We start from the raw sequence: 460,232 nt of genomic DNA, 5'->3' as shown, positions 1-460,232 counted from the left end.
AATGTTGGACGCTTCTTCCACCACTTTATCCAGAATGCTGAAATCGAAGTTCTCTTCTTCCGCTTCGATCTTCGCCTTCACCGCTTTGACGGTCGGGCTTTTTGAGATCACGCCACAGTATTCCGGCATGGTGCGGGCAAAATCTTCGGTACCGATTTCGCGCGCCAGATCGATGATGTGCTCTTTATCGTGAGAGATCAGCGGACGCAGGATCAGGGTATCAGACACGTTGTCGATCAGGCGCAGGTTGGTCAGCGTCTGGCTGGAGACCTGCCCCAGCGCTTCGCCGGTGACCAGCGCCTGCACGCCGTAGCGTTCAGCCACTTTGGACGCCGCACGGACCATCATGCGCTTCAGGATGACGCCCATCTGGCCGTCGTCCACTTTCTCCAGAATCTCGCCGACCACCGGTTCGAAATTAATTGCCACGAAACGCACGCGGTGGGAACTGCCGAAGCGGTTCCACAGGTAATGTGCCACCTGACGAACGCCGATTTCGTGCGCCGCGCCGCCCAGGTTGAAGAAGCAGTAATGTACGCGGCAGCCGCGGCGCATCAGCATATAGCTGGAGACACCGGAGTCAAAGCCGCCGGAGATCAGGGACAGGACGTCTTCCTGGGTGCCGATCGGGAAGCCGCCGATGCCTTCATAGCGGCCTTTCACCAGCAGCAGGCGATCGTTTTCGATCTCCAGATTAACGGTTACATCCGGGTTGGTCAGGCGCACGCGCGCAGACTCGACGTGCTGGTTCAGACCGCCGCCGACGTAACGCTCCACTTCAATGGAGCTGAACTCGTGCTTGCCGCGACGCTTCACGCGCACGCAGAAGGTTTTGCCTTCGATCTGGTCGCGGTACTGGACCAGCGCTTTCTCGAAGATGTCGTGCATATCGCTGAACGGGACATCTTCCACTTCCAGGATATGGTGGATACCTGGAATACGGGTCAGGGCGTCGCGAATATCCTGACGTTTGTTTTCGTCTTTGGCACGGACCTCAACGTGGTCCCAGTGGCGCACCACGGCGAGGGTTTCGTCGTAGTGCTTTAATACGTTACGAATGTTCCCGGTGAGAATTTTAATAAAGCGCAAACGCACAGATTGGCTTTTGATGGTGATTTCAGGGAACAATTTAATGATAAACTTCATGGCGGCAATGTTTCTTAGGCAAGCCTGTTAAGGCTTGTAATGGAAAAGAGTACAGCAGCCCACACCCGTGGCTGCATCCAGGCGCGCAAGTATACCACCATCGCGCCGCTCCTGTGCACATTGCGCGTTATTTGCTTATCCGCCCGAGTCCGTTACCATGTCGGGGCGAAGAATATAAGAGTCAATTCACTATGCCGAAGAAGAACGACGCACCGGCCAGTTTCGAAACTGCGCTGAGTGAACTGGAGCAAATTGTTACCCGCCTCGAGAGCGGCGATCTCCCGCTGGAAGAGGCGCTCAACGAATTCGAGCGCGGCGTCCAGCTGGCGCGCCAGGGTCAGGTCAAGCTGCAGCAGGCCGAACAGCGCGTGCAGATCCTGCTGTCCGACAGCGAAGAGGCGAAAACCACGCCTTTCACACCGGACGCCGAGTAAATGGATTTTGCCAACGAGCTTCAGGCGCGTGTCGTGCGCGCCAACGACGCCCTGCGCCGTTTTATTGCGCCACAGCCTTTTCAGAACACTCCACTGGTTGAAGCCATGCACTATGGCGCACTCTTGGGTGGAAAGCGACTGCGCCCGTTCCTGGTGTACGCCACAGGCAACATGTTTGGCATCAGTGATAACACGCTGGACGCCCCGGCAGCCGCCGTTGAGTGCATCCATGCCTACTCGCTGATCCACGACGATCTCCCGGCCATGGACGACGACGACTTGCGTCGGGGTCAACCCACCTGCCATATCAAGTTTGGCGAAGCGAATGCCATTCTGGCGGGTGATGCCCTTCAAACGCTGGCGTTCTCGATTCTGAGCGACGCGCCGATGGCCGAAGTGGCTGACCGTGACCGGCTGGCAATGATTTCCGAACTGGCCATGGCCAGCGGCGTGGCGGGCATGTGCGGCGGACAGGCCCTGGATCTTGAAGCCGAAGGACGTCAGGTTAATCTGGAACAGCTGGAGCGTATTCATCGCCATAAAACCGGGGCATTGATTCGTTCAGCCGTTCGTCTTGGCGCCCTGAGCGCGGGTGAGCAAGGGCGCAAAGCCCTGCCGATTCTGGACAGATACGCAGAAAGTATCGGTCTGGCATTCCAGGTTCAGGATGACATTCTGGATGTGGTGGGCGATACTGCAACATTGGGTAAACGTCAGGGTGCGGACCAGCAGCTTGGCAAAAGTACCTACCCCGCCCTGCTGGGTCTTGAGCAAGCCCAACGTAAAGCCCGGGATCTGATTGACGATGCCCGCCAGTCGCTGAATCAGCTGGCCGCGCAATCGCTGGATACCTCGGCACTGGAAGCGCTAGCGGACTATATAATCCAGCGTGATAAATAAACTATATATCTCGATGAGCCTTTGATGAGTTTTGATATTGCCAAATACCCGACACTGGCGTTAGTTGACTCCACCCAGGAGTTACGTCTGTTGCCGAAAGAGAGCCTGCCGAAGCTGTGCGACGAACTGCGTCGCTACCTGCTCGACAGCGTAAGCCGCTCCAGCGGCCATTTCGCCTCCGGGCTTGGCACGGTAGAGCTGACCGTGGCGCTGCACTACGTCTATAACACGCCGTTCGATCAGCTGATCTGGGACGTGGGTCACCAGGCTTATCCGCACAAAATTCTGACCGGACGTCGCGATAAAATTGGCACCATTCGACAGAAAGGCGGTCTGCACCCGTTCCCGTGGCGCGGTGAGAGCGAGTACGACGTATTGAGCGTCGGGCACTCCTCCACCTCTATTTCTGCAGGCATCGGGATTGCCGTTGCTGCCGAAAAAGAGAACAAGCAGCGCCGCACCGTCTGCGTGATTGGCGACGGCGCCATCACTGCCGGTATGGCCTTTGAGGCCATGAACCACGCGGGTGACATCAAGCCGGACATGCTGGTTGTGCTTAACGATAACGAAATGTCGATTTCCGAAAACGTCGGCGCGCTGAATAACCATCTGGCGCAGCTGCTTTCCGGCAAGCTTTACTCCTCGCTGCGTGAAGGCGGCAAGAAGGTCTTCTCCGGTGTACCGCCGATCAAAGAGCTGCTCAAGCGCACCGAAGAGCACATCAAAGGCATGGTCGTGCCGGGCACCCTGTTTGAAGAGCTGGGCTTTAACTATATCGGCCCGGTTGACGGCCATGACGTGCTGGGACTGGTAACCACGCTCAAGAACATGCGTGACCTGAAAGGCCCGCAGTTCCTGCACATCATGACCAAAAAAGGCCGTGGCTACGAACCGGCGGAAAAAGATCCGATTACCTTCCACGCGGTACCGAAATTTGACCCGTCCAGCGGCTGTCTGCCAAAAAGCAGCGGCGGCATGCCGAGCTATTCAAAAATCTTCGGCGACTGGCTGTGCGAAACCGCCGCAAAAGACAACAAGCTGATGGCGATCACCCCGGCCATGCGCGAAGGCTCCGGCATGGTGGAGTTCTCCAGAAAATACCCTGACCAGTATTTCGACGTGGCGATTGCCGAGCAGCACGCGGTGACGTTTGCCGCGGGCCTGGCGATCGGCGGCTACAAACCGGTTGTCGCTATCTATTCCACCTTCCTGCAGCGCGCCTACGATCAGGTGATCCACGACGTGGCGATCCAGAAACTGCCGGTGCTGTTTGCTATCGATCGTGCGGGCATCGTCGGCGCCGACGGCCAGACGCACCAGGGCGCGTTTGACCTGTCGTTCCTGCGCTGCATTCCGGATATGGTGATCATGACGCCAAGCGACGAGAACGAATGTCGTCAGATGCTTTTTACCGGTTACCACTATCAGGATGGCCCAAGCGCCGTTCGCTACCCGCGCGGCAATGCGGTGGGCGTTGAGCTGCAGCCGCTGGAGAAGCTGGCGATCGGTAAAGGTCTGGTCAAACGTCGCGGTGAAAAAGTGGCGATACTGAACTTCGGCACGCTGATGCCTGAGGCGGCGAAAGTGGCTGAAACGCTGAACGCCACACTGGTCGATATGCGCTTTGTGAAACCGCTCGACGAATCCCTGATCCTGAGTATGGCTGAGGCGCATGACGTGCTGGTCACGCTGGAAGAGAACGCGATTATGGGCGGTGCGGGCAGCGGCGTGAACGAGGTGCTGATGGCAAACCGTAAAGCCGTTCCGGTGCTGAACCTCGGCCTGCCGGACCATTTCATCCCGCAAGGTACACAGGACGAAGCCCGCGCGGCGATTGGCCTGGACGCTGCCGGTATCGAAGCAAAAATCCGCGCCTGGCTGGACTGAGCCCTCCCCTTTTCCGCTCCTGCTATGCTTAAACGTATTGTTTAAACAGCAGGAGCGGACCGTGCAATACACAGCATTAGGAAAAACAGACCTTAAGGTATCCCGGCTTTGTCTGGGATGCATGACCTTTGGCGAACCCGATCGGGGAAACCACGCCAGGACGCTGCCGGAAGAGAGCAGCCGTCCGATTATCAAACGCGCCATCGAGGGCGGCATTAACTTCTTTGACACCGCCAACAGCTATTCCGACGGCAGCAGCGAGGAGATTGTCGGCCGCGCCCTGCGTGATTTTGCCCGTCGGGAAGACATCGTGGTTGCCACCAAGGTGTACTATCCGGTGGGCGACCTGGCTCAGGGCCTTTCTCGCGCGCAGATCCTGCGTTCCATTGATGATAGCCTCAGGCGTCTGAACATGGATTACGTCGACCTGCTGCAAATTCACCGCTGGGATTACAACACGCCCATTGAGGAAACGCTGGAAGCACTCAACGACGTCGTCAAAGCCGGTAAAGCGCGCTATATCGGCGCGTCGTCTATGCATGCCTCGCAGTTTGCTCAGGCGCTGGATCTGCAGGCACAGCACGGCTGGGCGCGCTTCGTCACCATGCAGGACCACTACAATCTGATCTACCGTGAAGAAGAACGTGAGATGCTGCCGCTGTGCCATCAGGAGGGCGTGGCGGTCATCCCGTGGAGCCCGCTCGCGCGCGGCCGCCTGACCCGTCCGTGGGGAGAAACCACGGCCCGTCTGGTCTCGGATGAAGTGGGAAAAAATCTCTACGAAGGAACAGAGGCCAGCGATGCCCTGATCGCTGAACGCTTAGCCGGAATTGCCGACGATACCGGCGCAACCCGCGCCCAGGTAGCGCTGGCGTGGCTGCTGGGTAAACGCGGCGTCGCGGCGCCAATTATCGGCACATCCCGGGAAGAACAGCTTGACGAACTGCTGAATGCAGTGGATATCACGCTGACGCCGGAGCAGGTTGCCGAGCTGGAGACGCCGTATCAGCAGCATCCGGTGGTGGGGTTTAAGTAAGCCCCATCTTTTGTAGGCCGGGTAAGGCGGAGTCGCCCCCCGGCAATTCAGAGCGCACAAACTCACGCGAAGTGATCGTACCCTTTCCAGTCCAGCGTAACCGGCTCACCGTCTTTCACAAACTTCAGCCCTTCACTCTCCGGCATGATCTGCCCAATACAGGTGAATTTCGCGCCGAGGTGCGCTAATGCCACGTCGAGCGTTCCGCGGTTCAGCTCCGGAACGGTAAAGCACAGCTCATAATCTTCGCCACCGGACAGCGCCCAGCGCAGTGCCTGCTCAGGTTCGACATGACGAAGCAGTTCCTCTGACAGCGGGAACAGATCCAGGTCAACGCGCGCGCCGACACCGCTGGCCTTCAGAATATGGCCGAGGTCGGAGATCAGCCCGTCAGAGAGATCGATAGCCGAGCTTGCCCGCTCGCGCAGCGCCTGACCGTGCAGAATACGCGGCGTCGGGCGCAGATGGCGTTTCACCAGATACGCCGCATCGTCGGCATCCTTCACGGTTAAGCGATCCTGGAGGATCGCCAGCCCTGCCGCGCTGTCGCCCGGCGTACCGGTCACATAGATCCAGTCGCCGGGTTTTGCGCCTGAGCGCTTCAGCGCGCGGCCGAGCGGCACATACCCGTGGATCGCCAGCGTCATCGACAGCGGTCCGGCAGTGGTATCACCGCCAATCAGCTGCATATCGTAGTAGTTAAGCTGCTCAAACAGCGCATCGCTAAAGGCTTCAAGCCAGGCTTCGTCTACCTCAGGCAGCGTCAGCGCCAGGGTTAACCACGCGGGATCGGCCCCCATCGCCGCCAGATCGCTGACGTTAACTGCCAGCGCCTTATAGGCCAGATCGGCAGGATCGATATCCGGTAAAAAATGACGTCCGCACACTAAGGTATCGGTGCTGATTGCCAGCGTCTGTTTTTCGGGAATATTGAGAAGTGCACAGTCATCGCCGATGCCGGTTTCAACATCAAGACGAGAGGTTCTGACACGGTCGAAATAACGGGCAATCAGGGAAAATTCGCCGCATGCCATACGTTATGCCTCAGCAAATAAAAGAAAAAACCGGAGCCGCACTGCCCGTCAGGCAATGCAGAACTCCGGTTTGCGGATCACTTTTTGTGGGGACGGATCGCAGGTGCTGCTTTATCAAGTACGCCGTTTACAAACTTGTGGCTGTCTTCAGCACCGAAGGTTTTCGCCAGTTCGATCGCTTCGTTAATGGCCACTTTGTACGGCACATCATCACGTTTAGACAGCTCAAACAGCGCGATACGCAACACTGCTTTTTCTACCTGACCCAGCTCTTCGAGCAGACGGGACAGGTAAGGTTTCATCAGACCATCGAGATACGCGCTATTAGTCGCCACTCCCGACAGCAGTTCACGGAAGTACAGAACGTCAACGTCTTTCACGTCCTGTTCTGACAGGAACTGGTATTCAACATCAGCGATGTCGTTCTGGGACAACTGCCAGGAGTAAAGTGCCTGGACGGCACATTCACGGGCGCGGCGACGAGCAGCAGGTTTCACGGAATTCCCCTTACAAAAAAATCAGGCCTTGATGGCTTTCAATACATTGATCATTTCAAGCGCGGTCAGTGCAGCTTCTGCACCTTTGTTACCGGCTTTGGTGCCAGCACGTTCGATGGCTTGTTCAATACTTTCGGTAGTCAGCACGCCGAACGCGACAGGAATTTCAGCATCCTGCGCAACATGTGCCAGACCATTGCTTGCACCGCCCGCAACGTATTCGAAGTGCGCAGTGCCGCCACGAATTACGGTACCCAGCGCAATCACCGCGTCGTATTTACCGGTTTTCGCCAGCGCGCCCGCCGCCAGTGGCAGTTCGTAAGCGCCTGGAACCCAAACAACGGTAATGTTGTCATCTTTAACCTGGCCGATACGTTTCAGGGCGTCAATGGCACCTTCCAGCAGGCTGTCGTTGATGAAGTTGTTGAAACGCGCAATGGTGATGGCGACGCGAGCGTCCGGGGTAGCTACAGCAGCTTCAATAATGTTCATACTCTTCCTTTACGGGTTCATTTGGCCCCGCAGGGGGGCGGATTTTATCATAATACTTTGCGCACTGCTTCCCTATTTCGGGAGCAATTACGCTGTCGTTAAGTGGAGGCAGACATCCGGACCGACCGGACGAATCTCGCTGAATTTGAGTTGTGGTGCATCGGCCAGTTTTTCAAGGCCGGGCAGCACAAACAGGCAGCGCGCGTCGTGACCTAACAGTTTAGGCGCAACGTAAACAAGCAGTTCATCCACCAGTCCGGCCTGTAAGAGCGCACCGGCGAGCGTTGGCCCCGCTTCCACCCAGATACTGTTCACCTGTTGCTTGCCGAGCAGCATCATCAGCACCACGAGATCCAGATGGCCGTTATGCTCCGGCACTATGATGCTGCGCACGCCTTCCGGCCATGTGCGCGTATCGTCCTTCGTGCGGGCAATCCAGGTTTCACCCGGCTGCTGGACGATGCGGTGCTCTGGCGTCACACGGTTCTGACTATCAATGATAATACGCAGCGGCTGACGCAGGTTCTCCTGCGGGTACAGGGCCTGGGTATCGGCATTCAGCTCGTCCCAGCGCACGGTCATGGCCGGATCGTCAGCCAGAACGGTTTCACTGCTGGTGAGAATAGCATGGCTTTGCGCGCGCAGACGTTGCACATCGCGCCTTGCCTGTGGCGAGGTGATCCACTGACTCTCGCCGTTTGCCATCGCCGTACGACCGTCCAGCGAGGCGCCCAGCTTAAGCTGGATATACGGGAACCCGGTACGCATGCGCTTCAGGAAACCTTTGTTGAGCGCTTCCGCGTCCTGCATCATCAGGCCATGGCTGACGTCAATGCCTTCCTGCTGTAGGCGATACAGACCCCGTCCGGCCACCTGCGGATTCGGATCCTGCATCGATGCGACCACGCGCGAAACCCCCGCGGCAATCAACGCGTCGCAGCACGGCGGCGTACGCCCGTGATGGCTGCAGGGCTCCAGCGTAACGTAGGCCGTCGCACCGCGCGCCTTCTCGCCGGCCATGCGCAGCGCATGAACCTCAGCATGCGGTTCGCCTGCGCGATAGTGAAAGCCCTCCCCCACGATCTCGCCATCTTTAACGATAACGCACCCGACGTTCGGGTTGGGATGGGTCGTAAAACGACCGCGCTGCGCCAGCTTCATGGCTCGCGCCATGTACATCTCATCGTGCATGAGCTTAATCCTGTAAGCGGGCGATCTCTTCGCCAAACTCTTTGATATCTTCGAAGCTGCGGTAGACCGAGGCAAAGCGGATATAGGCGACCTTATCGAGCTTTTTCAGCTGCTCCATCACCAGGTTACCGATCATTTTGCTCGGCACTTCACGCTCACCCAAACCACGAAGGTAAGATTTTATGTGGTTTAACGCCATCTCCACGTCGTCCGCGCTGACGGGACGTTTTTCAAGGGCCTTCAGCATTCCGCTGCGCAGTTTCTCTTCGTTAAACGGCTCACGCACGTCGTTACTTTTTACCACGCGCGGCATGACCAGCTCTGCCACCTCAAAGGTCGTAAAACGCTCGTTGCACACCAGACACTGCCGACGACGGCGTACGGATGACCCTTCGCCCACCAGGCGAGAGTCGATGACTTTGGTATCCACAGCGGAGCAGAATGGGCAATGCATACGGTATCCCTGTTATCTGGTTAACTGATTTTCATTTTACCCTGATCTGGCCTGACAACAAAGGAAGAGCTTTTTGAGACAAAGGATCTATGTCTGACACAATGATGCTGGCTACCATTAGGACGATCCGTTATTTCAAGGAAATAAACGCAATGACAAGACGTTACCTGAAAATATTGCTGGTGGGGAGCCTCTTCACCCTTAGCGCCTGTGCACAGCAAACCGAAGTCCGCCAGTTGAAACAGAGCGTCAATACGCTCAATACGGCGATGGACAAGCTGAACAAAGAAACGGTGAAAATCACCCAGCAAAACGCGCTGAATGCCAAATCCAGCAGCGGGGTTTATCTGCTGCCGGGCGCGAATACGCCTGCGCGGCTCAATAGTCAGATCGGCACGCTAAAAATGTCTCTGGTGAATGTGGCGGCGAATGCAGATGGTACTCGCGCAACATTACGTATCCAGGGAGAGTCCAACGATCCGCTTCCGGCCTTCAGCGGCACCGTCGAGTGGGGCCAGATCCAGGGCACCACGGAGAATTACCAGGAGGTGAACGTGAAGAATCAGCTCTTCACCGCCCCGGCCAGTGTTTTAGCACCAAGCGATGTGGATATTCCGCTTCAGTTAAGCGGTCTTACGCCGGAACAGTTAGGCTTTATCCGCATTCACGACATTCAACCCGCCGCGCACTAATCCCCTCCTTTTTAGCGGAGTGAAATGTCACTCCGCTAACATTTACATTTCGTATGGATTGGCAACATAAATGATTGCCGCTACAATCCCGGCCGTTTAAAGTACGCAAACGTGAACGCAATCGATTACGCGTGTGAGAGATATGTGAAACAACACATATTTTTGTGAGCAGGGATTCCTATAATAGGCACCGCAGAAACACGAAATATTTAGAAACGCAATTCGCGCATTTTTCACTCCCGGAAGGGAATTTCAATCAGTGGCATGATTATGAAAAAAACATTACTCGCAGCTGGCGCCGTGCTGGCACTGTCCTCTTCTTTCACTGTTAACGCAGCGGAAAACGACAAACCACAATACCTCTCCGACTGGTGGCACCAGAGCGTTAACGTGGTGGGCAGCTACCACACGCGTTTCGGACCACAGATTCGTAACGATACCTACCTGGAATATGAAGCATTCGCCAAGAAAGACTGGTTTGATTTCTACGGCTACATGGATGCACCGGTCTTCTTCGGTGGTAACTCTCAGGCTAAAGGTATCTGGAACCACGGCTCCCCTCTGTTCATGGAAATCGAACCACGCTTCTCCATCGACAAGCTGACCGGCACCGATCTGAGCTTCGGCCCGTTCAAAGAGTGGTACTTCGCGAACAACTACATTTACGACATGGGCCGCAACGAGTCCGGTCGTCAGAGCACCTGGTATATGGGTCTGGGTACGGACATCGACACCGGCCTGCCAATGAGCCTGTCTCTGAACGTCTATGCCAAATATCAGTGGCAGAACTATGGCGCTGAAAACCAGAACGAATGGGATGGCTATCGTTTCAAAGTGAAATACTTTGTGCCAATCACCCAGCTGTGGGGCGGTAACCTGAGCTATATCGGCTTCACCAACTTCGACTGGGGTTCAGATCTGGGCGATAAGAGCGGTTACGCAGAGAACGGTATTAAGCAGCGTACCAATGACTCCATCGCCTCCAGCCACATCCTGGCGCTGAACTACGATCACTGGCATTACTCTGTTGTGGCACGTTACTGGCACAACGGCGGCCAGTGGAACGATGACGCGAAACTGGTATGGATGAACGAACACGTCCGTTCTACCGGTTGGGGTGGTTACCTGGTTGTAGGTTACAACTTCTAATCTCGCGGTTTTTGCCGGGTGGCGGCTTCGCCTTACCCGGCCTACAAAACCTGTAGGCCCGTGCAAGCGCAGCGCCGCCTGGCAAAAAAGCCAGCTCTTAAGCTGGCTTTTTACTGCCTCACCTTACGCAAAAAATCCGCCAAAGACCTGTCCGCACTCTCGCTAAACCGCCTTTCCGTAGTCACAATATTGAGGCATCTGTCGAGCCGGAAACAGCGATAGTCATCGCGCCGTTCACACCACGCGGCCAGCAGCCAGCGCTCTCCCCAGAAGAACAGCCCCAGCGGCTGAACATCACGATTAGACAGCTGTCCTGCTTCATCACGGTAATGCAGCGCCAGCACCTGCTGGGCGGAAATTGCCTGATGAATCCTGTCATAGTCGCTGCGGGAGTGGCTTTGCATGCAAAAATCCGGGGCGTAGATCCGCGTCTGCTCCGCCTTTCGACGACTTTCATCGGGCAGAATCGCCAGCACCTTTTCCTGAGCCGACTCCAGCTCGCGCGACAGCGATTCCCCTCCCCAGGTTTTGAGCAAGCGAATCGCGACGATCAGCGCCTCGGACTCCTTATTTGTCAGCATCAGCGGCGGCAGGTCAAAGCCCGACATGAGCCGATATCCGCTCCCCGCCTCACCTTCCACCGGCACGCCGGAAAGCGACAGGTCGCGGATATCGCGATAGACCGTACGCTCGGACACGCCAAGCCGGTCCGCCAGATGCGCTGCCGTTGTCAGACGCCTGCCCCGCAGGATCTGCACAATCTGAAACAAACGGTCAGCGCGTCGGGTCATATCTTAGTCCGCTCTCAGGCAGGTTGATGGAGCCCGACGCGGTTGCCCTCGCTGTCGGTAAATAAGGCAATAGTGCCAATGCCATGCGGCAGTTCCAGCGGACCAAACACGCACTCGCCGCCCGCAGAGGCGATGCGATCGAGCGTGGCCGCCAGATTGTCAGTATGCAGGTAAATAATAGCGCCCTGCAAAGACGGTGTAACGCCGTCAAATTTTGCCAGTGCGCCTCCGGTGGCGGGATCCTCATGCGGGAAAACCGCCAGCTCCGCGCAGTCCATTTTCTCGCGACGCAGCGCGAGCTGCATCACCGGCTCATAAAATTTAATCGCGCGATCCATATCCGAGACCGGAATTTCAAACCAGTTAATGACGCTTTTCATACATCCTCCTGCCTGTTGTTTGGGTTCAGAAGGAGTCTACGACAGGGCTCCTGACAGCATACTGTCAGGAGTGTTTGTCAGGAGGAGATAAAAAAAATCCCGGTCAACCGACCGGGATTTCGATAACGCGCTAAACGTCGCCTTACGGCAGAATGGACGGCTGATCCGCCCCTTCTTTCTCGACTTTCTGCTGGAGCAGGTGCTCGCGCTTCATGCCGAGTTTTAGTGCCAGGGCGGACGCGACGTAGATAGACGACGCCGTACCGATGGTGACACCAATCAACATGGTCAGCGAGAAGCCTTCCAGTACCGGACCACCGAAGAGGAACAGCATCAGGATCACCATCAGGGTAGTACCGGAGGTGATCAAGGTACGGTGCAGCGTCTGGGTCAACGACACGTTAAAGATTTCGTACGGCGTACCGCGACGGATCTTACGGAAGTTTTCACGAATACGGTCAGATACCACGATACTGTCGTTCAGTGAGTAACCGATAACGGACATCAGGGATGCCACAATCGTCAGGTCAATCTCAATGTGGAACAGAGACAGTATGCCCATGGTGATCACCACGTCGTGCGCCAGGGCGATAACCACACCGGCCGCCAGTCGCCACTCAAAGCGGAAACCGACGTACACCAGGATGGAAATCAGCGCCACCAGCAGCGCCATCGCGCCGGTCTGCGCCAGGTCAGCACCCACGCTTGGGCCGACGAACTCAATACGCTTAACCGCTGCGTTCTGGCTGGTTGTTTCGTTAATCACGCTAACAACCTTACTGCCCAGCTCCTGGCTGCCGTTGGCATCGTGCACCGGCGGCATACGTACCATGATGTCGCGGCTGCTGCCGAAGTTCTGCAGCAGCGGCTCTTCAAAGCCCGCTTTCTGCAGCGATTCGCGCATCTGGTCCATATCGACCGGTTTTTCCAGGGAGATCTCGATGACCGTACCACCGGTGAAATCGAGACCCCAGTTAAAGCCTTTCACGCCCATAATGATGATGGACAGAATCAGCAGGAAACCTGAAATGCCGAAGGCCCAGTAGTCCCAGCGCATAAAGTCCCAGACTTTACGGCCGTGGTTCAATTGTTCAACAGTATATTCCTGTGCCACAACGCACTCCTCAGATAGACAGCTTTTTGACGCGCTTGCCGCCGTACAGCAGGTTCACGATGGCACGGGTGCCGACAATAGCGGTAAACATTGACGTTGCGACACCGATACCGGTTGTAATCGCAAAGCCTTTGATCGCGCCAGTACCCACTGCATACAGGATAAGAACCTTAATCAGTGTTGTTACGTTCGCATCGAAGATAGAGCTGAACGCGCCTTTATAACCTTCATCAATCGCCTGCTGAACAGAGCGACCGTTGCTCAACTCTTCTTTGATACGTTCGTTAATCAGTACGTTGGCGTCGACCGCCACCGCAAGGGTCAGAACGATACCCGCAATACCCGGCATGGTCAGCGTCGCCCCCGGCAGCAGGGACATAATGCCGATAATCAGCACCAGGTTCGCGATCAGCGCGGAGGTCGCAATCAGACCAAACTTCTTATAGAAGAAGATCATGAAGAGGATAGAGACCACCAGACCGGCCAGACACGCTTCCAGGCCCTGCTGGATGTTTTGCATCCCCAGCGTTGGACCAATGGTACGTTCTTCAACAATCTGAATTGGCGCAATCAGCGCACCGGCACGCAGCAGCAGAGAGAGCTGACGCGCTTCGTTCGGGTTGCTAATACCGGTAATACGGAAGCTGTTACCCAGACGAGACTGGATGTTGGCGATGTTAATCACCTCTTCCTCTTTCACCAGCACCGCACGACCATTCGCATCTTTCTTACCGCTGTCTTTGTACTCCACGAACAGGGTTGCCATCGGCTTGCCGATGTTGTCCTTGGTGAAGTTCGACATGATGTTACCACCCGCGCTATCGAGCGAGATGTTAACCTGCGGCTGGTTGTATTCGTCCTGGCTCGACGTGGAGTCGGTGATATGGTCACCGGTCAGAATCACGCGTTTGTACAGCACAACAGGCTGACCTTCGCGAGTCTGTTTCACTTCGGAATCACCCGGAATACGGCCTGCTGCGGCAGCGGACTGATCGACATTGGAATTGACCAGACGGAATTCCAGCGTGGCGGTCGCCCCCAGAATCTCTTTCGCACGCGCGGTATCCTGGATACCCGGCAGTTCAACCACGATACGGTCAGCACCCTGGCGCTGCACCAGCGGCTCAGCCACACCCAGCTGGTTTACACGGTTACGCAGAATGTTGATGTTCTGCTGAACGGCATATTCACGCGCTTCTTTCAGACGCGCATCGGTCATCACCGCGCGCAGCTGGTTGCTGCCCTGCGAGGAGATCACCAGGTCACGGTGACGTTGGGTCAGGTAATCTACAGCCTGATCGCGCGCCGCGCTGTCGCGGAACGTGATGCTCATGCCGTAGTTATCTTCTTTACGCACGGTGGTGTAAGCGATGCCTTTATCACGCAGATCGCTGCGCAGGCTGTCGATATTCTGTTCCTGCAGCTTGCCGAGCGCGGTATCCATATCCACTTCCATCAGGAAGTGAACGCCGCCACGCAGGTCAAGACCGAGTTTCATTGGCTCTGCATTCATCGCAGCCAGCCAACGCGGGGTTGCAGGGGCAAGGTTAAGCGCCACGACGTATTTATCACCCAGCACGCCCATCAGCGCTTCACGTGCGCGGAGCTGCGTGTCGGTGGTGTCGAAGCGAGCAAGAATTGCACCCTCTTCCAGAGCCACAGACTTAGCGGTAATTTTTTCTTCTTGTAACGTTTTCTGGACCTGGATCAGCGTTTGCTCACTGGCGGCGACACCGCGCGCGCCAGTGATTTGAACAGCCGGATCCTCACCATACAGGTTGGGAAGCGCGTACAGCAGGCCGACGAGAATCACGACGACCAGCATGATGTACTTCCACAAAGGATAACGGTTTAACACGGCAGTTCCCTTTGGGAAAAGTTGGGATTACAGCGCCTTCATGGTGCCTTTCGGCAGAACGGCAGCTACGAAGTCACGTTTGATGACCACTTCAGTGGTGTCGTTCAGGGCGATAGCAATGTAGCCGTTTTCAGCCACTTTGGTTACGCGACCGACCAGACCACCGTTAGTCAGCACTTCATCGCCTTTCGCAATGGAGTTCATCAGGTTTTTGTGCTCTTTGGTGCGCTTCTGCTGTGGACGCAGGATCATGAAGTAGAAGATCAGACCGAACACAACCAGCATCAGAATCAGAGACATCGGGCTGCCCTGCGCTGGAGCACCTGTTGCCGCTACCGCATCAGAAATAAAAAAGCTCATTCAAATTCCCTCATTATTAAAATTAATCAACGTTCAACGGTGGAACATCCCGCCCCTGACGTTGGTAGAAATCGGTCACGAAGCTCTCTAATTTACCCTCTTCGATAGCCTTACGTAAACCAGCCATTAAGCGCTGATAATAACGAAGATTATGAATGGTATTGAGACGCGCGCCCAAAATCTCATTGCAACGATCGAGATGATGCAGGTACGCGCGAGAATAATTGCGACAGGTATAGCAATCGCACTCGGAATCGAGCGGGCTGGTGTCACTCTTATGCTTCGCGTTACGGATTTTCACCACGCCATCGGTAACGAACAAATGGCCGTTACGCGCGTTGCGGGTTGGCATGACGCAGTCGAACATATCAATGCCGCGGCGTACGCCTTCAACCAGATCTTCCGGTTTACCCACGCCCATCAGGTATCGTGGTTTATCCGCCGGGATTTGCGGGCAGACATGTTCCAGAATACGGTGCATGTCTTCCTTCGGCTCACCCACAGCCAAACCGCCGACAGCGTAGCCATCAAAACCTATCTCTACCAGACCTTTAACCGAGATATCGCGTAAATCTTCGTAAACGCTGCCCTGGATAATGCCGAACAGCGCATTTTTGTTCTGCAGGGAGTCAAAACGGTCACGGCTACGCTTCGCCCAGCGCAGAGACATTTCCATAGAACGCTTGGCGTAGTCCCAGTCGGCCGGATACGGCGTGCATTCGTCGAAGATCATCACGATGTCAGAGCCGAGATCGTACTGAATCTCCATCGATTTTTCTGGATCGAGGAAAATCGGATCGCCGTTGATCGGGTTACGGAAGTGAACGCCCTGCTCGGTGATCTTGCGGATATCGCCCAGGCTGAAGACCTGGAAACCGCCGGAGTCGGTCAGGATAGGGCCTTTCCACTGCATGAAGTCATGCAGGTCGCCGTGGAGCTTCATGATCTCCTGACCCGGACGCAGCCACAGGTGGAAGGTATTGCCGAGGATAATCTGCGCGCCAGTGGCTTCAACTTCTTCCGGCGTCATCCCTTTTACGGTACCGTACGTGCCCACAGGCATAAACGCGGGGGTTTCCACCACGCCGCGATCAAACACCAGGCGACCGCGACGCGCGCGACCGTCGGTGGTATCGAGTTCAAATTTCATTTTTTCTCCGACGTCAGAAAAACAGTCCAACGTTGTAACACGGTGCCGCGGACTTATTCCCCGACACGCTCATTCAAAGCCTGCGGATTGTACGTGATAAACATCGCGTCACCGTAGCTAAAAAAGCGATATTTTTGTTCTACCGCAGACTTGTAGGCATTCATCGTATGCTGATAACCCGCGAATGCGGAGACCAGCATAATCAGCGTCGATTCAGGCAGATGGAAGTTGGTCACCAGCGCATCAATCACTTTGTACTGGTAGCCTGGGTAGATAAAGATCTGCGTATCGCCAAAGAATGGCTCAATAAGATCGTTCTTCGCTGCCTGCGCGGCGCTCTCAAGTGAGCGCACAGACGTCGTACCGACCGCCACGACGCGGCTGCCGCGCGCTTTCGCCGCCAGCACCGCGTCCACCACGTCCTGAGGCACTTCAGCATACTCAGAGTGCATGATGTGATCTTCAATGCTGTCCACGCGCACCGGCTGGAAGGTACCCGCGCCGACGTGCAGCGTCACGAACGCCATCTCAATGCCTTTCGCGCGCAGTTTTTCCAGCAGCGGCTCATCAAAGTGCAGACCTGCCGTTGGGGCCGCGACCGCGCCAGGCTTCTGGCTGTAGACGGTCTGATACAGCTCGCGGTCGGCCTCTTCGTCCGGACGCTCAATATACGGCGGCAGCGGCATGTGGCCGATGGCGTTCAGGATATCAAGCACCGTGCGCTCGTCGTTAAACTCCACTTCGAAAAGCGCGTCGTGGCGCGCGGTCATGGTCGCCTTGATGCTCTCATCATCGCCCAGCAGCAGCTCAGCGCCCGGCTTCGGGGCTTTGGAGGCGCGAATATGTGCCAGAATACGTTTATCATCAAGCATACGTTCGACCAGCACTTCAATCTTGCCGCCGCTGGCCTTACGGCCGAACAGGCGCGCCGGGATCACGCGGGTATTGTTAAAGACCAGCAGATCGCCAGGGTTGAGCTTGTCGAGCAAATCGGTGAAAGTACCGTGCGTCAGCTCGCCCGTTGGCCCATCCAGTGACAGTAAGCGACAGCTGCTGCGCTCAGGCATGGGATAGTGAGCAATCAGGGATTCAGGTAGTTCAAAGGAGAAATCGGCGACGCGCATGACGTATACTCGTGACTTAAAAACAGGCGGCATAGTCTAGTGCTCACACCCTTTTGCTGCAACAACTAGCCGCCCCCGGACAAATAAAACGCATGAATTTTCTCGCTCACCTGCATCTCGCGCACCTCGCTGACAGCTCCCTCTCGGGCAATTTGCTGGCCGATTTCGTACGCGGTAATCCCGCAGAAGACTACTCCCCTGAGGTTGTCGACGGGATTTTTATGCACCGCCGCATCGACGTGCTGACGGATAAACTGCCGGAAGTGACGGAAGCCAAAGCGTGGTTCCGCCCTGAAACGCGCCGCGTTGCGCCGATCACGCTCGACGTGATGTGGGATCACTTCCTGTCGCGCCACTGGGCACAGCTCTCGCCGGAGCTACCCCTGCCCGAATTTGTGCGCTATGCCCACCAGCAGGTGTCGATCATTCTGCCCGACTCGCCGCCGCGCTTTGTCAATCTGAACAACTATCTGTGGTCGGAACGCTGGCTGGAGCGCTATCGCGAGATGGACTTCATCCAGAACGTGTTAAATGGGATGGCGAGCCGTCGCCCGCGACTGGACGCGCTGCGGGATTCCTGGTATGACCTGGATGAACATTACGATGCGCTGGAGACCCGCTTCTGGCAGTTCTATCCCCGCATGATGGCGCAGGCGAAAAACAAACAGCTCTGACAGAATTCGTATTGATAGGTAAAAGCTGGCGGAACGATTGTCACCACCTCTTTGTCTTATCCATGAACACTCTCTATACTGGCTCGCGTTGCGTTCCAAATAACCTTAGTATCTACAGGAGAATCATATGGTTCTGGTAACTCGTCCGGCTCCGGATTTTACAGCTGCAGCAGTTCTGGGCAACGGTGAAATCGTTGAAAACTTCAACTTCAAACAGCACACCAACGGTAAAGCGACCGTTCTGTTCTTCTGGCCAATGGACTTCACTTTCGTTTGCCCGTCTGAGCTGATCGCGTTCGACAAACGTTATGAAGAATTCCAGAAGCGTGGCGTAGAAGTGGTTGGCGTCTCCTTCGACTCTGAATTTGTACACAACGCATGGCGTAACACCCCTGTCGACAAAGGCGGCATCGGTGCGGTGAAATACGCAATGGTTGCGGACATCAAACGCGAAATCCAGCAGGCTTACGGTATCGAACATCCGGACGCTGGCGTTGCGCTGCGCGGTTCCTTCCTGATCGACGCGAACGGCATCGTTCGTCACCAGGTTGTGAACGATCTGCCGCTGGGTCGTAACATCGACGAAATGCTGCGCATGGTTGACGCGCTGCAGTTCCACGAAGAGCACGGCGAAGTGTGCCCGGCTCAGTGGGAAAAAGGTAAAGAAGGTATGGCTGCTTCCCCAGACGGCGTGGCTAAATACCTGTCTGAGAACGTATCCAGCCTGTAATCGGCACGGTTTACGAGAAAGGCCCGCTTATGCGGGCCTTTTTTTATGCCTTACGCTGCGTTTCCCGCCAGATGCGCCAGGCCATGCCCGCCAGCAGGAGCACGCCCGCAATCAGCACGCCCCATACCAGCAGGGCGTTCATCCAGCTCGCCCGATCGGCAGCAGAGGTGGCGGTCAGACGCCCCTCGCCGCCTAACGCAACGTCATCCATAATGTCGGCCTGAGGCAGGTTCGCCATAGCATAGGTCTTACGCAGGTCGGCGGGGATCAGCATATCGGGCTCCACGCTGGCAGGCTTTGCGGCGCCGTTGCCCCAGGCAAGCACGTACGGCGCTTTCCCCTGCGCGTTGAACACCAGGTCATAGCGGTCGCGATGCCCCGTGACGCTCGGCAGGTATTCTGGCAGACGCGCATTCAGCGTCGTGATTTTCACGGCCTGCACCAGGCCCCCGCTAAGCGAAACCGGTCCGGACGTTTTTCCCTCCAGACGGTAAATCACCTCTTTTTTCAGGGGGTGCCATGCGTCTTTTTCCGTACTGCGCCACGCGATCTCCACGGGAAGGACACCATCACCGTTCAGCGAAATGCTGACAGCACTCAGCGGCTGCGGGCGCACCCAGCGCCACTGCGCTTCGCTTGTCGATAGCGGCTCCCCTTCCCCCTCAAGATTGATCTCTTCCGGAGCCGCCTGCGCAGGTGCGCTGATTGCGTTTACGCCAGTCAACGTTATCCCCTTGCTCTGCGTATTCAGCACCACCATGAGATAGCGATTCGCCACGGGAGACAAAACCGTATCGGTATCGATCCGATCGAGCTTAAGACGATCCTGACCACTGGAGACGTCCAGCAGCGGCATATCTTCGCGCAGGGTATACCAGCGCTTAAGATCCTCGCTGTAATAGACCGACGCCGTTCCCTGCCACGGCGTCTGCGGGGTATTCCAGAGCAGCTGCAGCTGGGATATGGCCAGCTCACCCGTCGTCTGCTCCGGCAAGGTCAGCAGGTAATGTTGCCCGGCTGCGGCGGCTTTTTGCCCCTCCAGCACAATCTCAACGCCGTTTCGGGAACGGAGCAGGATCTTATCGCTGTCACCGGCGTCTGAGGCAGCTGCGAGCGGCGAGGCGTCCAGCGGAAAGAGACGCAGCGCCGTGGAGTGCGCTGTGTCCTGCGGGCGCGTTGCGGCGATCAGGCTAAAGGGAACCGGCTCGCCCGACTGGTTAAAGACGCGAACATCATGCAGATCCGCTGACGTGCTCTGCTCATAGACGGCAAGCGGCAGCATCACCCGATACCACCGGGAAGGAACGGACGTGTCGAGTGAACGACCAAAGGCATAGTCCCGGGGCGATTCCACGGGTACCTCGTCGCAGAACGCCGGGCCGGAAAGCGCCAGCAGCGCGGTACACGCTACCGCTTTCATCCATTTCATTTTTCATCTCCTGTTTTTGGCGGTAGCGGCGAGAAATAGCCCACTATCAGCACCAGTATCGCCACGCCGATAAACGCCACCGCGCGCGACAGACCGCCTCCGCCCGCGCTGTCCACCAGCATCAGCTTAACCATCACCACACCCAGCAGCGCGGCCCCGCAGAGCCACTCCTGCCGGGAAGCCCGACGGGTGGCATGGATCATGCCTACCAGCGCGCTCAACATCCAGAACAGGGCAAAGCTGGTCTGGATAAGCCGCGAATCCCACAGCGATGCCATATTCCAGGCCACGTCGCCGTACCAGGCCAGGGCGCGCATCAGCGCACCGTTTAGCCACCAGAAGCCAAACGCCATGAGCGCGACGGCAGGCCACGGGCGCGCTTGCACAAGCCACGCCGGGTAGTAGCGATCCACCGCCCGATAAAAGACCACCAGACCCAGCAACGCGAACGCGGCACCTTCCTCAAGCGGGTTCACCAGCGGCAGCCAGGTCTGACGATAGACCACGCCGTCCTGGAAATTGGTCACCACCAGCAATACCAGCAGCGCCACGACTACGGGAATCGGTGCCAGGCAGGCGTAGAGCGCAGGCCACTCCCGGAACGGCCACACGCGACGCCGTACCGCAGCAGAGAGCACCATAATCACCCCGCCGCCTGCGGCCATCGCCAGTCCGCTACCCCAGGCCGCCATGCCCCACGGCAGGGACCGGGCAAACCAGTAAAGCTCGGCGGCCAGCGCCAGTAAAATCATCCAGAACAGCGACAGATGCAGCCCCATCGCGATGCGCGGCAGGAGTCTTTCGCCGTCGCGCCGCAGCAGCATTAGCGCGGCAGGAAGCGCAACGCACCAGGCCAGGTTTGACCAGCCGGCGGAGACGATCTGCTGGTGCCAGAGCTGATAACCCACCATCAGCAGCATAACCGGCCAGAGCAGCCATTTGCTGGCGTCCAGCTCTCGCCACGCCAGACGAGCGGCCACCTGCCGCCAGCCCCAGGCCGACGCCGCCGTCAGCGCCAGCACGCCCGCCAGAATCGGTAATTCCTTCGTCAATGCCAGCCGCGATGCGCCCAATAGCGCCACGAGCCAGAACAGCAGACCACCTGCCAGCAGCGCCCAGCTGACCGGCAGGAAGAGAGTCCGCCACAGCCAGGCCGCAGCCAGCCAGCAAAGGCTAAGGATGGCGAAGATAAGGAGCAGGCTCAGCGGCGTAACGCCGTTTGTTTGCGCCCACAGCGCGCTGCCGAGCGCCAGCACCAGCAGCGCCGTCCCGCTATAGCTCATCCGCCGCTGCTGCTGTTGCACGCCCAGCCAGAGGATACCCAGCCCCTCCAGCGCCCAGGCCATTGCCGTCCAGCGCGCCGACAGCGCCAGCGGAATGGCGAGCGTGGCAAACCCGCCGCCGATCGCCAGCGCCGCCATGACCAGCGGCCGTCCGAGGGAGGGATAGCGCCGCAGCGCGAGGTACGCGAGGGTGAGATAAAATGCGCCGTATCCCAGCGCGCTCAGCGCCGGGCCATATTCCCAGTACCGGGTCATGCCGTACTGCATCCCGAAGCCGATCAGCGGCGGGGCAAACAGCAGCACGCCGTCAACGATCTGCTTCCCTTTCTCCTGCGCCCGCAGCGACAGCGCCACGCTCAGCACGCCGAATATCAGCGTATTGGCAATCAGGAACAGCTGGCAAATCCAATAGTCTTCAGGCTGGTAGTCATTCAGCCCCCACAGGCCGCCCACGCCGAACGTGAACAGCAGCCCGAGCAGGTTCAACTCGCGCCAGTGCTGCCAGATGCTGATAGCAAGAATGCCGATGGACAGCAGGAGGTAGAAAGAGAACAGCGCGACAAAGCTGCCGCCCCCGGTAGACAAGAGGAGCGGGGCAAGATAGCCGCCGAGGCTCGCCAGCATGGCAAGGCTCAGCGCCTTCTGCAGCACCGCCAGCCCGACGCTCGCCGCGCAAATCACCACCAGCAGCGCAAAAGCCAGCGTCATCGGCAACATTTGCCAGAGCCGGAAGGCGCCAAACACCGTCAGGTAGAGCACGCCGGTCGCCCCGCCCTGGAGGATCAACGCATAGACGCGCTGCCTGTGCCGCAGTCGCCACCCGACAGCCAGCAGAACAATGGCAAACAGCGCGGTTGCCACGAGACGCAGCTCAAGCGGGAACAGGGAATGTTCGACGGTATAGCGCAGCAGGAAAGAGAGCCCGAGGAAGAGCAGTAGGATCCCCAGCTTCGCCAGCGGATTACCCTGCATGAACCAGCGCGCCAGCGACGTCAGGATACCGCCAAAGGCTGAAGGCTGTTTTGCCACTGGCGCAGGAGCCTGAGCGGGTTCTGCCACCGCTGCGGGAATATCGGGTCGCCAGGGGTCGACAGGCGCGGGAGCGTCCTCCACCACCGGCGCGGTCATAGCCACCGGCGCGGCGGTCTGCACCGGCTCCGGCGCGTTCTCAGGCACGCCGCGCTGCTCAAGCGCCTCTATGCGCTGGCGCAGCCGGGCAATCTCCTGCCGCGCTGCCGTACTGCGATTAAACCCGATAACCGCAAGCACGGGCGCAACCAGCAGCGCAAAAACCAGGAATAAACAGCCAAGGATGTAAAGCTCGTCCATGTTTCCACCTTCACCGTAAACGATCCGTTAAGATTGACACAAATCGTTGCATTTGCGCCATCTTAAAAGGTGGAAACATTAGCGCATTAGCTGCCGAACCAGATCGTCGCGGATACCGCAGGCAGCGCCAGCACGCCGTCCTGTATCGTCGCCTTGCCCTCTTTGCTCTTCCACGCTGCCACCTTCAGCAGCGGTGAATCATCCAGCACCACTTCGCAGGCCTCGCCCCGGTTGATCGCCACCAGCACGCGCTGCTGGTTATAGACGCGAGCAAACACCACCACGTTATCGTGGGCGTACACCACCTGACAGCCGCCGTAGCGCAGGGCGAGACTCTGCTTACGCAACTTCGCCAGGCGCTGATACAGGCTGAACAGCACCTTGTCCTGTTTCTCCGGCGCCCACGGGAAGGTTTTGCGACAGAACGGATCGTTGTTGCCGTCCAGCCCCACCTCGTCTCCGTAGTAGATGCACGGTACGCCCGGCCAGGTGAAGAGCCAGGTCACCGCCAGCGGCAGACGCGCGACATCCTTGCCGAGCAGGGATTTAAAGCGCGCGGTGTCGTGGCTATCGAGCTGGTTAAACATCCGCAGCTGCTGCTGATGCGACAGACCGGCGCGGTAGTTCTCCATCCACGCCATGCAGGTTTCAGCGTCGATATGATTCGGATCGTAGGAGATATCGGTGTTGGCGAGGAATCCCCACAGCGGGAAGGTAAAGCCGCGATAGTTCATCGCCGCATCTTCCGCATCGTTCTGCAGCCACTGGCGCGCGTCGCCAAAGTGCTCGCCAAAGACGAACGCCTCCGGATGGGCCGCTTTTGCCGAGCGCGTAATCCCGGCGACGTGCTGAAGGTTATTCCGCGCCCCGCCCGCTTCGCCGAGCATATGCACTACGTCCAGACGCCAGCCGTCCATATTCCACGGCGCCTTCAGCCAGTGGCGCACGATGCTGTCTTCCCCGCCGTAAATCTCGTTCACAAGCGTTGGCGACTGGAAATCCAGCTTCGGCAGGCTCGGGTAGCCCAGCCAGTCCAGCGCACGCCCCTCCTCATTAAAGCTATACCAGTCGCGCTGCGGCGAATCCGGGTTATGACATGCCCCGCCCATCGACTGGTTATGCCGATCAAACCACGCATGCGAATCTCCGCTGTGGTTGAACACACCGTCCAGAATGAGACGCATGCCTTCGTTTTGGGTGTTCTTACGCAGGCGCAGCAGCGCCTCGTCACCGCCAAACTGCGCGTCGACGTGGCGATAATCTTCGGTATCGTATTTATGTACGCTCGGGGCTTTAAACACCGGGTTGAGATAGAGCGCCGTCACGCCCAGTTTTTTCAGGTACGGCAGCTTTTCGCTGATGCCGTCGAGATCGCCGCCGTAGAAGGTCGATCCGCCCGCCTGCGCGGTCAGCGGCTCATCCCACGCTTTTAGGATAATGTCATGGCCCGCGGCATGGTGGTAGTAGACCTTATCCTGGTCGGCAGTGCGCTTTTCGCTGCGCGCAAAACGGTCCGGGAAAATCTGGTAAAAGACCTGATCGTTAACCCACTGCGGGCCGTTATCCGGGTAATCCACAGCAAACTGCTCCAGCCGTGCGGGCGGGAAACGGCTAAACCCCTGCGGGGTAAACCACAGCTGACGGTTGTTCCACAAAAGCTTAAAGCTGTAGCGGCGGCGCGGCTGTCCGCTGTTCAGGTCGATATTCGCCCGCCAGGCGGTGATCCCCGGCTGCGGCTGGCTGCGCAGCTTGTGCATTTTCAACCCGGTCTCTTCGTTATCGATTTCGGCGCGGAGCGTCACGCGATCGGGCTGGTTTTCCCCCGCCAGCCAGAGCGTAATCACAAGGTTGTCTTTGTTTTGCTTAACAAATGGGGCAACCGGAAGGTGCCAGGCGTTTAACATCACGAATCCCCTCTGATGAAATTGACGTCACCTTGCCACAGGGTGGTTAAGGATAGCTCACCATGATGGGATTTATTGGGGGAGGAGGACGGGGGAGGAGGCATCAGTGCGGCCTGATGCCCTCACCCTAACCCTCTCCCACGGGGAGAGGGGAAAAGGATGTTACTGCGCTTCCGCCAGTTGACGGTCGCGGCGGCATTTAAACACCCAGCCCACCAGCAGCAGCACGATCCACGCGCAGCCCACGTAGAGCGAAATGCGGGTGTCCGGATGGTAGCCAATCAGGCCAATGATAAACACCAGGAAAATCAGCCCGACGACGGTGGTCGCAACGCCGCCCGGTACTTTGAACTTCAGCGCTTTCGCCTCATCCGGCGACAGGCGACGGCGGAAGGCAATCTGCGACAGCAGAATCATGATCCACACCCACACCGTTGCGAAGGTCGCCAGGGACGCAATCACCAGGAAGACGTTCTCCGGCATGATGTAGTTCAGGTAAACCGAGAACAGCAGCGCCACGGTCATCACCACGACGGTCACCCACGGCGTGCCGCGGCGCGAGGTTTTGGCGAACACCTTCGGCGCACTGCCCTGCTCCGCCATGCCGTGCAGCATACGGCCCACGCCAAAGACGTCGCTGTTGATCGCCGAAAGCGACGCGGTCAGCACCACAAAGTTGAGAATGCTGGCCGCAAATGCAATGCCCATATGCTGGAAGGTCAGGACAAACGGGCTACCGTTGGTACCCACCTGATTCCACGGGTAAATGGACATGATCACGAACAGCGTACCCACGTAAAACACCAGAATACGCATCGGCACCGAGTTGATCGCGCGCGGAATGGATTTCTCCGGGTCTTTCGCTTCCCCGGCGGTGATACCGATAATCTCGATACCGCCGTAGGCAAACATCACCATCTGCAGCGACATCACCATCCCGAGCCAGCCGTTGCTGAAGAAGCCACCGTTGCTCCAGAGGTTGTGGATCCCGGTCGGCTGCCCGCCGTTGCCAATCCCCCAGATGATAATCCCGAAACCGGCCACAATCATGATGATGATGGTGGCGACCTTGAAGAAGGAGAACCAGAACTCCAGCTCGCCAAACACCTTCACGCTCATCAGGTTGACGGCGCAAATGATTAGCACCACGCTCAGCACCCAAATCCAGTGCGGTACCGCCGGGAACCAGACGCCCATGTAGATGCCAAACGCCGTCACGTCGGCAATCGCCACAATCAGGATTTCGAAGCAGTAGGTCCAGCCGGTGATAAACCCGGCCAGCGGGCCGAGGTTTTCCTGCGCGTAGCGGGAGAATGAGCTGGCGGAGGGGTTGTGAACCGACATTTCGCCGAGGGCGCGCATGATGATATACGCCGCCACGCCGCCGATGATGTACGCCAGCAGCACGCTGGGACCGGCCATTTTGATGGCATCTGCCGAGCCATAAAAAAGACCGGTGCCGATAGCCGAGCCCAGCGCCATAAAGCGGATGTGGCGTGTGCTCAATCCACGTTTAAGTTTGTTAGTGCTTTCCATTTAAATCTTGCCATTCAACACGAAAAAACAAAAAACCACGGGGCCTTAAGCCCCGTGGTTAAACAGTTTGTTGCCGTTGATTAATGGGCGTTCGATGCGACCTGACGCCCTGCGGCACGGTCCCAGATAATCGCCAGAACCAGCGCAACAACGGTAGGCATCAGCCAGGCCAGACCCTGCTCGGACAGCGGCAGACGCTGTGTCCAGGCTGGCAGAACTTCCGCGAACGCTGATGCTTTAATCCCGTCAAGGATACCAAAAATCAGGCTGATAAACATGGCTGGCGCAATAATTCGTGAGGAGTTGTTCCACCACGGGCGGGTGAAGCTCAGCACCACCAGCACGATGCACGGCGGATAAATCGCCGTCAGTACCGGAATAGAGACCTGAATCAGGTGGCTCAGACCGAGGTTGGACACCGCCATGGAGAAGATACCAAGGATAAACACCAGGGTACGGTAAGAGAGCGGCAGATACTGCGCAAAGAACTCAGCACAGGCGCAGGTGAGGCCAACCGCGGTAACCAGACAGGCCAGGAAGATGAGCGCCGCCAGCAGCATACTGCCCGCACCACCGAAGGTGTGCTGAACGTAGGCGTGCAGGATAGCCGCACCGTTGGCGTTCTGATCGACCAGCATGGCGCTATCGGAGCCCAGACGGAACAGCGCCAGATACAGCAGCGTCAGCCCTACGCCAGCCATCAGACCGGCCCAGATGGTATAGCGGGTCAGCAGACGCGCTTCGGTCACACCGCGGGAACGCGCGGCGTTAACGATAACGATACCAAACACCATCGCGCCCAGCGTATCCATCGTCAGGTAGCCGTTCACGAAGCCGTTAGAAAACGCGGCGTTTTTGTAGGCGTCCATCGCGTCGCTAATCGGGCCGGCGGGCCAGACGATGGCGGCTACCGCCAGGACAATCAGCGCCACAATTTTCAGCGGAGCCAGGAAGTTACCCACGGTATCCAACAGCTTGCCAGGATAGAGGGAAACCAGAATCACGATAGCGAAGTAGATCAGGCTGTAGATGAACAGCGGCATCGCGCCGTCACCGGTCAGGGGAGCAATCCCCACTTCGAAGGAAACGGTCGCGGTACGCGGGGTGGCAAACAGCGGCCCCACGGCCAGATAGCAGACGGTTGCCAGCAGAACGCCTGCCACTTTGCCGATCGGGGAGCTGAGGCTATCCACACCGCCGCCGACTTTCGCCAGCGCGATGACGGTCAGCACCGGCAGACCCACGGCAGTAATCAGGAAACCAAACGCGGCGGTCCAGACGTGTTCACCCGCCTGTAAGCCAACCATTGGAGGGAAAATGATGTTGCCTGCGCCAACGAACAGCGCAAATGTCATAAAGCCCAGCGCGATGATGTCACGCGATTTTAAGTGATGGGTCATAAAACCTTACTGCCTGTGGATGTGGTGTTGAAAACATTGAGATTTTCGATATCCCTGACGGGACGATACAGCCGAAAATTTGCTCAATTTCAGCGGGAAATGCTCCCGTCCTGGCGTGGAGAAGAATAGTTTTTCGATTTACCACGCAAATACAGTCGGTCTGACAGTATCTGGGGCGCAATTTAAACGCTTATAACGTTTAAAGGCAAGGTGGGATCGTAAAACCAGAACAATATGCCAGCATGAAAATACGCACCAGCACAATATGCTGTTTATAAGAAAAACCCATGGCTAATCATGCGAACAAAAAACAGCCAGCCGTATAAAATTCATCCGCGTTTCGCTTGACTGCAAAGCAAACGGGCCAGCGATGGCTGACCCGTGGAAAGGTAAAATGACACGCCCGCCGTCAGGCGATCTTTTTGGCAATTAATCGTTCCGGGATAACGAAGCTGAAGCGGGTTCCTTTACCCAGGGTACTCTGAATATCGAGACGGCTTTCATGGTGGTTGACCGCGTGTTTCACAATCGCCAGCCCGAGGCCGCTTCCGCCCGTCTGCCGCGATCGCGCTTTATCCACACGGTAGAAGCGCTCGGTCAGACGCGGAATATGCTCCGGCGCAATCCCCGGCCCGTTGTCCTCCACGCTAAACTCGGCCCCCGTTGGGGTATGGTGCCAGCGCACCACGATATCCGTCCCCTCCGGCGTATGATTCACCGCATTATACACCAGGTTGGAAATGGCGCTGCGCAGCTCATCTTCACTGCCCAGCACCTTCAGCGTGTTGTCGACGTCAAAGGTCAGGTGGTGCTTTTTGTGGCTTAACGTCTGCGCTTCACGCTCTACGACCCGCAGCATCATCGGGACATCAATGGTGTCATTCAGCGCGAGCGTTGGCGCCGCTTCAATCTTCGAGAGCGTCAGCAACTGCTTCACCAGGCCTTCCATCCGGTGCGTTTGCTCGCGCATGGTGTGCAGCGCTTTTTCACGCGGCGCACCTTCCAGCGTTTGCTCCTGCATCATCTCCAGGTAGCCCTGCAGCACGGTCAACGGGGTTCGCAGTTCGTGGCTGACGTTGGCGAAGAAATTACGACGCGCCCCTTCCAGCTGGTGCATCTGGGTGACATCGCGCGCCACCATCAGCCACTGCTTATCGCTGTAGGGCATCACGCGGATCTCAAGATGGCGACCATTATTGAGCTTGAGATTGTGCGGACGGGTGAAATCACGCTTTTTCAGGTACAGCGTGAACTCGGGATAACGCAGAAGGTTGAGGATATTCTGTCCATTGTCATCCGGCCAGCGCAGGCCCAGCAGCTGCTGCGCCAGGCCGTTACACCAGAAGATCGTCCCTTCTTCGGTCGTCAGAATCACGGCATCCGGCAGCGATTCTGCACCGCTGCGAAAACGCTTAATCAGGCTTCCCAGCTCGCGGCGGCGCTTTTTATTACGCATCTGCATCTGATGCAGACCGTACAGCAGCGGCTCCCAGCTGCCGCTTCCCGGCGGCGGCGTCATGCTTCGGTCAACCCACAGCCACCAGGAGAGGCGCAGCAGGTTCCAGAAATGCCAGATGAGCAGCCCGGTGACCGACGCCAGCAGAAACCACGGCAGGTGTCCAAGAAAGGCCCCCAGAATGAAGGCCGGAATACAGCATAAAATCAGTTCAAAGACGAGCCTTTTCCATGACAGACGTTCCAGCACGCGTCACACTCCTGTCATTGTTCAGAAACGGGTAGAAAAACGATAACCCGTGCCGCGGACCGTCTGCACCATGCGATCGTGGCCGCTCAGTTCCAGTGCTTTTCGCAGGCGGCGGATATGTACGTCAACCGTCCGGTCTTCGACATACACGTTAGTTCCCCAGACGTTATTCAGCAACTGCTCGCGGCTGTAAACGCGCTCCGGGTGGGTCATAAAGAAGTGCAGGAGTTTAAATTCGGTAGGCCCCATGTCGAGGGGATTTTCACCGGTCATCACGCGGTGAGACGTCGGATCAAGGCTCAGCCCCTGCATTTCGATCACCTCTTCCACCGCCATCGGCGAAATACGGCGCATTACGGCTTTAATGCGGGCCACCAGCTCTTTGGGAGAGAACGGTTTGGTAATGTAATCGTCCGCGCCGGTCTCCAGACCACGCACGCGATCCTCTTCTTCTCCGCGCGCCGTGAGCATCACGACCGGTATATCGCGGGTCAGCGCTTCACGCTTCAGGTGTTTGATAAACTGCAGTCCGGAGCCGCCGGGCAACATCCAGTCCAGCAGAATCAGATCGGGCCAGGGTTCATTCAGCTGGTTCACTGCACTGTCATAATCTTCTGCTTCAACCGGCTGGAAGCCATTTTGTTCGAGCACGAAGCACACCATTTCACGAATTGGAGCTTCATCTTCTACGACCAGAATACGTCTCGCCATACTTTGCCCTGTCTTATCTTATTTACGTTACAAGTTTGTAATTCGGCGCCATTATGCGTCAGATTTATGACAGATTTATGAAAAACAGTACCACGTTAACGGGCAAACCGTTGTTTTATTACAGCGGTTATTTTCCCTTCTCTGAACGTTTATAATCCTGCTTTCTCTTTTTTGCCACGGATCAGCTATGCGCATACTTCACACCTCGGACTGGCATCTGGGTCAAAATTTTTACAGCAAAAGCCGTGCGGCTGAACATGAAGCGTTCCTGGGCTGGCTGCTGGAAACGGCCCGGACGCACGAGGTGGACGCGATTATTGTGGCGGGTGACATCTTTGATACCGGCTCGCCGCCGAGCTATGCGCGCGAGCTGTATAACCGCTTCGTGGTGAATCTGCAGCAAACCGGCTGTCATCTGGTGATTGTCGCCGGCAACCATGATTCCGTCGCAACGCTGAATGAATCCCGCGACATCCTGGCGTTTCTCAATACCACCGTCGTCGCCAGCGCCGGGCACGGCCCGCAGATCCTGAAAAAGCGCGACGGGTCGCCGGGAGCGGTGCTGTGTCCGATACCGTTTTTACGTCCGCGCGACATCGTGCAAAGCCAGGCGGGGCTGTCGGGCGCGGAAAAGCAGCAACATTTATTACAGGCCATCACCGACTATTACCACCAGCAGCACGCCGAAGCCTGTGCCCTGCGCGGTGACCAGTCGATTCCGGTGATTGCGACCGGGCACCTCACCACCGTCGGGGCCAGTAAAAGTGACGCCGTGCGTGACATCTATATCGGCACGCTGGATGCCTTTCCGGCGCAGCACTTCCCGCCCGCCGACTACATTGCCCTCGGGCACATTCACCGGGCGCAGATCGTCGGCGGCTGCGAGCACATCCGCTACTGCGGCTCCCCCCTTTCGCTCAGCTTTGACGAAACGGGCAAAGCCAAATCCGTACATCTGGTGACCTTCTCCAACGGGAAACTCAGCGCCGTCGACACGCTGGAGGTGCCCGTTACTCAGCCGCTGGCCGTGCTGAAAGGCGATCTCGATGCCATCACCGCCCAACTGGAGCAGTGGCGCGGCGTCGAGCAAGATCCCCCCATCTGGCTGGACATCGAAATCACCACCGACGACTACCTGCACGATATGCAGCGAAAAATCCAGGCGCTGACCGAAGATTTGCCGGTTGAGGTCTTGCTGGTGCGCCGCAGCCGCGAGCAGCGCGAGAAAATCCTGTTAAGCGCCCAACGCGAAACGCTCAGTGAACTGGGGGTCGAAGAGGTGTTTGAACGCAGACTCTCGCAGGAGGAAATCGACGAGGCGAAGCGCGCAAGGCTCAGCGAACTGTTCAGCCATACCCTGCATGCGCTCAATGAGGAGGAAGAAAACGCGTGAAAATTTTGAGCCTGCGACTGAAAAATCTTAACTCCCTCAAGGGCGAGTGGAAAATTGATTTTACCGCTGAGCCGTTTGCCAGCAACGGGCTGTTTGCCATCACCGGCGCGACCGGGGCAGGTAAAACCACCCTGCTCGACGCCATCTGTCTGGCGCTTTATCACGAAACGCCGCGACTGCAGAAGGTCTCCCAGGCGCAAAACGACCTGATGACGCGCGACACCGCCGAGTGCCTGGCGGAAGTGGAGTTCGAGGTAAAAGGCACCGCCTATCGCGCCTTCTGGAGCCAGAACCGCGCGCGCAACCAGCCGGACGGGAACCTGCAGGCGCCGCGCGTGGAGCTGGCACGCTGCGAAGATGGCAAAATCCTGGCCGACAAAGTGACGGATAAGCTGGAGCAAACCGCCGCGCTCACCGGGCTGGACTATGGGCGCTTTACCCGCTCCATGCTGCTTTCACAGGGGCAGTTTGCTGCCTTTCTCAACGCCAAACCGAGCGATCGCGCCGAGCTGCTGGAAGAGCTGACCGGCACCGAAATCTACGGTCAGATTTCCGCCATGGTGTTTGAGAAACACAAAGCCGCCCGCAGCGTGCTTGAAAAGTGCGAGGCGCAGGCGGCGGGCGTCGTGCTGTTGAGCGAAGAACAACAGCAGCAGTTACAGCAAAGTTTGCAGGCACTTACTGACGAAGAGAAAACCCTGCTGGAACAGCAGCAAAACCAACAGAAAGATTTTCAGTGGCTTACGCGCCATGATGAGCTCGTGCGCGAGCAACAGCGCGTCACCGCGATGCAGCAGCTGGCGCAACAGGCGCTGACGGACGCTGCGCCTGAACTGGCAAAACTGCAGCTTGCTCTCCCCGCCGCCCAGCTTCGGCCGCTTTGGGATCATCAGCAGGAGCAAACCGCGCGCCTGACGCAAACCCAGCAGCGAATTATCGAAGTAAATACTCGCTTACAGACCAGAACCGCGCTGCGTTCGCGTATCCGCAATACCGCCCTGCGTGACCACGAGCAGCTTCAGACCGAACTGACGGCGCTGGCGCAGTGGCTGGCGGAGCACGAGCGCTATCGTCTGTTAGGTCAGGAGATTGCAGGCTGGCGTGCCCAGTTCTCGCAGCTTAACCGCGATAAAACGCAGTTAGCCTCGCTTGCTGCGCGGATAGGTGAATTACGCAACAGGCTGGCTGCGATGCCGGAAAATGCGCTGACGCTGACGGCGGATGAGGTCAGCGCGGCCATGGAGCAGCAGTCCCGGTTACGCACACTGCGCCAGCAGCTAACGTCGCTGCATGCCCGCTATCAGCCGCTGCAAAAGCGCCTGCGCCAGAGCAGTGAAAGCATGCAGAAGGCGCAGGCTGAACAAAGTAAGCTTAATGAAACGCTGACGCTGCGCCGCCAGCAGTACAAAGAGAAAAACCAGCATTATCTCGATCTAAAAGCCCTGTGCGAAACCGAAGCAACAATTAAGAAGCTGGAGCATTACCGTTCCCAGCTTGAGGCGGGCAAACCCTGTCCGCTGTGCGGTTCCTGCGAACATCCGGCCGTTGAGCAATATCAGTCGCTTGAGCTGACGGATAACCAGCGCCGCCGTGATGCCCTGGAAAAAGAGGTCGCCGCCCTTAAAGAGGAAGGCCTGCTGGTGCTGGGACAGGTCAATGCCCTGACTCAGCAGATCCAGCGCGAGACAGACGACGCGCAGACGCTTTCTCAGGAAGAGCAAGCGCTCACTAAAGAGTGGGTGGCGGCCTGCACGTCCCTGAACATTACCTTGAATATTCAGGACGATATCGCGCCATGGTTGAACGAACAGGAACTTTACGAGCGCCAGCTTTATCAGCTCAGTCAGCGTCTCACCCTGCAGAACCAGCTGAGCGAACAGGAAGCGCAGGAGCGGCAGTATCAGCAGCAGCTGGCGGCTACGCGGCAGGCGCTGGAGCATGCCCTGCTCGCGCTCTCACTTAACGCACCTGAAGAGGGTCAGGAAGCCGCCTGGCTTCAGGCCCGTGAAGCTGAATTCGCGCAGTGGCAGGAGAAACAAACGCAGCACGGCGTGCTTCAGGAACGTATAAACGCCCTGAAGCCATTGCTCGACGCGCTTCCGGCAACGAACAGCGAAGACACCGAACCGGTTATTCCTGATAACTGGCGCGCCATCCACGACGAATGCGTGTCGCTGCAAAGCCAGCTTACCGCGCAACAGCAGCAGGAAGCGCTGGAGCGAGAGCGCCTGCAGCAGTCGCAGACGCAGTTCACCGCGGCGCTCTCGGCAAGCTGCTTTGCCGACCAGGACGCGTTTCTTGCCGCCCTGCTGGATGACGATGCCATTCGCCATCTCGAACAGCGAAAGCAGTCGCTGGAAAACCAGATACAGCAGGCCGCGGCGCTGTGCGGGCAAGCGAACCAACAGCTACAGTCTCATCTGGCGCAGAGGCCGCAAGGGCTCGACGCCGATGTACCCACGCTGCAAATCCAGCTGCAGCAGTTGGCGCAACAGCTGCGCGAGAACACCACGCATCAGGGCGAGATCCGTCAGCAGCTTAAGCAGGACAGCGATAACCGGCAGCACCAGCTGGCGTTGATGCAGCAAATTGAAGAGGCCGCGCGCCAGGCGGATGACTGGGGGTACCTGAACGCGCTGATCGGCTCCAGCACCGGCGACAAGTTCCGTAAGTTCGCCCAGGGGCTGACGCTGGACAATCTTGTCTGGCTTGCTAACCAGCAGCTTAACCGTCTGCACGGGCGTTATTTATTGCAGCGTAAGGCCAGCGACGCGCTGGAGCTGGAAGTAGTGGATACGTGGCAGGCAGACGCAGTCCGCGATACCCGCACCCTCTCCGGCGGCGAGAGCTTCCTGGTCAGCCTGGCGCTGGCGCTGGCGCTTTCCGACCTGGTAAGTCATAAAACGCGGATCGATTCCCTGTTCCTGGATGAAGGGTTCGGCACGCTCGACAGTGAGACGCTGGATACGGCGCTGGATGCGCTCGACGCGCTGAACGCCACCGGGAAAACCATCGGCGTGATCAGCCACGTAGAGGCGATGAAAGAGCGTATTCCGGTGCAGATCAAAGTGAAGAAGATTAACGGGCTGGGGTATAGCAAGCTGGATAAGGTATTTGCGGTGGAATGAATGGGGGATCGTGCGGTCTGATGCCCTCACCCTGGCCCTCTCCCACAGGGAGAGGGTACAAACATTAAAAACGGCAACGCAAGTTGCCGTTTTGCGTTTATTCGGGCCACAGCCACGCCGCGCCGCGCACGCCGCTGGAGTCCCCGTGCAGCGCTTTGCGGATCGGGGTTTCACACTCGCCGCCGAAGACCCACTGCTTCACCAGGTTCGGCACCGTGGCGTACAGCCGATCGACGTTGCTCATACCGCCGCCGAGCACTATCACGTCAGGATCGAGAATATTCACCACGTGGGCCAGCGATTTCGCCAGCCGCATTTCGTAGCGGCTAAGCGCCAGCTCCGCCACCGGGTCCTGCGCTTCGACCAGACGCATGATCTCGTTACCCTTGAGCGGCTGGCCGCTCAGGCGATGGTAGTCGGTCGCAAAACCGGTACCGGAGATAAACGTCTCAATACAGCCCTGTTTTCCGCAGTAGCACGGGACTTCAGTGCGGTATTTGAGTTCGTCTTCATCCATCCACGGCAGCGGGTTGTGTCCCCACTCGCCCGCCGTGCCGTTACCGCCGATATGGGCACGCCCGCCTAACGCCACGCCCGCGCCACAACCGGTACCGATGATCACCGCAAACACGGTCTGGGCACCGGCCGCCGCACCGTCGATGGCCTCAGAGACGGCGAGGCAGTTGGCATCGTTGGCCAGGCGCACTTCCCGGTTCAGGCGCGCGCTTAAATCTTTATCAAACGGCTGACCGTTGAGCCAGGTGGAGTTCGCATTTTTAACCACGCCGGTATACGGCGAGATCGACCCTGGGATCCCCATCCCGACGCTGCCGGTTTGTCCTGTGGCCTGCTCGGCCATCTCAACCAGCCTGGCAATGGTCTCGATCGTCTGGTGATAATCATCGCGCGGCGTAGGCAGACGGTGGCGGAACAGCTGTTCCCCCTGCTCGCTCAGTGCGATAACTTCTGTTTTGGTGCCGCCCAAATCAATGCCAATACGCACAAGACTCTCCTCATTATTTTGATTATCAACAGAGTAGAAGCACGCATCCCGATTAGCAATGCAAGCGATGCGACAATTCGTTATCATGCCCGCTGATTTAACGACAAGGCCGTGGAAATTATCATGCTGTGGTTCAAAAATTTGATGGTTTACCGTCTCAGCCGCGACGTTTCGCTGCGTGCAGAAGAGATGGAAAAACAGTTAGCCGCTTATACCTTTTCCCCTTGCGGTAGCCAGGATATGGCAAAAACCGGTTGGGTTCCGCCAATGGGTTCACAAAGCGATGCATTGACCCACGCCAGCAGCACGGGTCAAATCATCGTCTGCGCCCGTAAAGAAGAGAAGATTCTGCCCACGCCAGTGGTTAAGCAGGCGCTCGAGGCGAAAATTTTCAAGCTGGAAGCCGAGCAGGGCCGCAAGCTGAAAAAGACCGAAAAAGATTCGCTGAAAGACGAAGTGCTGCACTCTCTGCTGCCGCGCGCCTTCAGCCGCTTCAGCCAGACCATGATGTGGATCGACACCGTTAACGGGCTGATTATGGTGGACTGCGCCAGCGCCAAGAAAGCAGAAGATACGCTGGCCCTGCTGCGTAAGAGCATCGGCTCGTTACCGGTCGTTCCGCTGGCGCTGGAAACGCCAATTGAGTTAACGCTGACCGAATGGGTACGCAGCGGTGCTGCGGCACAGGGTTTCCAGATCCTTGATGAAGCCGAGCTGAAAGCCCTGCTGGAAGATGGCGGCGTGATCCGCGCGAAGAAGCAGGATCTGGTCAGCGACGAGATCGCCGTACACATTGAAGCGGGTAAAGTGGTCACCAAGCTGGCGCTCGACTGGCAGCAGCGCATCCAGTTCGTGATGTGCGACGATGGTTCAGTGAAGCGTCTGAAGTTCTGCGACGAGCTGCGCGATCAGAACGAAGATATCGACCGGGAAGATTACGCCCAGCGTTTTGACGCGGACTTCATCCTGATGACCGGCGAGCTGGCCGCGTTGATTCAGAATCTGGTGGAAGGTCTCGGCGGCGAAGCGCAGAGATAACGGGTAAAACGTTGGCCGGGTAAGCGTTAGCGCCACCCGGCTAATTTTTTATTTCAGGTAGCGGCACAGATAAGAGGTAGGCTCAGCCACCTGCAAATGAAATTCGCTGTGGCCAGGGACGTTGAAAACTTGCCCGGCAGCGTAAACTTTCCATTCCGTTTCACCCGGCAGCAGGACGTTCAGCGCGCCGCTGACCACCGTCATCTCTTCCGCTTCCGCCGTGCCAAAGGTGTATTCCCCTTCCGCCATTACGCCAACGCTGGCTCGGCCAGTGCTGCTGCTGGTAAAACCAATGGATTTCACTTTACCGGAAAAGTATTCGTTACTCTGAAGCATGAACTGGCCCTTATATTTTTAGATAAAAATTCACTATAGGGGCCATGCTCATCACCTGTCACGCAAAATCATTACATGAGCAGTTCCGAGGCCAGGCGAGCCATCAGAACGTTGGATAACAGCACCGGCACATCCAGCGCTTTTTGCAGCAAATCACGATGATGCTGGTGGAAACCCAGGCAGTCCAGAATCAGGACATCGGCCCCTCTTTCCAGCAGTTCCTTCCCGGCAGCAATGAGTTTGGCCTCACTGTCCCAGAACGGATTGGCCAGCGCGTACAAGGGCACTTTTTCCAGCACGTGCCATTTTGCCTCCTGGTTATCCATGAGCTCCTCAATGGGGACAATCACCCCCACCTGATGACCATCCACGATGGAGGCCACCAGCGGCGGAATGATGCGCATCGGTTCCAGCAGAATCGCATTGCGCGCCATGAGCCCCTTAATGGGGGCCGTGCTCATCAGCAAAATAACGTCATAACCTTGATTATCGAGCACTTCTATTACGCCCTGCAGCGAGCGCTCGATTTTCTGGCGTGAAACATGCGCCAGTTTACCGTCACTTAATAACGTCGCCAGGGGATCCTCCCCCGCCTCGACAGCGTAGTCCTCCATGACCTCTTCCCGACTCATCTTCCCCAGCAGGCTCAGATGCGTTATCTGTTGTTCAGATACATGCTCGGTTAAGAGCGGTAACACTTCGCTTACAGGGACCACACCAATGGTGAGGATCGCCAACGTTGCCTTCATCTTTGTCGCCTTCCATTACTCCAACATCGTGCACACAGGTACAGGCTCACTACGCTGCACAGTTCATTTTTTCAACAAAACAGCACCAAGCGTAGCAGGTGATCCCGACATCGAAATGTAAAGATCGCCTGCCGATACCAGAGTTACTTGTAATAACTAAATATTAACTCCTGCTTAACTTTCACGATGAGTAAAAAGTGTGATTCAGGCACGATCCTGGAGCGTTTAGGAAAACATTCAGGTTATGTCGGGATCTTCGTAGCGCCGTTTCGCATCCAGCGCTTCCTGTTCAGTCTCGTGTTCACTGATCAGCGAGTCCGGTTTTGGGTGATCGGCACGCAGTTGATACCAGGTCACGGTATGACCCGTATGGCCTTTTTCAACGGTAACAATGCGCGCTTCACGCGGATAGGGAGGTCTGGTTGGCATAGCTCATCCTTTTTTTATGTCTGAGCTATAAGTATAGACGCCGCTTAGCTGGCACAAGCCAAACGCAGGGCGGTAATAATCTGAATCACAACGTCTTCGGGAGAGGCTGACGCATCCACCACGTGGTGAGCCGCTTCGCGGTATAACGCATCACGTTCCGCCAGCACTTCACTCACCTCTTCGTTCAGCGGCCTGGAGGTTAGCGCAGGGCGTTGCCCCTCTTCCGGAAAGGCTTCCAGGCGCCCAACCAGGGCCGACACCGGCGCGCTGAGGTAAATCACAATTCCCTTTTCGCGCATAAACTGACGATTACACTCCGCCAGAACAATGCCCCCCCCGGTCGCAATCACCGCAGACGGGGTGGTGACCGCTTTCAGCGTGGCCGTTTCGCGCGCGCGAAAGCTTTCCCATCCCTCTTGTTCAACAATCTCAGCGATGGTTTTTCCAGCCTCGGTTTGCAGCCAGTGGTCGGTATCCACAAACTGGCGATGACACACGCGTGCCAGCTCCAGGCCAACGGTGGTTTTCCCACAGCCGCGGGGGCCAACTAAAAAGATGGGTTGGGTCATAGCCAGGTGTTCCCCTTGATGCCGGATGGCTGAAGAGTGTAAAGAAATAATTGCAGAAGATGTTGCGATTACTTTACTGCAAAGCGGTACGGGATGACAACCCTGTGGAGGCCACACTGTACCACAAATTGACAATAATTATCATTACGCTGTGCGGCGCTTCACTTCCAGCAGCCATTTATCCAGTTCGGCAGCAAACTGCTGGCGATCGCGCTGTGACAGGCTATCCGGTCCACCGGTCTGCACGCCGCTGGCCCGCATCGTATCCATAAAATCGCGCATAGTGAGCTTCTCGCGAATGGTCGACGGCGAGTATCGCTCTCCGCGCGGATTGAGCGCCGCCGCCCCTTTCTCCAGCACTTCGGCAGCCAGCGGAATATCCGCCGTGATCACCAGATCCTCCGCGCTGCACAGGCGGACAATTTCGTTATCCGCTACGTCAAACCCGGCCGGTACGCGTAAAGAGCGGATGAAGCGCGAAGGCGGTACGCGAATATTCTGGTTCGCCACTAGCGTCAGCGGCATCTGAACGCGCTCGGCGGCACGAAATAAAATCTCTTTAATCACATTCGGACACGCGTCCGCATCAACCCAAATCGCCATATTGTCTCCCCTTAATAACTCTGCCGACTATTGTCGCCTGCATTTCGTTGTTAAGCTATCAATCAGAGAAAACAACGCATAATGACGGAGAATCGTGATGGACAAGAAAATCGGGTTTATCGGCTGCGGTAACATGGGCAAAGCCATCCTGGGCGGTTTGATCGCCAGCGGGCAGGTGCTGCCGGGTCAGATTTGGGTCTATACCCCGTCACCGGACAAGGTCGCCGCGTTGCGCGATCAGTACGGGATCAACGCCGCCGAAAGCGCGCAGGAAGTGGCCCAGGTTGCCGATATCGTCTTTGGCGCCGTCAAGCCGAACATCATGATCAAAGTGCTGAGCGACATCACCTCCAGCCTGAATAAAGAGACGCTGGTGGTGTCGATTGCCGCGGGCGTCACGCTCGATCAGCTGGCGCGCGCGCTCGGCCACGACCGCAAAATCGTCCGTGCGATGCCAAACACCCCTTCACTGGTCAACGCCGGCATGACATCCGTCACGCCTAACGCCCTGGTGACCTCAGAAGACGTGGCGGATGTACTGAACATTTTCCGCTGCTTCGGTGAAGCAGAAGTGATTGCCGAATCGATGATCCATCCGGTAGTCGGCGTCAGTGGTTCTGCGCCTGCGTATGTCTTCATGTTTTTAGAAGCGATGGCCGATGCCGCCGTGCTTGGCGGAATGCCGCGCGCCCAGGCGTATAAGTTCGCCGCGCAGGCCGTCATGGGCTCCGCCAAAATGGTGCTGGAGACCGGCAAACACCCGGGTGAGTTGAAAGATATGGTCTGCTCCCCTGGGGGTACCACCATCGAAGCAGTGCGGGTGCTGGAAGAGCGCGGATTCCGCTCGGCCGTCATTGAGGCCATGACAAAATGCATGGAAAAATCAGAGAAGCTGAGTAAATCCTGATCGTTTCAGTCGGGCGTCAGGCGGCCACTTCGGTGCGGCTGCGCCCGGCATTTTTCGCTCTGTACAGCGCCATGTCAGCCGCCTTTAACCATTCCCGATAATGTCCAAATTGCGGTCCCCAGGGGGCAACGCCTACGCTGATGCGCAGCGCCTCTTTTGGCGCGCACGGTAGCGACAGCGTTTCCAGCCGCTCATGCACCCGGGACATCACGGCGATCGCGCTTTCCGCCGCGGTCTGCGACATAATCACCGCAAACTCATCCCCGCCAAACCGGCCGATGGCATCACCTGACCGCACCGACATCTGAAGCTGGCGCGTGATGGCAATGATCGCCTCATCCCCCACGGCGTGCCCCCAGGTATCGTTGATATTTTTAAAGTGGTCGATATCAATCAGCAAAATCGTGGCGGTGCAGTGGTCACGGCGGCAATGCTCAAATTCATTTCGCAGCAGCATTTCCCAGTGGCGTCGATTAAAGACCCCGGTCATGCCGTCGCGGGTGCTCATCATTTCCAGCCGCTGCTTGTGCTCAGCAAGCCTGACGGCGGTGCGGTGGCTGAGCCAGGCAAACAGCATGGGATAAAGCACCAGCACCGGCAGCGTTAAGCCCCACTCCACCGGGTCGGGGTTAAAGACGGTCACGCGGCCGACAAGCGGCAGCGTCACCAGCGCGGAGAGCAGGGTCAACAGGATCCCCGGAATAAACAGACGACAGCCCCCGGAGCCCATCATATTCATCCCTACCATCATCACCAGCGCCGCCGTGGGTAACGCGCTCATCCCCATCACGCCGATCCAGAGCCCGGCAATGATGGCATCGATCTTAAGATTGAATACTTCCTGCTGATGAGGTGACGCGGCCCGGCAGGATAACTGCCAGGCGAAATGGGGCCAGACGAACGCCCAACCGACCAGTAAAAGCCACCAGCCGCCGGGTAAAAAATGGGTGACCAGCATTCCTGCAACCGGGAAAAACATCGCTGCCAGCCCCACGGCGCGCGCCAGCCGAACCCGCCGGGCAAACTGAATGCCGGCGCGGTGAGGGTCATCCTGAGAAAGGGTTAAATTCCACTCTTCCCGAATGCGCTTTTTGTTGTAATACGTTTCATCATTCATCATTTTTGGGAATATTCTGAAACATTTTCCCAAATTATAGAGAGGGGGTCTGCGGGGAAAGTATGAAATTTCGGGTGAGCCGCCGGAGCCGCTCACCCGTTCGAACTACACTTTTTTCTTCAGGCAGGCACTCATGAACTTGCTGCGGTCATCCCCTTTCAGAGACTGTTCGGTGGCCTTAGCATTACACTCGCGCATCTTTTGCTGCTGAGGCGTCAGGCTTTTTTCAGCTGGCTTCGAGGCGCCGTTTTTGAGGCAGTCGCTCATGTAGGTCTTGCGAGCATCGCCCTTCAGACTCTGAGACGTCGCCTGTTGATTACAGGTGGTCATACGCTGCTGCTGCGGCGTTAACGTTTTCTCTTCCGCGTTCGCCGAGGCGACCAGGAACAGGCCGGAGAGCAGAGTAACCAGTAATGTTGTTTTCATTGCACCATCCTTTTGTGAACATTCCCTGTAAGTCTGGTTCGTGACAGGAAAAAAACCACCCGGCAGATGTGATTTCCGCCGGGATTTTTATCATTTCAGACCCAGCGCCGCCTTCATGGTGTAGAACAGATCCGTTTGATCCGTCAGGCCTACCACGTTTGCCGCGTGCGGGCCGTAGGCGGCAATGCGCAGCTGGGTGCCCGTGTGCTCCATGGACTCTTCTTCAGAGTTACCGTAGCTCATCGCCATGACAGCACCATCTTTGGTGTTCAGCGCCTGCGTCAGGCCAGGGGCTTTGGTATCTGGCGGAATGATCTGGCTGGCGTGCGCGTGGTCCGCGGTGACGATCACCAGGGTGTTACCGTCTTTTTTCGCGAACGCGAGCGCCTTCTGCACCGCTTCGTCCAGATCGACGGTTTCGCCAATCTGACCGCACGGATTCGCCGCATGATCCTGCTTATCGATTGACGCGCCTTCTACCTGCAGGAAGAACCCTTTTTCGCTCTTGCTCAGCAGAGAGATCGCTTTATCGGTCATCGCCGCCAGCGTTGGTACGCTGTCCGTGCGTTTCGGGTTTGGCGTACAGGTCACCGCAGGTTTATCGATATTGCCGTGATACGAGGCTTTTGGACCTTCCCAGCGCACGGGCATGTTGCCGTCGGAGAACAGCCCCAGCAGCGGCTTGTCCTGGTTCGCCTCGCTTATCGCCGCCAGAGCATTTGCGTCACTCACCAACTGATAGCCGCGAGCCTGCGCCTGCTCGCGCAGCGTTTTGCCCTGCCATTCGCCCGCCGTCGCGGTTTCCGCGAAGGTTTTCGCGCCGCCGCCCAGCGTCACGTCAGGGCGTGCGTTCAGCAGTTGTTCCGTAATCGAGCCTTTCCCGCCTTTTTCCAGCGCATTTGTAGGGCATTTTTCGCTGGTCACTGACGGGCCGTAGCACTTACGCGAGGTGACGTGTGCAACCAGCGCCGCAGGCGTCGCATCCTGAAGTTCAGCGGTGGAGACGTTGCCGGTCGCCAGGCCCGCCGCTTTTGCCATCTCCAGAAGGGTTTGATGATCGTGTTCGTGAATATCCACGCCCAGCGCACCATTATAGGTTTTCACGCCGGTGGACCACGCCGTGGCAGAGGCCGCGGAATCCGTTACGTAATCCGGTTTACCGGTTTTTTTATCCAGCGCGTAGTGGGTATATTGTCCGGTCAGCGGTAAGGCATCGATACCTTTAAAAAAGCCGCCCGCTCCCTCGGCATAATTTCGCGCCGCCGTGATTTCGGAATCGCCCATTCCATCGCCAATCAGCAGAATAATATTTTTTGCCGGCTTCTCATTCAGCGAAGCGCGAATAGCGGCCGTTTGATCTTCTGATAAACGGCGCGCGCCGCCAGGCTGGGTGATATCCCCTTTTGCCGCACGATTATCCAGCACGCTGGTTTGCGTCGTATCTGCATAAATGGCAGGGGTAATTAACAGGGGAAGTAATGCAATAAAAAGTGCGCTCTGTTTCAATTTATTTTCTCCATGTACAAATACATAAAAATAAAAACAGAGCGACTATAGGCATCCTGCATGACAATTCTATGACACGTCGTTACGTCCTGTGACGGTTTAGCTGCGCGGATGCCTTAACAGCTTCTTTACGTATTGGTGGAGCATCTCCGCATCCTCAACCGGTACCTGCGATTCAGGCCTGACGCTCTCCAGCGCGCCTTCCACGCTCTCAATCAACGCCTGCTGATCGGTTTTCGCCATTTGTCGCAGCAACGCGGTAACCACAATCTCAAGCGCTTCGACCTGAGCCACCAGCTCTTTTGACTCTTCTTCCTTTTGTGCCAGCTTGACCAGCAATTCAGCAATGAGGTTTTTCATCGTGCCAGTTCCTTTTCAGTTTTGTCTGACGTTATCACTCTGAATCCCTATTGCAAAGAGAAGAAATTAATTATGGTATGCAAAAGTGACACAGGAACAAAAATAAAGAGGTAGCGCCGTGAGCGAAACGTTTTTCTAAAAAAAGACGCCGCATTTTGTTATATAAAAATGCGGCTACCATAAGAATATATAATACATCTACTAAAGTGTTATCTCGCCGATTTGGCCTCCGCCATTTGTCTGCGGCGTCGCAGCGCAATAGCCAGCTGGATAATATTGATTAAAACAACAATCGCTGTCGCTGCAAATACCCAACGAAAACCGGCCATTGCGGAAACGGATGCGCCAATAAGCGGACCGGCAACATTCCCCAGATACATAAATGACTGGTTATATCCAAAAATTCGCCCCGTCACCTGGTCGCTGGAATATTTGACCAGCAGGGTCTGTACCGCAGGCAACATGGCGCCGTCAGCAAAGCCGAGCAGAAATCGCAATATGCCAAGCTGAAGCGGAGAAGTGACAAACGACATCGCGAAGAAGAGCACCACCGCAAAGATCAGCGTCGCCATCAGGATGCGCGCCGTGCCGATCCTGTCCCCCAGTTTACCCAGACGCGGCGCGGAAATCAGGGCGGATACGCCCGGCACGGCGGCAATCATGCCGCTCAGAAAAGCGATATTCGTGCTCTCCGGCTCCATCGACTTGATAAACAGCGCCAGAATCGGACCGACCGAACCGTTACAGAGCTGGATCACCATGGTGGTCACAAACAGGCTAATCATCAGCCCCGGATAAGGCAGCGAGGCGAAAACGGCCTTGCCGCTGAGGCGTTCAGATTTACTGATAACCGGGCGGCCCCCTTCTTTAATCAGAAAGAGCGTGACCAGAAAACTGACCACCAGCAGGATCGCGGTGATAATAAATACCGCGCGCAGCCCGACGTGGTCCGCCAGAAAGCCCCCCAGCAGCGGCCCGCCGATGACGCCGCTGATCTGTGCCGTGGAGAGCGTACTCAGCGCCCAGCCGCTACGCTCGCGCGGCACCTGAGAGGCGACCAGCGCCATGGCGTTTGGAATATACCCGGACGTCAACCCCATCACCGCCCGCAGGAAAAACAGCTGCCAGACGTTGGTGGCGAAGGCCTGCAGCAGAATGGCAATCGCCATTCCGAGCGAGGCGCGCAGCAGCATCAGTTTACGGCCTTTTCGATCTGCCAGGCTGCCCCACATCGGTGACACAATGGCGGAGACCAGAAACGTGACGCTGAACGTCAGACCGGACCACATGGAAAGCGCTTCATGCGAGGTCACCCCCAGCTGCGACACGTACAGCGGCAGGAACGGTAAAATCTGGCTGATGGCCAGCCCGGTAAAGAAGCAACCGAACCAGACCGAGATAAGATTAACTTTCCAGGATTCCATAACGAAATAGTCTTCATTTTTAGGCGAATTCGCCGACAGATTAGCAAGTTACGCGTGTCAACGTCGCACCAGAGATGCGGCCCGACAGACTTTGGTGTTTTATCTTCCCAGTCATCATATTTGTGAAATAAGTCACAATTCATCCATTTTCTGGCGGAATATTATGCTTTACCGGCAGAGGCCAAAACCGCGCATTCCCAGATGAAAATGGTTAGCATGCGCCGCGTTATACTCCGGTCCCAGGCCGTTCCCGTAGTAGCCACAGCTCGCCGCCAGCATGGCCTTCAGCCAGGGCTGCGTTGTTGTCGCCTTCCAGCCATTCAGCACCGTGACGCGTTCACCGTTCGACAGACGAAAAGCGGCAATATCCAGTGCCTCCGCCGTGGCATGTTCACTGCGGCGCGCGTCAGGGCGGTGATAAATATTGCGGCAGGCAAAGCTGCCAAGGTGGTCGATACGCGCGAGCTCGCTGCCCGTATAGCGTTTTGTCAGCGGCCGGGCCTGCTGGCTGATAAAGAGGGCTGAGCTGAGCGCCAGCGGGCAGCTGGCAAGAAAGCTGCTGTTCAGGCCGACAGGGCCGAAGTCACGCACGCGCACGATGTTGTTAAGGGGACACGCGCCGCCGCTGTCCGCTACCGGCTGGGTGCGGATGAGATCGCGTTGGTTAGCCTGTAACAGCAGGCTCGCGCACGCCTCAGGGGTTAAACGCCGAAGCTTATACTGAGTGATTCGGCCTGGCGGATCGTCAAGCGTCAGCGGCGTGAAAGGGTTGTAGTAAGTCGGCAACCAGCGGTAACCCAGCGTTGCGATGGTCAAAATGATAAATCCGGTCAGCAGCGTTTTTCCTCTCACTCTCCCCCCTCAACATTCCCCAAAACATTATGGCAGAAGGCCGCGAAACACGCCGGGCATCGTGGTATGTTATTGGCTTTTCGTCAGACTGGAAGAGAGTGAGATGGCTAAGCAGCGCGTAGGTATTGTCTTTGGGGGAAAATCAGCGGAGCACGAAGTGTCATTGCAATCGGCTAAAAATATCGTTGATGCGATCGATAAAAGCCGTTTCGACGTGGTGCTGCTGGGCATTGATAAACAGGGCCAGTGGCACGTTAACGATGCCAGCCAGTATCTGCTGAATGCTCACGATCCGGCACACATCGCCCTGAATCCTTCAGAAGTGAGCGTCGCCACCGTACCCGGCGTCGTGAAGGGGCAGCTTATCGACGCCGGCAATGCACAGGCTCTCGCCCAGATCGACGTCGTCTTCCCTATCGTTCACGGTACCCTGGGGGAAGATGGTTCCCTGCAGGGAATGCTGCGCATGGCCAACCTGCCGTTCGTCGGCTCGGATGTCCTCGGCTCTGCCGCCTGCATGGACAAAGACGTGACCAAACGCCTGCTGCGCGATGCCGGGCTGAATATTGCCCCGTTCGTTACGCTCACCCGCGCCAACCGCGACAAACACACCTTCGCGCAAATTAGCGGAGAGCTGGGTCTGCCGCTGTTTGTGAAGCCTGCAAACCAGGGCTCCTCCGTAGGCGTCAGCAAAGTGACCAGCGAAGCTGAGTTCACACAAGCTGTCCGCCTGGCGTTTGAGTTCGACCATAAAGTGGTGGTTGAGCAGGGCATCAAAGGCCGTGAAATTGAGTGCGCCGTGCTGGGCAACGATTTTCCACAGGCGAGCACCTGCGGCGAAGTGGTGTTAAACAGCGACTTCTACTCGTACGACACCAAATACATTGATGATAAAGGCGCGCAGGTTGTCGTGCCTGCGGATCTCGATCCGGCGGTTAACGATAAGATCCGGGCGATCGCCATTCGCGCTTATCAGACGCTCGGTTGCTGCGGCATGGCGCGCGTGGATGTGTTCCTGACGGCGGAAAACGAGGTGGTGATCAATGAAATTAACACGCTGCCGGGGTTCACTAACATCAGCATGTATCCGAAGCTGTGGCAGGCGAGCGGCCTGAGCTACCCGGAATTGATCACCCGCCTGATCGAACTGGCGCTGGAGCGTCACGCCGCCGACAGCGCGCTTAAAAGTTCCGTAAACGGTTAATCGGCGCGCTTCGCCGACTCTGCCTCATCCGCTGTCGTCTCTTCAGGACGACGGCGGATAATCAACCCCGCCAGCCAGAAACTGATAACCCAGGTCACCAGCCCAACGGCATAGGTTTGCCAGCCTTTTGCCTCAAACCCCAGCAGGCCCACGACACCGTTAAGAATAAAGATCAGCCCGATAGCGAAGGCGTAGTAGTGCCAGTCACGGCGTAGTTTGGACGTGAGCTTCATAACAACTCCGGCAGGAAAAAAAGACATCCTCTCACAGTTTTACGACCAGGTCTGTGGCAGATACGGAAATTCTGAAACGCGACGCAGTTTCACTTAAGTTAATAAATTGTGACGTGCTGCAGAAATCAACAATCCAGGAGGATTCCGTCGCGTAAATTACCACGATTCTGATATTGACAAATGCGATGACCTGTCAAACTCACCCTGTACGAAGCGTATTAACAGAGCGATTTATCCGGAGGTCATCATGGCTGACTTTACATTGTCGAAACCGATTTTTGGCGGAAAACCAAAAACCTCCACGGCGGGTAATATCGCGTATGCCCTGTTTGTCCTGTTCTGCTTCTGGGCTGGCTCGCAGCTGCTCAATATGCTGGTCCATGCGCCTGGCGTTTACGAACACCTGATGCAGGTGCAGGATAACGGACGCCCGCGAGTTGAGATTGGTTTTGGCGTCAGCACCCTTTTCGGCCTGATTCCCTTCCTCGCGGGATGTATGATTCTGGGCGTTGTGGCATTAGTGCTGCGCTTTCGCCGCCGCCGTTAAAGCCCCATACAGCGAGCCCGGCGATCGTCCACGCGTTTTGCGAACCACGCGGTGGTCAGGTTACGCGTGATCTTCGGGCTTTCCAGCTGAATACCCGGCAGCATAGCCCTCGGTAACGTTTTCCCACTTTTCTGCTCTGCGAGCGCAAACACCTTCTTGTACAGATCCGTTTTCTCAAAGGCCAGGCTGTCGCCTTTCTCAAGCTGACGGCGAATGTCGCTGTTGCTCAAGCCAAGCGTTGTCGATAATTTCCGTACGGCAAGCTCGGTGCTTCCCGCCTCGCTGCTGCCGTAAGCGATGAGATCGCCGTCAAGCGCCAGCTTAACGCCGCTTGCACGGCTGACCGCACTCTGGAATGCCGCATTACGGCTGGCATACCAGCCAGCGTTAAAGTCGGCAAAGCGATACAGCGGCTCATCGTAGTTCGCCGGGTAGTTCAACAGGTGATACGTGCCGAACCACAGTCCGCCGCGCAGGGAGAAGACCTCCTGGCGCACCGTACCGTCGATTTTCCACGGATAGCCGTCGGTGTGTTTCTCCGCGAACGCGATGCTTACCTGCATTGGGCCACCGGTATGGACCGGATTCAGTGAGCCAAACAGCTTCTGCCCCATTGGGACTATGCTGATGAAATCATCAAAGATGGCGCTAAGCTGTTTTTCGGTTTTCACCGTATCCAGCCGTTCGCTGTAGCTTTTGCCGTTCGGCGAGGTGATTTTAAGCGCGGTATGCACGAGGAACACCGGGATATGCATGGACTCCGCGCGGCGGTCGATCTCTTTCCAGGCGATTTTATTCAACCCCGGCACAGCCGGGTCTGACTGGTACATCGACTCCTGCTGTGCCACCGCCAGCACCGAACAGATATTCTCCTCGGTCGGCGCGATCTTTTGGCTTTCAAAGGTTTTTGCCAGCGCGTCTGCCCACACATTGCGATCTTTCACGCTGGCGGGCATTTTCTGCCGCACAACGCTCGCCACATCAACGGGCTTCTCGCCCTTTTTGAGCGGAGCGGCCCCCTTTTCGGCACAGCCTGCCAGCACAAAAGCGGCAAGAATGGTCAACGGTAATGCGCGCGGTACGGCAAAAGGCATAGCAACGTCCTGTATTAGCTAAATGTGTTGGTGACTTCCTGCAGGTCACGATCGTCCAGCTCGCGTTCAAAGCTGCGCAGACGTTTGTAGATGGACATCAGTTCCACCAGCGTGGTCCAGGAGCTGATCAGGTACTGGAATGAACTTCTGACCTGATCGAAAACGTTAGTAATTTGGGTCATCAGTCCCAGGGTAATTGTCCCTGCAACAATTGACGGGAACAACAGGACTATTCCAAAAACAGTATCGGCCTGAAGATATAAAATACGAGCTATGTTGAAATACATGTAGTGGAAGTAGAGCTTAAAGTAGTTAAAACGGACGTTCTGAAATAACTCTTTTACCGTTGGTGGCGCAGCTCGTGATGGGTCATCCTCACCGTAAACAAGTTCTTTACGGTAAGCCGCTTCCACGCGCTGATTTTTAAATTGTAACCCCGGCAATTTGATCCCCACCACAGCAAGAAGCCCCGTTCCCATAAGAGACCAGACCAGTGCCGCAATAACCAAACCATAGGGTAAATGACCAACAACTGGAAGTTCAGGCACATGGGGTGAAAGTGCAATCAGAATCGGTAAAAAAGCGATAAGTTTCATCACAGCATTAAGCAAGCTGACCCCCATGTCCTCCAGCGTTGAGGCAAAACGCATGGTGTCTTCCTGCACACGCTGTGCAGCACCTTCGATGTGCCGCAGTCGTTGCCAATTTGCCATGTAATATTCGTTCATAGCAGTACGCCAACGGAAAACGTAATGGCTAACGAAGAAATTGTTCAGCACTGCCACTGTTACTGCAATCATGGCAATGCCGGTAAAACTAACGAGACTGGCATAGAGTTCACCAATCGGAACCTTATTCGGGGCGCTTAGTGCTTTTTGGATCAAATCGTAGAAGGGTGCATACCATGCATTAATTGCAACGCTCACTTCCACCATGAACCAGGTAACGAAAATGATCAGTGCAGATCCCAAAATCGACCAAAACTGCCAACGATGCGGAGAATACTTGAACCAGAAGAGTGCAAACAGCCCCACACATACCGTGTAGTAGGCATAAAATACGATAAAGCTGAGCGACCAGAAGCGCGCTGCGCTAATCGGCACCTCGCCTGTCGCCCCCGTGATGCGCGTCAGCCATGCGCCGCCGCCCGCCTGCCAGAAAATGACAGCGATCAGTGCCCAAATAAATGCCGACAGGAAAAAAGGCCCCGGCTTTGGGAAAAAAGACTTAAACATAATGCTTCCTTCTTGTTGTTATGGCTGTTGCTGTGTACAACACGTCACCACACGAAAACCTGCCCGAGCCAGCCTCCCGGCTCCGGCAAAAAGGTCAGACCCGATCGTTAATTATTAGTTCGCTTTCCAGTTTTCAAGAATTGTTTCGGTGCGTTTCACTGCGAGAGGATTCGCCGGCGCAATGAAGTTACGCCAGACGTCGTTGTGATGGTTAATCAGAATCTGTGCTTCAGCAGCCGGGCGGTTGGATGTGGTATGGGCATCTTCCGCCACGGTGATGTGATAACCCCGGCTAACGCCGTTCTTGATCGTCGCATCGACGCAGTAATCGGTGGCGCAGCCGCAGATAACAAACTCGCGAATGCCCTGCTCCCGCAGCAGCGTCTCAAGCCCGGTGTTGTAGAAGGCATCACAGGCCGTTTTAGTCACGTAAAGCGCGTCGGCAGGCTGATGGAGTTCAGGCAGTAGCGCAAACCCTGCACTCCCCTCTTCCAGCCCCCCGGCCTCGGTGTGCTGTATAAAAATCACCGTGTCGGCTGCCTGCGTAAGCTGGTTGATCAGAGAGACACACTTTTCGCGCTGATGACGCGGAGTTTCAAACACCCCGTTCTGCATATCGACAACCATAACCACACGCTTCTCAGACATACCGTTCTCCGTAAGATTGAGTGACACTGGTGCCTATCATAAGCCCGATGTCACAAAATGGGAGATGGCTCGCAAGTAAATTGTTCATATTTACCCATGGTTACGTTTTTCTCGCTATCGTTATGCAATTCGGGGCATTGCACGGTACCGATTAGTAGTATAAATACCCATTACTTTCCTCATTCACTTCATGGATGCTTTTCGTTGAAACGTTGTCTGCTCTCTTTTGCCGCGCTGTGTGCGGTGAGCTTCTCTACCGCCCAGGCAGCCCAACCGCTGACGGCTCCCGTTTTAGCTTCAGATATTGCCGATCGCTACGCGAACCTTATCTATTACGGCAGCGGCGCGACCGGAATGGCGATGGTCGTCATCGACGGAAACCAGCGTGTATTCCGCAGCTTTGGCGAAACGCGCCCGGGAAATAACATTCACCCGCAGCTGGATTCCGTCATCCGCATCGCATCCTTAACTAAGCTCATGACCAGCGAAATGCTGGTGAAACTGCTCGACCAGGGCGTGGTGAAGCTCGACGATCCGCTCAGCAAATACGCGCCGCCAGGTGCCCGCGTACCCACGTATCAGGGGACCCCGATCCGGCTTGTGAACCTTGCTACCCACACCAGTGCCCTGCCGCGTGAGCAGCCAGGCGGAGCGGCGCATCGTGACGTGTTTGTCTGGCCAACGCGCGACCAGCGCTGGAGCTATCTGAGTACCGCCACGCTGAAAGCAGCACCGGGCTCGCAGGCCTCTTATTCAAACCTGGCGTTCGACCTGCTGGCGGATGCCCTCTCAACGGCGGCTGGCAAACCGTACACGCAGCTGTTTGAAGAGCAGATCACCCGTCCGCTCGGCATGAAAGACACCACGTTTACCCCGTCCCCGGATCAGTGCCGTCGCCTGATGGTGGCGGAGAAAGGTGCCAGCCCCTGTAATAACACGCTGGCGGCCGTGGGCAGCGGCGGGGTTTACTCCACCCCTGGCGACATGATGCGCTGGATGCAGCAGTTCCTTTCCTCGGATTTCTACTCGCGCAGCAGCCAGGCCGATCGTATGCAGACCCTGATTTATCAGCGTACTCAGCTGCATCGGGTCATCGGGATGGACGTACCGGGTAAAGCCGATGCGCTCGGCATGGGCTGGGTCTATATGGCACCGAAAAATGGCCGTCCGGGTATTATTCAGAAAACCGGCGGCGGCGGCGGGTTCATCACCTATATGGCGATGATCCCCCAGTCAAACGTGGGCGCGTTTGTGGTGGTGACCCGCTCTCCGCATACACGTTTCGTCAATATGAGTGACGGTATTAATAACCTGGTGGCAGAACTGAGCGCCAATAAAGCCCAGGTGCTTACCGCGTCCAACTGATATTAATATTCCGTGGGCAAGCGGTTGATGCTGACCAGCTTGCCCCGGCTCATATTGATATAGTTTCCCTGTCGCAGGGCGGCCAGAACTTCGGCAACAACAGAACGTGAAATGCGTGTGCTTTGCTGAATATGATTCATCACACCGATTTTTGAACGCAGCGTTTCATCCCACTCGGCCATATTTAATAGCATCGCGCGGATCTGGTGATAGGAGTTATTGCCCACCAGCTGCATATCGCGTTTTTCAAGAATGTAATTTATCCAGGATAACCAGCAGAAGGCCTCTTTCCACAGCGAATACTGCTGAATCTGTTGACGGGTAGTTTCCGTGGATAAATAAAAACCGGTACAGGCCGTTTTAGCCATTACTCTGTATTCCTGAGAGTGATTAATGACCACCGTAGACAGCCCGAAAATAAAAGGTGCCGTCGCAATCCCCACCAGCAGCTCATCGGAAGGGCGATAGACCTCAATAACACCGGTTTGTAATACGATCGTGCGAGGCTCAATTGATTCGCCTGACGTAATTAATTGTTGAGGAGCACATGTAAAAGGGGTACTGGCTGCTATTAACCCCTGTTCGAGCCGGCGTAATTCAGAAAGTGGTTTCGCATTAACGTTCATGCAGACCTCAAGTCATCCGTATTTGTCGGTTCAATATTATTTTTATTGCTTCTGTAAAAAGCGGGGGAAGATAACCCCTCCCCCCGCTTTTATTCATTACCAGGTATATTTCACACCCAGGTTTGCGCCCCAGTTCTGGTCAACGTCACCGCCGCCCAGATAAGTGGCATCCGTGTAAGCGCTGAAGTTCTTCGTGAAGCTGAACTGGGTGCCCAGCCCAACACGAACAGCGGATCCTTTCACGCCGTTATCAATGCTGTCACCGTTAATATCGGCATTGTTATCGGCGTCGTCATAGACCCAGGCCAGTTTGAAGTAAGGCGTCAGAGCCTGATCGCCGCCGTAGTTGAAGGTATAACCCGTATCAACACCAAGTTCATAACGCAGGCTATCGTAAGATTGTCCATCAACGCGCATGTCATTGCTCAGACGATAGTCATCACCAGACTGGAACAGACCCGATACGGCTGCGTATGGGGTAACGTAGCCAGAGAGGTTTGGTTTCCAGTCATAGCCCAGCTTCAGCCCAAAACCAACAGCGTCACTGGTGGTATTGCCGTCAACATACTGGCCGTTGCTCATGTTAGCGGAAAGATCGCTGTTGAAGCGGGTGTAGCTCAGGGAGCTGTCGAGGAAGAGATCGTTCGTAAACTTCGCTGACGCGTAGATCATCGCCGTCTGGCTATCCTGATCGACCTGACCGGTACGATCGCTGATATCTCCCTTCGCGAAACCTGCCGCCCCACCGACGATCCACTTCGCGTTATTACCGTCAATCTGGGTATCCAGACCCACCATAATACCGCTCACGTCCTGATCGTAGCTGATAACGCCATTGTCACCGTCGAAATTGCCGCCGAAGTAGCTCACCCACGCTCCGCCATTATCCGCCAGGCCGTGACGGCTGTTGGTCAGACGCGCACCTACGGTATCCTGCTGCAGATTCCAGATATTGGTATTGGCAGAAGGAATGCTCAGCGCCATATTGGCATAGTCGGTCAGCGCTTTCTGCTGGAGGACAACGGTGTCACCCTGCTGCTTCGCCTGGTAGGTATAGGCCCCTAAATCGGCTCTGTTTGCAGCAGTAAAGCTGGCTGCAGTATCCGCATTATTGTCATAGATGCGAACGATCTCTTTGTTTTTGTAATCAGCAACGGAACCCGCTCCGGTCGCGTCATCGATACGGACCTGATAGTTACCGGCGACGTCACCGTTCACCGCCAGATGGCCGTCAGAGTTAATGGCCACTACGCCGTAGTCATAATCAGCGCTGCGCTTATCGTTAGTGATATAGCGTGCGTTGTTCAGATCGCTGTTCAGCACATAATCACGGCTGGCAACGTTCAGCACGCCGCCATCGGTCAGTACCATATTGTGCGTATCAACCTGACCCAGCCCCAGCGCCAGCTCTGCACCGTTATTCACGGTGATGGTGTTGGCATCGAGCTCGGCCGTTTCTTCCGTCAGCGCCGCACGGCTATCGCTGTCCAGATACAGATGGTCGGTAGCCACGCCGCCGCTGTCGCCGATATTCAATGAGGACGCATTGGTCAGAGTGATGGCATCCGCCAGCAGGCCTGAGTTTTCAACGTTGACCTGAGACTGGTTGTTGACCGTCAGGGTGTCGATGTTAGACACCTTACGGGTATCCCACTCGGAGCCGTTGTCCAGCGCGATGTTAAACAGACCGCTCTGATACACCGCTTCGCCCGCAACATGTCCGTTGTCGTCATAGGTGGAGTCCGGCCAAATGCTGTTAGGGGACAGAGCGTTCCAGTCTACGTTGCTGTAGCCCTGGCCATACATCTCCGCCGTGCCGATAGCCTCGACGCTGGACTGTGCTGCGCCGACCCATTTGCTGCCGTTGGTAAGCGTCACATCCAGCTTATCGGTGCCATCCCAGCCGTTGGTGGTTGGGTTATAGATGCCGTCTTCGGTGGTATCGGTTGCCGGATCGCCGTTCGGGTAGAAGTTGTTGTCGAAGGTGCTGGAGAACAGAATATCGCCAGTAACGGTGGAATGATCGAACGTGGCGGTGGTTTGCATCGCGTTATCAGACGCGCTGGCGGCCACAATCAGCGCTGCATCGTCTGCCGCGGTCGCGCTGGTTTCACCATAGTCGCTCGGCTTCGCGGTTTGACCGTAGAATCCGCTGGTACCTAAATCGCTGTACGCACCGGAAGTCAGTACCGAATCTTTCACCAGTAGCGTGTCGGTAAAGACGTTGCTGCTGTTGGCTACGCCTTCAACGCCGTCGTATGGCGTATTATCCAGCTCCTGGTACCCCTGCGTCAGGGTAATCCCCGCGACGTGAGAATTATTCTGGATAACAATATCCGATTCCACATCCAGGGTAATCGCATTACCCAGATCGTACGTATCCAGATAATGTCTTTCCGTATTTTCCCCATTCACGACATCATACGCATAATGCTCGTACGTATCGTTAAGGGTGGAATTATCAACGGTCAGGCTAAAACGATCGTATTGCGTATGATGGGTGCCGTCAGCATCCACGCCATCAGCACATGTGGTGGTCATACACTCAGAAGTAATCATGCCGTTAATGGTGCTATTGGAAATACTCAACGCATTCGCCCGGCCATTGATGCCATCATCCAGGTAGTACGTTGAAATAACACCATTCACGGTGGCTTTATTAATCACGGGATAAATATCACCATCATGGATGGCATCCGAGTAATCCCAGTCGGCATAACCATAATACCAGGGGGTGGACGCTGTATTATCGTATCCGAAGGTATTATATGTCGTACCGGAAATATCCTTCGCATTGGCCTGAGAAGCGATAGCCAGGGTGCAGGCTAATGCAAGTTGAGATACAACGAGTTTCTTTTTCCATGTTTGCATTGGGTCATCCCTCCTCAGGGACGTAAGCAAGTTTGTCCATCAATGAATTTGCAATATTTAATTGCGGAGGGAATTATGCAGTTTCATTTCGAAAAGGTTCAATGAATGTTTCCATTAAGTCCGTATTCAGACAAAAACACATTCAGACCACAAACCATAAGGCGTCATAAAATAAATATTATAAAAACAGAATGTTAATACACGGCTAAACCAATCGGAAAAACACACCGAAAAATAATAAATCATTTTTAATTATGCTTTCATTTCCATATAGAAATAACACGAATATTTCATTCTCCTCTCAGCGTTATACTGACCTGCATTATATATTATTTATGACAGGCAAACTCACCTGCCGCATTTCACAAAAGCAAAATGCCCACTTTAGTAAAACACCCGTCTTCACTTTGATGTACACTAGCCCTCTTTGTTCCACAAACATCAGGCATACCATGACCGATTTAATTGCACGCCCACGCCGCCTGCGCAAGTCACCTGCACTGCGCGCTATGTTTGAAGAGACAACCCTGAGCTTAAACGATCTGGTGTTGCCGATTTTTGTTGAAGAAGAGATCGATGACTACAAGGCCATCGAAGCCATGCCGGGCGTCATGCGCATTCCGGAGAAATATCTGGCGCGTGAGATCGAACGTATCGCCAACGCGGGGATCCGCTCGGTGATGACCTTCGGCATCTCCCACCATACTGACGCGACCGGCAGCGACGCGTGGAAAGAAGATGGCCTCGTCGCCCGCATGTCTCGCATCTGCAAAGAAACCGTGCCGGAAATGGTGGTGATGTCCGACACCTGCTTCTGTGAATACACCTCGCACGGCCACTGCGGCGTACTGTGCGATCACGGCGTGGATAACGATGCTACCCTGCTTAACCTCGGCAAGCAGGCTGTTGTCGCGGCCGCGGCAGGCGCAGATTTCATCGCACCTTCTGCCGCGATGGACGGACAGGTTCAGGCGATTCGTCAGGCCCTGGACGCAGCCGGTTTCACCGACACCGCCATCATGTCCTACTCCACCAAATTTGCCTCCTCCTTCTACGGCCCGTTCCGTGAAGCAGCCGGTACGGCGCTGAAAGGCGATCGTAAAACCTATCAGATGAACCCGCTGAACCGCCGCGAAGCGATTCGTGAATCCCTGCTCGATGAAGCCCAGGGCGCAGATTGCCTGATGGTAAAACCGGCTGGCGCGTACCTGGATATCCTGCGCGACATCCGCGAGCGCACCGAGTTGCCGCTGGGCGCTTATCAGGTGAGTGGTGAGTACGCGATGATCAAATTCGCCGCCCTGGCGGGTGCCATTGATGAAGAGAAAGTGATCCTGGAAAGCCTGGGGGCGATCAAACGCGCGGGCGCGGATCTGATCTTCAGCTACTTCGCGCTGGATCTGGCCGAGAAGAAAATTCTGCGTTAATCCGCTTTAGCGCCGGGTGGCGGCTTCGCCTTACCCGGCCTACGCTCTGCTCAAATCTTCACCCAACTGCAATACAACCGACATCTGCGCCTTCTACTGTCTTCGCAAGACGGCAGGAGGAGTGACCATGTTTAGCCTCGATAGCGTTCTCGACGATCTTTGGCCTCAGGCGAGGCCCGCACCCTGGCAAAAAAGTCTGTTAAAAAGACTGTTCTACGAAGACGAATTTCAGCAATTTGCCGCAGCCCACCGCCACCTGAAAGGCCTGGATATGGTGGAGCAGGTTCTGGAACACCTGGATATTCTCTGCACCGTTTCCGCCCGCGATCTCGAACAAATCCCCGAACATGGCCCGCTGGTCATCATTGCCAACCACCCGACGGGTACGCTGGACGGACTGGCGCTGCTGTATGCCGTCTCCCGCGTGCGGCGCGATGTTAAAGTCGTAACCAACCGGATGCTGACCCACCTTGAGCCCCTCAGCTCGCTGTTTATTCCGGTGGACAATATGGGCGGCAGGACGGCGAAATCGTCGCTGGTGCAGATGGAACAGCATCTGCAAAATGCGGGCGTGCTGATCTTCTTCCCGGCAGGCGAAGTTTCCCGCCCCACGCGCAAAGGCATTCGCGACAAAAAGTGGCACTCCGGCTTTATCAAACTTGCCGGCAAGCTGCGCGCCCCGCTGCTGCCGGTGCATATTCAGGCACATAACAGCCTGCTCTTTTATGCCAGCACGCTGGTCTCCCCGACGCTGTCGATGCTGCTGTTGATGCAGCAGATGTTCCGCCGCCGCCACAGCCAGCTGCCGATCAAAATCGGCCAGCAGATTGCGTGGCATCACTGGCACAGCGCTAACCTTTCGTCGCGTGAGATGGCCGAGCAGTGCCGTCAGCACGTGATGCGTCTTGGCAAGGGAGTGCCCGGCGTCTTTAAAACCCAGTGCGCCATTGCCCGTCCGGAAGACCGGGCCACCCTGAAACGCGCGTTGGCGCAGGCCGAATGTCTGGGCAAAACCAGCGACGGTAAAACCATCTATCTTTGGCAGCGAAACGGTCAGGAAGATGCCCCGCTGCTGCGCGAGCTGGGCCGCCTGCGCGAGATTGCCTTTCGCGCGGTGGAGGAAGGGAGCGGCAAACGTCGGGACACCGACAGCTACGACGATGATTATCTGCATCTGATCCTGTGGGATGAGGACGATCTGGAGATCGTCGGGGCGTATCGCTTTATGCCGACGGCCATGCAGATCGAAAAGCGCGGCGTTGAGGGGTTGTACAGCTATAGCCTGTTTCACTACGACGACAAAATGCAGGACGTGCTGGAACACGGCATTGAGCTGGGGCGCAGCTTTATTCAGCCGCGCTACTGGGGGCGCCGCGGCCTGGACTATTTATGGTCCGGCATTGGCGCTTATCTGGCGCGTTATCCGCACTACCGCTACCTGTTTGGCCCGGTCTCGATTTCCGGTGGCTTACCGCCTGCCGCGCGTGATCTGCTGGTCGCCTTTTACCGCCTGTGGTTCCCGGCGACGCATCCGCTCGCCGCCTCGCGCCAGCCGTATCCCGCGTCCCTGCCGGACGTGCTGGCGCAGTTTGGCGGCGTGGATTACGTGGACGATCTGACGAAGCTGAAATCCCTGCTCGGCAATCTTGGCTGCGGCATTCCGCCGCTCTACAAACAATATTCCGAGCTGTGCGAGCCCGGCGGCGTGCAGTTTATTGATTTTGGCAGCGACCCGGCATTCAACAACTGCGTCGACGGGCTGGTGCTGGTGGATTTGTGTTACCTGAAGGCGAACCGCTATCAGCGGTATATTGAGGCGCACCTTTAAATGTGCGGTATTCTGTAGGCCGGGTAAGGCGTAGCCGCCACCCGGCAATTGTGCACCGTTTTCGCCGGGTGGCGCTGCGCTTACCCGGCCTACGGGAGCGACGGGTTAAGGACGATAAAACGGCTTATCGCCCAAAATCGTCGCCCGCTGCATAATCCGGCGCTGCGGCAGATAGTCCGCATTGGCATAATGCTGCGTCACGCGGTTATCCCAGATCGCCAGATCGTTCTCCTGCCAGCGCCAGCGCACCTGGAACTCCGGTTTGGTGATATGCGCAAACAGGAAACCTAACAGCGCCTCACTCTCTTTTTCCGTCACGTCCACGATGCGTGTGGTGAACCCTTCGTTCACAAACAGCGCCTGTTTGCCCGTCACCGGATGGGTCCGCACCACCGGGTGCAGCAGCGGAGGATGTTTCTCCACAGCTTCCTGCCAGCGCTGATGTTCCTCTTCCGTTTTACGGTACTTGTACTCCGGGAATGATTTCTTGAAATCATGCTCCGCCCGCAGCCCGCTCAGCAGCGTCCGAAGCGGCGCAGAGAGCGCCTCATACGCCGCAATCCCGCTGGCCCACAGCGTATCGCCCCCCGTCTCCGGCAGCCGTTTCGCCGCCAGAATTGCCCCCGCAGGCGGTGTGTCGATAAAGGTCACATCGGTATGCCAGTTATCATTATCCGGCGGGTTATCATTGTGGGTGTCGAGGACGATAATCTCTTCCACCCCTTCCGCATGCGGATAGACCGGGTGGATATGCAGATCGCCAAAGCGCAGGGCCAGCGCGCGCTGCTGCTGCGGGGTGATCGCCTGCTCGCGCAGGAACACCACCTGATGGCGCAGCACCGCGTGGTACAGTTGCTCAAACTGGTTATCGCTCAGCGGACGGGTCACATCCAGGCCCGACACCTGTGCACCAATGTACGGCCCCAGCGGGGTGATAGTCAGACGTTCACTCATTGTATTTCTCCATGCCAGGGCGTCAGACGGCGCTGTAACGCGCGCAGCCCCAGTTCTAATCCGAAGGCGATCGCGGCGATCACCGCGATCCCTGCCAGCACCACGTCAGTCGCCAGGAACTCTCCCGCCGACTGCACCATAAACCCAAGGCCGCGCGTGGCCGCAATCAGCTCCGCCGCCACCAGCGTGGACCAGCCCACGCCAAGGCCGATGCGCAGCCCGGTTAAAATCTCCGGCAGTGCGCCCGGTAAAATCACGAACAGCAGCACCTGCGTACGGCTGGCTCCCAGCGACTGCGCCGCGCGGATCCGCACCTGCTGGGCGCTCTTCACGCCCGCCAGTGCAGACATGGCAACCGGGGCAAAAATCGCCAGATAGATCAGCAGGATTTTTGACGTTTCACCGATGCCGAACCAAATCACCATCAGCGGCAGATAGGCCAGCGGCGGGACCGGGCGGTAAAGCTCAATCAGCGGGTCGAGGATGCCGCGCACCGTCGGGCTCAGCCCCATCGCAATCCCCACGGGAATGCCGATAATCACCGCCGCCAGCAGCGCCACCAGAATACGCGCCAGGCTGGCACCTAAGTGCTGCCAGAGCGTGGCATCCATAAAGCCCTGCGGCCCGGCGATGGTAATGAGTTTGGCCAGCACCTGTCCCGGCGGCGGCAGAAACAGCGGGCTGACCCACTGCAGGGCAGCAACTGCCCACCACACCGCCAGCAGTACCAGCAGCGTGCCGACGCTCAACGTGATTTGACGTGAGAAAGGCCAGCGCAGCGCCAGACGCGTGCGGCGCGTTTTTTCACTGAAGACGATGCTCATGAGAAAGCCTCCCGCTGTTCAAACACGCGGCTTAAAACGTACTCACGCTGTTCGATAAACAGCGGATCGGATTTGATGCTGCGCACGGGTTCCCCCGCGACGTAGCGGCGGGCGAATTCCAGCGGCAAGCGCTCCAGCACACGGCCCGGCCCCGGCGAGAGCAGCACCAGCTCGGTGGCCATAAATACCGCCTCTTCGATATCGTGGGTAATCAACAGCACCTGCTTGCCCGTCTCATGCCAGAGGCGCAACAGCAGGGTTTGCATCTGCTCGCGGGTGAAGGCGTCGAGCGCCCCGAACGGCTCGTCCAGCAGCAACAGCTGCGGATTCGCTGCCAGCGCGCGGGCAATCCCGACACGCTGTCGCTGGCCGCCGGAAAGCTGCCAGATATAGCGTTTTTCCGCGCCTTCCAGCCCCACTTTTTTCAGCATCGCCCGCGCCGTTTCCAGCCGCTGTTCACGATTGATGCCCGCAAGCTGCAGCCCAAACGCCACGTTTTCCTGCACGTTGCGCCACGGGAGCAGGCCTTCATTCTGGAAGACCACGCCGCGCTCGGCGCCGGGGCCTTCCACCTTTTTGCCTTCCAGCTGAATGGAGCCATGCTGATAAGGGACAAACCCGGCGATCAGATTCAGCAGCGTGGTTTTTCCGCATCCGGACGGACCCAGCACCACCAGCAGTTCACCGCTGTCCAGCGTCAGGTTGATCTCCTCCAGCGCGGGTTTGCCACCGTAATCAGCAGACAGATTTGTAATATTCAGCATGGCGGACTCCTTATTTCACAAAACGATCGGTCACGTACTGGCTGTAATCCGTCGCTACCGCGGGCACTTTGCCCTGCTCTTTCAGGAAGGTGGCGGTATCAACAATCGCTTTGTTTACCGGCCCGGTCAGCTGCTGCACCTGCTGCGCGGGGGTCAGATAGGTATTGCCCTTCACCAGCCCCGGCACGTCCGCTTCCGGCACGCCGCTCAGGCGGGAAAGTTTTTCCAGGTTGGCGGGCTGCTTCAGCCATTCATCCGGGTTACTGATGTACGGCTGCTGGGCGTCAATCGCGCTTTTCGCGAAGGCTTTCACCACCTCAGGATGTTTCTCGGCGAAGTCTTTACGCACGACCCACACGTCGAGTGTTGGCGCGCCCCACTGGCCCACTTTTTCGGAGTCGGTCAGCACGGTGCCGTCTTTTTCCAGCTCGTTCACGGCCGGTGCCCACACATAGGCCCCGTCAATGTCGCCGCGCTGCCAGGCCGCGATAATCGCTGGCGGCTGGAGGTTAATAATTTGTACCTGCCCCGGCTTGATGCCCCAGTGTTTGAGCGCCGCCAGCAGGCTGTAGTGGGTGGTGGAGATAAACGGCACGGCGATGCGTTTGCCGATCAGGTCTTCCGGTTTGGTGATGTTTTTCTTCACCACCAGCGCTTCAGAGTTACCGAGCTGCGAGGCGAGCAGGAACACCTCAATCGGCACCTGCTGGCTGGCCGCAACCGCCAGCGGGCTGGAGCCGATATTGCCGATCTGTACGTCGCCGGAGGCTAACGCACGCACCACGGACGCGCCGCTGTCGAACTTGCGCCAGTCAACTTTCGCGCCGCTCTCTTTGGCAAAGGTGTTATCCGCCTGCGCGACTTTCGCCGGTTCCGCAGAAGTTTGATACGCGACGGTGACGTCCACCGCCTGCGCCTGAAATGCCCACAGCGCCAGTGCGCCGAGTAGTGTGATTCGCGATGAAATTGCCATAGTACCTGCTCCCCTTGTTGTTATGAGGGCAGTATTTCCAACGCGGGAATTTTGATAAAGGAATAAAAATGAATCGCTCATAACGATTCGTTTTTAGATAAAAAGCGGGAAAGGATAGTTGGTTTTGTGCGTTTGTTTATGCCGGGTGGCGCTACGCTTACCCGGCCTACACATTGTGCGATCCGTAGGCCGGGTAAGGCGCAGCCGCCACCCGGTAAAAACTCAGCGCTTCGCGTTAAGCTCAGCAATATCCTTCGGCGTAGTGCGACAGCAGCCGCCAATCAGCTTCGCGCCGGCGTCCAGCCACTGGGGCAGATACCCCGCCAGCGTCTCGCACGCTTCGCCGTGGTGGTGCCAGGTTTTGGTCACCGCATCATAATGCTCGCCCGAGTTCGGGTAGACCACCAGCGGCAGCGGCGTCAGGCTTTGCAGGTGCTTCAGTGCCGCCGTGGTGTTTTCCAGCGCGATACAGTTAATGCCCAGCGCGACGATATGCGAAGAGTCGGCCAGCGCGCTGACTACGTCACGCAGCGGTGTGCCGTCGCTCAGGTGTTCGCTGTCACGCAGGGTAAAGGAGAACCACGCCCGGGCGCGGGGATACCCGGCCAGAAGGGCCGCCAGCGCCTTAATCTCGGCAAAAGACGGCAGCGTTTCGCAGGCCAGCAGGTCAGCGCCCGCATCCAGCAGCGCTTCCACGCGCGGGCGGTGGAAGTCGGTGAAGGCTTCCGCACTGCGCACGTAGTCGCCACGATACTCTGAGCCATCAGCCAGATAGGCTCCATACGGTCCAACGGATCCCGCCACCAGCAGCGTGCCCGCATGTGGATTTTCAGCCAGATACGCTTCACGCGCCTTACGCGCCAGCTCCACGCTTCTGCCAATCAGCGCCCGGGACTGCGCCTCGTCCAGGCCGCGCGCCGCAAAACCCGCAGGCGTGGCCTGATAGCTGGCGGTGATCGCCACCTGCGCACCGGCGCGGTAATAATCAAGATGCACTTCGCGGATAAGCTCCGGGTTTTCCATCAGCACTTTGGCAGACCAGAGGCTGTCTGCCAGGTTGCAGCCGCGCGCTTCCAGCTCCGTCGCCATCGCGCCATCCAGCACCACAAACGGCTGCTTTTCAAGGAGGGCGGTAAGCGGATTATTCTGCGACATGTTCGGGCTCCTGCGATGTCATATTTCGGGTCAGATAGTAGGCACCATAACACAGGGCGACAAACGGAATCCCGCAATAAAGGGCAATGCGCTGGCTTGGGTCAAACCACAGGCCGACACAAGCCACCACGCAGAGGATAAAACCGAGCACCGGTACCAGCGGATACCACGGCGCGCGGTACTGCAACGCAGAGAGCGGCTGCCCGGACTGCAGATGGCGACGACGGAAAACGAAGTGCGACGCGCAGATGCTGATCCAGACGGCCACCACCGCAAAGCCAGAAATCGCCGAGAGCGCGACAAACACAGTGTCAGGCGCCACGACGCTTGAGAACAGCGCCAGCACGCCGCCGAGCATAGAAACCGACAGCGCCGTCAGCGGCACGCCGTTTTTATTTACGCGGGCAAAACAGCGCGGGAGCGTTTTCTCATTAGAAAGCGACCACAGCATGCGCCCGGAGGCGTACAGTCCGGAGTTCGCCGCCGAAAGGATCGCCGTCAGGATCACAAAGTTAAAAATATCCGCCGCGTAAGGAATACCGACCTTTTCAAACACCAGCACGAACGGGCTCTTTTCCACGCCCGCCTGCTGCATCGGGATCAGCGCCGCCAGCACAAACACGGTGCCGATAAAGAAGATGATCAGGCGCGCAATGGTGGTACGGATCGCGACCGGAATCACCTTGTGCGGATTTTCCGTTTCCCCTGCGGCAATACCGATAAGCTCGGTCCCGGAGAAGGCAAAGTTCACCGCCACCATGGTCATCAGGATCGGCAGGCCGCCGTGCGGGAACCAGCCCTCGGCGGTGATGTTGCTTAAGCCCGGCGCGGGTGAACCGTCCTGCATCGGGATAAAGCCAAAGACCGCCGCGCCGCCAAGAATAATAAAGGCGATGATGGTGATGACCTTCACCAGGGAGAACCAGAACTCGCCTTCCGCAAAGAAGCGCGTTGAGATGACGTTCAGACCAAAAATCACCACGCAGAAGACCACGCACCACGCCCAGACGGGCACCTGCGGAAACCAGTACTGCATGCAGAACCCGGCGGCGGTAAAGCTCGACCCGAGCGCCACCGTCCAGGTGAGCCAGTAGAGCCACGCCACGGTGTAGCCCGTCGCCGGGCCAAGATAGCGGGCAGCATAGACGTGGAACGCGCCGGTTTCCGGCATCGCCACGGAGAGTTCGCCCAGACACTGCATCACCAGCCAGACCACCAGCGCACCTATCAGGTAGGCCAGCAGCGTGCCCGCCGCCCCGGTCGTGGAAATGATGTAGCCAGTATTGAAGAATAACCCTGTCCCAATCACGCCACCCAGCGAGAGCATGATCAGGTGGCGTGTTTTCATGGTGCGCTTAAGCTGCCCATTTTCTTGTTGTGTTTGCATATTACCTTCTATACGTATGGACATCTAAACATCCAAAGAAGGTGTGTTATACCGCGATTGTTAATAAAAAGCTAGATGACCAGACGCAAACGGGCGCGCCGCGCGCTGAGTCTGGGGTGGGTTGTGAGGATCACATAGAGAATCGGACGCCAGGCCATAAGCACCTCCGCAAGCAGATACTTACAGCATGGTGCGGGAAAAGGCGATCTTCGGTCAGTCGAAAGTGGTATCCGTAAAGCGCGAAGTCATACCGTAACACTGCCCGCAAGACGGGTAAGGCGCAGCCGCCACCCGGTGCAAGGTTGGTAATTCTCACAATCGGTTCTATAGTCGTCACAGTTTCTTAGTAACCAGGACTGACTGATGCGCTTTAACGGACTGACTAAAGGTTTCTTTATTTTCATTCTCGCCCTTGTGACCTGGGCCTTCTTCGACGTGCTGTCGCCCTACTTCTCCGCGATACTGTGGGCCGCCATTCTGACCGTTATCTTCAACCCGGTAAAAAACAAGCTGCGCACCGCGCTGGGGGAGCGCAACGGGCTGGCCTCGCTGTTGACCATCGGCATTATCTGCCTGATCGTCTTTATTCCGCTGATGGTGATCCTCTCCTCGCTCGCCATTGAGCTGAATGTGGTTTACACCAAACTGCAGGAGAACAACACCCAGTTCCCGGAAGTGGTGGCGAGCATCTTCAACCACCTGCCTGACTGGGCCAGCGGCTTCCTCGCGGATCACAACCTGACCAACGCGGCGCAGATCCAGAAAAAACTCTCCGATGTCGCCCTGCAGGGCGGACAGTATCTCGCCGGCAGCGCGTTTCTGATTGGCAAGGGGACGTTTGGCTTTGCGATTAGCTTCGGCATCATGCTGTATCTGCTGTTCTTCCTGCTGAAAGACGGCCCGTATCTGGTACGCCAGATCCTCGACTCCCTGCCCCTGTCCGATTTTGCCAAGCAGCATCTGTTCGCCAAATTCGTCGGCGTGTCACGCGCCACGGTAAAAGGGACGGCGGCGGTGGCCGTGGTTCAGGGCATCCTCGGCGGGATTGCCTTTGCCATTGCCGGTATCGACGGCAGCGTGCTCTGGGGCGCACTGATGGCGTTCCTCTCGCTGGTACCCGCCATCGGCTCAGCGATTGTCTGGGTGCCCGCCGCTATCTTCCTCTTCGCCACGCACCAGATCTGGCAGGGGCTGTTTATTGTCGGCTTTTTCGTGATTATCGTCGGGCTGGTGGACAATATTCTGCGCCCGCTGCTGGTGGGGAAAGACACCAAAATGCCGGACTACCTGATTCTGATCTCCACTCTCGGCGGCATGGAGCTGTACGGCATTAACGGCTTTGTGATCGGGCCGCTCATCGCCGCGCTGTTTATCGCCTGCTGGAACCTCTTTTCCGGACGCGATCACGAAGGTAACGCCGAAGAGCTGGACGCGGATTTCATCGAAGAAGGAAAAAATCCTCCAGATTTGTAAGGACGTGACGATAAAGACCACACCAGGCGGCACTGTGCCGCCTTTTTTTCCGCCTTAAATCAGACGTTTTCTATAATTTGAAGAACGCCATCCTACTCATGTCGTAAAAGGATCATCTGGTGCGAATCGCGACGATAACAAACTGGGCCTATGGGGCCACGGTCTGCCTGACCATCGCCTCCGGCATCATCATGCTGATGGCGTCCAGCGCGGATACCCTCGAACGTCAGGCCGTTGAACAACGGCAGAAATTTGATCAGCTGACGGAAGATATCGAAACCGATATCTGGGCGCAGTCTGATTTAGCGCGGCTGTACGTCATTAAAAAAGATCCTCAGGTGCTCAAGGAATATAACCAGGCAGAAAACAGCCTGAAGCGCATCGAGCTTCGTCTGGAAAAGCTGCAGGATAACGGCGCATCGGATGAAGAACTGGCCCTGCTGCATGAAGGAATAAAGATCGTCGATGAGCTGCAGGACGAGCAGCAAACCGCCCTCGCCAGCCTGGAACGCGGTGAAGACGCCCAGGCCGTTGCCTTGCTCTATGGTCAGCCCTATGAGCAGGAGCTGGATCGCGCGCAGAATCAGATCGATCACTTTCGCCAGATACTCGACAAGCGCGTTATCGGCTCCGTAAAAGATGCGACAAAAAAATCGAAAGCGCTGCGTACCGCCTCTGAGCTGACGGTCGGCCTGACCGCCCTGCTGTTCCTGTTTGTACTCGGCTTTATATTAAAGCGCCGCGTGCTGCGTCCCGTGGTGCGCCTGAGCGACGTGGTGCACCGTCTGGCATCCCAGGATTACGCGGTTGAAACGCCCAATTTCAACCAGATCGATGAGATAGGCGATATGGCTCAGGCCATTAGCATCTTCCGTGAAAACGGCCTGGCGCGGCAGCGTCTGGAAAAAGAGCGCGATGCCGACTGGGCCATCCGCGAGCTGCTGGCGCGCATGACCCAGCGGCTGCAGGGGTGTGAGAACTTTAACGATGTGATTAACGTGGCGGAGCTGTTTGCCCCCAATATCGCGCCGGGGATCGCGGGCCGACTCTACGTCCTTGACCGCGAGCCGTGGCAGATGCGCTGCGTCGCGCAATGGCTTTCGCCGGTTGGTGAAGAGACGACGTTCCACCCGGACGAGTGCTGGGCCGTGCGTCGCGGGCAGAGTCATCCGCCGGTGAACGGCGAGCCGGATATTGCCTGTTATCATCTTCCGGCATCCCAGACGGAAAGCGCGCTTTGCGTGCCGCTTATCGCTCAGGGTGAGGCCATTGGCCTGCTCTCCTTCCAGAATATCACGGCGGATAATGCCCCTTCCCGCGCATATCTGGAGCTGATGGCCGAGGCGCTCGGGCTGGCGCTGGCCAACCAGCGTCTGCGCGACGCGTTGCTGGAAAAAGCGTTGTTTGACCCGCTCACCGGCCTGCGTAACCGTCATCATCTGGAAGATACCCTGCAAACCCAAACGGCACAGGCGATACGCACTGGCGTGCCGTTAAGCTGCATGATGATTGATATCGACCACTTCAAGAGCATTAATGACCGTTTCGGCCATGAAGCGGGCGATCTGGTGATCAAAAGCGTGGCGTCAATTGTTCAGCGCGCCGCACATGACAACGGGCTGGCATTCCGCTACGGCGGCGAGGAGTTTCTGGTGCTGCTTTCCGGTGCCGATGAAGCAGAAGCGTACGCCTGCGCGCAGAAGATTTACACCGGCGTGCATGAGCTGTCGCTTCGCTACGGACTGACCGAGATTGGGCCGGTGGACGTGTCGATTGGCATTGCCAGCTACCCACAACATGCCCAGACCGACAACCTGCTGCGCGCTGCGGATGTGGCGCTATACCGGGCAAAAGAGCTGGGACGCGCGCGGATTGTGAGTTTTGGGATGCTGGAGGCGGGTTAGCTATTATTTTCACGCCACTGCTTTACCATCTCATCTGTTACTTCATTTTTATAACAAATGGGAGCATAGCCTCCCGCCTTACTCCATGCGCTGCGTCTCCCGCAAGCGCTTCCGTTTCTGGCCCGGTTAAAAGGACAAGCGCATACTCCGGGATAAGATGCTATCGACTCTGCAATAACATTCTCTTTAACCTGTTCACTGGAAACTGAACTGTTTTTTGCCATGGCGATGTCCGCTACAAAAAAGCAGCACACAGCACAAAGCACCATCAGGAACGGTCTTTTTTTCATTTTTGATTCGTTTTAAGGAGGGGGTGCACACGATAGGCGGCGAATGAAAGAGACATCATGATTTAAGTCAATAAATCTGTTCCGGCAGGGACAACGAACCTTACGCGTTCTCGCAAAAGGTGGACGCATTATGCACGTTCTCGCTCAGTTGGGTACAAGGCAGCTATTGCAGTTCCCCTGGGAATTTTAGCCTGCCGCGTTTTACTTCACGCTTCACCGAAGTAACGCACGTTAGCAAAACGTAGACTGGTCCTTCGTTAATCAGAGGATGATAAAATGAAAACCCAGCAGGTCGATTTTGCTTCTTTATATTTTGGTACACCGGTCGCCATTATCTCCAGCCAAAATCCTGACGGTTCAACCAACCTGAGCCCGGTCTCCTCGTGGTGGATCCTCGACCGGAATATCGTGTTCGGGCTTGGCACCTCCGGAAAGTGTTATGAAAATATCACAGGTAACCCCGATATTGTTCTGAACATCCCGGACAGCAGGCTCTGGCCGAATATTGAAGCTATCGCAAATAAAACGGGAAAAGCATCGCCACCGGAATGGAAGAAAAAAATGGGATATGTTTTTGAACAGGACAAGTTTAGCTGCGGAAATTTCCATAAGGAAAAGGCGGTGACGATTAACTCGTTGAGAATTAAAGAGTGTCCTGTACAAATAGAGGCTAAGGTTGGCGGAATAGCGCCCCTGACCGGTTCGCAGGGGAACCTGGTGTCCGTTGATGCCTCGATAACCTGCGTCCACATATCTGAGGCATTATTAATTCGTACTCAGCGAGGGGTGAAATTTAATGTGGAGAAATGGAACCCCCTCTATTATCTATTTCGCCACTATTTCTCGCTGGGTCACCGACTCGGTCACAACTTCCGACACGATGAGTAACCCGGTCTTTTTGACAGCGGAAAGGTTTAAACTTTTCGTGATATTCTTTCTTTACGCCCCTTAGTTCCTATACTCGAGCCATATTCGCCACTGTATTAACACCTGTCACGCACAATACGTTGCGCATGACAGGTGAAGATATTTTGTTCTGGAAAAACGTCTATGTCGAAACTGGATTTGAGGTCCAAAAAAACCTGGGGCGCGCTGGCAGCGATCGCCGTTGTCGCCGGTACGCTGGCATCTGCTTTTGCATGGACGGCGGGCTGGCTTGGGTCACGCACGGTCAGCCAGGCACTGGTGGGTGAAACACCGAAACCCTTCCCACCGGGTTTTCGCCGCGCGCATGGAAAAGGCATCTGCTTTGCCGGCACCTTTACGCCAAACGGCTCGGCGGATTCCCTTTCAACCTCCCGCTTCTTCTCACAGCAGGAAGTGCCCGTAGTGGGTAGATTCTCTATTGGTACCGGCGATCCGCATGCACCGGATAGTACGACCAAAACCCTGAGCATGGCGCTACTGCTGAAGACAGATGACAAGCAACAATGGCGGATGGCGATGAACAACGAGCCTTTCTTCGCCACGCACAGCCCGGAAGGTTTTCTGGCCTTGCGAAAAGCCACGGCCGTTGATGCGTCCACCGGGAAACCGGATCCGCAGCGTCTCAAAGACTTTTTAAAAGCGTACCCGGAGGCGGAGAAATACCTTAAATGGGCGGCACAAAAACCCGCCCCCGGCAGCTTCGCGGGCGCGACGTTTTACAGCATTAACGCCTTTTACCTTGTGAACGCGCAGGGGGAACGTCAAGCCGTTCGCTGGATGATGCGTCCGCACGAGCCTTTCCTGTCGATAAGCGATGAGCAACGGCAGAAAGCCGATGACAACTTCCTGTTCGAAAACCTGCGTCAGCGCCTGGCGCAGAAGCCACTCTACTGGGATTACGTTTTGCAGCTCGCACAGCCGGGCGATCCGGTGGATGACCCTTCCCAGCCATGGCCGGACGATCGCAAAAAGGTGGTAGCCGGCACGCTGGAAGTGACGCGGGTCGAAGCACAATCCACAGGCGCGTGCCGCGACGTTAACTTTGACCCTTCTGTCGTTCCTGCAGGCGTTGCGGTGTCTGATGATCCCATCTTAAACGCCCGCTCCGCGGCCTACTCCCACTCTTTCAGCCGCCGTGAACGGGAAATCGGCTACGGCAAGGCCACCGAAGCCGTGCAAAAGCAGGAGGTAAAATGAGCTCAAATAAAGACAGGCGAGAGCACGCGCCGCAGCATTTCAATACCCTGGCGCGAAGCCTGCACTGGCTGATGGCGGTGATGATCCTGACCATGCTTTTCATCGGTGCCGCGATGATGACGTCGTTACATCACCGGATTTGGCTAATCGACCTCCACCGGCCGCTGGGGATCGCCATTTTACTGCTGGCACTGGTGCGTCTGGTCAACCGACTTCTGAGCCGCACTCCCCCACTTCCTGCCGAGTTGCCCGTCTGGCAGGTGCTTGCCGCAAAGGCATCACACTGGATGCTGTATGGGTTAATGCTGGCAATGCCGCTGCTGGGCTGGGCGCAACTGTCGGCAGCGGGCCTGCCAATTGTCATGTTTGATGGCGTCAACCTGCCGGCAATTGTCCCGACCAGTCCGGCACTCTTTGCCTGGTGTCACGACGCCCATAGCCTTCTGGCAAAGTTGCTTTTTGCCGTGGTGCTGGTCCATCTCTCCGCCGCACTCGTTCATGCGTGGATCTACCGGGACGCAGTGTTTGCCAGCATGGCGAAAGGGGGTAAGCCGGCGTCAGCCATCCGGGATGACCTGAAGTAAGACAAGCGCCTGGGGACACGTGCAATCAGAATGTTCGTGTCCTCGCTTATCATTGCCATCCTGAAACAGCGCACACAACCGGGGCGCGTATTTAGCCGCTAAATTCGCGCGCCAAAAAGCCGCGGACACCCCACAATTATCGTGGAAGATAATATCTCTCAATTAAAGCGATTATTTTTTAAACAGAAGAGCATTTATGCCCGCAATTTTAGCTTTTATCAAAAAGTTAAGCGTCGCTCGCGTATCAAACATCCTGACACCCGAAACACCTAACTCATTGATTAAAATGAGTTTACATCAATAAAAACGATAAAACCCCCTACTCCCCAACAAAATATATCAACTCGTGTGATATCTAAATTATAATTCTTATACTTCTGTTAAAAAGGTGGAGGCCAAAATGCGATTAACCCTACTACTGTTATGCTGTCTGGTACAAAGTGTAACCTGGGCTGGCGACCTGCCAAAACCAGTTGGTAAACCTATTTTAACGATTTACGGTAATATAGAAAATACCAACGAAAATGGAAAAGCAGTGTTTGATCTCGCCAGCCTTGAAAAACTCGGAGTAGTGAGTTTCGAGACGACGTCCCCCTGGTATAACGGTCGTACGAAGTTTGAGGGTGTCCCCATGAGCAAGCTCATGGATTATGTGGGTGCAAAAGGTACGAACGTGAATGTTATTGCGCTCAATGATTACTCAACCGTCATCCCTCTCAGCGACTTTAAAAAATACAACGCCATCCTTGCCTTAAAGGTCAATGGCGAATATATGCGCATCCGCGATAAAGGCCCATCGTTCATTGTATACCCCTATGACAGTCTTCCTGAGTTGAATAATCAGATTTATTACTCACGATCAGCATGGCAGGTAAGCAAAATGAAGATTGAGTAGCCGTTCAGGAGAACATAATGAACAGGATACTGGTTGGTATCATTTTTTCTCTTTTTATCACGACAGGATATATTGCATACCTTGTTTATGATCGACAGCAGGAATTGCAAAAACTGACTCAATACACTGAGTCCTGGTCCGTGGCACAACTGGTATCAGAGTATTACCGTTTTGAATCATGGCTTGGTCTATACGCAACCGATACAGATGACGTTACGATAGACCAGGTCCGCATGCGCCTCGAAATTATGCTCAGTCAGGGCGATTTAATGAAGGGAGGCGATTTAGGTCGCTACATTGACAGCGATAAAACGCATCAGGAGCTCGCTTTACGCTTAGAAAAAATACTGGCCTATCTGGATAGTCATCTTGAAAAAATGAGCCATCCGGAGTTACAGGCGTACCTCACAAATATGCATGAGCTCGACGCACCGCTCAGCCAACTGTCTGCAACGGCATTAACGAAAGATATTAATACGGTTAATGAATCCAACAACAAAATACAAATCCTGTATTATATTTACTCCGCACTTTCTTTGCTTCTGGTGATTTTAAGCTTTATTCTTGGCTTCTTAATGATCTACCAGAATAAAAACATTCTGAAAGCACATATGCAGGTTAAAAGCCTGGCTGATGAACTTCAAATATCAAAAGAAAAACTGCAAATTCAGAACGCGAAGCTGGAGTATGATGTTTATCATGACTCCCTCACCGGCATGAAAAACCGCCTTTTCTTCTGGGACGATCTCAACAAAATTAATCTTCAGGCAGATAAAAACCACGTCCCCGTCACCGTAATGTTATTTGATTTAGACCGCTTCAAAGAGGTCAACGATACCTATGGCCATGATACGGGAGATTTGCTGCTGAATCAGGTATCCCGCCGGCTGACCTCAATGAGCAGCGCAACGGATACGTTTTACCGCTTGGGCGGCGATGAATTCGCCCTTCTCTCCAGCGGACTCACGGAAACCGCCGCCGTTTCGCGCGCCAAAGAAATCAGCGATCATATCAGCCAGCCCTATACGATTAATAATCAGCTGATAAAAATTGCCACCTGCGTGGGCATCGTTTTATCTGATAATGAACGCCGCTCTGATTACCTTTATAAATTTGCCGACCTGGCCCTCTACGAAGCGAAAAAAGAAGGTTCGCAGCAGATCAAAGTCTTCCGGCAGTGGATGCTGCAAAGACTGCAGGAAAGCAGAACCCTTGAACATGATATGGCTCTGGCGATCGATCACAATGAATTCGTTGTGTATTACCAGCCTATTGTCGATTCATTCAGCAATGAAATTTACGGCTATGAAGCGCTTATTCGCTGGATACACCCGGTGAAAGGGATACTCGCGCCAGATTATTTTATTTCCGTCGCTGAAAAAACGGGGATGATCAATGAGATCGGCAAGTCGGTGCTTGAGATGGCCTGCCGGGAAGCGGTGTCCTGGGCGGTGCCGGCCAGGATCTCGGTGAACGTTTCCCCCGTTCAGCTAGGCACAAAATCGTTTACCACGATGGTGCAGTCCATCCTGAAAGAGACGGGGCTACCGGCCAACCGACTCGAGTTAGAGGTTACAGAGTCTTCGCTCTTCAGTGACAGCAACATGCCGATCACTATTCTCAAAAAGCTCCGGGCACTGGGTGTCAAAATTTCCATCGATGATTTCGGAACGGGATATTCCTCGCTCTCACGACTGAGTGAACTTAATTTTGATAAAATTAAGATAGATAAATCCTTTGTGAATCCGATATCCACGCAGGATGATGCCCTTAATATCGTTAAATTGATTACCGGCATGGCGAAGAGCCTCAATATGCGGGTCATTGCAGAGGGTGTTGAAACCGAAGCACAGCTTGAACGTCTTCAGGCGCTTGGTTGCGATCTCGTGCAGGGATACCTGTTCGGAAAACCACAGGCTGAGATTGACAGGAAGATTAGATACGGTTGAAATGGTTGTGCGGTTTTTTCTGGCCCAAAATCACGTAGACGGTTGATAATCAAAGGTTAAAAAATGAAAAAAACAGCCCCGGCCTATACGCCTGTTGATTTATCTCGTTGGCCAAGGAAGGAGCATTTTGAAGTCTTCCAGTCATTCGCTGAATGCACAATTAACCAAACCGTTCTGATCGACATTACCGCGCTGCGAAAACATATCAAAGCGGTGGGCTGGAAGTTTTACCCGACGATCATTTTTCTCCTGTCTAACATCATGAACCGGCATCCTGAGTTCCGTATGGCCATGAAGGACAATGAGCTTGTCATATGGAATGAAGTTCATCCCAGCTACACCATTTTCCACCCCGAAACGGAGACCTTTTCGTCACTGTGGAGCCACTATGACGGCAATATGCATCACTTCCAGAACACGTATGCTGAAGATACGGCCCGCTATGGAAATAGCCTTTCTTACTGGCCTAAGGAAGAGTCCCGGGAAAATGTCTTTTTCGTGTCGTCTATTCCGTGGGTAACGTTTACGAACTTTACGATGAACATTGCGCATATGAAGAACTTCTTTTCGCCTATGTTCACGTTTGGGAAATACTACGAGCAGGATGGAAAAGTGCTGTTACCGCTCGCGGTGCAGGTGCATCATTCGGTGTGCGATGGCTTCCATGTGGCAAGAATGTTTAATGAGTTGCAGGAGATGTGTGATGGTTTGTCGGAGCTGTCAGAGGAACCTGGCGCATGATGCGTAAGAAGTGCTGATGGTTTCCATCTGCAGGAGTGGGTGTGAGAAGCCTACCGGGCTTTCATTATTTTATGCGCTTTCCATGTGAGGCCACACCGTACCCAGCAGAGGACCATAGAAATCTGCGTTCCTGCACGTTATGGAGACGGCACACTGCGCCACTATCGATGAGAATGTCTGCCGGGAACGCTGCCCAAAGGGCAGGTTCTTTTCGGTGGCATCGATGCTGACGAGACGAACACACATGAGCCTATTGTAAGGTTCTGCGCTTCCCCTGTCAGGCTGGAGGCGTACCCAATAATTTACTGGCGGCGCTGGAAACTAACGCTATGGTAAATCACCTGCTTTTAACAAAACGATTGCATGGTCAAGCTGCTTGTAGAGTTTGTGTCTCAAATCGTCTAACTCGTCATTTTCCCGAATGAGAGGTATGCCATTTTTATGCAGAACAATATCGTTAAATGATCCCATCCCGCCGTAGAGTTTTTTCAACGAGTAAATGGATGACTCACAATCAACATCGAGCTCGATGGCTAGTTTTTCGAATGTTTTTGCCCATGAATCCTCATCATTTGAGGAGAGGATTTTGATGATATCAGTTACCGTTTTCTTTATTTCATTTTTCATTTCAAACCACCACTTTCAAGTATCTTAACGCCAGGTATTTTCCACGGGGTAGGTATCACAACTTGCTCAGAGCCACCGGAAAAAAGGTCTGTTTGATAGCCAACTTCTCCAACATATACTTTCGTTCCTGCGGGTATTTGTATCTTGTGATAGCTATCAAGAGGGGATTCACTTCCGTTAGGCCATTTGGGGAGCAGAGCCTTATCTATTCTGGTCTGGAGCACTCCCTGAGGTTGTTCATATCCGAAAAACTGACCTAATGGACGGCCTTCAATACCACCTCTGTAGAAACTCGTGTCTGTTGATAGCGTGATCTCTTTATATGTACCACTGGAGAAGGTTTCAGCCAGCTCTTTAGGTAATGGTCCGGGCTTTATCATCGAGTATTCACCCTCGACTTTTCCCAGAACATGAAGATTGCTAAGCTCACTCGCCGTCCCCAGTCTGCCCAAGCCAAGGCCCGCAGCAACAGAAGCACCAGCGATAATCAGCCCTTTATTGTCCATAACCTGATCGTAACCCGCCGGTGCATCACCACCGAGCTGCTGCGCGGTCTGACGGAATCCCTCGATATTGCCATTATAGATCCCGCCCGCGGCCAGCAACCGACCGGCAGTTTTGCTGTTGATGGTTTTTGCGGCCTGGGCATGTTGCACCGGTGTCGCATGGCGAACCTGATATCTCGGGCGATTCAGTTGCCGGGACAGAATGTGTCGGAGTCGGGTTTGAAGGAACAGAGGCAGGTCATTGCGAAGGTCACCGGATGTCGTCAGCACGCCCGAAATGGCATGGCCGGTGATGTCTTTTCTCAGCAGAACGAGCTTCCCGGATTTGATGTCGTCGAGCGTGTCACGGTATGCCATCCAGGGATGTTGCCAGTGGTACAGTTGATACCGGCTGACAAACCGGGTGTAGCCCTGTGGCAAATTCCACTCCTGAATGATGCGGTTAGGCCTTGCAGTATCTGCGAGGTCTCCTGCCGCCGTATCCGGGTGAATAATGTGAGGAATGTCCTCAAGGTAGATGTCATCCAGTGACATTGCCTGGCTGTGATGAAGCATATTGCCCCTTTTACGCTGCCATTATGTGCCACATTATCGCTCATTCCGGAAATCTGGCAAAGACACGAATATAGCAGGTAATGGCCAGTTGTGTGGCTGTAAGCAACGGATTCTGCACGCTGAGAAGAAAGCACACTGCTTGCGAAAGATGACAGATAACCCACATTAGCGCCACATCCGAACGCAAATGACGATGAAGATCTGTTGGTTGTTTAACCACGGACGGCGAAGGCCGAACAGGAACATATACACAATCCTATACAGATTCAGCATCGATTTTACTGGAAGGTTACGGAACATAATGGACTAAAAAGCATTTAAATCAGGGACTTTATGGATGAATACAGACGTTTGAGGAGATAATAGGAACAACACATAACAAGATAGATTATTGATTAATATACAATTTATTATATTCTATTTTGACAGATACCCCCAAAAGTACCCCCATAAGATTTTCTGCTTAATCATCAGATCACGAAATAGTTTTGCCGTGATAATCACCCGATCACTAAGCACCCTATTCGCTAAACATTCTAAGTTAAAGAAGACAGCTACAAACACATGCTAAAAAGGGTCATCACATATTTCAACCCACCAATTAATATTTAGCCAATTGAATTGCTCATTCAAAATCATGTTAAATCTCTCATTTTATAGTTCCATATTAAGACCCAGCAGTAAATGTTGCTGCTGGGTAAATTAATAATCAAATGCTGAATCACTCTAAGTTAGTCATTACCTGACGAACATAACTATCCCAATTTTTATAACACCTTACAGAGGCTGATTGGATTTTAGGAGCATTACTAGTTACATCCAAACGCCCTTTTAGCAGCCACATTGAATTCGATATATTACATACTGTAGGGTACGCTTCTCTGTTAGGAATTATTTTGGAATCAATAAAACCTCGCTGTAAATTTTTGTACCCACGAATATTATTATCTTCCCAGTATTCTTTTTCTTTAGCGTTTTTGGGTTGAATGGTACCACCTTCAAATTGCGTAGACCACTTATTGAATTCGTTTCTAACTTTTTCAAATAAAGACTCTGAAACTACGAAAAGATCTAAATCTGAGTGTTGTCCAAAAGCTGTTCCTATTTTATGAGGTGCTAAAGATTGTCCTAATCTAGCGCTTCCACTTAAATGTATTTCTTTTGGGTTCACATCAAGGCGAACACCTAACCAAGCCCTAATAACCTCATATAGTGCCGGCGCGTTTTTGAACGCAAATGGAATTCCTTCTGATAACCACAATCTGGCAATAGCTGCTCTAGAAGTTTCACCTCCTTTCTTTGCAGCATCAACAATTAGTTGAACATCAGGATAACTATCAAGTAACGCAGAAAGGTGCGGTGATACTTTAAAAGGTTCCATTTTCACCTCCTTAATTCAAGAATATATGTTTTTGAGTGAGTCCACCCGGTCTAATATATAGCCAGCTCTTAACATAATTTTATCATGGCGAAGCTGGTTATAGTTTTTAGGCTCAGGATATTTTAATCTAGCAATTATGCTTGCTGCTTCATGATCATTGAGATTAGCAAGATCTAGCTTTAGTCGATTTGATACTTGAACTAATCCGTTCATCCTCCAGCCATAATAAGCAACGAATAAATATAATTTAGGAATATCATCTTTTTTCGTATTTTTTGTCAAACGAATAGCCAAGTACATTTCTGACAACTTTCTACTCAAAGTCTTCTCATAACGACCTCTTAGCACTCTTACAAGCTGCATAGCTATTGTAGAAGCTCCCTCTCTTTTTCTACAAAAAAAAGTCCGCCAAAACGCACGAAAAATAGAAAAAAAGTCTACTCCATGATGTCTATTAAATCTGCGATCCTCACCTGCAATGAGCATCACTTCTAAGTTAGAGGATATTTTAAGATTGTTAACCTCACGCCTTAAATATTCTGTTTGTCTTTTTAATTGCAGCCACTCTTGATTTAATGCCATTTTTCAAAAAACCCATTAACTATTTTAAAGCAAAATTAATTTGTATCTTTCATAGTTGAAATTGAAACCATAACGTCGATACAACAAACATCATCACTACAATACCTAAGGATATCACTGTAACATCTTTATACATTGAAAATATATCCCTTTCTTATTATCTTTATTAAACCATCAAGAGCCTTCTTTAAAGGGTAATATCCAGTCATTACTCTAAATAGCATTTTTGATTCACAAACCTTTAAAAAACACTTATCCTATTTTAGCGTTAATAACTCTAAGTCATCGTTACTTTCTTCTGTAAAATATCTGTACACTTGAAACATTCGCATTCTTTGGTTATGATAAGCATTCATTCACCACCATTTTTGCTATTTACATTTTATTATTCAAAAATGCTTTTGTTGATTTCGCGCAATAATACTGTAAAAAGTTGTAATTTTCTTCAAACATTGGCAAATTTTTTGCGACAGTCAATTGTTTTGGCATCAAACCTGCCGGATCATCAACTACATCAAATGTGATGGAATTGTGCTTGCGGTCCTCCTTGACTAGCTTGAGTGTTGCAACTATGGGGCCTTTATCAATAGCACCATCAACTTGCTGACGGATGTAAAACTTTCTAGCGAAGACAAAGTTTATTACTGAAGGACGCTCACTATTGAGTGTTATGTACCAAGTTAAAGGCATCCCATCACATAGCCCCTCTGATATGATTTCACCATCGATAGAACCATCATCATCGACAATCATCTGAATTACCACAGGCGGGTGCTGCATGTGCATCCCCAAATCTTTACTATTCATTATAAGCGTTGCATCATTAGACCACTTTCCCGTGAGGAATTTTTTCTGGTAAAGGGTGTCGTTTATTTCATTCCTGTAGGGGAGATAAAGCCCAGCAACTCCAATAACAACGCCTAATATGGTGCACACGGCTACAATACGTCCTGACATTGTTATCCCTTTTCTGCCATTAATGGTAACAGCCATTATTACACTAGATGTGGCACTGTTTTCCAAGTGATTAGATTCAACATTTGAAAATTTTAGTAGCATTGGCGTCTACCTCGGCTGCTAATTACAATTGTCCCTTTGACCTGCACCTGAAGTTTTCTAAAGTGGTGCGGTTTAAACCCTGGCTGCAGGTGCTGCTCGTGAGCGTCAGGATCCGTTAGGTTGGGTTGACAATTTTCCCAGTTTCTCGCGAAAAAGTATCAAGTTTGAGAGGCTGGGGGTTTACAGCTTTTCGCCTTCCAGGAGGCAGAGCGCCCTTAATCCTGTTTTGCTCCAGTCATCCGGAGTATCAGGGTGCATTGTGGCAACGTAGGCCAGCTCAGAACGAATAAACTGTAAAGCGCCCGCTGCACGGTCTTTGCCATAGAAGCTGTGGGTTTCTTCATCCAGCCGACAGAAAATCAGCAGTTGCTCTTCGGACTCGTGCTGAACATCAAAACCCAGCTCAGCGGCTGCTACCTCTCCGCTGGTTTAACTCAATACAGTTTCCCGGGCAGAGCTGGACGAAGCTGGGGCCGTTCGCATACTCGCAGGACGAAATACAAGGAAAAATGGACGATTGGGGATGGTACTGGATGAAAAGATGGTGCCGATAATAGGAGTCGAACCTACGACCTTCGCATTACGAATGCGCTGCTCTACCAACTGAGCTATATCGGCCCTGAGAGGCCGGTTACGAGTGTAACCACGGGGCAAAAGGTTAGATCTATCCGGGTGATGCGTCAATGCCCTTTTGAATCAAACGGCTATTTTTGCATCACCCGTGATTATTTACGCACGAATCGTATCGTCGCCGAAGCCGATCCACTTGTACGTGGTCAGCGCTTCCAGCCCCATCGGACCGCGCGCGTGCAGTTTCTGCGTACTGACCGCCACCTCAGCGCCGAGACCGAACTGGCCGCCGTCGGTGAAGCGGGTGGAGGCATTCACATACACCGCAGAGGAATCCACTTCGTTCACGAAGCGATCCGCATTGCGCAGCGTACGTGTCAGGATGGCGTCAGAATGCTGCGTGCCATGCTCACGGATGTGCGCAATCGCGTCGTCAAGATCGTTCACGATTTTCACGTTCAGATCCAGTGACAGGAACTCGTCGTCGTACTGCTCCGCGTTGACGGGAACGACGTTAGCCGGGCCATCCTGCAGCAGCGCGAGCGCACTGGCGTCAGCATGCAGCGTCACGCCGCTCTCTGCCATCTGTTTGCTCAGAGCTGGCAGGAAGGTGTTCGCTATGTCCTGATGCACCAGCAGCGTTTCAACGGTGTTACAGGTGCTAGGACGCTGGGTCTTCGCGTTCACGATAATCTTCAGAGCAGGAGCAATCTCAGCGCTGTCGTCTACCACGATATGACACACGCCAATACCGCCGGTGATCACCGGAATCGTCGACTGCTCGCGGCACAGCTTGTGCAGGCCCGCGCCGCCGCGTGGGATCAGCATGTCGATGTATTTGTCCATGCGCAGCATTTCGTTGACCAGCGCGCGGTCCGGGCTCTCAATTGCCTGCACGGCACCCGCTGGTAAGCCACACTCTTCCAGCGCCTGCTGAATGACTTTCACCGTCGCGGCGTTGGTGCGCCAGGTCTCTTTCCCACCGCGCAGAATGGCGGCGTTGCCGGTTTTCAGGCACAGGGAGGCGACATCCACCGTCACGTTTGGACGGGCTTCATAAATAACGCCGATAACGCCGAGCGGCACGCGACGGCGCTCCAGGCGTAAACCGCTGTCCAGCAGCCCACCGTCAATCACCTGCCCTACCGGATCGGCCAGATTGCAGACCTGACGAACATCGTCGGCGATGCCTTTCAGGCGAGCCGGGGTCAACGCCAGACGGTCGAGCATCGCTTCGCTCAGACCGTTGCGGCGCGCTTCCAGTAAATCCTGCTCGTTGGCGAGCAAAATTTCCTGGGACTGAGATTCCAGATAATCAGCGATTTTTTCCAGCACGCGGTTTTTCTCGCGGCTGGAAAGGAGCGCCAGTTTATAAGAGGCGGCCTTCGCGGCGGCGCCCATTTGTTCCAGCATGTTCTGGCTCCTTAACGAATAATCATGTCATCGCGATGCACGGCAACCGGGCCATATTCATAGCCCAGAATGGCGTCGATCTGCTGCGAATGGTGACCCGCGATGCGGCGCAGGGCATCGCTGTTATAGCGGCTTACGCCGTGGGCGATGTCGCGACCTTCGAGGTTACGGATACGGATCACTTCACCACGGGAGAAGTTGCCTGTCACGCTTTTAATTCCTTTAGGAAGTAATGAACTTCCTCGTTCCAGAATCGCGGCGGTCGCCCCTTCATCAACGACGAGTTCGCCCGCAGGCGGCGCGCCAAAGATCCAGCGCTTACGGTTTTCCAGCGGGGATTCCTGAGCGTGGAAGCGGGTGCCAACGGAGATGCCTTCCATCACGTCGCCAATCACGCCAGGGCGGCTGCCCGCGGCAATGATGGTGTCGATACCGGCGCGGCACGCCACGTCGGCGGCCTGCAGCTTGGTCCCCATGCCGCCCGTTCCGAGGCCGGACACGCTATCACCGGCAATGGCGCGCAGCGCATCGTCGATACCGTGAACGTCGGTAATCAGCTCGGCTTCAGGGTTGGAGCGCGGATCGGCAGTGAACAACCCCTGCTGATCGGTCAGAAGCAGTAATTTATCGGCGCCGGCCAGAATGGCGGCCAGCGCAGAGAGGTTATCGTTATCACCCACTTTGATTTCAGCGGTAGCAACGGCATCGTTCTCGTTAATGACCGGAACGATATTGTTGTCCAGCAGCGCGCGCAGGGTATCGCGGGCGTTCAGGAAGCGCTCTCTGTCTTCCATATCCGCACGCGTCAGCAGCATCTGCCCGACGTGGATGCCATAGATAGAGAACAGCTGTTCCCAGAGTTGAATGAGTCGGCTTTGTCCCACGGCGGCCAGCAGCTGTTTGGAGGCGATCGTCGCGGGGAGTTCGGGGTAACCCAGATGTTCACGCCCGGCGGCAATCGCCCCGGAGGTCACAATCACAATACGATGCCCTGCGGCATGTAACTGAGCGCACTGACGTACAAGCTCAACAATGTGGGCGCGATTTAGGCGGCGCGATCCGCCTGTTAAAACACTGGTACCGAGTTTTACCACCAGCGTCTGGCTGTCACTCATGATTCTCTGCCGTTCAACGATAAGGGAAAGTAATGTCGAACGAACGTTTTAGCAGGAGTCAGCCCCGTTGCCAACTGCCTTAGCACATCGCGAAACACTTTGTTGCGCGGGATCAGGAAGCGTAGCGGGAGAATTTGACACTTTTATTACCGAAATAATAAATCACAGTTTTTTAAAATTATTCTTAGTTTGTCATAAAAGTTTCATTCCAGAACGATAAAACCCTTCCTGTTTTTTCACGGGACTTAAGCATGAGCTTATCGTCCAGCGAATTTTTTAGCGCGTTTATAAGACAGGATCGAAAATGAAAAAGAGCACTCTGGCATTAATGGTTATGGGCGTAGTGGCTTCTGCATCCGTTCACGCAGCTGAAGTTTATAATAAAGATGGTAATAAGCTGGACGTGTACGGCAAAGTGAAAGCCATGCACTACATCAGCGATGATGCCACCAAAGATGGCGATCAGACTTACGTTCGTTTCGGTTTTAAAGGCGAAACCCAGATTAACGATCAGCTGACGGGCTATGGTCGTTGGGAATCTGAATTTGCGGGTAACAAAGCCGAGAGCGACTCCTCTCAGAAAACCCGTCTGGCGTTCGCGGGCCTGAAGCTGAAAAACTTTGGTTCTCTGGATTACGGTCGTAACCTGGGTGCCCTGTATGACGTTGAAGCATGGACCGACATGTTCCCTGAGTTCGGCGGCGACTCTTCCGCGCAGACCGATAACTTCATGACCAAGCGTGCGACCGGTCTTGCTACCTACCGTAACACCGACTTCTTCGGCGCGGTTGACGGCCTGGACATGACCTTGCAGTACCAGGGCAAAAACGAAAACCGTGACGCCAAGAAACAGAACGGTGACGGTTTTGGTACCTCTCTGAGCTATGACTTCGGCGGCAGCGATTTCGCCGTCAGCGGTGCTTACACTAACTCTGACCGCACCAATGCGCAGAACCTGCTGGCGCGTGGCCAGGGCCAGAAAGCCGAAGCTTGGGCTACCGGTCTGAAATATGACGCGAACGATATTTATCTGGCAGCGATGTATTCAGAAACCCGCAATATGACGCCAATTTCTGGCGGATTTGCTAATAAAGCACAGAACTTTGAAGTCGTCGCACAATATCAGTTCGATTTCGGTCTGCGTCCGTCCCTGGGTTATGTCCAGTCTAAAGGCAAAGATATCGAAGGTATTGGTGACGAAGATCTGGTGAAATATATTGACGTTGGCGCGACCTATTACTTCAACAAAAATATGTCCGCGTTTGTTGATTATAAAATCAACCAGATTGACGACGATAATAAACTGGGCGTGAGCAGCGATGACATTGTTGCTCTGGGTATGACCTACCAGTTCTAATGATGCGAAATAAAAAACCGGCCTGGTGCCGGTTTTTTTTATTTCGGGGATTAATGCGGGCTGGTGCCCTCACCCCGGCCCTCTCCCACGGGGAGAGGGAGAAAACCATCATTTTTGTAGGCCGGGTAAGGCGAAGCCGCCACCCGGCGCTGTGACGCTATCAGGCAGTCAGCTTCACCGCTTCGCTGGAAAAGTCATCCGCTGGCTCGAACCTGAGATCAAGAGTCGCCAGCAGTGCGCGTGCCTTATCGTGGAACTCTTTCAGGGTGTATTCCAGGCGGTCAATCACTTCCTGATCTTTAATGGTGGTCGCCTGCCAGTTGCCGTCTTTATTAAACAGACCAAACTGGTAGCTATACGTAAAGCGTTTTTCCTCTGCTTCCATTTCCATCCACCAGCCCCAGAATTCACGTTTTTCGGGTGCAGGCTTCACGTTGACGCATACAGCCAGGCAGTCGAAAAAAAAGCGATTCTCTTCACACTGCTCTTCTCGAATATACGGGCCAAGAGCCATGAACTTCTTAATCAATCTACTTTTCGGGTGTCCACTCGGTAACGTCATTGCGATCTCCTTTTGTGAAGCCACTGTTTTACCAAACCAGCGAAATTTAGCAATCTATTAACACAATCTCTGAGCGATCCAGCGCGTAATCTCTTTCAGAGCTTTATCGAAATTCTGATAGACCGGGCTGAACGGCACCTCGAGCAGTTTGCCATCCGCAGATGACGACGTGATTAAGCGCGACTCTTCTTCCGGACTGAACGGATCGTTTTTCCAGAAACCCGACAGCATCGGCGTCGGGCAGCGACGTCCCAGCAGCCCTTGCGTTTTTAACGAGTAGCGATTGAGCTCCACGCGCAGCGCTTCGTCTGATGCATCATGCATGCCAAGACGGCTGGCCAGCACATCAAGGTACATTTCAGGCACGCTCCCCTGGCGGGCGGGATCGCTGAGCAGGGCGTGAACGACCGGACCAAGACAAGCGACGGCTTTCAGGCGGGAGGATTCAAGATAAGCCAGACGCACCGCGACGTTTGCGCCAAAGCGGAAGCCAAATGCCGCCACGCGGGTGTGGTCAACCCACGGAATGTTTTCCAGCGCTTTTAGCGCATGCTGATGCAGCAGGCTGGAATCCTGCGTCAGTTTCCATTTGGATGAGAAGCCGATTGAGGGCATATCCAGCGTCAGCATCGCGATCCCTTTTGGTGCGAAGTAACGCTCATACAGGCTGTAATAATCGATCTGCAACGAATCCAGCCCCCCGCACATGAGGACGGTCGGGAACGGACCTTCACCTTCAGGCATATGCAGGAACCCGGTGATGGATGACCCACCCGGAATGGTAAACTCGAGTTCGCGCATCTGGCCCGGCAGGCGTTGAGCCGCCTCTTCGTAAGCGCGATTCGCCAGCGCCTGTGCCTGCTCAGCCAGCTCATCACCTTTCAGATGTGGATACGCGGCAATGGCGTAGAGATTGGCCGCATGCAGCCAGTGCTTGCCGCTGCGCGTGGCATCCTCTTCCTGGGTGGCTTTTTGCTGCCAGAGCATCGCCTGTTTAGACCACTCGTAGATCCAGTTTCCCCCCGATAACCCACCACCGTATCATAGAGTTCGCTGTCGGTGCGCTCGGCTTCACTCATCACGATACGCGCCTGCACATCAAGGATTTCACGAGGATCGATACCGCGCCAGACCCACATCAGGCGGTTAATCATACGATACCAGTGGGGCACGTTTTTACCGTCTAACGCGGACTGGACGGCAGGCTGGGTCCCCGGATTAAAGCGACGCACCAGCGTCGACGTTTCAGGGTGTTTGAAACGGGGTTTGAAAAGTGTCTCGGTGAGATTCGCCTGCGTCATTGCGTTGCCTCCATGAATACGTCATATGAAGACTATTGTAACGCGTGGCAGGCCAAAAAGAACAACGCCCGGCATAGCCGGGCGTGTAAAGTTACGTACTGGTATTAACGGCCTGAAATCGGCGGTACGAAGACCACGCCCATATCCCATGGCTGTTCAATCCAGGTATCCTGCGGGATATCAATCACGTAATCGTCAACCAGCGGGCGACCAGCAGGTTTCGCGAAGATAGTGACGAAATGGGCTTTCGGATACATTTCGCGGATAGCCACCGCAGTACCGCCGGTATCCACCAGGTCATCAATAACGATGAAGCCTTCACCGTCGCCTTCCGCGCGTTTCAGCACTTTCAGCTCACGCTGGTTATCATGGTCATAGCTGGAGATGCAGACGGTATCGACATGACGAATACCCAGCTCACGTGCCAGCAGCGCCCCCGGTACCAGACCGCCACGGCTGACGGCAATAATGCCTTTCCACTGTTCGGAAGGCATCAGACGCGCAGCCAGTTTGCGTGCGTGAATCTGCAACATGTCCCAGGTGACGACGTATTTTTCGCTCATGTGAAGTGTCCCAGCCTGTTTTTATACGGCTTAAAAAGTGTTCGAGGGGGAAATAGGTTGCGCGAGATTATAGAGATCTGACGCACTAAAAACCAGTGTTTAGCGCCCTCAGCCTGAGTTTTTACATGCTTTATGCTACCAGCCAGCAGAGAAAGTGGTATTCTCAGATTCATCTCGCAAGCCTGACTTGTGGTAACTATTAACCTGCTAACCCTGTGACCTGCAACCCTGTTTGCAGCGCCTCGACAAGGAGACTTATCGTGTCTGAACTGTCTCAACTATCTCCGCAGCCGCTGTGGGATATTTTTGCCAAAATCTGCTCCATTCCACACCCTTCCTACCATGAAGAACAGCTTGCCGAACATATTATGGGCTGGGCGAAGGAAAAAGGTCTGCATGCGGAACGTGACCAGGTTGGCAACATTCTGATCCGCAAACCCGCCACCGCAGGCATGGAAAACCGTAAACCGGTTGTGCTGCAGGCGCACCTGGACATGGTGCCACAGAAGAACAACGACACCGTTCACGACTTCACCAAAGACCCGATCCAGCCGTACATCGACGGCGACTGGGTGAAAGCGCGCGGCACCACTCTGGGCGCGGATAACGGCATCGGTATGGCCTCTGCGCTGGCCGTGCTGGCTGACGACAGCGTTGAGCATGGTCCACTGGAAGTGCTGCTGACCATGACCGAAGAAGCGGGTATGGACGGGGCGTTCGGTCTGCAGGCGAACTGGCTGCAGGCGGATATCCTGATCAACACCGACTCCGAAGAAGAAGGCGAGATCTACATGGGCTGCGCGGGCGGGATTGATTTCATCTCTACCCTGCCACTGTCACGCGAAGCGATTCCTGCCGGTTTCCAGACCTTCAAGCTGACGCTGAAAGGGCTGAAAGGGGGCCACTCCGGCGGTGATATTCACCTGGGTCTGGGTAACGCCAACAAGCTGCTGGCCCGCTTCCTGGCAGGCCATGCGGCCGAGCTGGATCTGCGTCTGGTAGACTTCAACGGCGGTACCCTGCGCAACGCGATCCCACGCGAAGCCTTCGCCACCGTGGCAGTGCCAGCGGCAAAAGCGGACGAGCTGAAAAAACTCTCCACCGTGTACCTGGATATCCTGAAAAACGAACTGTCGGCGAAAGAGAAGAACCTGACCGTGGTGCTGGAATCCGTCTCCACGGATAAAGCCGCGCTGACCGCGAAGTCTCGTGACACCTTCGTTCAGCTGCTGAACGCGACGCCAAACGGCGTAATCCGCAACTCTGATGTGGCGAAAGGCGTGGTGGAAACCTCACTGAACGTGGGCGTGGTGACCATGAGCGACGACAGCGCGGAGATCATCTGCCTGATCCGCTCCCTTATCGACAGCGGTAAAGAGTATGTGGTGAGCATGCTGGAATCTCTGGGCACGCTGGCGGGAGCAAAAACCTCAGCCAAAGGCAGCTACCCGGGCTGGCAGCCGGATGCAAGCTCTCCGGTGATGGCGCTGGTGCGTGAAACCTATCAGCGTCTGTTCAACAGCACGCCGAACATTCAGGTGATCCACGCGGGTCTGGAATGCGGTCTGTTCAAGAAACCGTACCCGGACATGGACATGGTATCTATCGGGCCAACCATTACCGGTCCGCACTCGCCGGATGAGCAGGTTCATATCGAAAGCGTCGGTCACTACTGGACGCTGCTGACTGAACTGCTGAAGGCGATCCCTGCGAAGTAACATCTTCATCCCAACCCTCTTACTGTGGAAGAGGGTGAAAAACCCAGGCCCGGTAAGCGTAGCGCACCGGGCTTTTTTACAATCCTAATACCAGCTGTCGCTCTAACTGCGGATCCAGCAGCGTGACGTGCAATCCCACCAGCCTCACCCCTCGCCCGCCCCGGCGTTCTTCCCATGCCTTTTTTGCCGTCGCGATAAGATCGTCTTTATTCAAACGCGGCCAGACATGTTCCTGCGTGGTCTGCTGGAAATCGTTGAATTTGAGCTTGATGCCCTGACGGGCAATGAGCAGGTCCGGCTTCACCTTGCTTAAGCGTCGTTCCAGCTCCGGGTAGAGCTGTTCCGTGATAATCGATTCGCACTCGGACCAGTCATGAATATCTTCAATGAGGGTACGCTCAACGCCGACGGATTTCCGCAGCCGTTCGCTGTTCACATCGCGATCGTCAATCCCCTGGCTGCGCTCCCACAGCACGCGGCCAAACTTCCCGAAGCGCTTAAGCAGCATCGCGAGATCGCTTCGCTGCACGTCTTCGCAGGTGCGTAACCCCATGCTTTCCAGCTTTGCGGCGGAGACTTTACCGACGCCGGGGATTTTGCCGAGCGGCAGCGTTTTTAAAAATGCAGGCACCTCTTCCGGCGTAATGACGTACTGGCCGTTGGGCTTATTTAAATCCGAAGCGATTTTGGCAAGGAATTTAACGGGCGCCACACCCGCCGATGCCGTCAGATTCAGCTCGTTGAAAATCGTCTGGCGGATCTCCTGCGCCATCAGCGTGGCGGAGCCGTGGCAGTGCACGCTGTCGGTCACATCCAGATAGGCTTCGTCCAGCGACAGCGGCTCTATCAGAGAGGTATAGCGGGAGAAAATTTCCCGAATATGAAGGGAAGCCTCTTTATAGGCGTCGAACCGCCCTGGCAGAAGCGTGAGATGAGGGCAAAGCTTTAAGGCCATCGCCGTCGGCATGGCGCTTCGCACGCCAAATTTGCGCGCAGGATAGTTGGCGGTGCTGATGACACCACGCTGAACGCGGCTGCCGCCAATGGCGATGGGAATATCCCGCAGCGCCGGGTTGTCTCGCATCTCCACTGCGGCAAAAAAGCAGTCCATATCAACATGGATTATTTTGCGCATAGTAAGCCCTCACTCATCACTGGATAAGTATACAGTAAATAAATGAGGGTTGAGAAGCAGATGTAAGAATGCCGGGTGGCGGCGTTGCCTTACCCGGCCTACAAAAACTTAAATAATGCGCTGCTGCTCGCGCGCCATGCGTTTTTTGCGGGCGTCGCACGGTTCCGGGCAGTCGCAGACCTTCTCGATACCAATGGAGGAAATACCGCCGCAGCTGCCCTGAATGCTTTTCCGCTTAACGATCCAGCCTAACGACATGCCGAAGATGACAAGCACAAAAACTACAAAGGTTGCCAGAAACGTCAGCATCATCAGCCTCCAAAGTCATCAAGCATGATGTTCTCATCTTCGACGCCGAGATCTTTCAGCATCTTAATCACGGCGGCGTTCATCATCGGCGGACCACACATATAGAACTCGCAGTCCTCGGGCGCCGGGTGCTGTTTGAGGTAGTTTTCATACAGCACGTTGTGGATGAACCCCGTATAGCCCGTCCAGTTATCTTCCGGCTGCGGATCGGAAAGCGCCACGTGGAAGGTAAAGTTCGGGTTTTCACGTGCCAGCTGTTCAAACTCGTCGTCGTAGAACATTTCACGCAGCGAGCGCGCCCCGTACCAGAAGCTGATTTTACGCTTGCTGCCGAGCCGCTTGAGCTGGTCAAAAATGTGCGAGCGCATCGGGGCCATACCGGCACCGCCGCCGATAAAGACCATCTCCGCGTCGGTATCTTTCGCGAAGAACTCCCCGAACGGACCGGAGATGGTCACCTTATCTCCCGGCTTCAGGGACCAGATGTATGATGACATCACGCCCGGCGGCGCATCCGGCACATTCGGTGGCGGCGTGGCGATACGCACGTTGAGCATGATGATGCCCTTTTCTTCCGGGTAGTTGGCCATCGAGTAGGCGCGCAGCGTCGGCTCTTTAACCTCTGATACAAAGCGGAAGAGATTGAATTTGTCCCAGTCGGCGCGGTACGCCTCCGGAACGTCAAAGTCCGCATACGCCACGGTATGCTCAGGGCACTCAATTTGAATGTATCCGCCGGCGCGGAACGGGACATCTTCCCCTTCCGGCACCCGCAGCTTCAGCTCTTTGATAAAGGTTGCTTTGTTATCATTAGAGATAACTTCACATTCCCATTTTTTGACGCCGAAAATCTCTTCCGGCAGTTCAATCTTCATGTTCTGACGCACTGCGACCTGACAGGCCAGACGGCAGCCCTCTTTTGCCTCACGCTTAGTGATATGCGCCAGCTCGGTGGGCAGAATATCGCCACCGCCCTCTTTTACCGTCACGCGGCACTGCCCGCAGGAGCCGCCGCCGCCGCAGGCTGAAGAGACAAAAATACCGTTACCGGAGAGCGTGTTGAGCAGTTTATCTCCCGCAGGCGTGCGGATCTGATTCTGAGGATCGTCATTAATATCAATCACCACGTCGCCGGAATTCACCAGCTTCGCCCGCGCTGCCAGAATGAGTCCTGACAGCACCAGTACGATCAGCGTGAACATCACCACGCCAAGAATAATTTCCATCTGTTAGCCCTTATAGCTGCACACCGGAGAAGGACATAAAGCCCAGCGCCATCAGACCGGTGGTGATAAAGGTGATCCCTAAGCCACGCAGACCCGCAGGCACGTTGGCATATTTCATTTTCTCGCGGATCCCCGCCATGGTGACAATCGCCAGCATCCAGCCGATACCGGAGCCGAAACCGTACACCACGGATTCACTGAAGTTGTAATCACGCTGAACCATAAACGAGACGCCGCCGAAGATGGCGCAGTTCACCGCGATCAGCGGGAGGAAGATCCCCAGCGCGTTGTAGAGCGACGGGAAATACTTATCGAGGATCATCTCCAGGATTTGCACCAGCGCCGCGATCACCCCAATAAAGGTGATGAAGTTCAGGAAGCTGAGATCAACCCCTTCCACCAGCGCGCCGTCCCGCAGCACGAAGTTGTACACCAGATTGTTAATCGGAACCGAAAGCCCCAACACAACGGTGACCGCCACGCCCAGGCCAAATGCCGTGGAGACCTTTTTAGACACAGCAAGGAACGTACACATGCCGAGGAAAAACGCGAGCGCCATGTTTTCAACAAACACCGCGCGCACAAACAAACTCAGGTAATGAGCCATCGTCGGTTACTCCTTTTCCTGCTGTTCTGGTTTCAACGTACGAATCAGCCAGATCAACAAACCGATAATGAAAAATGCGCTAGGGGCCAGCAGGAACAGGCCGTTTGGCAGATACCATCCGCCGTTTTGCACCGTGTCCAGCACCGTGATGCCAAACAGCTTGCCGCTGCCAATCAGCTCTCGCAGGAACCCCACGGTCAGCAGGATCGCGCCGTAGCCGAGGCCGTTGCCGATACCGTCCATAAAGCTCGCCAGCGGCGGCATTTTCATGGCGTAGGCTTCCGCACGCCCCATGACGATACAGTTGGTGATAATTAGCCCGACAAACACCGAGAGCTGTTTGGAGGTTTCATAGGCGAAGGCGCGCAGCAGCTGATCGACCACGATCACCAGCGAGGCGATGATAGCCATCTGCACGATGATCCTCACACTGTTGGGAATGTGGTGGCGGATCATCGAGATAAACATGCTGGAGAACGCCGTGACCAGCGTGACGGCCAGCGTCATCACCACCGCCGTTTCCAGCTTGGTCGTCACCGCCAGGGCTGAACAGACGCCCAGCACCTGCAGCGTGATCGGGTTATTGGCGAGCAGTGGGCCAATGAGCACCTTTTTCACTTCTTTCAGTTCACCGGTATCAGCCATTGTTCAGCGCTCCTTCACGTACGTTTTTCAGGAAAGGACCAAAGCCCAGCTCGCCCATCCAGAAATCAAAACTGTGCTGCACGCCGTTTGAGGTGAGCGTGGCGCCGGAAAGCCCGTCGACCGCGTAGTCGTCACCCGGACGTGCCGCTCCTTTCATCACCTTCAGCGCAGGCAGACCGTTATCGTCGAGCACTTTCTTGCCGACAAACTGTGCCCGCCAGTTCGGGTTTTCCACTTCGCCGCCCAGCCCCGGCGTTTCGCCCTGGTCATAATACGTAATGCCTTTAACGGTGCGGCCATCCGTATCAAGGGCCACAAAGGCATACATCATTGACCACAGACCGTTGCCGTAGACAGGAAGCACCACTTCCTGAATGCGTTTTTGGGGGTCACGCACCAGGTAAATTTCGGCGAGATTACTGCGGCGCTTAATCCCGGCGGGGTCTTGCGATGCCTCGAGCGTCAGGCTCATCTGCGGATCTTTCAGCGCCAGCGCCTGGTTGAAGGTTGCCGGGTCTTTATCCAGCAGCTGGCCGGTTTTTAAATCCACCAGACGCGCGGAAATTCGTTCGGCAAAGACGGCCGAAACCTCATCTGCGCTCATCCCCTCCTGCATCAGTCCGGCCACGGCCAGAATGTTGCGCTGTTTATCTAGGGCACGTTGCTCCTGCTGCAGGGGTTTTAACCCCACGGCAGAACCGGCCACGACAATGGAGCAGACCAGACAGAGCACCAGCACCACCAGCAGCGTTTTGCTGATGCTGTCGTTATTTTTGACTTCAGCCACGCGCCTTCCTCCGCTTGATGTTGGCCCGCACCACCAGGTAATCGAAGAGTGGCGCAAACAGATTGGCAAACAGAATCGCCAGCATCATCCCTTCCGGATACGCCGGGTTGACCACGCGGATCAGGACACACATCGCGCCAATGAGCACGCCATAGCTCCATTTACCTTTATCGGTAAACGAGGCCGAGACGGGGTCCGTCGCCATGAACATCATGCCGAACGCGAAGCCCCCCAGCACCAGATGCCAGTACCACGGCATAGAGAACATCGGGTTGGTGGTCGAACCGATAAGGTTGAACATCGTGGCGGTCAGCACCATGCCGATCATCACGCCTGCCACAATCCGCCAGGAGGCCACGCGCCCAAAGAGGATGATCGCCCCGCCAATCAAAATCATCAGCGTCGAGACTTCACCGATAGAGCCAGGAATGTTGCCAATAAAGGCATCAAACCAGGTCACGGGCTGACCCGTCGCGTTGTTCACCAGCGTTTCGCCGCCGTGTGCCGCCCACTGTGAAAGCGGCGTCGCACCGGAAAAACCGTCTGCCGCCGTCCAGACCAGATCGCCTGAGATTTGCGCCGGATAGGCAAAGAAGAGGAACGCTCGTCCCGCCAGCGCCGGGTTGAGGAAGTTCCGCCCGGTGCCGCCGAAAATTTCTTTAGCAATGACCACGCCAAAGCTGATGCCCAGCGCCGCCTGCCAGAGCGGTAAGGTTGGCGGGACAATCAGGGCAAACAGAATCGAGGTCACGAAGAAACCTTCGTTGATCTCATGTTTACGGATGATGGCGAACAGCACTTCCCAGAAGCCACCCACGATAAAGACCGTGAGGTAAATCGGCAGGAAGAACACCGCGCCCAGTGTCATCATGCTGATCCAGCCCGCGTCTGGCGCGAAGTTCACCCCTAAGGACTGGGCCAGGCGGTAGTGCCAGTCAGACTGAAGCACCTGCGCCAGCTGCTGCGCATCGTACATGTGGTGCAGCGCCGGAAGGGTCTGCAAACCGACGTTGTACATCCCCCAAAACATCGCCGGGAAGACTGCAAACCACACCAGAATCATCATCCGTTTAAGGTCGATGGCGTCACGAACGTGCGCCGCCCCCTTCGTCACCAGACCCGGCGTATAGAAAATGGTTGCCGTTGCTTCATACAGCGGGTAGTACTTTTTGAGCTTCCCTTCGGTAAAGTGCGGCTCCATTTTTTCAAAGAGGTGTTTTAAGCCCATCGGTTATCCTTCCTGCTCAATGCGGGTTAACACCTCGCGCAATACCGGTCCATATTCGTATTTTCCCGGACAGACATAGGTACAGAGCGCCAGATCTTCTTCGTCCAGTTCCAGGCAGCCCAGCGCCTGCGCGCTGTCGGTGTCACCGGCGAGCAGATCGCGCAACAGCATGGTCGGCAGAATATCCAGCGGCATGACGCGCTCGTAGTTGCCAATCGGGACCATGGCGCGCTCGCCACCGTGCGTAGTGGTCGAGAAGTTAAACAGCCTGTTACGCAGGAAGTGGCCCAGCGTGGTCCGGGTGACGGAGTATTTTTCCGCACCGGGCAGCACCCAGCCGAACAGCTCTTTGTCGCGTCCTTCCTGCACAATGCTGACCTGCAAATGGAAACGCCCCAGATAGGCGTGCGCCTGCACGGCCTGGCGGCCACTGAGGACCGAACCGGAAATCAGTCGGTTTTCGCCCGCTTTGGTTTCGTCGTTCAGCAGTTCATTGATATCCGCGCCAATCAGCGTTTTCACCAGACGCGGGTTTACCGCCTGCGGCCCGCCGATGGCGATGACACGTTCTGCGCACAGCTCTCCGGTGGTGAAGAGCTTCCCGATGGCGATGACGTCCTGATAATTAAGGTGCCAGACCTGTTTCGCCAGGCTTACCGGCTCAAGAAAGTGGATGTGCGTTCCAACCAGACCCGCCGGATGCGGGCCCGCAAACGCATTAAACGTGACCTGCCCCTGCGGATGTCCGCCGAGCTTGCCGCCGCCGGCCTGGCAAACATGGACTTTCCCCGACGTCAGGCGGGTTAACACGGTCAGCCCGGCATCAAAGGCTTTGCGCTGCGCCAGGATAACCGGCTGCGGGTCCACGCTGAGCGGGTTGGTGTCCATTGCCGTGACGAAAATCGCGGCCGGTTCCGTTCCCGGTACAGGAGATTTGCTGAAGGGACGGGTACGAAGCGCGGTCCATAAACCGGATGCCAGAAGCTGAGCCTGAACAGCGTCACGGCTCAGCGACGCGAGGTCTGCGGCATCGTAATGGGCGAATTCACGCTGTTCATTGCCTTCAATGCGGATAACCACAGACTGCAGAACGCGTCGTTCGCCACGGTTAATCGCCACAACGGTGCCACTTGCGGGGGCCGTGAACATCACGCCGGGATTTTTTTTGTCCTCAAAGAGCGCCTGGCCTGTGATCACGCGATCGCCTTCCTGTACCAGCATAGAAGGTCGCATTCCCAGGTAGTCGTCGCCCACAATGGCGACATGACGGACACGTGCGCCTGTCGAAACGTGCTGCGCGGGCACGCCTGCAATCGGCAGATCAAGTCCTTTTTTTATTTTAAACATGTGGTTAGCAGGTTTCCATGAACAACAATCCAGTGGCCGCGAAGTGTAACATTTTCCCCTTCTCGCGGGCAGGGAAACCGCCGTCGCGCGCGCCAAATTGCGAGCTAATGCGCAAAGTTCCTGGAGCCATCGCGATTTTGATGGTTTATAAAGTAAAACTAATTTGTAAACTCACCGCCCGGCTCTTGCGAAAATCTATAGCGGTGCTAATGTGAGCGCTCCTAACAGAATAATCTGATTTCGGGTCTCTTTTGCCGTCCTGGCAAGTTGGTCATGGTTTTATCAAGGAACTAGTAGTATGCGTAAAATCGCATTGTTCATTGCGATGCTTCTGATTCCGTGCATGTCGTTTGCCGGACTGCTCAGCAGTAATAGCTCAACGACGCCGGTCAGCAAGGAATATAAACAGCAGTTAATGGGATCGCCGGTTTATATTCAAATCTTCAAGGAAGAACGCACTCTCGATCTGTATGTGAAGATGGGCGAGACCTATCAGCTGCTTGATAGTTACAAAATTTGTAACTACTCCGGCGGACTGGGGCCAAAACAACGTCAGGGCGACTTCAAAAGTCCGGAAGGGTTCTACAACGTTCAGCGCAGCCAGCTCAAGCCTGACAGCCGCTTCTATAAAGCCATTAACATCGGCTTCCCGAATGCCTATGACCGTGCACACGGTTATGAAGGTAAATACCTGATGATCCACGGTGCCTGCGTGTCTATCGGCTGTTATGCGATGACCGATTCCGGCATTGATGAGATCTTCCAGTTCGTGACCGGCGCGCTGGTCTTTGGGCAGCCTAGCGTACAGGTCAGCATCTATCCGTTCCGCATGACTGACGCCAACATGGCACGTCACAAGTACTCATACTACGCGGATTTCTGGCAACAGCTTAAGCCGGGTTATGACTACTTTGAGCAGACCCACAAGCCACCGGTGGTCTCTATCGTCGATGGCCGTTACGTGGTCAGCAAACCGCTGAGCCACGAAGTCGTCCATCCACAGTTGGCGTCAAATTACACGGTCCCCGAGACAAAATAGCACCCACTCGCCTGGCATAATCTTTTGCCAGGTTTCGTTGCCCGTCAGCGGCTGCGTTGCAATAACAGTGACCACATCGTTCGGTGTGGTCTCCTTCTGAAAGTCTATCTCCACATCCTGATCCAGCAGCGTCGCCACGCCAAACGGCGCACGGCGGGTGATCCAGAACAGATTCGTCGAGCAGAACGCCATCACATAGCGGCCGTCAGAGAGCAGCATGTTGAACACGCCTTTTTCACGTAGCTCGGTCGCCAGCGTCGCGATGTATTTAAACACGGCAGCCATGTTGCCGGGCGTGCGGGGATAGCGCTCCGTCAGCTTGTGCAGCAGCCAGCAGAAGGCTTTTTCGCTGTCGGTTTCGCCAACCGGGCGGAAATTGCCCGTCTCCAGCGACTTATAGCCCGTGAGTTGCCCATTGTGCGCATAGGTCCAGTTACGGCCCCACAGCTCGCGGGTAAACGGATGGGTATTTTCCAGCGCCACTTCGCCGCGGTTAGCCTGGCGAATGTGGGCGATCACCGAGCGGGACTTGATGGGATAGTCCTGCACCAGTTTGGCAATCGGCGAGTTAAAGCTGGGCTGTGGATCTTTGAACGTGCGACACCCTTTACCTTCATAGAAGGTGATGCCCCAGCCGTCTTTATGCGGCCCGGTTCCTCCACCGCGCTGCACCAGCCCGGTGAAACTAAAGCAGATATCGGTTGGCACATTCGCGCTCATCCCGAGCAGTTCGCACATACATCACCTCCACAACAGCGGGGGCAGCGCCCCAATGGATATGCCCCCCGCGAAGTCTTACTTAGCCATCTCTTTTTCGATCAGCTGAATCAGGATGTGGATCACTTTGATGTGAATTTCCTGAATGCGGTCAGCATAACCGAAGTGCGGAACGCGAATTTCAACATCCGCCGTACCGTCCATCTTACCGCCATCTTTACCCGTCAGGGTGATGACTTTCATCCCTTTTTCACGCGCGGCGGCGATCGCTTTGATCACGTTACCGGAGTTGCCGGAGGTAGAAATCCCCAGCAGCACGTCGCCTTCACGGCCTACCGCTTCAACGTAGCGAGAGAAGATGTGGTCGTAACCGAAGTCGTTGCCTACGCAGGAGATGTGGCTCACGTCGGAAATCGCAATCGCCGGATAGCCCGGGCGGTTTTCGCGATAGCGACCGGTCAGCTCTTCTGCGAAGTGCATCGCGTCACAGTGAGAGCCACCGTTACCGCAGGAGAGCACTTTGCCACCCGCTTTGAAGCTGTCGGCCAGCAGGACCGCAGCGCGCTGAATAGCGTGAATATTGGCATCATCTTTCAGAAAGTTAGCCAGCGTTTCCGCCGCTTCGTTCAGTTCGTTACGAATAAGATCCTGGTACATGAGGATAATCCTTCAGTATTGATGAAATAACACAGTGGAGTGTACCGGATAGCGGGAAAAGCGAGAAGCTAAAGCCATGCGAAACGTCCGGCGTTTTGCTTTTTCGTGCCGAGTAAAACGCGAACAATGTGAACCAGGTTGTAATTATTTTGTAAACACATTGCTAAAGGAAATAACATCAACTACAACCATATCATCACAAGTGGTCAGACCTCCTACAAGCAAGGGAGCTTTTCTTTATGATGATTTTGAGCATTCTCGCAACCGTTGTTCTGCTCGGTGTGTTGTTCTATCACCGCGTAAGTTTATTCCTGAGCAGCCTGATTCTTCTGGCCTGGACGGCTGCGCTTGGCGTCGCAGGGCTCTGGAATATCTGGCTTTTAGTCCCTCTTGCCATCATCCTTCTGCCGTTTAACTTTGCCCCGATGCGTAAATCAATGATCTCTGCACCGGTGTTCAAAGGCTTCCGCAAAGTGATGCCGCCAATGTCGCGCACTGAAAAAGAGGCGATTGATGCGGGCACCACCTGGTGGGAAGGTGACCTGTTCCAGGGCAATCCGGACTGGAAAAAGCTGCATAACTACCCGCAGCCGCGTCTGACCGCGGAAGAACAGGCGTTTATTGACGGCCCGGTAGAAGAAGCCTGCCGTATGGCGAACGACTTTGCTATCACCCATGAAATGGCCGATCTGCCGCCAGAACTGTGGGCGTACCTGAAAGAGCATCGCTTCTTCGCGATGATCATTAAGAAAGAGTACGGCGGTCTGGAGTTCTCCGCTTACGCTCAGGCTCGCGTGCTGCAAAAGCTGGCAGGCGTTTCCGGGATCCTGGCGATTACCGTTGGCGTGCCTAACTCCTTAGGCCCGGGCGAACTGCTGCAGCATTACGGTACGGAAGAGCAAAAAGATCACTACCTGCCGCGTCTGGCACGCGGTCAGGAAATTCCGTGCTTCGCGCTGACCAGCCCGGAAGCGGGCTCCGATGCGGGCGCGATTCCGGATACCGGCGTGGTCTGCATGGGCGAGTGGCAGGGCGAGCAGGTGCTGGGCATGCGCCTCACCTGGAACAAGCGTTATATCACGCTGGCCCCTATCGCCACCGTGCTGGGTCTGGCCTTTAAGCTCTCTGATCCGGAAAAACTGCTGGGCGGTGAAGAGGAGCTGGGCATTACCTGTGCACTGATCCCAACCTCTACCCCAGGCGTCGAGATTGGTCGTCGTCACTTCCCGCTGAACGTGCCGTTCCAGAACGGTCCGACCCGCGGCCAGGATATCTTTGTGCCGATTGACTACATCATCGGTGGTCCAAAAATGGCCGGTCAGGGCTGGCGTATGCTGGTGGAATGTCTGTCGGTGGGCCGCGGTATTACCCTGCCGTCGAACTCAACCGGCGGTCTGAAGTCGGTGGCGATGGGGATTGGTGCCTACGCGCACATCCGCCGCCAGTTCAAAATCTCCATCGGCAAGATGGAAGGTATCGAAGAGCCACTGGCGCGTATCGCGGGCAACGCCTACGTGATGGACGCCGCCGCCACGCTGATTACCTACGGCATTATGCTGGGCGAAAAACCGGCCGTACTGTCCGCTATTGTGAAGTACCACTGTACCCACCGCGCGCAGCAGTCAATCATTGACGCGATGGATATTGCAGGCGGTAAAGGCATTATGCTCGGCGAAGGCAACTTCCTGGCGCGCGGTTATCAGGGCGCACCGATTGCCATCACCGTGGAAGGGGCAAACATCCTGACCCGCAGCATGATGATCTTCGGTCAGGGCGCAATTCGCTGCCATCCTTACGTGCTGGAAGAGATGGCCGCTGCGCAGAACAACGACGTGGATGCCTTCGATAAGCTGCTGTTCAAACATATCGGTCACGTGGGCAGCAACAAGGTGCGCAGCTTCTGGCTGGGCCTGACGCGCGGCCTTACCAGCGCCACGCCGACCGGCGATGCAACTAAACGTTATTATCAGCATCTGAACCGTCTGAGCGCCAACCTGGCCCTGCTGTCTGACGTTTCCATGGCGGTGCTGGGCGGCAGCCTGAAGCGTCGCGAACGTATCTCTGCCCGTCTGGGCGATGTGCTGAGCCAGATCTTCCTGGCCTCTGCGGTCCTGAAACGTTACGACGACGAAGGCCGTCAGGAAGCGGATCTGCCGCTGGTGCACTGGGGCGTGCAGGATGCGTTGTATCAGGCTGAACAGGCGATTGACGATCTGCTGGCGAACTTCCCGAACCGCTTCGTGGCAGGCGCCCTGCGCGCGGTGATCTTCCCGACCGGTCGTCACCATCTGGCGCCGTCCGACAAGCTGGACCACAAAGTGGCGAAGATCCTGCAGGTTCCGAGCGCAACCCGCTCCCGCATCGGTCGCGGTCAGTATCTGGCGCCGACGCCGCATAACCCGGTGGGTCTGCTGGAAGAAGCGCTGCTTGACGTGATGGCCGCCGATCCGATTCACCAGAAGATTTGTAAACAGCTGGGCAAAAACCTGCCGTTTATCCGTCTGGACGAACTGGCAAAACAGGCGCTGGCCGGTGGCATTATCAGTAAAGATGAGGCCGCTCTGCTGGTGAAAGCCGAAGAGAGCCGTCTGCGCAGCATTAACGTGGATGATTTCGAACCGGATGAGCTGGCGACGCAGCCGGTAAAGCTGCCGGAGAAGCACCGCAAACCTGAAGCGGCATAACGCGTTTCGCTTATACAAACCCCGCCTCGCGCGGGGTTTTTTATTGCCACATTTTCTCGTTATGTCGTGCTACAGTGTCAAAAAGTGGTCGTTTGAGGAGTCTGAATTGTGCCTGGTCTGAAGATTTCTATTTTGCAGCAACCTTTAGTGTGGATGGATGGCCCCGCCAACCTGCGCCACTTTGATCGCCAACTGGAAGACATTACCGGGCGTGATGTGATTGTCCTGCCGGAAATGTTCACCACCGGCTTCGCCATGGAAGCGGCAAAACAGTCAATGCCTCAGGATGAGGTGGTCGCCTGGATGCACGCCAAAGCGCAGCAGACTAATGCGCTGATCGCCGGCAGCGCCGCCCTGCAGACCGAACGCGGGCCGGTGAACCGCTTCCTGCTGGTGGAGCCGGAAGGGAACGTGCATTTTTACGATAAACGCCACCTGTTCCGCATGGCGGATGAGCATCATCACTATGAGGCCGGTAACGAGCGCGTGGTGTTCGAATGGCGCGGCTGGCGTATTCTGCCGCTGGTCTGCTACGATCTGCGTTTCCCGGTGTGGTCGCGTAACCGCAACGATTACGACCTGGCGCTGTATGTTGCCAACTGGCCTGCACCGCGCTCCCTGCACTGGCAATCGCTGCTGGTGGCGCGCGCGATTGAGAACCAGGCGTACGTGGTGGGCTGCAACCGCGTGGGGACGGACGGCAACGGGCATCACTATCGCGGCGACAGCCGGGTGGTGAATCCGCAGGGCGAGATCATCGCCACCGCCGAGCCGCATCAGGCGACGCGTATTGATGCCGAATTATCGTTAACGGCGCTGAAGGAGTACCGGGAGAAGTTTCCGGCGTGGCAGGATGCGGATCCTTTTAGCATTGAGTGAAAAAAAAGCCGGGTGGCTGCTACGCCTTACCCGGCCTACCAATGTTGCTCGCTTCTTTTAACTCACCAGCGCCTGCCCGTCCTTGCGGCTTTCCGTCGCGGCCACGTAGTGTCCTTCCGGCAGGCGGTAAATCACCTGCGCGCCACCGAAGTTGTAATCCTGAAGCGGATCTTCCACCACGATCTGATGTCCGCGCTCGCGCAGAGCGGCAATCGTGTTGCGATCGAACGTCGATTCAACGATCACCTCCCTGCCCTGCACCACGCGCCAGCGCGGAGCGTCGATTGCCGCCTGCGGGTTTTGCCCGTGCAGCATGATGCGCAGCGCCATCTGCATGTGCCCCTGCGCCTGCATCGGGCCGCCCATCACGCCAAAGGACATCAACGGCTGGCCGTTGCCGTCCATCGCAAAGCCCGGAATGATGGTGTGGAACGGGCGCTTGCTGCCCGCCAGGGCGTTCGGGTGCTCAGGATCCAGCACAAATCCGCAGCCCCGGTTTTGCAGGCTGATCCCCGTATCCGGCACCACAATGCCTGAACCGAAGCCCATATAGTTGGACTGAATAAACGAGACCATCATCCCGCTGGCGTCCGCGGTGCTGATATAGACCGTGCCGCTCTGCGTCGGGGAACCGTAGACAAAATCAGACGCGCTGTCGTGGTTGATCAGCGCCGCACGTGACTTCAGATAATGGTCGCTCAGCAGCTCTTTTGCCGCGAACGCCATGTGTTCTTCGTCCGCCACGTAGCGATCGAGATCCGCCAGCGCCAGCTTCATCGCCTCAATGGAGAGATGCAGAGACTGCACGGAATCCGGATGATGCTTCTCAATGCCGCACTGCTCAAGGATGCCGAGCGCGATCAGCGTGGCGATCCCCTGACCGTTAGGCGGGAGCTCCTGCACCGAACCGCCCGCGAAGTCGCGCGACAGCAGCTCTACCCAGTCCACGCGATGGTTGGCCAGGTCCTCAGCCGTCAGGTGCGCGCCATGTTCTTTGGCGAAGGCGGCAATTTTCTGCGCCAGCTCGCCGCGGTAAAAGGCGTCGCCGTTAGTTTTCGCAATCAGCTCCAGCGAGTTTGCCTGCGCCGGGTTACGGAAGATCTCCCCCACGCGCGGGGCGCGGCCTTCCGGCGCGAAGCAGGCGCTGAAGCCCGGCTGATCTTTCAGCTTGTGATAGCCGCGCTGCCAGAGATGCCCAATCAGCGGGGAGACCGGGAAACCGTTGCGCGCGTAGTCAATGGCTGGCTGCGCCAGGGTGGTCAGCGGCAGCGTGCCGAAGCGTTCCGCCAGGGCGACCCAGCCGGATACCGCGCCCGGCACGGTCACCGCGTCCCAGCCGATTTCCGGCACTGCGGTTTTTCCGGCAAACAGATCCGCATGCCAGCTCGCAGGCGAACGACCGGACGCGTTCAGGCCGTGCAGCTTTTCACCGTCCCAGACGATGGCAAAGGCGTCGCTGCCGATCCCGTTGCCGGTTGGCTCAACTACCGTCAGCGCCATCGCGGTGGCAATGGCCGCATCCACGGCATTCCCGCCCAGCTGCAGCATCTTCATACCCGCCTGCGCCGCCAGCGGCTGAGACGTTGCAACGGCGTTATGGCCCAGCATCGGCGGGCGGCGTGAATCGTAACCGGACGTAAAATCAAGCGCTTTGGTCATCATGACTCCTTAGTCATGGCGCGGATCGAGCGCATCGCGCAGCCCGTCGCCGAGTAAATTAAAGCCCTGCACGGCAAGGAAAATCGCCACGCCGGGGAAAATGGACATCCACGGGGCCTGCTCAAGAAAACCTTTGGCGGTGTTGAGCATAGAGCCCCAGGACGGATTGGGCGGCTGCTGTCCCAGCCCCAAGAACGACAGGCTGGCTTCAGCGATAATCGCCGAGGCAATCGCCAGCGTGGCCTGTACCAGGATCGGCGACATCACGTTGGGCAGGACATACTTAATGATGATCCAGCGATCCGGCAGGCCAATCGCCCGCGCGCCGTCGATATACTCTTCGTTGCGAATGGCGATCACCTGCCCGCGCGTCAGGCGGGCGAAGATCGGCATCGCCGAAAGACCGATGGCGATCATCGCGTTGGTCAGGCTCGGGCCCAAAAATGCCCCCAGCGCGATCGCCATGATCAGGAACGGGCAGGCCAGCAGCGCCTCGATCACGCGCGAGATGACGCCGTCCCACATCTTCTGGAAGTAGCCCGCCACCAGCCCCAGCGGTACGCCGATAACCACGGCAATCACCACAGACATACAGCCCGCCATCAGCGAGGTGCGCGCCCCCCAGATAATACGGGACAGGATATCGCGCCCCAGCTCGTCGGTGCCGAACCAGTACATCGCCGACGGCGCTTTGCGCACCGCCAGGAAGTTGGCCTTGACCGGATCGAACGGGGCGATCCACGGCGCCAGCAGCGCCACCAGTACAAAGAAGCCCACCACCGCCGCGCCAATGACAGCACTTTTATTGCCGAGGAATTTCTTCAGCACCCGGTTTTGCGCCCGCGGCAGCGCAGGCACAACGGTTTGCGTCGTCAGTTCCGCCATGGTTAACCTCGCATTCTCGGGTTGATGAGGACGTAGAGCACGTCGGCCAGAAGGTTCAGCATCAGGAAACCAATCGCCACGATCAGCACCACGCCCTGCACCACCGCATAGTCACGGTTGAAAACCGAGTCGACGATCATCTTGCCAAAGCCCGGAATGGTGAAAACCTGCTCGGTCAGCACCGCACCGCCCAGCAGCTCGCCAAACAGCAGCGTGGTGAGGGTGATTACCGGCACCAGCGCGTTGCGAAACGCGTGCTTCAGGATCACCGCTTTCGGCAGCAGCCCTTTCGCCCGCGCGGTGCGGATGTAATCCGCTTTCAGCACGGCAATCATCGAGGCGCGGGTATGGCGCATCAGCGTTGCCGCGAGGCCCGTTCCGAGCACGGACGCGGGCAGCAGCAGCGTGCGCAGATTCTGGAGCGGATCTTCACTGAACGGCACATAGCCGGACGCGGGGAGCCATTGCAGGTTCACCGAGAAGACCAGAATCAGCAGGATCCCCAGCCAGAAGTGCGGGATCGAGATCCCTGAGATCGCCACGAAGTTCGCCCCGTGATCGACCCAGCTGTTTTTGTTCACCGCCGCGAGGATCCCCATGCTGATGCCAAACACCAGCGCGATAATCATCGCCAGCAGCGACAGCTCCAGCGTCACCGGCAGTTTGCTGGCAATCAGCTGCGTCACCGGCTCGTGCGTGCGTAAGGAGACGCCCAGATCGCCCTGCAGCGCCCGCGTCAGCCAGTGGAAATACTGCACGGGGATCGGCGCATCGAGGTTCAGCTCCGCGCGCAGCTGAGCGATAACTGCCGGGTCGCGCTCCTCGCCGGCCATGGCGATCAGCGGGTCGCCGGGCAGCAGCTTTTGCAGCCCAAACACCATCATGCTCACCAGCAGTAGCGTCGGAACGGCCAGCAGCAGACGTTTGCAAATCAGTTCCAGCATGGGCTCTCCTCAGGACGGTTATTTCGCCAGCGTTAAGCCAGCCAGACGCACGATGCCGTCCGGGTACGGCTTAAAGCCCTGCACGCTTTTGTTCAGGCCAAAAATACGCGGCTCGAAGTAGAGGTAGGCAATCGGCATGTCCGTTTGCAGCTGCTTCACCACCTTGTCGTACAGCGGCTGGCGCGCAGCCTGGTCGGTGCTCTGGCGCGCCTGGGTCAGCCACTCATCAACCTGCGCATTGCTGTAGCGGCCGTCGTTCAGGGTGCCTTTGCTGTTGATAAAGCCGTAGATGCTGCCGTCCGGATCCGGGCGCCCCGACCAGCCGGAGAAGCTCAGCTGATAGTCCCCGCTCTGCTGGCGGTCCAGCAGCGTGGCGAATTCGGTCATCTGCAGGTTCAGGTTAAAGCCCGCCTCGGCGACCATCGCCTGCAGCACCTGCCCCACCTGCTGTGAGGTGGGGTTGTTCGGCACCAGCAGGTTGACGGTCAGCGGCGCGCTGACGCCTGCCGCTTTGAGCAGCGCTTTGGCCTTGTCGACGTCACGCGGCGGGACCGGCAGATTGACGTGATACGGGCTGACCGTCGAAAACGCCTGGTTAGCTGGCGTATACAGTCCTTCAAAGACCACCTGGTTTAGCGCATCGCGGTCGATAGCCTGCGAGAAGGCCTCGCGCACGCGGGCATCTTTGAACGGGTCGTTGGCCGGCACCTTGCCGTTGTTGATGTTGAAGGTGATACCCTGATAGCCCAGGCCCGTTACCTTCGCCAGCGCCAGCTTGCTGTCGGCCTCGACGGTTTTCACGTCGCTGGCGGCAATCCCTTCGGTCAGATCGAGATCGCCCGCGCGCAGGTTTGCCAGACGCACGGAGGCATCCGGGATCGGCAGGTAGATAATTTTGTCGAAGTGGTAGGCGTCTTTGTTCCAGTAGTTGTCGAAGCGGGTCAGCACGATGCGGTCCTGAGATACGCGGCTGTCGAATTTATACGGGCCAGAACAGACGGGATGGGCAGCAAAGTCAGGCTTTTTCGCCGCCTCGGGGGCCATCATTGCACCCGCGCGGTCGGTGAGCTGCATCAGCAGCGCGGCATCGGGGGTCTTCAGGTGCAGCGCAATCTGCATCGGGCCGGTGACCTCGACCGATTCAACGGAGGAGATCTCGCTCTTACGCAGGGAGCCTTTCAGGATCAGGGCGCGGTCGAGGTTGTATTTTGCCGCAGCGGCATCGAATTTCTCACCGTCGTGGAAGGTCACACCTTCGCGCAGATTAAGCGTCAGGGTTTTACCGTCGTCACTCCACGCCCAGTCTTTGGCCAGACCGGGGACGACCTTCAGGTTTTCATCCACGTCCACCAGCCTGTCGCACAGGGAGGCAAAGACGAAGCGGCCATAGTAGGTGCGCGCCAGATGTGGGTCGAGCATGTCCGGATCTGCCCCCAGGCCAATACGCAGCACGCTTTCAGAATGGGCGGGCAGCGCCGCGCCAAGCAACATAACACTTCCCAGTACGGTCAAAAGAGAATTACGCATTGTCATTATCATGAGTTCCTTGAAGGAAGGGATGAGTGGGTGGCCGCGTGTTCAAACAGCGCGCGGCGGCGCAGAAAAGCGGCGGATGGCGGTGCGATCTGGATAACGCTGCGATCGCGGTTGATCTCCTGCCAGCGGTGGCAGGCAACCTGACGCCCGCCATCGAGCACCTGATTAATCGGCTCGACCTGGCGGCATTCGTCGGTAACGTACGGGCAGCGGGTGTGGAAACGACAGCCGGACGGCGGGCTGGCAGAGTTCGGTAAGTCCCCCAGCAGCAGCGGCGCGGCGCGTTCAGCGCCCGGCTGCATCTGCGGCGCCGAGGCGATCAGCGCCTGCGTATAAGGATGAAGCGGCGCGTCAAATATCTCATCCACGGTGGCGAGCTCGACGATTTGCCCGAGGTACATGACCGCCACGCGGTCGCTCATGTGGCGGATCACCGCCAGACCATGGGCGACAATCACCATCGTCAGCCCCAGCTGGTGCTTCAGGCTTTCCAGCAAATTGACCACCTGTGCCTGAACGGAGACGTCCAGCGCGGATACCGGCTCATCGCCCAGCAGCAGCTTCGGTCCCGAGGCCAGCGCGCGCGCAATGCCAATACGCTGGCGCTGCCCGCCGGAAAACTCGTGCGGGTAGCGCCCGGCCCAGGCGGCGGGCAGGCCTACGGTTTTAAGCAGCTCGGCAACGCGGTACTGACGGTCCGCTTTCTTCATGTTCTGGTGCAGCCACAGCGGCTCGCCGACGATCTGCTCCACCGTCATGCGCGGGTTCAGGGAGGCGAAGGGATCCTGGAAGATGATCTGCAGCTCGCGGCGGAGCTGATTGAGGCGCGCGCCCGAGGCGTGGGTGATCTCTTCCCCCTGATAAAACACGCGCCCTTCGCTGGCGGCCAGCAGGCGCAGCAGCAGGCGGCCAAGCGTGGATTTTCCGGAACCGGACTCGCCGACAATCGCCAGCGTTTCGCCCGGCATGACCGCAAGCGACACGCGATCGACCGCCGTGACGAACCGGGCCGGGGTAAAGAGTTTTTTCGGACCGGGGAACAGCTTGCTGAGGTCCCGTGCTTCAAGAATGGGCGTGGTCATGCGGTCTCTCCGAGGGCGATGTGGTGTTCGAGCGGCACGCGGAAGCAGGCAACCTGATGGCCCGCGCCGAGCGTGGCGAGCTGTGGTTTTTCATCATGGCAGCGCGCCTGCGCAAACGGACAGCGGGTGGCAAAACGACAGCCCTTCGGCATGGATTCCGGCAGAGGTACCGAACCGGGAATGGTGGAAAGCGGGCCTTTACGTGCGTCAAGGGAGGGAATCGACCCCATCAGGCCGATGGTGTACGGGTGCTGCGGATCGGCAAATATCGCCTCAACGCTGCCCTGCTCTACCACCTGTCCGGCATACATCACCGCCACCTGCTGCGCCACTTCGGCCACCACGCCTAAATCGTGGGTGATCATCAGCACCGCCGTGCCGGTCTCTTCCTTGAGGGCGTTGAGCAAGGCGAGGATTTGCGCCTGGATGGTGACGTCGAGCGCGGTGGTCGGTTCGTCGGCAATCAGCAATTTGGGATGGTTAATCAGCGCCATGGCAATCATCACGCGCTGGCGCATGCCGCCGGAAAGCTGATGAGGATAAGCCTTGAGACGCATCTCTGCCGCCGGGATCTGCACTTTCTCGAGGATCTGCAGCGCGACCTTCATCGCCTCTGCGCGCGAGACGTCCTGGTGTCGCATGACCGCTTCACTCAGCTGATCGCCTAGCGTAAACGCCGGGTTGAGCGAGGTCATCGGCTCCTGGAAAATCATCGCCAGATCGCTGCCGCGCAGATCGGCATACTCCCGCGGCGAGAGCTTGCGCAGATCGTGGCGGCGAAACTGCATCTCTCCGCTGACGATCCGTGCGCTGGCGGGCAGTAACCCCATCAGCGCCAGTGAGGTGATACTTTTCCCGCAGCCGGACTCTCCCACCAGCGCCAGCGTTTCGCCCGCCCTGACGGTCAATGAGATACCGTCAAGCACGCTAACCGGTGAGCCCGCGAACGTAACGTTGAGGTTTTGGACTTGCAGTACGGGCGTGGCGTCCTTAAAGGGGATTGTCGTCATGGCGTGAAGTCGTCCTCAAGGTGGATAGCCTGAATCAGGGCGGTTTGCAGGCTGAGCAGGTGTTCGCGCATGGCGGCCGCAGCTTCATTAGGCTGGCGATGGATAATCGCCGCCATGATCTTGTGATGGTGGTCGTTATAGCTATCGACACGTTCGGGCGTGCGGGCTAATTCGCGCAGATGCTGCCAGCCCGGTTCACGTCTGACGGCATCAATGGCATCAAACAGGCCGAGCATCAGACGGTTGCCCGCAGCCTCGGCAATCGCCCGGTGAAAGGCGCTATCCCAGAGTTCGTTAAGATCGCGGTCATCCGGGCTGACCTTATCGATGCGTTCCAGCATGCGCTGCATAAGCGCGAGGTTTTCCCTGGTGGCACGCAGTGCCGCAAGCCGGGCCAGGCCGGGTTCAAGCTGAAGACGAGCTTCCATCACTTCCAGCAGGTTGGTTTGCTGCACCAGTCCCTGAAGGGCCAGCGGTTCAACAGGTGCTGACGGGCCGATAAAGGTCCCTTTGCCCTGCTTACGCCAGATACGCCCCTCTTCTTCCAGCACGTCCAGCGCACGACGGACTTCACGTCGCCCTACGCCGAGAGTGTCCGACAGCTCACGTTCCGTGGGCAGCGGAATGCCTGGTGTTGACTCATGCTGGTTGATTAGCCCGCGCAACTGCTCAAGCGCGGTGCTGGAATTGGCCAGAAACCGTGACGGTTTTTCCATATTGGTTCGCTCGCTTTCATCATTGCTTAATTTTTATTAACGATAAGTTATTGATATGGAATGAAGCTTATCGTGCTAATGATTAAGCAATAACCAAACCAATACGTAATTGGTTCGGTATTTTTTTGGCAAGCGGGAGATAACCAAATGATTCTGCGTGAATTATTTTTACAGAAAGACACATTCTGAATGAGTTCTGAAGAGAGGCATGGTGGCAAAATGCACAACGATAGTGCAAATAACGCACTGCAACCGTGCAATTGTTAATTAATTGCACCATTGATATTAACTTTTTGTTAACGATAAGTGAGAGTATGGGATTACAGAACGCGGAAACGACGAAGGCCTGAATCATTTCTGATTCAGGCCTTCTGAATAGTGGCGGAACGGACGGGACTCGAACCCGCGACCCCCTGCGTGACAGGCAGGTATTCTAACCGACTGAACTACCGCTCCACTGTTCCCGTTTGGGGAACGAGGCGCATATTACGGTGCGCCTCCAATCTCGTCAACGCTTTTTCTCGCGTTTTGAATCGTTTGCTGCAAAAATCGCCCAAACGATGATTTTACAGGCATTCCGGCGTTTTTTCAGGCACGCCAGAGACAGCTGCCGCCCTTCTTCTGCACCAGATCAAGACGGGATTCGTGGTTAAGCAGCTCTTCATCACTGGCTAAAACAACCCGTAGCCGGCTTGCCTGACGGACAACACGCTGAATACCCGCTTCGCCCTGCGTCTGCTGAGACTCATTTTCCATACTGAACTTCATTGACGTCTGCCCGCCGGTCATCGTCAGATAGACATCGGCGAGGATCTGGGCATCGAGCAACGCCCCGTGGAGCGTTCGTTTGGTATTGTCTATCTCGTAGCGCGAACAAAGTGCATCCAGGCTGTTACGCTTGCCGGGGAACATCTTCCTCGCCAGCGCCAGACTGTCTGTTACCTTACAGAAGGTATTTGTCTTCGGGATATCACGATTAAGCTTGCTGAATTCATAGTCCATAAAGCCGATATCGAACGAGGCGTTATGGATGACAAGTTCGGCGCCCTTGATGTATTCCAGAAACTCGTCAGCCACATCCGCAAACGTCGGCTTATCCAGCAAGAACTCATCGGCAATACCGTGAACGCCGAACGCTTCGGGGTCCACCAGCCGATCGGGCTTTAGGTAGACGTGGAAGTTGTTCCCCGTAAGACGACGGTTCACCACTTCAACGGCGCCGATCTCGATGATCTTATGCCCTTCGTAGTGCGCGCCGATCTGGTTCATACCGGTGGTTTCGGTATCGAGGACGATCTGGCGAGTAATTGCAGTGCTCATAGCGGTCATTTATGTCAGACTTATCGTTTAACTGAACGTTTCAAATACAGGAAGTCTACCAGAGATGCGTAAACAGGTAGAAATTTTCACCGATGGATCTTGTCTCGGCAACCCAGGTCCCGGCGGCTACGGCGCGATTATGCGTTATCGCCAGCACGAAAAAACTTTTAGCGAAGGCTATTTTCTGACCACCAACAACCGGATGGAGCTCATGGCGGCCATTGTGGCGCTGGAGGCGTTAAAAGAACATTGTGACGTGGTGTTAAGTACCGACAGTCAGTACGTCCGCCAGGGAATTACCCAGTGGATCCATAACTGGAAAAAACGCGGCTGGAAGACTGCCGATAAGAAACCGGTCAAGAACGTCGATCTCTGGAAACGTCTTGATGCTGCGCTGGGCCAGCACCAGATTAAGTGGGAGTGGGTTAAAGGGCACGCCGGCCATCCGGAAAACGAACGCTGTGACGAGCTGGCGCGTGCGGCGGCCGCTAACCCAGCGCATGAGGACGCGGGCTATCAGCCTGAATCCTGATCACGGCTTTTTGTATTGCCGCGTGGCGCCAACGGTCTGACGGATTGGCGTTTTCGATTTGCTCTGCTTCATGGGATTAAGCGTAAGGGGAATGGTTCGCTTACGCGCGACGATAAACTGCATGCAGCCTAAGGCAGGCAAATGCGTGCTCAACAAGACGCCCCCCTGCCGCGCCCAGGGCAGCACCTGAAAACCGCCGTAGCAGAGCACTTCGAAGTTCAGCAGTGACAGCCAGTCGAGCTGGCGCATCATGGTGAACATCCGGCTGTTGTAAGGCGGCGTCCGACGCAGCACCGGTACCAGCTTACGCAGGCCCATCAGGCTCAGCGGATTGAATCCGCTCAGTACCAGCCAGCCGTCATCAATCAGCACGCGATCGGCTTCGCGAAGCAGACGGTGCGGATCGCTGCACCAGGGTAACGTATGTGCGAGCAAGCACGCATCAACGGATTTTTCCGCAAACGGCAGATGTAATGGGTCTGCTTTCACCTGAACCGGCGATCCGCCGAGAGAGACGTTGACCTGATGCGAGATAGCGCAGCTTTCGGTATTGATTTCCGCGCTGAGATTGCCAATCTTAAGCAGGTGAAAGCCATACATTTTCGCCAGCCAGGGCTTCAGCTGTTGCTCTAACGCTTCGCGATAGTATTCACCCCAGGGCAATTCCGCCCAACGTTCCGGTGCTGCGACAGTCTGAGGTATCCTTGCCGGTTTCATCAACACACCCGCCACGCTATTAGAGGTAATGTATGAATCTTATCAGTATTTCCGCTTTTGAGGACAATTACATCTGGGTTTTGGTGGACGATGAACGTCGATGCGTCATTGTCGATCCCGGAGAATCCGCCCCCGTACTGCGCGCAATAAAAGAGAACGGCTGGCAGCCGGAAGCCATTCTGTTGACGCATCACCATCACGATCATACGGGCGGCGTGCCTGAACTGCGCGCCCACTTTCCGCATATTGTGGTTTACGGACCGGCAGAGGCACAAGATAAGGGACTCACGCAAGTAGTCGAAGAAGGCGAAAAAATCCTCATACGTGAGTGGGAGTTTTCCGTATTTGCTACACCGGGTCACACTTTGGGACATCTGTGTTTCTACAGTAAGCCTTATCTTTTTTGCGGCGACACGCTGTTCTCCGGAGGCTGCGGAAGACTATTTGAAGGCACACCAGCACAAATGTATCAGTCTTTACAGAAGATTAACGCATTACCCGATGATACCGTTATTTGTTGCGCGCATGAGTATACATTAGGAAATATGAAGTTTGCCGTCAGCCTGTTGCCTGAGGATCGGGCGATTCAGGATTATTATCACAAAGTGAAGGAGTTACGTGCAAAAAACCAAAAAACACTCCCCGTAATTCTGAAAAACGAGCGCCAAATTAATTTATTTTTACGAACAGATGATATTGATTTAATTAATAAAATTAACCAAGAAACAAATTTGCAACAACCAGAACAGCGATTTGCATGGTTAAGGTCAAAGAAAGATAACTTCAGATAATTGCGGGTTGCCTTTTCAAAATTTCGCCGTTATCATCGCTCGTCTTTTAAGCAACTATTGACACACACATGAAGGCAAAAGCGATATTACTCGCCTCTGTCCTGCTTGTAGGTTGCCAGTCCCAGAACGGCAGCAACGTACAACAGCACGCACAGAGCCTTTCTGCAGCTGGTCAAGGGGAAGCAGGGAAGTTTACAAGTTCGGCGCGCTGGATGGACGATGGAACATCTTTCGCGCAGGATCAAGACTTGTGGACCTCTATTGGCGACGAGCTAAAGATGGGAATTCCGGAAAATACCCGGATTCGCGAACAGAAACAGAAGTATTTAAGTAATAAGAGCTATCTCCACGATGTAACGTTACGGGCAGAGCCGTATATGTACTGGATAGCCGGGCAAGTTAAGAAACGTAACATGCCTATGGAGCTGGTACTCCTACCCATAGTGGAGAGCGCTTTTGACCCACACGCGACGTCTGGCGCCAATGCCGCAGGCATTTGGCAGATCATTCCGAGCACCGGGCGAAACTATGGTCTGAAACAGACCCGCAACTATGATGCGCGTCGCGATGTTGTCGCTTCAACGACAGCCGCTCTCGACATGATGCAACGTCTGAACAAGATGTTTGACGGCGACTGGCTGTTAACGGTCGCAGCGTACAATAGCGGCGAAGGTCGTGTACTGAAGGCAATGAAAGCGAATAAAGCACGGGGTAAATCCACCGATTTTTGGTCGCTCTCACTGCCACAGGAAACAAAGATTTACGTACCGAAAATGCTGGCACTGAGCGATATTCTCAAGAACAGCAAGCGTTACGGTGTGCAACTGCCAACACCAGACGAAAGTCGTGCACTGGCGCGTGTTCGCCTCAGCAATCCGGTTGATATTCAACAGGTTGCTGATATGACGGGTATGTCGGTAAGTAAACTGAAAACCTTTAATGCTGGCGTTAAAGGCTCAACCCTGGGGGCGAGTGGTCCGCAGTATGTAATGGTTCCGCAGAAACATGCTGAGCAGTTACGTGAGTCTTTAGCTTCGGGTGAAATCGCTGCCGTTCAGTCAACGCTGATCGCGGATGCCTCACCCGTCAACAGCCGCAGTTATAAGGTTCGTTCAGGTGATACGCTTTCAGGCATTGCATCACGTCTTGGCGTGAGCGCAAAAGATCTCCAGCAGTGGAACAATCTGCGCGGATCGGGCTTGAAAGTGGGTCAGAATCTGACGGTTGGCGCAGGTAGCAGCGCGCAGCGTCTTGCCAACAACAGCGATAGCATTACCTATCGCGTGCGTAAGGGTGATTCGCTGTCCAGTATCGCAAAACGTCACGGCGTGAACATCAAAGATGTGATGCGCTGGAACAATGATACTGACAATCTGAAACCAGGCGACCAGCTGACGCTATTTGTGAAGAACAGCGCGACGCCAGACTCCTGATAACACGACCGAAAGATAAAAAGGCACCGATTCCCCTCGGTGCCTTTTTTGTTTATCCCGCTTTTTGCGCTTCCGCCATGATGGTATCGCTGGTAAATGAACCGTCGTCCTGCAGTTCAAAGTACGCCTTCACCTCTGCGGACGCACTCTCCTGATACAGCCTGATTGCCTGACTTAATGCTTCCGGGGTGCGCATACGCGCTATCCACGAGCTAAACTCCAGTGGCAAACGGTCTGTGATTAACGAGCGTGTAATCAGTCCCGCTTCCGTGATAAGCGATAACCACTCTCCGCTGGCGTAGTTTTGCACATGCGAGGTGTCGCGCAGCGCTTCCACCGTTTGCAGCCAGATATTGCGCACAGGGTGTCCAGGCGACATCACATCCATAATAATGAAGATGCCACCCGGCTTCAGAACGCGTTTGACTTCGCGTAATGCCTGGCCAACATCATGCCAGTGGTGCGCGGAATAACGGCTGATCACCACCTCAAACGCGGCATCATCAAAAGGTAAGGATTCGGCATAGCCCTGACGCGTATCAATGTTGTCCAGCCCCTTCGCTTTCGCCGCTTCAGCAACCACCTCCAGCATCTGGCTGGATAAGTCATATGCGGTAACCTCCGCCACCTGCTGCGCAGCCGTGAAGCTGGCATGCCCTGCCCCGCAGCCTAAATCCAGCACGTGCGCCTGCGGAAATGCCGACAGGCGCTCACCGAGACGCACCAGATCGCGGCCTGAAGCGTGTACGGCGCTGCTCAGATACGCATTTGCCTGCGAACCAAACTGTTTTTCTACGTTGTCATGATGGGAGTGTGTTGTTGTCATCGTACTGTCCTTTGTGGGTTAAAAATAAAAGGGCAGCACCTGCACAGGCCTGCCCCACGGCAGACCTGACACACCATTATTTATCAGGTTTGCCGGGACTGAATTCGACGAGTAGAGGGTTATGATCGGAGGCGCGCGTCACCAGCACGGAGGCATCGTGCACGCTCAACCCACGATAGAAGACAAAGTCGAGAGGACGACCAAAGGCTTTTTTGCGCTGGTCATCGCTAAAACGAACTTCACGCAGCGACATTTCGCGCGCAAAGCGGTACAGCGCATTCATGCGCGGACGGCTCCAGGCATTGAAATCGCCGGCCATAATGATGGGCCCGCTGTGATGCGCTATCTGATCGCCAATCGGAAGTAACTGCTTACTGTACACATCCACGCCCAGGCTGAAGTTCACCGCGTGGATATTCACGACCATCAGCATACGGGTATCTGGCAGCGGATAGACCGTCACCAGCGCCGATTTCGCCAGGCGCAGAATAGGCTCTCGTTCGCGCAGTGGGCAACAATAGACGGGATGTGCCGCTGAAAGCGTCATCACGCCCGAGGGATGCTGAGGCAAAACAAAGGCGGGTACCTGGTCGGCGGCAAGATAGTTGGTGGTCGCAAACCGCACCAGCTCAGGGGTGGTTTGCGCCTCCTGGAGCAGAACCAGATGGGCATCTTTGCCAAAATTCTTGAGGACCGATAACCACTCCGCACGCTGCTGCTTAAAGATATTCCACACCAGTACACGGATTTTTTCATCGCTGCTTAACGGCGTGCCGGCGGGTAATGCCTGGCTTATGCTCGCAAATGACCCCGGAGGCAAGATCCTCTCCGCGGGCATTCCGGCTACATAACGCATGGCATAGGTATTTTTTCGCACTTTTGGAAACAGCCTCTGTAACATGAACCAGTCCGGAAAACGGACTGGTTCTAATGTTATAGGGACTTTAGGTCACACTTTCAACGCAATTTCTGAGAAACCGCTTTCCAGTTTTGTAAGCAAGCGCTTACTGATGTTAACCCAGCGCGACGCGAGCGGGTTTATCAAGACGTCCGCTCAGACCAATCAACAGGAAAGCGACCAGGACAATGACCGCGCCAATCCATGGCGTCTGGGTTAATCCGACGTGTTCAACGGTTTGCCCACCAATGATGGAGCCCAGCGCGATACCAATATTAAAAGCGGCAATATTCAGGCCGGAAGCCACATCCACCGCATTGGGCGTATAAAGCTCGGCTTTCTGTACAACGTAGACCTGAAGCCCGGGTACATTACCAAAGGCGAAGATCCCCATGACCAGCACGGTGACCAGCGCGGCGTACTGTATCGAAGCCGTGAACTGGAAAATCATCAACAGAACGACCAGCGCGGCGAAGATGAATTTCAGCGCCGGTACCGCCCCATGCTTATCCGCAAGCTTGCCGCCCCAGATATTGCCTATCGCAACGGAAATACCGTATCCCAGCAATATCCAGCTCACGGCATTGGGGGAGAAGCCCGCCAGGTCCTGCATCATCGGTGCAAGGAAAGTGAAGGCGGTGAATACGCCACCATAGCCCAGCGCCGTAACCGCGTAGATGATCAGCAAACGCGGATGCGTGAGCACCTTCAGCTGATCGCTCAGGCTGGCGCTGGCCCGGCCAGGAATATTCGACGGCACCAGCAGCAGGCTGGTCACCAGGGCAATGACGCCCAGTAAGGAGACGGCCAGGAACGTTTCACGCCAGCCGAAGTGTTGTCCGATAAACGTCCCCAATGGTACGCCCGTGACGAGTGCAACGGTCAGCCCACCGAACATGATCGCAATGGCGGAGGCCGCTTTCTCTTTTGGTACCAGGCTGGTTGCAATAGTGGAACCAATCGAGAAGAACACCCCGTGTGCAAGGCCGGTCAACAGACGAGCGATGACCAGCGTGGTGTAGTCCGGCGCCTGCCAGGCCAGCACGTTGCCGGCGGTGAACAGCACCATTAATGCAACTAACAGCTGCTTACGCGGAAAGCGTCCGGTCAGGGCCGTCAGCACGGGTGCACCGACGGCAACGCCCAGGGCATAGATGGACACCAGCAATCCGGCGGAGGGCAATGAGATCGCAAGCTGGTTAGCAATGGTGGGAACCAGTCCCACGATAACAAATTCGGTCGTGCCAATTGCAAAGGCACTGATCGTCAGGGCAAGAAGCGCCAGTGGCATAAAATACTCCGTATCATCAGGATTAAGATGACAGGCAGTATGCGCCAGTGCTTAAATAACAAAAATGGTCAAAATATCAATAGAATTTTGCGGGTGGTGCAACAATGAAAGCAACGTCGGAAGAGCTGACAATCTTTGTCGCCGTCGTCGAAAGCGGCAGCTTTAGCCGCGCGGCCGAACAGCTGGGACAGGCTAACTCAGCCATTAGCCGCTCGGTAAAAAAGCTGGAGATGAAGCTTGGGGTGAGCCTGCTCAACCGAACGACGCGGCAGCTGAGCCTGACGGAAGAAGGAGAGCGTTATTTTCGCCGCGTGCAGTCGGTACTGCAGGAGATGGCCGCAGCGGAGACCGAGATTATGGAAACCCGCAGCACGCCGCGTGGGTTACTGCGCATTGATGCGGCCACGCCGGTTGTGCTTCACTTTCTGATGCCGCTGATTAAACCTTTCCGCGAACGTTATCCGGAGATGACGCTCTCTCTGGTCTCCTCAGAGACGTTTATCAACCTCATCGAGCGAAAGGTAGATGTGGCTATCCGGGCGGGAACGCTGACCGATTCAAGCTTGCGTGCCCGCCCTCTGTTTGCCAGCTACCGAAAAATTATCGCGTCGCCACAGTATATTGCTGAACATGGTAAACCGGAGACGGTTGAAGAACTGAAGCAGCATCTGTGCCTGGGCTTTACGGAGCCAGTATCGCTGAACACCTGGCCTGTCGCCTGCCATGATGGGCAACTTCATGAAATTACAAGCGGATTGTCGTCTAACAGCGGGGAAACACTGAAACAGCTGTGCCTCGAAGGCAATGGTATCGCCTGCCTGTCAGACTATATGATCGATAAGGAGATTGCGCGAGGTGAACTGGTGGAATTGATGGCCGATAAACGCCTGCCGGTCGAAATGCCTTTTAGCGCGGTGTATTACAGTGACAGAGCGGTGAGTACGCGCATTCGTGCCTTTATTGATTTTCTGAGTGAACATATAAAAACAGCTCCCGGAGGAGCTGTGTGAGGGTTCAGGTTACAGAGGGTGGGTCAAACTTAATCCCAGTGAGGAGCTAAGCCTTCCGGGCTGACCAGGCGATCGTTGCACTCCAGGGCTGCGATCGCTTTTTTATCGTCAGCATCCAGGTGAAGATCCGTTGCTAACAGATTGCTCGCCAGGTTTTCACGTTTAGTTGAAGATGGGATCACGGCATAACCTTCACCCATTGCCCATGCCAGAATGACCTGCGCGGCAGTCGCGCTATGTTTCTCAGCGATACGCGTAATCACTTCATCTTTCAGCGCCTTACCATAGGCCAGCGTCATGTATGAGGTGATGTGGATCCCGTGCTGTTTTGCCCAGTCCACGACTTTGCGGTTCTGCAGGTAAGGAGACAGTTCAATCTGGTTGGTCGCAATATTTTCTGCACCTACAGCCGCAATGGCTTTTTCCATCAGCGGGATCGTGAAGTTGGAGATCCCAATTTCGCGGGTTAAGCCCTGCTTTTTCGCTTCCAGCAGCGCCTGCATGAATTCTTCCACGGAGACGGCATCGTTTGGTGATGGCCAGTGGATCAGCGTCAGATCGACGTAGTCAGTACGCAGTTTTTTCAGGCTTTCTTTCAGGCTTGGGATCAGCTTGTCTTTGCTGAGATTCTCAATCCAGATTTTCGTGGTAATGAACAGCTCATTACGCGGTACACCGCTCTCTTCGAGAGCTTGTCCAACGGCAGCTTCGTTTTCATAGATCTGCGCCGTATCAACTGCGCGATAGCCCAGTTCGAGTGCGGTTTTAACTGATGCGATAACAACGTCGTCTTTCAGGCGGAATGTGCCCAGACCAAATGCAGGGAGAGTCATAATTTTCCTCAATCGTTATGTTCGTAAACTGAGGATGATTATCGCTGGCGGTGTTATAGAGAAAAAGATCGTAAAACGCAGAGGATTTTTGCTGATTTCGCAATAATTAAACGTCAGATAAGAAAAAAGCCCTGAGCGCTAACTCAGGGCTTTTAATAAGTGGCGGAACGGACGGGACTCGAACCCGCGACCCCCTGCGTGACAGGCAGGTATTCTAACCGACTGAACTACCGCTCCACCGAAGACTGCTTGTAACCACCGGATTAATGCACCGGCTTACTACTTAATTTGATGCCTGGCAGTTCCCTACTCTCACATGGGGAGACCCCACACTACCATCGGCGCTACGGCGTTTCACTTCTGAGTTCGGCATGGGGTCAGGTGGGACCACCGCGCTAAAGCCGCCAGGCAAATTCTGTTTAATCTGTATCAAGGCTGAATTTTGATTGTTCTGTCTCTTCGCCAAAACATTTTCGGCGTTGTAAGGTTAAGCCTCACGGTTCATTAGTATCGGTTAGCTCAACGCATCGCTGCGCTTACACACCCGACCTATCAACGTCGTCGTCTTCAACGTTCCTTCAGGAGACTTAAAGTCTCAGGGAGAACTCATCTCGGGGCAAGTTTCGTGCTTAGATGCTTTCAGCACTTATCTTTTCCGCATTTAGCTACCGGGCAGTGCCATTGGCATGACAACCCGAACACCAGTGATGCGTCCACTCCGGTCCTCTCGTACTAGGAGCAGCCCCCCTCAATTCTCCAGCGCCCACGGCAGATAGGGACCGAACTGTCTCACGACGTTCTAAACCCAGCTCGCGTACCACTTTAAATGGCGAACAGCCATACCCTTGGGACCTACTTCAGCCCCAGGATGTGATGAGCCGACATCGAGGTGCCAAACACCGCCGTCGATATGAACTCTTGGGCGGTATCAGCCTGTTATCCCCGGAGTACCTTTTATCCGTTGAGCGATGGCCCTTCCATTCAGAACCACCGGATCACTATGACCTGCTTTCGCACCTGCTCGAGCCGTCACTCTCGCAGTCAAGCTAGCTTATGCCATTGCACTAACCTCCTGATGTCCGACCAGGATTAGCTAACCTTCGTGCTCCTCCGTTACTCTTTGGGAGGAGACCGCCCCAGTCAAACTACCCACCAGACACTGTCCGCAACCCGGATTACGGGTCTACGTTAGAACACCAGCCATTAAAGGGTGGTATTTCAAGGACGGCTCCACGCAGACTGGCGTCCACACTTCAAAGCCTCCCACCTATCCTACACATCAAGGACCAGTGTTCAGTGTCAAGCTATAGTAAAGGTTCACGGGGTCTTTCCGTCTTGCCGCGGGTACACTGCATCTTCACAGCGAGTTCAATTTCACTGAGTCTCGGGTGGAGACAGCCTGGCCATCATTACGCCATTCGTGCAGGTCGGAACTTACCCGACAAGGAATTTCGCTACCTTAGGACCGTTATAGTTACGGCCGCCGTTTACCGGGGCTTCGATCAAGAGCTTCGCGTTGCCGCTAACCCCATCAATTAACCTTCCGGCACCGGGCAGGCGTCACACCGTATACGTCCACTTTCGTGTTTGCACAGTGCTGTGTTTTTAATAAACAGTTGCAGCCAGCTGGTATCTTCGACTGATTTCAGCTCCACCCGCAGGGGCTTCACCTACATATCAGCGTGCCTTCTCCCGAAGTTACGGCACCATTTTGCCTAGTTCCTTCACCCGAGTTCTCTCAAGCGCCTTGGTATTCTCTACCTGACCACCTGTGTCGGTTTGGGGTACGATTTCGTGTTACCTGATGCTTAGAGGCTTTTCCTGGAAGCAGGGCATTTGTTACTTCAGCACCGTAGTGCCTCGTCATCACACCTCAGCGTTAAAAGGTACCGGATTTACCTGGAACCTCCGCCTACATGCTTAAACCGGGACAACCGTCGCCCGGCTAACATAGCCTTCTCCGTCCCCCCTTCGCAGTAACACCAAGTACAGGAATATTAACCTGTTTCCCATCGACTACGCCTTTCGGCCTCGCCTTAGGGGTCGACTCACCCTGCCCCGATTAACGTTGGACAGGAACCCTTGGTCTTCCGGCGAGCGGGCTTTTCACCCGCTTTATCGTTACTTATGTCAGCATTCGCACTTCTGATACCTCCAGCATGCCTCACAGCACACCTTCAACGGCTTACAGAACGCTCCCCTACCCAACAACACATAGTGTCGCTGCCGCAGCTTCGGTGCATGGTTTAGCCCCGTTACATCTTCCGCGCAGGCCGACTCGACCAGTGAGCTATTACGCTTTCTTTAAATGATGGCTGCTTCTAAGCCAACATCCTGGCTGTCTGTGCCTTCCCACATCGTTTCCCACTTAACCATGACTTTGGGACCTTAGCTGGCGGTCTGGGTTGTTTCCCTCTTCACGACGGACGTTAGCACCCGCCGTGTGTCTCCCGTGATAACATTCTTCGGTATTCGTAGTTTGCATCGGGTTGGTAAGCCGGGATGGCCCCCTAGCCGAAACAGTGCTCTACCCCCGAAGATGAGTTCACGAGGCGCTACCTAAATAGCTTTCGGGGAGAACCAGCTATCTCCCGGTTTGATTGGCCTTTCACCCCCAGCCACAAGTCATCCGCTAATTTTTCAACATTAGTCGGTTCGGTCCTCCAGTTAGTGTTACCCAACCTTCAACCTGCCCATGGCTAGATCACCGGGTTTCGGGTCTATACCCTGCAACTTAACGCCCAGTTAAGACTCGGTTTCCCTTCGGCTCCCCTATACGGTTAACCTTGCTACAGAATATAAGTCGCTGACCCATTATACAAAAGGTACGCAGTCACACCACGAAGGTGCTCCCACTGCTTGTACGTACACGGTTTCAGGTTCTATTTCACTCCCCTCGCCGGGGTTCTTTTCGCCTTTCCCTCACGGTACTGGTTCACTATCGGTCAGTCAGGAGTATTTAGCCTTGGAGGATGGTCCCCCCATATTCAGACAGGATACCACGTGTCCCGCCCTACTCTTCGAGTTCACAACCTGTGTGCTTTCGTGTACGGGACTGTCACCCTGTACCGTGCGACTTTCCAGACGCTTCCACTAACACACAAGCTGATTCAGACTCTGGGCTGCTCCCCGTTCGCTCGCCGCTACTGGGGGAATCTCGGTTGATTTCTTTTCCTCGGGGTACTTAGATGTTTCAGTTCCCCCGGTTCGCCTCGTTAACCTATGTATTCAGTTAACGATAGTGCAACGAATTGCACTGGGTTTCCCCATTCGGACATCGCCGGGTCAAAGGTTCATATCACCTCGCCGGCGCTTTTCGCAGATTAGCACGTCCTTCATCGCCTCTGACTGCCAGGGCATCCACCGTGTACGCTTAGTCGCTTAACCTCACAACCCGAAGATGTTTCACTTCTGATTGCGAAAATTTGAGAGACTCGAACACACCATTAAGATGTGTCGTTTCAATTTTCAGCTTGATCCAGATTTTTAAAGAGCAAAACTTCGCAGTGCACCTTTCCAGGTTCACTCTGAAGTTTTCTTGGGTTCGCAGTAAAAGATGGTGGAGCTATGCGGGATCGAACCGCAGACCTCCTGCGTGCAAAGCAGGCGCTCTCCCAGCTGAGCTATAGCCCCATCGTTTTGCAATCTCTGTACCGCTCATCCTTTAAAAGGAGTTTGGTAGGCCTGAGTGGACTTGAACCACCGACCTCACCCTTATCAGGGGTGCGCTCTAACCACCTGAGCTACAAGCCTGCAGAGATTTTTACTGCTGTTTTTCATCAGACAATCTGTGTGAGCACTACAAAGGCAGGTTCTTTAAGGTAAGGAGGTGATCCAACCGCAGGTTCCCCTACGGTTACCTTGTTACGACTTCACCCCAGTCATGAATCACAAAGTGGTAAGCGCCCTCCCGAAGGTTAAGCTACCTACTTCTTTTGCAACCCACTCCCATGGTGTGACGGGCGGTGTGTACAAGGCCCGGGAACGTATTCACCGTAGCATTCTGATCTACGATTACTAGCGATTCCGACTTCATGGAGTCGAGTTGCAGACTCCAATCCGGACTACGACGCACTTTATGAGGTCCGCTTGCTCTCGCGAGGTCGCTTCTCTTTGTATGCGCCATTGTAGCACGTGTGTAGCCCTACTCGTAAGGGCCATGATGACTTGACGTCATCCCCACCTTCCTCCAGTTTATCACTGGCAGTCTCCTTTGAGTTCCCGGCCGGACCGCTGGCAACAAAGGATAAGGGTTGCGCTCGTTGCGGGACTTAACCCAACATTTCACAACACGAGCTGACGACAGCCATGCAGCACCTGTCTCAGAGTTCCCGAAGGCACCAAAGCATCTCTGCTAAGTTCTCTGGATGTCAAGAGTAGGTAAGGTTCTTCGCGTTGCATCGAATTAAACCACATGCTCCACCGCTTGTGCGGGCCCCCGTCAATTCATTTGAGTTTTAACCTTGCGGCCGTACTCCCCAGGCGGTCGACTTAACGCGTTAGCTCCGGAAGCCACGCCTCAAGGGCACAACCTCCAAGTCGACATCGTTTACGGCGTGGACTACCAGGGTATCTAATCCTGTTTGCTCCCCACGCTTTCGCACCTGAGCGTCAGTCTTTGTCCAGGGGGCCGCCTTCGCCACCGGTATTCCTCCAGATCTCTACGCATTTCACCGCTACACCTGGAATTCTACCCCCCTCTACAAGACTCTAGCCTGCCAGTTTCGAATGCAGTTCCCAGGTTGAGCCCGGGGATTTCACATCCGACTTGACAGACCGCCTGCGTGCGCTTTACGCCCAGTAATTCCGATTAACGCTTGCACCCTCCGTATTACCGCGGCTGCTGGCACGGAGTTAGCCGGTGCTTCTTCTGCGGGTAACGTCAATTGCTGAGGTTATTAACCTCAACACCTTCCTCCCCGCTGAAAGTACTTTACAACCCGAAGGCCTTCTTCATACACGCGGCATGGCTGCATCAGGCTTGCGCCCATTGTGCAATATTCCCCACTGCTGCCTCCCGTAGGAGTCTGGACCGTGTCTCAGTTCCAGTGTGGCTGGTCATCCTCTCAGACCAGCTAGGGATCGTCGCCTAGGTGAGCCATTACCCCACCTACTAGCTAATCCCATCTGGGCACATCTGATGGCAAGAGGCCCGAAGGTCCCCCTCTTTGGTCTTGCGACGTTATGCGGTATTAGCTACCGTTTCCAGTAGTTATCCCCCTCCATCAGGCAGTTTCCCAGACATTACTCACCCGTCCGCCGCTCGCCGGCAAAGTAGCAAGCTACTTTCCGCTGCCGCTCGACTTGCATGTGTTAGGCCTGCCGCCAGCGTTCAATCTGAGCCATGATCAAACTCTTCAATTTAAGTTTGATGCTCGTGAATTAAACTTCGTAATGAATTACGTATGTTCACTCAGAGACTTGGTATTCATTTTTCGTCCGAGGACGTTAAGAATCCATGTCACTTTGAGTGCCCACACAGATTGTCTGATAAATTGTTAAAGAGCAGTGCAACGCGGCTTTCGCTCACCGTTGCGAGGTGGCGTATATTACGCTTTCCTCTTTCAGAGTCAACCCGTTATTTCAGGATTTTTTCTCTTCAACCGAACTGCTTGTTGTGTGAAGTGATTCACATCCGCCGTGTCGATGGAGGCGCATTATAGGGGGCCGCCGAGGAATGACAAGCGGAAAAATGCATTTTTATTTCAACCGCTCATCTTTTCACCAGAAAGGCTATTTTTGGTGCTTTTTAATCTCTTTTGGCAGCTCGGCCAGACTATTAATTACCCAATCCGCCGCATTCTCAGCTTCTGGCGTCACAGGCTTGCCGGTGCGCACTAATATTTTGGTCCCTACACCTGCTGCTGCAGCTGCCTGCATATCTTCCAGTTTATCGCCCACCATATAAGAAGCCGCCATATCAATGTGCAGGAACTCCTGCGCAGAGATGAACATTCCCGGATGCGGCTTACGGCAATCACAGGTCTGACGATATTCTTCTACGGTTCCCTGTGGATGATGCGGACAATAGTAGATGCCATCGAGATCCACACCGCGGTCGGCCAGTGACCAGTCCATCCATTCCGTCAGCGTCTCAAACTGCGCTTCGGTAAATTTACCGCGTGCAATACCGGACTGGTTCGTCACCACCACCAGCACATAGCCCATCTCTTTCAGCTGGCGCATGGCATCTATTACGCCCTCGATAAACTCGAACTCATCAATCTCATGGACATAACCGTGATCCACATTAATAGTGCCGTCACGATCGAGGAAAATTGCGGGTACTGATTTTGCCACCGGTTTGCTCCTGAAAAAGGCATGTTCGACTAGTATCTCATGAATCGCAGCGCAATAAAGTGCTCATCGTACAGAGTTGGATTGATTTAGACGTCTGGATGCCTTAACATCCGTTTTGTTTACGGTCATCACCCGTATCTGGCAGAAGAAAATGCCACGGCTAACTTACATACGATAAAAATAATCTAATGATTAAACTTTCCAATATCACCAAAGTGTTCCAGCAGGGGAACCGAACCATTCAGGCGCTGAACAACGTCAGCCTGCATGTTCCTGCTGGTCAAATTTATGGCGTCATTGGCGCATCGGGTGCAGGTAAAAGCACGCTGATCCGTTGTGTTAACCTGCTTGAGCGCCCAACCCAGGGCAGCGTAGAAGTTGGCGGCCAGGAACTTACCGCCCTTTCAGAGAAAGAACTCACCAAAGCGCGTCGTCAGATTGGCATGATTTTCCAGCACTTTAACCTGCTGGCCTCCCGCACCGTGTTCGGCAACGTTGCCTTACCGCTTGAGCTGGATAACACGCCGAAAGAAGAAGTGAAGCGTCGCGTCACCGAGCTGCTCGACCTCGTGGGTCTGGGCGACAAACATGATAGCTACCCGGCAAATCTGTCCGGTGGGCAAAAACAACGTGTGGCCATTGCCCGCGCGCTGGCAAGCAATCCTAAGGTACTGCTGTGCGATGAAGCCACCAGCGCACTGGATCCGGCAACCACGCGTTCGATTCTGGAACTGCTGAAGGACATTAATCGTCGCCTGGGCCTGACGATCCTTCTTATTACGCACGAGATGGACGTAGTGAAACGCATCTGTGACTGCGTGGCGGTCATCAGCAACGGTGAACTGATCGAGCAGGACACGGTAAGTGAAGTGTTCTCGCATCCGAAAACCCCGCTGGCGCAGCAGTTCATCCAGTCCACGCTGCATCTGGATATTCCGGAAGACTATCTGGAGCGTTTGAAAACCGAACCCGCTGCTGACAGCGTCCCGATGCTGCGCATGGAGTTCACCGGTCAGTCCGTTGATGCTCCCCTGCTTTCCGAAACCGCACGTCGCTTTAACGTGAACAACAACATCATCAGCGCGCAGATGGATTACGCCGGTGGCGTCAAGTTCGGCATCATGCTGACAGAAATGCACGGCACACAAGAAGAAACCCAGGCAGCCATTGCCTGGCTGCAAGAACATCACGTAAAAGTAGAGGTACTGGGTTATGTCTGAGCCGATGATGTGGCTGCTGGTTCGCGGCGTTTGGGAAACGCTGGCAATGACCTTTGTCTCTGGCTTCTTTGGTTTTGTGATTGGCCTGCCGGTCGGCGTGTTGCTGTACGTGACGCGTCCGGGTCAAATCATTGAGAACGCGAAGCTGTACCGTACGCTCTCTGCGCTGGTGAACATCTTCCGTTCTATCCCGTTCATTATTTTACTGGTGTGGATGATTCCGTTTACCCGCGTGATCGTCGGAACGTCTATCGGTCTGCAGGCGGCGATCGTTCCGCTGACCGTTGGCGCTGCGCCGTTTATCGCCCGTATGGTGGAAAACGCCCTGCTGGAAATCCCAACCGGTTTGATCGAAGCTTCCCGTGCGATGGGTGCCACGCCGATGCAGATCGTCCGCAAGGTTCTGCTGCCGGAGGCACTGCCAGGGCTGGTGAATGCGGCAACCATTACGCTTATCACCCTGGTCGGTTATTCGGCGATGGGCGGTGCCGTAGGCGCGGGCGGTTTAGGTCAGATTGGTTACCAGTACGGCTATATTGGATATAACGCGACCGTGATGAATACCGTTCTGGTATTGCTGGTTGTTCTGGTTTACTTAATCCAGTTCTCTGGCGATCGCATCGTCCGGGCTGTTACGCATAAATAACGTTACACACAACACAAACTCTACGAGTTAAGGATAAAACATGGCGTTTAAATTAAAGACCTTCGCAGCAGTAGGCGCGCTGATCGGCTCTCTGGCACTGGTGGGTTGCGGTCAGGACGAAAAGGATCCAAACCACATTAAAGTGGGCGTTATCGTAGGTGCAGAACAGCAGGTTGCGGAAGTTGCTCAGAAAGTGGCAAAAGAGAAGTATGGCCTGGACGTGGAGCTGGTGACCTTCAACGATTACGTTCTGCCGAACGAAGCGCTGAGCAAAGGCGATATCGACGCCAACGCCTTCCAGCATAAGCCATACCTGGACCAGCAGATCAAAGATCGTGGTTATAAACTGGTGGGTGTCGGTAACACCTTCGTTTATCCGATTGCCGGTTACTCTAAGAAAATTAAATCACTGGACGAACTGCAGCCGGGCTCTCAGGTTGCCGTGCCTAACGACCCAACTAACCTTGGTCGTTCCCTGCTGCTGCTGCAGAAAGTGGGCCTGATCAAACTGAAAGACGGTGTTGGCCTGCTGCCAACCGTTCTGGACGTCACCGAGAACCCGAAAAATCTGAAAATCGTTGAACTGGAAGCACCGCAGCTGCCACGTTCTCTGGACGATGCGCAGATTGCTCTGGCCGTTATCAACACCACGTACGCCAGCCAGATTGGCCTGACGCCAGCCAAAGACGGTATCTTCGTTGAAGATAAAGACTCCCCATACGTTAACCTGATCGTGACTCGCGAAGACAACAAGGACGCGGAAAACGTGAAGAAATTCGTTCAGGCCTATCAGTCAGACGAAGTTTACCAGGAAGCCAACAAAGTGTTTAACGGCGGCGCTGTTAAAGGCTGGTAATCTCACCTCAGTGTAATATCATCAGGACGGGCTTATGCCCGTCTTGTCATTTGTGCAGTCAACTGATTCAATATCTGACGTTTTGATTATCCATTGAGGAAATATTATGCGTGCTTTACCGATCTGTCTTTTAGCACTCATGCTGAGCGGCTGTTCTATGCTAAGCAGATCTCCCGTTGAACCTGTTCAAAGCACGGCAACCCCGCCAAAGACCGAGCCTGCGAAACCGAAAGTGGTTCGCCCTGCGCCGGTTCGCATTATCACGAAAGCGGACGAACTCGTCGGTAAACCGTTCCGTGAACTGGGCGAAGTGAGCGGCGAATCCTGTCAGGCGACCAATCAGGACTCACCACCGAATATTCCGACTGCGCGTAAACGTATGCAGATTAATGCCGCAAAAATGAAAGCTAACGCGGTCCTGCTGCACAGCTGTGAAGTCACCAGCGGCACGCCGGGCTGCTACCGTCAGGCGGTGTGCATCGGTTCTGCGCTGAACATTACGGCGAAATGAGTGCATTTCAGTTCGAGCAGATAGGCGTTATCCACTCTCCTTATAAAGAGAAGTTCGCCGTCCCCCGCCAGCCCGGTCTTGTCACCAGCGGACGCGGTGAGCTTCACCTGATTGCGCCTTATAATCAGGCCGATGCGGTACGCGGGCTTGAGGCGTTCAGCCATCTGTGGGTGGTGTTCGTGTTTCACCAGACGATGGAAGGCGGCTGGCGTCCTACCGTGCGTCCTCCTCGTCTTGGCGGAAATGCGAGAATGGGGGTGTTTGCGACGCGCTCGACCTTTCGTCCAAACCCGGTTGGCATGTCGCTGGTTGAACTGAAAGGCATACGCTGCCAGAAAGATCAGGTGATACTTGAGTTAGGTAGCCTGGACCTGGTCGACGGCACGCCGGTGATCGACATCAAACCCTATTTACCCTTCGCCGAAGCCCTTCCGGACGCGCGTGCAAGCTATGCCCAGGACGCACCACAGGCGGATATGCCGGTGTATTTTACCCCTGAGCTCGCCTCGCAGCTCGGTCAACTGGAGAAACGCTATCCTCGCTTACGGGATTTCATCACCGAAGTGCTGGCACAGGACCCACGTCCGGCCTACCGTAAAGAAGAGGAAGCGGGAAAAACGTACGCCGTCTGGCTGCTGGATTTTAACGTTCGCTGGCGCGTCACCGGGGCAGGTTTTGAAGTGTTTGCCCTGGAACCCAGGTAATTTTGTTCTCCTCTCTTTTGGCATCTTTGCCACACTGGTAAACTAAACCACTTTTTTTGTGTCAGGCTGGTGTTTCAGCCTGTTCCAATCGTCGAAATGGAACCGTAACAACATGCGTACTAGCCAATATCTGCTCTCCACTCTGAAGGAGACGCCTGCCGACGCCGAAGTGATCAGCCATCAGCTGATGCTGCGCGCCGGGATGATCCGCAAGCTGGCCTCCGGGTTATACACCTGGCTGCCGACCGGCGTGCGCGTCCTGAAAAAAGTCGAAAACATCGTGCGTGAAGAGATGAACAACGCCGGTGCTATCGAGGTGTCCATGCCTGTGGTTCAGCCCGCTGACCTGTGGCAGGAGAGTGGCCGTTGGGAACAATATGGCCCTGAACTGCTGCGCTTCGTCGATCGCGGCGAGCGTCCGTTCGTTCTCGGCCCAACGCATGAAGAAGTCATTACCGACCTGATTCGTAATGAGCTGAGCTCTTACAAACAGCTGCCGCTGAACTTCTTCCAGATCCAGACCAAGTTCCGTGACGAAGTTCGCCCACGTTTCGGCGTCATGCGCTCTCGCGAATTCCTGATGAAAGATGCCTACTCTTTCCATACCTCTCAGGAATCCCTGCAAGAGACGTACGACGCAATGTACGCGGCATACAGCAAAATATTCTCCCGCATGGGTCTGGATTTCCGCGCTGTGCAGGCTGATACCGGCTCCATCGGCGGTAGCGCATCCCATGAGTTCCAGGTTCTGGCGCAGAGCGGTGAAGACGATGTGATCTTCTCTGACTCCTCTGATTACGCCGCGAACATCGAATTTGCAGAAGCGCTGGCACCAAAAGAACCGCGTGCTGCGGCAACGCAAGAGATGACGCTGGTTGATACGCCAAACGCGAAAACCATTGCCGAGCTGGTTGAGCAGTTCAATCTGCCGATCGAAAAAACCGTTAAGACCCTGCTGGTGAAATCCACCGAAGGGAGCGCTTACCCGCTGGTTGCCCTGCTGGTGCGTGGCGATCACGAGCTGAACGAAGTGAAAGCCGAGAAGCTGCCGCAGGTCGCCAGCCCGCTGACGTTCGCCACGGAAGCGGAAATCCGCGCCGTGGTCAATGCTGGGCCAGGTTCTCTCGGTCCGGTGAATATGCCGGTTCCTGTTGTTATTGACCGCACGGTAGCCGCGATGAGCGACTTCTCCGCTGGTGCGAACATCGACGGTAAACACTACTTCGGCATCAACTGGGATCGCGACGTGGCGACGCCGGAAGTGGCTGACATCCGTAACGTGGTCGCAGGCGACCCAAGCCCGGACGGTCAGGGTACCCTGATGATCAAGCGCGGTATCGAAGTGGGTCACATCTTCCAGCTGGGCGATAAATACTCGCGCGCGCTGAACGCCGCCGTTCAGGGTGAAGATGGCCGTAACCAGATCCTGACCATGGGTTGCTACGGTATCGGGGTGACGCGCGTGGTAGCTGCGGCGATTGAGCAGAACTACGACGAGCGCGGCATCGTCTGGCCGGACAACATCGCACCGTTCCAGGTCGCTATTCTGCCAATGAACATGCACAAGTCTTACCGCGTACAGGAGCTGGCCGAGAAGCTGTATGCCGAGCTGCGTGCGCAGGGTATCGAAGTGCTGATGGATGACCGTAAAGAGCGTCCGGGCGTGATGTTTGCCGATATGGAACTGATCGGTATCCCACACACCGTCGTGATCGGCGACCGTAACCTCGACAGCGACGAGATTGAATACAAATACCGTCGCAGCGGCGAAAAACAGATGATCAAGACCGGCGACATTCTTGATTACCTGGTGAAAGCCATCAAAGGCTAAACAAAAAACCCCGCTCAGGCGGGGTTTTTTAATGGCGCTACGTCAGCTTATTTGCTGTTACAATCTTTGCCCGCAATAAATTTCGCGTCTTTGTCCGCCACCAGCGTTTTCACCATCTCTCCGCTATCCGGGTTTGGCTCCAGCGTAAAGTGACCGTCCACCGTCAGCAATATCGGCTTGCTGTCATTGCCGCGCGCGACAGCGTAATCGCGCTCAAGCTGGGCGTTGTTTGCCACGCTGACCTTCTTGCCAGTTGCGCAGTCGGTAAAGATCGCCGCATCTGCCATATAGAAGTACATCCCACGCATTGCCATCGGCGTCGCGGGCAGAGCCGCTTTCACCGGCGCCAGCGTGTAGTTGAACTGGGATTCAATAGGATTACCTTCGCGGTCGAGCATCTCCATGCTGTCACCTTTAGGGCGGAACCAGGTTTTCTCGCCGGAGGTATCGGTGAGGACAAGCTTCTCCGCTGTACGCGCCCATGTTCCATAGGTTGCAAATGAAGAAGGCTCTTTCCCGCCCTGATATCGCTGATTCATCACCCAGGTGCCGTCTTTTTGCAGGAACAGGGACGTTTCAATGCCTTCACAGTCCGCGCAAGGCAATACGCCGCGCCAGCTCTGCTGCATTGGTTTTAATTCTTCCGTTTGCGTGGGTTGCAAAACCTGCGTTTCTGAACGGTTATTACACCCGAAAAGCGCAAACAGCGTACTCACTGCCAGCGCTGACCATAATGCTTTTTTCACAATGAATTCCTTATGAAATTTGTGTTCCCTTTCGTCACTCTGTCGGGCGACGAACTTTACCGCGTAATGCTTTCACTGTGGATTTTTGGGCCTTCGAGGACAGCCGACGCTCTTTCGATGCGCGGGTTGGCCGCGTTGCCCGGCGGCTTTTTTGTACTGCCGTTAATTCTTTGATGACCGCCACCAGCCTGGCGATGGCCGCTTCCCGGTTGAGCTCCTGGCTGCGGTATTCCTGGGCTTTGATCACCATCACGCCATCGCTGGTGATGAGGTGATGGCTGGCAGCAAGCAGACTTTCTTTATAATACTCTGGCAGGCTTGAGGCCCGAATGTCAAAACGCAAATGGATAGCCGTTGAGGCCTTGTTGACGTGCTGCCCACCGGCCCCCTGAGCACGGATGGCGGTGATCTCCAGCTCGTTGTCCGGAATGCTGACGTTTCGGGACAAGACGATCATGAGGCCGGTTGCCACGCCGTTAAATGAATTTCCAGATTATTCTGAGAATCAGAAAGCCAGATTGCACCGTCCTGAATCGTCGCCTGCAACACCATGGTCCGGCTGGCAAAGTCGCTCAGCTGCGCCAGTTGCTCATCATCCAGATACCAGACGGTGAGATTTTTAAACTGTCCGCACTTGCTCTTGTTTTGCTGCCACCAAATCTCTGCAGCACGCTGATTATACGCGAATAAGGCCACTTCAGCGGACTGGGTGCAGGCCTTCTTCATTCTGCGCTCGTCCGGCAGTCCGAGTTCGATCCACAAATCGATACCCAGATGATCGTTGCGCAGCCAGGCTTCAGGCTCGTCTTCTGCGCTTAACCCACGGGTAAACTGCAGACGCTCGTCAGCGTATTTAATCCACGCCAGCAGGCGCAGCATCATGCGCTCCTGGGTTTCGGAGGGGTGGCGTGCCAGCGTCAGCGAGGCGTCCAGGAACTGGTTGCGATCAAGATCGGCCACATTGACCACTGCTTTATAGATTGTCGCTTTCAGCGCCATGAGAGAACTCCATTCGAATCAGGCGCACATTGTAGCGAAAACCGCGGCAAAAGGCTGTTACGGGGTAATAAATACACCGCTATCAAGGCGCTGATATTGCTTAAATGAGTATGGTATAGTCACCTTGCTAAACCGAGTTTATCTTCGTAGGCTTAATGATATCTCACAGTAAGTCAGTGCGCTGGCGGGAGGGGATGTGAATAATTATTGTGAGTTAATTCGCAAACGGTATGCGGAAATCGCCAGCGGAGATCTGGGGTATGTCCCGGACGCGTTGGGCTGTGTATTGAAAGTGCTTAATGAAGTGGCCTCTGATGAGAGCCTTTCAGAGTCGGTCAGGGAAAAAGCAGCGTATGCTGCGGCGAATTTACTGGTGAGCGATTATGTCGATGAATGATACTTATCAACCCATCAATTGTGATGACTATGACAACCTCGAACTCGCCTGCCAGCATCATTTATTACTGACGCTGGAGCTAAAAGATGGCGAAGTGTTGAAGGCGAAAGCCAACGATCTGGTTTCACGTAAGAACGTGGAATACCTGATAGTGGAAGATGCCGGTGCGACGCGTGAGCTGCGTCTGGATAAAATAGCCAGCTTCAGCCACCCGCAAATCGGCACCGTCGTGGTGAGCGAATCCTGATGACACTAACGGGCAGCCAGGCTGCCCGTTACGCTTTCTGCCACTCAAACCTGACCCCGTCTTCCGCCCATCCCGCTTCCGTGATGAAAACCCCTGCCGCAGCAATCAACGTTTCACCATAGAACAGCAGCGGCGTGGAGTCGCGCAGCCACGGCGGTACGTTGCACTCCTGCCAGATTTTCTTCAGCTTGCGTCCCCCGTTGCGCCCGACAATATGCAGCATGCCGCCAGCCTTAAAGCGTACCGTTACCGGTTCACCGGGCTTCGGCAGCCGCACATGACCAGACGGTATGAGGGAGACACGTCCTGCCTCAGCGGGCAATATCAGCGGAAGCTCAGGAGAAAGCCAGTCGAGCACCACATCGGTCAGGCAGGGCGTTGATTTTACCCACCAGAGTTCCCCTTTATAGCGTCTTACGTCAAAACCGTTCAGGTGGACGCGCGGGGAAGCATCGTCCCGCGCCAGGGCAACCTCGTCCCAGATACGGCTCAGCATCGCCCGCGACGGCATCGCAGCGTAATGAGAGGCCAGCCAGCGTCGTAGCAGCGCGGCGCGACGTACCGGGCTCATCGCTGTCAGCGGTGCAATCGCCAGCGCCCCGTCTTTAGAAATCAGTTCAGTCAGCTCGTCACTCAATAGCTCGTCCAGCAGCGTTTCCTGTTCGGCACACAGCATAGCGCTTCTTGCCGTCGCGTCGGCGAAATGCGGCCAGCGCTCGCTCAATAGCGGGAGGACGCGCAGACGCAGAAAGTTACGATCATACCCGTCATCCTGGTTGCTCTCATCTTCAATCCAGCTCAGCTGATGTTCTCGCGCCCAGGCTTCAAGCGAGGCGCGCGTCTCGCCAAGCAGCGGACGCAGTAACGTTGTGCCGGCAAATGCCGAACGCGCCGGCATGGCAGAAAGCCCCGCCGGTCCGCTTCCCCGCTTAAGCGCCAGCAGAAAGGTTTCACACTGATCGTCCAGATGCTGGGCCGTAACCAGCGCTTCTCCAGCACGTAATGCCCCGGCAAACGCGGCATAGCGGGCTTTACGCGCCTGCGCCTCGATGCCCAACCCTTCCTCTACCAGCGTGACGCGCTCGACGAGGAGCGGGATCGCCCATGCCGCACACAAGGCTTCGCAGTGCGCCACCCACTTCTCTGCGTGAGGACTTAATCCGTGATGAATATGTATCGCCCGCAGCTGGACGTCAGGCTCCTGGTCGCGCCAGCGCTTAAGGCGATGGAGCAGAACGGTGGAATCCAGGCCACCGCTAAACCCCACCAGCAGCTGGCGGTACGGTGAAACGGCGTGTACGATAGCGGGTAAGGTCATAGGGAATTACACATAAAAAATGCCCGAACTGAGCGGGCATTATCACACAGGACGAAGATTACTGCTGATAAAGCTCCAGCGGCAGGCCGTCCGGGTCGTTGAAAAAGGTAAAGCGCTTGTCGGTGAACGGATCGACGCGGATTGCTTCATACGTCACGCCGTGCGCTTCCAGATGTTTTACTGCGCTATCCAGGTCATCGACGCTGAAGGCGAGATGGCGCAGGCCGCAGGCTTCCGGACGGGACGGACGCGCAGGCGGAAAAGGAAAAGAGAACAGTTCAATCACATACTGTCCGTTTAACGCCAGATCGCCCTTCCAGGAGTCGCGCTCCTCGCGGTAGGCCTCGCTCAACAGCGTAAAACCGAGAATGTCGCAGTAGAAGGCCTTACTCTTCGCGTAATCGGTCGCAATGATCGCAATATGATGAACAGCTTTTAAACCCAGCATAGCTTCTCCTTTTTATGATGCCTGAACGTTACAACCGAAAACCCGCACCATGCAAGCGGTCGCCCTTATTTTAGGACTCGCACCCAGTAAACGCCGTTTTCGTCGCGCTTCGCACCGTGGATATCCGTCTCAAAACCGGGGTAGTGACGCCCTACCGAACAGAGCATTAGCAGGAAATCGAGCACCGCCCGGCTCTCCTCGGTAATCATCTCTCCTGGCATCAGGAGCGGTACGCCCGGCGGGTAAGGCAGGATCATATTGGCCGATACGCGTCCAACCAGATTTTCCAGCTCGACGGTTTCGACCTCCCCCCTAACCTGGCGCTGCCACGCCTTGTGCGGGGCAAACTTCATCTCCGGCAACACATCAAACGCCTGAAGCATCAGACGCGGCAGATCGTGCTGACGGATCAGCCTGTGGATCCCCTGGGCCAGATCCTGAATGCGCATATTACGGTAGAAGTCGGGATCTTCCGCATAGAGATCCGGCAGCATGTTCTTCACCCGCAGGTTGAGATCGTAGGCGCGCTTGAACTCCATCAGCCCGCGCAACAGCCCCATCGCCCGGGTTTTATCAATACCAATACTGAAGAGGAACAGCAGGTTATAGGGCCCGGTCTTCTCCACCACCACGCCACGTTCATCAAGGAATTTCGCGACCAGCGCGGCCGGGATCCCTTCCTCGCTCATCTTGCCCTGCTCATCCATACCCGGCGTCAGGATCGTCACTTTTACTGGGTCGAGGAACATATGGTCGCTATCGGCATCCCGGAAACCATGCCAGTCTTCGCCGGGCGAGACGGGCCAGCACTCCGCCTCATCAATCTCTTCCGGCTGCCAGATATCAAAGAACCAGCCGTCGGCTTCCTCTTTCAGCCGCTGAACCTCTTTGCGGAAATGCAGCGCGCGCTCCACCGAACGGTTGATGAGACGTTTGCCCGGATTGCCGCGCAGCATCGCCGCGGCCGTTTCGATAGACGCCACCAGCGGATAGCTCGGTGAGGTGGTGGTATGCATCATAAAGGCTTCGTTAAAGGTCTCTTCGTCGTACTCGCCTTTGATGTGAATCAGCGAAGCCTGGGAAAACGCCGCCAGCATTTTGTGCGTCGACTGCGTTTCGAAGAACACTTTACCCGGCACGCGCTCACCGCTCATGCCGCTCTTACCCGCGTAAATCGGGTGGAAATTGGTGTACGGTACCCATGCGGAATCGAAGTGGATCGACGGCACGTCCAGCGTCTTTTTGATCCAGTTCGTGTTGTACAGCAGACCGTCATAGGTCGAGTTGGTGATCACCGCATGGACAGGCCAGCTTGCGCCAGGCACTGCCGCGACCTTGCTTTCAATGGCTTCATGCATGAACTCCCGGCGCGGAATACCACCAAGAATACCGAGCGCGTTACGCGTGGGTGAAAGCCAGAGCGGTACGATGTCGCTCATCATCAGCAGGTGCGCCAGCGACTTATGACAGTTACGGTCAATCAGCAGGGTGCTGCCCGCAGGCGCAGCGTACATTCCGACGATTTTATTCGAGGTCGAGGTGCCGTTGGTCACCATATAGCTCTGCTCGGCCCCAAAGGTGCGGGCGATATACTCTTCAGCTTCCAGATGCGGGCCGGTATGATCCAGCAACGAGCCTAGTTCGGTGACTGAAATGGACACGTCCGCTTTCAGCGTATTGCCACCAAAGAAATCATAGAACAGGCAGCCCACCGGGCTTTTTTGGTAGGCCGTCCCCGCCATATGGCCCGGCGTACAGAAGGTATATTTCCCCTCTTTCACGTAGGTGAAGAGCGCTCGGGTAAACGGTGGCGTAATGTTATCGAGATATTCATTCGTGTATTGCTGAATGCGGGTCGCAATGTCTTCCGCCACGCCGAGTGAATATTCAAAGAACCACAGCGCCATACGCATATCATTGGCGCTGACGTCCATGGTTGAGTGGGTATTGATAAAGGCGTACAGCGGGAGATATTCGTTCAGCTTGTTGATATCGCTGCACAGTTCGAGGTCATATTCATCCCAGTCGAAGATCACGCCGCAGATACGCGGGTTATGCTCAATGAACTTCAGCAGATCGGCGCTGTTGTGCGGCCAGATTAGCTGATACCCGCGCGACTGCAGGGCTTGCTCCAGCTCCTTAATCGGCTCATCTTTATAAAAGACGCCGTGTGGCCCCATAACGGCAATGATATTCATGGGCTTCCTCCTTAAAAAACATTAGCTAAGCATAGTCCGGCTAAACCGCAGGTATAAAAAAAGCCGCAACATTGTGCGGCTTTTCAGATAATTGTGAAGCTTACGCGTAGCCGTAAGTCATCAGACGCTGGTAACGGCGGTTGAGCAGATCTTCTTTGCTCAGCACGTCCAGGTCGGCCAGATCGGCCAGCAGCTGCGCTTTCAGGGACGCGGCCATCACTTCCGGCTTACGATGTGCACCACCCAGCGGTTCCGGGATGATGGAATCGATCAGCTTAAGCTCTTTCAGACGTGGCGCAATGATGCCCATCGCTTCGGCAGCCAGAGGCGCTTTGTCGGCACTTTTCCACAGAATGGACGCACAGCCTTCCGGGGAGATAACGGAATAGGTGCTGTACTGCAGCATATTCACTTTATCACCCACGCCAATCGCCAGCGCGCCACCGGAACCCCCTTCACCGATAACGGTACAGATGACCGGCACCTTCAGACGAGACATCTCGCGCAGGTTGCGCGCGATGGCTTCAGACTGACCGCGCTCTTCCGCGCCCACGCCAGGGTAGGCACCCGGGGTGTCGATGAAGGTGATGATAGGCATATTAAAACGCTCAGCCATCTCCATCAGACGCAGGGCTTTACGGTAGCCTTCTGGGGCTGGCATACCGAAGTTACGACGGATTTTCTCTTTGGTTTCACGACCTTTCTGATGACCAATGATCATCACCGGGCGTCCGTCCAGACGCGCGATACCACCTACGATAGCTTTGTCGTCAGCGTATGCGCGATCGCCTGCCAGTTCGTCAAATTCGTCAAACGCCAGGCGGACATAATCCAGGGTGTACGGACGCTGTGGATGGCGAGCCAGCTGGGCCACCTGCCATGCGCCGAGATCGGCAAAGATTTTGCGCGTCAGCTCTACGCTTTTCTCGCGCAGACGATGCACTTCTTCGTCGATGTTAATATCCAGTTTTTCATCCTGACGGCTTACCGCTGTCAGAGAATCGATTTTCGCTTCCAGCTCAGCAATCGGCTGTTCGAAATCAAGGAAATTCAGACTCATAGTATTCCTGTATTAGTCAAACTCCAGTTCCACCTGCTCCGAACCAATGAGGCCACGGAGATCGTTCAGTAAACGATCGCTCGGAGAGACACGCCACGTTGCACCAAAGCGCAACCGCGCACGTGCATCCGCCCTCTGATAGTAGAGATGTACTGGAATTGTCCCCGAGCGGTGGGGTTCCAGAGACTGACGGAGTCGGTTTAAAAGCTGGTCATCAATTTGCCTGTCCGTCAGCGAGATAGCAAGCCCGCGAGCATATTTTTCCCGGGCTTCGTCAATGTCCATCACTTCGCGGGCGGTCATTTTAAGCCCCCCACTGAAGTCATCAAAGCTGACCTGTCCGCTGACGATAAGTATGCGGTCTTTCTCCAGCAATTGCTGGTATTTATCCAGCGCGTCGGTGAACAGCATCACCTCCAGACGCCCGGAACGGTCATCCAACGTACAGATGCCGATACGATTGCCGCGCTTGGTGACCATAACCCTTGCAGCAATCACGAGCCCCGCAGCCGTGGTGATTTTACCACGTTCTGTCGGATGCATGTCTTTTAGCCTGTGGCCGCCGACATAGCGCTCAATTTCTTTAATGTACTGGTTGATCGGGTGACCCGTCAGGTACAAGCCTAACGTTTCACGCTCGCCGTCCAGCACCACCTGTTCTGGCCACGGCTGGCAGTTGGAATACGACTGTTCAATCTGCTCCGGCTCTTCCGCCAGCACCCCGAACATATCCGCCTGGCCAATGGCTTCTGCTTTCGCGTGCTGATCCGCCGCTTTCAGGGCGTCGCCCAGCGAGTTCATTAGCGCGGCGCGGTGCGGTCCCAGCCTGTCGAACGCGCCGGACATGATCAGTTTTTCCAGCACGCGGCGGTTCAGTTTTTTGGTATCGGTACGGGCGCAAAGATCGAACAGCTCCCGGAAATAGCCGCCGTTGTTGCGCGCTTCGATGATCGCCTCGATCGGCCCCTCACCTACGCCCTTGATCGCGCCAATCCCATAAACGATCTCCCCGTCGTCGTTGACGTGGAAATGATAAAGACCCGAGTTGATATCCGGCGGCAGGATCTTCAGCCCCATGCGCCAGCACTCATCCACCAGCCCTACCACCTTCTCGGTGTTGTCCATATCCGCGGTCATTACCGCAGCCATAAACTCAGCAGGATAGTGCGCCTTCAGCCACAGCGTTTGATACGACACCAAAGCATAGGCGGCGGAGTGAGATTTGTTAAATCCGTACCCGGCGAATTTCTCCACCAGGTCGAAGATTTTCATCGCCAGTTCGCCGTCAACGCCGTTTTTCTTCGCACCATCTTCAAAGATGGAGCGCTGCTTGGCCATCTCTTCCGGCTTTTTCTTACCCATCGCACGACGCAGCATGTCCGCGCCGCCGAGGGTATAGCCGGAAAGCACCTGGGCGATCTGCATCACCTGTTCCTGGTACAGGATGATGCCGTAGGTGGGCTCCAGCACCGGCTTCAGGCTTTCGTGCTGCCACTGAACGTCCGGGTAGGAAATCTCTTCGCGCCCGTGCTTACGGTCGATAAAGTTATCTACCATCCCTGACTGCAGCGGGCCCGGACGGAACAGGGCAACCAGTGCGATCATATCTTCGAAGCAGTCGGGCTGCAGACGCTTAATCAGATCTTTCATGCCGCGGGATTCAAGCTGGAAGACGGCGGTGGTCTCCGAGCGCTGCAGCATGTCGAAACTTTTCTTGTCATCCAGCGGGATGGCCGCGATATCCAACGGCGGCTCGCCGTTCTTCTCGCGACGGGCGTTGATCATCTCCAGCGCCCAGTTAATGATGGTCAACGTACGCAGGCCAAGGAAGTCGAACTTTACCAGCCCGGCGTATTCTACGTCGTTCTTGTCAAACTGGGTAACCGGGTGTTGGCCCGCTTCATCGCAGTAAAGCGGTGCAAAATCCGTAATTTTAGTCGGGGCGATAACCACGCCCCCTGCATGCTTACCGGCGTTTCGCGTGACGCCTTCCAGCTTGCGCGCCATGTCGATCAGCGCTTTGACTTCTTCGTCCGCTTCGTAGATTTCCGGCAGCTGCGGTTCAGCCTCAAAGGCTTTTGCCAGCGTCATGCCCGGATCGGGCGGCACCAGTTTAGAGATGCGATCGACAAACCCGTACGGGTGGCCCAGCACGCGGCCCACGTCACGGATAACCGCTTTCGCCGCCATCGTACCGAACGTAATGATCTGCGATACCGCATCACGGCCGTACATATCGGCCACGTGCTCAATCACCTGGTCGCGTTTCTCCATGCAGAAGTCGACGTCGAAGTCGGGCATCGAGACACGTTCCGGGTTGAGGAAACGTTCGAACAGCAGGTCGAATTCCAGCGGATCGAGGTCGGTAATTTTCAGCGCATACGCCACCAGCGAACCTGCACCGGAGCCACGCCCCGGTCCGACCGGCACGCCGTTATCCTTCGACCACTGGATAAACTCCATAACGATCAGGAAGTAGCCCGGGAAGCCCATCTGGTTGATCACCTGGAGTTCAATATCCAGGCGTTCGTCATACTCAGGGCGACGCTTTTTACGCTCTTCTTCATCCGGGAACAGGAATTCCAGACGCTCTTCCAGACCTTCTTTTGATTTCGCGACCAGGAAATCTTCCGTGGTCATGTCTCCCGTCGGGAATTGCGGCAGGAAGTATTCGCCGAGGCGGACGGTGACGTTGCAGCGCTTGGCAATCTCTACGCTGTTTTCCAGCGCTTCGGGGATATCGGAGAAGAGCTCACACATCTCCTCCTCGCTGCGCATGTACTGTTGTGCGGAGTAATTACGCGGCCGCTTCGGATCGTCGAGGGTGAAACCATCGTGGATCGCCACGCGAATCTCATGCGCGTCGAAATCACCCGCCTCAAGGAACCGCACGTCGTTGGTGGCCACCACGGGCAACCCGCGCTCTTCTGCGAGCGCCACCGCGGCATGAAGATAGCTCTCTTCATCCTGACGGCCGGTACGGATCAACTCCAGGTAATAACGATTCGGGAAATATTCTTCATAGAACGAGACGCATTGATCCACTAGCGCACTATTGCCGCGCAGCAGACATTTGCCGACGTCACCCATACGGCCACCCGAGATCAGCAGTAGCCCTTCGTTCAGCTCGGCCAGCCAGTCGCGGTCGATCCACGGTCCCAGCGCGCCGTAACCGCGCTGATAGGCTTTTGAGATAAGCAGGGTGAGGTTTTGATAACCCGTGTTGTTCATCGCCAGCACGGAGATTTGCGTCATTTCATCGCCGATGAGATCGCTCTGCACATGAAAATCTGCACCGACGATGGGCTTCATCCCCGCGCCGTGCGCCGTTCCGTAGAACTTCACCAGGCCACACAGGTTGGTAAAATCGGTGATCGCCAGCGCGGGCATGCCAAGGGAGGCCGCCTTTTTTACCAGCGGCCCGGTCTTCGCCAGCCCATCGATCATGGAGTAGTCGCTATGCACCCGCAGGTGTACGAAACGTGGTTCAGCCATCTTCAGATTCCGCGTTACTTAATTGCTTGCGTAATGATTCAGGACACCCGTCCCAGGGCGCGTTTCACCGGGCCAAAACTGCGCCGATGGTGTTCGGTTGCGCCATGTTCAGCCAGCCTCTCCAGGTGGAAAGGTGTGGGATATCCCTTATGCTGGGCGAAACCATACTGAGGGTAAGTGAGGTCGAGCGCGGCCATTTCGGCGTCGCGTGTCACTTTGGCAATAATAGAAGCTGCGCTAATTTCTGCGACCCGGCTATCGCCTTTGACCACTGCCATTGAAGGCATGGGCAGTGCCGGACAGCGGTTGCCGTCAATCAGGACATATTCAGGGGCGATTTTCAGCCCCGCTACCGCACGCTGCATCGCCAGCATCGTGGCATGCAAAATATTCAGCTCGTCTATCTCATGCGGCTCAGCGCGCCCGAGACTCCAGGCCAGCGCTTTCTCCTGAATCTCACTAAACAGCGCCAGCCGGCGCTTTTCAGACAATTTTTTAGAGTCGTTCAGCCCGACGATCGGCCGAGCCGGATCGAGGATCACCGCAGCGGTCACCACGGCTCCCACTAACGGACCACGACCCACTTCGTCCACACCCGCCACAAGGTGGGTGTGAGGATAAACAAATTCCATCATTTTGCTAACTCCAGCACCGCATCGGCCGCTTGCTCATCAGCATGACAGCGGATCAGTTGATGCAGTTCGCGGAAGGTATCGTGCATCTGGTGGCTGGTTTTACCGTTGGCCAGCAGCGGCAGCAGCGCCTCCGCAAGCGCCTGCGGCTGGCACTCATCCTGCAGCAGCTCTTTCACCAACTCGCGCCCGGCAAGCAGGTTTGGCAGGGAGACATAATCCGTTTTCACCAGACGTTTTGCCAGCCAGAAGGTAAACGGCTTCATGCGATAACCGACCACCATAGGGCATTTCGCCAGCATACATTCCAGCGCCGCCGTGCCGGAGGCCAGCAGTGCGGCATCGCTCGCATACATTGCTTCCCGCCCTTGCCCGTCCAGAAGACGGACGTGAAGATCCGGGGCGACGTCTGCTTTGATGCGCTCAAACTGCTCGCGGCGTTTGGCATTCACCAGCGGCACGACCACTTCGAGATCGGGGTACGTCTGGCGAAGAATTTGCGCTGTCTTGAGGAAATCAGCGCTCAGCATCTCCACTTCTGCGCCACGGCTGCCCGGCAGCAAGGCCAGACAGTGCACATCATGGGGAATGCCCAGCACGTCGCGCGCCGCGTTTTTATCCGGATCCAGTGGCATTGCATCCGCCATGGTATGACCGATAAAACGGCACGGAACATTAAATCTGTCGTAAAACGCTTTTTCGAAAGGCAGGAAAGCCAGCACCAGGTGGGTGGACCGTCCGATTTTGAAAACGCGTTTCTGTCGCCACGCCCAGACGGACGGACTGACGTAGTGAATGGTTTTAATGCCCTGCTTTTTCAGGTTCCCTTCGAGGGTAATATTGAAATCAGGTGCATCGATACCGACAAACACATCGGGTTTGAGTTCGGTAAAGCGGCGGGTGAGATCGGCACGAATGTGCAGCAAACGGCGCAGCCGTCCCAGCACCTCAACGATACCCATCACGGCCAGCTCTTCCATTTCGTACCAGGCTTCACAGCCTTCAGCCTGCATCAGCGGGCCAGCAACGCCGACAAAGCGAGCATTGGGTACACGCGCCTTAAGCGCACGGATGAGACCTGCACCAAGAATATCGCCGGAGGTTTCTCCGGCGACCAGGGCTATCGTAAGCGGACGACTGTCGACCATTAACGAATCAGACCCCTTGTTGAACGGTCAAAGAACTCCATGAACGCGTCCACTTCCGGGTGCTTTTTCGCCAGTTCGGCAATTTCCGGCTTCGCCTCTTCCAGCGTTTTACCGCTGCGGTACAGCAGTTTGTACGCGTTGCGGATGGCAGTAATCGCTTCGCGACTAAAGCCACGACGCTTGAGGCCTTCGATGTTCACACCAAACGGCGTGGCATGGTTGCCCTGCGCAATCACATACGGTGGGACGTCCTGCGCCACACCGGAGCATCCACCGACCATCACGTGCGCACCAATGATGCAGAACTGATGGACTGCGGTCATGCCGCCAATGATGGCGAAGTCATCAACCGATACGTGTCCTGCCAGCGTGGCGTTGTTGGCAAGAATACAGCGGTCACCCACGGTACAGTCGTGCGCGATATGCGCATTCACCATAAACAGGTTATCGCTGCCCACCTTCGTCAACCCACCACCCTGTACTGTTCCACGATGAATGGTGACGCTTTCGCGAATACGGTTACGATCGCCAATTTCCAGACGGGTCGACTCACCAGCATATTTCAGATCCTGGTTAACTTCGCCGATGGAGGCGAACTGATAGATCTCATTATTGCAGCCAATGGTCGTGTGACCATTCACGACAACGTGAGATTTCAGTACTGTACCCTCACCAATTTCGACATGGGGTCCAACAATACAAAACGGGCCAATGTGGACGTTAGCACCAATGATGGCACCGGTTTCCACAATCGCGGTAGGATGAATAAAGGCGGATTTATCAATCACGTATCAGGACTCCCGGCTACGAGCACACATCATCGTCGCTTCGCAAACAACTTTGCCGTCAACCAGCGCTACGCCTTTGAAGCGAGTCAGGCCACGACGCGTTTTTTCAAAAGTGACTTCCATGATCATCTGATCACCAGGCACGACTGGGCGCTTAAAGCGCGCTTCATCAATACCCGCGAAGTAATACAGCTCACCTGGCTCCAGTTTACCGACGCTTTTGAACGCCAGAATACCGGTAGCCTGAGCCATCGCTTCCAGAATCAACACACCCGGGAAGATAGGCTTACCAGGGAAGTGCCCCTGGAAGAACGGCTCGTTCACGGAAACATTTTTCACTGCGCGCAGAAAACGACCTTCTTCAAAATCCAGCACACGGTCTACCAGCAGAAACGGGTAGCGGTGCGGCAGAAGTTCTAAAATCTCTTCAATATGCAGAGTATGAGTGTCAGTAGTCAAAATACTCTTCCTGTCAAAATGTACTGATAACAATAATAACACGGCCTGCCGGTTTATTAGAAAGCCGACAGGCCGGGAAAAATAGCGTTCAACGGATGACGCTTAGTCTTGTTGATCGATCTTACGCTCAAGGGACTTGAGGCGCTTGCTCATATCATCAATGTTCATCACCAGAGCTGCTGTTTTACGCCATACCTTGTTGGGCTGAAGCGGAATGCCGGAGGAATAGACGCCAGGTTCAGTGATAGGACGCATTACCATGCCCATTCCCGTCACGGTCACCTTGTCGCAAATTTCCATATGGCCATTAATCACGCTCGCACCGCCAATCATGCAATAACGGCCAATTTTCAGGCTGCCCGCCATGATGACGCCACCTGCAACCGCGGTATTGTCGCCAATCACAACGTTATGCGCAATCTGGCACTGGTTATCGATGATAACACCATTGCCAATGATCGTGTCGTCAAGCGCGCCACGGTCAATGGTGGTACAGGCGCCGATCTCCACGCGATCGCCAATAATGACGCGACCAAGCTGCGGGATCTTCACCCAGTTACCGCGATCGTTAGCGTAACCAAAGCCATCAGAACCAATCACGGTGCTGGACTGAACGAGGCAGTTTTCGCCAATTTCCACGTCATGATAAACGGACACATTGGCCCACAAACGGGTCCCCGCGCCGATTTTCGTATTTTTCCCAACGAAGCAGCCTGGGCCAATGACGACGTTATCGCCCAGCACAACGCCGGATTCGATAACCGCATTCGCCCCAACGGCGACGTTGTTACCCAGCCTGGCCGTCTCATCAATCGCTGCGCTGGCAGCAATGTTCTGGGCCGGTTGCGGCGTGGTATCAAGAATTTGAGCCATGCGTGCATACGTCAGGTAGGGGTTTTTCACTACCAGCGCGCTTACAGTGGCAAATGGAAGATCGTCCTGCGTCAGAACAACAGCTGACGCCTGGCATTGAGCCAGTTGCTCACGGTACTTAGGGCTTACCATGAAGGTAATCGTGCCAGCTTTAGCAGATTGCATGGACGCAACAGCGGTGATGACGATATCGCCATCACCGTGTAATTCTGCATCCAACTGCTGAGCTAAATCAGCCAGTCGAATTGAAGGCATTACTTATTTAACCTGTTTCAGAACATCAGCAGTGATGTCTTTAACATCTTTGCTGTTGAAAGCAACGGCGTTCGCATCAACAACCAGATCGATGCTCTGATCGGCAGCCACTGCTTTAACAGCGGTCTGAATGCGAGTCACCAGCTTGCCGCGTTCTTCGTTAGAACGACGCTGACGATCCTGCTCGAAAGCCTGCGCTTTCTGGGAGAACGTCTGGCGCTGAGCCATTACGTCTTTTTCCAGCTTGCTGCGGTCGCTTGCTTTCATGGTAGAACCATCACGCTGCAGACGCTGCATTTTGGACTGAAGATCGTTTTCCATACCCTGCAGTTCGCTTGCACGGCCTTTGAATTCGTTTTCCAGAGTCGCAGAAACACCTGTTTTCTGTGCAACCTGCTGGAACAAATTACCCATGTTGACGATTGCAATTTTGTCTGCTGCCTGAGCAGAAGTTGCCATCGCTAAACCGAGACCTGCAGCTAATAACCACTTTTTCACAATTAACTCCTTACCATCCCATTGGCACCAGAAGGTACCGTTCTTTGCGTGGCAAGGCGATCGTTTTACCGATCGCCAGTTGTCAGCGCTACACTGCCAACGCATTCCTTTGCTGCGGATTATTACCAGGTTTTACCAATGTTAAACTGGAATTGCTCCGACTTATCTCCATCATATTTCTTAAACGGCTGGGCGTAAGAGAAGACCAACGGCCCCAGCGGTGACATCCATTGTAATGCGATACCGGCAGACATGCGAATATTGCTCGGATCGCTGTAGTCAGGAACACCTGCCGCACGCATCTGGGCCGTATTCTGCCAGTTGGTATCCCACACCGTGCCCGCATCCCAGAAGAAGGACGTACGGACGGAGTTCGCGTATTTATCGCTGATAAACGGCGTTGGAGTGATGAACTCCAGGCTGGCAACGGCCATAGCATTACCGCCGACTGCGTCATCGGAGCTACAGACATTTTTATTACCGTTTGCATCTGTGGCGGATTTATCGCAGTTATCTTTGTCGTTCCCGCCGTAGTAAACCGCTTTCGGACCAATGTTGTTGGACTGGAAGCCACGAACGGTACTGGAACCACCGGCATAGAAGTTTTCATAGAACGGCAGTTCTTTGCCGCCTAAACCATCACCATAGCCCCAGCGGGTACGACCCAGAACCACCCACTTATGATCGTCGTCGATCGGGAAGTAGGACGCGGTATCCAGCGTCACCTTATAGAACTCGTTATCGGAGCCCGGCACGGTGACTTTACCGTTCAGGTTGACGCGAGAACCTTCCGTTGGGAAGTAGCCACGGTCGAGACGGTTATAGGTCCAGCCGTAGTTGAAGGTGAAGTCATCCGCCGCAAAACCGTTATTATCGCTGGTGGTGCTCGCTGACTGGCCAATAGAATCCAGATAACGCCACATCGCCACCTGCGGTTGCATATTGGACAGGTCGTTATGCACGTAACCTAAGCCCGCACGCAGGGTGTTGTATTCGTTGATCGGGAAGCCAAGCGTACCGTCCACACCGTAACTCTTGTTGGTGTACGAGGACAGATCCGCATCGTCTGCTTTAAAGTCGTTATAGAAGATACGACCGCCCAGGCTCACACCGTCAACGGTGAAGTATGGGTTCGTTACAGAGAACTCAGAGTAAGTCTGGTAGTCGTTTTTGGTACCGTTAATTCCGACAGAGTAACCCGTACCCAGCCAGTTATCCTGCTGCACGCCGACCTGGAAGCTGACGCCGCTTTCGGTACCGTAGCCCACACCGAAGTTGAAGCTACCGGTGTTACGCTCTTTCACTTTATAAACGACATCAACCTGATCCGGGCTGCCCGGTACGCGCTGGGTGTCGGTGTCCACCGTTTCAAAATAGCCCAGACGGTTCAGACGCTCTTTACCCTGATCAACGAGATCGCTACCTAACCATGCGCCTTCCATCTGACGCATTTCGCGACGCAGAACGGAGTCTTTGGAGGTGTCGTTACCGACGAAGCGGATCTTACGCACGTAGAAACGGTTACCCGCGTCAACATTCACGTGCAGCTTAACGGTTTTATCCGCGTCATTGATTTCCGGCTGAGTCTGTACGCGCGGATAGGCATAACCATAACGGCCGAGCAGCTTCTTAATGCTGTCTTCCATTTTGGTGACCTTGGAACCGCTATAGAGATCGCCTGGCTGAATTTTGGTCAGCGATTCGATTTCAGCAGAATGCCCCGCCAGGTTACCACTTACCTCAACACCCGAAAGCTTGTACTGATCGCCTTCAGTGATGTTGATCGTAATGTAGATGCCTTTCTTGTCCGGCGTCAGACTCACCTGAGTCGAGTCGATATTGAAACGCGCGTAACCACGATCCAGATAGTAGCTGCGCAGGGTTTCAAGGTCGCCCGCCAGTTTCTGTTTCTGGTATTTACGATCGCCCACCACGTTCCACCATGGCACTTCATCGCGCAGCTGGAAGGTGGAGATCAGTTCGTCGGTGCTGAACGCGTGGTTGCCGACAATGTTGATCTGCTGGATCTTCGCAGAAACACCTTCCTGGAAGACCAGCTTCAGGTCAACACGGTTACGTGGCAGCGGAGTAACAACCGCTTTCACGCTGGCGCTGTATTTACCGACGCTGTAGTAGAAGTCTTCCAGACCTTTTTCAATGTCTGAAAGGGTTGTGCGGTCCAGAGACTCCCCCACACGAACACCGGATGCTTCAAGGTTTTGCTTGAGCATGTCATCTTTCACCGACTTGTTGCCGGAGAAAGTGATACTGGCGATCGTTGGACGTTCTTTTACCTGTACCAGCAGCGTATCACCATCGCGCAGGACGCGGACATCCTCAAAGTTGCCGGTGGCAAACAGAGCACGGATGGTGTTACTGATATCATCATCATTAACCGTATCGCCGGGGCGCACAGGCATACTGAGGAGGGCCGCACCAACGGCGACACGCTGAAGGCCTTCGAAATGAATGTCTTTCACTACGAACCCGTCAGCACCGTATACGGTGGCGCTGCTAAACAGCAGCGACGCTATGAGCAACTTTTTCATCGCCATCGTTATTATGCGTTCTTCCTAACTAACTCTCTTACAACCGAGAGAAATCATTGAAAAGTGCAAGCCCCATTAACAGCACCAGCAAAATCGAGCCAATGCGATAACTAAAGTCTTGAACTCGCTCGGATACCGGTCCGCCTTTTAGCTTTTCAATCGCTAAAAACAGCAGATGACCCCCGTCTAAAACGGGAAGCGGGAACAGGTTGATTATCCCAAGGTTCACGCTAATGAGCGCGAGGAACATGAGATAGTAAATCACCCCGAATTCCGCTGACATCCCAGCCCCCTGAGCAATCGAAATTGGCCCACTGAGGTTGTTCAGTTTCACATCACCGGTTATCAATTTCCCCAACATGTTGACCGTCAGCTTCATCAGTTGCCATGTTTTATCCGTGGCTTCAAGGATGGCGCTGAACGGCCCATACTGGCGTATTGTCTTGTACTCATCTGGCAGCGGGATCACTTTTGGCACAACGCCTGCAAACCCTTCTGCCTTCTTGCCGACCGACTTCGTATCCGGGATCAGCGTCAGCGAAAGCGGACTGCCCTGCCTTTCAACTTCCAGCGCGAGAGACGTACCCGGATTATCGCGCACCAGAGTAACAAAGGTCATCCACTCTGTTAATGGTTGACCATCGACTTTAACGATCCTGTCGCCTGCTTGCAAACCCGCTTTGCTCGCCGCCGAGTTGGCCTGGACTTCGGCTAATACCGGCTCGATCTGTGCGCCGCGTGGACGAATGCCCAGCGCAGCGACGGGATCCTCTTTGTCCGGCTCGAAACGCCAGTGACGTAAATCGAGCACTTTGTCCTGACGGGCGTCTGACCCAAACGGCGATACGCTGATGGTGGTCTGCGGATCGCCAATTTTAGCAACCAGCTGCAGTCGCACGGCATCCCAATCAGGGGTTTCGATACCATCAATCGCTTTAAGTTCCATCCCGGATGTAATTTGCGCACTCGCCGCGATGGAGTTGGGGGCAATTTCACCGACCACCGGACGTACGCCAGGGACGCCGATGATAAACACCAGCCAGTAAGCGAAAATCGCAAAGATGAAGTTGGCTACCGGTCCGGCAGCGATGATGGCGGCGCGTTGTCCAACGGTTTTATTGTTGAATGCGCTGTGTCGCAGCTCAGGCGCGACAGGCTCGACGCGTTCGTCGAGCATTTTGACGTAGCCGCCCAGCGGGATAAGGGCGATGACAAATTGCGTGCCGTGGCGATCGGTGCGCGTCCAGAGTGACTTACCAAAACCGATGGAAAACCGCTCTACGCGCACACCACAGCGGCGAGCAACCCAGAAATGGCCAAATTCATGCACGGTAATCAGTACACCCAGTGCAACTATGAACGCCGCCAGATTCCAGAGAATGCTCAGCATAAAACCTTCCGTTAAATCGTCCCGAATACCAGTAAAAGCAAACACGCAAACACGGGAACAGCCGCTGTCAGGCTATCAATGCGATCCAGTATACCGCCATGCCCTGGAATCAGGTGTCCACTGTCCTTAATCCCTGCTTCACGCTTGAACATACTTTCGGTTAAATCACCGAGCACGGAGGCAAGCGCAGCAAAAATCGAGCACACCAGCAGTATTGACGGTGCCACTTCAAGATTCGCCCAGACGCCGTAGCCCCAGGAGATGATCGCGGCCGTAAACAAACCGCCGATGAATCCTTGCCAGGTTTTGCCCGGAGAAACCTTCGGCGCCAGCTTATGTTTGCCAAACAGTTTACCAAACATATAGGCCCCGGAGTCAGCCCCCCAGACGAGAATCATCACATAAAGCAGCCAGATCGCACCGCTGTAGTGGTTTTCGTCGTAGTGCCAGGCGCGCAGCGCAACCATACCCCAGAAAAAAGGAATAATGGTGAGCAAACCAAAAATCAGTCGCAGCACTTTTGAATGACGCCATAACGCCGCGGAGCCGGGATAAAACAGCACCAGCAACAGCGCGGCCACCCACCAGGCCAACGATATCCACAAGGAACCGGCCACCAGGGGCTGATGAATATCATGATGATATTCAGGCAACGTAAACAGCATTATGGCCAGAATAAAGCCACACAGTACCGCAAGCCATACTCGCTGCGTGCGCGAGGTAAAGCCGCTAAACTGTCCCCATTCCCACGCGGCGAGCATGCACACCACCAGCGTAACAATAGCGAATCCCACCGGGGGCAGTAAAAACAGCGCCGCAATGACAATGGGTATTAATACAAAAGCGGAAATCAGGCGATACTTCAGCAAAAGCTACCCCCATCAGGCGTTATCGCCACCAGGCTCGGTGCCGCCGAAACGACGCTCTCGATTGGCAAAGGCATGCAGCGCACCTTCAAAGTCTTGTTCATCAAAATCGGGCCAAAGAACATCCGTAAAGTAAAGTTCAGCATAGGCAATTTGCCATATCAAAAAGTTACTTATGCGATGTTCCCCCCTGTCCTAATTACCAAATCCACAGGTGCCTGTTCATTCATGCAGATTTGCTTGCTCAGCGCCTCTTCATCAATTTGGTCGGGTCTCAACAGCCCTTCCTGAACCTGTTCGGCCAGATGCCGAACGCCCTGGATAATATCCCAGCGTCCGCCGTAATTCGCCGCAATATTCAGCGTCAGTCCGGTATTATTTTCCGTCAGCGCTTCTGCTTTGCGAATCCGTTCCTGCAAACGTGAGTTAAAACGACTGGTATCGCCAATGATACGCAGGCGGACGTTGTGGCGGTGCAGGCTTTTTACTTCGCTGTCTAGCGCCCACACAAACAATTCCATCAACGCAGTCACTTCCTGCAGTGGTCGATTCCAGTTTTCACTGCTAAAAGCATAGAGCGTTAACGCATCAATGCCGTTATTGGCGGCAAAAGAAACGGCGCGGCGAACAGATTTCGCCCCAGCTTTATGCCCAAAGGCTCGTATTTTCCCTTGTCTTTTCGCCCAGCGGCCATTGCCATCCATAATGATTGCTACATGACGGCAGCCATGCGCTGGCAAGTTTTCGCTTATTGGTTGATTCGCAGACAACATAACGCGTTTTTTGTCCCTGAAAAGGATTTAACGGTACTCAGGAATACTGAAGCCGATACATAAAAAAGCCGTGTAAAACCACGGCTCACCTGACCACGTAAAGTCAAATACCTGCGATCAGGTGGCGCAGACTATATCACTGAAGCCCAACGCTAACAAATAGCACGACGACTAGTGGTTGCTTTATCACCAGCTTGCGAGACGTGTCACCTGTTGGCGCGCAATATTACGCGCAGCTGCATCCACCGCCAGCACCTCTTCCACGCTCTGTGGTTCGCGCAAATCCATCATCTCCAGTACCGCTAAATTCAACGCCGCGATATCGGTAAAACGAATTTGCTGATTCAGAAATGCTTCAACGGTAATTTCATTGGCTGCATTCAGTGCCGTTGTCGCCGCCTGCCCCTGGTCAAAGGCCGTCATCGCAAGCTTCAGACAAGGGTAACGGTCGTAGTCTGGCTCACTGAACGTCAGGGAACTTAGCTTGCAGAAATCAAGCGGCTTCACGCCGGACTTCACTCGATTCGGCCACGCCATGGAATGGGCAATTGGCGTACGCATATCCGGTTCGCCCAACTGCGCCAGCACGCTGCCATCCTGATAACGCACCATCGAATGAATCACCGATTGTGGGTGAATCAGTACTTCCATCTGTTTCGCTGACGCATTGAACAGCCAGCGCGCTTCAATGTATTCCAGACCTTTGTTCATCATGGTGGCAGAGTCAACGGAGATTTTACGCCCCATCGACCAGTTCGGATGACGGCACGCCTGATCCGGCGTCATGGCACGCAGTTCAGACAGTGGCGTTTCACGGAACGGGCCACCAGACCCGGTAAGCAGAATAGACACGACGCCATTCTGCTCCAGGTCAGCGTACCCCAGGTTCTGTTGAAAAGGTTGCGGTAAACTCTGAAAAATCGCGTTGTGCTCGCTGTCGACAGGCAAAAGACGCGCCTCGTGCTGCTTCACCGCCTCCATAAACAGGCGTCCGCAGGTCACCAGCGACTCTTTATTGGCCAGCAGAACGTCCTTACCGGCATCAATCGCGGCAAGCGTCGGCAATAATCCTGCCGCCCCGACGATGGCCGCCATCACCTGATCCACGTCATCCAGCGCCGCCATCTCGCAGGCTGCCTGTTGACCACTCAGCACCTCGGTTCGGCAGCCCTTCTCAAGCAGCTGTGCTTTCAGCAGGCGCGCGCTCTCTTCGTCATCCATCACCGCATAGCGGGGCGTAAACTCCAGGCACTGCTCAACCATTCGCTGCACATTCTTACCGGCCACCAGCGCTGTCACGGTGTAAAGTTCAGGATTATGGCGAACGACGTCGAGAGTACTGCAACCGATAGAGCCGGTTGAGCCGAGGAGTGTTAAATGCTTCATGAGATGCCCGAAAAGTTAGACCAGATAAAAGCAAAACGCCGCCAGCAAGACCCTAAGTCTCTCTGAACGGCGTTTATCAGTGTACGACAGAAATCAGAACTGCATCAGTTCCGCTTCTTTATCTGCCAGCGCCGCATCAATTTTCTTGATGGCAGCGTCAGTCATTTTCTGAATGTCGTCCTGGGAACGACGATCGTCATCTTCACTGATCTCTTTTTCTTTCAGCAGCGCTTTGACTTTATCGTTCGCGTCGCGGCGAACGTTACGCACGGAGACACGACCCTGCTCAGCTTCGCCACGCACCACTTTGATCAGGTCTTTACGACGCTCTTCGGTCAGCGGTGGCAGTGGAACGCGGATGTCAGCACCCGCAGAGCTTGGGTTCAGACCGAGGTCAGACGCCATGATCGCTTTCTCAACCGCCGGGCCCATAGAACGATCGAATACGTTGATTTTCAGCGTACGGGTATCTTCTACCGTCACGCTCGCCAGCTGACGCAGAGGGGTTGGCGTACCGTAGTACTCGACGATGATGCCATCCAGCAGGCTTGGGGAAGCACGGCCAGTACGGATTTTGCTGATTTGGGTTTTGAACGCTTCTACGCATTTTTCCATGCGTACTTCAGCATCTTTTCTGATGTCGTTAATCACGTTACGAATCCTTGAAAACTTGTCTCAGGCAGACTATCCGCCAGCACAGCGCTACAGGTGTGCTAAGTATAGTCGCGTTTAATTCATGACAACGCCAAAGGCGCGCCCGGGTAAGATACCACTACAAAATAAAGCGGAATCTTACCTGTATTTATCGTCAACGGAAATTATTCCGTGATCAAAGTGCCTTCTTTTTCGCCCATGACCACGCGACGCAGTGCGCCAGGTTTGTTCATGTTGAAGACACGAATCGGCAGTTTGTGGTCACGAGCCAGCGTGAAGGCGGCAAGATCCATCACTTTCAGCTCTTTATCCAGCACTTCGCTGTAGCTCAGCTGATCGTACATGGTTGCAGACGGATCTTTTGCCGGGTCGGCAGTAAACACGCCATCGACTTTGGTCGCTTTCAGTACCACATCAGCTTCGATCTCTATACCGCGCAGGCAGGCAGCGGAATCGGTCGTAAAGAACGGGTTACCCGTACCGGCGGAGAGGATCACCACGCGGTTGTTGCGCAGCAGGCTGATAGCTTCTGCCCAGCTGTAATTATCGCATACGCCATTCAGGGGGATCGCGGACATCAGGCGGGCGTTCACATAGGCGCGATGGAGCGCATCACGCATCGCCAGGCCATTCATCACGGTTGCCAGCATACCCATGTGGTCGCCCACAACGCGGTTCATCCCCGCTTTCGCCAGACCAGCACCACGGAAAAGGTTGCCACCGCCAATGACCACGCCAACCTGGATGCCCAGTTCGACCAGTTCTTTGATTTCCTGTGCCATGCGATCAAGGATGCTTGCGTCAATACCGAAGCCTTCCGATCCCTGCAGCGCTTCGCCACTCAGCTTAAGCAGAATGCGTTTGTACACGGGTTTTGCATTGGTAGCCATGTTTCTTTCCTGAGACTGTCAACGATTAAGATGGGGGTTAATTCTGGCGACATGATATGCCGCAAATCAGTACAGCGATACTGGAGCCTGTCTGATTTCCTGTGACGGGTGACAAAAAGAAGCCGCCCTCAGGCGGCTCCTTTTCAATCATTAAGACTGCTTGGACATTGCAGCAACTTCTGCTGCGAAGTCAGTCTCAACTTTCTCGATGCCTTCGCCCACTTCGAAGCGGATGAAGCCAGTTACGTCAGCGTTGTGCTCTTTCAGCAGCTGAGCAACAGACTTGCTTGGATCCATAACGAATGGCTGGCCAGTCAGAGAAACTTCGCCGGTGAATTTCTTCATGCGGCCTTCAACCATTTTCTCTGCGATTTCTTTTGGTTTACCAGACTGCATCGCGATGTCCAGCTGAACCTGGTACTCTTTCTCTACCACTTCAGCAGACACGTCTTCTGGCTTAACGAATTCTGGCTTGCTTGCAGCGATGTGCATTGCCAGCTGTTTAACCAGCTCTTCGTCAGCGCCTTTAGCCGCAACCAGAACACCGATACGTGCACCGTGCTGGTAAGAGCCCAGAACGTCGCCTTCCAGAGAAGCAACGCGACGGATGTTGATGTTCTCACCGATTTTAGCAACCAGCGCAACACGTTCTTCTTCGAACTGTGCTTTCAGAACTTCAACGTCAGTGATTTTGCCAGCAACCGCTGCGTCCAGAACTTTGTTAGCAAATGCCTGGAAACCACCATCTTTAGCAACGAAGTCAGTCTGGCAGTTAACTTCCAGAATGATGCCGTAGGTGCCGTCGATTTTAGTGATGATCACGCCGTCAGCAGCAACGTTGCCTGCTTTTTTAGCTGCTTTGATCGCACCGGATTTACGCATGTTTTCGATTGCCAGCTCGATGTCGCCGTTCGCTTCAGTCAGCGCTTTTTTGCAATCCATCATGCCTGCGCCAGTACGCTCGCGCAGCTCTTTTACCAGGGATGCGGTAATTTCAGCCATTCTTAAATCCTCGGGAGATGTGAACTGCCCGGCCGGGGGCCAAACAGTGTAAATTGAAAAAAGGGGCCGGTAATGGGCCCCTATTCATACACGGTACTAATAAGGGGTAAAACCTTATTATTCAGCTTCTACGAAGCTTTCTTCCGCCTGAGAAGCCAGATCCTGGGAACGGCCTTCACGAACGGTAGCAGCTACAGCGCTCAGGTACAGGCTAACAGCACGGATTGCGTCGTCGTTACCCGGGATAACGAAGTCAACACCGTCCGGATCGGAGTTGGTATCAACGATAGCGAATACCGGGATACCCAGGTTGTTAGCTTCTTTGATTGCGATGTGCTCGTGGTCTGCATCGATTACGAACAGCGCGTCTGGCAGGCCGCCCATATCTTTGATACCGCCCAGGCTGTTTTCCAGCTTGTCCAGTTCACGAGTGCGCATCAGCGCTTCTTTCTTAGTCAGCTTGTCGAAAGTACCGTCCTGAGACTGGGTTTCCAGATCTTTCAGGCGCTTGATGGACTGACGAACAGTTTTCCAGTTGGTCAGCATGCCGCCCAACCAGCGATGGTTCACGAAGAACTGGTCGCAGCTGTTAGCAGCATCTTTCACAGCTTCGCTTGCAGCGCGCTTAGTACCAACGAACAGAATCTTACCTTTACGGGAAGCGATCTTGTTCAGCTCAGCCAGGGCTTCGTTGAACATTGGTACCGTTTTCTCAAGGTTGATGATGTGAACTTTGTTACGTGCGCCGAAGATGAAAGGCTTCATTTTCGGGTTCCAGTAACGGGTCTGGTGACCAAAGTGAACACCAGCCTTGAGCATGTCGCGCATGGAAACAGTTGCCATGTTTAAAACCTCTATATTGAAAGTTGGGGTTATGCCTCCACGTATCCCATATTACCGACCCCGAGGGCACCCCGGAATATGTGCCGATACGTGTGTGTTGTTACACAAAGTGAGATTTGTCGCTCCCGTCCAGCCTGTGTATCTGAGATGGATCGGAAGTCCGGCGCGCTTTATACCACAAAACACGACCAGAAACCAACAGTTGTTGGCGGAGTGTGCTGTTAATGATTCTCAATTTGGCACGAAGCGTGCCTGACTGATACCATTGACGACACTTAGACTAGTATTGTCGAAAAAATCGACACCGATGGACAGATTACATGGCTATCTCTATTAAGACACCTGAAGAAATTGAAAAGATGCGCATCGCCGGTCGTCTGGCCGCGGAAGTGCTGGAAATGATCGAGCCGTTCGTGAAGCCGGGCGTCAGCACCGGTGAACTGGACCGCATCTGTAACGACTATATCGTGAACGAGCAGCACGCGGTTTCCGCCTGCCTCGGCTACCACGGTTTCCCGAAATCCGTCTGCATCTCTATTAATGAAGTGGTGTGTCACGGTATTCCGGACGATGAAAAACTGCTGAAAGACGGCGACATCGTTAACATCGACGTGACCGTCATTAAAGACGAGTACCACGGTGACACCTCAAAAATGTTCATCGTTGGCAAGCCGACCATTCTTGGCGAGCGTCTGTGCAAAGTTACCCAGGAAAGCCTCTACCTGGCGCTGAAAATGGTGAAACCGGGTATTCGCCTGCGCACCATCGGCGCGGCAATCCAGAAATTTGTCGAAGCAGAAGGGTTCTCCGTGGTGCGCGAGTACTGCGGTCACGGCATTGGTCGCGTCTTCCACGAAGAGCCGCAGGTTCTGCACTATGATGCCGATGACGGCGGCGTGGTGCTGCAAAAAGGCATGACCTTTACCATTGAGCCAATGGTCAACGCGGGTGATTACCGCATCCGTACCATGAAAGACGGCTGGACGGTGAAAACCAAAGACAGAAGCTTGTCTGCGCAGTACGAGCATACTATTGTGGTAACAGACAACGGCTGCGAAATTATGACGTTGCGCAAGGATGACACCATCCCGGCGATACTGACGCACGACGAATGATAAAAAGCCGGCAAATGCCGGCTTTTTTAATGGCTATAGCTTTTTCTTATGGGTGGCGCACGATGAGTAATCTTTTACCCGAACAGTATGCTAACACAGCTCTTCCCACCCTCCCCGACCAGCCCGATAACCCGGGCGTCTGGCCGCAGCACGAGCTGACTTGTGCCGGCATCAAGGCGCACATGGATGTCTTTCACCGCTGGCTGGGCAGCGCATTTGATGCGGGCATATCGGCAGAACAGCTGATTGAGGCGCGCACCGAATTTATCGACCAACTGCTGCAGCGTCTGTGGATCGATTATGGGTTTGGACAAATCAGCGATGTTGCGCTGGTTGCCGTCGGAGGCTATGGCCGCGGTGAGCTGCATCCGCTTTCCGATATCGATCTCCTGATCTTAAGCCGCAAAAAGCTGCCGGACGAACAGGCGCAAAAAATCGGCGAGCTGCTGACCCTGCTCTGGGACGTAAAGCTGGAAGTCGGCCACAGCGTGCGTACCCTGGAAGAGTGTCTGCTGGAAGGGCTGTCGGACCTGACCGTCGCCACCAACCTGATTGAAACCCGCCTGCTGATTGGCGACGTCGCGCTGTTCCTGGAGCTGCAAAAACACATCTTCAGCGACGGCTTCTGGCCGTCAGAAAAGTTCTTCGCCGCGAAGGTCGAGGAGCAAAACCAGCGCCACCAGCGCTACCACGGCACCAGCTATAACCTTGAACCCGATATTAAAAGCAGCCCCGGCGGCCTGCGCGACATCCACACGCTACAGTGGGTCGCCCGCCGCCATTTTGGCGCCACCTCGCTGGACGAAATGGTTGGCTTCGGCTTTTTAACCGAGGCGGAGCGTAACGAGCTCAACGAGTGTCTGCACCTGCTCTGGCGCATCCGCTTTGCCCTGCATCTGGAAGTTACGCGCTACGATAACCGTTTGCTGTTTGACCGCCAGCTCAGCGTGGCGCAGCGCCTGAATTACCAGGGCGAGGGTAACGAGCCGGTTGAGCACATGATGAAGGATTTCTTCCGCGTCACCCGCCGGGTGACCGAGCTGAACCAGATGCTGTTGCAGCTGTTCGACGAGGCCATTCTGGCCCTGACGGCCGACGAAAAGCCGCGCCCGATTGATGACGAATTCCAGCTGCGCGGCACGCTTATCGATCTGCGCGACGAAACGCTGTTTATCCGCGAGCCGGAAGCGATTCTGCGGATGTTCTATACCATGGTGCGCAACAGCACCATCACCGGGATCTACTCCACCACCCTGCGCCATCTGCGCCACGCGCGCCGCCATTTGACGGAGCCGCTGTGCTATATCCCGGAAGCCCGTTCGCTGTTCCTGAGCATGCTCCGCCACCCGGGTGCCGTCAGCCGCGGCCTGCTGCCGATGCACCGTCACAGCGTGCTGTGGGCCTATATGCCGCAGTGGTCGCACATTGTCGGGCAGATGCAGTTCGATCTGTTCCACGCCTACACGGTGGATGAACACACGATCCGCGTGATGCTCAAGCTGGAAAGCTTTGCGAAAGAAGAGACGCGCTCCCGCCACCCGCTGTGCGTCGAGCTGTGGCCGCGCCTGACCCATCCGGAGCTGATCCTGATTGCCGCCCTGTTCCACGACATCGCCAAAGGCCGTGGCGGCGACCACTCGGTGCTCGGCGCGCAGGACGTGCTGAAATTTGCCGAGCTGCACGGCCTGAACTCACGTGAAACGCAGCTGGTGGCCTGGCTGGTGCGCCATCACCTGCTGATGTCGGTCACCGCCCAGCGCCGTGACATTCAGGACCCGGAAGTCATAAAACAGTTCGCCGAAGAGGTCCAGACGGAAAACCGCCTGCGCTATCTGGTCTGCCTGACGGTGGCCGATATCTGCGCCACCAACGAAACGTTATGGAACAGCTGGAAGCAAAGCCTGCTGCGCGAGCTGTACTTCGCCACCGAAAAACAGCTGCGTCGCGGGATGCAGAACACGCCGGATATGCGCGAGCGCGTGCGTCACCACCAGCTGCAGGCGCTGGCGCTGCTGCGGATGGATAACATTGATGAAGAGGCGCTACATCAGATTTGGGCCCGCTGCCGCGCCAACTATTTTGTCCGCCATAGCCCAAACCAGCTTGCGTGGCACGCGCGGCATCTGCTCAAGCACGATCTGTCCCAGCCGATGATCCTGCTGAGCCCGCAGGCCACCCGCGGCGGGACGGAGATTTTCATCTGGAGCCCGGACCGCCCTTATCTGTTTGCTGCGGTCTGCGCCGAGCTGGACAGGCGTAACCTGAGCGTGCACGACGCGCAGATTTTCACCACCCGCGACGGCATGGCAATGGACACCTTTATCGTGCTGGAGCCGGACGGCAGCCCGCTGTCGTCGGACAGGCATGAAGGGATACGTTTTGGTCTGGAGCAGGCGATCACCCAGCGCAGCTGGCAACCCCCGCAGCCGCGTCGCCAGCCGGCGAAATTGCGCCACTTCACCGTGGATACCGAAGTCAATTTCCTGCCCACCCACACCGATCGTAAATCGTTCCTGGAGCTGATCGCGCTCGACCAGCCAGGGCTGCTCGCCCGCGTCGGCCAGGTTTTTGCCGATCTGGGAATTTCGCTTCATGGGGCCCGAATTACAACGATTGGCGAACGAGTAGAAGATTTATTTATAATCGCCACCGCCGACCGGCGTGCCCTTAATAATGACCTGCAGCTTGAAGTGCAACAACGGTTGACAGCAGCCCTCAATCCAAACGATAAAGGGTGATATGTTTTTTAGTGAAATGGAAAGAGTAAACAATGCAGCAGTTACAGAACGTTATTGAGTCCGCTTTTGAGCGTCGCGCCGAGATTACCCCGGCAAATGTGGATACCGTGACCCGTGAAGCGGTAAACCAGGTGATTTCCCTGCTGGATTCCGGCGCGCTGCGCGTGGCAGAAAAAATCGACGGTCAGTGGGTCACTCATCAATGGCTGAAGAAAGCCGTGCTGCTCTCTTTCCGCATCAACGATAACCAGGTTATCGACGGAGCAGAAAGCCGCTACTTCGATAAAGTGCCAATGAAGTTCGCTGACTACGACGAAGCGCGTTTCCAGAAAGAAGGTTTCCGCGTGGTGCCGCCTGCGGCGGTGCGTCAGGGTGCCTTCATCGCACGCAACACCGTGCTGATGCCATCCTACGTGAACATCGGTGCCTACGTTGATGAAGGCACCATGGTGGATACATGGGCAACGGTTGGTTCCTGCGCACAGATAGGTAAAAACGTTCACCTGTCCGGCGGCGTGGGCATCGGCGGTGTTCTGGAGCCACTGCAGGCTAACCCAACCATCATCGAAGATAACTGCTTCATCGGCGCGCGCTCTGAAGTGGTGGAAGGCGTGATCGTGGAAGAAGGTTCCGTGATCTCCATGGGCGTTTACATCGGCCAGAGCACCCGTATTTACGACCGTGAAACCGGTGAAGTGCATTACGGTCGCGTTCCGGCGGGCTCCGTGGTGGTTTCCGGCAACCTGCCGTCAAAAGATGGCAAATACAGCCTGTACTGTGCGGTTATCGTGAAGAAAGTGGATGCAAAAACGCGCGGTAAAGTGGGCATCAACGAATTGCTGCGCACCATCGATTAATCGGGTATAACAAAAAGCGGGGGCAACCCCGCTTTTTTTATATCTGAGGGTGGCGAAAATAGATTTTTTCGTTAATTATTCAAAGGTTATGTTGAGATCAAGGGTACCGCTATGTACGATAATCTGAAAAGTCTGGGCATTACCAATCCTGATGAAATTGATCGTTACAGCCTCCGCCAGGAAGCCAATAACGATATTTTGAAAATCTATTTTCACAAGGACAAAGGAGAGTTTTTCGCCAAAAGCGTGAAGTTTAAATACCCACGCCAGCGTAAGACCGTTGTTGCTGACGGTGTAGGACAGGGATACAAAGAAGTACAGGAAATCAGCCCTAACCTGCGCTATGTGATCGATGAACTCGATCAGATCTGCCAGCGCGACCGCACCGAAGTCGATCTCAAGCGCAAGATCCTTGACGACCTGCGTCACCTTGAAAGCGTTGTTACCAATAAGATCAGCGAGATTGAAGCGGATCTTGAGAAGTTAACCCGGAAGTAAAAGCAAAACGGCAATCCTTGATTGCCGTTTTTAGTGTTTGCGCCCTCTCCCCGTGGGAGAGGGATGGGGTGAGGGCACCAGACCGCACTCAGTCATCTCTGCTCGTCCAACTGCAGCGCCACATACAGCAGTAGCCTGTCGTCGAAATTCCCCAGATCCAGCCCCGTCAGCTCTGAAATTCGGTTTAATCGATACTCCAGGGTATTGCGGTGGATAAACAGCGCTTTTGACGTCGCCAGCGGCTGCACGTTATGACGGAACCACGCCTGCAGGGTCCGGCGCAGAAGGCCGTTATTGTCCATGGCTTTCAGGCGCGCCAATGGCCGCGCCAGCTCATTGGCCTGCCAGCCACCGCGCAGGCTGTCGAGCAGCACCGGCAGCATCAGGTCCTGATAAAAATAACTGCGGCTCTCCGGCATTCGCTGCTTGCCCACCATCATGGTGGTGCGTGCGGTACGCCAGGAGCGGGCGATACTGCCCGGCCCGGTAAAGTAGTTGCCCAGCGCAACGCGAAAACGCAGCTGGCCATTCTCCTTCATTCGGGCGATCAGCAGCTCCACGCGACGACGATGATCGTCCGCATCCCAGCGGCCGAACGCATTAAGCGCTGGTTTGAGCACCACCATTTCCGTCAGAGAAACGATCGCCACCAGGTTATCGCGCTCCGGCGTCGCCAGCGCATTTTGCAGCTGCTGCAGTTCGGCCATCGCGCTGTCTACGCCCAGCTGGCCACTATCGACTTCAATCACCGCTACCACGCGCGGCTGGTTCAGATCGATCCCCAGACGCTGCGCCCATTCACTGAGCGCAGGCGTATGCTCTTCCGCCTGAATAAGGTTCATCACCAGCTCCTCACGCAGGCGGCTGTCCTGAGCGAGCAGATGCATCAGGCGCGACTGCTCGAGCATCATCTCCGCCGTCATGCAGACCAGCTCACCGTATTTTCGCAGTGACTCGGGCTCGCCGGTGAGACCGATGACCCCCACAATCTCGCCTTCGAGGCGCAGCGGTAAATTGATGCCCTGACGGACGCCGTGCAGGTGTTTCGCTACCGCATCGTCGATATCGACCACGCGCCCCTGGGAGAGCACCAGCAGCGCGCCTTCGTGCAATTCCCCAATACGCTCGCGATCGCCGCTGCCAATAATGCGCCCGCGGGCATCCATTACGTTGATATTGGTATCAATGATGCGCATGGTGCGCGCCACGATATCCTGCGCCATTTTGGTATCAAGATGCCAGCCAGCCATAGAACCCTCCTGTGAGCAGAGCTCAAGCATAGGGATGTTCAGCGACGGCTGCATTGTGCGAATGCACAAAGAGAGAAGAAGAAGTATGGACTTGTGGGAAGGGTCACAGAAACGAGAAAGCCCCTGCGAACAGGGGCTTCAGAGGATTACTGCATCAGCAGGTAAATAGAGGTATCACCACGCTGGATATTCAGCGCCAGCACGGAAGGCTTGCTGTCGAGAATTTTACGCAGTTCAGCGATATTTTTCACCGGCTGCTGGTTAGCGCCCATGATCACATCGCCTTTCTTGAGGCCGATACGGGCTGCCGGTGAATTCGCCTTCACGTTGTTCACCACCACGCCTTTGTCTGCGCCTTTGTTGCTCATCTCGGCACCTTCAATCCCGCTGAAGATGGTGCTGGAGTCCACCTGATTCTGGCTGCTCTGCTGCAGCTCCAGGCTCACGTTAACCGCTTTACCGTCGCGCAGCAGACCAAGGGTCACTTTGCTGCCGATAGGCATAGAGCCGACTTCCGCACGCAGGGCGGCAAAGCTGCTGATCGGTTTACCGTTCAGGGAGGTGATCACATCCCCCGCTTTAATGCCCGCTTTAGCGGCAGAGGAGTTCGGCATCACCTGGCTGACGAATGCCCCGCGCTGGGCGTCAACCTTCATCGCCTTCGCCAGCTCGGAGTTCAGTTCCGTACCCAGGATACCCAGCTCACCGCGTTTCACCTGGCCATACTGCACCATCTGCGCGGTCAGGTTTTTCACCATGTTACTTGGGATAGCAAAACCGATACCGATGTTGCCGCCGTCCGGGGCAAGGATCGCGGTGTTGATACCGATCAGTTCGCCGTTCAGGTTGACCAGCGCACCGCCGGAGTTACCGCGGTTGATCGCCGCATCCGTCTGGATGAAGTTCTCATAGTTCTCGGCATTGAGGCCGCTACGGCCCAGCGCAGAGACGATACCCGAGGTCACGGTTTCACCCAGACCGAACGGGTTACCGATCGCCACGGTATAGTCGCCCACGCGCAGCGCGTCGGAGTCGGCAATTTTAATCGCCGTCAGGTTTTTCGGATCCTGAATCTGGATCAGCGCGATGTCAGAACGCGGGTCTTTGCCGACCACTTTGGCGTCAAACTTACGGCCATCGCTCAGCTGAACCTTAATGCTGTTCGCGTTATCGACAACGTGGTTGTTGGTAACGACGTAGCCTTTCGCTGCATCAATGATTACCCCCGAGCCAAGCGCCATGAATTTCTGCTGCTGGCCGCCGCCCTGGCTGTCATCCCCTGCGCCACCGCCCTGACAGAACGGAGAGCTCTGGAATGGCGAACCGTCCTGGCAGAACGGCGAGTTGTCGCCAAAGAACTGCTGGAAGTTACGCGGCATGCGCGGCGTATTGACGGTCGTGCTACCCTCAACGTTAATACTCACCACCGATGGCATCACTTTTTCGAGCATCGGTGCCAGGCTTGGCATCTGCTGCGCGGTTGCTGCCGACGACGCGGTCTCGGCTGCAGTAGCAGTCAGAGGAGACAGCGCTAAACCTAAACTCAGAGCCAGTGCACTCATTGCTAATGTGGTTTTTTTCATGTTTCTCAATCTCGATTTACAGGTAACGCAAAATTGCTGTGTAACTCAGATTCGTTTTATACCGCTTAGTTCCGGCGATAAGTTTATGGAAAAGGTAAAAATTTATTGGCCGTCTTTACAAAACTCAGGCGTTATTCCACCGCCATCAGCTTGCGATATTCATCCCAGGCATACAAATCCGTCATGCCGCTGATATAGTCCTGGATAAGACGGCAGCGATAATAATATTCCATCACCGGCCACTGGGGAGAATGACGATCCAGCTTGCCAATCGCTTCGACATACGCCAGACGGTGTCGGGTAGAGAGTTTCTGATAAAGTCGGGATTCGATGGGGATGCGGCGCACGCGCTCGTGTTCCACCAGCTCGCTGAATTCGTCAACGGACAGCTGGAGCAGCGGGGCATAAATTTCCAGTAACCCGCTGATCACCCGGTAGCCCTGCAGCTCTAACTGTTCGACATCCGGATGGCTGAAGACATGCCGCATCGCCACATGTTTATAAAGCTCGAGGAGCTGGCTGAAACTGCTGTCATCTTCCAGTAGCGCATGGTTGAATTCCCCGCTGAAAATCAGCGGCAAATTATCAATAAAGCGCGACGCCGCGTACGGCACCAGCTTATTTAATGTATTGACCCGCAAATACATAAAGAACTGGTCTTCCGTACTGCGGCTTAATGTATTTGAGCGCGATTTATCCCAGGCATTTTCGACAACCTGCGCAAACAGCGAGCCTTTTTCATGGGTGCCCCAGGCCGTATAAAGATGCTGATAAAGCTCCTCGACGCTGAAGATTCTTTTCTCAACCGCGTCTTCCAGATCGGCCACGCAATAGGAAATATCATCGGCGGCTTCCATAATCCAGGTCAATGGAAAGCGGCCGTTTGGCGTCAATGAAAGTTCTTTACGTAGCCGTTCAATATAGGCCTCTTCGGAAAGATAATAGCCCGGTTTTTTCATTAAATAACTGTGGGACGCGGGCGTCTCCCCCATCCACCACGCGGGGCGCGTATATTTCAGAATGCAGCCGACCTGTGCCCAGGTCAGGTTCATACGCATCAGGGAGTGGACCAGCCGGATCCCCTGCGCGTTGCCCTCAAAATGACAGAGATCCTGGCGCACCTTGCGGCGCAAATCGTTCAGCCCCTCTTCGCCTTCTCGCAGGCGTAAATCGCGTACGATGCAGCGGTCGTCGCTCAGCGGCTGGCTTACCGCATCCGAAGGGTAGAGCCGTTGTTTAAACCAGTCATTGATTGCCGCCTCACCAAAATGACCGAAAGGCGGGTTGCCGATGTCATGCATCAGGCAGGCCATCTCAACGATACTCTCGAAAGGCCCCGTCAGCTCGTCCAGACCATAGGTTTCCAGTAAGCGCTGCTCTTTGAGACGGCTCAAAATCTCTTTAGCTATATAGCGCCCGACCTGCTGCACCTCCATAGAGTGGGTTAAGCGCGTACGCACCGCGGCGTTACGCTCCAGCGGAAAGACCTGGGTTTTTTGCTGCAGACGGCGGATGGCGGGCGAGTTAATGATCCGCCCGCGATCGCTTTCGAAGATACGCAGGATCTCATGTTCGCTCTTGTCGCCCTGCGGCGAACGGAAACGTCGGTGCCAGTTAATTTTGGTGCGAAAATCGATTGGTGACATGTGCTCCCCCGCGTGAGAATGCGTTTCCCCTTAACCGCATGATAGACTATGCATCTTAACAAGGCACATCGCGAGTAAATCTATGAAAATCGGCATTATTGGTGCAATGGAAGAAGAAGTTACGCTCCTGCGTGACAAAATTGAGAACCGTCAGACCCTCTCTCTGGGGGGTTGTGAGATCTATACCGGTCAGCTAAACGGTGTTGACGTGGCTCTGCTGAAATCAGGCATCGGTAAAGTCGCTGCGGCGCTGGGTGCCACCCTGCTGCTTGAGCGCTGCAAGCCGGACGTGATCGTGAATACCGGCTCTGCGGGCGGCCTGGCGCCGACGCTGAAGGTGGGGGACATCGTTGTTTCCGACGAAGCGCGTTACCACGATGCTGACGTCACCGCGTTCGGTTACGAGTACGGCCAGCTTCCGGGCTGCCCGGCAGGGTTTAAAGCGGACGACAAACTGATTGCGGCGGCAGAGACCTGCATTGCGGAGCTCAACCTCAACGCGGTACGCGGTCTGATTGTCAGCGGTGACGCGTTCATCAATGGTTCCGTGGGTCTGGCGAAAATCCGTCATAACTTCCCTCAGGCGGTGGCCGTTGAGATGGAAGCGACTGCGATTGCGCACGTTTGCCATAACTTCAACGTACCGTTCGTGGTGGTTCGCGCCATCTCTGACGTGGCTGACCAGCAGTCCCACATCAGCTTCGACGAGTTCCTGACCGTTGCGGCAAAACAGTCCACCGTGATGGTGGAACGCCTGGTGCAGAATCTGGCACGTGGTTAAACATACCCTCAGGGCGCTTGCCGCCCTGCTTCTGCTCGCCCCGCTGTGGCTCTATGCTGTACCGCGCGTGATTACGCTCTCTCCCGCCAATACGGAGCTGGCGTTTGCCGCCGGCATTACGCCCGTCGGCGTGAGCAGCTTTTCCGATTATCCGCCGCAGGCCGCGGGGATTGAGCAAGTGGCCACCTGGCAAGGGATGAACCTTGAGCGCATCGTGGCGCTGAAACCGGATCTCGTGCTGGCCTGGCGTGGCGGCAACGCCGAGCGGCAGGTCAACCAGCTCACTTCCCTTGGCATAAAGGTCATGTGGATTGATGCCGTCAGCATTGAACAGGTCGCTCAGGCGCTACGCGCCCTGGCACCCTATAGCCCTACGCCCAAAAAAGCCGAGGCTGCGGCGAAACAGATGCTGAGCGACTATGCCGCGTTGAAATCCCGATACGATACCCCAGTTAAAAAGCGCATCTTCCTGCAGTTTGGCAGCCAGCCGCTGTTCACCACCGGAAAAGGGTCGATTCAAAACCAGGTGCTGGAAGTCTGTGGCGGTGAAAACATCTTTGCAGCCAGCCGGGTGCCGTGGCCTCAGGTAAGCCGTGAGCAGGTTCTGGCGCGCCAGCCACAGGCCATCGTCGTGGTCGGAAATGCGAGTGAAATTCCCAAAATTGAGCAATTCTGGCAAAAGCAGCTAAAAATACCGGTAATACCCCTCAACAGCGACTGGTTTGAACGCGCCAGCCCGCGTATTATCCTCGCCGCAAAACAGCTCTGTGCCGCGCTGGCAGAGAGTCACTAACATAAGACCCTTTTCGAGGATTTAACGATGCTCGTTTATTGGCTGGATATTCTTGGCACAGCCGTTTTTGCTATCTCCGGCGTCCTGCTCGCCGGAAAACTACGCATGGACCCGTTTGGCGTGCTGGTACTAGGCGTGGTGACCGCCGTGGGCGGCGGGACAATCCGCGATATGGCGCTGGCGAATGGCCCGGTGTTTTGGGTGAAAGATCCGACCGATCTGGTGGTCGCGATGGTCACCTGCCTGTTAACCATTGTGCTGGTTCGCCAGCCCCGCCGATTACCAAAATGGATATTGCCGGTACTGGATGCCGTCGGTCTGGCCGTGTTTGTCGGTATTGGCGTCAATAAGGCGTTTAATGCGGGCACCGGTCCGATGGTGGCGATCTGCATGGGCGTATTAACCGGCGTAGGCGGCGGGATCATTCGCGACATTCTGGCGCGTGAGGTGCCGATGATCCTGCGTACTGAAATTTACGCAACGGCCTGTATTGCGGGGGGCATTGTCCACGCGACAGCGTACTACACGTTTGCCCTTCCGCTGGAAAACGCCGCGATGCTGGGGATGGTCGTGACGCTGGTGATACGTTTAGCGGCGATACGCTGGCACCTGAAGCTGCCGACGTTTGCGCTGGATGAAAATTCAAGATAGGCGTCGTTTATAAGCCCGGTGGCGCTTCGCTTACCGGGCCTACAATCCGCATTCAGGCTTAAATGCTGAACGAAGAACCACACCCGCAGGTGCTTGTTGCGTTCGGGTTGGTGACCACAAAGCGCGAACCTTCCAGACCCTCGGTGTAATCCACCGAACCGCCCACCAGATATTGCAGGCTCATCGGGTCAACCACCAGCGCAACGCCCTGTTTCTCGATGGTCATATCGCCATCGTTAACCTGATCGTCAAAGGTAAAACCGTACTGGAAGCCGCTGCAGCCGCCGCCGGTAATATAGACACGCAGTTTCAGATCCGGATTGTCTTCGTCGGCAATCAGGGTTTTCACTTTGTTGGCTGCTGCTTCGGTAAACTCCAGCGGCAACGCTACATCATCACTCATCTTATGCTCCCATGAATACTGCTACTGCTATTGGGTAAAATTCACCCAATTCTTTGTGTCATTATCTAATACCCTGGTAATTCATTCAAGTATTCTGCGTTGCGGCCCGCTCCGCCTCTTGTTTTGCCAGAGTACGTGCAAGAATGGTGGAGTATAGCGGTTTTCCACCCAGGAACTGGGCTAATAGTGTCGCGCCGAGACAGGTAATGATCATTGGCAAAATGAGCTGGTAATTATCCGTCATCTCCAGCACCAGCACGATCCCGGTCAATGGCGCGCGCAGGGAGGCGGCAAGCAGCGCCCCCATTCCGGCCACCGCAAAGGTCCCGGCGTCAAGGTGATAGGCGGGAAAGCCCGCTTCCGCCGCCATACCAAACGCGGTGCCCAGCAAGGTTCCCAGCGCCAGCATCGGGGCGAATATCCCGCCGGGCGCGCCGGAGGAAAAACAGAGCACCGTCGTGATGACGCGGGAGATAAACATAAACAGCAGCAGACCCACGCTAAAGTTCCCCGCCGCCGCAATGGGGATCAGCCCGAAACCGCCGCCAGCGGCATTCGGCTCGATAAACCCGAGCACGCCGCAGATTCCGCCCAGCAGGCCGCCCATCAGCACCCATTTGGTCGTATTCCCACCGTGAATACGCTGGAACATATCCTGAGCGCGTAAGATAAAGGTATTAAACAGCGGCCCCACCACGCCAAAAATCATGCCGAGGATCAGGTAAAGCCATAGGGTGTTCACCGGCGCGTTGGTCAGTTTACCCACCTCAATGACCGCCCCTTCGCCATTAAAGAGGCGAAACACGATGCTCGACATAATGACGCCGGTAAACACCGCTTTAATGGAGATCAGGTTGTAGCGAAACTGCGCGCGCATCTCTTCGATGATAAACAAAATGCCCGCCAGCGGCGCGTTAAAGGCCGCCGACAGCCCCGCGGCCGCACCGGTTGCCAGCAGCGTATGGCGCGCTTCGGCGCTGCGCATCCGAAACAGATCGCCCACCATGCGGCCGACGTTCCCGCCCATCTGAACCGTAGGCCCTTCCCGGCCAAGAACCATCCCCGCGCCCAGCGTACCCATGCCGCCGATAAATTTCACCGGGATGACACGCCACCAGCGCACCGGACGCAGCTCCTCCAGGGCCCCTTCAATTTCCGGGATGCCGGACCCGCCCGCCTCCGGCGCAAATTTACGCACCAGAAAATACCCCACCATGGCAAACAGCGCCGACAGCCCGAACGCCGCAACCCAGACCAGCCATCGGCTGTCGGCGAAACCGGCCACGGTTCCCACTCGCCAGTTGAGCACGGCATTAACCGCTTTTTCAAATGCCACGCCCACCAGACCGGCGAGTGTTCCCACCACGGCAGCGGCCAGCAGGATCGCCAGCGGCGTTTTATCGCGATTGAGCAGCCGCCGAATACTGATTCGATGCTGGGCGCGCGTAAACTGTTGTTCTTCAAAAGACGGAGAATCTGATTTCATGTCCTGTACTTATTCGTCATACAAAAAGCCGCGAGGATTTTACCAGAGACAGCCCCACCGTCTCCTGAAAATTACTTAACAAATCTTAAAGCATTACCCGGCTAAAAATTTCATAACCTTCCCCGAATCACTTAGAATAGTGGGCTTAATCATTTTATACGAACCAGGAACGACGCCATGAGCAAGTCTGAAAACCTCTACAGTGCAGCCCGCGAGCTTATTCCGGGTGGCGTGAACTCACCTGTGCGCGCCTTTACCGGCGTGGGCGGCACGCCGCTGTTTATCGAACGTGCTGACGGCGCGTATCTGTATGATGTCGATGGCAAAGCCTATATCGATTATGTCGGCTCCTGGGGCCCGATGGTGCTGGGACACAACCACCCGGCCATTCGTAACGCGGTGATTGAAGCCGCTCAGCGCGGCCTGAGCTTCGGTGCGCCAACCGAAATGGAAGTGAAAATGGCGGAGCTGGTCACCGAGCTGGTCCCGACCATGGACATGGTGCGCATGGTGAACTCCGGTACCGAAGCGACCATGAGCGCCATCCGCCTGGCGCGCGGCTTTACCGGTCGCGACAAGATTATCAAGTTTGAGGGTTGCTACCACGGTCATGCGGACTGCCTGCTGGTGAAAGCGGGTTCCGGCGCGCTAACGCTCGGCCAGCCAAACTCACCTGGCGTACCGGCTGACTTCGCGAAGCATACCCTGACCTGCACCTACAACGATCTGGACACCGTTCGCGCGGCGTTCGAGCAGTATCCGCAGGAGATCGCCTGCATCATCGTTGAGCCAGTTGCGGGCAACATGAACTGCATTCCACCGCAGCCTGATTTCCTGCCGGGCCTGCGCGCCCTGTGCGATGAGTTCGGTGCGCTGCTGATCATCGATGAAGTGATGACCGGCTTCCGCGTGGCGCTGGCGGGCGCCCAGTCTTACTACGGCGTCGAGCCGGACCTGACCTGCCTGGGTAAAATCATCGGCGGCGGCATGCCGGTCGGCGCATTCGGTGGGCGTAAGGACGTCATGGAAGCGCTGGCGCCAACCGGCCCGGTTTACCAGGCGGGCACGCTCTCCGGTAACCCTATCGCGATGGCGGCGGGCTTTGCTTGCCTGACCGAAGTGGCTCAGCCAGGCATCCACGAAACCCTGACCGACCGGACCACGCAGCTGGCAAACGGCCTGCTGGAAGCGGCAGAGGAAGCCGGTATTCCGCTGGTGGTTAACCACATGGGCGGCATGTTCGGGATCTTCTTCACCGAGGCGAAAACCGTGACCTGCTATCAGGACGTGGTGAAGTGCGACGTTGAACGCTTCAAGCGCTTCTTCCACCTGATGCTGGAAGAAGGCGTATACCTGGCACCGTCAGCATTCGAAGCGGGCTTTATGTCCGTGGCGCACAGTGAAGAAGATATAAATAACACCATTGACGCGGCGCGTAAGGTGTTTGCGAAACTGTAAGATGTGCGGCTTGATGCCCTCACCCCAACCCTCTCCCACGGGGAGAGGGAGCAAACACTAAAACGGCAATCTAAGGATTGCCGTTTACTTTTATTACCGACTCTGCTTTCTCAACAGATAAATAAAATACGGCGCACCGATAAAGGTCGACAGCAGACCCGCCGGGATCTGATACGGGAACAGCACCATTCTTCCGCACCAGTCCGCAAACACCAGCATTACCCCGCCCGTCAGGGCCGACATCACGATATGCGGCATCGTCCGGCGGAACCCCATCATTCTGGCAATGTGCGGCGCCATTAGCCCCACAAAACTCAGCGGGCCAATCGTCATGGTCGCCGTCGCCGTCAGGCACGCAGCGAGCAGCAGCAACGCTATACGCGCTGGCGTCAGCGCCATTCCCACCGCGCGCGCGGTTTCCCCGCCGAGCGGCAGAATGGTCATCCAGCGACGGCACAGCGGCACCATCGCCAGCAGTACGATCATTACGATCCCGGACCCGATCGCCTGGCTGCCGGTCGCGCCGTACGTTGAGCCGGATATCCAGGTCAGGATCTTCGCCATACGCGGATCGCCGCTTGCCTGCAACATCATCAGCAGCATCGTGAATGCGGTACTGAGCGCCATCCCCGCCAGCAGCATACGGTGCGGTGAAAACCCGCCTCGACCAGCGGCAATCAGGATAATCATCAGCGTAACCGCCGCCCCGAGACTGCCGGCAGGCATCAGCCAGGCAAACGCATTGCCCGGCACGAAGAACAGCATCAGCACCACGCCAAAGGCAGCGCCAGAGCTGATCCCGAGCACTTCCGGGCTCGCCATCGGGTTGCCGGTCAGACGCTGAATAATGCAACCTGCCACCGCCAGCATCATGCCTGCGATCAGCGCAGCGAGGATACGCGGCCAGCGCCACTGCAGCAGGGCGTTGAGTAAATCACCCGTTGCCCAGTGCCAGCCCGCGGCATCGCGTCCGAATGAGAGCGCCGCGAACGAGGCGATAATCAGCACCGCCAGCCCGGCAAGGCTAAACCACAGTACCGACTGACGCTCAGTATGGACTTTATCGCCCGCATCCATCGCCGGTGCGCTCATGCTGCGCAGGCGCGGAAGCAGCCACAGAAGCAGCGGCGCCCCGATCAGCGCGGTGACCGAGCCGGTGGAGACTTCACGCCAGACCTGCGCCAGCCAGAGAATAAGCTGATCGGAAAGCCAGAGGATCAGCGCCCCAATCAGCGGCGCCAGCATCAGACGCGCCAGCAAGCGACGCGCTCCGAGCATCTTCGCCAGCAGCGGGGCAAACAGGCCGATAAACCCGATGATGCCGACCGCGTTCACCAGCAGGGCGCTCAATACAATCGCCAGCGTCAGCGCCGCCAGGCGAGCCAGCGACAGCGCCAGCCCCAGGTTGCGCGCCACGCCATCATCCAGTCCCATCAGCGTCAGAGGACGCAGGAGAAGCAGCGTCAGCACAACACCGCCAGCCAGCTGCGGCCACAGGCGCTGCACCACGCTCCAGTCGGTCTGGGTCAGCGTCCCGGTACTCCACATGAACATGCTTTGCAGCTGATCGTGGTGGAACAGGACCAGCAGCTGGTTGATCGCCCCGCAGTACAGGCTGACCACCAGCCCGGCCAGAATCAGCGTCACCGGGGAAAGACGTTTACCCCAGGCCACGCCAAAGACCAGCGCGCCCACCGCACACGCTCCGGCAAGCGCCGCAAACTGCGAGGCTAACGCCCCCGGCAGCGTCCACAGCGTGGTGATGGTGATCCCTAGCTGGGCGCCGGTCGCGACGCCGAGTGTGGTGGGTTCCGCCAGCGGGTTACGTAAAACCTGCTGGAACAGCACCCCCACCAGCCCTAAACCGGCACCAACCAGCAGGGAGACTGCCAGACGCGGCAGCAGGCTGTAGTGGAACAGCATCTGCTGAATATTGTCGATATCCGGCGAGGCCAGCGCGGCCCCCCACTGCGCGCGCGGTAATGCGGCCGAGAGGTTAAACCCGGTTAACGCCAGCGCGGCAAGGAAAATCAGCACCAGCAGAAGCGCCGGGAAGCGGGCAATCCGTGAACTCATGCTTTACCTCCCAGCGCGTTATCCAGCACGCGGGCAAAATGCATGGCCGAGAGCGTCGCGCCGTAGAACCAGACCGCCGGGGCGCGCTGGAAGCGTTGCTCACGGACAAACGGCATCGCCTGCCAGAGCGGCGTCGCCATCAGGGTTTGCATGGCGCGCTCGTTGCCGTGATCGAAGCACAGCACATCCACGTCGCGAAACGCCGCGAGACGATCGATACCCACAGCGGTACTGCCCCAGAACGTCATCTCCCCTTCCCAGGCATTACGAATACCAAAACTGTCGAGGACTTCCTGGAACAGGCAGTTTTTACCGAAAACCAGCATATGGCGGGCATCCAGCAGCGTCACCATCAGCAGCGGACGATCGCCCCGGTGAGCAAAACGCGGCTTCAGAGCGTCAATCAGGGCATCGAATTCGTCGAGATGTTTTTTAGCCTCCGCTTCCCGGTTGAGGAAATGCGCCATCTCGTTAACCGACTTTTTCGCCATCGCCAGCGGTTTTTTACCGTCGCTGAAAGCGAATCCACGTCCGGGCGCAATGCGCGCCATGGTCTCTTCTGACGGACCGTAGCCCGCGGACCAGAACAGGAACGACGGTTTCATCTGGGTGAGCAGCTCGAGGTTTGGCTCCGTCCGCAGGCCGACGTCGATTACCGAGTCCGGCAGCTTCGGCTCGTTCACCCAGAGGTTATAGTTAGGAATGTCCGCCACGCCGTAGGGCGTGACGCCAAGCGCCATCATCAGCTCGACCGGCAGCCACTCCAGCGCCACTATGCGGTGCGGATCGACGACGGCAGCACGCGCCGCATTCATTTTTAACAGCAGCGGTGAGAGGGCCATCGCCGTCAGCAGGCGACGGCGGCTAATGCGCATGTTGTCGAGCATCAGTAGACGAAGCTCACCGGTGCAGCCCCGGCCGGGTGAGGCAGAATACCCATCGGAATACCATAAATATGTTCCAGCGTTTCGCTACGCATCAGCTCGGACGGCGTTCCCTGCGCAATCATTTCGCCGCCGCGCAGCGCAACAAGGTAATCACAGTAGCGTGCCGCCATGTTGATATCATGCAGCACCGCAATCACCGTCAGACCGCGCTGCTGGCTTAAGCGGTGCACCAGCGCCAGGACATCGACCTGATGGGCGATATCGAGCGCGGAGGTGGGTTCATCAAGGAGCAGGCAGCGGCTGTCCTGGGCCACCAGCATCGCAATCCACGCGCGCTGGCGTTCACCGCCGGACAGGCTATCCACCAGACGGTGCGCCAGCGGCTTTAGCCCGACCAGCGTAATCGCCTCTTCCACTTTCTCTCTGTCGGCCACGCCGAAGCGTCCAAGCGCGCCATGCCACGGATAACGCCCAATCGCCACCAGCTCTCGCACCGTCATCCCCTCCGCCTGCGGCAGCTGCTGCGGCAGATACGCCACTTTGCGGGCAAACGCTTTGCTGCTCCAGCTCTCGAGCGGTTGGTCATCCAGCAGGATGTCGCCTTCTGACGGCGGCTGATGGCGTCCCAGCATCTTGAGCAGCGTGGACTTACCGGAACCGTTGTGACCAATCAGGCCAGTGACTTTACCTGCGGGGAACGTCAAAGAGAGCGGATGCAGCAAGGTGCGCCCGGGTACGCGAAAGGAGAGATGGTTGAGCGTAAAGGTGGTGTCGGGTTGCGTTTGATTATCCTGCATTTCAGCCAACTTAAATAAAAAGGGCACGGCGAACCGTGCCCGGACAGAGATTAGAAGCGGAAGGTCGCGGTGGCAACAACCTGACGTTCAGCACCCCAGAAGCACCCGTAGGTGTTGAAGCAGCTGGCAACGTATTCACGATCGAACAGGTTGTTCACGTGAAGCGCCACGTTTGAGCCTGCCATTCCGACTCGCGCCAGATCGTATCTGACCAGCGCATCCACCAGGGTATAGCTGCCCACGGTGAAGGTGTTCGCCGGGTCGCCTTTGCTGGAGCCCGTATAACGAACGCCGGTACCCAGCGTCAGGCCAGACAGTGGACCATCAAACATCGTGTAATCACCCCACACTGAGGCCATGTGTTTAGGCACCTGCGCTGGCGTGTTGCCTTTGTAGTTGGTGTCGGTGGTGTATTCCGCATCGGTGTAGGTATAGGAACCGACAACGTTAACGCTCGCAGACAGTGCCGCTTTCGCTTCCAGCTCGACGCCACGCGCGCGAATTTCGCCGCCTTCAACGGAGAAGAATGAACCCGCAGGGTCAGCCATCAGGTTATTGGTTTTGGTCAGCTGATATACCGCACCGGTAATCACAATAGGACGATCGCTCGGCACGTATTTCACGCCCGCTTCGTACTGCTTGCCTTTCGACGGTGCGAAGATGTTGCCACTCGCCCCTGTCTGAGAAGCAGGCTCGAAGGATTCGCTGTAGCTAAAGTACGGGGTTACGCCGTTATCGAACAGATAGTTCACGCCGCCACGCCAGGTGAACTGGGTGTCATCGCGTTTAGCCGTGGTGTTCGATACGCGGTTATAGGAGTCCTGATCGGCCCAGTCGTAACGGCCGCCCAGCGTCACCAGCACTTTATCCCACTGCGCCTGATCCTGAACGTACAGGCCGGTCTGCTTCTGGCGGTTAAGGATTTGGTACGCGCCGGAGTTCGCCGGATCTTTTGAACCGAAATCGAAATCGCTGTTCACCGGATTGTAGAGATCCAGCAGCGGCACAGAGTCGTCGTAGCCGAACCAGGAGTTGATATCGTTACGCATGCGCATAAAGTCAACACCGGTCAGCAGGATGTGGTCCACCTGGCCGGTAGCAAATTTGCTCTGCAGCTGCGTATCCACGGTGAAGTTCTGCAGTTTCTCATTATCGACAACGTATTTACGCGCCAGATGATGGCCTTTATCCGCAGGCGCTAAGGCCGCGCACTGCGCGCTGTAAACGTTAGCCGGGTCGGAGCAGACGCCATAGCCGTAAACGCTGTTTTGCGAGGTTTTGTTCTCGGCAAAGCGCAGGTTCTGACGCACGGTAAAGGTGTCGTTGAATTCGTGGTCGAAGCTATATCCCACCATTTTCTGGTTACGGGAATAGGTGTTGTTCTTCGCGCCTTCGTTGAAGTCCGTCGGCAGACGACTGCCGTTTGGCAGCGGATCAACGGTTCCCTCTTTTGGCAGCCAGCCGTAGTAGCCCGTTTCAGGCTCGTTCTGGAAGTAGGAGAGGAACGTAAAGGTGGTTTTGTCATCCGGACGCCAGGAGAAGGATGGTGCGATAGCATAACGCTGCTCGCCTTTACCTTCCTGCTGCGCGTTATTCGAACGCGCAACGCCGGTCAGGCGGTAAGAATAAACGCCGTCATCGTCGATCGCATCGCTGAAGTCAAAGCCGGTCTGGAACAGGCTGTCGGTGCCCATTTTGAACTGGACTTCCTTCAGCGGCTCTGTGGTTGGGCGCTTGCTCACCATGTTCAGCAGGCCGCCAGGGCTGCTTTTTCCGTACAGAACGGAAACCGGACCGCGCATGATTTCGGCGCGCTCCAGCATATAAGGGTCAATCACCGCGTCGTTATAGAAGTTGCCCTGCATCTTCATACCGTCGAGGTAGTTATTCTGGCTCTGACCGTCTGCGGCAAAGCCACGAATCACCAGGTAGTCATAGGTGTTGGACGCACCTCGGGTACCTACCGCAACGCCCGGCGTATAGCTCAGGGCTTCTTTCACCGAGCGCGGCTGGTGCAGCGCCATCTCTTCGGCGGTTACCACAGAAATAGACTGGGGAACCTTTTGAATAGGGGTGTCCGTTTTGGTCCCGGTCGCGGACTGGCGCGCGGCGATTGTCGCAGCGGGCCCCCAGGCACTTTCCTGTGCTGCCGGCGCGGCCGTAACGGTGATGGTTTCTTCTTTTTTCGGTGTATCGGCTGCGTGTGCGAAAGCAGACACGCCGGCAACCGCTGTGGCGACGACGACCGCGAGTTTACGCAGCGACGTGTTCATTGGCTGAGCAGTATTGGAAAGCGCCATGATGTTTCTCTGATGGAAAAGTGAATGATAACGTAAACGAGAATTATTATTATGAGCGCCAGAATAATATGCGAAACGCGGGTTGCATAGCAAGCAGTAAGCGGCCCTACGAGAATTAAGGGTATAAGAAATAGACAAGAGAAAACGAAGGGTTAATCAGAGTTAAAGTGAGGGTTAACGAAATGAGGTTTACGGGTAAAAAAAGCCCCCTTCCGGGGAAGAGGGCTTTAAAAGTTAGTTACCGCCAAACATGTCCTTAATCCAGCCGGCTACGCCATCGCTGTCTTTCTTCTCATTCTGCTGCTGCGGCTGTTGCTGCTGCGGCTGCTGTGGCTGAGAAGACTGATCGAACGGGTTGCCGGTCGGCTGTTCAGGCTGGCTCTGCTGGCACAGGGAATCCGGGTTGGTTGTCCAGACCGGCAGAGTACGCATTCCGCCGCCGCAGACGAAGTTACCGGAGCTGTCCACGCCCATATCGACGATATCTTCCGGCGCGACAAGGTTCAGCGGCACTGGTGACTGATTCGCCAGATAGCGCTGGTAAATCGACATCGCCCCGCTCGCCCCGTACAGCTTGGTCGGCTGGTTGTTGTCGCGTCCTACCCAGGTAATGACCACTTCACGGCCATCGATACCGGCAAACCAGGTATCAACGTTGTTGTTGGTGGTCCCGGTCTTACCTGCCAGATGCAGGCCCGGATACTTCGCACCCAGTTGACGACCCGTACCACGCTGCACCACCTGCTGCATCGTCCACAGCGTCATGTAGGCCGCCTGAGCAGGAACGGCACGCTCCGCCTGCGGGAAGCTCTGATACAGCACAGAGCCATCCTCGGCAATCACCGAACGCAGGGCGGACAGCGGCGCGCGGTTACCGCCGCTGGCGATGGTCTGGAACGCCTGCGCCACTTCGATCGGCGTCAGGTTAAGCGCCCCGAGGATCATCGCCGGCACCGGGTGCAGCTGATCTTTCGCCACGCCCAGCTTCTGCCAGGTATCGACAATGGCCGGCAGGCCCAGCGACATGCCCAGGTTTACCGTCGGCACGTTCATGGAGCGCGTCAACGCATCCACCAGCATCACCTGACCGCTAAACTGCTTATCGTCGTTCTGCGGTGACCACACCTGGCCGTTAGGCTGGCGCAGGGAGATAGGCGCATCCGCAATCCAGGTATTCAGACGATACTGGTTTGGCTGACTCAGGGCAGTCAGATAGGTCGCCGGTTTTGCCAGAGAACCGATCGAGCGACGCGCCTGCATGGCACGGTTGTAGCCTGCAAACTGCGGCTCGGCACCGCCCACCATCGCACGAACTTCGCCGGAGTTGCGGTCAACCACCACCATCGCGGTTTCAAGATCGGAGAGCTTACGCTGTTTCTTCAGCGCCGGAATACCTTCCACCGCCGCTTTTTCTGCCGCATCCTGCGCCACGGAGTCAAAGGTGGTGAAGATCTTCACGCCGGAGAGATCTTTGACCTTATCCCCAAGCTTGCTTTGCAGCTCCTGACGCACCAGCTGCATAAACGCAGGCTGAGGCGAGATCACCCCACCGCGCGGCTGAACGCCAAGCGGACGTGCGCTCAGCATGTCGTACAGCTCCTGGTCGATCACCTGCTGTTGTTGCAGCAGACGCAGCACCAGGTTACGACGCTCCAGCGCCAGTTTCGGGTTACGCCACGGGTTATAAATGGACGCCCCTTTCACCATGCCCACCAGCAGCGCCTGCTGATCCAGGCTCAGCTCTTCCACCGGACGACCAAAGTAGTACAGGCTCGCCAGCGGGAAGCCGCGGATTTCGTTATCGCCGCTCTGACCGAGGTACACCTCGTTCATATACAGCTCAAGGATACGATCCTTGCTGTAGCGCGCGTCCATCAGCACGGCCATGTAGGCTTCGTTCGCTTTACGCCAGTAAGAGCGTTCGCTGGAGAGGAAGAGGTTTTTCACCAGCTGCTGAGTCAGCGTACTCGCTCCCTGCACGGTACGACCGGCAGTCAGGTTCGCCAGCACCGCACGACCAATCGAGTAGAGGCTGATGCCGTCGTGCTCGTAGAAGTGACGGTCTTCGGTCGCCAGCAGCGTATCGACCAGCAGATCCGGGAAGCCGTTACGCGCCACGAACAGACGCTGCTCGCCGTTTGCCGACGAGAGCATGGTGATCAGACGCGGATCGAGACGGAAGAAACCGAACTGGCGGTTGTTATCCATGTTCTCGATGGTATCCAGACGATCCCCGTCAAAGGTCAGACGCGCGCGCACCTGACCCTCTTTGCTGTCCGGGAAATCAAACGGACGACGGATCATCTCAATGCTGTTCGCCTGCACGGTAAATTCGCCAGGGCGCGTCATTTTTGACACCTGACGATACTGGGTGGCTTCCAGCAGTTTTACCATTTCGTTTTTCGTGATGGACATATCTGGCTCAAGGTTCACCATACGGCCATACACTGCCGCAGGTAACTGCCAGACTTTACCGTCGATACGGCTGCGGATCTTCTGATCCAGATACACGCCGTAAATTGCCATCAGCACAACAAAAACAATAAAGAGCTTCAGCAGCAGCCAGAACCAGCCGCGTTTGCCCCGAGGCTTGCGCCCTTTGCCTTTCCCTTTACGCGGCATCGGTTCTTCATCCTCATCATCGTCTTCATAGTCATCGTCATAGTCCTCATCTCTGAGGCGACGACGGCTTACTTTTTCTTTCGCCGGACGCGTTGGTTTTCCCTTACGTCCTATTGGCTCGCGGTCATTCCCCGCCATGCTTTTTCTCCGCAACTTTCAGGCGCAAAGGCCAGATTTTCTTTTCTTTCACAGGCCTGTGAAAGAAGAAATCTCTCAAAATTAGTTCTCCCTCTCCCTGTGGGAGAGGGCCGGGGTGAGGGCATCAGGCCGCACATCCCTTTCAGGAATACTTCTTCGTCCGCCTCGTCGGCGCCGTATTCGCCGGATCGTCCGGCCAGACGTGTTTGGGGTACCGCCCCTTCATCTCTTTCTGCACGTCACGGTAGCTCCCCGCCCAGAACGCCCCTAAATCTCGGGTGATCTGCAAGGGGCGATGCGCAGGCGACAGCAGTTCAAGCACCAACGGCACGCGTCCTTCAGCGATAGACGGCGTGGTTGCTTCACCAAACATCTCCTGCATCCGAACCGCCAGCGCCGGCGGATTATCCTCATGATAACGGATGGCAATCCGGCTTCCGGTCGGCACAGTGTAATGCCCTGGCAGTTCACTATCCAGACGTTGACGCAATGACCAGTCCAGTAAATTCTGTAACGCAGTCTTAACATCAAGCGCTTTAAGGGCGCGCAGAGAGTGCACGCCGCTCATCTGCGGCAGTAGCCAGCTTTCAAGCGTAGCCAGCAGCGTCTCATCATCCACCGCTGGCCAGCCATGTTCCGGTAGCCACTTTGCGGCGCAGTGCAGGCGAATGCGGTACTGTTCCGCCTCCGGCGTCCAGTTCAGCACGCTCAGCCCTTTTTCCCGAATGCCGTTCAGCATAGCCTGATGAAGCTCGTCTTCCGACGGCTTCGCCAGCGGCTTCGTCCCGAGCGTCAGTTTCCCAATCTGGCTACGACGAAACGCCTTCAGCGTGCCCTGCGCATCATCCCACTCGACGATGTCCGATTGCTTAAGTAACTGCGGACAGCTACGGGTCAGGGCGTCAATATCAACGGCAATCGCCTGCAGGATACGCGCGTCGGGGGAGTTGCTCCCCTGCAGCAGGAGCGGCGCAATCAGCCACTCATGACGCGTCAGGGCGTCATCGCTGTCCAGCATCGCCCCCATGCCGTTTGCCAGCTGATAGCGGCCGTCCAGCCCGCGCCGACGCGCAATTCGATCCGGAAACGCCTGCGCTAACAGCCGGGAAATCCTCTCGCTGTCTGGCACGCCGCCGCGGCTGTTAAGCCGTTTGCACAGCTGCTGCGCCCGCTTCTGCCAGTTCCCCTGATTGCGTGAAAACGCCTGCCCCAGATCGCTGCTGCCACCGCGCGGCGGCTCCTCAAGGATAGCCGCCAGTTTAGCCGCCGTGGCAATTTCATCATCCCCTTGCGCGGCCAACAGCATCGCGGCCAGACGCGGCTCGTTGCCCAGCGCCGCCATTTTCTGGCCGCGTACCGTCAGACGTTCGCCCTCAAGCGCGCCAAGCTCAGTTAACAGACTGCGCGCAGCAGCGAGGTTAACGACAGGGGGAGAATCAAGCCAGGTAAGCTGTCCAGGATCCGGACAGCCCCACTGCAGCAGATCCATCACCAGGCCCGACAGATCACTTTGTAAAATTTCCGGCGTGCTTTGCTGCGCCGCGCGTTCTGCCTGTTCCGCGCTGGTCAAATGCAGGCAGATCCCCGGCTCAAGACGCCCCGCACGGCCCGCGCGCTGCACCATTGACGCCTGGCTGATGCGCTGCGTCAGGAGTTTAGTCAGCCCGGTACGCGGGTCAAAGCTTGCCACCCTCTCCTGCGCGCTATCGACCACCAGGCGAATACCTTCAATGGTCAAACTGGTTTCAGCGATGTTGGTTGCCAGCACCACCTTGCGCTGCCCCACCGGGGCAGGAAGGATAGCTTTACGCTGCTCCTGCAGCGACAGCGCGCCGTAGAGCGGGCACAGCAGTACATCAGCGCCTACGCGAGAGGAAAGCTGCTCCTGCACGCGCTGGATCTCACCGACACCCGGCAAAAACAGCAGCAGGGAACCGGGTTCCTGGCGCAGCAGTTCAGCGGTGGCAATGGCGACCGCCTCGTCAAAACGCAGGTGGGAGGGCAGCGGTTGATAGCGGCGTTCAACAGGAAACGCCCGCCCTTCAGAGCTGATGACCGGCGTATCAGGTAGCGCCTGCCGTAGCCGCTCGTTATCCAGCGTGGCCGACATTATCAGCAGACGGAGATCGTCGCGCAGCCCCTGCTGAACGTCCAGCAACAGCGCAAGGGCCAGATCCGCCTGCAGGCTGCGCTCGTGGAATTCATCCAGGATCACCAGCCCGACGCCGGTCAGCTCCGGATCGTTTTGCAGCATGCGGGTGAGAATCCCCTCGGTGACCACCTCAAGGCGCGTGGTCGGGCCCACGCAGGTCTCGGCGCGCATCCTGTAACCTACCGTTTCGCCCGGTTTTTCATTCAGCAGTTCTGCCAGGCGCTGCGCCACGTTGCGCGCGGCCAGTCTGCGCGGCTCCAGCAGGATAATTTTCCCGCTGATGTTCCCGTCTTTCAGAATTTGCAGCGGCAGCCAGGTGGACTTACCCGCCCCCGTCGGGGCATTCAGCAAAACCTGCGGGGCATGACGTAAGGCAGCGAGGAGGTCAGGAAGAACGACGGCGACCGGCAATGAGGACACTAACAGCTCCAGAGGGTTAACATTAGTCGGCGTACATTGTAGCATCGGCGCATATCATTACCGAGTCCTCCGTATGCCTGAGTCGAAACGGCTGTTTTTTGCCATTGAATTGCCCACAACACTACAGCGTCAAATTGTTCGCTGGCGCGCCGATCGCTTCCCGCCGGAAGCCGGTCGCCCGGTCGCGGCGGCTAACCTGCACCTGACGCTGGCCTTTTTGGGCGACGTCAGTGCCGAAAAACAGCGGGCGTTAGCCGCAATGGCCGGGCGTATTGTCCAGCCGGAATTTACGCTGCACCTCGACGACGCGGGTCAGTGGCTGCGTTCGCGTGTGGTCTGGCTGGGGACGCGCCAGCCTCCGCGCGGATTATTACAGCTGGCGAACATGCTGCGCGCGCAGGCGGCGCGCAGCGGCTGTTATCAAAGCCCGCAGCCGTTTCATCCGCACATTACCCTGCTGCGCGATGCCGGTCAGGCCGTTGCCATCCCGGCACCAGGTTTTCACTGGGCCTTTCCGGTCAACACATTCGCGCTTTATGAATCCGTCTTTGCACAGGGACGCACCCGCTATACACCGCTACAGCGCTGGACGCTGGGCAACACCGAAAGGAACTCTGATGAAGTTTAGTCCTCCCCTGCAGCACGCTACGCTTATCCAACGCTACAAACGCTTCCTCGCCGATGTGATCACGCCTGAAGGCGAACCGCTCACCCTGCACTGCCCCAATACCGGTGCCATGACGGGATGCGCGACGCCGGGTGACAGGGTCTGGTATTCCACATCAGAAAATACTAAACGCAAATATGCCCATACCTGGGAAATGACCGAAACCCAGAACGGGGCATTTATTTGCGTTAATACCCTGCGCGCCAATCAACTGGTTAAGGAAGCGCTGACCCATGGCGTAATTCCCGAACTGGTCGGTTATGGCACGCATAAAAGCGAAGTGAAATATGGCGATGAAGGCAGCAGAATTGACTTCATGTTACAGGCGGAAGACAGGCCGGAGTGCTATATTGAAGTGAAATCAGTGACGTTAGCGGAACAGGAAAATGGCTACTTCCCGGATGCGGTAACGCTACGTGGCCAGAAGCATCTGCGAGAGCTAATGAGTGTTGCGGCGGCGGGCAAACGCGCCGTATTGCTGTTTGCAGTGTTGCATTCAGCCATTGAACGTTTCTCCCCTGCCCGCCATATTGATCCTAAATACGCGCAATTGTTGAATGAGGCACAAAAGCAGGGGGTAGAGGTTTTCGCTTATAAAGCGGAACTTTCTGCCGATAATATGACTCTGAGATCCTCTCTTCCCATTGTCTTATAAGGGATTAGACGATTGACTATTAAGTGTTCTGGCCGCGTGCGCAAATACGCTTTTCCTCACAGGCTTGTCAAGTGTTACGTTTAGATAATTGCCATACGGAAAAGCATCTGCTATTTATAGCGACCTGATTTTTCCCCCAACACGGGGATCGATAGTGCGTGTTAAGGAGAAGCAACATGCAAGAAGGGCAAAACCGTAAAACATCGTCCCTGAGTATTCTCGCCATCGCTGGGGTGGAGCCGTATCAAGAGAAACCGGGCGAAGAGTATATGAACGAAGCCCAGCTGTCGCACTTCAAGCGTATTCTTGAAGCATGGCGTAATCAACTCAGGGATGAAGTCGATCGCACCGTTACTCATATGCAGGATGAAGCTGCTAACTTCCCGGATCCGGTAGACCGTGCCGCTCAGGAAGAAGAGTTCAGCCTCGAACTGCGTAACCGTGACCGCGAACGCAAACTGATCAAAAAGATCGAGAAAACGCTGAAAAAAGTCGAAGACGAAGATTTTGGCTACTGCGAATCCTGCGGTGTTGAAATTGGCATTCGTCGCCTGGAAGCGCGTCCAACCGCCGATCTGTGCATCGACTGCAAAACGCTGGCCGAAATCCGCGAAAAACAGATGGCCGGTTAACACCAGCGCTGTTTACACACTCCAAAGGCGGGAGTCTCTCCCGCCTTGTTACTGTTGATATGTCTGAATCACACTATATTGGGCGCTTCGCGCCATCTCCTTCCGGTGAATTACACTTCGGCTCATTAATTGCCGCGCTCGGCAGCTACCTGCAGGCTCGCGCCCGCCAGGGAAAATGGCTCGTCCGCATCGAAGATATTGACCCTCCGCGTGAAGTTCCCGGTGCAGCAGAGACCATTCTGCGTCAGCTGGAACATTACGGTCTTCACTGGGATGACGAGGTTCTCTGGCAGTCAAAGCGTCACGAGGCCTATCGGGAACGTCTGGCCTGGCTTCGCGCTCAGGGGCTTTCCTATCACTGCACCTGCGCCCGCGCGCGTATCCAGAGCGCAGGCGGCGTTTATGACGGCCACTGCCGCACGCTGAACAACGGTCCTGAAAATGCCGCCGTGCGCATCAGACAGCACTCCCCGGTGACGCACTTTAACGATTTACTCTCCGGTGAGATTCATGCCGATGAACGTCTGGCGCGTGAGGATTTTATTATTCACCGTCGCGATGGCCTGTTCGCCTACAACCTGGCTGTGGTGGTGGACGATCATTTTCAGGGCGTGACGGAAATAGTGCGTGGGGCGGATCTGGTCGAGCCGACCGTGCGACAAATCTCGCTCTATCATCAGTTTGGCTGGACGGCGCCGGATTACATTCATCTGCCGCTGGCGGTTAATGCGCAGGGCTTAAAATTGTCAAAGCAGAACCACGCCCCGGCCCTGCCAGACGGCGATCCGCGTCCTGTTTTGATCGACGCGCTGCGATTTCTCAACCAGAATGTAACCAACGAATGGCAGGATCTGCGTATTGACGAACTGCTGAAAATGGCCATTGCTAACTGGACGCTCGCGGCAGTGCCAAAAATCCAGCATTCTCAAATGCGTTGCGCTGAGCTATGATTAGCCGCTTTTTTCATAACAAAACACACTACGAGGTGTACCATTTTTACCCGAGTCGCTAATTTTTGCCGTAAAGTGCTAAGCCGCGAAGAGAGCATGGCGAACGATGCTATTGCACAGCCACACATGTCGGTTATTCCGCGTGAGCAGCACACTATTTCCCGCAAAGATATCAGTGAAAATGCCCTCAAGGTGCTCTATCGTCTGAATAAAGCGGGCTACGAGGCCTATCTCGTGGGCGGTGGAGTGCGTGATTTACTGCTGGGCAAAAAACCCAAAGATTTCGACGTGACGACCAGCGCCACGCCTGAGCAGGTGCGCAAATTATTCCGTAATTGCCGTCTCGTTGGCCGCCGTTTCCGTCTGGCTCACGTGATGTTTGGGCCGGAAATCATCGAAGTGGCGACCTTCCGCGGCCACCACGAAGCGGGCGCGTCCGATCGCACGACGTCGCAGCGCGGCCAGAACGGTATGCTGCTGCGCGATAATATCTTCGGTTCTATCGAAGAAGATGCCCAGCGTCGCGACTTCACCATCAACAGCCTTTATTACAGCGTGGCGGATTTCACCGTGCGCGATTACGTCGGCGGCATGCAGGACCTGAAAGAAGGTCTGATCCGCCTGATCGGCACGCCGGAAACGCGCTACCGTGAAGATCCCGTGCGTATGCTGCGCGCCGTGCGTTTCGCCGCCAAGCTGAATATGCGCATCAGCCCGGAAACGGCAGAGCCAATCCCGCGTCTGGCGACGCTGATTAACGACGTGCCGCCTGCTCGCCTGTTTGAAGAGGCGCTGAAGCTGCTGCAGGCCGGCCACGGTTTTGAAACCTACAAATTTCTGCGCGAATACAACCTGTTCCAGCCGCTGTTCCCGACCATTACCCGCTACTTTACCGAAAACGGTGACAGCCCAATGGAGCGGATGATTGCGCAGGTGCTGAAAAATACCGATACCCGCATTCGCAACGACATGCGCGTGAACCCGGCGTTCCTCTTTGCCGCGATGTTCTGGTATCCGCTGCTGGAAACGGCACAGCGTATTACCCAGGAGAGCGGGCTCGCCTATTACGATGCGTTCGCGCTGGCCGCCAACGACGTGCTGGACGAAGGCTGCCGCACGCTCGCCATTCCGAAACGGATTACCACCCTGGTGCGCGACATCTGGCAGCTTCAGCTGCGCATGTCCCGTCGTCAGGGCAAACGCGCCTGGAAGCTGATGGAGCATCCTAAATTCCGCGCGGCCTTCGATCTCCTGTCGCTGCGCGCGGAAATTGAACGCAACCAGGAGCTGCAGCGTCTGGCGCAGTGGTGGGCTGAATTCCAGGTCTCCGCCCCGCCAGAGCAGAAAGATATGCTGACCGGGCTGGATGAAGAGCCGGAACCGCGTCGCCGTCATCGTCGCCCGCGCAAACGCGCGCCGCGTCGTGAAGGAACAGCATGACCCTCGCGTATATCGCCATCGGCAGCAATTTAGCCTCTCCGCTGGAGCAGGTGAATGCTGCCGTACAGGCGCTGGGCGACATCCCACAGAGTCGGATCGTGGCGGTCTCCTCGTTCTACCGCACACCGCCGCTGGGGCCACAGGATCAGCCAGACTACCTTAACGCCGCTGTGGTCCTTGAGACTGAACTGGGTCCCGAAGCGCTGCTGGACAATACCCAGCGTATTGAGCTTCAGCAGGGCCGCGTGCGCAAAGCCGAACGCTGGGGCCCCCGCACGCTCGACCTCGACATTATGCTGTTTGGTCACGAGACGATTAACACTGAACGTCTCACCGTTCCGCATTACGACATGAAAAATCGCGGGTTTATGCTCTGGCCGCTGTTTGAAGTCGCCCCTTCCCTTACCTTCCCTGACGGGCTCTCGCTAAAGGCCGTTCTCAACAGTCTCGGTGCGGAAAAACCCGCTCGCTGGTAAAGCCGTTTTTTTATTGGTTAACCATAAAATATTTGTGGTTAATCGATTGCCTAAAATCATTGTTCCCTCGAATGTTACTGTTAGAATGCGCAAAGATTCGCTTTTGGGCTATCAGGAAACAGTATGAAACCAACCACCATCTCCTTACTGCAGAAATGCAAACAGGAAAAAAAACGCTTCGCCACCATCACCGCGTATGACTACAGCTTCGCCAAACTGTTTGCCGAAGAGGGGATCAACGTCATGCTGGTCGGGGATTCGTTAGGGATGACGGTACAAGGACATGATTCCACTCTGCCGGTGACGGTTGAGGACATCGCTTACCATACCCGCGCCGTGCGCCGTGGTGCCCCAGCCTGCCTGCTGCTTTCCGATCTGCCGTTTATGGCCTATGCCACGCCGGAACAGGCATTCGAAAACGCGGCGGCAGTGATGCGTGCCGGTGCCAATATGGTCAAAATTGAAGGCGGCGCCTGGCTTGTTGATACGGTGAAGATGCTCACCGAGCGCGCCGTGCCGGTGTGCGGGCATTTAGGCCTGACGCCGCAGTCTGTGAATATCTTTGGCGGCTACAAGGTGCAGGGCCGCGGCGATGCCGCCCAGACGCTGCTGGATGATGCTCTGGCGCTGGAAGCCGCAGGTGCACAGCTGCTGGTGCTGGAGTGCGTGCCGGTTGAGCTGGCGAAACGCATCACCGACGCGCTGTCCATTCCGGTAATTGGTATTGGGGCAGGTAACGTGACCGACGGTCAGATTCTGGTGATGCACGACGCCTTCGGGATCACCGGCGGACACATCCCGAAATTTGCCAAAAATTTCCTCGCCGAAGCGGGCGACATGCGCGCTGCGGTCAGGCAGTATATTGCCGACGTTGAATCCGGTGTTTACCCGGGTGAAGAACACAGTTTCCATTAAGGAGTCTCGTTGTGCTAATCATTGAAACCCTGCCGCTGCTTCGCCAGCATATCCGCCGCGCGCGTCAGGAAGGTAAACGTATCGCACTGGTCCCGACCATGGGCAATCTGCATGACGGCCACATGAAGCTCGTCGACGAAGCCCGCGCGCGGGCAGATATCGTGGTGGTCAGTATCTTCGTGAACCCCATGCAGTTTGACCGCGCAGACGATCTGGCGCGCTACCCGCGCACCCTGCAGGAAGATTGCGAGAAGCTAAAAAAACGCCACGCGGATATCGTCTTCTCACCTGCACCGGCGGATGTTTACCCGCAGGGTACCGAAGAGGCAACCTACGTTGACGTCCCGGGTATTTCCACCATGCTCGAAGGCGCGAGCCGCCCGGGCCATTTCCGTGGCGTTTCCACCATCGTCAGCAAGCTGTTCAACCTGGTACAGCCGGACGTTGCCTGCTTTGGCGAGAAAGACTTCCAGCAGCTGGCGCTGATCCGCAAGATGGTTGCGGATATGGGTTACGATATCGAGATTGTCGGCGTACCGATTGTACGCGCCAAAGACGGTCTGGCACTCAGCTCGCGTAATGGCTACCTGACCGCCGAACAGCGTAAAATCGCGCCGGGTCTCAGCAAGGTCATGAACACCATGGCTGAGCAGATGCTGGCAAAAGAGTTAACAGCAGAAGAAATTATCACCCTTGCCGAGCAGGCGCTTAACGATAAGGGGCTTCGTGCTGACGACGTACAAATTCGTGATGCTGATACGCTGCTGGAATTAACCCAGAACAGCAAGCGCGCAGTCATCCTGGTGGCGGCCTGGCTAGGTCAGGCGCGTCTGATCGACAATAAAGTGGTTGAGCTGGCGTAGTTCCTTTCACCCCTGATAATTATAGGTAAACGTAATGATTCGCAAAATGCTGCAAGGTAAGCTTCACCGTGTGAAAGTCACGCAGGCCGACCTGCACTATGAAGGCTCCTGCGCCATTGACCAGGATTTCCTTGATGCAGCAGGTATCCTCGAAAACGAAGCGATTGATATCTGGAACGTAAACAACGGTAAACGCTTCTCTACCTACGCGATTGCCGCCGAGCGCGGTTCTAAAATCATCTCCGTTAACGGCGCTGCGGCGCACTGCGCGGACGTGGGTGATATCGTGATCATCGCCAGCTTCGTGATGATGTCTGACGAAGAAGCGCGTCGCTGGCAGCCTAAAGTCGCCTACTTCGAAGGCGAGAATGAAATGAAGCGCACCGCAAAGGCGATTCCGGTTCAGGTTGCCTGATGTTTATCCCTGCGGCTGATTGCTGATCAGCCGCGACATCGTCTCCAGCGAATCCGTTCTTAAGATATACAGGCGCTTCAGCAAGAACGGATTATCCCCCGGTTTGACCTTCCCTCGTACCGTCGTCACCGCCAGGTGGAACCCGGCGTCATTCGCAGCTTTAATCGCCTTATCGTCATAACCGCCGAAAGGATACGAGAGGTAGAGCACGTGCGGGTTAAACTGCGCCAGGTCCCGGCGCGAGCGCTTAAAATCAAACAAAATATTGTGATAGCTGCGGCTCAGTAAAATGGGCTGATGGTTGTCGTCGACGCGGTGCAGAAAGTGCGTGTGGGACTGATAGTCGAACACGTCATGCATCTGCTCCAGTTCCGACACGCTCATAAACTGCAGGAATTTTGGCGCCCATTTTTGCGGGTGGCGCTTGATGCGCGACGAGATGATGAACGCCGTCGCCTTAAAGCCATACGCTTTGAGGATCGGGTAAGCATAGCGGTTAACGGACTTCAGGCCATCGTCGAAGGTAATCACCACCGATTTCGCCGGCAGGTTCATCTTGTTGCGCACATACCCTTCCAGCTGATACAGGGTCAGGGTGGTATAGCCCTGATCCCGCAGCCAGGTCATCTGGTTGTTGAACGCACGCACGCTGGTGGTCGTGGAGGTATGGCGAAAACGGGTGTTCTCTTCGTCGCGCAAAATATGGTGGTAGGTAATAACCGGAATGCCGTTATCTTCCTGCGCATCCAGGCTGCTGATCCAGGCCAGGCGGTTGCCGATGCGGATCTGGAACCAGGTCTGATTGAGGCGATCTTTGAGCTTGTTCAGGATCGGATAGCGAAGATTGGCGCTTAAGGTGCCGAAGGGTGCGCTACCGTTGTTCGGGGCGTTATAAACGGGCGTGTCTTTCCACGTTATCAGGTTTTGATTGCTCAGCGGTTTATTCAAATCCCCCAGGCCATCCTCGACGCGCTGTTTGCCCTGCACCGGCTCCAGGTGCCCCTTGTCGATAAAGCCCGTGCCAAATCCGAAGCGAAATTCATAGTAGTCCGCCGCCGCAGGCACCACCGCGAGGATCTGCCCTGCCCGCACGTTGCCGACGTTAATGACGCTGTTGCCGACCTGCGCCCAAATCGCCGCATCTTCGGTGGTTTGCATATATTGAGCAGGCAGTCTTTGCTGACTTAATAAACTGGCAGAAGAAGTGCCGGAGACGAACATCAATAGCAGGAAAACAATACGCGTGAACATGAGGGTCTTATTCGAAGCGGAAATACTTATGCCATTGTAGCAAAAGCGACATCAATACCAATGTTTAATTCTTATACAGGTCATGAAGCAGGACAAAGGGGGGATTTTTTTGCTGCTGATGCCACAAGCTGCTGACGCCCGGTGTACCCTGCGCGACGATAGCGTTACGGAACGCCGCGCTGGTTAATGTTTCGCGCTGGGGATACATCATTTCAAGCAATGGAAGGCTAATACCGGAGATCACCTCGCAGCCGTCGTGCTTATGGCTCATCAGGGCCGCAGCACGGTACGGCGCCGCGCCGGATTTATCAGTAAGAAAAATGACGCCCTCTCCAGTGTCAGTTTCATGCAGGGCATCGCACATCATCCGGCCAAGCATGTTGGTGCTCAAGCCGCGCCAGTAGTTGACGGCGCGACACTGTGGCAGTGGACCAAACCTGGCTTCCAGCTTCAGCAGCATGTCCTGCGCCCGTTCATCGTGGCAGGTGATAACCCATCCCAGCATAACTCTCTCCTTAGCAGGCAAGTAGTTTAGCGGAGTGAAGGTTAGCTTACGGTGATAACTGTCAAAGAAAATGCCCGGCAAACAGAATGTCGCCGGGCTGAGGGCTAGCTGCGCAGACCGCGTCCGCGCTGGATCAGGTACCAGCACAGCAGGTAGAAGACGATGATGAACACCGCCAGCACCGCCACCGTGGTAAACAGCGGCACATCAGTGATGCCGAGGAAGCCGAAGCGGAAGCCGCTGATCATGTAGACGATCGGGTTCAGGTGCGACAGCGCCTGCCAGAACGGCGGCAGTAGCGTCAGGGAGTAAAACACCCCGCCAAGATAGGTCAGCGGCGTCAGCACGAAGGTCGGGATCAGGCTGATGTCGTCAAACGTTTTGGCAAACACGGCGTTCAGCAAACCGGCCAGCGAGAAGAGGATTGCCGTCAGGAGCAGCGTCAGCGCGACGAACAGCCAGGAGTGCACCTGGAACGGGACAAAGAACAGCGAAATCGCCGTGACCAGGATCCCGACGCACAGCCCGCGCGCCACGCCGCCGCCGACGTAACCGGCAATAATGACGTGCGTTGGCACCGGCGCGACCAGCAGCTCTTCAATATTGCGCTGGAACTTGGCGCTAAAGAACGATGACGCCACGTTGGCATAGGCGTTGGTGATCACCGCCATCATAATCAGGCCCGGCACGATAAACTGCATATAGGTAAAGCCGTGCATCTCACCAATCCGGGAACCAATCAGGTTACCGAAGATGATGAAATAGAGCGTCATCGTGATGACCGGCGGCACCAGGGTTTGCACCCAGATGCGCATAAAGCGGTTAATCTCTTTCGCCCAAATGCTTTTCAGCGCGACCCAGTAAAGATGCGTCATGCCTTGTCTCCTTGTTTATCCTGCACCAGAGAGACAAACAGCTCTTCCAGTCGGTTCGCTTTGTTACGCATACTTAAGACCTGAATCCCCTGCGCGCTCAGCTGTGAAAACACGCTGTTGATGCCCTGCTCGCGCAGCACTTCCACTTCCAGCGTCGAGGTATCGACGAGGCGGTATTGATAGCCTTCGAGCTTCGGCAGCGGGCTCTTTGCCGCCAGATCGAGAATAAAGGTTTCTGACTTCAGCTTGGAGAGCAGGTTCTTCATCGAGGTGTTTTCCACCAGCTCGCCGTGCTGAATGATGCCGATGTTGCGGCACAGCATTTCCGCCTCTTCCAGGTAGTGGGTGGTCAGAATAATGGTGGTGCCTTTGTCGTTGAGGTCTTTCAGGAAGCCCCACATGGAGCGGCGCAGTTCAATATCGACACCCGCCGTCGGCTCATCAAGAATCAGTAGTTTTGGCTCGTGCATCAGCGCGCGGGCAATCATCAGGCGGCGCTTCATCCCGCCGGATAACATCCGGGCGCGTTCGTTACGCTTTTCCCACAGATCGAGCTGCTTGAGGTATTTTTCGCTCCGCTCCAGGGCCTCTTTACGCTCAACGCCGTAATAACCCGCCTGGTTAACGACGATCTGCTGCACCGTCTCAAACGGATTGAAGTTGAACTCCTGCGGCACCAGACCCAGCTGACGCTTGGCATTCACCACATCTTTTTGCAGGTCATAACCAAAGACGCTCACCCGGCCGGACGTTTTATTGACCAGCGAACTGATAATCCCAATGGTGGTCGATTTCCCCGCGCCGTTCGGCCCCAGAAGCGCGTAAAAATCACCGGCCTCTACTTTTAGATCTATTCCGCGCAGCGCCTGAACGCCGCCCGGATAGGTTTTTTTAAGCTGCTCAAGCTCCAGTGCAATTGCCATGAAATTAACTTACCTTCAGTTCTGACACACGTTGTGTGGTTTCATTAAAAGTCGGGTTACCCTATAGTAGCGCAACGCAATTACTCGGTTACAGGTCGCTAACCTCCATGAACAACATAGATACACTCATCAGCAACAATGCACTATGGTCAAAAATGCTGGTGGAGGAAGACCCCGGATTTTTTGGAAAACTCGCGCAGGCGCAAAACCCACGCTTTCTCTGGATTGGATGCTCCGACAGCCGCGTACCGGCGGAGCGCCTGACCGGCCTTGAGCCCGGCGAACTGTTTGTTCATCGCAACGTTGCCAACCTGGTGATTCACACCGATCTCAACTGTCTTTCTGTTGTTCAGTATGCCGTTGACGTTCTGCAAGTCGAGCACATCATCATTTGCGGCCACTACGGCTGCGGCGGCGTGCAGGCGGCGGTTGAAAACACGGAGCTGGGGCTCATTGATAACTGGCTGCTCCACATCCGCGATATCTGGTTCAAACATAGCTCACTGCTGGGCGAAATGCCGCAGGAGCGTCGCATGGATACCCTGTGTGAACTCAACGTGATGGAGCAGGTGTATAACCTGGGCCACTCAACGATCATGCAATCGGCGTGGAAACGCGGGCAGAAGGTCTCGATCCACGGCTGGGCGTACGGTATTCACGACGGTCTGCTGCGCAACCTGGAAGTGACCGCCACCAACCGAGAAACGCTGGAGCAGCGTTACCGTTCGGGAATTGCCAACCTTCAGCTTAAGCACGTAAACCATAAATAAAGCCGGGTAGCGGCTGCGCCTTACCCGGCCTACATGTGCCCATTCGTAGGCCCGGTAAGCGCAGCGCCACCGGGCAACAAACCGCAATTATTCGTCCAGCAATACCACTTTCCCAACATACGGCAGATGGCGATAACGCTGTGCGTAGTCAATGCCGTAACCGACGACGAACTCGTCCGGAATAGAGAAACCGACAAACTCTACCGGCACCTGCACTTCACGGCGGTCAGGTTTATCCAGCAGGGTGCAAATCGCCAGCGATTTTGGCTCACGCAGGCTCAGGATCTCGCGCACTTTTGACAGCGTGTTGCCGGAGTCGATGATGTCCTCAACGATCAACACATCTTTACCACGAATATCTTCATCCAGATCTTTCAGGATTTTCACATCACGGGTGGTGGACATGCCGCTGCCGTAGCTGGAGGCGGTCATAAAATCGACCTCATGGGGCACGTGCACTTCACGGCACAGGTCGGCCATGAACATGAAAGAGCCGCGCAACAGACCGACCAGCACCATTTCGCTGCCGCTGTCCTTGTAATGTTCGGTGATTTGACGACCCAGTTCGGCGATACGCGCTTTGATCTCGGCTTCCGGGATCATCACTTCAACAGTATGTTTCATATTACTAACCAAATGATTTTAATGAAAATCTCTCAATACGGATGAGTTAATATCCAGCACTGATACGCAAGCCAGCCATTATATCAGCAAATGGATAACCCTGGCGTATGAGTTATAAAAAGCAAATATTGTGATTCCGATCACACTTGTTAATACCTATAATTAGTTGCTAGCAAATTATTAACAAAAACTGACGAGTACACTTTCTATGGCTGAAACAAACTCTAAACAGCCGCGTCTACTGGTGACATTAACAGCGCTATTCGCCGCCTTCTGCGGCCTGTACCTGTTAATCGGTGGCGTCTGGCTGGTCGCGATCGGCGGCTCCTGGTACTACCCGATTGCGGGCCTGGTTATGCTTGGCGTAACCGTCCTGCTCTGGCGTAGAAAACAATCTGCACTGTGGCTGTATGCCGCACTCCTTCTTGCCACCATGATCTGGGGCGTCTGGGAAGTCGGCTTTGACTTCTGGGCGCTGACGCCGCGCAGTGACATCCTGGTCTTCTTCGGTATCTGGCTGATCCTGCCGTTCGTCTGGCGTCGCCTGATCGTGCCGTCCAGCGGTGCCGTTGCGGCGCTGGTGGTGGCGCTGCTGATCAGCGGCGGTATCCTGACATGGGCTGGCTTTAACGACCCGCAGGAGATCAACGGTACGCTGAACGCAGAATCCACGCCTGCGGCAGCGATCTCACAGGTCGCTGACGGCGACTGGCCTGCCTATGGTCGTAACCAGGAAGGCCAGCGTTACTCTCCGCTAAAGCAGATCAACGCGGACAACGTTAAGAACCTGAAAGAAGCCTGGGTATTCCGTACCGGCGACCTGAAGATGCCGAACGATCCGGGTGAACTGACCAACGAAGTGACGCCAATTAAAGTCGGCGATATGCTTTATCTGTGTACGGCGCACCAGCGTCTGTTCGCGCTCGACGCGGCCACCGGTAAAGAGAAATGGCACTTCGATCCGCAGCTGAACTCCAACCCGTCCTTCCAGCACGTGACCTGCCGTGGCGTCTCTTATCACGAAGCGCGCGCCGATAACGCGAGCCCGGAAGTGGTTGCCGACTGTCCGCGCCGCATCATGCTGCCGGTCAACGATGGTCGTCTGTTCGCCATCAATGCCGAAACGGGCAAGCTGTGTGAAACCTTTGCCAACAAAGGTATCCTGAATCTGCAGACCAATATGCCGGACACCACGCCGGGTCTGTACGAGCCAACCTCGCCGCCCATCATCACTGATAAAACCATCGTGATTGCCGGTTCGGTAACGGATAACTTCTCCACGCGTGAAACCTCCGGCGTTATCCGCGGTTTCGACGTGAATACCGGTAAACTGCTTTGGGCCTTCGACCCGGGCGCGAAAGATCCGAATGCGATCCCGTCGGACGAGCACACCTTTACCTTTAACTCGCCAAACTCCTGGGCACCTGCAGCGTATGACGCGAAGCTGGACCTGGTCTACCTGCCGATGGGTGTTACTACGCCAGATATCTGGGGCGGTAACCGCACGCCGGAGCAGGAACGTTATGCCAGCGCTATCGTGGCATTGAACGCGACCACCGGTAAGCTGGCCTGGAGCTATCAGACCGTACACCACGATCTGTGGGATATGGATATGCCGTCCCAGCCGACGCTGGCGGACATTACCGTTAACGGCAAAACCGTTCCGGTGATTTACGCCCCGGCGAAAACCGGCAACATCTTCGTACTGGATCGCAGCAACGGCAAGCTGGTTGTGCCGGCACCGGAAAAACCGGTTCCGCAGGGTGCGGCGAAAGGTGATTACGTCAGCAAAACCCAGCCGTTCTCCGATCTGAGCTTCCGTCCGAAGAAAGACCTGAGCGGGGCAGACATGTGGGGTGCCACAATGTTTGACCAGCTGGTGTGCCGCGTGATGTTCCATCAGCTGCGCTATGAAGGCATCTTCACGCCGCCTTCTGAGCAGGGCACGCTGGTCTTCCCGGGTAACCTGGGGATGTTCGAGTGGGGCGGGATCTCCGTTGACCCTAACCGTCAGGTCGCTATCGCCAACCCAATGGCGCTGCCGTTCGTTTCCCGTCTGATCCCACGCGGTCCGGGCAACCCAATGGAGCAGCCGAAAGACGCGAAAGGCAGCGGTACCGAAGCCGGAATTCAGCCGCAGTATGGCGTACCGTTCGGCGTAACGCTGAACCCGTTCCTGTCGCCGTTTGGTCTGCCGTGTAAACAGCCTGCCTGGGGTTACATCTCCGGTCTGGATCTGAAAACCAACCAGATCGTGTGGAAAAAACGTATTGGTACCCCGCAGGACAGCATGCCGTTCCCGATGCCGGTTCCTGTGCCGTTTAATATGGGTATGCCAATGCTGGGTGGCCCAATCTCCACCGCCGGTAACGTGCTGTTCATCGCGGCAACCGCAGATAACTACCTGCGCGCGTACAACATGACCAACGGTGAGAAACTGTGGCAAGGCCGTCTGCCTGCGGGTGGACAAGCCACGCCGATGACCTATGAAGTGAATGGCAAGCAGTACGTTGTCATCTCTGCGGGCGGTCACGGTTCGTTTGGCACGAAGATGGGCGACTATATTGTCGCGTATGCACTGCCTGACGAAAACAAGTAACTGAAAAGCCCGGTGGCGCTTACGCTTACCGGGCCTTCGGGTACGCTATGTAGGCCGGGTAAGGCGAAGCCGCCACCCGGCTTTTTTATACGGTAAAGCCCAGCATCATCCCCGTATCTTCATGCTCCAGCAGATGGCAGTGCGCCATATAGGCAAACTCCTTCGGCGCATCGTGGTCAAACTTCACCAGCACCTCGCTGACGCCGCCTTCCACCTTCACCGTATCCTTCCAGCCCGCGCGATGCGCGTCCGGCGCGTTGCCGTTCTCAGAAAGAATGCGGAACTGCGTGCCGTGAATATGGAACGGATGCAGCATCATGTCCCCTTCACCTGAAATCACCCAGCGCTCAAACTGCCCTTTTGTCGCTGCAAACATCGGCGTGTTCATGTCGAACGCTTTACCGTTGATCATATTGGCGTTATGGAAATCAAAGCCATGGTCGCCGTGATTCATGTGCCCCATGCCACCCATTTTGCCGTGGTCCATATTCATGTGGCCCATCATCTGCCCGTGATGCATCCCCGCCATCGCCTTATCACCATATTTCGCCATCAGCGCCTGCATGCCCATCATATCGAGCATCGGGTTCATGGAGAGCTGCAGTTTGCGTTGCGTAAGCCCATCAAGTGACGGGAGTGCCGGCAGAGTGGTTAACGTATCAGGCAGCGTGCCGGAAGCGGTCACCTGTAACGGCTGAATACGCAGCACCGGATGCGGCTTGTCAAACGGCGCGACCGCCATACCCATCTGACTAACCGGCAGGGTCACGAGGTCAAACGCCTTGCCGTCGCTGATATCCACCAGCACCTCAAACCGCTCCCCCATCAGCATCGGCAGTTCGTTGACCTTCACCGGCTCAGGCAGCAGCCCGCCGTCGCTGGCGACCACGTACAGCGGACGCTTATCGCTGGTGGCGAAGTTGAGTGAACGCGCGTTACAGCCGTTAAGCAGACGCAGTCGCAGCCAGCCTTTCGGCGCAGCATGCTGAGGATAAATGGCGCCGTTGGTCAACAGCGTGTCGCCAAACCAGCCTACCGCCGCGCTCATCACGTCCAGTTGGTAGTCAATTTGCCCGTCAGCGGTGAATTTCTTGTCCTGCACAATCACCGGCACATCGTCGATGCCCCACTGTTTCGGCAGGCGCAGCAGGCGGCTCTCGTCGTCTTCAATCAGCACCAGTCCCGCCAGCCCCATCGCCACCTGATGGCCCGTTTTGCCATGCTGATGCGGATGGAACCAGCAGGTTGCCGCGCGCTGGTCAGGCGTAAAGGTGACGCTGCGCGAACCGCCCGCTTTGATGATGCCCTGCGGCCCGCCGTCTACCTCGCCCGGCACTTCCAGTCCGTGCCAGTGCACCGTCGTCTCTTCAGCAAGCGTATTGTGGATATCCACCGTCACCGCCTTCCCTTTGCGCAGCTGCAGCGCCGGGCCGAGCAGATTGCCGTTATAGCCCCAGGTTGTCGCGTTGTGCGCACCGAACAGCGTGCTGCCGGACTGAACAACAAGCTTGATACGGCTACGGGCATCCGCGGTCAGCAAATCAGGGATGGGTAAGGCAGGCCTGTCAGCCGCAAAAACCGCGCGGCTCCAGAGAGGCAATGCGCTGGCAGCACCCAGAGCCACGGAATATTTTAAAAAATCACGACGTTGCATGTTCATTTCCTTATTTCCAGCAGGCGATCTTTTGAGCATAAACCCTCCCCTTACCGGAAGGTCAAGTAAAGCGGCAATAATAAAGATCGTCGCACTGGCATCAAGTATGCTAACGTTAATTTTCCGTGAAGAAGTGGTAGAAGCAATGAAGACGTTTTTCAGGACAATTTTGTTCGGTAGCCTGATGGCAATGTGTGCGAACAGCTATGCGCTAAGTGAAAATGAAGCGGAAGATATGGCCGATTTAACGGCGGTTTTTGTATTCCTGAAAAATGATTGTGGCTACCAGAATTTACCCAACGGGCAAATTCGCCGCGCGCTGGTCTTTTTTGCCCAGCAGAACCAGTGGGATCTCAGCAACTACGACAGCTTCGACATGAAGGCGCTCGGCGAAGACAGCTACCGTGACCTAAGCGGTATTGGCATTCCCACCTCTAAAAAATGCAAAGCGCTGGCTCGCGACTCACTCAGCCTGCTCGCCTACGTCAAATAACCTTCCCGACGCCTCCTGTTGAACCTATAGCCGTGCAACCACGGTTATAGTTAGCTATCATGTTTCGCTCATTTTTTGTGAGCGTAACGGATGTTAACAAAGGAGGAGTCCGCGTATGGCCGACCACACGTTGTGGCATGAAACACTGCATGACCAGTTTGGTCAGTACTTTGCCGTTGATAACGTGCTCTATCATGAGAAAACCGATCACCAGAATCTGATCATCTTCGAGAATGCTGCCTTTGGCCGCGTCATGGCCCTGGATGGCGTCGTGCAAACGACCGAGCGAGATGAGTTTATCTATCATGAGATGATGACCCACGTCCCGCTGCTGGCACACGGCCACGCGAAGCATGTCCTGATTATCGGCGGTGGCGATGGCGCAATGCTGCGTGAAGTTTCCCGCCATCGTTCCATTGAAACCATCACCATGGTGGAAATCGATGCGGGCGTCGTCTCTTTCTGCCGCCAGTATCTGCCCAACCACAATGCCGGCAGCTATGATGACCCGCGCTTTAGCCTGGTGATTGACGACGGCGTTAACTTCGTTAACCAGACCTCGCAGACCTTTGACGTGATCATCTCCGACTGCACCGATCCTATCGGTCCCGGCGCATCGCTGTTTACCTCCTCGTTCTACGAAGGCTGCAAGCGCTGTCTGAACCCGGGCGGGATCTTCGTCGCCCAAAATGGCGTCTGCTTCCTGCAGCAGGATGAAGCGCTGGATAGCCACCGTAAGCTGAGCACCTATTTCGAGGATGTCAGCTTCTATCAGGCGGCAATTCCAACCTACTACGGCGGGATCATGACCTTTGCCTGGGCGACGGATAACGACGTCTTACGTCATCTCTCCACCGAAATTATTCAGGCCCGCTTCCATCAGGCCGGTCTTCAGTGCCGATACTACAATCCGGCTATTCATACCGCAGCGTTTGCTCTGCCGCAGTACCTGCAAGACGCATTATCCACTAAGGGGGTGAGCTAATTGAAAAAGCTTAAACTGCATGGCTTTAACAACCTGACCAAAAGCCTGAGTTTTTGTATTTACGATATCTGCTATGCCAAAACAGCGGAAGAACGCGATGGTTACATCGCCTATATCGACGAACTCTACAACGCCAACCGTCTGACCGAGATCCTGTCAGAAACCTGTTCCATTATCGGCGCCAACATCCTGAATATCGCCCGACAGGATTATGAACCTCAGGGCGCCAGCGTGACCATCCTGGTCAGCGAAGAGCCGGTTGACCCGAAGCTTATCGACAAAACGGAACATCCGGGCCCGCTGCCGGAAGTGGTGGTTGCCCACCTGGATAAGAGCCATATCTGCGTCCATACCTACCCGGAGAGTCACCCGGAAGGTGGGCTGTGTACGTTCCGCGCCGATATTGAAGTGTCGACCTGCGGCGTGATTTCCCCGCTCAACGCGCTGAACTATCTCATCCACCAGCTGGAATCAGATATCGTCACGATTGATTACCGCGTGCGCGGTTTTACCCGTGACGTCAACGGCATGAAGCACTTCATCGACCACGAGATCAACTCTATTCAGAACTTTATGTCCGAGGACATGAAATCACTGTATGACATGATGGACGTGAACGTGTATCAGGAAAACATCTTCCATACCAAGATGTTACTTAAGGAATTCGACCTTAAGCACTATATGTTCCACACGAAGCCGGAAGATTTGAGCGAAGAAGAGCGTAAGGCGATTACTGACCTGCTCTGGAAAGAGATGCGCGAGATTTACTACGGCCGTAATATTCCGGCCGTGTAAGTGTTGCCCGGAGCAGGGACGCTTCGGGAAGTTACCGCTGTTTCATGAACTCGCGGTAGGCATTCACCACCTGAAGGAAGTCTTCTACGCCGCACAGCGACAGGCTTTCTTCGTCATAGTAGCTCATCCCCTCTTCCATCTCGTCGCCTGTAAACTCGAGCTGGTTGGCACGCACCATGACCTCTTCACCATCCATCCACAGCGTGTATTCGTGCCCGGCGCGTTGCCAGGAGCGTTCACTGCCTTTCACCGTATTTGCCGCCTGTTCAACCTCATCAAGAAGGGCGAGATTTTCTTTCACCTCTTCGTTAAACCAGTGTCCAACGGCTTCGTGGCCCATCGACATACGCACTTTCACCACTCCGGTGATGTCGCGCAGAAATTCGTAATCCATAGTGTTTTCCTCTGCAAAGCCATTAGGGTAATTATCGCAGCAGAGAGGAAGAAAAAAAGCGTGAGAGGTGGGAGGAATGAAAATAAAAAGGTGAGAGCAAGACCCTGCGGCCTGATGCCCTCACCCCGTCCCTCTCCCGTGGGAGAGGGTGCAAAGACTAAAAACCGTCTCGTAGAGACGGTTTTGCTGTTTATACCGCCGTCTGGAAGATAACCCCGTCAGCCTTCTCGGTGTACTGAGAGAGCTGGTCGAAGTTCAGGTAGCGATAGGTATCCACCGCGGTCTTATCCACCTGAGCCACAAAGGTCTGGTACTCTTCCGGCGTTGGCAGTTTGCCAATCAGCGCCGCAACCGCTGCCAGCTCCGCAGAGGCCAGGAAGACGTTCGCACCGGTACCTAAGCGGTTCGGGAAGTTACGGGTCGAGGTGGAAACCACCGTCGCGCCGTCGGCGACGCGCGCCTGGTTGCCCATACACAGGGAACAGCCAGGAATTTCAATACGCGCCCCGCTCTTACCAAACACGCTGTAGTAGCCCTCTTCGGTCAGCTGAGCCGCGTCCATACGGGTTGGCGGCGCCACCCACAGACGGGTTGGCAGCTGGCCTTTGTGGGTATCCAGCAGCTTGCCAGCCGCACGGAAGTGGCCGATGTTGGTCATGCAGGATCCGATGAACACTTCGTCGATCTTCTCGCCCTGAACTTCGGACAGCGGACGCGCGTCGTCCGGATCGTTCGGTGCACACAGGATTGGCTCTTTGATATCCGCCAGATCGATGTCGATCACCGCCGCGTACTCTGCGTCAGCATCAGCTTCCAGCAGTTGCGGATCGGCCAGCCATTTCTCCATGCCCTGGATACGACGCTCCAGCGTACGACGGTCGCCGTAGCCTTCTGCGATCATCCACTTCAGCAGCACGATGTTAGAGTTCAGATACTCAATAATCGGCTCTTTGTTCAGCTTGATGGTACAGCCCGCAGCTGAACGCTCAGCGGAGGCATCGGTCAGCTCGAACGCCTGCTCAACCTTCAGATCCGGCAGACCTTCGATTTCCAGGATACGGCCAGAGAAGATGTTTTTCTTCCCTTTCTTCTCAACGGTCAGCAGACCCTGTTTAATCGCATACAGCGGGATCGCGTGAACCAGGTCGCGCAGGGTGATACCCGGCTGCATTTTACCTTTGAAGCGCACCAGCACCGATTCCGGCATATCCAGCGGCATCACGCCCGTCGCCGCAGCAAACGCCACCAGACCGGAGCCCGCCGGGAAGGAGATACCGATTGGGAAACGGGTATGGGAGTCACCGCCGGTACCCACGGTATCCGGCAGCAGCATGCGGTTCAGCCAGGAGTGAATTACGCCATCGCCCGGACGCAGGGAAACACCGCCGCGGTTCATGATGAAGTCTGGCAGCGTGTGGTGCGTGGTTACGTCAACCGGCTTCGGATACGCCGCAGTGTGGCAGAAGGACTGCATCACCAGATCGGAAGAGAAGCCCAGGCACGCCAGGTCTTTCAGTTCGTCACGGGTCATTGGGCCAGTGGTGTCCTGAGAACCTACGGAGGTCATCTTCGGCTCGCAGTATGCGCCAGGACGAACACCGGCGACGCCGCAGGCGCGACCGACCATTTTCTGCGCCAGAGAGTAACCGCGGTTGCTCTCCGCAACGTCTTTCGCATGACGGAATACATCACTGTGCGGCAGACCCAGCGCTTCACGCGCTTTGGTGGTCAGGCCACGACCGATGATCAGCGGAATACGGCCACCGGCACGCACTTCGTCGATCAGCACGTCGGTTTTCAGCTCAAAGCTCGCCAGCAGCTCGTTGGTTTCGTGATTACGCACTTCACCTTTGTACGGGTAAACGTCAATCACGTCGCCCATGTTCAGGTTGGAGACGTCCACTTCGATCGGCAGGGCGCCCGCATCTTCCATGGTGTTGAAGAAGATCGGTGCAATTTTACCGCCGAGGCACAGGCCGCCGCCGCGTTTGTTTGGCACATGCGGGATGTCGTCACCCATGAACCACAGCACGGAGTTGGTCGCGGATTTACGGGAAGAACCGGTACCCACAACGTCACCCACGTAGGCCAGCGGGAACCCTTTTTTCTGCAGGGCTTCGATCTGTTTGATCGGGCCAACGCTGCCTGGCTGATCCGGCTCAATGCCTTCACGGGCGTTTTTCAGCATCGCCAGGGCGTGCAGAGGGATATCCGGGCGAGACCACGCGTCCGGTGCCGGAGAGAGGTCATCGGTGTTGGTTTCACCGGTCACTTTGAAGACGGTAACGGTGATTTTTTCAGCAAGTGCTGGACGATTCAGGAACCATTCGGCATCAGCCCAGGACTGCATCACCTGCTTCGCATAGACGTTGCCTGCTTTGGCTTTTTCTTCCACATCGTAGAAGTTATCGAACATCAGCAGCGTAGACGAGAGCGCTTTAGCGGCAATCGGTGCCAGCTTGTCGTTATCCAGCGCGTCAATCAGCGGATGAATGTTGTAACCACCCTGCATGGTGCCGAGCAGTTCAATGGCTTTTTCAGGAGTAACCAGTGGGGAGGTGGCTTCGCCTTTGGCGATAGCAGCAAGGAATCCGGCTTTTACGTAGGCAGCTTCATCTACGCCAGGCGGTACGCGGTTGATCAACAGATCTAACAGGAATTCTTCTTCGCCCTTAGGCGGGTTCTTCAGCAGCTCGACGAGCGCGGCCATTTGGGTTGCATCTAAAGGTTTGGGTACAATTCCCTCGGCGGCACGTTCTGCTACGTGCTTACGGTATTCTTCTAGCACGACGGTTCTCCTCGCTCTCATTGTCATATGCGGCGGGCGTTCTCTTCACGCTCCTGTGAGACAGCAGTTTGTAGGGTAAATGCCCGATACCGCGTCGGGCAGCATAGCAGGATTTCTGCACAGTGTTAATCCGTTTACAAAAAAGCAACATTAAAAAATTTGCTGAATCGTTAAGCATGGTGTAGCGGGGTGAGGAGGTGAATTTTGGGGACAAAAAAACCGCCTGATAGCGGTTTATTTGTTGCCTTGCGGTGGTAGCACACCGGGTTGGCAGATTTGCGGCAATGCACTCGTCATGAATAATGCTCCTGAGTATGTAGATACGCAAGCCCATATTTTGTGTTTACGAGCCGCCATCCAGTTTCGAATGAAAAAGAATGAAACTGCATTTCACCTCTTTTCAGTCCATTTAGGCTGTAATACTGTTGCGCTCGGCCTGCTTCGCTGGTGTAGCAACCAGTCACCGGGCCCGGGAGCAGTTCCGTAACCTACGCGGCAATGTACTCATTTGCCAGGTTCTGCCTTTCCCGGTGGAGAATGAACCCGCGTAGCCTGTACAGGAACGCACGCAATGGAGATGCGAATCACTGCGCTGATCGTTGTGACTGGTTTACTGCTAACCGCGCTGCACGGTGGCTGGAACATATCCGACATCACGGTGCTGTTTGTCGTCAACCTCGGCAACTAGCTGCTGGCCGCTCGTAAGAGCGGCCTTCTGAATTCCCTTCGGTTATTCCCGCATCGCATATAATTGTGTAATAAATACTCACACTCTTTATCCGGACGTACCGGACGCTTCCCAATAAAAGTCAAAACAGTAAAAGACGGGTGAATAATACTCACGCCAACCGTAACGCCTCACGGCACAGCGCTTGTCTCGTTGGAGTCATTTTATGAAGTTGCCCTTTAAGCCACATCTGCTCGTCCTTCTGTGCAGTGCCGGGCTGCTTGCCGCCTCAGGCGTCATGTTTGTCAAAAGCCGCGCAACGGAACCCGTTGCGCCCGCCCCCGTCGCTCAACAACCGGCTGCACCCGCTGCACCGGCAGCAGCAACGCCCGCTCCAGTCGTCGCGCCAACCTATACTGCCGCGCAAATCGATCAGTGGGTTGCCCCTATCGCGCTCTACCCGGACGCCCTGCTGTCACAGATCTTGATGGCCTCGACTTACCCGGCCAACGTGATTCAGGCGGCGCAGTGGTCAAAAGACAACCCTAAAATGGAAGGGGACGCCGCCATTCAGGCCGTTGCCAGCCAGCCATGGGATCCGAGCGTAAAATCGCTGGTCGCGTTTCCTCAGCTCATGTCGCTGATGGGTGAAAACCCGCCGTGGGTACAAAATTTGGGCGATGCGTTTCTCGCGCAGCCGAAAGACGTGATGGATTCCGTTCAGCGCCTGCGCGCGCTGGCACAGAAGACAGGCGCGTTACAATCCACGCCTCAGCAGACGGTCACCACCGTGACTAAACCGGCTCCGGCTAAAACCAGCACCACCGAGGCAACGACGACAACCACAACCACAACCACGTCTGCGCCCGCGCCAACGGTGATCAAAATTGAATCTGCCGATCCGCAGGTTGTGTACGTCCCCACCTATAACCCCAATACGGTTTACGGGACCTGGCCCAACACTGCCTATCCGCCCACCTATCTCCCGCCTACACCCGGGGAGCAGTTTGGCAACAGCTTCGTCAACGGCTTAGGCTTCAGCCTGGGTGTCGCCACAACCTATGCCATTTTCAGCAACATCGACTGGGATGACGACGATGACTGGGATCACCATCATGACGGTGACTGGGATAATCACGGCGGCTATAACCGCAACGGTGATAACAACATCAATATCAACGTTGAGAACTTCAATAAAATCAGCGGACAGCGTCTGACGGACGCCAACCGTACCTGGCAGCATAACCCGGCCTATCGGGAAGGTGTGCCCTATCCGACCAACCAGCTCAACACCCGTTTCCACTCCACCAGCACGGCTACCGGGCTAAGCTCAACGCAGCAAAAACCGGTTAACCGGGACAGCCAGCGTCAGGCGGCCCTGAGCCAGATGGAGAAATCCACGGGTAAAACCTTCCCGCAAACGGCACGTCCCGGCACGAAAGACGTGCAGCGTCAGGCCTCAAGTGAACAGCTGAAGCAGATTTCCCAGCGCAATAACTACCGTGGCTACGACACCAAACCGCAGACGGCGAAGCGAACCACCACACAGCAGCGAGAGAATCGCCAGACCACCGCGCAGAGACAAGAGAAACGGGTTTCGCAGCCCACGCAGCAACGCACTCTGCAGCAGCGGAACAGCCAGCCCCGGGCCAATGCGCTGAGCGGCAACGACAGCCGCTCCGCCAACTGGCAGGCGCAGCAGCAGCGTGGTGCGCAAAGCAGACAGCTTGCGGCTCGCCAGCAGCAGCCGCGTCAGGCGTCTGGTGGACGCGCTGAACGCCGTGAAATTCGACATCGCTAAGGGAACCGACATGAAAAGTAAACTACTCAGTGGAATGGTGTTGTTCATGCTTTCGGCCTCGGCGATGGCGCAGCAGTCTTTCAGCACGCCCGATCAGGCGACCGATGCGCTGGCCAACGCCATTGGTGAGCATAATGAGCGCGCGATGAGCAACCTGCTTGGAGAGAACTGGCGCGATTTTCTGCCCCCTGAAGGCGTTGATCCGGATGCCGTCGATCGTTTCCTGCGCGACTGGAAAGTCCGTCACAACACCGTTGTCGAAGGGGATACGGCGCATCTTGTTGTCGGCGATAACAGCTGGCAGCTTCCCATCCCGGTGATCAAAACCGCCACCGGTTGGCAATTCGATATCAAAGAAGGGGCGGAAGAGATCCTGACCCGCGAAATCGGGCGTAATGAACTTGCTGCCATTGAAGCCTTACATGCCTATGTTGATGCGCAGCAAAGCTACTTTGCGATGAACCAGAAATACGCGCAGAAGATTGTCAGCTCGAAGGGCAAAAAAGACGGTTTGTATTGGCCCGCCTCTCCCGGCGAAGCGCCCAGTCCGCTCGGACCGGCATTTAGCCCAAAAGAGCCGGGTACCGGCTATCACGGCTATCGCTTCCGGATCCTGCCGGATAAAAACGGTTTCGCGATGGTGGCCTGGCCGGTCAGCTACGGCCAGACGGGCGTGATGAGCTTTGTGATAAATCAGGACGACAAGGTGTACCAGTCCGATCTCGGCAGCGAGTCGGAGCAAAAGGCCCGGGCGCTGGCCTCATACGCGCCTGATAAAACCTGGCAGCCCGTCGGACCCTGAATACCCGCTCTGCCTGTAGGCCGGGTAAGGCGAAGCCGCCCCCCGGCTTTTTAACTTACAGAATATTGGCGACTGATTTCGCCAGCTGAGCTTCCAGAACCGGTTTGGCTTCTTCAAACTTCAGGTTTACTTTGTTAGCGTTCGACACCACGCGGGTTTGATACTTCGCACGGTCGCCCTGCTCGGAGCTGGTTTGCAGCTTCACGCCAGACGTTCCCTGACGCAGCGCCGCGATGTTGTCCGTGGTCACCTTCGCCTTGCTGCGCTCGGAGATCTGCAGGTCGGTCACCATGGTATAGTTTACGTCTTCCACCATCGCATCTGCCGCCATGCCGATCAGCCCCGCAGCCAGCCCCACGCCCAGCGCTGCGCCGGAGGAGTTGCTGTTGTAGGCCGTGATACCGGCACCCAGCGCGGCACCCACAGCGGCACCTTCATAGCCGGTTTTCAGGTAGCCCTGAGATTCACGCAGGTCCATTTTGTCTGCTTTCAGAACGTTAGCCTGCACCCAATAGTATGCGCTGTCAGGAGAGCTGGTGACCTTGTATCCCTTGGCACTCAGATCGTTTGCCAGCAGCGTCTGCAGATTGCTCATGTCTTTATCAGAAGTGTTTTTAACCTGAATGTAGACCGTTTTTTCACTGGATGGCTCAAGCCAGATGGTTTCACTCATCTGCGTTTTTACTTCCAGGTTGCGTTTTTTCACCGCCGTCGTCATCGCACCGCACCCGGTCAGCGTCATCACTGCCGCTAATAAGCCAATCCCCATCACTTTCTTCAAAGACATGTTATTTCCTTTTTGTGTGTAATCAAAAGTCCAGAATCGTTAACCGTGCGGCCAGTAGCTACACAATGGTGCAAAAGGTATCGGCAGACAGATGAAAATTTTTAGAGTAAATAACAATAAGTTACCTACCAGAATGGGTAGTTTTCAGGCAAAAAAAACGCCTCCAGAGGAGGCGTTAGCAATCAGGGAAGAAACTTATTTCTTCTTCGCTTTCGCGTTTGGCAGGTCGGTGATGCTGCCTTCAAACACTTCTGCCGCCAGGCCCACGGACTCGTGCAGAGTCGGGTGTGCGTGGATGGTCAGCGCGATGTCTTCAGCGTCACAACCCATTTCGATAGCCAGACCGATTTCACCCAGCAGCTCGCCGCCGTTGGTACCGACAATCGCACCACCGATTACGCGGTGAGTCTCTTTGTCGAAGATCAGTTTGGTCATACCGTCTGCGCAGTCGGAAGCGATAGCACGGCCAGAAGCAGCCCACGGGAAGGTGGCGGTTTCGTAGCTGATGCCTTTCTCTTTCGCTTCTTTCTCAGTCAGACCAACCCATGCCACTTCTGGCTCGGTGTACGCGATAGATGGGATCACTTTCGGATCGAAGTAGTGCTTCATGCCGGCGATAACTTCAGCGGCAACGTGGCCTTCGTGAACACCTTTGTGCGCCAGCATTGGCTGACCGACGATATCGCCGATAGCAAAGATGTGCGGCACGTTGGTGCGCAGCTGTTTGTCAACGCGGATGAAGCCACGGTCGTCCACTTCCACGCCAGCTTTGCCCGCGTCGAGGTTTTTACCGTTCGGTACACGACCGATAGCCACCAGCACGGCGTCGTAACGCTGTGGTTCGGATGGGGCTTTTTTGCCTTCCATGGAAACGTAAATACCGTCTTCTTTCGCTTCAACGGCAGTCACTTTGGTTTCCAGCATCAGGTTGAATTTCTTGCTGATGCGCTTGGTGAAGACTTTAACGATGTCTTTGTCGGCAGCCGGGATAACCTGGTCGAACATTTCAACCACGTCGATCTCTGAACCCAGCGCATGGTACACGGTACCCATTTCCAGACCGATGATACCGCCGCCCATAACCAGCAGACGCTTAGGAACGGTTTTCAGCTCCAGCGCATCGGTGGAATCCCACACGCGTGGATCTTCATGTGGAATGAAAGGCAGTTCGATTGGGCGAGAGCCTGCCGCGATGATCGCGTTGTCGAAGTTGATCACGGTTTTGCCGTTTTCGCCTTCCACTTCCAGGGTGTTCGCACCGGTGAATTTACCCAGACCGTTTACCACTTTCACTTTACGGCCTTTGGCCATACCCGCCAGACCGCCGGTCAGCTGAGTGATAACTTTCTCTTTCCAGGTACGAATTTTGTCGATGTCGGTTTTCGGCTCGCCGAAGACGATACCGTGTTCAGCCAGCGCTTTGGCTTCTTCGATAACTTTCGCTACGTGCAGCAGCGCTTTAGAAGGGATACAGCCGACGTTCAGACAAACACCGCCGAGGGTGCTGTAACGTTCTACGATGACGGTTTCCAGACCTAAATCCGCTGCGCGAAATGCTGCGGAGTAACCTGCCGGGCCTGCCCCAAGTACTACGACCTGAGTTTTGATTTCTGTGCTCATCATGACCTCTTAGTTTATACCCGTCGTCCACCGGGTCGTTCTATCCGCCCGCAGTTTACAAAATTGTTAACAATTTTGAAACAACAAACGGCTCACGAATTGTCGCTTTCGCCAATAACCTCACAAACACCATGAGATTATCAGAAAAAAGCCGGCCGACTGGCCGGCTTTTCGATTACATCACCAGGCGGCGAATGTCGCTCAGCATGTTGTTGATGATGGTGATGAAACGCGCACCATCAGCACCGTCGATCACGCGGTGGTCGAAGGACAGAGAGATTGGCATCATCAGACGCGGCACGAACTCTTTGCCATTCCACACCGGCTCCATCGCGGACTTGGACACACCGAGGATAGCCACTTCCGGCGCGTTCACAATCGGCGCGAAGTGGGTGGTACCCAGGCCGCCGATGCTGGAGATGGTGAAGCAGCCGCCCTGCATTTCGCCGGCAGTCAGCTTACCATCACGCGCTTTCTTGGAGATGGTGGTCAGTTCACGGGACAGCTCAGTGATGCTCTTCTTGTTCACGTCTTTGAAGACCGGAACAACCAGACCATTTGGCGTATCAACCGCAACACCGATGTTGATGTATTTCTTCAGCGTCAGCTTCTGGCCGTCTTCGGACAGGGAGCTGTTGAAGCGTGGCATCTGTTCCAGAGCCGCAGCAACCGCCTTCATGATGAAGACCACTGGGGTGAATTTCACGTCCAGTTTACGCTTCTCAGCTTCGGCGTTCTGCTGTTTACGGAACGCTTCCAGATCGGTGATATCGGTCTTATCGAAGTGCGTAACGTGCGGGATCATCACCCAGTTACGGCTCAGGTTCGCACCAGAGATTTTCTGGATACGGCCCAGTTCCACTTCTTCAATCTCGCCGAACTTGCTGAAGTCCACTTTCGGCCATGGCAGCATGCCCGGGATACCGCCGCCAGCGGCTGCAGCTGGTGCAGCTTCGGCGCGTTTCACCGCGTCTTTCACGTAGGTCTGAACGTCTTCGCGCAGGATACGACCCTTACGGCCGGTCCCTTTCACTTTCGCCAGGTTCACACCGAATTCGCGCGCCAGGCGACGAATCAGCGGCGTCGCGTGGACGTAAGCGTCGTTTTCAGCGAACTCTGATTTTTCTGCTTTTGCAGCAGGGGCAGCGGCTGGTTTAGCAGCCTGAGCCGGTGCAGCAGCCGGTGCTGGAGCAGCCGCGGCAGCCGGAGCTGCGGCAGGCGCAGCGCCTTCCACTTCGAAGACCATGATCAGAGAGCCGGTAGACACTTTGTCGCCGGTGCTGATTTTGATCTCTTTAACGGTACCCGCGAATGGCGCAGGGACTTCCATAGAAGCCTTGTCGCCTTCAACGGTGATCAGTGACTGTTCAGCGGCAACTTTGTCGCCCACTTTTACCATCACTTCGGTGACTTCAACTTCGTCACCGCCGATGTCCGGTACGTTAACGTCTTTCGCGCCGCCAGCAGCGGCTGGTGCTGCGGCTGGTGCCGGAGCAGCGGCCTGTGCAGGCGCGGCAGCAGGTGCAGCACCTGCCACTTCGAAGATCATGATCAGGGAGCCAGTAGACACTTTGTCACCGGTGTTGATCTTGATCTCTTTAACGGTACCCGCAAACGGTGCTGGCACTTCCATAGAAGCTTTGTCGCCTTCTACGGTGATCAGTGACTGCTCGGCCGCAACGGTATCGCCCACTTTCACCAGGATCTCAGTCACTTCAACTTCGTCACCGCCGATGTCAGGCACATTCACTTCTTTCGCGCTCGCGGCAGCTGCTGGAGCAGCGGCGGCCGGAGCGGCTTTCTTCTCTTCCTGCGCAGGTGCAGCAGCGGCTGCACCGTCGGCGGAATCGAAAATCATGATCAGTTTGCCAGTTTCGGTTTTATCGCCAACAGAGACTTTGATCTCTTTAACGATGCCAGCCTGAGGAGACGGGACTTCCATAGAGGCTTTATCGCCTTCTACGGTGATCAGCGACTGTTCAGCTTCAACTTTGTCGCCTACTTTGACCAGGATCTCGGTGATTTCAACTTCATCAGCCCCGATGTCCGGTACATTGATTTCGATAGCCATTATTCTTTTACCTCTTACGCCAGACGCGGGTTAACTTTTTCTGCATCGATGTTGAATTTGGTGATTGCGTCCGCAACCACTTTCTTATCGATTTCGCCACGTTTAGCCAGTTCGCCCAGTGCTGCTACAACCACGTAAGAAGCATCAACTTCGAAGTGGTGACGCAGGTTTTCGCGGCTGTCAGAACGACCGAAGCCGTCAGTACCCAGAACGCGATAATCATCAGCTGGAACGTAAGTACGAACCTGCTCAGCGAACAGTTTCATATAGTCAGTAGATGCCACCGCTGGCGCGTCGTTCATCACCTGAGCGATGTACGGTACGCGTGGGGTTTCCATTGGGTGCAGCATGTTCCAGCGCTCACAATCCTGGCCATCACGCGCCAGTTCAGTGAAGGAGGTCACAGAGTACACGTCGGAACCGACACCGTAGTCTTTCGCCAGGATCTGTGCTGCTTCACGAACGTGACGCAGGATAGAACCGGAGCCCAGCAGCTGAACTTTACCTTTGCTACCTTCGATAGTTTCGAGTTTATAGATACCTTTACGGATACCTTCCTCGGCACCTGCTGGCATTGCCGGCATGTGGTAGTTTTCGTTCAGGGTGGTGATGTAGTAGTAAATGTTCTCCTGCGCTTCACCGTACATGCGCTGCAGACCGTCATGCATGATGACTGCCACTTCGTACGCGTAAGACGGGTCGTAAGAGATACAGTTAGGGATAGTCAGAGACTGAATGTGGCTGTGACCATCTTCGTGCTGCAGACCTTCACCGTTCAGGGTCGTACGACCGGAAGTACCACCGATCAGGAAGCCGCGAGCCTGCTGGTCGCCTGCCTGCCAGCACAGGTCACCGATACGCTGGAACCCGAACATGGAGTAGTAAATGTAGAACGGGATCATCGGCAGGTTGTTGGTGCTGTAAGAGGTCGCAGCAGCCAGCCAGGATGCGCCTGCGCCCAGCTCGTTGATACCTTCCTGCAGGATCTGACCTTTCTCGTCTTCTTTGTAGTAAGCAACCTGCTCACGGTCCTGCGGGGTGTACTGCTGGCCGTTCGGGCTGTAGATACCGATCTGACGGAACAGACCTTCCATACCGAAAGTACGCGCTTCGTCGGCGATGATTGGTACGAGGCGATCTTTGATCGACTTGTTCTTCAGCATCACGTTCAGGGCACGAACGAAAGCGATAGTGGTAGAGATCTCTTTGTTCTGCTCTTCCAGCAGCTGAGAGAAGTCTTCCAGCGCTGGCAGTTCCAGCTTCTCGGTGAAGTTAGGCTGACGAGCTGGCAGGTAGCCTTTCAGCGCCTGACGACGTTCGTGCAGGTACTTGTGCTCTTCGGAGCCTTCCGGGAAGGTGATGTAAGACAGGTTTTCGACCTGCTCATCGGTCACTGGAACGTTGAAACGGTCGCGGATATAACGCACGCCGTCCATGTTCATTTTCTTAACCTGGTGAGCGATGTTTTTACCTTCTGCGGTATCACCCATGCCGTAACCTTTGATGGTGTGGGCCAGGATTACAGTCGCTTTACCTTTGGTTTCACGTGCTTTTTTCAGTGCAGCGTAGATTTTCTTCGGATCGTGACCACCGCGGTTCAGGGCCCAGATCTGCTCATCAGTCCAGTCTGCAACCAGGGCTGCGGTTTCTGGATATTTGCCGAAGAAGTGCTCACGCACGTAGGCACCGTCTTTGGATTTGAAGGTCTGGTAGTCACCGTCAACGGTTTCGTTCATCAGCTGGATCAGTTTACCGCTGGTGTCTTTACGCAGCAGTTCGTCCCAACGGGAACCCCACATGACTTTGATCACGTTCCAGCCAGCACCCGCGAAGATGCCTTCCAGTTCGTTGATGATCTTGCCGTTACCGGTTACCGGACCATCCAGACGCTGCAGGTTACAGTTGATGATGAAGCACAGGTTGTCCAGCTTCTCACGGGTCGCGATGGTGATCGCGCCTTTAGATTCTGGCTCATCCATTTCGCCGTCGCCCAGGAAGGCGTATACGGTCTGCTCAGAAGTGTCTTTCAGACCACGGTGTTCCAGATACTTCAGGAATTTCGCCTGGTAGATCGCACCGATTGGGCCCAGACCCATTGATACGGTCGGGAACTGCCAGAATTCAGGCATCAGTTTAGGGTGCGGGTAAGAAGACAGACCTTTACCGTGAACTTCCTGACGGAAGTTGTTCATCTGCTCTTCAGTCAGACGACCTTCCAGGAATGCACGTGCATAGATGCCCGGAGAGATGTGGCCCTGGAAGTACACCAGATCGCCGCCGTCTTTCTCGTTCGCTGCACGGAAGAAGTGGTTGAAGCACACTTCGTAAACGGTCGCAGAAGACTGGAAGGACGCCATGTGGCCACCCAGCTCCAGATCTTTCTTGGATGCGCGCAGAACGGTCATGATGGCGTTCCAGCGAATTGCAGAACGGATACGACGTTCCAGATCCAGATTGCCCGGGTATTCCGGTTCGTCTTCGACGGCAATCGTGTTTACGTAGTTGCTAGCCCCTGCACCTGAAGCAACCTTCACACCGCCTTTGCGGGCTTCAGAAAGCAGCTGATCAATCAGATACTGAGCGCGCTCAACACCTTCTTCACGGATGACCGATTCGATCGCCTGTAGCCAGTCGCGAGTTTCGATCGGATCCACGTCATTTTGGAGACGTTCTGACATGGGGGTATTCCTTATCTATCTAATACGTTGATTTGTCTGGAACCTGTCCCATTGTGCTCTTGGGCAAGAACACAATAAGACAGGTTCTGCGTTTAGTTGCCGCGCTCTAAAAGTACCTGGCGCTTAATCCTTTCGTTGCTGTATGCGGCGTAATGAACGTTCGCGACGCGATTGTTCACGGCTGCGGTCCAGCAAGATTTCCTCAATGAAAGCCAGATGGCGGTGCGACGCTTCGCGCGCCTGCTCCGGTTCCCCGGCCATTATCGCCTCGAATACTCGGGTGCGATGGTTGCTTACCAGTGGGAGCATGTCCCGACGGGCATACAACAATTCAAAATTTTGACGAACGTTCTGGGCCAGCATCGGCTCCATGCAGCGTAGCAGATGGAGGAGCACCACATTGTGTGCCGCTTCGGTGACGGCGATTTGATACTGGACGACGGCGCTGGACTCGGCGTCTAAATCGCCGGACTGCTGTGCCCGTTCAATGGCCTGATGCAGTTCGCGGATACGCACGCGATCTTCATCAGTGCTGCGAAGAGCGGCGTAATAGGCCGCAATACCTTCCAGCGCGTGACGGGTCTCAAGCAGGTCAAACTGGGATTCTGGGTGGTCAGAGAGAAGTTCTACCAGCGGATCGCTGAAGCTCTGCCACAGGCTGTTTTGCACAAAGGTTCCGCCGCCCTGGCGACGAAGCAGCAAGCCCTTTGCTTCGAGACGTTGAATCGCCTCACGCAGAGAGGGACGTGAAACGTCGAACTGTTTTGCCAGTTCGCGTTCTGGCGGAAGTTTCTCACCCGGGCGCAGAGTCCCTTCGAGGATTAAAAACTCCAGCTGCTGCTCAATCACATCAGATAGTTTTGGTTGGCGAATTTTGCTGTAGGCCATATTCCCTGTCTTACGCCTTTTTGCCCGGAGTCAATTGGTCTTACCAATTTCTATTTCGTATCGCTAAAGTAACAAAGTATTCACCTTCTGTCCATATTGGTTTTGATTGAAATCAGTAAACCCTGCACATTTTAACAACCTTACAGAAATAACGTTTCAGAAATGTAACTTTGCACAAATGACTTGATTACCCCCAAAGAGGGAGTTTTAACCATAATGAAACGAGGGTTTTTGCAATCTGAAGCGATTCAACAAGGCAAATAATGAAAATTCGCCCACTTAAGGCGCATTTCTATTCTATAGGTTGGGTGAGGAACAACGAGCGGGCCGATTTACAAATGCTTTCTTTTTATTCAAGTCGTCATCACCCCTTCATAAAGCAGGTGCATTCGCAGGCACTTACCACTATTCTGGCGCTTACGGAAGTCATCTCCGCTTTTTTCGGTCTCGTTTACCGTAAAGAAATAAATACAGAATATGGATTTTCATAATTACACACGCTCAGCGTGAACATAACAACCACACACGAGGTTTCAAATGGAAGCTCAACAGCACGGCGATCAGCTAAAGCGCGGGCTTAAAAACCGCCATATTCAGCTCATCGCACTGGGCGGTGCGATTGGTACCGGCCTGTTTCTGGGCAGCGCATCCGTTATCCAGTCTGCCGGTCCGGGCATTATTTTGGGTTACGCGATTGCGGGTTTCATTGCTTTTCTGATCATGCGCCAGCTGGGCGAAATGGTAGTAGAAGAGCCGGTCGCGGGCTCCTTCAGCCACTTTGCCTATAAATACTGGGGCAGCTTTGCCGGTTTCGCCTCGGGTTGGAACTACTGGGTGCTGTACGTTCTGGTTGCCATGGCCGAACTGACCGCCGTCGGGAAATACATTCAGTTCTGGTATCCCGAAATCCCAACCTGGGCTTCTGCTGCAGCCTTCTTCGTCATTATCAACGCCATTAACCTGACTAACGTTAAAGTGTTCGGGGAGATGGAGTTCTGGTTTGCCATCATCAAGGTCATTGCCGTGGTGGCGATGATTATCTTCGGCGGTTGGCTGCTGTTCAGCGGCAACGGCGGCCCGCAGGCCACCGTGCGCAACCTCTGGGAACAGGGTGGCTTCCTGCCTCACGGCATGACCGGTCTGGTGATGATGATGGCCATCATTATGTTCTCCTTCGGCGGTCTGGAGCTGGTAGGGATCACTGCCGCTGAAGCCGACAACCCTGAGCAGAGCATCCCGAAAGCCACAAATCAGGTTATCTACCGTATTCTGATCTTCTATGTGGGCTCACTGGCCGTGCTACTCTCCCTGCTGCCGTGGACGCGCGTCACCGCCGACACCAGCCCGTTTGTGCTGATCTTCCACGAGCTGGGCGACACCTTTGTCGCCAACGCCCTGAACATCGTGGTGCTGACCGCAGCGCTCTCCGTATACAACAGCTGCGTATACTGCAACAGCCGTATGCTGTTCGGCCTCGCCCAACAGGGCAACGCGCCGAAGATGCTGCTTAACGTTGATAAACGCGGCGTGCCGGTGAATACCATCATTGTTTCCGCCATCGTGACCGCCCTGTGCGTGCTGATTAACTACATGGCACCGGAATCGGCGTTTGGCCTGCTGATGGCGCTGGTGGTCTCTGCTCTGGTCATCAACTGGGCGATGATCAGCCTGGCACACATCAAGTTCCGCCGCGCGAAACAGCAGCAGGGCGTCACCACGCGCTTCCCTGCCCTGCTCTATCCGCTGGGTAACTGGATCTGCCTGCTGTTCATGGCGGCCGTTCTGGTGATCATGCTGCTCACGCCGGGTATGGCGATTTCCGTCTACCTGATCCCGGTCTGGATTGCGATACTGGGCGTGGGCTATCTGTTCAGTCAGAAAAGCCGTAATGCCATGAAGGCGCACTAAGCCTACCTCCGCGGTACCTGCTTTTACGGGTACCGCGCGTTGTTACCTCCCTCACACTTTCGCGCCCACAGCGCATTTATCCATATCACCGCCCTGATACTGCAACGCATATATCCCTTCGCCAGCGAATAATTCTCTCCATACCGTAAACCGGAGAGCTGTCGATGGATAACAACACCCTGTCAGTAAAAGAAAAGATCGGCTATGGGATGGGCGACGCCGGATGCAACATTATCTTTGGCGCCATCATGCTGTTTGTTAACTATTTTTATACGGATATTTTTGGCCTCGCCCCTGCGCTGGTCGGCGTGCTGCTGCTGTCTGTCCGCGTGATTGACGCCGTAACGGACCCGATCATGGGCGCGATTGCCGACCGTACCCGCAGCAAATATGGCCGGTTTCGTCCATGGCTATTGTGGATCGCTTTCCCCTACGCGCTGTTCAGCATCCTGATGTTCACCACGCCAGAGTGGAGCTATAACAGCAAAGTTATCTATGCCTTTGTCACCTATTTCCTGCTGTCGCTGACCTATACCGCCATCAACATCCCCTACTGCTCGCTGGGCGGGGTGATCACTAACGACCCGAAAGAGCGCGTCGCCTGCCAGTCGTATCGCTTCGTGCTGGTCGGCATCGCCACGCTGCTGCTCTCATTAACGCTGCTGCCGATGGCCGACTGGTTTGGCGGGGACAACAAAGCCAAAGGCTACCAGATGGCGATGACCGTGCTGGCGCTGATTGGCACCTGCATGTTCCTGTTCTGCTTCGCCACCGTGCGCGAGCGCGTGCGCCCGGCGGTGCAGACCAACGATGAGCTGAAAAACGATCTGAAAGACGTGTGGAAGAACGACCAGTGGGTGCGCATTCTGCTGCTGACGCTCTGCAACGTCTGCCCCGGCTTTATCCGCATGGCGGCCACCATGTATTACGTTACCTGGGTGATGGGCCAGAGCACCCACTTCGCCACGCTGTTTATCAGCCTGGGCGTTGTTGGCATGATGCTCGGCAGCGTGCTGGCAAAAGTGCTGACCGACCGCTGGTGTAAGCTGAAGGTCTTCTTCTGGACCAATATCGTGCTGGCGATTTTCTCCTGCGCCTTTTATTTCTTCGACCCGAAAGCCACCGTCACCATCGTGGTGCTCTACGTCCTGCTGAACATCCTGCACCAGATCCCGTCTCCGCTGCACTGGTCGCTGATGGCCGACGTGGACGACTACGGCGAGTGGAAAACCGGGAAGCGCATCACCGGCATCAGCTTCTCGGGCAACATCTTCTTCCTGAAGCTGGGGCTGGCGATTGCCGGGGCGATGGTCGGGTTCCTGCTCTCCTGGTACGGCTACGACGCGGGCGCGAAAGCGCAAAGTGCGGACGCGCTTAACGGGATCGTGCTGCTCTTTACCGTCATTCCCGGCATTGGATACTTAATTACCGCGGGCGTGGTACGTCTGCTGAAGGTGGATCGTGAAACCATGAAGCAGATCCAGGCCGATCTGGAGAAACGCCGCACCAACTACCGTGAACTGAACGACTATCAGGAACTGAAAGCCGCAGAGACAAAATAAGGAGAGCCAAATGCATCAGTGGCCAAACCCGTTTATCGAACAACGCGCCGATCCGTACATTTTACGCCATGAGGGGCAGTACTATTTTATCGCCTCCGTGCCGCAGTATGACAGGCTGGCGATCCGCCGCGCAGCGTCGCTGGAAGGCTTACGTCATGCCGAAGAAGTGGTGGTCTGGCGTAAACCCGACGCTGGCCCCATGAGCCAGCTGATATGGGCGCCGGAACTGCATCATATCGACGGAAAGTGGTACATCTATTTTGCCGCGACGCACACGCAGGCGCTCGATGCACTCGGGATGTTCCAGCACCGCATGTTTGCCATTGAATGTACCGACAGCGATCCGCTTACCGGCACGTGGGTGGAAAAAGGGCAAATCAAAACCCCGTTCGACACCTTTGCTCTGGACGCTACCACCTTTGTGCATCAGGGGAAACGCTGGTATCTGTGGGCGCAAAAGGCACCGGATATCACCGGGAACTCCAACCTTTATCTGTGCGAAATGGCGAACCCGTGGACGCTAAAAGGCGAGCCGGTGATGCTCAGCAAACCGGAGTATGACTGGGAGTGTCGCGGATTTTGGGTTAACGAAGGCCCGGCGGTGTTGGTTCACGGCGATAAGCTGTTTATCAGCTATTCCGCCAGCGCCACCGACGAGAACTACTGCATGGGACTGCTGTGGATAGACCTGAATGCCGATCCGCAAAACCCTGCAAACTGGCACAAATCCCCGCGCCCCGTATTCGCCACCAGCTACGAAAACCGCCAGTTCGGCCCGGGCCACAACAGCTTTACACAAACGCCGGAAGGGGAAGATGTGCTGGTGTATCACGCGCGGAACTACACCGAAATTGAGGGCGATCCGCTGTACGATCCGAACCGTCATACCCGCCTGAAGCGCGTCCGCTGGAATGAAAACGGGATGCCTGATTTCGGCATCCCGCCTGCGGATACGCTTTAGTCTTTGCGGTGCGCTGGCTTAAACCAGCGTGCCGTAGATCGTCAGCAGTGCCACGATAACCACCACCACAAACGACGTTTTCTTCGCCATGGAGACAGCGGCTTTCGGTGTTTCAATCTTGTCGGTATGCGGCTCACGCGCCAGCGAGAACTGTGCCAGACGCGTTAACACCTGATACTGCGACGTATGGCGGTCAGCCAGCGAAGCAAACCATGCGGGCAGCGCTTTCTCCCCGTGTCCAATTAACGCGTACACCACGCCCACCAGACGCACCGGGAGCCAGTCGAGCACGTGCAGGATGGCATCGATGCCGGACAGCAAACGTTCATGCGGCGTCAGATAGCGGGCAAGCCAGGTCTGCCAGGCGCGCAGGAACGCATACCCCATCAGCAAGACCGGTCCCCACGGGCCGCCCACCACAAACCAGAACAGCGGCGCCAGGTAGTAACGGAAGTTAATCCACAGCAGCGCGTTCTGCAGTTCGCGCAGAAACTCGCGCTCGTCGCAGTCCGGCGGCACACCGTGGATCATCGTCAGCTCGCTCGCCATGGCACCGCGCGCATGGGCATCGTCACGGGAGGCGGCTTTCAGGTAGGCGTGATAGTGCAAACGCACCTTGCCCGCACCAATGCACAGCACGCCGAGCAGGATCCACACCACCAGCAGCGGCACGTTGAAAAACAGTCCATGCAGCGCGCGCAGCAGCAGGAACGTAATGACCATCACTCCTGCCATCATCAGCAGCGTGCGCAGCATGGAAAAATGTTTGATACGGCGGAATAACACCTCCAGCCGGTGATCCAGATGCCAGTGCTCGCCGAGCTTGAACAGGCGTTCAGCGATGATAACCAGCAGCATGGTAAACAACGTCATGGTATCTCCTTATTCTGACGACGCGGTGAGCATGGCGCGGAACCGCAGCCAGTCGAATGCCGGGCCGGGATCGGTTTTTCTCGCCGGGGCAATATCACTGTGTCCCGTAATATTGTCGGCGATGGCCGGATAGAGTCCGATAAGCGTGCGGGTCACAGCCGCTAACTGTTGATACTGTGAATCGGTGTAGGGTGTGGTATCCGTGCCTTCCAGTTCGATCCCGATAGAAAAATCGTTGCACCGTTCGCGCCCGTGATACATCGACACCCCGGCATGCCAGGCGCGCTTATCAAATGGAACATACTGAACCACTTCACCATCGCGACGAATCAGGCAGTGAGCCGACACGCGCAGATGCGCAATCTCAGCAAAGAAAGGATGGGCATCGGGATCAATCGTTCCCGTGAATAACGCATCGATCCACGGGCCGCCAAATTCCCCCGGCGGGAGACTAATATTATGAACCACCAGCAGTGTGGGCTTTTCATCCTCCGGGCGGCAGTCGTGGTGCGGCGAAGGCACATGCCGCGCATCCACCAGCCATCCGTTTTCTAACAACATGCTGGAACTCCTTATGTATGGTGCTGTTACTCGGTTCAGAGTAGCATGTTTCAATATTATGATTCGTTACCAATTTGGAGTTTTATCATGCCGCCTCGCCGCTACAACCCCGACCACCGACGTGAAGCGCTTCTGGAACGTATTAATATGGATATTCCGGCAAGCGTTGCCCATGCTTTGAAAGAAGACCTGGGCGGTGACGTCAATGCCGATAAAGATATTACCGCACAATTGTTGCCAAAAGAGACACGCTCCCACGCGGTCATTATCACCCGCGAAGAGGGTGTTTTTTGCGGCAAGCGCTGGGTTGAAGAGGTCTTTACTCAACTGGCGGGCGATGATGTGCAGGTAACATGGCACGTGGAAGATGGCGATAGCGTCACGCCAAATCAGCCGCTGTTCGAGCTGGACGGCCCCTCCCGCGTCTTGTTGACCGGCGAACGTACCGCGCTCAATTTTGTACAAACGCTCTCTGGCGTTGCCAGTGAAGTGCGCCGCTACGTTGACCTGCTGGCCGGCACCCGAACCCAGCTGCTGGATACCCGCAAAACGCTGCCGGGCCTGCGCACGGCGCTGAAGTACGCGGTGCTCTGCGGCGGCGGCGCAAACCATCGTCTGGGCCTGTCCGACGCTTTCCTGATTAAAGAGAACCACATTATTGCCTCGGGCTCCGTGCGCCAGGCGGTGGAGAAGGCCTTCTGGCTGCACCCGGACGTGCCGGTTGAAGTGGAAGTGGAAAACCTGGACGAGCTGGAGCAGGCGATTAAGGCCGGGGCCGATATCATCATGCTCGATAACTTCGAAACCGAGCAGATGCGTGAGGCGGTAAAACTGACCAACGGCCGGGCCCAGCTCGAAGTGTCCGGAAACGTCACCTTCGAAACAATCCGTGAATTTGCCGAAACCGGCGTGGATTACATCTCCGTCGGCGCGCTGACCAAGCACGTTCGCGCTCTCGACCTCTCGATGCGTTTTAAATAGTCATTCCTCTCCCCTCTCCGCCCGGAGAGGGGAATTTCAGCCCCGCTCGCAAATCCGCTTTTCTTCCCTGCAACGCGGCATAAATTCTCTGAATGCGCTCTCCCGTTCCTTTTTTTGCCCCTCGTTTCTGCCCTTTCGCGCTGACAGAGTAGCGCCACCTAACGTAAGGAGCAGATATGAACAGACAACACGGATTCACTCTCATTGAGCTGATGGTGGTCATCGGCATTATTGCGATTCTGAGCGCCATCGGCGTACCTGCCTATCAAAACTACCTGCGCAAAGCGGCGCTGACCGATATGCTGCAAACCTTCGTTCCCTACCGCACCGCCATCGAGCTTTGCGCGCTGGATCACGGGGGCGTGGAGAGCTGCGATGCCGGCAGCAACGGCATCCCTTCCCCCACCACGACACGCTACGTGTCGGGAATGAGCGTAGCGAAAGGGATCGTGACCTTAACAGGACAGGAAAGTCTTAACGGGCTGGAAGTGGTCATGACGCCGCAGTGGAACGACGCTAACGGTATGACGGGCTGGACGCGTCTCTGCAACATCAGCGCTGATAGCGCCCTGAAGCAGGCCTGCGAAGACGTTTTCCGCTTCGACAATAACTGAGGAGCGGAAAATGAAGACCGATCAACTCGTGGCGCTTTGTCTTCGCCATCACGCACTGCTGCTTACCAGCGACAGTGAAATGGTCAGCATTGCCGTCGTGGGCAACCCCGCGGCTGAACTCATGGAGGCGCTGCGTTTCGCGACTCAGAAACGGATTGATATTGAGTGCTGGAGCGCTGAGCGCATGGAAAAACACCGGCAGCTCACGTCACAATCGCATCTGCCCGGTGTTTCGCAAGCGCATTCAACGGTAGATATCCTCAACCACACGCTGCAGCAGGCAATCAACCAGCGCGCCTCTGATATTCATATCGAACCGATGGAGCACGCGTGCCAGATTCGTTTACGTATCGACGGCGTACTTTGCCCGCAGCCTCCGCTTGCGGCGGAACTGGCTAACCTGCTCAGCGCGCGTTTAAAAGTGCTGGGTAACCTGGATATTGCTGAGCGCCGTTTACCCCAGGACGGCCAGTTTACGATTGAACTGGCCAACGAGCCGGTTTCGTTTCGGATCGCGACGCTTCCCTGCAGCGGCGGCGAGAAAATTGTGCTGCGTCTCCTGCAGCAGGTTCCGCAGGCCCTTGAGCCGAAAGCGCTTGGCATGAATGCTGAGCAGTTGGCCTGTTTTAATGCGGTTCTCCACCAGCCGCAGGGGCTGATTCTGGTCACCGGGCCTACCGGCAGCGGCAAAACCGTGACGCTGTACAGCGCGCTGCAGTCGCGTAACACCCCTGATGTCAACATCTGCAGCGTCGAAGATCCTATTGAGATCCCCCTTGCCGGATTAAACCAGACGCAGATTAATCCCCGGGCGGGTTTAACCTTCCAGAGCGTGCTACGGGCGCTGCTGCGTCAGGATCCCGACATCATAATGGTCGGCGAAATCCGTGACGGTGAAACGGCCGGGATTGCCATTAATGCTGCCCAGACCGGGCACCTGGTGCTGTCGACCCTGCATACCAACTCGACGACGGAAACGCTGGTTCGCCTGGAGCAGATGGGCGTCGCGCGCTGGATGATTTCCTCCGCGCTGACGATGGTGATTGCCCAGCGACTGGTTCGACGTCTCTGCCCGTACTGCCGACAGAAAAGCGGGGAGCATGCGGACTTACCTCGATCAGTATGGCCCAGACCGCTTCCACGCTGGCAGCCTACCGGCTGCGAGCGCTGTTACCACGGTTTTTATGGCCGCGTGGCCATTTTTGAAGTACTTGGGATCGACAATGCCCTGCGGCAGGCCATCGCCAGCGGGGCGGGAACAGACGTCATCGAGGCGAGCGCCCGCCAGGCAGGGATGATTTCTCTTTTTGAACACGGCTGCATGGCCGTCGAACAGGGGCTAACCACGATTGAAGAGTTGCTGCGCGTCCTGGGAATGCCCAATGGCGGCTAATCAGCTCTGGCGCTGGCGTGCGCTCACCAAAGATGGAGAACCCCGAAGCGGGACACTCTGGGCCACGGACCGCAATGCGGCCTCCACCCGGCTGATGCGTAACGACCTCCATCCTCTGACGCTAACCCGATGCGCGCAGCGATACCGCTGGCGGCAACACCACTGCGACGAGATGTTTCATCAGCTCGCCACGCTTCTGCAGGCTGGACTGACATTATCCCACAGTCTGCAAATGCTGGCAGAGCAGCATCCGTTACAACCGTGGCAGGCACTGCTGCAAAGCATTGCCGATGAGCTCAGTGAAGGATGCCCGTTTTCGGCGTCGCTAAAAAAGTGGCCAGCCGTTTTTAGCCCGCTGCATGTCTCGTTGGTGAAGACCGGGGAGCTGACAGGGAAGCTGGAGGCGTGCTGTCGTCAGCTCGCGCAGCAACAAAAAGCGCAGCAGCAGCTCAGTGCAAAAGTGAAAAAGGCGCTGCGCTACCCGGCGATCGTCCTGACGCTGGCTGTAGTGGTTGTGCTGGCGATGGTCACCCTGGTCCTGCCCGAGTTTGCCGCGATCTACAAAACGTTTAATACCCCGCTTCCCGTGCTAACAAAGATGGTCATGGGAATGGCCGCCTTTATGCAGACATATGCCCTCGCGTTGTTCGCCCTGCTACTAACCCCCTTTGCCGTCGCCTGGGCTCTTCGACAGAACCCTCGCTGGCAGCAAATCCTGATGCATACGCCCGTGATGGGCGCACTGGCAAAAGGCCAAAAGCTGGGACACATCTTTACCGTACTGTCACTCACGCAACAGGCGGGCATTCCCTTTTTACAGGGTCTGGAGAGTGCAGAAGAAACTGTTGAGAGCCGGTACTGGCAAGGGATACTTCGCAACGTGCGGGAGGACATTGAAAAAGGTCTGCCCGTCTGGTCATCCTTTCAGAAGGCGACATTGTTTACCCCGCTCTGTATTCAGCTTTTACGAACCGGTGAAATGTCAGGTGCGCTGGACATCATGCTGGCAAACCTTGCCCATCATCACACGGAACAGACCTTTCAACGAGCAGATAACCTGGCGGCGCTTCTGGAGCCGCTGCTACTGATTGTGACGGGGGTCATTATCGGTACGCTGGTGGTGGCAATGTACCTGCCGATATTCCACCTGGGAGATGCGATGAGCGCGGGATAGTACAACAGGGCTGGCGCACGGGCATGCGCCAGCAGAAGCCATTACAGGCTATTGAATACGCGGTTTTCCTGTTCCTGAACGCGAATAAACGTCGTACGCTTTGTCAGCTCTTTCAGGCGGGAGGCGCCCACGTAGGTGCAGGCAGATCGCAGGCCGCCAAGGATATCGCGTGCGGTGTTTTCAACCGGGCCGCGCAGGGGCAGCTTCACGGTTTTGCCTTCTGCCGCGCGGTATTTTGCCACGCCACCGACGTGACGGGTCATCGCAGACTCAGAGCTCATGCCGTAGAACAGCATAAATTTCTCGCCGTTCTCTTCAACGACGGTACCGCCGCTCTCTTCATGGCCTGCCAGCATACCGCCGAGCATCACGAAGTCCGCGCCGCCGCCGAAGGCCTTTGCGACATCACCCGGCATGGTGCAACCGCCGTCGCTGATGATCTGGCCGCCCAGCCCGTGCGCCGCGTCGGCACATTCAATGACGGCGGAGAGCTGCGGATAACCGACGCCGGTTTTGACGCGTGTGGTGCATACGGAGCCCGGGCCAATGCCCACTTTCACGATATCGGCACCGGAGAGGATCAGCTCTTCACACATTTCACCGGTCACCACGTTGCCCGCGATGATGGTTTTCGTCGGCCAGGCCTCACGCGCCTTGCTGACGAACTGCACGAAGTGCTCGGAGTAACCGTTCGCCACATCAATACAAACGAAGTTCAGCGCCGGGTTAGCCTTCAGGATCTGTTTGGTCTTCTCGAAATCCGCATCGGAGGTGCCGGTAGAGACCATCACGTGCTTCACCACATCAGCAGAGGCGGACGCAACAAACGCATCCCACTCTTCAGGGCTGTAATGTTTGTGAACGGCGGTGAGAATATCGAACTGTGCCAGCGCGGTTGCCATCTCAAAGGTTCCCACAGTATCCATATTGGCAGCGATGATCGGCACGCCAGACCAGGTCTGACCGGAATGCTTAAAGGTGAATTGACGTTCGAGTTCAACGTCTGAGCGACTTTTCAGTGTAGAGCGTTTAGGGCGGATAAGAACGTCTTTGAAACCTAACTTCAGATCTTCTTCGATACGCATGTGCGGATTCCTGGGGTTAGAGGCAAATATGTTAAAAGCACAACTCCAGTGACGCTATCATACGCACTAATACCTGCTCCGCAAGACTGCGAAATTCTCTTTTTTTACGCTACAATCCTATAAATTTACCTGGTAAAAAGCCGGTAAACAGGGCTAAACAGTGACTGGCGCATCTGTGATTTTTAATCAACTGATTTTTATAATGAATAATTCCCAGGATTTTATTTAATGGGGTATATCGTTGCATTAACCGGCGGCATCGGTAGTGGCAAAAGTACCGTTGCGGACGCGTTTTCTCGTTTGGGTATCACGATTGTCGATGCCGATATTATTGCCCGCCAGGTGGTAGAGCCCAATACACCCGCGCTAAAGGCCATCGCAGAACATTTTGGTCAGGCCATCATCAATGCCGATGGCACCCTGAATCGCCGTCAGCTTCGTGAATGCATTTTTTCCTATTCCGCGGAAAAAGCCTGGCTTAATAGCCTTCTCCACCCCATCATCCACCAGGAAACGCAGCGTCAGATCGCCGCGGCCCGCTCGCCCTATGTCTTGTGGGTGGTTCCGCTGCTGGTTGAAAATCAGCTGCAGAAGAAAGCCGACCGGGTGCTGGTGATTGATGTCACCCCCGAAACGCAAATCCAGAGAACCATGACGCGCGACCACGTCTCGCGCGAGCATGCTGAACACATTCTTGCCGCTCAGGCCACGCGCGCTCAGCGCCTTGCCGTGGCGGATGATGTCATTGATAATAACGGCGCACCAGATGCCATTGCATCGGATGTTGCCCGTCTGCACGCGCATTATCTGACGTTTGCCGCGCAGGCCGTTGCACAGGAAAAACCATAATGTCGACACACATCCTTTTTGAGCATCCGCTCAACGAAAAAATGCGTACCTGGCTGCGCATCGAATTCCTCATTCAGCAGCTTTCACAACATCTGCCGGTTAACGATCATGCTACGGCGTTGCATTTCTTCCGCAATGTAGGCGATCTGCTGGATGTGATTGAACGCGGCGATGTCCGCACAGAATTGCTTAAAGAGCTGGAGCGCCAGCAGCGTAAATTACAGGCATGGGCTGAGGTTCCGGGGGTGGATGTAAGCCGTATCGATTCCCTTCGCCAGCAGCTTAAAACCAGCAGCAGCATCCTGATGGCTGCACCGCGCGTCGGGCAGTTTTTGCGTGAGGACCGCCTGATTGGCCTGGTGCGCCAGCGCCTGAGCATCCCTGGCGGTTGCTGCAGCTTCGACCTGCCGACGCTGCATATGTGGCTCCATATGCCACAAGCCCAGCGTGACGCGCAGGTGAACAGCTGGCTGGCAAGCCTGGAGCCGATGCACCAGACGCTGTCGCTGATCCTCGATCTGATCCGTAACTCAGCGCCGTTCCGCAAGCAAACCAGCCTGAATGGTTTCTACCAGGACAACGGTGATGATGCCGATCTTCTGCGCCTGAATTTATCGCTTGGCGAACAGCTTTATCCGCAAATTTCCGGGCATAAGAGCCGCTTTGCGATTCGCTTTATGCCGCTGGACAGCGAAAATGGCACCGTGCCGGAACGCCTCGATTTTGAACTGGCCTGTTGTTAAGGAGTGCCGATGTCTGATGTCACCACCGTAAACTGCCCTACCTGTGGCAAAACCGTTGTCTGGGGCGAAGTGAGTCCGTTCCGCCCATTCTGCTGCAAACGCTGCCAGCTTATTGACCTGGGCGAATGGGCGGCGGAAGAGAAACGTATTCCGAGTAAAGGCGATCTCTCGGACAGCGACGACTGGAGTGAAAACCAGCAGTAATCTGTAAAGCCTGCTGGCGCGTCGCTTAGCAGGCCTTCGGTTGTTCGGCTAACCGCAGGATCACAGGCTCATTAGCTGGCGGGAATTTTTCGGCATCACTTGCCTGAAGCGCCACCCAGTTACCCGGCTGCCCCTCTTTTCCCCAGGGTTCACCTTCCCAGTTTTCCACCAGCCAGAACCACAGCGTAATGTGCCTGTCCGGGAACTGGTATTCGAGCTTATCAAACAGCGTTGCGCCAAGCGGGGTAATCCCGACTTCTTCCTGAAGCTCGCGAACCAGCGCCGCTTCCGGCGTTTCACCGGCCTCAATTTTTCCGCCAGGAAACTCCCATTTGTTCGCCATATGGGCGTCGGCAGCACGCTGGGTGATAAAGATTTGGTTTTGCGGGTTGCGAATAATCCCGACGGCAATTTGCAGTATTTTCATATTGTTACTTCCATAAAAAAGGCGCAGATGTCTGCGCCTTTTTGGTTTTTTTATGAACTCAGTTCAGACGCCCGTGGCACGCCTTGTACTTTTTACCGGAGCCACATGGGCACGGATCGTTACGACCCACTTTACGATCGCCAGTCTGCGCGGCGATCGCCGCTGCAGCTTCGCTGTCGTCGGTCTGATGGCTCAGCTGTTGCATTTGTGCCAGACGCTCGGCTTCTTCACGACGCTGCTGCTCCATCGCTTCCACCTCTTCCGGCATACGCACCTGAACCTTGCTCAGGGTGCTGATCACTTCATACTTCAGTGACTCCAGCATAGACGCAAACATGGAGAAGGATTCACGCTTGTATTCCTGCTTCGGATCTTTCTGCGCATAGCCACGCAGGTGGATACCCTGACGCAGGTAGTCCATCGCCGCCAGGTGCTCTTTCCACAGGGAATCCAGCGTCTGCAGCATCACGCCTTTTTCGAAGTGACGCATCATCTCAGCGCCAACAACCTCTTCCTTACGCTTGTAAACATCCAGCGCGGTTTCGTAGATACGTTCGCGCAGGGTCTCTTCGTGCAGCTCAGGCTCTTTATCCAGCCACTCTTTGATAGGCAGATCGAGGTCAAAGTCGTTTTTCAGACGTTCCTGCAGGCCTTCGATGTCCCACATCTCTTCCAGAGACTGAGGTGGAATATGCGCATCAATCGTGGCTTTAAACACATCTTCACGAATGCTGTTGATGGTTTCGCTCACATCGGATACATCCAGCAGTTCGTTACGCTGGGTGTAGATCGCACGGCGCTGGTCGTTAGCCACGTCGTCATATTCCAGCAGCTGCTTACGAATATCGAAGTTGCGGCTTTCCACTTTACGCTGGGCGTTCGCGATCGCTTTGGTGACCCACGGGTGCTCAATGGCTTCGCCAGGTTTCATGCCCAGCTTACGCATCATGCCGGACACGCGGTCGGAGGCGAAAATACGCATCAGCGCATCTTCCATCGACAGGTAGAAGCGGGAAGAACCGGCATCACCCTGACGACCCGCACGGCCACGCAGCTGGTTATCGATACGACGCGATTCATGACGCTCGGTACCGATAATGTGCAGACCACCGGATGCCAGCACCGCGTCATGACGCACCTGCCAGTCGGCCTTGATCTGCGCAATCTGCTCAGGCGTTGGGTTTTCCAGCTCAGCCACTTCGGCCTGCCAGCTACCGCCCAGCATAATATCGGTACCACGACCCGCCATGTTGGTGGCGATGGTTACCGCAGCCGGATAACCTGCCTGCGCAACAATGTCCGCTTCTTTGGCGTGGAATTTGGCGTTCAGTACGTTGTGTTTGATGCCCGCTTTCGTCAGCTCGTGAGAAACCACTTCGGATTTTTCAATGGAGATGGTCCCCACCAGAACCGGCTGGCCTTTGGCAGTACGCTCGCGGATATCTTCAATGATTGCCTGAATTTTTTCCGCTTCGGTCATGTACACCAGGTCCGGCATATCCTTACGGATCATCGGACGGTTGGTTGGAACGACCACGGTATCCAGCTTGTAGATAGAGCTGAATTCAAACGCTTCGGTATCGGCAGTACCGGTCATGCCCGCAAGCTTCTCGTACAGACGGAAGTAGTTCTGGAAGGTAATAGAGGCCAGCGTCTGGTTTTCGTTTTGAATATCCACGCCTTCTTTGGCTTCTACAGCCTGGTGCAGACCGTCAGACCAGCGACGCCCCTGCATGGTACGGCCGGTGTGCTCATCGACAATGATCACTTCGCCGTCTTTCACGATGTAGTCGACGTCGCGGGTGAACAGCGCGTGGGCACGCAGCGCGGCGGTCACGTGGTGCATAAGCATGATGTTGCTCGGGGAGTACAGAGACTCGCCCTCTTCCATAATGCCTTCAGCAACCAGCAGCTCTTCAATTTTCACCAGACCACGTTCGGTCAGGTTCACCTGGCGCGCTTTTTCATCAACGGAGAAGTGGCCTTCACCCTGGAAGGTATCCGAGTCTTCTTTCTCCTGACGCAGCAGGTGTGGAATGATTTTGTCGACTTTACGGTACATCTCGGAGCTGTCTTCAGCCGGACCGGAGATGATAAGCGGGGTACGCGCTTCATCGATCAGGATGGAGTCCACCTCATCCACCAGCGCATAGTGCAGCTTACGCTGGACACGCTCTTCAGGGCTGAACGCCATGTTGTCACGCAGGTAGTCGAAGCCGTATTCGTTGTTGGTACCGTAGGTGATATCCGCGTTATACGCTTCACGCTTGGCTGGCGCAGGCAGGCCGGACATGTTGATGCCGACGGTCATGCCGAGGAATTCGAACAGTGGACGGTTGTTTTCGGCGTCACGCTGCGCCAGATAATCGTTGACGGTAACGACATGAACGCCTTTACCAGTCAGCGCGTTCAGGTAAGCCGGCAGCGTTGCGGTCAGGGTTTTACCTTCACCGGTACGCATTTCCGCGATGCAGCGCTCGTTAAGCACCATACCGCCCAGCAGCTGAACGTCGAAGTGACGCATGCCGAACACGCGCTTACTTGCTTCACGCACAACGGCAAACGCTTCCGGGATGAGGCTTTCTAAGGTTTCACCTTTTTCCAGACGCGCACGGAATTCCGCCGTTTTCGCTTTCAGCTCATCATCAGAGAGCTTCTCCATCGCCGGTTCCATACCGTTGATGACGGCAACAGCTTTGCGCATACGGCGCAGGGTACGATCGTTACGACTACCAAAAACTTTAGTTAATAATTTGATTAGCATAATAAATTCTCAAACGCCCCATCATGGGCAGATAAATTAAGGTATTGAAAAAGTTAATTTAGCTGAGGCGTTGAGGCCCGGCGCGAATGCCGTGAACCTGGCTAATCCAGGTTGATACAGAGAATGAAACAGGAGGAACGAGCGCGCGCTGCGCCGTCTCGCGCACCATGACCGGCGGCTGGCTGTCCTGCGTAAGCAGTGCATTAAGCGTGTCCAGCAGGGCAAGATGCTGGGCCTGCACCGGCAGCGTCTCTTCCGCCACAGGCATTGCCTGGGGCGCCATCGCGAAGGAGAGATGGCGGATAACCGTGCGGATAGCGTGCTGGTGCCAGTAATCAACGGAGAAATTCGGGCGGCGGCTGGCTTCAAGCCACGCGAGGTTTGTAAAGTTAACCCGCGTGTTGAGATCGTGTTTGGTGGTAGAGGTCTTCGCTGGCGTCGCCGCTTCGGCACTGTTGCTGAGCGCAGGCAAGCCGAGACTCGCCGCGACCATCCCTAATAAGAGATGCGGCCAGAAGTAACGTCTGCCAAATTGTCGCCAGCGCGTCAGTATTCCGCTCACTTGCTCCACCACATAAGCCAGCCTGTAACAGGCTACTTTTAAGTTATTTTTTTAAGCGCCCAGATATTACCACTAAAGCCAATGCACATCAGCAGGAATGAGGTGCCGCCGCGGGGAAAAACGGTCAAGAATGCAGCTAACGCACGCATTTTCTGCGCAAGACAAACAAGAGATAACGCTGGGGCAAACGAAGAAGGGCAAAAATAAAAACGACTGGTCTTCCTGGTCGGAGAGAGTACCAGGTTAACCAGTCGATTTTTTACGAAACGGTGTGAACCGTTACGCCAGAACCATGTTTGGCGCTTTGAAAGCCAGCGGCAGTTCTGCTTCGTCTTCGAAGGTCACATATTCCCAGGCTTCCTGTTTTGCCAGGACGGCCTGCAACAGTTTGTTGTTCAGCGCATGACCGGATTTGAACGCGGTAAATGCACCAATGATGTTGTGACCACACATAAACAGGTCGCCGATAGCGTCCAGCATTTTGTGACGAACGAATTCATCTTCGAAACGCAGGCCGTCTTCGTTCAGTACGCGATAATCGTCAACAACGATGGCACAATCGAAGCTGCCGCCCAGGCACAGGCCGCGGGACTGCAGATATTCGATATCACGCATGAAGCCAAACGTACGGGCTCGGCTGATCTGGCGCATAAACGCATCAGCAGAGAAGTTCATCGCGTAGCGCTGGGTGCTGGAATCAATCGCCGGATGGTTAAAGTCGATGGTAAAGTCCAACGAGAAACCATTGTACGGTTTGAATTCAGCCCACTTGTCGCCATCTTCGACGCGAACGGTCTCTTTGATGCGAACAAATTTCTTCGCGCAGTTCAGTTCTTCGATGCCGGCATCCAGCAACAAATAGACGAACGGTGCAGCACTGCCATCCATAATCGGGATTTCTGGCGCATCGACTTCAACAATAATGTTGTCGATACCCAGCCCCGCCAGGGCGGCGTTCAGGTGCTCTACGGTAGAAATCCGCACGTCATGCTCGTTCACCAGACAAGTACAGAGCATAGTATCACGCACAGATTTGGCATCGGCCGGAAAATCTACCGGTGGATTCAAGTCGGTGCGACGATAGATGACCCCGGTATTGGCCGGCGCAGGGCGTAACGTCAGCGTGACTTTCTTGCCGGTATGTAAACCGACACCCGTCGCCTGAACGATACGTTTAAGTGTCCTTTGTTTGATCATCGTATAATCTCGCCAAATTAACTATCCAACCGAGAGTGTATATCACTAACGGTGGGCCAGTTTAGCACAAAGAGCGCAAATCCCCTAATTCCAGCCAATTCTTAATCAGCTTGCTTACGCAGGAACGCCGGGATATCCAGATAATCTGGCTCTTTCGCCGTTTGCGGCGTTGGGTCGTTCACCACTTTTGCGGCCGGTTTCTGCTCCTGAGTCAGCGGAGACATACCGTGCTGCTGGTAACGATCCATTACCGGTTGCTGAGTCTGCTTGTTGGTCACTAAGGTGATCTCAGGACGCTTGTCCATACCGATACCGGTCGCAACAACGGTAACACGCAGCTCGTCGTTCATTTCAGGGTCAAGCGAAGTACCGATTACCACGGTAGCGTTGTCAGAGGCGAACGCACGGATAGTGTTACCCACGGTTTCGAACTCATCCAGACGCAGGTCAAAGCCAGCGGTAATGTTGACCAGCACGCCGCGCGCACCAGACAGATCGATATCTTCCAGCAGTGGAGAAGAGATGGCCATTTCAGCCGCTTCTTCTGCACGGTCTTCGCCGCTCGCCACGCCAGAGCCCATCATCGCGTAGCCCATTTCGGACATCACGGTGCGAACGTCTGCAAAGTCAACGTTCATCAGGCCAGGACGGGTAATCAGTTCAGCGATACCCTGAACCGCGCCTTTCAGCACGTCGTTTGCTGCACCGAAGGCGTCCAGCAGGGAGATACCGCGACCCAGAACCTTCAACAGCTTGTCGTTCGGGATGGTGATCAGCGAGTCCACGTGCTTGGACAGCTCGGTGATACCCTGCTCCGCGAAGGCCATACGCTTCTTGCCTTCAAAATTGAAAGGCTTAGTCACGACAGCAACGGTCAGGATACCTAAATCTTTAGCCACTTCAGCTACAACAGGTGCTGCGCCGGTACCGGTACCGCCACCCATACCTGCTGCAATGAAGACCATGTCCGCACCTTCCAGTGCAGCGCGCAGGGCTTCACGATCTTCTTCAGCCGCATTGCGGCCCACTTCCGGGTTAGCCCCTGCTCCCAGCCCTTTGGTGATACCACCGCCGATCTGGATAGTCTGGCCTACAGCCGTCTTACGCAGTGCCTGTGCATCGGTGTTAACTGCAAAGAATTCAACACCTTCAATGCGTTCACGCACCATATGCTCTACGGCGTTACCGCCGCCGCCACCGACGCCGATGACTTTAATCACCGCGTCGTTGGTCAGTTCCATAGGTTCAAACATAATTTCTCTCTCCGTTGTGCCTGTCGCCCGAGACCGCTAATTCTCTCCGGTCTCTTAAAAAAATTAAAACTCTTTTCGCAACCAGTTGTTCAGTCGTTTGACCCACGACCCCACTGAGACGCGTTTTTCCACTTCCGCTTCACCACTGAGATGAGATTCCTTCCCGTAGTGGAGCAGGCCCACAGCCGTTGAATAATACGGCTCCTGAGCATAATCCGTTAAACCGGTGATATTCAGCGGCGCACCAATACGCACCTGCGTATGGAACACGCGCTGTGCACAGGCCGCAAGACCTTCAATTTGCGCTGCACCGCCGGTTAATACAATCCCCGCCGCAAGATGATGTTTAACACCCTGCTGACGAAGCTGTTCCTGTAACTGTAAAATTTCTTCGTTGACCAGGTTGAGCAGCTCGGTATAGCGCGGCTCGATCACCTCTGCCAACGTCTGGCGCTGCAGGCTGCGCGGTGGACGACCACCGACGCTTGGCACTTCAACGCTCTCATCTTTGCCAACAATAGAGCCCAGCGCACAGCCGTGGCGCACTTTAATCGCTTCTGCATCGCTCGGTGGCGTACCAAAAGCGTAAGCAATATCGCTGGTCACGACGTTCCCTGCGTACGGGATCACTTTGGTGTGGCGCAACGCACCGCCGGTATACACGGCCATGTCCATTGTACCACCACCAATATCGACCACACAGACACCCAGTTCACGTTCATCTTCGGTCAGCACGGAATAACTTGCCGCCAGACCGGCGAAAATAAGTTGGTCAACTTTCAGGCCACAACGTTCAACGGCTTTTACAATGTTCTTCGCCATATCGTTGTGACATGTGATCAGGTGCACTTTTGCCTGCATACGAACGCCTGACAGACCAACCGGGTTCTTGATCCCTTCCTGGTAGTCAATCGCATATTCCTGCGGGATCACGTGCAATACGCGATGCTCATCGCGGACACGCACGGATTTCGCCGTATGCACAACGTTTTCAACGTCTTCCTGCGTCACTTCTTCTTCGGAAATCGGCACCATACCGATTTCGTTCTGGCAGCTAATGTGCTTACCAGAAAGGGCCAGATAGACAGAAGAAATCTGGCAATCTGCCATCAATTCAGCCTGATCGATGGCGCGCTGGACGCACTTCACCACCGATTCAAGATCGTTTACCCCACCTTTATCCATACCACGGGACGGGCAACTGCCCACGCCAATGATATTGACCATACCGTCGGGCAGAACTTCCCCTACTAAAGCGGCAACCTTCGCGGTGCCAATCTCCAGTCCAACTACCAGTTTTCTGTCCGTCGCCTTGATCATTGTTGTTCTGCCTGTACCTGTGCCTGATTCTGTTGCTGATTAGGTTCCTCGACCGGAGCCGGTACCCAACCGACTGCTGCGCCTGAGTCATAGCGCAAATCAACGTAGCTTATCCGTTTGCCGTCAGTCTGTGCCTGCTGCTGTAAAACCGGGTATAGTTCGACAAAACGCGCCAGACGCTTCATGGTGTCCCCGCGCCCCAGGTTGAGCTTAATGCCGTTCGTTAACGTAAGCTGCCAGGAACGGCGCGCCGTCATGGCAGCATCTTTTAACGTAAACCTGTCCTTCGCCAGAACCTGACCCATTTCACGAAAACCCTGTAACACTTCGTTTTCGCTGCCTTCAGGGCCATACAACATCGGTAAATTTTGCTTGTTGACACGATCGGCCGGGACGCTGAAGGAATTTCCGTCGACGTCAACCATGTGCTGATCATTCCAACGCGCAATGGGCACATATTCAACCAGATGAATCTTCAATTCATCAGGCCATTGCTTTCTTACGCTCGCCTGTTTTATCCATGGCAGACGTTCAATCTGGCTCTGGATAATATTGACGTCCTGAGTCATAAAGGTGCCAGGCGAGCCCAGTGCCAGTATTGACTGGCGAATATCGTCGTTACGCGTGTAGTGACGCTCACCGGTGACCACCAGCTTAGAAAGTGGCAACCGCTGCGCATCTTCCATCCACCCCAGGACCATCCAGCCGCTGATAAACACGGTGCACAGCACCCCGAGCAGGAAAATGATGCCTGCAAGACGCGTTCCATTACTGCGGCGTGAAGAGGTGTATTCTTCCTCGTCATCGCGGTTGCGCGTGTTCAATGCAGCCTGAGACATATCAGCCCGCCTGGTCCAGAATGCGTACGACTAACTGCGAGAAGCTCATCCCCGCTTGACGCGCGGCCATTGGCACAAGGCTGTGGCTGGTCATTCCCGGAGAGGTATTGGCTTCCAGCAGATAAAATTGTCCATCCCGGTCCTGCATCACGTCGATGCGTCCCCAGCCCTGGCAACCCAGAACATGCCAGGCTTTAAGCACCAGGGACTGTAATTCGGCTTCACGCTCAGCTTCAAGACCACTTGGGCAGAAATATTGCGTCTCATCAGAGAGATACTTCGCCTCATAATCATAGAAGACTCCAGCGGGTTGGATACGGATTGACGGTAAAATTTCTTCGCCAAGCATCGCGACGGTAAATTCCGGCCCGCTAAGCCATTTTTCTACCAGAACTTCATCATCATGTTGAAATGCCAGCGCTAAAGCGGACGCTAAATCGTCAGCTTTGTCGACTTTGGACATTCCCACGCTGGAGCCTTCCCGGCTGGGCTTTACAATAACCGGTAAGCCCAGTTCAGCAATGCGTGCATTAACGCTATCCGACAGGCCCAATTCAAATTCGCGTCGCGTCAGCGCTACCCATGGTGCGACAGGTAACCCTGCGCCCTGCCACAGCAGCTTGCTGCGCAGTTTATCCATAGAGATAGCGGAAGCCATCACGCCGCTGCCGGTGTACGGCAGGCCGAGCAGATCCAGAAGCCCCTGCAGGGTACCGTCTTCACCGCCACGACCGTGTAAAGCGATAAAAACTTTATCGAAGCCCATGGCTTTTAATTGCGTCACGTCGACCTCTTTTGGGTCAACCAGGTGCGCATTGACGCCGCCTTCACGCAGGCCCGCCAGTACAGCCGCGCCGGAATTCAGGGAAACCTCGCGCTCGGCGGAGGTGCCGCCAGACAGGACAGCAATCTTATCAGCCATGATGCTCATCCTCCTGGTTTTGCGGCTTCAGTTTGATTTCAGCTAAGGTACGGGCGATTTTGCCGATATTTCCCGCACCCTGAATCAGAATCAAATCGTTACCTGTCAGGACCGGTGCCAGAATTTCCGCCACCTGGGCAGGGTCAGAAACCAGAATAGGGTCAACCTTACCGCGTCCACGAATGGTGCGACACAGAGAACGGCTGTCTGCGCCAGGAATCGGCGTCTCGCCTGCGGCGTATACATCCAGCATTAACAGGGTATCAACCTGCGACAGGACGCTGGCGAAATCGTCATACAGATCGCGCGTACGCGTGAAACGGTGCGGCTGGAACACCATCACCAGATTCTTCTCCGGCCAGCCCGCACGTGCGGCTTTAATGGTGGCGTCCACTTCGGTTGGATGATGACCGTAGTCGTCCACCAGCATCGCCGTACCGGCTTTACCGTTCACCGGATCCAGCGGGAATTCACCGAGGAAGTCGAAACGACGACCGGTGCCCTGGAAACTTTCCAGCGCGCGCAGGATCGCATCATCATCAATGCCTTCTTCCGTCGCGACGGCCACTGCCGCTGCGGCATTGAGCGCGTTATGGCGCCCTGGCGCATTCAGCGTCACGTGCAGCAGCTCTTTGTCCTGACGCGCCAGCGTGAAGTGCCCCTGCGCGCCAATCTGTTTGTACTCTTCCACGCGGACGTCAGCGTCTTCACTGAAACCGTAAGTGGTGATTTGACGACCCACGCGCGGCAGCAGCTCGCGGATCACCGGATCGTCAACGCACATCACCGCGCGCCCGTAGAACGGCAGGTTGTGCAGGAAGTTGATAAAGGTCTGCTTTAAGTTCTCGAAGTCACCCTGGTAGGTATCCATATGGTCCGCTTCGATGTTGGTGACAATCGCCACCATCGGCTGCAGGTGCAGGAACGACGCGTCGCTCTCATCCGCTTCAGCAATCAGATAACGACTGTGGCCCAGACGCGCATGCACGCCCGCGGCTTTGACCAGGCCGCCGTTGACAAACGTCGGGTCGAGACCCGCTTCTGCATAAATACTGGAGACCATCGCCGTGGTCGTGGTTTTACCGTGGGTCCCGGCAATCGCGATGCCGTGGCGAAAACGCATCAGTTCCGCCAGCATTTCTGCACGGCGGATCACCGGAATGCGCGCGTCATGCGCGGCAACGATTTCCGGGTTGTCAGAGGAGATAGCGCTCGATACCACCACCACGCTCGCATCGCGCACGTTTTCCGGGCGATGATTGAAATAGATAGTCGCCCCAAGCGACGCCAGCTGCTGCGTTACAGGGTTTGGCGCCAGGTCAGACCCGCTGATCTGATAGCCTTCGTTAGCTAACACTTCGGCAATACCGCCCATGCCAGCACCACCGATGCCAACAAAGTGAATGTGCCGGACGCGACGCATCTCGGGCACGATTGAACGCAGTTTTGCCAGTTGTTGTGTATTCATTCTCTAAACGCCATCGACTACTTAAAATTCGTGCCGCGCTTCACGCGCTGCGAGGGTTAAGCCTGGGCTGCCAGGCTCACTTCTTTTGCCACCCGTTCCGTCGCATCAGGGATAGCCGCCGCGCGCGCGCGCTCAGCCATCTCAAGCAATACGTCTCTGTTCCAGCCCGCCAGGGTGGTGGCGACCGCGTCGGCGGTAAATTGTGGCTGCTCAAAAATTTTCGCCGCACCGGCTTTCTCAAGCGGCAGGGCATTCCAGTACTGCTGTCTGTCTTTGTGCTGGAAAGGCACAAACAGAGCCGGCAGCCCCGCGGCAGCGATTTCGCTTACCGTTAAGGCGCCAGAACGACAGACCACGACATCGGCCCAGGCGTACGCTGCCGCCATGTCGTCGATAAACTCCGTCACGTTATGCTGCGGCTGCCCCGCCTCGGCGTAAGCCTGCTCAACGGTCTGCTGAGCGCCTTTTCCACTCTGGTGCCAGATGGTGACGGTATCACCCAGCTTTGCGGCAACCTGCGGCATCGTCTGGTTTAAAATACGTGCGCCCTGAGAACCGCCGACGACCAGCACACGCACCGGCCCTTCACGGCCTGCCAGGCGAGCCTCCGGCAGCGGCAGAGCCAGCACGTCCACGCGCACCGGGTTTCCCACCACATCCGCTTTCGGGAACGCGCCGGGAAACGCCTGCATGACTTTGGTGGCGATTTTCGCCAGCCATTTGTTGGTCAGACCCGCAATACCGTTCTGCTCATGCAGCACGACGGGAATACCTAACGACCACGCGGCTAACCCACCTGGACCCGAGACATAGCCGCCCATGCCTAGCACCACATCGGGCTTAAAGCGCTTCATAATGGTGCGCGCCTGACGCCAGGCGTTAAAAATGCGCACCGGAGCCAGCAGCATTGCCTTGAGGCCTTTGCCCCGAAGGCCGGAAATACGAATAAAGTCGATCTCAATACCGTGTTTCGGTACCAGGTCGGCCTCCATGCGGTCTGCGGTTCCCAGCCAGCGTACCTGCCAGCCCTGATCCATTAAATGGTGCGCAACCGCCAGTCCCGGGAACACATGTCCGCCGGTACCGCCTGCCATCACCATTAACCGCTTCGGTTGATTCATCGTGAACCTCGTGTAAACGCCTGGGCTTTTTCCAGACGCGTCTCATAATCTATGCGCAACAACAGCATGATGGCCGTCGACATAATCAACAGACTGGAACCACCATAACTGATCAACGGCAACGTCAGACCTTTGGTCGGCAGCATACCCGCTGCGGCCCCGACGTTAACCAATGCCTGGAAGCTAAACCAGATACCAATTGAGCAGGCCAGGAAGCCTGAGAAACGGTGATCGATCTCCAGCGCTTTCCGGCCGATGGACATGGCGCGGAAAGCGACGAAGAATACCATTAATAGCGCTAATACCACACCGATATAACCCAGTTCTTCCGCAATAATGGAGAAGATGAAGTCAGTATGCGCTTCCGGTAAATACTCCAGTTTCTGTACCGAGTTACCCAGCCCCTGCCCCCAGAGCTCACCGCGCCCAAAGGCCATGAGTGACTGCGTCAGCTGATAGCCGCTGCCGAACGGGTCTTCCCACGGGTTCCAGAACGAGGTCACGCGGCGAATACGGTAAGGCTCGGCGAGGATCAGCAGCACAACCGCTGAAATCCCCATCCCGATAATGGCGATGAACTGCCACAGCTTTGCGCCCGCCAGGAACAGCATGGCCAGCGTGGTGACAAACAGTACCACCACGGTACCGAGGTCAGGCTGCGCCAGCAGTAATACCGCCAGCACCAGAATCACGCCCATCGGTTTTAAGAAGCCGCGCAGGTTATTACGCACTTCATCTACCTTACGCACCAGGTAGTTCGCCAGGTAGCAGAACAGGGAGAGCTTGGTAAATTCCGCAGGCTGAATACGCAGCGGGCCAAAGGCGATCCAGCGTGATGCCCCGTTTACGGAACTCCCCACCACCAGAACGATCAGCAGCATAATGATCGACGCGATCAGCATCGCCGTACTGTGTCGCTGCCAGAACTCCATCGGCAGACGCAAGGTCACCAGCGCCAGGCAGAATGCCAGGATAATGTACAGACCATCACGCTTGGCAAACAGGAAAGGATCGTTCGCCAGACGCTGCCCGACGGGCATTGACGCTGACGTCACCATAATAAAGCCGACCGCCGCGAGCCCCATCGTGAGCCAGAACAGCGTGCGGTCGTACATGATCAGGCTGTCGTTATCTTTTTGACGAGAGCCCATCACCCAGCCTTTGAGTGCCGCAAACAACCACACCAGGATCCCAAATCCTGGCAGGCGCGGCATTTTCAGGCGAGGGAGAGATAAACGCATCAGCCTAACTCCTTCGCCAGGCGGGTAAAGACATCACCACGCTGTTCGAAATTCTTGAATTGATCGAGGCTGGCACAGGCCGGAGAGAGCAGCACCATATCACCCGGCTTCACGCGAGGGGCAATCAGCCGCATCGCCTGTTCCATGGTTTCGGTTTGCTCGGCGACCTCAGGGCGCAGTGCAGCCAGCTCGCTGCCGTCACGGCCGAAGCAGTACAGACGGACGTTATCGCCGGAGAGATACGGCTTCAGGGACGAGAAATCCGCTGATTTACCGTCACCGCCCAGCAGCAGATGCAAGGTACCGTCAACGTGCAGGCCGTTCAGCGCGGCCTCCGTGCTGCCCACGTTGGTGGCTTTGGAGTCGTTGATCCAGCGCACGCCGTTGTGCTCCAGCGCCAGCTGGAAACGGTGTGCCAGGCCGGAAAACGTGGTTAACGCTTTCAGGCTTGAGGAGCGCGGCAGCCCCACTGCGTCCGCCAGCGCCAGCGCCGCCAGCGCATTGGTATAGTTGTGCTGCCCAGAGAGCTTCATCTCTTTCACGTTCAGCACTTTCTCACCTTTCACGCGCAGCCAGGTTTCGCCCAGCTGGCGGTTCAGATGATAATCACCCATGGTGATGCCAAAACTAATGCAGCGGTCGTCTGCGCCACGCACCGGCATGGTCAGCGCATCATCGGCGTTCACTACGCAGACTTTGGCATTCTCATAAACGCGCAGCTTGGCGGCACGGTACTGCTGCAGACCAAATGGATATCTGTCCATGTGATCTTCAGTCACGTTGAGGATCGTCGCAGCGGCAGCATGCAGGCTGGAGGTCGTTTCCAGCTGGAAGCTGGAAAGCTCGAGAACATACAGTTCACAGCCTTTGTCCAGCAGCATCAGAGCAGGCAAACCAATGTTACCGCCAACGCCGACGTTCATGCCCGCCGCTTTTGCCATTTCCCCCACCAGGGTGGTGACGGTGCTTTTACCGTTAGAACCGGTAATCGCGATAACGGGCGCCTGCGCTTCGCGGCAGAACAGCTCGATATCGCCGACAATCTCAACGCCTGCATCTGCGGCAGCGCTCAGGGAAGGATGCGCCAGCGCCATACCCGGGCTGGCGACAATCAGATCGGCTGCCAGCAGCCAGTCATCATTCAGACCACCAAGGTGGCGTTCAACCTGTTCCGGCAGTTTATCCAGACCCGGCGGAGAGACACGCGTATCCATCACGCGCGGCGTCACGCCACGTGCGAGGAAAAAGTCCACGCAGGAAAGGCCCGTGAGGCCTAACCCGATGATAACGACTTTTTTGCCCTGGTAATCTGCCATGATTAACGTACCTTCAGCGTTGCCAGGCCAATCAGCACCAGCATCAGCGAAATAATCCAGAAGCGCACAATGACGCGCGGCTCCGGCCAACCTTTCAGTTCATAGTGGTGGTGAATCGGCGCCATACGGAAGATGCGCTGACCGCGCAGCTTGAAGGAGCCGACCTGCAAAATCACCGACAGCGTCTCAACCACAAACACGCCGCCCATGATCACTAGCAGGAATTCCTGACGCAGCAGCACGGCAATAATGCCCAGCGCGCCGCCTAACGCCAGTGAACCGACGTCACCCATAAAGACCTGAGCCGGATAGGTGTTGAACCACAGGAAGCCCAGCCCTGCACCGACAATCGCCGTACAGACGATCACCAGTTCGCCCGCGTGGCGCAGATAAGGGATGTGCAGATAGTTCGCGAAATTCATGTTACCGGTCGCCCAGGCCACCAGCGCAAAACCGGCCGCCACGAAGACGGTTGGCATAATCGCCAGGCCATCCAGACCGTCGGTCAGGTTAACGGCGTTACCGGTGCCGACAATCACAAAGTACGCCAGCAGAATGTAGAACAGACCCAGCTGCGGCATCACGTCTTTAAAGAACGGCACGACCAGCTCGGTCGCTGGCGTGTCTTTCCCTGCCAGATACAGCGCGAAGGCCACGCCCAGCGCGATCACCGACATCCAGAAGTACTTCCAGCGGGCAATCAGGCCTTTGGTATCTTTGCGGACGACTTTGCGGTAATCATCGACGAAACCAATGATCCCGTAACCCACCAGAACCGTCAGCACACACCAGACGTACGGGTTGGACGGGTACGCCCACAGCAGTACGGAAACGACGATGGCAGTCAGGATCATGATCCCGCCCATGGTCGGGGTACCGCGCTTGCTGAAGTGCGATTCCGGGCCGTCGTTACGCACAACCTGGCCGAAAGAGAGCTTTTGCAGACGGGCAATCATGCGCGGGCCCATCCACAACGAGATGAACAGCGCAGTCAGCAGGCTGACGATGGCGCGAAACGTCAGATAGGAAAAGACGTTAAAGCCTGAGTAATATTTGACCAAATGTTCGGCCAGCCAAACTAACATGTCCCGTTCTCCTGTAATGCGTGCACAACCTCTTCCATGGCGGCACTACGTGAACCTTTCACTAACACTGTCACAATTTGTTTTTCTGTCATTAATGCCTTAAGGCGCTCAATCAACGCGGCTTTATCGGCAAAATGCTCGCCAACGCCGCTGGCCTGGCTAATCGCCTGGCTCAGTTTTCCTGCGCTCAGTACACAGTCCAGTCCCGCCGCTTTCGCCGCTTCACCGACCTGGGTATGACAGGCTTCGCTTTCGTCGCCCAGCTCTGCCATGTCGCCAACCACCATGATGCGGTAGCCCGGCATTTCAGATAACACCTGCACCGCCGCCGTCATCGAGCCAACGTTCGCGTTGTAGGAGTCGTCCAGCAGCAGCTTGTTTTCCGAAAGCTGAATCGGGAACAGGCGTCCCGGCACGGCTTTCAGGTTCGCCAGCCCGGCTTTGATCGCCTCATGTGAAGCGCCTACCGCCGTTGCCAGCGCCGCCGCCGCAAGGGCATTGGCGATGTTATGGCGACCCGGCAGCGGCAGCAGCACCTCCACGCCACCCGTTGGGGTCGTGAGGGTGAACTCGGTGCCGTGCGACGTCACATGGATATTGGTCGCCGTAAAATCACTGTTGGCCGCATTTGGCGAGAAGCGCCAGGTTTTACGCGCACCAATGATGCTCTGCCAGTTCAGCCAGTCGTTGTTATCGGCGTTCAGAATGGCGATCCCGTTTTCCGGCAGGCCGGTGTAAATCTCGCCTTTCGCTTTTGCCACGCCTTCCAGCGATCCAAAGCCTTCCAGGTGCGCAGCCGCGAGGTTATTCACCAGCGCCGCTTCCGGGCGCGTCAGGCTCACGGTCCAGGCGATTTCACCCTGGTGGTTTGCACCTAACTCGATCACCGCATACTCGTGCTCTTTGGTCAGGCGAAGCAATGTCATCGGCACGCCGATGTCATTATTGAGGTTGCCCGCGGTATAAAGCGTATTGCCGCACTGGCTGAGGATCGCCGCCGTCATCTCTTTCACTGACGTTTTGCCTGAGGATCCGGTCAGGGCAACGACGCGAGCCGGCACCTGCTGACGAACCCAGGCCGCCAGCTCGCCGAACGCGAGACGCGTATCTTTCACCACAACCTGCGGCAGATCGATATCAAGCTTGCGGCTGACCAGCAGCGCACCGGCGCCGTTCTCTTTGGCCTGTTCGGCAAAATCATGCGCGTCAAAACGCTCGCCTTTCAGCGCCACGAACAGACAGCCAGCGGTGACTTTGCGGGTGTCCGTCGTCACGGCATCAATGGTCAGGTCTTGTCCGTGCAGGTCGCCGTGCAGTACCGCAGCGGCCTGGCTTAACGAGAGGCTAATCATGCGACGACTCCCAGCAGGCGAGCTGCCGTTACGCGATCCGAGTAATCCAGACGGCGGTTGCCAACGATCTGATAATCTTCATGGCCTTTACCCGCCAGCAGAACAACATCATTCTCCTGTGCCTGCATGATGGCGTTCGTTACGGCTTCCGCCCGGCCTTCCACGACGCGCGCGCGGCCCGCATCCAGCATGCCCGCCAGAATGTCATTAATGATGGCGCGCGGCTCTTCCGTACGCGGGTTGTCATCGGTGACAACCGGAATATCTGCGAACTGTTCCGCAATAGCGCCCATCAACGGGCGTTTGCCTTTGTCACGATCGCCGCCGCAACCAAACACGCACCAGAGCTTACCGGTACAGTGCAGACGCGCCGCTTCCAGCGCTTTTTCCAGCGCATCCGGCGTGTGGGCATAATCAACCACAACGGTCGGTTTGCCCGGCGCGCTAAACACTTCCATACGGCCACAAACTGGCTGCAGACGCGCGGCGGTTTTCAGCAGTTCAGCCATCGGGTAACCCAGCGCCAGCAGCGTTGCCAGCGCCAGCAGCAGGTTGCTGACGTTAAACGCCCCCATCAGGCGGCTTTCAATTTCGCCTTCACCCCAGGAAGAGGCAAAGCGGATGGTCGCCCCGCTGTCGTGATATTTCACCTCAACCGCCTTCAGCCAGCGGCCGTGGCAGTTCGGATTGATATGGTCTTCCATCGATACGGCAACCGCATCGGGCAGCTTCGCCAGCCAGCGGCGGCCGACTTCATCGTCGGCATTAATGATCGCCTGACCACAGTGGTGAGTGGAATAGAGCAGCCATTTCGCGGCTTCGTAGTGCTCCATATCACCATGATAATCAAGATGATCGCGGCTCAGGTTGGTAAACACGGACGCGGCAAATTTCAGCGCCGCGACACGGTGCTGTACCAGACCGTGCGAAGAGACCTCCATCGCGGCAAAGGTTGCGCCCTGCCCTGCCAGACCGGCGAGCACGTGCTGTACGTCAACCGCGGAGCCGGTGGTGTTTTCCGTCGGGCTCACTTTGCCCAGCAGACCGTTACCTACGGTACCCATCACCGCGCCGGTTTCACCCAGCAGCTGAGCCCACTGCGCCATCAGCTGCGTGGTGGTGGTTTTTCCGTTCGTACCCGTTACGCCAACCAGGCGCAGCTGGTCGGAAGGTTCGTGATAAAAACGTCCCGCCAGTGCGGAAAGACGTTCGTTTAACTGGCTGAGATAGATGACCGGCACGCCGTGCATTTCACGGATCTCACCGTCGGTTGCCTCATCTTTAGCCTCAGCAATAATGGCAGCCACACCTTGCGCAATCGCCTGCGGGATATAACGACGCCCGTCCGCCTGATGACCGACCACCGCCACAAAAAGATCGCCAGAAGCAGCCACGCGGCTGTCCAGTACCATCTCTCGCAGTGCTCGCTCCGGTGCATTTGGCACCCACGGAGCGAGAAGGTCGCGCAAATTACGATCTGCCACCTGTACCCTCGCCTTGATTAATTACAAATTCACTTTTTTCGCCCGTCGCCAGCGCATCCGGTTCAATGTTCATGGTGCGTAACACGCCGCCCATGATGGCCCCGAACACAGGCGCGGAGACGGCGCCGCCGTAGTATTTACCCGCCTGTGGATCGTTTATCACGACCACCAGCGCAAAACGCGGATTGCTTGCAGGCGCAACGCCTGCGGTATAGGCAATGTATTTGTTGATGTAGCGGCCGTCTGGCCCCACTTTTTTCGCTGTACCGGTTTTAATGGCGATACGATAGCCTTTAATCGCCGCCTTCACGCCGCCGCCGCCCGGCAGCGCCACGCTTTCCATCATGTGCACTACGGTACGAACGATGGATTCCGGGAAGATACGCTCTCCCGGGACCGGTGGATCAACTTTGGTAATCGACAGCGGGCGATAAACGCCATAGCTGCCAATCGTTGCGTAGACTCGCGCTAACTGTAACGGGGTTACCATTAGCCCGTAGCCGAAAGAGAAGGTGGCCCTCTCTATGTCAGACCACCGTTGTTTTTGAGGATATAAGCCACTGCGTTCTCCGACCAACCCCAAATTGGTCGCCTTTCCCAGTCCAAAACGTGAGTAAGTCTCTACTAACGCTGAGGACGGCATCGCTAACGCCAGCTTTGAAACACCGACGTTACTCGACTTCTGTAACACCCCAGTCAGGGTCAATTCGCTGTAGCGCGCCACGTCTTTTATCTCGTGGCCGTTAATACGGTATGGGATGGTGTTCAGAACCGTGTTTTCATTGACGATGCCGCGCTGGAGCGCGGTCATCACCACCATCGGTTTCACCGTGGAGCCAGGTTCGAACACGTCGGTAATCGCCCGGTTACGCATGGCATCTTTTGCAGTGCCGGTAAAGTTGTTCGGGTTGTAGGACGGACTGTTGGCCATCGCCAGCACTTCACCGGTGCTGACATCCACCAGCACGGCGCTGCCTGACTCCGCCTTGTTGAACGCCACGGCGTTGTTCAGCTCGCGGTAGACCAGCGCCTGCAGGCGCTCGTCGATACTCAGGGCCAGGTTGTGCGCTGCCTGACTGTCCGTAGAGGAGATATCTTCGATGACGCGCCCGTAGCGGTCCTTACGCACGATTCGCTCGCCCGGCTGACCGGTGAGCCACTTATCGAAGCTTTTTTCAACGCCCTCAATCCCCTGGCTGTCGACGTTGGTGAAGCCAATGAGGTGAGCGGTTACTTCGCCGGAGGGATAGTAACGACGGGATTCTTCACGCAGATGAATGCCCGGTAGCTTCAGTTTGCGAATGTAGTCGGCCATGTCAGGGTTAACCTGACGCGCCAGATAGATAAAACGCCCTTTCGGGTTCGCGTTAACGCGGGAGGCCAGCTGATCCAGCGGCATTTTCAGCGCATCAGCCAGCGCTTTCCAGCGGTTATCAAGGGTAATGCCACCGGCGTCGTGCAGCTCTTTCGGATCGGCCCAGATAGCCTTCACCGGTACGCTCACCGCCAGCGGACGACCGGAGCGGTCGGTGATCATCCCGCGGGACGTGGAGACCTCCTGAACGCGCAGAGAGCGCATATCGCCCTGGCGTACCAGCATGTCAGGCGCGACGATCTGCAGCCAGGCCACGCGGCCCAGCAGAAAACCCAGCGCCAGTAAAATGCAGCCGCAAAGCAACGCAAAACGCCAACTGATAAAGTTGGCCTGTTCTTCCTGACGTTTTGGTTTTAGCGTTTTTGCCGCTGCTTTCATGCGTCGCGTTTTCCCTTATTTTTGTACTACGATATTTTCCTGTGAAGGATCAACATGCTGCAGCTGCAGCTTTTCCGTTGCGATCCGTTCAACCCGGCTGTGATCGCCGAGCGCGTTTTCTTCAAGGATCAGATTTCGCCATTCAATATCCAGCGCATCGCGTTCCAGTACCATCTGCTCGCGTTGCGCAGTCAATAAACGTGTATGGTGGGCTGTCGTCACCACCGTTACTGCCGTGACAATGATGCAAATGAACAGACAGAGTGGCAGTTTCCCAAACCGCAAAAGATCGTCGCCGATCACGCCAGGCAAGGCATGGCGCTCGTTGCTTCCTAACGAATCCTTAACTTTGCTTAGGGTCTCTGTCACTCTGCCGATCATGCGTTCGTCCTCTCTGCAACACGCAGCACTGAACTACGGGCGCGTGGATTCTCTGCCACTTCTTCTTCGCCCGGCATCAACTTGCCTAATGCTCGCAACTGACGGCCACCCATCTTCCTGAGTTGTTCTTCCGTCATCGGCAGCCCCGCTGGCACCTGTGGACCGCGGCTTTGTTCACGCATAAAGCGTTTCACAATACGGTCTTCCAGCGAATGGAAGCTGATGATGGATAACCGCCCACCCGGGGCAAGCACGTCGAGCGAGCTTTTTAGCGCCAGCTCTATTTCCTCCAGTTCACTGTTTACCCAGATGCGAACCGCCTGGAAGGTACGGGTCGCGGGATGTTTGTGCTTATCCTTCACCGGGGTCGCTGCCGCGATCACCTCGGCCAACTCTTTGGTGCGGGTCATTGGCTCAATGCGGTTGCGCTCAACAATGGCGCGCGCAATACGTTTGCCAAAGCGCTCTTCGCCAAACGTTTTAATGACCCATGCAATATCGGCTTCGTCAGCGGTCTGAAGCCACTCGGCGGCGGATTGTCCGCGCGTCGGATCCATCCGCATGTCCAGCGGACCATCACGCATAAAGGAGAAACCGCGTTCAGCGTCGTCAAGTTGGGGTGAAGAGACGCCAAGATCGAGAAGAATCCCGTCGATCTTGCCCGTCAGGCCGCGCTCAGCCACATAGTCCGCGAGTGCAGAGAAAGGTCCATGCACGATGGAAAAGCGTGGGTCATTGATGGTCTGTGCAACGGCAATTGCCTGCGGATCGCGATCGATTGCCAGCAGACGTCCCTCCTCACCCAGCTCGGAGAGGATTAAACGCGAGTGGCCACCGCGACCAAATGTGCCATCAATGTAGATGCCATCCGGACGAATATTCAGGCCGTTAACGGCCTCGTCCAGTAACACCGTTTTATGTTTATAATTTTCCATCATATTTATAGAGACAAGTCCTGCAGTCGTTCCGATAATGTCGCGGAATCAGACTGCTCAGCGTCGATATCTTCCTTGACCTGTTGATACCAGGTCGTTTCATCCCACAGTTCAAACTTGTTGAACTGCCCGACCAGCATCACTTCTTTTGTCAGACCGGCATGTTGCCGCAACACAGGGGCAATCAGTAATCGCCCTGCGTTATCCATCTGACATTCACTGGCATGTCCCAATAACAGCCGCTGCACGCGGCGTTCCTGCGGGTTCATGCTCGACAGTCGCGACAGCTTTTGCTCAATAATTTCCCATTCAGGTAAGGGGTAAAGCAGCAGGCAGGGGGAGTTAATGTCAATGGTGCAAACCATTTGACCCGCAGCGTTCTCAATCAGCTGGTCGCGGTATCGGGTTGGTACCGATAAACGCCCTTTGCTGTCGAGATTGACTAACGTTGCTCCACGGAACATGCCAGTCTCACCCCTCCTCACCACTTTAACCCACAAATTCCCACCTAAAGGAGTTTACGGAGCGAGGGAAAAGCTTGTCAAGCCAGGACTCTCCGTATAAGGACTCGAAAGCCCTCTATTTACAGAGTTAAACAGTCCTGGTTAATAACTGCACAACTGGCGAGGCAAAATTAACGTCATGAATATTTGTAAGAAAAAAACCGAATATGCACACTAGCGTTAAGGCTCACTCAATATCATCGCAGATAAATATAAAGTGTCAGTTTGCGACGCGGGCAGCATTTTATGACAGATTCTCAGGGGATGACAGCGCCAGATTCACCCAGGCACACGGTAAGCGCAGTGGTTAGCACGTAAGCTGGCAAAGGAAGAGGAAAAAACGTCTGAATATTCATCGACCGAAGAGGGTTTGTAACAAAATAATACAAAGAATACCGTTTAAAATCGCTGAGATGTGCTTTAAAGAACAATTTAAAAGCCAAAATGAATTAAGAAAAATAGGCGATTATGATCTCACAAGAATTATCCTAATTTCTCTCCGGGAATTATCCGCACGAATTATCGCAGCAAAATGGGGCAGATTTCGCCGCCCCAGTCATTTCATTTTTGGCGGCTTAAAATTCCGCGATGGTAGAGATTACGTTTGATACGCGTCAGGCCCGGCTTTGGTTTGCGGGGTTCATCCAGACTCGCCAGTACAATCTCCAGCACGCGTTCAGCCACGTCGCGGTGACGCTGTGCAACCGCAAGCACCGGGCACTGAAGGAAGTCGAGCAGCTCGTTATCCCCAAACGTGGCAATCGCAAGGTCGGAGGGGAGTTTACCTTCACGGCGTAAGGTGACATCCATGACGCCCTGCAAGAGCGCAAACGAGGTCGTGAACAGCGCCTGAGGCATCGGGTGGGTTTCCAGCCATTTCTCGAACAGCTGCGCGGCGGCTTCACGTTCATAGCTGTTGGCATAGAGGTAGTGAACCTCGCGCGGATCGTCTTTCCAGGCGGTTCTGAATCCCTGCTCGCGCAGGAAGCTCACCGAAAGCTCGGGCAACGCGCCAAGATACAGGACCGTTTCCGCCGGGAACGTCCGCAGCTCTGCGGCCAGCATTTCGGCATCATCCTGATCCGCACCCACTACGCTGGTGAAATGTTCACGATCGAGCGCGCGATCCAGCGCAACGATTGGGAACGGGTCGTTCGCCCAGCGCTGGTAGAACGGATGTTCTGGCGGTAAGGAGGTCGAAACAATAATGGCATCCACCTGGCGCTGGAGCAGATGCTCAATGCAGCGCATCTCGTTATCAGGCTGGTCTTCCGAGCAGGCAATCAGCAGCTGATAGCCACGCTGGCGCGCCTGACGTTCAAGATAGTTGGCGATACGGGTATAGCTGGTGTTTTCCAGGTCCGGGATCACCAGACCAATAGAGCGGGTGCGCCCGGCGCGCAGACCGGCTGCGACAGCATTCGGATGGTAGTTATGTTCACGAACCACCGCCATAACTTTTTCAACGGTCTTGTCGCTGACACGGTACTGCTTTGCTTTACCGTTAATCACATAGCTGGCCGTTGTTCGTGACACGCCGGCTAGCCGGGCGATTTCATCCAGTTTCACAATTGCCCCTTAAAAAAAGAAAAGAGTCCATGGCCCTGTCAAGGTTATGGTTAAATCTTTTAACATCTAAACGCAGAAAAGCCTTCGCGGCAACCGCTTTTATCTGCGTTGTCGGCTGATTACGCAAAAAAAAGCCCGGCTTTGGTGACCGGGCAGAAAGAGGCGAACCTTTTTGACAACTAACGCATGATTTTCTCGCCGCGTGACAGACCCACGACACCCGATCTTGCGACTTCAACAATTTTTGCCACATCCCGCACGGACGTCAGGAAAGCATCCAGCTTGTCACTTGTCCCGACCAGCTGAACCGTATAAAGAGAAGGCGTGACGTCGATAATCTGTCCGCGGAAAATATCCGCATTGCGTTTAACTTCTTCACGCCCGTAGCCGGTGGCCTGGATTTTCACCAGCATGACCTCACGTTCAACGTAGGCCCCCTGCCCCAGCTCGCTCACGCGCAGCACATCAACCAGCTTATGCAGCTGTTTTTCAATCTGTTCAAGCACTTTGGCGTCGCCAACGGTTTGAATCGTCATGCGCGACAGCGTGGGATCCTCCGTCGGCGCGACGGTCAGGCTTTCAATGTTATAACCGCGCTGCGCAAAAAGACCAATGACGCGCGACAGTGCGCCAGACTCGTTTTCCAGTAAAACCGATAATATCCGGCGCATATCAGGTTCTCTCCGTTTTGCTTAACCACATTTCATCCATACCGCCCCCCCGAATATGCATCGGATAAACGTGTTCGGTTCCATCAACAATCACATCCATAAAGACAAGGCGGTTGTTTTTAACGTGCTCAAGCGCTTGTGCGAGCTTCGTTTCCAGCTCGGCCGGATCGGTCACTCGCATCCCAACATGGCCATAAGCTTCAGCAAGACGAACAAAATCCGGCAGCGATTGCATATAGGACTGCGAATGACGGCCAGAGTAAATCATATCCTGCCACTGCTTCACCATGCCGAGGTAGCCATTATTCAGGTTCAGCACAAGAACCGGCAGCTCATACTGCAGTGCGGTAGACAGCTCCTGAATGTTCATCTGAATACTGCCGTCTCCGGTCACGCAGACGACGGTTTCATTCGGCAGGGCCAGCTTCACGCCCAGCGCGGCAGGCAGACCGAAGCCCATGGTGCCTAAGCCACCCGAGTTGATCCAGTGACGCGGTTTATCAAACGGGTAATACAGGGCGGCAAACATCTGGTGTTGGCCCACGTCTGAGGTTACATACGCCTCACCCTTCGTCAGTCGCCACACCGCTTCGATGACCGCCTGCGGCTTAATGTTTTCGCTCTGCGTGTCATATTTCAGGCACTGACGCGCTCGCCACTGTTCAATCTGCTGCCACCAGTCGCGGATCTCATCCAGCGGCTGGGTCGCGTTCTCCTGGGTCAGCAGATCCAGCATCTGTTCCAGAACCTGACGAGCATCACCGACGATCGGTACATCAGCCGACACCGTTTTTGAAATGGACGTCGGATCGATATCAATGTGCAGCACGGTGGCATTCGGGCAATACTTCGCCAGGTTGTTGGTGGTACGATCGTCAAAACGCACGCCGACGGCAAAGATCACATCGGAGTGATGCATCGTCATGTTGGCTTCATAGGTACCGTGCATACCCAGCATGCCGAGCGCCTGGCGGTGAGTGGCGGGAAACGCCCCCAGCCCCATCAGCGACGACGCCACAGGAAGGTTGAGTTTTTCAACCAGCTCACGAAGCTGGGCTTCACAGGCAGCGTTGATCGCCCCGCCGCCGACATAGACGACCGGTTTTTTGGCTGCCAGAAGCGTTTGCAACGCCCGCTTGATCTGTCCTTTATGCCCCTGCGTTGTCGGATTGTAAGAACGCATGCTCACCGAGTCAGGCCAGACGTACGGCAGCTTGTTTGCCGGGTTCAGAATGTCTTTAGGCAGATCGACCACCACCGGTCCCGGGCGTCCGCTTGCTGCCAGCCAGAAGGCTTTTTTCAGTACGCCGGGAATGTCTTCGGTTTGCTTGACCAGAAAGCTGTGCTTCACAACGGGACGGGAAATCCCGACCATGTCACACTCCTGAAAAGCATCGTAGCCAATCAGCGAGGTTGCTACCTGCCCGGAGAGGATCACCAGTGGGATAGAGTCCATATACGCCGTCGCAATACCAGTAATGGCGTTTGTCGCGCCGGGGCCGGACGTGACTAAGACCACGCCCACTTCACCCGTCGCACGCGCCAGACCGTCGGCCATGTGTACAGCCGCCTGCTCGTGACGTACCAGAACATGGTCAATGCCCCCTACCGTATGCAGCGCATCATAAATATCCAGGACCGCGCCGCCAGGGTAGCCGAACACTTGCTTTACGCCCTGATCGATCAGCGACCGCACGACCATTTCCGCGCCAGACAACATCTCCATGCTTTGCCTCCAGGCATTTTGTTATAGACGGACTGCCGAATTCATTTCCGCACCGTCTTACGATCGGGATGAACCAATCTTATATTTTGCAGAGTGTTCTTTACCTTAACCGCTCGTTATGAGGCAGGCAATTAGCAAACCCGGGGAGATAAACGGTGCGTAAAGCAGAAAAAGCAGCCGTTAACTGAAGATATGGTTAATTCCTCTGGGAATAGAGGACGGTGTGATAAATCATCGCTGAAAAGCGCGGCAATGCAGGAAATCATCTATTTTTGCGTACCGAAGAGCGGCCCGAAAAAATGCATCACAGAATAAAATAGTAATTATCTATAAAAACTCAGGATAAATCACACAATCCGATGCGATTTATCCTGATGCGTTTACCGGCGGCAGATACCGACCAGCAACTCTTCCATCCACTGGTGTCCCTTATCCCTTCCGGCCGCTTCATGCCAGGAGAGATAGCAGGTTCGGCTATTTAACTTAAGCGGCAGAGGCAAAATTTGCAGATTTAACGGGTCAGAAAACTCTTCTGCCAGCCAGCGCGGTGCAATCGCCACCAGATGTGTTTGGGAGACAACGTTTAATACGCTGACCATAGCCATCCCCTGATAAGCCACGCTCGCCTGCTTATCCGCAGAGTCATACCATGGCAGGCTAAAGGAAGCATATCTGTCGAGGGCAACAACGGCATGCTGCTCGTTATAGACATCATTTTCGCGTAGCGGATATTTCAGCCGAGGATGATTTTTACTGGCCACCAGAACCATTTCATCTTTAAACAGCGGTACGCAGGAAAATTCAGGACGACGGAACTCTTCATACCCCAGGACGAATTCAATCTCCTGATAGCGTAACTGATGCTCTGTACTTTGGTTCAGAGATGATTTAAAAACCAGATGGATATTTGGCGCGATCTCTTCGACTTTATTATAGATAATTGAGGTTAAATAATTATCTAATGGACTGCAGACACACAGATGAAATGTGCGCTCGCTGCTTAAAGGTTCAAAGCCCGATCCCGGCAGCTCGTTTTGTACCAGCTGCAACGCCTGACGGATTGAGCCGAACAGCTGGAATGCGCGCGCAGTAGGCTGGATCCCTCTTCCGTAACGAACAAACAATTCGTCGTTAAACATGACCTTAAGTCTGGCAACGGCGTTACTCACAGCAGGTTGTGACATCCCCAACGCCTGGGCCGCGCGGGTGATATTCTGTTCCTGCATGACAGCATCAAACACCGTCAGAAGATTAAGATCCACCGTGCGTAACTGCGGTTTAATCCCATCAGTAGCTTGAGGTTGTTTAATATTATTTTCTGACACTTCTGACTCCACTGTCACGCTACACTCCCTTTGCTCACGTACGGTAATAATCTCGAAAAATATGATTTATCATGCAAATACGATCAGCGAAAGAGAATTATTTAAAATTCAGAATATATAAAGACGCTATAAAAACGAAAAGAAAATAGCGCAAATGATATGTTTGACTTTAGGATTTAAATGAAACCATAAACCAAGCAAATACACAATGACCGCCAGATTAATGATGACTTAAGTATTATTAAACTGTTATCGCCACCGCTCATTAGTTAGTTAATAACATGTTACCTCTGTTCATTTTTTAGCGACGCGTAATAGATTCACCGCAATTATAACTTAATGATAGTAAACCCCTTTATGTACAGAATACTCTCTGTAACGCACGTCACTCATTTTAAACAATTATATTTATTTATTTCTGCAACTGTTTTCTTCAGTCCAAAATTAGACAATTAGTCGGCTCGCAAAAGCCAAAACCAGCACAATTAGCTAAAGTAAAATCCTGCCCGTTCCGCCCGTCGGGTCCGTTTTTATCGTCAGGGGTTGACATCAACTGCCGTATCCAGTACCACTAAAAGCATATTGAATTTAACGGAGCACGATTCATGATTCGCACCATTCGTTTCACCGGTCTACTACTACTAAACGCATCCACTGTGCGCGGTAGACTGGCGGGCGAAATTCAGCGTTGAATCGTCACCAGTAAGACTAAAAACCCGCGCCACTGCGCGGGTTTTTTTATGCTCGTAGCAAGGCGCCCTAAGACTGACAAGGACCTAACCCATGAGCCAGCAAGTCATTATTTTCGATACTACTTTACGTGACGGTGAACAGGCATTACAGGCAAGCCTGAGTGTAAAAGAGAAACTGCAGATCGCGCTGGCTCTCGAACGTATGGGTGTCGACGTGATGGAGGTGGGTTTCCCGGTCTCGTCTCCGGGTGATTTCGAATCCGTCCAGACCATCGCCCGCACCATTAAAAACAGCCGCGTATGTGGTCTGGCGCGCTGTGTAGAAAAAGATATCGACGTTGCAGCCGAGTCGCTGAAAGTGGCCGAAGCGTTCCGTATCCATACCTTTATTGCCACCTCGCCCATGCACATCGCCACCAAGCTGCGCAGCACGCTGGATGAGGTGATTGAGCGCGCGGTGTACATGGTGAAACGCGCACGCAACTACACCGATGACGTTGAATTCTCCTGTGAAGATGCAGGCCGTACGCCAATCGACGATTTGGCTCGCGTCGTGGAAGCCGCCATTAACGCGGGTGCCAAAACCATCAACATCCCGGACACCGTCGGCTACACCATGCCGTTTGAGTTCGCCAACATCATCACCGGCCTGTATGACCGCGTTCCGAACATTGATAAAGCGATTATCTCCGTCCACACCCACGATGATTTGGGTCTGGCCGTGGGCAATGCTATCGCCGCCGTCCACGCTGGCGCGCGTCAGGTAGAAGGCGCGATGAACGGTATCGGTGAACGTGCGGGCAACTGTTCGCTGGAAGAAGTGATCATGGCGATCAAAGTGCGCAAAGACATCATGGACGTGCACACCCGCATCAATCACAACGAGATCTGGCGCACCAGCCAGACCGTCAGCCAGATTTGCAACATGCCTATTCCGGCCAACAAAGCGATTGTCGGCACTGGCGCCTTCGCGCACTCCTCCGGTATTCATCAGGATGGCGTGCTGAAGAACCGTGAAAACTACGAAATTATGACCCCGGAATCCATCGGCCTGAACCAGGTCCAGTTGAACCTGACCTCCCGTTCCGGACGTGCGGCAGTGAAGCACCGCATGGAAGAGATGGGCTATAAGGACAGCGATTACAACATGGATCAACTGTATGACGCGTTCCTGAAGCTGGCCGACAAAAAAGGGCAGGTGTTCGACTATGACCTGGAAGCGCTGGCCTTTATTAACAAACAGCAGGAAGAGCCAGAGCACTTCCGTCTGGATTACTTCAACGTGCAGTCCGGATCCAGCGACATCGCCACCGCCTCGGTCAAGCTGGCCTGCGGAGATGAAATTAAAGCAGAGGCAGCTAACGGTAATGGACCTGTCGATGCGATTTACCAGGCCATCAACCGCGTTACCGAGTACGACGTTGAGCTGGTCAAATATGACCTGACGGCCAAGGGCCATGGCAAAGATGCACTGGGCCAGGTCGACATTGTTGTGACCCACAATGGCCGCCGCTTCCATGGCGTGGGTCTGGCGACCGATATCGTTGAATCCTCCGCGAAAGCGATGGTGCATGTGCTGAATAACATCTGGCGCGCCGCCGAAGTCGAAAAAGAGTTGCAACGCAAAGCTCAGAATAAAGAGAACAACAAGGAAACCGTGTAATGTCGAAGAATTACCATATTGCTGTGTTACCGGGCGACGGTATTGGCCCGGAAGTGATGGCACAGGCGCTGAAAGTACTGGAAGCCGTTCGCACGCGTTTTGCGATGAAAATCACCACCAGCCACTACGATGTGGGCGGTATTGCGATTGATAACCACGGTACGCCACTGCCAAAAGCGACCGTGGAAGGCTGTGAAAATGCCGATGCCGTGCTGTTTGGTTCCGTCGGTGGTCCAAAATGGGAACACCTGCCGCCAGCAGAGCAGCCAGAGCGCGGCGCGCTGCTGCCGCTGCGTAAACATTTCAAACTGTTCAGTAACCTGCGTCCGGCGAAGCTGTACCAGGGTCTGGAAGAGTTTTGCCCGCTGCGCGCCGATATCGCCGCCAACGGTTTCGACATTCTGTGCGTACGTGAACTGACCGGTGGGATCTATTTCGGTCAGCCAAAGGGGCGCGAAGGCAGCGGTCAGCATGAAAAAGCGTTCGATACCGAGGTGTATCACCGCTTCGAAATTGAACGTATCGCCCATATCGCGTTTGAGTCGGCGCGCAAACGCCGCCATAAGGTGACCTCGATTGATAAAGCGAACGTGCTGCAGTCTTCCATTTTGTGGCGCGAGATCGTCAGTGAAGTCGCTAAACAGTACCCGGACGTTGCGCTGTCGCACATGTACATCGACAACGCGACCATGCAGCTGATTAAGGATCCGTCCCAGTTTGACGTGCTGCTGTGCTCCAACCTGTTCGGCGATATTCTCTCTGACGAGTGCGCGATGATCACCGGCTCGATGGGCATGCTGCCATCCGCCAGCCTGAATGAAGAAGGGTTTGGTCTGTATGAACCGGCAGGCGGCTCCGCACCGGATATCGCCGGCAAAAACATCGCTAACCCGATTGCGCAGATCCTCTCTCTGGCCCTGCTGCTGCGCTACAGCCTGGATGCAGGCGATGCAGCAACCGCAATTGAAAACGCCATTAACCGGGCGTTAGAAGAAGGCGTTCGTACCGGTGATTTAGCACGCGGCACGGCGGCAGTCAGTACCGATGAAATGGGCGACATTATTGCCCGCTATGTCGCTGAAGGGGTGTAATCATGGCTAAGACGTTATATGAAAAGTTGTTTGATGCGCACGTTGTCTACGAAGCACCAAACGAAACCCCACTGCTGTATATCGACAGACATCTGGTACACGAGGTGACCTCTCCCCAGGCATTCGACGGCCTGCGCGCGCACAAGCGTCCAGTGCGCCAGCCGGGTAAAACCTTCGCGACGATGGATCACAACGTTTCCACCCAGACTAAAGACATTAACGCCTCGGGTGAGATGGCGCGTATCCAGATGCAGGAGCTGATTAAGAACTGCAATGAATTTGGCGTTGAGCTGTACGACCTGAACCATCCGTATCAGGGCATCGTCCACGTGATGGGCCCTGAGCAGGGGATTACCCTGCCGGGCATGACCATCGTCTGCGGTGACTCGCATACCGCAACCCACGGCGCGTTTGGCGCCCTGGCGTTCGGGATTGGCACTTCCGAGGTAGAACACGTGCTGGCGACGCAGACCCTGAAGCAGGGTCGCGCCAAAACGATGAAGATTGAAGTGAAGGGCAAAGCGGCACCAGGCATTACCGCGAAAGATATCGTGCTGGCGATTATCGGTAAAACCGGCAGCGCAGGCGGTACCGGCCACGTCGTTGAGTTCTGCGGCGACGCTATTCAGGCGCTGAGCATGGAGGGTCGCATGACCCTGTGCAACATGGCCATTGAGATGGGTGCCAAAGCCGGGCTGGTCGCGCCAGATGAAACGACCTTCAACTATGTGAAGGGCCGTCTGCACGCGCCGAAAGGGCAGGATTTTGACGACGCGGTAGCGTACTGGAAAACCCTGAAAACCGACGACGGGGCAATGTTTGATACCGTTGTCACGCTGCAGGCAGAAGAGATTGCCCCTCAGGTGACCTGGGGTACCAACCCGGGTCAGGTGATTTCCGTCAACGACGCCATTCCCGATCCGGCTTCCTTCGCCGATCCGGTCGAGCGCGCCAGTGCGGAAAAAGCGCTGGCCTATATGGGGTTGAAGCCCGGCGTGCCGTTGACCGACGTGACCATTGATAAAGTGTTTATCGGCTCCTGCACCAACTCCCGTATCGAAGATTTGCGTGCGGCGGCAGAGATCGCCAAAGGCCGTAAAGTCGCGCCGGGCGTGCAGGCGCTGGTGGTGCCAGGCTCCGGTCCGGTGAAAGCCCAGGCGGAAGCCGAAGGTCTGGATAAGATCTTTATCGAAGCAGGCTTCGAGTGGCGCCTGCCAGGCTGTTCCATGTGTCTGGCCATGAACAACGATCGCCTGAATCCGGGTGAGCGCTGTGCCTCCACCAGCAACCGTAACTTTGAAGGCCGTCAGGGCCGCGGTGGGCGCACCCATCTGGTCAGCCCGGCAATGGCCGCCGCTGCGGCAGTCACCGGCCATTTCGCCGACATTCGCAGCCTGAAATAAGGAGACAATCATGGCAGAGAAATTTACCCAACATACAGGCCGGGTTGTCCCCCTGGACGCCGCGAACGTCGATACTGACGCCATTATTCCTAAGCAGTTTTTGCAGAAGGTGACGCGTACCGGTTTTGGCGCGCACCTGTTCAACGACTGGCGTTTCCTGGACGACAAAGGCGAAGTGCCTAATCCGGAATTCGTTCTGAACTTCCCGGAATACAAAGGTGCCTCCATTTTGCTGGCGCGGGAAAACTTTGGCTGCGGCTCGTCGCGTGAGCATGCGCCATGGGCGTTGACCGACTACGGCTTTAAGGTGGTTATTGCTCCCAGCTTCGCGGATATCTTCTACGGCAACAGCTTCAACAACCAGCTGCTGCCGGTAACGCTGAGCGATGAGCAGGTCGATGAATTGTTTGCGCTGGTTAAGGCAAATCCGGGTATGTCGTTTGAAGTGGATCTGGAAGCGGAAGTGGTGAAAGCCGGGGATAAGACCTACAGCTTCAGCATTGATGCGTTCCGCCGTCACTGCATGCTGAACGGTCTGGACAGCATTGGTTTGACGCTGCAGCACGAAGACGCCATCTCAGCGTACGAGAAAAAACAGCCTGCGTTTATGGGCTAAAGGCAATGGCCCGCGAAATGCGGGCCATTGATAAGGGTGCGTTGAGGCTCAACCACTCTGGGGAGGCGGGGAAACTTCCCCGCCCATACCGCTAACGTTTTGCTTCGTAAGCCAACACTGCCGCCATTTCTGTTTTCTCCTGTCTGAAGTGCAGCTCACACAGCGAGTCACGCACCATCCAGGTGAAGATCAACAACGTCGTACAGATCAGAAATAAACCTAACAGCAGAGTACGTTTTGGCATTCCAGCCTCCTTATTGCTTTTCGGCAATGAAGAGACTAACCTCGCAATGTTGGTTGTGAAGTTGGTCTCCCCATCAATCTTTTGATGTGGGACTCTCCACTGTTTGCCTCTTGCGAAAGCCTGAGGCAAACAGCCTCAAGCACCCGCCACGCACTCTATTCCCCTTCGTGATCTCTGTCAGAATGTCGTTCCATTTTGTGAAGCCGTCTTCCAGAATCACACGTCTTTTACCCGGCAGGTCAGCAGGAGCGTCACAACGGATAGCGCCGCAATCATCCAGTAAACCGACGTATGGCCATAGCTTTGCGCCAGCGCGCCCTGGATCACACCGGCCAGAATCACCCCGGTTGAAATACTGTTCGTAAAGAGCGTCGTGGCCGATCCCGCGCGTCCGGGCATCAGATCCTGAAACCAGAGCATGCCGATTCCGGCGACGATGCCAATAAACACAGCATTAAACAGCTGCAGCGCCAGCAGCGCTTCGCGCGAGTGGAATAAGATCAGCCCAAGATAAAACAACACCCCGGCTGCAACCGCAACCACCATCATTTTGCGTTTACCGAAACGCTTTACGTAATATCCCGCCAGAATCATTGCCGGAATTTCCAGCCCGGCAGCGGTCCCCATTAAGATCCCCGCAAGCTTGTCCGGTAAGCCCAGATCGCTGCTGATCCACAGCGGCATGTCGATGATGTACATGGTGTTGCAGGTCCACATCAGCGTGGAGGCAATAAACAGCATACGGACGTTCTTGTCCTGCCAGCCGCTCACCTGGGTGAGCGGTTTATCCGTTGTCTGTTCGACGCGCGCCACGGACGGCAGCGCAAAGGCTATCAGCGCCAGGCTGATGACAAAAATCCCGGCCGCGATGGAGAACATGGCGGTAAAGCCGTAGTTCAACGCCAGCATGAAGGCCAGCGGCGGACCAATGACCCACGCCAGCGAGAGCTGGGCACGCATCACCGAGCTGAACATCACCACTTCCCGTGCCGAGCTATCCGCATATTCCCGCGCCAGGGCGAACAGCTGCGGCATGGCAGTGTTCGCAAGAGAGGCGAGCAGCACGCCGCAGGTAATGAGCGTCAGGTAATGACGGTTAAAAGCAAAGAGCAGCGCGTTGCCCACCGCCATGGCGCAGCAAAAGAGGATCAGCTTGCGGCGATCGCCCTGGCTGTCCGATCGTTTCGCCAGCGCGAGGCTGACCAGGATCCCGGCAATCGCGTTGACGGTATAAAACAACCCCACCCAAAACGGCTGCGCCCCCACCTCGCGGCTGAGAAACAGGCTCAGCGTCGGCGCCTGCAGCGCCCCCGCCACGCCCATCATAAAGGCCACCAGCATAAAAGCGGCATACACGCCGTTCAGGCGTCGCCCCATCGTCATCAACCACAGCATGCGCAAGTCCTTGTGAAAGCGAATCGAAATTGGGTGAAAGAATAAACGAAAAAAGCCAGCAAAAACATTTTGCTGGCGGGTGATAAGCACCAATACTCAGTCACACATGATCGAGGCGAGTCAGCGAGAAGAGGCCGGTTTCGTAACGTCCCACTGCATCAGTTCTTCTAACATTTTCAGCCGTTGCTCTGCACACTGGCGGGCCAGCCAGGACGATCCTTTTGTCGCTGAAAAGTACTGCTGATAAAACTGACGTGCGGTAGACCTCTTCATCATTTACCTCCTCGCTTCATCGGGAAGCATTATTGGCCTAATATAGGGATTAATAAATTGCTGGTTTTTTGTCAGGAGTTCCCCTTTTATGCCTTCCGGTCGTCTGCAGCAACAATTTATCCGCCTCTGGCAGTGCTGCGAGGGGCAATCGCAGGAAACGACGCTCAACGAGCTGGCTGACCTGGTTAGCTGTTCCCGCCGTCATATGCGCACGTTGCTCAACACCATGCAGCAGCAGGGGTGGTTAAGCTGGGAAGCGGAAGCGGGACGCGGGAAACGCTCGCGACTGACCTTTCTTTACACCGGGCTGGCATTGCAGCAGCAGCGTGCAGAAGACCTGCTCGAGCAGGACCGCATCGATCAGTTGGTCCAGCTGGTGGGCGACAAAGCCGCCGTGCGCCAGATGCTGGTTTCCCATCTCGGACGCAGTTTTCGTCAGGGCCGACACATTCTGCGGGTGCTTTACTATCGGCCAATGAAAAATCTGTTGCCCGGCACGGCGTTACGGCGCTCAGAAACCCATATGGCCCGGCAAATCTTCAGCGGCCTGACGCGAATAAATGAGGAAAACGGGGAACTGGAGGCGGATATCGCGCACCACTGGCAGCAGCTTTCCCCGCGCCACTGGCGCTTTTTCTTACGCCCTGGCATCCACTTTCACCACGGTCGCGAGCTGGAGATGCACGACGTCATCGCCTCTCTGGAACGCGCCCGCAGGCTGCCGCTCTACTCGCATATTTCGCGCATCCACTCCCCTACGGCCTGGACGCTGGATATTGAGCTGTCGCAGCAGGACAAGTGGCTTCCCTGGCTGCTGGGCTACGTGCCGTCGATGATTTTGCCCGGCGAGTGGGAATCGATGAACAATTTTGCCAGCCTGCCAATTGGCACCGGCCCCTACGCCGTGTCCCGCAATAACAGCAATCAGCTGAAAATCCGCGCGTTCGATGACTACTTTGGCTATCGGGCGCTGATCGACGAAGTGAACGTGTGGGTATTGCCGGATCTCAATGAAGACCTGAGCTGCGGGCTGACGCTGGAAGGCCCCACCACGGGAGAAAAGGCCGTGGAGAGCCGCCTGGAGGAGGGATGCTACTATCTCCTCTTTGACCGCCGCACCCACCGCGGGGCAAACCAGGACGTCCGGAAGTGGATTAGCCACGTGTTGTCCCCTTCCAATCTGATCTACCATGCGGAAGCGCAGTACCAGACATACTGGTTCCCGGCGTACGGCCTGCTTCCGCGCTGGCACCACGCCCGCCCGTCGCACTGCGACAAACCCGCAGGGCTGGAGTCCATCACCCTGACCTACTACCGCGAGCATGTTGAGCATCGTTTTATCGCGAGGATCATGACCCGCCTGCTGGCAGCGGAGGGAGTCAGGCTGGACATCAGGGAAGTGGACTATGACGAATGGCATCAGGGGGAGATCGCCAGCGATATCTGGCTCAACAGCGCCAACTTTACCCTGCCGCTCGATTTTTCCCTTTTCTCGCATTTGTATGAAGTCCCGCTGATCCAGCACTGCATCGACCGTGACTGGCAGCAGGATGCCGCCCTGTGGCGTGCGGGCGAGATGAATCTTGCCGTGTGGTGCCAGCAGCTGCTGGCCGAGCAGGCCATCGTCCCGTTAATCCACCACTGGCTGATGATTCAGGGCCAGCGCAGCATGCGCGGCCTGCGGATGAACACCCTGGGCTGGTTTGATTTCAAATCCGCCTGGTTTGCGCCCCCGGAGCCATAACGCTTTCGTAATATTCACCAAATCATTACAATAGCGCCGTTCTCAACGGGGTGCTGCATCACAGATGTGCGCTGAGATAATACCCGTCGAACCTGATCCGGATAACGCCGGCGAAGGGATTTGAGGCTGTCGCTCAAAATCCTTTGCCACTCAACCCTGAGGTGCAAAGTGTTAAAAAAAGTTTTCCCCCTGCTGGCGCTGTTCGCGCTGCCCGCTTTAGCTAAACCCGTCCTGACGGTCTACACCTACGACTCTTTCTCTGCCGACTGGGGCCCTGGCCCGGTTGTCAAAAAAGCTTTTGAAGCTGACTGCAACTGCGAGCTGAAGTTCGTGGCGCTGGAAGATGGCGTTTCACTGCTCAACCGTCTGCGCATGGAAGGGAAAAACAGCAAGGCTGACGTAGTGCTCGGTCTGGATAACAACCTGCTGGAAGCCGCCTCGCAGACCAAACTGTTTGCCAAAAGCGGCGTCGCAGCAGAGGCCGTTAACGTGCCTGGCGGCTGGAAGAACGACACCTTTGTGCCGTTCGACTACGGATACTTTGCTTTTGTTTACGACAAAAACAAGCTGAAAAACCCGCCGAAGAGCCTGAAAGAACTGGTGGAAAGCGACCAGAAGTGGCGCGTGATTTATGAAGATCCGCGGACCAGCACGCCGGGCCTGGGTCTGCTGCTGTGGATGCAGAAAGTCTACGGCGATAAGGCGCCGGAAGCGTGGCAGAAGCTGGCTGCCAAAACCGTGACCGTGACCAAAGGCTGGAGCGAAGCCTATGGCCTGTTCCTGAAAGGCGAAAGCGACCTGGTGCTGAGCTACACCACCTCCCCGGCTTACCACATTATCGCCGAGAAGAAAGATAACTATGCTGCCGCAGATTTTGCGGAAGGGCACTATCTGCAGGTGGAAGTGGCCGCGCGTACCGCTGCCAGCAAGCAGCCTGAGCTGGCCGAGAAGTTCCTGAAGTTTATGGTTTCGCCGGCATTCCAGAATGCCATTCCCGCAGGCAACTGGATGTATCCGGTCACCAGCGTTGCGCTGCCTGCAGGTTTTGAACAGTTGACCAAACCGAAAACCTCGCTGGAGTTTACGCCGCAGCAGGTCGCCGCGCAGCGTGCCGCATGGGTAAGTGAATGGCAACGCGCCGTCAGCCGCTAATTCCCGGCTGGTTGCTTCCCGGGCTGCTCGCCGCCGTCGTAATGGTGGCAGTCAGTCTGGGGGCTTTTCTTGCGCTGTGGTTTAACGCGCCAGAGAGCGACCTGCTCGCTCTCTGGCACGACAGCTACCTCTGGCACGTCATTCGGTTCTCTTTCTGGCAGGCGTCTCTTTCTGCCCTGATATCGGTGCTCCCGGCTATTTTTCTTGCACGCGCGCTGTATCGGCGGCGTTTCCCCGGCAGGCAGGCTCTGCTGCGCCTGTGCGCCATGACGCTGATCCTGCCCGTGCTGGTGGCGGTATTTGGCATTCTGAGCGTTTACGGTCGCCAGGGGTGGTTGGCTTCGCTGTTCGGCCAGCTTGGTCTGGAATGGTCATTCTCGCCTTACGGACTGCAGGGCATCCTGCTGGCACACGTTTTTTTCAATATGCCGATGGCAACGCGCCTCTTTTTGCAGGCGCTGGAGAACATTCCCGGCGAACAGCGGCAGATTGCCGCCCAGCTCGGCATGCGCGGCTGGTCGTTCTTCCGTTTTGTCGAATGGCCGTGGCTGCGCCGCCAGCTCCCGCCCGTAGCGGCATTAATCTTCATGCTCTGCTTTGCCAGCTTTGCCACCGTGCTGTCACTTGGCGGCGGGCCGCAGGCCACCACCATTGAGCTGGCGATTTACCAGGCGCTGAGTTACGACTACGATCCCGGTCGCGCCGCACTGCTGGCGATAGTCCAGATGGCGTGCTGCCTTGCACTGGTGCTGTTGAGCCAGCGGCTGAGTAAAGCCATTCCCGCTGGCAGTCATCAAATAACCGGCTGGCGCGATCCGCAGGACAGCCTGCACAGCCGCGTCAGCGATGTTATCCTGATCGCGCTGGCGCTCCTGCTGCTGTTGCCGCCGCTGCTGGCCGTTATCGTTGACGGTCTAAACCTTAATCTCCTGTCCGTCCTGCAACAGCCCGTCCTCTGGCAGGCCACCTGGACCTCGCTGCGTATCGCGCTGGCTGCCGGATTACTGTGCGTCATCCTGACCATGATGCTGTTGTGGAGCAGCCGTGAGCTTTACGCCCGCCAGGCGCAAAAAGCCGGACAAATGCTGGAGCTGACGGGCATGCTGATTCTGGCGATGCCGGGGATTGTACTGGCAACGGGCTTCTTTTTACTGTTCAACAGCACCATCGGCCTGCCGGAAAGCGCCGACGGCATCGTGATCTTTACCAACGCCTTAATGGCCATCCCCTACGCGCTCAAGGTGCTGGAAAACCCGATGCGCGACGTCAACAGCCGCTACAGTTTGCTGTGCCAGTCGCTGGGCATGCAGGGCTGGCAGCGGCTGAAGGTGGTCGAACTGCGCGCGCTAAAGCGTCCGCTGGCACAGGCGCTGGCGTTTGCCTGCGTGCTCTCTATTGGAGACTTTGGGGTCGTGGCGCTGTTCGGCAATGACGATTTCCGCACGCTGCCATACTGGCTCTATCAGCAAATCGGCTCTTATCGCAGTCAGGACGGCGCGGTCACCGCGCTGTTACTGCTGCTGCTGTGTTTTGCCTTATTTACCGTTATCGAAAAACTTCCGGGACGTGATGCTAAAACTGACTGATGTAACCTGGCTTTATCAGCATCTGCCGATGCGCTTCACGCTCTCCGTGCGCCAGGGAGAGATGATCGCCGTGCTTGGCCCAAGCGGTGCCGGGAAAAGCACCTTGCTCAATTTGATCGCCGGTTTTCTGCAACCTGCCAGCGGGTCGATAGCCATCGATAATCGTGATTTCACCAGCGCCCCTCCGGCTAAACGTCCTGTCTCAATGCTGTTTCAGGAAAACAACCTGTTTACCCACCTGACGGTGCGGCAAAACATCGCGCTGGGAATGCACCCGGGACTCAGGCTGAACGATGATCAGCGCCATAAGCTGGAGGTCATTGCCGCGCAGATGGGGATCGCCGGGTTTATCGACAGGCTGCCGGGCGAGCTTTCCGGCGGGCAGCGTCAGCGCGTGGCGCTGGCACGTTGTCTGGTGCGCGAGCAGCCGATACTGCTGCTGGATGAGCCGTTCTCGGCGCTCGATCCCGCGCTGCGTCAGGAGATGCTGGCCCTGGTGCAGGAGGTCTGTCAGCGCCAGCATCTTACGATGCTGATGGTTTCGCACAGCATCGAGGATGCCGCACGGATTGCCCCGCGATCGGTGGTGATCGCGGAGGGGCGCATTTTGTGGGATGGAGCAACAGAAGCATTAATGAGCGGAAAAGAAAGCGCTTCTGGATTATTGGGTATAAAACCGTAGGCCGGGCAAACGCAGTGCCGCCCGGCGCTTAACGGCTCACAACTTTCAACAGGATCTCACCGTACACCGGCATCAGCGGGTGGCGAATCAGCGCCACCAGCGCCACCACCGCCACACCCAGCGTCAGCGGGGCCAGCCAGAGCAGGCGAGTACGCGGGAGGTAGCGCGTCAGGCGATCGATATTCGCCTTCGCGCTGCGCCACAGTCGCCAGCAGAGCCATGCCGCGAGCCACAGCAACAGCGCCGTGCCCAGCAGTAGCCACTTAAACTCACCGCTTTGCATACCGTCAGGAATATCGATGGCAGCCCCCGCGAGGATCCCCGGCAGGAAGTAGAACGGCGGCCAGAAGACGCAGCCGATAATGTTTGGCACCACGAATTTCGCGACGGGCAGATCCAGCATCCCGGCCACCATCGGCACCAGCGGACGCGTTGGCCCAACGAAGCGGCCGACGAGGATGGTAAACATGCTGTGCTGGTGCAGCGCATGCTCGGTCTTATCCAGCAAGGCTTTATTCTTTTTCATGAACGACCAGCGGTGCAGCGGCTTCTTAAAGCGCCAGCCCAGCCAGAAGGAGATCCAGTCGCCGAGCAGGCAGCCGATAATTCCCGCCAGCCACGCCTGCCAGAAATTGACCTCACCGCTGCCGATAAGCGCCCCAAGCCCCGCCATCATCACGGTGCCGGGCAGGATTAACCCGACGAGCGCCAGCGACTCCAGAAACGCCACCAGCGCCACGGCGATGAGCGAGTACATAACGGACTGGGTAATAAAGTGTTCCAGCAATGCCTGCATAACTATTCCGGTCAGAAAACGAATCAGCGATTCTGCTTAGCGCCCCGCACCGCGTCAAGGCAACAATTGTCTGAATAGTTTACAGGTTGCTTCCCGCATTCACCTGTTTGTTTATCTTTTTTTACCGTTTATTCACATCCCGCGCGGAATTCACTGGGGCTGGCACCGGTACATTTTTTAAATACCCGGGAGAAATAGAGCTGGTCTTCAAAGCCCACGTTGCGCCCCACGGTGGCGATGGGCATCCGGGTGGTGCTGAGCAGCAGCTTCGCCTGGCTGATGCGCTGGTCCTCGCGCCAGCTCAACACGCTGACGCCCAGCTGCTGGCGAAACAGATGCGACAGACGCGACGGTGAGAGGCAGACGTGCTGGGCAACGCTGGCGATATCAAACTGGCTATCGGCCAGGTGGTCGCTGATGTACTGGCAGGCGTCGCGCACGCGGTTATCCAGCGGCGGGTTAAGTGACGCGTTAATCGCCTCCATCCGTCGCAGCAGCAACTGTTCAAGCAGGTTAATCGCCAGCAGTTCAGCGTAGCGCCCACCGGCCTGTCCCGCCTCGATAATCTGCGCAAAAAGCTCGCGAAACTGCGCCAGATGCACCTCATCCGGGCGATAAAAACCGGTGTGCGCAAAAATCGCCGGCCAGGAAAGCCACTCCTGCCAGTAGGCCCGCGGACGGAAATAGACCCACTGGTGATACCACTCTTTGGCATCCGGATGACGGCCGTAGTGGTGGATCTCCCCCGGCGGGAACAGCAGGATATCCCCCGGGCGGCAGACAAACTGCTGGTCGCCGTTTTTGATGATCCCTTCCCCCCGCACGGTCAGGTTGAGGATATATCCTTTCATCCCAAGCGGTCGGTCGACGTAAAAGTCGAGATATCCTTCAGCCTCGATAGGAGTCAGTCCCGCCACAAGGTGCGCGTTAAACGAGTATCCCGGCAGCAGAGGATCGTTTTGCGTTTCGGCCATAGATTCAGTTCTCCCAAGAGTCCTCAAGGAAACCAATTGTCCATATCATTAAAAGCAGCTTAAAAATGGCCCGCGAAAAGATCCAAAAAGCATCACGCCGCTTTTACGTCCGCCATGTTTCAGCCTTTCCCCCTGATTTCTCCGCCTGAGCAGGCAGATAAGCAGTAACAAAAGTGTCTATAACTGCGGCAGAAATGTCCACATTGAATATTTGCACGGCGTCACACTTTCCGTTGTAACAGCAATTTAGTCCATAAGATTAGCGGATCCTGCCTGACGACTTTTGTCCCCAGTCTCTAATGTTCTTCCATACCTCTTTTTTCGATGGAGCAACACCATGGCAATTGCGATTGGCCTCGATTTTGGCAGCGATTCGGTTCGCGCGCTGGCAGTGGACTGTACGTCCGGCCAGGAGATAGCAACCAGCGTTGAGTGGTACCCGCGCTGGCAAGAGGGGCGCTACTGCGATGCGCCGAACAACCAGTTTCGGCATCACCCGCGTGACTACATTGAGTCGATGGAAGCAGCCATTAAAACCGTTCTGGCCGAACTGACCGACGCCCAGCGGGCGGATATTGTTGGGATTGGCGTCGACAGTACCGGCTCCACGCCTGCCCCTGTGGATGCCGATGGCCGCGTGCTGGCGCTGCGTCCTGAGTTTGCCGACAACCCGAACGCCATGTTCGTGCTGTGGAAAGACCATACCGCCGTGGAAGAGGCCGAAGCCATCACCCGCCTGTGCCATCAACCGGGCAAAACGGACTACTCACGCTACATCGGCGGGATTTATTCCAGCGAATGGTTCTGGGCCAAGATCCTGCACGTCACCCGTGCCGACGCAACCGTTGCGCAGGCTGCAGCGTCATGGGTTGAGTTGTGCGACTGGGTGCCTGCTCTGCTCTCCGGCACCACGCGTCCACAGGATATCCGCCGCGGTCGCTGCAGCGCCGGGCATAAATCCCTGTGGCATGAAAGCTGGGGCGGCCTGCCTCCGGCAGCCTTCTTCGATGAACTCGACCCGATCATCAACAAGAGCCTGACATACCCGCTGTTTACCGACACCTTTACCGCCGATATTCCCGTCGGCACCCTCTGTGAGGAGTGGGCGACGCGCCTCGGCCTGCCGCAAAACGTGGCGATCTCCGGCGGCGCGTTTGACTGCCATATGGGCGCCGTGGGCGCGGGCGCACAGCCAAACACGCTGGTCAAAGTCATCGGCACCTCCACCTGCGACATCCTGACGGCGGATAAAGCCACCGTCGGCGACCGCGCGGTAAAAGGCATCTGCGGCCAGGTTGACGGCAGCGTGGTGCCGGACTTCATCGGTCTGGAGGCCGGTCAGTCCGCGTTTGGCGATATCTACGCCTGGTTTGGTCGCGTGCTGGGCTGGCCGCTGGATCGGCTGGCGGCGGCGCATCCTGAACTGAAAACCCAGATCGCCGAGAGCAAAAAGCAGCTTCTGCCGCAGCTTACCGACGCCTGGGCCAAAAATCCCTCTCTCGACCACCTCCCGGTGGTGCTGGACTGGTTTAACGGTCGTCGCACACCGTTTGCCAACCAGCGCCTGAAAGGGGTGATCGCGGATCTCAACCTCGCGACCGACGCGCCCGCGCTGTTCGGCGGCCTGATTGCCGCAACGGCCTTCGGTGCCCGCGCCATTATGGAGTGCTTCACCGAGCAGGGCATCGACGTGAATAACGTGATGGCGCTGGGCGGCATCGCCCGTAAAAACCCGGTGATCATGCAGGCCTGCTGCGACGTGCTGAATCGTCCGCTTCAGATTGTGGCGTCCGATCAGTGCTGCGCGCTGGGCGCGGCGATTTTCGCCGCCGTCGCCGCGGGCGTCCATGCGGATATCCCCACCGCGCAGCAGCACATGGCGAGCGCCGTCGAAAACACCCTTCAGCCGCGTGCTCAGCAGGCACAACGCTTTGAACAGCTTTATCAGCGCTACCAGCAGTGGGCAAAAAGCGCCGAACTTCACTATCTCCCTGTCGCCGCCCCGGCCAAAAGCACCGCGGACACTACGGCAACCCTGACCCATTAAGGACACGATGATGACCATTTTTAATAACTATGAAGTGTGGTTTGTGATTGGCAGCCAGCATCTGTACGGACCGGAAGCGCTGCAGCAGGTAACGAAACACGCGGAGCACGTCGTTAACGCGCTGAACGCGGAAGCCAAACTGCCGTGCAAGCTGGTGCTGAAACCGCTGGGCACCACGCCGGATGAGATTACCCATATCTGCCGCGACGCGAACTACGACGATAAATGCGCCGGTCTGGTGGTGTGGCTGCACACCTTCTCACCGGCAAAAATGTGGATCAACGGCCTGTCTATCCTCAACAAACCGCTGCTGCAGTTCCATACCCAGTTCAACGCCTCCCTGCCGTGGGACAGCATCGACATGGACTTTATGAACCTGAACCAGACCGCACACGGCGGCCGCGAGTTCGGCTTCATCGGCGCGCGTATGCGTCAGCAGCACGCGGTGGTCACCGGCCACTGGCAGGATGGTAAGGCGCAACAGCGTATCGGATCCTGGATGCGCCAGGCGGTTTCGAAGCAGGATACCCGCCACCTGAAAGTGGTGCGTTTCGGCGACAACATGCGTGAAGTGGCGGTCACCGACGGTGACAAAGTGGCCGCGCAGATCAAGTTCGGCTTCTCCGTGAATACCTGGGCCGTGGGCGACCTGGTGCAGGTAGTGAATGAAATCAGCGATGGCGACGTGAGCGCGCTGGTGGACGAGTACGAAAGCAGTTACCGCCTGACGCCTGCGGCACAGATCAACGGCGACAAGCGTCAGAACGTGCTGGATGCGGCGCGCATCGAACTGGGCATGAAGCGCTTCCTGCAACAGGGCGGTTTCCACGCCTTTACCACCACTTTTGAAGATCTCCACGGTCTGAAACAGCTGCCGGGTCTGGCAGTACAACGTCTGATGCAGCAGGGCTACGGCTTTGCCGGCGAAGGCGACTGGAAAACTGCCGCTCTGCTTCGCATCATGAAGGTGATGTCGACCGGTCTGCAGGGCGGCACCTCCTTTATGGAGGACTACACCTACCACTTCGAGAACGGCAATGACCTGGTGCTCGGCTCTCACATGCTGGAAGTGTGTCCTTCCATCGCGGTAGAGGAAAAACCGATCCTCGACGTGCAGTACCTCGGCATCGGCGGTAAAGCCGATCCGGCGCGTCTGATCTTCAACACCCGCACGGGTCCGGCCATCAACGCCAGCCTGATCGATCTGGGCGATCGTTTCCGCCTGCTGGTGAACTGCGTCGATGCGGTTGAAACGCCACATTCGCTGCCGAAACTGCCGGTCGCCAACGCCCTGTGGAAAGCGCAGCCGGACCTGCCAACCGCGTCAGAAGCCTGGATCCTGGCCGGTGGCGCGCACCATACCGTCTTCAGCCATGCGCTGGATCTGAACGACATGCGTCAGTTCGCCGAGCTGCACGATATCGAACTGACCGTCATCGATAATGATACCCGCCTGCCCGCCTTCAAGGACGCGCTGCGCTGGAACGAAGTCTATTACGGTTCAAAACGCTAAAGCACGGAATGCCCGGTGGCGCCGCGTTTACCGGGCCTACGATCCTGTAGGCCGGATAAGCGAAGCGCCATCCGGCACTGGAGACAACAATGTTAGAAGAGCTCAAACGGCAGGTACTTGAAGCCAACCTGGCGCTGCCGAAACATAATCTGGTCACCCTGACCTGGGGCAACGTGAGCGCCGTTGACCGCGATAAAGGCGTGTTCCTGATCAAGCCTTCCGGCGTCGATTACGCGGTGATGACGGCGGACGATATGGTCGTTGTCAGCATCGAAACAGGTGAAGTGGTGGAAGGCAACAAAAAGCCGTCATCCGATACGCCCACTCACCGCCTGCTCTATCGATCATTCCCGACTATCGGCGGTATCGTGCATACCCATTCGCGCCATGCCACCATCTGGGCGCAGGCGGGCCAGTCCATCCCGGCGACCGGCACCACCCACGCGGACTACTTTTACGGCACCGTTCCCTGCACGCGTTTGATGACCGATGCGGAGATCAACGGCGAGTACGAGTGGGAAACCGGTAACGTGATCGTTGAGACCTTCGAAAAACAGGGAATCGACGCGGCGCAAATGCCCGGCGTGCTGGTGCACTCCCACGGCCCGTTTGCCTGGGGGAAAAACGCGGAGGACGCGGTGCATAACGCCATCGTGCTCGAAGAGATCGCCTATATGGGGATCTTCTGTCGCCAGCTGGCGCCGCAGCTGCCGGATATGCAGCAAACCCTGCTGGATAAGCATTACCTGCGCAAGCACGGCGCGAAGGCCTACTACGGGCAGTAACCCCTTGCCCGGTGGCGCTGCGCTTACCGGACCTACGGAACCTGCAGGCCGGATAAGCGTAGCGCCATCCGGCGAAACAGGCACTGTATAAAACCCCAGCAAACCTACCTCAACCAGGCTATAATCAGGCCTGGTTTTGTTTTCTGGGATAACGGCGTGGCGCAGGCGCAAGAAGGCTTTTTACTGACCCGACACTGGCGGGATACGCCTCAGGGCACCGAGGTTGAATTCTGGCTGGCAACGGACAACGGCCCGCTGCAGGTGACGCTACCGCCGCAGGAGTCCGTGGCGTTTATTCCAGAAGCGCACGTCGAAAAAGTGAAACAGCTGCTGCGCGGTGAAAACGGCTGGCGCATTACCCCGCTTGAGCTGAAAGATTTCCACCGTCAGCCGGTTTATGGCCTCTACTGTCGCGCCCATCGTCAGCTGATGCGCTATGAAAAACTGCTCCGCGAAGCGGGCGTGACGCTCTACGAAGCCGACATCCGCCCACCGGAGCGCTTTCTGATGGAGCGGTTTATTACCGCGCCCGTCTGGGTCGACGGCACCGCGCACAACGGCAGCCTCGTTAACGCGCGGCTGAAGCCGAACCCGCACTACCGCCCTCCGCTGAAGTGGGTCTCCCTGGATATCGAAACCACCCGCCACGGCGAACTGTACTGCATAGGACTTGAAGGCTGCGGCGATCGGGTTGTCTATATGCTCGGGCCGCCAAATGGTGATGCCTCCGCGCTGGATTTCCGGCTTGAGTACGTCAACAGCCGCCCGCAGCTGCTGGAGAAGCTGAACCAGTGGTTTGCCGACTACGATCCCGACGTCCTGATCGGCTGGAACGTGGTGCAGTTCGACCTGCGCGTGCTGCAAAAACACGCAGAGCGTTACCGCATCCCGCTGATGCTCGGGCGCGGCAACAGCGAGCTGGAATGGCGCGAGCACGGTTTTAAGAACGGCGTTTTCTTCGCCCAGGCGAACGGTCGCCTGATTATCGACGGCATCGAGGCGCTCAAGTCCGCCTTCTGGAACTTCTCATCATTCGCCCTCGAAGCGGTGGCGCAGGAGTTGCTTGGCGAAGGCAAATCCATCGACAACCCCTGGGACAGAATGGACGAGATCGACCGACGCTTTAACGAAGACAAGCCCGCGCTCGCCACCTATAACCTGAAAGATTGCGAGCTGGTCACGCAGATTTTCCACAAAACCGAAATTATGCCCTTCCTGCTGGAGCGCGCGACGGTGAACGGCCTTGCGGTCGACAGGCATGGTGGATCGGTTGCCGCCTTTAGCCATCTCTACTTTCCCCGAATGCACCGGGCAGGATATGTCGCCCCTAACCTCGGGGAGGTGCCGCCGCAGGCCAGCCCCGGCGGCTACGTCATGGATTCCCGGCCAGGATTGTATGATTCCGTTCTGGTGCTGGACTACAAAAGCCTCTACCCGTCGATAATCCGCACCTTCCTGATCGATCCCGTCGGGCTGGTTGAGGGCCTGGCCCAGCCAGATGATGAACACAGCACCGAAGGCTTCCTCGGCGCACGCTTCTCGCGGGAAAAACACTGCCTGCCCGACATCGTGGGAAACATCTGGCACGGCCGCGATGAGGCCAAGCGCCACGGCAACAAGCCACTATCACAGGCGCTGAAAATCATCATGAACGCCTTCTACGGCGTGCTGGGTACAAGCGCCTGCCGCTTCTTCGACCCGCGGCTGGCGTCGTCGATCACCATGCGCGGGCACGAGATCATGCGTCAGACCAAAGCGCTGATTGAATCCCGGGGCTATAACGTCATCTACGGTGACACCGACTCCACCTTTGTGTGGCTTAAGGGCGCGCATTCAGAAGAAGACGCCGCGCAAATCGGCAAAGCGCTGGTCGCCTTCGTGAACGACTGGTGGCAGGAACATCTGCAGAAAGCGCGGTTAACCAGCGCGCTGGAGCTGGAATTTGAAACCCATTTCGCCCGCTTTTTAATGCCCACCATTCGCGGTACCGATCAGGGCAGCAAGAAGCGCTACGCCGGGCTGATTCAGGACGGCGACGCACAGCGGATGGTGTTTAAAGGGCTCGAGACGGTACGTACCGACTGGACGCCGCTGGCGCAACAGTTCCAGCAAACGCTCTATCTGCGGGTGTTTCGCAATGAACCGTATCAGGACTACGTGCGCGAGACGATAGCCAGCCTGATGGCGGGCGAGCTTGACGCGCAGCTGGTGTATCGCAAACGCCTGCGTCGCCCGCTCGCGGAGTACCAGCGCAACGTTCCTCCGCACGTGCGCGCCGCGCGCCTCGCGGATGAAGAAAACGTCCGCCGCGGCCGCGCGCCGCAGTATCAGAGCCGGGGCACCATCAAATACGTCTGGACGATAAACGGTCCGGAACCGGTGGATTATCAGCACTCGCCTCTGGATTACGAACACTATCTGACGCGTCAGCTTCAGCCGGTTGCCGATGGAATTTTGCCCTTCATCGACGACGACTTTGCTACACTGGTTACAGGGCAACTTGGCCTATTTTGACACGTGACGAAATGGCTGCCATCCAGTACCATAGCGCCCTTTCCATTCCCGGACCCATTTTTCGATGACCGTCTTTTTTGACGGTGGTCGAACTATTGCCTGCAATTAAAGATTAGAGCCGAACAACTATGCCTTTTACACTTGGTCAACGCTGGATCAGCGATACAGAAAGCGAACTTGGATTAGGAACCGTGGTTGCCGTTGATGCGCGCATGGTTACCCTCCTCTTCCCTGCCACTGGTGAAAACCGCCTGTACGCTCGCAATGACTCCCCTGTAACCCGCGTGATGTTTAATCCGGGTGACACCGTGACCAGCCATGACGGCTGGCAGCTCAAGATTGAAGACGTAAAAGAAGAGAATGGACTGCTCGCCTACATCGGCACTCGCCTGGACACCGACGAGGCCAATGTCATCCTGCGCGAAGTGCTGCTCGACAGCAAGCTGGTGTTCAGCAAGCCGCAGGACCGCCTGTTTGCCGGGCAAATCGACCGTATGGATCGCTTCTCGCTGCGCTATCGCGCGCGTAAGTTCCAGAGTGAACAGTACCGCATGCCGTGGAGCGGCCTGCGCGGCCAGCGCACCAGCCTGATCCCCCACCAGCTGAACATCGCCCATGACGTGGGCCGTCGCCACGCGCCACGCGTGCTGCTGGCAGATGAAGTGGGCCTGGGTAAAACCATTGAAGCGGGTATGATCCTGCATCAACAGCTGCTTTCCGGCGCCGCCGAGCGCGTGCTGATCGTGGTGCCAGAAACCCTGCAGCACCAGTGGCTGGTTGAGATGCTGCGCCGCTTCAACCTGCGTTTCTCTCTGTTCGACGACGAACGCTACGCCGAAGCGCAGCACGATGCGGACAACCCGTTTGAAACCGAACAGCTGGTGATTTGCTCCCTGGACTTCGTGCGCCGCAGCAAGCAGCGTCTTGAGCATCTGTGCGATGCCGAATGGGACCTGATGGTGGTCGACGAAGCGCACCACCTGGTCTGGAGCGAAGATGCGCCGAGCCGCGAATATATGGCTATCGAGCAGCTTGCCGAACGCGTGCCTGGCGTCCTGCTGCTGACCGCAACGCCGGAACAGCTGGGTCTCGAAAGCCACTTCGCCCGTCTGCGCCTGCTTGATCCCAACCGTTTCCACGATTTTGAGCAGTTTGTGGAAGAACAGGATAACTACCGTCCGGTGGCGGATGCCGTCGCCCTGCTGCTGGCGGGCAAGCGTCTTTCTAATGACGAACTCAACACCCTGAGCGATCTGATCGGCGAGCAGGATATCGAGCCACTTTTGCAGGCTGCGAACAGCGAGAGCGACAACGCGGAATCCGCGCGCAAAGAGCTGATCGACATGCTGATGGATCGCCACGGCACCAGCCGCGTGCTGTTCCGTAACACCCGTAACGGCGTGAAAGGGTTCCCGAAACGCGAGCTGCACACCATTAAACTGCCGCTGCCGACGCAGTATCAGACGGCGATTAAAGTCTCCGGCATTATGGGCGCGCGCAAAACGCAGGAAGAGCGCGCCCGTGACATGCTTTATCCGGAGCAAATCTACCAGGAGTTCGAAGGCGATACCGGCACCTGGTGGAACTTCGATCCGCGCGTGGAGTGGCTGATGGGCTACCTGACCGCACACCGCTCCCAGAAAGTGCTGGTGATCTGCGCCAAGGCGGCTACCGCCCTGCAGCTGGAGCAGGTTCTGCGCGAGCGTGAAGGTATTCGCGCCGCCGTGTTCCACGAAGGCATGTCCATCGTTGAACGCGACCGTGCCGCGGCGTGGTTTGGCGAAGAGGACAGCGGCGCGCAGGTTCTGCTGTGCTCGGAAATCGGCTCCGAAGGCCGTAACTTCCAGTTCGCCAGCAACCTGGTGATGTTCGATCTGCCGTTTAACCCGGATCTGCTCGAGCAGCGTATCGGCCGTCTGGACCGTATCGGTCAGGCCCATGATATTCAGATCCACGTGCCATATCTGGAAAAAACGGCCCAGTCCGTGCTGGTGCGCTGGTTCCACGAAGGTCTGGATGCGTTTGAACATACCTGCCCGACGGGCCGCACCATTTACGATCAGGTGCATGGCGATCTGATCGGCTACCTGGCCGCGCCGGAAAACACCGACGGCTTTGACGATCTGATTAAGTCCTGTCGTGAGAAGCACGACGCGCTGAAAGCCCAGCTGGAACAGGGTCGCGATCGCCTGCTGGAGATCCATTCCAACGGTGGCGAGAAAGCGCAGGCGCTGGCAGAGAGCATCGAAGAGCAGGATGACGACACCAGCCTAATAAGCTTCTCGATGAACCTGTTCGATATCGTCGGCATCAACCAGGACGATCGTGGTGAGAACCTGATAGTCCTGACCCCGTCCGATCACATGCTGGTACCGGATTTCCCGGGCCTGCCGGAAGATGGCTGTACCATCACCTTCGAGCGTGACGTGGCGCTGTCCCGTGAAGATGCCCAGTTCATCACCTGGGAACACCCGCTGATCCGCAACGGGCTGGATCTGATCCTCTCCGGTGATACCGGCAGCAGCACGATCTCCCTGTTAAAAAACAAGGCGCTGCCGGTGGGGACGCTGCTGCTGGAGCTGATTTACGTTGTGGAAGCACAGGCGCCGAAGCAACTGCAGCTCAACCGCTTCCTGCCGCCGACGCCGGTCCGTCTGCTGCTGGATAAAAACGGCACGAACCTGGCCGGACAGGTCGAGTTCGAAAGCTTCAACCGACAGCTGAGCGCGGTGAACCGCCATACCGGCAGCAAGCTGGTTAACGCGGTCCAGCAGGACGTGCACGCTATTCTGCAGCAGGGCGAAACCCAGATTGAGAAAGCGGCGAGAGCGCTGATTGATGCCGCACGCGCGGAAGCCGACGAGAAACTGTCTGCGGAGCTGTCGCGTCTGGAAGCGTTGAAGGCCGTGAACCCTAACATCCGTGACGACGAGCTGGCGGCGATTGAAAGCAACCGTCAGCAGGTGCTGGAAAGCCTCAACCAGGCTAGCTGGCGTCTGGATGCCCTGCGTCTTATCGTTGTGACGCATCAGTAACCGGAGCGCAAGATGGTGATGGAGCCGTACAATCCGCCGCAGGATCCCTGGCTGGTCATTCTGTATCAGGATGAACACATTATGGTGGTCAACAAGCCCAGCGGGCTGTTGTCCGTGCCGGGGCGTCTGGATGAGCACAAAGACAGCGTGATGACGCGCATTCAGCGCGATTATCCTCAGGCGGAGTCTGTCCATCGCCTGGACATGGCGACCAGCGGCGTGATTGTGGTGGCGCTGAATAAGGCGGCGGAACGCGAGCTGAAGCGCCAGTTCCGCGAGCGCGAGCCGAAAAAGCAGTATGTCGCCCGCGTCTGGGGTCACCCCGCGCAGGCGGAAGGGCTGGTGGATTTACCGCTGATCTGCGACTGGCCGAACCGGCCAAAGCAGAAGGTGTGCTACGAAACCGGCAAGGCCGCGCAGACCGAGTATGAAGTGCTGGAGTACGCGCCGGATAATACCGCGCGCGTCCTGCTTAAACCGATTACCGGACGCTCACACCAGCTGCGCGTGCATATGCTTGCCCTGGGTCATCCGATTCTGGGCGACCGGTTTTACGCGCCGCCTGAAGCACTGACCTTAGCGCCACGTCTGCAGCTGCACGCGCAGACGCTCACCATCACCCATCCTGCCTTCGGTAATGCGATGACGTTTAAAGCTCCGGTGGACTTCTAATCCACGCTCAATAAATATTTGTTATCGGGCACGCGCCTGATAACAAATATTCAAAATCCATATATTTCACACCAATAATAAAACCACCACAAATAATATTCACAAAAGTTATTTCTTATAATAACGCCTCTCTCATTTATTTAAAAAAACTAAAATACATATTAAAAAATAGTAAATTGAATTAACGTCGGTCATTGTTAAAAATCCACCTAAAAAATAAGGAAATACTAATCCCACTGCCTCCCAGGCCAGGTCATTTCGCTAGCCAAAAACATTCAGAAACAATCGACTCATCAATTTACAAGGACGTATATGAACAGGACTTACAACATCATCTGGAATTACGCCAGAAATATGTATATTGTTGCCTCTGAGTTTTCCCGTGGAGACAGCAAAACCCGCTCACGCGTTCGCGCTGGAGGGGCTATCGCGACCTTTATTTTATCCGGCATTGCGGGTTCGGCACTCGCGACTGACAGGACGTTTGAGGCTGTCCCAGGTGATAACGAGATCAGCGGCGAATACTCAACCACAGAGAATGTTACCGCAGCGGTAACAGCCCAGGGTTCCGATGTCGTTGTTAACGATAGTGGCGCGCTGACAATATCGACTAGCGGAGACTCAGCGATGGGCCTTTACGTTTTCAATGGCGCGAAAGTCACGCTAGACGATCCCAACACCACCATTACTACATCTGGGTATGGCATGGCCAGGGGGCTCGTTAACCAACAAGGAACGGTCACATTAGCTAACGTTACTATAAAAACCACTGGTGATTTTGGTAATGCGGGCATATTTAACAATGGCGAAATGACCGGCACCGGGGTCACCATTAGTACAACCGGTAGCGAGAGCTACGGGATTCAGAATTACACCCAAACGTTCACCTTAGACTCATCAAAAATTGATACTTACGGTGAAAAGTCTATCGGTTTATCCAATTTCGGCCGAGCAGCGCTCTCGGATACGCAAATTGCCACGCATGGACAGAATTCTGACGCGATATCCTCCAGTAAAGCAACCAGCGCTGTCGTGCTGAATAACGGTTCTGTTATCACGACCGGGGAAAATTCACGGGCGGTGGTTATCAATAACGGCGGGGAATTTGATGCAACCGGCACCACGATTACCAGTGAACAGTCTGTAGCCATCATCTTGCAAAACGCCAGCAATGCCGCCATCGCTAACAGTAATATTTCCGGTAGCAATGCCGTCTTCTCGTTCAGCGGTGGAAAAAATGCCGCCACAATTGACGGCGGAAGCATTACGGCAACCGCATCCGGAGGAAGTGCTTTTGCCGTGGATTCAGGATCTGCCGATATTAGCGTGAAGAATGTGCAAACGATGAATGCAGACAATCTGCTCACCGTGGCCAATACCGCCGATGCAGTCACCCTGAGCGCTCAAAACAGCAAGCTGTCCGGCGCCGTTAAGGCCAGCGGTGATAATGTCAGCATGAATCTGGATGAAAACAGCCAGTGGCTGCTTACCGGCGATTCCAGCGTCGGTAATCTTTCCAGTAACGGGCGCATCACGCTCGGCGATGAAAACGGCAGTGCCGGTACGCTCAATGTCGGTAATCTCATCCTTCAGGATAACAGCCAAACTGATGTCTACCTCGATGCAAACGCGACAAGTGCCCCTGTTATCGCTCAGAATGCAACGCTGAATGGCACGCTGAATATTACGGGTTACGGTGGTGCCAGCACGCTTTCAGCGGATAGCACCTTCACGGTGATTGACGCTGAAAATGCAATCAATGGCAATTTTACCCACTTCACCGTCGCGGGTATGGCATCAGGATCCGTTGACTTCATCACCTTCAGCGGCGCCGTTGACCCCGCCGACGTGACGAATTACGTCCTGACGCCGTCATTAGCCTGGTATGCCAGCCAGAACCCAACGCCAACGGCGGCTCACGGTACATTCACCCTGAACAATGCTGACGGCAGCTTTACGCTGAGCACGGCGCTTGTCGATCAAAATGCTAACGCCACGACGGGATGGGACGGTAAATCACTCACCAAAGAGGGGCAAGGTACGCTGATTCTGAATGCCGCAAACAGTTACAGCGGCACAACAGATGTTAACCAGGGCACGCTCTGGCTGGGCGAGGCCGGCGTTATCGGCGTACAAAACAGCGATCAGGCCGTGAATGTCGCGGCAGGCGCGACGTTTGGTGGCGACAACGGCGTGGTGAACGGCAATGTTAACAGCAAGGGCACCATTCAATTCAACGACACGCTTACGATCAATGGTGACCTGAGCAACGCAGGCAGCATTATCAGCGGCAATATCGAAGGTACCGACGGCACAACGACCGGTAACACACTGATCGTAAACGGCGATTATACCGGTAACCAGGGGTCTCTGACGCTGAATACGCAGTTAGGCGACGACACGTCGCCAACCGATATGCTTAACATTACGGGGAATACGTCCGGTAACACTACCCTGTACATTAACAACGCAGGCGGTCAGGGGGCCCTGACCCAAAACGGAATTGAAGTGATTAAGGTCGGCGGTGAATCAAACGGTACCTTTGTTCAGGGTAACCAGGTCCAAATCAACGCCTACGAATACCGTCTGTATCAGGACTCAGGGAACTGGTATCTCCGTTCCCAGGCCACGGGTGAGGGTGGCGACGTAACGCCTCAGTATCGTGCTGATATCGGTTCATACCTTAGCAACCAGTGGCTGGCTCGCGATCTGCAGATGCAGACCCTCTCAGACCGAGAAGGCAGCCAGTTCAAATCGCAAAACGGCACGACATGGGCGCGTTTCAAAGCAGGTAAGAACCAGTCCACTGCGGCAGAGAGCAATATTGATATCGACAGCAACTACTCCCAGTTCCAGATGGGGGGCGATGTTGCAGCCTGGAACAACGGCGAACAAAGCCTGGTGGTCGGGATTATGGGTAGCTATATGAACGCCAGCAGCGACAGCACAGGCAATAGAGGTGCTGACGGCAGCCGCTTTAGCGCTGACGGTAAAGTCGATGGCTATAACCTCGGCGTCTATGCCACCTGGTTTGCCGATGCCCGACAGCATCAGGGTTTTTATGTCGACAGCTGGTATCAGTACGGGATGTACCACAACAGCGTAGATAACGGTGACGTTGGCTCAACGGATTACGATTCAAACGCCAACGCCGTTTCGCTGGAAACGGGCTATCGCTACGATGTCGCACTCGGCGACAACACGCTGAGCCTCACACCGCAGGCACAGATCATCTGGCAGGATTACCGTGCCGATGACATCAAAGACAGCAGCGGCACAACGATTGATGGGCAAAACGGTGACAGCTGGACCACCCGTTTAGGTCTGCGAGTTGACAGCAAGATGAATAAGGCGAACGACGCGGTTATCCAGCCGTTTGCGGAGGTCAACTGGCTGCATACCTCTGAAGAAACGGCAGTTAACTTTGGTGACACACAGATCAAACAGGATATTCCTGCCGATCGTGCGGAGCTGAAAGCGGGTGTTCAGGCGAATGTGAACAAGCAATGGAGCGTTATCGCCCAGGTGTCCGGACAGAAAGGTGATAATGATTACAGCGATGTAAACGGCAGTCTGAACGTACGCTACAGCTGGTAATCACGTAGAAAGGGCCTGGCAGTTCATCCTGCCAGGCCCTTCTTCATTCCACAGAGGGGCTTATTTAAAGCCTTTCTTCTCTTTAATCAGTTCGTACGCTTTCTGAATTTCCTGCGCCTTTTGCTTCGCCATCTCCATCATTTCCGGCGGTAAGCCTTTCGCGACCAGCTTGTCCGGATGGTGCTCGCTCATCAGCTTACGATAGGCACGTTTGATCGTGGTCTGATCGTCAGAAGGCTTTACGCCAAGTACGTTACAGGCATCTTCCAGCGTCGGACCACGCTGCGCCTGCTGCCAGGCACCGCCAGATGACTGCTGGTGATAGCCGCCGCCAAACTGCGCCCCGCCCTGCATCATGCGCAGGAACTGGTCGAACTGCATACGGGAGATGCCCAGCTCTTCCGCAATCACGTATAAAACATCGCGCTCGTTAGGATGAAGCGAGCCGTCGGCGAAGGCCGCCTGAATCTGAATTTCCAGAAACATCCGAATTAAATCAAAACGGCCGAAGCAGATGCTGCGGAACTGACGCATTTTTTCGCGAAGCGGATAGTTATCGGATTTCCCGATGCGAAACGCATTTTGCGCCTCCAGGCGGGAGTCACCGTGCAGATTCATGCGGTCCATAAAGACGCTGGCAATCTGAATATCTGCTTCCGTAACGCGGCCTTTGGATTTGGTTAAATGCCCCATCACCTCAAAAGTGGTGGAGAAAAAGAGTGACTGACGCTCGCGCTGATTGGCAAACCAGGCCATTTTGCGGCTGCGCGCCTTATCAAACATATGGCCAATAATAAGCCCCAGCACTATTCCCCAGAACCCGGCACCCATGATGATGGCGAACGCAACGCCGATTATTTTACCCCAATACTGCATATACTCCCCGGATAGTCATATTCCTGGCCGACGCAACGTCATCATCACTGTGTTCAAGTCACGGTCAATTGAAGGACATCGCCTATAATTTGCTTTATCATACTCGTCATTCGATAGCGAGCCTAACACTCTGGCACGCAAACGGGCAGGATTAACGCTGGTACTGCGCAGATGAGTAAGATAGTCTCTGAGCGTTTGTAAGCCGTAGCCACTGATGACGGAACAATAAAATACAACGTATGAAAAAACGTATCCCCACCCTCCTGGCCACAATGATTGGCACCGCCCTGTACAGTCAACAGGGGCTGGCGGCCGATCTCGCCTCGCAGTGTATGCTTGGCGTCCCAAGTTATAATCGCCCACTGGTGAGTGGCGATACCAATAGCTTGCCGGTAACCATTACTGCCGACAGTTCAAAAGGGACTTACCCTGACAATGCCACGTTTACAGGCAATGTCGATATTAATCAGGGCAATAGCCGCCTGCAGGCAGATGAAGTGCAGTTGCACCAGAAGCAGCCGGAAGGCGCGGCCGAACCGGTACGCACGGTGGATGCGCTGGGTAATGTGCACTATGACGACAATCAGGTCATCCTGAAAGGTCCGAAAGCATGGTCAAACCTGAATACCAAAGACACTAACGTCTGGAAAGGTGATTACCAGATGGTGGGTCGCCAGGGGCGCGGTGACGCAGACCTGATGAAACAGCGCGGTGAAAACCGCTATACCATCCTGGAAAATGGCACGTTTACGTCGTGTCTGCCGGGTTCAAATACCTGGAGCGTGGTCGGGAGCGAGGTTATCCATGACCGCGAAGAGCAGGTCGCTGAGATCTGGAATGCCCGCTTCAAAGTGGGTCCGGTCCCCATATTCTACAGCCCTTATTTGCAGCTTCCCGTGGGTGACAAACGTCGCTCCGGTTTCCTGATCCCAAATGCCAAATACAGCACCACGAACTACTTTGAGTTCTACCTGCCGTATTACTGGAATATCGCGCCCAACATGGATGCGACGATCACGCCGCACTATATCCACAAGCGCGGCAACGTCATGTGGGAGAACGAATTCCGCTATCTGACCCACGCCGGTGCGGGTCTGATGGAGCTGGATTATCTGCCGTCGGATAACGTTTACAAGGACGACGCCAGAAACGTCTCGGGTGATAACCGTCACCGTTGGCTGTACTACTGGCAGCATTCCGGGGTGATGGATCAGGTGTGGCGCTTTAATGTTGACTACACCAAAGTCAGCGATTCGGCTTATTTTAATGACTTCTCGTCCAAATACGGCTCGAGTACCGATGGCTATGCCACGCAGAAATTCAGCGTAGGCTATGCGGTGCAGAACTTTGATGCAACCGTCTCGACCAAGAAATTTCAGGTGTTTTCTGACCAGTCCACGCCTACCTATGGCGCTGAGCCACAGCTGGACGTCAACTGGTACCAGAATGATGTAGGTCCATTCGACACCCGGGTTTACGCTCAGGCGGTGCATTTCGTGAACACGGATTCGGACATGCCTGAAGCCACGCGTGTTCACCTTGAGCCGACGATCAATCTGCCATGGTCTAACGACTGGGCAAGTCTGAATACCGAAGCCAAGCTGATGGCGACGCACTATCAGCAAAAAAATCTCGATAATTACAACGCAACGAACAGTGCACATCTGGAAGAGTCGGTTAACCGAACGCTCCCGCAGTTTAAAATGGACGGCAAGCTGATCTTCGAGCGTGATATGGCCCTGCTGGCGGATGGGTATACCCAGACGCTTGAACCGCGTATGCAGTATTTGTACGTGCCATACCGCGATCAGAGCAACATTCAAAACTACGACTCCTCTTTACTGCAGTCCGACTACAGTGGCCTGTTCCGCGACCGTACTTACGGCGGTCTGGACCGCATCGCCTCAGCGAACCAGTTAACGACCGGCGTCACAACACGTGTTTATGATGATGCCGCCGTTGAACGTTTTAACGTTTCTGTGGGTCAAATCTACTACTTCACAGAGTCTCGCACGGGCGATGACAATATTCAGTGGGAGAAAGACAACAAAACGGGATCGATAGTGTGGGCGGGAGATACCTACTGGCGTATGACTGACCGTTGGGGCCTGCGTGGCGGTGTGCAGTATGACACGCGTCTCGACAACGTTGCTAACAGTAGTGCAGCCATAGAGTATCGTCGCGATGAAGATCGTATGATTCAGGTAAGCTATCGTTACGCTAGCCCAGAATATATTCAGGCAACGCTACCGAAAAGCAATGATCAGAACAGCATCAACTACTGGAAATCGCCACAATATTCGGATGGTATTTCTCAGGTCGGTGCGGCAGCGAGTTGGCCCATCGCCGACCGTTGGTCAATCGTAGGCGCTTACTACTTTGACACTAACGCGAATAAAGCTGCTGACCAGATGGTGGGGCTGCAATATAACTCATGCTGCTACGCGCTGCGTGTCGGTTACGAACGTAAGCTTAACGGCTGGGAAAACAATCAAAGCAAATACGATAACGTGATTGGCTTTAACTTCGAGTTACGCGGCCTGAGTTCCAACTACGGTCTGGGTACGCAGAAAATGCTGCGCTCGAATATTCTGCCTTACCGCAGTTCCTTGTAATGTGCTTGATTTGCAACGTAATCCGCTTTGCGGTTAATTGAAATGGAAAAAGTATGAAGAACTGGAAAACGCTGCTGCTCGGTGTCGCTATGGTTGCGAATACCAGCTTCGCGGCCCCCCAGGTTGTTGATAAAGTCGCCGCGGTGGTTAACAACGGCGTCGTGCTTGAAAGTGACGTTGACGGTCTGATGAAATCGGTGAAGCTCAATTCGGGCGAAGCGGGTCAGCAGCTTCCGGATGACGCCACGCTGCGCCACCAGATCCTGGAGCGTCTGATCATGGATCAGATCGTTCTGCAGATGGGGCAGAAAATGGGTGTGAAGGTCACTGACGAGCAGCTCGATCAGGCGATCGCTAACATCGCGAAACAAAACAACATGTCTTTAGACCAGATGCGCAGCCGTCTGGCCTATGACGGCATCAGCTACGCCACCTACCGTAATCAGATCCGTAAAGAGATGCTGATTTCGGAAGTGCGTAACAACGAAGTGCGTCGCCGCGTCACTATCCTGCCTCAGGAAGTGGAGGCGCTGGCAAAACAGGTGGGTAACCAGAACGATGCGAGCACGGAGCTGAATCTGAGCCACATTCTGATCCCACTGCCAGAGAATCCAACGTCCGATCAGGCTGCGGAAGCAGAAAGTCAGGCGCGTTCCATTGTCGAACAGGCGCGTAACGGCGGTGACTTTGGCAAGCTGGCCATCACCTATTCCGCAGACCAGCAGGCGCTGAAAGGCGGCCAGATGGGCTGGGGACGTATTCAGGAGCTGCCATCCATCTTTGCCCAGGCCCTGAGCACGGCGAAGAAAGGGGATATCGTCGGTCCAATCCGTTCAGGCGTGGGCTTCCACATTCTGAAAGTGAACGATCTGCGCGGCCAGAGCCAAAATATCTCTGTTACCGAAGTTCACGCTCGTCATATTCTGCTGAAACCGTCACCAATCATGACTGACGATCAGGCGCGTGCTAAGCTGGAACAGATTGCAGCAGACATTAAGAGCGGTAAAACCTCGTTTGCGAAAGCAGCAAAAGAGTTCTCGCAGGATCCTGGCTCTGCTAACCAGGGCGGCGATCTGGGCTGGGCGGCAGCGGATATCTACGATCCTGCCTTCCGTGACGCGCTGATGAAGCTGAACAAAGGCCAGATTAGCTCGCCGGTCCACTCTTCGTTTGGCTGGCATCTGATCGAGCTGATGGACACCCGTAACGTTGATAAAACGGATGCGGCGCAGAAAGACAGAGCCTACCGTATGCTGTTTAACCGTAAGTTCTCTGAAGAAGCAGCCACCTGGATGCAGGAACAACGCGCCAGTGCTTACGTGAAAGTGCTGAGCAACTAATGAAACAGCATCGTGTTGTTATCACGCCCGGCGAACCCGCCGGGATTGGGCCTGACCTCGTTGTCCAGCTCGCCCAGCGCAGCTGGCCAGTAGAACTGGTTGTCTGCGCGGATGCAACACTGTTACAGGACCGGGCAACGCTGCTCGGTCTGCCTTTAACGCTCATCCCTTACGTTGAAGGCCAACAGCCTGCACCGCAGCAAGCCGGTACCCTCACCCTTCTTTCTGTTCCCCTTCGTACGCCGGTCATTCCTGGCCAGCTCAGCACGGAAAACGGCCACTATGTGGTTGAAACCCTTGCGCGCGCCTGCGACGGTTGCCTGAAGGGCGAATTTGCCGCCCTGATTACCGGCCCCGTCCACAAAGGCGTGATCAACGAAGCGGGCATACCGTTTACCGGGCATACGGAGTTCTTCGAAGAGCGATCGCACAGTCCGAAAGTGGTGATGATGCTGGCGACCGAAGCGATGCGCGTTGCCCTGGTGACCACCCATCTGCCGATCAAAGCGATTCCGGATGCGATCACCCCCGATCTCCTGCGCGAGATCATCGGGATTTTGCATCACGATCTGCAGACAAAATTTGGGATCCCGCAGCCGCATGTGCTGGTTTGCGGCCTGAATCCGCACGCGGGCGAAGGCGGGCACATGGGCACCGAAGAGATCGACACCATCATTCCGGTACTCAACGAAATGCGGGCGAAGGGAATGAACCTCAGCGGTCCGCTGCCTGCTGATACCCTTTTCCAGCCGAAATACCTGGATAATGCCGACGCCGTGCTCGCGATGTACCACGATCAGGGCCTGCCCGTGCTAAAATACCAGGGCTTTGGCCGCGGGGTGAATATCACCCTCGGTTTACCCTTTATTCGAACGTCCGTTGACCACGGTACTGCGCTGGATCTGGCAGGCCAGGGGAAAGCGGATGTCGGCAGTTTTATTACGGCGCTTAATCTCGCCATCAAAATGATTGTTAATACTCAATGACTAATCGAGTCCATCAGGGCCATTTAGCCCGTAAACGTTTCGGGCAAAACTTCCTTAACGATCAGTTCGTGATCGAAAGCATTGTCTCGGCTATTAATCCACAAAAAGGCCAGGCGATGGTCGAAATCGGCCCGGGCCTTGCCGCACTGACCGAACCGGTAGGCGAACGCCTCGACGAACTGACCGTCATCGAACTGGACCGCGATCTGGCCGCACGCCTGCAAACGCACCCGTTCCTCGGGCCGAAGCTGACTATCTATCAGCAGGACGCCATGACCATGAACTTCGGCGAACTGTCGGAAAAAATGGGTCAGCCGCTGCGCGTATTCGGCAACCTGCCGTATAACATCTCCACGCCGCTCATGTTCCACCTCTTTAGCTATACTGATGCCATTGCCGATATGCACTTCATGTTGCAAAAAGAGGTGGTTAACCGTCTGGTTGCAGGCCCGAACAGTAAAGCGTATGGTCGTTTAAGCGTGATGGCACAATATTACTGCAACGTGATCCCGGTACTCGAAGTACCGCCGTCAGCGTTCACACCGCCACCGAAAGTGGATTCAGCGGTTGTGCGCCTTGTGCCGCACAAAACGAAACCGTACCCGGTTAAAGATCTGCGTGTACTGAGCCGCATTACCACTGAAGCCTTTAACCAGCGTCGTAAAACGATCCGTAACAGCCTCAGCAATTCATTCACCGTTGAGGTATTAGCTGAACTGGGGATCGACCCGGCAATGCGTGCGGAGAACATTTCCGTAGAGCAGTACTGCAAGCTGGCTAATTACATCAGCGAAAATGCGCCGCCGAAGGAGAGTTAAGCCATGATTGATTCGCCCCGCGTATGTGTCCATGTACAAAGTGTCTATGTTGAATCACAGTCCTCGCCGGACGAAGAACGCTTTGTCTTTGCTTACACCGTGACCATTCGCAACCTGGGGCGGACGCCCGTGCAACTGCGCGGACGCTACTGGCTTATCACCAACGGCAATGGCCGCGAAATCGAAGTTCAGGGGGAAGGTGTGGTCGGTGAACAGCCCCACATCGCCCCTGGCGAAGAGTACCAGTACACCAGCGGCGCGGTGATTGAAACGCCGATGGGTACCATGCAAGGCCATTATGAAATGGTCGATGTCGATGGCAATGGCTTCCGCGTTGCCATTCCCGTGTTCCGTCTCGCCGTAACCACACTTATTCATTAATCTAATGTCTACATATCTGATTGGCGACGTTCACGGTTGCTACGATGAACTGATCGCATTATTAAAACAGGTCGACTTTACGCCAGAACAGGACACGCTCTGGCTGACGGGCGATTTAGTCGCACGTGGCCCCGGCTCGCTTGAGGTATTACGTTTCGTCAAATCACTGGGCGACAGCGTGCGCATGGTGCTGGGCAATCACGATCTGCATCTGCTGGCAGTGTTCGCCGGGATCAGCCGCAATAAACCTAAAGATCGCCTCACCCCGCTGCTGGATGCGCCGGACGCGGACGATCTGATTAACTGGCTGCGCCGTCAGCCCCTGCTGCAGGTTGACGAAGAGAAAAAGCTGGTCATGGCGCATGCCGGGATCACGCCACAATGGGATCTTGAAACGGCGAAAACCTGTGCGCGTGACGTTGAGGCGGTGCTGGCAAGCGACTCGTATCCTTTCTTCCTCGATGCCATGTACGGCGACATGCCGAACCACTGGAGCGAGGATCTCAGCGGTCTGGCCCGTCTGCGCTTTATTACTAACGCCTTCACCCGCATGCGTTTCTGCTTCCCGAACGGACAGCTGGACATGTATTCCAAAGAGACGCCGGAAAGCGCGCCGGCCCCGCTCAAACCGTGGTTTGCCATTCCGGGACCGGTGACAAGTGAGTACAGCGTGGTATTTGGTCACTGGGCTGCACTGGAAGGAAAAGGGACGCCGGACGGGATTTACGGTCTGGATACCGGATGCTGCTGGGGCGGAGAGCTAACCTGTTTACGCTGGGAAGATAAAGCTTACTTTGTTCAGCCGTCCAACCGACAGCTGGACTTAGGGGAAAGTGAGGCCGTCGCCTCCTGAATCATGCCCTCTCCCGGGCGGGAGAGGGCAAATCACTTAACGACGTTCCAGGATCTCGAAGCAGTAGCTGTGAGAGTTCTGTGCATCCGCATCGTGGAATTCGCTAAATACCGATTCCCACTCGTCCGGATCGTAGTCCGGGAAATGGGTATCCCCTTCCACTTCCGCATCAATATGGGTCAGATACAGCTTCTGCGCTTTAGGCAGGAACTGTTCGTACACGCGCCCGCCGCCAATCACCATGATCTCTTCGGCATTGCCGCATGCAGCAATCGCCTCGTCGACGGATTTTACCCATTCGACGCGATCGTCAGTACCCGGCTGGCTACTGATAACGATATTTTTACGGCCCGGCAATGGACGACCAATCGACTCCCAGGTCAGGCGGCCCATCACTACCGGCTTGTTTAACGTAGTACGTTTAAACCATGCGAGATCGGCAGGCAGGTTCCACGGCATGGCATTTTCCATACCGATAACGCGGTCCACCGCCAGCGCTGCAATCAGACTGATCATTGAAAATTTCCCGGATGCAAAAAATTGCCGCCACTATACGGAAAGCTTAATCTTTCGTCGACTGGCGGCAGAGTAAAGATACAGAAATTTTTTAATATTGCTGGCAACTCCACTTCACGCGGAAGGTTTACTCTCCGGTTCGTCAGCCGGATCGCCGGTATGCTTGCCCTCTTCCGTGCCCTGCCAGCCGTGACGCTGGATCAGCGACAGGTGATTGCGATCCTCATTGATGATTTCCGTCAGCATGGCGCTGGTGCGTTTAAACACTGCCGCACGCTCCGTGGCCGTACTGCCCGCCATCGCCGCCATCTCTTCAACCATTTCGGTATTAAAGCGACGGAACAGATCCGCCCGTTCGCGGGCTTCATACGCGCCGAGCCCCAGGTTTTCCAGCGCCATGCGGCCAGACTTCAGCGCGCCTTCAAACGTTTCACGCTCGGGGGCTGCGACGCCCGCCTGCCTGAGGCGGATATAATGATCAACATCGCGCGCGCGGGAAATGATGGTCAGATCCGGAAAATGCTCTTTCGCCATTTCCACCATCTGCAGGCTGGTCTCCGGATCGTCAATCGCGTTAATCAATACCTCCGCTTTCGCCGCCCCGGCGGATTCCAATAGATCGACGCGCGTTGCATCGCCGTAAAACACCTTCATATCAAATTTACGCAGGGTATCGACATGGTCGGGGTCGTGATCGAGGATAACCATTTTCACCCCGCTGGACAGCAACAGACGGCCAACGATCTGCCCGTAGCGGCCAAATCCGGCAATGATGACGCGAGGCTGCTCCTCGTCAATCTCATCGGCTTCGCGCTCCTGATCGCTACCCGATTTTTCCAGACGCGTCAGCACCACCAGCAGAACGGGCGTCGCGGCCATCGACAGTGCGACTGCCAGCGTCAGCGCTTTTGCCCACTCGGGATCGAGGACGTTTGCCATCTGCGCCGCGCCAAAGACCACGAACGCAAATTCACTCCCCTGCCCCAGCAGAACCGCAAACCAGCTGCGCTGCTTATTCGGCACCTTCAGCGGACGCGCAATCAGCCACAGCATCGCCATTTTAATGATCAGGAAGCCAACCAGCAGGACGACGATCCGCAGCGGGTGCGTCACCAGCGTGCCGAAGTCGACGGACATCCCTACGCCGATGAAAAACAGCCCCAGCAGCAAGCCTTTGAACGGCTCGATATCGCTTTCCAGCGCGTGACGGTATTCGGAACTCGCCAGCAGAACGCCGGCCAGGAAGGCCCCCATCGCCATCGACAGGCCAGCTTCCTCCAGCAGCAGACCGAAACCAAACACCAGGAAGAGCGCCACGGCGCTGAACACTTCGCGAAGGCCCGAGCGGGCCACGAACCGCAGCAGCGGACGGGTGACGTAGCGACCAAGCAGCACCACCAGCGCCAGCGCCCCCACGACTTTTAATGCCGACAGCGCGAACGCCCCCAGCGTCGTGGAGGAACCGCTGGCCGCCAGCAGCGGGATCATCGCCACCAGCGGGATAGCGGCAATGTCCTGGAACAGCAGCACCGAGAACGCGCTGCGTCCCATCTGCGAGACCGTCAGATTGCGCTCGTTCATGGCCTGCATGGCAATGGCGGTCGAGGAGAGCGCCAGCGTCATGCCGATAAGCTCTGCCACTTTCCAGTCCATGCCCAGAAGGATGCAGAACCCACCCAGCAGCAGGCCACAGGCCACCATCTGCAGCGCCCCGCCGCCAAATACAGAGGCGCGAAGCTTCCACAGGCGCTGCGGATCGAGCTCCAGACCAATCACAAAGAGCATCAGCACAACGCCAATTTCAGCGAAATGAAGGATCGCCTCTGCATCCGTCACCAGTCGAAAGCCCCACGGTCCAATAACGCAGCCCGCAATCAGGTAGCCGAGAACAGAGCCCAGCCCCAGGCGTACCGCCACGGGCACAATCAGCGCCGCTGCGCCAAGGTATATCAGCGCCTGTATCAGCGTATGGCTATCCATGGTGCGCCTCCTGCCACTCAAGTAAGCGTTGTTTATAATGGCGAGCCTGCGCCTGCAGCGTTTCGTCATCGCAGACAAAAGTGCAGTGCATCGCAAAAGGCGGGAGCCAGTTCAGGCCGCAGTAGAGCGCGGTCGCCTGCAGCGGCTGTGCCAGGACCTCAAAACCCGGGAAGGAACCAATATCAAAGTGGCTTTCTCCTCCGCCCGTGGTAACCGCCCACATCAGGCTTTTCCCTTTTAGCGCATGACCATTGTGGCCATACGCCCAGCCGTGGGAGAAGACCTTATCAATCCACAGCTTCAGCAGTGGGGGCGTGCTGTACCAATGCATGGGATGCTGCCAGACGATCAGATCGGCACGGGAAAGCGCCTCCTGTTCAGCGGCGATATCGATGTTGAAATCGGGATAAAGTTGATAGAGAGAACGAATCTCTACGTTATCAAGCGTCCTTACCTGCTCAAGCATCCGCTTATTCGCATGCGAGTGCTGCGGATAAGGGTGCGCGTAAATAATGAGTATCATCAAATGGCCTGTCTTCTTCTCTTCTTGTAGCAGTGAGTGTAGACAGTTAACCCGCCCGGTGAAAGGGGCGTAGAGGCCATGAAAAGGAAAGCGCAGCTATTGGTAATCATCATTCGCAGGACGTTTTTATCTTCGCAAAAGATCCATGACATGAATTCCTCCCGTTAATCCATATAAAGATGAGATATTTTAAGAAAATCTAAAATAATTTTTTAATAAATCGATCTATACATAACACATTGAAAAAATAATAATTTTATGCTCTTTGTCGCGAGCTCATTCTTTTACTTCGCATATAAACGTTATTTTAATGCGTTATATCGCGCCCTTCTTATTCAAATGGATGTGTACATGAGCAACAATTATTTCAGACTCAATAAAACAACCAGAACGCTGGGCAATCTGTTTCCTGCCTTGTTGATATTCACGCCCGCCGTAGCCTTTTCCGGTACGATTGACCAGTCCACCTCCGTGCCGCAAGATTTCTCCGCCGACACTGAATACGTCATAAGTAAAGACGTTACGATCACCTCTTCCGGGAATGAGGCGGCCGTCTCCGTAACAGGGTTTAACGTAAAAACGGCCACCAATCAGGGAAATATTTCTGGAACGGCAAACGGGCTAGAGATTAATACTGGCGCGCAGCGCGTCATTATTAATAATGATCTCAACGCAAATATTACATCTAAAACAGGCAACGCTATTAACATCCAGTCAATGCTGGGTGACTTAAATAATGAGGGAAATATTTCCGGCGCTGAAAATGGGATCTTTGTCAGTGAATCTTCCTCTGCAATAAATATTTCCAATACGTCATCGGGAGTGATAAAAGGTAAGAACGGTATCAGCGCTCAAACAGGGGCCGGTATAGATAACAGCGGTACAATCACCGGCACGAGTGACAACGGTATTATCCTGAGCGATGGCAATTCGAAAATCATCAACACGGGTACCGTTCAGGGCCTTCAGAACGGCATCAACGTAACGGATACGGCGAAAGTTGATATCACTAACAAGGGCTCGATTGGCGGTGGCGATACGGCGATTACGTTTGCCAGCAGCAAAAATAATACGTTGGTACTTGATACAGGCTCGTCACTGAAAGGCGACGTCATTTCTAGCGTCTCTAAAGGAAATACGCTCACTCTGGCAGGAACCGGCACAGAAGACAGCAATTTTGTTGGCTTATCGGAAGGCGATGGCTTTGCTTCTTTAGAAATGGACGGCGAAAGCTGGGCGCTCTCAGGGAATATCGACATTATCGGTTCTGGCAATTCGCTGCTGGTTAACAGCGGTGATTTAATCCTGTCGGGGAATGTGTCTAATGCAGGTACGACTCTCGTTGCCAAAGATGCTTCTCTCCAGCTGGGTGATGGCACGAAAACCGCGACGCTGAGCGGTGGACTGACCAACAACGGCACCCTTATTTTTAATCAGGGCAGTAATACGGCGTTCACCACCGGCATTACCGGTAGCGGCACTGTTGAAAAAGTGGATTCCAACACCCTGACGCTAACCGGCAAAAACACCTACACGGGTGATACCGTTCTGCATAGCGGCACCACGCTTGTCGCTGTTGGTTCAACGCTTGGTACAAAGAGTAGCAACGCGACGATTACTGTCGAAAATGGCGCTCAGTTTGCCACTGCTGGCGAAGTAAACGACAATATCAACATCCTCACGGGTGGTACGCTGGCAGCATGGAATGCGATTCAGGGTAACGATACGCTGAGCGTTTCAGGTATCGATACGGTCAACGGCAACGTCACCAACGGTGGCACACTGTTACTCAGCGCCGCCAATAACAGCGTTGGCAATAATTTTACCATTAACGGCGACTATACCGGCTCTGCGGGCAGTCAGATCGTGATGAACAGTACCCTGGGTGAAGACAACTCGCCAACCGATCATCTCACCATTACCGGCAGCAGCTTTGGCCAGTCCGACGTCAGCGTTAACAACATTGGCGGCCTGGGCGCGCAAACCGTTAACGGCATGGAAATTGTCAGCGTTGGCGGCAGCTCCGAAGCCCAGTTGACCCTTGCCAAACCGGTGGTTGCCGGTGCGTGGGAATATAATCTCTATCAGCACAGCAACGGCAACTGGTACCTGGAGTCAAAGGCCACGCCTTCCGATGAACCGTCTGATAATACCGATGATGGCGATAACACCGACAACGGTGATAACACCGACAACGGCGATAACACCGACAACGGTGATAACACCGACAACGGCGGTAACACCGACAATGGCGGTAACACTGACAATGGCGGTAACACCGACAACGGCGGTAACACTGACAACGGCGGTAACACCGACAACGGCGGTAACACCGACAACGGCAGCAACAGCGGTCCTGAGGTCATGGCTCCGGAGGTTGGCGCTTACTTAGGCAACTACCTTGCCGCGCAGAGCATGTTCCTGCACAAGCGTGACGATCGCGATCAGATCACCTTCCGTAATGAAGAAGACCTCAACACCTGGATGTACGTCAAAGGTCGCTACCATGAAAACAATGCAGGCGGCGACAAAGTCAGCTATGACACCACCACCACCGTGCTTCAGGTAGGCAGCGACTTTATGAGCAAGCCTATGGACAACGGTATTCTGCGTGTGGGCGGCATGTTCGGGGCCGGTCAGGCGAAAACCCACTCTGATGCAAAACACAACGTGCGTGATGCGCAGGGCAAAGTGGACGGCTTTAACGTCGGCCTGTATGCAACCTGGCAGGAAGATCAGAAGCTGCGCCTGGGCAGCTACGTTGATACCTGGGCCGCCTACAGCTGGTACAACAATAAAGTGACCAGCAATCGCAACGATGAAGACTACGACAGCACCGGTTTTGCCGCTTCCGTCGAAGTGGGCCATGCGTGGGTGGTTGATTCAGAGAATGAGCGCACCTGGAAAATCGAACCGCAGGCCCAGATCGTCTACAGCTATCTGGATCAGGAAAATCATACCGATCGCGACGGCGTGCGGGTGACAACGCTGGACAACGACGGTCTGTTTGGTCGTCTGGGCGTCAAATCAAGCTACTTCCAGCAGAAAGATGTTAAAGCCTGGCAGCCGTACGTTGCCGTGAACTGGCTGAAAGGTGCGGGTCAAAACGATCTGGCGTTTAATGGCGAGACCGTCAGCAACGATACGCCGGAAGATCGTGGGCAGCTTGAACTGGGCGTCACCGGTAACCTGAACGACACCACCACGCTGTCCCTGCGTGCCAGCGGCGAGTGGGGTGAAAACAGCTATGCTGCTTATGGCGGTCATATCCTGCTGAACCACCGCTGGTAATCGTTCCTGAAAGACTAAAAGCCGTGGCAAACGCCACGGCTTTTTTATTAGTTATCCAGCTCGCCCATTGATTTAACCTGATCACGGTTGATCTGCTCGGTCTGACCCGTTTCCGCATTTTTATACGACACCAGACCGGTATCATCATCGACCTGTGGTTTTCCGTCGGTGACAATGGTTTTGCCATCGGTGGTTTTCACTGCCTGGTTAGAGGAACAGCCCGCGACGGTAAACGTTGCAGTGGCGGCAAGAAGGGTGGCGATCAGTAATTTATTTTGCATGGTGTTTTCCCCTGCTCTCAGTTGAATTTCGTTATCGACCTAATGATTTTAGGCTAACTCACTGAATGCGGATGAAAAACCAGAAGGTTCTGAAGATGGATAAAGAAAAAAGTAGGGCGGGTAAGCGAAGCGCCACCCGCCATTTGCCCGGCAGCGCTACCGCTTGCCGGGCCTACGCAGATTACTTGCTAATCTGCGCGTGCATTTCCTGAACCGAAATCACCTTCTCGGTGGCATCCGCGTTCAGCGCCATGGCTGTTGCGAAACCGCCGTTCAGGGTGGTGTCGTAGTGCACTTTGTACTGCAGCGCGCTGCGGCGAATCAGCTTGGAGTCTTCAATCGCCTGGCGGCCTGCGGTGGTGTTGATGATGTAGGTGTATTCGCCATTCTTAATACGATCCTGAATGTGCGGACGACCTTCATGCACCTTGTTCACCAGACGCGGGTTGATGCCCGCTTCGCCCAGCACAATCGCCGTACCGTGGGTCGCGTCCAGCTCAAAGCCCTGCTTCAGCAGCTTGGCCGCAAGGTCAACCACGCGCTCTTTGTCGCCTTCGCGAACGGAGAGCAGCGCACGGCCCGATTTTCTCATGGTTGAGCTACTGCCCAGCTGCGCCTTCGCGAACGCTTCTGCGAAGGTGCGGCCTACGCCCATCACTTCCCCGGTTGAACGCATTTCTGGCCCTAACAGTGGGTCAACGCCCGGGAATTTGTTGAACGGCAGCACCACTTCTTTCACCGAGTAGTACGGTGGAATGATCTCTTTGGTCACGCCCTGCTGTGCCAGCGTCTGGCCTGCCATCACGCGCGCCGCCACTTTCGCCAGCGGAATACCGGTGGCTTTGGAGACGAACGGTACGGTACGTGCCGCACGCGGGTTGACTTCAATCAGGTAGACTTCGTTATCTTTCACCGCGAACTGGACGTTCATCAGGCCGCGAACCTGCAGCTCGAAGGCCAGCTTCTGCACCTGCTGGCGCATCACATCCTGAATTTCCTGGCTCAGGGTGTACGCTGGCAGAGAACAGGCAGAGTCACCGGAGTGCACGCCCGCCTGCTCGATATGCTCCATAATGCCGCCAATCAGCACCATTTCGCCGTCGCAGATGGCATCAACGTCCACTTCTACCGCATCGTCGAGGAAGCGGTCGAGCAGCACTGGCGCATCGTTGGAGACGCTCACCGCCGTCTGGAAGTAGCGACGCAGGTCGGCTTCGTCGTAGACGATTTCCATCGCGCGGCCGCCCAGCACGTAGGAAGGACGAACCACCAGCGGGTAGCCAATCTCTTTCGCCTTCTCTACGGCCTGTTCGATGGCCGTCACCGTGGCGTTCGCCGGCTGTTTCAGCTTCAGACGGTCAACCGCCTGCTGGAAACGCTCGCGGTCTTCCGCACGGTCAATCGCATCCGGGCTGGTACCGATAACCGGTACGCCTGCCGCTTCCAGCGCGCGCGCCAGCTTCAGCGGAGTCTGGCCACCATACTGCACGATAACGCCTTTTGGCTTCTCGATGCGCACGATTTCCAGCACGTCTTCCAGGGTAACCGGCTCGAAGTAGAGGCGGTCGGAGGTGTCGTAGTCGGTGGAGACGGTTTCCGGGTTACAGTTGACCATGATGGTCTCGTAACCGTCTTCGCGCAGCGCCAGCGAGGCGTGTACGCAGCAGTAGTCGAACTCGATGCCCTGGCCGATACGGTTTGGACCACCGCCCAGCACCATAATCTTGTCGCGGTCGACGGACGGGTTCGCTTCGCACTCCTCTTCATAGGTGGAGTACATGTACGCGGTGTCGGTCGAGAATTCAGCCGCACAGGTGTCCACGCGCTTGTAGACCGGGTGCAGGTCATACTGGTCACGCAGCTTGCGGATTTCCGCTTCGCGCACGCCCGCCAGCTTAGCCAGACGCGCATCGGCGAAGCCTTTACGCTTCAGCACGCGCAGGAAGTCAGCGTCCAGGCCGTTGATGCCCAGCTCGGCCACTTTCTCTTCCAGACGCACCAGCTCTTCAATCTGCACCAGGAACCAGCGGTCGATGTTAGTCAGGTTGAACACGCCGTCGACGGACAGACCGGCACGGAAGGCATCGGCGATGTACCAGATACGCTCTGCACCCGCGTCTTTCAGCTCGCGGCGGATTTTGGTCAGCGCTTCCGGGTCGTCCAGGCTCACTTTCGGGTCGAAACCGGTCGCGCCCACTTCCAGACCGCGCAGCGCTTTCTGCAGGGATTCCTGCTGCGTGCGGCCAATCGCCATCACTTCCCCGACAGATTTCATCTGGGTGGTCAGACGGTCATTCGCGCCTGCAAATTTCTCGAAGTTAAAGCGTGGAATTTTGGTCACAACGTAGTCGATGGACGGCTCGAAGGACGCAGGGGTGCGGCCACCGGTGATGTCGTTCATCAGCTCGTCGAGGGTATAACCCACCGCCAGTTTCGCCGCCACTTTCGCAATCGGGAAGCCGGTCGCTTTAGAGGCCAGCGCGGAGGAGCGGGACACGCGCGGGTTCATTTCGATAACAATCAGGCGGCCGGTTTTCGGGTTCACGGAGAACTGCACGTTTGAACCACCGGTTTCCACGCCGATTTCACGCAGTACCGCCATCGAGGCGTTACGCATGATTTGGTACTCTTTGTCGGTCAGCGTCTGGGCTGGCGCAACGGTGATGGAGTCGCCGGTGTGGATACCCATCGCATCGAAGTTTTCGATGGAGCAGACGATGATGCAGTTGTCGTTTTTATCACGCACCACTTCCATCTCGTACTCTTTCCAGCCAATCAGCGATTCATCAATCAGCAGCTCTTTGGTTGGAGAGAGATCCAGACCGCGTTCGCAAATTTCTTCGAACTCTTCACGGTTGTAAGCGATACCGCCGCCGGTGCCGCCCATGGTGAACGATGGACGGATGATGCACGGATAGCCCACGTCAGCCGCAACGGCCAGCGCTTCTTCCATGTTGTGTGCGATACCGGAGCGCGCGGTGTCGAGGCCGATTTTCTTCATCGCCACGTCGAAGCGGCGACGGTCTTCGGCTTTATCAATCGCGTCGGCGGTCGCACCAATCATGGTGACGCCGAACTCGGCCAGCACGCCCTGACGCTCCAGCTCGAGCGCACAGTTCAGCGCCGTCTGGCCGCCCATGGTTGGCAGCACCGCGTCCGGACGCTCTTTCTCGATGATTTTACGCACCACTTCCCAGTGAATCGGCTCGATGTAGGTCGCATCTGCCATTTCCGGGTCGGTCATGATGGTAGCCGGGTTAGAGTTAACCAGGATGACGCGGTAACCCTCTTCACGCAGGGCTTTACACGCCTGCGCGCCGGAGTAGTCGAATTCGCAGGCCTGGCCGATGACGATCGGGCCAGCGCCAAGGATCAGGATGCTTTTTATGTCTGTACGTTTTGGCATTGTCTTCTCGGCTCCTGATTATTTAGCGGTCTTACGGTATTGCTCGATAAGTTCGATGAAGTGATCGAACAGCGGCGCGGCGTCGTGTGGGCCCGGGCTGGCTTCCGGATGCCCCTGGAAGCTGAACGCTGGCTTATCGGTGCGATGAATCCCCTGCAGGGTGCCATCGAACAGCGACTTATGGGTCACGCGCAGGTTAGCCGGCATTGAGGCCTCATCGACGGCAAAGCCGTGGTTCTGCGCGGTGATCATCACCGTGTTGTTATCGATATCTTTCACCGGGTGGTTACCACCGTGGTGGCCGAACTTCATCTTGACGGTGTTCGCACCGCTCGCCAGCGCCAGCAGCTGATGGCCGAGGCAGATGCCGAATACCGGGATGTCGGTTTCCAGGAAGGACTTGATGGCAGCGATGGCGTAATCGCACGGCGCCGGGTCGCCAGGCCCGTTGGACAGGAAAATACCGTCCGGATTCATCTTCAGTACGTCTTCAGCAGACGTTTTTGCCGGCACCACCGTCAGGCGGCAGCCGCGGTCAACCAGCATGCGCAGGATGTTGCGCTTGGCGCCGAAATCGTAGGCCACGACGTGGAACGGCAGCTCGCTCTCTTTTTTCGCTTCCGGCAGGTCGCCTTCCAGCGTCCAGCTACCCTGAGTCCAGCTGTAGGCTTCTGCGGTAGTCACTTCTTTCGCCAGGTCCATGCCGTTCAGGCCCGGGAAGGCTTTCGCTTTTTCCAGCGCCAGCGTCGCATCGAGGTTATCACCCGCGATGATGCAGCCGTTCTGTGCACCCTTCTCGCGCAGCAGACGCGTTAACTTACGGGTATCGATATCGGCAATCGCCACGATGTTATGGCGCTTCAGGTAAGAAGAGAGGTCTTCAGTATTGCGGAAGTTGCTGGCAATCAGCGGCAGGTCACGAATGACCAGGCCCTGCGCATGCACCTGAGAGGATTCTTCGTCAGCCGCATTGGTGCCGACATTGCCGATATGAGGATAAGTAAGAGTAACGATTTGGCGAGAATAGGAAGGATCAGTGAGGATTTCTTGATAACCGGTCATTGAAGTATTGAAAACGACTTCCCCAACCGCCGAACCCGTTGCCCCTATGGCCCGACCGATAAACTGGGTTCCGTCTTCCAGAACCAATAGCGCTGACTTAATCAAAACACCCTCCAGAGAATATTCACTCACTTTATTTGCATATTAATTCATAACCATGTCATGGATCAATGCAAATGTGTTGCCAGCGGATTTTTGGCAAACGGCGGCATTCTGGAGATTTGGTGGGTAAAAGTCAACTTAAAACCGATATTTTGTTTAGTCTTTTGCGTATCTGACGAGGTGAGTGAAGCTTAAGCGACAAAAAGATCAGGTAAATCACTGCAGAAAACGCTTGCGCGCCGGGTTTAATGAAAAATGAGTCGACGCAGCATCAAAAAGTGGACCAAATGGTCAAAATTTACATTTCAGTAACGAGAATTAAGGGGAATGGCTATACTTTCAAGGCTAAAGGAACAAAATGAGAGCGAAACAGATAAAATAAAAGGGCAATAAATTATTGCCCTATGCAATCAAAGGATTACGACTGCAATAACCACATCACGATGGGTAATAATGCTTACAGATTGTTGAGATCAAGCACATCTCTCATATCAAAAAGACCATTTTTCTTCTCTTTCAGCCACAAGGCGGATCGAACGGCACCATTGGCAAACGTCATTCGGCTGGACGCTTTATGCGTAATCTCGACGCGCTCGCCAATATCGGCGAACATCGCGGTATGTTCGCCGACGATGTCACCCGCCCGGACGGTTGCGAAACCAATGGTGCCCGGCACGCGCTCCCCGGTGTGGCCTTCGCGGGCATAGACTGCACAGTCTTTTAAATCTTTATCAAGTGCATGAGCAATCGCTTCGCCCATTGCCAGCGCCGTGCCTGATGGCGCATCAACCTTATAGCGGTGGTGAGCTTCGACAATCTCAATATCGGTGTAGTTGCCCATCACCTTCGCCGCCTTCTCCAGCAGCTTCAGCATGACGTTAACGCCCACGCTAAAGTTTGCGGCGAAGACAATCGCAATCTCTTTGGATGCATCCTGGATAGCCTGCTTGCCCGCATCGTCAAAACCGGTGGTGCCAATCACCATCCCCTTGCCGTGCTGACGGCAAAACGCCAGATGCGTGAGCGTTCCTTCAGGACGGGTAAAATCGATGAAGACATCGAAGTCATCTTTAACCGCGTCCAGGCTGCTTTGTACAGTGACGCCGGTCTTTCCCGCGCCCGCCAGCTCGCCAGCATCGGTCCCCAGAAGTGATGAACCGTCACGCTCCAGCGCCGCGCCAAGTGCTACGCCATCCATCTGAAGTGCCGCCTGAATAAGCTGACGGCCCATACGTCCACCCGCGCCCGCAATGGCGACACGGATCTGTGCATCATGCATAGTTATTCTCTTACGTTAAAATGATGTAAACCGTTTTCAGATTAACCAGCCTTTCTGAGCACTGCCAACTGAAAACACCGATAATTAGAATTTAACGTGAAACCGACTTAAATATCAGTAAAAGACATGATTTTGTCGTCACGATAAAGTAACGGGTAAAAAAAAGGCCAGCACAGGAGGTGCTGGCCTTTCATCAGAAAAGGGACTATTCGACTTCGCGGGCGTCGATTCTCAGCTCTTTCGGCACTTCGAAAACAATATTCTCTTCGCGTCCTTCCAGCGGCACCGCTTCGCCGCCGCCCAGCTCCTGCAGACGGGAAATGACGTTTTGTACCAAAATATCGGGCGCGGATGCCCCGGCCGTCACGCCTACGCAGGCCGCGTCTTTAACCCACGCTTCCTGAATATCCGTGGCATCGTCGATCAGGAACGCCGCCTTCCCCATTCGCTGTGCCAGTTCAGCCAGACGGTTAGAGTTGGAGGAGTTCTTAGAGCCGACCACCAGCACCACGTCCGCCTGTTCAGCCAGCGCACGCACTGCTTCCTGACGATTGGTGGTGGCGTAGCAGATGTCGTCCTTGCGCGGCCCGACGATTTTCGGGAAGCGCTGACGCAGGGCGTCAATCACGTCTGAGGTATCGTCGACGGAGAGCGTCGTCTGGGTCATAAACGACAGGCGCGCTTCGTTTTTCACGTTCAGCGTAAAGACATCTTCAGGCGACTCCACCAGGTACATTCCCCCTTCAGGGTTGCTGTACTGGCCCATGGTGCCCTCGACTTCCGGGTGGCCGGCATGACCAATCAGGATCGACTCTTCACCACGGCGGCTGGCGCGCGCCACTTCCATATGCACCTTGGTCACCAATGGGCAGGTGGCATCGAAGACGGTCAGATCGCGACTTTTCGCTTCGTTACGGACCGCCTGAGAGACGCCGTGCGCGGAGAAAATCAGGATCGCACCGTCCGGCACTTCGCTGATCTGCTCGATAAAGATGGCACCGCGTTCGCGCAGGCTGTCGACCACGTAGCGGTTATGCACCACTTCGTGACGTACATAAATCGGCGCGCCGTAAATCTCCAGCGCGTTTTCAACAATGCTGATAGCGCGGTCTACACCGGCGCAGAAGCCGCGCGGGTTAGCCAACAGGATCTGCATTTCAGGCCTCCAGTGCCGGATCGATTTCCAGCACTTCAACATCAAAATGAACGGTACGCCCGGCAAGCGGATGGTTGAAGTCAACGGTAATCGAGTCGCCGTTGATTTCGCGGATCACGCCAGGCATTTCGCTGCCGTCCATAGCGGTAAAGAGCATAATCGCGCCGATTTCCGGTTCACCTGCGTCCATAAACTCGCGGCGCGAGAAATACTGGATCAGGTCCGGGCTTGGCACGCCAAATGCCGCATCCGGCTCCAGCGAAAAGGCTTTTTTCTCGCCCTCTTTCAGGCCCAGAAGCTGCTGCTCAAGACCTTCAGACAGGGAGGTATCGCCAAGACGAAACAGGGCCGGTTTACCGTTATTGCGGGTGGACTCAGCCGTTGAACCATCATCCAGCTTCAGCGTGAAGTGAACGAGAACCGCGCTGTTGCTCTGTACGGATTTAGACATGCAAATTGCTCGCTTGTTTTGGGTCACCTGTTGCCCGGTGGCGCTACGCTTACCGGGCCTACGGGAAGCCACAAATTCTGTAGGCCGGGTAAGCGTAGCGCCACCCGGCATTGATGCTTACGCCTGCTCTTTCGCAGCGGGTTTAGGCAAGAAGCCTTCCAGCACGATTAACGCCGCACCGATGCAAATGGCGCTATCAGCGAGGTTAAAGGTCGCGAAGTGCCAGTCGCCGACGTAGAAGTCGATCATATCGACCACAAAGCCATGCCACAGGCGATCAAACAGGTTGCCCAGCGCGCCGCCAATGATCAGCGCGTAGGCGATGTTATTCAGCTTTTGCGTTGCCTTCGAGCGGTACATCAGCACCGCCAGGATCACGCAGATACCGAGAGCGATACCCGCAAAGAACCAGCGCTGCCATCCACCGCTGTCAGCAAGGAAACTGAACGCCGCACCGTAGTTGCGCGCGTAGTGCAGGTTAAGCGACGGGAACAGCGGGACCGTCTCCCCCAGAGCAAAGTTCTGGAGGATCAGGAACTTGCTGCCCAGATCGATAATCAGCACCACCACAACCAGCCACAGCCAGCGCAGTCCTGTTGAACAGAGAGTTTTACTCATCAGGCAAACTTACGTTTTTCGCCGTCACCGGCGACGTTGCTTACACAGCGTCCGCAGATGTCTGCGTGTTCCGCCACCTGACCGACATCGGTGGTGTAATGCCAGCAACGCGGGCATTTCTCACCGTCGGCTTTGCTCAGCGCGACTTTCAGTCCTTTGAGCAGTTCGCTCTGCTGAGCATCAGCAGAAGCCTCGGCATAATCCGCAACTTTCGCACCGGAGGTCAACAGGACAAATCGTAATTCATCGCCCAGCGCCGTCAGCTTCGCCGCCAGCTCTGGCTCCGCGTACAGGGTTACTGCCGCTTCCAGAGAGCCGCCGACTTTCTTATCAGCACGCGCCTGCTCGATAACCTTGTTCACTTCGCCACGCACTTTCAGCAGCTCGTCCCAGAAGGCATCGTTCATTGCTTCGGTGCTGGAGAGATCGAACAGACCTTCGTACCACTCGCCCGTGAAGACATACTTCTCGCGGTCGCCCGGCAGATAACCCCAGATTTCATCCGCGGTGAAGGACATGATCGGCGCCATCCAGCGTACCAGCGCTTCTGCGATATGGAACAGTGCGGTCTGGCAGCTACGACGCGCCACGCTGTCCGCTTTCGCGGTGTACTGGCGGTCTTTGATGATGTCGAGGTAGAACGAGCCCATCTCAATGGAGCAGAAGCGCATCAGGCGCTGCACCACTTCGTGGAAGTCATAAGACTCATAGGCCTTCAGGATATCTTCCTGCGCCGCTTTCGCGCAGCCTACCGCCCAGCGGTCCAGCACGACCATCTCTTCCGGTTTCACCATGTCTTTTGCCGGATCGAACCCGTTCAGGTTTGCCAGCAGGAAGCGCGCGGTGTTACGGATACGACGATAGCTGTCGGCAGCGCGTTTCAGGATCTCGTCAGACACCGCCATTTCGCCGGTGTAGTCGGTCGACGCCACCCACAGACGCAGAATGTCTGCGCCCAGCTTGTTCATCACATCCTGCGGAGAAACGGTGTTACCGATAGATTTGGACATCTTACGGCCCTGACCATCCACGGTGAAGCCGTGAGTCAGTACCTGACGGTAAGGCGCTTTACCCTTCATGGCGGTAGAGATCATCAGAGATGACATGAACCAGCCGCGGTGTTGGTCAGACCCTTCCAGATACATATCGGCCGCGTGACCGGCAAACTCCGGACGCACGTCAACCACGGAGGAGTGGGTAGACCCAGAATCGAACCACACGTCCAGGGTATCCGGCACTTTCTCGTAGTTGTCCGCATCAGCGCCCAGGATGTCGCGGGCGTCGAGATCCCACCACGCCTGAATGCCGTCAACTTCGACGCGCTTCGCCACTTCTTCCATCAGTTCCAGGGTGTTCGGGTGCAGCTCATGCGTCTCTTTATGCACGAACAGCGACATCGGCACGCCCCAGGTACGCTGACGGGAGATACACCAGTCAGGACGGTTAGCCACCATGGATTCGATACGCGCCTGGCCCCAGTCCGGGATCCACTGCACGCCTTTGATCTCTTTCAGAGACTGCTCGCGCAGGCCCTTCTGATCCATGCTCACGAACCACTGCGGGGTCGCACGGAAGATGATCGGGGTCTTGTGACGCCAGCAGCACGGATAGCTGTGCTGCATTTTTTCAACGTGCAGCAGCGCGCCGCTGGTACGCAGCATGTCGACGATAATGTCGTTCGCTTTGAAGACGTTGATACCGTCCAGCGCCGGGTAGGTGCCAGGCAGGTAAGAACCGTCCGGGCCAACCGGGTTAGCGATTTCCAGACCGTACTTCAGGCTGATGTTGTAGTCGTCAGGACCGTGGCCACCGGCGGTATGTACCGCACCGGTACCCGCTTCCAGCGTCACGTGGTCGCCCAAGATCGCCGGAACGTCGAAGTCCAGGAACGGGTGTTTGAAACGCATCAGCTCCAGGGCGTCACCTTTCACGGTGCCCAGCACGGTGTAGTCAGTGATATGCGCGCGCTTCAGCACGCTCTCAACCAGATCTTTCGCCAGGATAACCGCCTGACCGTCAATCTGCACCAGCGCGTATTCGAACTCACCGGACAGGGAGATCGCACGGTTGGCTGGCAGGGTCCACGGGGTGGTGGTCCAAATCACCAGAGAGATCGGGCCGTTTACCGAGGCGACGCCAAATTTGGCTTTTACCGCATCCTGATCCACCGCGTGGAAGGCCACGTCGATAGACGGAGAGGTTTTGTCGTAATACTCCACTTCCGCTTCTGCCAGCGCAGAACGGCAGTCCACGCACCAGTGCACCGGCTTTGCGCCTTTGTGCAGGTGGCCGTTACCGATGATTTTGCCCAGCGCACGGATAATGTTGGCTTCCGTTTTGAAGTCCATGGTCAGGTACGGGTGCGACCAGTCGCCCAGTACACCCAGACGGATGAAGTCAGCACGCTGACCGTCAACCTGCGTGGCTGCGTATTCGCGGCACTTCGCACGGAACTCAGCGGCGGTGAACTTCTCACCTGGCTTGCCGAACTCTTGTTCGACTTTCAGCTCGATTGGCAGACCGTGGCAGTCCCAGCCCGGAACGTAAGGCGAGTCATAGCCCGCGAGTCCTTTGGACTTCACGATAATGTCTTTCAGAATCTTGTTAACCGAGTGACCAATATGAATGCTGCCATTCGCATAGGGAGGGCCATCATGCAGAATGAAGGTTTTTTTGCCTTTTTTGGCTGCACGAATGATGCCGTACAGGTCATCATCGGTCCAACGCGCCAGCATTCCCGGTTCGCGCTTGGCGAGATCGCCGCGCATCGGGAACCCTGTTTCCGGCAAATTCAGGGTTGATTTATAGTCACTCATCAGATTCTCGGTTCCGTATTTATCACGTAGGCAGTTAAGCCGGTTCTAAAGCCCAAAAAACTCGCGGGCCGTCAATTCATCTCGCGCAATTTGCGCTTTGAGTTCATCCAGCGAACCAAATCGCTGCTCATTGCGTATTTTTTTACGCAGTATTACATCTATATGGCGACCATACAGGTCCATTACAACGTCCAGCAGGTGCACTTCTAGCTGTTGACGCACACCGGCGACGGTCGGACGCGTGCCAATATTGGCGACGCCGTAGAACGGTTTATCGCCCAGTCCTGCCACTTCTACCGCATAGACCCCTTTAACCGGGGAAACCTGACGACGCAGCGGTATATTCGCCGTCGGGAAACCTATCGTGCGGCCCAGCGCATCGCCATGGACCACGCGGCCAGAGATGGTGAACGGATGCCCCAGCAGGGTTTCTGCCGTATCCAGTTCGTCATCGGCCAGTGCCCGGCGTACCGCCGTGCTGCTGACGCGTACGCCGCCTTCACAGAAGGTCATCGCGCTGGTGACGTCAAAACCGTACTCCAGACCAGCCTTCTGTAATAGCAAGAAATCGCCCTGACGACCAGCGCCAAAGCGGAAATCATCGCCCACGGCAAGAAACTGCACGCCAAGACGCTTAACCAGCAGGTCGCTGACGAAATTTTGTGCTGTCAGCGCGGCAAAGCGGCGATCGAAACGTACGCACAATACGTAGTCCACACCGGACTCAGCCAGATAGCGCAACTTCTCGCGCAGGCGTGTAAGACGGGCGGGAGATTTATCGCCCGCGAACAGCTCCAGCGGCTGCGGTTCGAAAATCATCACTACAACGGGCAGACCGCGGGCCTCCCCTTCTTTACGCAATCCCTGCAACAGCGCCTGATGACCACGATGCACGCCGTCGAAATTACCAATGGTCAGCACGCACCCGTGCGGGGCTCTGCTGAGATTATGTATGCCGCGTATCAGCTTCATGTCTGGCTCAAAACAGTGAAAATCGCCAAAGTATACCTTGTACAGCGGTTAAGGTTAACCGGCGATTGTTCGTGCAAAACAGAAAGCCGTAATGATTTCATCAGGCTGACCTTTCGCAGCGAAAAAATCTGCTCGCGAACTGCGATTTTTATGCCGAAAAGCTGTATTCACGAACAACAAGCTGGTAGAATCCTGCGCCATCACTACGTAACGTAGCGTCGCCACATTAACGGCGCTTATTTGCACAAATCCATTGACAAAAGAAGGTATAGAGGGCATATTCCTCGGCCTTTGAATTGTCCACATAGATCATATTTGGGAGTTGGACCTTGGCTAATATCAAATCAGCTAAGAAACGTGCCGTACAGTCTGAGAAGGCTCGTAAGCACAACGCAAGCCGTCGCTCTATGATGCGTACCTTCATCAAGAAAGTATACGCAGCTATCGAAGCTGGCGACAAAGCTGCTGCGCAGAACGCATTTAACGAAATGCAACCAATCGTGGATCGTCAGGCTGCTAAAGGTCTGATCCACAAAAACAAAGCAGCGCGTCATAAAGCAAACCTGACCGCGCAGATCAACAAACTGGCTTAATCGCCGCTTGTTGTTGCTTGTTTTAAAAGAACCCGCTTAACGCGGGTTTTTTTATGTCTTCAGATTACCGGTGGCGTAAACAGCGCCGAGTAGTCACGGTTACAGATTCGCTGCACCGCAGGGTGCTGAATCATTCTTTCGGCAAATATGGCGTGATACTCCTCCATCACGTTATCCACTCTGCCTATCTCCGTAATCTTGTCATCCGAATAGAGATCGTGCGCGTAGAGCGTCGGCGCAACAAAGATGGCGTTATGCGCTTCACCAAAGGCTTTCATCAGCGCCGCATCGTCAAACTCACCGAGGATTTCCACCTTCAGCCCCTGGGAATTAAACCAGTTCAGCAGCTTGCGTCCGAGCATGGAACGTCTTCCCGGCACCAGCAGGCGACGTTCTTCCAGGCAGGCCGGGAAGGGTTTCTCCGGCGGCGGATTAATGCACCAGAAGCTCACGCCGCATTCACCAATCTTCACCGAGAACAAGCCTTCCTGCTGCGTGGAGTCAATCGGGCAGTCCGAGATAATCATATCCAGCTTGTGCTGGCTTAGCTGTTCCAGCAGCATCTCGTGAGTGGATTCAAAGCAGCGAAGATGAATTTGTTCATCTTCAACCACCGCCGCGTCCAGCACGCCGCTCACCAGCCGTTTGGACAGCGCATCCGCCACGCCAACATCAAAGAGCAGGTTCGACTCTTTGCGATAGTTAACGATATCCAGCATCTCCTGGCTCAGGGTGAACATCTTGTCCGCGTAGCGGAAAACCAGTTCACCCAGTTCGCTGGGTTCAATCCCGCGCCCCTTACGCTTGAACAGCTTGCCCTGCAAACGCTCTTCCAGCGCCTTAATTTGCCCGGTGATGGTTTGCGGCGTCAGGTAGAGCGCCTCTGCTGCCCCGACCACCGATCCCTGTTTATAGACGTGCCAGAAGTAGTAAAGATGGTTGTAATTCAAATGAGACATCGCGTCTTCTCTCCCTGAGTGTGTATCGGGAGAAGGATCGCCTCCTCCCGGTGTTCCGTTATGCCTGGACGGCCTGTCCGGACAATTTTACCTTCAGCAAGGTATAACCGATTACCGCGGCCAGTAATGACCCGATAAGAATGCCGAGTTTCGCCCAGACGATCAGCTCAGGCGCATGCGCGCCAAACGCCAGCGTCGAGATAAAGATCGACATCGTAAACCCGATACCACACAGCACGCCGACGGCCATAATCTGCTTAAACGTGGTGCCGTGCGGCAATGACGCCAGCTTCAGTTTCGTCGCCAGCCAGCAGAAGAGACTAATACCCAGCGGCTTGCCGATAAACAGCCCGGCAATAATGCCCAGCGGCAGCACGGACGTTAGCCCGTCCAGCGTCACCCCGCCGAGGGAAACGCCCGCGTTGGCAAACGCAAACAGCGGCAGGATCATAAAGGCGACCCACGGGTGCAGCACATGCTCCAGCTGTTTGGCAGGCGACTTGCCGTCCTGCGGCTTCAGCGGCACGAAGAAGCCGACGATCACCCCAGCCAGCGTGGCATGCACGCCTGATTTCAGCACCGCCGTCCACAGCACCATCCCCACGAGGATGTAGATACCGATGCGGCGCACATTAAAGATGTTCAGCAGCGCCAGCACCGCAATCGCCCCGGCAGCCACGCTCAGGGACAGGATCGACAGATCGCTGGTGTAGAACAACGCGATAATCACAATGGCGCCAAGGTCATCAATAATCGCCAGCGCCATCAGGAAGATTTTCAGGGCTACCGGCACGCGGCTTCCCAGCAAGGCCAGCACCCCGAGCGCAAAAGCGATATCCGTCGCAGCCGGGATTGCCCAGCCGTGACGTGCGATCGGATCCTGCCAGGTGAACGCCAGAAAGAGCAGCGCCGGCACCACCATCCCGCCGAGCGCAGCAATGACCGGGAATGCCGCACGCTGGCGGCTGGCAAGCGAACCCAGCACCAGCTCACGCTTAACCTCAAGCCCCACAAGCAGGAAGAACACCGCCATCAGCGCATCGTTGATCCACAGCAGCATGTTCTTGTTGATTTCCAGCGCCCCGACCTTCAGTTCAACGGGCGTTTCCAGAAAAGCATGATACAGATCGCGGGTCATTCCGACGTTGGCCAGTACCATCGCGGCCGCAGCAGCCATAATCAGGATCACGCCGCCGGATGCCTCACTGCTAAAGAAACGGTGTAGTAATTTCACTTTAGTTCTCTCTTTTACAACAATACCTCGATAAAACCATAATACCAAGCCAGATAGCTCGGCAAAAACAGATTAATATTGAGTATAGGTTCAGTTTAACCGAGCAATACCGATAAAAAGAAAAAGCCCGGAATCGCTTCCGGGCTTTTGCGGATAAAAACCAGCTAGTCGATTAGCGGGTCAAATCATCGAAGAATTTTTTAACGCCATCGAAGAAGCTTTTGGAGCGCGGGCTGTTTTTCTCACCCGTCGGGCCACCGAAGCTCTCCTGCAACTCTTTCAGCAGCTGTTTCTGCTTGTCGTTCAGGCCAACCGGCGTTTCCACGACGACGCGGCACAGCAGGTCGCCCTGCGCACCGCCACGAACGGATTTAACGCCTTTACCGCGCATGCGGAACAGCTTACCGGTCTGGGTCTCGCCCGGGATCTTCAGATTGACGCGGCCATCCAGCGTCGGTACTTCAATTTCGCCACCGAGTGCCGCCATCGCGAAGTTGATCGGCACTTCACAGTACAGGTTGTTCCCTTCGCGCTCGAAGATAGCGTGCTGTTTCACCTGCACCTGAACGTACAGATCGCCTGCCGGTGCGCCGTGTTCGCCTGCTTCACCTTCACCCGCCAGACGGATGCGGTCGCCCGTATCGACGCCAGCTGGGATCTTAACGGACAGGGTCTTGGTTTTTTCAACGCGACCGTGGCCGTGGCACTTGGTGCACGGATCTTTAATCAGCGTACCGCGACCGTGACAGTGCGGACAGGCCTGCTGTACCGCGAAGAAGCCCTGACGCATCTGCACCTGGCCGGAACCGTGACAGGTTGGACAGGTCTGCGGCTGCGTACCCGCTTTCGCACCGCTGCCGTGGCAAACGTCACACTCTTCCAGCGTCGGAATACGGATCTCTTTGGTGACACCGCGAACGGCCTCTTCCAGCGTCAGATCCATGTTGTAGCGCAGATCCGCGCCGCGCGCAGCGCGCTGACGACCACGACCGCCGCCGAAGATATCGCCAAACACATCGCCAAAGATATCGCTGAAGTCAGCGCCGCCGCCAAAGCCGCCGCCACCGAATCCACCGCCGCCCATGCCGCCCTGTTCAAAGGCTGCGTGACCGTACTGGTCATAGGCCGCACGTTTTTGTGCATCGGTCAGGACTTCGTAGGCTTCTTTGATCTCTTTAAATTTGGCTTCAGCCTCTTTGTCACCCTGGTTACGGTCCGGGTGGAATTTCATGGCCAGGCGCTTATACGCCTTTTTGATTTCACGCTCTTCCGCAGTTTTCGGAACGCCTAAAATCTCGTAATAGTCTTGCTTTGCCATTGGTTTTTTTAAGCCCCTTAACATGCGAGCACGGGCGTGGAGAGTTCTCCTACGCCCGTGCCGATTAATTACCCTGCATCAGGGCGATTATTTTTTGTCTTTAACTTCTTCGAACTCAGCGTCGACAACGTCGTCGTCTTTCGCGTTGTTCGCAGAAGCGTCAGCGCCCGCCTGCTGTTGAGCGTGCTGCTGCTGAGCGATTTCCATCAGCTTCTGGGAAGCCTGTGCCAGCTCCTGCATCTTCGCTTCGATGTCCGCTTTGTCTTCGCCTTTCAGAGACGTTTCCAGCGCGCTCAGTGCAGTTTCGATAGCAGTTTTGTCTTCCGCTGGCAGCTTATCGCCGGCTTCTTCAACCTGCTTACGGGTGCTGTGCAGCAGATGGTCACCCTGGTTACGGGTCTGAACCAGCTCTTCGAACTTACGGTCGGATTCCGCGTTAGCTTCGGCATCGCGAACCATTTTTTCGATTTCTGCTTCGTTCAGGCCAGAAGATGCCTTGATGGTGATCTTCTGCTCTTTACCGCTGTTTTTGTCTTTCGCAGACACGTGCAGGATACCGTCAGCATCGATGTCGAAGGTGACTTCGATCTGTGGCATGCCGCGCGGTGCCGGGTTAATACCGTCCAGGTTGAACTGACCCAGAGATTTGTTATCCGCCGCACGCTTACGCTCACCCTGCAGCACATGGATGGTTACCGCAGACTGGTTGTCTTCAGCGGTAGAGAACACCTGGCTGTGCTTGGTTGGGATGGTGGTGTTTTTGTTGATGAGCGCAGTCATCACACCGCCCATGGTTTCGATACCCAGAGACAACGGGGTAACGTCCAGCAGCAGTACGTCTTTCACTTCACCGGTCAGTACGCCACCCTGAACCGCAGCACCAATTGCCACCGCTTCGTCCGGGTTAACGTCTTTACGTGGCTCTTTACCAAAGAACTCAGCCACTTTCTTCTGCACCATTGGCATACGGGTCTGGCCACCAACGAGGATAACATCGTTGATATCAGACACGGACAGGCCAGCGTCCTGCAGAGCAACTTTCAGCGGCTCGATAGAACGGTTCACCAGGTCTTCTACCAGGCTTTCCAGTTTCGCACGGGTCACTTTGATATTCATGTGTTTAGGACCGGTCGCGTCTGCGGTGATGTACGGCAGGTTCACGTCGGTCTGCTGAGCGGAAGACAGCTCGATCTTCGCTTTCTCAGCGGCTTCTTTCAGGCGCTGCATAGCCAGCGGGTCGTTACGCAGGTCAATGCCCTGATCTTTCTTGAATTCGTCAACGAGGTAGTTGATCAGACGGGTATCGAAGTCTTCACCACCCAGGTGGGTATCACCGTTGGTTGCCAGAACTTCGAAGGTTTTTTCGCCGTCAACTTCGTCGATTTCGATAATAGAGATATCGAAGGTACCACCACCCAGGTCGTAAACCGCGATAGTACGGTTGCCAACTTCTTTATCCAGACCGTAAGCCAGTGCAGCCGCGGTTGGTTCGTTGATGATACGTTTTACTTCCAGACCTGCGATACGGCCAGCATCTTTGGTTGCCTGACGCTGAGCATCGTTGAAGTAGGCAGGAACGGTGATAACCGCTTCCGTTACCGGTTCGCCCAGGTAATCTTCAGCCGTTTTCTTCATTTTTTTCAGCACTTCAGCAGAGATCTGCGGTGGTGCCGTTTTGGTGCCTTTCACATCAAGCCATGCATCGCCGTTATCTGCCGCGATGATTTTGTAAGGCATGATGGAAACGTCACGCTGAACTTCTTCGTCCTGGAAGCGGCGACCGATCAGGCGTTTAATCGCAAACAGGGTGTTTTGCGGGTTTGTCACTGCCTGACGTTTAGCCGGCTGACCAACCAGAGTTTCACCATCCTGGGTATAAGCAATGATAGAAGGCGTGGTGCGATCGCCCTCGGCGTTCTCCAGCACGCGTGCAGTAGTGCCATCCATAATCGCTACACAAGAGTTGGTTGTACCCAGGTCGATACCAATAATTTTACCCATCTAAACGTCTCCACTAAAAATTCAGTCAACATGTGGTTGTGTACCTGTAATAAGGGCAGAACGTGCTTTTTCAACTGCCCAGATTTGATTTTTTTCAGGTCCACACACTGCGGTTGACTACAAGATGGGGTCGCGACGGCATCCATCAAGGGGGAAAGATAAAAAAATTTTAATTTCACCCTGATGAGATCATAGACGCCATCGATTGCGCCCATTATGATGCCGCGCCCCGTCAGGGAGAACTGACGCGGGTTTAACCATTTCACCATATTAATGATGATTTTTTTGAGGACTTATGGGCAACACTAAGTTGGCTAATCCGGCTCCGCTGGGCCTGATGGGTTTTGGCATGACCACTATTCTGCTGAACCTGCACAATATCGGGATGTTCCCGATGGATGGCATCATCCTGGCGATGGGCATTTTTTACGGCGGTATCGCGCAAATTTTCGCGGGCCTGCTGGAATATAAGAAAGGCAATACTTTCGGCTTAACCGCCTTCACCTCTTACGGTTCTTTCTGGCTGACCCTGGTTGCCATTCTGCTGCTGCCTAAAATGGGCATGGCAGACGCGGCAAACGCCCACTTCCTGGGCGTTTACCTGGGCCTGTGGGGCGTCTTCACCCTGTTCATGTTCTTCGGTACCCTGAAAGGCAACCGCATGCTGCAGTTCGTCTTCCTGAGCCTGACCGTCCTGTTCGCCCTGCTGGCGATTGGTCACCTCGTGGATAACGAAGGCATCGTTCATGTTGCAGGCTGGATTGGTCTGGTTTGCGGCGCAAGCGCTATCTACCTGGCAATGGGTGAAGTGCTGAACGAGCAGTTTGACCGCACCGTGCTACCGATTGGTGAAAAACACTGATCCTTCTGTCGTGTCCGCCTCGCGGGCACGACATCCCTTCTTCTGCCCCAGCCAAATCCCTAATCCCAGCCCCATAACCGACAGCGCCAGCACGTACCAGGCCGGAGCCATGGGAGACACGCCCATCAGGACCGTCACCGCAATCGGCGTCAGCCCGCCGAAAATGGCATACGACACGTTGTAGGAAAACGAAATCCCGGTAAAGCGAACCTCTGGCGGGAACGCGCGCACCATCACGTACGGTACCGCTCCGACAACGCCCACGCACAGCCCTACCACGCCGTACAGCAGGAACAACTGTTCAGGATGGCTGCCTGCCAGATGGTAAAACGCCCAGCTTGATGCGGCCAGTAGCAGGCTGCCGACAATAAAGGTGACGCTGGCACCGAAACGATCCGCCGCCAGCCCGGCGGCCAGACAGCCAAAGCAGAGCATGATTGTCGCGATACTGTTTGCCTGTAGCGTCACGGCAGGGGCGAAACCGTACTGCTTTTGCAGCCAGACTGGGGACATCAATATCACTACCACAATGCCCGCCGAGAGCAGCCAGGTGAGCAGCATCGACACCACCACCGCTTTTTTATGGCGTACCACGACCGCCTTCACCGGCAGCTCCTGCGCCAGCGCTTTGCGCTGCTGCATTTCGAGGAAAATGGGGGTCTCCTGCAGCCAGCGGCGCAGGTACATCGCGACCAGACCAAACGCCCCGCCCAGCAGGAACGGAATACGCCAGCCCCAGTCGTGTACGGCCTGCTGCGTCATGCTGGTATTCACAATGGTTGCGACCACCGAGCCGAGCAGGATCCCGACCGTCAGCCCCGCCGTTAAGGTTCCGCAGGCGATACCAATGCGGCGCGCCGGAACATGCTCCGCGACAAACACCCACGCGCCCGGCACTTCACCGCCAATCGCCGCCCCCTGCAGGACGCGCATCAGCAACAGCAGCAACGGCGCGAGAATGCCCATCGAGGCATAGGTAGGCAACAGACCAATGGCCAGCGTCGGCACGGCCATCAGCAGGATGCTAAGGGTAAACATCTTCTTACGGCCGACCAGATCGCCAAATGGGCCATGATAATGCCGCCCAGCGGACGCGCCAGATACCCGGCGGCAAAAATGCCGAAGGTTTGCACCTGACGCAGCCACTCCGGGATATCTGCCGGGAAGAAGAGCTCCCCCACCACGGCGGCGAAGAAGACGAAGATAATGAAATCGTAAAACTCCAGCGCGCCGCCTAAGGCCGCGAGCGTGAGGGTTTTGTAATCCTGTCGATTCAGAGGTCGGGTGTTATGTGACATAGCGAACCATTATGCGTGTATTGTGGATTTATTTTTACAGCAAACGTAAAGAAAAAATTACTATACCGTAAAACCGTTACCACGCTATCGCCGCTTCAGCTTATGTCACATATTGATTAATTTCAGGAGATTGTTTCGCGACGCGCGTTTTTAGGACGAAAAGCTGCTACCACTTTCTCATCGGTTTCAACATACGGGCCGTCAAGTAGCTGTATACAATACGGTACACTTGCAAAGATACCGTGAACGATGACGCTACCGTCTTCCGCTTTAAGCCCTTCCAGAGTCTCTTTGATCGACTTCGGCTGGCCCGGCAGGTTCAGGATCAACGCCTGCTTGCGGATCACCCCCACCTGGCGGGAAAGAATGGCCGTCGGAACAAAGTGTAGACTGATCTGGCGCATCTGTTCCCCGAAGCCAGGCATTTCACGATCGGCAATCGCCAGCGTCGCGTCCGGCGTCACGTCGCGGCGCGCGGGGCCGGTTCCGCCGGTGGTTAACACCAAGTGACAGCTCATCTCATCCACCAGCTCACACAGGGTCTGCTCGATGATCGGCTGTTCGTCGGGAATCAGGCGAGTCTGGATCTCAAACGGGGTAGTCAGTGCACTGGCCAGCCACGCTTCCAGAGCGGGGATGCCTTTATCCTGGTAAACACCGCTGGAGGCGCGGTCAGAAATCGACACTAAGCCGATGCGTAAGGTATTCATATCCATTCCATTCAAAGAGTACTGATTAAAGGGAATGATACACGCAGAGAGGGGATTCAGACAGGGGACGAAAGCAGTCGCGTGACCGGGAGCCCGGTCACGCAGAATGATTACAGCAGGTCGCCGATCATTTTTTCCAGTTTGCCCTGGTCAACAGCAAACTTACGGATACCGTCCGCCAGTTTGTCTACCGCCATTGGATCCTGGTTGTGCTGCCACAGGAACTCGGATTCAGTGATGCGCTCTGGGCGTGCTTTCACTTCACCGGTGTAGGACAGTTTACGCTCCAGGGTACCTTCGCTTTCTGCCAGCTCTTTCAGCAGCGCAGGCGCGATGGTCAGGCGGTCACAGCCAGCCAGCTCGATGATTTCACCGACGTTACGGAAGCTTGCGCCCATAACCACAGTCTCATAGCCATGCTGTTTGTAGTATTCGTAGATTTCAGTCACAGAAATCACGCCTGGATCTTCAGCCGGTGCGTACTCTTTCTTATCGGTGTTGGCTTTGTACCAGTCCAGAATACGGCCTACGAACGGAGAAATCAGGTATACGCCCGCTTCTGCACAAGCACGCGCCTGAGCGAAGGAGAACAGCAAGGTCAGGTTACAGTTGATACCGTCTTTTTCCAGCTGCTCTGCAGCGCGAATACCCTGCCAGGTAGAAGCCAGTTTGATCAGGATACGGTCGTTGCTGATGCCCGCGTCGTTGTACATTTTGATCAGACGTTTCGCTTTGGCGATAGACGCTTCGGTGTCGTAGGAGAGACGCGCATCCACTTCGGTAGAGATACGGCCAGGAACCAGTTTCAGGATCTCCAGACCGATGTTCACTGCCAGTTTGTCAGTGGCATCCACAACCTGCTGCGCGCGGTCATTGCTCTGCGCTTTCGCCCAGGTCACTGCGTCGTCAATCAGTTTGCGATACTCAGGGATCTGTGCGGCGTTAAGGATCAGAGAAGGGTTGGTTGTGGCATCCTGCGGCTGGTACAGCTTCATTGCCGCGATATCTCCGGTGTCAGCTACGACAGTGGTGAACTGACGAAGGGAGGTCAATTTATCCGTCATGATAGTGTTTCTCTTTTAACGTGCCCTGGATAATTCACGCTACCGACAGCATGCCTGCAGCGGAAAAATGACAGGTTTACTTGTTAGGGGGATGTAACCGGTCTGCCCTGATGATAACACGACGGAGGGGTAGCGCAACCGCAGACAGTGCGCTTAGGCAGAGTATGATAAACTGGAAATATTAACAGGCTGCTAAGCAACAGCATGCCCAATCAGTGGTAGCGCTTACATATTCACATTGGCATCAACAAGAGGGACGTTAATGCCTGATTTCTTTTTCTTTATTAACGAAGTCCTCTGGGGTTCGATAATGATATACCTGCTTCTGGGAGCAGGTATTTGGTTTACGCTACGCAGTGGGTTTATCCAGTTTCGCTATATTCGCAAGTTTGGCAGAAGTCTGAAAAACAGCGTCACGCCTCAGCCGGGCGGATTAACGTCATTCCAGGCGCTCTGTACCAGCCTCGCGGCTCGCCTCGGCAGCGGCAATCTGGCGGGCGTTGCGCTGGCCATCAGCGCCGGTGGGCCGGGCGCGGTCTTCTGGATGTGGGTGACGGCGCTACTCGGGATGGCCACCTCCTTTGCCGAAAGTTCGCTTGCACAACTCTACAAAGAGAAAGATAAACACGGCCAGTTTCGCGGTGGTCCTGCTTGGTACATGGCGCGTGGCTTAGGGATGCGCTGGATGGGCGTCCTGTTCTCGGTTTTTTTACTGCTCGCGTACGGTCTTATTTTTAATACCGTCCAGGCGAACTCGGTTGCCAACGCCCTGCGCTATGCCTTCTCCTGCCCCGAGTGGATCGCGGGTCTCGCTTTAGCCCTCATCGTTCTGCTTACCATCTCGGTCGGTCTCAAGGGCATCGCTCGCCTGATGCAGTGGCTGGTGCCCATTATGGCGCTGCTCTGGGTTGCCGCGAGCCTGTTCGTTGCCGCACTGCATCTCGACCAGGTGCCGGGCGTGATTGCCACCATCGTCAAAAGCGCCTTTGGCTGGCGCGAAGCGGCCTCCGGTGCGCTGGGCTACACCTTCAGCCAGGCGCTGATGGCGGGTTTTCAGCGTGGCATGTTCTCCAATGAAGCCGGTATGGGGTCAACCCCCAACGCGGCCGCCGCCGCCTCTTCCTGGCCACCGCACCCGGCCGCGCAAGGCATTGTGCAGATGATTGGCGTCTTTACCGATACCATTATTATCTGTTCCGCCAGCGCCATGATTTTGCTGCTGGCAGGCCCCGTACCGCACGCGTCGGGCACCGTCGGGATACAGCTTCTCCAGCAGGCGCTGGTCAACCTGACCGGCGGCTGGGGAGCCGGATTTGTCTCGCTCATCCTGATCTTATTTGCCTTCAGCTCGATAGTGGTGAATTACCTTTACGCCGAAAATAACCTTATTTTCCTGAAACTCGACTCCCGCGCCGCAATCGGAACCCTGCGCCTGGGGGTCATCCTGATGGTGATTGCAGGCTCCCTGCTCAGTATGCCGCTGGTCTGGCAGCTGGCCGATATCATTATGGCGCTAATGGCGATCACTAACCTCACGGCAATCCTGCTGCTCTCGCCCGTGGTGACCCTGATTGCCAGAGACTATCTGCGTCAGCGCAAACTCGGCGTTCCGCCGGTCTTTGATCCCGCCCGCTATCCCGATATCAAGGCGCAGATTGCCCCCGGCACGTGGGATGATTTGCCGCGGCAATAACAGCTATCGATCAATTCGGGGCGATTTTTTGCTAAAGTCGCTCTAAATTTCCTGCAAGGACTGGATATGCTGATTCTTATTTCACCTGCAAAAACGCTCGACTACCAGAGCCCGCTCGCCACCGAACGCTATACCCAGCCTGAACTGCTGGACTACTCGCAACAGCTGATCCGCGAAGCGCGTAAGCTCTCTGCGCCACAAATCGCCTCGCTGATGAGCATTAGCGACAAGCTGGCAGACCTTAACGCGACCCGCTTTCATGAATGGCATCCGGATTTCACCCCTGCCAACGCTCGTCAGGCGATTCTGGCATTTAAAGGCGACGTGTATACCGGCCTGCAGGCGGAAGATTTTAGCGAAGCCGATTTCGATTTTGCCCAGCAGCATCTGCGCATGCTGTCGGGTCTGTACGGCGTACTGCGCCCGCTGGATCTGATGCAGCCGTACCGTCTGGAGATGGGGATTCGTCTGGAGAATGCCAAAGGCAAAGACCTCTACCATTTCTGGGGCGATATCATCACCGATAAGCTGAATGCGGCGCTGCGTGCACAGGGCGATAACGTAGTGATTAACCTGGCGTCCGATGAATACTACAAGTCGGTGAAGCCGAAAAAACTGGATGCCGACATCATCAAGCCGGTATTCCTTGACGAGAAGAACGGCAAGTTCAAAGTGATCAGCTTCTACGCCAAGAAAGCGCGTGGCCTGATGAGCCGCTACATTATCCAGAACCGCCTGACGAAGCCGGAGCAGCTAACCGCCTTCAACAGTGAAGGCTACTTCTTTGACGAGGCGTCGTCAGGGAAAGGCGAACTGGTGTTTAAGCGCCACGAGCAGTAAAAACAAACCCCGCCAGCTGGCGGGGTTTTGCATTAGTGGTGTTTCCAGTCCGGGCCGCGATCGTCGTGGCGGTCATCGTGGTGATGGTCATCGTGACGATCGTCGTGTTTACGATGCTCATCATGTGGGCGCCAGTGGTTATCGCGCCAGTCATAATGCGCTTTCCACCAGTCGTGGTCGCGCCAGCGGCCGCCGTCCCAGTAATGCCCGTTATTATCCCGGTCGCCAATCTGCAATTTGACCGCAGGTACGAGGGTGATTTCGGATGCCTGTACCGCCATGGGAGCGACCAGCATCAGTGAAAGCGCAATCAGCACAGGTTTCAGTGTAGACATCGGTGACTCCTTATTATCTTTGCCCAACGTGGGCCGATGTAAGGAGAGTACGCGAGGGGAACGGGGGATGTTATTCTCTGCAATCCTAAACGCTAAGTGACCGCATTTATTGGGAATTTCTACTTTTTCCCTGCTATTTTTCTCCTTAATTTCTCCATAAAAAAAGCCGGGTGGCGCTTCGCTTACCCGGCCTACGATTTGTTCATCGTTGTAGGCCCGGTAAGGCGTAGCCGCCACCGGGCAACACAATCACGCACGCGTCATCATTGGTTGTAGGTCGGGTAAGGCGTAGCCGCCACCCGACAAAAAATCATGCACGCGTCATCATCAGCTTACGCAGCGCGGCAAAGTCTGCCGGCAACTCATGAGACAGCAGCGGCAGGTCGGCACGCTCGGCCAGCTCTTTTGGCAGCGGCAACGTTTCGCCCAGAATCGCCTCCACGCTCTCTTTGAACTTCGCCGGATGTGCGGTTCCCAGGAACAGGCCGTATTCACCCGGATTAAGCTGATCGCGCAGCGCGCGGTAGGCAATCGCCGCGTGCGGTTCAGAGGTATACCCCACCGCCTTCAGCTCGCGCATGGTGGATTTGGTGGTCTCATCCGTCACCGCGGCATAGCCCAGGTCGCCCAGACGCCAGATCTTACGGCGGAACAGCTCTTCCACGCGCGGCCAGTTGTTTGGCTGTGACACATCCATCGCATTGGAGAGGGTCGCCTGCGTGGCGTTCGGCGCCCACTTCCCGTCTTTCAGGAAGCGCGGCACGGTGTCGTTGGCGTTGGTGGCGGCGATAAAGCGTTTCACCGGCAGCCCCAGGGATTTTGCCAGCAGGCCCGCCGTCAGGTCACCGAAGTTACCGCTCGGCACGGAGATCACCAGTTGGTTGCGCGCTTCCTGCGGCAGTTGCGCCACCGCTTCGAAGTAGTAGCAGATCTGCGCCAGCAGACGACTGATGTTGATGGAGTTGGCGGAGTTCAGACCCAGCGCTACCTTCAGCTCTTCGTCGTCGAAGGCCTGCTTGACCAGCGCCTGGCAGGCATCGAAATCACCGTCAATTGCCACGGTTTCAATGTTGCCGCCGAGGGTGCAGAACAGTTTCTCCTGCAGCGGGCTGATTTTACCTTTCGGATAGAGGATCACCACGCGGACGTTTTTCAGGCCGTAGAACGCGTGGGCTACCGCCGCGCCGGTATCGCCGGAGGTTGCGGTCAGGATGGTCACCGGCTTGTCGCCGCTGATGTGGGTCAGCATCTGCGCCATAAAGCGGCCGCCGAAGTCTTTGAACGCCAGGGTCGGGCCGTGGAACAACTCCAGACAGCCGACGTCAGGCTCAACCTGCTGAACCGGCGCCGGGAACGCGAATGCCGCGCGTACGCGCTCTTCCAGCAGCTCCTGCGGAATTTCATCGCCGATAAACGCGGACAGAATTTTGGTGCTGCGGGTGACAAAATCCTGCTTCAGCAGGTCATCAATCTCGGTCAGCTGGAATTCCGGCAGGTCATGAGGGAAAAACAGCCCCTGATTTTTGCCCAGTCCCTGAGTCACCGCCTGCGCGAAGCTGACCTGCTCGTTATGATCTTTAAGGTTGTAGAGTTTCATTAATTATCCCAGTACTCGTGCGCCAGCCGTGTCCAGACGGCAAATATGAACAAAGCCTTCCTGATTTTGCAGGTAGTGTTTAGAGAGCCAGTCCGCCACGCGCTGCGCAGTGTCTGCCTTGTCGCACAGGGCGAACAGCGTCGGGCCGGAGCCGGAGATGCCGCACGCCTGCGCGCCGATATCCATTGATGCCTGTCGCGCCTCGTTAAAGCCGGGCAGCAGCTTCGTGCGGTACGGCTCGGCAATGACGTCCTTCATCAGTTTGGCCGCCAGCTGCGGCTGGCGGGTGTAGCAGGCGTGGATAAAGCCCGCCAGATGACGCCCGTGGGCAATACAGTCCTGACGACGATACTGCGCGGGCAGGATCGCACGCGCTTCCGCGGTTGAAACCTTGATACCCGGATAGGCCAGCACCCACAGCCACTCATCAAACCCTGGCACCTGCTGGCTGATGATGCCATTTTCTTCGATCATCAACTGCATGCCGCCGAGGAAGCACGGCGCCACGTTGTCATAGTGAATGCTGCCGGAGATACGCCCTTCCAGCTCGCCCATTAAGCCCAGCAGACGGTTGTTGTTCAGCGGCTTGCCGCAATGCTCGTTCATTGCTACCAGCGCGGCGACCACCGAGCAGGCGCTGGACCCCAGACCCGAGCCGATCGGCATACTCTTTTCCAGCGTCATGGCGACCGGCACGTTTTTGCCGATCTCCTGACAGAAACGTTCCCAGCACTGATAGACGATGTTCTCGCGCGGGTCGGACGGTAACTTGCTGGCGAAGCGGCCCACGTTGTTCAGGCTGAAGCTGTCTGCCGCTTCCACCGTCACCGTATCACCCAGCAGCGAACCATCCACCGGCGTCACCGCCGCACCCAGCACGTCGAATCCGACGCTCATATTCGCGCTGGAAGCCGGGGCATAAACTTTGACCATGTTAAACTCCTAACTTCCATGACAGGGTACGCAGCAGATCGGCAAACACACCCGCCGCCGTAACATCGTTCCCTGCGCCATAGCCGCGAAGCACCAGCGGCAGTGGCTGATAATAGTGGCTGTAAAACGCGAGGGCGTTTTCGCCGTTTTTGACTTTGTACAGCGGGTCGTTGCCATCCACTTCGGCAATCTTCACCCGGCACACGCCATCTTCTTCAATGTTGCCAACATAGCGCAATACCTTACCTTCATCACGGGCTTTTGCAACGCGAGCGGCAAACGCGTCGTCAAGCTGCGGCAAACTGGCCATAAAGGCGCCAACATCGCCGCTGCTGTCAAATTCTGCCGGCAGGACCGGTTCAATCACGATATCGGAAAGCTCAAGCTCACGGCCCGTTTCGCGGGCGAGGATCAGCAGCTTGCGCGCCACGTCCATACCGGAAAGGTCGTCACGCGGATCCGGCTCGGTATAGCCCAGCTCGCGCGCGGCGCGGGTGGCTTCCGAGAGGCTCATCCCTTCGTCCAGCTTGCCGAAGATAAACGACAGCGATCCGGAAAGAATGCCGGAGAAACGCTGCAGCTCATCGCCCGCGTTAAGCAGGTTCTGCAGGTTCTCGATAACCGGCAGGCCCGCCCCCACGTTGGTGTCGTACAGGAACTTGCGGCGCGACTTGCTCGCCGCCAGACGCAGCTGGTGATAGTAATCCATCGACGAGGTATTGGCCTTTTTATTCGGCGTCACCACGTGGAAACCTTCACGCAGGAAGTCCGCGTACTGGTCGGCCACCGCCTGGTTCGAAGTGCAGTCGACGATGACCGGGTTAAGCAGGTGATACTCTTTTACCAGACGGATCAGGCGGCCCAGGTTGAACGGCTCTTTTGCCTCCTTCATCTCGGCCTGCCAGTTTTCCAGGTTCAGGCCGTGGACGTTGGTCAGCAGCGCTTTGGAATTCGCGATCCCGCAGACGCGCAGGTCGATGTGTTTCTTCTTCAGCCACGCCTGCTGGCGCTTCACCTGCTCCAGGAGCGCGCCGCCCACGCCGCCCACGCCAATCAGGAACAGCTCGATGACCTGATCGGTGTTAAACAGCATCTGGTGTACCACGCGAACGCCGGTGGTGGCATCGTCATTATCGACGACAACAGAAATTGAACGCTCTGACGAGCCCTGGGCAATCGCCACGATATTGATATTGGCGCGCGCCAGCGCGGCAAAGAATTTGGCGGAGATACCGCGCAGGGTGCGCATACCGTCGCCCACCACGGAGATGATCGCCAGACGCTCCTGAATCGCGAGCGGCTCCAGCAGCTCTTCTTTCAGCTCCAGATAGAACTCTTCCTCCAGCGCGCGGCGGGCGCGCAGGCAGTCAGCCTGCGGCACGCAGAAGCTGATGCTGTATTCGGAAGAGGACTGGGTGATCAGCACCACCGAAATACCGTTGCGGGACATGGCCGCAAACACGCGTGCCGCCATGCCGACCATTCCTTTCATTCCCGGGCCGGAGACGCTGAACATCGCCATATTGTTGAGGTTGGAGATGCCTTTCACCGGCAGACCGTCCTCATCGGTGCTCGCGCCAATCAGCGTACCCGGCGCCTGCGGGTTACCGGTATTTTTAATCAGGCAAGGGATCTGGAACTGGGCAATCGGGGAGATGGTACGCGGGTGAAGCACTTTGGCGCCGAAGTAGGAAAGCTCCATCGCTTCCTGGTACGACATCGACTTCAGCAGCCTGGCGTCCGGTACCTGGCGCGGGTCGCAGGTATAGACGCCGTCGACGTCAGTCCAAATCTCGCAACAGTCCGCGCGTAAACAGGCAGCCAGCACGGCGGCGGAGTAGTCGGAGCCGTTACGGCCCAGCACCACCAGCTCGCCCTTCTCGTTACCAGCGGTAAAGCCCGCCATCAGGATCATGTGGTCAGACGGAATTTTGCTGGCGGCGATACGGCGGGTTGATTCGGCAATATCAACGGTGGATTCGAGGTAGTGGCCCACCGCCAGCAGTTTTTCAACGGGATCGATCACGGTCACGCTATGGCCGCGCGCTTCCAGCACGCCCGCCATGATGGCGATAGAGAGTTTTTCACCGCGACAAATCAGCGCCGCGTTGATGCTGTCCGGGCACTGGCCGAGGAGGCTGATGCCGTGCAGGACATGTTTAATTTGCGCGAATTCCTGCTCAACGAAGGACTTCAGCTGCGCATGCGGGAAGCCAGGCAGCGCCTCTGCCAGCCCTTGCAGTAAGTCAGCGAAGATACGCTCTGCGTCGCTGATGTTCGGAAGTGCATCCTGACCACCGATGGTCTTTTCAATCATCGCCACCAGATGGTTCGTGATTTTTGCCGGGGCAGAGAGCACGGTCGCAACCTGCCCCTGCCTGGCGTTGCTTTCCAGGATATCGGCAACACGCAGAAAACGTTCTGCATTTGCCACTGATGTACCGCCGAACTTCAACACTCGCATGGTTCTACCTCGTTTCCTTTAGCCGAAAAAAAAGCCCGCACTGTCTAGGTGCGGGCTTTTTTTTGTTTTTCCTGTACGCGTCAGCCCGCATCGTTACCTGTGGTAATGATGATGGTTGTGGTAATGGTGGTGATGCTGATGCGTTTCATGGATGTTGTGTACTCTGTCATTATTATCTGTCTGTGCTGTATTCTTTTAGGGTTAAAGGATCGGGCACCTTAAGTCAACGAATTTTTAATTTGATCACAATTCGGGAGACTCTCACGTCCCGCTGTGTGCAGATTTATTTTCATCCGATTCCCCCATGTGCAACCCATCCAGACAGACTTATTCGCCATAGTAAAAACTTATGGCAGTGTTTTACTCGGCCAATTTTTTTTCAATATCGTGTAGCAAACGGTGCAGCATGGCGGTGTCCCGCTGTTCAAGACGCCCCAAACGCTGCTGCAACCAGTCAGCCATTTTTTGATCGTCCGCCACCCCCAGATGCACGAGCAGGTTTTCTACGCGTGCGCGAAGTGCGGCAAGCTGATTTTCATCGGTTCCTGTATTTTGCGACGGGGGAATTTGTATTAAGGATGCTAATTGATAGCAATAAACCATGACCGCCTGGCCTAAATTGAGGGACGGATAATCCGCGACCATCGGTGCCCCCGTCAGCACGTCCGCCAGTTCCAGCTCTTCATTGGTTAATCCAGAATCTTCACGCCCAAACACCAGCGCCGCTTTCTCCAGCCACTGGCTTTTCTCGCTGAGCATCGGCACTAGCTCCGCTGGCGTGGCATAGTAGTGGAACTTCGCCCGGCTGCGCGCCGTGGTTGCGACGGTAAACGAAATATCGTGCAGCGCATCGGCAAGCGTAGCGTAAGTGGTTATATTATCGAGAATATCTCCCGATCCGTGCGCCACCCAACGGGCGGCGGGTTCCAGATGGGCCGTGCTGTCCACAATACGCAAATCGGTAAAACCCATGGTCTTCATGGCACGCGCCGCTGCGCCTATATTTTCTGCTCTGGCTGGGGCAACCAGTACAATCGACAGATGCATTTATGCTCTCTTTTTAATCAGTTAGCCGGTAAAAATGTGATGCACTTCAACATATTACGCAGCGCGAATTTACAAAATTGCAACACAAATCACCGAAATAGCGTTTCATAACAAATTAAAAACGCTAAACTATTCTGTGTCTGAACAATCAGTTAGAATGTTAACAGAACACTATTATCCTTATGTTTTATAATGATAATAGCGACATGAATACCCTATTCTGATTGGATTCGCTTCGTTTATAAATCAATGTCCGCAACTAGTTGGTTTATTGAAAAATTGTGACAAAGGCTAGCATTCGGCTACGATGATTTCATCAAACTGTTAACGTGCTACAATTGAACTTGATATATGTCAACGAAGCGTAGTTTTATTGGGTGTCTGGTGTCACTTAGCCTGTTATGTTGCTGTTAAAATGGTTAGGATGACAGCCGTTTTTGACACTGTCGGGTCCAAAGGGAAAGTACCCAAGACCAAGCTAATGATGTTGTTGACGTTGATGGAAAGTGCATCAAGAACGCAATTACGTACTTTAGTCACGTTAAGCCGATCATGTTAATTTGCGACATGCATCAGGCAGGTCAGGGACTTTTGTACTTCCTGTTTCGATTTAGTTGGCAATTTAGGTAGCAAACATGCAGACCCCGCACATTCTTATCGTTGAAGACGAGTTGGTAACACGCAACACGTTAAAGAGCATTTTCGAAGCAGAAGGCTACGATGTCTTTGAAGCGACCGATGGCGCAGAGATGCATCAGATCCTTTCTGAAAATGATATCAACCTGGTGATCATGGACATTAACCTGCCGGGCAAAAACGGTCTTCTTCTGGCGCGCGAACTGCGCGAGCAGGCGAACGTCGCGTTAATGTTCCTGACGGGCCGTGATAACGAAGTTGATAAAATTCTTGGCCTGGAAATCGGTGCGGATGATTACATCACCAAGCCGTTCAACCCTCGCGAGTTAACCATTCGTGCACGCAACCTGCTGTCCCGTACCATGAACCTGGGCACGGTCAGCGAAGAGCGTCGTAGCGTCGATAGCTACAAATTCAACGGCTGGGAACTTGATATCAATAGCCGTTCGCTGATTAGCCCGAACGGCGAGCAGTATAAACTGCCGCGCAGTGAATTCCGCGCGATGCTGCACTTCTGCGAAAACCCCGGCAAGATCCAGTCCCGTGCAGAGCTGCTGAAGAAAATGACCGGCCGTGAGCTGAAGCCGCACGACCGTACCGTAGACGTCACCATCCGTCGTATTCGTAAGCACTTCGAATCTACGCCAGATACGCCGGAAATCATCGCCACGATCCACGGCGAAGGGTACCGTTTCTGCGGTGACCTGCAGGAGTAATCCCGCAGTTAACGCATTAAAAAACGGCGCATTTGCGCCGTTTTTTTTATTTCCAGATCCGCATCGTGTCGTTATCAGGCTCTGCCGGAGGTTCAGGCCGCTTTGGCTGAGAAAGCGAGTACCAGTCGAAATGCCGGGTCAGGTACATCACGGCAAACAGCGCCAGCGCGAGAACCGCTGACCCCAACAGCAACGCGCTGTCCTCCGAGCGCAGCAAGAACCACATCACGACATCCAGCCCGAGTAGCGCCAGCACAAACAGCCCGCTGCGCTTCCAGCTTTTCATCACGGCCTGCAGGTACATTACGTTCATCGCTGCACCAACCAGACTTGCAACGACCCAGGCGGGCGTAAACCCGACGTGTTCAGACAGCGCCAGCAGCACCAGATAGAACAGGACCAGCGACAGCCCCACCAGCAGATACTGCATCGGGTGAAGGCGTAATCCGGTTAAGGTTTCGAAGACAAAGAAGGCCATAAACGTCAGCGCAATCAGCAAAATGGCGTACTTGATCGCACGGTCAGTCAGTTGATACTGATCGGCAGGCGTGGCTACCGTAACGCTAAAAGCAGGGATTGATTCCCACTCTGGCGACTCACTGCCGTTAAACCAGCTCTCAAGATTGTTCGCAAACCAGCTGCTCTGCCAGTTCGCCTGAAAACCAGAATCACCAATTTTATGTTTCACCGGCAGATAGTTACCCATAAAACCCGGATGAGGCCAGTTGCTGTTGAGCGTCATTTCACTGTTGCGTCCCACAGGAACCACGGCAAAACTCCCCGTTCCGGCCAGATTCAGGGACATCTCCAGGGCAAACGTTTTTGACTCCAGCGTTTTGTCAGTCAGCGGAATATGAATACCGGAAAGCGCACCATCCACACCCGACCCCGGCTCGACGCTCAACGCCTCGCCATTGATGCTGGAGACTTTCACCGTGCCAATGCCCCGCGCATCCCCCACGCCGACAACGATAAACGGTTGCCCAAGGTTCATCGTTTCCCCTTTAAGCTGCGCCATTTTCTCGGTGCTGAACCGCACTTTTATCCTGAGATCGGTGTTCCAGATTTGTCCGTCATAGATCCCGATATTTCGGGACTCAACGTGCTGGTTACCTTCAACAACCAGAGACTCCGGCAGAATAAAATGCATATAGCTTTTCTTGTACTCGACTTTCTTCTCATCCTCTACCTTGTAAAAAATCTCCGTTACCGGGATAGCAATCAGCGGCCCGACCAGTTTTTGCGGCCCGCTGGTACTCTGACGCAGCGTATTTTCAACATCGTTGCGGTAGCTCTCTCGCTCTGATATCAGGTTACTGACCATAAAAAGCGGGACTAACAACAGCAGGATGCACCCCAGAAGGGTGCTAACTTTCCAGAACAGGGGGGATTTCATCATTACGTCTCCTTTGTGATGAGGAGAGCGTAACCAGGCTATGTGGGGCCAGTTTGAAGTTATGTGAAGGGACGGTGAAGTCTCAGCGTGGCCATCACGCCACCTTCATCACGATTACGCAATGTAATCTCTCCCTGATGCAGACGCGCCACCTCCTGAACAAACGCCAGCCCGAGCCCGCTGCTCTTTAACCCGTTCTCGCGCGGAAGGGAATAAAAGCGCTCAAAAATACGCTCCAGCGCGTAATCCGGGATCCCGCTTCCGCTGTCGGTGACTATCAGCTCTACCTGCCTGCGATCTTCCCGGGCCGCCAGCGCAATGGCGCCACCCTGCGGGGTGAAATCGATAGCGTTATCCAGCAAATTGCCGAGCGCCTGTTCGAGAAGGTCGGGATCGCCCGCCACATAAAGCGATGTCGGCTGAAGGGTCAGCACAATTTTTTTCGCTGCCAACAGCGTCGCTCGCGCGTCTGCAAGCCGAGTGAAGAGCGAGTCAACGCTGACAGCTTCAGGCGTAATCTCGACACGATTTTCAAGCCGCGCCTGAGTGAGCAGCTTTTCAACCAGCGACTGCATGCGCGCATTTTGCACCAGAATATTATCGATAAACCGCGCGGCAACCTGCGGCGGCGGCTGCTCGGAGAGAATTTCTGCCGCGCCGCGTATGGCGGCAATCGGGCTTTTCAGCTCGTGGGTCAACGCATGGACATAGCGTTCAATGTAGTTTTTCCCTTCAAGGCGGATACGCATATTTTCCAGCGCCTGTGCCAGCTTTTGCAGCTCGCTACTGCCTGGATTAGGCAATGGGAGAGGCGTATCAGTGGTCACCGAGTCAGCATAGCGCGATAACGTACCGATAGATCGATTGATCCACCACGCCACCGCCAAGCCAATCAGCAGGGCAATGCCGAGCAGCGCACCGCCAGCCCACAATATCCGTCGCTCGCTGCGGTGAATCACCGGAGCCATCGCGCTGTTCGGTTTCCCCACCGACAGCACGCCGATTATCTTGCCCTGATCCACAACCGGCGCGGCAACATACATCACCGTGCTTTCCGGATCGTCGGGATGGCTCTGGGTACTGCGCGCGCCGTATTCGCCGCGAAGCGTCAGCCAGACATCATTCCAGCGCGAGTAATCTTTTCCCACGGCCAGACCAGCGGAATCAAACACGACCCTGCCCTGCGCATCGGTCATGTAGACGTGATACTCGTTACGCACTTTATGAATACCGCCAATATTGGCGCGAAATGGGCGCTGATGAAGCTGAGAAAAGGCCTGTGCAAGCTTGCCCTGCTGCGCGTGACCCGAAAGCAAATCATCACGTCCGATTTCGGCCAACAGGGTCGCGGTATCGATTAATGTGCCCTCGGTTGCCCTGCGCACGCCGGGCTTCACCTCCTGAACAAAGATCGACAGCACGAACCACGCGGCGATGGCGACGATCAGGAAATACCCCAGCAGCAACCGCATCCCAATGCGCATCAGTAAAGGCCCAGACTGTAGCCCATACCGCGATGGGTGCTGATGGGGGACAGTTCCTCGTTCACCGCCCGCAGCTTGGCGCGCAGGGTTTTGATGTGGGTGTCCACGGTACGATCGAAACTGTCGCCGTCTTCACCCCACACCTTGTCCATGAGCTGCTGACGCGAAAAGACCCGACCGGGCGCCTGTAACAAGGTTTTGAGCAGCAAGAATTCGTAGCGGGTCAGGGGCAATGTTTCCCCGCACCAGCTGATTCGCGCGGCAGGCTCGTTCAGTTCAAACTGCCCGATACGCAACGTTTCTGAGGGTGCGGCGGATTTTTGCATGCGCCGTAAAACAGTCCGCACCCGCGCGCAGACTTCACGAGGGGAGAAAGGTTTCGCAACGTAGTCATCAGCGCCCATTTCCAGGCCAAGCAGCTTGTCGACCTCATCACTGCGCGCCGTCAGAAACAGCACAGGCAGCGAGGGATGCTGCGCCAGCAGCCGACGGCAAAGCTCAAACCCGCTGATGTCCGGCAGTCCGACATCCAGAATGGCGAGCGCCGGAACCTGCCGCTGCGCCTCCTCCAGCACGGGTAAACCGCGTTCAAACGCCTTTACCGCGAATCCTTCCTGCTGAAGCATGTAGATCAGCGTATCGGCGATACTGGTTTCGTCTTCAACCAGCCAGACCACAGGTTGTTGCATGATTCATCCCTGAATTAATGCCACGGCATAATCGGCACCGCGCTGATCGCGTTCTTCGGTGAGCCTTCCACCACTTTGTCAGAATAGGCAAGGTAGGCCAGCGTGTTGCGTTTGGCATCGTAGAAACGCACAACCTGCAGCTTTTTGAACACCAGCGAGGTCCGTTTCTGGAATACCACGTCGCCCTGCGCTTTGCCGTTTTTAATTTTATCGCTCAATTCAACCGGTCCCACCTGCTGACAGGAGATCGCCGCATCGGAGGTGTCCTCCGCCAGCCCCAGGCCGCCTTTGATACCGCCCGTTTTCGCACGGCTGACATAGCAGGTGACGTTTTGCACGTCTGGATCGTCAAACGCCTCAACGACAATTTTGTGGTCCGGGCCAAACATTTTGAACACGGTATCGACGGAACCAATCTGTTCCGCCTGTGCAGCGCGTCCGACCATCAACATCAGCGCGGTGAAGAGCAAAGTCTTGTATTTCATATTGTTACCATTCTTTAAAATTACACTGAGCGATTATTCAACACTTTAGACAAAAATGTAGCAAGATCACAGGATTAGAATATATTTGCCCATAATGCCCTGCAAAAAGCATGAATGCGCAAAAAAAACACTGAATGCTAAAACATCAAAAAATGCTATTATCCGCTAACCTGTTATCAGGCACCTGCTGTTTTAAGGATGAGGATAGTATATGGATCAGGCTGGAATTATTCGCGACCTGCTCACCTGGCTGGAAGGTCATCTCGACCAGCCTTTGTCACTGGATAATGTGGCGGCTAAAGCAGGCTATTCCAAGTGGCATCTGCAAAGGATGTTCAAGGATGTCACCGGTCATGCTATCGGGGCCTATATTCGCGCACGTCGTTTATCGAAATCTGCTGTGGCTCTGCGCCTGACCGCGCGCCCGATTCTGGATATTGCCCTGCAATATCGTTTCGATTCGCAGCAGACCTTCACCCGCGCCTTTAAAAAACAGTTCTCGTTGACGCCAGCGCTGTATCGTCGCTCGCCTGACTGGAGCTCGTTTGGCATGCGTCCGCCGCTGCGTCTGGGCGAGTTCGCGATGCCGAAGTATGAAATTATTACCCTGCCGGAAACCCATCTGATCGGCACAACGCAGAGCTACTCCTGTTCACTGGAGCAGATTTCCGAGTTCCGTCATCAGATGCGCGTTCAGTTCTGGCGCGACTTCCTGAGCCACGCGCCGGCGATCCCGCCGATCCTGTATGGTCTCAACGAAACGCACCCAAGCCAGGAAAAAGACGACGAGCAGGAGGTGTTCTACACCACCGCGCTGACGCCAGAGATGGCCAATGGCTACATTCAGGGTTCGAAGCCTGTCGTGCTGGAAGGTGGCGAATACGTGATGTTCGCCTATGAAGGGCTGGGAACGGGGGTGCAGGAGTTTATCCTGACCGTTTACGGAACCTGCATGCCGATGCTGAATCTGAATCGCCGTAAAGGTCAGGACATTGAGCTCTACTACCCGGCTCAGGATGCGAAACCGGAAGAAGGCCCTATCAATCTGCGTATGGAATTCTTGATTCCAATACGTCGTTAACGCTGCAGTTCGTCAAGCGCAGGGGCATCGAGATGCGAAATGTCCCCTGCCATCTCCACGACCCAACCTGACGCCAGCCACGCACTTTCCTGATAATCAATTCGGGAAATGGAGCAGTTACGCAGACGCAGACGGCGCTCAGCGTAAGCCGGTAACCCCAGAATGGTGCTCACCAGGCAACCCAACGCAATCCCATGACTCACCAGCAGCGGACGGCTTCCCGCCGGAAGCTTCAGGCATTCCGCCAGGGCGGCATGCATACGTACACTGAGCTCCTGCATGGATTCGCCCTCAGGAATACGGCCATCTTCGGTACCGTTCACCAGTGTGCGGCGCCAGCCCTCTTCCGTTTCCGTCAGCGTATCGATATGGCGTTTTTCCAGCACGCCCATATCCAGCTCGCGCAGGCGCGGCTCAAGCATGACGTCACAGCCGCAGGCGTCTGCGATGATACGCGCCGTCTGCTGTGTGCGACCTAAATCGCTGGTAATGACGTGGGTAATGCCCAGCGTTCTGGCACGCTCTGCCACCTGCCACGCTTGCTGCACACCCTTCTCAGTGAGAGGACTGTCTGACTGGCCTTGAATACGTCGCTCGGCGTTCCACTGCGTTTCACCGTGGCGAACAAGGTATACCTGTAACATGCTTTTTTTCCGTTATACTGCGATGAGTTTTTTTTGAATCGAGCTTAATTATGCACCATGTTGTCTCTGCTACCACTAATCCTGCCAAAATTCAGGCAATTCTAAGGGCATTTGACGAGATCTTCGGCGCAGGATCCTGCCATATTGAGGCCATCGGCGTCGAGAGTGGCGTTCCTGAACAGCCGTTTGGCAGCGAGGAAACGCGCGCTGGCGCACGAAATCGCGTGGCAAATGCCAGGGCTGCGGCACCGGATGCGGACTTTTGGGTGGCGATTGAAGCCGGTATCGACGAAGGCGCAACCTTTAGCTGGGTGGTGATCGAAAGCCGCGAGCAGCGCGGCGAGGCGCGTTCGGCCACTCTGCCCCTGCCGGAGATCATTCTGGAAAAAGTGCGTGCGGGTGAAGCGCTCGGGCCGGTGATGTCGCAGTACACCGGCATTGATGAGATTGGCCGTAAAGAAGGGGCGATTGGCGTCTTTACCGCAGGCGCGCTGACGCGTTCAGGCGTTTACCACCAGGCGGTGATCCTGGCATTAAGCCCGTTCCATAACGCGATTTATCGTTAGGTATTTTTCAACAACACCGCTTCCAGCCACTGACGCAGCTCAACGGGCGCCGACTTCAGGCTGTTCGATCCGCGGGTAATCGTTGCGATGCCCGCGCCGAGCTCATTTTTCAGCTCGCGCTGGCTCATCTCGCCGCGCAGTAACTCTTCAATGATCCGCACGCGCGTGCCCAGCGCCTCACGCTCGTCCGGCGTGAGCATCAGCTGCATCAGGGGTAAATGCAAATCCTGCTCGTAAGACTGACGAAGCAACTCCACAAAACGAAGCCACTCCTGATGACGTTGTTCGGCCATTGCCGAGGAATACGGGGAATGCTGGGTCATGTTATGCTGCCTCTTGTACTCTTTAGCGAGTACAGCATAACACAACCCACGCCGATCAGTAACGTCTCTGCCACTCGGCATCGCTCATCAGGGTATCTTTCTGCCCCATGAAGTAGCGATAGTAGGCGTCGTAGGCCAGCACGTTCTTCACGTAGCCGCGCGTTTCCGAGAACGGGATGCTCTCGACAAACGCCACGGCGTCGATGCGTCCGGCGCTGTTGCCGAGCCAGGTGCGCACGCGACCCGGTCCCGCGTTATAGGCCGCCGATGAGAAGATGCGGTTGTTGCCGAACTGCTGATACACATACTGGAGATAGCTGGTACCGATATTGATGTTGGTATCCGGATCGAGAAGCTGTGACGGGCTGCTGTATCCAGGGATGTTAAACATCTTCACCGTGTGCGTCGCCGTGCCCGGCATGATCTGCATCAGGCCGCTGGCGCCGACTGGGGAGCGGACTTTCGGGTTCCAGGCACTCTCCTGACGGGCAATGGCCATCGCGTAGCTTTGCGGAATATCTTTGCCGCGGGTATAGCGTTCGAACAGATCGTTGTACGCCAGCGGGAAACGCTCTTCCAGATGATCCCACAGCTTACCGGCGATCGTCGCCTGCACGCTCAGATCCCACCAGTGGTTATCAAAGGCATAGCGGGCAAGCTGGGCTTTTTCGTCGGTGGTGCGGCTGGTCACCAGATTCGCCCATTCGCTGCGCGCGGTGTTATCCATATTCCAGTACATCAGCTCGCGAACGCGCGCCATTTCTGGCCCCTGCGTCAGCGCCGGGTTCGCGTTAGCGGGCGCCTTATCAATGCGGAAGGTGTACTCCTCGCCCAGGCGCTGCGCGGCCGCCATCGGGTAGAACCCGCGTTGCTGCATCAGCGTATGGAGAATCTCTTTGGCTTCATCATCACGACCGCGCTCCATCAGCAGATCGGCCTGCCAGTAGCGCCATTCGTCTTTCTCTTTGGCCTCCATTGGCAACCGCGCGAGCCAGGTATTGAGCCCGCGACGATCGCCCGTACCCAGCGCCATACGCACGCGGCGCTCCACCAGCGACGTGGAGTTCGAACGCATAATGGCATCGTCTCGCCAGCGCGCCTGCTCGTCGGTCACATCGGTGCCCATCAGTCGCCACGCCACAATATCGCGCAGCTCCTGGGTTTGCTCCTCATTAAGCTGCTGCGCCTGCACCAGCTGCGGGATCATCAGTCGCGCGTTTTCCACATCGTCACGCGCCACGCTGGCAAAAGCCACCGCCGCCATCTGGCGGGTAAAATCGGTCGCGCCCGTACTGCGGGCAAAGGTCAGCACGCTGTTGGGATCGTTTGCCAGCGAGATAACCGCCGTAGAGATCGTCTGGTAATCGGACGGCATCTGCCCCGCCAGCGTGGTCACCAGCCGCGTGTTGCCTGCCTTCATCGCCAGGCGGATGCGCTCAAGATAGGACAGCGGGTCCTGCTTGCCGGAAGCACGCCACGCGCCAAACAGGGAATCACAGGCGTTCGGCTGATTTTTCCCGGTCAGCCAGAGCTCTTTCGCCCCGGCCCAGGCCTCTTCCTGCTGGCCGGTCGCCCATTTCGCGTAGTAATAGTTACACTGGGCTTCGGTGGTATTCGGCTTTTCTGGGCTAAACGCCAGCAGCCCGCGCCAGTCTTCGCGACGCGCCAGCTCATTCACAAAACGAGACTGGAGATTTCGGGCTGGCGGCAGGGTCGGGTTCGCCTGAATGAAGTTATTCACGGTGACGGTTGGCTGGTTCATGAGATCGTCCGTGATCTGGCGATACTCGAGATACGGATACAGCGGATAATCCTTTAGCGTCGGCATCAGCGCCTGCACGGTATCCATCTGCTTGTTGTCCCACGCCTGTTTAATCTGAGCGTAACGACTACGTTGTTCATCCAGTGAATCGGCATGCACCGCCTGGCTTACCGCCATTACGCATACGCTGGCAGCCAGCAGACGCCAGACCACCTGTTTGGCTTTTTCCACAAGCTCTTCCTCATTGTTTTTTCGTCAATTGCAGCGTCTTGCCACGTCAAAGTCTAATTAACTTATGCTAACCAGGCATCCTTCAACGCGCCACGTCATGGACACTTTTTTACCTTTCTTGCGCGTTTTAACACTCCCGACGTTCCTGGCTGGGATTAGGGCGGGAAAAAGGCTACACTTCGAGGCTGAAATTCCTTCTCATTACGATAAAAGAGGCGAAGTCCAACGTGGCTCAATTCGTTTATACCATGCATCGTGTCGGCAAAGTTGTCCCGCCGAAACGTCATATTCTTAAAAATATCTCGCTGAGCTTCTTCCCGGGCGCAAAAATCGGTGTTCTGGGTCTCAACGGTGCCGGTAAGTCCACCCTGCTGCGCATCATGGCCGGCATTGATACAGACATCGAAGGTGAAGCCCGTCCGCAGCCTGGCATCAAGATTGGCTACCTGCCGCAGGAACCTCAGCTGAACCCGGAACACACCGTTCGCGAATCCGTTGAAGAAGCGGTATCCGAAGTGGTTAACGCCCTGAAAGGTCTGGATGAAGTGTATGCCAAATACGCCGAGCCGGATGCGGACTTCGACAAGCTGGCCGCACAGCAGGGCAAGTATGAAGAGATCATCCAGGCGCACGACGGTCACAACCTGAACGTGCAGCTGGAGCGCGCGGCGGATGCCCTGCGTCTGCCGGACTGGGATGCAAAAATCGCGAACCTCTCCGGGGGTGAACGCCGCCGCGTGGCGCTGTGCCGCCTGCTGCTGGAAAAACCAGACATGCTGCTGCTCGACGAACCAACTAACCACCTGGATGCGGAATCCGTGGCGTGGCTGGAGCGCTTCCTGCACGACTTCGAAGGCACCGTTGTGGCGATTACCCACGACCGTTACTTCCTCGACAACGTCGCCGGCTGGATCCTGGAGCTGGACCGCGGTGAAGGTATTCCGTGGGAAGGCAACTACTCCTCCTGGCTGGAGCAGAAAGATCAGCGTCTGGCTCAGGAAGCGTCTCAGGAAGCGGCCCGTCGTAAGTCTATCGAGAAAGAGCTGGAGTGGGTGCGTCAGGGCGCGAAAGGCCGTCAGTCTAAGGGTAAAGCCCGTCTGGCACGCTTCGAAGAGCTGAACAACACCGAATACCAGAAACGTAACGAAACCAACGAACTGTTTATTCCACCTGGAGCACGTCTGGGGGATAAAGTGGTTGAAGTGACCAACCTGCGTAAGTCTTACGGCGACCGTGTGCTGATCGACGACCTGACCTTCTCCGTACCGAAAGGCGCTATCGTCGGGATCATCGGTCCGAACGGCGCGGGTAAATCAACCCTGTTCCGCATGATGTCCGGTCAGGAACAGCCAGACAGCGGCTCTATCACCCTGGGTGAGACCGTGAAGCTGGCCTCCGTTGACCAGTTCCGTGACGCGATGGATAACAGCAAAACCGTGTGGGAAGAAGTCTCCGGCGGCCTGGATATCATGCGTATCGGCAACACCGAGATGCCAAGCCGCGCCTACGTTGGTCGCTTTAACTTTAAAGGCACCGATCAGGGCAAACGTGTAGGCGAGCTGTCCGGCGGTGAGCGCGGTCGTCTGCACCTGGCGAAGCTGCTGCAGGTGGGCGGTAACGTTCTGCTGCTCGATGAACCAACAAACGACCTGGATATCGAAACCCTGCGCGCGCTGGAAAACGCCCTGCTGGAGTTCCCGGGCTGCGCGATGGTTATCTCGCACGACCGCTGGTTCCTGGACCGTATCGCGACCCACATCCTGGACTACCAGGACGAAGGTAAGGTGGAGTTCTTCGAAGGTAACTTCACCGAATACGAAGAGTACAAGAAACGCACGCTGGGCGCCGACGCGCTGGAGCCGAAGCGTATTAAGTACAAGCGTATTGCGAAATAAAAGCAAAACGGCAACTTCGGTTGCCGTTTTTTATGGTTGTTCCCTCTCCCTGTGGGAGAAGGCCAGGGTGAGGGCATCAGGCCGCACAGGGTGTAGTCCGGGTAAGGCGAAGCCGCCACCCGGCTTTTTTATTTGCCCACGTAATACCGCTTCACCTCGTCAAACTTCATCGCAAACTCGATATAGCTCATCAGCGCGGGCGAATTCAGCTTGCGGCTCGGGTAGGCCAGCCAGAGGTCGTTGCCTTCAACGTTCCACTCCGGCAGCACCTGCACCAGCGCGCCCTTTTCAACCTTATCTTCCAGCAAAAATGCAGGAAGCAGCGTGATCCCCGCCCCGGCCATCGCGCACTCGCGGGCGTACACCAGATTATCGGTCATGTGTGCGTTATCCGGCAGGTAGCGGTAATCCTCATTCTCGCTTCGCAGAAGCCACTCCGACCAGGCTCTGTGTGTAATGCTGCGGTGCTCCACCAGTTGACGGGGATGCGTTAGCGGCGCCCGCCGCGCCAGATAGTCCGGCGAGGCCAGCATGTAGCGCGGACAATGCCCGATCATTCGGCCAATCAGGGAGGAGTCCTGCGGCTTGCCGGTACGCAGCGCCACGTCAAAGCCGGACTCGACCAGATCCACCACATCATCAGAGATCGACACGTCCAGCGAAACCTCAGGATAGCGAAGCTGGAACTCGGCATTCATATGCGCCAGCAGCGTCGCGCCAATCCCAGCCGGACAGGTGATGCGCAGCCGCCCGCTCGGGTTTTCGCGCAGGCGCTGAATGGCATACTCCGCCCGCTCGCTGGCCGCCAGCATTTCGCGGCAGTGCACCAGATAGTGCTCGCCCGCAAACGTCAGGTTCAGCCTGCGCGTGGTGCGGTTCAGCAGGCGGATACCCACCTGCTGCTCCAGCTGGCTAATTCGCTGGCTGACGCTGGATTTCGGCAGTTCGGCTTTCTGGGCTGCCGCGGTAAAGCTGCCCATCTCCGCCACCAGCGCGAAAAGCGCCATATCCTGCAGCTGTTTAAACATGATTGTTCATCCTGTACGAACGCTGAGTTCTTGATTGTCCATCTTATCATGCAGCTGGCCACTTAATAGACTAGCCTCAACAAAACGCATGCCATTGAGGAGCACACCATGTCAGTTAAAGCCATTGCCGTGAACCCGGAAAATCCGTCCACCTTCATTGAAATCACCCCACCAATGCCACAGCCCGGCGAGCACGATCTGCTGGTGGAGGTCAAAGCCGTCTCGGTTAACCCGGTCGATACCAAAGTCCACGCAGGCATTGCTAAAAACGGGCTGAAAGAGCCGCGCGTGCTGGGCTGGGATGCCAGCGGGATCGTCAAAGCCGCTGGCGCTGGCGTCACCGGATTCAAACCGGGAGATGAGGTGTGGTATGCAGGGGACATCACCCGCCCGGGCAGCAACACCACACACCAGCTGATCGACGCGCGCATAGTCGGGCACAAACCGACAAGCCTCGGCTGGGCGGCTGCCGCTGCGCTACCGTTGACCGCACTCACCGCGTGGGAAGGCCTGTTTGAACGGCTGAATATTCAGGATGCCGGTGCGGACAAAACCCTGCTGATCATCGGCGGTGCGGGCGGCGTGGGATCGCTGGCGATCCCGTTTGCGAAGCACAACAGCAAGGTAAAGGTTATCGCAACGGCGTCCCGTGAAGATTCCGCCCAGTGGTGCCGCGATCGCGGTGCAGATGTGGTGGTGAACTACCGCGATCTGAAAGGCGAACTGGCGAAGCACGGGCTGAACTTTGTGGATTACATTTTCATCCTCAACGATACCGACGGACACTGGGAGGCGGTCAGCGAACTGATTGCGCCGCAGGGGCATATCTGTTCTATCGTGGAGAATGAACACCCGCTGAACCAGGACAAGCTGAAGTCGAAATCCGCCGCGCTGCACTGGGAATTTATGTACACCCGCAGCATGTACCAGACCGCTGATATGGCGCGTCAGGGTGAGATCCTCAATGAGGTGGCGAAGCTGGTGGATAACGGCGTGGTGGAAAGCTCACTGAGTGAAACGCTGCACGGGCTGAGCGTGCAAAGCATTACGGAGGCGCACCGTAAAGTGCTGGACGGGCATATGCGTGGGAAAGTGGTGGTTGAGTATTGAGTGGGTTGCTCCCCCTCACCCTAACCCTCTCCCCATAGGGGAGAGGGGATAGCACGGAGCCGTCTTTAACCCTGCTCCCCCATCATCTCCTTCACCAGCTCGACGCAGCGCAGGAAACGGGAGTCGTAATCCGACTCTTCCACGTGCACAAACTCAACGTTGTTTTCGTTGAGCATATCCACCAGCATGGTCTGGAATTCACGCCTGTCGACGGAGCTGCCGAGGCTGCGCATGCCGTCGGCCACCCACGGGGTGTTGTTTTCCAGCAGGATCACCAGGTCAAAGCGATATTCGTCAATCAGCGCCTGCACGAACGGATGTTCACGCCCTTCGTACTTTTTGCAGAACGCCTGGGTGGTGACAAAATCGGTATCGATAAACGCCACCTTGTTGGCGTATTTCACCGCGAAATCAATGTACTGGGCATGACCGAGCGCGATTTTGTCGTAGTCGGAATACTGCAGCGCCATCTCATCGCCGCCCAGATGGGAAAAGACATAGTCGCGCCCGTACTCCCACGCGCTGGTGGTATTGAAGATATTCGCCAGCTTGTTGACCAGCGTTGACTTACCGCTCGACTCACCACCCAGGATGGCGACGGTGCGCACAAAGAACGGCTTCACCTCGGTTGGGATGTAGTCCCAGTAGCGGAACGGGTTTTCGCGGATCTGCGCCCCGCTGATGTTCATGAAGGTGCGTTTCGGGTCGATCAGCACCGTCTCAATGCCCAGATGCTCGCGGAACTGCGGCGCGTCGGACTCTTCAGAGGTGTAGATCCAGTTAGGCGCAATGCCCTTCTCTTCCATAAACGCTTTGATGCCGTTGCTCCACACGTCCCAGCCGTGCGGGTACGGCTCCATGCCCTCTTCGTTGAAGGCATGAATGCGAATGTTTTTCTGGTACTTGAAGGTCTGGAGCAGCCAGCGCAGGCGGTCCGGCACGGTCGGCTGCTGCGACATGGCGCTGTCTTCAAACAGCTGGCGATCGCGGGTTTCGTCGTATCCCATGATGATGTGCAGCTCATCCACCTGGCTGCAGGCGCGCTGGATCAGATAGATATGCCCGGTATGCAGCGGGTAAAACTTGCCGAACACCACGCCGATGTTCTTTTGCATACGCGGGAATTCCAGCCCCAGAAAGCGGTGCAGCGCTTCCAGCTTCTGCGCGCTGGGGCTTTTGATTTTGGCGTTCAGCAGTTGGCTCAGGTAGCCTTTGGTCATGCCGCTGGCGTCTGCCACCTGCTGCAGCGTGCAGCCCTTCTGGCGGATAGCGGTCTTGATGTAGTCAAATGATGACATAAATTACGGTGCCTCCTGCAAAATCGAATACGTAATTATAAGTCGTCAAAGACATTTAACGCATCTGCGAGTTTCTTCACGCCAAAAACCTGCATCCCTTCCGGGATTTTTTTCGGCACGTTTGCAGCCGGAACGATCGCGCGACGGAAACCGTGTTTTGCCGCCTCGGAGATTCGCTCCTGCCCGCTCGGCACCGGACGGATTTCCCCGGCCAGCCCCACCTCGCCGAAGACGACCAGATCCTGCGGCAGCGGTCTGTCGCGCAGGCTGGAGACCATCGCCAGCAGCAGCGCCAGGTCTGCGCTGGTCTCAGTGACTTTGACGCCGCCGACCACGTTCACGAAGACGTCCTGATCCGCCATCTGCAGCCCGCCGTGACGGTGCAGCACCGCCAGCAGGATCGCCAGACGGTTCTGTTCCAGACCAACCGCTACGCGCCGCGGGTTGCCCATCATCGAGTGATCGACCAGCGCCTGAATTTCGACGAGCAGCGGGCGCGTCCCTTCCCACAGCACCATCACCGAGCTGCCGGAGGTGATCTCATCGCCACGGCTCAGGAAGATGGCCGACGGGTTGCTGACTTCGCGCAGCCCCTGCTCGGTCATGGCAAACACGCCTAACTCGTTCACCGCACCAAAGCGGTTTTTATGGCTGCGCAGGGTGCGGAAGCGGGAATCCGCGTCGCCGTCGAGCATCACGGAGCAGTCGATACAGTGTTCGAGCACCTTCGGCCCCGCCAGCGAGCCATCTTTGGTCACATGGCCCACCATCACAATCGCCACGCCGCGTGTTTTAGCAAAGCGCGTCAGGTAGGCCGCGGTTTCACGGACCTGCGCGACGCTGCCCGGCGAGGACTGGATGTCCGCCATGTGCATCACCTGGATGGAGTCGATCACCATCAGCTTCGGCTGCTCTTCTTCGGCGATCATGCAGATCTGCTCGATGCTGGTTTCCGACAGCATGTTCAGGTTGCCGGTCGGCAGGCCCAGACGGTGCGCGCGCATCGCCACCTGCTGCAGGGACTCTTCCCCCGTGACGTACAGGGTTTTCATCTGTTCGGCGAGCTTGCAGAGCGTTTGCAGCAGCAGGGTTGACTTGCCCGCGCCCGGGTTACCACCGATAAGAATCGCGCTGCCCGGCACCACGCCACCGCCGAGCACGCGATCGAACTCTTTAAACCCGGTGGAGAAGCGCGGCAGCTCTTCGAGGCTGATGTCCGAGAGCTTCTGGACTTTCGCTACGCCCGCATTGCCCGCGTAGCCGCTCAGGCGCTCGTTGCGCGCCACGCTCGGCGAAGCCGCCACACCACGCACTTCGGTGATGGTGTTCCAGGCATGACAGGCGCTGCATTGCCCCTGCCAGCGCGGATAATCCGCACCACATTCATTACAGACAAATGCGCGTTTTGGAGCTTTCGCCACGGTTTACCTCGTTATTTCTCTGCGGCCTGCGTGCCGGGTGGCGCTTACGCTTACCCGGCCTACAAAGCAGACCGTTATTTCTGATTAAGGCTGCCGGAGAGAATGCAGAACACCCCCATCAGGTCAGCGTGACGGATAGTCACTTCCGTCTTTTCATTCACTTTTGGCTTGGCATGGTAGGCAATGCCCAGGCCGGCCGCTTTGATCATCGGCAGGTCGTTCGCGCCGTCCCCGATGGCGACGGTCTGGACAACCGGAATTTCATATTTTTCCGCCAGACGCGTCAGCGTATTGGCTTTGTACTGGGCATCCACAATATCGCCGATCACCTGGCCGGTCAGCTTGCCGTCCATGATCTCGAGCTCATTGGCCACCACGGTGGTCAGATGCAGTTTTTCCCGCAGATAATCCGCGAAGAAGGTGAAGCCACCGGAGGCGATCGCCACCTTCCAGCCGAGGGACTGCAGCTTCAGCACCAGCTGCGTCAGCCCGGGCATCAGCGGCAGCACATCGCGCACCTGGCGCAGAATGTTGGCATCGGCCCCTTTCAGGGTCGCCACGCGCTGTCTCAGGCTGGCGGTGAAATCCAGCTCGCCGCGCATCGCACGCTCGGTGACTTCCGCCACCAGCTCACCGCTGCCCGCCAGCTTCGCAATTTCGTCAATACACTCGATCTGAATGGCGGTAGAGTCCATGTCCATGACCAGCAGGCCGGGCGTTTTCAGGTGCGGAATTTTCCCCAGCGGCGCGACGTCCAGCCCGGCGTCATGAGCCAGGCGCGTGGCGCGCTGCGTCAGAGAGCCCGCCAGTCGAATGACCTGGTAGTCTTCCACGCACCAGGCGGCGACGATGACCATCGCGGCCCCCAGTTTGGTTTGATACTGGGTCAGGCGTTGCTTATCCAGACCGCGTCCGTACAGTAGCCAGCCGCTACGACCGGCGTGGTAATCCAGAGGCATCACCTCATCGCCACTTAAAGAGAGCGGCAATCCTGGCCATAAAGAGACATCCGTTGGCAGGTCACACCAGGTAATGTTCGGCATTAAAGCTCCTGTAATTTCGTTCGCGCCGGAAGGTTGCAGAGGGAAAATAACGCATGAGGCTACCCTGTAACCATCACTTCTGGCAACATTAAGCCGTAAATTTTCAGCAGGTGGAATATGGCTCGCGCAAAACTGAAATTCCGGCTCCATCGCGCCGTGATTGTCCTTTCCTGTCTCGCACTCTTAGTGGTGCTGATGCAAGGGGCATCGTGGTTTAGCCAGAATCATCAACGGCAACGCAACCCGCAGTTTGAAGAGCTGGCCCGCACGCTGGCACGCCAGGTGACGCTCAACGTCGCGCCGTCCATGCGAACCGAAACGCCGGACGAGAAGCGGATAGGCCAGGTTTTACGCCTGCTGACGGAGAACAGCCGCATTCTTGATGCGGGCGTCTATGATGAGCAAGGCAACCTGATTGCCCGCGCGGGCGAACATGTCGACGTGCGCGACAGGCTGGCGCTGGACGGCAAGAAAGCCGGCGGCTACTTCAACCAACAGCTTGTTGAACCTATTCAGGGCAAGAATGGCCCTCTGGGGTATCTGCGCCTGACGCTCGACACCCATACTCTTCCGACTGAAGCCAAGCAGGTCGATAATACCACCAACATTCTGCGCCTGATGCTGCTGCTTTCACTCGCCATTGGCGTTGTGCTGGCGCGCACCCTGCTTCGCGGCAAACGCACGCGCTGGCAGCAATCCCCGTTCCTGCTGACCGCCAGCCGGTCGGTCCCCGAAGACGAAGAGAGCGAGAAGAAAGAATAGTGATAAAGTAGGCGAACGATTCAGAAAAGGAACTTTGCCATGACGACGTTACGCCTGCTTATCTCTGACTCTTACGATCCCTGGTTTAATCTCGCGGTGGAAGAGTGCATCTTCCGCCAGATGCCTGCCACCCAGCGCGTCCTCTTTCTCTGGCGTAACGCCGATACGGTGGTCATTGGTCGTGCGCAAAATCCGTGGAAAGAGTGCAACACCCGGCGCATGGAAGAAGACAACGTCCGCCTGGCGCGCCGGAGCAGCGGCGGCGGTGCGGTGTTCCACGATCTTGGCAATACCTGCTTTACCTTTATGGCGGGAAAACCGGAATACGACAAAACCATCTCAACATCCATCGTCCTCAACGCGCTCAATGCGCTCGGCGTGACGGCTGAAGCCTCGGGACGCAACGATCTGGTGGTCAAAACGCCCGACGGTGACCGCAAGGTCTCCGGCTCTGCCTATCGTGAAACGATGGATCGCGGCTTCCACCACGGCACCCTGCTGCTGAATGCCGATCTGAGCCGTCTGGCGAACTACCTTAATCCTGATAAGAAAAAGTTACAGGCTAAGGGCATTACGTCCGTACGCGGGCGCGTGGCGAATCTGGTGGAACTGCTGCCCGGGATTACTCACGAGCAGATTTGCGATGCGATCCGTGACGCTTTCTTTGAACATTACGGTGAGCAGGTAGAAGCCGAAGTGATCTCCCCGGACAAAACGCCGGACCTGCCCAACTTCGCCGACACCTTCGCCCGCCAGAGCAGCTGGGAGTGGAACTTCGGTCAGGCCCCTGCCTTTTCCCATCTGCTGGACGAACGTTTTACCTGGGGCGGCGTGGAATTGCACTTTGACGTCGAGAAGGGCCACATTACCCGCACGCAGGTCTTTACGGATAGTCTCAATCCGGCACCGTTAGAGGCGCTGGCCGCGCGTCTGCAGGGCTGTTTGTATCGGGCGGATATGTTGCAGCAGGAGTGTGATGCGCTGATCGGCGATTTTCCGCAACAAGAAAGGGAATTGCGGGAATTATCGGCCTGGATCGCCCAGGCTATAAAATAACCCGGATAAAAAGCGGTGAATAAATGCACCGCTTTTTTATTATTCGCTTCCCTCTACATGTAAATACATGCACAAATGTATTTACCCGCATTAATATTTCTCAAAACAAAAATTAGAATTAATCATTATAGAATTAACATTAACCATTAATAGAATCCTCGCGCTTGCAACACTGCAAGTTAATGACTTCATGATAATTAATACAATTATTCAATTATTGGTTAAGGAATAACAATGAAAAAAGTTCTTCTTGCAACACTGATTGCAATGACGTCCACGGCAGCGCTGGCAGACGGCAGCATCGTGATGAAGGTTCAGGGTAAAATGAACCATGCTTCTTGCACCCCTGAATTAAGCAACGGCGGTTCTATTGATTTTGGGACTATCGCGCTGGATCAGCTCTCTCCAACCCAGACCAACCAGATGGGCCAGAAAGACATGTCTCTGACCATCAACTGCCCGTCTGCAACCAAAGTTGCCTGGAGTATTGCCGATAACAAAGAAGACTCCAATGCGGCAAACGATCTGAGCTCCAGCGAGTTTTATATTCGTGATGCTAAAGACAATGGCGGCGACGTGTATGGTGCAGGCACCACCTATGGCGTGGGCACCACTGCCGCTGGCGACAAAATTGGTGCGTATGCGATCAGCACCCGCGTCAATGAAATCACGGCTAACGGCATGCCTGCCCAGGCTATCTATGCCCCTGCCTACGTGAACAGCAAAGGCGAATACATGTGGCGCAACCTGGCGTCTGGCGTTATCGCTAACGGTAACGCGGAAATTATGACCGCAACCAAGCCTGGCTATACCGCACCGCTGGCCATCACCAACGTGGTTTATCCGTTCAAAGTGTCTCTGGCGATTGTTAACACTAACCGCCTGTCCACCACGGATGAAGCTCAGCTGAGCGGCGAAACCACCATCACGCTGGTTTACCTGTAATCATTGACGATTGGTCACTATCACGGCGGAGTATTCCGCCGTTTTCATTTAAATAAATACATTCATAAATGTTTAAATGAGCCTTATTAAATCTCAAAGCACGTGTAAGTAAAACTAATTATTGAATTACTTAAATCATTACTAAAATCGGCGCTGCTTGTCATGCCGATACTTATCGATTTGCAAGTCATTTTTAAATTAAAAATATCTGAGTTATTAACTCTTTCTATGGTTAAGGAATAACAATGAAAAAGCTCCTTCTCGCTACCGTTTTATCAATGGCAGCGACTGCGGTCTATGCTGAACCGACTGCAATGCTGAAAGTTCAGGGAACGCTGACCAGCGCTGGTTGCGTGCCTGAAATCAGCAACGGCGGTCTGGCCGATTTCGGCGAAGTGGGTCTGGATTCGCTTTCCTCCTCCGCGGCCTACCAGGCTGGCCATAAAGATGTGACATTCACCATCAAATGCCAGTCGGCTACCCGCGTAGGCTGGACGATCAAAGATGACCGTGCAGATTCAAATGCCGGTAAGAATAAAACATCAAGCGAGTTCCACGTGGATAACGGCACGGCGAACGGTGCTCAGGCATCCGGTAACTACCAGTTGAACGGCGTGGGTAAAACCAGCGCAGGGGAAAACATCGGTGCCTATTCCGTTGCGACCTATCTGACTTCCGTCACCGCAGACGGCGCAACGGCTCAGCCTATTGCCGCGTCTATGTACACCGGCGGCGCCATCAGCAGCAGAAGCTGGGTCAACATGTGGACCAGCGGCATCATCATGAACGACGGTACCGACGTGATGACCGTTGCCAAAACGGGTGAACGTGCGCCAATGGCCTTCACCACTGCAGCTTTCCCACTGAAAATCGCCCTGGCTATCGCGCCAAGCAAAGATCTGACCCTGACCGACAAAACCGATCTCGACGGCCAGTCCACTATTACGCTGGTTTATCTGTAATTCAGCATGTTGCCGCAAAACTCTCCATTTCGATGGGGAGTTTTTTACTACCGTTAACCACGAAAAAATCATGACCAGAATAATGAAAACTTCATCCCTGTTTTCCGTCCTTTTATTCGCGCTTCCCACCACGCTGTTCGCCGCAGGCATGGTACCTGAAACCACGCTGCTGATGATTGATGAAGCCAACCACGGCGGCGTAATGAGCGTCAAAAATACCGACACCATACCGACTCTGCTCTACACCTCTATCAACGATATCGAAGGGGAAAATGGCGTAAAGCTCAACGTCACCCAGCCGGTTGTTCGTCTGGAACCAGGCCAGGAACAGCAGGTGCGTTTTATTCTTGAAACCGATAAACCTCTCACGGTCGAACACTATAAGCGCGTGATCTTCGAAGGCATTCCGCCGAAGAGCAAAGATAAAAACGTGAAGGTGGGGATTAACCTTCGCCAGGATCTGCCGGTACTGATCCATCCGAAAAGTCTGCCTGTCGTCACCGACGCGTGGAAGTTACTGACCTGGTCGCTGGAAGGAAAAGAGGTTGTGGTGCGCAATACCTCCCCTTACGTCGTGCGCTTCTCAACCGCCATTACCCTACTTCCATCTCGAGCAACCGGGCTGGTCAACAAGACCTTTATCCTGCCGGGTGAAACCATGAAAGTGCAGATGGACAAGCCGATGGGTAGCGCCGATAACGCAGTAGAGTTCAGCCCCGCGAGCCGCTACGGGATTGAAGTGGATAACTACACAGCCCCCCTTAAACGCTAAAACGACAGGGATGCTTTGGTGACTGAGCTATCATTGCGCAACAGGATGCGCCGAGCGGCAGTAGTGGCAGCATTACTGCCGTCTTCCGCGCTGCATGCGTCCGATGTGGACTTTAATACGGATATTCTGGCGACACGTGGCATCAGTACCAACCTCGCCCACTATTTCTCTGAAGCTCAACGCTATCTGCCTGGCAAGCATGCCGTGCAGGTAAAAATAAACGGCATTGAAAAGGGCAGTCTTGCCGTCAAGATTGGGGACGAAGGGCAGCTCTGCGTTGATGATGATTTCATCAGCGCCGTGGGGCTTTTACCGCTAAATATCAGCGAAAAAGAGACGTGTCATGACCTGCTCAAAGACTACCCTTCAGCCACGATCAAGCTCATGCCCAACACCGAGTCACTGGAGATCTTCGTTCCGGCAGAAGCCATGGATAACGGGTTCTATGCCGCCAGGTTTTACTCTCACGGCGGCGTTGCGGGCCTCATTAACTACAACGCTTTCACCAACTACAACGAATATGGCAGCGGTGGCAACAGCACGTTTTCACAGGGAAATATCGGCACCGGTATTAACATTGCAAACTGGACGCTGCGCAGTAACTACATCCTGACGGACGATAACGGCACCCGCAGCGCCGAGAATCTTTACACCTACGCTGAGCACGTTTTTGAAGAGAAAAAAATGCGTGCGCAGGTCGGTCAAATCAATATCAACTCCGCCCTGTTTAGCGGCGCGCAAATTACCGGCGTCCAGCTCATGCCTGAAACCGGTCTTCAGCCCAATATTCAGGTCACTGAAGTCTCCGGTATTGCCCGTACAAACCAGGCTCGCGTAGAAGTTCGTCAGTCCGGTCAGGTTATCTATTCTTCGCTGATCAATGCCGGTCCCTTCACGCTGCCGGACGTACCGGTTTTGCGCAGCAATGTCGACCTGGATGTCAGCGTCATTGAAACCGATGGCTCAACAACCCATTTCACCGTGCCTTCATCAGCCCTCAACGTCATCGGGAGCAACCGTGCCGAGGGGTTAAATCTGGCACTTGGTCAGGTTCGCGACAGTGGCGATGAAAAGAATTCCCCCTGGGTGTTCACCGTGTCTGACGGTACGAGCCTGACTACACGCCTGACTGCCGTTGCGGCAAGCGTGCTGGCCGAGAAATACCAGTCTACCGGTGCAAAGCTCGACTGGTCCGTCAACGAAAACTGGCTCATTTCACCCAGCGTATTGCTGAGTCAGTCCCGCTTTTATGATACGCAGCGGGGCAGCAAGTTTGAGCTCAGCAGCAATATTTTACTCCCCGCGCAGCTGACGCTCGGGCTCAGTGCTTCCCAGTATAACGGCGACTTTCGTGAGCTCACCGAAGCCATGGACGAAGAATCGCAAAGCTATGAAAACGCATGGAATACCAGCCTCAGCTGGAACAACGAATACATCGGCTCCCTCTCTTTACAATACAGCGCGAACTCTGGCGATGAGAGCAGCGGTGACTCACGCTATCTGATGGCCTCGTGGAGCAAAAGCCTGGGGCGTACTTCGCTGTCCGTAAACTGGCAACACGCCATGAGCAATAGCGAAACAGAAAACAGCACCAGCAACAATGACGATCTCTTCTATGTCAGCCTGATTGTCCCTCTGGGCGACGATCGCGTCAGTACCTACATGCGTACTCAGGGTGAAAAGCAAAACTATGGCGTCCAGGACAGCGGTTCTGTCGGCCGAAACCTCAACTACAACATTTCTGCCGATCGCGATAATCAGGACAAAAGTGATTCCTTTAACGGCAATATCACGACCAACCTGCACTATACCCAGCTTGGGCTGTCTGCCGGTCTGAATGACGGAAACCAGCATAACTACAGCGCATCGTTAGGGGGTGGCATTGTCATGCACCGCCATGGCCTCACCTTTGCCCCCTTCCCGGTGAAAGAGACCTTTGGCATCGCAAGGCTAAGTGAGCCGGAAAGCGGGATAGAAATCACCACACCCGATGGCACTGTCTGGACAGATTACTGGGGGCAAGCCGTCGTTCCCGGGCTCAGAGAGTGGCAGAAATCACAAATTGTGATCAATACCAGCTCGCTGCCGCAGGGAATGGATTTATCAAATGGTATCCAGACCGTGTCCGCGGCCTACGGCTCATTTGCCCAGGTCGATTTCCAGGTGCTGAATACCCGTCGCGTGATGCTGAAGGTAAAACATGTCAATGGCGGCTGGCTCGAAAAAGGGCTAAGTATCGTGGACAAAGACAGCAACTATATTGTCAGCGTGATGGATAACGGCAGCGTGTTTATTTCTGATGCCTCGACGACGCCGGAGCTGTATGTCGTGGACGACAATATGACGCGTTTATGCCAGATCCACTACACGCTGAATGAAGAGAAAGATAAAGACGCCTATTACGAAAAAGCAGAAGGAACATGCCAGTGAAAATAGTTAACGTGATGCTGAGCGGTCTGACATTATTTTTCGCCTCTCAGGTATTCAGCGAGGAGTGCCAGATGACCCTTTCTCAGCCGACCGTCTCGTTTGGCCGATTCAAACAGGACGATATTGCTGCCTCTCTGAAAAACTGGAATCGCATGCCCGCAAAAGAGGTGATGATCAACGTGTTTTGCCCTCAGCCTCAGGTCATGGCCCTGTTCATGCAGTCCGCGTCTGGCGCCAACGGCGGCGTGCTGTTTGGGCAGGAGGGACGGCTGGCGCTGGTCGCGAACAACATGACGGTAGACGGACGCCACTACGATCTCGTCAAAACCACCGACCGGGTAAAATTTACCTCATCAGACAGCCCCAAAGAACACGTTTTCCTGAAAAACAACGACGGCATCATTGCTCGCCAAAACGCGACACCGGTTCAGGGCAAGCAAATGAGCGTAACCATAAAACTTATACCTATCATTAATAATAACCAGCTGCGCAGAATTTCCGATAATACCGACCTGGAAAGCACCCTCGCCTGGGAATTATTAACAAGCGAGTAAAAGAATTCACCTTCGTATTCATTTTTTGGGTGAAGAGTAAGAAGAAAAATAAACCTTTTAAATTATGGATCCGTCCATTCAATTTAATATTCATTACATCTATGTTAAGGATTAACCATGAAAAAGAGTCTCCTTGCCGCCGCACTGGCACTGGCAGCGACCTGTGCTCATGCGGGTGACACAGCGGTACTGAAAGTCAAAGCGTCGCTGACCGGCAATTCCTGTACGCCTGAACTCAGCAACAATGGCGTGATCGATTTCGGTACCGTCCAGGTCGGCGATCTCTCTCAAACCCAGGCAACCCAGTTGGGTGAAAAGGGACTGACACTTACGATCAACTGCCCAACGCCGACTAAAGTGGGCTGGAGCATCGCGGATAACCGCGCAGACACCAACGCCAGCACCGGCAGCAGTTCCAATCTGAAGGTGATGAATGCGACGTCTAACGGTGGCGAGCTGCGCGGCAGCATCTCGACCTTTGGTCTGGGTAAAACGCATGACGGTAAGAACATCGGCGCATACTCAGTGTATACCAGCACCGGTGACGTCACGGCGAATGGCGCAACGGTTGAGCCTATCCGTACTGCGCTGTCTGCAGGTACAAGTATGGGCCGCTGGCAGAAAGCCAATGGTGGCACCATTGCGAACAAAGACCTGGGTCTGATGAGCGTGGCATCTGCCGGTAAAACCGACCCGATGGCGGTGACCAGCGTCTCTTTCCCGCTGAACGTCTCGCTGGCAGTGGAAAACCTGAAGAAGCTGTCTCTGACGGAAGACACCGAGTTTGATGGTCAGGCGACGATCAGCGTCGTGTATCTGTAAGAAGTGAAAATGCCGGGCAGCGAATGCCGCCCGGCAGACAACATTACGCTTTATCGCCCAGCAGAACGGATTCCAGCGCGATTTTGATCATGTCGTTGAAGGTGGTCTGACGCTCAGCGGCAGTGGTCTGCTCATGAGTACGGATATGGTCGGACACGGTGCAGATGGTCAGCGCTTTCGCACCAAACTCAGCCGCAACGCCGTAGATGCCCGCCGCTTCCATTTCCACGCCCAGAATGCCGTATTTTTCCATCACGTCGAACATCTCGCCGCCGTCTGGTGCATAGAACAGATCGGCAGAGAAGAGGTTACCCACGCGCGCGTCAACGCCAAGCGCTTTTGCCGCGTCAACCGCGTCACGCACCATGCCGAAGTCAGCGATTGCCGCGAAGTCATGGTCTTTGAAACGCATGCGGTTTACTTTGGAATCGGTGCAGGCACCCATGCCGATAACCACGTCGCGCAGCTTAACATCCATACGCACCGCGCCACAGGAGCCCACGCGGATGATTTTCTTCACGCCGAAGTCGGTGATCAGCTCTTTGGTGTAGATAGAGCAGGATGGGATACCCATACCGTGACCCATGACGGAGATTTTGCGGCCTTTATAGGTACCGGTGAAGCCCAGCATGCCGCGTACGTTATTCACTTCACGCACGTCTTCGAGGAAGGTTTCTGCAATGTGCTTCGCGCGCAGCGGGTCGCCCGGCATCAACACGACGTCAGCGAAATCACCCATTTCTGCATTAATGTGAGGAGTTGCCATCTTCAGTTCCTTTTACATTGTTGTTTTTGCCGGGTGGCGGCTACGCCTTACCCGGCCTACAAAACCGTAGGCCCGGTAAGCGAAGCGCCACCGGGCAATGACATCAGAACATGGCCTTGCCATATTCCATGTCAGACGTACCAAAATATTTCGCCAGGGTCTGGCCGATGTCCGCGAAGGTTTCACGGTGACCCAGCGAGCCCGGCTTCACTTTCGGGCCGTACACCAGCACCGGAATGTGCTCGCGGGTGTGGTCGGTACCGGTCCAGGTTGGGTCACAGCCGTGGTCCGCGGTCAGGATCAGAATGTCATCTTCACCCACCAGCTCCATCAGCTCCGGCAGACGGCGGTCGAACAGCTCAAGACCCGCAGCATAACCCGCGACGTCGCGACGGTGACCCCAGGAGGAGTCGAAGTCCACGAAGTTGGTGAAGACAATGGTCTTGTCGCCCGCTTCTTTCATCTCTTTGATGGTGGCATCGAAAAGCGCATCGAGACCGGTCGCTTTGACCTTTTTGGTAATACCGCAGTTAGCGTAGATATCCGCGATTTTACCCACGGACACCACGTGACCGTCTTTCTCATCGACCAGCTTCTGCAGCACGGTTGGCGCCGGCGGCTCAACGGCCAGATCGTGACGGTTACCGGTACGCTGGAAGTTACCCGCTTTGTCACCAATAAACGGACGCGCGATCACGCGGCCAATGTTGTAGCCGCCTTCGGTCAGCTCTTCGCGGGCGATTTCACACAGCTCGTAGAGTTTATCCAGGCCAAACGTCTCTTCGTGGCAGGCAATCTGGAACACGGAGTCAGCAGAAGTGTAGAAAATCGGCTTGCCGGTTTTCATGTGCTCTTCGCCGAGCTGGTCCAGAATCACGGTACCGGAAGAGTGGCAGTTGCCGAGGTAACCCGGCAGGTTGGCACGCTTCACCAGCTTATCGAGCAGCTCCTGCGGGAAGCTGTTCTCGTGATCGGAGAAGTAACCCCAGTCGAACAGCACCGGCACACCGGCGATTTCCCAGTGGCCAGACGGGGTGTCTTTACCGGAGGAGAGCTCGTGCGCCCAGGCATAGGCGCCCACGACTTCCGCGTTACCGTCCATACCGGCTGCGATTTTACCGGTAGAGCCTTCATGCGCTTTCACCAGCCCGAGGCGGGTCAGGTTAGGTAGAGTCAGAGGGCCTTTACGACCGTTGTCCGCTTCGCCTTTCGCACAGGCTTCCGCGATGTGACCCATGGTATCGGAACCCACGTCACCAAAACGTTCTGCATCTTCGGTTGCGCCGATGCCGAATGAGTCCAGCACCATAATAAATGCACGTTTCATAATTGTTCTCCGTACGTAGTGCTTCAAAAATTATCGATCAGATCAGTATACCGCTATTCGGTGATACGGCGATAGACAGTCGGTGTGGTTTCCGGTGCTTTATCGTCAAGCGTGATGGCCGCTTTCACCGCTTTCGCCGCTTCCTGCCAGCTGGCTTCGTCTTTGGCGTGGATCACCGCCAGCGGACGTTGGCCGTCAACGCTGTCGCCCAGACGGGCCATATCGGTAAAGCCGACGCTGTAATCAATGGTGTCTGAGGCCTGACGACGGCCGCCGCCCATTGAGACCACTGCCATGCCGAGGGCACGGGTGTCCATGGCGGAGACAAACCCTTCGCTATCGGCATACACCGCTTTGCTGAGCGTCGCGGTTGGCAGGTACTTCGCGTAATTTTCGACGAAATCGGTCGGGCCTTTTTGCGCCGCGACCATGCGGCCGAAGATCTCCGCCGCTTTGCCGTTGTCCAGCACCGCCTGCAGCTTCGCGCGGGCGTCGGCGTCGTCTTTGGCGAGCTTGCCGGAGATTAACATCTCCACGCACAGCGCCATGGTGACGTCGAACAGACGCGGGTTACGGTATTCCCCGGTGAGGAACTGGACGGCTTCACGCACTTCGACGGCGTTACCGGCGCTGGAAGCCAGCACCTGGTTCATATCGGTGAGCAGTGCGGTAGTGCGCACGCCTGCGCCGTTGGAGACGCCAACGATCGCTTCGGCCAGCGCCTCAGAGAGTTCATAGGTTGGCATAAACGCTCCGCTGCCTACCTTCACGTCCATCACCAGCGCGTCCAGCCCTTCTGCCAGCTTCTTCGCCAGGATAGAGGCGGTGATCAGCGGGATGGAGTCAACGGTCGCGGTGATGTCGCGGGTCGCGTAGAAACGCTTGTCTGCCGGAGCAAGAGAGCTGGTCTGGCCGATAATCGCCACACCAACGTCTTTAATAATGTCGCGGAAGCGGTTGTCATCCGGGAAGATATCGAAGCCCGGAATGGCTTCCAGTTTGTCGAGCGTACCGCCAGTGTGGCCCAGGCCGCGCCCGGAGATCATCGGGATGTAACCGCCACAGGCTGCCACCATTGGGCCGAGCATCAGGGAGGTCACGTCACCCACGCCGCCGGTGGAGTGTTTATCCACAATCGGGCCGTTAAGGTTGAGGCTTTTCCAGTCCAGAACGGTTCCTGAATCTCGCATCGCCATGGTCAGCGACACGCGCTCAGGCATCGACATATCGTGGAAGAAAATGGTCATCGCCAGAGCCGCAATCTGCCCTTCTGAGACGGTGTTATCACGAATGCCGTTGATGAAGAAGCGGATCTCTTCGTCGCTTAATGCATGACCATCACGTTTTTTACGAATAATTTCTTGTGCGAGAAACACGGTAACCTCCATGCGGAATCGGGGGAATTGTGGCGGGTGGCGCTACGCTTACCCGCCCTACGATCCTGTAGGCCGGATAAGCGAAGCGTCATCCGGCATTGTTGGCAATCAGTAGCTGCTTGCGCTCTTACCGTCGCCGTGACCCAGCGCCTTCAGCAGGCTGGCCAGCAGGCTGGACGCACCGAAGCGGTAGTGACGGGAATCGGCCCAGTCGGCGCCGAACAGTTCGTCGGCAATCGCCAGGAACTGCTGCGCGTCTTCGGCGGTACGCACGCCGCCCGCAGGTTTGAAGCCTACGGTTTTGGACACGCCCATGTCGCGGATCACTTCCATCATGATGCGCGCGCTTTCCGGGGTCGCATTTACCGGCACTTTACCGGTAGAGGTTTTAATGAAATCCGCACCGGCTTTGATGGAGATTTCAGAGGCTTTACGAATCAGCGCCTCTTCTTTCAGCTCGCCGGTTTCGATGATCACTTTCAGCAGCACGTTGGCCGCCGCACACGCGTCTTTACAGGCTTTAACCAGGTCAAAACCGACCTGCTCGTTACCGGCGATCAGCGCGCGGTAAGGGAACACCACGTCAACTTCGTCTGCACCGTATGCAATCGCCGCACGGGTTTCTGCCAGTGCAATCTCGATATCGTCGTTGCCGTGCGGGAAGTTAGTCACGGTTGCAATGCGCACGTCCGGGGTGCCCTGCTCTTTCAGCGTCTTACGGGCAATCGGGATAAAGCGCGGGTAGATACAAACGGCTGCGGTATTACCCACTGGCGTTTTCGCCTGATGGCACAGGGCGATGACTTTCTCATTGGTGTCGTCATCATTCAGGGTAGTCAGGTCCATCAGTTTCAACGCGCGCAGGCTGCTTGCAGTTAAATCGGTCATAACAATCTCCAACGGCAGTGCCGTATAAATTTTACCTTGCGGGTCTGTGAGTATTCTAACATCCACCCGCATCCACACTTCGACATTCATCACAGTTAATGAAAACTGCGTACAAATTTGCATTACTGTAATGAGATCTTCTTCAAACTTTAGTGCGCAAATTGCCGACTAAAGCAGCAATACCCCCTGTGGGATCAAAAGCGCCAACAGGCAGGCTTTCTACAATCCGTTCATCATCCGCAGAACATTCAAGGAAGCGAATATGCCCCACTCCAGCCCCGACGCCCTGCAGCAACGTTGCCAGCAGATTGTGACAAGCCCGGTGTTAACCCCAGAACAAAAACGTCATTTTCTGGCGCTGGAAGCGGAAAACAACCTGCCGTATCCGGCACTTCCTGAAGCTGCGCGCGCCGCGCTGGACGAGGGGTTTATCTGTGACATGTTCGAAGGCCATGCGCCTTACAAACCCCGTTACGTTCTGCCGGATTACGCAAAATTTCTGGCTAACGGTTCAGAATGGCTGGAGCTGGAAGGGGCAAAAGATCTCGACGATGCCCTCTCGCTGTTAACCATCCTCTACCATCATGTTCCGTCCGTCACATCGATGCCGGTCTATCTCGGCCAGCTTGATGCGCTGCTGCAACCGTATGTTAGAATTCTAACACAAGAAGAAATCAATAGCCGAATAAAACGTTTCTGGCGCTATCTTGACCGTACGCTGCCGGATGCCTTTATGCATGCCAATATCGGGCCGGAAGATACGCCCATCACCCGTGCCATTCTGCGTGCCGATGCAGAGCTGAAGCAGGTCGCGCCGAACCTGACCTTTATTTATGATCCAGAGATCACCCCGGATGATTTACTGCTTGAGGTGGCGAAAAACATATGTGAATGCAGCAAACCGCATATTTCTAATGGCCCGGTGAATGATAAAATTTTCACAAAAGGCCGTTATGGCGTGGTGAGCTGTTACAACTCCCTGCCTCTGGCTGGCGGTGGCAGCACCCTGGTGCGTCTCAATCTCAAGGCCATCGCCGAACACAGCACGTCAAGTGAAGACTTCTTCAGCCGCGCCCTTCCGCACTACTGCCAGCAGCAAATGGCCATCATTGATGCCCGCTGCGATTTCCTGTATCAACAATCCGGCTTCTTTGAGAATAGCTTCCTGGTGAAAGAGGGGCTGATTGATGCCGATCGGTTTGTGCCGATGTTTGGCATGTACGGTCTGGCAGAAGCGGTAAACGTGCTCTGTGAGAAAGCAGGCATCGCGGGACGTTACGGCAAAGATGAGCAGGCCAACGCGCTGGGCTATCGCATCAGCGAACAGCTTGCGGCGTTTGTCGAAAGCACGCCGGTGAAAAACGGCTGGAAGCAGCGCGCGATGCTTCATGCGCAGTCGGGGATCAGCTCCGATTCGGGCACCACGCCGGGCGCGCGCCTGCCCTACGGTGACGAGCCGGATCCCATCAGCCACCTGCTGGCGGTGGCCCCCCATCACAAGCACTACTCTTCCGGGATAAGCGATATCCTGACGCTGGATGAAACGGTAAAACGCAACCCGCAGGCGGTGGTTCAGCTGTGCCTGGGCGCGTTCAGGGCGGGTATGCGCGAGTTTACCGCCAACGTCGCGGGTAACGATCTGGTGCGCGTCACCGGGTATATGGTGCGGCTATCGGATCTGGAGAAATACCGGGAAGCAGGGTCGAGAACGAACACCACGTGGCTGGGGGAAGAAGCCGCACGCAATACCCGCATTCTGGAACGTCAGCCGCGCGTGACTAGCCATGAACAGCAGATGCGCTTTAGTTAGTCAGGTCATTCCTTTTTCCTGCGTGGACGGGCCGGGCAGCCGCCTGGCCCTGTTCCTGCAGGGTTGCAACCTGCGCTGTAAAACCTGCCACAACCCGTGGACGATCGGCCGCTGCAACGACTGCGGGGACTGCGTGCCCCACTGCCCGCACGACGCGCTGACCATTCAGGCCGGGCGCGTCTGGTGGCAGGAGAACGACTGCCAGCAGTGCGACACCTGCCTGCACCTGTGCCAGCAGCAGGCGACGCCCATGGCGCAGCGCCTGAGCGTGGAGGAGATCCTCACCCAGGTCCGCAAATCCGCACCGTTTATCGAAGGGATCACCGTAAGCGGCGGGGAGGCCACAACGCAATTGCCGTTTTTAGTGACGCTGTTCACCGCGATCAAAGCCGATCCCGCCCTGAATCATCTGACCTGCCTGGTCGACAGCAACGGTTTGTTAAGCGAAACCGGCTGGCAAAAGCTGCTGCCGGTACTGGATGGCGCGATGCTGGACCTGAAAGCATGGGGGAACGAACACCACCGCTTCCTGACCGGACGCGACAATCAGCAGATCAAGCAGAGTATCCGCTGGCTGGCAGAACGCCACCGTTTAACGGAGCTCCGCTTGCTGGTCATTCCGGGGCAGTGTGATTACCTGGAACATCTGAAGCCGCTGACGGCGTTTATCCACGGGCTGGGAAACGTGCCGGTACGCCTTAACGCGTTTCATGCGCATGGCGTGTACGGTGAGGCGGCGTCGTGGCGTAGCGCCACGCCCGAGGACGTTGAACCGCTGGCGCGGGCGCTGGAAAAACAGAGGATAACGGTGATCCGCCCGGCGCTTTATCTATAGCGTGATGCCAAATACCGAACGCGTATTTTCCAGCAGCGCATCGGCAATTACCTCTTCCGGCTCCTGTCGCAGTTCACACAGGGTGGTGAACACGCGCGCCGCCTGTTCCGGGCGATTCGGCTGTCCCTGAAAACCGTTCAGCGGCATGTCCGGCGCATCGGTTTCCAGCAGAAGCGCCGACAGCGGCAGCTGTGCCATCACGTCACGGGTTTTACTGGCGCGCGGATAGGTGATGGTGCCACCCACACCAATTTTGTAGCCCAGTTCAATGAAACGCTGCGCCTGCTGCAGGCTGCCGGAGAAACCGTGTACGACGCCCCTGCGCGGCAAATCGATGCGCTTCAGGTGCATTGCCAGCTTATCGTGCGTACGTCTTGAATGAAGGATCACCGGCAGATCGTGACGCTTCGCCAGCCTGAGCTGCGCGTCGAGGATCGTCTGCTGGCGCTCAAAATGCGGATCCTCGCGATAAAGATCGAGGCCGATCTCCCCGATGGCGACAAGCTTGTCCTCTGCGGTCTGCAGGATCTCATCAAGTCTCTCAATGTGCTCATCACGATGCCGCTCAATCACGATCGGATGCAGGCCGAGCGCCGCATAGAGCGCGGGGTGCTGTGCAGCAAGATCCAGCACCCGGGAAAAGTAAGCCGCTTCCACTGACGGCACAATAATGGCCTGAACGCCTGCGTTAGCCGCTTTCGCAATACTGTGTTCTTCATCTCCCGTAAACGGTGGGAAATCAAAGTGGCAATGGGTATCGACAAAGCGGTGCGTCACGCCAGATCCTCGTTATCCAGTAAAGCGTCATTCGCCTGCGGAATGTCCACCAGGGGCACCGTCAGAGCGTCGTTGGCGACAATCGCAGGCGGCGTAATAATGCGTTTATGGCGATGAAGCGGCGGTTGCTCCGCCAGCATTTTCCCCACCGTCGCCAGGAAGTAGCGTCCACACAGCCGCCCCGTTTTGTAATCCATGCGCAGCGCAGGGACGCGGCTGCCCAGCGCCATGCTCAGCAGCGGCTTAGGCGGATAAATTTCAAAAATACGCAGCTTACCCGGCGGCTTTTCAATGAAACGCTGCATCGCGCCGTAGGTGGTTTCATGCTGCTTCGCGATGTTCACCAGCGGCTGCAGGCTGCTGTCGCCCAGCCAGCGCTCCATCCGCTTAAACCACTGTGGGGTGTAATACATTTGCGACGGTACGGTACGGATCACCACAATGGTTTTCGCCCCGCGACGGGCGGCTTCCTGCACCGGCACGGCGTCACTGATCCCGCCGTCCAGATAGCTAATGCCGTCCAGCAGCGCACCGGTACGATAAAAACCGGGAATGGCGCTGGAGGCGCGGATAATGTCCAGCCAGTTCTCCTTCTGCGGAGAAAAATAGCCCGGCGAATAGTCATCCCCCCGGCTGGCGCACATCCAGAATTCTTTACCGCTATCAAACAGGCGGGCCGCGGTGTCCATGGCCAGCGGCATCTGGCTGGAAGTTGATTCCAGCAGCCAGTCGAGGTCGATCAGGTTACCGCCGCGCACAAAGCGCACCGGATTAAAAAATTCTTTCGCCGTGGTGTAGCGCATGATGACCTTTCGCGCGTAGCCGGGCTGGTTACAGACATAGGCAGAGAGATTCTGCGCCCCGGCAGACGTGCCGAAGTACAGGTCAAACGGGTTGAACTGCGCGCGCATAAATTCGTCCAGCACGCCAGCGGTAAAAATGCCGCGCTGTCCGCCACCCTCGCAGACCAGCGCGAGTTGACCTGCGCGAAACGGTTTTAACGTCAGCGGCGCAATATTGCCGAGCGTAACGGGAATTCGTTGCCCCACCTCTGCTTTCCTGTTTTGATTATTTTATAACACCACAGTAACGCACCCGACCTGTTACGCAAATAAGAAAAAGCCAGTCACAGTGACTGGCTTTATTTTGTTGAAGGAATATTGCGTTTGCTACGGACGTCGACGCCCCGTAAACAGGCTGACCAGGAACAGAATAATACCGACAACGAAGACAATTTTAGCTGCCCATGCCGCTGTACCTGCCAGTCCACCAAAGCCCAATGCGGCGGCAATTAACGCGATAACCAGAAATATAATGCCCCAACGAAACATAAGCTTCTCCTTTACCATAGTTAATGTCGGCCGCTAAACGTGAGCGCTCAGGTCACTCACCGGCGTTTTTCCAGAGTCGTTCTTATATCGCCCGCAGGTTTTAGCCAGACGGGCGAATGGTCCAGATTTACTTCGTTTTCAGATCGTTTTTAACGCTTTTCACACCATCAATCGCTTTCGCAATGGACTCGGCACGTTCACTTTGCGCCTGCGAATCTACCGTACCGGAAAGCTGAACCACACCATCGGTGGTTTCCACTTTCACCTTACGGGACGGCACGATGTCATCTGCTAAAAGTTTAGCTTTGATTTCGCTGGTGGTGGCTGCATCACCGGCATAACCTTTCACCGACGCATTTTTGCCGTCACGGACATGCAGCTTATCGCTGACGGAGGCAACGCCTTCGACGCCTTTCGCCACTTTCACCGCCTGTTCTGCCTGAGCCTGGCTTTCAACAAAGCCGCTCAGCGTGACCACTTTTTTGTCGGTCTTAACGGAAATATCGGTGCTCTTGATGGCTTCATCATCCACCAGTGCGGCTTTCACTTTTGCTGTGATAGAGCTGTCATCCATGAAATTGCCGACTTTATTCATAGAGCTATCGATTTTTTGCCCTGCGCTGTCAGCCGTGGATTGTGCTTTATCCATGGTGCTGCTTTCCGCCAGGGCGGAGCCGCTCACCAGAACGCTACCCAGTGTTACAGCCAGCAGAGTTTTAGAAATCTTCAGTCTTGTCATATTCATCGATCTATTCCTGTGTTGACCCGTTATTCGGGCTACGTACTTCCTTAGTAGTGATATATATTGCGAATAAACACGCGGGCAAAATGGATAACCTAAAGCCATGCATTGAACAGTTAATTTATCCACACCCGGTGTTAAACACTGAGTTAAATATAGATCACTCTCACAGAGCCGCTTTCAGAATTGGGTAAAAAATGGGCGAATAGCGTGAAATTGCGTTGAATTAAGAACATTCCGCAAGGGATTAATAAGACAGGAATAAAAGAAGAGCACGGCTGCTGCCGTGCTCTGAGAGGGGATTAGTGCTCGCGGGTTTTACGGAACTGAACGTCCGGATAACGTTCCTGCGTCAGGTTCAGGTTGACCATCGTTGGCGCGATATAGGTCAGGTTATCGCCGCCATCCAGCGCCAGCTGAACTTCATTCTTACGCTTAAATTCTTCGAATTTCTTCACGTCAGAACACTCAACCCAGCGCGCGGTCGCGACGTTCACCGATTCGTAAATCGCTTCTACGTTGTATTCGCTCTTCAGGCGCGCAACGACCACGTCAAACTGCAGCACGCCGACCGCACCAACGATCAGATCGTTGTTCGCAATCGGGCGGAAGACCTGCACGGCGCCCTCTTCGGAGAGCTGAACCAGGCCTTTCAGCAGCTGTTTCTGCTTAAGCGGATCGCGCAGACGAATGCGACGGAACAGTTCCGGTGCGAAGTTCGGAATACCGGTGAACTTCATCATTTCACCCTGCGTGAAGGTGTCGCCGATCTGGATGGTACCGTGGTTGTGCAGACCGATGATGTCGCCCGGATAGGCTTCTTCAACGTGCGAACGGTCACCCGCCATAAAGGTCAGCGCGTCGGAGATGACAACGTCTTTACCGATACGCACCTGGCGCAGCTTCATGCCCTTTTCATATTTACCGGACACCACGCGCATAAAGGCCACGCGGTCACGGTGTTTCGGATCCATGTTGGCCTGAATCTTAAATACGAAGCCGGTGAACTTCTCTTCTTTTGCTTCCACTTCACGGGTGTCGGTTTTGCGCGGCATTGGCTGCGGCGCCCACTCCACCAGACCGTCGAGCATGTGGTCAACGCCGAAGTTACCCAGTGCGGTACCGAAGAAGACCGGGGTAATTTCGCCGCTCAGGAACAGCTCTTTGTCGAATTCGTGAGACGCGCCCTTGACCAGCTCCAGCTCGTCGCGCAGCTGCGCGGCCAGCTCTTCCCCGACCGCCGCGTCCAGATCCGGGTTGTCCAGACCTTTAACAATGCGCACTTCCTGAATGGTGTGGCCTTTACCGGTCTGATACAGGTAGGTTTCGTCTTTATAGAGGTGATAAACGCCTTTGAACAGCTTACCGCAGCCAATCGGCCAAGTGATTGGCGCACAGGCGATCTTCAGCTCGTTTTCCACTTCATCCATCAGCTCCATCGGATCGCGGATGTCACGGTCGAGTTTGTTCATAAAGGTGAGGATCGGCGTATCGCGCAGACGGGTCACTTCCATCAGCTTACGGGTACGATCTTCTACACCTTTCGCGGCGTCGATCACCATCAGACAGCAGTCCACCGCCGTCAGGGTACGGTAGGTATCTTCGGAGAAGTCTTCGTGGCCCGGGGTGTCCAGCAGGTTCACCAGGCAGTCGTGATACGGGAACTGCATCACGGAGGTGGTAATCGAAATACCACGCTGTTTTTCCATCTCCATCCAGTCGGATTTTGCATGCTGGCTGGAGCCACGGCCTTTAACGGTACCCGCAGTCTGGATCGCCTGTCCGAACAGCAACACCTTCTCAGTGATGGTCGTTTTACCGGCATCGGGGTGCGAGATAATGGCAAAAGTGCGGCGCTTGGCCACCTCTTGCAGATAAGGAGACAACGTCATAATTAAATCTTCTTTTATAAGCGCGGCAGCACGCCACGCATCATGGAATACAAAATTGCGGCTATTTTACCCATCAACGGGGGGCAGGCAATCATTGTTTACACAGGAGTTGCTCCAGTTCGTTCAACGACGTCACGGTCCAGGTCGGCTCGATGCCGTCAGGCTTCTCACGGCCATGCGCATTGAGCCAGACGGTCGACAGACCGGCCTTCATGCCGCCCAGAATATCCGACTCTGCCGTATCCCCCACCATCAGGACACGATCGCGGTCGGGATTGCCGGCCTGCGCCAGCGCGTAGTCGAAAATTCGCGGATCTGGCTTCGGCACGCCAACCTCTTCCGAGATCACCAGCGCGTCAAAATGATCGCGCAGGCCGGTACGCTCAAGGCGGATCTGCTGCAGGGCGGTAAAACCGTTGGTGATGATCCCCAGTTTCACCTTACCTTTCAACGCATTCAGCAGGGAAACCGCGCCCGGCAGCGGCGCACAGATATCGGCCATGGCGTTAAGGAAAGCCTCGTTCAGCGTTCCCGGACTGACCTTTAAGCGTTCCGCCCAGACGTCAAAGCGCTGGTGCTGAAGCTGTAACGCGGTGATGGCACCGTTCTGGTAATCCACCCACAGCGGTTTGTTGACCGCCTGATAGTCCTGAAAATCTTCAGCGGTGAAGGTTACGCTATAGTCGAGAAACATCCGCTGCAGGCCGCCGAACGAGTCGAACGTAAATAGCGTTTCGTCGGCATCAAAGAAAATCCAGTCCCATTTCATCGTTACAACCTTATTTTTTATTATCCAATCGGCAGAGCCATTATGATGGCGTCTTCACGTCCCTCTGCGGTGGGGTAGTAGTTACGGCGGATTGTCGCCTCGTTAAAGCCTAAGCTTTCATAGAGCGCGATGGCGGCGACATTCGACGCGCGCACCTCCAGCCACAGGGTGAAAACGTCACGGGTTTCGAGCTCACGGATGAGGTGCTCAAGCAGTTCTCTTCCCAGCCCACGGCGCTGAAACGCGGGATCAACCGCGATATTAAACAGCGTCGCCTCATCAAGAACAACCTGCGTGATCGCGAAAGCGGCCATGGTGCCGTCAACGTCCAGGCGGTAGTTCAGATACCGTTCGCCCTGATTGCTGGCGAAGGTTTTTTCGCTCCACGGAAACGCGTGGGCGCGTGTTTCAATCGCGAACGCTGTGGACAGGTCAGGCGTCGTGAGGGAAGAAATCGTGTTCATATTCGCAGATTTGTTGCCATAGCGCGCTGCGCGCTTTTGGGTTGGCTTTCAGTTCGTCCAGCGCTGGCGAGCAGATCTGGCTCCCCTGAAGAGAGATCTCATTCGCCTCTCCGATACGCCAGCTGTTACAGCGACTATCAGGAGGCAGCATCGCGACACGCTCTGGCGTTAGCGGTAAAACCTGGTCGGCCGTCAGCTTCAGGCTGCGAAGGACATCATCGATCAGGGGGTCATTCAGGGCAGGCAGTTCTTCCGCCACCATCACCAGACGAACGTGCGCCGGGATGGAGATGGCGATTTCGCCCTGCAACGCCGTCGGGCGACGCAAAGCCCACTGGGTGATGCCCAGTTGCTGCAACTGCCAGTCTCGTCGGGATGTCATAGGGAAAACTCCTGTCTCTCAGGCGCGCAAATATAGCAAATGTGTCGAAAGTGCGCCATCTACCTACTATAATCCCCGCCTGAGTTTATTGAGGAACAATTCATGTCTGCATTTACCCCGGCAAGTGAAGTCTTGCTGCGTCACAGTGATGATTTCGAAGAAAGCCGTATTCTGTTTGCCGGAGATATGCAGGATGACCTGCCCGCACGTTTCGACTGTGCTGAAAGCCGTGCCCACACCCAATACTACCACCACTGGCAGGTGCTGAGCCGCCAGATGGGCGAGCGCGCGCGCTTTAGCCTGGTGGCAGAGCAGAGCGATATCGCCGACTGCGATACGCTGATCTACTACTGGCCGAAGAATAAACCGGAAGCCCAGTTCCAGCTGATGAACCTGCTCTCCCTGCTGCCGGTCGGCTGCGATATTTTCGTGGTCGGTGAAAACCGCAGCGGCGTGCGTAGCGCGGAACAGCTGCTGGAAGGCTATGCGCCGCTGAACAAAGTTGACAGCGCTCGCCGCTGTGGTCTGTACCATGGCCGTCTGGAAAAACAGACAACGTTTGATGCACAGGCATACTGGGATGAGTACCAGCTTGAAGGCCTGACCATCAAAACGCTGCCGGGCGTGTTCAGCCGCGATGCGCTGGATACGGGCAGCAAGCTGCTGCTTTCAACTCTGACGCCGCACACCAAAGGCAAAGTGCTGGACGTGGGCTGCGGCGCGGGCGTGCTCTCTACCGTGCTCGCCAGCCATTCGCCAAAGGTGCGCTTAACCCTGTGTGATGTGAGCGCCCCGGCGGTTGAAGCCAGCCGCGCAACGCTTGCCGCAAACGGCATTGAAGGCGAGGTGATTGCCAGCAACGTTTTCTCCGACATCACCGGTCGCTTCGACATGATCATCTCTAACCCGCCGTTCCACGACGGTATGGAGACCAGCCTGGAAGCAGCACAAACGCTGATCCGTGGTGCAGTCCGTCACCTCAACAGCGGCGGCGAGCTGCGTATCGTCGCGAACGCCTTCCTGGCGTACCCGAAAGTGCTGGATGAAACCTTTGGCTTCCACGAAGTCATCGCCCAGACGGGTCGCTTTAAGGTCTACCGCACCGTGATGACACGTCAGGCCAAAAAGTAATCGCCTCCCCTGTATAGCCGGATACGCGAAAGCGCCATCCGGCTATACAGGGCGCGTCCATCGGCCATTTTTCCATCAATCAAGGCATCACGCGCACTTTTCTGTTGACGTAAAGCTGAAAACATCTAGAATGCGCCTCCGTGGTTACGATACTTTTACAGTATCGATGGTATGCGAAGGTGGCGGAATTGGTAGACGCGCTAGCTTCAGGTGTTAGTGTCCTTACGGATGTGGGGGTTCGAGTCCCCCCCTCGCACCATAAATCACGATGATATTGCTCGCACTGGGCGAAGGTGGCGGAATTGGTAGACGCGCTAGCTTCAGGTGTTAGTGTCCTTACGGATGTGGGGGTTCGAGTCCCCCCTCGCACCAACGAGGCGATATCAACATAGCAATAAAAAGTAAGATGACTGTGCGAAGGTGGCGGAATTGGTAGACGCGCTAGCTTCAGGTGTTAGTGTCCTTAGGATGTGGGGGTTCGAGTCCCCCCCTCGCACCAATTATCTTACAACCCCTCTGAATATCTTCTTTTCCCTGTTATTTCAAACTCATCAGTATCACCAGAATTCCGCTGACCAGCGCGACACACGATGGCAGTAAAACAAAGTGACGCAGTTGCTTATGCCAGATCATGCCTGACGTGACTAACAGTCCTGACACAATGATGGCTTTCCAGGTATCAAGAGAGAGATCGGCAAACGTCAAACCGCCGAGAATGGCTCCCGGTAGCAATACCCCCCAACCGCTGCCCAGCGCCCTGTTCAACATGATCTGCCCTCTTTCAACGATAATGATAACCAATATCATATGACAGAGATTATCATTTGTCAGCTGAATGAATCAAAATCCATCGACCTTTACCTTTCCCGTAATGACAGGAATTGCCTAAGGTGATAAATTGCGCACCTGTTAACAACGTCTAAAGATTTTCTGATAATTACTCTTTGCGCTTTTTGCATATTTTATTGCGAAACGACATCTATTTATTTGTTTTAATTAAATTTTAATAAAAACACACGACTATGACATCACAATCCTGGCGGTCTTTGGTTCACAGAAAATATCAATTATCGTTACGTTTATTTTTATTTCTGAACGCAACCTCGGCAGTGTTCTCGGTAACAAACCCGCTCAATTCTGTACGCCTGTTTTCCGCCCCTCTGATTGCTATTTTCTCCATCAGTACCGGCCTGTTCATCTGGCACTGGCGAAAGCGCGCGCGGAAGATAAATATTCCTGTCGTTTCAGGGATCTTCGGTATTTTGTGGGCCTGGCAAATTGTCTCCAAATTCGCCTTAATTACCCACGATCATGCGACGTATTTGTTAATCGCCCTTTTAACGGTGCTTTTTATCGGCACGCTGGCGTTCGCCAGTAATATCAAAGCCTTTACGCTGCATTCACTGCCCACCTTTATTGTCTGCCTGTGGTTAAGCGATCACGATATATGGCTGAGAATGACCTATTCTTTCGCACTTCCTGTGGTGGCAATTGCTATTCATAACATTTTGCAAAGACGCAACGACCGTTTCGCTCAGGAGCTGCTCTCTCGCCTTCTGGAAGAACGAGAAACCCTTACCGATCTTAGCATGATGGACCCGCTTACCGGGCTCTATAATCGTCGCGGTCTGCAAAGCCGTCTGGAGAATCTGCCCACGGTAGAAAATGGCGAGCATTTTGTCCTGCTGATGGATATCGACCACTTCAAAGCCTATAACGACCATTACGGCCATATGATGGGCGACCAGGCGCTGAAGCGTGTCTCTGCAGCAATCCGCGATGCCGTGCGTTCTCGCGATATTGTGGCGCGTTTTGGTGGGGAGGAGTTTATGGTGCTGCTGACCAACATTTCACTTGAACACGCCCGCCAGACGGCCGAGCGAATCCGTCAGAAAGTCTACGATTTGAAAATCCCGCATCTGTTTAACGAAAGTGTCGCGACAAACGTCACCATCAGCATTGGTATCGCCATTTTCGAGGATGAAGACGTGGAAGGCGCGCTGGAAAAAGCGGACAAAGCCCTCTATGAAGCAAAGCATATGGGACGCAATAACATTCTGTTAAGTGAAGAGATTCAGACGGCGTAGACATAACGACGATGTCACCCGGACAAAAGTCTTGCCATTGGTATGAGCAATAGTTAGGATTGGCAATCATTATCATTTAGATTTCTATCTATACTATGGCCACGCATACTGCACACATCGTCGAACCTCTCCTCTGGCGAGCGCCGCTCACCAGCGGGAATGCTTCGCTTGCAGATGCGATACGAGACAAAATTGCGGAAACGCGCGCCCACCTGCTGGACTTTATCCGGCTTGATGAAGCACCCCCGTCCCACGCGATGACGCTCTCAGAGTGGCGACAGCCGTCAAAGCTGCAATCGCTGCTGGCCACCTATTCCGACCATATCTATCGCAATCAACCCACCCTTACGCGGGAAAATAAACCCCTGCTCTCTCTCTGGGCGCAGTGGTATATCGGGCTGATGGTGCCTCCGCTCATGCTGGCGCTGTTAACACAGAAGAGCATGCTGGAACTCTCGCCGGATAATTTCCATGTTGAGTTTCACGAAACCGGACGTGCTGCCTGCTTCTGGATTGATCTCCACGAAGACCATAGCGCTGAACGCCTGACGGCTCAGGAACGTATGGAGCAGCTCATCACCCAGACTCTGATCCCGGTGGTGGAAGCGCTGGAAGCGACGGGAGAGATTAACGGGAAGCTTATCTGGAGCAATACGGGCTATTTAATCCACTGGTATTTAACAGAAATGAAGCCGCTGCTTGGTGATGAGAACGTTGAGGCCCTGCGTCAGTCCTGTTTCTTTGCCAGGCAGCTTTCCGATGGCCGTGACAACCCGCTATTCCGCACCGTTGTACTCCGTGACGGGCTTCTGGTTCGCCGCACCTGCTGCCAGCGTTATCGCCTGCCGGACGTTAAGCAGTGTGGAGATTGCACGCTGAAGTAGAGCAGTAAATTGCCCGGTGGCGCTTCGCTTACCGGGCCTACAAAAACAAAAAACGGCAACCTGCGTTGCCGTTTTGTTTTCACCTATGCCACCTGCTGATTGTCCTCTTCCGCGCTACGCTGCGCTTCTTCCGCTTCCTGCTCCAGCAGCTGCTTCTCATACACTTTGAAGAACGGGAAGTAGATGATCGCCGATACGCAGGCCAGAACCACAACCAGAATAGCCGCGCGGAAGTCCCAGCCCAGGGCCCACGCTGCGCCTATCGGCGCCGGTGCCGTCCAGGGAACGACCGAGATGACGCGCCCAATCAAATCAAACGTCATCGCCGCCCACGCCAGCACGGCGTTGACCATCGGTGCCAGCAGGAACGGAATAAAGAACACCGGATTCATTACAATCGGTGTACCGAAAATGACCGGCTCGTTGATGTTAAAGAAGCTGGGAACCACGCTCAAACGGCCAATAGAGCGTAAATGCGCTGAACGACTGCGCAGATAGCAAATCACCAGCCCCATCGTGGCTCCCGACCCGCCAATCACGATAAAGAACGTCCAGAACGCCTCCATGAAGATATGCGGCAGAGGCTGGCTGGAGGCCAGTGCAGTCTGGTTAGCGCCCAGGTTAGTCAGCCAGAACATCTGCAACATTCCGGAGACGATGGCGGCGCCGTGGATCCCGGCGAACCATAGCAGATGACCAATCAGCACGGCCAGCAGGATCGCAGGCAGGGAATCCGCCGCGGAAACCAGAGGTTTAAAGACCGACATAATGGCCTGCGGGATCAGCATGCCAAACTGAGACTGAATCACCAGGCTCAGAGGATAGAGGGTCACCACCACCACCAGCACCGGGATCAGCAGATCAAAAGAGTTTTTGATCATCGGCGGGACCTGGTCCGGCAGTCGAATGCCGATGTTATGCGCTTTGAGGAAACGCATCATCTCAACGCAGTAAATCGCCACCAGAATCGCGGTAAAAATGCCCGTTCCCCCCAGACTGTCGACAGGGAGCGTGCCTTTGGTTTTGGGTGCCGCGACCAGCAGAAACGCCATCAGCGACAGCATGGCGCACATAAACGGGTCCAGCTGATGAGATTTGACGTAGTGTTTGCCAAGGTTATAGGCAATCGCCGCACAGATATAAATGGACATAATGCCCATTGTCATATCAAACGGCGTCAGGATTTGGCCCTCAAACTGCTTCGCCATATCCAGCCAGGCGCGGGCGAAACCCCAGGTGGTATCAGGCGAAAAAGGTGGGTAAGCGAACACTAACAAAAACGAACCCACAATCATAAATGGCATCGCGGAGATGAACCCGTCACGAATAGCCATAACATGACGCTGGGACGAGATCCGCCCGGCTATCGGGCTGACGTAATTTTCGACGAAACGGAATATCAGGTTAAACGCAGCATGGTTGGCAGACATGGCAGATCTCCTGTCAGACGTTTGTTACGGGCACATACGCGCCGCACGTTGTTCCATACATCAGCTTCACAACCTTGCTGGCTTGCCAACCAGCGGTACTGCTCAGACGAAATGGTTTCATATTTGGCTCTTATTATTGGATACAGGGGACGTTACGTACTCAGTATTAATCTACGCTTCCCGCTCTGCAACCGGTTACTGTAACCGGTTTCTGTGATTGTGAAGAGGATCCAGAAATCAGCCGTTTGGGATATTTGTTACTTAAGAGATATTTACAGAGCATAATTTCTTATGACAGATTACGCAGGATATTTGTCAGGAGGAAACAATGAGTTTGCAGTCTGTACAGCAGTTTTTTGTCGACAACGCGCCGGATATAGACGTTATTGAGCTTAGTCAAAGTACTGCTACCGTTGCGTTGGCTGCTGCCGCCCATCGTGTCGAGCCGGGACAAATCGCCAAGACCCTGTCACTCAAGGTTAAAAATGAGGTGATTCTGGTCGTGGCGAAAGGCGATGCGCGTCTGGATAACAAAAAGCTGAAAGACACGTTTGGTGCGAAAGCGCGCATGCTCAGCAGTGATGAAGTAGTGACCATCACCGGTCATCCCGTTGGCGGCGTGTGCCCGTTCGGGCTGGAAAACCCGCTCGCGGTATATTGCGATATCTCTTTAAAGCAGTACGCCGAAGTGCTGCCTGCCGCAGGCGCAATTCACAGCGCTGTGCGCATTTCACCTGACAGAATGGCAGAGCTGACTTCCGCAAAATGGGTGGATGTCTGTATCTGATTGACGCGCCAGAGCGTATCTGGCGCGCAAAAAACGGTTTATAAAAAGGTGGGCGTGAGGAGAGTCAAACATTGCGGCTCTCTTGCAGGAAGATGCGTAATAATATCTGCCGCATCAAGTAACCCTACGTCTGAATTCACGCCCAGTTTCACCATCGCATTAAACTTATGTGCCCGGATGGTCTTAATATTCCGTTCAAGATGTGCCGCGATTTCAGGGATGGAATACCCGCAGGACATATAACGCAATATTGCCCGTTCTGTGGGGCTCAGCATCCTGTTTTGGCTCCGGTACCAGTGATTCAGCATATTGTCATTGATACGCAGCGTTTCGCTCAGCAACTCCACGAGTTCCTTCTGCAGATGCTCAAGCGTCACCGATTTACTGACGACACCGTGCAGGCGTGATGGAGAAAGATGACTAATTAGCCGTGCTTCCATCTCGTCAGAAACCAAAATGATGCGCTGGATATGGCCGTGCGTAAACGCAAGGTCCCGCAGGTGCGCCAGGCAGTTACGGCGCTCCTCTCGCGCATCGGAAAGGGAATAGATCAGCGAGAAAAAATTAACGTGACGAAGTGCATTCTTAAAGCTGTCAAATTCACTAAACAGGTGTAGTTGATAATGGCTCAGGCCGGGCATCGCAAAAAGATGCTGTAGCCCGACAGCCGTCATCGTGCAACTTTCGATGATGGCGATATGTCTTGTTGAATCGGTTTTTTCCATTCCTCGAACTCTCCATAGGCTGACAACAAACTCAGCTCTCTCATTCCCTGTGTACTGTTGATCCAGGCGTACATATCCGCATTGCTGCGTAATGAAAGCCGTCGCATCGCACTGTTTTTCTGCGCACTGATGGTTTTATTGCTCTTCTTAAGCAATGTGGCGATTTGATTAATCCCCCATCCTTTCCCTAACAGACGCAGAACCTTACGTTCGGAGTGCGTAAGCGCGATAACGTGTTCGTTTTCATCCTCCGTGCCCTGAGGCTCCGGGGTTAATAACGTCTGGCTTATCCGCTCTGCCCGCTCACTCCCTGCCCGAATCGCGTTAACCACGCCTTCAATGGGTTCCATATCAGAAAGCAACGTACTTTCCGGGCGCATAAGTAACTCAACCGCAATAGGGTAAAGCGGACGCGAGACTAAAAAGATCCAGTGAATGTCCCGGTATTGATTCAATAAACTGTAATATTCTTCAAGCGCACCCCGAGGATTCCTGTATTCGCCTGAAATATCGGCAATAATGACGTCCGCGCGGCGTAGCTGGAGCAGCGTTAATTCCTGCAATGAGCGGCAATAGCTCAATTCAAAATCGGGGAAATGACGAGCCATCACGCCCCCTAACCCGTTTTGCATCACGGGCATCCGGCTAATGACAACGCCATGCTTACCATGCAATGACAACATAGACCCTCCGTGTCCATTTTTCATTTGATGAGTAACGTTAAAACACATCAACGTATGACTATTTCGTCCCTGAGTGTAAGACTGGTTAATACAAGCAGAAGATGAGATGTATGCTTAGTTTAAGAAATGCCTAAACAGTAGTAATATCTCACAAAGCGAAATAAAATTTAATTGTGGAGTCATTAAAATAACGACAATTTAAAATTAGAATAACTAAATACAAATATTTTATATTTTGATATTAATAATTCACGGCATTAATAAATTAATCCCGCCCCCTTTCACGACACCGCCTGCCACTGTTTACACAAACCTTGATCTGGCCCACAGCAAGAGGGACTGCACTTTGTGCTAAAAGTACTCATTATGGGCTAACCGGCAACCTCTCCATCTTTTTCAGGACACGACATGCAGGCAGAGCGGTCAACGCAGCGTGCTATCACGCGGCTATGTATTCAGTGCGGTCTTTTTCTGCTCCAGCACGGCGCGGAAAGCGCGCTGGTTGAGGAGCTTTCCACCCGGCTGGGGCTGGCGCTAGGGATGGACAGCGTCGAAAGTGCCATCTCATCCAATGCCATTGTGCTGACCACGATTAAAGACGGTCAGTGCCTGACCTCCACGCGCAAAAACCATGACCGCGGCATAAACATGCACGTCGTGACCGAAGTGCAGCACATTGTCATCCTCGCTGAACATAAGCTTCTCGATCTCAGGGAGATTGAAAAACGGTTCAACCAGATCAAGCCATTACGTTATCCGCGCTGGCTCGTCGTGTTGATGGTAGGGCTCTCGTGCGCCTGCTTTTGTAAGCTCAACAAAGGCGGATGGGACGGTGCAATCATCACCTTTTTCGCCAGCAGTATCGCCATGTATGTTCGCCAGCTGCTGACGCATCGGCAGCTGCACCCGCAAATTAACTTCTGCATTACCGCATTTGTCGCCACCACGGTTTCTGGCCTGCTGCTGCGTCTGCCGCAGTTTGCCAACACCCCGACCGTTGCCATGGCCGCCAGCGTGCTTCTGCTGGTTCCGGGCTTTCCGTTGATCAACGCCGTCGCCGACATGTTTAAAGGGCACATCAATACCGGTCTGGCACGCTGGGCGATCGCCAGCCTGCTGACGCTGGCGACCTGCATCGGCGTGGTCATGGCCATGACACTCTGGGGGCTACGCGGATGGGCGTGATCGATTTTCTGCTGGCACTGGCGCAGGACATGCTTCTGGCCGCGATTCCGGCCATCGGCTTCGCGATGGTATTTAACGTCCCGCAACGCGCTCTGCCGTGGTGTGCCCTGCTGGGCGCGATTGGCCATGGCTCACGCATGGTGATGATGACCGCGGGTTTTAACATCGAATGGTCGACATTTATGGCCTCCATGCTGGTCGGCAGTATCGGCATTCAGTGGTCGCGCTGGTACCTGGCACATCCCAAAGTGTTCACCGTTGCCGCGGTGATCCCGATGTTCCCGGGCATATCGGCCTATACCGCAATGATTTCCGCGGTGAAAATCAGCCATTTCGGCTATACCGAGCCTCAGATGATCCTCCTCCTGAGCAACTTTCTTAAGGCGTCCTCCATCGTCGGCGCGCTCTCCATCGGGCTGTCGATCCCCGGCCTGTGGCTGTACCGCAAACGCCCACGCGTTTGATATTTGTGTTATTTCGCTGCCGTGGAGATAATCCGTCTGGTCCGTTTGGTGAAAATAAGGAAAGGATGTGGCTAACCCTGGCAGCGAACACCCCGATCACAGTGAAGAATCCAGCCTGAAAGAGAAAATCTTTCAGAGCGCCATCGCACTTTTTGCCGAGTATGGATTGAACGGTGCACGGATGGAGCAGATCGCAGAGAAAGCGGGCACCACCAAACGCATGGTGGTTTACCATTTCAAGAATAAAGAGAACCTCTATCTCCTGGTACTGGAACATGTTTACACCCAGATTCGCGCCAGTGAAAAAGCGCTAAGCCTGACGGGAATGCCCCCGGTCGAAGCGCTGGTCAATCTGGTTGAAGCCACTTTTGACTATCATGCCGACCACCCTGACTACATCCGGATTATCTGCATGGAAAACATGCAGCGCGGCCGCTTTATGCAGCAGTCGAGCTATCTCCGCCAGGTCAACCGCAGCGCGCTCGACCTGCTGGAGGAGATCCTGCGCCGGGGGAAAGAAAAACAGCTCTTCAGTGAGACGGTAGACGCCCGCGATCTTCATCGTCTGATAAGCAGCTTCAGCTTTCACTACGTTGCCAACAGCTACACCTTTACGCTGCTGTTTGAAGAAGGCGCAGACGAGCAGGCGCAGCGCCAGCACTACCGCAAAATGGCCGTTCAGGTGGCGCTCCGTTACACCTGCCCATAAAATTGCTTGCAATTAAATCGTACACTATCTATATTCATCTCATGAACGCGAAAACGAACGATGCAACCGCTGCGCTCAAGCTGGATAACCAGCTCTGCTTTGCCCTCTATTCGGCAAATCTGGCGCTTAACAAGCTGTACCGGCAGTTGCTGGCACCGCTGAACCTGACCTATCCACAATATCTGGTGATGCTGGTGCTGTGGGAGCAGGATGATATGACGGTGTCGGACATCGGTGAACGGTTGTTCCTTGACTCTGCGACCCTGACGCCGCTGTTGAAGCGTCTGGAAAGCGCCGGGCTCATCAACCGCCACCGTTCACGCAAAGACGAACGTCAGGTCGCCGTCACCCTGAGTGAAGCGGGACGTGAGCTCCAGCAGCAGGCTTTGGGTATCCCCCATGCGGTGGGGTGCGCAGCGCAGTGTGATACTGACACCCTGCTGGCGCTCAAACAGCAGCTCGAACTTTTGAGACAACAGCTACACCGCGCGTAACGCTATACTTTACGCGTGATTATTCACCCATATATATCGCACGCTATTTAATAGCACACGTTAAAACAAGATGAGGAACCTGCCATGTCTTTAGAAAAAGTTGTTTATACCGCCAAAGCAAAAGCCACCGGTGGCCGTGACGGTCGTGCCACCTCCTCCGATGGCGTACTGGACGTGAAACTGGGCGTGCCAAAAGAGATGGGCGGCATGGGGGGAGACGTGACCAACCCTGAGCAGCTGTTTGCCGCGGGCTACTCTGCCTGCTTCCTGGGCGCGATGAAGTTCGTGGCCGCACGCGACAAATTTACCCTGCCAAAAGATGCCTTTATTGAAGGCGAAGTGGGTATTGGCCCGCTGCCTACCGGTTTTGGTATTGAAGCAAAACTGAACATCCATGTTGAAGGTATGGATCCTGCGGAAGCTAAAAAGCTGGTCGATGCGGCGCACATTGTTTGCCCGTACTCTAATGCAACCCGCGGCAACATCGACGTCACGCTGAACATCATCGCGTAATAACTGCCTGACGGCGCTGCGCTTATCAGGCCTACAACTGTAGCCCCGGTCAGCGCAGCGCCGCCGGGGAAATCCCCTCCTTCCCTTTCCCCTCTCTGTGCTACCATAAGCCCATATCACGCCCGTAGTCATCAGTAGAGTAAGCGTTATGTCCTCCAGAATTCTGACCACCAGCATTGCTGGTATTGATGCCTTTATGCGCGACCCTCGCGGTGTGTTGACCCACGCCGAAGGGGGCACGGTTGCGGTTTTTGCCGACAACGCGCCAGCGTTTTACGCAATCACACCGGAACGTCTGGCACAGCTTCTGGAGATCGAAGCGCAATTGTCACGCCCGGCAAGCGATGTCACGCTGGATAATCAGTTCTTTGATGAACCGGTTAACGTTCCCGTGACCGTTCCGATGGGCAAATTCGCCCTCTATGCGGGCTGGCAGCCGGATGCAGATTTTCAGCGGCAGGCCGCGCTGTGGGGCATTGCGTTAACCCAACCCGCCACCGCGGAAGAGCTTGCCGCGTTTACCGCCTGGTGGCAGGCAGAAGGGAAAGTGTTCACCCATATTCAGTGGCAGCAAAAGCTCGCGCGTCATCTCCAGATTACCCGCGCCGGCAACAATGGCCAGCCAAAACGTGATATCAATACGTTTTCAGAACCGGATAAACAGATCCCCAGCGGATTCCGAGGTGCGAAATGAAGAACGTCGGCGACCTGATGAAACGTCTGCAAAAAATGATGCCTGCCAACGTGAAGCCTGCTTTCACCACCGGTGAAGAGCTGCTGGCGTGGCAAAAAGAGCAAGGTAAGATCCGCGCCGCCGCGCTCGCACGCGAAAACCGGGCGATGAAAATGCAGCGCACCTTTAACCGTTCCGGTATTCGTCCCCTGCACCAGAACTGCTCGTTCGATAACTATAAAATTGAGACCACCGGGCAGATGAACGCGCTGGCCGCCGCGCGGCAGTACGTGGATGAATTCGACGGCAATATCGCCAGCTTCATCTTTAGCGGCAAGCCGGGCACCGGCAAAAACCACCTTGCTGCCGCCATCTGCAACGAGCTGCTTCTGCGCGGTAAATCGGTCCTCATCATCACCGTGGCCGATATCATGTCCGCGATGAAAGACACCTTCAGCAACCGTGAAACCAGCGAAGAACAGCTGCTTAACGATCTGAGTAATGTCGACCTGCTGGTCATCGACGAGATTGGCGTTCAGACGGAATCCCGCTATGAAAAAGTCATCATCAACCAGATTGTCGATCGCCGTTCCTCGTCCAAACGCCCGACCGGCATGCTGACAAACCACAACATCGACGAGATGACCCGCTTGCTGGGGGAACGCGTCATGGATCGTATGAAGCTGGGTAACAGCCTGTATGTCATCTTCGACTGGGACAGTTACCGCAGCCGCGTCACCGGGAAAGAGTATTAAGACAGTTCCAGGAATCGCCGACAGGTCGCAGGTATATACTGGAACCCCTTCGGCCCAAAACGGACCTTTTTGAGAGAGCCATGATGAAAAAACAGATTCTAATCAGCAACTTTTTAGGCGCGCTGCTGGTAACCGGTGCAGCGCAGGCGGCGTCCTGGCAGGAGTCCCTGTCAAGCGCAGCAAACGAGCTGACCAAAGAGAGCAGCAGCACGCAGGGCGGACTCTCCGCCTCTTCCCTCACCAGCCTGCTGGGCAACAGCGGTCAGAGCCTGAGCGCGGGCACGATGAACAACGCGGCGGGGATTCTGGAATATTGCGCGAAGCAAAAACTGGCCTCCGTGACCGACGCGCAAAACGTGAAAAACCAGGTGCTGGGTAAACTGGGTCTGGATACCCAGGAGCAAAAAGCGGACACCAACTATATGGACGGCATTCAGGGCCTGCTTAACGCGCAGAACGGTCAGCAGCTTAACCTGAGCACCCTCGGCAACTCTTCTCTGGCCAAACAGGTGAAAACCAAAGCCTGCGATCTGGTGCTGAAACAAGGCGTTAATTTCATCTCCTGATCCACCCCATTTTCTGCCACAACACGCCGCGTTTAATGCGATAGTCTTGCAACGCGGCGCTAAATGAGTGTTTTTCCTGCCTGCCACCGTCTCAGCGTCCGTTTGTCAGGATGTGCACGTCTTCATAAAAACGATTTTCTAAACCAAATCCTAACAACAGCACACTTTCGTGACACTAAAATTGCAGCTTAACGACATCGCAATTACATTGTATGACCCAAAAAATAAACAGTTAGCCAGCGAAGCATCTGGCGTCACGAGGATATGCTGTTGTCTGAATTCCTGTCTCTTATCCTTTTTCTGGCTTCTGTCGGCGTTTACGCCTGGAAAGCCGGCCGTCACACCTGGTGGTTTATCGCCACGCTGGTGGTGCTCGGCATTTTTATTATTTTAAACATTACCTTATACGCCAGCGATTACTTTACCGGTGACGGCATTAACGATGCGGTGCTCTACACGCTGACAAACAGCCTGACGGGCGCGGGTGTAAGCAAGTACATTCTGCCGGGGCTCGGCCTTGTCGTTGCGCTGATCACCATTTTTGGCGCGCTGGCCTGGGTGCTGCGTCGACGTCGCCATCATCCGCACCATCATGGCTACAGCCTGCTGGCGTTATTCCTGGCGCTGGCCTCCGTCGACGCCAGCCCGGCGTTCCATCAGATCACCGAACTGGTGAAATCCCAGTCGCGTGACGGCGATCCGGATTTCGCGGCTTACTACAAAGAGCCGTCGAAAACGATCGCTAACCCGACGCTCAATCTGGTCTATATCTACGGTGAAAGTCTGGAGCGCACGTACTTTGATAACGATGCCTTCCCGGACCTGACGCCAGATCTGGGTGCGCTGAAAAATGAAGGTCTCGATTTCAGCCACACTATGCAGCTGCCCGGTACGGATTACACGATTGCCGGTATGGTTGCCTCCCAGTGTGGTATCCCGCTGTTCGCGCCTTTTGAAGGTAACGCCTCAGCCTCCATGTCGACCTTCTTCCCGCAGAATATTTGCCTCGGCGATATCCTGAAAAACTCCGGCTACGAAAACTATTTTGTGCAGGGAGCAAACCTGCGCTTCGCCGGAAAAGATGTGTTCCTGAAATCCCACGGTTTTGACCACCTGTACGGCTCAGAAGAGTTAAAAACGACGGTTGCCGATCCGAGCTACCGCAACGACTGGGGCTTCTATGACGATACGGTACTCGACGAAACCTGGAAGAAATTCGAGGAGCTGTCCCGCGCGGGCAAGCGTTTCTCTCTCTTTGCGCTGACGGTGGACACACACCATCCGGACGGGTTTGTCTCGCGCACCTGCAAGCGCAAAAGCTATGACATTGATGGTAAAAACAATAAATCATTTAGCGCCGTCACCTGCAGTCAGGAGCACATTGCCGCTCTGGTCGAGAAAATCAAAGCCTCGCCCTGGTTTAAAAACACCGTCATCGTCGTCTCGTCTGACCATCTGGCGATGAAAAACAGCGCGTGGGACCAGCTCAACAAGCAGGATCGCAGCAATCTGTTCTTCGTCCTGCGCGGCGACCAGCCGCAGCAGGAGGAGATCGCCACCAAACGCAACTCCATGGATAACGGCGCCACCGTGCTGGACATCCTGGGCGGCGACAACTTTATTGGCCTGGGCCGCAGCACGCTGTCGGGGCAATCCCTGTCGGAAGTGTTCCTCAACATGAAGGAAAAAATCCTCGCCTGGAAGCCCGACATCATCCGCCTGTGGAACTTCCCGAAAGAGATGAAGGACTTCACCGTCGATCGGGATAAAAACACCATTGCCTTCTCGGGCAGCAACTTCCGCCTGCCGCTGCTGGTACGCGTGTCGGAGGGTCGCGTTGAGCCGCTGCCAGAAAGCGAGTATTCCGCGCCGCTGCGCTATCAGCTGGCCGATTTTGCGCCACGCGATAACTTCGTCTGGGTCGACCGGTGCTACAAAATGGGCCAGCTCTGGTCGCAGCCGCTGGCGCTCTCTACCGACTGGTGCGTTTCTCAGGGCCAGCTCGGCGGCGAGCAAACCGTGCAGCACGTGGATAAGGCAAACTGGAAAGGCAAAACCGCCTTCAACGATACGGTGATTGATACCGCGCGCTATCAGCGTAACGTCGACATGCTGAAAATCGTCGACAACGATATTCGCTACAAAGCGGACAGCTTTATCTTTAACGTGGCCGGCGCGCCGGAAGAAGTGAAGCAGTTTAGCGGCATCTCGCGGCCGGAGTCCTGGGGACGCTGGTCCAACGCGCAGCTGGGCAATGAGGTGAAAATTGAGTACACCCATCCCCTGCCGGAACAGTTCGACCTGGTGATCACCGCCAGGGCCTATGGGCCGAATGCTAACAAGCCCGTCCCCGTGCGCGTGGGCGATCGGGAGCAGACGTTAACGCTTGGAAACGACGTGAGCACGCACACGCTGCATTTTGAGAATCCTTCACGCAGCAATACCCTGGTCATCGTGCCGCCGGACCCGCAGTCCACGAACGAGGGGAATATCCTTGGTCACTCACCGCGTGAGCTCGGGATCGGCATGGTCGAAATCAAAATCATCAGCAAAGCGGGTTAATGCGCGTCGCGCCCGGCGTTCTGCCGGGCGCTTATGAAAATAAATAATCCTATATAATTATTATAAATTAGATAAAAACACTTTATATAAGCTATTTTTATCTATAAATATCCTGCCAAAAACCAAATCCATAAAATGTGCAGCTCCTTAAATCACCACGGAGCGTTACGCACGTTTATCATGCTAACCGGCTATAAGTTCGAATCCATCCGGGCACTGCGCAGTGAAAATGTGATTGCCTGGGAGGTATTGTCCACGGCAAAGCCCAACGTCAATCTTGAAGATTACTTTGGCTCGATGACCGCGACGCAGCGTAAAGCGCACTTCTTTGCGCAGCTTCGTCACGCCATGTTTTGCAAGGATGGCGACAAGTATTATCTCAATGCGACATCGGATTTACTGCTGGAAACGGACTTCCTCGACAGGCTAAAAGAAGAAACCCCGTGCCCGGAGAGACTTGCTATCGAGATCACCGATCTCCATACGATGGTCCAACTCGACGATACGCAAAGCCGGGTGCTGCAAAAATGCATCGCGACGCTCCATCAGTGGGGGATTGAAGTGTGGGCAGACGATGTCTGCGAAGACCTTCTTCCCGACCTGCTGATCAGCCAGATCCGCTTCTGCGGCATCAAAATTGACAAACATACCTTCTGGAACGGACGGACCGAGCAGGCGAAGTTTCTGCACCTCACCCGCGAGTGCAAGCGCGTCGCCAGCAAGGTGCTGATCGAAGGCATCGAAACCGCGGGTGATTTCGCGCTGGCCCGCGCCAGCGAGGCCGATTACGGCCAGGGCTATCTGTGGGGGAGAAAATGACCCCTTTCATTCCGAATGCTGGCGATCGGGTCATCGTTCTGCGCGGCAACGCCTGCTTATGGCCTTGCCCCACTTTTTGCTGCCACAACCTGGCGGAATGCCATCAAAAACGCTGCCTGCTGGACGCTCAGTCATTCGCTTTGTAATTGCACTGTTACTCACGTCAGGAAATAAGATCATGAAAATTATTCCCACCGCTGTATGTTGTTCCGCTCTCCTGCTTCCTGCTGCTGCGATCGCCGCAGACAGTACCGCAAGCGCGACGATGCACGTCTCACTTGAGGTTGTGAAGTCGTGCACCCTCAAAGCCAACGATCTTAACTTCTCGCGTCACGGCTCCGATGAGTCGAGTGAAATCCAGGCCAAAACGCAGGTCGATATCGTTTGTACCAACGGCACGCCGTTCACCCTCACCGCCACCAGCAACGACGGCGAAAACGGTACCTTCTGGCTGAAGCCGGAAAATGGCGAAACGGGCGCGCAGAAGATTGCGTGGAAGCTCTTTGCTGACGAAGGCAAACAGACGCAAATCACCGGTACGAATGGCCTGGACGATACCGGCAACGGAGCGGAACAGGAGGAAACGCTGTATGGCGTCATTGACGCCGGGGCGCTGACAACCGCCCAGGCAGGGAACTACAGCGACGATATCACGTTAAAACTGGAGTATTGATCGTGCGTCGTTACCTTCCCTGCTTCATTTTGTGGCTCATGATGCTGGCGCTGCTGTCGCGCTACGCGCTGGCCGCCACGCTTCAGGTGGCCCCGGTAACGCTCGATCTGCAGAGCGACCAGCGGGCAGCGGCGGTCTATCTCACTAACAGTGGGAAAGCGGCTATCCATGCGCAGATTCGGGTATACGAATGGACGCAAAAAAACGGTAAAGATGTGCTGGTGGCCACCGGGGAGGTGGTCACCAGCCCGGCGATGACATCACTGGCGCCGGGCCAGCAGCAGCTGGTGCGCATTATCGTCATGCAGCCCGGCAACCGTGCGCAGGAACAAAGTTACCGGCTGGTCATCGACGAACTGCCGGACGCCGCGTCCCGTGCCGCCAACCCCTCCGCGGTACACTTCCTGCTGCGCTACTCGATTCCGGTGTTTATTGCCGGGAACCAGAGCGCGCCCGTCAGCCACGATGCCCTGAGCTGTGAGCAGGCAGACATACCGGCCACTCTCCGCTGCTTTAACGCCGGAAACCGCCACATCCGCCTGAGCCACCTTGAGGCCCTGACGGCCGATGGGAAAGTTGTAGGGTCGATTAAAGGCCTGGCGGGCTATGTGCTCCCGGGACAAACCGCCCTTTTATCGCTCAAGCAGCCCACACGTCACGCGCTCAGCACGCTGCGCGTCTATCTCAATGATGACCATCATGCCAGCCAGATACCTCTGCGCCCGCTCGCTTCTCGCGCTCCTGTTTTGGCTACCGCTCATGCTGTCAGCCGGGACTGATCCCGCCGACACCGTGCAATGGCTGGCCATTACCGTGAACCACGCCCCGCGAGGCGAACTTTGGGCCTGCCGGGTGGTGGATAATGCGCTATGGATAAGCCGCAGCGACATGAAAAAGCTGGGGCTTCACGCCCCGGAGGATCGCGCCGGGTGGGTTGAGCTGACCTCCCTGCCAGGCCTGAAGGTCAATCTCGACGTGCTGTCCCAGCAGGTTTCAATTACCGCAGAGGCCGACGCGCTCGAAGGCCAGCAGCATCTGACCGTCTCAAAGCCCGCGCCGATGTACCGCTATCCCGATGCGCAGCCCGTCAGCGCCTATACGCTCGGATACGCGCTCTACGCCAGCGACGTACAGGGGAAGCGCCAGCTTAACGCCCAGACCATGCTGACCGCGTCCGGCGGGCTGCCCGGAACGTTCAGCAGCAGTTTTTCAAGCCATGCCGGGGAGGAAAACAGCGCCGGTCGACCGACCCACACGCGTCTCGAAACCCGCTGGCAGTGGGATAACACCGACTCGCTGACCACGCTGGCGCTGGGCGACAGCGTCACCACCGGTACCCGTTGGAGCCGACAGGTGCGCTTTGGCGGGCTGCACTGGGCACGTAACTTTGAGCTCAATCCCCAGCTCAATACCGAACCGCGCAGCCGCTACAGCGATACCGCCGTACTGCCTTCCACGGTCGATTTGTATATCGACGGCCTTAAGCAGAGCAGCCAGCGCGTCACGCCGGGAGACTTTCTGCTGGATACCCTGCCCTCCTTCACCGGAAGCGGGCAGGCGGAGGTGGTCATTACCGATATCAACGGCCAGCGTCGCGCCGTACAGCTCGATCTCTACGGCGCGCCGGGCATGCTGGCGGAAGGGCTCAGCAGCGGTTCGCTGGACATCGGCTGGATGCGCGAAAACTACGCCCTGCACTCCGACGACTATGCCGCCTCGCCGCTGCTGGACGCAGGCTGGCGCTATGGGGTGAATAATCACCTGACGCTGGCGCTGCATACGGAGCAGCAGCGCAGGCTGCGCAACGTGGGCGCGGGCGCTGACTGGCTGGTCTCCCCCGCCGTAGGGGTGCTCAGCCAGCACGTTGCCGTGAGCGACAGCCCTTACGGTCAGGGCGTTCAATGGGGCCTCGGCTGGCAGTGGAACGGCAGAGGAACGGGCATTTCTGCCAGCACCGTCCGTACCGAAGCGGATTTCGCCGACAACGCCCGCATGAGCGGTGCCGCGCCCGTCAGGCGCAGCGACAGCGTGTGGGTAAGCCAGTCCATCCCCCATTTCGGTACCGTGGGCGCGGGCTGGGTACAGCAGAACATTCAGGGCAGCACAGAGCGCTACCTCAACGCCTCCTGGTCGGTGTCGCTGCCGGCACACATCTCCACCACGCTGAGCTACACCCGCTCGTTTACGGATGCGTCGAGTCACGTTCAGCTGCTGTTTTCCGTCCCATTGGGTCGCGAGGACACGCTCTCCGCTCAGGCCAGCCGGGATACGCCGCGCATGGATTACCGCCACCAGCCGGACGATGAGGCCGGCGGCTGGTCATGGGAGTTGGGCCAGGGCTTTGGCGAACGACGTGAAAAATATGCGGACGTAGGCTATCTGGGCCGCGCGGGCGAATGGCACGTTGGGCTGCAGCAAGGTGCCAGCCAGGGCAACCAGTACGCCTCCGCCGAAGGTAGCCTGACGCTGCTCGACGGCAGCCTGCACGCGCTGCGCTACATCCAGCAGGGCATGGCGCTGGTCTCCACGCACGGTATTGGGCACGTACCGGTGATGCTGGAAAACCGCCCGGCCGGTGAAACGGATGAGGACGGTTATCTCCTGCTGACCGATCTGCCGCGCTACCACAACAGCAAAGTCAGCATTAACCCGCTCGATCTGCCCGCCGATGTGATCGCCCCCGTCACCGACATGCATGCCAGGCCGGGCAACAGCAGCGCGGTCAAAGTCGAGTTTAACGTCCATCACGCCGTCACGGTTCAGGCCCGGCTGGTCGACGGCCGCCGCAGGCCGCTCCCGCTGGGCAGCGTCGTGTCAACGCCGCAGGGTGCCACCATCGTGGGACGCGACGGCTTTATCTGGCTTGAAGATCCGCCCCTGCCGGGTGAGCTGGTGGTGAAGACCGGTGAGGGGGAGTGCCGGGTCACGCTTCCGGCGCCGCGCACCGGGTCATCTATACAGAATATCGGAGAACAATTGTGTCATTAAAAGCACCGTTATTATTGCTGCTCGTCCTGTCCGTGAAGGCGATGGCGGCAGCCTGCTGGATAACCTCCATGCCCGCCATTAACTTTGGCAACGTCGTGGCGGGCAATACCACCTCCGTCAACATCGAGGTCAAGTTTAGCTGCCAGGCCGACAACGAGGGCAAGACGGAATATCTCAACGTCTGCCTGAGCAGCGTAGACGCCCCGCCCTTTGAGATGATCTCGCCGGGGGATCAGGAGGGGAAACAGTACACCCTCCTCTTCCGCCTGCTGAACGGTGCAGCTCGCTCTCAGGAGCTGGGGCCTGCCAGCAGCGGGAACCTGATTCAGCAAACCCTGGCCGCGGAGAGCAATGCCAACGTCAGCGGTACCTTTCCGCTTATCGCGACCATTCCGGCAGGGCAAAGCCAGCTTCCGGCCTACCACTATTACAACTACAACATGAATCTGCGTATCGCCTGGCACAGCGCCCTGCGTCAGGATGCCCTGCAAAACTGCTCGGACGGTTCCGCAGAGGGGGAGCAGGTGCAGGGCGGCACCAGCGCGCAGGCCGAAATCAGCCAGGGATGCTACATCGAGCGCGTGACGCCCCTTAACTTCGGCACCCTGACCAGCACCGCGACCCTGCGTCCGACGCGTTCCACCGCCACCCTGACCACGCGCTGTCCGGCCGGAACCGCGTTCACCCTTGCCATGGGCAAAGGCAACCATGCCAGCGGTAACCAGCGGCAGCTCTGCAACAGCGAGGGCCAGTGCCTGCGCTACGGGCTCTGGCAGGATGAGGCGGCCACGCAACGCTGGGGAGATCAAAGCAGCGGCGATGCGCTGCAGGTCACCAATCCCGCTGGCGGCACCCAGAACTACACCGTTTACGGCGAGGTCCCGGCGCAGCCGCTAACCGGCACCGGGGAATTTATTGATGACGTGATTATCACCCTGACTTATTAAATCACCCAAAATCCTGTCTGGATCAATGTTATCGGTAACAGTGGCGTTAAAATAGCCAGCAGTGCTGCCCGGAAGGCGTAAACCTTCTCTTTTTATTCGTTATCTCTGTTTTTATTACAAGAACTTATGAAATACCTGCTTGCTGACGCCATCGTCTACAACGACGAGGACGGTTCTGTTTCTCTTATCAATGCGCCGGATGAGGATGCGCAGCTCCTCACCTGTACGGCCAATACCATCATGAAGCTGCTGGTTCAGCATCATGGGAACGTGGTTGAACGGGAAACCTTTCTCCAGGAAGTCTGGGATCGTCGAGGGCTCCAGGGGTCTAACAACTCCTTAAACCAGTACATCAGCATTCTGCGCAAGATGCTGGCGACCCTGCTTCCCGACGCGCTGTTTATCGTTACCGTACCGAAAACGGGCTTTATGCTCAGCGCAGACGTCACGGTCACTCCGCTGGAGGAGGCTCCGCCGACCGCCGAAACGGCGAAACCTGCATGGCGCGTTCGCCCGGAATGGCTGTTCTGCGGCGCGCTCACGCTGGTCGTCGTTGCGCTATGCCTCTGGATCGCGCTCATCAAGCCGGAAAATTCACAGCGGGAGATCCATCTGCTGACGCACATTGGCACCTGCCCGGTCTACACCTTTACGCCGCTGGCGGACGTGTTTCACGGGAAGGCGATTACGCTGGCGCAAACGCTTCAGAAGGACGGCCATCTTCCGTGCCTGAAAAATTCAATTTTCTACATGCACATTCAGAGAACGCTTTTCTACGGCCACGAAGGGCGGCTGGTGCTCTCCCAATGTTCCCTCACGCAGGGTAAAGCCAGCGCCTGTCGTACGCTTTACTATTACGAGTGGTGATATGAGACACAAAAAAGTTTGGCTAATCCTGATCCTCAACCTGCTGCTGCTGGGCACTGTGCTGGCATGGTACTTTCACACGCCCCCGCTGTCGGTGGCCTGTGACGGAAACCTGACCTTCTCCGACCGGCGCGACAGTCACGATTTCACCTTTGACGGTGAGATCATTATGCGTTTTCATCCCGACAAAACCGGGTACATCACGGTTAACGGCAGCGTGGTGAATGCCCCACGCAGCTGGGAGGTTTCCCGCCAGGAGATGTTTAAATGGCGTCACGTGGAAGGCGAACTGTATGAGATCGTTATTCAAAAAGTGGAGCGTTTTAGCCATGACGCCATGCCGCCCGGGGTCTTTGAAAAATACGTTGCCGGCCTGACGCTGGGCAATAAAAGGCTTCTGACGATCGAGCGCACGCCGGAAGACGCGCTGGTGATCAGCAATTTCTATTCGCCGGTGCTTATCTGCTCGGAATAATGTCGACGGGTCAGGTTATACTTGCCGCCATGACTATTCGCATTCGCCCCACCACCCGCAACGACGTTGCTGCCCTGTCCGCCATTGAACGCGCGGCGGCCGGGCGCTTCCGTGACTTCCCGGCACTCGCCTGGCTTGCCGACGGCGAGGTCATTTCCGCTGAGCAACACCTCGGCTATGTCGAACGTGGGCTAAGCTGGCTGGCGCTGGCAAACGACCACCCCGTCGGGTTTATCCTTGCCGAAGCCCATCCGTCATCACTGTTTATTGTCGAACTCTCGGTTGATCTGGACTGGCAGGGAAAAGGGATCGGCAGGCAGCTCATCGCCTGCGTGGCAGACCATGCCCGTAACAGAGGGCTGACAGCGCTGACGCTGACGACGTTCAGGGACGTCCCGTGGAATGCGCCGTTCTATGCACGGCTGGGGTTTGAAAAAATGACGACGCTGACGCCTGAACTGCGTCAGAAAAGGGAAGAAGAGACAGCGCACGGTTTCGTGTATGAAACGCGCTGCGCCATGCGCCTGCCTCTGTAATATCGCCCGGTGGCGCTGCGCTTACCGGGCCTACAAAACCCTGAACCGTAGGCCGGGTAAGGCATAGCCGCCACCCGGCAAAACCACGAACCGTAGGCCGGGTAAGGCGCAGCCGCCACCCGGCAAAACCACGAACCGTAGGCCGGGTAAGGCGCAGCCGCCACCCGGCAAAAGCCACGAACCGTAGGCCGGGTAAGGCGCAGCCGCCACCCGGCACAACTTACGGCGTTAGAACGTTTCCCAGTTATCACCTGCATCAGCGGTAACCGTTTTACGCGCCATCGCCGGTGCTGCAACGGTTTTCGCAGAAGCGAACTCGCGCGCTTTCATCTGCTCCTGCTGAATGCGGAACACCGCCACGGCCTGCGTCAGACGGCTTGCCTGCTCTTCCAGTGCGGCTGCCGCTGCGGCAGACTCTTCCACCAGCGAGGCGTTCTGCTGGGTCACGCGATCCATCTCTGCCACCGCCAGACCGACCTGGTCGATACCGCGGCTCTGCTCGTCAGACGCAGAGGCGATTTCGCCCATGATGTCCGTGACGCGGGTGACCGCATTCACGATCTCACCCATGGTTTCACCGGCACTTTCGACCAGCGTTGAACCCACTTCCACGCGCCCCACGGAGTCTTCAATCAGGCTCTTGATCTCGCGTGCCGCCTGGGCGCTGCGCTGGGCCAGGTTACGCACTTCACCTGCTACCACCGCAAAACCGCGGCCCTGCTCGCCCGCACGCGCCGCTTCTACCGCCGCGTTCAGTGCCAAGATGTTGGTCTGGAAAGCAATGCCGTCGATCACGCTGATAATGTCGGCAATTTTCTGCGAACTGCCCGCGATATCGCGCATGGTCTGCACCACGTTATCCACCACTTTGCCGCCTTTCTGCGCGGTTTCGGAGGCGCTCAGGGCAAGATGGCTCGCCTGACGGGCGTTCTCGGCGTTCTGCTTAACGGTCGCCGTCAGCTGCTCCATGCTGGCAGCGGTCTCTTCCAGGGAAGCGGCCTGCTGTTCAGTACGGGAGGAGAGGTCATTGTTGCCCATCGCGATTTCACTCGCGCCGCTGTAGATCGCATTCGCGCCGTTACGCACGTCGCCAACGGTACGCACCAGCTCGCCCTGCATATGGCGCAGCGAGTCGGCCAGTTCACCCATCTCGTTGGTGCCCTGAACTTCAATACGCTTCACCAGGTCGCCGCTGGCGATATGGCGAATGTTGTCGATCAGACGATTCAGCGGGGAGATCAGCGTCTGCTTGATGTTCAGCCAGACGGCCACGATCACCACCAGCACGGCAATCAGGACGCTGATCAGCACCCAGATAGCCTGGCTGTAGGAGCTGTTGCTGTCTTCGACCGCCATCTGGTACAGCTTGTCGTTCTGCTGCAGGTAGCTCACGTACTGCTTCTCAAAACCGTCCTGGTAACTCTGGGTCGGCTGGTCGAAGAAGGCGTTGATTTTGCCCGCGCCCAGCAGCTGGATCAGCTCCGCCAGCGCGCCGTGGTAAATATCATAGTTACGCTTGATCTCCATGGCATCCGCATCGCTTTGACGCGGATCGCGCGGCAGGGCTTCGTAGGCAGCCCAGTTTTTTTCCGCCTGTTTCAGAGACGCAGAGGCGATTTGCATCAAATCGTTCACGGTCGCGCCGCTGCCGATATTGCTCTGATCCATCATGTAGCGGATACCCGCGCGGTTCAGGGTATTACGGGTTTGCAGCAACGCTACCCAGCTGGCGTTCAGCGTGGACTGTTGCTGGCGAATGGTTTGCAGGACGGTGAAATTCTCTTTGTCATTCTTCAGAGCATTAAAGAAAAGACCACCGGATGTGAGTTGTAAAAGGCCAAATATCGCTAAAACCAGCATTAAGCTGGTGACAATCTTGATACGGTTTAACATGTTTTCTCTTTCCTCAGACAGATACAGAATTTTCGGCCTGGAAAGGGAAAACTTTACGAAATTCATCCTGGAATTTGTGGTTTTTACTCTTCATCCCGCGCTGCGTTATGACGGTTTCCGAGTTCAATAAACTCTTCCAGCAGCGCCGTCAGCTGCTTCATCTTCTCCGGCGTATATTCCGCCTCAATCTGCTGATACGCCTCTTCCACCTGCGCCTGGGCGTGCTCATACAGCGCATTGCCCTCTTTGGTCAGCGAGACGTACAGCTTGCGCTGGTCGTTCACCGGCTTTAAGCGCAGCACCAGACCGTCGCGCTCCATGCGCGTCAGGATGCCGGTCAGGCTCGGGCGCAGGATGCAGGTGCGAAACGCCAGATCGTGAAAATCCATCGACGGATGTTCAGCCAGCACGCGCACAATACGCCACTGCTGCTCGGTAAGATTATGGCGCTTCACAATCGGGCGGAAGTAGGACATCGCCGCTTCCCGCGCCTGCAGCAGCGCGATGGTTAATGAATCATGCATAGCCTCTTCCCTTCACATCATTAACAAGTAAACAATCACTAAAAGATGTTTTTATAAACAACACGTTTTCTGCCAAAAAGTCTAACAGAAACCCATTAATTTTATTAACCACCTGATTTTACTATACATAAAAAAGAATATGTAAATTTATTGTTATTCATATCACAAATTTTTCACTTCTGATTGCGAAATAAACAGCAAAAGCATAAAACCAGATCATTAACATATTAATGAAATCCAAACCGGACCTCCGGCCTGAGGAGTATGTGAATGAAAGGTACCGTTTTTGCCGTCGCCCTCAACCATCAAAGCCAGCGCGAAGCCTGGCGTGAGGCGTTTGAAAAAGCCCCCTACAACACGCCGCCGAAAACGGCGGTGTGGTTTATCAAACCGCATAACACCGTGATTCGCGCGGGCGAGCCCATTCCGTTCCCGCAGGGGGAAACGGTGCTGAGCGGCGCCACGGTGGCGCTGGTCGTGGGCAAAACCGCCAGCAAGGTGCGCGTGGAGGACGCCGCGGAATATATTGCGGGATACGCGCTCGCCAACGAGGTGAGCCTGCCGGAAGAGAGCTTCTACCGCCCGGCCATCAAGGCCAAATGCCGGGACGGATTCTGCCCGCTTGGCGAACCGGTCGCCGTTGATAACGTGGACAACCTGACCATCATCACCGAGATCAACGGCCGCGAAGCGGACCACTGGAACACCGCCGATCTGCAGCGTAACGCTGCCGAACTGCTGAGCGCCCTGAGCGAGTTCGCCACCCTTAATCCCGGCGATGCGATCCTGCTCGGTACCCCGCACAGCCGCGTTGAGATCCGCCCGGGCGATCGCGTGCGTATTCTGGCAGAGGGGTTTCCGCCGCTGGAAAATCCGGTGGTGGATGAGCGCGACGTCGCTAACACACACCGCACGCCGCCGCATGCCACGCTGTTTGCCCTCGGTCTGAACTATGCCGATCACGCCAGCGAGCTGGACTTCAAGCCGCCCACCGAGCCGCTGGTCTTTATCAAAGCGCCGAACACCTTCAACGGCGACAACCAGACGTCGGTGCGCCCGAACAACGTCGAGTACATGCACTATGAAGCGGAGCTGGTGGTGGTCATCGGCAAAACGGCGCGTAAGGTGAGCGAAGCCGAGGCGATGGACTATGTTGCGGGCTATACGGTCTGCAACGACTACGCCATCCGCGACTACCTGGAAAACTACTACCGCCCGAACCTGCGGGTGAAAAGCCGCGACGGGTTGACCCCCATTTCCCCCAACATCGTGCCAAAAGAAGCCATTCCCGACCCGCACAACCTCGCCCTGCGCACCTTCGTCAACGGCGAGCTGCGCCAGGAAGGCACCACGGCGGATCTGATCTTCAGCATCCCGTACCTGATCGCGTACCTGAGCGACTTTATGACCCTGCAGCCGGGCGACATGATTGCCACCGGCACGCCGAAGGGGCTCTCCGACGTGGTGCCGGGCGATGAGGTGGTGGTGGAAGTGGAAGGCGTGGGACGCCTGGTGAACCGAATTGTGAGTGAGGAGACGGCAAAATGAAAAAGATAAACCATTGGATCAACGGTAAAAACGTCGCGGGCAGCGACTACTTCCACACCACTAACCCGGCCTCCGGCGAGGTCCTGGCTGAAGTGGCCTCCGGCGGTGAAGCCGAAATCCATCAGGCCGTTGCCGCCGCCAAAGAGGCGTTCCCGAAGTGGGCCAACCTGCCGATGAAGGAGCGCGCGCGCCTGATGCGTCGTCTGGGCGATCTGATCGACCAGAACGTGCCGGAGATCGCCGCCATGGAAACCGCCGATACCGGGCTGCCGATCCACCAGACCAAAAACGTGCTGATCCCGCGCGCCTCGCACAACTTCGAATTTTTCGCCGAGGTGTGCCAGCAAATGAACGGCAAGACCTATCCGGTTGACGACAAGATGCTCAACTACACCCTGGTGCAGCCGGTGGGCGTCTGCGCGCTGGTGTCGCCGTGGAACGTGCCGTTTATGACCGCCACCTGGAAGGTCGCGCCCTGTCTGGCCTTAGGTAATACCGCGGTGTTGAAGATGTCCGAGCTCTCCCCGCTGACCGCCGACCGTCTGGGCGAACTGGCCCTCGAAGCGGGTATTCCGGCGGGCGTGCTGAACGTCGTTCAGGGCTACGGCGCGACGGCAGGCGATGCGCTGGTGCGGCATCACGACGTGCGCGCGGTCTCCTTCACCGGCGGCACCGCCACCGGACGCAACATCATGAAAAACGCCGGGCTGAAGAAGTACTCCATGGAGCTGGGCGGCAAATCCCCGGTACTGATTTTTGAAGACGCGGATATCGAGCGCGCGCTGGACGCCGCCCTGTTCACCATCTTCTCCATCAACGGTGAGCGCTGCACCGCCGGCTCGCGCATCTTTATCCAGCAGAGCATCTACCCGGAATTCGTCAAGCGCTTTGCCGAGCGCGCCAACCGCCTGCGCGTGGGCGACCCGACCGATCCGAACACCCAGATTGGCGCGCTGATTAGCCAGCAGCACTGGGAGAAAGTCTCCGGCTATATCCGCCTCGGTATCGAGGAAGGCGCAACCCTGCTGGCGGGCGGCCCGGACAAACCGATCGATCTGCCTGCACACCTGAAATGCGGCAACTTCCTGCGCCCGACGGTGCTGGCGGATGTTGATAACCGCATGCGCGTGGCGCAGGAGGAGATCTTCGGGCCGGTGGCCTGCCTGCTGCCGTTCAAGGACGAAGCAGAAGGGCTGCGCCTGGCCAACGACGTGGAGTACGGCCTGGCGTCGTACATCTGGACCCAGGACGTCAGCAAAGTGCTCCGTCTGGCGCGCAATATCGAAGCGGGCATGGTGTTCGTGAACACCCAGAACGTGCGCGATCTGCGCCAGCCGTTTGGCGGCGTGAAGGCCTCCGGCACCGGCCGCGAGGGCGGCGAGTACAGCTTCGAGGTGTTCGCGGAGATGAAGAACGTCTGCATCTCCATGGGCGACCATCCGATTCCAAAGTGGGGGATCTGAAAATGGGTAAATTAGCGTTAGCGGCAAAAATCACCCACGTGCCGTCGATGTATCTCTCCGAGCTGCCGGGTAAAAACCACGGCTGCCGCCAGGGCGCCATCGACGGACACAAAGAGATCAGCAAGCGCTGCCGGGAGCTGGGCGTCGATACCATTATCGTCTTCGACACCCACTGGCTGGTGAACAGCGCCTACCACATCAACTGTGCGGACCATTTTTCGGGCGTCTACACCAGCAACGAGCTGCCGCACTTTATTCGCGACATGACTTACGACTACGACGGCAACCCGGAACTCGGCCAGCTGATTGCCGACGAGGCGGTGAAGCTTGGCGTGCGCGCCAAAGCGCACAACATTCCGAGCCTCAAGCTTGAGTACGGCACGCTGGTGCCAATGCGCTACATGAACGCGGATAAGCACTTCAAGGTGGTCTCCATCTCGGCGTTCTGCACGGTTCACGACTTCGCCGACAGCCGCAGGCTGGGCGAGGCCATCGTCAGCGCCATTGAAAAATACGACGGCACCGTGGCGGTGCTCGCCAGCGGCTCGCTGTCGCACCGCTTTATCGACGACCAGCGCGCGGAAGAAGGGATGAACAGCTACACCCGCGAGTTCGACCGCCAGATGGACGAGCGCGTGGTGAAGCTGTGGCGCGAGGGTCAGTTCAAAGAATTCTGCAGCATGCTGCCGGAGTACGCCGACTACTGCTACGGCGAGGGCAATATGCACGACACGGTGATGCTGCTGGGCATGCTCGGCTGGGACAAATACGACGGCAAGGTGGAGTTTCTCACCGAGCTGTTCGCCAGCTCCGGCACCGGCCAGGTCAACGCCGTTTTCCCTCTGCCCGCGTAAGGAGCCACCATGCCGCACTTTATTGCTGAATGTACCGACAACATCCGCGAGCAGGCCGACCTGCCGGCGCTGTTCGCCAAAGTGAACGAGGCGCTCGCCGCCACGGGCATCTTCCCTATCGGCGGTATCCGCAGCCGCGCACACTGGCTGGACACCTGGCAGATGGCCGACGGAAAACACGATTACGCCTTTGTCCATATGACGCTGAAGATTGGTGCCGGGCGCAGCCTGGAGAGCCGGGAGGCCGTGGGGGAGATGCTGTTTGAGCTTATCAAAGCGCACTTCGCGGCGCTGATGGCGAGCCGCTACCTGGCGCTGTCGTTTGAGCTCGACGAACTGCACCCGACGCTTAATTACAAACAGAACAACGTGCACGCATTGTTTAAGTAGCCGTCTGCTTGCCCGGTGGCGCTGCGCTTACCGGGCCTACAACGGCTCGAACGTAGGCCGGGTAAGCGCAGCGCCACCCGGCAACAGCAGCATAAAGGATACGCCATGCTCGACAAACATACCCATACCCTGATCGCCCATCGTCTGCATCAGGCGGAACAGTCCCGGGAGCAGATCCGCGCGATCTCGCTGGACTATCCGGAGATTACGATTGAAGACGCCTACGCCGTCCAGCGCGAATGGGTGAGCCTGAAGATCGCCGAAGGCCGCGTGCTGAAGGGCCACAAGATCGGCCTCACCTCCAAAGCGATGCAGGCCAGCTCGCAGATCAGCGAGCCGGACTATGGCGCGCTGCTGGACGACATGTTCTTCCATGACGGCAGCGACATTCCCGTCGATCGCTTTATCGTCCCGCGCATTGAAGTGGAGCTGGCGTTCGTGCTGGCAAAACCGTTGCGCGGCCCGAACTGCACGATCTTCGACGTCTATAACGCCACGGATTACGTCATCCCCGCGCTGGAGCTGATCGACGCCCGCTGCCACAACGTCGACCCGGAGACCCAGCGTCCGCGCAAGGTCTTCGACACCATCTCCGATAACGCCGCCAACGCGGGCGTGATCCTCGGCGGCCGTCCGATTAAGCCCGACGAGCTGGACCTGCGCTGGATCTCCGCCCTGCTCTACCGCAACGGCGTGATCGAAGAGACCGGCGTGGCCGCAGGCGTCCTGAACCACCCGGCCAACGGCGTGGCGTGGCTGGCCAACAAGCTTGCGCCGTACGACGTGCAGCTTGAGCCTGGCCAGATCATTCTCGGCGGCTCGTTTACCCGCCCGGTGCCCGCCAGCAGAGGCGACACCTTCCACGTCGATTACGGCAACATGGGCTCCATCAGCTGCCGCTTTGTCTAGGAGAGCACGATGCAAAACGCATTTAAAGCGGCGCTGAAAGCAGGCCGTCCGCAAATTGGGTTATGGCTGGGACTGACCAGCAGCTACAGCGCCGAGCTGCTGGCCGGAGCAGGCTTCGACTGGCTGCTGATCGACGGCGAGCACGCGCCGAACAGCGTGCAGACCGTCTTAACCCAGCTGCAGGCTATCGCCCCTTATCCGAGCCAGCCGGTGGTCCGCCCGTCGTGGAACGACCCGGTGCAAATCAAACAGCTGCTGGACGTGGGTGCGCAAACCCTGCTGGTGCCGATGGTGCAAAACGCCGACGAAGCGCGTCTGGCGGTACGTGCCACCCGCTACCCGCCTGCGGGCATTCGCGGGGTGGGCAGCGCCCTGGCGCGCGCGTCGCGCTGGAACCGCATTCCCGATTACCTGCAGCAGGCCAACGACGCCATGTGCGTGCTGGTGCAGATTGAAACCCGCGAGGCGCTGAAAAATCTGCCGCAGATCCTGGACGTGGAAGGCGTCGACGGCGTGTTTATCGGCCCGGCGGATCTGAGCGCCGACATGGGCTTTGCCGGCAATCCGCAGCACCCGGAGGTGCAGGCCGCCATTGAGCAGGCGATCGCGCAGATACGCGCTGCCGGTAAAGCTCCCGGCATCCTGATGGCGAATGAACCGCTGGCAAAACGCTATCTTGAGCTCGGCGCGCTGTTTGTTGCCGTCGGGGTCGACACTACCCTGCTTGCCCGCGGCGCGGAAGCGCTGGCGGCACGCTTTATCGAAACACCGGTTACGTCAGTTCATAACAATAAATCCGTCTACTAAACGTAAGATCTGGAGCGCACCATGACGACCTCTACCCTGCAACCCCATGATAATAAAGCTGTTGAACACCGCGTCATTCACAAGCTGTTCCGACGCCTGATTGTCTTTCTCTTTATCCTGTTTGTCTTCTCGTTCCTCGATCGCATCAACATCGGCTTCGCCGGGCTGACAATGGGTAAAGATCTGGGCCTCACGTCAACCATGTTTGGCCTGGCCGCGACGCTGTTTTACGTCACCTACGTGCTGTGCGGCATCCCGAGCAACATCATGCTGGCGAAGATCGGCGCACGCCGCTGGATCGCCGGGATCATGGTGGTATGGGGTATTGCCTCCACCTGCACCATGTTCGCCACCAGCCCCGAAACCCTCTACGTTCTGCGCATGCTGGTGGGCATTGCCGAAGCCGGTTTCCTGCCGGGTATTCTGGTCTATCTCACCTGGTGGTTCCCGGCCTATCACCGCGCCCGCGCTAACGCGCTGTTTATGATTGCTATGCCGGTCACCATGATGCTCGGCTCGATCCTCTCCGGGTACATTCTGGCGATGGACGGACTGTGGAACCTCAAGGGCTGGCAGTGGCTGTTCCTGCTGGAAGGGCTGCCGTCGGTGGTGCTCGGCGTGGTGACCTGGTTTTACCTCAACGACACGCCGGACCAGGCCACCTGGCTGGATGAGGACGAAAAGCAGGCGCTCAAAACGATGATCGCCCGCGAGCAGGAGGTCGCGATTGCCCAATCCGTCACGCCGCGTTCGACGCTGCGCGAGGTGCTGACCCCGGCGGTGCTGCTCTACACGCTGGCCTACTTCTGCCTGACCAATACGCTGAGTGCGATCAACATCTGGACGCCGCAGATCCTACAAAGCTTCAACACGGGAAGCAGCAATATCGTCATCGGCCTGCTGGCAGCGATCCCGCAGTTCTGCACCATCCTCGGGATGATCTGGTGGAGCCGCCGTTCCGACAGGCTGAAAGAGCGAAAAAAGCACACCATCCTGCCGTACCTGTTCGCCGCGGCGGGATGGATGCTGGCCTCCGCGACGGATCACAGCCTGATCCAGCTGCTTGGCATCATCATGGCCTCAACCGGATCGTTTACCGCCATGGCGATATTCTGGACCACGCCGGATCGGGTTATTAGCCTGCAGTCCCGCGCGGTGGCGCTGGCGGTGATCAACGCCATCGGCAACGTCGGCTCCGCCGTCAGCCCGCTGCTGATTGGGATCCTGCGCGACGCGACCGGCAGCTTCAGCTCGGGGCTGTGGTTTGTAGCCGGGCTGCTGGTGGTCGGCGCGCTGGTTCTGACGCGTATCCCGATGACGCAGCGGGATCAACAGAGGAACGATCATGTGCCAGAACCCTATCGCCAACATTGATATCAGCAAGGAGTACGACGAAAGTCTGGGCACCGACGATGTGCACTACCAGTCGTTCGCCCGCATGGCGGCCTTTTTTGGCCGCGACATGCAGGCGCATCGTCACGACCAGTACTTTCAGATGCACTTTCTCGATACCGGGCAAATCGAGCTCCAGCTCGACGATCACCGCTATTCGGTGCAGGCGCCGCTGTTTGTCCTCACGCCGCCGTCGGTGCCGCACGCGTTTATCACCGAATCCGACAGCGATGGTCACGTGCTGACGGTGCGCGAGGATCTGATCTGGCCGCTGCTGGAGGTGCTCTACCCCGGCACGCGGGAGGCGTTTGGCCTGCCGGGGATTTGCCTCTCGCTTGCCGACAGGCCGGACGAGCTGGCGGCGCTGAAGCACTACTGGCAGCTGATTGCCCGGGAATCCACGGAGCAGTTGCCCGGGCGCGAGCATACCCTGGTCCTGCTGGCGCAGGCGGTGTTTACGCTGCTGCTGCGCAACGCGAAGCTCGACGACCACGCCTCAGGCGGCATGCGCGGCGAGCTGAAGCTGTTCCAGCGCTTTACCCAGTTGATCGACACCCACTACCACCAGCACTGGACGGTGCCGGAATACGCCAGCGAGCTGCACCTGACCGAATCCCGACTGACCGATATCTGCCGCCGCTTCGCCAACCGTCCGCCAAAACGCCTGATCTTCGACCGCCAGCTGCGGGAGGCCCGACGCCTGCTGCTCTTCTCCGACAGCACCGTCAGCGAGATTGCCTGGCAACTGGGGTTCAAAGATCCGGCCTATTTCGCCCGCTTTTTTAACCGCTTAGTGGGGTGCTCGCCCAGCGCGTATCGGGCGCAGAAAGTACCGGTTTCCTGAACGCATCACGGTTCGTAGGGCGGGTAAGCGCAGCGCCACCCGCCGAAAAGCCGCACAGATCACAAAACCACATCCCACCCGAAAAGTACCCGTCGTTGTCCCAATCGTCCCTTCACGTTACGCCCCTCTCAGGCTTCAATTAAACAACAAAAACAAAACATAAATTTAACAAATCTATTCCGATACGAGGTCCCTATGAAGCCTGAAGAGTTCCGCGCAGACGCCAAACGTCCGTTAACCGGTGAAGAGTATTTAAAAAGCCTGCAGGACGATCGTGAGATTTATATCTACGGCGAGCGCGTCAAAGACGTCACCACCCACCCGGCATTTCGCAATGCGGCAGCCTCCATCGCGCAGATGTACGACGCGCTGCACAAGCCGGACATGCAGGACACGCTGTGCTGGGGCACCGACACCGGCAGCGGCGGCTATACCCACAAGTTCTTCCGCGTGGCGAAAAGCGCCGACGACCTGCGCCAGCAGCGCGATGCCATCGCCGAGTGGTCGCGCCTGAGCTACGGCTGGATGGGCCGCACGCCGGACTACAAAGCCGCGTTCGGCTGCGCGCTCGGCGCCAACCCGGCCTTCTACGGCCAGTTCGAGCAGAACGCCCGGAACTGGTACACCCGCATTCAGGAAACCGGCCTGTACTTCAACCACGCCATCGTTAACCCGCCGATCGACCGCCACAAGCCAGCGGACGAGGTGAAAGACGTCTACATCAAGCTGGAGAAAGAGACCGACGCCGGGATTATCGTCAGCGGCGCGAAAGTGGTGGCCACCAACTCTGCCCTGACCCACTACAACATGATCGGCTTTGGATCCGCGCAGGTGATGGGCGAAAACCCGGACTTCGCGCTGATGTTCGTCGCGCCGATGGATGCCGAGGGCGTGAAGCTGATCTCCCGCGCCTCCTACGAGATGGTGGCAGGCGTAACCGGATCCCCGTACGACTATCCGCTCTCCAGCCGCTTTGACGAGAACGATGCCATCCTGGTGATGGATCACGTGCTGATCCCGTGGGAAAACGTGCTGATCTACCGCGATTTCGACCGCTGCCGCCGCTGGACGATGGAAGGCGGCTTTGCGCGAATGTACCCGCTGCAGGCCTGCGTGCGCCTGGCGGTGAAGCTCGACTTCATCACCGCCCTGCTGAAGAAATCCCTGGAGTGCACCGGCACCCTGGAGTTCCGCGGCGTGCAGGCGGATCTCGGCGAAGTGGTGGCCTGGCGCAACATGTTCTGGGCGCTGAGCGACTCCATGTGTTCCGAAGCCACGCCGTGGGTCAACGGCGCGTATCTTCCTGACCACGCGGCGTTGCAGACCTACCGCGTGATGGCCCCAATGGCCTACGCCAAGATCAAGAACATCATCGAGCGTAACGTCACCTCCGGGCTGATCTACCTGCCGTCCAGCGCCCGGGATCTGAACAACCCGCAGATCGACCAGTATCTGGCGAAATACGTGCGCGGCTCCAACGGCATGGATCACGTCGAACGCATCAAGATTTTGAAACTGATGTGGGATGCCATCGGCAGCGAGTTTGGCGGCCGTCACGAGCTGTACGAAATTAACTACTCCGGCAGCCAGGATGAGATCCGCCTGCAGTGTCTGCGCCAGGCGCAGAGCTCCGGCAACATGGACAAGATGATGGCGATGGTCGACCGCTGCATGTCCGAATACGACCAACACGGCTGGACGGTGCCGCACCTGCACAATAACAGCGATATCAACATGCTGGATAAGCTGCTGAAATAGCGCAGCGGGAGGTTTTCATGCAATCAGAACAACGCCTGCGTTTTCGCGACGCGATGGCCAGCCTGTCGGCCGCGGTCAATGTTGTCACCACCGAGGGTGAGGCCGGACGCTGCGGCATCACCGCCACCGCCGTCTGCTCGGTCACGGACACCCCGCCGTCGGTGATGGTATGCATCAACGCCAACAGCGCCATGAACCCGGTATTCCAGGGCAACGGCAGGCTGTGCGTTAACGTGCTGAACCACGAGCAGGAGATCATGGCTCGCCATTTCGCCGGGATGACCGGTATGACGATGGAGGATCGCTTTGCCCTCTCCTGCTGGCAGAAAGGCCCGCTGGCGCAGCCGGTGCTCAAGGGCGCGCTGGCCAGCCTTGAAGGCGAAATAAGCCAGGTGCAAACCATCGGCACGCATCTGGTTTATCTTGTTGAAATTAAAAACATCATCCTGAGTGATGCGGGCCACGGCCTGATCTACTTCAGGCGACGTTTCCACCCGGTGATGCTGGAGGCGGAAGCCGCCGTGTGATCTCCCTCGCGCTGGCCTTTTTTCCGGCCAGCGCCGCTTTCTGCAAAAACTCCTAAGGTTTCCGCTAAATCACGCCGTTATATACCCATAAGAGAAATTTTCTGTGCCTGAATACTGACAGGTTGTGTCAGTGCACCCGCATCATTCAGCGCATGCCTATATATACAGGATGACCTTATGGCTAAAACGACGCGGAGCCGCTCGGCTGAACGTCTGGTCGATATTCTCCTTGAGCTACATTTAAACGGTGTGGTAAACCGCAGTGCGCTAATGGAGAAATTTAAAATTACCGAGCGCACCGTCTATCGGGATTTAAATGCACTCTCTCCCATTGTTGAACATACCGGTAACGGGCTATATCGTCTGATTCATTCTGCACAATCGCCCGGTGGACAAGGATTGCACCACACTCTGGCTAACTTTCTGAATGCCGACAGCTTTTTCCCTGAAAGAAATACGGAATTCTGGCAAAAGCTTGAAACGCGCGTAGACGAAAACCATATTCTTATTCTTGGTAATGAAGCGGAACACACGTTAGAACGCGATATTCGCCGTCATTTAACGAAAGTCGAGAAATCGATTAAAAACCATAATGTTTGCCAGATCGTTTATAAGGGAAAAACCCGCCTGATTAATCCCTATAAACTCATTAACAAAAAAAATATATGGTATTTACAAGCCACCGAAAATAGCCGGCTGAAATCCTTCTCATTGAGTCAGATTAGCTGGTTTGATATTCAGAAAACGACCTTCACTCCTGAAGAAAATGTCCTTGAGCTGCTGGAAAAAAGCCTTGATCCCTGGGTGTCCGAAGATACTTTCTCAGTGAAAATATTCATTAAAGATAATATTTCACATTACTTCCTGCGCCGCGATCTTCTGCCGGAACAGGAGTTGGTGGAGGAGCAACAGGGCGGCGTCACGCTGCGCTGCCAGGCGGCCCACGAGAACCAGATCCTGCCGCTGCTGTTCTACTGGCTCCCCCATATTCAGATACTGGAACCAAGCTGGCTGAAGGAGAAGCTCATCAGGACGCTGGAAAGCTATCTGGCCGTGGAGCGTACCCCGAATAATCAAGTGATCTCAATCACATAATTTCGCCCACTGGCGGCGAGCCGAAACCGCTCGTCGCCGCCTTTGACCGCTCACCCGGCACTTTCAACCACTCATTCATTTACCGTCCTTTACGCGCGCGTTGATCTGGCACGATCGCTCCAGCATTAATCAATACCTCCTCACAACGAACCCTGACCCTTTTTTCTTTACATAAAAAACCAGGTCTTACTATGGATACTAAAAAACTACTGAAGCACGTGCCCTGGGCCTTACTCGGGATCCTCGGCGCTTTTTGTCTGGCGGTTGTCGCATTACGCCGGGGCGAACACGTAAGCGCCCTGTGGATCGTGGTCGCGTCGGTTTCCGTCTATCTTGTGGCTTATCGCTACTACAGCTTATACATCGCGCAGAAGGTCATGAAGCTCGACCCGACGCGTGCCACCCCGGCGGTCATTAACAATGACGGCCTGAACTACGTGCCAACCAACCGCTACGTGCTGTTTGGTCACCACTTTGCCGCGATCGCCGGTGCGGGCCCGCTGGTCGGCCCGGTACTGGCCGCGCAGATGGGCTACCTGCCGGGTACGCTCTGGCTGCTGGCGGGCGTGGTGCTGGCGGGTGCGGTGCAGGACTTTATGGTGCTGTTTATCTCTTCTCGCCGTAACGGCGCCTCTCTGGGTGAGATGGTCAAAGAGGAGATGGGCCGCGTACCGGGGACTATCGCCCTGTTCGGTTGCTTCCTGATCATGATCATCATCCTTGCGGTGCTGGCCCTGATCGTGGTGAAAGCGCTGGCCGAAAGCCCGTGGGGTGTCTTCACCGTCTGCTCTACCGTACCGATTGCGCTGTTCATGGGGATCTACATGCGATTCCTGCGTCCGGGACGCGTGGGTGAAGTGTCGGTGATTGGTATCGTACTGCTGGTCGCCTCCATCTACTTCGGCGGCGTGATTGCGCACGACCCGTACTGGGGCCCGGCGCTGACCTTCAAGGACACCACTATCACCTTCGCGCTGATTGGCTATGCATTTATCTCCGCGCTGCTGCCGGTCTGGCTGATTCTGGCCCCGCGTGACTACCTGGCCACCTTCCTTAAAATCGGCGTTATCGTCGGTCTGGCGATCGGCATCCTGCTGATCAACCCGGATCTGAAAATGCCTGCGGTAACGCAGTACATCGACGGTACCGGTCCGCTATGGAAAGGCGCCCTGTTCCCGTTCCTGTTCATCACCATTGCCTGCGGTGCGGTCTCCGGCTTCCACGCCCTGATCTCCTCCGGTACCACGCCTAAGCTGCTGGCGAACGAGAAAGACGCACGTCTGATCGGCTACGGCGCGATGCTGATGGAGTCCTTCGTGGCGATCATGGCGCTGGTTGCCGCGTCCATCATCGAACCGGGTCTGTACTTTGCGATGAACACCCCACCGGCGGGTCTTGGCATTACTATGCCTAACCTGCACGAGATGGGCGGCGACAACGCGGCGCTGATTATGGCGCAGCTGAAAGACGCCAGCGCACACGCGGCGGCGACCGTCAGCTCCTGGGGCTTCGTGATTTCGCCTGAGCAGATCATGCAGACCGCGAAGGACATCGGCGAACCGTCCGTGCTGAACCGCGCCGGTGGCGCACCGACGCTGGCCGTCGGTATCGCACACGTGTTCCACAAAGTGCTGCCGTGGGCGGACATGGGCTTCTGGTACCACTTCGGTATTCTGTTCGAAGCGCTGTTCATCCTGACCGCGCTGGACGCCGGTACCCGTGCGGGCCGCTTCATGCTGCAGGACCTGCTCGGTAACTTCGTGCCGTTCCTGAAGAAAACCGACTCTCTGGTGGCGGGCATTCTGGGTACGGCGGGCTGCGTCGGCCTGTGGGGCTACCTACTGTATCAGGGCGTTGTCGACCCGCTCGGCGGCGTGAAGAGCCTGTGGCCGCTGTTCGGTATTTCAAACCAGATGCTGGCTGCCGTGGCGCTGGTGCTCGGCACCGTGGTACTGGTGAAGATGAAGCGCACCAAATACATCTGGGTCACCGTGGTGCCTGCGCTGTGGCTGCTGCTCTGCACCACCTGGGCGCTTGGCCTGAAGCTGTTCAGCGCCAACCCGCAGCTGGAAGGCTTCTTCTTCATGGCTAACCAGTACAAAGAGAAGATTGCCGCAGGCGGCGCAGACCTGACTGCCCAGCAGATTGCCAACATGAACCATATCGTGGTGAACAACTACACCAACGCGGGTCTGAGCATTCTGTTCCTGGTGGTGGTATACAGCATTATCTTCTACGGCATCAAAACCTGGTTGAAAGTGCGTAACGCTGAAGGCCGTACGGACAAAGAAACCCCGTACGTACCGGTGCCGGAAGGCGGCGTGAAGACCTCTTCACACCACTAACACAATGGCGGGTGGCGCTGCGCTGACCCGCCCTACAACGGTACTGTAGGCCCGGATCGCTGCGCGCCACCGGGCTTTTTCTTATCAGGACACGTTATGTTTGGTAACTTAGGCGAAGCAAAAAAATACCTCGGTCAGGCGGCGAAAATGCTGATTGGCATTCCGGACTATGACAACTACGTTGAGCATATGAAGACCAACCATCCGGATAAGCCATACATGACCTACACCGAATTCTTCCGCGAGCGTCAGGAAGCGCGCTACGGCGGAAGTGGAGAAGGCGGCGTCCGCTGCTGCTAAAGGAGAGACCATGACCCCGATTGCCGTTACCCTGCTGACCGGTTTCCTCGGCGCCGGTAAAACCACCCTGCTGCGCCACATTCTGAACGAGCAGCACGGCTTCAAAATCGCCGTCATCGAAAACGAATTTGGCGAAGTCTCCGTAGACGACCAGTTGATTGGCGATCGCGCCACGCAGATCAAAACCCTGACCAACGGCTGCATCTGCTGCACCCGCTCTAACGAGCTGGAAGACGCCCTGCTGGACCTGCTCGACAGCCGCGATCGCGGTGAAATCGACTTTGACCGTCTGGTGATCGAGTGCACCGGCATGGCCGACCCCGGCCCGATTATTCAGACCTTTTTCTCCCATGAGATCCTTTGCCAACGCTACCTGCTGGACGGCGTCATTGCCCTGGTCGATGCGGTCCACGCCGATGAGCAGATGAACCAGTTCACCATCGCCCAGTCTCAGGTGGGCTACGCCGACCGCATCCTGCTGACCAAAACCGACGTGGCGGGCGAAAGCGTTAAGCTTCGCGAGCGCCTGACGCGCATCAACTCCCGCGCGCCGATTTACACGGTGACGCACGGCGATATCGACCTGTCACAGCTGTTCAACACCAACGGCTTTATGCTGGAGGAGAACGTCACCGCGAAACCGCGCTTCCACTTTATGGGAGACAAGCAAAACGACGTGGCGTCAATTGTGGTGGAGCTGGATTATCCGGTGGATATCAGCGAAGTCTCCCGCGTAATGGAGAACCTGCTGCTGTCGTTTGCCGACAAGCTGCTGCGCTACAAGGGGATGCTGTGGATTAACGGCGAGCCCAACCGCCTGCTGTTCCAGGGCGTGCAGCGCCTGTACAGCGCCGACTGGGACCGACCGTGGGGCGATGAACCGCCGCACAGCGTGATGGTGTTTATTGGTATACAGCTGCCGGAAGAGGAGATTCGGGCGGCGTTTGCGGGTCTGAAGAAATAGCCTCCCCGCTTAACTATGCGCTCCGAACAATTCCCTCTCCCCTGTGGGGAGAGGGGTGAGCGGTAAACTTATTTCACCGCCTCCGGCAGCGTCACAATCCACAGCTCGCTGTCGGACTCCGGCTTCTTCAGCGGCTTCACGCTGAGCGTGGTTTCCACCGGTTTATCATCCAGCGTCAGCTTGCCTTCCGCGTTCACCCGGTAATCCTTAAGCTTCTTGCCCTCGACCGGGTTTTGCATCGCCACCTTCACGCCAAAGTCGTTATCGTTCGCCACCGCAAGCGTTTTGCTGTCGATCAGCGCCAGTCCTTCAGCCTTCTCCTGCTGCCAGCCCAGCGCGCGGAGATCGGCCACCTGCGTTTTTGACGCAAGCGTAATGCCGCGCTGCGCCAGGGTTTTCTCATCATCAAATTCCGGGTACTCGCCCGGCTTGTCAAAGGCGGAAAGATCGCTCGCCTTGCTGAGATCCACCTTGTAAATCAGGTTACGCATCCCGTCGTTTTTATCGCTTCCCTGCTCAATCAGCAGGATGTGCTGATTATCGAGCGCCACGATGTCGCCGATTTTGGCGTCGCTGTTTTTGTCGTAGGCCGCGCTGTCGATAGGGTAACCGTACATCTCGGTTTTGCCAGTCGCCGGATCAAAGCTCACCAGACGGGTGAACAGCGCCTGCTTTTTGCTCTTACCGTCGATGTCCAGCGTGCTCTGCACTGCGGCGATAATGCGTCCGTCCGGCATCCGGGTCAGGCCTTCAAAGCCCCGGTTGGGCTGGCGCCATTTGATGATGTTTGGCAGACCGCCCGCGATGGATTTTTCCCCTTCCGCGGCCTGCGGCCCGTGGATCGCGAGGATCTTGCCTTTGCTGTCGACGTTAATCAGGAACGGGCCGTACTCGTCGCACAGCCAGTAGCCGCCTTTGCCGTCCGGCGTGATGCCTTCCGTATCCAGTCCGCGGTTGTCACCCTTGAGCGTCTTTAAGGTATCGCTGAACGCCACTTCATTGGTGGAACCAATCACGCCGCTTTGCAGCGGCAGACCGTTAATCTCGCCTTTATCGTCATGCAGCGGGCGGGCATCAACCGCCTCCGCTTTGCCGTTCTGGACGCGGATGGTCATCAGCAGCGGCGCGAAATCTGGCGTGACAAATATTTTGGCTTCGTTTTTACCCATTTTTGGCGCATCGGCGTTGGGACCGCGATCGGTCACGGTCGCAAACGTCAGGGCATCGCCCTGCTTGCCCGTAAACAGCAGGCCAGAACCAATCCCCACCGGGAGCCCGTTCGGAAACGCATCGGCAAACGCGCCGCTGTATTTCACATGGGAGCCCTCGGGGAAGCTGACGACATAGCGCTCAGCGGTAGGCTGTGCCGCCAGGCCAGAGAAAGAGAGCGCACAACCGATAAGCACAGGAATAATTTTTCTTTTCATATTGTTAGCATCCAGTAAGTGAAGCCAACAACGTAAAGAATAAACGTGTCAGAAAAATGACATGGAAAGGCAATCGGCATGGGCGAGTGAACGTATATTCATTGCCCGGAAATGTAAGGTTATGTTGTATTGTGTGTCATCTGAAATACTTTTGGAAATTATTAGAAACTCAATTAATTCACCTCTAATCACTATCCCTTCCTCGTTCAGTTTATGTTTAGTCAAAAAATTAAACGGTGCCTAAACGTCCGAACATCACGCGTTGACACCTCGACAATCAAACATCGATGCAACATTTCAAATAAAAAAGTTAACAATATCAGTATAAAACAGCGACCTTCATCACATTTGCAGTCATAAACATCGCTTGTTAAGGTGCCCCCAGATGAATTTAATGACGAGGCATAAAACATGAAAAAACTGAATATCCTTCTTCTTTCTGCTCTGACCGCCCTCTCGGGTTCCGCTCTGGCAATGGGTGGCAGCATTGAGCAGGGTAAAAACTTTACCAACCTCAACCTGGAAATGGGGAAATCCTCATCCGGCCTGTATGCCGAAAGCAACTGGCTTAAAAACACCGATGACGGTACCCAGACCGGCGGCGTGGGCGCAGGCTACAACCTGGAAGTGGGCCCGGTAATGCTGAATGCGGGTGCCAAAGCCATCTACATCGGCCCGAAAAAAGGCGATAACGGCGTGGCGTTCCCGATCGGCGGCGGCGTAAACGTTGCCCTGACCGACAGCATCCACGTGTACGGTGAAGGCTACGTGGCGCCAGAAGGGCTGAACAACAGCGTGAAAAACTATGTGGAAGCCAATGGTGGCGTAAGCTGGACGCCGATCGCGCCGGTGACCCTGAAAGTGGGCTACCGCCACGTGAGCGTTGATGGTAAAGACGGTCGTCCGAACCACACGCTGATTGACGGCGCATATGTAGGCGGTGGAGTGTCCTTCTAAGCCTGTGTGTGCATTTCGCCCGGCGGCGCTACGCTTGCACGGGCCTACAATGAAAGGGGCAATATATTAAAATTGTTGCACATTGTAGGCCGGGTAAGCGCAGCGCCACCCGGCAAGAAAGGCGATGACAGTGTTCATAGTAAACCTGCCGGCTGGCAGGTTTTTTTATCACCTCTTACCGACGCACCACCACCAGCTTCTGGTTCACAAACTCTTTGATCCCCAGATCCGACAGCTCGCGTCCGTAACCGGAGCGCTTCACGCCGCCGAACGGCAGCTCTGGCGCGGTATCGGTAAGCCAGTTGATGTACACCATTCCGGTCTCGATCCGTGACGCCATTTTCTTCGCACGCTCGATATCCTGACTGAATACCGCCCCGCCCAGGCCGTAGTGGGAGTCGTTCGCCAGCGCGACCGCCTCGTCGTCGTTTTTCACCACGTACATCTGCGCTACCGGGCCGAAGAACTCTTCGAAGTACGCCGGGTTGTCGCGCGAGATGTTCGTCAGGATCGTCGGTTCAAAAAAGCTCCCGTCGCGCTGCACCGGCTTGCCGCCATAGTGCAGCGTCGCGCCGTTTTTCACCGCCTCGTTAACCTGTTTGGTCAACGTTTCTAGCGCATCTTTCGACGACAGCGGCCCCAGCGTAGTGCTTTCGTCCAGCGGATCGCCAATCTTCACCTGCTTAAACGCCTCGGTGAATTTGCTCAGGAAGGCGTCGGCGATCTTTTCATGCAGGATAAAGCGCTTCGCCGCGGTACAGACCTGCCCGGCGTTGTTGAGCCGCGCATTCACGCCAATCTTGACGGCTTTGTCCGGGTCCGCATCGTCCAGCACCACGAACACGTCGTTGCCGCCCAGTTCAAGGGTAGATTTCTTGATGTGCTTCGCCGCCTGCGCGGCCACCACGCTACCGGCTTTTTCGGAGCCGGTTAATGCGGCACCCTGCACGCGATCGTCGGCAATGATGTTCGCCACCTGCTCGGACGAGATAAACAGGTTAGTCCATGCCCCTTCCGGCGCGCCCGCCTCGCGGACCAGGTGGGCAAAGGTCTCGGCGCAGTGCGGCACGATGCTGGCATGCTTGGCGATCACCGGGTTGCCCGCCGCCAGGTTTGGCGCCAGGACGCGCATCAGCTGGTAATACGGGAAGTTCCACGGCTCAACGGCCATCAGCACGCCGATGGGGTGGTGCTCCACCCACGCTTCGCCGAGTTCGGATTGATACTTCACCGGAGCCAGGAACTGCTTCGCGTTGTCAGCGTAATAGCGGGCGATCTGTGCGCACAGCTTCACTTCGCCGCGGCTCTGTTCGATGAGCTTACCCATCTCCTGGCTGGCAATTTTCGCCAGCTCCTCGGTGCGCTCGTCGATCAGGTCGGCAAGCTTATGCAGCACCGGCAGGCGCTGGCTGATGTCGCCTTTCGCCCAGTCCGAATGGTAAAGCGCATCGGCCGCTTTCAGCGCCGCGTCGATATCCGCGTCGGTATGCGAGGGGTATTCTTTGATGAGCTGGTTAGTGGCAGGATTTACTGTCTGATAAGCCATGTCGAATCTCCTTGTTTTACCGCTTAGGGTATTAAGGTTAGTCAACATGACTGGCCGTGGACGTAAAGTTGGGTATATCCGGAAGGTTCTTAATGAAGCGCTGCCAGACGGTTCGCTGACGTGGTATAAAAAACGTTCAGAAGGAGTGCTTATGACCGATACCCGACACATCCGGCAGACTTTTCACCGCGCCTCAGGCCTTGAGCTGCGCAGCACGTGGCAGAGCACGCAGGCGTACAAACGCCACAGTCACCCTCAGCTCTCTATCGGCGCGATTATGGAAGGCCAGACCTGCTGCATTTGTCATGACAAAGAATACATCCTTAACCCCGGGGACCTCATTGTGATCCCGGCCTCTGCGCCGCACAGCTGCAACCCCGTCGCCGGGCAACCGCGCAGCTACCATATGCTCTATATCGACACCGATATTCCTCTGGCGCTCCAGGTGATTCGCGACCCTACGCTGTTTAAGCGCTACCTTGATATTGTTGAGATGATGTCGCCTGTATCCGTGGATACGCTGCTTTCAGCCCTGCCCCGCTGCGTGGAAAACGCAGATGCGCTTCGCTCAACCAGTCAGCACGTGCGGCAGGCGTTTCTTGCCGACCTGGCCGCACCGCCTTCGCTTGACGAACTTGCCCAACGATTCTCGCTGCGCAAGGAGACACTGATCCGCTCCTTCCGGCAGGACACCGGCCTGACGCCGGGCAGCTTCCTCAACATCTCCCGCGTGGAGTTCGCCAAAGCGCGGCTACGTGCCGGGGACGACATCGCCGACGTCGGCTACCAGAGCGGCTTTGCCGACCAGAGCCATTTTCATAAGACTTTCGTCAGCTATACCGCCGCCACGCCGCGCCAGTACGCGACGGGCCGATCAATATCTGACAATAAATAACATTGGCATCACCGTAGCCTGACCTCAGATTGTTAACCGAGGTTGCTATGGAACTGTTCTTCCCTTCTGCTTTTCTCGCCCTGGCGCTGGCGCATTTTGTCGCCCTGTTAAGCCCAGGGCCTGACTTCTTCCTGCTGGTGGGCTACGCGGCGCGCTACAAACTGCGCGGCAGCGCTGGATTGTGCGTCGGCATCGCCGCGGGTAACGCGCTTTATATTGTTCTGGTGATTATCGGCTGGAGCGCGTTGCGCCAGTTTGCATGGCTGTTTACGCTGATAGAGCTTTGCGGGGCGCTGTATCTGCTGTGGATCGGCTCGCATCTGGTGCGCAGCCAACCGCAGGCGATGAGGCTGAATGAAACCCGTCAACACTGCCCCTCGCTGCGCAAGCAGATCCTGCTGGGGCTCGGCTCGGCGCTGCTTAATCCGAAGAACGCGTTGTTCTATCTTGCCCTGATGACGGCGTTGCTGGGGCCGGACGTCACGCTGCTTCAGCAGTCGACCTGCGGCGTCTGGATGGTGATGGTGGTGCTGGCGTGGGATCTGGCGCTGGTATCGCTGATGGGGCTATCGGCGGTGCAACAGAAGCTCAGCCGTGCGCTGTGGCTGATAGAGCGCACGGCGGGGGTGGTGCTGATAGGGTTTGGCGGGTGGGTGCTGTGGCGGGTGATATGAAAGAATCTTATCAGCCGTTTTCTATGCCCCTAACCGATAATCCCAGTCATCCGAGTGAATAACGTTACCGTCACGGTAATGCCAGGTAATCTTTTCATAACGAAGCAAAACAAGCTCAAGATGACCCTGTTTTTCATGGTAAGTCTCTTTCACGTCATGCATTAATGAAAACACCGTGACGACCTTCACCGCTTCAAGCGTTATCGTGAAATAGATTTCTTCCTGACCGGCATCATTGATTCTGTACAGGTCGATAGTCGCTTTCCTGAACGTACCGCCCGTGCTGAGTGCTTTATAGAGAAAAACGCTGGAGGCATCAATTTCCTTCTCAATCAGAAAGGGACGATGCTGGCGTTTGCTCAATGCTCTGCCATTATGCAGGTCAGAATTATAGCTTACGTTATGATAGAGCCCTAAAACCTCAATCTGGTTTTCACGGCCATTAACTTTCACGCTGCCTTTTATGCTATTACCCGCATCGTCAGTTAATGACATATATCCCGGAATGGCCATTTACATATCCTTATCGAATGGAAAAGAGTGTTCAACAGTTGAGATCATAACGGCGAGACATCTTTTACCCTGCGGGGTTGTTATTTTGAACATCTCCCTGATTGAATCCACAACAAGTTTATTACTCTCTGCCTCCGTTTCGGGGAAATTCGCAAACGCGCAAATTTGTTCAACAGTGAGTAACGGTTTATCGTCTTTTAAGATTGCTAAGACACCTACAGGGTTATGTGGGATGGCTTCAGAAAGCGCCGCCTTTAAATCTTCAGCCGTACTGGCGTCCACTCCGGGTTCAAGGGCACTCGCCACGGCTAACCATGCCTGAGTTCCTTTACTTATCTCTGGTATGACATGATTCCACCATTCCGACTCACCCGTATCATTTGAATCCAGTTCCGCTACAACAGACATGGCGCCTTTGCCGTTTATCATCTGCAAGATCTGTTCAGGAGTGTGGTTTTTGGCAAATAACCCCATCGGTAAGCACAAGAAGAATAGCGCAATAATATACTTCATTATCGCACCACCAGTATTGTATCACCCGAATCATAAATCATATGACGTTTGTCCTGACCGTTCATAATGATGCAACCTGCTGATGCAGAACCTGGCGGCTGGCCTTTTTTATCACCATGAATTTGAAAATAATCTCTACCAAAGGTATTGGTCCCCGCTATAGGCTCAAGAATAATGGCCTCAGCACTTTTATGATTATTCCATCCGGCAATAAAATAAATACCTCTGGGAATGGGGCCTCTGTTTCGTTGACTTTCACACTCTGGCTTATCTTTCGATTCACCCGCACCGCTGTAGCAGTTAGCGACAAACACACCATTATGGCTCAATACCCCCGTCGAAACTTTATACTCCCATGTCATCGATACCGTCTCCTTTCATAAATAGTCCTTTATCTTATGGCTAACAGGAGCGTTAAAATGACTACGACGGTCACAAAACATTACGTCCGAAAATAAATAAGCACAAAAAATATAGAAAAATTAATAATAGAAAATTTAGATGTATATATTTTTTATATAGACGCCATTTGTTCACACTGAGAATGCGTCTCCCCCTTACACCAGTTTTGCACTTTTGGTTCACTTGCCTCTATCCTTAACCCATGGAAAAAATAGCTGAACTCAAACGCGCCAAGCTGCTGGCGCTGTCGCTGCTGCTGGTTGCCGCCGCGGCCTTTATCACCACCCTGTTCCTGCCGCAGACCTTTTGGGTGCGCGGCGTCAAGGCCATTGCCGAAGCGGCAATGGTCGGCGCGCTGGCTGACTGGTTTGCGGTCGTCGCGCTGTTCCGCCGGGTGCCGATTCCCTTTATCTCCCGCCATACGGCAATCATCCCGCGCAATAAAGACCGGATCGGCGACAATCTCGGCCAGTTCGTGCAGGAAAAGTTTCTGGATACCCAGTCGCTGGTGGCGTTGATTCGCCGCTATGAACCTGCCCAGATGATTGGTGCCTGGTTCAGCAAGGCTGAAAACGCCCAGCGCGTCGGGCTGCATCTGATGCAGGTGATGAGCGGTTTTCTCGAGCTGACCGACGACGGGCGCATTCAGCGCCTGCTCAAACGCGCGGTGCATAAGGCCATCGACAAGGTCGATTTCACCGAAACCAGCGCCGTGATGCTGGAGAGCATGACCAAAAACAACCGCCATCAGGTGCTGCTGGACACCATCATCAACCGACTGATTACCCTGATTCATCGGGAAAGCACGCGGGACTTTATCGCCGACCAGATCGTCCACTGGCTCAAAACCGAGCATCCCCGCAAAGCGATGGTGCTGCCCACCGAGTGGCTGGGCGATCAGAGTGCGGAGATGGTATCGAACGCGGTCAACACGCTGCTGGACGATATCAGCCACGACCGCACGCACCAGATCCGCCAGGCGTTTGACCGCGCCACGCTGAAGCTTATCGACAACCTGAAAAACGATCCGGACATGGCGGCCAAAGCCGACAACATCAAGCATTACCTGAAAAACGATGAGGCGTTTAACCGCTATCTGGGCGAGATGTGGGCCGATCTGCGCCAGTGGCTGAAGGCGGATATGCAGAGTGAGGACTCGCGCGTGAAGCAGCGCATCGCCAACGCCGGGCTGTGGTTCGGTGAAACGCTGACGAACGATGCGAACCTGCAGGCCTCGCTGAACGAGCATCTGGAGCAGGCCGCGCACCGCCTCGCGCCGGATTTTGCCGCGTTCCTGACACGCCACATCAGCGACACGGTGAAAAGCTGGGATGCCAAAGACATGTCCCGCCAGATTGAGCTGAACATTGGCAAGGATCTGCAGTTTATCCGCGTCAACGGCACCCTGGTCGGCGGGACGATTGGCCTGATCCTGTTTTTACTCTCGCAGCTGCCTGCCGTGCTGGGACATTAATCCGCTTTGGGCGGCGCGATGACGTAGCGCGTCGCCTCGAAGCGGTTCAGGATCAGGTGCACCAGAAAGACCATCGTCAGCGTCGCCACCAGCGAAAAGGTAACGGAGGTGATGCGGTACAGATCGCTGAACACCAGATCAGTGTCCGGGTGCATGTTCTGCCCGAACATTATCCCGATGGTGGTGATGCTGGAGAAGCCCACGCCCGCCCCCACCTTCTCCATCACGTGGAGTCGCGCACCAAACGCCAGCCCAAGGCCGATCAGTGGCATCATCAGCAGCATATGGCTGCTGTGATCGTAGAGGATCAGCTGCACCACCAGAATATAGAGACAGCCCAGCACCACGCCGACCACGCGCCAGATGGAGCTCATCACCGCGCCGCGATAGTGCATCGGGAACAGGATCAAAATCCCTGCCATCAGCGCCGAAAGCGAATCGCTTAAATCGCTGATCTGAAAAACGACGAATATCAGCGTCGCGACGGTGCCGGAGAGCAGCGACTCGTGGCGCACGCGGGCGTCGTCTTTCTCAATCAGCGGCGGCGGCTTGCGGGGCTCCACATCCGGCAGAAGATAGTTCATCAGCGCGCTCAGGCACACCGCCATTACGCTCGCTTCGATGTTGGAAAACAGCAGCGTGTGCCAGTTGGTGGTGGGGTAGCTCATAAAGTTGAGCATCACGCTCTGGCACACCACGCCCATCGAACCGAACAGAAACAGCGGGCCTTTACTCATAAAGCGAAAGCGCATCACGTACAGGGCAAAGACCACCAGCGTCATGATGATCGGCCATTGCGACAAATAGCCGATGATAATCACCATTTCAACGCAGTTGAGCGATGCGCTGAAGATAAACTGCTTCGCCACGTGGCGGTTAAAGACCGGCACCAGCGAGAGCAGCATGATCGGATAGACCACGAAAAAGACGCCGTAGCTGGTGTTATAGAAACTGGAGATGCTGAGCGCAACCATCCCGGCAAAGACGATGCGCAGGGTCTGGCGAAAGTCGTTTGCCGTGTAGACGATGTTGCCGTGCGGGGTAAAGACCCGCGCCAGGGTACTAATAGACATAGTGAAGCAGGCTTACCAGGTGGATCTGCATCCCGGAGAAGAAGCGCGCAAACGGCCCCTCGCTGTTGTAGAGCTGCACGGTCGCGCGGGCGCCGGTCGGCAGATGCTTCGGCAGCGCCTCGTCCAACGTCACGTGAATGCGCATGCGCTGAGCGTCGCGCACCCAGCGGTTAGAGGTTTCCGGCTCGGAGAGCTGGCCGTTAACGGCCTCCTGACCTGCCAGGATCCCCGCGTCGCTGCTGGTGACGTGGGCGCGGAAAACGTGTCCCGGGAAGGCGTCAAACACCACGGCCGCATCGGTGCCCTGATGGGTATGGCGCAGGCTCTTCTCACGGAAATCGGCCACGATATCGGTCTGGTTGTTCACCAGCGCCAGCGCGGCGGAACCGGATGAAGCGTAGAAGCCGGGGCTCAACTGCAGGTTACTGATCGTACCGTCCGCCTGGGCGTAGACCTTCGTCCAGCCGAGATTCAGCTCTGCTTCATCCAGCGCGTTACGGTATTTTTGCAGCGTCACGTTGCGGTGCTCGTCCCGCTCGCCGCGCTGGATACGCAGGTTCTGGATATTGGCCTGGATGGAGCTGACGGACTGTTCGCTGCTCTGCCAGGTCGTGCGGACTTTATCCAGATCCGCCTGCGAGACGTTCTGCAGCGTACTCAGCTTCTGGTAGCGATCAAAGGTCACTTTGTCGTTACGCGCGGTCAGCACGGCGGTTTTCAGGCTGGCCTGCGCGGCGGCGATCTGCGCATCCAGCTGTTCGTTGGACAGGCGTGCCTGCTCGAGCGCAATTTGCGCCGCTTCCACCTTATTGCGAAACGGCGTGTCGTCGAGCTCAAACAGCAGATCGCCTCTCTTCACCTGGCTGTTGTTGTGGACATGTACCGCCGCCACGTAACCGGAGACACGCGGAGACACCGGCGTCACCACGCGCATCACGGTGGAGTCCGGCGTCAGCGGGATCCAGATATCCGCGACGATAAAGTAGACAAACATCAGCAGGAAAGAGGCAATACTCACCCTTACCCAGCGGGCAAACTTTTGTTCAGGGGTCATTATTTTTCGGTCTTGTTATCTTCTTCGCGGATTGTCCGCAAATTGCAGGCGATTTGATTCAACGTGGCGCTGAAAATGTCGAGATGTTCCGGCGCGATGTTTTGCGATACGCGCGCCTGATACGTCTCAATGACCTGAGTGAGCCTTTGTAACAGGGCTTTTCCCTCAGGCGTCAGCGTCAGAAGCCGGATGCGCTTGTCATAAGGCGATACAGCGCGCAGCAGGTACCCCTGCTTTTCCAGCTGTGTCAGGGTGCGCATCAGCGGCGGCAGTTCAATGCCCTGCACCTCCGCCAGCTCACTCATTGAGACGTTATCCCCGAGCTGATGAAGCTGCATCATCACCGTCCAGCTCGACTGGGTTAACCCGGTATCGAGAATGGCCTCGTCGATGACGGCACGCCACTGGCGCACGATCATCGCCATCCGCATGCCCATTGGCCTGCGGCAGAACAGTTCTTCTTCACTCATGGGGAAACCTCTCGTCACACACGGTCAAGATAATAGTTATCAGGGTAACTATCAAGAAACGAGAGGCGAAAGCGCAGGAATTGCGAAAGGTGTTACTGGAGGCGATGTACGCGTAGGCCCGGTAAGCGCAGCGCCACCGGGCGTTTTTAGCGGCTAAAAAGCCTCTTTACAGCGGCCTTCCCCGACGCCGTCACCACCACCTCCCGATACCCCGCCACCCGCTGGATCCAGCCTTTATTTTCCAGATGGTCGAGCAGCAACGCGCCGGCTTCTCCGCCCAGGTGAAACCGCCGCTCGCTCCAGTCCAGGCAGGCGCAGCAGGCCTTCCGGCGCGGATGCGCGCTTAACGAAATGCCGAGCGTCAGGAACTGCTCCCGGCCATAGAGTGTCAACGCTGAACCGTCAGCCTCCAGCCAGCCTTCCGCCTGCATGAAATCATAAATCTGCACCGCCACCGCGCCTGCGAGATGGTCATAGCAGGTCCGGGCTTCACGCATGGCTTTCGGCGCGGTGGTTTCCGGCGGGGTAATGCGGCTCCACGAAAGCCCCATCATCTGCTCCACCAGCGCCGCCACGTCGTGCCCGGCAAGACGATAATAGCGATGCCGCCCTTGCGACAGGCAGGTTATCAGTTGCCCTTCAAGCAGTCGGGCGAGATGCCCGCTGGCGGTCGACGGTGCGACATCTGCCGCCGCGCTCAGTTCAGTGGCCGTCCACGCCCGCCCGTCCATTAGCGCACAGAGCATCTTCACGCGCGACGGATCGGCCATTGCAGCCGCCACCGCGGCAATCGCCTTTTCCAGCATCGCGCTGTTATCAGGGGGTAAACTCGTCTTAAGCATGGGCTGCCCAGGGTTCGGTGATCTCTGCGGCCAGCTTATCATCATCCGTCAGCAGAATAAGGTGATTCGCATGGTCGCTATACTGAGTCAGGATAGACACACCGCGTGCCGCCAGCGCCGCTGCGATTTCGCCCAGCTCGCCAGGGCGTTCCTGCTTAAGCTTTCTGATCACCGGCTTTCGCACCGCCTGCACGGTAAACCCGGCGTCGAGCAGCACGCGTCGCGCTTTTTCCCCGTCTTCCACCAGGAAATGGGCATGTGTACCAAATACGCCACCGCCCTCCAGCCCCACGCCGTTGCGGCCCAGCAGCTGCCCAAAGCGCGCCAGTTCACCCGGGATATCGCGAAAAATGACATGAACGTCATACATCGGCATGCCCTCCGGTTTCAGAGGTATATTCCCGCACGACCTGCGCCACCCGAATGCGGTAGTACGCAAAAATTGACTCCCGTCCTTCGGCCTGCGCCGCCTGATGGAAGACGTTCTGCTTCCAGCGGCGGACGGCCTCTTCATCCCGCCACCAGGAAAGGGAGAGGATTTTGCCGTCGGTGGTCAGGCTCTGGAACCGCTCGATATCAATAAAACCGTCAATGTCCGCCAGCAAAGGCTTAAGCTCTGCGGCAAGCTGAAGATAGCGCGCCTGATGGGCAGGCGCGGCTTTGGCTTCGAAAAGGACTGCGATCATGGTTTTCTCTCCGTTGTGATGTAGGGGAGAGAATGCAGGAGGGAAAAGCACAATGCTTCGGCAAGGAGCGAAGTGTTGCGCCGGATGGCGCTGCGCTTATCCGGCCTACGGCTCATGTAGGCCCGGTAAGCGCTGCGCCACCGGGCGGGTTTTAACCCACCATCGACCTCGGCTCCATAAACGCCCGAATTCCCCACTCACCCATCTCGCGCCCCAAACCGGAGTGCTTAAACCCGCCGAACGGCGCTTTCGGTTCATGGGCCAGGGTGTTCACCAGCACGCGACCGGCAACAATCTGCTGCGCCACGCGTCGTGCGCGGTCCACATCGCCGCCCAGCACCATCGCGCTCAGGCCGTAGTCGGTGTCGTTGGCAATGGCTATCGCCTCCGCCTCGTCACGATAGGGGATCACGCACAGCACCGGACCGAAAATCTCGTCGCGGGCAATCGTCATCCGGTTGTTCACGTCGGCAAACAGCGTCGGACGCACAAACCAGCCGTCCTGCGCGCCGTCCGGTCGTCCTTCACCACCCGCCAGCAGGCGTGCCCCCTCTTCGAGGCCTTTACGGATATAGCCCTGCACCCGCAGCCACTGCTTCTCGCTGACCATCGGGCCGACGTCTGTCGTGCTGTTGCGCGGGTCGCCGGATTTCACCGCCGCCACGGCCTGCGCCAGCGCGGTTTCGATCTCCACCTTGCGCGAGTAAGGCACCAGAATGCGCGTTCCGGCCACGCACGCCTGCCCGCTGTTCATAAACCCGGCCTGGATCACCAGCGGGATCGCCTGCGCGAGATCCACATCATCCAGCAGGATCGTCGGCGATTTACCGCCCAACTCCAGCGTTACGCGCTTAAAGCTTTCCGCCGCGTTGCGCAGGATCGCCTTGCCGGTATTCGTGGAACCGGTGAACGAGATTTTTGCCACGTCCGGATGACGGCTAATCGTTTCGCCGACCGTCTCGCCGCGTCCGGTGACGATGTTAAACACGCCCGGCGGCAGCGCGGCGTCGCGCAGCGCTTCAGTGACAATCTGCGTTTGCAGGGCGCTCATTTCGCTCGGCTTGATCACCGCCGTGCAGCCCGCGGCGAGCGCGGCCGCCAGTTTGCCGCAGATAAACCCGGCATCGCTGTTCCACGGCGTAATCAGCCCGGCCACGCCAAGCGGCGTCATCTGCACCGTTGCGGCACCTGCGGGGGTGACAAACTCAAACGCCTCCAGCGCCTCGATAGCCTGCGCAATCACCTCTGCCGGATAGCTTGCCATCCATGCCGAGCGCGAGGCGGGCGCGCCGTACTCCTCGACAATGGCGTCCAGCAGCGCAACGTGACGGGCGGCCACGGCGGCGTGCATGCGCTTCAGCGCGGCGATGCGTTCCTGCTTTGTGGTCTGCGACCACGCCGGAAACGCCGCTTTTGCCGCCGCGATAGCGCGTTCTGCGTCAACCTCATCCGCCAGACGAACCTGGCCGATGACCTGCGCCGTCGCCGGGTTGTACAAATCAAACCACTCGGTCCCGTGCGGGGTAACAAACTCGCCGTTAATAAAGATCTGTTCGATAGTGTGCATATCACCCTCCTCAGGCTGTGTGAGCACAGTCTGGCACGGCTTCTCCGTTGCGATAATCCACGCTATGCTGCAAGGGTTGTTTCGATTTTCAGGATAATCTATGCATCGTTCAGGTCTGACAGAGCTGGAAGTGGTGATGGCGGTGGTGCGACGCGGCAGCTTTCGCGGCGCGGCGCAGGAGCTGGGGATGTCCGCCACGGCGGTCAGCAACGCCATCGCCGGGCTGGAGAGCCGCCTTGAGACGCGACTTTTCAACCGCACCACCCGCAGCGTAGCGCTTACCGACGCCGGACAGCGCTACGTGGCGCGCATTGGCCCGGCGTTGCAGGAGATCCGTCTCGCCGGGGAAGAGATCCACAGTGACACCGGGGAACCTGCCGGCACGCTACGGCTGAACGTGCCGAATCATATCGGCACCCTGTTTCTGGACCAGTTGCTGATCGACTACATGATCCGATACCCGAAAATGCGCGTGGAAACGGTGAGTGAAGCGAGGATGATCGACATCGTCGCCGAAGGTTATGACGCGGGGATCCGTCTCGAAGAGTCCGTTCCGCAGGACATGATCGCCGTGCCGCTGACCGGTGAGATCCGCCAGCTCGTCACCGCCACCCCGGACTATTTCGCCCGTCACGGCATACCCGAGACGCCGGACGATCTGCTTTCACATCAGGGGATCGGCATGCGTATGGCGCACGGTGGGATCTACCGCTGGGAGCTGGCCCGTCGGGGGGAAACGTACGCGCTTGCCGTGCCGCCGCGCTTTGCGACGTCCGATCTTTTTGCCTCGATCCGCGCCGTGAAAGCGGGATTAGGGGTGGGATTTTTACCGGAACTCTATATTCGGGACGAGCTGAAAAGCGGGGAGCTGGTGAGCGTCTTAAACGACTGGACGCAGCCGTTTGCCGGGCTGCGCCTGTACTACCCCGGCCATCGCCACGTCCCGCCAGGGCTGCGGGCGCTGGTGGCGATGATCCGCGAGCGCGGAATTATTCCAGGTTAGCTTTATTCAGCCCGTACGCCGCATCCAGCGAACCGGGCGCCATGCGGGAGGTGATCCCCAGACGGTTCCAGGCGTTGATCGCCACGATAGCGAAGTTCAGCTCTGAAATCTCCACGTCCGAGAAGTGCTCCGCTACGCTGCGGTACAGCGCGTCACTCACCCCGTGAACGCCAATCTGGGTCAGCGCTTCGGTGAACGCTAGCGCGGCTTTTTCACGGGCGCTGAACAGCGGGGACTCGCGCCAGGCCGCCAGATGGTACAGGCGCAGTTCGCGCTCGCCGGCGATTTTCGCCTCTTTTGAGTGCATATCCAGACAAAACGTACAGCCGTTCAGCTGCGACACGCGAATGTCGATCAGGTGCTTCAGCGCCGGATCGATGGAGGTTTTTGCCACCTCCATGCTCAGGGCAGACAGCGCGTTGGCGAGGGCAGGTGTAACTTTATGGTGGTTAACGCGAGTGCTCATGGTCTTTCCTCTTTTTGTGCGGCATGTGCCGTGCGATGAGGCAAATCTACGCCGTTCATGACATAGTAAAAAGATACAAAAAGCGTGAAATGAGGTAGGACATGAAGCCGGGCTATCACGAGATTTATTCCCGCTACCGCGACAACATCATGCGCGGCGTGCTGAAGCCGGGCGACAGGGTGCCTGCCATCCGCGTGCTGGCGGAAGAGCTGAAGGTGGCGCGTAAAACCGTCGAAACGGCGTACGCCATTCTGACGGGTGAAGGGTATCTGGTGAGCCAGGGCGCGCGCGGCACGCAGGTTAACCCGGACTTACTGCTGCCGGATAAGAGTGCCCCTGCGGAGCAGCCCACCGGAGCGCTTCCGGCCTCGCTCATCAGCCAGCGCGAGCGGGCCGGGTTTCTGCGTCCCGGCATCCCCGCCCTCGACAGCTTCCCGTATAAAAAATGGCTGCTGCTGGCGGGCCAGGCGACGCGGGCTATGCGACAGGAGGAGATGCTCAACCCGCCCGTTCTGGGCTGGTATCCGCTGCGCCAGGCCATCGCCAGCTACCTCAATATTTCACGCGGTTTATCCTGCACCGCTGAACAGGTGCTGATCACCAGTGGCTACAGCGGCAGCCTGCGGTTGATCCTCGACACCCTCGCCAGCCGCAGCGACAAGGTGGTGTTTGAAGATCCGGGCTATTTTATGGGCCAGCAGCTGCTCAAGCGGATCGTGCCGCGCCTGCACACCGTGCCGGTCGATCGCTGCGGCATCGACACGGACTACCTGCTGCGCCACCATCGCGACGCCCGATTTGCCATCGTCACCCCGTCGCACCAGAGCCCACTGGCGGTCACGCTCTCCCTGCCGCGTAAGCAGCAGCTGCTCGACTGGGCCAGCCAGAACGCGGCGTGGATTATCGAAGACGATTACGACGGGGAGTTTCACTACACCCGCAAGGTGCTGCCGTCGCTGAAAAGCCTCGACCATCACGACCGGGTGATTTTTATGGGCACCTTCAGTAAAACCATCATGCCGTCGCTGCGCATGGGCTACCTGGTGATGCCCGCCAGCACCGTCGGAGCCTTTACCGACTGCGCGGACATCACCACCAGCGGCCAGCCGGTACTGACGCAAAAGATCCTCACCGCGTTTCTCAACGAAGGGCATTTTTTCCGTCATCTGAAAAAGATGCGCGCGCTGTATCAGACCCGCCGCGACTGGATGATTGCCGCCCTGCAGGAGGTGTATGGCGATCTGTTTTTCACCGAGCAAAACGACGGTGGGATGCATATCGTGGCGTTCCTGACCAAAGGAAGCCGTGACCGGGAAGTGGCGCGCTGCTGGCAGGAACAGCAGCTGCAGGTCAATGCGCTCTCGGAGTGGTATCGCGGGTCGGGCAAACGTTACGGGCTGGTGATGGGCTATAACAACGTGCGCTCGTATCAGGAGGCGCTGGATTTACTGGAAAGGCCGAAGCGGCAGACGTTTGCGCTGTTGCGCTGAAAATCGCCCGGTGGCGCTACGCTTACCGGGCCTACGGGATCGAGTAGGCCGGGTAAGGCGCAGCCGCCACCCGGCGACGACGTGGATCACACATCATAACGCGATAACCCAACGTCCTTGAGTTGCTCGTCGCTCATCTGGCTCAGGATGCGGCGGGTGCGGTTGATGCGATACCAGTTACGCAGCGTTTTTGCGATCCAGACAAACACAATAAACGGACGTTTTGAACGATTCTCGTAGAATTCCATGATGCTCTCCTCACTGTGTCAGTGGGGTTATCATCCCGGAAATCCACCCGTGCAATACAGATGCAAAAACAACTTTTGTTTAACATACAGATCCGCTAAAACAGTATCTGCATGGCAATTTTCGCAGCAATCTGTACTGGTTTTATAATCTGTATGGTGAAAACAAAGGATACAGCATGACACGCTACCAACATCTGGCCAATCTTCTGGCAGAACGCATTGAGCAAGGGCTGTATCGCAGCGGCGAACGTCTGCCGTCGGTGCGCACGCTGAGTCAGGAGCACGGCGTGAGCATCAGCACCATACAGCAGGCCTACCAGATCCTCGAAAACCTCCAGCTGATCACGCCTCAACCGCGCTCCGGCTATTTTGTCACACCGCGCAAAGCCCAGCCGCCCGTCCCGGCGATGACGCGCCCGGTGCAGCGCCCCGTGGACGTTACCCAGTGGGATGAGGTGATGATGCTGCTGGACGCCCGCGCCGACAAAGAGATGATCTCCTTCGGCGGCGGTTCGCCGGACATTAACCAGCCGAGCCTGAAGCCCCTGTGGCGCGAGATGAGCCGCATCGCGCAGCATAACCCTGGCGAGATGCTGAGCTATGACGTGCTTGACGGGCGCCTGGAGCTGCGCGAGCAGATCGCCCGTCTGATGCTGGACGGCGGCTCCACCGTCTCGGCAAGCGACATTGTGATCACCAACGGCTGCCACGGCGCGCTGTCGATTGCCCTGCTGTCGGTATGCAAACCGGGGGATATCGTGGCGGTGGAATCGCCGTCGTTTCACGGCACCATGCAGATGCTGCGCGGGTTTGACATCAAGGCGATTGAAATTCCCACCGACTCTGAAACCGGGATCAGCATCGAAGCGCTAGAGCTGGCAATGGAGCAGTGGCCAATCAAGGCGGTGATCCTGGTGCCCAACTGCAATAATCCGCTCGGGTTTATCATGCCAGAGGCGCGGAAAAAGCAGGTGCTGGCCCTCGCCCAGCGGCACGATATCGTGATTGTCGAGGATGATATTTACGGCGAGCTGGCGGCGGAGTACCCGCGCCCGCGCACCATTCATTCAATGGATATCGACGGCCGCGTGATCCTCTGCAGCTCGTTTACCAAAACCGTGGCGCCGGGCCTGCGCGTCGGCTGGATTGTGCCGGGACGCTACTACGACCGGGTAATGCACATGAAATACGCCGCCGGCGGATTTAACGTGCCGGGCACGCAGATGGCGGTGGCGGCGTTTATTCGCGACGGTCATTACCATCGCCATGTGCGCCGTATGCGCCAGATTTATCAGCAGAATATGGAAACCTACACCTGCTGGGTGCGGCAGTATTTTCCGGCAGAGATTTGCGTCACGCGCCCGCAGGGCAGCTTCCTGCTGTGGATTGAGCTGCCGGAGAAGGTCGATATGGTGTGCGTCAGCAAGCAGCTGTGCCGGATGAAGATCCAGGCCGCGGCCGGGTCGCTGTTTTCCGCATCAGGGAAGTACCGCAACTGCCTGCGGATAAACGTGGCGCTGCCGCCTACGGAGAAACATCGCGAGGCGCTGAAAAAGCTGGGTGAAGCGATTGTGATTGCGATGGAGGAGTAGTGTTTTGCCGGGTGGCGGCTTCGCCTTACCCGGCCTACGTTCTTGCCGTTCCAGGCCCGGTAAGCGCAGCGCCACCGGGCAACAGGCCGCACTACTCGTCGAAGTACCAATACCCCTGGTTAATCAGCCCGGTGAGCTCTTCGACAAACGCCGGGTTTTTCAGCGCATCGCCCAGCTCGGCCTGACCGAGTTCGGTGTAGCGGCACAGCGCATCCGCCGCCTTCGCGTCTACCGTCTCCAGCTGTTCGCTGTTGATGAAGAAGCTGCCGTTGATGTTCAGCACGCGCAGGCCGCTCAGGCGAGACAGCGTTTCGCCGCCCTGCAGCGCGTCCAGCACCTCTTCCGGCGCGTACGGCGGCTCGGCGGCGGCAATATCCAGCTCGTGGCGCGGCGTGGAGACAAAACTGCCGAACCATTTTGTGAAATCATCGGGCTTGCCGATCATGTCGATCATCATCTGACGAATGCGATCGAGCTCGTACTGCTCCACGCGGCCCGGGTGTTCGCGGCAGGTCAGATCCGGATCGCTGTAGTGCTCGCCGCCCAGATCGTTTTCCAGCGCATAATCGGCGAAGCTGCTGATCAGATCGCGGCCATTTGGCCCACGGAAGCCGACGGAGTAGTTAAGCGCCGTTTCATGGGTAAAACCGTCGTGCGGGAATCCAGGCGGAATATAGAGAATATCGCCCGGGGCCAGATCTTCGTCGATGATCGGCTCGAACGGATCCACATGCAGCAGCGCCGGATGCGGGCAGAACTGACGCATCGGCAGCTTGTCACCCACGCGCCAGCGGCGGCTGCCCATCCCCTGAATGATAAACACGTCGTACTGATCGATATGCGGACCCACGCCGCCGCCTGGCACGGAGAAGGAGATCATCAGATCGTCCAGACGCCAGTCCGGCAGAACGCGGAACGGACGCACCAGCTCCGCCGCGGGCATATGCCAGTGGTTCACCGCCTGCGCCAGCAGCGACCAGCCGGTTTCGCCCAGATCGTCAAAGTGCTCGAACGGACCATTGCTGGCCTGCCATTTACCGTTGAAATGGCTCACCAGACGGCTATCGACCTCCGGCTCCATCGCCAGACCCGCCAGCTCGTCCGGGGTAATCGGGTCGACAAAATTCGGGAAGGCATTTTTCAGCACAACGGGTTGCTTTTGCCAGTATTTCTCAAGAAATTCCGGCCAGTTCAGGTTCAGTTGATACGCCATGGGTAGCACCAGTGAGAAGGGAAACAGGCGCGATTATAGGCAAGAAGGCAGAGGGGGAACTTGTCATGGGTCAAACCAGCACGTGTAGGTCGGGTAAGGCGAAGCCGCCACCCGACACAAACACGCCGCGAAAACTTAATCCAGCTTCAGCTCGTCATAGTGGGTAATCAGTTTACCCACGATACCGTAGTCCAGCGCTTCCGCCGGGGACATCCAGAAGTTGCGGTCGGTGTCTTTTTTCACTTTTTCCAGCGGCTGGCCGGTAGCGTCGGCGATCAGCTTGTTCACGCGCTCCAGCATGCGGATGATCTCGCGCGCTTCGATCTCAATATCCGTCGCCTGACCGCGCACACCGCCCAGCGGCTGGTGGATCATGAAGCGGGTATTTGGCAGCGAGTAGCGGTGCTCTTTTTTCGCGGCCAGGAAGATGGTGATCCCGGCGCTCGCGACCCAGCCGGTGCCGATCACGTGCACTTCCGGGCGAATGAATTTGATGAAGTCGTGGATGGTGTCGCCCGCTTCCACGTGGCCGCCCTGGCTGTTGATGTACAGCTTGATCGGATCGTTGCTGACGCTTTGCAGCAGGATCATCTGGGTGATCACTTTCTGCGCCAGCTCCTGGTTGATCTCACCGGAGATCACAATCGAACGAGACTCCAGCAGTTTTTGCTGCAGAGCGCCCGCGCCGTTTGACCCTTCCGCTTTTTCCTTGTCGCTTTCTTTCAGTGTGTAGTGCATTGTTATTTCCTCAGCTTGTCGCGCTCAAAACCAGAGTGTAGCCTGTTTTACCGATCAAAGTCCTCACAGACAAATAACGAGGGAGCTTATGCATATTGCCCATGTTGCACTGTGGACCCGAAACCTGAACGCCCAGGTTCAGTTCTGGGTAACGGTTTTTAATGGCCGCAGCAACGAACGCTACGTCAGTAAAAATCGTCCCGGGTTTGAATCACACTTTATTACGCTGAATGACGGACCGACCATCGAGCTGATGACGCTGCCGGACCTGCCCGCAGCCCCGTCACACCCGGAGTTTATCGGCTGGGCGCATATTGCCATCAACGTCGGCAGCAAGGCGCAGGTGGACGACATGGCCGAACGGGCGCAGGCCAGCGGCACGCTGCTCAGCGCCCCGCGCATGACCGGAGACGGCTTCTATGAAGCGGTGATCGCGGACCCGGACGGCAACCGGATTGAGCTTGTCGGTGCATAACATCAGCGTTTCGTTCCTGAACTCGCCCGGTCACGGATCGCTATACTTCATATGATTATCATATTGTTAAATGATAATTATATTTAATGTGTTAAGATGAAAGTCAGCATAAACAGTCCCTTACGTCACTCCTGGGGGCTGTTTGCATCCTCGACATGTAAAACAGCACCGGGGCGGTGAATGGAACACATTGTGTATGTGGTTGATGACGATGACGCAGTCAGACAGTCCGTAATCGGGCTGCTGGAATCCGCAGACTTAAACGCCATCGGCTTTTCATCGGCAGAAGCGTTTCTTCAGCACCGCTTTGAAGAGCTCCCCTCGTGCGTGGTTCTGGATATGCAGATGCCCACCATCTCGGGTTTTGAGGTGGCAGATGCCCTCAAGGACAGCGGGCGTGAAATCCCGATTATCTTTCTCACCGGCCACGGCACCATTCCGATGTCGGTGCGCGCCATTAAAGGCGGCGCTTACGAATTTCTCACCAAGCCCGTCGAATCCACCGCGCTTATCGACGCCATTGAGTCCGCGCTGCAGCTGGCGGAAAACAATGCCGAGCGCAATAAAGAGCACTACGCCCTGAAGCAGCGCCATCTCTCCCTCACGCCGCGCGAACACGAGGTGCTCACGCTGGCGATAAGCGGCATGCTGAACAAGCAAATTGCCGCCGAGCTGGGCGTCAGTGAGATCACGGTGAAAGTGCATCGCCGTCGCGTAATGGAGAAAATGCAGGTGCGCTCCGTGGCAGAGCTGGTCAGGGCCGTTGAGCGCCTGACCAAAAGCCAGCCTGCGGAGTAACGTTTACCCTTCCTGTACCGACAGCGGCAGCGCAAAGGCAAACACCGTGCCGTAAGGCTCCCGGCGGCGCGCGCTCAGCTTCCCGCAGTGGCGCTCAATGATGCTGGCGCTGATGGTCAGCCCCATCCCCATTCCCTGTGGCTTGGTTGAGTAGAACGAGTCAAAAATCTGCTCCAGCCGCTCGGGCTCAATGCCGCTCCCGGTATCGGCGATCTCAACGATCGCTTTCCCGTCCGCGTTGCTGGTGCTGAGGGTGATGGTGCAGGCGCGATCCTTCACCTCGGCCATCGCCTCAACGGCGTTCATCACCAGGTTAAGCAGCACCTGCTGGATCTGCACGCTATCGCCGGTGATAAAGCTGTCCTGCGCCTTCAACAGGTAATCAACGCTAATGTGTCGCTGCTCCAGCTCGCTGCGGGAGAGCGCGATGATATGGTGGATCAGATAGTGCAGATCGATGCGCGAGAAGGTGGGATCCTGTTTGCGCGTCAGGGACTGGATGCTGCGAATGATCTCCCCCGCCCGTGCGCCTTCCGCGGCGATCTCTTCCAGCCCTTCCCGCACTTTATCCAGCCGGGCGGGCTCCCGGCTGAGCCAGCGCAGGCTCGCTCCGGCGTTAGAGACGATCGACATCAGCGGCTGGTTGATCTCATGGGCGATGGAGGAGGTCAGCTGCCCGACGGTGGTGGCGCGGGACACCCTCGCCAGATCCGCCTGCGCCACCCGCATGGCATCCTCTGCGGCGCGCTGGCTGGTGATATCGGTGATGATACCGTAATACTCGTTCACCTCGCTGCCCACGCCCACCGGATCGCCAATCCCGAGGATATAGCGCGTTGAACCGTCGGTACGCTTCACCCGAAACTCCGCGCGCATGGAGAGCCCTTCGCGCACGCTCTGCGTGACGATGGTGCTGATGCGGGCGTAATCGTCTTCATGGACGAAGGTCAAAAACTCCGCCATGGAGATCATCTTTTGCTGCTCGGGCAGGCCGAGGATGCGGGCGTACTCCTCCGAGACAAACATCAGATCCTGCTCCAGCTCCCAGCGCCAGCTGCCGGTGTGGCTAATCTGCTCGCCCAGCATCAGCGAGGTCTGGCTGGCGCGCAGCTCTTTTTCCACCCGACGGCGCTGGATGTTCTCCCCCAGCAGCTCGGCGTACAGCCGCGCCGTCTCCAGGGAGACCGCAGCCTGCGCCCCCAGCAGGCTCACCACGCGAGAATGCTCGGCGGTGAAGACTTCCGGCATCAGGCGGTTTTCCAGGTAGAGCACGCCCACCAGCCGCGCCTGCTTGAACATCGGGACGCACATGACGGCCGCCCCCGAGGTCACCAGATAGGGATCCTGACTGAAGGGGTGGAACTCCTCCGGCTTACCGGTGCGGATCTCCTGCCCGGTGCGGATCACCGCCGCCAGCACCGACAGGGGCATGTCGGTCGCCGTCGGCACGTCTTTCAGGATCCGCACCCGCACGCCTTCAGTGCTGGTCCAGGCGCTGGCCTCGATCTCCGGGATCAGGTTATCGCTCACGCGAAGCAGCAGGCCGCGCTGCGCCCCGGCGCGTTCGAGGAGGATCGTCATCAGGTTTTCGATTAAGCGCTCGAGGTTGATCTCTTCCGACAGCGCGCGGGAGGCTTTGATGACGCTCTGCAGATCGCGGATGGTCTCGTTCTGAGCGAACGCCACCGTGTCATAGGCGCTCGCCTGCCCGGAGGCCAGCAGATGCGGGAAATCCTGCTCCAGCTGGCGCACCTTGGCCTGCGCGCCCGCCCGGCCCCAGGCGGCAATTGCGCCACGGAAGTGTGCGTCCGAGGCGGTTGGATAGCCGCAGGCCAGCGCAAAGCGGCCCGCCAGCTCGTGGGCCAGGGCATTAATCGGATTAAACCCGCCCTCGCGGGAGAGTCGGACCGCCTTCTCGTACTGCTCAAGCGCGATGCTGTTCATCCCGTCCAGACGCACGATTTCGGCGTAGATCAGCGCCTCTTTATCCGCGAACGTGCCGGGATTAATGCGCGCCCAGAGGGCGATTTTGTCATAGTGGGCGTGAATGCTGCGGCGGTGGTTCGCCGAGAAGGTCTCCGGCGTCAGCTGACGGGAAAGCGCCAGCGCGCTGTAAAGATGGTAATCCAGCAGATGGATGTGCCCCGGCGCAGACCACGCGTACCACCCCGCCATCTCCAGATCCGCCTGCGCGTCGGCATACTCGCCGCAGGTAAAGTGGGCCATGCCGCGGTAGAGCCAGTACCAGAACAGCATAGTGGAGGTCTGCTCCGGTGCCTGCTCCGGCGACGCGGGCAGCAGCGCCTCCGGCAGCACCTGCGATGCGGTCCAGGTGCCGATAACCGGCGTGCGCAGGAACTCAACGTAGCCGCGCTGGACCATCAAAATGGTCTCCACGTCCTGGAAGTGGGTTTTACGCACGAACGCCAGGCCGCGATCGATGCTGGTCAGCACCCCGTCCAGGTGATCGCCCCGGGAGAGGAAATTAATGACCTGGTGGCAGGCCGCAAAGCAGGCCATCGTCATATCGCCGTGGGTCACCGCCGAGGTAAAGCAGGCTTTCGCGCACTCGATGGTAAACGATAAAGGCTGGGTCCAGACGCTGAGCTGGTCGAGCGGCAGCAGGGTTTTAGCTTCGAATGCGTCGTAGCCGTGGCGATTGACCAGTTCGCGGGCCAGCGTGCCGTACTGGAAGCCGAGGCGATACTCGGCGTAGCGGTGGCCCATCAGCACGCCAAACCAGGCCATCGCCGTGGTGGAGGCGCCGGTAATACCGTGGTCGAGCGTCAGGTGCATCATGCGGCAAAGCAGTAAAAAGTGCAGGCGCGGACAGATGAAGCTGGAGCAAATGCTGGCGCTGTAGAGCAGGTTCATCACCGCTTCGGTTTCCGGGTTATCCATCCGCGAGAGCGGGGCAAACAGGCTTTGCGGCGCGTCGCCCGCGCGGTTACAGAAGTGTTCCCAGGCCTCGTCGCAGTCGGCATCTTCCGGATAGCGGCCGATCTGAATACCAAAGACCCCCAGCCAGCAGAGCGCCGCCTCCAGCGCCAGACGGCTGTCCGACTGGCGAATGTACACTTCCACCAGCAGATTGGCCGCCAGCGCCTTTTCGGTCAGCCCGCCGGGGCACCCGAGAATGGCGTCACACAGCTCGCGGGTGCGCGCCAGGTGCCCCAGCGCAAACTCGCAGCCCGCCTCTTCGATATCGAGCATAAAGTCTGACACCGTCCCGGCGTTGCCCAGCGCTCGGGCTGTCTGGATATAGCTTAGCGCCGAGAGATAATCCCCCGAGCGTTTCGCGCGTCGCGCGGCCAGCAGGCTCAGCTCGCGGAACATCTGGCGCTGCGGGGCAGGCTGGATGCTGTCCAGCGCGGCCGTGACGTGATGTACGGCGCGGAACAGCAGCTCGTTCCCCGCCGCCTGCCGCGCGGCGTCGGCCAGCAGGCTGGCGGTGGTCAGATGAAGATGGCTTTTCTCATGCCGATCCAGCAGCGCAAAGGCGGCCTCCTGCACCCGGTCGTGGGTGAAGGAGTACGCTTTCTCCGTCAGCACGATCAGCTGCGCCATGACCGCCGGATGCAGCGCGTAGCGCATTTCCGCCATCGATATACCAACCACGCGGCAGATCATCTCCATTTCGCCCGTGCCGCCGAGGCAGGCAAGGCTGCCCAGCAGGCGACGCGTCTCGTCGGGCAACTCTTCCAGCTTCTCCAGCACCAGGGTGACGACGTTTTCGGTGTAATGCCGGGCGCGGATCGCCTGCAGATCGTAGTGCCACTTGTCCTGATATTTGTTGTGCACCACCAGCCCGTCATCGACGATGCGGCGGAAAAATTCGTGTACAAAGAGCGGGTTGCCCCCGGTCTTTTCATGGATCAGCGTGGCGAGGTCGGTCGTCGCCGTGCTGCGGGTACGAAATACCGTCCCCAGCCAGCGGGACACGGCTTTGACAGAGAGCGCCTGCGGGACAATTTCGCTCGCGTGCTGCGCCGCCTCCGGCAGGCTCGCCAGCTGCTGTTGCAGTGCGGGTTCGGACAACGAACCGATATCGCGGTGAGCCACAACCACCAGCAGTGGGATCGCGCCGCAGTTCACCAGCAGATAGTTGAGCGTATGCAGGCTGGCGGCGTCGCTCCACTGGAGATCGTCGAGTACCAGCACCAGCGGGCAGCCCTGCGAGGCAAAGGTTTTCACCAGCGCCAGCACCATATGGCTGAAGCGCGCCCGGGCATCAATGGAAAACGTATCCGCCGGGAAGCGCGGCTTGCGCTCAAGCAGCAGGCCCAGCTCGGGCACGAGGCTCACGGCCAGCGCCTCGTGTCCTTCCAGGGCGCGAGAAAGACGGATTTTCCATTTCGCCACCTCGTCTGCTGGCAGGCCCAGCAGGTGCAGGGTCAGGGGGCGGAATGCGGAGCTTAATACGCCGTAGGGTAATGACGGTGAAAACTGATCCACTTTGCCCACAGCCAGCAGCACCGTACGCTGCTGGAGCGTTTTTAACGCCGTCGCAATGATGGAGGATTTGCCGATCCCCGACGGCCCGCCGATGGTCACCAGCTCCGGCACGCGGTTCTCCCCCACCCGCTCAAACGCGGCAATGACGTCATTCGCCTGCGGATGCGTCGCGAACAGCGAGTCCGCCAGAAGAATAGCCGGGGTGCGGTCCTGCTGGCCGGGGGTAAAGGCAACGATCTCGCCCTCACCGGTCAACGTCGCCTGGCAGCGGCGGAGGTCGGCAATCAGCCCGTCAACCGTCTGGTAGCGGTTATCCGGGTGCTTCTCCAGCAGCTTCAGGATGATGGTCGACAGCATTCCCGGCACGTCCGGGCGTATCGCGTCCGGGGCCAGCGGCGCCGAGGCAATATGGTAGTGCGCCCAGTTGGTCCGATCGTCCTCCCCCAGTTCAAACGGCAGACGTCCGGTCAGGAGTTCATACAGCACCACGCCGAGGCTGTAGAGATCGCTGCGGCCATCGACGGGGCGCTGGGTGCGGGAGGTGTGCTCCGGGGACATATACGCCGGCGTGCCGCCTGAAATGGCAAGCCGGGTCTGCGCGAAGGCGCCGGAGAGGCTGCATGAAAGGCCAAAGCTGCCCAGACGGCAGGTGGCATCGTGATGAACAAAAATATTGCCGGGCTTGATATCGCCGTGGATCAGGTTTTGCAGATGCATCTGGCGCAGAGGAACGCAGATCTGGATCGCCAGCTCGATAAAGCGCGCGATCCCCGAGATCGCCCTGCCCGCGCGCCGCGCCAGCAGCTCAAACGAAAACGGGGCGTACACCAGCGCGAAGCGTCCCCGGTACTGGGTGGACGCGACGGCGCGAATGGCCCAGCTATCCTGCAGCGCGTCACGCAGCGCAAACTCGTTTTTCAGCAGCCGGGTGGCCCGCTCTTCCTCTTCGTCGCTGACCGCGGTGGCGATAATGAACGAGCCGCCGGAATGAGGATGTCGCGCATGCATCCAGGCAATTCCGCCCTCCTGCGCCAGCACGGTAAAAATCACATCCTCTTTAAGGACAAAAACCCGCCCCTGGTGAAGATTTCCCTGGGCGGGCCAGAATGCAGGCTGCTCGTGTTCGTTCATCCGCGATCCTTATTGTCGGCGGGCCAGCTCCCGCTGAATATGATCCAGCAGAATATCGATGTTAATCGGCTTACGCAAAAAAGCAGCGGCGCCCAGACCGAGAGCGTACCGCTGCATATTTTCATCAGCATGACCGGAGATAAAGAGCACGGGCGGAGGCGGTACGGCCAGCAGCCGCAGCTTGTCAAACAGCTCAAGGCCGCTCATGCCCCGGAGCTTGATATCGGTGATCACCAGCGCCGCGCCGGACAGGGCAAGCGGATGGCTCAGAAATACCTCTGCCGAATCAAACGTGTCGGTTGAATAGCCTTCCGACTCCAGGAGATTACTCAACCCGCTGCGGACGGAACGTTCGTCATCAATGATGGCAATGCGCCACGGCAGCGTCATGCTGTTATTCCTCTAACCAGTCATTTAACGTCGCGAGGGTCCTTCGCGGGCGCAGGGGGCGCCGTGCCGCTGATTTTCGGTACGCATTCGTGACGAAACCAGGCGAGGGTGAGCGGTTCGCGACTCAGTAAACGTCGTCCCACCGGGATAAGCTGTTCGCCCACCAGCATGCCGAACAGGCCAAGCAGGGCGACAACCGGCGGTGCCGGGGAATGGACGTCGAGCAGAGCGTAAATTACCCCAGCAACCACGCCACACACCAGCGAAATTATCCATGCTTTCATGATGACGCTCCCGTCTGCGATGCCGCCTGCGGAACGGTCACCTGAGGAGGAGGGGCGCCGTCGCGGGATAAGAGATGGCGCGCCGCCTGTTCACCCGCCAGCATCCCCAGCAGACCAATCAGCGCCAGCGCGGGCGGCGCGGGGGAGCGCACCTTCAGCACGGCATACATCAGGCCAATCAACACGCCTGCCGCAAGGGATATCAGCCCAGTACTCATCGTGAACTCCAGAGAAAGAGGCAGCGGCGAGCCGGATGAGGGACCAGCCCGCCGACGGGACTTAGCGAGCCGGAACCGGCGCTAAGGTGCGGTGCTCGCTCTTCTGGCGAGACGGCGCTTTATGCACCATGGTGTAGGCGTAATCCACGCCCATGCCGTACGCGCCGGAGTGCTCGCGCACGATGTCCATCACCGCGGTGTAGGTCTCTTTACGCGCCCAGTCGCGCTGCCACTCCAGCATTACCTGCTGCCAGGTCACCGGGATCACGCCCGCCTGGATCATGCGCTGCATCGCGTAGTCGTGGGCTTCTTTGGAGGTGCCGCCGGACGCGTCCGCCACCATATAAATTTCGTAGTCGCCTTCCAGCATCGCGCACAGGGCAAAGCTGTTGTTGCACACTTCGGTCCACAGACCGGCAACCACGACCTTCTTCTTGCCGTTGGCATTCAGCGCATCGCGCACCTTCTGGTCGTCCCAGGAGTTCATGGAGGTACGCTCCAGAATGTCCTGACCCGGGAACACGTCCAGCAGCTCAGGATAGGTATTGCCGGAGAAGCTTTCGGTCTCTACGGTGGTGATGATGGTCGGGATGTTGAACACCTTAGCCGCTTTCGCCAGCGCCACGGTGTTGTTTTTCAGCACCTGGCGGTCAATCGACTGCACGCCAAACGCCATCTGTGGCTGATGATCGATAAAGATGATCTGACAGTTCGCAGGGGTTAACACTTCGAGCTTTGAAGAGGTCATAGCATTTTCCAGTGGTTAAGGGTAGAAATCGCCGCGAGCGCCGCGACGATAAAGTCACCCTCATCCTGCGGTTTTCCTTCTCCGCGCGTAATTATCTCTTCGTATAGTTAACCTTAGGTATAGTTATACTTTGGTATACCTATCCTATTGTATAACTGGATCTTTGCCGAAACCGGTTCCCATAATCCTGACCATTCCCCTCTCAGTCAGGAGCAGTTATGGATACCCCAGGTAAAGCCGATCTCATTCTGGTTAACGGCCAGTTTCACACCGTCGATCGCGAGAATCCTGTCGCGGAAGCCGTTGCCGTGCGCGATGGAAAATTTCTGGAAGTGGGTACCGTCGCCGAGGTGATGCAGCACCACGGCGACGGCACCAAAGTGGTCGACTTAAAAGGCCACACCGCCATCCCCGGCCTGAACGACTCGCACCTGCACCTGATCCGCGGCGGGCTGAACTACAACCTTGAACTGCGCTGGGAAGGCGTGCCCTCCCTGGCCGACGCCCTGCGGATGCTGAAAGAGCAGGCGCTGCGCACCCCGTCGCCGCAGTGGGTGCGCGTAGTCGGCGGCTGGACCGAGTTCCAGTTTGCCGAGCGCCGCATGCCGACCCTCGACGAAATTAACGACGCCGCGCCGGATACCCCGGTCTTCATCCTGCACCTGTACGACCGCGCCCTGCTCAACCGCGCCGCGCTGAAGGTGGTCGGCTACACCAAAGACACGCCAAACCCGCCGGGCGGGGAGATCCAGCGCGACGCCAACGGCAACCCGACTGGGATGCTGATCGCCCGTCCGAACGCCATGATCCTCTACGCCACGCTGGCCAAAGGGCCGAAGCTTCCGCTGGAGCAGCAGGTTAACTCCACCCGCCAGTTCATGCGCGAGCTGAACCGTCTGGGGCTGACCAGCGCCATCGACGCGGGCGGCGGCTTCCAGAACTACCCGGAAGATTACGAGGTGATCGCCGAGCTGCACGCGAAAAAACAGATGACCATCCGCATCGCCTACAACCTCTTTACCCAGCGTCCGGGCCACGAGCTGGAAGACTTTGAAAAATGGACCGACATGCTCACGCCGGGCCAGGGCAGCGACTTCTTCCGCCACAACGGCGCGGGCGAGATGCTGGTCTTCTCCGCCGCCGATTTTGAAGACTTCCTCGAACCGCGCCCGGATCTCGCGCCGGGCATGGAGGACGAGCTGGAGCGCGTGGTACGCCATCTGGTGGAGCACCGCTGGCCGTTCCGCCTGCACGCCACCTATAACGAATCCATCAGCCGCATGCTGGACGTCTTCGAGAAGGTGAACCGCGACATTCCGTTCAACGGCCTGCACTGGTTCTTCGACCACGCGGAAACCGTAACCCAGGCCAACATTGACCGCATCAAAGCGCTCGGCGGCGGCATTGCCGTCCAGCACCGCATGGCCTTCCAGGGCGAGTACTTTGCCGAGCGTTACGGCATCGAAGCCACCCGCCACACACCGCCGGTGGCGAAAATGCTCGAGACCGGCGTACCGGTGGGCCTGGGAACGGATGCCACCCGCGTGGCGAGCTACAACCCGTGGACCGCGCTCTACTGGCTGGTCTCCGGCCGCACCGTCGGCGGGATGCAGATGTACGATCACAGCGCTCGCCTGGACCGCGATACCGCCCTGATGCTCTGGACCCAGGGCAGCGCGTGGTTCTCCAGCGAGCAGAATCAGAAGGGGCAGATCAAGGTCGGCCAGCTCGCCGACCTGGCAGTGCTGAGCAAAGACTATTTCCGCGTGCCGGAAGAGGAGATCAAGGGCATCGAGTCCGTTCTCACGGTGGTCAACGGCGACATCGTCTACGCCGCGGGCAGCTTTGGCCCGCTCGCGCCGCCGGCCATCCCGGTTCTGCCCGAGTGGTCCCCGGTGGTCAAGGTGCCGGGCCACTACCGCAGCGCGCCGCCGCAGGCCGCACGCGTGGGTATGAGTGTGGCTCACCACTGCAGCGGGCCGTGCGGGGTTCACAGCCACCAGCATGATTTCGCCCGCACGTCAGCGATGCCGGTGTCCGACGATAACGCTTTCTGGGGGGCGCTGGGCTGCAGCTGCTTTGCATTCTGATGAAAAACACCACTATGCCGCCCCGGATCGACCTGGGGCTGTTCTTCCTGCGCCTGACCGGCAGCCTGCTGCTGCTCTACGTGCACGGCCTGCCGAAGGTGCTGCACTTCAGCGAAGAGCTGACGCGCATTGAAGATCCGTTCGGCTTCGGGCCTTACACCAGCCTGATCCCGGCGATTGTCGCCGAGGTGATCTGCCCGCTGTTGATCATTGCGGGCGTCTACACCCGCCTGGCGTGCCTGCCGATTATCGCCGTGCTGCTGGTGGCGATGCTGGCGGTCCACCCGAACTGGTCGATTGCCGAAGGGCAGTTTGGCTGGCTGCTGCTGATTATCTTCACCACCCTTGCCCTCACCGGGCCGGGCCAGTGGCGGCTGCAGCGTAAGGCAACGGAGAGGTTCGCATGACCCAGGTTAACGACGTTCGCGACGCACACGTCGAGACGACGCCCGCACCGACGGTTTCACCCTGGCAGCCGCTGAGCCAGCCGGTGTTCCGCATGCTGTGGATCGCCACGGTGGTCTCTAACGTCGGCTCATGGATGAGCGACGTCGGCATCAACTGGAGCATGCTGACCGTGAGCGCCGACCCGCTGGATATCGCGCTGGTGCAGGCGGCCAGCAGCCTGCCGATGTTCCTCTTTGCCCTGCCGTCCGGGGTGATGGCGGACATCGTTGACCGGCGTAAATACCTGCTCTTCTCCCAGCTGTGGGTGTTCATCGCCGCCGCCGGGCTGACGGTGCTCTCCTTCACCGGACACGTCACCCCCACCGTGCTGCTGGTGGCGACGTTTCTGCTGAGCGTGGGGGCGGCGATGAGCTCACCGCCGTTCCAGGCCGTGGTGCCCGATCTGGTGAGCAAGCCGGAGCTGGGCGCCGCCGTGGCACTGAACTCGCTCGGGGTGAACATCAGCCGGGCGATTGGCCCCGCGCTGGGCGGTTTCCTGCTGTCGCTCGCCGGGCCGTGGATGGTGTTTGCCCTGAATGCGCTGTCCGTGGTGGGCGTGGCATGGGTGCTGTGGCGCTGGCGTCCGGCCCCGTCCATTCAGCGTCTGCCGCCGGAGCACTTCTTCTCTGCGGTGCGCACCGGCATCCGCTACGTGCACGCCGCGCCGGTGCTGCGCAACGTGCTGGTGCGTACGGTGGCCTTCTTCGTTTTCGGCAGCGCGGGCTGGGCGCTGCTGCCGCTGGTGGCGCGCCGCGAGCTGGGCCTGGGCCCGGCGGGCTACGGCGTGATGCTGGCGTGCATTGGCCTGGGGGCGATTGCCGGGGCCATTCTGCTGCCGCGCCTGCGCCAGCGGCTGAACGCCGACCGGCTGATGGTGGCCGCGAGTCTGGTCTTTGCCCTCACCATGCTGGCGCTGGCGTTTGTGCGCCACGTCTGGCTGCTCAACCTGTTTGAGTTCTTCACCGGCTTCGCATGGATTGCGGTGCTCTCGACGCTGAACCTGGGCGCCCAGCGCAGCGCTGCCCGCTGGGTGAAGGCCCGCGCGCTGGCGGTCTACCTGACGGTATTCTTCGGCTCGATGACCACGGGCAGCGCCATCTGGGGGCAGATAGCCTCCCGCTTCGGCACCCCGACCGCGCTGGTTGTCGCCACGCTGGGGATGGTGCTGGCAAGCGCCACCGTGTTCCGCTGGAAGCTGGAGAAAGACCCGGAATTAAACCTCGACCTGAGCGGCCAGCCGCTGGACGGCGTGGAGATCGACCTGCCGAACGAGCGTGGCCCGGTGCTGGTCTCGCACGAGTACATCATCGACCCGCACAACGCAAAAGCCTTCCTGGAGGCGGTCCACGAGCTGCGCCGGGTGCGACGCCGCGCCGGGGCGATGAGCTGGGCGGTGTACGAGGATATTGAACGCCCCGGCCTGTTTATCGAGACCTTCCTGATGGGCTCCTGGATTGAGCATCTGCGCCAGCAGGAGCGCCACACCATGAATGACCTCCTGCTGCAGAGCCGCGTTCTGGCTTTTCATCAGGGCACAACATCACCGGCAATTCGTTATCTGGTCGCGCCGGTATAACCCTAACCATCACCTGCACAGGAACACACTATGGCAACGTTTAAGGCAAAAGACGGCACGCAGATTTACTACAAAGAAGGCGGCGCGGGCAAACCGGTTCTCTTCAGCCACGGCTGGCCGCTGGACGGCGACATGTGGGACAGCCAGCTGAACTACCTGGCCGAGCGCGGCTTCCGCGCCATCGCCTTTGACCGTCGCGGCTTTGGCCGCTCGGATCAGCCGTGGAACGGTTACGACTACGACACCTTTGCGTCCGACATCAACGACCTGATCACCACCCTGGACCTGCAGGACGTGACGCTGGTGGGCTTCTCCATGGGCGGCGGCGACGTGACCCGCTACATCAACAACTACGGCAGCGCGCGCGTGGCCGGTCTGGCGCTGCTGGGCGCGGTCACGCCAATCTTTGGTAAATCTGAGACCTTCCCGCAGGGTGTGGATCAGAGCGTGTTCGACGGCATTCGCGACGGACTGCGTAAAGATCGCGCCCAGTTCATCAGCGACTTCGCCACCCCGTTCTACGGCACCAACGCCGGGCAGACCGTTTCCGCCGGTGCCCTGACGCAGACGCTGAACATCGCCCTGCTGGCGTCCCTGAAGGGCACCATCGACTGCGTGACCGCCTTCGGCGAAACCGACTTCCGCCCGGATATGGCGAAAATCGACGTGCCGACGCTGGTGATCCACGGCAGCAACGACCAGATCGTGCCGTTTGAAAGCACCGGCAAGCTGGCGGCAGAGATGATCAAAAACGCCACGCTGAAGGTGTACGACAACGCGCCGCACGGCTTCGCGCTGACCCACCAGGACCAGCTCAACGAAGATCTGCTGGCGTTTGTGAAGTCGCTGTAAATCTTAAAAAGCGAAGCCTGATGGCGCTTCGCTTATCAGGCCTACAAGGGCTGGTCCTGTAGGCCGGGTAAGGCGCAGCCGTCACCCGGCGCTTTCGCAGACGCGTTCCGCTCCGCCAGCAGCCGACAAATCTCCGCGTGCTTCTCTTCGGTAAAGGTAAAGCGCGACATAAAGCCCATGCGGATCAGCGAGCCTATCGCCGGCAGCAGACAAATCCCGAAGAACAGCCCCGACAGCACACTCTCACTCTGAATTTGCGCCTGCGGCACGTAGCCGATCATCGTCAGAAACACGCCGATTAACCCGCCGCCCACTGCCACCGACATCTTGCCGGTAAAGGTCTGCCCGGAGAAAGTGATCGCCGCGCAGCGCTTGTGGGTGTGGTACTCCGCGTACTCGATGGTGTCGGCAATCATCGACGAGGTGAGGATGTTAGTCATCATCACGAACAGCGTGCTCAGGCCGAGCAGAATAAACAGCATCGTCACCTGCTGATAGCCCACAAACCACATCACCACGCGCACCGCCACGTCCAGCCCGCAGAGGATCATAAACAGCTTCCGCTTCTGCATCCGGCGCGTCAGCATCGGGGCGACCAGGCACAGCACCGCCGCGACTATTCCCATCACGCCAATCGCCATCTGCAGGCTGCCGTCGCCCAGGTTGTTGATAAAGAAGTAGATATACAGCCCGCCCGCCACGTTGTGGAACACGCAGAAAAAGAACGACAGCAGAACGATAAACAGCGGCTTGTTCTGGCGCAGGTTGTGGAAGGTGTCGCGGATGGTCACCTTTTCCGGGCTCGGCGGCACGCGCTCTTTGATCTGCATAAAGCCGTTGAGCATCAGCGGCAGGCCCACCAGCATCATCACCAGCGCCGCCATAAAGTAGCCTTTGTCATTGCTGTACTGGGCGAAATAGGCCGCCAGCTTCGGGAAGAAGATGTTGGCGCAGGCAATCCCGGCGTTCACCCCGAGCATCGCCGCCGTCACCGCGCGGGTGCGCTGCCCGGAGTCGTTGGTCATTACCGACGACATCGACCAGAACGGGATATCGGAGATGGCGTACAGCGTCCCCCACAGGATGTAGGTCACCCCGGCGTAGAGGATTTTGGTGGTCATGTCCGCTTCGATTTTATAGAACGACAGCAGCGTGACGCCGGTGATCAGCAGCGGGGCGATAAGCAAAAAGTGGCGAAACTTGCCGAACCGGCTGTTAATGGTATCCATAATGCTGGCAAACAGCGGATCGTGAACCGCGTCCCACGCGCGGGCAATCAGGAAGATGGTGCTCGCCGCCAGTGCCGAGATCCCCAGCACGTCGGTGTAAAAATAGTTAATAAACGAACCCACTAAACCAAAGCTAAAACACTGACCTAAACCATAACCAAAATAAGACCACAGCTCGCGAGACGGTATTTTCATTGTCGTTGCCATTGTTATATGCCTGCCTGGTTGCCCGGCGGTGGACCGCCGGGTCGATATTATTAGTCCTGCGCCTGTGGGGCGATCTTGCGCAGCTGCTGCATCAGGGCGATTTCACGGCGCGAGAACGGAATGCCGTTCTCCTCAAACACGTCGTGGAACCAGAGGCGGCAGTAGTCCGTGGACTCCTTCATCACCACCGGCCACGGCAGCCACGTCTGGGTTTTGCCGCGCACCAGCCCCCACTGATACGGCGCGACCTTCGCCGCGTACATCAGCGGAAGCTGCTCTTCGATGGTGCTGCCCACGTGGCGCGCCAGCCATTCGGTACAGAACAGTGGGCGACCAAGCTTTTGCAGCTGCTGAATAATCGCCGTCATGCGCCCGGTGTGGGTGTAGGCGTGGAAGCTCACCACGTCCGAGAGCGCCAGCGCGGTCTGGTCCAGCGGATGCTGGAAGAACGTCTCGCCCTCCTCTTCCGGCGGCAGGCGCCAGGCGCAGACGGTGAGCGGCTGGGTTGGATCTTCTTCACGCACCCACTGGAATGCGAGCTTCATCAGCGCGTGGGCGCAGGTCTCCAGCTTCGCGTCGTACTGCACCTCCTGCGTGCCGGTCGCGAAAATGCCGCGGTTGCCCGGCTCGTTGTAGAGATCCCACAGCAGCACGCGCTTATCCTCGCGGAACTGGCGGACAACGTCGCGGATATAGCGCTCAATGTCTGCCCAGCAGTCCGGATCGCACACCTTGTCGCGCCCCGGGCTCGCCGCCGCCTGGCTGTTGTGCTTGCCCGGCACGGGTGGCTTTTGCGGGCCGAGGTACGGCTCGTCGCCGGAGAAGCCGCAGTCGTCCATCAGGGTCAGCATGGTGCTGAACCCGTGGCCGTCGGCAATCATCAAAAAGCGGTCGATGCGCGCCATCAGCCCGTCGCGGTCGTGCTCCCAGACGATAAACGGCAGGTTGATGCGCAGGGTGTTGTAGCCCGCCTCCGCCGCCCAGCCCAGCTCGCGCTCAATGGTGGCGGCATCGAAGGTCTCTGCCTGCCAGATATCGGTCCAGTTCACCGCCGTCGACGGCAGGTAGTTAAACCCGCACAGCCAGCCTTTTTGCTGATACCACGCCTGTGCCTGCTCCCTGCTCCACTGCTCTTTCATTACGCGTCCTCTTACTGATAATATTTAGCTAATAAATATTAGCTGCGGGATAAATGCGCAATTTCCCGCACGAAGAAAAGCGATGCCACTCACAAAGTTCACGCTTCGATGAATGAGAAACGTGATCGACGGCGCGTAAGCGTGCGGTTAGGGTATGATGCGAATTCGCGAAAGGGAGAGGACGGATGAAGCGAAAAACGAAAGTGACGATGAACGATATTGCGCGGGCGGCAGGCGTGTCGCAGGCGACGGTATCGCTGGTGCTTAACCAGTCACGCAACATCAAGCTCAGCGACGACACCCGCCAGCGGGTGATAAGCGTCGCCACCGAGCTCGGCTACGACCGCCTCCCCGCCGTTCACGCCCCGCGCAACCAGGAAGAGATCGCCCTGCTGGTGAGCTCCATGCAGAGCTTCGACCCGTTTATCGACGCCATCAGCCAGGCGCGGGAAGCCGCATGGCGCAACGAGACCCTGCTCACCGTCTACGACTACGGCGACGACATCGAGCTGGCGCTGAACATCATCCGCCAGCTGGAGAAGCGCAACTGCATCGGGATTGTCCTCGCCTCACCGGTCACCACGCTGGTGGACATGACGGCATTCCAGGACTGCACCCGCATCCCGCTGGTGCTGCTCAACCAGCGCGACCCCGGCTCGCCGCTGCTGCCGTCGTTTATCCCGGACGACTACGCCAATGCCTTCCAGGTGACGAAACACCTCATCGCCTGCGGGGCGACTCGCATCGCCCACATCACCGGCGAGAGCTGGATGGAGGCCTCGCGCCAGCGTCTGGCGGGCTACCAGGCCGCGCTGCAGCAGGCCGGACTCGCGTGCGACGACGGCCTGGTGCGCCAGACCAACTGGCAGTTCAGCGAGTCCTTTACCGCGACAGCTTCCCTGCTGGAGCTGACCGAGCGCCCGGACGCCATCTTCTGCGCCAGCGACTGGCTGGCGATTGGCTGCTATCAGGCGCTGGCGGTGAACGGCGTGCGCATCCCGCAGGACATGCTGCTGGCGGGCTACGACGACCAGAAGATCTCCGAGCAGCTCACCCCGCCGCTAACCAGTATCCAGCTGCCCTACAGCGAGCTGGGACGGCTGGCGGTGGAGTACCTGTGCAATCAGGAAGATGCCGCCACGCACGTGACGCTGGCGGGCAGGCTGAAGGTGCGCGCCTCAAGCCTCGTCTGAGGTAAACACCATGCCCGCGTAGGGCTTCTCGCGACACGCCGCCAGCCGCGCGGCGAGGCTGCCCACGTGCAGCTCCAGCTTGTGCCCGTCCGGGTCGAGAAAATAGAACGACGCCCCCTCGCTTTTGTTCTGCTTCCAGACGGTGACGCCCGCCTGCTCCAGCCTGTGCGAGAACGGTTCAAAATCCTCTTCCGCCACGGTAAACGCGTAGTGGGTGTAGTCGCTCTCCTGCGGCGGCACGTACTGGCGCGCCTCATCGTACGACAGGCAGACCCACAGATCGCCGCAGGTGAGATAGGCCCCGGTATTCCAGCGGGCGTGGAGCGCTAGCCCCAGCAGTTCGTGCCAGAAGGTGACGCTTTTTTGCAGGTCGCTGACCGCGAGGGTCAGATGGTTGAGAGATTGCAGCATGACGTGCCCTTTTGTTTTTCGCGCCGGACGTGATACGGTAAAGAGATGAACATAAACCACGCCGTCCTCACCGTAAACCGCTGGTGGCTGCCTTCTTAAAGGCGGCACGGAGTAGTTTTTCCCATTTTCAGATAGCCGCCGAAAGGCGGCTTTCTCACATCTAAGACCCCTTTCGGCAACTGCCCATTAAGGAGTCTTTATGAACGCACCAACTATCCTCACCGGCGATCGCCCAACCGGCCCGCTGCACCTCGGCCACTTCGTCGGATCGCTGCGCCAGCGCGTGGCGCTCCAGCATACGCACAACCAGTTTGTGCTGATTGCCGACCTGCAGGGGCTGACCGACAACGGCAGCAACCCGCAGAAGATCCGCGATAACATCCCCGAAGTGCTGGCCGACTACCTCGCCGCCGGCATCGACCCGAACCTGACCACGATCTGTCTCCAGTCCGCCCTGCCCGCCCTCGCCGAGCTGACGATGCTGTATATGAACATCGTCACCGTCGCCCGCGTGGAGCGTAACCCGACGGTGAAAAACGAGATTGCGCAGAAGGGTTTCGCCCGCTCGCTGCCGGTCGGGTTTATGGCCTACCCCATCAGCCAGGCGGCGGACATTACCGCGTTCAAGGCCGAGTGCGTGCCCGTCGGCGACGACCAGCTGCCGATGATTGAGCAGACCAACGAGATTGTGCACAAGATGAACAGCCTGCTGCCCGCCCCGGTGCTGCGCCACTGCAAGGCGATGCTGAGCGACACCAGCCGCCTGCCCGGCATCGACGGCAGCGCCAAGATGTCGAAATCGCTGGGCAACACGCTGCATCTTTCGGCCAGCGAAGAGACCATTCACCGTGCGGTCAGCGCCATGTACACCGACCCGAACCACCTGAAGGTGAGCGACCCGGGGCAAATTGAGGGGAACGTGGTGTTTACGTACCTCGACGCGTTTCACCCGGACAAAGACAAAGTGGCGGCGATGAAGGCGCACTATCAGGCAGGCGGGCTGGGCGACCGGGCGTGCAAGAACGAGCTGGAGGGGTGTTTGCAGGAGCTGATTGCGCCGATGCGGGAGCGGAGGGCGATGTATATGCGTGACAGGGGCGAGTTGATGGCGATGCTGAAGCGCGGAACGGAACGGGCGCAGGAGGTGACGCAGGGGACGTTGAGGGAGGTGAAGGTTGGGCTGGGGGTGCCGGTGTTTAGTTAAAGTCGATTTAGCGGTGGAATGCGGGGGATTGGCATGAAGCCGCTAACTTGATTATTGCGTAAATAAGCGAGGCGCAAAAATTCTTAAATGCATTATTAGTCAATGTCGTTTGTCATTCTGTTAAGAGCGCTATATTCATAGACTCTTAATATTTTAAACGCCACGGCAACTGCTAAGAGTAAGTTTATTATTTCCATGCTGAATACGTTACTTTGTGTATTTGTGATTGTGTTATGCCTCATATGCGTGGGCGTCACTGATAACTGGAAAGAATGCACAATAGCTATAACCATCACTTTAGGATGCGCACATTTCATGGCCGTTTTACTAAATCGTGTATTGCCTCATAAGTTATCTATCTTAGAAGGAATACTGGAATTATTGGGAGGACCACTATTAGTTATAGGCGCAATTGTGTGCTTTGATGTATTCGAACCCTGGCCGTTAAAAATCATTGGTATGTTTGCGTGGATTGTTTTGATTTTATTTGTACCTTCAATAATAACTCCCAGGCGTTAACTCGATCTACTGATGAATGTCTACGTCATTTCTGTACCAAAGGAATTAAACATAATGCAACCCACTCTTTCGCAGGTCATTGAGGTTGTGCGTCAGTCCTCGGGACATCATCGCAAGCGCATCGATGAAAACACCCTAATCGAAGCCGACCTTGATATCTGTGGCATGGATGGCGATGTCCTGATTGAAGACTGCGAGGCAGCGTTTGGCGTTACGCTCGTCACTGAAGAAGATGGTTATGAGAAAATTTTTTCCCTCGCTGAAAACGAGTTTCTTTTTAGCACCGAGGGCATAGATTACTTTGGTTTATGCCGCTTGATTCGCAGGTTACGAGGCATTCCCGAACCTGTGATACGCGATTTAACCTTTGGCGAGCTTAATGCTGTGCTGGTCAAGGCAGTGAAAGAACAAGTGCATCATGATTGAGTTATTCTTAGCGTAGTGCGGGCATGTGCTTACATGCCCGTGCAGGTAGTCTTAAGTTTAAACAGCCTGCCCACTCCCACGCTTAATCACCGGAACATCACCTGTATCATTCAGCGCTCCCGGAAAGGTCTTCAGCCACTGCGCGACTTTCTGCTTATTGATATTCACCACGCTCATACCTTCCAGGCATCCCCATAATTCTCTTGTATGCTGTGGCGTAATCACAATGCAGTCTTTCATGGCGCGGATTTTTACCGGCATACCGTTGATAAAGCCCGCTCGGGTTAACCATTCGCCGCCCAGAAAAAGGTATTTCATGTCTATGCGGGCATAGAGTTCACAGCAGGCGGCACTGTCCTGCGGCGTTTCCGCACGAGGATGAATGGGGGCCGCATTGGTCTGGTTGCCGTGAAGCCGGCGGGCGCTGTTTTTGCGTACCAGCTCGCGGTTTTCAATCATGCCGGTGAAAGCGTCTGATTCTGTTTTGCAAACAGTAAACTCTGGCTTAAAATTCGTCGCAGCCATTTTCAACTCCTTTTCAGTTGCTAGTGGTTAGCGGTATGGGGGTGTTGCAGCACCTTCATATCGCGAATTCTTCTTTAAATATTCTTTGATACTTCCTTTGCCGGTCGGCGTAATTTCTGGTGCTCATTATACAGGGCTGAATATAAATACAGCGGTTTGGTGTGGGGTAAATTTAGAATTTGCGAGGGGGATTCAGGAAATAGGATTATATGCGGTAAGGTCATGTTTTTGTTGGTTACGGGTTGATTGGTCTGGGTTTTGCGAGCATCATCGCAGAACTACTGGCTCCTGTAACCGAACTATGACCATCGCAAAATCTCTTAGTCAAAAAATTGCCGGGATGAAAACAGCCTGGTACAACAAAGCACCAGCGTTGAATAAACCCTTACTTGTTCTGTACGTTCTTTCCCAGTACAAGAAAGGCCATGGACGACTTTTCCAGTTTCAGGATGAAATACAAGATCAACTACGAGATTTACTAAAACGCTACGGGCCAAAACGCAGCATCTATGAAGTTCTTATGCCATTCTGGCGGTTAAAGCATGATGGCTTCTGGGCACTGGAAGGAACAGACCCTGCTTTACTGAAAAGCCCTGAGGAACCGAGGCTGCAGACGGTCTTAGATAACAACGTGCACGGTGGCTTTGATGTTGCTTCCTTTTCCCTATTACAAGCTCAGATACGCTTAATTGATTCGTTGGCGAAACAGGTGGTTGAACAATATTTGCCCGTAGAATTTCACTCAGCGTTGTTCCAAGAGTTGGGATTTGAAACACCTGAGCCATTCGAGGTAAATCAAAGCCCGAACGATCGTATCGCTCTCGTTCAACCAGACATTGATATTATCACTCATGACCTCTCGATAGATGAAACAACCCGAACAGCATTGATTCATGCCAGAATCGGACAGGGTATTTTTCGGGCTGAGTGCTTAAAACTTTACCCTGCCTGCCCTGTAACAGGGATTACCTTTCAGCCATTACTGAGAGTGAGCCATATCAAGCCCTGGTCCGCATGCCAAACTGCGAAAGAAAGATTAGATCCGCATAACGGTCTCATGCTGGCGGCTCATATTGATACTTTATTTGACTCTGGCTGGATTTCATTCGCTAATGAAGGTGACGTTCTGATAAGCAATCACCTTGATTTTGGTACATGCGACAAGCTGAGTTTGCCAGAAAGAATCATTGCGTTGCCGAAACCTTCATACAACTATTTACAATGGCATAGGCAAAATGTTTTTAAGGGTTAATTGATGTGATCGTATTAAATATCCTGAGCACCCTATGGTTTATACGGGTGCTCAGGTAATTCACATCATTTTATAACTGCCGCTGCTCAAGGCTGGTATAAATCGTTTTGATCTCAGCTCTTAAACTATCGCCATGGTAGACCATGGATGTGTCATATCGCTGGTATCTTTCCTCCCGCGCAGCGCTGAACCAGTTAAAGGAACCGACGCAGAGTAGTCCCTCATCGCCAATTACAATCTTACTGTGAACACGGTTGACCAACTTCGTCGTGATGCCCATTTCAGTTAACTTTTCCACGGCCTCATTAAGACGCTGATTTTTCTCTTTACGCTTTTCAAAATCCACATCTGCAGTATTAGATGATTTGTCCGTTACTAAAGTGATATCAATACCACGTGCACGTGCCTGCATCATCGATGCAAGAAAACCGGTCTGTTCCAACTTTTCCCAGGTAAGCCACGGCGAAACGATAGTAATGCTCTCATTGATTGAGTTAAAAGTCTGATTCAGAAACACATCATGTTGCTCCACACCGTGCAGGATAGAGGTCTGCGTTTGCGAGGAACTTAAATCCTGGCGCTCCTGAAAATCAAACTGCAACGCATTATCAGTGGAAGCAAACAGGTATTTCGCCAGCAGTCCCCGAGGTGAAGAACCGGGTTGGATCTCAAACAAGTCCATGTCGCCAAAGACCAGGAAGCTATCTTTAGGACGTGAAACGGCAACGTTCAGAATGCTTCTGTCGTTGTCTATAAATTCGCCATCTTCGTGTTTCGAATACACAGAAGAAAACAGCACAATCTCCCTTTCCGCGCCCTGCAAGGAGTGGACTGTCCCCACTGTCAGCCCGTTTTTATCATCATTACAGTTGATATCCACCTTACGCAATGACGATTCAATTGCGCTGACTTGCGCAGAAAAGGGGGTCACAATCCCTACGACTTCATGGAGCAGCTTATTGTAATGACGCTCAATATCTTGTTTGTGCGCCGCAAGCCATGCAGCTACTGTCTCAGCTTCGAAGAGGTTATAGCGGCTTCCGCCGCTTGCCTGTACACATTTACCATCTATGTGCAAATAACCGATTGCAGGATATAACGTGCCATTTGCTATACCCCGCTTGGGAAATAATTTGCCGTCATAGCACAACTCATTACAGAAGCCAATGATGTTATCGAAGCAACGACGATGCTCATATAAATACATGCCACGCGCAAAGTTTGGGTCGTAATGATAGCGGGAATTAAACTGGGCGATCTTCATGACACTCCCAGATGCCGCGCTTTTACCTGAATCACCTATCGTGATATAAGCGTCGTGAAGCTCATCCTGAGTATCGCCAGTAAGAAGTTTCTGCTCTAACAGATTCCCTATATCAATGGTAGGGTAACTATTCCAGATTGGCGCAATCTGTGCTGTGTCACCAATAACTAACGCTTTTTTTGCCAGAGCAAAGGAGGCCGCAGCCACTTCCGGAAGTACTTGGCCTGCTTCATCGACAATGAGCAGATCTGCAAAATTATAAAAATAGCTTTCCGCATACTTTTTCAATTTTTCATCCCGGATACCAATTTTCATATGATGCGGCAGCATATAACAGGTCATCACCACACAAGGGGTAAGTTTCATTCTGCGCTGCCAGCGGGCCTGAACATAATTTATTCTGTTGCGTTTTTTTTCATCCTGAAGATCTTCAATGGCAGCCATATCCATTAACCACCGGCCTTCCCAATAATGCGTCGCCAGCAAAAATGCAGGAAAACGGAGCCGCGTATCAGCGAGCTGATCGGCTTCATTCAGACTGAGCTCCGTTTCACCCGGACTTCCCAGCGAATGAGTGATCTCGCGCCAGCGTATGGCTGCTTCACTTTCACGTTGGGAAATGTCCTCGGCAAGACCAATCTGCTGCTGGTACTCGGCCTGCTCTTTAAGTGCTTCTGCTATCAGGCCTTCGATAAAGGCATCAATTCCATCAGGCAAAGTTCCCTGGAATGCTGTTATTCTTTCGCTAAACGTAGCCTCCAAAAACAGCTTCATTTGATAGTGACGCTTAGTACGAACGGCGGGAAGCCAGGAGAAGAGAGCGAACATGATCGACTCACGAGCTCGATATTGTTCCCATTGTTTTTTGCCCTGCGTTAATAGCGAGATTTCATTTGTGCTATTGAGCAGTAACGTTCTCTTAGCCTGAATATACTGTTCGAGATCGTCGCTGATGGCGCCCCGCTCCTGACGGATTGCGTTCAGGTTTTCCCACGCAGGCTCGATTTGCTCAAGCTCTGCAGAGAGTTCACTTAAACGCTGATGTAAGAGATTCACAACGTGTTCAGGTGAATGACATTCCTGAGCTGGAAAAGCCACCCTTGCCTTTTCAAGGAAGAAAAGCCGGGCATCTTCTACATATTCAAGGGATTCAACGCGGTTAAAAAAGTCTTCTGTCTGGTATTTTTTTGCTGCCTCAGCTTTTCGGCGCGAGGAAGGGAAATAAGCGCCAAAGCTTGTTACTTCCGGCAGCCAACGTCCAGCCATGGGCCCGGTTCCGGTAGAAAAATCTTTTCCGAAGGCCTCAATAATGTTGGTAACCGCCTGGTTGTTGGTTGATGTCGCAATGACAACCGGTGGTTCGGTTTTGTTTAAAGCCGCCCTCGTCCACTCTGTAGCTATGATGGAGAGCACAAGAGTAGTTTTTCCTGTTCCCGGAGGACCGTTTACGGCCAGAATATCGCCCGGCTGTTGAGTGAGATAATGGCTCAGGGCATCACGCTGTGCAGTAGCCAGAGGGAAATTGTCGCCAGAATGGCCCAGACGCTCACTGAACATGGCATTACTGGCAAGAAGCGGCTCAACAGGAGATTTATCTTTTGAAGCAAAACGCGCCAGCAATGGCACCTCTTTTTTGCACGACAGCAGGTGGTCGTACATGGGCAAAATATGAATGCTGGCGCCGCCGGGCTGGTTGGCTTTGATAATAAAGCCATAACCAGCTGACTCATATTGCTCTGGTGACTCGAGCCATTTCCCGGCCACATTGTTTAAAAGCTCATCTGCCTCTTTAAGGTATTTTTGCCATAATAGCTTATAGCGAGCATGTCGCTCAGTCCGTTGTTCGTCTGTTTCCTCACGCTGCTCATCCTCGTCGCCAGGACCAAAAGTTAATGAATCATGGGAGGTTTTATATTTGTCATATTCCGCCATCTCACCAATAGAAAAGGTACCTTTGGGGAGTGGTTCAAGCAGGTCACGGGGAATGGTGGCAGGAGATGCAGGGAACAGAAAGCCTTCGCGGTTCAACAGCGCAGAAGTAACCAAAGGCGTAACTATACCTGGTGCGCCAGCCGTGCGCTCCTTGCCATGCTTTAACAAGTGGATCCATACATGCGACCGTAACAGCACTTTTACGGTCTGAACCTTCTCGTTTTCACCTTCGAAGAACGAATGCACGATCTCTTCATCCAGGCGCCCCTTATCGATATTCATCCATTGAGTGAATGACTCTTCATCTTTACGCTCAAATGCCCCTTTTCCAGACTCGGCATCAGCTAAGGTATTACGCCAGTATGAAGTGAATCCCTGAGTATTACTGTCCATTCCCCATCCCGTGACTTAAATGAAATTATTGATTTCGTTGATATTAATTCATCACATGATTAAGTATTGTCCACGTTGCGAGCGCGATCGCAATAATTATTTGGTATGCACGAAGAAATTGATTTCAAAGACAGAATATATTCATTGGATGAGTTCGAACTGTTACGATTAACAGTAGCGATTCGTCCGGGTGGGCGTCATAATGCACTATGAACTTCTCGTAAGGAGTAAGAGATGCAATCGGTACAGACTTGGCTTGAAAAATTCGTTGAACAAGCCGATCAGAAAATCTCACAATCAACTAAAGACTACCCAGAAACACTTCATGGACTTAAGGTGAAGGTAAGTTTCGGCTTTGGTAATTACAGTTCTGTTCCCTGGATTGCATTTCTTGCTGAGGGTCAAGAAGTGTCTCATGGTATCTATCCTGTCATACTTTATTATAAAGATTATGACGAACTTATACTTGCTTATGGGATAAGTGATACAAAGATACCTCAACTTCAATGGCACTTTAACTCTGATATACCAGTCACCATTAGAGAGTATTTACATACTAACCTTGGGATATATCCAAAGAAATATGGTCAATCTTACTATGCGTTCTCACAAAAAGTTTCCAATGGTATCGATTACGCAAAATTTGATGAAGAAATAGAACAAACAATAAATGTATATAAAAAATTATTCTCCAGTTCCAAAACATTGCCCCATCCAGATCCTCACTCCAAAACTACGGTCAAAAAACCATATGATATAAACGATGCATTGAATGACCTCTTTATTCCTCAACCAACAATAGAAACAATTATTAAACGTTTGGTTGTGAAGAAAAATGTTATTCTGCAAGGTCCCCCCGGAGTAGGCAAGACCTTCGTAGCCCGCCGACTGGCTTATCTGCTAATGGAAGAAAGGGATTCATACAGAGTTGGTATGGTCCAGTTTCATCCATCTTATAGTTATGAAGATTTCGTACAAGGTTATCGCCCAAATGGTGATGGCTTCCAACGGAAGGATGGAATTTTTTATAGTTTCTGTCAGCAGGCCCTGAAAGAACCAGAAAAAAAACATGTTTTTATCATTGATGAAATAAATCGAGCGAATTTAAGCAAGGTTTTTGGCGAAGTCATGATGCTTATTGAACATGATAAGCGTAATGCGAACTGGGCAGTACCTCTTACCTACTCGGAAAACTACAGTGACCGATTTTATATACCTGCTAACGTCTATATTATTGGTTTAATGAATACAGCAGATCGTTCTCTGGCAGTCGTCGACTACGCTCTCCGTAGACGCTTTTCATTTATTGATATTGAACCCGGATTTGGAACAGAGCAATTTCGTAGTTTTTTACTGGATAACAAAGCCAAGCCTGGATTTGTCGAATCATTATGTTTCAAAATGATGCAGTTAAATAACGAAATCAGTAATGACTCAGAAATACTCGGGAAGGGTTACAGGATCGGGCACAGCTATTTTTGCAATGGTTTAGATGATGGCAATCAACCAGATGTTGAATGGTTCAGAACAATCGTTTTTTCAGATATAGCGCCGTTGCTTGAAGAGTATTGGTTTGATAACCCTGGTAAAAGACAAAACTGGCTCGATCTGTTACTTGAGGACATATAATGAATAAGCCAGCGATTCCAATACGTAACATCTATTATATGCTGACTTATGCATGGAATCATTTACAGGATGCTAAAATAGTTAACCTTGATGCGCAACCGGCCAATAACTTACTAGATATACTCGGGCATGCTTTAAATAAATGTGTTCTTTATCTTTGTCGTCGGGGATTCGAGCTGAATTATCAGTCAAATACAGAGTTAATCACAGGAGTAAAAGGACGGGTGAATCTCCCTCAAACACTCCGCGGTTTACATATGACACAAGGAAAAACAGTCAGTACTTTTGATGATTTAAATCCGGATACGCTTGCAAATAAAATCATTAAAAGTTCTCTGACTGTATTAATCAAAAATGAAAATTTAAATAAAACCATCCGAGAAGAATCGCGCTCTATCCGAGCAAGAATGCCAGAAGTGAAAGAAATTAACCTCACTCCTCTTCACTTCAATAAAGTGAAAGTTAGGGCTAGTAGTCGTTATTACAAATTCGCAATCAGTTTATGCAAGTTTATTGCAGACAATTCGATAAGTAATCAAAACAATGGTAGTTATCGTTTTTATGATTTTGAACGTGACGAACGCAAAATGTCACTTCTTTATCAGGAATTTTTATATTGTTTTTGTATGCGAGAATTAAAAAACGCTAACGTAAAACGCTCATATTTGAAATGGGATGCATATAGCGACACTGATAAAAGTTTATCTTTTCTACCACGAATGGAAACAGACATAACGATAAGAAGTAATAACAAAACTTTAATCGTTGATGCAAAATATTATAAGAGTATATTTTCTAGCCGTAACGAAACATCGAAGTTTCACTCGTCTAACCTATATCAGCTAATGAATTATTTATTGGCTTGTAAATCGACTCCAGCCCAAAAAATCAGTGGGTTGTTGATCTATCCTCATGTAACGAAGGCTGTAAAGCATCGTTATAATGTTAGTGGTTTCGATATCGGATTATGTACTATAAACTTGGATCAAGAATGGACACTGATTCATCATGATTTACTGTCTATCTTTACCGAGTTTCTGGAATAAATAACCATACTTAAATTAAGCATCAGGATATTAAGCTTCAACTTAAAAATATAATATTAAAATTAAGTTGCACTATTATTTTTGGAAATGAGATTACCAGTAACACAACTCATACATCACTGGTAATCATTGCATTTAATTTACACCAAGAGCCTTGTATACCGCATCTACAGGATCAGCATAAAAGCTTACCTGGAACTTGGTAAACAATTCAGTCGGTACGGTCGGGATATCCATAGCTGAAGCCATAGGGAGTAAAACTCTTTTCGCGCCGCTATCGAATGCAACCTGCAGACATGCAGCCAGATCCTGAACGGGATTCGTTACCCCTCCCAACGTCATACTGCCTAAAACGACCATTTGTTCCTGAACCGGTTTTGCCAGCAATATGGAACAGAACGCGATTAACGCGGCCAGACTGGTGGTTGTACTCGGTCCTGTGCTGTGCAGCTCCACCACATGAAGATGATATTCATGTTCAGAGAATTTTGCCGCAGCACTGATACGACCTAAGTTACCTTTGAAGTAGTCAAACCCCACGCGAATCGCTTCTTTCGCTGCTGTATTCGACCCTAAACCTGATACCGCATGTTTGCCATTACCGGCAGTCATCTGCGTTTCAAAACGATAGAGGCCCGTCATACCTGAATCAGCCTGCGTG

411 protein-coding genes, 8 tRNA genes, 3 rRNA genes, 4 pseudogenes, 1 riboswitch and 1 other annotated feature (2 of these 428 running past the window's edge) are annotated in these 460,232 nt (G+C 56.0%); of the genes and pseudogenes, 176 read left to right on the top strand and 250 right to left on the bottom strand.

The window, feature by feature from the left end; genetic code table 11:
- On the bottom strand, positions 1-1,146 hold the 5' portion of the coding sequence (gene thiI, locus ACMGGQ_RS02930; RefSeq protein WP_047745429.1) for a tRNA uracil 4-sulfurtransferase ThiI. It extends 303 nt beyond the left edge of the window; the window shows 1,146 of its 1,449 coding nt (coding positions 1-1,146); the start codon lies at positions 1,144-1,146; its stop codon lies beyond the left edge, outside the window.
- Between the two features lie 191 nt (positions 1,147-1,337).
- Here thiI and xseB point away from each other — a divergent pair, with 191 nt between their 5' ends.
- The 4 genes from xseB (at position 1,338) to ACMGGQ_RS02910 (ending at position 5,403) form a co-directional block, all read left to right on the top strand.
- Positions 1,338-1,580, top strand: a complete 243-nt coding sequence (gene xseB / locus ACMGGQ_RS02925) for an exodeoxyribonuclease VII small subunit (RefSeq protein WP_045909783.1) — start codon at positions 1,338-1,340, stop codon at positions 1,578-1,580.
- A complete protein-coding gene (gene ispA / locus ACMGGQ_RS02920; RefSeq protein WP_045909784.1) occupies positions 1,581-2,480 on the top strand; it encodes a (2E,6E)-farnesyl diphosphate synthase in 900 nt (299 codons plus the stop codon).
- Between the two features lie 24 nt (positions 2,481-2,504).
- On the top strand, positions 2,505-4,367 hold the full coding sequence (dxs, locus tag ACMGGQ_RS02915) for a 1-deoxy-D-xylulose-5-phosphate synthase (RefSeq protein WP_048030083.1): 1,863 nt from the start codon (positions 2,505-2,507) through the stop codon (positions 4,365-4,367).
- A gap of 61 nt (positions 4,368-4,428) precedes the next feature.
- A complete protein-coding gene (locus ACMGGQ_RS02910; RefSeq protein WP_420289567.1) occupies positions 4,429-5,403 on the top strand; it encodes an aldo/keto reductase in 975 nt (324 codons plus the stop codon).
- Between the two features lie 62 nt (positions 5,404-5,465).
- Here ACMGGQ_RS02910 and thiL read toward each other — a convergent pair whose 3' ends face one another.
- The 5 genes from thiL to nrdR all read right to left on the bottom strand — a co-directional run bounded on the left by thiL (position 5,466) and on the right by nrdR (position 9,071).
- Entirely contained in the window at positions 5,466-6,437 is a 972-nt protein-coding gene (gene thiL, locus ACMGGQ_RS02905) for a thiamine-phosphate kinase (protein WP_048030082.1), read from the bottom strand.
- A 77-nt stretch (positions 6,438-6,514) separates the two neighbouring features.
- Positions 6,515-6,934: a transcription antitermination factor NusB gene (gene nusB / locus ACMGGQ_RS02900; RefSeq protein ID WP_006809908.1), complete on the bottom strand. Its 420-nt coding sequence runs from the start codon at positions 6,932-6,934 to the stop codon at positions 6,515-6,517.
- A 21-nt stretch (positions 6,935-6,955) separates the two neighbouring features.
- Complete coding sequence (gene ribE, locus ACMGGQ_RS02895) at positions 6,956-7,426, bottom strand: 6,7-dimethyl-8-ribityllumazine synthase (RefSeq protein ID WP_006176874.1); 471 nt, start codon at positions 7,424-7,426, stop codon at positions 6,956-6,958.
- An 87-nt stretch (positions 7,427-7,513) separates the two neighbouring features.
- Complete coding sequence (ribD, locus tag ACMGGQ_RS02890) at positions 7,514-8,617, bottom strand: bifunctional diaminohydroxyphosphoribosylaminopyrimidine deaminase/5-amino-6-(5-phosphoribosylamino)uracil reductase RibD (protein WP_420289566.1); 1,104 nt, start codon at positions 8,615-8,617, stop codon at positions 7,514-7,516.
- Positions 8,618-8,621: 4 nt separating this feature from the next.
- Positions 8,622-9,071, bottom strand: a complete 450-nt coding sequence (gene nrdR, locus ACMGGQ_RS02885) for a transcriptional regulator NrdR (RefSeq protein ID WP_008503337.1) — start codon at positions 9,069-9,071, stop codon at positions 8,622-8,624.
- A gap of 152 nt (positions 9,072-9,223) precedes the next feature.
- Between nrdR and ACMGGQ_RS02880 the strand changes: the two genes are divergently transcribed.
- Positions 9,224-9,763: a DUF3251 domain-containing protein gene (locus tag ACMGGQ_RS02880; RefSeq protein WP_045909789.1), complete on the top strand. Its 540-nt coding sequence runs from the start codon at positions 9,224-9,226 to the stop codon at positions 9,761-9,763.
- A 270-nt stretch (positions 9,764-10,033) separates the two neighbouring features.
- The gene (locus tag ACMGGQ_RS02875) at positions 10,034-10,912 is read left to right on the top strand and encodes a nucleoside-specific channel-forming protein Tsx (RefSeq protein WP_025912622.1); all 879 of its coding nucleotides are present in this window, start codon (positions 10,034-10,036) and stop codon (positions 10,910-10,912) included.
- 110 nt (positions 10,913-11,022) lie between these two features.
- On the opposite strand, the gene ACMGGQ_RS02870 is transcribed toward ACMGGQ_RS02875, so the two are convergent.
- The 7 genes from ACMGGQ_RS02870 to queA all read right to left on the bottom strand — a co-directional run bounded on the left by ACMGGQ_RS02870 (position 11,023) and on the right by queA (position 17,689).
- Complete coding sequence (locus ACMGGQ_RS02870) at positions 11,023-11,703, bottom strand: helix-turn-helix transcriptional regulator (protein ID WP_420289565.1); 681 nt, start codon at positions 11,701-11,703, stop codon at positions 11,023-11,025.
- Between the two features lie 14 nt (positions 11,704-11,717).
- On the bottom strand, positions 11,718-12,083 hold the full coding sequence (locus tag ACMGGQ_RS02865) for a VOC family protein (protein ID WP_008503341.1): 366 nt from the start codon (positions 12,081-12,083) through the stop codon (positions 11,718-11,720).
- Between the two features lie 142 nt (positions 12,084-12,225).
- Positions 12,226-13,197, bottom strand: a complete 972-nt coding sequence (gene secF / locus ACMGGQ_RS02860; RefSeq protein ID WP_048225871.1) for a protein translocase subunit SecF — start codon at positions 13,195-13,197, stop codon at positions 12,226-12,228.
- A 10-nt stretch (positions 13,198-13,207) separates the two neighbouring features.
- The gene (secD, locus tag ACMGGQ_RS02855) at positions 13,208-15,055 is read right to left on the bottom strand and encodes a protein translocase subunit SecD (RefSeq protein WP_072052285.1); all 1,848 of its coding nucleotides are present in this window, start codon (positions 15,053-15,055) and stop codon (positions 13,208-13,210) included.
- Between the two features lie 27 nt (positions 15,056-15,082).
- A complete protein-coding gene (gene yajC, locus ACMGGQ_RS02850; RefSeq protein ID WP_003859109.1) occupies positions 15,083-15,415 on the bottom strand; it encodes a preprotein translocase subunit YajC in 333 nt (110 codons plus the stop codon).
- A gap of 22 nt (positions 15,416-15,437) precedes the next feature.
- A complete protein-coding gene (gene tgt, locus ACMGGQ_RS02845; RefSeq protein WP_003859110.1) occupies positions 15,438-16,565 on the bottom strand; it encodes a tRNA guanosine(34) transglycosylase Tgt in 1,128 nt (375 codons plus the stop codon).
- A 53-nt stretch (positions 16,566-16,618) separates the two neighbouring features.
- Positions 16,619-17,689 carry a tRNA preQ1(34) S-adenosylmethionine ribosyltransferase-isomerase QueA gene (gene queA / locus ACMGGQ_RS02840; protein ID WP_048030078.1) on the bottom strand — a complete coding sequence of 357 codons (1,071 nt, stop codon included), beginning with the start codon at positions 17,687-17,689 and terminating at the stop codon, positions 16,619-16,621.
- Positions 17,690-17,781: 92 nt separating this feature from the next.
- Between queA and acpH the strand changes: the two genes are divergently transcribed.
- The gene (acpH, locus tag ACMGGQ_RS02835; protein ID WP_235401491.1) at positions 17,782-18,363 is read left to right on the top strand and encodes an ACP phosphodiesterase; all 582 of its coding nucleotides are present in this window, start codon (positions 17,782-17,784) and stop codon (positions 18,361-18,363) included.
- A 127-nt stretch (positions 18,364-18,490) separates the two neighbouring features.
- A complete protein-coding gene (locus tag ACMGGQ_RS02830; protein WP_008503347.1) occupies positions 18,491-19,093 on the top strand; it encodes a peroxiredoxin in 603 nt (200 codons plus the stop codon).
- A 43-nt stretch (positions 19,094-19,136) separates the two neighbouring features.
- On the opposite strand, the gene ACMGGQ_RS02825 is transcribed toward ACMGGQ_RS02830, so the two are convergent.
- The 7 genes from ACMGGQ_RS02825 to phoB form a co-directional block, all read right to left on the bottom strand.
- Positions 19,137-20,522: a DUF3999 domain-containing protein gene (locus ACMGGQ_RS02825; protein ID WP_420289564.1), complete on the bottom strand. Its 1,386-nt coding sequence runs from the start codon at positions 20,520-20,522 to the stop codon at positions 19,137-19,139.
- Positions 20,519-23,134, bottom strand: a complete 2,616-nt coding sequence (locus ACMGGQ_RS02820; RefSeq protein WP_420289563.1) for a DUF2339 domain-containing protein — start codon at positions 23,132-23,134, stop codon at positions 20,519-20,521. The genes ACMGGQ_RS02825 and ACMGGQ_RS02820 overlap by 4 nt, the downstream gene beginning before the upstream one ends.
- An 86-nt stretch (positions 23,135-23,220) precedes the next feature.
- Positions 23,221-25,038, bottom strand: a complete 1,818-nt coding sequence (gene malZ / locus ACMGGQ_RS02815) for a maltodextrin glucosidase (protein WP_420289562.1) — start codon at positions 25,036-25,038, stop codon at positions 23,221-23,223.
- A 162-nt stretch (positions 25,039-25,200) separates the two neighbouring features.
- Positions 25,201-26,574, bottom strand: a complete 1,374-nt coding sequence (gene proY / locus ACMGGQ_RS02810; protein WP_008503261.1) for a proline-specific permease ProY — start codon at positions 26,572-26,574, stop codon at positions 25,201-25,203.
- Positions 26,575-26,654: 80 nt separating this feature from the next.
- Positions 26,655-27,974 (bottom strand): branched-chain amino acid transporter carrier protein BrnQ, encoded by a 1,320-nt coding sequence (gene brnQ, locus ACMGGQ_RS02805; RefSeq protein ID WP_045909798.1) that lies wholly within the window; start codon positions 27,972-27,974, stop codon positions 26,655-26,657.
- Positions 27,975-28,383: 409 nt separating this feature from the next.
- Complete coding sequence (gene phoR, locus ACMGGQ_RS02800) at positions 28,384-29,679, bottom strand: phosphate regulon sensor histidine kinase PhoR (RefSeq protein ID WP_045909799.1); 1,296 nt, start codon at positions 29,677-29,679, stop codon at positions 28,384-28,386.
- A gap of 21 nt (positions 29,680-29,700) precedes the next feature.
- Complete coding sequence (phoB, locus tag ACMGGQ_RS02795) at positions 29,701-30,390, bottom strand: phosphate response regulator transcription factor PhoB (RefSeq protein WP_008503265.1); 690 nt, start codon at positions 30,388-30,390, stop codon at positions 29,701-29,703.
- 187 nt (positions 30,391-30,577) lie between these two features.
- Here phoB and sbcD point away from each other — a divergent pair, with 187 nt between their 5' ends.
- Both sbcD and sbcC read left to right on the top strand, forming a co-directional pair.
- Positions 30,578-31,783: an exonuclease subunit SbcD gene (gene sbcD, locus ACMGGQ_RS02790; protein WP_420289561.1), complete on the top strand. Its 1,206-nt coding sequence runs from the start codon at positions 30,578-30,580 to the stop codon at positions 31,781-31,783.
- Positions 31,780-34,911 carry an exonuclease subunit SbcC gene (gene sbcC, locus ACMGGQ_RS02785; protein ID WP_420289560.1) on the top strand — a complete coding sequence of 1,044 codons (3,132 nt, stop codon included), beginning with the start codon at positions 31,780-31,782 and terminating at the stop codon, positions 34,909-34,911. The genes sbcD and sbcC overlap by 4 nt, the downstream gene beginning before the upstream one ends.
- A 97-nt stretch (positions 34,912-35,008) precedes the next feature.
- On the opposite strand, the gene mak is transcribed toward sbcC, so the two are convergent.
- On the bottom strand, positions 35,009-35,914 hold the full coding sequence (gene mak, locus ACMGGQ_RS02780; RefSeq protein WP_235400239.1) for a fructokinase: 906 nt from the start codon (positions 35,912-35,914) through the stop codon (positions 35,009-35,011).
- A 123-nt stretch (positions 35,915-36,037) separates the two neighbouring features.
- On the opposite strand from mak, the gene rdgC reads away from it, so the two are divergent.
- Positions 36,038-36,952, top strand: coding sequence for a recombination-associated protein RdgC (rdgC, locus tag ACMGGQ_RS02775; protein WP_023310540.1), 915 nt, complete (start codon positions 36,038-36,040; stop codon positions 36,950-36,952).
- Between the two features lie 48 nt (positions 36,953-37,000).
- Here rdgC and ppnP read toward each other — a convergent pair whose 3' ends face one another.
- The 5 genes from ppnP to ACMGGQ_RS02750 form a co-directional block, all read right to left on the bottom strand.
- Complete coding sequence (gene ppnP / locus ACMGGQ_RS02770; RefSeq protein WP_008503270.1) at positions 37,001-37,288, bottom strand: pyrimidine/purine nucleoside phosphorylase; 288 nt, start codon at positions 37,286-37,288, stop codon at positions 37,001-37,003.
- 71 nt (positions 37,289-37,359) lie between these two features.
- Positions 37,360-38,037: an AroM family protein gene (locus tag ACMGGQ_RS02765; protein WP_045909804.1), complete on the bottom strand. Its 678-nt coding sequence runs from the start codon at positions 38,035-38,037 to the stop codon at positions 37,360-37,362.
- A gap of 237 nt (positions 38,038-38,274) precedes the next feature.
- On the bottom strand, positions 38,275-38,466 hold the full coding sequence (gene yaiA / locus ACMGGQ_RS02760) for a protein YaiA (RefSeq protein WP_023334675.1): 192 nt from the start codon (positions 38,464-38,466) through the stop codon (positions 38,275-38,277).
- 44 nt (positions 38,467-38,510) lie between these two features.
- Complete coding sequence (gene aroL / locus ACMGGQ_RS02755; protein WP_045909805.1) at positions 38,511-39,035, bottom strand: shikimate kinase AroL; 525 nt, start codon at positions 39,033-39,035, stop codon at positions 38,511-38,513.
- Positions 39,036-39,179: 144 nt separating this feature from the next.
- Positions 39,180-39,638 carry a YaiI/YqxD family protein gene (locus tag ACMGGQ_RS02750; protein WP_010428006.1) on the bottom strand — a complete coding sequence of 153 codons (459 nt, stop codon included), beginning with the start codon at positions 39,636-39,638 and terminating at the stop codon, positions 39,180-39,182.
- Positions 39,639-39,735: 97 nt separating this feature from the next.
- On the opposite strand from ACMGGQ_RS02750, the gene proC reads away from it, so the two are divergent.
- Positions 39,736-40,545: a pyrroline-5-carboxylate reductase gene (gene proC, locus ACMGGQ_RS02745; protein ID WP_032656527.1), complete on the top strand. Its 810-nt coding sequence runs from the start codon at positions 39,736-39,738 to the stop codon at positions 40,543-40,545.
- A 16-nt stretch (positions 40,546-40,561) separates the two neighbouring features.
- Here proC and adrA read toward each other — a convergent pair whose 3' ends face one another.
- The 6 genes from adrA to ACMGGQ_RS02715 all read right to left on the bottom strand — a co-directional run bounded on the left by adrA (position 40,562) and on the right by ACMGGQ_RS02715 (position 46,230).
- Positions 40,562-41,665: a diguanylate cyclase AdrA gene (adrA, locus tag ACMGGQ_RS02740; RefSeq protein WP_420289559.1), complete on the bottom strand. Its 1,104-nt coding sequence runs from the start codon at positions 41,663-41,665 to the stop codon at positions 40,562-40,564.
- A 102-nt stretch (positions 41,666-41,767) separates the two neighbouring features.
- Positions 41,768-42,088 carry a phosphate starvation-inducible protein PsiF gene (psiF, locus tag ACMGGQ_RS02735; RefSeq protein ID WP_008503278.1) on the bottom strand — a complete coding sequence of 107 codons (321 nt, stop codon included), beginning with the start codon at positions 42,086-42,088 and terminating at the stop codon, positions 41,768-41,770.
- Between the two features lie 90 nt (positions 42,089-42,178).
- Complete coding sequence (phoA, locus tag ACMGGQ_RS02730; protein WP_420289558.1) at positions 42,179-43,594, bottom strand: alkaline phosphatase; 1,416 nt, start codon at positions 43,592-43,594, stop codon at positions 42,179-42,181.
- Positions 43,595-43,693: 99 nt separating this feature from the next.
- On the bottom strand, positions 43,694-43,954 hold the full coding sequence (iraP, locus tag ACMGGQ_RS02725) for an anti-adapter protein IraP (RefSeq protein ID WP_023293178.1): 261 nt from the start codon (positions 43,952-43,954) through the stop codon (positions 43,694-43,696).
- A gap of 209 nt (positions 43,955-44,163) precedes the next feature.
- A complete protein-coding gene (locus ACMGGQ_RS02720) occupies positions 44,164-45,378 on the bottom strand; it encodes a multidrug efflux MFS transporter (RefSeq protein ID WP_048030063.1) in 1,215 nt (404 codons plus the stop codon).
- A 168-nt stretch (positions 45,379-45,546) separates the two neighbouring features.
- Positions 45,547-46,230 carry an extensin family protein gene (locus tag ACMGGQ_RS02715; protein WP_420289557.1) on the bottom strand — a complete coding sequence of 228 codons (684 nt, stop codon included), beginning with the start codon at positions 46,228-46,230 and terminating at the stop codon, positions 45,547-45,549.
- Positions 46,231-46,333: 103 nt separating this feature from the next.
- Here ACMGGQ_RS02715 and ddlA point away from each other — a divergent pair, with 103 nt between their 5' ends.
- Positions 46,334-47,434 (top strand): D-alanine--D-alanine ligase, encoded by a 1,101-nt coding sequence (ddlA, locus tag ACMGGQ_RS02710; protein WP_032674239.1) that lies wholly within the window; start codon positions 46,334-46,336, stop codon positions 47,432-47,434.
- Here ddlA and ACMGGQ_RS02705 read toward each other — a convergent pair.
- Positions 47,431-47,667 carry a DUF2754 domain-containing protein gene (locus ACMGGQ_RS02705; RefSeq protein ID WP_023334666.1) on the bottom strand — a complete coding sequence of 79 codons (237 nt, stop codon included), beginning with the start codon at positions 47,665-47,667 and terminating at the stop codon, positions 47,431-47,433. The two genes, ddlA and ACMGGQ_RS02705, sit on opposite strands and share 4 nt — an antisense overlap.
- A gap of 247 nt (positions 47,668-47,914) precedes the next feature.
- On the opposite strand from ACMGGQ_RS02705, the gene ACMGGQ_RS02700 reads away from it, so the two are divergent.
- Entirely contained in the window at positions 47,915-48,214 is a 300-nt protein-coding gene (locus ACMGGQ_RS02700) for a DUF2755 family protein (RefSeq protein WP_008503287.1), read from the top strand.
- On the opposite strand, the gene ACMGGQ_RS02695 is transcribed toward ACMGGQ_RS02700, so the two are convergent.
- The 3 genes from ACMGGQ_RS02695 to ACMGGQ_RS02685 all read right to left on the bottom strand — a co-directional run bounded on the left by ACMGGQ_RS02695 (position 48,211) and on the right by ACMGGQ_RS02685 (position 51,191).
- Complete coding sequence (locus ACMGGQ_RS02695; RefSeq protein WP_420289556.1) at positions 48,211-49,308, bottom strand: DUF1615 domain-containing protein; 1,098 nt, start codon at positions 49,306-49,308, stop codon at positions 48,211-48,213. The two genes, ACMGGQ_RS02700 and ACMGGQ_RS02695, sit on opposite strands and share 4 nt — an antisense overlap.
- A gap of 14 nt (positions 49,309-49,322) precedes the next feature.
- Positions 49,323-50,543 carry a peptide antibiotic transporter SbmA gene (sbmA, locus tag ACMGGQ_RS02690; RefSeq protein WP_032646127.1) on the bottom strand — a complete coding sequence of 407 codons (1,221 nt, stop codon included), beginning with the start codon at positions 50,541-50,543 and terminating at the stop codon, positions 49,323-49,325.
- A gap of 114 nt (positions 50,544-50,657) precedes the next feature.
- Complete coding sequence (locus tag ACMGGQ_RS02685; RefSeq protein ID WP_069720216.1) at positions 50,658-51,191, bottom strand: isochorismatase family protein; 534 nt, start codon at positions 51,189-51,191, stop codon at positions 50,658-50,660.
- 204 nt (positions 51,192-51,395) lie between these two features.
- Between ACMGGQ_RS02685 and ampH the strand changes: the two genes are divergently transcribed.
- Positions 51,396-52,556 (top strand): D-alanyl-D-alanine-carboxypeptidase/endopeptidase AmpH, encoded by a 1,161-nt coding sequence (ampH, locus tag ACMGGQ_RS02680; RefSeq protein WP_032638396.1) that lies wholly within the window; start codon positions 51,396-51,398, stop codon positions 52,554-52,556.
- Positions 52,557-52,558: 2 nt separating this feature from the next.
- Here ampH and ACMGGQ_RS02675 read toward each other — a convergent pair whose 3' ends face one another.
- Together ACMGGQ_RS02675 and ACMGGQ_RS02670 are read right to left on the bottom strand one after the other, a co-directional pair.
- A complete protein-coding gene (locus ACMGGQ_RS02675; protein WP_045909814.1) occupies positions 52,559-53,182 on the bottom strand; it encodes a helix-turn-helix domain-containing protein in 624 nt (207 codons plus the stop codon).
- Positions 53,183-53,278: 96 nt separating this feature from the next.
- Positions 53,279-56,053, bottom strand: coding sequence for an autotransporter outer membrane beta-barrel domain-containing protein (locus tag ACMGGQ_RS02670; RefSeq protein ID WP_420289555.1), 2,775 nt, complete (start codon positions 56,051-56,053; stop codon positions 53,279-53,281).
- Positions 56,054-56,505: 452 nt separating this feature from the next.
- Here ACMGGQ_RS02670 and hemB point away from each other — a divergent pair, with 452 nt between their 5' ends.
- Positions 56,506-57,480: a porphobilinogen synthase gene (gene hemB / locus ACMGGQ_RS02665; RefSeq protein ID WP_045909816.1), complete on the top strand. Its 975-nt coding sequence runs from the start codon at positions 56,506-56,508 to the stop codon at positions 57,478-57,480.
- A 127-nt stretch (positions 57,481-57,607) separates the two neighbouring features.
- A complete protein-coding gene (locus ACMGGQ_RS02660) occupies positions 57,608-59,308 on the top strand; it encodes a lysophospholipid acyltransferase family protein (protein ID WP_045909817.1) in 1,701 nt (566 codons plus the stop codon).
- A gap of 105 nt (positions 59,309-59,413) precedes the next feature.
- Here ACMGGQ_RS02660 and tauD read toward each other — a convergent pair whose 3' ends face one another.
- The 6 genes from tauD to mmuP all read right to left on the bottom strand — a co-directional run bounded on the left by tauD (position 59,414) and on the right by mmuP (position 65,365).
- Complete coding sequence (gene tauD / locus ACMGGQ_RS02655; protein WP_420289554.1) at positions 59,414-60,262, bottom strand: taurine dioxygenase; 849 nt, start codon at positions 60,260-60,262, stop codon at positions 59,414-59,416.
- Entirely contained in the window at positions 60,259-61,086 is an 828-nt protein-coding gene (gene tauC, locus ACMGGQ_RS02650) for a taurine ABC transporter permease TauC (protein WP_048225831.1), read from the bottom strand. The genes tauD and tauC overlap by 4 nt, the downstream gene beginning before the upstream one ends.
- Positions 61,083-61,850, bottom strand: coding sequence for a taurine ABC transporter ATP-binding subunit (gene tauB / locus ACMGGQ_RS02645; RefSeq protein ID WP_045909819.1), 768 nt, complete (start codon positions 61,848-61,850; stop codon positions 61,083-61,085). The genes tauC and tauB overlap by 4 nt, the downstream gene beginning before the upstream one ends.
- Positions 61,851-61,860: 10 nt before the next feature.
- A complete protein-coding gene (gene tauA / locus ACMGGQ_RS02640) occupies positions 61,861-62,823 on the bottom strand; it encodes a taurine ABC transporter substrate-binding protein (protein ID WP_001018397.1) in 963 nt (320 codons plus the stop codon).
- A gap of 222 nt (positions 62,824-63,045) precedes the next feature.
- Positions 63,046-63,978: a homocysteine S-methyltransferase gene (gene mmuM, locus ACMGGQ_RS02635; RefSeq protein ID WP_420289553.1), complete on the bottom strand. Its 933-nt coding sequence runs from the start codon at positions 63,976-63,978 to the stop codon at positions 63,046-63,048.
- Positions 63,965-65,365 carry an S-methylmethionine permease gene (gene mmuP / locus ACMGGQ_RS02630; protein WP_008503244.1) on the bottom strand — a complete coding sequence of 467 codons (1,401 nt, stop codon included), beginning with the start codon at positions 65,363-65,365 and terminating at the stop codon, positions 63,965-63,967. The genes mmuM and mmuP overlap by 14 nt, the downstream gene beginning before the upstream one ends.
- Before the next feature lie 363 nt (positions 65,366-65,728).
- On the opposite strand from mmuP, the gene ACMGGQ_RS02625 reads away from it, so the two are divergent.
- Both ACMGGQ_RS02625 and ACMGGQ_RS02620 read left to right on the top strand, forming a co-directional pair.
- On the top strand, positions 65,729-66,838 hold the full coding sequence (locus tag ACMGGQ_RS02625; RefSeq protein ID WP_048030055.1) for an AI-2E family transporter: 1,110 nt from the start codon (positions 65,729-65,731) through the stop codon (positions 66,836-66,838).
- 119 nt (positions 66,839-66,957) lie between these two features.
- The gene (locus tag ACMGGQ_RS02620; RefSeq protein WP_420289552.1) at positions 66,958-68,742 is read left to right on the top strand and encodes a diguanylate cyclase; all 1,785 of its coding nucleotides are present in this window, start codon (positions 66,958-66,960) and stop codon (positions 68,740-68,742) included.
- Here the strand turns inward: ACMGGQ_RS02620 and ACMGGQ_RS02615 are convergent.
- Positions 68,739-69,032, bottom strand: a complete 294-nt coding sequence (locus tag ACMGGQ_RS02615) for a hypothetical protein (protein ID WP_071884809.1) — start codon at positions 69,030-69,032, stop codon at positions 68,739-68,741. The genes ACMGGQ_RS02620 and ACMGGQ_RS02615 overlap by 4 nt on opposite strands.
- A gap of 276 nt (positions 69,033-69,308) precedes the next feature.
- Here ACMGGQ_RS02615 and ACMGGQ_RS02610 point away from each other — a divergent pair, with 276 nt between their 5' ends.
- The 6 genes from ACMGGQ_RS02610 to catA all read left to right on the top strand — a co-directional run bounded on the left by ACMGGQ_RS02610 (position 69,309) and on the right by catA (position 75,325).
- Complete coding sequence (locus tag ACMGGQ_RS02610; RefSeq protein ID WP_420289551.1) at positions 69,309-69,920, top strand: flavin reductase family protein; 612 nt, start codon at positions 69,309-69,311, stop codon at positions 69,918-69,920.
- 162 nt (positions 69,921-70,082) lie between these two features.
- Positions 70,083-71,156 carry a catalase family peroxidase gene (locus ACMGGQ_RS02605; RefSeq protein WP_420289550.1) on the top strand — a complete coding sequence of 358 codons (1,074 nt, stop codon included), beginning with the start codon at positions 70,083-70,085 and terminating at the stop codon, positions 71,154-71,156.
- Entirely contained in the window at positions 71,153-71,740 is a 588-nt protein-coding gene (locus ACMGGQ_RS02600; RefSeq protein ID WP_420289549.1) for a cytochrome b, read from the top strand. The genes ACMGGQ_RS02605 and ACMGGQ_RS02600 overlap by 4 nt, the downstream gene beginning before the upstream one ends.
- A 400-nt stretch (positions 71,741-72,140) precedes the next feature.
- Positions 72,141-72,635 (top strand): molybdopterin-dependent oxidoreductase, encoded by a 495-nt coding sequence (locus ACMGGQ_RS02595; protein ID WP_024909477.1) that lies wholly within the window; start codon positions 72,141-72,143, stop codon positions 72,633-72,635.
- A 17-nt stretch (positions 72,636-72,652) separates the two neighbouring features.
- Entirely contained in the window at positions 72,653-74,584 is a 1,932-nt protein-coding gene (locus tag ACMGGQ_RS02590; RefSeq protein WP_048030043.1) for a putative bifunctional diguanylate cyclase/phosphodiesterase, read from the top strand.
- A 63-nt stretch (positions 74,585-74,647) separates the two neighbouring features.
- The gene (gene catA / locus ACMGGQ_RS02585; protein ID WP_420289548.1) at positions 74,648-75,325 is read left to right on the top strand and encodes a type A chloramphenicol O-acetyltransferase; all 678 of its coding nucleotides are present in this window, start codon (positions 74,648-74,650) and stop codon (positions 75,323-75,325) included.
- Between the two features lie 69 nt (positions 75,326-75,394).
- Here catA and ACMGGQ_RS02580 read toward each other — a convergent pair whose 3' ends face one another.
- From ACMGGQ_RS02580 to proB, 9 genes are all read right to left on the bottom strand, one after another.
- Positions 75,395-75,571, bottom strand: a complete 177-nt coding sequence (locus tag ACMGGQ_RS02580; protein WP_154818034.1) for a thermonuclease family protein — start codon at positions 75,569-75,571, stop codon at positions 75,395-75,397.
- A gap of 81 nt (positions 75,572-75,652) precedes the next feature.
- Complete coding sequence (locus ACMGGQ_RS02575; protein ID WP_025912594.1) at positions 75,653-75,952, bottom strand: DUF6966 domain-containing protein; 300 nt, start codon at positions 75,950-75,952, stop codon at positions 75,653-75,655.
- Positions 75,949-77,013 carry a hypothetical protein gene (locus ACMGGQ_RS02570; protein WP_234081189.1) on the bottom strand — a complete coding sequence of 355 codons (1,065 nt, stop codon included), beginning with the start codon at positions 77,011-77,013 and terminating at the stop codon, positions 75,949-75,951. Before ACMGGQ_RS02570 ends, ACMGGQ_RS02575 begins: the two co-directional genes overlap by 4 nt.
- Before the next feature lie 721 nt (positions 77,014-77,734).
- On the bottom strand, positions 77,735-78,394 hold the full coding sequence (locus tag ACMGGQ_RS02565) for a hypothetical protein (protein WP_348567850.1): 660 nt from the start codon (positions 78,392-78,394) through the stop codon (positions 77,735-77,737).
- A gap of 15 nt (positions 78,395-78,409) precedes the next feature.
- Positions 78,410-78,976 (bottom strand): biosynthetic peptidoglycan transglycosylase, encoded by a 567-nt coding sequence (locus ACMGGQ_RS02560; RefSeq protein ID WP_348567851.1) that lies wholly within the window; start codon positions 78,974-78,976, stop codon positions 78,410-78,412.
- 375 nt (positions 78,977-79,351) lie between these two features.
- The gene (locus ACMGGQ_RS02555; RefSeq protein ID WP_420289547.1) at positions 79,352-79,933 is read right to left on the bottom strand and encodes a hypothetical protein; all 582 of its coding nucleotides are present in this window, start codon (positions 79,931-79,933) and stop codon (positions 79,352-79,354) included.
- Between the two features lie 644 nt (positions 79,934-80,577).
- Positions 80,578-80,653, bottom strand: a tRNA-Thr gene (locus ACMGGQ_RS02550).
- Positions 80,654-80,764: 111 nt separating this feature from the next.
- Entirely contained in the window at positions 80,765-82,018 is a 1,254-nt protein-coding gene (gene proA / locus ACMGGQ_RS02545) for a glutamate-5-semialdehyde dehydrogenase (protein WP_320723788.1), read from the bottom strand.
- A gap of 11 nt (positions 82,019-82,029) precedes the next feature.
- A complete protein-coding gene (gene proB / locus ACMGGQ_RS02540; RefSeq protein WP_008501877.1) occupies positions 82,030-83,133 on the bottom strand; it encodes a glutamate 5-kinase in 1,104 nt (367 codons plus the stop codon).
- 304 nt (positions 83,134-83,437) lie between these two features.
- Between proB and phoE the strand changes: the two genes are divergently transcribed.
- On the top strand, positions 83,438-84,490 hold the full coding sequence (gene phoE / locus ACMGGQ_RS02535) for a phosphoporin PhoE (RefSeq protein WP_008501878.1): 1,053 nt from the start codon (positions 83,438-83,440) through the stop codon (positions 84,488-84,490).
- A gap of 160 nt (positions 84,491-84,650) precedes the next feature.
- Here phoE and crl read toward each other — a convergent pair whose 3' ends face one another.
- The 3 genes and pseudogenes from crl to gpt form a co-directional block, all read right to left on the bottom strand.
- Complete coding sequence (crl, locus tag ACMGGQ_RS02530; RefSeq protein WP_045909842.1) at positions 84,651-85,052, bottom strand: sigma factor-binding protein Crl; 402 nt, start codon at positions 85,050-85,052, stop codon at positions 84,651-84,653.
- Positions 85,053-85,109: 57 nt separating this feature from the next.
- Positions 85,110-86,353 (bottom strand): annotated as a pseudogene (gene frsA, locus ACMGGQ_RS02525) (esterase FrsA).
- Between the two features lie 104 nt (positions 86,354-86,457).
- On the bottom strand, positions 86,458-86,916 hold the full coding sequence (gene gpt, locus ACMGGQ_RS02520) for a xanthine phosphoribosyltransferase (protein WP_003863205.1): 459 nt from the start codon (positions 86,914-86,916) through the stop codon (positions 86,458-86,460).
- Between the two features lie 260 nt (positions 86,917-87,176).
- Between gpt and pepD the strand changes: the two genes are divergently transcribed.
- Positions 87,177-88,634 (top strand): cytosol nonspecific dipeptidase, encoded by a 1,458-nt coding sequence (pepD, locus tag ACMGGQ_RS02515; RefSeq protein WP_262790171.1) that lies wholly within the window; start codon positions 87,177-87,179, stop codon positions 88,632-88,634.
- A gap of 76 nt (positions 88,635-88,710) precedes the next feature.
- Here the strand turns inward: pepD and dinB are convergent, their stop codons facing one another.
- The 8 genes from dinB to ACMGGQ_RS02475 form a co-directional block, all read right to left on the bottom strand.
- Positions 88,711-89,769, bottom strand: coding sequence for a DNA polymerase IV (gene dinB / locus ACMGGQ_RS02510; RefSeq protein ID WP_048029970.1), 1,059 nt, complete (start codon positions 89,767-89,769; stop codon positions 88,711-88,713).
- Positions 89,770-89,877: 108 nt separating this feature from the next.
- Positions 89,878-90,081, bottom strand: a complete 204-nt coding sequence (gene nqrM, locus ACMGGQ_RS02505; protein ID WP_227879528.1) for a (Na+)-NQR maturation NqrM — start codon at positions 90,079-90,081, stop codon at positions 89,878-89,880.
- On the bottom strand, positions 90,081-91,304 hold the full coding sequence (gene nqrF, locus ACMGGQ_RS02500) for an NADH:ubiquinone reductase (Na(+)-transporting) subunit F (RefSeq protein ID WP_048225774.1): 1,224 nt from the start codon (positions 91,302-91,304) through the stop codon (positions 90,081-90,083). Before nqrF ends, nqrM begins: the two co-directional genes overlap by 1 nt.
- A 10-nt stretch (positions 91,305-91,314) precedes the next feature.
- A complete protein-coding gene (gene nqrE / locus ACMGGQ_RS02495) occupies positions 91,315-91,911 on the bottom strand; it encodes an NADH:ubiquinone reductase (Na(+)-transporting) subunit E (protein WP_023334613.1) in 597 nt (198 codons plus the stop codon).
- Positions 91,912-91,917: 6 nt separating this feature from the next.
- The gene (locus ACMGGQ_RS02490; protein ID WP_024909466.1) at positions 91,918-92,556 is read right to left on the bottom strand and encodes an NADH:ubiquinone reductase (Na(+)-transporting) subunit D; all 639 of its coding nucleotides are present in this window, start codon (positions 92,554-92,556) and stop codon (positions 91,918-91,920) included.
- Complete coding sequence (locus ACMGGQ_RS02485; RefSeq protein ID WP_045909847.1) at positions 92,549-93,343, bottom strand: Na(+)-translocating NADH-quinone reductase subunit C; 795 nt, start codon at positions 93,341-93,343, stop codon at positions 92,549-92,551. Before ACMGGQ_RS02485 ends, ACMGGQ_RS02490 begins: the two co-directional genes overlap by 8 nt.
- On the bottom strand, positions 93,336-94,571 hold the full coding sequence (locus ACMGGQ_RS02480) for an NADH:ubiquinone reductase (Na(+)-transporting) subunit B (RefSeq protein ID WP_234081166.1): 1,236 nt from the start codon (positions 94,569-94,571) through the stop codon (positions 93,336-93,338). The genes ACMGGQ_RS02485 and ACMGGQ_RS02480 overlap by 8 nt, the downstream gene beginning before the upstream one ends.
- Positions 94,572-94,574: 3 nt before the next feature.
- Positions 94,575-95,918 (bottom strand): Na(+)-translocating NADH-quinone reductase subunit A, encoded by a 1,344-nt coding sequence (locus tag ACMGGQ_RS02475; RefSeq protein WP_353143005.1) that lies wholly within the window; start codon positions 95,916-95,918, stop codon positions 94,575-94,577.
- A 298-nt stretch (positions 95,919-96,216) separates the two neighbouring features.
- On the opposite strand from ACMGGQ_RS02475, the gene dpaA reads away from it, so the two are divergent.
- Positions 96,217-96,957: a peptidoglycan meso-diaminopimelic acid protein amidase gene (dpaA, locus tag ACMGGQ_RS02470; RefSeq protein WP_045909850.1), complete on the top strand. Its 741-nt coding sequence runs from the start codon at positions 96,217-96,219 to the stop codon at positions 96,955-96,957.
- Here the strand turns inward: dpaA and ACMGGQ_RS02465 are convergent.
- Entirely contained in the window at positions 96,928-97,695 is a 768-nt protein-coding gene (locus ACMGGQ_RS02465; RefSeq protein ID WP_008500262.1) for a class II glutamine amidotransferase, read from the bottom strand. The two genes, dpaA and ACMGGQ_RS02465, sit on opposite strands and share 30 nt — an antisense overlap.
- A 57-nt stretch (positions 97,696-97,752) precedes the next feature.
- Positions 97,753-98,331 (bottom strand): D-sedoheptulose 7-phosphate isomerase, encoded by a 579-nt coding sequence (lpcA, locus tag ACMGGQ_RS02460; RefSeq protein ID WP_021242877.1) that lies wholly within the window; start codon positions 98,329-98,331, stop codon positions 97,753-97,755.
- Positions 98,332-98,570: 239 nt separating this feature from the next.
- Between lpcA and fadE the strand changes: the two genes are divergently transcribed.
- Positions 98,571-101,015 (top strand): acyl-CoA dehydrogenase FadE, encoded by a 2,445-nt coding sequence (gene fadE / locus ACMGGQ_RS02455; RefSeq protein ID WP_420289546.1) that lies wholly within the window; start codon positions 98,571-98,573, stop codon positions 101,013-101,015.
- Positions 101,016-101,123: 108 nt separating this feature from the next.
- A complete protein-coding gene (locus ACMGGQ_RS02450; protein ID WP_045909852.1) occupies positions 101,124-101,894 on the top strand; it encodes an amidohydrolase in 771 nt (256 codons plus the stop codon).
- A gap of 57 nt (positions 101,895-101,951) precedes the next feature.
- Here the strand turns inward: ACMGGQ_RS02450 and ACMGGQ_RS02445 are convergent, their stop codons facing one another.
- From ACMGGQ_RS02445 to dnaQ, 9 genes are all read right to left on the bottom strand, one after another.
- On the bottom strand, positions 101,952-103,553 hold the full coding sequence (locus tag ACMGGQ_RS02445) for a gamma-glutamyltransferase family protein (RefSeq protein WP_262805496.1): 1,602 nt from the start codon (positions 103,551-103,553) through the stop codon (positions 101,952-101,954).
- Between the two features lie 9 nt (positions 103,554-103,562).
- Positions 103,563-104,438, bottom strand: coding sequence for an ABC transporter permease (locus tag ACMGGQ_RS02440; RefSeq protein WP_048225758.1), 876 nt, complete (start codon positions 104,436-104,438; stop codon positions 103,563-103,565).
- Between the two features lie 2 nt (positions 104,439-104,440).
- Complete coding sequence (locus ACMGGQ_RS02435; protein WP_420289545.1) at positions 104,441-105,382, bottom strand: ABC transporter permease; 942 nt, start codon at positions 105,380-105,382, stop codon at positions 104,441-104,443.
- A gap of 18 nt (positions 105,383-105,400) precedes the next feature.
- Positions 105,401-106,915, bottom strand: coding sequence for an ABC transporter substrate-binding protein (locus tag ACMGGQ_RS02430; protein WP_420289544.1), 1,515 nt, complete (start codon positions 106,913-106,915; stop codon positions 105,401-105,403).
- Between the two features lie 2 nt (positions 106,916-106,917).
- A complete protein-coding gene (locus tag ACMGGQ_RS02425) occupies positions 106,918-108,000 on the bottom strand; it encodes an ABC transporter ATP-binding protein (protein WP_420289543.1) in 1,083 nt (360 codons plus the stop codon).
- Entirely contained in the window at positions 107,997-109,010 is a 1,014-nt protein-coding gene (locus tag ACMGGQ_RS02420) for an ABC transporter ATP-binding protein (RefSeq protein ID WP_420289542.1), read from the bottom strand. Before ACMGGQ_RS02420 ends, ACMGGQ_RS02425 begins: the two co-directional genes overlap by 4 nt.
- Positions 109,007-109,726, bottom strand: a complete 720-nt coding sequence (locus tag ACMGGQ_RS02415; RefSeq protein ID WP_045909857.1) for a FadR/GntR family transcriptional regulator — start codon at positions 109,724-109,726, stop codon at positions 109,007-109,009. Before ACMGGQ_RS02415 ends, ACMGGQ_RS02420 begins: the two co-directional genes overlap by 4 nt.
- Positions 109,727-110,105: 379 nt before the next feature.
- Positions 110,106-110,182 (bottom strand) — tRNA-Asp (locus ACMGGQ_RS02410).
- 132 nt (positions 110,183-110,314) lie between these two features.
- Positions 110,315-111,046, bottom strand: coding sequence for a DNA polymerase III subunit epsilon (dnaQ, locus tag ACMGGQ_RS02405; protein ID WP_048029949.1), 732 nt, complete (start codon positions 111,044-111,046; stop codon positions 110,315-110,317).
- A gap of 64 nt (positions 111,047-111,110) precedes the next feature.
- Between dnaQ and rnhA the strand changes: the two genes are divergently transcribed.
- Entirely contained in the window at positions 111,111-111,578 is a 468-nt protein-coding gene (rnhA, locus tag ACMGGQ_RS02400) for a ribonuclease HI (protein WP_008500276.1), read from the top strand.
- Here the strand turns inward: rnhA and ACMGGQ_RS02395 are convergent, their stop codons facing one another.
- Positions 111,579-112,295, bottom strand: coding sequence for a class I SAM-dependent methyltransferase (locus tag ACMGGQ_RS02395; protein WP_045909859.1), 717 nt, complete (start codon positions 112,293-112,295; stop codon positions 111,579-111,581). It abuts the gene before it with no gap.
- 32 nt (positions 112,296-112,327) lie between these two features.
- On the opposite strand from ACMGGQ_RS02395, the gene gloB reads away from it, so the two are divergent.
- Positions 112,328-113,086 (top strand): hydroxyacylglutathione hydrolase, encoded by a 759-nt coding sequence (gloB, locus tag ACMGGQ_RS02390; RefSeq protein ID WP_126534498.1) that lies wholly within the window; start codon positions 112,328-112,330, stop codon positions 113,084-113,086.
- A gap of 68 nt (positions 113,087-113,154) precedes the next feature.
- A complete protein-coding gene (mltD, locus tag ACMGGQ_RS02385) occupies positions 113,155-114,519 on the top strand; it encodes a murein transglycosylase D (RefSeq protein WP_045909861.1) in 1,365 nt (454 codons plus the stop codon).
- Between the two features lie 52 nt (positions 114,520-114,571).
- On the opposite strand, the gene ACMGGQ_RS02380 is transcribed toward mltD, so the two are convergent.
- The 3 genes from ACMGGQ_RS02380 to ACMGGQ_RS02370 all read right to left on the bottom strand — a co-directional run bounded on the left by ACMGGQ_RS02380 (position 114,572) and on the right by ACMGGQ_RS02370 (position 117,534).
- The gene (locus ACMGGQ_RS02380) at positions 114,572-115,345 is read right to left on the bottom strand and encodes a class I SAM-dependent methyltransferase (RefSeq protein WP_420289541.1); all 774 of its coding nucleotides are present in this window, start codon (positions 115,343-115,345) and stop codon (positions 114,572-114,574) included.
- Between the two features lie 76 nt (positions 115,346-115,421).
- Positions 115,422-116,222 carry an endonuclease/exonuclease/phosphatase family protein gene (locus ACMGGQ_RS02375; protein WP_024909448.1) on the bottom strand — a complete coding sequence of 267 codons (801 nt, stop codon included), beginning with the start codon at positions 116,220-116,222 and terminating at the stop codon, positions 115,422-115,424.
- A 136-nt stretch (positions 116,223-116,358) separates the two neighbouring features.
- Positions 116,359-117,534 (bottom strand): MFS transporter, encoded by a 1,176-nt coding sequence (locus tag ACMGGQ_RS02370; protein WP_063620856.1) that lies wholly within the window; start codon positions 117,532-117,534, stop codon positions 116,359-116,361.
- Positions 117,535-117,638: 104 nt separating this feature from the next.
- Here ACMGGQ_RS02370 and yafC point away from each other — a divergent pair, with 104 nt between their 5' ends.
- Positions 117,639-118,544 (top strand): DNA-binding transcriptional regulator YafC, encoded by a 906-nt coding sequence (gene yafC, locus ACMGGQ_RS02365; protein WP_045909864.1) that lies wholly within the window; start codon positions 117,639-117,641, stop codon positions 118,542-118,544.
- Positions 118,545-118,573: 29 nt separating this feature from the next.
- On the opposite strand, the gene dkgB is transcribed toward yafC, so the two are convergent.
- The 8 genes from dkgB to gmhB form a co-directional block, all read right to left on the bottom strand.
- Entirely contained in the window at positions 118,574-119,377 is an 804-nt protein-coding gene (dkgB, locus tag ACMGGQ_RS02360) for a 2,5-didehydrogluconate reductase DkgB (RefSeq protein WP_048029939.1), read from the bottom strand.
- 160 nt (positions 119,378-119,537) lie between these two features.
- A tRNA-Asp gene (locus tag ACMGGQ_RS02355) sits at positions 119,538-119,614 on the bottom strand.
- 56 nt (positions 119,615-119,670) lie between these two features.
- Positions 119,671-119,786 (bottom strand): 5S ribosomal RNA (rrf, locus tag ACMGGQ_RS02350).
- A gap of 74 nt (positions 119,787-119,860) precedes the next feature.
- Positions 119,861-122,764 (bottom strand): 23S ribosomal RNA (locus ACMGGQ_RS02345).
- A gap of 170 nt (positions 122,765-122,934) precedes the next feature.
- Positions 122,935-123,010, bottom strand: a tRNA-Ala gene (locus tag ACMGGQ_RS02340).
- 43 nt (positions 123,011-123,053) lie between these two features.
- A tRNA-Ile gene (locus ACMGGQ_RS02335) sits at positions 123,054-123,130 on the bottom strand.
- 69 nt (positions 123,131-123,199) lie between these two features.
- Positions 123,200-124,741 (bottom strand): 16S ribosomal RNA (locus tag ACMGGQ_RS02330).
- The 16S, 23S and 5S rRNA genes sit together here with 3 tRNA genes alongside, the layout of an rRNA operon.
- A 369-nt stretch (positions 124,742-125,110) precedes the next feature.
- Positions 125,111-125,677 carry a D-glycero-beta-D-manno-heptose 1,7-bisphosphate 7-phosphatase gene (gene gmhB, locus ACMGGQ_RS02325; RefSeq protein ID WP_420289540.1) on the bottom strand — a complete coding sequence of 189 codons (567 nt, stop codon included), beginning with the start codon at positions 125,675-125,677 and terminating at the stop codon, positions 125,111-125,113.
- A gap of 188 nt (positions 125,678-125,865) precedes the next feature.
- Between gmhB and metN the strand changes: the two genes are divergently transcribed.
- The 6 genes from metN (at position 125,866) to proS (ending at position 131,445) form a co-directional block, all read left to right on the top strand.
- Positions 125,866-126,897 (top strand): methionine ABC transporter ATP-binding protein MetN, encoded by a 1,032-nt coding sequence (gene metN / locus ACMGGQ_RS02320; protein ID WP_023310475.1) that lies wholly within the window; start codon positions 125,866-125,868, stop codon positions 126,895-126,897.
- A complete protein-coding gene (locus ACMGGQ_RS02315; protein ID WP_003856130.1) occupies positions 126,890-127,543 on the top strand; it encodes a methionine ABC transporter permease MetI in 654 nt (217 codons plus the stop codon). Before metN ends, ACMGGQ_RS02315 begins: the two co-directional genes overlap by 8 nt.
- A gap of 40 nt (positions 127,544-127,583) precedes the next feature.
- Entirely contained in the window at positions 127,584-128,399 is an 816-nt protein-coding gene (gene metQ, locus ACMGGQ_RS02310; protein WP_014168729.1) for a methionine ABC transporter substrate-binding lipoprotein MetQ, read from the top strand.
- 106 nt (positions 128,400-128,505) lie between these two features.
- On the top strand, positions 128,506-128,910 hold the full coding sequence (gene rcsF / locus ACMGGQ_RS02305) for an Rcs stress response system protein RcsF (protein ID WP_008501883.1): 405 nt from the start codon (positions 128,506-128,508) through the stop codon (positions 128,908-128,910).
- Positions 128,907-129,614 carry a tRNA (N6-threonylcarbamoyladenosine(37)-N6)-methyltransferase TrmO gene (gene tsaA / locus ACMGGQ_RS02300; RefSeq protein ID WP_063620854.1) on the top strand — a complete coding sequence of 236 codons (708 nt, stop codon included), beginning with the start codon at positions 128,907-128,909 and terminating at the stop codon, positions 129,612-129,614. Before rcsF ends, tsaA begins: the two co-directional genes overlap by 4 nt.
- Before the next feature lie 112 nt (positions 129,615-129,726).
- Entirely contained in the window at positions 129,727-131,445 is a 1,719-nt protein-coding gene (proS, locus tag ACMGGQ_RS02295) for a proline--tRNA ligase (protein WP_048028425.1), read from the top strand.
- A 47-nt stretch (positions 131,446-131,492) separates the two neighbouring features.
- Here proS and nlpE read toward each other — a convergent pair whose 3' ends face one another.
- From nlpE to ACMGGQ_RS02280, 3 genes are read right to left on the bottom strand one after another with little or no spacing between them, the layout of a single operon-like run.
- Positions 131,493-132,191 (bottom strand): envelope stress response activation lipoprotein NlpE, encoded by a 699-nt coding sequence (gene nlpE / locus ACMGGQ_RS02290; RefSeq protein ID WP_048028427.1) that lies wholly within the window; start codon positions 132,189-132,191, stop codon positions 131,493-131,495.
- A gap of 34 nt (positions 132,192-132,225) precedes the next feature.
- A complete protein-coding gene (gene arfB / locus ACMGGQ_RS02285) occupies positions 132,226-132,648 on the bottom strand; it encodes an alternative ribosome rescue aminoacyl-tRNA hydrolase ArfB (RefSeq protein WP_028018285.1) in 423 nt (140 codons plus the stop codon).
- Positions 132,645-133,190 carry a YaeQ family protein gene (locus tag ACMGGQ_RS02280; protein ID WP_196347003.1) on the bottom strand — a complete coding sequence of 182 codons (546 nt, stop codon included), beginning with the start codon at positions 133,188-133,190 and terminating at the stop codon, positions 132,645-132,647. Before ACMGGQ_RS02280 ends, arfB begins: the two co-directional genes overlap by 4 nt.
- A gap of 196 nt (positions 133,191-133,386) precedes the next feature.
- Between ACMGGQ_RS02280 and ACMGGQ_RS02275 the strand changes: the two genes are divergently transcribed.
- The gene (locus ACMGGQ_RS02275; RefSeq protein WP_008501889.1) at positions 133,387-133,587 is read left to right on the top strand and encodes a YaeP family protein; all 201 of its coding nucleotides are present in this window, start codon (positions 133,387-133,389) and stop codon (positions 133,585-133,587) included.
- Positions 133,574-133,834 (top strand): Rho-binding antiterminator, encoded by a 261-nt coding sequence (gene rof / locus ACMGGQ_RS02270; RefSeq protein WP_024907532.1) that lies wholly within the window; start codon positions 133,574-133,576, stop codon positions 133,832-133,834. The genes ACMGGQ_RS02275 and rof overlap by 14 nt, the downstream gene beginning before the upstream one ends.
- Before the next feature lie 28 nt (positions 133,835-133,862).
- Here the strand turns inward: rof and tilS are convergent, their stop codons facing one another.
- The 20 genes and pseudogenes from tilS to rpsB all read right to left on the bottom strand — a co-directional run bounded on the left by tilS (position 133,863) and on the right by rpsB (position 157,359).
- Complete coding sequence (tilS, locus tag ACMGGQ_RS02265; protein WP_420289539.1) at positions 133,863-135,152, bottom strand: tRNA lysidine(34) synthetase TilS; 1,290 nt, start codon at positions 135,150-135,152, stop codon at positions 133,863-133,865.
- A 58-nt stretch (positions 135,153-135,210) separates the two neighbouring features.
- Positions 135,211-135,600 (bottom strand): VOC family protein, encoded by a 390-nt coding sequence (locus ACMGGQ_RS02260; protein ID WP_420289538.1) that lies wholly within the window; start codon positions 135,598-135,600, stop codon positions 135,211-135,213.
- Between the two features lie 65 nt (positions 135,601-135,665).
- Positions 135,666-137,798 carry a lysine decarboxylase LdcC gene (locus tag ACMGGQ_RS02255; RefSeq protein WP_420289537.1) on the bottom strand — a complete coding sequence of 711 codons (2,133 nt, stop codon included), beginning with the start codon at positions 137,796-137,798 and terminating at the stop codon, positions 135,666-135,668.
- Between the two features lie 100 nt (positions 137,799-137,898).
- Complete coding sequence (accA, locus tag ACMGGQ_RS02250; RefSeq protein WP_008501895.1) at positions 137,899-138,858, bottom strand: acetyl-CoA carboxylase carboxyl transferase subunit alpha; 960 nt, start codon at positions 138,856-138,858, stop codon at positions 137,899-137,901.
- Positions 138,859-138,870: 12 nt separating this feature from the next.
- Positions 138,871-142,353, bottom strand: coding sequence for a DNA polymerase III subunit alpha (dnaE, locus tag ACMGGQ_RS02245; protein WP_045355195.1), 3,483 nt, complete (start codon positions 142,351-142,353; stop codon positions 138,871-138,873).
- Between the two features lie 38 nt (positions 142,354-142,391).
- Positions 142,392-142,988, bottom strand: coding sequence for a ribonuclease HII (gene rnhB / locus ACMGGQ_RS02240; protein WP_045907841.1), 597 nt, complete (start codon positions 142,986-142,988; stop codon positions 142,392-142,394).
- Positions 142,985-144,133, bottom strand: a complete 1,149-nt coding sequence (lpxB, locus tag ACMGGQ_RS02235) for a lipid-A-disaccharide synthase (RefSeq protein WP_045907840.1) — start codon at positions 144,131-144,133, stop codon at positions 142,985-142,987. Before lpxB ends, rnhB begins: the two co-directional genes overlap by 4 nt.
- Entirely contained in the window at positions 144,133-144,921 is a 789-nt protein-coding gene (lpxA, locus tag ACMGGQ_RS02230; RefSeq protein ID WP_045907839.1) for an acyl-ACP--UDP-N-acetylglucosamine O-acyltransferase, read from the bottom strand. The genes lpxB and lpxA overlap by 1 nt, the downstream gene beginning before the upstream one ends.
- Positions 144,922-144,924: 3 nt before the next feature.
- Complete coding sequence (gene fabZ, locus ACMGGQ_RS02225; protein ID WP_010426706.1) at positions 144,925-145,380, bottom strand: 3-hydroxyacyl-ACP dehydratase FabZ; 456 nt, start codon at positions 145,378-145,380, stop codon at positions 144,925-144,927.
- 102 nt (positions 145,381-145,482) lie between these two features.
- Positions 145,483-146,508 (bottom strand): UDP-3-O-(3-hydroxymyristoyl)glucosamine N-acyltransferase, encoded by a 1,026-nt coding sequence (lpxD, locus tag ACMGGQ_RS02220; RefSeq protein WP_023345460.1) that lies wholly within the window; start codon positions 146,506-146,508, stop codon positions 145,483-145,485.
- A 3-nt stretch (positions 146,509-146,511) separates the two neighbouring features.
- On the bottom strand, positions 146,512-147,006 hold the full coding sequence (gene skp, locus ACMGGQ_RS02215; RefSeq protein WP_045907838.1) for a molecular chaperone Skp: 495 nt from the start codon (positions 147,004-147,006) through the stop codon (positions 146,512-146,514).
- 122 nt (positions 147,007-147,128) lie between these two features.
- Positions 147,129-149,561, bottom strand: coding sequence for an outer membrane protein assembly factor BamA (gene bamA / locus ACMGGQ_RS02210; RefSeq protein WP_048028440.1), 2,433 nt, complete (start codon positions 149,559-149,561; stop codon positions 147,129-147,131).
- 31 nt (positions 149,562-149,592) lie between these two features.
- Positions 149,593-150,945 (bottom strand): sigma E protease regulator RseP, encoded by a 1,353-nt coding sequence (rseP, locus tag ACMGGQ_RS02205; protein ID WP_111967247.1) that lies wholly within the window; start codon positions 150,943-150,945, stop codon positions 149,593-149,595.
- A gap of 11 nt (positions 150,946-150,956) precedes the next feature.
- On the bottom strand, positions 150,957-151,814 hold the full coding sequence (gene cdsA / locus ACMGGQ_RS02200; protein WP_045907836.1) for a phosphatidate cytidylyltransferase: 858 nt from the start codon (positions 151,812-151,814) through the stop codon (positions 150,957-150,959).
- A 12-nt stretch (positions 151,815-151,826) separates the two neighbouring features.
- Positions 151,827-152,584, bottom strand: a pseudogene (ispU, locus tag ACMGGQ_RS02195) ((2E,6E)-farnesyl-diphosphate-specific ditrans,polycis-undecaprenyl-diphosphate synthase).
- Between the two features lie 186 nt (positions 152,585-152,770).
- Positions 152,771-153,970: a 1-deoxy-D-xylulose-5-phosphate reductoisomerase gene (ispC, locus tag ACMGGQ_RS02190; RefSeq protein WP_395299811.1), complete on the bottom strand. Its 1,200-nt coding sequence runs from the start codon at positions 153,968-153,970 to the stop codon at positions 152,771-152,773.
- 93 nt (positions 153,971-154,063) lie between these two features.
- Entirely contained in the window at positions 154,064-154,621 is a 558-nt protein-coding gene (gene frr, locus ACMGGQ_RS02185) for a ribosome recycling factor (RefSeq protein ID WP_008501909.1), read from the bottom strand.
- A gap of 167 nt (positions 154,622-154,788) precedes the next feature.
- The gene (pyrH, locus tag ACMGGQ_RS02180) at positions 154,789-155,514 is read right to left on the bottom strand and encodes a UMP kinase (RefSeq protein ID WP_008501910.1); all 726 of its coding nucleotides are present in this window, start codon (positions 155,512-155,514) and stop codon (positions 154,789-154,791) included.
- 150 nt (positions 155,515-155,664) lie between these two features.
- Positions 155,665-156,516, bottom strand: coding sequence for a translation elongation factor Ts (gene tsf, locus ACMGGQ_RS02175; protein WP_014830708.1), 852 nt, complete (start codon positions 156,514-156,516; stop codon positions 155,665-155,667).
- Positions 156,517-156,633: 117 nt separating this feature from the next.
- A complete protein-coding gene (gene rpsB, locus ACMGGQ_RS02170) occupies positions 156,634-157,359 on the bottom strand; it encodes a 30S ribosomal protein S2 (protein WP_013095653.1) in 726 nt (241 codons plus the stop codon).
- Between the two features lie 320 nt (positions 157,360-157,679).
- Here rpsB and map point away from each other — a divergent pair, with 320 nt between their 5' ends.
- The 4 genes from map to ACMGGQ_RS02150 all read left to right on the top strand — a co-directional run bounded on the left by map (position 157,680) and on the right by ACMGGQ_RS02150 (position 162,567).
- A complete protein-coding gene (map, locus tag ACMGGQ_RS02165; protein WP_045907833.1) occupies positions 157,680-158,474 on the top strand; it encodes a type I methionyl aminopeptidase in 795 nt (264 codons plus the stop codon).
- 62 nt (positions 158,475-158,536) lie between these two features.
- The gene (gene glnD, locus ACMGGQ_RS02160) at positions 158,537-161,212 is read left to right on the top strand and encodes a bifunctional uridylyltransferase/uridylyl-removing protein GlnD (protein WP_053077067.1); all 2,676 of its coding nucleotides are present in this window, start codon (positions 158,537-158,539) and stop codon (positions 161,210-161,212) included.
- Positions 161,213-161,244: 32 nt separating this feature from the next.
- Positions 161,245-162,069, top strand: coding sequence for a 2,3,4,5-tetrahydropyridine-2,6-dicarboxylate N-succinyltransferase (dapD, locus tag ACMGGQ_RS02155; protein ID WP_008501915.1), 825 nt, complete (start codon positions 161,245-161,247; stop codon positions 162,067-162,069).
- 111 nt (positions 162,070-162,180) lie between these two features.
- Positions 162,181-162,567: a DUF3461 family protein gene (locus ACMGGQ_RS02150; protein ID WP_014168696.1), complete on the top strand. Its 387-nt coding sequence runs from the start codon at positions 162,181-162,183 to the stop codon at positions 162,565-162,567.
- Between the two features lie 92 nt (positions 162,568-162,659).
- On the opposite strand, the gene cdaR is transcribed toward ACMGGQ_RS02150, so the two are convergent.
- The 3 genes from cdaR to dgt all read right to left on the bottom strand — a co-directional run bounded on the left by cdaR (position 162,660) and on the right by dgt (position 167,046).
- The gene (cdaR, locus tag ACMGGQ_RS02145; RefSeq protein ID WP_045907831.1) at positions 162,660-163,817 is read right to left on the bottom strand and encodes a DNA-binding transcriptional regulator CdaR; all 1,158 of its coding nucleotides are present in this window, start codon (positions 163,815-163,817) and stop codon (positions 162,660-162,662) included.
- Positions 163,818-163,963: 146 nt separating this feature from the next.
- A complete protein-coding gene (degP, locus tag ACMGGQ_RS02140; RefSeq protein WP_025756813.1) occupies positions 163,964-165,400 on the bottom strand; it encodes a serine endoprotease DegP in 1,437 nt (478 codons plus the stop codon).
- 131 nt (positions 165,401-165,531) lie between these two features.
- Positions 165,532-167,046 (bottom strand): dGTPase, encoded by a 1,515-nt coding sequence (gene dgt, locus ACMGGQ_RS02135; protein WP_063620833.1) that lies wholly within the window; start codon positions 167,044-167,046, stop codon positions 165,532-165,534.
- An 82-nt stretch (positions 167,047-167,128) separates the two neighbouring features.
- Here dgt and mtnN point away from each other — a divergent pair, with 82 nt between their 5' ends.
- Genes mtnN through ACMGGQ_RS02120 form a run of 3 tightly spaced genes read left to right on the top strand, consistent with a single transcriptional unit; the run spans position 167,129 to position 169,271 of the window.
- Positions 167,129-167,827 (top strand): 5'-methylthioadenosine/S-adenosylhomocysteine nucleosidase, encoded by a 699-nt coding sequence (gene mtnN / locus ACMGGQ_RS02130; RefSeq protein WP_008501920.1) that lies wholly within the window; start codon positions 167,129-167,131, stop codon positions 167,825-167,827.
- Positions 167,820-168,620: a vitamin B12 ABC transporter substrate-binding protein BtuF gene (gene btuF / locus ACMGGQ_RS02125; RefSeq protein ID WP_262751066.1), complete on the top strand. Its 801-nt coding sequence runs from the start codon at positions 167,820-167,822 to the stop codon at positions 168,618-168,620. The genes mtnN and btuF overlap by 8 nt, the downstream gene beginning before the upstream one ends.
- A 27-nt stretch (positions 168,621-168,647) precedes the next feature.
- The gene (locus tag ACMGGQ_RS02120) at positions 168,648-169,271 is read left to right on the top strand and encodes a TRIC cation channel family protein (protein ID WP_045907828.1); all 624 of its coding nucleotides are present in this window, start codon (positions 168,648-168,650) and stop codon (positions 169,269-169,271) included.
- A gap of 58 nt (positions 169,272-169,329) precedes the next feature.
- On the opposite strand, the gene erpA is transcribed toward ACMGGQ_RS02120, so the two are convergent.
- Together erpA and clcA are read right to left on the bottom strand one after the other, a co-directional pair.
- On the bottom strand, positions 169,330-169,674 hold the full coding sequence (erpA, locus tag ACMGGQ_RS02115; RefSeq protein ID WP_013095643.1) for an iron-sulfur cluster insertion protein ErpA: 345 nt from the start codon (positions 169,672-169,674) through the stop codon (positions 169,330-169,332).
- An 85-nt stretch (positions 169,675-169,759) separates the two neighbouring features.
- Positions 169,760-171,160, bottom strand: coding sequence for a H(+)/Cl(-) exchange transporter ClcA (clcA, locus tag ACMGGQ_RS02110; RefSeq protein ID WP_420289536.1), 1,401 nt, complete (start codon positions 171,158-171,160; stop codon positions 169,760-169,762).
- Between the two features lie 177 nt (positions 171,161-171,337).
- On the opposite strand from clcA, the gene hemL reads away from it, so the two are divergent.
- Entirely contained in the window at positions 171,338-172,618 is a 1,281-nt protein-coding gene (gene hemL / locus ACMGGQ_RS02105) for a glutamate-1-semialdehyde 2,1-aminomutase (RefSeq protein ID WP_420289535.1), read from the top strand.
- Positions 172,619-172,711: 93 nt separating this feature from the next.
- Here the strand turns inward: hemL and fhuB are convergent, their stop codons facing one another.
- The 6 genes from fhuB to hrpB form a co-directional block, all read right to left on the bottom strand.
- A complete protein-coding gene (gene fhuB, locus ACMGGQ_RS02100) occupies positions 172,712-174,694 on the bottom strand; it encodes a Fe(3+)-hydroxamate ABC transporter permease FhuB (RefSeq protein WP_420289534.1) in 1,983 nt (660 codons plus the stop codon).
- Positions 174,691-175,581 carry a Fe(3+)-hydroxamate ABC transporter substrate-binding protein FhuD gene (gene fhuD, locus ACMGGQ_RS02095; RefSeq protein WP_063620825.1) on the bottom strand — a complete coding sequence of 297 codons (891 nt, stop codon included), beginning with the start codon at positions 175,579-175,581 and terminating at the stop codon, positions 174,691-174,693. Before fhuD ends, fhuB begins: the two co-directional genes overlap by 4 nt.
- Positions 175,581-176,378: a Fe3+-hydroxamate ABC transporter ATP-binding protein FhuC gene (gene fhuC / locus ACMGGQ_RS02090; RefSeq protein WP_111967241.1), complete on the bottom strand. Its 798-nt coding sequence runs from the start codon at positions 176,376-176,378 to the stop codon at positions 175,581-175,583. Before fhuC ends, fhuD begins: the two co-directional genes overlap by 1 nt.
- Positions 176,379-176,428: 50 nt before the next feature.
- On the bottom strand, positions 176,429-178,678 hold the full coding sequence (fhuA, locus tag ACMGGQ_RS02085) for a ferrichrome porin FhuA (RefSeq protein ID WP_420289533.1): 2,250 nt from the start codon (positions 178,676-178,678) through the stop codon (positions 176,429-176,431).
- Between the two features lie 234 nt (positions 178,679-178,912).
- Positions 178,913-181,438 (bottom strand): bifunctional glycosyl transferase/transpeptidase, encoded by a 2,526-nt coding sequence (gene mrcB / locus ACMGGQ_RS02080; protein ID WP_045907821.1) that lies wholly within the window; start codon positions 181,436-181,438, stop codon positions 178,913-178,915.
- A 142-nt stretch (positions 181,439-181,580) separates the two neighbouring features.
- Positions 181,581-184,010 (bottom strand): ATP-dependent helicase HrpB, encoded by a 2,430-nt coding sequence (hrpB, locus tag ACMGGQ_RS02075; protein ID WP_420289532.1) that lies wholly within the window; start codon positions 184,008-184,010, stop codon positions 181,581-181,583.
- 73 nt (positions 184,011-184,083) lie between these two features.
- Here hrpB and thpR point away from each other — a divergent pair, with 73 nt between their 5' ends.
- The 9 genes from thpR to panD all read left to right on the top strand — a co-directional run bounded on the left by thpR (position 184,084) and on the right by panD (position 191,023).
- Positions 184,084-184,638 (top strand): RNA 2',3'-cyclic phosphodiesterase, encoded by a 555-nt coding sequence (gene thpR, locus ACMGGQ_RS02070; RefSeq protein WP_420289531.1) that lies wholly within the window; start codon positions 184,084-184,086, stop codon positions 184,636-184,638.
- Entirely contained in the window at positions 184,628-185,332 is a 705-nt protein-coding gene (sfsA, locus tag ACMGGQ_RS02065) for a DNA/RNA nuclease SfsA (RefSeq protein ID WP_039265695.1), read from the top strand. Before thpR ends, sfsA begins: the two co-directional genes overlap by 11 nt.
- A 176-nt stretch (positions 185,333-185,508) precedes the next feature.
- Entirely contained in the window at positions 185,509-185,964 is a 456-nt protein-coding gene (dksA, locus tag ACMGGQ_RS02060; protein ID WP_001155232.1) for an RNA polymerase-binding protein DksA, read from the top strand.
- A 59-nt stretch (positions 185,965-186,023) separates the two neighbouring features.
- On the top strand, positions 186,024-186,914 hold the full coding sequence (gene gluQRS, locus ACMGGQ_RS02055; RefSeq protein WP_420289530.1) for a tRNA glutamyl-Q(34) synthetase GluQRS: 891 nt from the start codon (positions 186,024-186,026) through the stop codon (positions 186,912-186,914).
- Between the two features lie 42 nt (positions 186,915-186,956).
- The gene (gene pcnB / locus ACMGGQ_RS02050; RefSeq protein WP_420290551.1) at positions 186,957-188,354 is read left to right on the top strand and encodes a polynucleotide adenylyltransferase PcnB; all 1,398 of its coding nucleotides are present in this window, start codon (positions 186,957-186,959) and stop codon (positions 188,352-188,354) included.
- Complete coding sequence (gene folK, locus ACMGGQ_RS02045) at positions 188,351-188,830, top strand: 2-amino-4-hydroxy-6-hydroxymethyldihydropteridine diphosphokinase (RefSeq protein ID WP_048225668.1); 480 nt, start codon at positions 188,351-188,353, stop codon at positions 188,828-188,830. Before pcnB ends, folK begins: the two co-directional genes overlap by 4 nt.
- A 123-nt stretch (positions 188,831-188,953) precedes the next feature.
- Positions 188,954-189,745: a 3-methyl-2-oxobutanoate hydroxymethyltransferase gene (gene panB, locus ACMGGQ_RS02040; protein ID WP_008501941.1), complete on the top strand. Its 792-nt coding sequence runs from the start codon at positions 188,954-188,956 to the stop codon at positions 189,743-189,745.
- An 11-nt stretch (positions 189,746-189,756) separates the two neighbouring features.
- Positions 189,757-190,608, top strand: a complete 852-nt coding sequence (panC, locus tag ACMGGQ_RS02035) for a pantoate--beta-alanine ligase (protein ID WP_069720177.1) — start codon at positions 189,757-189,759, stop codon at positions 190,606-190,608.
- A gap of 34 nt (positions 190,609-190,642) precedes the next feature.
- Positions 190,643-191,023: an aspartate 1-decarboxylase gene (gene panD / locus ACMGGQ_RS02030; protein ID WP_006173750.1), complete on the top strand. Its 381-nt coding sequence runs from the start codon at positions 190,643-190,645 to the stop codon at positions 191,021-191,023.
- A gap of 3 nt (positions 191,024-191,026) precedes the next feature.
- Here panD and ACMGGQ_RS02025 read toward each other — a convergent pair whose 3' ends face one another.
- From ACMGGQ_RS02025 to ACMGGQ_RS02010, 4 genes are all read right to left on the bottom strand, one after another.
- Positions 191,027-192,274, bottom strand: coding sequence for a polysaccharide deacetylase family protein (locus tag ACMGGQ_RS02025; RefSeq protein WP_048225666.1), 1,248 nt, complete (start codon positions 192,272-192,274; stop codon positions 191,027-191,029).
- Between the two features lie 64 nt (positions 192,275-192,338).
- Entirely contained in the window at positions 192,339-192,779 is a 441-nt protein-coding gene (locus ACMGGQ_RS02020) for a PTS sugar transporter subunit IIA (protein WP_045907814.1), read from the bottom strand.
- A 104-nt stretch (positions 192,780-192,883) separates the two neighbouring features.
- Positions 192,884-193,654: an ABC transporter permease gene (locus ACMGGQ_RS02015; protein ID WP_032675960.1), complete on the bottom strand. Its 771-nt coding sequence runs from the start codon at positions 193,652-193,654 to the stop codon at positions 192,884-192,886.
- Positions 193,651-194,577, bottom strand: coding sequence for an ABC transporter ATP-binding protein (locus ACMGGQ_RS02010; protein WP_008501946.1), 927 nt, complete (start codon positions 194,575-194,577; stop codon positions 193,651-193,653). Before ACMGGQ_RS02010 ends, ACMGGQ_RS02015 begins: the two co-directional genes overlap by 4 nt.
- Positions 194,578-194,684: 107 nt before the next feature.
- Between ACMGGQ_RS02010 and can the strand changes: the two genes are divergently transcribed.
- Positions 194,685-195,347 (top strand): carbonate dehydratase, encoded by a 663-nt coding sequence (gene can, locus ACMGGQ_RS02005; RefSeq protein ID WP_008501947.1) that lies wholly within the window; start codon positions 194,685-194,687, stop codon positions 195,345-195,347.
- A gap of 87 nt (positions 195,348-195,434) precedes the next feature.
- Here can and hpt read toward each other — a convergent pair whose 3' ends face one another.
- On the bottom strand, positions 195,435-195,971 hold the full coding sequence (hpt, locus tag ACMGGQ_RS02000) for a hypoxanthine phosphoribosyltransferase (RefSeq protein WP_008501948.1): 537 nt from the start codon (positions 195,969-195,971) through the stop codon (positions 195,435-195,437).
- A gap of 208 nt (positions 195,972-196,179) precedes the next feature.
- Between hpt and ACMGGQ_RS01995 the strand changes: the two genes are divergently transcribed.
- Positions 196,180-198,570, top strand: a complete 2,391-nt coding sequence (locus ACMGGQ_RS01995; RefSeq protein ID WP_048225662.1) for a glucose/quinate/shikimate family membrane-bound PQQ-dependent dehydrogenase — start codon at positions 196,180-196,182, stop codon at positions 198,568-198,570.
- Positions 198,571-198,655: 85 nt separating this feature from the next.
- On the opposite strand, the gene cueO is transcribed toward ACMGGQ_RS01995, so the two are convergent.
- Positions 198,656-200,224 carry a multicopper oxidase CueO gene (cueO, locus tag ACMGGQ_RS01990; RefSeq protein WP_414747228.1) on the bottom strand — a complete coding sequence of 523 codons (1,569 nt, stop codon included), beginning with the start codon at positions 200,222-200,224 and terminating at the stop codon, positions 198,656-198,658.
- A 145-nt stretch (positions 200,225-200,369) separates the two neighbouring features.
- On the opposite strand from cueO, the gene ACMGGQ_RS01985 reads away from it, so the two are divergent.
- The 3 genes from ACMGGQ_RS01985 to speD all read left to right on the top strand — a co-directional run bounded on the left by ACMGGQ_RS01985 (position 200,370) and on the right by speD (position 202,497).
- A complete protein-coding gene (locus ACMGGQ_RS01985) occupies positions 200,370-200,717 on the top strand; it encodes a YacC family pilotin-like protein (protein ID WP_045327862.1) in 348 nt (115 codons plus the stop codon).
- A gap of 115 nt (positions 200,718-200,832) precedes the next feature.
- Positions 200,833-201,702 (top strand): polyamine aminopropyltransferase, encoded by an 870-nt coding sequence (speE, locus tag ACMGGQ_RS01980; protein WP_420289529.1) that lies wholly within the window; start codon positions 200,833-200,835, stop codon positions 201,700-201,702.
- Positions 201,703-202,497, top strand: coding sequence for an adenosylmethionine decarboxylase (speD, locus tag ACMGGQ_RS01975; RefSeq protein ID WP_008501953.1), 795 nt, complete (start codon positions 201,703-201,705; stop codon positions 202,495-202,497).
- Positions 202,498-202,528: 31 nt separating this feature from the next.
- On the opposite strand, the gene yacL is transcribed toward speD, so the two are convergent.
- A complete protein-coding gene (gene yacL / locus ACMGGQ_RS01970) occupies positions 202,529-202,891 on the bottom strand; it encodes a protein YacL (protein ID WP_420289528.1) in 363 nt (120 codons plus the stop codon).
- Positions 202,892-203,081: 190 nt separating this feature from the next.
- Positions 203,082-205,679 (bottom strand): bifunctional aconitate hydratase 2/2-methylisocitrate dehydratase, encoded by a 2,598-nt coding sequence (gene acnB / locus ACMGGQ_RS01965; RefSeq protein WP_032645211.1) that lies wholly within the window; start codon positions 205,677-205,679, stop codon positions 203,082-203,084.
- 893 nt (positions 205,680-206,572) lie between these two features.
- Here acnB and ACMGGQ_RS01960 point away from each other — a divergent pair.
- Positions 206,573-208,147: a DUF3300 domain-containing protein gene (locus ACMGGQ_RS01960; RefSeq protein ID WP_420289527.1), complete on the top strand. Its 1,575-nt coding sequence runs from the start codon at positions 206,573-206,575 to the stop codon at positions 208,145-208,147.
- Between the two features lie 10 nt (positions 208,148-208,157).
- Positions 208,158-208,949 (top strand): DUF2950 family protein, encoded by a 792-nt coding sequence (locus ACMGGQ_RS01955; protein WP_420289526.1) that lies wholly within the window; start codon positions 208,158-208,160, stop codon positions 208,947-208,949.
- A 55-nt stretch (positions 208,950-209,004) separates the two neighbouring features.
- On the opposite strand, the gene traT is transcribed toward ACMGGQ_RS01955, so the two are convergent.
- The 5 genes from traT to pdhR all read right to left on the bottom strand — a co-directional run bounded on the left by traT (position 209,005) and on the right by pdhR (position 216,993).
- Positions 209,005-209,736 (bottom strand): conjugal transfer complement resistance protein TraT, encoded by a 732-nt coding sequence (traT, locus tag ACMGGQ_RS01950; protein ID WP_048225655.1) that lies wholly within the window; start codon positions 209,734-209,736, stop codon positions 209,005-209,007.
- Between the two features lie 195 nt (positions 209,737-209,931).
- Complete coding sequence (lpdA, locus tag ACMGGQ_RS01945; protein WP_003856313.1) at positions 209,932-211,356, bottom strand: dihydrolipoyl dehydrogenase; 1,425 nt, start codon at positions 211,354-211,356, stop codon at positions 209,932-209,934.
- A gap of 175 nt (positions 211,357-211,531) precedes the next feature.
- Positions 211,532-213,427, bottom strand: coding sequence for a pyruvate dehydrogenase complex dihydrolipoyllysine-residue acetyltransferase (gene aceF / locus ACMGGQ_RS01940; protein WP_023326706.1), 1,896 nt, complete (start codon positions 213,425-213,427; stop codon positions 211,532-211,534).
- Positions 213,428-213,441: 14 nt separating this feature from the next.
- Positions 213,442-216,105 (bottom strand): pyruvate dehydrogenase (acetyl-transferring), homodimeric type, encoded by a 2,664-nt coding sequence (gene aceE / locus ACMGGQ_RS01935; protein WP_028015529.1) that lies wholly within the window; start codon positions 216,103-216,105, stop codon positions 213,442-213,444.
- 123 nt (positions 216,106-216,228) lie between these two features.
- Positions 216,229-216,993, bottom strand: coding sequence for a pyruvate dehydrogenase complex transcriptional repressor PdhR (gene pdhR / locus ACMGGQ_RS01930; protein WP_008501960.1), 765 nt, complete (start codon positions 216,991-216,993; stop codon positions 216,229-216,231).
- 263 nt (positions 216,994-217,256) lie between these two features.
- Between pdhR and ACMGGQ_RS01925 the strand changes: the two genes are divergently transcribed.
- From ACMGGQ_RS01925 to ACMGGQ_RS01910, 4 genes are all read left to right on the top strand, one after another.
- Complete coding sequence (locus ACMGGQ_RS01925; protein ID WP_023293274.1) at positions 217,257-217,484, top strand: hypothetical protein; 228 nt, start codon at positions 217,257-217,259, stop codon at positions 217,482-217,484.
- Between the two features lie 46 nt (positions 217,485-217,530).
- The gene (gene aroP / locus ACMGGQ_RS01920; protein WP_420289525.1) at positions 217,531-218,901 is read left to right on the top strand and encodes an aromatic amino acid transporter AroP; all 1,371 of its coding nucleotides are present in this window, start codon (positions 217,531-217,533) and stop codon (positions 218,899-218,901) included.
- A gap of 164 nt (positions 218,902-219,065) precedes the next feature.
- Positions 219,066-220,463 carry a glycoside-pentoside-hexuronide (GPH):cation symporter gene (locus tag ACMGGQ_RS01915; RefSeq protein WP_045907808.1) on the top strand — a complete coding sequence of 466 codons (1,398 nt, stop codon included), beginning with the start codon at positions 219,066-219,068 and terminating at the stop codon, positions 220,461-220,463.
- 10 nt (positions 220,464-220,473) lie between these two features.
- Complete coding sequence (locus tag ACMGGQ_RS01910; protein WP_262821338.1) at positions 220,474-221,424, top strand: family 43 glycosylhydrolase; 951 nt, start codon at positions 220,474-220,476, stop codon at positions 221,422-221,424.
- A gap of 18 nt (positions 221,425-221,442) precedes the next feature.
- On the opposite strand, the gene ampE is transcribed toward ACMGGQ_RS01910, so the two are convergent.
- Both ampE and ampD read right to left on the bottom strand, forming a co-directional pair.
- Positions 221,443-222,297 (bottom strand): beta-lactamase regulator AmpE, encoded by an 855-nt coding sequence (ampE, locus tag ACMGGQ_RS01905; protein ID WP_063620800.1) that lies wholly within the window; start codon positions 222,295-222,297, stop codon positions 221,443-221,445.
- 9 nt (positions 222,298-222,306) lie between these two features.
- Positions 222,307-222,858 carry a 1,6-anhydro-N-acetylmuramyl-L-alanine amidase AmpD gene (gene ampD / locus ACMGGQ_RS01900; RefSeq protein WP_069720170.1) on the bottom strand — a complete coding sequence of 184 codons (552 nt, stop codon included), beginning with the start codon at positions 222,856-222,858 and terminating at the stop codon, positions 222,307-222,309.
- Between the two features lie 87 nt (positions 222,859-222,945).
- On the opposite strand from ampD, the gene nadC reads away from it, so the two are divergent.
- From nadC to hofC, 4 genes are all read left to right on the top strand, one after another.
- Positions 222,946-223,839 (top strand): carboxylating nicotinate-nucleotide diphosphorylase, encoded by an 894-nt coding sequence (nadC, locus tag ACMGGQ_RS01895; protein WP_021240514.1) that lies wholly within the window; start codon positions 222,946-222,948, stop codon positions 223,837-223,839.
- Positions 223,840-224,015: 176 nt separating this feature from the next.
- Complete coding sequence (gene ppdD / locus ACMGGQ_RS01890) at positions 224,016-224,453, top strand: prepilin peptidase-dependent pilin (protein ID WP_048028494.1); 438 nt, start codon at positions 224,016-224,018, stop codon at positions 224,451-224,453.
- A 10-nt stretch (positions 224,454-224,463) separates the two neighbouring features.
- Positions 224,464-225,846 carry a type II secretion system protein GspE gene (gene gspE / locus ACMGGQ_RS01885; protein ID WP_343666621.1) on the top strand — a complete coding sequence of 461 codons (1,383 nt, stop codon included), beginning with the start codon at positions 224,464-224,466 and terminating at the stop codon, positions 225,844-225,846.
- Entirely contained in the window at positions 225,836-227,020 is a 1,185-nt protein-coding gene (gene hofC / locus ACMGGQ_RS01880; protein WP_420289524.1) for a protein transport protein HofC, read from the top strand. The genes gspE and hofC overlap by 11 nt, the downstream gene beginning before the upstream one ends.
- 41 nt (positions 227,021-227,061) lie before the next feature.
- On the opposite strand, the gene ACMGGQ_RS01875 is transcribed toward hofC, so the two are convergent.
- A complete protein-coding gene (locus ACMGGQ_RS01875; RefSeq protein WP_023293282.1) occupies positions 227,062-228,105 on the bottom strand; it encodes a GMP reductase in 1,044 nt (347 codons plus the stop codon).
- A 228-nt stretch (positions 228,106-228,333) separates the two neighbouring features.
- Here ACMGGQ_RS01875 and coaE point away from each other — a divergent pair, with 228 nt between their 5' ends.
- From coaE to yacG, 3 genes are read left to right on the top strand one after another with little or no spacing between them, the layout of a single operon-like run.
- On the top strand, positions 228,334-228,954 hold the full coding sequence (gene coaE / locus ACMGGQ_RS01870; protein WP_420289523.1) for a dephospho-CoA kinase: 621 nt from the start codon (positions 228,334-228,336) through the stop codon (positions 228,952-228,954).
- Positions 228,954-229,697 (top strand): cell division protein ZapD, encoded by a 744-nt coding sequence (zapD, locus tag ACMGGQ_RS01865; RefSeq protein ID WP_008501972.1) that lies wholly within the window; start codon positions 228,954-228,956, stop codon positions 229,695-229,697. The genes coaE and zapD overlap by 1 nt, the downstream gene beginning before the upstream one ends.
- Before the next feature lie 9 nt (positions 229,698-229,706).
- A complete protein-coding gene (gene yacG, locus ACMGGQ_RS01860; RefSeq protein WP_023615920.1) occupies positions 229,707-229,901 on the top strand; it encodes a DNA gyrase inhibitor YacG in 195 nt (64 codons plus the stop codon).
- 25 nt (positions 229,902-229,926) lie between these two features.
- Here yacG and mutT read toward each other — a convergent pair whose 3' ends face one another.
- The 23 genes from mutT to leuO all read right to left on the bottom strand — a co-directional run bounded on the left by mutT (position 229,927) and on the right by leuO (position 257,133).
- Positions 229,927-230,328 (bottom strand): 8-oxo-dGTP diphosphatase MutT, encoded by a 402-nt coding sequence (gene mutT / locus ACMGGQ_RS01855; protein ID WP_420289522.1) that lies wholly within the window; start codon positions 230,326-230,328, stop codon positions 229,927-229,929.
- A 58-nt stretch (positions 230,329-230,386) separates the two neighbouring features.
- Entirely contained in the window at positions 230,387-233,092 is a 2,706-nt protein-coding gene (gene secA / locus ACMGGQ_RS01850; protein ID WP_048028504.1) for a preprotein translocase subunit SecA, read from the bottom strand.
- A 58-nt stretch (positions 233,093-233,150) separates the two neighbouring features.
- Positions 233,151-233,654: a secA translation cis-regulator SecM gene (gene secM, locus ACMGGQ_RS01845; protein WP_167213990.1), complete on the bottom strand. Its 504-nt coding sequence runs from the start codon at positions 233,652-233,654 to the stop codon at positions 233,151-233,153.
- 279 nt (positions 233,655-233,933) lie between these two features.
- On the bottom strand, positions 233,934-234,851 hold the full coding sequence (gene lpxC / locus ACMGGQ_RS01840; protein WP_010426966.1) for a UDP-3-O-acyl-N-acetylglucosamine deacetylase: 918 nt from the start codon (positions 234,849-234,851) through the stop codon (positions 233,934-233,936).
- A 101-nt stretch (positions 234,852-234,952) separates the two neighbouring features.
- On the bottom strand, positions 234,953-236,104 hold the full coding sequence (gene ftsZ, locus ACMGGQ_RS01835; RefSeq protein ID WP_008501978.1) for a cell division protein FtsZ: 1,152 nt from the start codon (positions 236,102-236,104) through the stop codon (positions 234,953-234,955).
- 63 nt (positions 236,105-236,167) lie between these two features.
- Positions 236,168-237,424: a cell division protein FtsA gene (ftsA, locus tag ACMGGQ_RS01830; protein ID WP_006173845.1), complete on the bottom strand. Its 1,257-nt coding sequence runs from the start codon at positions 237,422-237,424 to the stop codon at positions 236,168-236,170.
- Entirely contained in the window at positions 237,421-238,263 is an 843-nt protein-coding gene (ftsQ, locus tag ACMGGQ_RS01825; protein WP_023293285.1) for a cell division protein FtsQ, read from the bottom strand. The genes ftsA and ftsQ overlap by 4 nt, the downstream gene beginning before the upstream one ends.
- A 1-nt stretch (position 238,264) precedes the next feature.
- Complete coding sequence (locus tag ACMGGQ_RS01820) at positions 238,265-239,185, bottom strand: D-alanine--D-alanine ligase (RefSeq protein ID WP_063620781.1); 921 nt, start codon at positions 239,183-239,185, stop codon at positions 238,265-238,267.
- Complete coding sequence (murC, locus tag ACMGGQ_RS01815; RefSeq protein ID WP_262821332.1) at positions 239,178-240,653, bottom strand: UDP-N-acetylmuramate--L-alanine ligase; 1,476 nt, start codon at positions 240,651-240,653, stop codon at positions 239,178-239,180. The genes ACMGGQ_RS01820 and murC overlap by 8 nt, the downstream gene beginning before the upstream one ends.
- A gap of 56 nt (positions 240,654-240,709) precedes the next feature.
- Positions 240,710-241,774, bottom strand: coding sequence for an undecaprenyldiphospho-muramoylpentapeptide beta-N-acetylglucosaminyltransferase (gene murG, locus ACMGGQ_RS01810; protein WP_126534276.1), 1,065 nt, complete (start codon positions 241,772-241,774; stop codon positions 240,710-240,712).
- Entirely contained in the window at positions 241,771-243,015 is a 1,245-nt protein-coding gene (ftsW, locus tag ACMGGQ_RS01805; protein ID WP_008501983.1) for a cell division protein FtsW, read from the bottom strand. Before ftsW ends, murG begins: the two co-directional genes overlap by 4 nt.
- Positions 243,015-244,331, bottom strand: a complete 1,317-nt coding sequence (gene murD / locus ACMGGQ_RS01800; protein ID WP_045907796.1) for a UDP-N-acetylmuramoyl-L-alanine--D-glutamate ligase — start codon at positions 244,329-244,331, stop codon at positions 243,015-243,017. Before murD ends, ftsW begins: the two co-directional genes overlap by 1 nt.
- 2 nt (positions 244,332-244,333) lie before the next feature.
- On the bottom strand, positions 244,334-245,416 hold the full coding sequence (gene mraY, locus ACMGGQ_RS01795; RefSeq protein WP_008501985.1) for a phospho-N-acetylmuramoyl-pentapeptide-transferase: 1,083 nt from the start codon (positions 245,414-245,416) through the stop codon (positions 244,334-244,336).
- A complete protein-coding gene (gene murF, locus ACMGGQ_RS01790; RefSeq protein WP_420289521.1) occupies positions 245,410-246,768 on the bottom strand; it encodes a UDP-N-acetylmuramoyl-tripeptide--D-alanyl-D-alanine ligase in 1,359 nt (452 codons plus the stop codon). Before murF ends, mraY begins: the two co-directional genes overlap by 7 nt.
- Entirely contained in the window at positions 246,765-248,252 is a 1,488-nt protein-coding gene (murE, locus tag ACMGGQ_RS01785) for a UDP-N-acetylmuramoyl-L-alanyl-D-glutamate--2,6-diaminopimelate ligase (RefSeq protein ID WP_045907794.1), read from the bottom strand. The genes murF and murE overlap by 4 nt, the downstream gene beginning before the upstream one ends.
- Entirely contained in the window at positions 248,239-250,005 is a 1,767-nt protein-coding gene (locus ACMGGQ_RS01780; RefSeq protein WP_045907793.1) for a peptidoglycan glycosyltransferase FtsI, read from the bottom strand. Before ACMGGQ_RS01780 ends, murE begins: the two co-directional genes overlap by 14 nt.
- Before the next feature lie 15 nt (positions 250,006-250,020).
- Entirely contained in the window at positions 250,021-250,386 is a 366-nt protein-coding gene (gene ftsL, locus ACMGGQ_RS01775) for a cell division protein FtsL (RefSeq protein ID WP_008501989.1), read from the bottom strand.
- Positions 250,383-251,324 (bottom strand): 16S rRNA (cytosine(1402)-N(4))-methyltransferase RsmH, encoded by a 942-nt coding sequence (gene rsmH, locus ACMGGQ_RS01770; protein WP_420289520.1) that lies wholly within the window; start codon positions 251,322-251,324, stop codon positions 250,383-250,385. Before rsmH ends, ftsL begins: the two co-directional genes overlap by 4 nt.
- 2 nt (positions 251,325-251,326) lie before the next feature.
- Positions 251,327-251,785 carry a division/cell wall cluster transcriptional repressor MraZ gene (gene mraZ / locus ACMGGQ_RS01765; protein ID WP_021240528.1) on the bottom strand — a complete coding sequence of 153 codons (459 nt, stop codon included), beginning with the start codon at positions 251,783-251,785 and terminating at the stop codon, positions 251,327-251,329.
- Between the two features lie 600 nt (positions 251,786-252,385).
- Positions 252,386-253,393, bottom strand: a complete 1,008-nt coding sequence (cra, locus tag ACMGGQ_RS01760; RefSeq protein WP_008501993.1) for a catabolite repressor/activator — start codon at positions 253,391-253,393, stop codon at positions 252,386-252,388.
- Positions 253,394-253,572: 179 nt separating this feature from the next.
- Entirely contained in the window at positions 253,573-254,064 is a 492-nt protein-coding gene (gene ilvN / locus ACMGGQ_RS01755) for an acetolactate synthase small subunit (RefSeq protein WP_063620771.1), read from the bottom strand.
- 1 nt (position 254,065) lies between these two features.
- Positions 254,066-255,790, bottom strand: a complete 1,725-nt coding sequence (ilvI, locus tag ACMGGQ_RS01750) for an acetolactate synthase 3 large subunit (RefSeq protein WP_045907791.1) — start codon at positions 255,788-255,790, stop codon at positions 254,066-254,068.
- A gap of 380 nt (positions 255,791-256,170) precedes the next feature.
- On the bottom strand, positions 256,171-257,133 hold the full coding sequence (leuO, locus tag ACMGGQ_RS01745; protein WP_275430302.1) for a transcriptional regulator LeuO: 963 nt from the start codon (positions 257,131-257,133) through the stop codon (positions 256,171-256,173).
- Between the two features lie 587 nt (positions 257,134-257,720).
- On the opposite strand from leuO, the gene leuL reads away from it, so the two are divergent.
- The 5 genes from leuL (at position 257,721) to leuD (ending at position 262,580) form a co-directional block, all read left to right on the top strand.
- Positions 257,721-257,807: a leu operon leader peptide gene (gene leuL / locus ACMGGQ_RS01740; RefSeq protein ID WP_071530973.1), complete on the top strand. Its 87-nt coding sequence runs from the start codon at positions 257,721-257,723 to the stop codon at positions 257,805-257,807.
- A 91-nt stretch (positions 257,808-257,898) separates the two neighbouring features.
- The gene (gene leuA / locus ACMGGQ_RS01735) at positions 257,899-259,470 is read left to right on the top strand and encodes a 2-isopropylmalate synthase (RefSeq protein WP_008501997.1); all 1,572 of its coding nucleotides are present in this window, start codon (positions 257,899-257,901) and stop codon (positions 259,468-259,470) included.
- A complete protein-coding gene (gene leuB / locus ACMGGQ_RS01730; protein WP_024907450.1) occupies positions 259,470-260,561 on the top strand; it encodes a 3-isopropylmalate dehydrogenase in 1,092 nt (363 codons plus the stop codon). Before leuA ends, leuB begins: the two co-directional genes overlap by 1 nt.
- A gap of 2 nt (positions 260,562-260,563) precedes the next feature.
- Positions 260,564-261,964 carry a 3-isopropylmalate dehydratase large subunit gene (gene leuC, locus ACMGGQ_RS01725; RefSeq protein WP_229226386.1) on the top strand — a complete coding sequence of 467 codons (1,401 nt, stop codon included), beginning with the start codon at positions 260,564-260,566 and terminating at the stop codon, positions 261,962-261,964.
- A gap of 10 nt (positions 261,965-261,974) precedes the next feature.
- The gene (gene leuD, locus ACMGGQ_RS01720; RefSeq protein ID WP_023616037.1) at positions 261,975-262,580 is read left to right on the top strand and encodes a 3-isopropylmalate dehydratase small subunit; all 606 of its coding nucleotides are present in this window, start codon (positions 261,975-261,977) and stop codon (positions 262,578-262,580) included.
- A gap of 91 nt (positions 262,581-262,671) precedes the next feature.
- On the opposite strand, the gene ACMGGQ_RS01715 is transcribed toward leuD, so the two are convergent.
- From ACMGGQ_RS01715 to sgrT, 3 genes are all read right to left on the bottom strand, one after another.
- Positions 262,672-262,824, bottom strand: coding sequence for a Hok/Gef family protein (locus ACMGGQ_RS01715; protein WP_045907789.1), 153 nt, complete (start codon positions 262,822-262,824; stop codon positions 262,672-262,674).
- A gap of 216 nt (positions 262,825-263,040) precedes the next feature.
- Positions 263,041-264,219 (bottom strand): sugar efflux transporter, encoded by a 1,179-nt coding sequence (locus ACMGGQ_RS01710; protein ID WP_126534273.1) that lies wholly within the window; start codon positions 264,217-264,219, stop codon positions 263,041-263,043.
- Positions 264,220-264,339: 120 nt separating this feature from the next.
- Complete coding sequence (gene sgrT / locus ACMGGQ_RS01705; RefSeq protein WP_045907787.1) at positions 264,340-264,492, bottom strand: glucose uptake inhibitor SgrT; 153 nt, start codon at positions 264,490-264,492, stop codon at positions 264,340-264,342.
- An 88-nt stretch (positions 264,493-264,580) separates the two neighbouring features.
- Here sgrT and sgrR point away from each other — a divergent pair, with 88 nt between their 5' ends.
- From sgrR to thiQ, 4 genes are all read left to right on the top strand, one after another.
- Positions 264,581-266,236: an HTH-type transcriptional regulator SgrR gene (gene sgrR, locus ACMGGQ_RS01700; RefSeq protein WP_420289519.1), complete on the top strand. Its 1,656-nt coding sequence runs from the start codon at positions 264,581-264,583 to the stop codon at positions 266,234-266,236.
- A gap of 36 nt (positions 266,237-266,272) precedes the next feature.
- A riboswitch (TPP riboswitch) is annotated at positions 266,273-266,373 on the top strand.
- A gap of 31 nt (positions 266,374-266,404) precedes the next feature.
- Positions 266,405-267,388, top strand: coding sequence for a thiamine ABC transporter substrate binding subunit (gene thiB / locus ACMGGQ_RS01695; protein WP_420289518.1), 984 nt, complete (start codon positions 266,405-266,407; stop codon positions 267,386-267,388).
- Positions 267,364-268,974, top strand: coding sequence for a thiamine/thiamine pyrophosphate ABC transporter permease ThiP (gene thiP / locus ACMGGQ_RS01690; protein WP_420289517.1), 1,611 nt, complete (start codon positions 267,364-267,366; stop codon positions 268,972-268,974). Before thiB ends, thiP begins: the two co-directional genes overlap by 25 nt.
- Positions 268,958-269,656, top strand: coding sequence for a thiamine ABC transporter ATP-binding protein ThiQ (gene thiQ / locus ACMGGQ_RS01685; protein WP_277718373.1), 699 nt, complete (start codon positions 268,958-268,960; stop codon positions 269,654-269,656). The genes thiP and thiQ overlap by 17 nt, the downstream gene beginning before the upstream one ends.
- Before the next feature lie 28 nt (positions 269,657-269,684).
- Here the strand turns inward: thiQ and ACMGGQ_RS01680 are convergent, their stop codons facing one another.
- Together ACMGGQ_RS01680 and araC are read right to left on the bottom strand one after the other, a co-directional pair.
- Positions 269,685-270,452, bottom strand: coding sequence for a DedA family protein (locus ACMGGQ_RS01680; protein ID WP_045907783.1), 768 nt, complete (start codon positions 270,450-270,452; stop codon positions 269,685-269,687).
- A gap of 128 nt (positions 270,453-270,580) precedes the next feature.
- Complete coding sequence (araC, locus tag ACMGGQ_RS01675; RefSeq protein ID WP_023293301.1) at positions 270,581-271,426, bottom strand: arabinose operon transcriptional regulator AraC; 846 nt, start codon at positions 271,424-271,426, stop codon at positions 270,581-270,583.
- Between the two features lie 337 nt (positions 271,427-271,763).
- Between araC and araB the strand changes: the two genes are divergently transcribed.
- From araB to ACMGGQ_RS01640, 7 genes are all read left to right on the top strand, one after another.
- The gene (gene araB, locus ACMGGQ_RS01670; RefSeq protein ID WP_126534268.1) at positions 271,764-273,473 is read left to right on the top strand and encodes a ribulokinase; all 1,710 of its coding nucleotides are present in this window, start codon (positions 271,764-271,766) and stop codon (positions 273,471-273,473) included.
- A 10-nt stretch (positions 273,474-273,483) separates the two neighbouring features.
- The gene (gene araA / locus ACMGGQ_RS01665; RefSeq protein WP_045907781.1) at positions 273,484-274,986 is read left to right on the top strand and encodes an L-arabinose isomerase; all 1,503 of its coding nucleotides are present in this window, start codon (positions 273,484-273,486) and stop codon (positions 274,984-274,986) included.
- An 89-nt stretch (positions 274,987-275,075) separates the two neighbouring features.
- On the top strand, positions 275,076-275,771 hold the full coding sequence (araD, locus tag ACMGGQ_RS01660) for an L-ribulose-5-phosphate 4-epimerase (protein WP_420289516.1): 696 nt from the start codon (positions 275,076-275,078) through the stop codon (positions 275,769-275,771).
- A gap of 156 nt (positions 275,772-275,927) precedes the next feature.
- Positions 275,928-278,285 carry a DNA polymerase II gene (gene polB / locus ACMGGQ_RS01655; protein WP_420289515.1) on the top strand — a complete coding sequence of 786 codons (2,358 nt, stop codon included), beginning with the start codon at positions 275,928-275,930 and terminating at the stop codon, positions 278,283-278,285.
- Between the two features lie 128 nt (positions 278,286-278,413).
- Positions 278,414-281,320, top strand: coding sequence for an RNA polymerase-associated protein RapA (gene rapA / locus ACMGGQ_RS01650; RefSeq protein ID WP_420289514.1), 2,907 nt, complete (start codon positions 278,414-278,416; stop codon positions 281,318-281,320).
- A gap of 12 nt (positions 281,321-281,332) precedes the next feature.
- Complete coding sequence (gene rluA / locus ACMGGQ_RS01645; RefSeq protein ID WP_023345423.1) at positions 281,333-281,992, top strand: bifunctional tRNA pseudouridine(32) synthase/23S rRNA pseudouridine(746) synthase RluA; 660 nt, start codon at positions 281,333-281,335, stop codon at positions 281,990-281,992.
- Between the two features lie 312 nt (positions 281,993-282,304).
- The gene (locus tag ACMGGQ_RS01640; protein ID WP_420289513.1) at positions 282,305-285,589 is read left to right on the top strand and encodes an autotransporter outer membrane beta-barrel domain-containing protein; all 3,285 of its coding nucleotides are present in this window, start codon (positions 282,305-282,307) and stop codon (positions 285,587-285,589) included.
- Positions 285,590-285,649: 60 nt separating this feature from the next.
- Here the strand turns inward: ACMGGQ_RS01640 and djlA are convergent, their stop codons facing one another.
- On the bottom strand, positions 285,650-286,465 hold the full coding sequence (gene djlA, locus ACMGGQ_RS01635; protein WP_008502016.1) for a co-chaperone DjlA: 816 nt from the start codon (positions 286,463-286,465) through the stop codon (positions 285,650-285,652).
- 239 nt (positions 286,466-286,704) lie between these two features.
- Between djlA and lptD the strand changes: the two genes are divergently transcribed.
- From lptD to apaH, 6 genes are read left to right on the top strand one after another with little or no spacing between them, the layout of a single operon-like run.
- Positions 286,705-289,080, top strand: coding sequence for an LPS assembly protein LptD (lptD, locus tag ACMGGQ_RS01630; RefSeq protein ID WP_045907776.1), 2,376 nt, complete (start codon positions 286,705-286,707; stop codon positions 289,078-289,080).
- 53 nt (positions 289,081-289,133) lie between these two features.
- Positions 289,134-290,420, top strand: coding sequence for a peptidylprolyl isomerase SurA (gene surA / locus ACMGGQ_RS01625; RefSeq protein WP_420289512.1), 1,287 nt, complete (start codon positions 289,134-289,136; stop codon positions 290,418-290,420).
- Positions 290,420-291,406: a 4-hydroxythreonine-4-phosphate dehydrogenase PdxA gene (gene pdxA, locus ACMGGQ_RS01620; RefSeq protein WP_045907774.1), complete on the top strand. Its 987-nt coding sequence runs from the start codon at positions 290,420-290,422 to the stop codon at positions 291,404-291,406. Before surA ends, pdxA begins: the two co-directional genes overlap by 1 nt.
- A complete protein-coding gene (gene rsmA, locus ACMGGQ_RS01615; RefSeq protein WP_008502020.1) occupies positions 291,403-292,224 on the top strand; it encodes a 16S rRNA (adenine(1518)-N(6)/adenine(1519)-N(6))-dimethyltransferase RsmA in 822 nt (273 codons plus the stop codon). The genes pdxA and rsmA overlap by 4 nt, the downstream gene beginning before the upstream one ends.
- A 3-nt stretch (positions 292,225-292,227) precedes the next feature.
- The gene (gene apaG / locus ACMGGQ_RS01610; protein WP_032644031.1) at positions 292,228-292,605 is read left to right on the top strand and encodes a Co2+/Mg2+ efflux protein ApaG; all 378 of its coding nucleotides are present in this window, start codon (positions 292,228-292,230) and stop codon (positions 292,603-292,605) included.
- 4 nt (positions 292,606-292,609) lie between these two features.
- Complete coding sequence (gene apaH / locus ACMGGQ_RS01605) at positions 292,610-293,458, top strand: bis(5'-nucleosyl)-tetraphosphatase (symmetrical) ApaH (protein WP_045907773.1); 849 nt, start codon at positions 292,610-292,612, stop codon at positions 293,456-293,458.
- Positions 293,459-293,494: 36 nt separating this feature from the next.
- On the opposite strand, the gene folA is transcribed toward apaH, so the two are convergent.
- The 3 genes from folA to kefF form a co-directional block, all read right to left on the bottom strand.
- The gene (gene folA / locus ACMGGQ_RS01600) at positions 293,495-293,974 is read right to left on the bottom strand and encodes a type 3 dihydrofolate reductase (protein WP_008502023.1); all 480 of its coding nucleotides are present in this window, start codon (positions 293,972-293,974) and stop codon (positions 293,495-293,497) included.
- 114 nt (positions 293,975-294,088) lie between these two features.
- Positions 294,089-295,954: a glutathione-regulated potassium-efflux system protein KefC gene (gene kefC, locus ACMGGQ_RS01595; protein WP_248222943.1), complete on the bottom strand. Its 1,866-nt coding sequence runs from the start codon at positions 295,952-295,954 to the stop codon at positions 294,089-294,091.
- Positions 295,947-296,477: a glutathione-regulated potassium-efflux system oxidoreductase KefF gene (gene kefF / locus ACMGGQ_RS01590; protein ID WP_420289511.1), complete on the bottom strand. Its 531-nt coding sequence runs from the start codon at positions 296,475-296,477 to the stop codon at positions 295,947-295,949. The genes kefC and kefF overlap by 8 nt, the downstream gene beginning before the upstream one ends.
- 351 nt (positions 296,478-296,828) lie before the next feature.
- Between kefF and ACMGGQ_RS01585 the strand changes: the two genes are divergently transcribed.
- Positions 296,829-299,768 (top strand): autotransporter outer membrane beta-barrel domain-containing protein, encoded by a 2,940-nt coding sequence (locus tag ACMGGQ_RS01585; protein ID WP_420289510.1) that lies wholly within the window; start codon positions 296,829-296,831, stop codon positions 299,766-299,768.
- A gap of 47 nt (positions 299,769-299,815) precedes the next feature.
- On the opposite strand, the gene ACMGGQ_RS01580 is transcribed toward ACMGGQ_RS01585, so the two are convergent.
- The 10 genes and pseudogenes from ACMGGQ_RS01580 to ACMGGQ_RS01535 all read right to left on the bottom strand — a co-directional run.
- Complete coding sequence (locus tag ACMGGQ_RS01580; RefSeq protein WP_021240552.1) at positions 299,816-300,049, bottom strand: YgdI/YgdR family lipoprotein; 234 nt, start codon at positions 300,047-300,049, stop codon at positions 299,816-299,818.
- Positions 300,050-300,230: 181 nt separating this feature from the next.
- A complete protein-coding gene (carB, locus tag ACMGGQ_RS01575) occupies positions 300,231-303,455 on the bottom strand; it encodes a carbamoyl-phosphate synthase large subunit (RefSeq protein ID WP_045907768.1) in 3,225 nt (1,074 codons plus the stop codon).
- Between the two features lie 18 nt (positions 303,456-303,473).
- Complete coding sequence (gene carA, locus ACMGGQ_RS01570; protein ID WP_045907767.1) at positions 303,474-304,622, bottom strand: glutamine-hydrolyzing carbamoyl-phosphate synthase small subunit; 1,149 nt, start codon at positions 304,620-304,622, stop codon at positions 303,474-303,476.
- Between the two features lie 454 nt (positions 304,623-305,076).
- On the bottom strand, positions 305,077-305,898 hold the full coding sequence (gene dapB / locus ACMGGQ_RS01565) for a 4-hydroxy-tetrahydrodipicolinate reductase (RefSeq protein ID WP_045907766.1): 822 nt from the start codon (positions 305,896-305,898) through the stop codon (positions 305,077-305,079).
- 205 nt (positions 305,899-306,103) lie between these two features.
- Positions 306,104-307,054, bottom strand: coding sequence for a 4-hydroxy-3-methylbut-2-enyl diphosphate reductase (gene ispH, locus ACMGGQ_RS01560; RefSeq protein WP_045415580.1), 951 nt, complete (start codon positions 307,052-307,054; stop codon positions 306,104-306,106).
- 1 nt (position 307,055) lies between these two features.
- Positions 307,056-307,505: an FKBP-type peptidyl-prolyl cis-trans isomerase gene (fkpB, locus tag ACMGGQ_RS01555; protein ID WP_003856450.1), complete on the bottom strand. Its 450-nt coding sequence runs from the start codon at positions 307,503-307,505 to the stop codon at positions 307,056-307,058.
- A 117-nt stretch (positions 307,506-307,622) separates the two neighbouring features.
- The gene (gene lspA / locus ACMGGQ_RS01550) at positions 307,623-308,123 is read right to left on the bottom strand and encodes a signal peptidase II (protein WP_008502034.1); all 501 of its coding nucleotides are present in this window, start codon (positions 308,121-308,123) and stop codon (positions 307,623-307,625) included.
- Positions 308,123-310,939 carry an isoleucine--tRNA ligase gene (gene ileS, locus ACMGGQ_RS01545; RefSeq protein WP_047746182.1) on the bottom strand — a complete coding sequence of 939 codons (2,817 nt, stop codon included), beginning with the start codon at positions 310,937-310,939 and terminating at the stop codon, positions 308,123-308,125. The genes lspA and ileS overlap by 1 nt, the downstream gene beginning before the upstream one ends.
- 45 nt (positions 310,940-310,984) lie before the next feature.
- The gene (gene ribF, locus ACMGGQ_RS01540) at positions 310,985-311,911 is read right to left on the bottom strand and encodes a bifunctional riboflavin kinase/FAD synthetase (RefSeq protein WP_045907763.1); all 927 of its coding nucleotides are present in this window, start codon (positions 311,909-311,911) and stop codon (positions 310,985-310,987) included.
- 7 nt (positions 311,912-311,918) lie between these two features.
- A pseudogene (locus tag ACMGGQ_RS01535) lies at positions 311,919-312,125 on the bottom strand (DUF2575 domain-containing protein); the annotation flags it as partial.
- 115 nt (positions 312,126-312,240) lie between these two features.
- On the opposite strand from ACMGGQ_RS01535, the gene rpsT reads away from it, so the two are divergent.
- On the top strand, positions 312,241-312,504 hold the full coding sequence (gene rpsT / locus ACMGGQ_RS01530) for a 30S ribosomal protein S20 (RefSeq protein WP_003856458.1): 264 nt from the start codon (positions 312,241-312,243) through the stop codon (positions 312,502-312,504).
- 59 nt (positions 312,505-312,563) lie between these two features.
- Here the strand turns inward: rpsT and nhaR are convergent, their stop codons facing one another.
- From nhaR to dnaK, 4 genes are all read right to left on the bottom strand, one after another.
- On the bottom strand, positions 312,564-313,463 hold the full coding sequence (gene nhaR / locus ACMGGQ_RS01525) for a transcriptional activator NhaR (protein ID WP_048225603.1): 900 nt from the start codon (positions 313,461-313,463) through the stop codon (positions 312,564-312,566).
- A gap of 58 nt (positions 313,464-313,521) precedes the next feature.
- Complete coding sequence (gene nhaA / locus ACMGGQ_RS01520; protein WP_047746184.1) at positions 313,522-314,697, bottom strand: Na+/H+ antiporter NhaA; 1,176 nt, start codon at positions 314,695-314,697, stop codon at positions 313,522-313,524.
- Positions 314,698-314,869: 172 nt separating this feature from the next.
- Positions 314,870-316,015, bottom strand: coding sequence for a molecular chaperone DnaJ (gene dnaJ / locus ACMGGQ_RS01515; protein ID WP_008502040.1), 1,146 nt, complete (start codon positions 316,013-316,015; stop codon positions 314,870-314,872).
- 87 nt (positions 316,016-316,102) lie between these two features.
- On the bottom strand, positions 316,103-318,016 hold the full coding sequence (dnaK, locus tag ACMGGQ_RS01510) for a molecular chaperone DnaK (protein ID WP_048028553.1): 1,914 nt from the start codon (positions 318,014-318,016) through the stop codon (positions 316,103-316,105).
- 295 nt (positions 318,017-318,311) lie between these two features.
- Between dnaK and satP the strand changes: the two genes are divergently transcribed.
- Entirely contained in the window at positions 318,312-318,878 is a 567-nt protein-coding gene (gene satP / locus ACMGGQ_RS01505) for an acetate uptake transporter (RefSeq protein ID WP_008502042.1), read from the top strand.
- Here the strand turns inward: satP and ACMGGQ_RS01500 are convergent.
- The 3 genes and pseudogenes from ACMGGQ_RS01500 to tal all read right to left on the bottom strand — a co-directional run bounded on the left by ACMGGQ_RS01500 (position 318,855) and on the right by tal (position 321,950).
- Positions 318,855-320,176: pseudogene (locus ACMGGQ_RS01500) on the bottom strand (MFS transporter). The gene satP and the pseudogene ACMGGQ_RS01500 sit on opposite strands and share 24 nt — an antisense overlap.
- 122 nt (positions 320,177-320,298) lie before the next feature.
- Positions 320,299-320,886, bottom strand: a complete 588-nt coding sequence (gene mog / locus ACMGGQ_RS01495; protein ID WP_008502044.1) for a molybdopterin adenylyltransferase — start codon at positions 320,884-320,886, stop codon at positions 320,299-320,301.
- A gap of 110 nt (positions 320,887-320,996) precedes the next feature.
- A complete protein-coding gene (tal, locus tag ACMGGQ_RS01490) occupies positions 320,997-321,950 on the bottom strand; it encodes a transaldolase (RefSeq protein WP_024907418.1) in 954 nt (317 codons plus the stop codon).
- A 262-nt stretch (positions 321,951-322,212) separates the two neighbouring features.
- On the opposite strand from tal, the gene ACMGGQ_RS01485 reads away from it, so the two are divergent.
- Positions 322,213-323,643 (top strand): alanine/glycine:cation symporter family protein, encoded by a 1,431-nt coding sequence (locus ACMGGQ_RS01485; RefSeq protein ID WP_420289509.1) that lies wholly within the window; start codon positions 322,213-322,215, stop codon positions 323,641-323,643.
- Positions 323,644-323,709: 66 nt separating this feature from the next.
- Positions 323,710-324,483, top strand: coding sequence for a peroxide stress protein YaaA (yaaA, locus tag ACMGGQ_RS01480; protein WP_008502047.1), 774 nt, complete (start codon positions 323,710-323,712; stop codon positions 324,481-324,483).
- A gap of 32 nt (positions 324,484-324,515) precedes the next feature.
- On the opposite strand, the gene ACMGGQ_RS01475 is transcribed toward yaaA, so the two are convergent.
- The 7 genes from ACMGGQ_RS01475 to yjjY form a co-directional block, all read right to left on the bottom strand.
- Positions 324,516-324,818, bottom strand: a complete 303-nt coding sequence (locus ACMGGQ_RS01475) for a DUF2502 domain-containing protein (RefSeq protein ID WP_063620732.1) — start codon at positions 324,816-324,818, stop codon at positions 324,516-324,518.
- Positions 324,819-325,128: 310 nt separating this feature from the next.
- Positions 325,129-326,415 (bottom strand): threonine synthase, encoded by a 1,287-nt coding sequence (gene thrC / locus ACMGGQ_RS01470; protein ID WP_023326668.1) that lies wholly within the window; start codon positions 326,413-326,415, stop codon positions 325,129-325,131.
- Between the two features lie 3 nt (positions 326,416-326,418).
- Positions 326,419-327,348: a homoserine kinase gene (gene thrB / locus ACMGGQ_RS01465; RefSeq protein WP_048225593.1), complete on the bottom strand. Its 930-nt coding sequence runs from the start codon at positions 327,346-327,348 to the stop codon at positions 326,419-326,421.
- 1 nt (position 327,349) lies between these two features.
- A complete protein-coding gene (gene thrA, locus ACMGGQ_RS01460) occupies positions 327,350-329,812 on the bottom strand; it encodes a bifunctional aspartate kinase/homoserine dehydrogenase I (RefSeq protein WP_045907755.1) in 2,463 nt (820 codons plus the stop codon).
- A gap of 24 nt (positions 329,813-329,836) precedes the next feature.
- Positions 329,837-329,954 (bottom strand) — a sequence feature (Thr leader region).
- Positions 329,893-329,961, bottom strand: a complete 69-nt coding sequence (thrL, locus tag ACMGGQ_RS01455; protein WP_015572623.1) for a thr operon leader peptide — start codon at positions 329,959-329,961, stop codon at positions 329,893-329,895. Its footprint overlaps the feature before it by 62 nt.
- 211 nt (positions 329,962-330,172) lie before the next feature.
- On the bottom strand, positions 330,173-330,859 hold the full coding sequence (locus ACMGGQ_RS01450; protein WP_045907754.1) for a tRNA/rRNA methyltransferase: 687 nt from the start codon (positions 330,857-330,859) through the stop codon (positions 330,173-330,175).
- A gap of 399 nt (positions 330,860-331,258) precedes the next feature.
- Positions 331,259-331,399, bottom strand: coding sequence for a protein YjjY (gene yjjY, locus ACMGGQ_RS01445; RefSeq protein WP_085928893.1), 141 nt, complete (start codon positions 331,397-331,399; stop codon positions 331,259-331,261).
- A 95-nt stretch (positions 331,400-331,494) separates the two neighbouring features.
- Here yjjY and arcA point away from each other — a divergent pair, with 95 nt between their 5' ends.
- Positions 331,495-332,211: a two-component system response regulator ArcA gene (gene arcA, locus ACMGGQ_RS01440; protein WP_003856501.1), complete on the top strand. Its 717-nt coding sequence runs from the start codon at positions 331,495-331,497 to the stop codon at positions 332,209-332,211.
- Between the two features lie 46 nt (positions 332,212-332,257).
- Here the strand turns inward: arcA and creD are convergent, their stop codons facing one another.
- From creD to creA, 4 genes are read right to left on the bottom strand one after another with little or no spacing between them, the layout of a single operon-like run.
- Positions 332,258-333,610, bottom strand: a complete 1,353-nt coding sequence (gene creD / locus ACMGGQ_RS01435) for a cell envelope integrity protein CreD (protein ID WP_063620729.1) — start codon at positions 333,608-333,610, stop codon at positions 332,258-332,260.
- Positions 333,611-333,666: 56 nt separating this feature from the next.
- Complete coding sequence (creC, locus tag ACMGGQ_RS01430) at positions 333,667-335,091, bottom strand: two-component system sensor histidine kinase CreC (RefSeq protein ID WP_262810396.1); 1,425 nt, start codon at positions 335,089-335,091, stop codon at positions 333,667-333,669.
- Complete coding sequence (creB, locus tag ACMGGQ_RS01425) at positions 335,091-335,780, bottom strand: two-component system response regulator CreB (protein ID WP_229226400.1); 690 nt, start codon at positions 335,778-335,780, stop codon at positions 335,091-335,093. Before creB ends, creC begins: the two co-directional genes overlap by 1 nt.
- Positions 335,781-335,794: 14 nt before the next feature.
- The gene (gene creA, locus ACMGGQ_RS01420) at positions 335,795-336,265 is read right to left on the bottom strand and encodes a protein CreA (RefSeq protein WP_420289508.1); all 471 of its coding nucleotides are present in this window, start codon (positions 336,263-336,265) and stop codon (positions 335,795-335,797) included.
- Positions 336,266-336,476: 211 nt separating this feature from the next.
- On the opposite strand from creA, the gene robA reads away from it, so the two are divergent.
- Positions 336,477-337,346: an MDR efflux pump AcrAB transcriptional activator RobA gene (gene robA / locus ACMGGQ_RS01415; protein WP_045907752.1), complete on the top strand. Its 870-nt coding sequence runs from the start codon at positions 336,477-336,479 to the stop codon at positions 337,344-337,346.
- Here robA and gpmB read toward each other — a convergent pair.
- Positions 337,343-337,990 carry a 2,3-diphosphoglycerate-dependent phosphoglycerate mutase GpmB gene (gene gpmB / locus ACMGGQ_RS01410; RefSeq protein WP_008502057.1) on the bottom strand — a complete coding sequence of 216 codons (648 nt, stop codon included), beginning with the start codon at positions 337,988-337,990 and terminating at the stop codon, positions 337,343-337,345. The genes robA and gpmB overlap by 4 nt on opposite strands.
- Positions 337,991-338,040: 50 nt before the next feature.
- Here gpmB and yjjX point away from each other — a divergent pair, with 50 nt between their 5' ends.
- On the top strand, positions 338,041-338,556 hold the full coding sequence (gene yjjX, locus ACMGGQ_RS01405) for an inosine/xanthosine triphosphatase (RefSeq protein WP_008502058.1): 516 nt from the start codon (positions 338,041-338,043) through the stop codon (positions 338,554-338,556).
- Here yjjX and trpR read toward each other — a convergent pair.
- Both trpR and sltY read right to left on the bottom strand, forming a co-directional pair.
- Positions 338,553-338,879 (bottom strand): trp operon repressor, encoded by a 327-nt coding sequence (gene trpR, locus ACMGGQ_RS01400; protein ID WP_047747961.1) that lies wholly within the window; start codon positions 338,877-338,879, stop codon positions 338,553-338,555. The genes yjjX and trpR overlap by 4 nt on opposite strands.
- A 55-nt stretch (positions 338,880-338,934) precedes the next feature.
- Positions 338,935-340,872 carry a murein transglycosylase gene (sltY, locus tag ACMGGQ_RS01395; protein WP_048028566.1) on the bottom strand — a complete coding sequence of 646 codons (1,938 nt, stop codon included), beginning with the start codon at positions 340,870-340,872 and terminating at the stop codon, positions 338,935-338,937.
- A gap of 227 nt (positions 340,873-341,099) precedes the next feature.
- Between sltY and ettA the strand changes: the two genes are divergently transcribed.
- Positions 341,100-342,767 carry an energy-dependent translational throttle protein EttA gene (ettA, locus tag ACMGGQ_RS01390; protein ID WP_003856515.1) on the top strand — a complete coding sequence of 556 codons (1,668 nt, stop codon included), beginning with the start codon at positions 341,100-341,102 and terminating at the stop codon, positions 342,765-342,767.
- Positions 342,768-342,895: 128 nt separating this feature from the next.
- On the opposite strand, the gene ACMGGQ_RS01385 is transcribed toward ettA, so the two are convergent.
- On the bottom strand, positions 342,896-343,795 hold the full coding sequence (locus ACMGGQ_RS01385) for a LysR family transcriptional regulator (protein ID WP_420289507.1): 900 nt from the start codon (positions 343,793-343,795) through the stop codon (positions 342,896-342,898).
- Between the two features lie 108 nt (positions 343,796-343,903).
- Between ACMGGQ_RS01385 and ACMGGQ_RS01380 the strand changes: the two genes are divergently transcribed.
- Entirely contained in the window at positions 343,904-344,905 is a 1,002-nt protein-coding gene (locus ACMGGQ_RS01380) for a zinc-binding alcohol dehydrogenase family protein (protein WP_420289506.1), read from the top strand.
- A 65-nt stretch (positions 344,906-344,970) separates the two neighbouring features.
- On the opposite strand, the gene nadR is transcribed toward ACMGGQ_RS01380, so the two are convergent.
- The 3 genes from nadR to serB all read right to left on the bottom strand — a co-directional run bounded on the left by nadR (position 344,971) and on the right by serB (position 348,667).
- Positions 344,971-346,203: a multifunctional transcriptional regulator/nicotinamide-nucleotide adenylyltransferase/ribosylnicotinamide kinase NadR gene (gene nadR, locus ACMGGQ_RS01375; RefSeq protein WP_032643997.1), complete on the bottom strand. Its 1,233-nt coding sequence runs from the start codon at positions 346,201-346,203 to the stop codon at positions 344,971-344,973.
- A gap of 35 nt (positions 346,204-346,238) precedes the next feature.
- Positions 346,239-347,624, bottom strand: coding sequence for a DNA repair protein RadA (gene radA / locus ACMGGQ_RS01370; RefSeq protein WP_023293325.1), 1,386 nt, complete (start codon positions 347,622-347,624; stop codon positions 346,239-346,241).
- A 74-nt stretch (positions 347,625-347,698) separates the two neighbouring features.
- Entirely contained in the window at positions 347,699-348,667 is a 969-nt protein-coding gene (gene serB / locus ACMGGQ_RS01365; RefSeq protein WP_008502066.1) for a phosphoserine phosphatase, read from the bottom strand.
- Between the two features lie 117 nt (positions 348,668-348,784).
- Here serB and ACMGGQ_RS01360 point away from each other — a divergent pair, with 117 nt between their 5' ends.
- The 8 genes from ACMGGQ_RS01360 (at position 348,785) to ACMGGQ_RS01325 (ending at position 356,970) form a co-directional block, all read left to right on the top strand.
- Positions 348,785-349,429: a YtjB family periplasmic protein gene (locus tag ACMGGQ_RS01360; protein WP_048225575.1), complete on the top strand. Its 645-nt coding sequence runs from the start codon at positions 348,785-348,787 to the stop codon at positions 349,427-349,429.
- 39 nt (positions 349,430-349,468) lie between these two features.
- Positions 349,469-350,485 (top strand): lipoate--protein ligase LplA, encoded by a 1,017-nt coding sequence (lplA, locus tag ACMGGQ_RS01355; RefSeq protein ID WP_048028573.1) that lies wholly within the window; start codon positions 349,469-349,471, stop codon positions 350,483-350,485.
- Between the two features lie 234 nt (positions 350,486-350,719).
- A complete protein-coding gene (locus ACMGGQ_RS01350; protein ID WP_045907746.1) occupies positions 350,720-351,430 on the top strand; it encodes a DUF1120 domain-containing protein in 711 nt (236 codons plus the stop codon).
- A gap of 245 nt (positions 351,431-351,675) precedes the next feature.
- On the top strand, positions 351,676-352,392 hold the full coding sequence (locus ACMGGQ_RS01345; RefSeq protein WP_045907745.1) for a DUF1120 domain-containing protein: 717 nt from the start codon (positions 351,676-351,678) through the stop codon (positions 352,390-352,392).
- 82 nt (positions 352,393-352,474) lie between these two features.
- Positions 352,475-353,164: a fimbria/pilus chaperone family protein gene (locus ACMGGQ_RS01340; protein ID WP_048028575.1), complete on the top strand. Its 690-nt coding sequence runs from the start codon at positions 352,475-352,477 to the stop codon at positions 353,162-353,164.
- A 63-nt stretch (positions 353,165-353,227) separates the two neighbouring features.
- On the top strand, positions 353,228-355,594 hold the full coding sequence (locus tag ACMGGQ_RS01335; RefSeq protein WP_229226401.1) for a fimbrial biogenesis usher protein: 2,367 nt from the start codon (positions 353,228-353,230) through the stop codon (positions 355,592-355,594).
- The gene (locus tag ACMGGQ_RS01330) at positions 355,585-356,148 is read left to right on the top strand and encodes a hypothetical protein (protein ID WP_164712094.1); all 564 of its coding nucleotides are present in this window, start codon (positions 355,585-355,587) and stop codon (positions 356,146-356,148) included. Before ACMGGQ_RS01335 ends, ACMGGQ_RS01330 begins: the two co-directional genes overlap by 10 nt.
- 117 nt (positions 356,149-356,265) lie before the next feature.
- Positions 356,266-356,970, top strand: coding sequence for a DUF1120 domain-containing protein (locus ACMGGQ_RS01325; protein WP_045907742.1), 705 nt, complete (start codon positions 356,266-356,268; stop codon positions 356,968-356,970).
- Positions 356,971-357,013: 43 nt separating this feature from the next.
- Here ACMGGQ_RS01325 and deoD read toward each other — a convergent pair whose 3' ends face one another.
- From deoD to deoC, 4 genes are all read right to left on the bottom strand, one after another.
- Positions 357,014-357,736, bottom strand: a complete 723-nt coding sequence (deoD, locus tag ACMGGQ_RS01320; protein WP_045907741.1) for a purine-nucleoside phosphorylase — start codon at positions 357,734-357,736, stop codon at positions 357,014-357,016.
- Positions 357,737-357,839: 103 nt separating this feature from the next.
- Positions 357,840-359,063, bottom strand: coding sequence for a phosphopentomutase (gene deoB, locus ACMGGQ_RS01315; protein ID WP_014882457.1), 1,224 nt, complete (start codon positions 359,061-359,063; stop codon positions 357,840-357,842).
- Positions 359,064-359,116: 53 nt separating this feature from the next.
- Positions 359,117-360,439 (bottom strand): thymidine phosphorylase, encoded by a 1,323-nt coding sequence (gene deoA / locus ACMGGQ_RS01310; RefSeq protein WP_024908263.1) that lies wholly within the window; start codon positions 360,437-360,439, stop codon positions 359,117-359,119.
- A gap of 108 nt (positions 360,440-360,547) precedes the next feature.
- Positions 360,548-361,327, bottom strand: coding sequence for a deoxyribose-phosphate aldolase (deoC, locus tag ACMGGQ_RS01305; RefSeq protein ID WP_003856543.1), 780 nt, complete (start codon positions 361,325-361,327; stop codon positions 360,548-360,550).
- A 262-nt stretch (positions 361,328-361,589) separates the two neighbouring features.
- On the opposite strand from deoC, the gene ACMGGQ_RS01300 reads away from it, so the two are divergent.
- Positions 361,590-363,137: a YjjI family glycine radical enzyme gene (locus ACMGGQ_RS01300; RefSeq protein WP_420289505.1), complete on the top strand. Its 1,548-nt coding sequence runs from the start codon at positions 361,590-361,592 to the stop codon at positions 363,135-363,137.
- The gene (locus ACMGGQ_RS01295; protein ID WP_229226404.1) at positions 363,112-363,972 is read left to right on the top strand and encodes a YjjW family glycine radical enzyme activase; all 861 of its coding nucleotides are present in this window, start codon (positions 363,112-363,114) and stop codon (positions 363,970-363,972) included. Before ACMGGQ_RS01300 ends, ACMGGQ_RS01295 begins: the two co-directional genes overlap by 26 nt.
- Here the strand turns inward: ACMGGQ_RS01295 and ACMGGQ_RS01290 are convergent.
- From ACMGGQ_RS01290 to ACMGGQ_RS01255, 8 genes are all read right to left on the bottom strand, one after another.
- On the bottom strand, positions 363,967-364,749 hold the full coding sequence (locus ACMGGQ_RS01290) for a TatD family hydrolase (protein ID WP_262805686.1): 783 nt from the start codon (positions 364,747-364,749) through the stop codon (positions 363,967-363,969). The genes ACMGGQ_RS01295 and ACMGGQ_RS01290 overlap by 6 nt on opposite strands.
- Positions 364,746-365,798 (bottom strand): patatin-like phospholipase family protein, encoded by a 1,053-nt coding sequence (locus ACMGGQ_RS01285; protein WP_008502074.1) that lies wholly within the window; start codon positions 365,796-365,798, stop codon positions 364,746-364,748. Before ACMGGQ_RS01285 ends, ACMGGQ_RS01290 begins: the two co-directional genes overlap by 4 nt.
- Positions 365,799-365,918: 120 nt before the next feature.
- Complete coding sequence (locus ACMGGQ_RS01280) at positions 365,919-366,080, bottom strand: DUF1328 domain-containing protein (RefSeq protein WP_003856556.1); 162 nt, start codon at positions 366,078-366,080, stop codon at positions 365,919-365,921.
- A 127-nt stretch (positions 366,081-366,207) separates the two neighbouring features.
- The gene (gene osmY, locus ACMGGQ_RS01275) at positions 366,208-366,825 is read right to left on the bottom strand and encodes a molecular chaperone OsmY (RefSeq protein ID WP_008502075.1); all 618 of its coding nucleotides are present in this window, start codon (positions 366,823-366,825) and stop codon (positions 366,208-366,210) included.
- A gap of 299 nt (positions 366,826-367,124) precedes the next feature.
- On the bottom strand, positions 367,125-368,714 hold the full coding sequence (gene prfC, locus ACMGGQ_RS01270; protein ID WP_008502076.1) for a peptide chain release factor 3: 1,590 nt from the start codon (positions 368,712-368,714) through the stop codon (positions 367,125-367,127).
- A gap of 91 nt (positions 368,715-368,805) precedes the next feature.
- Complete coding sequence (gene yjjG / locus ACMGGQ_RS01265) at positions 368,806-369,483, bottom strand: pyrimidine 5'-nucleotidase (protein ID WP_045907737.1); 678 nt, start codon at positions 369,481-369,483, stop codon at positions 368,806-368,808.
- Positions 369,484-369,503: 20 nt separating this feature from the next.
- On the bottom strand, positions 369,504-369,947 hold the full coding sequence (gene rimI, locus ACMGGQ_RS01260) for a ribosomal protein S18-alanine N-acetyltransferase (protein WP_008502078.1): 444 nt from the start codon (positions 369,945-369,947) through the stop codon (positions 369,504-369,506).
- The gene (locus tag ACMGGQ_RS01255; RefSeq protein ID WP_045907736.1) at positions 369,916-370,329 is read right to left on the bottom strand and encodes a DNA polymerase III subunit psi; all 414 of its coding nucleotides are present in this window, start codon (positions 370,327-370,329) and stop codon (positions 369,916-369,918) included. Before ACMGGQ_RS01255 ends, rimI begins: the two co-directional genes overlap by 32 nt.
- A gap of 102 nt (positions 370,330-370,431) precedes the next feature.
- Here ACMGGQ_RS01255 and rsmC point away from each other — a divergent pair, with 102 nt between their 5' ends.
- From rsmC to ACMGGQ_RS01235, 4 genes are all read left to right on the top strand, one after another.
- Positions 370,432-371,460: a 16S rRNA (guanine(1207)-N(2))-methyltransferase RsmC gene (gene rsmC, locus ACMGGQ_RS01250; RefSeq protein WP_420289504.1), complete on the top strand. Its 1,029-nt coding sequence runs from the start codon at positions 370,432-370,434 to the stop codon at positions 371,458-371,460.
- Between the two features lie 173 nt (positions 371,461-371,633).
- A tRNA-Leu gene (locus ACMGGQ_RS01245) sits at positions 371,634-371,719 on the top strand.
- Positions 371,720-371,747: 28 nt separating this feature from the next.
- Positions 371,748-371,832, top strand: a tRNA-Leu gene (locus tag ACMGGQ_RS01240).
- A gap of 42 nt (positions 371,833-371,874) precedes the next feature.
- A tRNA-Leu gene (locus tag ACMGGQ_RS01235) sits at positions 371,875-371,959 on the top strand.
- A gap of 38 nt (positions 371,960-371,997) precedes the next feature.
- On the opposite strand, the gene ACMGGQ_RS01230 is transcribed toward ACMGGQ_RS01235, so the two are convergent.
- A complete protein-coding gene (locus ACMGGQ_RS01230; protein ID WP_048028591.1) occupies positions 371,998-372,267 on the bottom strand; it encodes a DUF1435 domain-containing protein in 270 nt (89 codons plus the stop codon).
- Positions 372,268-372,482: 215 nt separating this feature from the next.
- On the opposite strand from ACMGGQ_RS01230, the gene ACMGGQ_RS01225 reads away from it, so the two are divergent.
- The gene (locus ACMGGQ_RS01225; protein ID WP_045907733.1) at positions 372,483-373,547 is read left to right on the top strand and encodes a GGDEF domain-containing protein; all 1,065 of its coding nucleotides are present in this window, start codon (positions 372,483-372,485) and stop codon (positions 373,545-373,547) included.
- Positions 373,548-373,642: 95 nt separating this feature from the next.
- A complete protein-coding gene (gene fhuF, locus ACMGGQ_RS01220) occupies positions 373,643-374,431 on the top strand; it encodes a siderophore-iron reductase FhuF (protein ID WP_048225555.1) in 789 nt (262 codons plus the stop codon).
- Between the two features lie 83 nt (positions 374,432-374,514).
- On the opposite strand, the gene ACMGGQ_RS01215 is transcribed toward fhuF, so the two are convergent.
- Positions 374,515-375,861: a PTS sugar transporter subunit IIC gene (locus tag ACMGGQ_RS01215; protein ID WP_420289503.1), complete on the bottom strand. Its 1,347-nt coding sequence runs from the start codon at positions 375,859-375,861 to the stop codon at positions 374,515-374,517.
- Between the two features lie 328 nt (positions 375,862-376,189).
- Between ACMGGQ_RS01215 and ACMGGQ_RS01210 the strand changes: the two genes are divergently transcribed.
- Entirely contained in the window at positions 376,190-376,648 is a 459-nt protein-coding gene (locus ACMGGQ_RS01210; RefSeq protein WP_420289502.1) for a YbaK/EbsC family protein, read from the top strand.
- 38 nt (positions 376,649-376,686) lie between these two features.
- Here the strand turns inward: ACMGGQ_RS01210 and bglJ are convergent, their stop codons facing one another.
- Both bglJ and ACMGGQ_RS01200 read right to left on the bottom strand, forming a co-directional pair.
- On the bottom strand, positions 376,687-377,322 hold the full coding sequence (gene bglJ, locus ACMGGQ_RS01205; protein WP_063620702.1) for a DNA-binding transcriptional activator BglJ: 636 nt from the start codon (positions 377,320-377,322) through the stop codon (positions 376,687-376,689).
- On the bottom strand, positions 377,319-378,056 hold the full coding sequence (locus ACMGGQ_RS01200; RefSeq protein ID WP_048028599.1) for a helix-turn-helix transcriptional regulator: 738 nt from the start codon (positions 378,054-378,056) through the stop codon (positions 377,319-377,321). Before ACMGGQ_RS01200 ends, bglJ begins: the two co-directional genes overlap by 4 nt.
- A 408-nt stretch (positions 378,057-378,464) precedes the next feature.
- Here ACMGGQ_RS01200 and ACMGGQ_RS01195 point away from each other — a divergent pair, with 408 nt between their 5' ends.
- The 17 genes from ACMGGQ_RS01195 to ACMGGQ_RS01115 all read left to right on the top strand — a co-directional run bounded on the left by ACMGGQ_RS01195 (position 378,465) and on the right by ACMGGQ_RS01115 (position 393,282).
- Positions 378,465-379,241, top strand: coding sequence for a threonine/serine ThrE exporter family protein (locus tag ACMGGQ_RS01195; RefSeq protein ID WP_048028601.1), 777 nt, complete (start codon positions 378,465-378,467; stop codon positions 379,239-379,241).
- Positions 379,232-379,705, top strand: a complete 474-nt coding sequence (locus ACMGGQ_RS01190) for a threonine/serine exporter (protein WP_045907727.1) — start codon at positions 379,232-379,234, stop codon at positions 379,703-379,705. Before ACMGGQ_RS01195 ends, ACMGGQ_RS01190 begins: the two co-directional genes overlap by 10 nt.
- Positions 379,706-379,772: 67 nt before the next feature.
- The gene (locus ACMGGQ_RS01185) at positions 379,773-380,414 is read left to right on the top strand and encodes a TetR family transcriptional regulator (RefSeq protein ID WP_063620696.1); all 642 of its coding nucleotides are present in this window, start codon (positions 379,773-379,775) and stop codon (positions 380,412-380,414) included.
- Positions 380,415-380,455: 41 nt separating this feature from the next.
- Positions 380,456-380,908, top strand: a complete 453-nt coding sequence (locus ACMGGQ_RS01180; protein ID WP_023293337.1) for a MarR family winged helix-turn-helix transcriptional regulator — start codon at positions 380,456-380,458, stop codon at positions 380,906-380,908.
- Between the two features lie 84 nt (positions 380,909-380,992).
- Positions 380,993-381,421, top strand: a complete 429-nt coding sequence (locus ACMGGQ_RS01175; protein WP_008502092.1) for an organic hydroperoxide resistance protein — start codon at positions 380,993-380,995, stop codon at positions 381,419-381,421.
- Positions 381,422-381,569: 148 nt separating this feature from the next.
- Positions 381,570-382,115, top strand: coding sequence for a primosomal protein DnaT (dnaT, locus tag ACMGGQ_RS01170; RefSeq protein WP_048028605.1), 546 nt, complete (start codon positions 381,570-381,572; stop codon positions 382,113-382,115).
- Positions 382,112-382,849, top strand: a complete 738-nt coding sequence (dnaC, locus tag ACMGGQ_RS01165) for a DNA replication protein DnaC (RefSeq protein ID WP_008502094.1) — start codon at positions 382,112-382,114, stop codon at positions 382,847-382,849. The genes dnaT and dnaC overlap by 4 nt, the downstream gene beginning before the upstream one ends.
- Before the next feature lie 83 nt (positions 382,850-382,932).
- Positions 382,933-383,415, top strand: a complete 483-nt coding sequence (locus tag ACMGGQ_RS01160; RefSeq protein ID WP_420289501.1) for a DUF2501 domain-containing protein — start codon at positions 382,933-382,935, stop codon at positions 383,413-383,415.
- 270 nt (positions 383,416-383,685) lie between these two features.
- Complete coding sequence (opgB, locus tag ACMGGQ_RS01155) at positions 383,686-385,977, top strand: phosphatidylglycerol--membrane-oligosaccharide glycerophosphotransferase (protein ID WP_420289500.1); 2,292 nt, start codon at positions 383,686-383,688, stop codon at positions 385,975-385,977.
- A gap of 180 nt (positions 385,978-386,157) precedes the next feature.
- Complete coding sequence (locus ACMGGQ_RS01150; protein WP_420289499.1) at positions 386,158-386,796, top strand: EAL domain-containing protein; 639 nt, start codon at positions 386,158-386,160, stop codon at positions 386,794-386,796.
- A gap of 178 nt (positions 386,797-386,974) precedes the next feature.
- Positions 386,975-387,469: a spore coat U domain-containing protein gene (locus ACMGGQ_RS01145; RefSeq protein ID WP_063620692.1), complete on the top strand. Its 495-nt coding sequence runs from the start codon at positions 386,975-386,977 to the stop codon at positions 387,467-387,469.
- Between the two features lie 2 nt (positions 387,470-387,471).
- A complete protein-coding gene (locus ACMGGQ_RS01140; protein ID WP_420289498.1) occupies positions 387,472-388,248 on the top strand; it encodes a molecular chaperone in 777 nt (258 codons plus the stop codon).
- Complete coding sequence (locus tag ACMGGQ_RS01135; RefSeq protein WP_420289497.1) at positions 388,169-390,457, top strand: fimbria/pilus outer membrane usher protein; 2,289 nt, start codon at positions 388,169-388,171, stop codon at positions 390,455-390,457. Before ACMGGQ_RS01140 ends, ACMGGQ_RS01135 begins: the two co-directional genes overlap by 80 nt.
- On the top strand, positions 390,448-391,404 hold the full coding sequence (locus ACMGGQ_RS01130; protein ID WP_420289496.1) for a spore coat U domain-containing protein: 957 nt from the start codon (positions 390,448-390,450) through the stop codon (positions 391,402-391,404). The genes ACMGGQ_RS01135 and ACMGGQ_RS01130 overlap by 10 nt, the downstream gene beginning before the upstream one ends.
- A gap of 126 nt (positions 391,405-391,530) precedes the next feature.
- A complete protein-coding gene (locus ACMGGQ_RS01125; RefSeq protein WP_045907718.1) occupies positions 391,531-392,271 on the top strand; it encodes a winged helix-turn-helix domain-containing protein in 741 nt (246 codons plus the stop codon).
- A gap of 1 nt (position 392,272) precedes the next feature.
- A complete protein-coding gene (locus ACMGGQ_RS01120; protein ID WP_048028616.1) occupies positions 392,273-392,746 on the top strand; it encodes a hypothetical protein in 474 nt (157 codons plus the stop codon).
- A 29-nt stretch (positions 392,747-392,775) separates the two neighbouring features.
- Positions 392,776-393,282, top strand: coding sequence for a GNAT family N-acetyltransferase (locus tag ACMGGQ_RS01115; RefSeq protein ID WP_045907850.1), 507 nt, complete (start codon positions 392,776-392,778; stop codon positions 393,280-393,282).
- Between the two features lie 228 nt (positions 393,283-393,510).
- Here ACMGGQ_RS01115 and tsr read toward each other — a convergent pair whose 3' ends face one another.
- Together tsr and hpaR are read right to left on the bottom strand one after the other, a co-directional pair.
- Positions 393,511-395,175, bottom strand: coding sequence for a methyl-accepting chemotaxis protein (tsr, locus tag ACMGGQ_RS01110; RefSeq protein ID WP_045335615.1), 1,665 nt, complete (start codon positions 395,173-395,175; stop codon positions 393,511-393,513).
- Between the two features lie 83 nt (positions 395,176-395,258).
- Complete coding sequence (gene hpaR, locus ACMGGQ_RS01105) at positions 395,259-395,699, bottom strand: homoprotocatechuate degradation operon regulator HpaR (protein WP_045907716.1); 441 nt, start codon at positions 395,697-395,699, stop codon at positions 395,259-395,261.
- Between the two features lie 270 nt (positions 395,700-395,969).
- Between hpaR and hpaG the strand changes: the two genes are divergently transcribed.
- The 14 genes from hpaG to yjiA all read left to right on the top strand — a co-directional run bounded on the left by hpaG (position 395,970) and on the right by yjiA (position 410,895).
- A complete protein-coding gene (hpaG, locus tag ACMGGQ_RS01100) occupies positions 395,970-397,247 on the top strand; it encodes a 4-hydroxyphenylacetate degradation bifunctional isomerase/decarboxylase (protein WP_069720119.1) in 1,278 nt (425 codons plus the stop codon).
- Positions 397,244-398,710 carry a 5-carboxymethyl-2-hydroxymuconate semialdehyde dehydrogenase gene (gene hpaE, locus ACMGGQ_RS01095; RefSeq protein WP_420289495.1) on the top strand — a complete coding sequence of 489 codons (1,467 nt, stop codon included), beginning with the start codon at positions 397,244-397,246 and terminating at the stop codon, positions 398,708-398,710. Before hpaG ends, hpaE begins: the two co-directional genes overlap by 4 nt.
- A gap of 2 nt (positions 398,711-398,712) precedes the next feature.
- Positions 398,713-399,564, top strand: a complete 852-nt coding sequence (gene hpaD / locus ACMGGQ_RS01090) for a 3,4-dihydroxyphenylacetate 2,3-dioxygenase (RefSeq protein ID WP_014830538.1) — start codon at positions 398,713-398,715, stop codon at positions 399,562-399,564.
- A 9-nt stretch (positions 399,565-399,573) separates the two neighbouring features.
- Complete coding sequence (locus ACMGGQ_RS01085) at positions 399,574-399,954, top strand: 5-carboxymethyl-2-hydroxymuconate Delta-isomerase (RefSeq protein ID WP_420289494.1); 381 nt, start codon at positions 399,574-399,576, stop codon at positions 399,952-399,954.
- Between the two features lie 105 nt (positions 399,955-400,059).
- Positions 400,060-400,863 carry a 2-oxo-hept-4-ene-1,7-dioate hydratase gene (hpaH, locus tag ACMGGQ_RS01080; RefSeq protein ID WP_024908290.1) on the top strand — a complete coding sequence of 268 codons (804 nt, stop codon included), beginning with the start codon at positions 400,060-400,062 and terminating at the stop codon, positions 400,861-400,863.
- Positions 400,864-400,872: 9 nt separating this feature from the next.
- A complete protein-coding gene (gene hpaI / locus ACMGGQ_RS01075) occupies positions 400,873-401,670 on the top strand; it encodes a 4-hydroxy-2-oxoheptanedioate aldolase (protein ID WP_045907712.1) in 798 nt (265 codons plus the stop codon).
- A 21-nt stretch (positions 401,671-401,691) separates the two neighbouring features.
- Positions 401,692-403,044, top strand: coding sequence for a 4-hydroxyphenylacetate permease (gene hpaX / locus ACMGGQ_RS01070; RefSeq protein WP_111967186.1), 1,353 nt, complete (start codon positions 401,692-401,694; stop codon positions 403,042-403,044).
- Positions 403,016-403,906 carry a 4-hydroxyphenylacetate catabolism regulatory protein HpaA gene (gene hpaA / locus ACMGGQ_RS01065; RefSeq protein WP_044597194.1) on the top strand — a complete coding sequence of 297 codons (891 nt, stop codon included), beginning with the start codon at positions 403,016-403,018 and terminating at the stop codon, positions 403,904-403,906. Before hpaX ends, hpaA begins: the two co-directional genes overlap by 29 nt.
- Positions 403,907-404,101: 195 nt before the next feature.
- A complete protein-coding gene (gene hpaB / locus ACMGGQ_RS01060; protein ID WP_420289493.1) occupies positions 404,102-405,664 on the top strand; it encodes a 4-hydroxyphenylacetate 3-monooxygenase, oxygenase component in 1,563 nt (520 codons plus the stop codon).
- A gap of 17 nt (positions 405,665-405,681) precedes the next feature.
- Positions 405,682-406,191 carry a 4-hydroxyphenylacetate 3-monooxygenase reductase subunit gene (locus tag ACMGGQ_RS01055; RefSeq protein WP_048028630.1) on the top strand — a complete coding sequence of 170 codons (510 nt, stop codon included), beginning with the start codon at positions 405,682-405,684 and terminating at the stop codon, positions 406,189-406,191.
- 177 nt (positions 406,192-406,368) lie between these two features.
- Positions 406,369-407,286 carry a helix-turn-helix transcriptional regulator gene (locus ACMGGQ_RS01050; RefSeq protein WP_334755742.1) on the top strand — a complete coding sequence of 306 codons (918 nt, stop codon included), beginning with the start codon at positions 406,369-406,371 and terminating at the stop codon, positions 407,284-407,286.
- 191 nt (positions 407,287-407,477) lie between these two features.
- On the top strand, positions 407,478-409,631 hold the full coding sequence (locus ACMGGQ_RS01045; RefSeq protein ID WP_024908297.1) for a carbon starvation CstA family protein: 2,154 nt from the start codon (positions 407,478-407,480) through the stop codon (positions 409,629-409,631).
- Between the two features lie 96 nt (positions 409,632-409,727).
- The gene (locus ACMGGQ_RS01040; protein WP_003856610.1) at positions 409,728-409,931 is read left to right on the top strand and encodes a YbdD/YjiX family protein; all 204 of its coding nucleotides are present in this window, start codon (positions 409,728-409,730) and stop codon (positions 409,929-409,931) included.
- A gap of 10 nt (positions 409,932-409,941) precedes the next feature.
- A complete protein-coding gene (gene yjiA, locus ACMGGQ_RS01035; RefSeq protein WP_420289492.1) occupies positions 409,942-410,895 on the top strand; it encodes a GTPase in 954 nt (317 codons plus the stop codon).
- Between the two features lie 68 nt (positions 410,896-410,963).
- Here the strand turns inward: yjiA and ACMGGQ_RS01030 are convergent, their stop codons facing one another.
- The gene (locus ACMGGQ_RS01030; RefSeq protein WP_420289491.1) at positions 410,964-412,322 is read right to left on the bottom strand and encodes an esterase-like activity of phytase family protein; all 1,359 of its coding nucleotides are present in this window, start codon (positions 412,320-412,322) and stop codon (positions 410,964-410,966) included.
- Positions 412,323-412,733: 411 nt separating this feature from the next.
- Between ACMGGQ_RS01030 and ACMGGQ_RS01025 the strand changes: the two genes are divergently transcribed.
- Positions 412,734-413,279 (top strand): YfaZ family outer membrane protein, encoded by a 546-nt coding sequence (locus ACMGGQ_RS01025; protein ID WP_024908300.1) that lies wholly within the window; start codon positions 412,734-412,736, stop codon positions 413,277-413,279.
- A 175-nt stretch (positions 413,280-413,454) separates the two neighbouring features.
- On the opposite strand, the gene ACMGGQ_RS01020 is transcribed toward ACMGGQ_RS01025, so the two are convergent.
- The gene (locus ACMGGQ_RS01020) at positions 413,455-414,825 is read right to left on the bottom strand and encodes an NAD-dependent succinate-semialdehyde dehydrogenase (RefSeq protein WP_420289490.1); all 1,371 of its coding nucleotides are present in this window, start codon (positions 414,823-414,825) and stop codon (positions 413,455-413,457) included.
- Between the two features lie 151 nt (positions 414,826-414,976).
- On the opposite strand from ACMGGQ_RS01020, the gene ACMGGQ_RS01015 reads away from it, so the two are divergent.
- Positions 414,977-415,720 (top strand): AraC family transcriptional regulator, encoded by a 744-nt coding sequence (locus ACMGGQ_RS01015; protein ID WP_420289489.1) that lies wholly within the window; start codon positions 414,977-414,979, stop codon positions 415,718-415,720.
- 47 nt (positions 415,721-415,767) lie between these two features.
- Entirely contained in the window at positions 415,768-416,394 is a 627-nt protein-coding gene (locus ACMGGQ_RS01010; protein WP_420289488.1) for a LysE family translocator, read from the top strand.
- A 21-nt stretch (positions 416,395-416,415) separates the two neighbouring features.
- On the opposite strand, the gene tssD is transcribed toward ACMGGQ_RS01010, so the two are convergent.
- The 3 genes from tssD to ACMGGQ_RS00995 are packed head-to-tail and all read right to left on the bottom strand — an operon-like array spanning position 416,416 to position 417,782.
- Positions 416,416-416,907, bottom strand: a complete 492-nt coding sequence (tssD, locus tag ACMGGQ_RS01005) for a type VI secretion system tube protein TssD (RefSeq protein ID WP_063622624.1) — start codon at positions 416,905-416,907, stop codon at positions 416,416-416,418.
- Positions 416,908-417,420, bottom strand: coding sequence for a hypothetical protein (locus tag ACMGGQ_RS01000; protein WP_420289487.1), 513 nt, complete (start codon positions 417,418-417,420; stop codon positions 416,908-416,910).
- Positions 417,420-417,782 carry a DUF2778 domain-containing protein gene (locus tag ACMGGQ_RS00995; RefSeq protein WP_262796780.1) on the bottom strand — a complete coding sequence of 121 codons (363 nt, stop codon included), beginning with the start codon at positions 417,780-417,782 and terminating at the stop codon, positions 417,420-417,422. Before ACMGGQ_RS00995 ends, ACMGGQ_RS01000 begins: the two co-directional genes overlap by 1 nt.
- A 242-nt stretch (positions 417,783-418,024) precedes the next feature.
- Between ACMGGQ_RS00995 and ACMGGQ_RS00990 the strand changes: the two genes are divergently transcribed.
- Entirely contained in the window at positions 418,025-419,296 is a 1,272-nt protein-coding gene (locus tag ACMGGQ_RS00990) for a DUF445 domain-containing protein (RefSeq protein ID WP_420289486.1), read from the top strand.
- On the opposite strand, the gene ACMGGQ_RS00985 is transcribed toward ACMGGQ_RS00990, so the two are convergent.
- From ACMGGQ_RS00985 to ACMGGQ_RS00955, 7 genes are all read right to left on the bottom strand, one after another.
- Positions 419,293-420,369, bottom strand: a complete 1,077-nt coding sequence (locus tag ACMGGQ_RS00985; protein ID WP_048225510.1) for a DUF2955 domain-containing protein — start codon at positions 420,367-420,369, stop codon at positions 419,293-419,295. The genes ACMGGQ_RS00990 and ACMGGQ_RS00985 overlap by 4 nt on opposite strands.
- Positions 420,359-421,426 (bottom strand): HlyD family secretion protein, encoded by a 1,068-nt coding sequence (locus ACMGGQ_RS00980; protein ID WP_139125316.1) that lies wholly within the window; start codon positions 421,424-421,426, stop codon positions 420,359-420,361. Before ACMGGQ_RS00980 ends, ACMGGQ_RS00985 begins: the two co-directional genes overlap by 11 nt.
- On the bottom strand, positions 421,423-421,893 hold the full coding sequence (locus ACMGGQ_RS00975; protein WP_024908312.1) for a MarR family winged helix-turn-helix transcriptional regulator: 471 nt from the start codon (positions 421,891-421,893) through the stop codon (positions 421,423-421,425). The genes ACMGGQ_RS00980 and ACMGGQ_RS00975 overlap by 4 nt, the downstream gene beginning before the upstream one ends.
- 146 nt (positions 421,894-422,039) lie before the next feature.
- Entirely contained in the window at positions 422,040-422,735 is a 696-nt protein-coding gene (locus ACMGGQ_RS00970) for an ArsR/SmtB family transcription factor (protein WP_262778566.1), read from the bottom strand.
- Positions 422,728-423,105 carry an amino acid-binding protein gene (locus ACMGGQ_RS00965; RefSeq protein ID WP_048028657.1) on the bottom strand — a complete coding sequence of 126 codons (378 nt, stop codon included), beginning with the start codon at positions 423,103-423,105 and terminating at the stop codon, positions 422,728-422,730. The genes ACMGGQ_RS00970 and ACMGGQ_RS00965 overlap by 8 nt, the downstream gene beginning before the upstream one ends.
- Positions 423,098-423,421 (bottom strand): antibiotic biosynthesis monooxygenase family protein, encoded by a 324-nt coding sequence (locus ACMGGQ_RS00960; protein WP_023618387.1) that lies wholly within the window; start codon positions 423,419-423,421, stop codon positions 423,098-423,100. The genes ACMGGQ_RS00965 and ACMGGQ_RS00960 overlap by 8 nt, the downstream gene beginning before the upstream one ends.
- 151 nt (positions 423,422-423,572) lie before the next feature.
- The gene (locus ACMGGQ_RS00955; RefSeq protein ID WP_420289485.1) at positions 423,573-424,988 is read right to left on the bottom strand and encodes an aldehyde dehydrogenase family protein; all 1,416 of its coding nucleotides are present in this window, start codon (positions 424,986-424,988) and stop codon (positions 423,573-423,575) included.
- A 100-nt stretch (positions 424,989-425,088) separates the two neighbouring features.
- Between ACMGGQ_RS00955 and ACMGGQ_RS00950 the strand changes: the two genes are divergently transcribed.
- Entirely contained in the window at positions 425,089-425,991 is a 903-nt protein-coding gene (locus ACMGGQ_RS00950; protein WP_126534232.1) for a LysR family transcriptional regulator, read from the top strand.
- Here the strand turns inward: ACMGGQ_RS00950 and ACMGGQ_RS00945 are convergent.
- Positions 425,978-426,457, bottom strand: a complete 480-nt coding sequence (locus ACMGGQ_RS00945) for a carboxymuconolactone decarboxylase family protein (RefSeq protein ID WP_014882392.1) — start codon at positions 426,455-426,457, stop codon at positions 425,978-425,980. The two genes, ACMGGQ_RS00950 and ACMGGQ_RS00945, sit on opposite strands and share 14 nt — an antisense overlap.
- A 101-nt stretch (positions 426,458-426,558) precedes the next feature.
- Between ACMGGQ_RS00945 and ACMGGQ_RS00940 the strand changes: the two genes are divergently transcribed.
- A complete protein-coding gene (locus ACMGGQ_RS00940) occupies positions 426,559-427,947 on the top strand; it encodes a PLP-dependent aminotransferase family protein (RefSeq protein WP_420289484.1) in 1,389 nt (462 codons plus the stop codon).
- An 86-nt stretch (positions 427,948-428,033) separates the two neighbouring features.
- Here ACMGGQ_RS00940 and ACMGGQ_RS00935 read toward each other — a convergent pair whose 3' ends face one another.
- The gene (locus tag ACMGGQ_RS00935) at positions 428,034-428,195 is read right to left on the bottom strand and encodes a DUF1127 domain-containing protein (RefSeq protein ID WP_022650337.1); all 162 of its coding nucleotides are present in this window, start codon (positions 428,193-428,195) and stop codon (positions 428,034-428,036) included.
- 176 nt (positions 428,196-428,371) lie between these two features.
- On the opposite strand from ACMGGQ_RS00935, the gene ACMGGQ_RS00930 reads away from it, so the two are divergent.
- Positions 428,372-429,787 (top strand): PLP-dependent aminotransferase family protein, encoded by a 1,416-nt coding sequence (locus ACMGGQ_RS00930; protein WP_420289483.1) that lies wholly within the window; start codon positions 428,372-428,374, stop codon positions 429,785-429,787.
- A 91-nt stretch (positions 429,788-429,878) separates the two neighbouring features.
- On the opposite strand, the gene ACMGGQ_RS00925 is transcribed toward ACMGGQ_RS00930, so the two are convergent.
- Together ACMGGQ_RS00925 and ACMGGQ_RS00920 are read right to left on the bottom strand one after the other, a co-directional pair.
- Entirely contained in the window at positions 429,879-431,000 is a 1,122-nt protein-coding gene (locus ACMGGQ_RS00925) for a cupin domain-containing protein (protein WP_023326636.1), read from the bottom strand.
- Positions 431,001-431,135: 135 nt separating this feature from the next.
- Positions 431,136-431,738, bottom strand: a complete 603-nt coding sequence (locus ACMGGQ_RS00920; RefSeq protein WP_126534229.1) for an ATP-dependent Clp protease proteolytic subunit — start codon at positions 431,736-431,738, stop codon at positions 431,136-431,138.
- Between the two features lie 88 nt (positions 431,739-431,826).
- Between ACMGGQ_RS00920 and ACMGGQ_RS00915 the strand changes: the two genes are divergently transcribed.
- Together ACMGGQ_RS00915 and ACMGGQ_RS00910 are read left to right on the top strand one after the other, a co-directional pair.
- Positions 431,827-432,213: a VOC family protein gene (locus tag ACMGGQ_RS00915; RefSeq protein ID WP_420289482.1), complete on the top strand. Its 387-nt coding sequence runs from the start codon at positions 431,827-431,829 to the stop codon at positions 432,211-432,213.
- Positions 432,214-432,393: 180 nt separating this feature from the next.
- On the top strand, positions 432,394-433,011 hold the full coding sequence (locus ACMGGQ_RS00910) for a response regulator transcription factor (RefSeq protein WP_048028672.1): 618 nt from the start codon (positions 432,394-432,396) through the stop codon (positions 433,009-433,011).
- 3 nt (positions 433,012-433,014) lie between these two features.
- Here ACMGGQ_RS00910 and ACMGGQ_RS00905 read toward each other — a convergent pair whose 3' ends face one another.
- The 5 genes from ACMGGQ_RS00905 to ACMGGQ_RS00885 form a co-directional block, all read right to left on the bottom strand.
- Positions 433,015-438,597: a trifunctional serine/threonine-protein kinase/ATP-binding protein/sensor histidine kinase gene (locus ACMGGQ_RS00905; RefSeq protein WP_420289481.1), complete on the bottom strand. Its 5,583-nt coding sequence runs from the start codon at positions 438,595-438,597 to the stop codon at positions 433,015-433,017.
- Positions 438,598-438,606: 9 nt separating this feature from the next.
- The gene (locus ACMGGQ_RS00900; protein WP_008501346.1) at positions 438,607-438,987 is read right to left on the bottom strand and encodes a response regulator transcription factor; all 381 of its coding nucleotides are present in this window, start codon (positions 438,985-438,987) and stop codon (positions 438,607-438,609) included.
- Positions 438,988-439,007: 20 nt separating this feature from the next.
- Positions 439,008-439,271, bottom strand: coding sequence for a XapX domain-containing protein (locus ACMGGQ_RS00895; protein ID WP_024909507.1), 264 nt, complete (start codon positions 439,269-439,271; stop codon positions 439,008-439,010).
- Positions 439,268-439,489: a DUF1427 family protein gene (locus ACMGGQ_RS00890; RefSeq protein ID WP_163342112.1), complete on the bottom strand. Its 222-nt coding sequence runs from the start codon at positions 439,487-439,489 to the stop codon at positions 439,268-439,270. The genes ACMGGQ_RS00895 and ACMGGQ_RS00890 overlap by 4 nt, the downstream gene beginning before the upstream one ends.
- 61 nt (positions 439,490-439,550) lie before the next feature.
- A complete protein-coding gene (locus tag ACMGGQ_RS00885; RefSeq protein ID WP_420289480.1) occupies positions 439,551-440,237 on the bottom strand; it encodes a hydrolase in 687 nt (228 codons plus the stop codon).
- A 218-nt stretch (positions 440,238-440,455) separates the two neighbouring features.
- On the opposite strand from ACMGGQ_RS00885, the gene ACMGGQ_RS00880 reads away from it, so the two are divergent.
- From ACMGGQ_RS00880 to ACMGGQ_RS00865, 4 genes are read left to right on the top strand one after another with little or no spacing between them, the layout of a single operon-like run.
- Positions 440,456-442,327, top strand: a complete 1,872-nt coding sequence (locus ACMGGQ_RS00880; RefSeq protein WP_420289479.1) for an amidohydrolase — start codon at positions 440,456-440,458, stop codon at positions 442,325-442,327.
- A complete protein-coding gene (locus ACMGGQ_RS00875; RefSeq protein ID WP_420289478.1) occupies positions 442,327-442,734 on the top strand; it encodes a DoxX family protein in 408 nt (135 codons plus the stop codon). The genes ACMGGQ_RS00880 and ACMGGQ_RS00875 overlap by 1 nt, the downstream gene beginning before the upstream one ends.
- Entirely contained in the window at positions 442,731-444,350 is a 1,620-nt protein-coding gene (locus ACMGGQ_RS00870; protein ID WP_420289477.1) for an MFS transporter, read from the top strand. The genes ACMGGQ_RS00875 and ACMGGQ_RS00870 overlap by 4 nt, the downstream gene beginning before the upstream one ends.
- Before the next feature lie 30 nt (positions 444,351-444,380).
- Complete coding sequence (locus tag ACMGGQ_RS00865) at positions 444,381-445,202, top strand: alpha/beta fold hydrolase (RefSeq protein WP_024909512.1); 822 nt, start codon at positions 444,381-444,383, stop codon at positions 445,200-445,202.
- A 41-nt stretch (positions 445,203-445,243) separates the two neighbouring features.
- On the opposite strand, the gene ACMGGQ_RS00860 is transcribed toward ACMGGQ_RS00865, so the two are convergent.
- Both ACMGGQ_RS00860 and ACMGGQ_RS00855 read right to left on the bottom strand, forming a co-directional pair.
- Positions 445,244-446,638, bottom strand: a complete 1,395-nt coding sequence (locus ACMGGQ_RS00860) for an MFS transporter (RefSeq protein ID WP_063944590.1) — start codon at positions 446,636-446,638, stop codon at positions 445,244-445,246.
- A gap of 50 nt (positions 446,639-446,688) precedes the next feature.
- Positions 446,689-447,777, bottom strand: coding sequence for a cellulase family glycosylhydrolase (locus ACMGGQ_RS00855; protein WP_420289476.1), 1,089 nt, complete (start codon positions 447,775-447,777; stop codon positions 446,689-446,691).
- 185 nt (positions 447,778-447,962) lie between these two features.
- On the opposite strand from ACMGGQ_RS00855, the gene ACMGGQ_RS00850 reads away from it, so the two are divergent.
- Complete coding sequence (locus ACMGGQ_RS00850; protein ID WP_420289475.1) at positions 447,963-448,970, top strand: LacI family DNA-binding transcriptional regulator; 1,008 nt, start codon at positions 447,963-447,965, stop codon at positions 448,968-448,970.
- Here ACMGGQ_RS00850 and fosA read toward each other — a convergent pair.
- Complete coding sequence (gene fosA, locus ACMGGQ_RS00845; RefSeq protein ID WP_028015351.1) at positions 448,956-449,381, bottom strand: FosA/FosA2 family fosfomycin resistance glutathione transferase; 426 nt, start codon at positions 449,379-449,381, stop codon at positions 448,956-448,958. The genes ACMGGQ_RS00850 and fosA overlap by 15 nt on opposite strands.
- A 199-nt stretch (positions 449,382-449,580) precedes the next feature.
- Here fosA and trpS point away from each other — a divergent pair, with 199 nt between their 5' ends.
- Positions 449,581-450,585 (top strand): tryptophan--tRNA ligase, encoded by a 1,005-nt coding sequence (gene trpS, locus ACMGGQ_RS00840; protein ID WP_420289474.1) that lies wholly within the window; start codon positions 449,581-449,583, stop codon positions 450,583-450,585.
- Positions 450,586-451,158: 573 nt separating this feature from the next.
- Positions 451,159-451,530 (top strand): hypothetical protein, encoded by a 372-nt coding sequence (locus ACMGGQ_RS00835; protein WP_420289473.1) that lies wholly within the window; start codon positions 451,159-451,161, stop codon positions 451,528-451,530.
- Positions 451,531-451,587: 57 nt separating this feature from the next.
- Here ACMGGQ_RS00835 and ACMGGQ_RS00830 read toward each other — a convergent pair whose 3' ends face one another.
- The gene (locus ACMGGQ_RS00830; protein WP_420289472.1) at positions 451,588-452,055 is read right to left on the bottom strand and encodes a SymE family type I addiction module toxin; all 468 of its coding nucleotides are present in this window, start codon (positions 452,053-452,055) and stop codon (positions 451,588-451,590) included.
- A gap of 301 nt (positions 452,056-452,356) precedes the next feature.
- Between ACMGGQ_RS00830 and ACMGGQ_RS00825 the strand changes: the two genes are divergently transcribed.
- A complete protein-coding gene (locus ACMGGQ_RS00825) occupies positions 452,357-453,307 on the top strand; it encodes an HNH endonuclease (RefSeq protein WP_420289471.1) in 951 nt (316 codons plus the stop codon).
- A gap of 70 nt (positions 453,308-453,377) precedes the next feature.
- Here ACMGGQ_RS00825 and ACMGGQ_RS00820 read toward each other — a convergent pair whose 3' ends face one another.
- Positions 453,378-456,896 carry an AAA domain-containing protein gene (locus tag ACMGGQ_RS00820; protein ID WP_420289470.1) on the bottom strand — a complete coding sequence of 1,173 codons (3,519 nt, stop codon included), beginning with the start codon at positions 456,894-456,896 and terminating at the stop codon, positions 453,378-453,380.
- A gap of 234 nt (positions 456,897-457,130) precedes the next feature.
- On the opposite strand from ACMGGQ_RS00820, the gene ACMGGQ_RS00815 reads away from it, so the two are divergent.
- Together ACMGGQ_RS00815 and mcrC are read left to right on the top strand one after the other, a co-directional pair.
- Positions 457,131-458,525, top strand: coding sequence for an MrcB family domain-containing protein (locus tag ACMGGQ_RS00815; RefSeq protein WP_420289469.1), 1,395 nt, complete (start codon positions 457,131-457,133; stop codon positions 458,523-458,525).
- Entirely contained in the window at positions 458,525-459,571 is a 1,047-nt protein-coding gene (gene mcrC, locus ACMGGQ_RS00810) for a 5-methylcytosine-specific restriction endonuclease system specificity protein McrC (RefSeq protein ID WP_420289468.1), read from the top strand. Before ACMGGQ_RS00815 ends, mcrC begins: the two co-directional genes overlap by 1 nt.
- A 135-nt stretch (positions 459,572-459,706) precedes the next feature.
- On the opposite strand, the gene brxL is transcribed toward mcrC, so the two are convergent.
- Positions 459,707-460,232, bottom strand: partial view of a protease Lon-related BREX system protein BrxL gene (gene brxL / locus ACMGGQ_RS00805; RefSeq protein ID WP_058675371.1) — the final stretch only. The gene runs 1,550 nt beyond the window's last position; only the last 526 of its 2,076 coding nucleotides appear in the window; the start codon falls outside the window, past its right edge; the stop codon is at positions 459,707-459,709.

The sequence above is a fragment of the Enterobacter sp. BNK-13 genome, from assembly GCF_048685015.1.
Lineage (GTDB): Bacteria > Pseudomonadota > Gammaproteobacteria > Enterobacterales > Enterobacteriaceae > Enterobacter > Enterobacter quasiroggenkampii.
Note: the sequence above shows the minus strand (reverse complement) of the source record. Positions and strands in the feature narration are given on the sequence as shown.

What these genes read in the sequence shown, in the direction of transcription:
- xseB (WP_045909783.1), top strand. Translation starts at nt 1,338, where the DNA reads ATGCCGAAGAAGAACGACGCACCGGCCAGTTTCGAAACTGCGCTGAGT.
- ispA (WP_045909784.1), top strand. Translation starts at nt 1,581, where the DNA reads ATGGATTTTGCCAACGAGCTTCAGGCGCGTGTCGTGCGCGCCAACGAC.
- dxs (WP_048030083.1), top strand. Translation starts at nt 2,505, where the DNA reads ATGAGTTTTGATATTGCCAAATACCCGACACTGGCGTTAGTTGACTCC.
- thiL (WP_048030082.1), bottom strand. Translation starts at nt 6,437, where the DNA reads ATGGCATGCGGCGAATTTTCCCTGATTGCCCGTTATTTCGACCGTGTC.
- ribE (WP_006176874.1), bottom strand. Translation starts at nt 7,426, where the DNA reads ATGAACATTATTGAAGCTGCTGTAGCTACCCCGGACGCTCGCGTCGCC.
- ribD (WP_420289566.1), bottom strand. Translation starts at nt 8,617, where the DNA reads ATGCACGATGAGATGTACATGGCGCGAGCCATGAAGCTGGCGCAGCGC.
- nrdR (WP_008503337.1), bottom strand. Translation starts at nt 9,071, where the DNA reads ATGCATTGCCCATTCTGCTCCGCTGTGGATACCAAAGTCATCGACTCT.
- ACMGGQ_RS02880 (WP_045909789.1), top strand. Translation starts at nt 9,224, where the DNA reads ATGACAAGACGTTACCTGAAAATATTGCTGGTGGGGAGCCTCTTCACC.
- ACMGGQ_RS02875 (WP_025912622.1), top strand. Translation starts at nt 10,034, where the DNA reads ATGAAAAAAACATTACTCGCAGCTGGCGCCGTGCTGGCACTGTCCTCT.
- ACMGGQ_RS02870 (WP_420289565.1), bottom strand. Translation starts at nt 11,703, where the DNA reads ATGACCCGACGCGCTGACCGTTTGTTTCAGATTGTGCAGATCCTGCGG.
- ACMGGQ_RS02865 (WP_008503341.1), bottom strand. Translation starts at nt 12,083, where the DNA reads ATGAAAAGCGTCATTAACTGGTTTGAAATTCCGGTCTCGGATATGGAT.
- yajC (WP_003859109.1), bottom strand. Translation starts at nt 15,415, where the DNA reads ATGAGCTTTTTTATTTCTGATGCGGTAGCGGCAACAGGTGCTCCAGCG.
- tgt (WP_003859110.1), bottom strand. Translation starts at nt 16,565, where the DNA reads ATGAAATTTGAACTCGATACCACCGACGGTCGCGCGCGTCGCGGTCGC.
- queA (WP_048030078.1), bottom strand. Translation starts at nt 17,689, where the DNA reads ATGCGCGTCGCCGATTTCTCCTTTGAACTACCTGAATCCCTGATTGCT.
- acpH (WP_235401491.1), top strand. Translation starts at nt 17,782, where the DNA reads ATGAATTTTCTCGCTCACCTGCATCTCGCGCACCTCGCTGACAGCTCC.
- ACMGGQ_RS02830 (WP_008503347.1), top strand. Translation starts at nt 18,491, where the DNA reads ATGGTTCTGGTAACTCGTCCGGCTCCGGATTTTACAGCTGCAGCAGTT.
- ACMGGQ_RS02825 (WP_420289564.1), bottom strand. Translation starts at nt 20,522, where the DNA reads ATGAAATGGATGAAAGCGGTAGCGTGTACCGCGCTGCTGGCGCTTTCC.
- ACMGGQ_RS02820 (WP_420289563.1), bottom strand. Translation starts at nt 23,134, where the DNA reads ATGGACGAGCTTTACATCCTTGGCTGTTTATTCCTGGTTTTTGCGCTG.
- malZ (WP_420289562.1), bottom strand. Translation starts at nt 25,038, where the DNA reads ATGTTAAACGCCTGGCACCTTCCGGTTGCCCCATTTGTTAAGCAAAAC.
- proY (WP_008503261.1), bottom strand. Translation starts at nt 26,574, where the DNA reads ATGGAAAGCACTAACAAACTTAAACGTGGATTGAGCACACGCCACATC.
- brnQ (WP_045909798.1), bottom strand. Translation starts at nt 27,974, where the DNA reads ATGACCCATCACTTAAAATCGCGTGACATCATCGCGCTGGGCTTTATG.
- phoB (WP_008503265.1), bottom strand. Translation starts at nt 30,390, where the DNA reads ATGGCGAGACGTATTCTGGTCGTAGAAGATGAAGCTCCAATTCGTGAA.
- sbcD (WP_420289561.1), top strand. Translation starts at nt 30,578, where the DNA reads ATGCGCATACTTCACACCTCGGACTGGCATCTGGGTCAAAATTTTTAC.
- rdgC (WP_023310540.1), top strand. Translation starts at nt 36,038, where the DNA reads ATGCTGTGGTTCAAAAATTTGATGGTTTACCGTCTCAGCCGCGACGTT.
- ppnP (WP_008503270.1), bottom strand. Translation starts at nt 37,288, where the DNA reads ATGCTTCAGAGTAACGAATACTTTTCCGGTAAAGTGAAATCCATTGGT.
- ACMGGQ_RS02765 (WP_045909804.1), bottom strand. Translation starts at nt 38,037, where the DNA reads ATGAAGGCAACGTTGGCGATCCTCACCATTGGTGTGGTCCCTGTAAGC.
- yaiA (WP_023334675.1), bottom strand. Translation starts at nt 38,466, where the DNA reads ATGCCAACCAGACCTCCCTATCCGCGTGAAGCGCGCATTGTTACCGTT.
- aroL (WP_045909805.1), bottom strand. Translation starts at nt 39,035, where the DNA reads ATGACCCAACCCATCTTTTTAGTTGGCCCCCGCGGCTGTGGGAAAACC.
- ACMGGQ_RS02750 (WP_010428006.1), bottom strand. Translation starts at nt 39,638, where the DNA reads ATGGCGATTTGGGTTGATGCGGACGCGTGTCCGAATGTGATTAAAGAG.
- proC (WP_032656527.1), top strand. Translation starts at nt 39,736, where the DNA reads ATGGACAAGAAAATCGGGTTTATCGGCTGCGGTAACATGGGCAAAGCC.
- adrA (WP_420289559.1), bottom strand. Translation starts at nt 41,665, where the DNA reads ATGATGAATGATGAAACGTATTACAACAAAAAGCGCATTCGGGAAGAG.
- psiF (WP_008503278.1), bottom strand. Translation starts at nt 42,088, where the DNA reads ATGAAAACAACATTACTGGTTACTCTGCTCTCCGGCCTGTTCCTGGTC.
- iraP (WP_023293178.1), bottom strand. Translation starts at nt 43,954, where the DNA reads ATGAAAAACCTCATTGCTGAATTGCTGGTCAAGCTGGCACAAAAGGAA.
- ACMGGQ_RS02720 (WP_048030063.1), bottom strand. Translation starts at nt 45,378, where the DNA reads ATGGAATCCTGGAAAGTTAATCTTATCTCGGTCTGGTTCGGTTGCTTC.
- ddlA (WP_032674239.1), top strand. Translation starts at nt 46,334, where the DNA reads ATGGCTAAGCAGCGCGTAGGTATTGTCTTTGGGGGAAAATCAGCGGAG.
- ACMGGQ_RS02705 (WP_023334666.1), bottom strand. Translation starts at nt 47,667, where the DNA reads ATGAAGCTCACGTCCAAACTACGCCGTGACTGGCACTACTACGCCTTC.
- ACMGGQ_RS02700 (WP_008503287.1), top strand. Translation starts at nt 47,915, where the DNA reads ATGGCTGACTTTACATTGTCGAAACCGATTTTTGGCGGAAAACCAAAA.
- ACMGGQ_RS02695 (WP_420289556.1), bottom strand. Translation starts at nt 49,308, where the DNA reads ATGCCTTTTGCCGTACCGCGCGCATTACCGTTGACCATTCTTGCCGCT.
- sbmA (WP_032646127.1), bottom strand. Translation starts at nt 50,543, where the DNA reads ATGTTTAAGTCTTTTTTCCCAAAGCCGGGGCCTTTTTTCCTGTCGGCA.
- ACMGGQ_RS02685 (WP_069720216.1), bottom strand. Translation starts at nt 51,191, where the DNA reads ATGTCTGAGAAGCGTGTGGTTATGGTTGTCGATATGCAGAACGGGGTG.
- ACMGGQ_RS02675 (WP_045909814.1), bottom strand. Translation starts at nt 53,182, where the DNA reads ATGAACGTTAATGCGAAACCACTTTCTGAATTACGCCGGCTCGAACAG.
- ACMGGQ_RS02670 (WP_420289555.1), bottom strand. Translation starts at nt 56,053, where the DNA reads ATGCAAACATGGAAAAAGAAACTCGTTGTATCTCAACTTGCATTAGCC.
- hemB (WP_045909816.1), top strand. Translation starts at nt 56,506, where the DNA reads ATGACCGATTTAATTGCACGCCCACGCCGCCTGCGCAAGTCACCTGCA.
- ACMGGQ_RS02660 (WP_045909817.1), top strand. Translation starts at nt 57,608, where the DNA reads ATGTTTAGCCTCGATAGCGTTCTCGACGATCTTTGGCCTCAGGCGAGG.
- tauD (WP_420289554.1), bottom strand. Translation starts at nt 60,262, where the DNA reads ATGAGTGAACGTCTGACTATCACCCCGCTGGGGCCGTACATTGGTGCA.
- tauC (WP_048225831.1), bottom strand. Translation starts at nt 61,086, where the DNA reads ATGAGCATCGTCTTCAGTGAAAAAACGCGCCGCACGCGTCTGGCGCTG.
- tauB (WP_045909819.1), bottom strand. Translation starts at nt 61,850, where the DNA reads ATGCTGAATATTACAAATCTGTCTGCTGATTACGGTGGCAAACCCGCG.
- tauA (WP_001018397.1), bottom strand. Translation starts at nt 62,823, where the DNA reads ATGGCAATTTCATCGCGAATCACACTACTCGGCGCACTGGCGCTGTGG.
- mmuM (WP_420289553.1), bottom strand. Translation starts at nt 63,978, where the DNA reads ATGTCGCAGAATAATCCGCTTACCGCCCTCCTTGAAAAGCAGCCGTTT.
- mmuP (WP_008503244.1), bottom strand. Translation starts at nt 65,365, where the DNA reads ATGCAAACACAACAAGAAAATGGGCAGCTTAAGCGCACCATGAAAACA.
- ACMGGQ_RS02625 (WP_048030055.1), top strand. Translation starts at nt 65,729, where the DNA reads ATGCGCTTTAACGGACTGACTAAAGGTTTCTTTATTTTCATTCTCGCC.
- ACMGGQ_RS02615 (WP_071884809.1), bottom strand. Translation starts at nt 69,032, where the DNA reads ATGAAAAAAAGACCGTTCCTGATGGTGCTTTGTGCTGTGTGCTGCTTT.
- ACMGGQ_RS02610 (WP_420289551.1), top strand. Translation starts at nt 69,309, where the DNA reads ATGAAAACCCAGCAGGTCGATTTTGCTTCTTTATATTTTGGTACACCG.
- ACMGGQ_RS02605 (WP_420289550.1), top strand. Translation starts at nt 70,083, where the DNA reads ATGTCGAAACTGGATTTGAGGTCCAAAAAAACCTGGGGCGCGCTGGCA.
- ACMGGQ_RS02600 (WP_420289549.1), top strand. Translation starts at nt 71,153, where the DNA reads ATGAGCTCAAATAAAGACAGGCGAGAGCACGCGCCGCAGCATTTCAAT.
- ACMGGQ_RS02595 (WP_024909477.1), top strand. Translation starts at nt 72,141, where the DNA reads ATGCGATTAACCCTACTACTGTTATGCTGTCTGGTACAAAGTGTAACC.
- ACMGGQ_RS02590 (WP_048030043.1), top strand. Translation starts at nt 72,653, where the DNA reads ATGAACAGGATACTGGTTGGTATCATTTTTTCTCTTTTTATCACGACA.
- catA (WP_420289548.1), top strand. Translation starts at nt 74,648, where the DNA reads ATGAAAAAAACAGCCCCGGCCTATACGCCTGTTGATTTATCTCGTTGG.
- ACMGGQ_RS02580 (WP_154818034.1), bottom strand. Translation starts at nt 75,571, where the DNA reads ATGTGTGTTCGTCTCGTCAGCATCGATGCCACCGAAAAGAACCTGCCC.
- ACMGGQ_RS02575 (WP_025912594.1), bottom strand. Translation starts at nt 75,952, where the DNA reads ATGAAAAATGAAATAAAGAAAACGGTAACTGATATCATCAAAATCCTC.
- ACMGGQ_RS02570 (WP_234081189.1), bottom strand. Translation starts at nt 77,013, where the DNA reads ATGCTTCATCACAGCCAGGCAATGTCACTGGATGACATCTACCTTGAG.
- ACMGGQ_RS02565 (WP_348567850.1), bottom strand. Translation starts at nt 78,394, where the DNA reads ATGGAACCTTTTAAAGTATCACCGCACCTTTCTGCGTTACTTGATAGT.
- ACMGGQ_RS02560 (WP_348567851.1), bottom strand. Translation starts at nt 78,976, where the DNA reads ATGGCATTAAATCAAGAGTGGCTGCAATTAAAAAGACAAACAGAATAT.
- ACMGGQ_RS02555 (WP_420289547.1), bottom strand. Translation starts at nt 79,933, where the DNA reads ATGTCAGGACGTATTGTAGCCGTGTGCACCATATTAGGCGTTGTTATT.
- proA (WP_320723788.1), bottom strand. Translation starts at nt 82,018, where the DNA reads ATGCTGGAACAAATGGGCGCCGCCGCGAAGGCCGCCTCTTATAAACTG.
- proB (WP_008501877.1), bottom strand. Translation starts at nt 83,133, where the DNA reads ATGAGTGACAGCCAGACGCTGGTGGTAAAACTCGGTACCAGTGTTTTA.
- phoE (WP_008501878.1), top strand. Translation starts at nt 83,438, where the DNA reads ATGAAAAAGAGCACTCTGGCATTAATGGTTATGGGCGTAGTGGCTTCT.
- crl (WP_045909842.1), bottom strand. Translation starts at nt 85,052, where the DNA reads ATGACGTTACCGAGTGGACACCCGAAAAGTAGATTGATTAAGAAGTTC.
- gpt (WP_003863205.1), bottom strand. Translation starts at nt 86,916, where the DNA reads ATGAGCGAAAAATACGTCGTCACCTGGGACATGTTGCAGATTCACGCA.
- dinB (WP_048029970.1), bottom strand. Translation starts at nt 89,769, where the DNA reads ATGCGCAAAATAATCCATGTTGATATGGACTGCTTTTTTGCCGCAGTG.
- nqrM (WP_227879528.1), bottom strand. Translation starts at nt 90,081, where the DNA reads ATGATGCTGACGTTTCTGGCAACCTTTGTAGTTTTTGTGCTTGTCATC.
- nqrF (WP_048225774.1), bottom strand. Translation starts at nt 91,304, where the DNA reads ATGGAAATTATTCTTGGCGTGGTGATGTTCACGCTGATCGTACTGGTG.
- nqrE (WP_023334613.1), bottom strand. Translation starts at nt 91,911, where the DNA reads ATGGCTCATTACCTGAGTTTGTTTGTGCGCGCGGTGTTTGTTGAAAAC.
- ACMGGQ_RS02490 (WP_024909466.1), bottom strand. Translation starts at nt 92,556, where the DNA reads ATGGCTGATACCGGTGAACTGAAAGAAGTGAAAAAGGTGCTCATTGGC.
- ACMGGQ_RS02480 (WP_234081166.1), bottom strand. Translation starts at nt 94,571, where the DNA reads ATGGGCTTAAAACACCTCTTTGAAAAAATGGAGCCGCACTTTACCGAA.
- ACMGGQ_RS02475 (WP_353143005.1), bottom strand. Translation starts at nt 95,918, where the DNA reads ATGTTTAAAATAAAAAAAGGACTTGATCTGCCGATTGCAGGCGTGCCC.
- dpaA (WP_045909850.1), top strand. Translation starts at nt 96,217, where the DNA reads ATGCGTAAAATCGCATTGTTCATTGCGATGCTTCTGATTCCGTGCATG.
- ACMGGQ_RS02465 (WP_008500262.1), bottom strand. Translation starts at nt 97,695, where the DNA reads ATGTGCGAACTGCTCGGGATGAGCGCGAATGTGCCAACCGATATCTGC.
- lpcA (WP_021242877.1), bottom strand. Translation starts at nt 98,331, where the DNA reads ATGTACCAGGATCTTATTCGTAACGAACTGAACGAAGCGGCGGAAACG.
- fadE (WP_420289546.1), top strand. Translation starts at nt 98,571, where the DNA reads ATGATGATTTTGAGCATTCTCGCAACCGTTGTTCTGCTCGGTGTGTTG.
- ACMGGQ_RS02445 (WP_262805496.1), bottom strand. Translation starts at nt 103,553, where the DNA reads ATGACCAAAGCGCTTGATTTTACGTCCGGTTACGATTCACGCCGCCCG.
- ACMGGQ_RS02440 (WP_048225758.1), bottom strand. Translation starts at nt 104,438, where the DNA reads ATGGCGGAACTGACGACGCAAACCGTTGTGCCTGCGCTGCCGCGGGCG.
- ACMGGQ_RS02435 (WP_420289545.1), bottom strand. Translation starts at nt 105,382, where the DNA reads ATGCTGGAACTGATTTGCAAACGTCTGCTGCTGGCCGTTCCGACGCTA.
- ACMGGQ_RS02430 (WP_420289544.1), bottom strand. Translation starts at nt 106,915, where the DNA reads ATGACAATGCGTAATTCTCTTTTGACCGTACTGGGAAGTGTTATGTTG.
- ACMGGQ_RS02425 (WP_420289543.1), bottom strand. Translation starts at nt 108,000, where the DNA reads ATGACCACGCCCATTCTTGAAGCACGGGACCTCAGCAAGCTGTTCCCC.
- ACMGGQ_RS02420 (WP_420289542.1), bottom strand. Translation starts at nt 109,010, where the DNA reads ATGACGACAATCCCCTTTAAGGACGCCACGCCCGTACTGCAAGTCCAA.
- ACMGGQ_RS02415 (WP_045909857.1), bottom strand. Translation starts at nt 109,726, where the DNA reads ATGGAAAAACCGTCACGGTTTCTGGCCAATTCCAGCACCGCGCTTGAG.
- dnaQ (WP_048029949.1), bottom strand. Translation starts at nt 111,046, where the DNA reads ATGAGCACTGCAATTACTCGCCAGATCGTCCTCGATACCGAAACCACC.
- rnhA (WP_008500276.1), top strand. Translation starts at nt 111,111, where the DNA reads ATGCGTAAACAGGTAGAAATTTTCACCGATGGATCTTGTCTCGGCAAC.
- ACMGGQ_RS02395 (WP_045909859.1), bottom strand. Translation starts at nt 112,295, where the DNA reads ATGAAACCGGCAAGGATACCTCAGACTGTCGCAGCACCGGAACGTTGG.
- gloB (WP_126534498.1), top strand. Translation starts at nt 112,328, where the DNA reads ATGAATCTTATCAGTATTTCCGCTTTTGAGGACAATTACATCTGGGTT.
- mltD (WP_045909861.1), top strand. Translation starts at nt 113,155, where the DNA reads ATGAAGGCAAAAGCGATATTACTCGCCTCTGTCCTGCTTGTAGGTTGC.
- ACMGGQ_RS02380 (WP_420289541.1), bottom strand. Translation starts at nt 115,345, where the DNA reads ATGACAACAACACACTCCCATCATGACAACGTAGAAAAACAGTTTGGT.
- ACMGGQ_RS02370 (WP_063620856.1), bottom strand. Translation starts at nt 117,534, where the DNA reads ATGCCACTGGCGCTTCTTGCCCTGACGATCAGTGCCTTTGCAATTGGC.
- yafC (WP_045909864.1), top strand. Translation starts at nt 117,639, where the DNA reads ATGAAAGCAACGTCGGAAGAGCTGACAATCTTTGTCGCCGTCGTCGAA.
- dkgB (WP_048029939.1), bottom strand. Translation starts at nt 119,377, where the DNA reads ATGACTCTCCCTGCATTTGGTCTGGGCACATTCCGCCTGAAAGACGAC.
- metN (WP_023310475.1), top strand. Translation starts at nt 125,866, where the DNA reads ATGATTAAACTTTCCAATATCACCAAAGTGTTCCAGCAGGGGAACCGA.
- ACMGGQ_RS02315 (WP_003856130.1), top strand. Translation starts at nt 126,890, where the DNA reads ATGTCTGAGCCGATGATGTGGCTGCTGGTTCGCGGCGTTTGGGAAACG.
- metQ (WP_014168729.1), top strand. Translation starts at nt 127,584, where the DNA reads ATGGCGTTTAAATTAAAGACCTTCGCAGCAGTAGGCGCGCTGATCGGC.
- rcsF (WP_008501883.1), top strand. Translation starts at nt 128,506, where the DNA reads ATGCGTGCTTTACCGATCTGTCTTTTAGCACTCATGCTGAGCGGCTGT.
- tsaA (WP_063620854.1), top strand. Translation starts at nt 128,907, where the DNA reads ATGAGTGCATTTCAGTTCGAGCAGATAGGCGTTATCCACTCTCCTTAT.
- proS (WP_048028425.1), top strand. Translation starts at nt 129,727, where the DNA reads ATGCGTACTAGCCAATATCTGCTCTCCACTCTGAAGGAGACGCCTGCC.
- arfB (WP_028018285.1), bottom strand. Translation starts at nt 132,648, where the DNA reads ATGATCGTCTTGTCCCGAAACGTCAGCATTCCGGACAACGAGCTGGAG.
- ACMGGQ_RS02280 (WP_196347003.1), bottom strand. Translation starts at nt 133,190, where the DNA reads ATGGCGCTGAAAGCGACAATCTATAAAGCAGTGGTCAATGTGGCCGAT.
- rof (WP_024907532.1), top strand. Translation starts at nt 133,574, where the DNA reads ATGTCGATGAATGATACTTATCAACCCATCAATTGTGATGACTATGAC.
- tilS (WP_420289539.1), bottom strand. Translation starts at nt 135,152, where the DNA reads ATGACCTTACCCGCTATCGTACACGCCGTTTCACCGTACCGCCAGCTG.
- ACMGGQ_RS02260 (WP_420289538.1), bottom strand. Translation starts at nt 135,600, where the DNA reads ATGCTGGGTTTAAAAGCTGTTCATCATATTGCGATCATTGCGACCGAT.
- ACMGGQ_RS02255 (WP_420289537.1), bottom strand. Translation starts at nt 137,798, where the DNA reads ATGAATATCATTGCCGTTATGGGGCCACACGGCGTCTTTTATAAAGAT.
- accA (WP_008501895.1), bottom strand. Translation starts at nt 138,858, where the DNA reads ATGAGTCTGAATTTCCTTGATTTCGAACAGCCGATTGCTGAGCTGGAA.
- dnaE (WP_045355195.1), bottom strand. Translation starts at nt 142,353, where the DNA reads ATGGCTGAACCACGTTTCGTACACCTGCGGGTGCATAGCGACTACTCC.
- rnhB (WP_045907841.1), bottom strand. Translation starts at nt 142,988, where the DNA reads ATGATGGAATTTGTTTATCCTCACACCCACCTTGTGGCGGGTGTGGAC.
- lpxB (WP_045907840.1), bottom strand. Translation starts at nt 144,133, where the DNA reads ATGGTCGACAGTCGTCCGCTTACGATAGCCCTGGTCGCCGGAGAAACC.
- lpxD (WP_023345460.1), bottom strand. Translation starts at nt 146,508, where the DNA reads ATGCCTTCAATTCGACTGGCTGATTTAGCTCAGCAGTTGGATGCAGAA.
- bamA (WP_048028440.1), bottom strand. Translation starts at nt 149,561, where the DNA reads ATGGCGATGAAAAAGTTGCTCATAGCGTCGCTGCTGTTTAGCAGCGCC.
- rseP (WP_111967247.1), bottom strand. Translation starts at nt 150,945, where the DNA reads ATGCTGAGCATTCTCTGGAATCTGGCGGCGTTCATAGTTGCACTGGGT.
- ispC (WP_395299811.1), bottom strand. Translation starts at nt 153,970, where the DNA reads ATGAAGCATTTAACACTCCTCGGCTCAACCGGCTCTATCGGTTGCAGT.
- pyrH (WP_008501910.1), bottom strand. Translation starts at nt 155,514, where the DNA reads ATGGCTACCAATGCAAAACCCGTGTACAAACGCATTCTGCTTAAGCTG.
- tsf (WP_014830708.1), bottom strand. Translation starts at nt 156,516, where the DNA reads ATGGCTGAAATTACCGCATCCCTGGTAAAAGAGCTGCGCGAGCGTACT.
- rpsB (WP_013095653.1), bottom strand. Translation starts at nt 157,359, where the DNA reads ATGGCAACTGTTTCCATGCGCGACATGCTCAAGGCTGGTGTTCACTTT.
- map (WP_045907833.1), top strand. Translation starts at nt 157,680, where the DNA reads ATGGCTATCTCTATTAAGACACCTGAAGAAATTGAAAAGATGCGCATC.
- glnD (WP_053077067.1), top strand. Translation starts at nt 158,537, where the DNA reads ATGAGTAATCTTTTACCCGAACAGTATGCTAACACAGCTCTTCCCACC.
- dapD (WP_008501915.1), top strand. Translation starts at nt 161,245, where the DNA reads ATGCAGCAGTTACAGAACGTTATTGAGTCCGCTTTTGAGCGTCGCGCC.
- ACMGGQ_RS02150 (WP_014168696.1), top strand. Translation starts at nt 162,181, where the DNA reads ATGTACGATAATCTGAAAAGTCTGGGCATTACCAATCCTGATGAAATT.
- cdaR (WP_045907831.1), bottom strand. Translation starts at nt 163,817, where the DNA reads ATGGCTGGCTGGCATCTTGATACCAAAATGGCGCAGGATATCGTGGCG.
- degP (WP_025756813.1), bottom strand. Translation starts at nt 165,400, where the DNA reads ATGAAAAAAACCACATTAGCAATGAGTGCACTGGCTCTGAGTTTAGGT.
- dgt (WP_063620833.1), bottom strand. Translation starts at nt 167,046, where the DNA reads ATGTCACCAATCGATTTTCGCACCAAAATTAACTGGCACCGACGTTTC.
- mtnN (WP_008501920.1), top strand. Translation starts at nt 167,129, where the DNA reads ATGAAAATCGGCATTATTGGTGCAATGGAAGAAGAAGTTACGCTCCTG.
- ACMGGQ_RS02120 (WP_045907828.1), top strand. Translation starts at nt 168,648, where the DNA reads ATGCTCGTTTATTGGCTGGATATTCTTGGCACAGCCGTTTTTGCTATC.
- erpA (WP_013095643.1), bottom strand. Translation starts at nt 169,674, where the DNA reads ATGAGTGATGATGTAGCGTTGCCGCTGGAGTTTACCGAAGCAGCAGCC.
- clcA (WP_420289536.1), bottom strand. Translation starts at nt 171,160, where the DNA reads ATGAAATCAGATTCTCCGTCTTTTGAAGAACAACAGTTTACGCGCGCC.
- hemL (WP_420289535.1), top strand. Translation starts at nt 171,338, where the DNA reads ATGAGCAAGTCTGAAAACCTCTACAGTGCAGCCCGCGAGCTTATTCCG.
- fhuB (WP_420289534.1), bottom strand. Translation starts at nt 174,694, where the DNA reads ATGAGTTCACGGATTGCCCGCTTCCCGGCGCTTCTGCTGGTGCTGATT.
- fhuD (WP_063620825.1), bottom strand. Translation starts at nt 175,581, where the DNA reads ATGCTCGACAACATGCGCATTAGCCGCCGTCGCCTGCTGACGGCGATG.
- fhuC (WP_111967241.1), bottom strand. Translation starts at nt 176,378, where the DNA reads ATGCAGGATAATCAAACGCAACCCGACACCACCTTTACGCTCAACCAT.
- fhuA (WP_420289533.1), bottom strand. Translation starts at nt 178,678, where the DNA reads ATGGCGCTTTCCAATACTGCTCAGCCAATGAACACGTCGCTGCGTAAA.
- mrcB (WP_045907821.1), bottom strand. Translation starts at nt 181,438, where the DNA reads ATGGCGGGGAATGACCGCGAGCCAATAGGACGTAAGGGAAAACCAACG.
- thpR (WP_420289531.1), top strand. Translation starts at nt 184,084, where the DNA reads ATGCCTGAGTCGAAACGGCTGTTTTTTGCCATTGAATTGCCCACAACA.
- sfsA (WP_039265695.1), top strand. Translation starts at nt 184,628, where the DNA reads ATGAAGTTTAGTCCTCCCCTGCAGCACGCTACGCTTATCCAACGCTAC.
- dksA (WP_001155232.1), top strand. Translation starts at nt 185,509, where the DNA reads ATGCAAGAAGGGCAAAACCGTAAAACATCGTCCCTGAGTATTCTCGCC.
- gluQRS (WP_420289530.1), top strand. Translation starts at nt 186,024, where the DNA reads ATGTCTGAATCACACTATATTGGGCGCTTCGCGCCATCTCCTTCCGGT.
- folK (WP_048225668.1), top strand. Translation starts at nt 188,351, where the DNA reads ATGACCCTCGCGTATATCGCCATCGGCAGCAATTTAGCCTCTCCGCTG.
- panB (WP_008501941.1), top strand. Translation starts at nt 188,954, where the DNA reads ATGAAACCAACCACCATCTCCTTACTGCAGAAATGCAAACAGGAAAAA.
- panD (WP_006173750.1), top strand. Translation starts at nt 190,643, where the DNA reads ATGATTCGCAAAATGCTGCAAGGTAAGCTTCACCGTGTGAAAGTCACG.
- ACMGGQ_RS02025 (WP_048225666.1), bottom strand. Translation starts at nt 192,274, where the DNA reads ATGTTCACGCGTATTGTTTTCCTGCTATTGATGTTCGTCTCCGGCACT.
- ACMGGQ_RS02020 (WP_045907814.1), bottom strand. Translation starts at nt 192,779, where the DNA reads ATGCTGGGATGGGTTATCACCTGCCACGATGAACGGGCGCAGGACATG.
- ACMGGQ_RS02015 (WP_032675960.1), bottom strand. Translation starts at nt 193,654, where the DNA reads ATGACGCATCTTTACTGGGTCGCGCTGAAAAGCATTTGGGCGAAAGAG.
- ACMGGQ_RS02010 (WP_008501946.1), bottom strand. Translation starts at nt 194,577, where the DNA reads ATGGCAATTGCACTGGAGCTTGAGCAGCTTAAAAAAACCTATCCGGGC.
- can (WP_008501947.1), top strand. Translation starts at nt 194,685, where the DNA reads ATGAACAACATAGATACACTCATCAGCAACAATGCACTATGGTCAAAA.
- hpt (WP_008501948.1), bottom strand. Translation starts at nt 195,971, where the DNA reads ATGAAACATACTGTTGAAGTGATGATCCCGGAAGCCGAGATCAAAGCG.
- ACMGGQ_RS01995 (WP_048225662.1), top strand. Translation starts at nt 196,180, where the DNA reads ATGGCTGAAACAAACTCTAAACAGCCGCGTCTACTGGTGACATTAACA.
- cueO (WP_414747228.1), bottom strand. Translation starts at nt 200,224, where the DNA reads ATGCAACGTCGTGATTTTTTAAAATATTCCGTGGCTCTGGGTGCTGCC.
- ACMGGQ_RS01985 (WP_045327862.1), top strand. Translation starts at nt 200,370, where the DNA reads ATGAAGACGTTTTTCAGGACAATTTTGTTCGGTAGCCTGATGGCAATG.
- speE (WP_420289529.1), top strand. Translation starts at nt 200,833, where the DNA reads ATGGCCGACCACACGTTGTGGCATGAAACACTGCATGACCAGTTTGGT.
- yacL (WP_420289528.1), bottom strand. Translation starts at nt 202,891, where the DNA reads ATGGATTACGAATTTCTGCGCGACATCACCGGAGTGGTGAAAGTGCGT.
- ACMGGQ_RS01960 (WP_420289527.1), top strand. Translation starts at nt 206,573, where the DNA reads ATGAAGTTGCCCTTTAAGCCACATCTGCTCGTCCTTCTGTGCAGTGCC.
- ACMGGQ_RS01955 (WP_420289526.1), top strand. Translation starts at nt 208,158, where the DNA reads ATGAAAAGTAAACTACTCAGTGGAATGGTGTTGTTCATGCTTTCGGCC.
- traT (WP_048225655.1), bottom strand. Translation starts at nt 209,736, where the DNA reads ATGTCTTTGAAGAAAGTGATGGGGATTGGCTTATTAGCGGCAGTGATG.
- lpdA (WP_003856313.1), bottom strand. Translation starts at nt 211,356, where the DNA reads ATGAGCACAGAAATCAAAACTCAGGTCGTAGTACTTGGGGCAGGCCCG.
- aceF (WP_023326706.1), bottom strand. Translation starts at nt 213,427, where the DNA reads ATGGCTATCGAAATCAATGTACCGGACATCGGGGCTGATGAAGTTGAA.
- aceE (WP_028015529.1), bottom strand. Translation starts at nt 216,105, where the DNA reads ATGTCAGAACGTCTCCAAAATGACGTGGATCCGATCGAAACTCGCGAC.
- pdhR (WP_008501960.1), bottom strand. Translation starts at nt 216,993, where the DNA reads ATGGCCTACAGCAAAATTCGCCAACCAAAACTATCTGATGTGATTGAG.
- ACMGGQ_RS01925 (WP_023293274.1), top strand. Translation starts at nt 217,257, where the DNA reads ATGAAAATTCGCCCACTTAAGGCGCATTTCTATTCTATAGGTTGGGTG.
- aroP (WP_420289525.1), top strand. Translation starts at nt 217,531, where the DNA reads ATGGAAGCTCAACAGCACGGCGATCAGCTAAAGCGCGGGCTTAAAAAC.
- ACMGGQ_RS01915 (WP_045907808.1), top strand. Translation starts at nt 219,066, where the DNA reads ATGGATAACAACACCCTGTCAGTAAAAGAAAAGATCGGCTATGGGATG.
- ACMGGQ_RS01910 (WP_262821338.1), top strand. Translation starts at nt 220,474, where the DNA reads ATGCATCAGTGGCCAAACCCGTTTATCGAACAACGCGCCGATCCGTAC.
- ampE (WP_063620800.1), bottom strand. Translation starts at nt 222,297, where the DNA reads ATGACGTTGTTTACCATGCTGCTGGTTATCATCGCTGAACGCCTGTTC.
- ampD (WP_069720170.1), bottom strand. Translation starts at nt 222,858, where the DNA reads ATGTTGTTAGAAAACGGATGGCTGGTGGATGCGCGGCATGTGCCTTCG.
- nadC (WP_021240514.1), top strand. Translation starts at nt 222,946, where the DNA reads ATGCCGCCTCGCCGCTACAACCCCGACCACCGACGTGAAGCGCTTCTG.
- ppdD (WP_048028494.1), top strand. Translation starts at nt 224,016, where the DNA reads ATGAACAGACAACACGGATTCACTCTCATTGAGCTGATGGTGGTCATC.
- gspE (WP_343666621.1), top strand. Translation starts at nt 224,464, where the DNA reads ATGAAGACCGATCAACTCGTGGCGCTTTGTCTTCGCCATCACGCACTG.
- hofC (WP_420289524.1), top strand. Translation starts at nt 225,836, where the DNA reads ATGGCGGCTAATCAGCTCTGGCGCTGGCGTGCGCTCACCAAAGATGGA.
- ACMGGQ_RS01875 (WP_023293282.1), bottom strand. Translation starts at nt 228,105, where the DNA reads ATGCGTATCGAAGAAGATCTGAAGTTAGGTTTCAAAGACGTTCTTATC.
- coaE (WP_420289523.1), top strand. Translation starts at nt 228,334, where the DNA reads ATGGGGTATATCGTTGCATTAACCGGCGGCATCGGTAGTGGCAAAAGT.
- zapD (WP_008501972.1), top strand. Translation starts at nt 228,954, where the DNA reads ATGTCGACACACATCCTTTTTGAGCATCCGCTCAACGAAAAAATGCGT.
- yacG (WP_023615920.1), top strand. Translation starts at nt 229,707, where the DNA reads ATGTCTGATGTCACCACCGTAAACTGCCCTACCTGTGGCAAAACCGTT.
- mutT (WP_420289522.1), bottom strand. Translation starts at nt 230,328, where the DNA reads ATGAAAATACTGCAAATTGCCGTCGGGATTATTCGCAACCCGCAAAAC.
- secA (WP_048028504.1), bottom strand. Translation starts at nt 233,092, where the DNA reads ATGCTAATCAAATTATTAACTAAAGTTTTTGGTAGTCGTAACGATCGT.
- lpxC (WP_010426966.1), bottom strand. Translation starts at nt 234,851, where the DNA reads ATGATCAAACAAAGGACACTTAAACGTATCGTTCAGGCGACGGGTGTC.
- ftsZ (WP_008501978.1), bottom strand. Translation starts at nt 236,104, where the DNA reads ATGTTTGAACCTATGGAACTGACCAACGACGCGGTGATTAAAGTCATC.
- ftsA (WP_006173845.1), bottom strand. Translation starts at nt 237,424, where the DNA reads ATGATCAAGGCGACGGACAGAAAACTGGTAGTTGGACTGGAGATTGGC.
- ftsQ (WP_023293285.1), bottom strand. Translation starts at nt 238,263, where the DNA reads ATGTCTCAGGCTGCATTGAACACGCGCAACCGCGATGACGAGGAAGAA.
- ACMGGQ_RS01820 (WP_063620781.1), bottom strand. Translation starts at nt 239,185, where the DNA reads ATGGCTGATAAGATTGCTGTCCTGTCTGGCGGCACCTCCGCCGAGCGC.
- murC (WP_262821332.1), bottom strand. Translation starts at nt 240,653, where the DNA reads ATGAATACACAACAACTGGCAAAACTGCGTTCAATCGTGCCCGAGATG.
- murG (WP_126534276.1), bottom strand. Translation starts at nt 241,774, where the DNA reads ATGAATCAACCGAAGCGGTTAATGGTGATGGCAGGCGGTACCGGCGGA.
- ftsW (WP_008501983.1), bottom strand. Translation starts at nt 243,015, where the DNA reads ATGCGTTTATCTCTCCCTCGCCTGAAAATGCCGCGCCTGCCAGGATTT.
- murD (WP_045907796.1), bottom strand. Translation starts at nt 244,331, where the DNA reads ATGGCAGATTACCAGGGCAAAAAAGTCGTTATCATCGGGTTAGGCCTC.
- mraY (WP_008501985.1), bottom strand. Translation starts at nt 245,416, where the DNA reads ATGTTAGTTTGGCTGGCCGAACATTTGGTCAAATATTACTCAGGCTTT.
- murF (WP_420289521.1), bottom strand. Translation starts at nt 246,768, where the DNA reads ATGATTAGCCTCTCGTTAAGCCAGGCCGCTGCGGTACTGCACGGCGAC.
- ACMGGQ_RS01780 (WP_045907793.1), bottom strand. Translation starts at nt 250,005, where the DNA reads ATGAAAGCAGCGGCAAAAACGCTAAAACCAAAACGTCAGGAAGAACAG.
- ftsL (WP_008501989.1), bottom strand. Translation starts at nt 250,386, where the DNA reads ATGATCGGCAGAGTGACAGAGACCCTAAGCAAAGTTAAGGATTCGTTA.
- rsmH (WP_420289520.1), bottom strand. Translation starts at nt 251,324, where the DNA reads ATGATGGAAAATTATAAACATAAAACGGTGTTACTGGACGAGGCCGTT.
- mraZ (WP_021240528.1), bottom strand. Translation starts at nt 251,785, where the DNA reads ATGTTCCGTGGAGCAACGTTAGTCAATCTCGACAGCAAAGGGCGTTTA.
- ilvN (WP_063620771.1), bottom strand. Translation starts at nt 254,064, where the DNA reads ATGCGCCGGATATTATCGGTTTTACTGGAAAACGAGTCTGGCGCACTG.
- ilvI (WP_045907791.1), bottom strand. Translation starts at nt 255,790, where the DNA reads ATGGAGATGTTGTCTGGCGCGGAAATGGTCGTGCGGTCGCTGATCGAT.
- leuL (WP_071530973.1), top strand. Translation starts at nt 257,721, where the DNA reads ATGATTCGCACCATTCGTTTCACCGGTCTACTACTACTAAACGCATCC.
- leuA (WP_008501997.1), top strand. Translation starts at nt 257,899, where the DNA reads ATGAGCCAGCAAGTCATTATTTTCGATACTACTTTACGTGACGGTGAA.
- leuB (WP_024907450.1), top strand. Translation starts at nt 259,470, where the DNA reads ATGTCGAAGAATTACCATATTGCTGTGTTACCGGGCGACGGTATTGGC.
- leuC (WP_229226386.1), top strand. Translation starts at nt 260,564, where the DNA reads ATGGCTAAGACGTTATATGAAAAGTTGTTTGATGCGCACGTTGTCTAC.
- leuD (WP_023616037.1), top strand. Translation starts at nt 261,975, where the DNA reads ATGGCAGAGAAATTTACCCAACATACAGGCCGGGTTGTCCCCCTGGAC.
- ACMGGQ_RS01715 (WP_045907789.1), bottom strand. Translation starts at nt 262,824, where the DNA reads ATGCCAAAACGTACTCTGCTGTTAGGTTTATTTCTGATCTGTACGACG.
- ACMGGQ_RS01710 (WP_126534273.1), bottom strand. Translation starts at nt 264,219, where the DNA reads ATGCTGTGGTTGATGACGATGGGGCGACGCCTGAACGGCGTGTATGCC.
- sgrT (WP_045907787.1), bottom strand. Translation starts at nt 264,492, where the DNA reads ATGAAGAGGTCTACCGCACGTCAGTTTTATCAGCAGTACTTTTCAGCG.
- sgrR (WP_420289519.1), top strand. Translation starts at nt 264,581, where the DNA reads ATGCCTTCCGGTCGTCTGCAGCAACAATTTATCCGCCTCTGGCAGTGC.
- thiP (WP_420289517.1), top strand. Translation starts at nt 267,364, where the DNA reads ATGGCAACGCGCCGTCAGCCGCTAATTCCCGGCTGGTTGCTTCCCGGG.
- thiQ (WP_277718373.1), top strand. Translation starts at nt 268,958, where the DNA reads ATGCTAAAACTGACTGATGTAACCTGGCTTTATCAGCATCTGCCGATG.
- ACMGGQ_RS01680 (WP_045907783.1), bottom strand. Translation starts at nt 270,452, where the DNA reads ATGCAGGCATTGCTGGAACACTTTATTACCCAGTCCGTTATGTACTCG.
- araC (WP_023293301.1), bottom strand. Translation starts at nt 271,426, where the DNA reads ATGGCCGAAACGCAAAACGATCCTCTGCTGCCGGGATACTCGTTTAAC.
- araB (WP_126534268.1), top strand. Translation starts at nt 271,764, where the DNA reads ATGGCAATTGCGATTGGCCTCGATTTTGGCAGCGATTCGGTTCGCGCG.
- araA (WP_045907781.1), top strand. Translation starts at nt 273,484, where the DNA reads ATGACCATTTTTAATAACTATGAAGTGTGGTTTGTGATTGGCAGCCAG.
- araD (WP_420289516.1), top strand. Translation starts at nt 275,076, where the DNA reads ATGTTAGAAGAGCTCAAACGGCAGGTACTTGAAGCCAACCTGGCGCTG.
- rapA (WP_420289514.1), top strand. Translation starts at nt 278,414, where the DNA reads ATGCCTTTTACACTTGGTCAACGCTGGATCAGCGATACAGAAAGCGAA.
- rluA (WP_023345423.1), top strand. Translation starts at nt 281,333, where the DNA reads ATGGTGATGGAGCCGTACAATCCGCCGCAGGATCCCTGGCTGGTCATT.
- ACMGGQ_RS01640 (WP_420289513.1), top strand. Translation starts at nt 282,305, where the DNA reads ATGAACAGGACTTACAACATCATCTGGAATTACGCCAGAAATATGTAT.
- djlA (WP_008502016.1), bottom strand. Translation starts at nt 286,465, where the DNA reads ATGCAGTATTGGGGTAAAATAATCGGCGTTGCGTTCGCCATCATCATG.
- lptD (WP_045907776.1), top strand. Translation starts at nt 286,705, where the DNA reads ATGAAAAAACGTATCCCCACCCTCCTGGCCACAATGATTGGCACCGCC.
- surA (WP_420289512.1), top strand. Translation starts at nt 289,134, where the DNA reads ATGAAGAACTGGAAAACGCTGCTGCTCGGTGTCGCTATGGTTGCGAAT.
- pdxA (WP_045907774.1), top strand. Translation starts at nt 290,420, where the DNA reads ATGAAACAGCATCGTGTTGTTATCACGCCCGGCGAACCCGCCGGGATT.
- rsmA (WP_008502020.1), top strand. Translation starts at nt 291,403, where the DNA reads ATGACTAATCGAGTCCATCAGGGCCATTTAGCCCGTAAACGTTTCGGG.
- apaG (WP_032644031.1), top strand. Translation starts at nt 292,228, where the DNA reads ATGATTGATTCGCCCCGCGTATGTGTCCATGTACAAAGTGTCTATGTT.
- apaH (WP_045907773.1), top strand. Translation starts at nt 292,610, where the DNA reads ATGTCTACATATCTGATTGGCGACGTTCACGGTTGCTACGATGAACTG.
- folA (WP_008502023.1), bottom strand. Translation starts at nt 293,974, where the DNA reads ATGATCAGTCTGATTGCAGCGCTGGCGGTGGACCGCGTTATCGGTATG.
- kefC (WP_248222943.1), bottom strand. Translation starts at nt 295,954, where the DNA reads ATGGATAGCCATACGCTGATACAGGCGCTGATATACCTTGGCGCAGCG.
- kefF (WP_420289511.1), bottom strand. Translation starts at nt 296,477, where the DNA reads ATGATACTCATTATTTACGCGCACCCTTATCCGCAGCACTCGCATGCG.
- ACMGGQ_RS01585 (WP_420289510.1), top strand. Translation starts at nt 296,829, where the DNA reads ATGAGCAACAATTATTTCAGACTCAATAAAACAACCAGAACGCTGGGC.
- ACMGGQ_RS01580 (WP_021240552.1), bottom strand. Translation starts at nt 300,049, where the DNA reads ATGCAAAATAAATTACTGATCGCCACCCTTCTTGCCGCCACTGCAACG.
- carB (WP_045907768.1), bottom strand. Translation starts at nt 303,455, where the DNA reads ATGCCAAAACGTACAGACATAAAAAGCATCCTGATCCTTGGCGCTGGC.
- dapB (WP_045907766.1), bottom strand. Translation starts at nt 305,898, where the DNA reads ATGCATGATGCACAGATCCGTGTCGCCATTGCGGGCGCGGGTGGACGT.
- ispH (WP_045415580.1), bottom strand. Translation starts at nt 307,054, where the DNA reads ATGCAGATCCTGTTGGCTAACCCGCGCGGCTTCTGCGCCGGTGTAGAC.
- fkpB (WP_003856450.1), bottom strand. Translation starts at nt 307,505, where the DNA reads ATGTCTAAATCCGTACAGAGCAACAGCGCGGTTCTCGTTCACTTCACG.
- lspA (WP_008502034.1), bottom strand. Translation starts at nt 308,123, where the DNA reads ATGAGTAAAACTCTCTGTTCAACAGGACTGCGCTGGCTGTGGCTGGTT.
- ileS (WP_047746182.1), bottom strand. Translation starts at nt 310,939, where the DNA reads ATGAGTGACTATAAATCAACCCTGAATTTGCCGGAAACAGGGTTCCCG.
- ribF (WP_045907763.1), bottom strand. Translation starts at nt 311,911, where the DNA reads ATGAAGCTGATACGCGGCATACATAATCTCAGCAGAGCCCCGCACGGG.
- nhaR (WP_048225603.1), bottom strand. Translation starts at nt 313,463, where the DNA reads ATGTCTCATTTGAATTACAACCATCTTTACTACTTCTGGCACGTCTAT.
- dnaJ (WP_008502040.1), bottom strand. Translation starts at nt 316,015, where the DNA reads ATGGCAAAGCAAGACTATTACGAGATTTTAGGCGTTCCGAAAACTGCG.
- dnaK (WP_048028553.1), bottom strand. Translation starts at nt 318,016, where the DNA reads ATGGGTAAAATTATTGGTATCGACCTGGGTACAACCAACTCTTGTGTA.
- satP (WP_008502042.1), top strand. Translation starts at nt 318,312, where the DNA reads ATGGGCAACACTAAGTTGGCTAATCCGGCTCCGCTGGGCCTGATGGGT.
- mog (WP_008502044.1), bottom strand. Translation starts at nt 320,886, where the DNA reads ATGAATACCTTACGCATCGGCTTAGTGTCGATTTCTGACCGCGCCTCC.
- tal (WP_024907418.1), bottom strand. Translation starts at nt 321,950, where the DNA reads ATGACGGATAAATTGACCTCCCTTCGTCAGTTCACCACTGTCGTAGCT.
- ACMGGQ_RS01485 (WP_420289509.1), top strand. Translation starts at nt 322,213, where the DNA reads ATGCCTGATTTCTTTTTCTTTATTAACGAAGTCCTCTGGGGTTCGATA.
- yaaA (WP_008502047.1), top strand. Translation starts at nt 323,710, where the DNA reads ATGCTGATTCTTATTTCACCTGCAAAAACGCTCGACTACCAGAGCCCG.
- ACMGGQ_RS01475 (WP_063620732.1), bottom strand. Translation starts at nt 324,818, where the DNA reads ATGTCTACACTGAAACCTGTGCTGATTGCGCTTTCACTGATGCTGGTC.
- thrC (WP_023326668.1), bottom strand. Translation starts at nt 326,415, where the DNA reads ATGAAACTCTACAACCTTAAAGATCATAACGAGCAGGTCAGCTTCGCG.
- thrB (WP_048225593.1), bottom strand. Translation starts at nt 327,348, where the DNA reads ATGGTCAAAGTTTATGCCCCGGCTTCCAGCGCGAATATGAGCGTCGGA.
- thrA (WP_045907755.1), bottom strand. Translation starts at nt 329,812, where the DNA reads ATGCGAGTGTTGAAGTTCGGCGGTACATCAGTGGCAAATGCAGAACGT.
- ACMGGQ_RS01450 (WP_045907754.1), bottom strand. Translation starts at nt 330,859, where the DNA reads ATGCATCTGTCGATTGTACTGGTTGCCCCAGCCAGAGCAGAAAATATA.
- arcA (WP_003856501.1), top strand. Translation starts at nt 331,495, where the DNA reads ATGCAGACCCCGCACATTCTTATCGTTGAAGACGAGTTGGTAACACGC.
- creD (WP_063620729.1), bottom strand. Translation starts at nt 333,610, where the DNA reads ATGATGAAATCCCCCCTGTTCTGGAAAGTTAGCACCCTTCTGGGGTGC.
- creC (WP_262810396.1), bottom strand. Translation starts at nt 335,091, where the DNA reads ATGCGCATTGGGATGCGGTTGCTGCTGGGGTATTTCCTGATCGTCGCC.
- creB (WP_229226400.1), bottom strand. Translation starts at nt 335,780, where the DNA reads ATGCAACAACCTGTGGTCTGGCTGGTTGAAGACGAAACCAGTATCGCC.
- creA (WP_420289508.1), bottom strand. Translation starts at nt 336,265, where the DNA reads ATGAAATACAAGACTTTGCTCTTCACCGCGCTGATGTTGATGGTCGGA.
- robA (WP_045907752.1), top strand. Translation starts at nt 336,477, where the DNA reads ATGGATCAGGCTGGAATTATTCGCGACCTGCTCACCTGGCTGGAAGGT.
- gpmB (WP_008502057.1), bottom strand. Translation starts at nt 337,990, where the DNA reads ATGTTACAGGTATACCTTGTTCGCCACGGTGAAACGCAGTGGAACGCC.
- yjjX (WP_008502058.1), top strand. Translation starts at nt 338,041, where the DNA reads ATGCACCATGTTGTCTCTGCTACCACTAATCCTGCCAAAATTCAGGCA.
- trpR (WP_047747961.1), bottom strand. Translation starts at nt 338,879, where the DNA reads ATGACCCAGCATTCCCCGTATTCCTCGGCAATGGCCGAACAACGTCAT.
- ACMGGQ_RS01385 (WP_420289507.1), bottom strand. Translation starts at nt 343,795, where the DNA reads ATGTTTAAACAGCTGCAGGATATGGCGCTTTTCGCGCTGGTGGCGGAG.
- ACMGGQ_RS01380 (WP_420289506.1), top strand. Translation starts at nt 343,904, where the DNA reads ATGTCAGTTAAAGCCATTGCCGTGAACCCGGAAAATCCGTCCACCTTC.
- nadR (WP_032643997.1), bottom strand. Translation starts at nt 346,203, where the DNA reads ATGTCATCATTTGACTACATCAAGACCGCTATCCGCCAGAAGGGCTGC.
- serB (WP_008502066.1), bottom strand. Translation starts at nt 348,667, where the DNA reads ATGCCGAACATTACCTGGTGTGACCTGCCAACGGATGTCTCTTTATGG.
- ACMGGQ_RS01360 (WP_048225575.1), top strand. Translation starts at nt 348,785, where the DNA reads ATGGCTCGCGCAAAACTGAAATTCCGGCTCCATCGCGCCGTGATTGTC.
- lplA (WP_048028573.1), top strand. Translation starts at nt 349,469, where the DNA reads ATGACGACGTTACGCCTGCTTATCTCTGACTCTTACGATCCCTGGTTT.
- ACMGGQ_RS01350 (WP_045907746.1), top strand. Translation starts at nt 350,720, where the DNA reads ATGAAAAAAGTTCTTCTTGCAACACTGATTGCAATGACGTCCACGGCA.
- ACMGGQ_RS01345 (WP_045907745.1), top strand. Translation starts at nt 351,676, where the DNA reads ATGAAAAAGCTCCTTCTCGCTACCGTTTTATCAATGGCAGCGACTGCG.
- ACMGGQ_RS01340 (WP_048028575.1), top strand. Translation starts at nt 352,475, where the DNA reads ATGAAAACTTCATCCCTGTTTTCCGTCCTTTTATTCGCGCTTCCCACC.
- ACMGGQ_RS01330 (WP_164712094.1), top strand. Translation starts at nt 355,585, where the DNA reads ATGCCAGTGAAAATAGTTAACGTGATGCTGAGCGGTCTGACATTATTT.
- ACMGGQ_RS01325 (WP_045907742.1), top strand. Translation starts at nt 356,266, where the DNA reads ATGAAAAAGAGTCTCCTTGCCGCCGCACTGGCACTGGCAGCGACCTGT.
- deoD (WP_045907741.1), bottom strand. Translation starts at nt 357,736, where the DNA reads ATGGCAACTCCTCACATTAATGCAGAAATGGGTGATTTCGCTGACGTC.
- deoB (WP_014882457.1), bottom strand. Translation starts at nt 359,063, where the DNA reads ATGAAACGTGCATTTATTATGGTGCTGGACTCATTCGGCATCGGCGCA.
- deoC (WP_003856543.1), bottom strand. Translation starts at nt 361,327, where the DNA reads ATGACCGATTTAACTGCAAGCAGCCTGCGCGCGTTGAAACTGATGGAC.
- ACMGGQ_RS01300 (WP_420289505.1), top strand. Translation starts at nt 361,590, where the DNA reads ATGCCCCACTCCAGCCCCGACGCCCTGCAGCAACGTTGCCAGCAGATT.
- ACMGGQ_RS01295 (WP_229226404.1), top strand. Translation starts at nt 363,112, where the DNA reads ATGAACAGCAGATGCGCTTTAGTTAGTCAGGTCATTCCTTTTTCCTGC.
- ACMGGQ_RS01280 (WP_003856556.1), bottom strand. Translation starts at nt 366,080, where the DNA reads ATGTTTCGTTGGGGCATTATATTTCTGGTTATCGCGTTAATTGCCGCC.
- osmY (WP_008502075.1), bottom strand. Translation starts at nt 366,825, where the DNA reads ATGAATATGACAAGACTGAAGATTTCTAAAACTCTGCTGGCTGTAACA.
- prfC (WP_008502076.1), bottom strand. Translation starts at nt 368,714, where the DNA reads ATGACGTTGTCTCCTTATCTGCAAGAGGTGGCCAAGCGCCGCACTTTT.
- yjjG (WP_045907737.1), bottom strand. Translation starts at nt 369,483, where the DNA reads ATGAAATGGGACTGGATTTTCTTTGATGCCGACGAAACGCTATTTACG.
- rimI (WP_008502078.1), bottom strand. Translation starts at nt 369,947, where the DNA reads ATGAACACGATTTCTTCCCTCACGACGCCTGACCTGTCCACAGCGTTC.
- ACMGGQ_RS01255 (WP_045907736.1), bottom strand. Translation starts at nt 370,329, where the DNA reads ATGACATCCCGACGAGACTGGCAGTTGCAGCAACTGGGCATCACCCAG.
- rsmC (WP_420289504.1), top strand. Translation starts at nt 370,432, where the DNA reads ATGTCTGCATTTACCCCGGCAAGTGAAGTCTTGCTGCGTCACAGTGAT.
- ACMGGQ_RS01230 (WP_048028591.1), bottom strand. Translation starts at nt 372,267, where the DNA reads ATGATATTGGTTATCATTATCGTTGAAAGAGGGCAGATCATGTTGAAC.
- ACMGGQ_RS01225 (WP_045907733.1), top strand. Translation starts at nt 372,483, where the DNA reads ATGACATCACAATCCTGGCGGTCTTTGGTTCACAGAAAATATCAATTA.
- fhuF (WP_048225555.1), top strand. Translation starts at nt 373,643, where the DNA reads ATGGCCACGCATACTGCACACATCGTCGAACCTCTCCTCTGGCGAGCG.
- ACMGGQ_RS01215 (WP_420289503.1), bottom strand. Translation starts at nt 375,861, where the DNA reads ATGTCTGCCAACCATGCTGCGTTTAACCTGATATTCCGTTTCGTCGAA.
- ACMGGQ_RS01210 (WP_420289502.1), top strand. Translation starts at nt 376,190, where the DNA reads ATGAGTTTGCAGTCTGTACAGCAGTTTTTTGTCGACAACGCGCCGGAT.
- bglJ (WP_063620702.1), bottom strand. Translation starts at nt 377,322, where the DNA reads ATGACGGCTGTCGGGCTACAGCATCTTTTTGCGATGCCCGGCCTGAGC.
- ACMGGQ_RS01200 (WP_048028599.1), bottom strand. Translation starts at nt 378,056, where the DNA reads ATGTTGTCATTGCATGGTAAGCATGGCGTTGTCATTAGCCGGATGCCC.
- ACMGGQ_RS01195 (WP_048028601.1), top strand. Translation starts at nt 378,465, where the DNA reads ATGCAGGCAGAGCGGTCAACGCAGCGTGCTATCACGCGGCTATGTATT.
- ACMGGQ_RS01190 (WP_045907727.1), top strand. Translation starts at nt 379,232, where the DNA reads ATGGGCGTGATCGATTTTCTGCTGGCACTGGCGCAGGACATGCTTCTG.
- ACMGGQ_RS01180 (WP_023293337.1), top strand. Translation starts at nt 380,456, where the DNA reads ATGAACGCGAAAACGAACGATGCAACCGCTGCGCTCAAGCTGGATAAC.
- ACMGGQ_RS01175 (WP_008502092.1), top strand. Translation starts at nt 380,993, where the DNA reads ATGTCTTTAGAAAAAGTTGTTTATACCGCCAAAGCAAAAGCCACCGGT.
- dnaT (WP_048028605.1), top strand. Translation starts at nt 381,570, where the DNA reads ATGTCCTCCAGAATTCTGACCACCAGCATTGCTGGTATTGATGCCTTT.
- dnaC (WP_008502094.1), top strand. Translation starts at nt 382,112, where the DNA reads ATGAAGAACGTCGGCGACCTGATGAAACGTCTGCAAAAAATGATGCCT.
- ACMGGQ_RS01160 (WP_420289501.1), top strand. Translation starts at nt 382,933, where the DNA reads ATGAAAAAACAGATTCTAATCAGCAACTTTTTAGGCGCGCTGCTGGTA.
- ACMGGQ_RS01150 (WP_420289499.1), top strand. Translation starts at nt 386,158, where the DNA reads ATGCTAACCGGCTATAAGTTCGAATCCATCCGGGCACTGCGCAGTGAA.
- ACMGGQ_RS01145 (WP_063620692.1), top strand. Translation starts at nt 386,975, where the DNA reads ATGAAAATTATTCCCACCGCTGTATGTTGTTCCGCTCTCCTGCTTCCT.
- ACMGGQ_RS01135 (WP_420289497.1), top strand. Translation starts at nt 388,169, where the DNA reads ATGCCAGCCAGATACCTCTGCGCCCGCTCGCTTCTCGCGCTCCTGTTT.
- ACMGGQ_RS01125 (WP_045907718.1), top strand. Translation starts at nt 391,531, where the DNA reads ATGAAATACCTGCTTGCTGACGCCATCGTCTACAACGACGAGGACGGT.
- ACMGGQ_RS01120 (WP_048028616.1), top strand. Translation starts at nt 392,273, where the DNA reads ATGAGACACAAAAAAGTTTGGCTAATCCTGATCCTCAACCTGCTGCTG.
- ACMGGQ_RS01115 (WP_045907850.1), top strand. Translation starts at nt 392,776, where the DNA reads ATGACTATTCGCATTCGCCCCACCACCCGCAACGACGTTGCTGCCCTG.
- tsr (WP_045335615.1), bottom strand. Translation starts at nt 395,175, where the DNA reads ATGTTAAACCGTATCAAGATTGTCACCAGCTTAATGCTGGTTTTAGCG.
- hpaR (WP_045907716.1), bottom strand. Translation starts at nt 395,699, where the DNA reads ATGCATGATTCATTAACCATCGCGCTGCTGCAGGCGCGGGAAGCGGCG.
- hpaG (WP_069720119.1), top strand. Translation starts at nt 395,970, where the DNA reads ATGAAAGGTACCGTTTTTGCCGTCGCCCTCAACCATCAAAGCCAGCGC.
- hpaE (WP_420289495.1), top strand. Translation starts at nt 397,244, where the DNA reads ATGAAAAAGATAAACCATTGGATCAACGGTAAAAACGTCGCGGGCAGC.
- hpaD (WP_014830538.1), top strand. Translation starts at nt 398,713, where the DNA reads ATGGGTAAATTAGCGTTAGCGGCAAAAATCACCCACGTGCCGTCGATG.
- ACMGGQ_RS01085 (WP_420289494.1), top strand. Translation starts at nt 399,574, where the DNA reads ATGCCGCACTTTATTGCTGAATGTACCGACAACATCCGCGAGCAGGCC.
- hpaH (WP_024908290.1), top strand. Translation starts at nt 400,060, where the DNA reads ATGCTCGACAAACATACCCATACCCTGATCGCCCATCGTCTGCATCAG.
- hpaI (WP_045907712.1), top strand. Translation starts at nt 400,873, where the DNA reads ATGCAAAACGCATTTAAAGCGGCGCTGAAAGCAGGCCGTCCGCAAATT.
- hpaX (WP_111967186.1), top strand. Translation starts at nt 401,692, where the DNA reads ATGACGACCTCTACCCTGCAACCCCATGATAATAAAGCTGTTGAACAC.
- hpaA (WP_044597194.1), top strand. Translation starts at nt 403,016, where the DNA reads ATGTGCCAGAACCCTATCGCCAACATTGATATCAGCAAGGAGTACGAC.
- hpaB (WP_420289493.1), top strand. Translation starts at nt 404,102, where the DNA reads ATGAAGCCTGAAGAGTTCCGCGCAGACGCCAAACGTCCGTTAACCGGT.
- ACMGGQ_RS01055 (WP_048028630.1), top strand. Translation starts at nt 405,682, where the DNA reads ATGCAATCAGAACAACGCCTGCGTTTTCGCGACGCGATGGCCAGCCTG.
- ACMGGQ_RS01050 (WP_334755742.1), top strand. Translation starts at nt 406,369, where the DNA reads ATGGCTAAAACGACGCGGAGCCGCTCGGCTGAACGTCTGGTCGATATT.
- ACMGGQ_RS01045 (WP_024908297.1), top strand. Translation starts at nt 407,478, where the DNA reads ATGGATACTAAAAAACTACTGAAGCACGTGCCCTGGGCCTTACTCGGG.
- ACMGGQ_RS01040 (WP_003856610.1), top strand. Translation starts at nt 409,728, where the DNA reads ATGTTTGGTAACTTAGGCGAAGCAAAAAAATACCTCGGTCAGGCGGCG.
- yjiA (WP_420289492.1), top strand. Translation starts at nt 409,942, where the DNA reads ATGACCCCGATTGCCGTTACCCTGCTGACCGGTTTCCTCGGCGCCGGT.
- ACMGGQ_RS01030 (WP_420289491.1), bottom strand. Translation starts at nt 412,322, where the DNA reads ATGAAAAGAAAAATTATTCCTGTGCTTATCGGTTGTGCGCTCTCTTTC.
- ACMGGQ_RS01025 (WP_024908300.1), top strand. Translation starts at nt 412,734, where the DNA reads ATGAAAAAACTGAATATCCTTCTTCTTTCTGCTCTGACCGCCCTCTCG.
- ACMGGQ_RS01020 (WP_420289490.1), bottom strand. Translation starts at nt 414,825, where the DNA reads ATGGCTTATCAGACAGTAAATCCTGCCACTAACCAGCTCATCAAAGAA.
- ACMGGQ_RS01015 (WP_420289489.1), top strand. Translation starts at nt 414,977, where the DNA reads ATGACCGATACCCGACACATCCGGCAGACTTTTCACCGCGCCTCAGGC.
- ACMGGQ_RS01010 (WP_420289488.1), top strand. Translation starts at nt 415,768, where the DNA reads ATGGAACTGTTCTTCCCTTCTGCTTTTCTCGCCCTGGCGCTGGCGCAT.
- tssD (WP_063622624.1), bottom strand. Translation starts at nt 416,907, where the DNA reads ATGGCCATTCCGGGATATATGTCATTAACTGACGATGCGGGTAATAGC.
- ACMGGQ_RS01000 (WP_420289487.1), bottom strand. Translation starts at nt 417,420, where the DNA reads ATGAAGTATATTATTGCGCTATTCTTCTTGTGCTTACCGATGGGGTTA.
- ACMGGQ_RS00995 (WP_262796780.1), bottom strand. Translation starts at nt 417,782, where the DNA reads ATGACATGGGAGTATAAAGTTTCGACGGGGGTATTGAGCCATAATGGT.
- ACMGGQ_RS00990 (WP_420289486.1), top strand. Translation starts at nt 418,025, where the DNA reads ATGGAAAAAATAGCTGAACTCAAACGCGCCAAGCTGCTGGCGCTGTCG.
- ACMGGQ_RS00985 (WP_048225510.1), bottom strand. Translation starts at nt 420,369, where the DNA reads ATGTCTATTAGTACCCTGGCGCGGGTCTTTACCCCGCACGGCAACATC.
- ACMGGQ_RS00975 (WP_024908312.1), bottom strand. Translation starts at nt 421,893, where the DNA reads ATGAGTGAAGAAGAACTGTTCTGCCGCAGGCCAATGGGCATGCGGATG.
- ACMGGQ_RS00970 (WP_262778566.1), bottom strand. Translation starts at nt 422,735, where the DNA reads ATGCTTAAGACGAGTTTACCCCCTGATAACAGCGCGATGCTGGAAAAG.
- ACMGGQ_RS00965 (WP_048028657.1), bottom strand. Translation starts at nt 423,105, where the DNA reads ATGTATGACGTTCATGTCATTTTTCGCGATATCCCGGGTGAACTGGCG.
- ACMGGQ_RS00960 (WP_023618387.1), bottom strand. Translation starts at nt 423,421, where the DNA reads ATGATCGCAGTCCTTTTCGAAGCCAAAGCCGCGCCTGCCCATCAGGCG.
- ACMGGQ_RS00955 (WP_420289485.1), bottom strand. Translation starts at nt 424,988, where the DNA reads ATGCACACTATCGAACAGATCTTTATTAACGGCGAGTTTGTTACCCCG.
- ACMGGQ_RS00950 (WP_126534232.1), top strand. Translation starts at nt 425,089, where the DNA reads ATGCATCGTTCAGGTCTGACAGAGCTGGAAGTGGTGATGGCGGTGGTG.
- ACMGGQ_RS00945 (WP_014882392.1), bottom strand. Translation starts at nt 426,457, where the DNA reads ATGAGCACTCGCGTTAACCACCATAAAGTTACACCTGCCCTCGCCAAC.
- ACMGGQ_RS00940 (WP_420289484.1), top strand. Translation starts at nt 426,559, where the DNA reads ATGAAGCCGGGCTATCACGAGATTTATTCCCGCTACCGCGACAACATC.
- ACMGGQ_RS00935 (WP_022650337.1), bottom strand. Translation starts at nt 428,195, where the DNA reads ATGGAATTCTACGAGAATCGTTCAAAACGTCCGTTTATTGTGTTTGTC.
- ACMGGQ_RS00930 (WP_420289483.1), top strand. Translation starts at nt 428,372, where the DNA reads ATGACACGCTACCAACATCTGGCCAATCTTCTGGCAGAACGCATTGAG.
- ACMGGQ_RS00925 (WP_023326636.1), bottom strand. Translation starts at nt 431,000, where the DNA reads ATGGCGTATCAACTGAACCTGAACTGGCCGGAATTTCTTGAGAAATAC.
- ACMGGQ_RS00920 (WP_126534229.1), bottom strand. Translation starts at nt 431,738, where the DNA reads ATGCACTACACACTGAAAGAAAGCGACAAGGAAAAAGCGGAAGGGTCA.
- ACMGGQ_RS00915 (WP_420289482.1), top strand. Translation starts at nt 431,827, where the DNA reads ATGCATATTGCCCATGTTGCACTGTGGACCCGAAACCTGAACGCCCAG.
- ACMGGQ_RS00910 (WP_048028672.1), top strand. Translation starts at nt 432,394, where the DNA reads ATGGAACACATTGTGTATGTGGTTGATGACGATGACGCAGTCAGACAG.
- ACMGGQ_RS00905 (WP_420289481.1), bottom strand. Translation starts at nt 438,597, where the DNA reads ATGAACGAACACGAGCAGCCTGCATTCTGGCCCGCCCAGGGAAATCTT.
- ACMGGQ_RS00900 (WP_008501346.1), bottom strand. Translation starts at nt 438,987, where the DNA reads ATGACGCTGCCGTGGCGCATTGCCATCATTGATGACGAACGTTCCGTC.
- ACMGGQ_RS00895 (WP_024909507.1), bottom strand. Translation starts at nt 439,271, where the DNA reads ATGAAAGCATGGATAATTTCGCTGGTGTGTGGCGTGGTTGCTGGGGTA.
- ACMGGQ_RS00890 (WP_163342112.1), bottom strand. Translation starts at nt 439,489, where the DNA reads ATGAGTACTGGGCTGATATCCCTTGCGGCAGGCGTGTTGATTGGCCTG.
- ACMGGQ_RS00885 (WP_420289480.1), bottom strand. Translation starts at nt 440,237, where the DNA reads ATGACCTCTTCAAAGCTCGAAGTGTTAACCCCTGCGAACTGTCAGATC.
- ACMGGQ_RS00880 (WP_420289479.1), top strand. Translation starts at nt 440,456, where the DNA reads ATGGATACCCCAGGTAAAGCCGATCTCATTCTGGTTAACGGCCAGTTT.
- ACMGGQ_RS00875 (WP_420289478.1), top strand. Translation starts at nt 442,327, where the DNA reads ATGAAAAACACCACTATGCCGCCCCGGATCGACCTGGGGCTGTTCTTC.
- ACMGGQ_RS00870 (WP_420289477.1), top strand. Translation starts at nt 442,731, where the DNA reads ATGACCCAGGTTAACGACGTTCGCGACGCACACGTCGAGACGACGCCC.
- ACMGGQ_RS00865 (WP_024909512.1), top strand. Translation starts at nt 444,381, where the DNA reads ATGGCAACGTTTAAGGCAAAAGACGGCACGCAGATTTACTACAAAGAA.
- ACMGGQ_RS00860 (WP_063944590.1), bottom strand. Translation starts at nt 446,638, where the DNA reads ATGGCAACGACAATGAAAATACCGTCTCGCGAGCTGTGGTCTTATTTT.
- ACMGGQ_RS00855 (WP_420289476.1), bottom strand. Translation starts at nt 447,777, where the DNA reads ATGAAAGAGCAGTGGAGCAGGGAGCAGGCACAGGCGTGGTATCAGCAA.
- ACMGGQ_RS00850 (WP_420289475.1), top strand. Translation starts at nt 447,963, where the DNA reads ATGAAGCGAAAAACGAAAGTGACGATGAACGATATTGCGCGGGCGGCA.
- fosA (WP_028015351.1), bottom strand. Translation starts at nt 449,381, where the DNA reads ATGCTGCAATCTCTCAACCATCTGACCCTCGCGGTCAGCGACCTGCAA.
- trpS (WP_420289474.1), top strand. Translation starts at nt 449,581, where the DNA reads ATGAACGCACCAACTATCCTCACCGGCGATCGCCCAACCGGCCCGCTG.
- ACMGGQ_RS00835 (WP_420289473.1), top strand. Translation starts at nt 451,159, where the DNA reads ATGCAACCCACTCTTTCGCAGGTCATTGAGGTTGTGCGTCAGTCCTCG.
- ACMGGQ_RS00830 (WP_420289472.1), bottom strand. Translation starts at nt 452,055, where the DNA reads ATGGCTGCGACGAATTTTAAGCCAGAGTTTACTGTTTGCAAAACAGAA.
- ACMGGQ_RS00825 (WP_420289471.1), top strand. Translation starts at nt 452,357, where the DNA reads ATGACCATCGCAAAATCTCTTAGTCAAAAAATTGCCGGGATGAAAACA.
- ACMGGQ_RS00820 (WP_420289470.1), bottom strand. Translation starts at nt 456,896, where the DNA reads ATGGACAGTAATACTCAGGGATTCACTTCATACTGGCGTAATACCTTA.
- ACMGGQ_RS00815 (WP_420289469.1), top strand. Translation starts at nt 457,131, where the DNA reads ATGCAATCGGTACAGACTTGGCTTGAAAAATTCGTTGAACAAGCCGAT.
- mcrC (WP_420289468.1), top strand. Translation starts at nt 458,525, where the DNA reads ATGAATAAGCCAGCGATTCCAATACGTAACATCTATTATATGCTGACT.